This window comes from Serratia sp. Je.1.23.a, assembly GCF_051129805.1.
GTDB lineage: Bacteria > Pseudomonadota > Gammaproteobacteria > Enterobacterales > Enterobacteriaceae > Serratia > Serratia liquefaciens.
This window is the reverse complement of the sequence record NZ_JBCPSR010000002.1, coordinates 1-461,373: the sequence shown is the minus strand read 5'-3', so window position 1 is coordinate 461,373 and position 461,373 is coordinate 1. Positions and strand designations below refer to the sequence as shown.

The window sequence follows — 461,373 nt, the reverse complement described above, 5'->3', positions numbered from 1 at the left end:
TTTATTTTCCTAGATATTATAATTTTAATTTCTGCCCATCACGCCCAATTTATGGTTTGGGCTGTGATCTTTATCATTTAGTGTTTTATGAGCGCCTCTAATTAAGAAGCCATGTGACATTAGCATCATGAATCCAAACTTAAAATAAAAAAGTTCATAAAACACCGTGGATAAAGCATGTTTATGTGTAACAAAATATTACAACAAAGAAGTCAATCAACTCATTGATTCATATTGATATTTATTACATATCTTATAACCAATTTGGTGCAACGCACCATAAAGGTGCAATTTGGTTTCCTTTTGTATGCTTTCCATTCGATTCATAAATACCATGAATCTTAGCATGGTTACTAATAACGTTACTTATTTCACATTTTTATCTGAGTAAAGTCATTGCGGTGATTTAGTGTGTTTCGCCACGTTTTAAGCAAGTCTTTTACCGCTTCGAATAATTAAATCGATTCAAACCATCAAAAAATGACGGCAAAAATAAATTCAACATAAAATATAAGTTTCGATAGAGAGACTATAAAGAAGGGGAAGTAACAGGAATTATCAGCAGGATATACCACCGTTATTTAAGGTTGCAGCCGACATCGCTACAACCTTAAATACTGTAAGTATAAAACCGTATTCGAAACTGACAGGTTAATACAGCGTGCTGCGCGGCGCTTCAATCAGCACCATACCGGCGCGCAATCCAAGTGCGACCTGGGGATTAGGGAATAAAATCCATTCTCTGGCATGCTGAACCCGGTACTCCTCCCCCGGTTGTTCGCACAGTAACGTCCCCTGCTCCAGCTCGGTAAAGTTGGCGGTATCATCACTGAGATGCAGTTTGAACGCTTCGCTACGTTTGATCAGCGATCGCTCAACGCGGAACACCCGCAGAGCCTCTCCCATTCGCTGCGGCAAGGCTTCGCCACTGACTGCCGCCTGCAGTGCACGGTTAATGGCCGCAAATTGCTGTAAATCATTGCTACCAAACGGCCGCGCCTTGCCCAGTTCCAGCGTACAGCTGGCGGCGCCGGCATGCTCACTGGTGAAATTACTGAAGGTGCCGCCCGGCGCACTGTGGATCACCAACGCATCCAAATCGGCCGCGTCCAGCAATGCCAGCATCTCGGCACTGTAAGGCCGGGTCTGGAAAGGAAGAATCCCGAAGCGCGGTAAGCGTGAATCACGAATCGCCGTATGCAGATCATAATGGAAACGTGTCGCTTGCTCACCGTCGAAAAACGCGGCGACGGCCTGCTCCAGTTGCTGCGCCCGCACGGTTTCGTCGCTGTGGCAGAAATCGCGATAGCGGCCGCCAAACATCCGGTTCATGTCGCTGTGCAGGTACCGTTTATTGGCGCGCATTGACGGTGGGTTGCCCAATATCACCAGCAGCCGAACCGCCAAAGTTCGCTCGCCGCCAAGCAGATCCTTGACCAGTTGATTGAGCAGCTCAATCGGCGCCGTTTCATTGCCGTGGATCCCCGCCGACAGCACCACCGCCTGCCGATATCCCCGGCGCGGTGTGATTTCCAACAGGCCTTCCCCCAGCCAACGCCAGTGTAAATCCGCATTTTCGCCCCGTTGCTCTTTGGGCGTTTGCCCTTCCAGCGTCAGAGCCAACAAATCAAACATGATGACATCGCCTATTGTTGGAAAGGATAAACCGATCCCAGCCCGAGGATGGTCGTCAGGGTATCCAGCGCATCGCGCCCTTCGCGCAGCAATTGCGGGTCAGCCAAATCGTTCTGCGTCAGACGATCTCGGTAATAGCGGTCAACCCAGTCATTGAGCGTAACGAACAGCGTATCGTTCATCATCACGCGCGGATTGACCGCCCGCAATTCCTGCTCGTTCAGCGCCACACGTAATCGCAGGCAGGCAGGCCCACCGCCATTGCGCATACTTTCACGCAGATCGAACACCTTGATTTCATCAATTGGTCCGCCACTGGCCACCATCTCGCTCAGATAGCCCCACACGCCGCGATGCTGACGCGACTCTTCCGGCACCACAATCATCATATTGCCGTTAGGCTTGGTCAGAATTTGGCTGTTGAACAGATAGGTCGCGACCGCATCCGCCACGGAAACCCGCTCCGTCGGCACCTCAATCGCCACCAGTTCACTGTCCAGCGACGCCATTTTGCGACGCACTTCATCCAGCGCCTGCTGCTGCTGATAAAACGCCTGCTGATGGTGGAACAATACATTCTGGTTACTGACGGCGATAACGTCGTTGTGGAATACGCCCTGATCGATCACCGCCGGGTTCTGTTGCACAAACACCGTATGTTGCTCATCCAACTGGTGCAGACGGGCAATCGCCTCCCCGGCCTCGCGCGTCTGGCGTGCCGGATAGCGAGCTGGGGCGATTTCTCCGCCAAACTCCTGTCGGCCGTAGACGAACATCTGCACGCTACGCTTGCCATAATCGCCGCCCAGCCGGTTGTGGTTGGCCGCGCCTTCGTCACCAAACAGCGCCACCTGCGGCAAAGCCTCATGGTGGGCGAAATGGCGTGGATCGTTGAAAATCGCCCGCAGCACGCCGGTGGTGGTCTCGGCCTCAATCGCGCGATGGAATTTGTTGTTCAGATTGGCCGCGGTGAAATGCACTTTGCCATCCGCGCTGTCCGCCGAAGGTGAAACCGTGGCCGCATTGGCGGTCCACATGCAAGAAGCCGAGCTGAGCGCAGACAGCAGGCGCGGAGACTGCTTCATCGCCTGCGCCAAGACCGTTTCGTCGCTGCCGCTGAAACCCAACTTGCGCAGCATCGGCAGGTGCGGCCGTTCCTGCGGCGGCAATACCCCCTGCTGAAAGCCGAGATCCGCCAGCGCCTTCATCTTCAGCAGACCCTGTTTGGCCGCCAGTTTCGGATTCGACACGCTGTTTTGATGCTGGGTCGAGGCCTCATTGCCAAATGACAACCCGGCATAGTGATGCGTCAGGCCCACCAGACCATCGAAATTGACTTCATATCCTGACATGCTTTTCTCCTGGGCCCAGCAAGCTCGGCCCTACTCAAAACATACCCTATGAATTTCAAGTTGCAGCCAGGCGAGCAGTTTGCTCATCCCCAGTTATTGTAGGGGCGCTACATACTGTGCCCGCGTTAAACGGGGCGAACTTATTCGCCCCGCTGCGGCTTGAAAGGCGACGGGTAAAATTTAATTAAACGACAGCCCCGGCGACAAACTGGCCGGCAGCGTCAGGCTTTCGCTTTCCAATGACGCCATTGGCCAGGCGCAATAATCTGCCGCGTAATAGGCGCTCGGACGGTGGTTGCCGGACGCCCCGACACCGCCGAAAGGTGCCGCACTGGAAGCCCCGGTTAAAGGTTTGTTCCAGTTGACGATACCGGCACGCGCTTCCAGCAGCAGATGATCAAACTGCTCACGCTGCGGCGAGACCAGCCCAACCGACAGGCCATAACGCGTTTGGTTGGCGATACGCAGCGCCTCATCAAAGTCGTTATAGCGAATGATGGTGGTCAGCGGGCCGAAGTACTCTTCGTCCGGTACGTCACGCACCCCGGTCACGTCAATAATGCCTGGGCTGAGCAGCGCGCTGCCGCTTTCCAGACGCTGCATGGTCAGCAGAGCTTTGCCGCCCAGTGCCAACAGGTGATGTTGCGCCGCCAGCATTTTTTCCGCCGCCGCCGAAGAGATCACGCCGCCCATAAACGGCTGCGGTTCAGCGTCCCAACGCCCGACACGCAGCGCACTCGCCACCTGCACCAAACGCTCGATAAAAGCGTCGCCCTCACTGCCGCGTTTCACCAGAATGCGGCGCGAGCAGGTGCAGCGCTGGCCGGCGGAAATAAACGCCGACTGAATCGCCAGGTTAACCGTCGCATCGCGATCCTCGATCTGATCGATAATCAGCGCGTTGTTGCCGCCCATTTCCAGCGCCAGGATCTTTTCTGGCTGCCCGGCCAACTGGCGATGCAGGTGATAACCGGTACCCGCGCTGCCAGTGAACAGCAGGCCGTCGATATCCGCACTGGCGGCCAGCGCCTCACCGGTTTCACGCCCGCCCTGCACCAGATTGAGAACCCCATCGGGCAGCCCGGCCTGTTGCCACAGTTTCAGGGTTTCTTCGGCAGTTTGCGGCGTCAGTTCACTCGGCTTGAACACCACGGTGTTGCCCGCCAGCAGCGCCGGCACGATGTGGCCATTCGGCAAATGTCCGGGGAAGTTATAAGGGCCGAACACCGCCAGTACCCCGTGCGGGCGGTGGCGCAGCACCGAAGCGCCGTCCGCCATCGCAGTCTGGCTTACGCCGGTACGCGCCTGGTAGGCCTGCAATGAAATCGCCACTTTGCCGATCATCGCCTGCACTTCGGTCAGGGTTTCCCAACGCGGTTTACTGGTTTCACGGCTGATCACCGCCGCCAAAGAAGACTTGTGCTCTTCCAGCAAAGCGGCAAAACGCTTCACCAACTGTTCGCGTTGTTCGAATGGGGTACGAGCCCAGGCCGGAAAAGCGGCGCGGGCAGCTTCACAGGCGGCAGCAACATCGCTGCCGTCGGCGGCGTTGGCCTGCCACAGCGGTTGGTTATCAACCGGATCGGTTTTGCTGAACTCAGCGCCATGGCCTTGCTGCCAGGCACCATTAATAAAGAGTGCAGGATGTGACATTACGCTTTCTCCTGTGCAATAAGGGGGATGACCCGCACCGGGCTGCCTTGTTCAACGCCCAGCGCCTCGGCGGTAGCGGCATTGAGATGCAGACGGTCGTCATACAGATCGGCATTGACCAGCAGTGCGCGGTAATTCTCATAATGATCGTTGGCCACCAAAAGAGCCGGCGCATCGGCGCGCATCGGGGTCTCATCCAGCACCACTTTTACCAGACGGCTTTGTTTGACCGCGCGGATCTGATCGATTTCCGCCTCCAGCGTTGGGCCGCCGTCAAAAATATCGACGTAACCCTGATAACGCAGCCCTTCGGACTCCAGTACCCGGCGTGCTGGCACGGTCTGCGGGTGCACTTCGCCTATTACTTTTTGCGCGTCTTCGGCCAGGAAATCGACATACAGCGGGTGTTTCGGCATCAGTTCGGCGATAAACGCTTTCTGGCCGGTGCCGCTCAGGTAGTCCGCCTTGGCGAACTCGATGGAAAAGAAATGGTTCCCGACGCTCTCCCAGAACGGCGAACGGCCCTCTTCATCAGAGAAACCGCGCATTTCGGCAATCAGCCGGGCGGAGAAACGCTCACGGAAAGCGGCGATAAACAGGAAACGCACCTTCGACAACAGCTTGCCGTTTTCGCCGTGACGATAGTCCGGATCGAGGAACAGCGTGCACAGTTCGGAATGGCCGGTGTGATCGTTACTGAGGAACAGCGTCGGCACCGATTTATACACATTCAACTGTTTGGATGCATGCACCTGCGTGCCGACGCGGAAGCTGTACCAGGGTTCAGTCAGCCCGACGGCCACTTCAATCGCGCAAACCCCTACCGCCTGCTGGCGCTCGCTGTCTTCCAGCACAAACAGATAACACTGGTCACCACGCGGAAGTTCGCCTTGCCAGGTTTTTAACGCCCGCTCAATGCGTGCCGACAAGGTATCTTCATCTTGTGGCAGGGAAGTGAGACCGATGCCGGACTTACCGGCTAGCGTCAGTAAGTCAGCCAAATCGCGACGCTCTATAGGGCGAATAATCATCATAATGCGAACCTCGTCTGAATCAGGCTGCGCCGGTAAGGGCGCAGCCTGTGTGTTAGCTGCAAATCCGCGCCACGGCTCGCGCGAATCGCGCCAGCCCCTCTTTCACATCCTGCTCAGGAATAACCAGTGAAGGGGTGAAACGCACCACGTCCGGACCGGCGATCAGGGCAATCACGCCCTCTTCGTTGGCCAACTGCGTGATCTGCTTCGCCTTGCCGGCGTAGTCCTTGGTCAACTGGCAGCCAATCAATAGGCCGCCGCCGCGGATTTCAGAGAAAATCGGATACTGCTGGTTAATCTTGTTCAGGCCGTCAAGGAACCACTGGTGGCGTTGCTTAACCCCTTCCAGCACTTCCGGCGTGTTGATGACGGAGAACACCGCGCCCGCCACCGCCGTCGCCAGCGGGTTACCGCCGTAGGTGGTGCCGTGGGTGCCGACGCTCAGGGTTTTGGCCAGTTCGTCAGTGGTCAGCATGGCGCCGATCGGGAAGCCGCAGCCCAGCGCTTTCGCGGTGGTCAGCACGTCAGGAACCACGCCGTACTGCATGTAGGCGTACAGGTCGCCGGTACGGCCCATGCCGGTTTGCACTTCGTCGAAAATCAGCAGCGCATCGTGGCGATCGCACAGCTCACGCAGGCCTTGCAGGAAAGCAGCATCGGCCGGCAACACGCCACCTTCGCCCTGAATAGGCTCGACGATCACCGCGCAGGTGTGGTCGTTAATCACCTCGGCAGCGGCCGCCAGATCGTTAAATGGCGTGTGGGTGATGCCGCCCGGCAATGGCGCGAAGTCCTTGGAATACTTAGGCTGGCCACCGGCAGACACGGTAAACAGCGTGCGGCCGTGGAAGGCGTTGTTGAATGCCACAATCTGGTTCTTGCTGTGGTTGCCGTTATCCAGTGCGCGTTTACGCGCCAGTTTCAGCGCCGCTTCGTTGGCTTCTGCCCCGGAGTTACAGAAAAACACCTTCTCGGCAAAGGTGGCGTCAATCAGCAGTTTGGCCAACCGCAGCACCGGCTCGTTGGTATAGCCGTTGCCCAGGTGCCAAAGTTTGCCCGCCTGCTCCACCAGCGCTGCGGTCACGACCGGATGCGCATGGCCCAGCGCGTTAACCGCAATGCCGCCAGCAAAATCGATGTAAGACTTACCCTGCTGATCCCATACCTGCGAGCCTTCTCCCCGTACCAGAATAAAATCAGCGGGGGCATAAACCGGGACCATCCAGTCGTCGAAAGACTGGCGGGTAACTGCGATTGGCTGTTCCATAATGACCTCATAACTTCAGCAAAGACTGAATTTTGACTGTAAGGGCCGCTCCAGCCTGGATGGTCCACAACAAAACATAAAAAACCGCGCCGTTCGATCCGTTTTTTAGCCGGTGATAACTCTGCCTTTCACCGCCTATTCAGAAACAAATCTGTTACATCATTCGCGTTTTTCGCTATTTATGCCGGGTATCAGGTCCTGTAACGGGGAATAAATGTTAACGAGCAGTTAAAATACATGCCGTTTGATAAAGAGTGTAGAGCAGCTATCGTGCCAAAACGGGATTTTTGGCGAAAAACGCGGTTTTTTTCGGTAAAACAACGGCTTATAATGCATACTTATTCAATAAATATGCATTGCTAATGAATAATTGGAAAAATAAGGCGAAAAATCATCATTGGCTGCGAAATCCTATTCAATGACAAAAAACTTCGATATTTCTGATCGCGCTCGCAAAAATAATTTGGCCTGATTTGCTCCCCATCACACTTTTGCCCCATTCAGGTGCAGAAAATGCACCGGATGCGGGCAAACCCGCGTCATTACAGGCTCTGCGTGCCCCTGTGTGGGCCAAAATCGGGCGTGACCCTGGGCAACTGCCGCGTCAGATCTCATATTTGTTAACTTGCCGAACAAAATGTTGACAGTCTGCTGACGCGATAATAGGTTAATTTCAATGGAACACGTGTTCCATGATGAAAAAACACACACCACATCGACTGCACAGGATCGGGGTTATCATGGCTCAAGTCTGCTTGCGTAATAATAAAAGAATCACCGGGGTCGCACTGGCCGTGCTGCTGGGCCTGCCCCTTTCCGCCAGTGCCAACACCAGCATTACCTTCGCCAACTATTTGCCCACTGATTACATCAACAAAGTGATTAAAGACTTTGAGGCGGCGCATCCGGACATTCAGGTGCAGTCGATCAAATGCGGCTTCGCCGACTGTCATCAAAAGCTGACCACCGCGTTGGCCGTTGGCCAGGGCGCCGCCGATATCTTCAGCGTCAGCACCATCAAACTCGGCAGCTTCGCCAACTCCGGCGGCCTGAATAACCTGAGCGCCCCGCCGTTCAGCATTGATAGCCAGGGCTGGCAGTTCGATCCTTCGATGATCAGCCTGGCTAAGGGTAATGACGGCAATATCTATGGCGTGCCTTACGACACCGGGCCGGTGATCATGATCTACCGTAACGACATGGTTCAGAAAGCGGGTGTAAAGATTGAGGACATCACCCAAAGCTGGGACAGCTTTATCGCCTTCGGTGAGAAGCTGAAAAAAGAGCAAGGCGCCTATCTGCTGCCGGCGGCCACCAGCCTGATCAATCCGCTGGTGGTAGGCATGAACAGTGAGCCGGGTAAGCCGGTATACACCAAAGATGGCAAGCCCAACTTGGATTCACCGCAAATCAAACAGCTGATGACGGTAATCAAAACGCTGTATGACAAAGGGCTGGCAGCCTCCCTGGACGGCTCCACCAACTCGCAGGAATACATCAAACTGTACCGGCAGGGGAAACTGTTCGCCGATATCGATGGCCCGTGGGACGAAGGCCGCATCGAGCAGGAACTGGATCCGGACGGTGCGAAAGCCGGTCTGTGGCGGGTGACGGGCGTGCCGGGCAATATCAAGGTCAACGCAGGCGGCACCACGCTGGTGATCCCCAAGCAAAGCAAGAATTCCCAGGCGGCCTGGCAGTTCATTCAATACTTTATGCAGCGTGACGTAGTGATCGACGCCGCGAAAACCGCCGGCACCTTGCCTGCGCGCCTCGACGTATATAACGCGCCTTACTTCGATACGCCCAGCAGCATTCTCGGCGGTCAACACTCGATGCGCTATTACGCCAGCCTGGTGCCGGACCTCAAGCCCGTAGCTTCCTCACCGGAAGACAATATCGCCAACGAAATTCTCAACGAAGCGGCGAAGAAGATCCTGGTGCAGCATCAGGACATCGACAGCACTCTGCGCGATGCCAATAAGCTGCTGGAGCGGCGGATGCGCGCCCTGTAATCATCAGACTGCGGCGGCTTACCGGCCGCCTTTTTTCGTTTTCCGTCGGTTCGGGGAGTCTATGCGTAAGCGATTTTTCAAAGGGCTGCTGCACGATCACCGCACCGCCTACCTGCTGCTGCTGCCGTTCATGCTGCTGTTTGCGGTGTTCAACGCCTTCCCGATCTTCTTCTCGGCGTTTCTCTCATTCCAATCCTGGAACCCGGTAAAAGGCCTGAGTTCGATGAAGTTTGTCGGGCTGGATAACTTTTACTATGCCTTCACCGATGACGCCTTCTGGGTGTCGCTGGTCAACACCATTAAAATCACGTTGGTGTCCGGCCTGTGCCAACATCTGTTCGCCATCACACTGGCTTATTCGCTGCTGCACATCATCGTGCGCGGCAGGCGTTTTTTGAAGGCGGCGATCTTCCTGCCCTACATCACCTCTTCCGTCGCCGTCAGCCTGATCGTGTTCAACCTGTTCTCGCCGGTCGGCATGGTCAACGAGCTGTTAAGCGGATTGGCCGCCAAGCTGCACCTGAGCGCGCTGGCCGCCGCGTTGCCGATCAACTTCTTTGACAGCGACTGGATCCGCTTCACCATCGCCAATCAGGTGACCTGGAAGTTCACCGGTATCAATACGGTGATTTACATGACCGGTCTGGCCTCTATTTCGCCCGACCTGTACGAAGCGATCGAGCTGGACGGTGCTGGCCGCTGGCAAAAATTCCGCTACATCGCGCTGCCGCTGCTGGCGCCCTTTATCTTCTTCGCCACGCTGATGACGCTGATCGGCAACATGCAGCTGTTCAATGAGCCCATGATCCTGACGCAGGGCACCGGCGGCGTCGACAACAGCGGCCTGACGGTGTCGATGTACGTGTACAAGACCGGCTGGTCCTATCTGGATATGGGCACCGCTTCGGCTATCTCCTGGATCCTGTTCCTGCTGATTGCGCTGGTGAGCGCGCTGGTGTTTTGGGGTTTCGGCAACCGTGGAGGACTCAAAAATGATCGCTGAGGGCCGCCGTTTCGACACCGGCAAGCTGGTGATTTACCTGTTGGTATCGCTGTTCGCCTCGCTGTCGCTGTTCCCGTTCTATTGGTCGGCGTTGCTGGCGACGCAGGACACCCGCAGCATCATGGGCATGTCGCTGCGCTTCGGCAGCCACCTGCTGGAAAACTACCGAGGGCTGGAGCAACAGGTGCCTTTCACCCGCTCGCTGCTCAACACTCTGTATGTCACCGCCATGGCCACCCTGACCAGCGTGTTGGTTTCCGCCGCGGCGGGCTACGCCTTCAGCGTCTATCAGTTCAAGGGCAAAAAGGTGTTATTCACCACCCTCATGTTGACCATGATGGTGCCCAGCGTGGTCAACCTGGTGCCCTACTTCTTCGTGATTAAAAGCGTTGGCCTGCTCGACCAGTTTGCCGCCGTCTGGCTGCCCGCCGGGGTGAATATCTTCGGGATTTTCCTGGTGCGGCAATACGTCAGTTCCTCACTGCCCAGCGAAATACTCGACAGTGCACGCATGGACGGTCTGAATGAACTGCAGATATTTTTGCGTATCGGCCTGCCGCTGATGCGCCCGGCGCTGCTGACGGTAGCGATCGTGGTGGTAGTCGATACCTGGAACAACTTTATGTTGCCGCTGGTGGCATTACAGTCGCCGGACAAGCAAATTCTCCAACTGGTACTGCGCAGCCTGAGCGGCGCTACCGCCACACCGTGGAACCTGGTGATGACCGGCAGTTTCCTGGCGATCGTCCCACTGCTGATCGCCTTTATCTTCTCGTCCAAACAAATGATGGAAAGCCTCACCCGTGGGGCGGTCAAAGGGTAACCTTATGCAATTCATTGATATTTACATTAAAAACGACACTGCGGCGCGCCAGCAAATCATCCTGTTTTCCGCTGCGGACGATTCACTGCCGGTAACGCTGCAAAATGCCGGCCTGCAACAGGCCGCCGTCGGCGTGCTTTATCTGCTGGGTGACGGCCGTTTTGCGCTCAATATCGGCCCTGCCCTGACTCCCGCAGCCCTACAGGATGCCGGTGCCGGTATCGCCGCCGGGCAAAAACACTTCGGGTTGCAGCACCTGCGTCTGACACTGGATGAAGGCTCATCGGCCAGTACAGAAACCTGGCGCTGGTTGCTGTTCGGCCTGCGTCTGGGCGCTTATCGCTACCAGCATCATGCCAGCGCTACGCTGACCGATCCGACCCAGCCGTTAGCCAGCCATGATGCGACAACGCAGGCGCTGTGCGACTGGGCCAATCTGCATGCCGAGGGCGTGATCATCGGACGTGAGCTGATGAATAAGCCGGCCAATATTCTCTATCCGCAAAGCTTCGTGGCGGCCGTCGCGCAATTGCCCTTTACTCATGTGCGCCAAGAGGTGCTGGATGAAGAGCAGATGGCGCAGCTTGGCTTCGGTGGCCTGCTGGGCGTTGGTCAAGGCAGCGCCCGCGCATCGCAATTACTGATCCTCGATCACCATCCCGCCAACGCACGCCATACTCTGGCGCTGGTGGGTAAAGGTGTCACCTTCGACAGCGGTGGCATCAGCATCAAAGGTGCGGCACGCATGAGCACCATGAAGTTCGACATGGGCGGTGCGGCTGCGGTGGTGGGCGCCCTGCGTATCATCGACGCGCTGCAACTGCCGATCCGCGTGATTGGCCTGTGCGGCCTGGTAGAAAACATGCCCTCCTCCCGCGCACAGCGCCCCGGCGACGTGGTGACCATGCACAACGGCAAGTCGGTGGAAATCATTTCAACCGACGCCGAAGGCCGCATGGTGCTGGCGGACGTCATCAGCTATGCCCAGCAGCGCTTCCAGCCCGACTTTTTACTCGATATCGCCACCCTGACCGGCGGCGCAGGCGTGGCGCTGGGCAAGGAGTATGCGGCCATGATGGGTAACGACGACGACTTTCTGGCGCAGGTCACCCAGGCGGGCAAGGCCAGCGCCGAGCCAGTGTGGCCAATGCCGCACGGCGGCTGGTATCGCGGGGTATTGAAGTCTGAATTTGCCGATTACCGTCACGGCGGTGAAGATCCGCACGGCAGCCCGTGCGTAGCGGCGACCTTTATCGGCGAGTTCGTGCAGCCGGGCCAGCGCTGGGCGCACCTGGATATTGCCGCCATGTCTACCGATATGCCGCACCGCAAGCTGTACGCCAACGGCGCGTCCTCATTCGGCGTGCTGCTGCTGGCGCGATTGAGTGCCCTGCTTGCCCAGACGGAGTGCGAATGATGGCTTACGTAGAACTGGTTGATATCAACAAACGCTATGACAACGGTTACCAGGCCGCCAGCGACGTGAATCTGCAGGTAGAGAAAGGTGAGTTTGTGGTGCTGCTCGGCCCGTCCGGCTGCGGCAAGTCCACCACGCTGCGGATGATAGCCGGGCTGGAAACCCTCTCCTCCGGCGAACTGTTGATCGACGGCGAACGCATGAACGAGGTGCTGCCCAAATACCGTGATATCGCCATGGTTTTCCAGAGCTATGCGCTGTACCCGCATATGACCGTCTATGAAAACATGGCGCTGTCTTTGAAAATCAAAGGAATGGCCAAAGCGGAGATTGCCACGCAGATTGCCGTCGTGGCCGAAATGCTGCACCTGACGGAATTCCTGAAGGTCAAACCCGGCCAGCTTTCCGGTGGTCAGCGTCAGCGCGTGGCGTTGGGCCGGGCGATTGTTCGGCGGCCCAAGGTATTTCTGTTTGACGAACCGCTCTCCAACCTCGATGCCAAACTGCGCAACCGCATGCGTCAGGAGTTGTCTGCACTGCATAAGGCGATCGGTGCGACCATCATTTACGTCACCCACGATCAGGTGGAAGCCATGACCATGGCGGACAAAGTGGTCATCATGAATCAGGGGAAAGTGCAGCAGATCGGTACACCGCTGGATCTTTATCATCGCCCGGTTAATCGCTTTGTCGCCGAGTTTATCGGTTCGCCGCAGATGAACCTGTTTGACGTGCAGGTTCTGGTGCAGGGCGAGCAGATCGTATTGCAGGGCGACTCTGGTTTGCTGCTGCCCTTGAGCGCCGCCGAATTCCCGGCGCTGGCAGCAAGAGGAGGCGACTGGCTGACGCTGGGCTGTCGTCCGGAAGCGTGCAGCATCAGCGCGCCACGAGCAGAACCCCACTTGAGTGGAACACTGGTGTACAGTGAAAATCTGGGCGCTGAGAGCAACCTGTTCGTACAGGGTGACAACGGTGCGCAGTACATCGTCAAACAGCACGCCCAGCTGCAGTATGCCCAGGGCCAGCCGCTGGCCATTACGCTGGATATCGCCGCCCTGCACTTTTTTGATCCGCATAGCGGTCAACGGGTAGCTCAAAGCGGGGAAACAGTGTTGCCGGCCGACATTCTGTGAGACCATATCGCCGCTGCGTGCCTCTGCCGCAGCGCCCCGTTTTCCGCTGAGTAGCTGCCGTATGCCGATGAAAAAAGTCACCTCTCACGATGTCGCCCGCGTGGCCGGCGTTTCACGCACCGTGGTGTCTCGCGCCTTTTCCAATCAGGGCCGGGTCTCGCAAAAAAACCGCGATCTGGTGATGCGCGTCGCCAGTCAGTTAGGCTATGCGCCAGACGCCATCGCCCAGAGCCTGCACAGCGGCAAAACCGGCTTTGTCGCGCTGGTGGTGAACCACTTTCACGATTTGTCTGACCTGGAGTTTTTCGATCGTCTGGTTGAACAACTGCAGAAAAGCAACCGGCAGGCGGTGATGATCCGCCTGGAAGGCATTGACGATCCGGCCAACTACCTGAAGCAAACCATCTCTTATCATGTCGATTCTGCCGTGGTGTTCGCCGACAACATCAGCGCGCGTGCAGCAAAAGATCTGTTTCGCATCGCTACGCCCATTATGCTCAACGGTTTGGCGGGCGACGCCCTGTGCGACGCTCTCAACGCCGATGAGTCACCCAGCCTGCAACAGCTGGCTGCACTGATGGCGCAAAAGGGTCAACGCCGCGTGGCGCTGCTCGGTGGCCGCAGCAGCGCCCACGGCGAACAGCTGCGCCAGCAAACCTTTCTGGCTCATGCCGCACAGCAGCAGTTAGAGATTGTCGCGCAGCTGAGCGGCGACTACAGCTACCTGAGCGGCTTTAACCTCGCGCCGCAGCTGCTGGACGCGCTTCCGGCTCCGCAGGCCATTTTCTGCACCGCTGATTCCATGGCGATGGGGGTGATGGACTATATTCGTTTGCACACTTCGCTGCAGATCCCTCAGGACGTCGCGGTTTACGGCTTCGACGATATCCCGATGGCAGCCTGGCCGAGTTACCAACTCACGTCGGTACGCCGCGATATGGACGCAATGATCGCCGCCATCGTTCGGCTGGTCGAACTGCGCAGCGGAAGCCCCCAGGCTGCGCCGCAGCAGATCACCATTCCCACCGAGTTGGTGGTTCGCGCGTCTTGCTAAACCGGTAGGGGTGAGCCTGTTCGGCCCAATTTAACGCATTGATGATGCTATTGGGCGCAGCATGCCGCGCCCCTTCCATAAACCACAGAGCCGCGGGTCAACGGGTGGTTATAATCTCCGCGTCGCGCAATTCCGGCGCCGCCATACCGCTCTGCCACAGCCAATACTGAATTGGGCCCGGGCAGTTAAGGCTGACGACCTTATGCTTTCCGTCCTTATCGATGGCGTGAATAGTCACCCCTTCGGTATAGCCATCTTTCAGGTAATTCAAATCCTCGATGGCCTCGTACACCGCCTGTTCCAGCGTCATGCCCATCTTCATATACAGCACCACTGCGCGGCTGGTGCCGCAGCGAATGGTCATTTCCCCGGTGTGGGTACAGGCACAGGCGCCATAACGGCTGTCGGCATAGGAGCCGCTGCCGATGATCGGGCTGTCCCCCAGTCGCCCCGGGTATTTCCACGCCCAGCCTGACGTTGACGTCGCCGCGCTGAGCGTGCGCCCACCATCCATGGCTAAAAATACCGTGGTGTCGCGCACCCGTTCTGGATCGGTGGCATTGTTGGACAGCCCTGCCAGTGGGATATTCGGCCAGTTGCGAAGCTGTTCGGCGTCCATCGCCTGCTCCAGTTTTTCCCACCAGACACGCTTGGAGTCGGCAATCAGGTTGTCACCCGCCAACGCGCCGATCTCAGCGGCGAAACGTGCCGCTCCGGCGCCCACCAGGATTTCATGGTTAAGATCTTCCATTACCCGATAAGCGACTTCCACCGGATGCAGATAGCCTTGCAACGCTCCCACCGCACCGGTGCGCAAGCTGTCGCCGTCCATCACCGAAGCGTCCAGCTCCATCTCACCCAGCACGTTGGGCCAGCCGCCGAAACCCACCGTACGTACGCTCGGGTCCAGCTCCACCAGCTTGATACCCTCAACGATGGCACGCAGGCCATTCTGCCCCTGTCGTAACCGTTCGGCAGACAGACCGATACCCGGATGTCCTTCAGAGTTTGCAATCACAATCATAGGGTTATGTTTCCCGCACGGCGTTCAGCGCTAAAAGAAAGGCACCGGTGATGACCGGTCATTCGCATCAATGGAACACGTGTTCCATGGTGATTAAAAAATATCGCTGCCCACCTGAAAAGTCAAACCGAAGCGGTGAAAAGCGTGGCGTGACGCGCCTTTTCCGACAGGGCACACACCACTAAGCCCACAGGGACATTGTTCTACTACACTGTGATCTCACCAGAAGATTTCATCCCCCTGTGCCAGAGGAATCAAGATGTCCAAGAAAACTGTTGATCTCACCCAGCCTGCAGCACAGCACGATATCCGTACCTTTCTTGATGCGCTGAACTCCAGTGACGCCAACCCCCTGGAGCAGTTGAAGCCGAAAGAAGCGCGTAAGGTGATGGAGGGCCTGCAAAGCGGTACCGAAGTCCCTCTGCGTGAAGTCGAAATCAGCGAAAAAACCATTCACGTCGATGGCCAGGATATCCTGTTGCACATCGTGCGGCCGGCCAAAGTAAAGGAGAAGCTGCCGGTATTCATGTTCTTCCACGGCGGCGGCTGGGTGTTGGGGGACTTCCCGACCCACGAACGGCTGGTGCGCGATCTGGTCCACAGCTCCGGCGCAGCGGCGGTGTTCGTTAACTACACCCGATCGCCGGAAGCCCCTTACCCTGTCGCCATCAATCAGGCCTACGCAGCGACCGAATGGGTGGCCGAGTACGGCGAGAAAATCAACGTTGACGGTTCACGTCTGGCGGTCGTCGGCAACAGCGCCGGCGGCAATATCGCGGCGGTGGTCAGCCTGATGGCGAAAGATAAAGGCACGCCTGCCCTGCGCAGCCAGATCCTGCTATGGCCAGTGACCCACGCCAATTTCGATACCGAGTCTTACCACCAGTTCGGCGAAGGCTATTTCCTCACCCGCAATATGATGAAATGGTTCTGGGACCACTACACCACCGATAAAGCCCAGCGCAAAGAGATCTACGCCTCGCCGCTTAACGCCACGCTGGAACAGTTGAAAGGCCTGCCACCGGCGCTGGTGCAAACCGCCGAGCTGGACGTGCTGCGCGACGAAGGCGAAGCCTACGCCCGCCTGCTCAATGCCGCCGGAGTCGAAGTCACCTCCACCCGTTATAACGGGCTGATCCACGACTATGGCTTGCTCAACGCGATCGCAGAAGTCCCGGCGGTGCACTCGGCCATCCATCAGGCCGGGCGTGCGCTAAAACATTATCTGGCCTAAGCTCAGCCGACATAATGGCAGGCCACCCGATGTCCTGCCGCTACCTGCCGCAATGCCGGGGCCTGTTCCCGGCATTGCGCAGTGGCCTGCGGACAGCGAGTGTGAAAGCGACAGCCCTGCGGCGGTTGGGCAGGGTCAGGTAATTCTCCCCGGGCCATCGCCTGCGGCTGACGGTGCGGATCCAAACTGGGTACCGCGGCCAACAGTGCCTGAGTGTAAGGGTGCAGCGGCCGACGAAACAGCGCATCGCGATCGGCGCTTTCGACAACCTGCCCGAGGTACATTACCGCTACGTCCTGACACAGATGCTCCACCACCCCAAGATCGTGCGAAATAAACAGGAAAGTCACCCCCTGCTGTTCCTGAAGATCGGAAAACAGGTTGATGATCTGCGCCTGAATAGAGACGTCCAGCGCCGAAATCGGTTCGTCGGCGACGATAAATTCCGGCTGCAGGATCAGCGCGCGGGCTACGCCGATGCGCTGGCGCTGGCCGCCGGAAAACTCGTGCGGGAAGCGCCCGTAATGCTGTGCCGACAACCCGCAGATTTCCAGCGTGTCTATCACCCGATCTCACAGCTCGCTCTTTTGCGCCAAACCGTGCTGCAACAGCGCTTCGCCAATCGCATCGCCTACCCGCATTCTCGGATTCAGAGAGCTGTACGGGTCTTGAAACACCAGTTGCATCTTCGGGCGCATCGCGCGCCGCTCGCGGGCGCTGAGCGCATCTAACGCCTGTCCTTTGAACAGTACCTCACCGTCGGTCTTTTCATGCAGCCCCAGCAGGGTTCGGCCTACGGTGGTTTTACCGCTGCCGGACTCCCCCACCAGGCCAAAAACCGTTCCCCGGCGAATGCTGAAGCTGACATCATCCACCGCCCGCAGTTGCCCGGTAGTCTGACCGAATAGCCCTTCACGCAGCGGGAAATATTTCTTCAGCCCTTTTACCTCCACCAAGGGTTCAGCCAACATGAATACGCCCCCCGGCATTCAGGAAACAGGCGGATTGCCGCCGCCGATCGCCATACAATGGCGGGATACCGTCACGGCAGCGGGCGCTCGCTTTGTCACAGCGTTCGGCAAAGGCGCAGTAGTCCGGCAAACTGGTCAGATCGGGCACCTGACCGGGGATCGAATACAACCGCCGCCGCCGCTGCCCCGCCACCGGCCGCGAGGCCATCAATCCCTGAGTGTAAGGATGCTGCGGGTTGGCCAGCACTTCATGCGTGGCACCCTGCTCGACAATACGCCCGGCGTACATCACCACCAGCCGATCCGCCATCTGGGCAATCACCCCGAGATCGTGAGTAATCAGCATCATCGCCATATTGTGCTTACGCGCCTGCTCGCGCAGCAGCGCCAGAATTTGCGCCTGCACGGTGACATCCAATGCGGTAGTGGGTTCGTCGGCAATCAGCAACGCCGGCCGGCAACTGATGGCCATGGCGATCATGATGCGCTGCAGCATGCCACCGGAAAGCTGATGCGGATAGCTGGTCATCAGCTGTTCGGCGCGTGCCAGTCCGACCTCGGTAATCAGCGCCGTGGCCTCCCGCCAGGCCGCTTTTGGCGCAGTCCCCCGATGGCGGATTAGTGGCTCAACCAACTGCTCGCCGATGGTCAGCACCGGGTTCAGCGCGCTCATCGGCTCCTGAAAGATCATCGCCAAACGGTTACCGCGTAAATCGGCCATCTGTTGCGGCCGCAGTTTCAGCAAGTCCTGGCCGTCGAAATGGATTTCACCGCCGTCGATTTGCGCCAGCGGTTGCGGCAACAGCCCCATCAGCGCCATCGCGGTCACGCTTTTACCGCAGCCGGACTCACCGACGACCCCCAGCGTTTGTCCGGCATAAAGGTCAAAACTCACCTGTTGCACCGCCCGCACCCGCCCTTGTTCGCCCTGGAAGGCTACCGACAGTTGATTAAAGGCCACCAGCGGTTGGCTCATCGTCTTACCCCGTTCATTTTTGGATCAAGCGCGTCTCGCAGGCCGTCGCCGAGAATATTAATCGCCACCACGGTGATGAAAATCGCCAACCCCGGCGGCATCCACAGCCAGGGGCGGCGTTGAAAATCGATCAGGCTGTTGGCGGCGTCCATCATGTTGCCCCACGACGGCATTGGCGGCACTACGCCCAACCCCAGATAGCTCAGGGCCGATTCACTGAGAATGGCATTAGCGACGCCCATGGTGGCCACCACCACCAGGATCGGAATGGTATTGGGCAGCAGGTGGCCGAAGATACGCCGCCGGGTGGATAACCCCAGCACCTCAGTGGCCAGCATGAAGTCACGCTCGCGCAACGACAAAATTTGCCCACGCACCAGCCGCGCCAGCGACGGCCAACCCAGCAGGCTGAGCATGATCATCACCATGTAAATACGGTAGTCCGGCGAAACGTCCAGCTCCGACAGCATCGCTCCCATGATGATCAGCAGCGGCAGGCTGGGAATGGTCATCAACAGATCGGCAAAGCGCATAATCAGCTTATCCACTACGCCGCCAAGATAGCCGGACAGCGCCCCCAGCAGGTAGCCGAGCGTGACTGACAACAGCATCGACACCAGGCCAATGGTCAGCGAAATACGCCCCGCCAGCAGCAGGCGGGTATAAATATCGCGACCGAGAAAATCGGTGCCCAGCCAGTGTTGCGCGCCGGGTGCCTGATTGATACTCAACGCATCGCCGGCATCGTCCTGCCAGGGCGACAGCATCGGGCCGAACAGGCACAGCACCGCCATCAACACCAACAGCAGCAGTGAAATCATCGCCAGGCGGTGACGCCGCAACCGCTGCCAGGCCTGGGCGGTCGGCGGTGGCGATAGCTGCGCCAGCGCCGGGAGTTGCGCTTGCCGCCAACGGCGACGACGCCCGAAAAACAAGGATGCCAACATAGTTACCTCAAACGAATGCGCGGGTCGGCATAGGCGTACAAAATGTCCGCCAGCAGATTGCCTAAAATGGTCAATACCGCCAGAAACAGCGTAAAGCCCATCAAGACCGGGTAGTCGCGCGCCGCCAGCGAATCGAGATGGATGTGCCCGGCGCCCGGCCAGTTGAAGATTTTTTCGGTGATCAGCGCACCGGAAAACAGCGCGGGTAGCTCAAAACCCAACAAGGTGATGATCGGTAACAGCGCATTACGCAGCGCATGCCGCAGGATGACGGTCTTTTCCTTCAGCCCCTTGGCGCGTGCGGTACGGATATAATCCATGCGGATCACGTCCAGCATGCTGGCGCGGAAATAGCGCGTCAGGGTGCCGGCCTGCAGCATCACCAACGCCAGCACCGGCAGCAACAGGTGCGCCGCCACGTCCAGTGCCCACGCCAATCCGCTGGCTTCGCTACCGGTGCGCAGCATGCCACCCGCAGGCAGCCAGTGCAGATCGACGGCGAACCATTTGATCAGCAACAGACACAGGAAAAAGGTAGGAAACGACATAGCGCCGAACACCGCCACGGTCACCAGATGATCGAACAGCGAATAGGGTTTCATCGCCGAGGCGACACCTACCGCCAGCGCAATGCCCCAGTACAGTACCAGCGCCACCGACGCCAGCAGGAAGGAGTTCCAGATGTACTGGTTCAACAAGGTACTGACCGGGATCTGGTATTGCAGCGAGAAACCGAGATCGCCCTGCAGCAGTTGACCGAGCCAGTGCAGATAGCGGCTGAATAACGGCTGATCCAGCCCGTACAGCGCCCGCAGCTCAGCCGCGCGCTGCGGCGTCAGGTTGATGTTGCCGTCGATAAAGTCGCCGGGGGTCAGTGCGAAAATAAAGAAAATCAGCAGCGATGCCAGCAGCATCATCGGAAGGGTTTGCAGCAAGCGGCGCAGGATAAAATTTCTCATGGTGTTTTCCGTCACCGCTGCCCAAACCGGCGCAGCGGTGCCTTACCGTTACTGAGCGATCTTGACGTCTGGCAGGCTGCCGGTCAGGCCGTTGTATACGTCCGGTTTAAAGCCGGTGACGCGTGCGCTGCTGGCGCTGAGCACTTTACGGTTCCCCAACAGGATCACCGGCGGATCTTCAGCCAGCACCTGATACAAATGGTGATACAGCGGCTTACGCTGCTCGATGTCCAGCGTGGCGTTAGCCTCGCCAATCAGCTTGTCCACCTGCGGATTGCTATAGCCGGTTTCACTGACCTGACTGATGAAATCGCGTACCCCGTCGTGCGGATCATTCAGCCCGCTGGTACTGAGCGACGCCAGATCGTAATTACCGGCCTTGCGTTGCGCCAGCAGCGCATTGAAATCCAGCACCTGCGGCTTCAACAGCACGCCAATCTGCCGATAGTTATCTTTGGCAATCGGCACCAGCGCGTCGTTAATCAGCTTTTTGGTCACCAACAGCGTCAGCTCCAGCTTTTTGCCGTCCTTCTGGCGAATGCCGTCCGCTTCCGGTTTCCAACCGGCCTGATCCAGCAGTTGCTTGGCTTTGTTGACATCGTAAGCATAGGGGTTGATCCCCTTGGGATCATAAGCCCAGGATACGGGTGAGATCGGCTGATTGGCGACCGAACCGTAACCCTGGTAGACCACGGTGATCAGCTTTTGCCGATCCAGCCCGTAAATCAGCGCCTGACGCACACGCGCATCCTGCAGTGCCGGGCGTTTAAAGTTGAAATCCACCCGGCTGTAGTCGCTCGAGCTGTACAAATTGATATTGGCGAAGCCGAGCAGCTTCAGCTGTTCAATATCATCCGGTTTGGAAGTAAAGGCGTCGTAGTCGGTTTCACCGGTCTGGAACAGCTGGAAGTTGGTAGAGGGGTTGGTCACGCGGTAAATAAAACGCGCCACCGCTGGCTTACCGAGATAGAAGTTCGGGTTGGCGTGAAAACGGATCTCCTGACCCGGCACGTATTTGTCGTAAATATAAGGGCCATTGCCTAACGGCTTGCCGTTCAGCGCACGCACGCTGTCCAGCTTACCGCGCTGGTACTCCTTGCCGTAATAGGCTTTCGACAGCACCGGCCCGCCGATCAGCTGTAGCGTAGTCGCCCCCGGCTGGGTGGTGGTGATTTGAAGCGTACGATCGTCGATCACCTTTAGCCCGCTGATGCTGGGGGCAGTTCCATTCTTGTACTCTGCCCCGCCCTGAATGTGCGCCGGAGTAATGTCGGTCTCTCCGTCATAGGCCGGGTCATGCAGCAGCGTCAGGGTAAAGGCAATATCTTCGGCCTTGATTGGCGAGCCGTCGCTGTTGACCAGATTAGGCCGCAGTTTAATGGTGTAGACCCGGTTGTCCGGGCTGACCTGCCAGGACTCTGCCAGCCGCGCCACCGGCTTGCCTTGGCTGTCCAGACCAATCAGCCGGGTAAAGATCACGTCGGTGACGTTCTCATCCCAGCCATTGCTGAACAGATAGGGATTGAAGTTACCCTGAGGTTCAAGAATACCGGCCACCACGGTGTCTTTACGCAACTTGGCCGCCGCCGGCACCAGGCTGGCATCGCTGGCCGGGGTAATACCTTCCGCCAAGGTTTCCGCCTGCACGCTAAATGCCAGCCCCACGGCACAGGCGATCGCCAGCGTAACCAGCCGCTTTTGTAAAGGTTTGATTGCCTTGTTTTTTATTTTTCTCACCCACTGCCCCTCGTTTACCCGTTGATAAATGTGACAAAATTTATCGCAGAGTAATCGGCGGCCGGGAGGCTGTCTAACAACGAAACCGGCATTCTATTGCCGGAAATCGCAATATGAATTTTTCTATTGCGATAGCCGGCCGTTGGGTGGAGTTTAGCCTGCCGGCTCGAGCTGCCGGATAAGTTTGGCTAAGGTCTGGATAGCCGCTTCATGCTTGTCGCTCCAGTCGAAAGAGGCGTTCAATCGGAAGCAGTGGTTGAAATGGTTGCCGGTGGTGAACATCCTGCCCGGCGCGATACTCACCCCCAGCGCCAGCGCGCGCTGATACAGCTCCATCGACGACAACGCCGGATCCAGCTCTACCCACAAAAAGTAACCGCCATCTGGCTGGCTGACCTTTACGGTCGGAGGGAAGTGGTGAGCAATCGCCTGATGCATCATGCTCTGACGCTGAGCCAGCAGCCGACGCAAGCGCCGCAGATGGGTATCGTAGCCACCGTGTAGCAGATAATCAGCGATCGCCAACTGGGTGGGCACGCTGGTGGATACCGTGCTCATCAGTTGCAAACGCTGGATCTGCTGTGCGTAGCGCCCGGCAGCCACCCAGCCCACGCGAAAGCCCGGCGCAAGACATTTGGAAAACGACGAGCAGTGCAAAATCTGTCCGCCCTGGTCTAATGCCTTGGCCGGCTGCGGGCGCTCAGCGCTGAAGTACAGTTCGCCGTATACATCGTCCTCAATCAGCGATATCTGCCGCTCACGCAGCATGCCCACCAGCCGCTGTTTATTCTCTGCCGGCATCGAGGCGCCCAATGGATTCTGGAAGTAGGTCATCAGCCAGCAGGCCTTGATCGGGTACTGTTCCAAGGCATGTTCCAACGCATCCAGATCGATGCCGTCCTGCGGATGGGTTGCGATCGCCACCGCCTTTAACCGCAGCCGCTCCAGCGCCTGCAACGCCCCGTAAAAGGCCGGGGACTCGATCGCCACGTAATCCCCCGGCTGCGTCACCGCTTGCAAGCTAAGGCTCAGCGACTCCATGGCTCCGGCGGTAATCACGATTTCATCCGGGGCGACCTGCATGCCGCTTAAAGCATAACGCTGGGCAATGTTGCGGCGCAGCGCGTCGTTGCCGGGCGGCAGGTTAGCCAGCGAACTGTGCGGGGTAAATTTGCGCGCTACGCTGCTCAGCGCCCGCGCCAGCTTCGGCTGAGCAAACAGCGTGGCATCCGGAAAGGCCGAACCGAACGGGACAATGCCTGGGTCTTTGCACGCCTGCAGCACGTCGAAAACAAAGGTGTTGATGTCTACCTGCTCGCTCAGCAGCAGTTTCTCCCCGCGTGCCGGCTGTGGCAGCGGCTGCGGACGCGCCGCCACGTAATAACCGGACTGCGGGCGCGCAACGATCCAGCCCTGGCTCTCCAGCAGTTGATACGACTGCACCACAGTCATCAGACTCAGGCCTGCGCGTTTACCGCTTTCCCGCAGCGAAGGCAGCTTATCCCCCGCCCGCCATACCCGGTTCTGGATCTGTTCACGAATTTGTTGTGCAAGCTGCTCGTATCTGGTCATAGGCCTTAACTGTTATATGAAAAAGTGAAATAACTGTCACTATTATAGTCACTGTACTCCGTGCTTAACTTGACGCCAAGCTTTCCACAAAAAAATTACAGCTATACTGAAGAGGTTATTTTATGTCCAACCCAAGGAGGCGCCATGCTGGGTCTTGATGCACTGGAACTTGCCAGAATACAGTTCGCCTTCACCGTTTCTTTCCATATTATTTTTCCCGCAATCACCATAGGTTTGGCCAGTTATCTGGCGGTGCTGGAAGGGTTATGGCTGAAAACGCGTAATGAAGCCTATCGCGATTTGTACCATTTCTGGTCAAAAATTTTCGCCGTCAACTTCGGCATGGGCGTGGTTTCCGGGCTGGTAATGGCCTATCAGTTCGGTACCAACTGGAGCTTCTTCTCTGAGTTTGCCGGCAGTATTACCGGCCCGTTGCTGACCTATGAAGTGCTTACCGCCTTCTTCCTCGAAGCCGGTTTCCTTGGGGTGATGCTGTTCGGTTGGAACCGCGTCGGGCCTGGATTGCACTTCTTCGCGACCTGCATGGTGGCGCTGGGCACCCTGATTTCCACCTTCTGGATCCTGGCTTCCAACAGCTGGATGCAAACGCCGCAGGGCCACGAAATCATCAACGGCCAGGTGGTACCGGTCGACTGGCTGAAAGTGATATTCAACCCGTCATTCCCCTACCGTCTGTTGCACATGTCGACCGCCGCCTTCCTGTCTTCGGCCTTCTTCGTGGGCGCTTCCGCTGCCTGGCACCTGCTGCGCGGGCGTGATACGCCGGCAATGCGCAAAATGCTGTCGATGGCGATGTGGATGGCGCTGATCGTCGCGCCGGTACAAGCCCTGATTGGTGATGCGCACGGCCTGAATACGCTGAAGTACCAACCGGCGAAGATTGCCGCCATTGAAGGCCACTGGGAAAACCCGCCGGGAGAGGCCACGCCGCTGATCCTGTTCGGTTGGCCGGACATGGAGCGTGAAGAGACTCGCTTCAAGCTGGAAGTGCCCTATCTTGGCAGCCTGATCCTGACTCACAGCCTGACCGAACAGGTCCCGGCGCTGAAATCCTTCCCGCCGGAAGATCGCCCCAACTCCACCGTGGTGTTCTGGTCGTTTCGCATCATGGTAGCGCTCGGCATGCTGATGATCCTCGCGGGGGTGTGGAGCCTGTGGCTGCGCTGGCGCGGCGGGCTGTACCAGTCGCGTCCCTTCCTGTACTTCATCCTGTGGATGGGGCCATCGGGGCTGCTGGCGCTGCTGGCGGGTTGGTTCACTACCGAAATCGGCCGACAGCCGTGGGTGGTCTATGGCCTGCTGCGTACCAAAGATGCGGTCTCTGCGCACGGTGATTTGCACATGAGCATCAGCCTGCTGGCGTTTATCATCGTTTACTGTTCGGTGTTCGGCGTGGGCTACTCCTACATGATGCGCCTGATCCGTAAGGGACCGCAGCAGCATGAAAGCCATGAAGACGACACGGACGGCAGACCGGCTCGCCCGCTGTCTGCGGTAAAAGAAACTCTGGATGACAGGAGCTGAGCATGGGCATTGATCTTCCGTTGATTTGGTTTGTGATCATCGTGTTCAGCACCATGATGTACGTGGTAATGGACGGCTTTGATTTGGGTATCGGCATCCTGTTCCCCTGGGTCAAGGACAGCGGTGACCGCGATGTGATGATGAACACCGTCGCACCGGTGTGGGACGGCAACGAAACCTGGCTGGTACTGGGCGGTGCGGCGCTGTTTGGCGCCTTCCCGTTGGCCTACGCGGTGATCCTCGATGCGCTGGCCATCCCGCTCACCCTGATGCTGTTCGGGTTGATTTTCCGCGGCGTGGCCTTTGAATTCCGCTTCAAGGCCAAGGAAGAAAAGCGGCATATCTGGGATAAGGCGTTTATCTGGGGCTCTCTCTTCGCCACCTTCAGTCAGGGGGTGGTGGTGGGCGCCATCATCAACGGCTTCCCGGTCAACGGCCGTAGCTATGCCGGTGGTGCTCTAGACTGGCTGACGCCGTTCGCGCTGTTTTGCGGGTTGGGGCTGGTGGTGACCTATGCACTGCTGGGCTGTACCTGGCTGGTGATGAAAACCGCCGGGGATCTGCAGACACGCATGTATCGGTTGGCGACGCCGCTGCTGATCACTCTGCTGCTGGTATTGGCGGTGGTCAGTATCTGGACGCCGATTGCCCATCCCGAGATCGCCAGCCGCTGGTTTACGCTGCCAAACCTGTTCTGGCTGCTGCCGGTGCCGGTATTGGTGTTGCTCAGCGCCTGGGGCATCCAGCGCGGCGTGAAAAACGCGGCGCACTATTCGCCGTTCTTGCTGACCCTGCTGCTGGTGTTCCTCGGCCTGAGCGGCTTGGGCATCAGCATCTGGCCGCTGTTGATCCCACCGTCCATCACCCTGTGGGACGCCGCAGCCCCACCGCAAAGCCTGGGCTTTATGCTGGTCGGCGCGCTGTTTATCATCCCGATTATCTTGGTCTACACCTTCTGGAGCTACTACGTGTTCCGCGGCAAGGTCAGCCATGAACAGGGTTACCACTGATGAGGGAAGACATTATGCAAAATAAAACCGCATCCGCTCCGGCCCCCTGGTGGAAGCGCGTTGGCTGGCTGGTGATTATCTGGAGCGCCAGCGTACTGGGGCTGTTCCTGGTCGCCTCGATGTTCCGCCTGCTGATGACCGCCGCGGGCATGAAATCGGAATAAGTTGAGCGCTATCTGGCCGAAGTATTGGGGAAGTAGAAGGAAATAACCAGCGTTACCAAGGGTAGCGCACCAATTTTCAACAGCTCGAACACTTGCCTGATAGGCTCGCTTTGATCCCAATAAGCGTGGGCGGTAAAAACGCCCACGCTTATCACGAAGATCCCGCACAGCACCTGACGCGCCAAGCGCAAACGTTCCATTTCATCGAAGACCAATATCTCCTTCAGGTACCCCCTGGCGGCCTCATCGTGCAGGTTTGCGTTTTCGGTGCTCATGGGAAGATCCCCACGACTCGCCCCACGGCCTCCAGCTCTTTGCCATTCTCCCGCACGATGCCAAGGGACGTTCCGTTCTGTTTCATCCAGTGCTTATCGGCTATGGCTATCAACGCAAAGGCCATCTTGATCACCTCGGTTTTCTCCATCCCATGGCGCCGGGCTATATCATTCAGATCGTCATCAATCTTATTGGATAAACGGATCGGCAAACTGCGCATACTCCACCTCCTGTGGCTGACTGTCAGTGAGATAGAGTTTACGTGAGCCGCACGGCCTGTTCAATTAGTGAACTGCGTAACGTCTCGCAAATTCAATATGTTGCAAGACTTGCGTTTAGCCACGATCAGCTGGGCTTACGCCCCATAGCGCTGAGAAAACGTTGCTGTAACCGCAGCAGCTCCCTCAGTTCAAGGACCCGATAATCAATGCCAAAACGCGGGGCAACCTCTTCAATGATGCGACTCAATGCCGGGTAGTGGCGGTGATTCCAATGGGGAAACAGGTGGTGCGTCAGGTGCAGGTTAGCCCCGCCAAGCCAATACCCCAGCCACGCCGGTGAAGCTTGCCAGTCAAAGGTGGTGGCAAAAACGTGCTGATACCAACCGTGCGCCAACCTTCCCTGTTCGGGGGCCTGATAAAAGTTGGCTTTGGCCCAGTGAGTGCCGACAATCAGCATCACAAACACCAGCGACGACAGCATCTGGCTGAGCAGATAGGTCAGTAACACCGTGCCGACACCGATCGTCGCCGGCGTGAGCCACAGCGGAATGGCCAGCGCCAGGGTAAAATGCGCCAGCTTGCCCAACAGGAAAATCCCCCACCCCTTCCGGCCCTGGAACATCATCTTTGGCGTCATGCGGGTTTTACCGGCGCGATCCAACCAGTCGAACAACCAGATGTAATAAGGGAAAGTCAGCGCCGCGACGATCGGCCAATAGTAAGGCTGAAGGCGCATAAACGCCTTGCGGCGCTGGAAGGGCGTTTGCCGCAACACCCCGTTGGGTTCAATGTCCGGATCGTAACCTTCAATGTTGTTATAGGCGTGGTGGAAAATGACATGCCGCACTCGCCAGCAGTCGGCATCCAGCCCCAGGGGCATACTGACAAAGAAGTTAAGCCAGTGATTTAACCGTGCGCGTTTGAAAACGGCATTATGCGAGGCGTCGTGTACTACATTCACCGTTAGCATCATGGCGGAAAAAATAAAGCCGACGTAACAGCCGAAATAGGCCCAGAAATGTTGCTGCTGCAGGCTCAGCGCGTAAAAACCGGCGCACAGCAGTATTAGCGCCAACAGCTTAGCGAACATTCTGCCGTCGGCAAAACGGTGATCGCCGCGCGTCGCCAGGTAGGCCTGGCTGGCCCGCATCAGCTCCTGATGGATCTCACTCGCCTCTCGCTGGAACGCCAAAGGCGGCAGCGGTGTGGTATCCGGCATTTTCATTGTGGTGGCTGCCCCATAGCACGTAAAAAACGTTGCTGCTGTCGCAACAATTCACGATAACCGATACAGCGATAATCCATGCCGTGTCGCGCCGCCGTCTCAGCCAATATGGCAGCCAGCGCCGGATAATGGCGATGATTCCAGCCGGGGAACAAATGGTGAGTAAGGTGATAATTCAGCCCGCCGGTCAGATGGTGCAAGCTCTTCGGCGAAGTTTCCCAGTCGCAGGCGGTGGCGAAGTTATGCCGATACCAGCCCTGCGGCATCTGGCTGCCTGCCGGCACCGCATAAAATTCGGCTTGCGCCCAGTGCGTGCCCAACAGCAAAAAAACCACCAGTAACGAGGCCAGCATTTGGCTAATCAAATAGGCAATCAGTACCGTTTGCCAGCCGATGCCATTTTGTTGCGCCACCACCAGCGGGATCACCAGCACCAGCAACAGGTGACACAATTTCCCGGCAATAAACATCGCCCAGCCCTTACGCCCCGGCAATACGTCCTTGGTCGCCAACGGTGTTTTGCCCAAGCGATCCGACCAATCGAACACCAGCGCAATGTACGGCAGCGACAGCGCGGCAATCAGCGGCCAGTAAAGATGTTGATAGCGCATATAAGCCCGCCAACGTTGGAACGGGGTTTGGCGGAAAAAGCCGTTCTCTTCCGTATCCAGATCGTAATGTTCGACGTTGGCATACACATGGTGATAGCTGACGTGCCGGGTTCGCCAGTAATCCGGATCGACGCCCAGCGGCAAAGTCACCAGCCGCCCGGCCAGACGATTGACCCACGGCGTGCGGGCGAAGGCGTTGTGCGAAGCATCGTGATTGACGTTGACGTTGAGCAACATGCCCATCATGACAAAAGCGAAGTAACTCAGCATAAAGGCCAGAGCCTGGTGCTGCATCAAACTGAGCAGGTAGAAGCCAACGCAAAGCAGCAGCAAAATCATGGCCTTGGCCCAACGGGCCGCATCGGCAAAGCGGTGATCGTCGCGACCGCTCAGATAAGCATGCGCCCGTCGTTTCAATTCCCGATGAAACGCCTGTTCCCCCGCAACGGGGAAACTCAGCGGCGGCAAATCAGCCATACGCGGCCTCCTTTTGGCGTCCCCAACCGACCGTGACAGCGCAACCGTGCAACACCATGCCACCGGCTACGCACCACCAGAGAGCAGACTGCCCATCGGGCATGCTCAATAACCACAGGGGGAATGCCAACGTCACCAACAGCCAAACGCCTACGCCCCAGCGGCGACCTTCAGCCATCCCACCCAAGGCTATCGCCCCGGCCGCCAACAACACAAACAACGCCGCCTGCTCGCCGGTCACCCCGCCATACCCGTAACCAAAACGATAAACGTAACCCAACACCAGAGCGAACAGCAGCATCGCCCCGCTTACCAGGCAGCCGGCGGAACAGCGGAAATGCCCGCTCTTGCTCGAAGGCTGGAAAGGCAGCTTGAAGTAGCGCATAAACGGCAGGTTACTGGCCCAAAACGGGTTGGCGGAAGATTTGTCGCCACGCACGCCATAGGTAAAGGGCTCCGTCGGCAGCGCCGGGCAAAAGGTGCCAAACAGCTTGTCCCAGAAGATAAAGCTGCCGCCAAAATTCCGGTTGGAATAGGCCAAATCTTTAACGTGGTGCACCCGATGATGCGCCGGTGTCACCAGGATGTGCTCCAGAAAGCCGAGTTTGGGGGTTACCGAATTATGGTTAAACAGCTGAATGCTGTAATGCAGGATAGAAACGGTGATGAACACCGACAGCGGCACGCCCGCCAATGCCAACAGCATAAAGAACGGGATCGAGGTCAGTGACGAATACCACGAGTTGCGCACGCCCAGCGACAGATTGAAATGCTCGCCCTGGTGATGCACCACATGCACCGCCCACAGCAGGCGAAAACGGTGGTGTAACCGGTGCAGCCAGTAAAAGCCGAAATCCCACGCCAGTATCGCAAACAGCCACATCAGCACCGGCGGCCAACCGTCCAGCCAGCCTTGATTAAAATGCGTGACCACGTAGCCGTAGCAGGCTATTTCCAAGCCGCGAAACAGCCACAGCATGATATGCCCGGAGTTGAGGTTGAAAATCACGTCATGCCAATCCACGCTGCCCTTGCGCCGCCACTGTAGCCACAGGGCTTCCCCCAGCACCACCAACAGCATAAACACGATAGGTATCACCAGATCGATCATGACTCTTCCCCCTGCCGTACTCCCCTGCCAATCCCTTGAACTCGCTGGCAGACGTAGCCCACGCCCCATGCCAACGCCGCCCCACTGAGCAAATCCACAAACAGGTGCCGACGCAGTTGCAAGATAGAAAAGGCAATCGCCAGCCCCCAGACGATCAGCAACGCGCTGCGCAGTTTTTTGCGGCTTTCCGCCGCCGCCCACACCGCCAACACCGTCAAGGCGATATGCAGCGAAGGCAGGCAGTTTTGCGACGAATCGACGCTGATCAACCTCGCCAGTAAATCGCCGCTCACCGAATCGGAAGGAACGATCGGGTAGTTCATCGTCGTCGGCCACAGCAGATAAATGGCTCCCGCCAGCAAGGCGCTAAGCTGCATGGTACTTCTGAGCCATTTTAGCCGGTTTAACGGGCAAAGCAGATAGCACAGCGGGATAATCAGGAAAAACGACAGATACAGCCAGATGGCGTGCGGGCTGAACGGGATCGCCCGGTCGACCCAACCTGGCGTCAGCAGGTGGCCGGCACCTTGCCAGCGATCGCTACCGTGGTAGATGACCCCGACAAATCCCCACCCCAACAACATCTGCCATAGGCGATAAACAACGAGTTTCATCCGGCCTCCGGCAAGCGAACAATGCGGCGACGCTTGGCATCGAACTGCGGCATGATCGCCTGCGCTTGCAGGCGCCACGTCAATTGCTCCGTGGCAATACCTTGCTGTTCGAACAGCGCGATCAATTGCCGTTGGCAATTCGCCAACGCCTCCGGGCTGCAATCGGCCATCAGATACAGCTCGCTGTCGCCCCGTTGCGTCAGCCGATAATCCGCCACCGCTGGCAACGCATTGGCTATCACGCGGCGACACAGGTCGGCGAAGACCCGCTGCATTGCGCCCTGCCTGGCCGGTAACAGCAGTTGGTCATCGCAGCGTCCTTCGATACGATCCAATGCCATGGTCGCCTGCCCGCAAGGACAGGGCTGTTCGCGCCTCACCAGAATATCGTCCAGCCGATAACGCACTATCGGTTGGGTGCGGCGGGTAAAATCGGTAATCAACGGGGTAAAACGCCGCTCGTCGATCCACTGCGGTTCGACATGAATAAACTCTTCATTCAGATGCAAAGTGCCGTGGCTGCAGGTCGCGGCCAAAAAACCTTCGGTGGCTTGATACACTTCTCCCACCTGCGCAAACACCCGCTGCAGGCGCTGGCGATCCTGCGGTTCCAGCACTTCGGCCACTGAAATCACTTTTTTGACGCTGAGCTTGAGTTCGCCGCGTTCAACGGCATCAGCCAGGGCGCACAATACCTGGGCCGGGGCCACGATAATCGTCGGCTGTTCACGTTCAATCTGCGGCAAATGTTCGGCAAAGGGAGCGAACAGATCGTAAAACGACAGGCTCAGCCAACGGTTATTGACGCTGTGGTACAGGTTGTTGTCGGCCCGTAGGAACAGCGCGACCTTCTCCCCGGCAAACACCCCCTGCGGCAACATTTTTGCCAGCATGCCCCCGGCCCAAATCTGCTGCTCCTGCGGGCTGACGACGAACACGCCGCGCCGCCCAGAGGTACCGGTAGATAAACCGACGCTGTAGTTGCCCACTTTAGGGCTGAAATTGCGATCGCTTTCGCTGCGTCGGGCACAGGCCAAAAGCGCCTCCAATCGCAGACCGGCGGTGTTCATCCGATCGAAATTGGCCATCATCACCGCCTTGTCCATCGTTGGCCACTCGGTCAGGGGCAATGAACTATAGGGCTGAAAATAGGGACTGTTCGCCAATACGCGCTGGGCAAACCGCTTCAGCTGGCGCGCCTGATAGGCCTCCAGCACCGCCCGTTGGGTAAAGCGCAGGCGCCGCGCGCGCAGGTAGTGCCATAGCGTCATCAGCGGGATCATAAATCCCCCTCATGACACAGGCGGATCTCCGCAGCGCCGCCAAGATAGAGCTGGTTGAGCGCACCCAGGGTGTCGTAATAGCTGCGCGGATTATCCATGATCAGGTTAGCCAACCGCGAAGGGCCACGCAGTTGCTGATAGTTCAGCGGCGACCAGGCGGCATCGCTGGCCAGCAGCGTCCAACCGGCATCGGTCAGGACAAAGGCCCCAAGGTGCCCGGCGGCGTGCCCCGGCAGCGGCACGATAACAATTTCTCCACCGCTGCCCGGCAGCACATAGCCTTGTTGGAAGGGGGCCAATGCGGCAGGCAGGCTTTGCTGCGGAAATGCCTCGACGAACTGCAGCGCAGATTCAAAACCTTCCGGGATCAATCCTGGCACAAACGCCCTTTTCAATGCGGCAAAACCGCGCAGCTCTCGGGTTTGCTGCCACCCTTCGCCGGAGCAAATCATCTTCAGGCTGCTGAAGTCTCGCAGACCGGCAATGTGGTCCGCATGAAAATGCGAAATGATCACCGCCTCGATATCGCCAGTGTTCAGCCCCAGACTGCGCAACTGTTCCAACAGTGCCTGCTGCGGACTGAAATAAACCGGCGTCACCTGGCGATAAAGCCGAAAAATGCCGCTGGCGGTGTAATGTTCAAAATGGCTGGCATAACCGGTATCCCACAGCCAGCGGCGCTCGCCGACTTCCAGCAGATAGGCCCGGGAAGGAAATTTACAGGTGCGCATCGCCGAACCGCGCAGCGCCATGCAGCCCAGATGAGTGCAATAACCGATTTCAAAGGTCGTGATATTAGCCATCTGCGCTCATCCCCTGCTGCTTTAACCACTGCGCCGTCAGTTCGATCCCCTGCTCCAGGCTGTAGCGCGGCCGGTAACCCAGCACCTCTATCGCCTGGGTGTTATCCAGCGTCATGTCGAAATAGGCTGCCGCAACGCTATAGCGGGTCAGCATCGGTTCTTTACGGGTGACGTGCGCCAACAGCTCCATCCCCGCCGCAACGCCCGACAATAAGGGATAAGGCACCGCTTTGACGGCGTATTGCCAGCCCAGCTGTCGGTTGAGCAACTGGTGCAACATATCGGCCAGCCGCTGCGGCTGTTGGTTGGTGATATTGAAAATGCTGCCGGACGGCAAACCCGGTTGACGGCTGGCGAGATCCATCGCATGCACCACGTTGAGCACAAAGGTAAGGTCCAGATAAGCCGAACCGCCGCCCGGCAAACGCAGCTGGCCTTTATCGCCCTGCAGCTGCGCCAGTATCCTGGGCACAATCACCCGGTCATGGGGGCCGAACAGGCCGCGAGGGCGCAAGATCAGGTAGGTGGTTTGCGGATAATCAGGCAGCAGCGCCGCAATACGTTGCTCGGCAGTAAACTTGCTGGCGGCATAGTGATTGGCAAAGCGTGGGGAAACATCCGCTTCGGTCACGTTGTGACGATGACTGAAATCGAAATAAACCGCCGGCGTCGAAATATGAATGAACCGCTGCACTGCGCAACGTCCGGCGGCATGGGCCAGTTTTTCCGTCACGCGGGTATTGGCTTGATAAAATGCCTGGCGGCTCCCCCAGGGAGAAGATTTTGCGGCGCAGTGCCAGACAATATCGTAGCCCGCCATTAACTGCTCACACTGCCCGTCGTCGGCGAGGGTCAGATCCAGCGCGGTAAACTTGGCGCCCCGTGCCGCCAACTGCCGCCCAACGGCAGCGTCCCGCCCGGTGGCATGCACCTGATGTCCGGCGGCCAACAGCCACTCGGCGGCGTTGCGCCCCAGCCCGCTGGTCGCTCCGGTGATCAACACTCTCATGGCAGCAGTACCATGCCGCCCAGCGTTAAACCGGCGGCGGTGCCGATCAGCATCACCGGACGTCCGGCGTGCAGCCTGCCGGTGATCGCCGCCTGGTGCAGGGTCGAAGGGATCGAAGCCGCCACCTGATTGCCCCGGTACCGATAGATATCCACCAGGGCCTGCGGGGAAACGTGCAGCCGCTTGCGCATATGTTCCAAAGAGAGATGGCTGGCCTGATGCGGTACCACGGTGGCGATTTGCGCCAGGTTTAGCCCCGCAGCCGACAACAAGCGGCCAAGGAAGCTTTCGATCAGCGCCGACGCCTGGCGGAACAGCTGCTTGCCCTTCATATGGAACAGAAAGTCACTGTCGTTCATGCCGGCGCGCGGATTACAGCGCGTCCCCCCGGCCCTGATTTCACACAGATCGCTGCCTTCCGGGTGGGTTTCCATCAGGTAGGACAAAATACCGCTACGCCCGTCACCGCGTTCGACAATGGCACAGGCCGCGCCATCACCGAAGATCAATGAAGACTCTTCGTCCTCCCAGTCGATACCGCGCGAAGCAATATCGGCAGAGACAATGGCAATGCGTCGATAAACACCCGTATTGAGTAACCCCGCCGCCACCTGCAATGCGGAAATAAAGCTCACGCAGCTGGTGTTGATATCAAAACCTGCAATACCCGGCCGCAGTCGTGCCAGTTTAAGAATATGGGCGGCGCTGAAAGGCAATGCCTGCACCGCGATGGCCGAGGCAGAGATCAGCAGATCGATGGAGTCTCGCGGGATCGCATGGCGGGCAAGAGCATCGTCCAGCGCGGCAACGGCCAGTTCAGCCTGGCTGGCATCATTGTCGGCATGGAAACGATGAATAATGCCCGAACGTTTTTCTACGTAACCTGCCGACTTGTTCAAGCGACGGTCCAGCGCCGAGGATTCGACGCACTGCGGCGGCAACGCCGCGCCGGTCGCAATAATTTTAAGAGGCAATAAGCTTTGGGAAAGGCTATTTAGGGTCATTATCGTTGTTCAGCCTGTGTGTCCATTATTCCGTTGGCCGACTCTCAAGCGCGGTTAATGATTCAAACCCCGCTATCCACAGCCACACCCTTGTTTGACATCAGTATAAAGAAAAACCTAAGTGGCATTCTTACTGATTGATTCCGTTCATTTAACTGAGCCGATAAATCACGTCTGTTTATCCGGCCACAGCCTAGAGCAAGGTCGAACGGAGATCTACAGGAACTCACTCAGGGGAGATGAATTAAGAATAGGTGGAAAACAACGGAGAAGCAGAAAAGCGGCAACACCTGGCAGGCATTGCCGCTATGTAGGCGAGGAATTAACGGCGGTTACGCACCAATTGGTAGCGACGGGTCAGGTATTCCACCGGCACACTCCAGATATGCACCAGACGGCAGAACGGGAACAGCACGAACAGCGTCATGCCCAGCACCATATGCAATTTGAAAATCAACGCAACGCCGGTCAAATGCTGTGACGCCCCGGCGTGGAAAGTCACCACTGCCTGCGCCCAGGCCACCAGCTTCATCATCTCGCTGCCGTCCATATGCTGGGCGGAGAACGGAATGGTCAGCAACCCCAGACACACCTGCACCACCAACAGCGTCAGGATCATGATGTCGGCAAAGCTGCTGGTGGCCCGCACTCGTGGGTTGGTCAGGCGGCGTTTCAGCAACAGCGCCCCGCCAACCAGCGTCATCACGCCGCAGGCACCGCCGGCGATCATCGCCAGTTTCTGTTTCACGTCGATCGGCAGGAAGGCTTCATACATCCAGTGCGGCGTCAGCATGCCGAGGAAGTGCCCGGCGAAAATACCCAAAATACCGATATGGAACAGGTTGGAAGCCAACCGCATGCCCCTTTTATCCAGCATTTGGCTGGAGCCGGCACGCCAGCTGTACTGCCCGTAATCGTAACGCAACCAGCTGCCTATCAGGAAAATCGCTCCCGCCAGATAGGGGTAAATATCGAAGAAGAATTGATTTAAAAATTGCATGATTAGCGTCCTTTGGTTCCGGTTAGCGCATCCGTCAGGTCCAGGTACTGTGGCGCCACCGCGCCGGCAAAACGCCGCTGATGCGCCGTTTGCTGTGCCGAAGCGCAGCCTTGCTCACCGGGACCGCCCTGGGAAGTGAATCGTATCTGCTCCTCTTCCCAGACCGCGTCCAGCGCCTGCGGCGTGTCGTCCCTGGCTTCTCCCGCCACCTGTGACTCCAACGCCTGTGCCTGGACGTCACTGCCGGACAGCGTCAACAACAGGTCAAACAACACCGCGTACGGGCTTTCCCTCTGCTGCAAACGTGCGCCCAACAGCGCCAGGATCGGCGCGATGTCCTGCAAGCCACCGCGCGCCTCCGCTGGGCTGCGGCTGGCCAGGTATTCCAGATACAGCGGCAGGAAATCCGGCAGTTCACGGCTGTCGATCTCCAGCCCCGCTTCACGGTATTGCGCCATCAAATCGACCATCGCCTGGCCGCGATCGCGCGATTCGCCATGCACGTGCTCAAACAGCAGCAGCGAGGTGGCGCGACCACGGTCAAACAGTTCGCAGTATTCGGCCTGCACGTCCAACAACGGGCGAGCGCAAAATCGACGAATAAACAAGATCAACTGCGCGCTGTGGTGCAAATCCAGTTCGCTGGCCGGCTCCAGTGCCTCTACCAGCGCCTGCTGATGGTCAAATAACGCCTGCTCAGGATAATCCAGCAGGCGGGCAATCACTTTCAGGCTGATCATGAGGCATCCTCCTGACGGGCGGTTTTTTGCGTCACATCGATGGCGTCAATACGGCGGCTGTTGAACAGGTTGAATTTACCGTCGCTGCCGTGGCAGCCGTCACCAAAGCTGAAGCCGCAGCCTTTGCTTTCCGGGAAAGCCTCACGCGCCAGTTCGCGGTGGCTGGACGGGATCACAAAGCGATCTTCATAGTTGGCGATCGCCAGATAACGGTACATCTCCTGCGCCTGCGCTTCGCTCAACCCCACCTGCTCCAGGGCACTGGTGTCCAGCACGCCGTCAACGGTTTCCGCCCTTTTGTAGTGGCGCATCGCCAGCATGCGTTTAAGCGCCAACAGCACCGGCGCGGTATCCCCGGCAGTCAGCAAGTTGGCCAGATATTGCACCGGAATACGCAGGCTCTCCACGTCCGGCAATACGCCGCTGTGTGCCAGCTCACCGGCATCGGCGGCGGATTGGATCGGTGACAATGGTGGCACGTACCACACCATCGGCAGCGTGCGGTATTCCGGGTGCAGCGGCAGTGCCAACTTCCAGTCCATCGCCATTTTATACACCGGCGACTGCTGTGCGGCCTCGATCACCCCTTGTGGAATGCCATCCTGCAACGCCTGGGCAATCACCGCCGGGTCGTACGGATCCAGGAAGATATCCAACTGGCGCTGATAGAGGTCTTGTTCGTTTTCGGCGGCGGCGGCCTGCTCAATGCGGTCGGCGTCATACAGCAACACGCCAAGATAGCGAATACGGCCTACGCAGGTTTCCGAACACACCGTCGGCTGGCCGGATTCGATACGCGGGTAGCAGAAGATACACTTCTCGGACTTGCCGCTCTTCCAGTTGAAATAGATTTTCTTGTACGGGCAGCCGGTCAGGCACATACGCCAGCCGCGGCATTTATCCTGATCGATCAGCACAATACCGTCTTCGCCACGCTTGTAGATGGCGCCGCTTGGGCAAGTAGCGACACAGGCCGGGTTAAGGCAGTGTTCGCACAGGCGCGGCAAATACATCATGAAGGTGTTTTCGAACTGGCCGTACATCGCCTTCTGCATGTTGTCGAAGTTTTTGTCCTGCGAACGTTTTTCGAATTCGCCGCCGAGGATCTCTTCCCAGTTCGGGCCGCTTTCTATCTTCTTCATGCGCTGGCCGGTAATCAGCGAGCGCGGACGGGCGATCGGCTGATGTTTCCCCTGCGGCGCGGTATGCAGGTTCTGATAGTCGTAGTCGAAAGGCTCGTAATAATCGTCCAGCGCCGGCACGTCCGGGTTGGCGAAAATCTTCGACAACAGGCCGACGCGGCTGCCCATGCGCGGTTCCAGCTTGCCGTTGATTTTACGGATCCAACCGCCCTTCCATTTTTCCTGATCTTCCCAGGCGTGCGGGTAACCGACGCCGGGTTTGCTTTCAACGTTATTGAACCAGGCGTACTCCATACCCTCGCGGCTGGTCCAGACGTTCTTGCAGGTCACCGAACAGGTATGGCAACCGATGCATTTGTCCAGGTTCAGCACCATGCCGACTTGTGAACGAATTTTCATTTTGCTTTCTCCTGCTGGCAGCCCTGCGAGTCGTCGTTGCCTTCACCGTCTAACCAATCGATGCGGTTCATTTTGCGTACCACCACAAACTCGTCGCGGTTGGAGCCGACGGTGCCGTAATAGTTGAAACCGTAGGCCAGCTGCGCGTAGCCGCCGATCATATGGGTCGGTTTCGGGCAGACGCGGGTCACCGAGTTGTGAATACCACCGCGCTGACTGGTGATTTCCGAACCGGGGATATTCACGATACGTTCCTGCGCGTGGTACATCATGGTCATGCCTGCCGGAATACGCTGGCTGACAACCGCCCGTGCGGTCAGTGCGCCGTTGGCGTTAAAGGCCTCGATCCAGTCGTTGTCCTCAATGCCCAGCTCTTTGGCATCGTCTTCACTCATCCAGACAATCGGCCCGCCGCGCGACAGGGTCAGCATCAACAGGTTGTCGCTGTAGGTGGAGTGGATGCCCCACTTTTGGTGCGGCGTCAGGAAGTTCAACGCCTTCTCCTTGTTGCCGTTCGGCTTCTGGTTCAGCAACGGCTGCGCGGCGCGAGTATCGATCGGCGGACGGTACACCAGCAAACTCTCGCCAAAGGCGCGCATCCACTCGTGGTCCTGATACAGCTGCTGGCGGCCGCTGATGGTGCGCCATGGGATCAGCTCATGCACGTTGGTATAACAGGCGTTATACGACACATGTTCGTCTTCCAACCCTGACCAGGTAGGGCTGGAAATGATTTTGCGCGGCTGGGCCTGAATATCACGGAAGCGAATTTTTTCGTCTTCCTTGTTCAGCGCCAGGTGGCGGTGATCGCGACCGGTCATTTTACCCAGCGCGTCCCACGCCTTGACCGCCACCTGCCCGTTGGTTTCCGGCGCTAACGCCAGGATCACTTCGGCTGCGTCAATGGCGCTTTCAATTTTCGGCCGCCCCGCTGCCGGGCCGGCGGTTTTGACGTAGTTGAGCTTTTTCAGGAAGTCGACTTCGTCCTGGGTGTTCCAGCCAATGCCTTTCCCGCCGTTACCCAACTTATCCAGCAGCGGCCCCAGCGAAGTGAAACGCTCATAGGTGGCCGGATAATCGCGTTCTACCGCCATAATATGCGGCGCGGTTTTGCCCGGGATCAGGTCACACTCGCCTTTTTTCCAGTCTTTGACGCCGTAAGGCTGCGCCAGCTCTGCGGCAGAGTCATGCTGGATCGGCAGCGTCACCACGTCGGTTTCCTGCCCCAAATGCCCGACACAGACTTCGGAGAAGGCTTTGGCGATGCCCTTGTAGATTTCCCAGTCGCTCTTCGAGTCCCAGGCCGGATCGACTGCCGCCGACAGCGGGTGAATAAACGGATGCATATCCGAGGTATTCATGTCGTCTTTTTCGTACCAGGTAGCGGTCGGCAGCACGATGTCGGAGTAGAGGCAGGTGCTGGACATACGGAAATCGAGGGTCACCACCAGATCCAGCTTGCCTTCACCGCCGTTTTCCAGCCATTCCACTTCCTGCGGTTTGGCACCGCCCTGCTGGCCCAGATCCTTGCCCTGAATCCCGTTTTCGGTGCCCAACAGGTATTTGAGCATGTACTCATGGCCCTTGCCGGAGGAACCCAGCAGGTTGGAGCGCCAAACGAACAGGTTACGCGGAAAGTTCTGCGGGTTGTCCGGCTGCTCGGCGGCAAAGCCCAACGTCCCTTTTTTCAAGGCGTCGACGGTGTAATCCACCGGCGATTGTCCTGCGGCTTGTGCCTGCGCCGCAATATGCAGCGGGTTAGTGCCCAGCTGTGGTGCGGACGGCAACCAGCCCATGCGCTCGGCACGCACGTTGAGATCGATCAGGCTACCGCCAAAGCGTGATTTGTCCGCCATCGGCGACAACAGCTCTTCGGTACCTACGGTTTCGTAGCGCCACTGGCTGGAATGGTTGTAGAAGAACGAGGTGCTGTTCATATGACGCGGCGGACGTTGCCAGTCGAGGCCAAACGCCAGCGGCAGCCAGCCGGTCTGCGGCCGCAGCTTTTCCTGGCCGACGTAGTGCGCCCAGCCGCCACCGCTCTGGCCGACGCAGCCGCAGAAGATCAACATGTTGATCAGCCCACGGTAGGTCATGTCCATGTGGTACCAGTGGTTGACACCGGCACCGACGATAATCATCGAGCGACCATGGGTTTTTTCGGCGTTGTCGGCAAATTCGCGCGCAATGCGGATGATGTTGTGGCGGGAAACGCCGGTGATTTGCTCGGCCCAGGCCGGGGTATAGGCTTTGATATCGTCGTAGTCGGTGGCACAGTTGGCGTCGTTCAGGCCGCGCTCGAGGCCGTAGTTGGCCAGGGTCAAATCATACACGCTGGTCACCAGCGCTTCGCTGCCGTCCGCCAGGCGCAGGCGTTTGACAGGCAGTTTGTGCAGCAGGATCTCGTCCAGCGCTACGCTGTTGAAGTTCCCGCCCTCGGCAGCGCCGCTTTTGATGCCGCCAAAGTAAGGGAAACCTACCTCGGCCACGTCGTCATGCGCGCCCAGCAGGCTGAGTTGCAATTCAACTTCCTGCTGGTCCTGCCCGGCGCGTTGTTCCAGGTTCCATTTGCCCTGTTCGCCCCAGCGGAAACCGATCGACCCCTGCGGAGCAACCAGCTCGCCGCTGCGTTGATCTATGGCGACGGTTTTCCATTCAGGGTTATTTTCTTCCCCCAGGCCGTCAACCAAATCGGCGGCGCGCAGCAGACGACCGGCGGCGTAATGCCCTTCTTCGCGCGGCTCCAATATGACCAGCATCGGCATGTCGGTATAACGACGCACGTAATCGCGGAAATAACCCACCTCACGATCCAGGTGGAACTCTTTCAGCATCACGTGGCCCATCGCCAGCGCCATCGCGCTGTCGGTGCCCTGCTTCGGATTCAGCCACTGGTCGCACAGCTTGGCGACTTCGGCGTAGTCCGGCGTGACCGCCACGGTCTTGGTGCCTTTGTAACGGACTTCAGTGAAGAAGTGCGCGTCCGGGGTGCGCGTCTGAGGCACGTTGGAACCCCAGGCGATAATGTAGGAAGAGTTATACCAGTCGGCGGATTCCGGCACGTCGGTCTGTTCGCCCCAGGTCATTGGCGAGGCCGGTGGCAAGTCACAATACCAGTCGTAGAAGCTCAGGCAGGTGCCGCCAATCAGCGACAGATAACGGGCGCCGGCGGCGTAAGACACCATCGACATTGCCGGGATTGGCGAGAAGCCGATGATGCGATCCGGACCGAAGGTTTTGGCGGTATAGACGTTGGAAGCGGCGATCAGCTCGTTAACCTCCTGCCAGCTGGAACGCACAAAACCGCCGCGCCCGCGCGCCACTTTGTAGCTTTTGGCTTTTTCAGGATCGCTGACGATCGAACCCCAGGCCTCGACGGGATCGCTGTGCAACGCCTTGGCTTCGCGCCACAGTTTGATCAGGCGTTTGCGCATCAACGGGTATTTCAGGCGGTTGGCGCTGTACAGATACCAGGAATAGCTGGCGCCACGTGGGCAACCGCGCGGTTCATGGTTTGGCAGATCGGGACGGGTACGTGGGTAATCGGTCTGCTGGGTTTCCCAGGTGACCAGGCCGTTTTTCACATAAATTTTCCAGCTGCAGGAGCCGGTGCAGTTGACCCCATGGGTGGAGCGCACAATCTTGTCATGCTGCCAACGGCTACGGTAGCCGTCTTCCCAGTCGCGGTTGGTGTTCAACGTCTGGCCATGATCGCCAGAAAAGGGTTCCGCCAACTGCTTAAAATAGCGGAATCGGTCTAGAAACTTGCTCATCCGGAATTCTCCTGAGGGCTTTTTAATATTTTTTACCCTATGGATTTCAAGTCGCAGCAGGCGGCCAGTTCGCTCATCTCCAGGCGCTTACTCAAGTAAGTCACTGGAGTGAGCTAACGCAGGTAACAACGCTGCGGCTTGAAATACGGCGGGTAATGACGTTGCTCAATCTGCCGCCAGCCTACTGAGGCCAGAAGTTGGGCAAATTGATTGCGATCAAGAGAACGAGGGGAGAAAAACGGCGGCAACGGCAAGCCTACCCCTAAAGTATCAGTGCGTGAAATTGATTTAATTAATTGAAAATAATATAGAAATTATGAGATGGAACTTCTATGACGGGATGTGCTGAGCGGGGCGAGGTATTTGGGGGTAGAAACGGGCTGATGCCCGCTTCAGACTGCTGACAAACCAGCGAAAGGGCTAAACCGGTAGGGGTCGAACATGTTCGACCCGATTTAACCCATTGATGATGCTATTGGGCGCAGCATGCAGCGCCCCTACCATTAAACTTTGTCAACGGCCTCAAACGGACTGATGCCCGCTGCCGATTCGGTGAAGTGATTAAAAAAGCGCATTAGCCTAAATCCATCTCATGCCCTATCCACTCGCCGCTGTCGCGGTTGATAAATTGCAGATACTGCTCATATTCCTGTTCGCCATAGAACAGGTTCAGCAGCGGCGTTTTATAGAACGACTGCCACATCTGCCCCAGCATGATCGGGCGACGCGGAACGTAAATGTTCTCTATCAGGTTATAACCGGTGGCCATCAGCATAAAGCACAGGAAGAAGTAGTTAAATCTGCCGCGGATGAACGATCCCCGATGAGCCACGTAATAAAACAGCAAGAACACCGAAGCCACGCTGGCATAACGGCTGGCCGCCTGCAGCGAGCTGGAACACAGAAACACAAACACCACCAGCCATGCCGCGTAGTTTTTGATGTCCCCCGCCTGATTGCGCATCGGGTTAGCGAGCATAAACACGCCGAGAAACAGCGCCGGGAATAACACGATCAGGAAGTTAATCATGCCGTTGGCGTTGCCGGATGTCAGGTAGTCGCTGGCGTACATGCCGGAAGTATAGACGTCGGAGTAACTGTTGATGCCGGAGATCGTAATATGGGAAACGATAAACGGCAGCGCAAACTTGGCGGTCAGGAAGGCGATGGCGCTGAACACCACCGTCAGCAGGCGGTTCAGGCGCATCACCCGGCTGCACAGAAACACCCCCACCAGCAGCATGCTGGAAAAATGAGTCAACATGGCGAATAGCATCAGGCCCGCGGCAAGCGGACGGTTAAGCTTATGGCAAAACAGCACCATCGCCAGGGTCATCACCGCCATCGAGAAGCCAAAGCGCAGCCCCATGCCAATGATAAACGGGTTAATCAAAAACAGTACAGCCAGATGCAGCAGCACAAACTGCCGCGCCGTGAACGCCTTGCCGGAATGCAGCATGACGATATTCAGCGCGCTGAGATAGCAGTAAACCGACAGCGCGACGTACAGCCCCGGAATAATGAAAAAGGGGATCCCCAGCGTTTTGAAAATATAGAAATTGGCGTACAGCACCACGTCCACCTTGCCCTGAATGACATCACTCAGGCGGGTCGCCGAATTGATGGCATCGTAGTTGGCAAAGTGGCGGTAAAGGTCTGCCAGCGGCGGAATTTTGATGAAGAAAAAGAAAAAACACAGCGCAATCAGCACATAAGCCGCCGAGTTCTTCTTTCCTGCCCTCAGCGTGCCTATGCTGTGCAACAAGGCGAAAAGCGGTACCGTCAGCAACAGTACGCTGCCGATCAGCGTCGAACGTTCAAAGCGCATAATCATCCTCTGAAAGGGGGAATCTCTTAAGGGTAACGGAGTACGCGAAACGCATCTCAGAACGGCACGCCGCGGAAAAACACATTGCGGATGATATTTTTCATATACACCCCCGCCATCAAGCCGCTATTAACGTAAACAATGCCCTTCAACCCATAGAAAACGCCTGCCAGGCGACTCTTGCCGTCGGTAATGATGCGCGAAGTAATGCAGGTATGGCGCAGACGCATGATCTTGCGTGCCCGGGGTGACACCTGCGGCATCAGCCGCTGCTCAAACTGCATTTTGTTGCGGTAGCCAATAATGCCCTTCGGACTGGAGGTGATGCGTTCGCCGTCATGGTCGTTGTGCACCGCCAGTCGTTCGTGCAGCGTACCGATCTTCGCTCCGGCCGCCAGCAGCCGGTAGAGGAAGATATGATCCTGGTAGCGAGGAGTGTTGAAAAAACCCCGTACCGCAATCGCCGTACTACGGCGCATCATGATCATCGGCGTGTAGGCTACGCCGGCCAGCATAAAGTCCTCCAGCCCTTCGCAACGCGCGCGGTAGTAATGCTCAGCGCTGATCTGCCCGTTTTTCAGAATATCCATATCGCACAGGCTGACGTCGTAATCGCCCTGCTGCATAAACGCCAGTTGACGGGCGATTTTCTGTGGGTGGTAGTAATCGTCATCATCCAGAAAGCTGATGTACTGACCGCTCGAACGCAGGATCCCGCTGTTACGTGCCAGCGCGCCGCCGCCATTGCGCCTGCGCGGGTAATAGATAATCTCACCCCGCTCAATGTAGCCGGCCAGGCGTTCGCGGGTCGCCAGGCGATGGGCGTCGCCCTGCGGGTTGTCATCCACCACGATGATTTCCAACGGGCGATGGGTTTGTGCCAATACGCTATCGATGGCGCGTGCCAGCAGTTCGCTGCGGCCATAGGTGGGTATGATGACGCTGACGGTGATACTCATAGTTTTATTCTGCCTGTTGGGGGCGAGAGGGCTCGCCCCAATTGACATGGGTGCAGCATGCTGCTGCTTTGACGAAAACGGGAAAGAAGCGAATGCTGTGCCGCTAGCCACGCAGGTTGTACAGCCGGGCCATCAGGTAGTAAGCCAACGGGCTACGGTAAAACAGCCGGTTTTTACGGCTCAGCATTTTACGCTCCTCGCCGCGCAGGCCGGAATAACGGCGCTTCAGCTCGCGGGTTTCGCGCAACGCATCACGCGGCCCGAAAAAGTCCAACCCCACCAGCAAGCGCGCTTTCAGGGTGGTGACGTAGAGAATCGAGTAAAGTCCATGCCCCAGTCCCTGCCGTCGCCCGCTGTCAGCGCCGTCGAGTGCGTAATCCAGATCGTCCAGATCGCGTCGCTTGGGCGCGCGCGTAATGCCATTCGGGTTAGCGCGGTATCCCACCAACGGCGTATCGCAGACCACGATGCGTTCGGCCTTCAGGTAAAGCTGCGGGATCAGCTGAATATCCTCAAAATTGCGCCCCGCCGGGAAGCGAGCCTCATCGAACAGCGTTTTGCGATAAATCCTCGCCCAGGCGTACCACATGCTGCGGTTAAAGCTGTCTGCCAGCAGCGCCATATGCTCATCACGCTGCTGCGGAGCCGCATTACCGGGCACGATAGCCATGGTCCCGTCCGGTTGGATCTTGCCGTTATTGAAGGTCGAAAAGCGCTGGGCGTTGAAGGCCACAATGTCGGCCAACGGATTATCCGCCAACAAACGCCCCAAAATGCTGAAGTAGCCCTCCAGCAGTACGTCGTCGGAGTCCAGGAAGCCAATGTAGTTCCCCTCGGCATGGTCAATGCCGTTGTTGCGCGCCTGGCTTAACCCCTGATTTTCCTGTCGCAGAATGCTGACCCGCCGTTTGTGCTGCGGGTAGCGACACAGCATCTCTTCGGCAATGCCGATGGCACCGTCCGGGCTGCCGTCATCCACGATGATCACTTCCGCCCAGTCAGGTAACTGTTGCAGCACCGAGTCAAGACATGCCTCGATGTAAGCCTCGACCTTGTACACAGGAATAATCAGGCTCAGGGTAATATTCATGACCGGTTATCCTTTATCTTCTGTTTGACGTTGCACCCATACCGCACGGCTGCCCATCGAAGGCAATTCCGCCTCAATCTGCCGTTGCCCCTGAGCCTGCCAACCGGCAGGCAGATCAAAACGTGCCGACATTTGACGGTAATAAGGGTTGGCTATCAGTACCAGGCCGCGATCGCCGCGGATAAACAGCCGGGCCGGGATGGCGGTATTGTTGCCTTGCAACAACCGGCTTTCACCGGAAAGCAGGTAAGGCTCAAAGCTGACAATCTGCTGTGCTACGCCGGCGACGCCACGCCAGATAGCATCGAACTCCTGCTGACTGAAGCCGCCACGCTGGCGCTTGTAGAACAAGTCGGTATAGGAATAAAACAGGATGCCTCTGGCCCCGCCGATCAGCCCTAGCCAGGCCTGATTGCGGATCTCCGCCTCGGTAGGCTGACGCGGTTTGCGGCCGGGGGCGTAAGCGGCATGATCCATAATTTGCATCACCAACCAGGCTCCTTTTGCCTGGCGCGCCACCTGGCTGGTAATACGGCTGTACTCCAGCGTTCGCGTCAGATCGGCGTCTCTGCCGACCGGATAAGGGTCGCTGGCCAATACGTCCGAACTGTTGAAATAGGCATTGAGCGTCCCGGTCTTGTCCAACACCTGGAACGTCAGGTGATCCGGATCCAACTGCTTGACCTGCAGGTGTTTTTGCTCAATCTGCGGCACATATTCCGGGCCCAGTTCGTCGTTGATGTACCAGGCGAGCAGGTTTGGTTGATGCTTGAACTTCTCCACATAGCTGGCCGTCAGCTGCGGATAGCTCATTTTGGTTTCCGGCGCAAAGCGGGTGCCGGCGTACATATCCTTGAGCGAAAAAATCACCTGCAAACCATATTGCTGGGTTTTGCGGAAATAGTTATAGGGGTCGCGGCCGGTGCCGTAGTTGTAATTGAGCAAGGTATTGAAACCGGCATCGCGGATGCGCGCCAGGTGTTCGTCCGTCGCCATCTCGCCGTACATGTAGATGCCGAGCGGGAAGAAGCGCTTGCCTTGCTTCAAAACGTAACCCTGAGCATCCAGCGCTACCTTGGGCTGCGGGCGACCAACGCTGATCGGCATTTCGCTGCGCTGACTGCGTTGCGTGGCCACGTCCGTCACCTGCTGCTGCAGGCGGTACTCTCCGGCAGCCAAATCGGCCGGCAGCGGAAACTCCACCTGCTGTTTTTCGCTGATGGCATAGCGGCGGCTATCATGTTTGACGGTGGTATTCTTGTCGTCGACCAGGGTACTGTCCACCTGCACCTGCTGCGGATCCACCACTTCAATCAGGCTGGAGGCCGCCTCCTTGCCGCTGCGCATCTGGTACAACTCCGGCGCAACAGGTTGCAGACAGGCGTAAACATCGTCAAACCAGGCACTGCCGGTGGTGCCCTGACGCAGATAAACGCCCAACACCACTTTCACCGCCCGTGGTGGCACCCGAAAATCGCCGGTCACCGGCTGCCAGCCGCTGGTGCCCAGCAGCCCCTGCGGATAGCTGCCCGCCAAAAAACGCCCTTGGTCGTCATAGCTTTCGACAAACACGCCGGCGCCCTGATTTTCGCCCTTGCCCCTGAGATTTTCACCGCGAACCCAGGCACCAAAAGCCAGCTGTTGACCCGGTTTGACCGACAGGGTTTGCAGCATGTTGTGGTAGTTGGCCGGGTTGTGATTTTGATAAAACAGGCTGCTCTGACCGCCGTGGCCACCCGCGACCACCTGCGCCGAGGCCAGCGACCACCCGGCACCACCCTGCTCGAAGCCGGGATCCTTGAGCAGGTTGCTGTCGCAGCCGGCCGCATTGGCCAGCCCCGCCCAGCCGGCGCTCGCCAGCAGGCAGGCCGAGGTTAGTTTGCTGAAATTCATTGTCTTTTCATCACCGCGCTGTACAGATAGGAGAAGAACAGATAACAGGACTTCTGATAGGAAAGCCCCAGATGGCGGCGATATATCTGCCACTGCCAGTCGGCCGCGCGGAATTTATTGCCGGACAGCGACTGCGCCGACAGGCGATAAAAGGCCAGGGGTTCGGGGATGCAATAAGCCATGTGGTTCCGCGCCTTCTCCAGCACCGACAGCCACATCACGTAATCCTCGTGGCCCACTTTGCTCTGGTACACCTTGCCGACCTGTCGCTGGTTGTACATGCCGGTCAGATTGCCGATCCAGTTGCTTTTCAACATGTCTTTATAGGCGATGATTTCGCCGGCGCCGCGGTAGTTTTTCACCCGCGTCGGGTCATCTTCAAAGGTGTAATAATGGGAGCACACCACGTCGTAGCGGTTGGTCTTGAGAATACCGACCTGACGCGCCAGCTTGTTCGGGTGCCAAACGTCATCACTGTCGCAAAACGCAATATAATCGCCGCGTGCGGCTTCAATCGCGATGTTGCGGGTTTCGGCCACGCCCTGATTGGTGTTGTTGCGGATGTAAGTCAGACGATCGTGGATGAACGGTTTCACCACCTCGGCGGTATGATCCGTGGAAGCATCGTCGATCACATACAGGTGATAATCCTGGTAAGTCTGGTTCAACACCCCGAGGATCGACTCTTTGATAAAGCCCGCGGCGTTGTAAGCCGGCATGATAACTGAAACTTTTTCCATCTTAACCTCCAGCGATAAGCTGTTGCCATTGGGGATAAATACGCTCGGGAATGTACTGCTGCGCCCGCGCCAACGAGTGCAGAGAGAAGCGCTGACGCAACTCGCCGTCGCCTATCAGCGCCAGCGTTCGTTGGCTGAAGGCCTCGATATCGTCCTCCGCCACCAGATAACCGTTTTTACCGTTATCGATCAGCTCAGCCGGTCCGGTCAGACAGTCATACGCCACCAGGGGCAGACCAAAACTCATCGCTTCAATCAGCACCATCGGCAAGCCTTCGTAACGCGAGGTCATCAATAGCATCGCGGCCTGACGGTAGTGACTGGCGATGTCCGCCGTCGCCGGCAACAGCTTCACCTGATCACCCAGACCGGCGGCGTCAATCTGTAGTTGCAACGTTTCGCGGTCCGGACCGTCGCCAACGATATGCAATTGCCAGCCTGGCGCTTGTGGCGCTATCCGTTGCCAGGCGGCGATCAAGCGGTCAAACCCTTTCTGCCGGCATAACCGCCCCACCGCCAACGCCACCGGCTGTTGCTGAGCCGGTTGTGGCGGTTGCACCGGGAATGGCGAAACGTTTTCGATCACCCGACATTTGCGGTCAGGCACCCAACGGCTGATGGTGGCCAAATCTTTCTTCGTCAGCAGAACCGTACGGTCACCGAGTCGGTACACCAGCACCTTCAACCACTTCATCGGCCAGGGATACTGATGGAAACTGACGTGCTCACTCAGCAGCAGCCGGCTGTGCGGGCACAACAAGCGCAGGTACGGCACAATAATCGACGAGAGTTTGCCCATCGAAACGGTGATAATTGCGTCATAGCGGCCGCGCCGTAAAAACCATGCCAGTCGCCAGGGCCACAGCAGCGTTCTGCCGCGCATAAAGCGCAAATTCACCGCCGGGTCCAGCGGGTAAAACGCCCGGTCACCGCTGATCGACACCAGATCCACCTGATGCCCTAAACGCGTCGCCAGCGCATTGGCCAAACTGCTGGCCACCCGCTCGGTACCGCCTTTTTCGGCGATATTCTCAATCACAATCGCTACTTTTCGTTGCTGCATGTCATCTCCGAAATCCCTCGCGAGCGGTACGCAACAGCCGTCCGCCCAGTGGAAACAGCCCCAGTCTGGCCAGACAGTCGCCGTACAGTTTTATCGCCCTGAATTTGCTGCTCAGGGCATCACGCTCAGTGCGCGATGAGTAATAGTTAAAGGCCTGCAGATTTTCGCTGTAGAGCGAGGCCAGCAGGTGTTTGCAGGCAAAACCACTGATATAGCGGCCGCTGGCATTGAGATAAGCGTCAATAAACTGTTCGCTGGCGTCGATATTCATCCGACAGCGGTCCGTATCGGCATCACCGCAGCGGATAAACACGCCGCGTCCCTCGTCAAAGGCCACTTTGGCTCCCAGGTTGGTGGCATTGACCAAAAATCCCCAATCCTGGTACTTATAAAGAAACTCCGGAAATAAAAACCGGCGGTCATCTTTTTTGCGCAGACTGATGGTTGAAGTGCGGATATCGCCCATGTCGATAAATAAAAAATCCGCCCCCGTTGCACCTTCTTTATAATCGAATCGATAGCTGCGTACATTCCTGTCACTTACCGTAACGTAGTTACCAAAAATAATGTCTATACGGGTGTCCTGATGACGTTTCAGGCGGCGGATAATATAGTTGGTGTTAAACGAATCCTCCGGTTCCAGAAAGAAAACCACTTCCGCTCGCGCTAACCGAAAACCGGTATTGCACGACGCCGCGGTATTACGGCGAACTTTATTTTCATGCAACCGCGCCCGACGATTTGCAACCAACAGGCTACGCATATTATCCAGCTCTTGTTTATCCGACGCATTATCCACCACGATAATTTCATAATCGAATCCGGAGCAGGCATTAGTCATCCTGACTAATGTAGTGGCCAGGCTGGCTGAGTTATTAAAAACGGGCATGACAATCGATAAGTCCATTTATTACCTCAACAATATATTATCATTTGGCAAAACAACGCTAATGCCAACGGAATAGCTTGTTATCCCAGAATGTCCTTGTCCGGTTACTCCCCCCGTCCTGACGCGGTGAAATACGCGCAGCCCACCGGTTACTCAACTACTCCTGGAAATAACCTCCCCACTCTTGTTCAATAATTTCCGGTGTAAATCGTTGCAGGCCGGCTCCGGGAGTAAATGTCAACTCGCCAAAATAGATCCGTTCCTGCACCTGATAAAAATCGACACGCACATAGGAGAATTGCTCTGCTACCTGGCGTGCCAGCTTCAGCATCTGTTCTAAACGGCAAGGTTTCTCCATCGGAACATCGCTGTTAGGCACCCCCATGCGGATTTCCGTGCGGTTCCAGTGGGCGTCGAAGAAGTCGCGGCGGTGGTCGATAAAGCGCTGGTAATCAATCTGAATGAAAAAACGCACCTCTCCATTGCGATTAAAACAGTGGATCTTGATGTCGTTCGGCGTCTTGCCGTCTTCCAGCAACATCTTTTCCACCATGATGCAGGGCGAAATATCCTTATAATGTCGCTCGCGATAGACTTGATAAAAATTCTGTCGCAACCAACTGTTGGTCAATACCCTTAACTCATTAAAACTGGTCTGGCTTTTATCAAACACCAGCTTGTTATAACCGCTGCCGTGATTCGCCTTGATAACGAAGGTATTCGGCAATGACTCATACATTTCCTCAGTTAATTTTTTACCCTGTGCATAGAGTTCGATGAGGTATTCTTTTCCCCACAGCCGTTCAATGTACTCTCTGACCAGATATTTATCGGACAGTTGAGTATACATTGCCAGAGGATAGACTTTTCTGCGCATCAGTTTCTCGCTATACCCCACCGGTTTAGCAAGATGTGGCACCTTGCGAAAAAATAAGGCGTATTTTAACTGATGATATAATGCATCGGGTATATTACGGTAAAAACCCTTCACCAGATTATTTAGCATAAAGTTCTCGCACCTTCCCTATTAGTTGCGGTAAACAACGGTAGCAGGTGACCTGCAGCCGGGTAATTTGTCCTTTTCTAAAAAAGCCATTAAGTACAAAAAACGAAATAAATTCGGTAATAAACGTTGATATCGCCGCGCCCAAAATGCCATAACGCGGGATCAACACCAGATTCATCAGCACGTTGACCAAAGCGGCCAAAGGCATTTTTATCGCGATAAACCGATAACCGCCAAACAACACGATCGCCCGGTAAGAAACAGTGCCCATCACCGAGAACAGTGAAGTCACCGAGCACAGCGCCAGAATGGCGGCGGTTTCACGGTAACTGTCGCCAAACATCAGCTTCACTATCGGGCCCGGGAACAGCGACAGCAGTAATATCACTGGCATAGAAAGCAGCAGAACCACCAGATACAGCAGTCGGATCCGCCCTTCCTGCTCGCTTAAGGAACCGGCGTTGGCCACCCCCGGCATCATCGAGGTAATCAGCGCAATGGGCACGAAGACCCATCCCTGACTCAGGGTGATGGCGGCACTGTACAACCCAACGCTGTGTTCCCCGAGGTAGTTACCGATCATGATCTGATCGATACGCGTATAGATGACAATCGATAACCCGGACACGGCCAGCGGCAGCCCCACCTTCAGCAGATAGCGGCCATAGCGCCGTTGATGACGCAGGCTGATGGGCCGCATGCCCCCTTGCTCGCGGCGAAACAGCAGCCAACGTACCCCGTAGGGGATCAGGCTGCTCAGCACATAGGGCACCGCGAACCACTCCAGCGGCAGCTTGGCATGCACCAGCGCCAACCGCATCACAATCGACAACAGCAGCGCCACATTGTTGATCAGCGTGTTCAGCTTCGATTTCAACAGGGCGTCGTAATAAATTTTATAAACGTCCTGTACCGAGAAATATGCGCTGACCAGCATTAGCGCCATCATGATCTGGCTGGTGCGATCCTGCGTTAACAATGCCCAGGCCATCAGCGGCACCGCGATCAGCGCAAAGAGTTGCCGCCGCAGACGCATCGAGGCCAACATCAGCCGAATGCCGCTGTGCCGCTGGCGGGCGACGCGATTGAACAACACCGCATCGGCCCCCAGTTGCACCAGCGGAACCGCGATGGCAATCACCGACAACAAATAGTTAATCAGCCCGTACTGCGCCGGCCCAAGATAGCGCGCGACGTAGACCGAAACGAAAATCCCCGACAGGCTCAGCGATACTCGCTCCAACATTAACCACAGGGAGTTCATCAGCATCGCTTTCATAGGGTTACTGGACCTTTTCCTGGTGGCTCGGGTAAGCAAAGGCATAGTAACCGGCGTCGGTAGCGGTTTTCTTCACCATGCCGTTGAGGATCACCCCTTTAATGGTGACACCATTTTGTTCGAACCGGCGGATGCTGGTCTCAATCTGCCGGACGGTGTTGACCTCGAAACGCACCACCATCAGTGCCGTACCGGCGTGGTGTCCGACAATGGCGGCATCGGTCACCGCCAACACCGGTGGTGTGTCGATCAGCACCAGATCGTAGTTCTGGCCCGCCCAACGCAGAAAATCAGCAAAGCGCTGGTGCATCAACAGTTCGGACGGATTAGGTGGCACCTGCCCGCGCGGCACAAAATCCAGGTTGGCGATATCGGTCTTTTTCACCGCCATCTCTGGCGCAATCAGCCCTGACAGCATGTCTGAAAGGCCTTCCTTGGCGCTGTTGTTCAACCAACGGTGCAAGAAGCCTTTGCGCATATCGGCATCAATCAGCAACACCCGCTGCCCTGCCTGAGCGATCACTACTGCCAGGTTGGTGCTGGTAAAACTCTTCCCGCTGGCCGGGCTGGCGCCGGATACCATCAGAATATTGTTCTTGGCCTCCATCATGGCGAAATGCAGGCTGGTGCGCAGGCTGCGGATAGCCTCAACGGATAAATCTTCCGGTTCTTCCTGCGCCAGGATCGGTAGTTTGCCGCTGCTGTGTTTGGTCAACAGCTGCTGCTGAACTCGATTGCGCTTTTGCTGCCAGGGCGAAAGCGGCACCGTGGCATACACGCTGATACCACGCTTTTCCAGCGTATCGGTATCGCTGATGCCGCGATGAAGCGCAGCACGCAGTACCACCACTGACGCCGACAGCACACCGCCCATCAGCAGAGCGAAGAACACGATCATCGCTTTTTGTGGCTGTACCGGCCGCAGACCGGTTTCGGCCTCATCGATGATGCGGATGTTGCCCACGGTACCGGCCTTGCTGATGCTCAGCTCCTGCTGCTTGTTCATCAACTGCATGTAGACCTGCTGATCCACCTGCACGTCGCGGGTGAGGCGCAAAATTTCCTGTTGGGTTTTCGGCAAGGTTTGTACCTGTTTACCGAGTCGCGCCTTTTCAGCTTCCAGCGTGGCGCGCTTTTCCAACAAAGCACGGTAGGCCGGGTGTACCCGGGTATAGAGCTTGGAAATTTCCGCCTCTTTGAAGGTCAACTCATTGAGCTGCCCTTCAAGTTGCACCTGGGTGTCCAGCACCGACTTGGCCTCCAGCGACAGGTCTACCGAGTCGTTCTGCTGGCGGAATTGATTAAGCTGATTCTCGGCGTTATTGAGCGAAGTCTGGGTCCGTGGCAACTGCTCATGCAGGAAGGCCAGCATGCGCTGGGCTTCTTCAGTTTTTCGATCCACATTCTGCTGCAGGTAGTTATCGGTGATACTCTTGAGCACCGCTTCCGCACGCTGCGGATCCTCCCCCGCCAGGCTGAAGGTCATGATGCCACTTTCCTTGCCGCCAGGTGCGACATCGAGAATATTGCGCAGATCGTCCACCGCTTTTTGGCGCTGCACGTTAACCACGGTAAAGGTGGTGCCCGGCTGCGCTTCAAGCTCGCTCACGTTGACCGACCAACCGCCCTGCTGCAGCGTTTGCCCCACAACGCCGCTGAACAAGGTTTTGCCGTCATGACTCAGGCTGTAATGCTGCGGATCATCGACGGTCAGGGTCAGTTCCTGGCCCTGCATCACCGCCGGCACCTTCATGGAAGAAATACGCAGTACCGGCGTAACTTCGCCACTCAGGCGAGCGATGCCCTTGCCGAACAGCGGGAAATAATCCGGACTGATGCGCACCGTCAGGCCGAGGTCGTCGACGGTTTTGCCAATTACGTAACGTGATTTCGCCAGCGATACCTCGTCCTGGGTCGCCGAGTTCTGACCGACTCCGCCGATCGAACTGTCCAGCGTTTCGCGCAGCAACGAGTCGCCCGAAAGTTGTTTTTCCACCTGCACCAGCGCGGTGGCCTGGTAGATTGGCGTTGCCATCAACGCATAGGCACAGCCCAGCATCCCGGCTACGCCGGTCACCAGCAGAATGCGCCAGCGGTTGTCCCACAGCGGGCCAATCAGGCGCTCCCACTCCAATTTGTCGTCCTGTTCGGCCATCACAATCGGCAATGCATTGTTCTTCATCATCGGTCTTCCTTTAGTCACCGTTACGGGGTTACCAGTTACGTACCCGCAACGTGGCCTCACTGAGGTCGTTGAAGCTGGAAATGGTCGGTACCAGCTGGCTAATCAAGCGGTTCCAGCGTGCGACCGGTGCCGCGGTGACGTACACCACGTCATAAGGCTCCAACTGGAATTCGGTGCCCATCGCCAGTGCGGCGGCATCAGACAGGTCGAACTGGTACAGCGACGCCAGCCGTTTTGGCTGCTTGCCGCCGTTTGGACGGATCACGAACACCCCGGTAGCATCGGCCACCGTCTGGCTGATCCCTTCGGAACTGCCCAGGGCTTCGGTCAGGGTCATGCCGCTGCGGTCCATTTTCAGCGTCGACTGCTTCCCAACCTCGCCCATCACAAACACTTTCAGTTCGTCGTTGCGCGGCACATAGAGAATGTCGCCAGGCGTCAACAAATGGTTCTGGCTGATGTCGCCGCGCTGCATCAATGCCTGCAGCGAAATCGGCTGTTCTTTGCCCTGGTGCGTCAGCACCACGTTGCGCCAGTCGGCGTTATCGGTCAGCCCGCCGGCGGCGTTGATCGCATCCAGAATGGTCAGCGGCACGTTGGTCACGGCCTGCTGCCCAGAGGTTTTCACCTCGCCAGTCACATACACTTTTTGCGAGCGGAACGCGGCGATACTGACGTCCACTTGGGGACTTTCCACATAGGTCGCCAGGCGGCTGGCTATCTGGTTACGCACCTCGGTGACGGTTTTGCCCACCACCTGCACTCGACCTATGTACGGATAGAAAATGCTGCCATCGGCATGCACCCAGTTGCCGGTGTCACTGGCGCTGCGGTATTGCCCTGCCGGGGTGGTCAGTTCCGGGTGATCCCAGACGGTAACGTTGAGTACATCCCCAACGCCGATGCGGTACTGATAGCTTTGCAACCGCTGGTCCAATGCCAGGTTGGGGCGCGCTACCGGTTCTATGCGACGCATGTTTTCCAGCAGCATCGGCGTGACGCGATACACCTGAACCTGCTTGTTGAGGTCGAAATCTTCGTCCTGCTGAGTCACTTTTTCTTTGCCCTGGGTCGGCAGGTGTGAACCCGGAAAGGCGGTGCAACCACTGAGCAGCACGCTGGACAGCACCAGTGGCATCAAATGAGACAAATGAAGGTTCATAACGGTACCGTGAAAAACAGGCCGCCGTTGCGGCCTGTGGGAGGATTAACGATCGGCGGTAGGGTTATCGGTAAAAACTCTGGCCTGACGGGGTTCGTGCAGCAGGGCAAAATAACCGAAGAAGCAAAATACAAAGGCCAACAGCATCAGATGATCGGGCAGTTGCAGCACTTCACTGCAGATGCCGACGCAGGCCAGCGTCACCGCCAGCATGCAGCTCATACCCAACGCCTGACGCGCATTAAGGCCGCGACGCATCAAAATATGATGCAAATGATCACGCCCGGCCTTGAAGGGACTCTGGCGACGCAGCAAACGACGCGCCATCACCGTCACCATATCCATTAGCGGAATGGCAATCAGCCACAGCGCAGTCACCGGCCGCATCACGGCGTCGTCGCCCTGAGTGGCGACAATCAGCAACCACAGCACGCTGAATCCAATTACCATGCTGCCGGCATCCCCCATGAAAATCTTGTTACGCACACCAAACACGCTGAGGTTGAATAACAGGTAGGCGGCCAGAGCCGCGATCAGGCTCAGGCACCACAACGCCTGCTCTTCATGCCCGGCCAAACCGAACAGGATGGCCAACGCGGTAAAGGTAACGCAGGACAATGCACCCAACTGGCCGTCGATGCCGTCAACCATGTTATAGGCGTTGATCGCACCCCATACCGCCAGGGGCGTGATCAACAAGGCCGCGTAGCCCAGCAGCAACTCTTGATGGCCCCACAGGAAACCGAATGAGGTAAGTTGCATCCCTGCCGCCAGCATCATCGCCAGCGCGATCCCTCCCTGCACAATGACGCGTGGCGCCACCGGCAGATCAAAACGGTCATCCAGTACCCCAAGCAGCACCAATGCCGTGATGCTCAGTAAATAGGTGGTACTGTGCGGCAACCAGTCCGGCTGCCAAAAGGTCACCAGCGTCATGATCAGATAAATGGCAATTCCACCAACCAATGGAACATGCCCTTGATGACGCTTGCGCGTATTGGGCTTATCCACTAGCCCCACCGCCAGCGCAGCGCGGCGGGCAATAACCACCAGCATCAACGCCAAAATAAATATCACGCTCAGTTGATATAACATTGTTCCTCCAGCGAATAAGCACGCTACCGCCCTTGAGTTACAGCTCCCAATGCGCTATTAACAAAAATAAAATTGACAGCCCCAGGATATAAGTCAGCATGAGCCGATCCCGTGTAATACAGATTTATCTGCTTGTCAGAGGCAAAAAATAAATAACCCTAACCCGTAATAAAGTTATCTCTAGGAAAACTCGTGTTTAATTGTTTTTTCGATTGCCGAATCAAGTTCAACTGGCGCCACGAAATCACATTGCACATTGCTTTTAAATTGCGTTCTGGCACAGAATTTTTGCACTCGTACCCGGCTAATAGGAAATTTACGGCGACTTATTTTACTCACTACATCTAATGCCGTGGCACCGCAGATCCCAAATAGATAAGGAATGCGAATAGTCTTATTATTCCTGCCTAATGAAGAGGAAATAACGTCAACCAATTGATTCATGGTGAAGTCAGGCTTATCAACATAATTGCTGACCTGATAAGTGGCTTGCTGATCCAGCGCGTACTCCAGTCTGGCAGCGATATTTTCGACATAAGCCATCGATTTCATATTATTGCCGCTGCCAATCATCACAAAACGGCCACTGGCAATTTGTCGGAACAAGTTATAAACGTTGCCACGATTGTTTTCGCCAAACACCACCGTCGGGCGGATGATGGTTAATTTGTTGCTGCCATCGGCTTTACGCCAGGCTTCGTAGACATACTCCGCTTCCAGCTTGGATTTACCGTAATGGTTAAAGGGTTCGAAAACCCCTTCCTCACCGGTTTCCCGAGTGACAAAGCCATAGACCGCCACGGAGGAGGTAAAGATGATCTGTGTGATATTCAACGCCGATGCCGTCATGCAAACATTGCGCGCACCCTCAACGTTGACCTGATAATACAGTGAGATAGGATCGACATTATCCTGATGCTCGGCCGCAAGGTTGATCACGGCGTCGCAACCCGCCAACGGCTGCTGCAGTGTCTCGGGCTGGGTTACATCGCCAAACTGATAGAGCTCAGGAAAATGCTCACTCTGCTTTTTATCTACGATGGTCAACACCAGGTCGTCACGTGCACTCAGACGCTTAACCAAACGCGTGCCGATAAAGCCGGAACCCCCGATGATCGCTACTTTACGCTTATCCATAATTTGTCACTCAACCCGGTTTCCCATTATTCCCCACCACACCATTGAGGCAGGACGCTAATTCGCGTTAGAACATGGAAACCAGACTGGACAAAACAGACCAGGCTTTCAAATAACAAATAATGAAATAAAAATAAGTACCAAATGTAAAATTATCGATAAAGGTGAAATGTTATCTCATGCTAATTTTTAACATCGTAAGCGACCTGATATTCCATGGTTTTATTCGGCAGGATGAGATTAATCTTACCCGCACCCTGCGCATCCGAAGTTTCGTATTTCACCGGCTGTTTCAGCTTTCCTTGTTTAGGATCGACGCATTCGATGGTTGCCTGTTCCAAACTTTCTCCCTGATACAAGCAAAGCAGCGTTTGCGGACTGTTGGTTCGGGAGTTGTTCAACGTCAGAGTAAGCACTACGCGAGTGTTGTTTTGAATATCATTGATAATGGGTGGACGTGTTTGATTCCCCAGGACATAAGAAAAATGTGAAATAATCAGTAACGACACGAATACCGACAGGTATTTCACAACTCTGACGGCCGGTACGGAGAAAAAACCAGCCGACGCCGGGATTTTTTTTCCGATCGTCGTATTTTTAATCGTTCCTGGTGTGACAGATGAAGCAACGGGAGCAATATCCGCCTCATTCAACTCTATTTCTTCAGTAGCAATTTCATCCTGTTTATCGTTACTTTCAGAAAGTTCCGCTTGAATGTCTTTATTAACATCATCGTCGACACCCCATATTTCATCAGCGACATATTCTTCTTCTTCCGAAATAAAGTGAAAAACACCCTTGTTTTCCACCTTATAACCCAGGCGCGGAATAGTTCTGATAAGTGTATGCTCAGCATCACCGATTTTTTGACGAATTGATTTAATTGTTTGATTTATAGTTGAATCCGAACAATAAGTTCCTTTCCATATGTTTTCTATAATTTCTGTACGACTAACCAGTTCTGGGGATCTGGCGACAAGAAGTGAAAGTATCTGATACTCCTTCCAACGTAGGCGAAACTTTTCCCTGGACGGTGTCAGAACATCTAGATTCCTAATCTTTATTCTTTTATCAAGATTCACTTTTAATTTCCTTAGCGTGCCTGTCCTGCACACTTTGTATAGAAATATGAAAAAATGTTCAAGAAATTAAATGTAAACTCAACAGGTTGCATTCATGGGATATTTATTTTTATAAAAAATTACTGATTTCATTTTTTACAACACCTCTCAAAAGGAGGTTAGGATTCTTTGAATGTCTTTATTTCCCTGTTGGAAACATGGTTTCTCATCATGATTTCCGGCAATAAAACCAACATACTTTATTGTTTTATAACACTAAATATAAAAATGTTATCGAGTTGTTATTTTAATGAAATTGTGAAATTTCATTCTGACATCCAACGATATCATCTGTTTTTCCACCTAATCCGATTGCCAGATAGCCTACAAAAAGCCTGCTAAAACAGAATGAGAGTTATCTGATTTAGCCGTTCTTGGAATGTAGAGTTAAAATATAGCACCAAATACAAAGGCCTATTGTTATCTTGGTGAAATGAATCTCATCCGTCGCAATAAAACGGAATTTCATTCCAACCCGATACGGCCATCACAATGCTTTATTTTTGTAAGAAACTCGACGTGAAAATGAAAAAATAATGCACAAATAACATTTTTGGTAAAGACAAGAGAAAGTCACAGCAGGATAGATGCGCCTATAAACAAAGGGAAAAACAGCGCGTAATAATAAGAATATTACCTAAAGCGTCGAGGATTTCACTGAGGGGGTAAAAGATTCATCTAAAAAGAGGATAAAAAGCTCCTCCCCGGCCGGAGAGGAGCAGGTGTTACCGAAAGGCTTTCTATTTCTTACGGCCGTAGACAATCCAGGTGACCAAAATGCACGCCACGTAGAACACCAGGAAGATTTTCATCGCGCCAGCCGGTGAGCCGGTCAGCGCCAATGAGGTACCGAAGGCCTGTGGAATAAAGAAACCACCGGCGGCGCCGATCGCCGAGATAAAGCCCAAGGCCGCGGCAGAGTCGGTGACAGCTTCGCGCTGAGCGCTTTCGTCACTGCCACCGGCGGCCTTAACCCGATCGACGGTAATTTTACGAAAGATAACGGCAATCATCTGGAAGGTGGATCCGCTGCCCAACCCGGCGGTGAGGAACAACAGCATAAAGACGCTGTAAAATGCGATAAACGATCCTGCGTGCCCTGCCCCCGGTAAAGTCAGGAACAGTAAGGCAGCAAACACCGCCATCAGCACAAAGTTAATCAACGTGACGCGGACACCACCGAAACGATCGGATAACGCTCCACCTACCGGTCGTGCCAATGCGCCCAGGAATGGCCCAAAGAAGGCATAGTGCAGGATCACCACGTCCGGGAATTGGGTTTTAGACAGCATGGCGAAGCCGGCGGAAAAGCCGATGAAGGAACCAAAGGTGGCGAGGTACAGCAAGCTCAGTACCCACAGGTGACCGCGTTTGAGCACCGGCAATTGCTGACGCAGCGACGCTTTTGAGGCCGCCAGGTCATTCATGCCGAACCATGCTGCCAGCGTGCCGATCAACAAAAATGGCACCCAAATCCAGGCCGCATTCTCCAGCCACAATGCGCTACCGTCTGGCTGTAAATGGCCGGTTCCTCCAAATGCGCCGAAAATGGCGATGGAGATGGCCAGTGGAGCCACCAACTGCATCACGCTCACGCCCAGATTGCCTAAACCGCCGTTCAGGCCCAGAGCACCGCCCTGTTTGGCCTTGGGAAAGAAGAAGCTGATATTGGCCATGCTGGAGGCAAAGTTGGCGCCGGCAAAACCGCACAGCAAAGAAATAATGATGAATACGCCGTAAGGGGTAGTGGCGTCCTGCACCGCGAAGCCCAGCCACAGGCAAGGGACCAGCAGGAAACAGGTGCTGATGGCCGTCCAGCGGCGTCCGCCGAAGATCGGGATCACGAATGAATAAGGCACGCGCAGGATAGCGCCAGAAACCGAAGGCAGTGCAGTGAGTAGGAATAGTTGATTGGTGGTGAAGTTGAAGCCAACTTTGTTCAAATTGACGGCGACCGCGCTAAACAGCATCCACACGCAGAAGGCCAATAGCAGGCAAGGAATGGAAATCCACAGGTTGCGGTTAGCAATGCGTTGGCCACGCTGCTGCCAAAATGCGGCATCCTCAGGTTGCCAATCCTGAATAACCGCGCCTGTTTGTTTTGATAATGACGTTGCAGATTGCGACATAAAAACCTCAGACACAGGGTGATAACTTCGCTCACCCTATGGGCCGCCCCCCGCGGCAAAGTTGATGTAAATCAACCCGGATGCAGGTAGCCAAATGCCGAAAAACGCCAGCCATCCCTTTATGAGTAACCCGCAATTCAAGGTAAAAACAAAATAAATCAATCGATTGAAAATCACCCCATACCGCTGCCACGACGCCATATTGCCGGGCGGAAACTAATGGGTACTTCGTTAGAGGTATGGGGTTATCTCTGGGTATGATGAAAAATAACGCTGAAACGTTACTACCCTCGCTGGCACCACCTGCTTTCGTCCTCTGGTTCCAGCCGTTGTTTTGCTATGTTCCAGGGATCCAAAGCTTATGAAACGCCTGTTAGCTCCGCTTTCCATCGTTAACCAGGTGGCTATTTTGATGCTGCTCCTGGGCATCCTGGGCGTGGCCGGCATGAGCATTTCCGCCTGGATGTCACAAAGCATTCAGGGCAACGCGCACGCCATCAACAAAGCCGGTTCGTTGCGAATGCAGAGCTATCGCCTGCTGGCCCAGGTGCCGCTGGATGCGCGCAGCGAATCCCTGATACGCGAGCTGGACCAGGATGCCAACAGCCCCGACCTGCAGCGGCCGGTAGAACAAGAAGGCTTAACAGAGCAATTTCAAGCGCTGCACGACTACTGGCAATTGACGCTGCTGCCGCAATTGCGCCAGGCCCATAAACCGGCCGACGCTGCGCCGCAGGTAGCCCATTTCGTCTCTCTGCTGGACGCGCTGGTCTCGGACATCGATCGTCATACCGAACGTCGGTTGTTGACGGTGACGCTGGTGCAGGCGGTGTTTATTGCCCTGACGCTGCTGCTGTTGGTAGGTACCATTTGTTACCTGCGCCGGCGCCTGCTGCATCCCTGGCGGCAATTGGTGGCGATGGCGCTGTCGGTGGGCCGCGGCGATTTCAGCCGCCGCTTCACCCAACGTGGTCACCAGGATGAAATGGCCTCGCTTGGCGGCGCGTTAAACACCATGTCCGACGAACTGGCCACCATGTACAGCGGGCTGGAGCAACGGGTGGCGGAGAAAACTGCCGATCTGCAGCAAAAAAATCAGGTATTGAGCTTTTTGTACCGCGCCAGCCGGCAACTGCACGCCAATGAACCGCTGTGCAGCCGCCTGACGCCAATACTCAATCAATTGCAAACCCTGACGCCATTGCGCGCCATTCAGGTGCGGCTGTATGAAAACAACAGCCAGGAGCAGTTTGTGCAGTTGAGCGGCAACCAGCCTTTGCGACCGGAGTACTGCAATAATCCGGTGTGCAGCGCCTGCCTGAACGACGACGAGCAACAGCATGCCAGCCACCCATCGCTAAGCTGGAGCCTGAGCGACAAGCTGGGAGATTATGGGGTGATTGTCGCGCAACATGCGCCACAGCGCCCGCTGAATGACGACCATAAACAGTTGATGAACACCCTGGTGGAGCAGTTGACCAGCGTGCTGGCGATTGAACGCCAGGTTGATCACCAGCAGCAACTGATGCTGATGGAAGAGCGTGCGGCGATAGCGCGTGAACTGCATGACTCTATCGCCCAGTCGCTGTCGTGCCTGAAGATGCAACTCAGTTGCCTGCAAATGCAGGGCGCGGAACTTTCCCCCGCCAACCTGGGGCTGGTGCAACAGATGCGAGAGGAACTTAACATTGCCTATCGCCAACTGCGCGAGCTGCTGACCACCTTCCGTCTGCGGTTGACAGAACCGGGGCTGCTGGCGGCGCTGCAATCAACGGTGCAGGAGTTCAGCCAACGGCTGGGCATTCCCATCAGCCTCGACTATCAGTTGACGCCGCGCACCGTGCCCACTTATCAGGCTATCCACCTGCTACAGATTGCCCGTGAAGCGCTCAGCAATATCCATAAACACGCCCAGGCCAGCCAGGTGAGCATTCAGGTGATCAATCAACGGGGCGAAGTCACCCTGAGCGTCTGCGATAACGGCTGCGGACTACCGCAAGATACCCTTCGCCCCGATCACTATGGCCTGATCATCATGCGCGATCGCGCCAAAAGCCTGCACGGCCGCTGCGAAATTTTGCCCCGCAACGGCGGCGGCACCGAAGTCCGGGTGGTATTCAAGCCGGACAACCACGCCATCGACTAATGGGAGAAACCATGACGACCGAAACTGCCGCCACCATTTTATTGATTGACGACCACCCGATGCTGCGCAACGGCGTAAAACAGCTTATCGGCATGGACCCGCGCCTGCAGGTGATTGCCGAGGCCGGCAACGGTGAACAAGGTGTTTCGCTGGCCGAGGAGCACGATCCTGACCTGATCCTGCTCGATCTGAATATGCCGGGCATCAACGGGCTGGAAACGTTGGATCGCCTGCGCATGACCGCGCTTTCTGGCCGCATTGTGGTGTTTAGCGTGTCGAATCACGAAGATGACGTGGTCAGCGCGCTAAAACGCGGCGCAGACGGCTACCTGCTAAAAGACATGGAGCCGGAGGAACTGTTGAAGGCGCTGCACCAGGCCGCCGCAGGCCAGATGGTATTGAGCGAGGCCTTAACCCCCATTCTGGCCGCCAGCCTGCGTGAAAACCGCCCAAGCGCCGAGCGGGATATTCAGCAGCTCACACCGCGCGAGCGCGATATTCTCAAACTGATTGCCCAGGGTCTGCCGAACAAGATGATCGCCCGTAAGCTGACCATCACCGAAAGTACCGTCAAGGTGCACGTCAAACACCTGTTGAAAAAAATGAAGCTGAAATCGCGCGTTGAGGCCGCCGTGTGGGTACTGCAGGGCAAAAACGGCTAGTCAGCGCCGTTCAACGGCCCGGTCTCTGCCGGAATAGTGGGCGTTTGCAGCGTTTTTGGCGGCGGCAAACCCTCGCCCTCCCCGGAAGAGGCGGTCAGCGGCGGCGTCACCTGCAGTTGGATCCAGTTGGACGTCACCAATTGCTGCTTGTCGTCTTCCAACGTGACCGATAAACGGTAGCGGTTTTCCGCCCCCGGCGTGTCATCCCACTGCGGCACAATCAGGCTCCAGCCGTGTGGATCGTTGCTGTTTTGCGACGACGTCAGGCTCAGTGCCTGGGTATCCCCCTGCCAACTGACGCGGGTGATTTTATTGGTGGTTTTAATCTCCAGCTTCAACGGCAGCGTTTCCCCCGGTTGCAGGCTCCAGGGCGGCGTGGCTAAGAAGACCTGCAGCGTTTTACGCTGGCGGAATTCCATTACCGGGACATTTTTCCGTTCGATATTGTCATAGCGGCTGCCGCGCAGCGATTTGGCCTGGGCCACATACTCCGGGGATATCTGCTTTACCAGCGGCACACCAAGGCGATAGCTCAGCGCCAGTTCGACCTGATCCTGGCTCACCCCGCCTTCCCCCATCTTGTGCAGCGCTTTCACCGTCACCAGCGGCACCGGCGTGTAATTCACCCCCAGTTGCATGGCGCGCGGGTCGTTTTGTTTTTTACCACTGCCAAACAGGTTGACGTTCTCCCCCCAGTACTGCTCGTAGCTGAGAGAGCCGCCGATCTGGCGGTAAAACGGCAGGTAGCCCTGGGTGGTGATGTCGTAACCGCTTGCCGGACGACTGAGAAATTCGGCGTTATCCTTCTGTTGCGCCAGTGCCGATAATGGATAGTAATAATTGGCGGAAAAACGCAGGAAGTCACCCCAGGCTTCGGCCCCCAGGCTGGCGCGGTTTTGATTGCGCTTGAATTCGCTGTCGAGCACCGTGTTATATCCCAGCAGCCAATCACCGGCGACCCAACGCTGCCCAAGGCCAAAGTTACCCAATGAACCTTGGCTTTGCTGCAGTAAACCGAGTTGGCTGTAGGTCAGCAAGCCGTTAACGTCATACAGAGGGCTGAACAGCTGGCCGCTGCTGCCGGAAAAATCCCCCTGGTCGGACATCACCAGCGACAGTTTGGCGGTGCCCAGCGGTGACAGCAGCTCTTGCGCCTGTTGTTGCAGCACCTCACCGGCTTGCCCTACCGCGTAACTCTCGGCGCGGGTTCGCACCTGCTGGCCGGAGACATTATTCAGGTTACGCTCACCCAGCTGTTTGGCCATGGTGGCCCACTCTTTCTCTCGCTCTGCGTCATTCGAGGCGTTGCCCCCCAGCTCGGGCAAGTTGTCGTTTGCGTTCGCTTGATGGCTGACCGAGGGCGGCGCAGGGGGAGATTCGGCACCAGCCGGCAAGCTGCCCAACAGCCACGCCAAACCCACCGCCGGTAAACGGGCAGGGAGTGAGAGGAAATCAACGGCTTTTTTCAATCTGTTACGCGCTTTAAGAATAACGTCAGTCATTACACCACCGCCGTTCCCTCATCCCGAGAGTGGGCGGAAAAACCTTTTTTGCTGCGGCCACTCCAGGCAGCAGAACAACGACCTTTGCACAGCGAACAACCGGGGTATTGGCCCTGTCGGGCACCGGTGCGCCAAAGTGCATCATGAACCCCAAATTCTAATCGGTTTCTGATGATAAACCATCAGATAAACCTCAGTTTATTATGTGACAACGTCACACTTGCGATTGATATTGCCTTGTAAAGAGGGGTCATTCCAGAACGCGCCGAACATTCGCCGTCGGTCAGGATAAATTCACTAAATTTCAGCGCAGATTTTGCCTGATTAATCGGCATTCATCTTTTCATAAAACACAGTAATACGTTGATTATGCGTGAAAACCCTCAATTTCAGCGTGTTTTACCTGGCTATAAACAATGCTTTGCGATCGCCTGCACAAAGCGCGTCATGACCTGGCATCTGCTCTGCTGTAAAACCCATTTTGCCGCTATTTTGAACGTTAATTTCAGTTCAGCAAGGATGCTTATGTTTAACGACCCGCAGGGGGATCTCTGGTTTCGCGGCCTGTTTATTGTGGCGATGTTACTGTCGGCGGTGATCGCCAGATGGCTTATGCATTCCGTACCTCAGGAAGCAGGGCAACGCCTGCCGCCGCTAAAAACCCGCACTCTGATGTTGATAGCCGCCTGCGCCGGACTGGCGGCATTGCCTTTTAGCCTATCGCCACTGCAGAGAATCAGCTTGCTGCCGGTGGCGACCCTGCTGCTCGCGCTGGCTTTTATCGACTGGCGGCACAGGCTGTTACCGGATCGCCTGACGCAACCGCTGTTATGGGCCGGGCTGCTGGCCAATCAGCAAGGCTGCTTTACCTCGCTCGACGAGGCAGTGATCGGGGCCGTCGCCGGCTATCTGTCGCTATGGTGGCTTAACGCCCTTTATCGCCTTCGGCGGAAAACGGAGGGTATCGGCCAGGGCGACTTTAAATTGCTGGCGGCCCTGGGGGCCTGGAGTGGCTGGCCTGCCCTGCCGATGTTGGTGACCGGCGCAGCCATTGCAGGCTTATGCGTTGCGATTGTGGCCCAGTTACGCCGCAGCCCCGGCAAAGATGCCCCGCTGCCGTTCGGCCTTTATCTGGCGCTTTCCGGCTGGTTTACCCTGCTTTCGATGGCCGACATGGATATCACGCCCTTCATCAAGGGAAATTCTCTCATTTCAGCTTATTTCACCCCCATGGCGGATTAATGCCGTGGTTGGCGCTGTTATAGCCGACTGTTGGCCAGGCTGTTATAGCGAGCCTGTCTCTGCACCACTATGCTTTATTTAACCAAACACAGGAGGCTGTATGATCGGTCGTGGTTTATCTGCTCTCGCGCTCAGCGCGACATTACTTTCCGGTTCGCTGTCGTTCGCGGCGCAGGCTGCCGGTACCTTTACCCTCAGCTCATCGGCGTTTCAGGATGGCGGCATGCTGGCCCAGAAATATGCCGGGGCCACCCCGGGCAACGCCAGTTGCATCGGCGACAATGTTTCACCTGCGCTGAACTGGGCCAACCCGCCGGCGGGCACTACCAGCTTCGCCTTGCTGGTGTCCGATCCCGAGGGCCGTGCCGGATTGGGCGCCAGCCACTTGGTGGCCTACGGTATTCCAGCCACGGCTCAGGGTTTCGCTGAAGGCGATCTTACCCAGGGCAAAGGCTTTGTCGGCGGCAAGAACTCACCGGGTACCGCGGTGTATCACGGCCCATGCCCACCGGCAGGCTCTGGGTTGCACCACTATACCTTCGTGCTGATCGCCACCGATCTCCCGCCCCATGCGCTGGGGCCAGGGTTAACCCGCGAACAGCTGTTGGAAAAATTGCAGGGCCATGCCAAGGGCGGTGCGGGTATTATCGGTCGTTTCGGTCAATAACCGGTGCCGGGGTGGCCTACTTACTCACGCGATCCAGATACAGCATGCTGTTGGCAATATCCACATGCGCATCTTTAACATTATCGCGCAGCGCCACCAGGGTTTGCCCCTGTAAGGCCACAACGTAAGGGGAACTGGCCTGCAGTTCGCGCTGCAGCGTGACGTAACGCGCGGCGCGGGTTGCAACATCCCCCTCTGCCGCGGCTGCACGAGTTTCCGCACTCAATGTCGGGATGTTCCATTGCGTACGCCAGGCCAGGGTTTTCGGCCCATTCGGCACGTTGTAAGCGAAGGCGCTGGCGTTGGTGTTAGGATCCAGATAGTCGGCCCCCCAGTAGGTGAAGATGGCCTGGAAATCACGGCCGCGCATTTTGCCCCACAGATCGCTCTCCACTACCGGATGAATGTCCAACTGCAAACCGGCCTTGGCAAAGCTGGCCTGCAGCGCCTGGGCGATATCGGTATACGGCGGCTGATTGATGACGATCAGATCAATACGCGTTCCTTCGGCGATACCCGCGTCATGCAGAATCTGTTTGGCTTTGGCCACGTCGAGCTTAAAAGGTTGATTATCCAAGGCGCCATCCAACCCCTGCGGCAGGAATGCCTGGTGAACGCGATACTGCCCCTTCAACAGGTTGTCGGCAATCGTCTGGTAATCCACCAGCCAGCGTGCCGCCTGCCACAAGGCCGGATTACTCAAAGCCGGTACCTGCTTGCTGCCGGTATTGAACCCCAGGTAATAGACTTTGGCTGAATCACGCTGCTCGATCCTGATGCCCTTTTCGTTACGTAGCGAGTTGAACTGATCGGCCCCCAGATCGTAGGCCACGTCAGCATCCCCTTTCAGCAGCAATAAACGGCGGGTGCCGGCATCGCTGACGTTTTTCAGCAACACCGTTTTCAGCTTGGCCTGCGGTTGAGCGTAATCGTTGCGGCTGAACAACAGCGCCTCGTGAGGTACATAGTTGCTGACGCGATAAGGGCCGGCACCGGCTGAGTTCGAACGCAGCCAGGCATTGCCGAAGTCCCCCTGCTGACCGTGCTGGCTGAGCAGCTTTTCATCGACTATCGACGCCACCGGCGCGGTTAACAGCCGCAGCGCCAGCCCACTGCCGATATTGGCCGACCAGCTTAGCTGCACCTGGTTATCGCCCCGTTTCTTCAACTGACTCTCGACGTTTTCCGGCGTCCAGCCGAATTCACCAAGGATAAACGACGGTGCCTTGTTCAGTTTCACCGCCCGCACCAGTGAGAAGATCACATCCTCCGGGCGTACCGGGTTGCCGGAGGCAAACCGTTGGTTGGCGTTCAGGGTAAATATCAAACTGTGGCCGTCTGCCCCCGTTTGCCAGCTGCTGGCCAGTTCCGGCGCCAGCTTTTCCGGCGTGGTGCGATCCGGTGTCAGCAGGCGCTGATACAGATTGACCAGGTTGGCCGAACTGACGGTTTCAAAGCTTTCGGCAGGATCGAGACTGATGATGCCTTCCAGCGAACTGACCACCACCAGCGTGTCTTTCGGGGTGGCGGCCTGTGCGCCGAAGCTCGCCGCCAGGGCACTGAACAATAACGTTGGGATTAGCCGTTTCATTGATGCACTCTCCAGAATCACGCGGATGCGTTATTTGGCGAGTGTAGGGGCAGCGACTTAGCAGAAGAACGACTATAAATTGCTTTATTTATTACGCAGATGAATAAGCCCGCCGAGTGAACGGCAGGCTGATTTCAGTTTACCAACCGGCCATGCGCCATCGCCACCGAACGATCGCACATATGGTCAATCACGTCGGCATCATGGCTGACCAGGATCATCGTCAGATCGCCCGCCTGCTTCAGCTCGTTCAGCAGGTTGAGGATTTCCGCCTGCACCGACATGTCCAGTGCCGAAGTCGGCTCATCCAGCAACAACAGCTTTGGTTTCAGCAACAGCGCGCGCACGATCGCCACCCGCTGACGTTGCCCGCCGGAAAGCTGGTGCGGATAACGATCCAACAGCCTGGGATCCAGCCCCACCTGGCGAAAACCGGCGCTGATTTTCTGCTCGATATTGCTCTCTTTCAGCAACTTTAGGGGTTCCGCCAGCGTGCGCAGCAATCGGTGCTTTGGATGTAACGAGGCATAGGGGTCCTGGAATACCATCTGGACCTCACGCCGCAGATCACCGGTAAAAGGACGGCCCGGTTGCAAATCACGGCCGAGCAGCTGAAAACCGCCGCTCCAGCTTTCATTCAGCCCGGCCAACACCCACAGCAGCGATGACTTACCGCAGCCGGACGGGCCAACCAGGCCGAAGCACTCGCCCGGTTCGATGTGCAGATTGACATCATGCACCACGGTGCGTATCTCATAGCCCTGGCGGTGGCTGACGCTGAAGTTTTCCAGGGTAATCAGGCTCATTTCAGTGACTCCAGCAGTGCGCGATCCAGTACCGGCAACGTTTTGCCGTGAGTCTCGCGGCTTGGCCGACATGACCACAGCGTGCGCGTGTAAGGATGGGTGGCGGAGGCCAAACGATCGGCAGGCAGTTGATCCAACAGTTCGCCCTTGTACATCACCAGCACCCGTTCGCAGTAGTGCGCCACCTGCTGTAAATCGTGACTGATCAAAATCAGGCCCATATTACGTTGCTCCACCAGATTTTCGATCAGTTGTAACACCTGATCGCGCATCTGGTGATCCAGTGCCGAAGTCGGTTCGTCGGCAATCAACAGCTGCGGATCGTTGATTAATGCGATGGCCAACATCACCCGCTGCCCCATGCCGCCGGACAGCTGATGCGGATAGCGCTGGCTCAGCGCCTGCGGATCGGGCAAGCCAACCGCCGCCAGCATGTCCAGCACCTTCTCCCGCCGCTCGGCGCGGCCCAGGCGGGTATGCAACAGCAGCGGCTCCTCCACCTGACGCCCAATCGGCTGGGTCGGATTCAGCGCGTGCTTGGGATCCTGCATCACCATGGCCACCTTGTTCCCGCGCAGCCGGTTCCACTGGCGCTCATTCAAGCGCGTCAGATCGTCGTCGCCCAGCGTCAGGCGCTGCGCCTGCAGCTGTAACGGCGGTGGCAACAGCCCCATCAGGGCGCGGGCAGTCAGGGATTTGCCGGAACCGGACTCCCCCACCAGCGCCAGCCGCTCCTGCCCCATGCTGAAAGAGATGCCTTTCACCAAAGGTAGCGAGGCCGGTAACAGCACCGACAGGCGTTCGACGGTCAATAATGGGTTATCAATGTCCATGACGAGGATCCATTTTATCGCGCAGGCCATCGCCCAGCAGGTTAAAAGCCAGGCTGGCGAACAGAATAGCCCCGCCCGGTGCAGCGGCGACCCACCACTGATCAAAAATCACTTTGCTGCCCTCGGCCACCATCGAGCCCCACTCGGCGGTCGGCGGGGCCACGCCCATGCCGAGAAAGCCCAATCCCGCGGCGGAAAGAATTATTCCGCCCAAACTCAGCGCCGCACGCACCACTGCGCTTGGCAGGCACAGGGGTAAAATATGCCCCGCCATCAGCCGCAGCCCACCGATGCCCTGCATGCGCGCCGCCGCCAGATAGTCACTGCGACGCAGCGCCAGCGTTTCCGCCCGGGCTTGTCGGGCAAAAGCCGGCCAACTGGTCAAGGCCAGCGCCAGTGCGCCGTTCATCAGCCCCGGCCCCAATACCGCGACAAAAGCCAGCGCAATCACCAGGCTGGGCAATGACAGAAAAATATCGGTGACGCGCATCAGAATACGCTCGACCCAGCCGCCGAGATAACCGGCGCTGATGCCCACCAACAGCCCAATCGGGATGGTCAGCAGCAGGATTAACGACACCAGGATCAACGTTGGCCGTGCACCATAAATCACGCGCGATAACAGGTCGCGACCAAAGCCGTCGGTGCCCAGCCAATGCCCGGAGGACGGCGGCAACAGGCGCAGTTCGATGTGTTGCAAGTTAGGGTCGAAAGGGGCCAGCCAGGGAGCCAGCAGCGCGGTCAGGATCAGCACAGCCACCAGCGTCGCCCCCAGCGTCAGCGTGGTGAGTTTGCCGCGCTGGCGGTAGCCGACCGCAGGCTCGCTCTGGGGTTCATGTTCAGAAAGATATTGGCTCATCGGGTTCGCGGGTCCACTAAATAGGTCAGCGCATCGGCCAGCGCGTTCAACACCACAAAGCAGGTGCCAATCAGCAAGGTAGCGCCAAGAATGGCCGGGGTATCGGCGGCAAACAGCGCGGTGGTCAGGTAACGCCCCACGCCCGGCCAGGCAAACACCGTTTCGGTCAGCACCGCCCCTTCCAGCAGGCTGGCATAGGACAGGGAGAGAACGGTGATCAGCGTGCCGAGCACGTTGGGAAATACGTGTCGCACCAAAATACGCGTACGGCTGGCCCCCTTGGATCGCGCCAGGGTGACGTACTCTTTATTGCACTCTTCCAGCATCGCCGCCCGCAGCAAGCGGGTGATACCCGCCATCGACAACAGCGCCAACGCCACCACCGGTAACCACAGGTGACTGATGGCGTTGTAGAACATGTCGCGATCGCCGGACAGCCAGGTGTCGATCAGCACAAATCCGCTGCGCGGTTCCATGCTGTAAAGGTAGATATCGTCCAGCCGCCCCGGCCCCGCCGACCAGTGCAGCGTGGCGTAAAACAGCAGCAGCCCCAACAGACTGAGCCAGAAAATCGGCACCGAATAGCCGATCAGCGACAGCAGGCGCGCGGCGTTATCCAGCCAACTGCCCGGTTTTATCACCGCCAAAAACGCCAGCGTAATGCCGCCGAACGCACCGAGGATAATGGCGCAGGTCGCCAGCTCCACCGTGGCCGGGAAGGTACGTAACAGATCGCTCAGCACCGGCTGGGCGGTAATGCGCGATATCCCCATATCCCCGTGCGCCAGGTGCACCAGATAGCGCCAGAACTGCACCGGCAACGGCTGATCCAGCCCCAGGTCGTGACGGACCTGTGCGTAGGTGGCCTCGCTGGCATGATCGCCGGCGATCTGCAACGTAGGATCGATCGGCGCCAGATGCGAGAGCATAAAGGTGAACAGCAGCAGCCCAAGCAGCGTCAGCGCCAATGACAGCAAGCCGGTAAGCAGCCGGCGTCCCCAACGCCAACTGCGCCGGGCGAACCCGGCGGAAGCGGTACGGCTTATCATTACTTGCTGACCTTGCTGTAGAACACCATGTCAGGGTTGATTCCCTGCTCGTAGCCTTTCAGGTTGTCACGTACCGCAATCAGGCTGCGAGCCTGCAGGCCGATGACAAACGGCGAACTCTGCTGCACGGCCTGCTGTAGCTGTTGATAATCCGCAACCCGTTTGGCGGTGTCGTTTTCCGCCGTGGCTGCCAGCGTCAGCTTGCTTAGCGCAGGGATCTGCCAGTTGGCGCGCCAGGCCAGCGTTTTGCTGCCGTCTTCCGGGTTATAGGCAAAGGCGGCGGCGTTGGTGTTCGGGTCAAAATAATCCGGTCCCCAGGAGGTCAGGGTCGCGTCATAGTTCAGGGATTTCACCTTGGTGGAAACCTGCGCGCTGAGGCCCGGCACCAGTTCCACCTTCACCCCACCCTGGGCAAAGCTGGCTTGCAAGGCCTGCGCGATATCCAGGTACGGCGGCTGATTGTTGACGTCCAGCTTGAAGCTGACGTTGGTCAGGCCGGCCTTCGCCAGGATCTCTTTAGCCTTTTGCGGGTTAAAACTGTATGGGCGATCTTTCAGTGCGCCCAGATAACCTTCCGGCAGAAACGCCTGATGGGTCTGGAACTGGCCCTTCAGCAGATCGTCCGCAATGCCTTTATAGTCGAACAACCAACGCGCGGCTTCCCAGAACGCCGGGTTGCCCAGCGCCGGTGACGCCTTGGCGTTGAACTGCAGGAAATAAAGTGAGGCGTAAGGGATGGCCAACGGCTTGACGCCCGGCTTGCCTTTCAGCGCCGCCATCTGATCTGCACCCAGATTACGCGCGATATCGGCGTCGCCCTGTTCGATCAGCAACCGACGCGCAGCCGGATCAGGCACGTTCTTGATCAGGATAGTCTTCAGCGTCGGGGCGCCTTCCGGTGAACTCGGGTTGGCGTCGAGCACTACAACTTCGTGCGGTACGTAGGTGCGAATTTTATACGGGCCGCTGCCGGCGGAATGGCTGTTCAGCCATTGGTGTCCCAGGTCATCCCCCTGCTGGTGCGACAAGGCTTCTTTGGCATCGACAATAGAAGACACCGGCGCCGAAAGCAGGCTAAGCACAAAGGCCGGGCTGACGTTTTCACTCCAGCTTATTTTGACCCGTTGATCATCCACCTTGGTCAGGTGCTGGTCGACGTTCTTGGCGTCCCAGCCCAACTGGGTGAGGATAAACGAGGGTTCCAGATTCAGTTTCACTACCCGCGACAGTGAGAAAATCACGTCTTCCGGGCGCAGCGGATTGCCGCTGGAAAATTTGGCATCCGGCCGCAGAGTGAAGGTCAGGCTGCGGTTATCGCTGCCCGCCTGCCATTCGCTGGCCAGCGTCGGTTTGAGTTCGATAGGATTTTTGGGATCGGACTGGATCAGCCGCTGGTAGAGACTGTTGAACGACTGCACCGTGGTTAACTCAAAACCCTGGGCCGGATCAAAACTGACCACGTCATCGATGGACTGGGCAATCACCAACGTGTTTGCCGGGGTTGCTGCCTGTGCGTTGAAACTGGCCGCCACGGCCAAAAACACCAAAGAGGGAACGAACGCTTTCATCAAAACTCTCCAAGCGGATGGAATTTATAGTAATTTCGCGAGTGTATGTGAGAGCTCTCGGCAGGCGAAGGTACTTAAATAACTATAGATATTCTTTTTCTGTCTATAGCTGAGATTTTGATTATTAAGCAGGCGAGGTTCTGCGATGTGCGGCGCAATCACCGTGTTCAATCCTGAACACACCCTCTATTTTTATGGCGTGAATCTGCACGCGCAAGGGCTGATATCTACAACCCTTCCCGCCATACTGATCGGTAACGTCCTAAAAAATCGGCTACTCAAGCTTTATACCCGCCATGCGTCATTCACCGTGGTGCCCGGCACCATGAATTGCATAACGGATTTCATCGCCCTGAGAGAATACATACTTCGCCCTAGAAATATTCAGCGTCAAATCCCTACGTGATAGGGGTGTGTACAAATAACGTTCAAAAAGGAGAGCAACATGAAGGACAAGGCCTGAACGACCCAACGCTAACTATTCAAGAAGAAAAAGAAATTGCGATCGAAATTTTGAAACAACATCTCCACTGGCAAATGGCGAACCCTCCGTCCCCAGAAGAAATCCCCATTTTAGAACTCATTGGCCCAGTGCAAAAAAGTAAACGCCGTATGGTCAGAAAACTGTTGAGAAAACAGCTCTAGCATCGTCAAATGCCGGGCAGCAAGCCCGGCCCGTTATTGTCACATGCCGATCAAATCTGGTAATCGATCACCGTTTCCAGCTGTGAAGAGAACACCTTGTCTTTGATTTCCGTCAGTGACAGCGTCGGGTTGCACAGCTGGATAAACTGCCAGGCATAGTTACGTTGTAACTGACTGCGTTTCAAACCTAACCACACGGTATTGGGCTCGAACAGGTGCTCGGCGTTAAGGCTGACCAGCCCATGATCGCGCTCTTTCTCATATGACATGTCCGCCAGTACGCCGACCCCCAACCCCAGCTCGACATAGGTTTTTATTACGTCGGAATCCTGAGCGCTTAGGGCAATGTCCGGCGTCAGCCCGGCGGCTTTGAACGCGCTATCCAGCCGCGAGCGACCGGTAATGCCCTGGCGATAGGTTATCAACGGTAAGGTACTGAGCATTTCCAGCGTCACCTGCGGTTGCCGAGTCAATTCGTGCCCTTCCGGTACCAGGATGGTGTGATGCCAACGGTAGTAAGGGAACGCCGCAAGAGATTCATCGCTCATCAGCCGTTCACTGGCAATGCCGATATCGGCTTCGCCCGAGGCCAGCATCGCGACGATTTCTTCGGGACTGCCCTGGTTCAGCACCACCCTTACCCGCGGGTACAGCGCACGAAACTCCTTGATGACACCTGGCAGGCTGTAGCGCGCCTGCGTATGGGTGGTCGCAATATGCAGTTGGCCAGTGTCGTTGCTGCTGAACACATCCGCCAGTCGGCGGATATTATTGGCATCATTCAGGATGCGTTCCGCCACCACCAGCAGCTCTTTACCCGGTTCGGTCATGCCCAATAAACGCTTGCCGCGGCGGATAAATATCTCAATGCCCAGTTCTTCTTCCAGTTCCCGAATATGACGACTGACCCCAGACTGCGAGGTAAATAAAGTATTGGCCACCTCGGTCAGGTTGTAGTTGCAACGCGCCGATTCCCGAATAATTTTTAATTGTTGAAAGTTCATCCACTCCCCCTGACGAGCAATATTGTTAACACCAGTGATACGGAGTCTGGCGGGAGGGGACAAATAAGAAATAACCTTTAGTTATGCATTTTCATGCTAAGTGAATTTTTCACCATTGCAAATTTGCTGTTTTTTAATCTTAGATTATCGAATGGCTTTAAAATTAATAACATAGATATCCACTTTAAAAATGTGGATTAAATGCTTATGCAAAATAAAGTTATTAAATATAGGCATTAGATATATAAACAAAAAAGGCTCAGCAAGCTGAGCCTATCGAAAGCGTCATATGAGCGGGATCAGGCAGTTGCCTCTCCGCCGATAGGGCCGGAGGTATTTTGCTGCAGCCATTGCTGCACGTAGCTGACCAAATCGCCAATGCAGTCATCCTGCATACCGTGGTTTTTCAGCTCGTTATCCAGCGAGAACAGGTACTGGGCGTTAGTTCCCAGCGGGCCGCTGGCGCTGGCGATCAGGGGGGCTATCACCTGATGGCTGGTATCTTCTTCAAACAGCGGGTGCTGCGGGTTCATGACAAACACCAGCGCGGTCACCACTTCACCGTCTGCCAAGGTGAGATCGCACCAGGTCGGCAAATAACAGCCGGTGACCATTTCGCGTTTCCACAGCAGTTCCAGCTCTTCGCGCAGCTTGGCTTCCGGCAGGCGAAACGCCAGGCCGGTGGTATGGCCGCCTTCTTTTAACGCCAGCATACGCCCCGGCTGGTGCAGGGTGCCGCGCCCGGCTGTAAGCCGCAAACAGAAGGCGCGGTGCCAGCCTTGCAGCGTGGCCGGCCGCACCTCTTCGGATTCAAACACCGGGTTCCACATCAGTGAACCGTAGCCGAAGACCCACACCGGGCTATTATCCGGCCGACGGGATAAAGTACAATCCAACGAGGCCGCCCGCTGCTCTGATGTCAGTAACAGCGACTCCTCAATGGTGCCGAATGCAGTTTTGCAATCCGCATTTTGCAGAAAATCTCGCGTTAACACCTTAACAACCTCCCGGGAATAGGATTGCCCATACTCCCTCGCCACTGTTCAATCTTATTTATTAAGTGCGGAATTATATTAATACAATAATCTTCCCGCGATAATAATGACCTTATTCTTTTCTCAGTGAGCAATCAAGTTTCAAAAGAGCTTTAAAGTGAAAAAGTATTTGTACTCAGCAGCAATAATATTAATTGCCCGCGTAATAGGCTCGGATTTCATGATTTACCGACGCAAAAAGGCGCCGGGGAGCGCCTTACTTTTTGTGCCAGCGGTCGTCATCACCTTTGCGGTAGCTTTGCTTCACCGCCGCCCAGGCTACCTTGTGGGCGGTTTCCTCTCGGCTATCGTCGCCGCGCCGGTCATCCGGATCGCTATATTGATCCCAGGCGCTGTTAAAAGCTTCCTTATAGATCTCTTGCGCATGGGCCGGCAACACGTGTTTGACGTTGTCCGGCAAGGCATTTGTGCTGTTGTAGGGCATCATTTCCTCCCGCAGATATTCAGTGAACCTTAAGCTTAGATGACACCTCCGCCCGCCTCAATTAGCAAACAATTCTCATTATCACATGGCATGTTATACTCCTCGCCAAATGAACATAAGGAGAACCCCGTGACTACCGAAGCCCCACGCTCACGCGCACCCTACCTGATTGCTGTCAGCGCGATTCGCGATGTTACCCCGCACCTGCGCCGCATCACTTTCACCGCCCCGGACCTGCGTTATTACCCGGCAAACGCCGCCGCCGCGCATATCAAGGTTTTCCTGCCGCTCGAAGGCCAGACGCAGCCGGACCTGCCGACGCTGACCGAAAACGGCCCACGCTGGGCGGCCGATGCGGTTCGTCCGATTGTCCGCACCTATTCGATTCGCGCAGTACGCCCGGAGCTGGCGGAAGTCGACATTGAATTCGCCATTCACGATCACAGCGGCCCGGCGGTTAACTTTGCGCGATCGGCCAAAGCAGGCGATAAAATCGGCATCAGTAACCCGGGCGGTCCTAAACCTATGCTGCCAGAGGCCGATTTCTACTGTCTGGCCGGCGATCCTTCCTCCTTGCCCGCGCTGGCGGCCTTGCTGGAAGGGTTACCGGCACGTAGCGAAGGCCACGCCTTTATCCGCGTCGACACTGCGGCTGACGTTATCGATCTGAAAAAACCGGCAGGCTTCGAACTGAGCTGGATTATCGGCGGCACCGAAAAAACCGCCGAGTTGGTGACGCAATTTTGCTCATTGCCGCTACCTGAGACAAAAATCCAGTATTGGCTGGCCGGGGAAGATCGTTTGGTGGTAGATCTGCGCCGTTACCTGCGCCGCGAGCGCCAATGTGACCGTAATCAGCTTTATGCCGTACCTTACTGGCGTGAGGGGTTAAACGAAGAGGGTTATCATAATAAACGGCATGAAATCATGGACAATATTGACGATTGACTGTGATTTTCCCCTTTATTAATCAAGCAGCGCAGCCACAAACTGCAATTTATGTGCCGTTAATGAAGAAAACTCATCTCACTACGTAAAAGTAAGTAAATAAAACCGCATCCAATGCGGTTTTTTTGTTAACCTAGTCACAGAAAGCAAGCTTTTGCTTTTACAAGTAAAACAACATCACATCATTCCCCGGCACAAGCCTGCGGGTGTATCCTATTATTATTAAATATAAATACATTCTGGATGCGCATAATTGCCCTTAACGGCAGTCAGCGATGACGGGACCACGCTGTTTGAGAAGGAGTACCATCGAAATGAAGTCGCAAAACGATCCTGGCCGATCCAAATCCCGCCACACTGAGTACTCGCTGCTTTTCCCCATCGCCGCCTTGGTGGTGTTGAACCTGTGGGGCAGTACCAGCAATTTCCCGCTGATCGTCGGCATTAACATCATTGCCCTGGTCGGTATTCTCAGCAGCGCGTTCAGCGTTGTGCGCCACGCCGACGTGCTGGCTCACCGTCTGGGTGAACCCTATGGCTCGCTGATCCTCAGCCTGTCGGTGGTTATTCTGGAAGTGAGCCTGATTTCTGCGCTGATGGCCACCGGCGACGCCGCACCGGCACTGATGCGCGATACGCTTTACTCCATCATTATGATTGTCAGCGCCGGTCTGGTGGGCTTCGCTTTATTGCTGGGCGGTCGCAAATTCGCCACCCAATACGTCAATCTGGGCGGTATCAAACAGTATCTGATGGCGATTTTCCCGCTGGCGGTGATCGTACTGGTGTTCCCCAGTGCGCTGCCGGGCGGCAACTTCAGCACTGGGCAGGCGCTGCTGGTCGCGGTGATTTCCGCCGCCATGTACGGCGTGTTCCTGGTGATCCAGACCAAAACCCACCAGAGCCTGTTTGTCTACGAGCACGAAGATGACGACGGTGACCCGCACCACGGCAAACCGTCTTCGCACAGCAGTGCCTGGCATGCCGGCTGGCTGGTGGTGCATTTGATTGCGGTGATCGCCGTGACCAAGTTCAACGCCAACCCGTTGGAAGGTTTGCTGACCAAGGTGAATGCTCCTGCGCAGTTTACCGGCTTCCTGGTCGCGCTGTTGATCCTGTCGCCAGAAGGCCTGGGGGCACTGCGTGCGGTGTTGAACAATCAGGTTCAACGTGCGATGAACCTGTTCTTCGGCTCGGTACTGGCGACCATTTCACTGACGGTACCGGCGGTAACCATCATCGCCACCCTGACTGGTCAAACGCTGATCTTCGGCTTGCAGACGCCGCATATCGTCGTGATGCTGACCGTGTTGCTGCTGTGCCAGCTGTCATTCTCGACCGGCAGAACCAACGTGCTGAACGGCACCGCGCACCTGGCGCTGTTTGCCGCCTATATGATGACCATTTTTGCCTGATTGCCGGAGGGCGCTTTCGTAGCGCCCTCCCTTTTTAAATCGCGAAAAAAATACCCGCCGCGATACCGCCAAACAAAATCCATTTAATGATGTAGTACCCGGTTCGGTTCCACGCCTTCAGCCGTTTCCCCACCTTGCGTACCGCATAGATATACTTGAACAACTTGTTGACGCCACCGGTACGATCGCCCTCTTCATTGGGTGCGGTAGCCGCGCTCATCAGGTTGCGCCCCAGCCAGTGGTTAATGCCCTGTGCCCAGCGGAAACGCATCGGTCGCTCAATATCGCAAAACAGAATCAACCGGTTCTGCCCACTCTGGTTTTCGGCGTAATGCAGGTAGGTTTCGTCGAACATCACCGCCTCCCCGTCGCGCCAGCTGTAGCGTTCGCCATCCACTTCGATAAAGCAACGGTCGTCATTCGGTGTGATCAACCCCAAATGGTAACGCAGTGAGCCGGCGTAGGGATCGCGGTGGCGTGGCAGGCGGCTACCATCCGGCAGTTCGGCAAACATTGCCGCCTTGACCGAAGGCAGGCTGCGCAACAGTGCGGTAGTCTGCGGGCACAGGCTCATCGCCGACGGGTGGTTGTCTTCATACCACTTCAAATAGAAGCGCTTCCAGCCGGTTTTGAAGAATGAATTGAAACCGGCATCATTATATTGGTCCGAGGCTTTAATCTGCTGGATCGCCATCAGCTGCCGACCTTCATCGCGGATGCTTTGCCAGTTATCCCGCAGCGCCTGCAATTCCGGGAATTGCTCCGGCTGCAGATAGGGCGTGGTCGGTACGCGTGAAAACAGGTACATGAAAACGTTCAGCGGAGCAGTAAATGTGGAATGATCGGAGAGCTGCCGCCAGAAGGTGTAACGCACCCGCCCACGGTAATGGACATACACAACGCATAAAATAAATAGAAGTAAAATAATATATTTCATGATTGAACCGCATTGAAGATCCCAATACCTTGCACGCCCATCCGGCGTGCACCCCAGATATTTCCTTTAGGCCAATAAGTTGTTGCGCCCGTCTGGAACCCCCTAAGCATTAACGCTAAACCAACAAAAATCTATACAAAAAACCACAATAGTTTACACAAAGGCTAAACGAGCAGGCGTTATGGGCGGGAATCGCTTGCCCTCTGTCGATTTGCTGGTTGGCGCCCAAACCGATGACTGCCCGCCCTCCGGGTTAGATAAAATAGCCTTTGATATAAAAATAAGCGGGTATTTCAGGCTTGGGTTATTAACGACATCCGTTATTCACTCCAGAATAATAAATGACTAATTTGATTTTGATCAGTGTGCAGCAATTCAACCATGATTAAATCAGGGGGCCTGATTAATCCCAAGGCAAGCCATTAAACAATAATAAAAACAAATAATACGTACGGAATACATCATGAAAAATATATCTGACATCAGAATGAATCGCCGAACCTTGTTAAAAGGGCTTGGCGTGATTGGGCTGGCCAGCATATCGCCCTGCGTATTTTCCATGGCAATGGACAAGGGCAAACCCCTGCCCCGGGTGCGTCTCAAACTCAGTGACTACCAGACGTTTCGTTCAACCTGCGCGATGGAGTGTTTACATTGTAATTTAACGGCTTATGTCTATCAGGGGGAGCTCAAAAAAATAGAAGCCAGCAAAGATTTTAACGTCAAATGCTGCCTGCGCGGCATCAGCCGGACCAAATGGGTCTATCACCAACAGCGGGTTAAAACGCCTTTGCTTCGGGTGGGGGAAAAAGGTGAAGGGAAATTCAAACCCATATCCTGGGATGAAGCGCTCGATCTGGTTGAACTTAATATTCGTAATACTCTTGCCAGTCACGGTAATAAAGGTCTGTTAATTTCAAGCCATGCCGGGAATATGGATTCCATTAAAAACGACATGGGGAAAGCCTTCTTTGATTACCTCGGCGGGGCGACAAAACGCTCCGGTTCCTTATGCTGCTCTGCGGTGACCGCCGCCATGATCCCGATGCTTGGCCTGCGCTACGCGGATATGCGCGACACCATTGCCGAAAGCCGCTACATTCTGTGCTGGGGCAATAATCCGGCCGTGACCATGCAGGCCTATTTCAAAGAATATATTAAGGCGCAGGAAAGAGGCGCGCGGCTGGTGGTGATCGATCCCCGCTTTAACGAAACCGCCGCCAAGGCCGATGAGTGGATCCCTATCGTTCCCGGCACCGACACCGCGTTGGCACTGGGGATGATCAAAATCATCATCGATGAACAGCGCTACGACGCTGACTTCCTGCGGCGACACACCGGGGCCGTTTATCTGGTGACCCCCCAGCAAAAACAGCTCAGAGAAGATCCGCAGGACAAAGAAAGCTATCTGGTGTACGACACCCTAAGCCGCCGTCTGGTGCGCCATGACACACCCACCATCGTCCCGGCGCTCACCCAGGCCGAATTGCCTGCCGATGCGGCTTATACCACGGTATTTGAACTGATCCGTCAGGAGTCGGCTCCCTGGACCGTCGAGAAAGTGGCGGCGGAAACCGACATACCGGCAGCCACCCTGCTCCGTTTAGCGCGGGAATATGCCAGCAATACACCTTCGATGATCGTACAGAACATGTCCGGCGCCCAGCGCACCGAATTCGGTACCTACGTGGCGGCCAGCCAGTTTTATCTGGCGCTGCTGACCGGCAATATGGGCAAAGCCGGTGGCGGAGTCTGCGACGCGGGCGGCGCCAAACAAATGATGAAGTTCAGTCCGCCGCTGCCTCCGGCACCCAACGTACAAAAAATTCCGCCGATACCGGTCGCCAAAACCGGCGAGTGGATTGTCAACGATCGCCCTCACCCGATTAACTTTTGGTGGATCATGACCATGGGCGCGCTGACCCAGTTACCCAACACCAATATGGTGAAGAAAGCCCTGAAGAAGGTGCCGTTTGTCGTCGTGGCCGATAACCTGATGAGTTCCACCACGCTGTATGCCGATCTGGTGTTGCCGGTCACCACCATCTTTGAAGATCTCAGCCTGATGGCCGGCGTTCGCAGCCACTATGTCCAACTGATGGAAAAGGCGGTAGAACCGGTGGCAGAGGCCAAACCGGATTACTGGATTTTTGCCCGGTTGGCGGAACGCTTCGGCTTCGGCGAGGTGTTTAACCAGCCGATCGAACACTATATAGAAAACTGTTTGGCCGGAACCGGCCTCACTATCGAACAGCTACGTAAAGGACCGATTAAACCAGCCCCCACGCCGTGGATCCCGTTCAAAGACGGTATTTTTCGCACGCCAACCCGAAAGGCCCACTTCTTTATTGAAGAGTGGCAGAAGAAAGATTTCCCACCGATTGTGACCTACATGCAGGTGAAAGAGTCGCCGAAAGGCTCGCCGGAGCTGGCGAAAAAATATCCATTAATGGCCGTTCAGCGCAAGCTGGCGCGCAGCATCCACTCCAGCCACGGCATGAATGAATGGATCCTCGAGGTGCAGCGCAATCAGCCCAATATCATGATCCATCCGGATGATGCCGCCAGCCGCCATATCAGGAACGGTGAATGGGTGATTGCTTTTAATCATCGTGGAGAACACCGGGCATTGGCGGTGGTAACGCGTCAAATCAAACGCGGCGTGGTATGCCTGGATAACGGCTGGTGGGAACAGCAAGGCGGCAGCAGCAGCCACGTCACCAACGACCATGCGGAAGTGCTGGGCAACGGTCATTGCTGTAACAGCACCCTGGTCGACGTCCGGGCGGAGGCATAACCATGGTCAGACAATATGGATTTTTAGCCGATATGCGCGGCTGTTATGGCTGCAAAACCTGCTCGATGGCCTGCAAATCTGAAAATGCCACCCCAGCTGGCGTGCTGTGGCGGCGGGTCAGAGAATTTCACTTTGACGACCCGAACGCGATGGCGTTTATCTCAATGTCGTGCAACCACTGCGACGATCCGCAGTGCATGAAAGTCTGTCCGGCGGATACCTACAGCAAGCGACCTGACGGCATTGTCGTGCAGGATCATGACAAATGTATTGGTTGCCGGATGTGCATTATGGCTTGCCCTTATAATGCGCCGGTATTTGATCCCGTCGAAGGAAAAACCAGTAAGTGCAATCTGTGCGCTGAGCGCCTGGATGAAGGGCTGCTGCCCCGCTGCGTCGCGTCCTGCCCGGCCGGTGTGCTGCAGTTTGGCGATATTGACGAACTGCGCGCTCGCCATTCCGCTGACCTGACGCGTATCGAGACCCGCTACTCACTGCCGGATCATCGAATCAGTCAGCCCAATATCGTCATTATTCCCGCCGGTGATAAGGAATAGCCCATGTCTGAATATGAACTTCCCTTGGTCTTTTTTACCGTGTTTTGTCAGTGGGCGGTCGGCACTATCGTAGCCATCACGGTATTGATTCTGGCGCAGCCGAGCTGGCTAAGCGACAAGAGACGCTTAAATGTCCTGCGACAGCTGGCGTTAGGGATTGTGGCGATCAATATCCTCGGCTCCGTGCTGTCGCTGTTGCATTTGGGTTCACCCACCGGCGCCTATCGAGCGATTCTGGGGATCGGCCATTCCTGGCTCAGCCGGGAAGTCATCGCTTTCGCCTTGCTGAACGCGGTGGTCGTCATCTGGGCCGCCATGATGTTTCGCTTTAACTCAAACCCCAGGCTGATTCGCCAGGTTAGCCTGCTGGCATCGGGCGCGGGCGTGGCTGCAATCCTGGTTTCCGCACAGGTTTATTACCAGATGGCGAGTCACCCTCTTTGGCATTCGCCGCTCACCCACCTCGGTTTTATCGCCACGGCCCTGTTGCTGGGGTTTACCACCCTTGGGCTGCGGCTCAGCGTGTTCAATGCGGCTCAAAATGATCGCGAAAGGTGGCTCCCCGTCGCGTTGCCGACAGGCATTTTATGCGGCGTGGTATTGCTGTTAGTCGTGATCCTGGGCTACAGCGCCGGGTTCAACCAGCAAGGGAAAATGCTCGCCAGCGCCGTCACCGTTTTTGGTTCGGGTTTGATGGGGTGGCTTATTTTTGGCGCACTGATTACCGGCAGCGGATTGGCGGCCTATCTGTATCAACGGCCGGTTCTGAACGTTGGCGTGGCGGGCGCACTGATGCTGACGCTGCTCTCAGCCTGTATTGGTGGCCGAATGCTGTTTTACGCCGGCGTCATGAGCCAATACCCTTGGTTTTAATGTTGCGGCTGCGCTGATATTCAAGGCAAGAAAAAGGCCGCCGAGGCGGCCTTTTGTGAACGGGCAGGTGTTAACTGTAGGCGTTGAGCGTACGCTGGCACAGGGCAGAGCGGACGCAGTCTTGTTTATCAAAGCGGATGATGCCGATCATTTCATCCTCTTCGAAGCGCTCCATCGCATCGCTGAGGCCGGACTTCACGCCGCGCGGCAAGTCGCACTGGGTAATGTCACCATTGACGATGACCGTGACGTTCTCACCCAGACGGGTCAGGAACATCTTCATTTGGCTGGCGGTAACGTTCTGGGCTTCATCCAGAATAACCACCGCATTTTCGAAAGTACGCCCGCGCATATAAGCGAAAGGCGCGATCTCCACCTTGCCGATTTCCGGGCGCAGGCAGTATTGCATAAAGGACGATCCTAAACGGCGTACCAGAATGTCATACACCGGACGGAAATAAGGGGCGAATTTCTCAGAGATATCCCCCGGCAAGAAACCGAGGTCTTCATCCGCCTGCAGAACCGGACGAGTAACGATAATCCGATCCACTTCTTTATGTATAAGGGCTTCTGCCGCTTTCGCAGCGCTGATAAATGTTTTGCCGCAGCCGGCTTCACCGGTGGCAAATATCAACTGCTTCTTGTCTATGGCTATTAAGTAATGACCCTGAGCTTCGGTTCGAGCCAGAATGGGGGAGCTATCGCGCTTGTCACGTGCCATGCCGATAGACTCAACACCACCCATTTGTACCAGCGAGGTTACGGATTCTTCTTCCAGCTGGCGATGACTACGAGCGTCACGGCGAATAACGCGTTTCGCTTCACGACGTGCTTTGATCACTGCTTTTTGTCTCATAGTGGCACCTTACAGTTTGTTTCACCTACCGCAACGGCCTGGCCGTGCGATTATGTTTCACATACAGATGCGGGTTTGGCTCCCTTTTGAGCCGACGATAGCCAATAGAAAAAGTGAATATCCGACGGGCATTTCGGCACGCCGATTTTTCACGGGACAACGCGATTGCATAATTAAATCGAGAGAGAAAAGTGACAGGAATTTGTGATAACGGGAGTGCGGTCTGGTCAGAAAAAGAGAGTCGGAGAGAGTGCCCTCGTTACAACGAGTCATCAGGGAAGAACTGTTATTTTTTCTTTCTAGCCCAACCAAGGACTTTACCATTAGCGATCCCCGCAGTGTTATTTACAGCTTCGAGCTGTGCACCTTGTGAAAACTACCGCCAGATGATTACAGTATAATGACATTCAAACCGCGCACGTTGCTAAAATGTAAAAAAATTTAATCTTTTTTGTTTTTAGGCGCCGCAAGAACACTATATCACGCCGATTACGTCATTCAATAAAATTTTTATCACGTTAGATATCATACTGTTATGATTAAAATACGCGGATGACATTTCGGTTTCCTGATTAAATTTTGCACAAACAAAAACCTGCACATCGCCCCAAATTTATAAATAAAAAAGGCGGGAAAGCTCCCGCCCTGCCGTTCTTTGATTGCGTCGGTAACGCTGTTTAGCGTTATTCGAAGGTATAAGAAACGCTTATCCCGCCGCCCCAGTTTCTTCCCGGAGCCGGTTCGTAGTAACGACCATTACCTTCATTGACGATCACCGACCCCACGTATTGGCGGTCAAACAGGTTATCCACCCGACCGAAAACATTCAGCATCCAGTTCCCCATTGGATAACGATAGCCTGTATTTAAACCCACGGTGGTATAGGCCGGAGCCTGTTCAGTGTTGGCATCATTAACTTCGATATCACTCATGTAACGTACCTCCGCACCGGCATACCACCCTTCAGGTGGGGACCAGGCCAATGAGGCATAGCCCATATTGCGCGCAATACCCGGCATACGGTTGCCGCTTGGCACCTTATTGGCTTCTGAACACTGGCTGTCGCCGCACACATCATCGCGGTAACGCGCGTCTAACAGTGTCCAGGCCAACTGCACTCGCCAATCGTAGGCGAATTGCTGATCCAGCGCCAATTCCAGCCCGCGTCGGCGGGTCTGCCCAGCGTTTTTGTAGCTGGTGCGGCCGTTGCTGCTTTCATCCACCACAATTTCGTTACGCGTGTCGGTCTGGAATACTGCGGCGGTCAGCAGGCCGTTGCCAATGCGGGTTTTACTGCCCAACTCAACAGTGTCACTGGTCGAAGGCTGTAAACCAAAGTTTAGCCCAGCCTGATCGCCGGAACGGTACGACAGTTCGTTAATGGTCGGGGTTTCAAACCCGCGACCGGCGGACAGATACAGGTTCCAGCCGCTCATCACCGCATAGTTCAGCGAGCCTGCCGGCAACCATTTATGGTAGCTGGCGTTGCCGCTGTCATCACCGTTGCTGCCGGTCACGTAGTGGTCGTTGGAGTCGAAATTGACCGTGCTGTAACGCATGCCGGCATCCAGCGTCAGTTTTTGCGTCAACTGCCACGAACTTTGCAGATAGGGATCCAGATTCCACATCAGGTTGCGCTCATTGCGGCGCAGCGCCCCCTGGGTGCCCAACTCGGTTACGCCGTTAACCTGGGTAAAGTTTTCATAGCCTTTACGCTGCTCGGTCATGGTTTCATAGTCCAACCCGCCGGTCAGGGTATAGGGTACGCCCAGCTCACCGCGGTGTGTCCAGCGGGTATCAATCCCCTGATAATGGCGCGTCAGGTCAATCACCCCGCCAGGATGCTGGGCGCTACGCTGCTGCACCGCAACCGGGATCGACTGGTACTGGGTGGTTTCGCGCTCACCGGCGTACATCATGATGCTCAGGTCGTCATCGGCCCCCATCTGGCGCTCATAGTGCAACCCGGCCTGGGTCTGCGAAGTGCTTTTACGGGTGTTGTACTGGTCGGCACGCGGCGCCTGGCGCGGATTATCGTGCCATTCCGCGTTCGTCAGGCCACCTGGGTCATTGGCGTGAATATCGACGCTGTTGAACAACAGCGTCAGGGTGCTGACATCGTCGATGCGTACGCCCAGCTTGGCATTGCCGAGGTTTTTCTGCGCGCCGCTGTGATCGCGAAAGCCCTGTGTCGTGAACCGGGTACCGGAAATAGTGTAGTTAACGTCACCGGCGTGGGTGCCGTCGCCGGTTGCCCCGGTCGCCTTGACGCCATAACGCCAGGTGCCGTAACTGCCAAAGTACGAACTGGCTTCAAGGCGCGCAGGTTGCTGGCCGGTTTCGGTTTCCACATTCACCATGCCGCCGGAGGCATTGCCGTAGAGGGCGGAAAACGGCCCGCGCAGCACCTCCACCTTTTCAACCGAGTTAAGGTCAATGTTCGACGTCTGGCCCTGACCATCCGGCATGGTGGCAGGAATGCCGTCGACATAAATACGTACGCCGCGCACGCCATACATTGAACGTGCACCAAAGCCCCGCACCGAAAGCTGCAAATCCTGCGCGTAGTTCTGGCGGTTCTGAATTTGCAGGCCGGGCACGCTGCCCAGACTTTCCGACAGGTTGATCTGCGGCCTGGCCTCACGGATTTGATCGCCATTCACCACGCTGACGGCAGCCGGGGTGGACAGTTCGGATAGGCCGCTGCGTTTGGCCGTGACCACCATGGTCTGTTCGCTATCCTTGTCCTGCGCCAGGGCGCAGACAGGCAGTAAGGCAGGGATAACCAGAGCTGAAACCGCCAACCGGTTTTTATGAGTGCTTTTCATCAGGAGAATGCCGTTAAAGGGATCGGAAAATATGAACCATTTGGAACGTTATGGCCGATATGTTAATGCTTTTAACAAAAAATGAAAATAGTTAGCCTAATTAAAGACGGAGCTCTCGATTTCGCAAGCCCAGGGTTGATTTTAATTAACGGCTGTTGATTCAAAAATAAGGCGGGGAACCCCCGCCTGGTGAAGTGAGGCTCAGGCTCTCAGCAAGCCGCTGCCCAGATAGTCGTTGCTGTCTTTGACCCCTGGCAGCGCAAAGAAATAACCGCCGCCGATAGGTTTGACGTACTCTTCCAGCGCCTCGCCGTTCAGACGTTTTTGCACCGTCAGGAAGCCTTTCTCCAAATCGGCCTGGTAGCACACGAACAGCAGCCCCATTTCCAACTGGCCGGAGTTGGACACGCCGATCGAATAGCTATAACCCCGGCGCAGCAGCAAATTACTCTGAGTTTGCGGGGTGCGCGGGTTTGCCAGTCGGATATGCGCATCCATCGGGATCATCTTCCCTTCGGGATCCTTCTCATAGTCCGGCTCGTCGTGTTCATGCTTCATGCCCAGCGGCGCACCGCTGTGCTTTTCGCGGCCGAAGATGGTTTGCTGCTCCTGCAACGGAGTGCGATCCCAGAACTCCACGTGGAAGCGGATAATACGCGCGGCCTGATAGCTGCCGCCCACCGCCCATGCCGGTTCCCCGACGTTATCAGCCACCCACACCACCTGATCCATCAACGGTTTATCGTCGGTTTTCGGGTTGGCGGTGCCGTCTTTAAAGCCCAGCAGGTTGATTGGCGTTTCTTTGCCCTTGCTACGTGCGGCGTGGGCGGAAATAAACCCTTCTCGCTTCCAGCGCACGCTGAGCAGATCCGGCGAATGCTTGATAATGTCACGCAGCGCGTGGATCACCGTTTCATTGGTATTGGCGCAAATCTGCAACACCAAATCGCCGTGGCACAGGCTGGCGTCCAGCGAGTCGTTGGGAAAACGCGTCATTTTTTGCAGCCGCAGCGGCTTCTGGGCCTGCAGACCGAAACGCTCGTCAAACAGCGAGGTTCCAACCGACACGGTGATGGTCAGGTTATCCGGGTAGATCTCCGGCCCCATGATGCCCGAATCAAGCGGTGGCAGCTTGGGATCCACTTCCGGCGCTTTGCCGCCGGTGGTCAAAAACGCAATGCGGTTGGTCAACAGCCGAAACAGCCGCTCCAGATCCTGTTTGTTGCTGGCCAGCACGTCAAAGGCCACCAGCATCATCGCCGCTTGCTGCGGCGTGAGAATCCCGGCCTGGTGCGCGCCGTAGAACGGTTGCTTCTGCCAGCGTTCATCCTTGGCGACCGCCAGCGGTTCCGCCGTTTTATCTGCCGCCTGGGTCAGACGACTGCCGCCCAGCGCCAGTACGCCTAGCCCCAATCCCTGCAATAAACGACGGCGCGACGGTGACGCCGCGCCCTGCGTTTGTGGATGCGGCCCGTTTTCCGGGCCGATCTTGTTACTCATGATGCTTTGCCTCAGTCCAGACCCAGAACGCCACGCAGCTGTGACAAATCTTCCGCCAGAGTGGTGATTGGCCCTTTCATGGCGTTGCGATCGGCATCGGTCAGCTTCTCGTAAGACTCATAGCCATCTTTGGTTTTGTATTTCGCCAGAATGGTATCGACGGTTTTAAAGTTGGCGTCGATCTTGTCCAGCAACGGCTTGTTGGCCTTGACCAACAGCGGGCGCAGCAGGTTAACGATTTTTTGCGCGCCGTCTACGTTGGCCTGGAAGTCCCACAGGTCGGTGCGGCTGTAACGGTCTTCTTCACCGCTGATTTTGCTCGCCGCCACTTCTTCGATCAGGCCCGCAGCGCCGCCCACCACCTTGCTTGGCGGGAAGGTCAGGTCGGTCACGCGTTTTTGCAGCTCAAGGGTGTCCTTGTACAGCCGATCGGCGTATTGGTTCATGTCTTTGGTGGTGTTGTCGGCAAACAGCGCTTTCTCCAGCCGGTGGAAACCGGTGAACTTCGGATCTTCCGCTTTTTTCTCGTAGTCATCTTCGCGGGCGTCGATACTGCCGTCCAAATCTGAGAACAGCTCGGCGATCGGCTCAATTCGCTCGTAATGCTGACGGGTCGGCGCATAGAGTTTACGCGCTTCTGCCACGTTGCCGGCCTTCACGGCATCGGTGAACAGCTTGGTCTGTTTGACCAGCCCTTCCACTTCTTTGGTGACGTAGACTTTGTATTCAGCAATCGGCCCAACCAAATCCATGGCGTTCGGTTTGCCGTCGGTGGCAGCACCGGCCGCCGCGGTCACGGTCAGCTTGCCTTTCGGATTGCTGAGCAGCCCACAGGTCATGTCGTATTCGCCCGCTTCCAGATTGGCGGTCATCTTCTGGGTGAAGCCCGGTGCGATATTCTCGCGCTCTTCCACCACCATCACCCCTTTCAGGATTTCCCACTCCACGTTTTTCTGGCTGGTGTTGTGCACCACAAACTGGGTTTTACCGGCCGGCACCGTCAGTTGCATCGGCTCACACTGTTTGTCGTTAACGGTAATCTTTACCTGCGGCACGTCCGCCGCCAGGGCATCAATGCTCAGCGCGAACGCCGGGATAGCCAGTAATGCTGCGTGCAAAGCCTTGCGGCGGAATAACGGAGTAGACATACAAGATTCCCTATTAAATTAATGATTGATTTTACGTTGCGTCGAAACCGCGGCCGGTTCCACACGCTGCGGCAGGAAAAAGAAAATCAGTGCTGGGATCAAATACAAGAAGTAGACCGCCACTTCGCTTACCGTTGGCGTTTCCTGGTAGCCGAAGATGCCTTCGAGCAGGGTACCAAACAGGGAGTGGGTCGACAGATGGTTACTCAGATCAAACGCGATGTCCTGGAAGTGGTTCCACAACCCGGCTTCGTGGAAGGCGCGGATCGCCCCGGCGGCCAGGCCAGCGGCAACGAACAGGATAAACAGGCTGGTCCATTTGAAGAATTTGGCCAGGTGCAGCTTCACGCCGCCCCAGTAAATCATCATGCCCAGTACAATGGCGGCCACCAGACCAAGCACCGCACCTATCGGGGCTTCAATCCCCACGTCTTGCTGGAAAGCCGCCAGCAGGAAGAACACCGACTCCAGCCCTTCACGCGCCACGGCAAAAAACACCATCGCTACCAGCGCCCAGCCCTGACCTTTGCCGGAGTTGAGCGCATTGTCGATGGCGCCTTCCAGATGCACCTTGACCGATTTGGAGACCTTACGCATCCAGAACACCATATAGGTCAGGATCAATACCGCTACCACCGCGACAATGCCCTCGAACAGTTCTTGCTGCTTTTGCGGGAATTCGCCGGTGGTTTCATTGATGAAGATGCCGAGCGCCAGGCACAGAGCGGCGGCAACAATCACCCCTATCCATACCACGCCTAACCATTGACCCCGCTGCGTGCGTTTCAGGTAGCTGGCAATCAGGCTGACGATCAACGCCGCCTCCAGCCCCTCACGGAACATGATAAGGAAGGGAACAAACATAAGTAATAACCCCTAAAAAGGCAGCTGCTGCGAAGCGCCCGCACGTCAGAAATGACGGCAGCGCCAATGTAAAGAAAAGTAAAACACAACGATAGTGATTATCATTCTGGCTGAAAGAAATACAAGAGCGCCAAGGGTGATTTTTTCTAATCAAATGTCGCCAGTTGTTTCCGCAAGATGACGAAAAACCTGGGAGGATGAAATAAAAAAGGCGCCTTAAGCGCCTTTTTGACTCGCGATGCGAGAGATTAAACGGTTTTGAATTCGGCTTCCGCCTGATCGAAACGCTCGGTAATGGTGGCGGAAGGAGAACGCCCCATCAGACTCACCACCACGATGGCGATACAGCCGAACAGGAAGCCCGGGATGATTTCATACAGATCCAGCCAGGCGAAGTGTTTCCAGACGATCACCGTTACTGCGCCAACCAGCATGCCGGCCAGGGCGCCGTTACGCGTCATGCGTGACCACATGACCGAGATCAGCACCACCGGACCGAAGGCAGCGCCGAAGCCGGCCCAGGCGTAGCTCACCAGACCCAGCACGCGGTTTTCCGGGTTTGCCGCCAGCGCGATAGCCACTAACGCCACCACCAGCACCATGATGCGCCCTACCCATACCAGCTCACGCTGGCTGGCGCCCTTACGCAGGAAGGCTTTGTACAGATCTTCGGTAATCGCACTTGAACACACCAACAGCTGGCAGCTCAGGGTACTCATTACCGCCGCCAAAATTGCCGACAGCAAAATGCCGGCGATCCACGGGTTGAACAGAATCATCGCCAGCTCGATAAACACACGCTCGCCGTTTTGCGACACGTTGCCCGCCTGGTCCGGGTTATTGGCGAAGTAAGCAATACCGAAGAAGCCAACGGCAATGGTGCCCGCCAGACACAGGATCATCCAGGTCATGCTGATGCGACGTGCGCTGCGGATAGTGCGGTGAGAGTCGGCCGCCATAAAGCGCGCCAGAATGTGCGGCTGACCGAAGTAACCCAGTCCCCAGCCCAGCAGCGAGAGAATAGCCACAAAGTTCAGGCCTTTCAGCATGTCGATATTGGCCGGGTTTTTCGCTTCGATAACCAGCATCGAAGTATCGATGCCGCCGACGGCAAAGATAACAATCACCGGCGTCAGGATCAGCGCGAAAATCATCAGGCTGGCCTGGACGGTGTCGGTCCAGCTCACCGCCAGGAATCCGCCGATAAAGGTATAAAGGATAGTGGCCGCAGCGCCGGCCCACAGCGCCGTTTCGTAGCTCATGCCAAAGGTGCTTTCGAACAGACGCGCACCGGCGACGATGCCGGAAGCACAATAGATAGTGAAGAACACCAGAATGACAATGGCGGAGATCACCCGCAGCAGCTTGCTGTTGTCTTCAAAACGGCTGGTGAAATAATCCGGTAACGTCAGGGCGTTATTGTTGGCTTCGGTATGAACACGCAGCCGCCCCGCCACCAGCTTCCAGTTAAGGTAAGCGCCGATGGTCAGACCTATCGCAATCCAGCTTTCGGAAATGCCGGACAGGAAGATGGCGCCCGGCAGGCCCATCAGCAACCAGCCGCTCATATCCGATGCGCCGGCAGAGAGCGCGGTCACCACGCTGCCCAGGCTACGACCGCCCAGAATGTAGTCGTCAAAGTTATTGGTTGCCCGGTAGGCAAGTAGGCCGATTAATACCATCCCGAAGATATACACCAGGAAGGTGACCAGCATTGGTGTGCTCATTGTCATGAAATTCTCCACTCTCATTATTATTTCGCGCTGTATTGCGATAGTTACTGCTTGCCAATCCGCCGGAACGTGGCGAAAAGCGGACACTCCCGCGAGTGAAAATAGTTTCCCCCCGCAATTGTCTGACCGTCGGCTATCCTAGTTGACCTGTTGATTATCCAACAAGACATTTAACAACAAAGTTACACAAAGTTTACCCTGCGTCACATTTAACCACCTGCAAGGTTACACCCCGCATTCAAAAACAGAGTTGCACCTCATACTAATTCAACGTTACCCCTGATATTGCTAGGGTTAACGCGTATAGACGACCGCCCCTCGACATACCACCCCACTGGCAGAGCAAGAACCATGCCGATTATTGATGTTAAAAAATCGATGGAACTCACACTTCGTTCATCCGCCTGATTTAACACGGTTGCACAAAGTTGCAACATGCAGGATATTGTCTGCATTCATCACAGCACACAACGCACGAACCTATCCCAGCAGCCTATCTGGCCCGCAGTTTGTATAGCCTGATGGGATAGGTTCTTAACACAGGAGTTGGATTGGCATGGGCACTACCACAATGGGCGTGAAACTCGACGAGGCCACTCGCGAGCGAATCAAAAGCGCCGCACAGCGTATCGATCGCACGCCGCACTGGCTGATCAAGCAGGCCATTTTTAATTATCTCGAACGTCTCGAGAACGGTTCCGATATCCCTGAAATTCCAGCACTTGCCGCTGCCGGCCAGGCCGAAGCGGACGACATTATGCCGCAAGTGCAGGAAGAGTCCCACCAGCCATTCCTTGAATTTGCAGAACAAATTCTGCCGCAGTCGGTTAATCGCGCAGCCATCACCGCGGCCTATCGCCGCCCTGAGACTGAAGCGGTGCCGATGTTGCTCGAACAGGCGCGATTACCTGCCGATCTTGCCAAAGCCACCCACAAGATGGCTTACGACATCGCCGAGAAGTTGCGTAACCAAAAGAGTGCAAATGGCCGCGCCGGTATGGTGCAAGGGCTGCTGCAAGAGTTCTCCTTGTCTTCACAGGAAGGCGTGGCGCTGATGTGCCTGGCCGAAGCCCTGCTGCGCATTCCAGACAAGCCAACCCGCGATGCGCTGATCCGCGATAAAATCAGCAACGGCAACTGGCATTCTCACCTCGGCCGTAGCCCATCGCTGTTTGTTAACGCCGCCACCTGGGGCCTGTTATTCACCGGCAAGCTGGTGTCGACCCATAACGAAGCCAACCTGTCACGCTCGCTGAACCGCATTATCGGCAAAAGCGGCGAACCGCTGATCCGTAAAGGCGTGGATATGGCGATGCGCCTGATGGGCGAACAGTTCGTGACCGGCGAAACCATCGCCGAAGCGCTGGCCAACGCCCGCAAGCTGGAAGACAAAGGGTTCCGTTATTCCTACGACATGCTGGGTGAAGCTGCCCTGACCGAAGCCGACGCGCAGGCCTATCTGGTGTCTTACCAGCAGGCAATCCATGCGATCGGCAAAGCGTCGAACGGCCGCGGCATCTATGAAGGCCCGGGCATTTCGATCAAGCTGTCCGCTTTGCACCCGCGTTATAGCCGCGCGCAGTACGAACGCGTAATGGAAGAGCTTTACCCTCGCCTGCTGTCATTGACCCTGCAGGCGCGCCAATACGACATCGGCATCAATATCGATGCAGAAGAAGCCGATCGCCTGGAAATCTCGCTCGACCTGCTGGAAAAGCTGTGCTTCGAACCTCAGCTGGCCGGTTGGAACGGTATCGGCTTTGTGATCCAGGCCTATCAGAAACGCTGCCCGTTCGCCATCGATGCAGTCATCGACATGGCACAACGCAGCCGCCGTCGCCTGATGATCCGTCTGGTGAAAGGCGCCTACTGGGACAGCGAAATCAAACGCGCCCAAATGGACGGGCTGGAAGGCTATCCGGTTTACACCCGCAAGGTCTACACCGACGTTTCCTACCTGGCCTGCGCCCGCAAACTGCTGGCGGTGCCGAACCTGATTTATCCGCAGTTCGCGACCCATAACGCCCATACCCTGAGCGCGATTTATCATCTGGCGGGCAACAACTATTATCCGGGCCAGTATGAGTTCCAGTGCCTGCATGGCATGGGCGAACCGCTGTACGAACAAGTGGTGGGTAAAGTGGCCGACGGTAAGCTGAACCGTCCATGTCGCATCTATGCACCGGTCGGCACCCATGAAACGCTGTTGGCGTATCTGGTACGTCGCCTGCTGGAAAACGGCGCTAACACCTCGTTCGTTAACCGTATCGCCGATGCCACCCTGCCGCTCGACGAACTGGTTGCCGATCCGGTCACCGCGGTCGAAGCCCTGGCCGCCAGCGAAGGTCAACTTGGTCTGCCGCACCCACGCATTCCGTTGCCGCGTGAACTCTATGGGACCAAGCGCATCAACTCCAGCGGCCTGGACCTGTCGAACGAACAGCGTCTGGCGTCTCTGTCCAGCGCACTGCTGACCAGCGCTACTCAACCCTGGCGCGCAGAGCCGATTATTGACGCCGAGCTGGATCAGGGCGTGGAGCAACCGGTCATTAACCCTGCCGAGCCGGGCGACGTGGTCGGTTACGTGCGTGAAGCCACCGAAGGTGAAGTCAGCCGGGCGCTCGACGCCGCCGCTGCCGCCGGTCCAATCTGGTTTGCCACCCCGCCGTCCGAGCGCGCCGCCATTCTTGAGCGCGCCGCCGAACTGATGGAAGGCCAACTGCAAAGCCTGTTGGGCATTCTGGTGCGCGAAGCGGGCAAAACCTTTAACAACGCCATCGCCGAAGTGCGCGAAGCGGTCGACTTCCTGCATTACTACGCCGGTCAGGTGCGCGATGATTTCGCCAATGACAGCCACCGTCCGCTGGGCCCGGTGGTGTGTATCAGCCCGTGGAACTTCCCGCTGGCCATCTTCACCGGTCAGATTGCCGCTGCGCTGGCGGCAGGCAACAGCGTTCTGGCCAAACCGGCAGAGCAAACACCGCTGATCGCCGCACAGGCGGTGCGCATTCTGTTGGAAGCCGGCATTCCGCAAGGCGTGCTGCAACTGCTGCCGGGTCAGGGCGAAAGCGTCGGCTCGGTTCTGGTTAATGACGCTCGGGTTCGCGGCGTGATGTTTACCGGCTCGACCGACGTTGCCGGTATCCTGCAACGCAGCATCGCAGGCCGTCTGGATCCGCAAGGTCGTCCAACGCCGCTGATTGCCGAAACCGGTGGTCTGAACGCTATGATCGTCGACTCTTCCGCTCTGACCGAACAGGTAGTGACTGACGTGGTCGCCTCCGCATTCGACAGCGCAGGCCAACGCTGCTCCGCCCTGCGTATCCTGTGCATTCAGGAAGACGTGGCGGAACACACGCTGCAAATGCTGCGCGGCGCGATGGCCGAATGCCGCATGGGCAACCCGGAACGCCTGTCGACCGATATCGGGCCGGTGATCGACGCCGAGGCCAAAACCGGCATCGAACGTCATATTCAGGCGATGCGCGCCAAGGGCCGTAAGGTCTATCAGGCCGCGAAAGGCAACGTACAGGATGAGAAAGAGTGGTCCCGTGGCACCTTTATCAAGCCAACCCTGATCGAACTGGACAGCTTCGACGAGCTGCAAAAAGAGATCTTCGGCCCGGTGCTGCACGTGGTCCGCTTCCAACGCACCAATCTGGAGTCGCTGGTCGATCAGATCAACGCCGCCGGTTATGGTCTGACGCTGGGCGTTCACACCCGTATTGATGAAACCATCGCCCGCGTGACCGAACGCGCCAAGGTGGGCAACCTGTACGTTAACCGCAACATGGTTGGCGCCGTGGTCGGCGTGCAGCCATTTGGTGGCGAAGGCCTGTCCGGCACAGGTCCTAAAGCCGGTGGCCCGCTGTACCTGTATCGCCTGCTGGCCAACCGCCCGGATGATGCGGTGCAACGCACCCTGCACCGCCAGGACGAAGAACGCCCGCTGGAAGCCACAGCGCGGCCACAGTTGCTCAAAGCCCATCAGGCGCTGGAGCAATGGGCGATTGCCGAAAACCAGCGCGATCTGGTGACGTTGGCGCAACGCTACGCCGAACTGGGCCAGGGCGGTACCCTACGTCCACTGCCTGGCCCTACCGGCGAGCGCAATACCTATGCCCTGTTGCCGCGTGAGCGCGTACTCTGCCTGGCCGATAACGAGGCCGATGCCTTGACGCAGTTGGCTGCAGTACTGGCCGTCGGCAGCAGCGTGCTGTGGCCGGAAGCCGAGCTGCAACGCACCCTGTATCGCCGCCTGCCGGCGGCGGTTCAGGCCAGCATCAGCTTCAGCAAAGACTGGCAGCAGGACAAGGTGGAGTTCGATGCCGCCATTTACCATGGCGACGCCGATCAGCTGCGCACCCTGTGCGAGCAAATCGCCCAGCGCAGCGGCGCGATCGTTTCAGTGCAGGGCTTTGCCCACGGCGAAACCAACATTTTGTTGGAACGCCTGCTGATCGAGCGCTCGCTGAGCGTCAATACCGCAGCCGCCGGCGGTAACGCCAGCCTGATGACCATAGGGTAATCCGTCTGACTGGATGACCGCCGCAGGTCACTTAATCTGCGAACCCTCCCGCAAACCCTGCATTCGTGCAGGGTTTTTTATTGTCTGCGCCCATTCTGCACGCTAGCGTATCGCCCTGATTGTCAAAAAGTGTGTATGGTGTGTATCATAAAGGGACGGTAATCGCGTGAAAAGTTCAGAACTGATCGGGCTATTAGAACAGGAAGGTTGGGTTTTAACGCGGATCAAGGGAAGCCACCATCAGTTTAAGCACCCGAACTCCCGTCTGGTGATCACCGTTCCACATCCGCGAAAGGATCTGAAAGCGGGGACGCTGCGCCAAATCATGAAAGATGCCGGATTGTGCTAACCCGGCGCCATGAGTTAACAGGAGAAATTATGTTCTACCCTGCTTATGTACATTCTGAACCGGACGGCAGCGCCAGCGGCTTCTTTCCCGATGTGCCAGGCTGCTATTTTGCCGGCGATACCCTGGACAGGGCCTTTGACGACGCCAGAAGTGCGCTGGACGCCCATTTCGAATTCTTGAGCGAAGACAATCAGCCCATTCCCGGCCCACAGGCCGTGACCTTTCATCTGGCACAGAATAACGACAGTCTGAATGGCGGGCAGTGGTTGTTGGTCAATATTAATATGGATAAGTTTGATGGTCGGGCGGAGCGTATCAATATTACCTTGCCGCACCGTCTGCTGAACCGCATAGATTCTCTGGTGCAGCAGCATCCCGGTTACGGTAGCCGCAGCGCCTTTTTGGCCGCCGCCGCCCGCAATGAATTATTGAAAGCCGGGTAGTCTATAGCCAGGGGGCTGCACGCCCCCTTGCTTACTGATTCAAAAACTTGTCGAGGAATTGTTGGGTACGCTGGTGCTGCGGATTAGCGAACAGCTCTTTTGCCGGCCCTTGCTCCACGATACGACCGTGGTCCATAAAAATGGCGCGGTCGGCCACGTCGCGGGCAAAGCTCATCTCGTGCGTGACGATCACCATGGTGCGTTTTTCTTCCGCCAGCGAACGTATGGTGTTGAGCACCTCGCCCACCAGCTCCGGGTCGAGCGCCGAGGTCGGTTCGTCAAACAGGATCACTTCCGGTTGCATCGCCAGCGCCCTGGCAATTGCCACCCGCTGCTGCTGGCCGCCGGAAAGACGGCGCGGATAGGCCGACTCTTTGCCGCTCAGCCCCACTTTGGTCAACAAGGCCCGTGCGCGTTGTTCCGCGCTGGCCTTGGGCTCGCCTTTTACGATGACCGGACCTTCAATAATATTTTCCAATACCGAACGGTGCGGGAACAGATTGAAGTTCTGAAACACGAACCCCACCTGCTGGCGTAAGGCACGAACCTGTTTTTTCTGTTTGCTCAGTGGTTTGGAACCGTCGATCAGTATATCGCCGACGCGAATGGTACCGGAATCCGGCACTTCCAGCAGGTTGATGCTGCGCAATAAGGTGGTTTTCCCCGAGCCGCTTGGCCCGATAATCGCCACCACCTCACCGGCACCGACTTCCAGATCAATCCCATGCAGCACCGTTTGACCGTTGAACTGCTTGGTCAGATTTTTCACTTCAATGGCACTCATGCGTTACTCCTGATCCTGGCGGTTTACGTGGGCTTCCAGACGATTTTGCAGTGCAGAAAGCAGGGTCGCCATCACCCAGTAAATCAGCGAGGCCGCCAGATACATGGTGAACACCTCCAGGGTACGCGAGGTAATCAGCTGCGCCTGACGGAACAGTTCCGGCACCTGAATGGTCGCCGCCAGCGAGGTGTCTTTCACCAGGCCGATAAAGCTGTTGCCCAACGGCGGCAATGCGGTACGCGCCGCCTGCGGCAGGATCACCCGACGCAGCGTCTGCCAGCGGGTCATGCCGATGCTGGCTGCCGCTTCCCACTGCCCTTTTTCGATCGACGAAATCGCGGCACGCAGGGTTTCTGAAGTATAGGCGGCAGTATTGAGCGACAGGCCAATCAGCGCCGCCGGGAAGGGATCAAACTCGATGCCGAACTGCGGCAGGCCGTAGTAAATCATGAACAGCTGGGCAATCAACGGCGTACCGCGAAACAGTGACACATAAATGCGCGACAGCCATGACAGCGGCCATAACGGCGAAAGGCGCATCAGCGCCAGCAGAAAACCGAGCAGTAAACCGAGCGCCATGCCCCCCAGACTGAGCTGGAGAGTGAGGATCGCGCCCCGCAATAAAAATGGCGCCGAATCCAGCGCCAGTTGGATACTTTCGTGCATTATTTAGTTACGTCCGCGCCAAACCATTTCTCGGAGATCTTCGCCAGCGTGCCGTCTTTTTGCATTTCGGCAATCGCCTGGTTAATCGCAGCCAGCAGTTCCGGGTTGTTCTTACGCACCGCCACGCCAGACTCCTGACGAGAGAACGCCGGGCCCGCTACCGCCAGCGTGTCGCCGGTTTTCTTCACCAGATCCAACGCCGCCAGACGGTCAACCAGAATAGCGTTGATACGGCCTACGCGCAGATCCTGGTATTTGGTCGGGTCATCATCATAGGTACGCACGTCCACGCCCTGCACATTGTCACGCAACCATTGCTCGTAGTTGGTGCCCAGGCCCACGCCGACCTTTTTACCCTTCAGATCTTCCGGCTTGGTGATGGTGCCTTCGTTGCCCTTCTTCACCAAGGCCTGAATACCGGAGACGGTATAAGGCGTCGAGAAATCGTATTTCTTTTTGCGCTCGTCGGAAATGGTCACCTGATTGATCACCACATCGATGCGTTTTGAGTCCAGCGAAGCCAGCATGCCGTCCCACTTGGTAGGATTCAGCTTGGCTTTAACGCCAAGATGCTCCGCCAGGGCGTTGGCGAAATCCACCTCGAAGCCGGTCAATTTTCCGTCTTCCCCCTGGAAGCTGAACGGCGGATAAGTGCCTTCCAACCCGACAACCAGGGTCCCGTGATGCTTCACCTGCTCCAGCAGGTTATCGGCGGCATAGCTCTGCGTGCTCAAACCGGCGGTCAGCGCAACGCTCATCACGCCCAGCAGCAATTGACGACGAACTTTGGAAAAGATCATAAACACCCCATCTGTTGTTTATCTTTTTTGATATCAGCACTTTAACAGTGTGACCGCCTGCTTGAAGGAATATAACCTTATAAATATAGTTCAAAATGGAATAACAAAGTGCGCTTACACCTGTGGATGATAGGCGAACAGCGCCGGCGCACCGCCGGTATGGATAAACAGGATCGGGCCCTCGTCACGGAAGCGCTGCTGGGCTACGCCGTCGATCAGACCGGCCATCGCCTTGCCGCTGTAAACCGGATCCAACAACACCCCTTCCTGCTGCGCCAAAAGCTGTATCGCCGCCGTGCCTTCTTCGTTTGGCATACCGTACTGCGGCGCAAAATAGTCGTCCCACAGCGTAATCGATGCCAGTTGGTCAATATCCAATGAACAGGCCAGCGCTTTTTGGATTAGCTCCACCTTGGGCAACTGGTCGATCACCTTGCGTGAAACAGTTACACCAATCAGTTGCGTTTCCGGCAGCAACTGCTGCAGGCCAACGGCCAGCCCGGCATGGGTCCCGGCGCTGCCGGAGGCCACTACCACCGAGCTGAACGCGACGTTGCTGCGCTGGCTTTGCTCGGCAATTTCCAACGCACATTGCACGTAACCCAGCGCCCCCAGCGCATTGGAGCCTCCTACCGGCACCACATAAGGCCGGAAGCCTTGCCCTTCAAGACGGGTCGCCAGATCGGCCAACTGCTGTTGCGGGTCATGCAGCGCGTCACACATCACCACTTCCGCGTTAAACAACCCGAGCAGCAAGCGGTTACCGTTGGTCAGGTAGTTTTCTGCCTGAGTGTCGATTGGGTTTTCCAGCAACGCTACGCAGTGCAGACCCAGCTTGGCCGCCACTGCAGCCGTTTGGCGCACATGGTTGGATTGGATTGCGCCGGCGGTGACCAGCGTGTCCGCGCCTTGACGCAGCGCTTCTGCGGCAAGAAATTCCAGTTTTCTCAATTTGTTACCGCCCATCGCCATCGGCGTGACGTCGTCACGTTTGATGTAAATTTCGCGGCCAAGGTAGTCTGAAAGGCGAGACAGTTTTTCGAGCGGAGTGGCAGAGCCCACTAAATCGAGGCGCGGGAATTGCGCCAGTTTCTGTTGCAGATTCACAACTTCCCCCAGGGAATCAGGTATCAACATCTAAACGATAGATTTAGCAGATGTGAACCTAATAATCACTCTTTATTCGTGACGGGGAAAGGGTAAGATCCCCGGCTGGCGTGCCGGGGAAGCCAGATCAGTAGCTTTTTTGCCAGGCAAGGTACTGGTCATATTTGCGCAGCGCAATGCGGTAATTGTTGTGCGCCGCAGAAGGCAAGTCTTCGATAATACGCTGATGGCTGGCGTTACTGGCGAATTTATCCGCCGGATAGTTGCGTTCCACCAGCATTTCATCCAGCCGACGCAGGCGCACCACGTATTCACGGATGGTGCTGTGGCTCATTTCGGTTTGCTCAAACAGATATTGCTTGAACGACATAATATCGAAATAGCTCGGATGGCTATTGCAGGAGATCTCACTGCAAAAGCGGCACAGCGCCGTCAGCTCATTTTGCACATTCAGCCAAACGTGATCGTCAATCGGCTGATCCATGCGCGCAATGGCATCTTTGTTGATGATCTTGCCACGAAACACCAACGCCATGCGATCCAATAGCTTGCCGCACTGAGAGCAATGGGTCTGGCTGTGTTTGTAATCTTTCAAATAACGACTCAGCGGCCGTTTTTTCAATAATATTCCTGGCATAGAAGCAGTCCGATTATCGCAATGGTGATCAGGTTGAAGGGGCAGAGTTGAGTGCATGTCAGTTCTCGTTCGCCAGGCGGGAGCGCAGGCGTTTTATTGCCTGGCTATGCAATTGGCTGACGCGTGATTCCCCTACGTCCAGCACGGCACCGATCTCTTTCAGGTTCAACTCTTCCTGGTAATACAGCGTCAGCACCATTTTTTCGCGTTCCGGCAACGCCTCAATGGCGTCAATCACCCGTTGGCGTAAATTGCCCTCCAGCAGATGATGTAACGGATTGGCCTCTTCGTGCCCTTCCAGCAGCGGTTCCGCGCTTTCGCCATGCTCTTCCCGCCATTCGTCGTAGGAAAAAAGCTGACTGTTATTGGTGTCCAACAGAATTTGACGGTACTCATCCAGTGGCAGGTTCAGCGTCTGCGCCACTTCCACTTCGCTGGCCGGTCTGCCGAGCCGTTGTTCCAACTGCCGCATCACCTGCGCCACTTCACGGGCATGGCGACGTACGCTGCGCGGCACCCAGTCACGGCTGCGCAACTCATCGAGCATGGCGCCGCGAATGCGTTGCACCGCATAGGTGGTAAAGGCGGTTCCCTGCAGGGCGTCATAACGCTCAACGGCGTTCAACAACCCAATTCCCCCGGCCTGCAGCAGATCGTCGAGCTCCACGCTGGCGGGCAGCCTGACCTGCAGGCGTAACGCCTCGTGGCGCACTAACGGAACGTAGCGCAGCCAGAGAGAATTTTTGTCCATCACGCCTTCGGCGGTATACAGATCGCTCACTATGTCTAAAACCTGCGGATAAGAGAGTCAGCGCTATTATCCGTAGGGGGCAAAATGCCAATCGGCTGAACAGTCGTACAAAACGGGCCTTATTTGCGCCATGCATTAGCTGAGCGGTGCGCGACCATAAAAAAACCCCGCCGAAGCGGGGTTCTTTTGCGACAGGTTAATCGGGGAGAGTCGATTAACGCAGCAGGGACAACACGTTCTGAGTAGACTGGTTAGCCTGTGCCAGAACAGAGGTGCCAGCCTGTTGCAGGATGTTGGCACGGCTCATGTTAGACACTTCGGTCGCGTAGTCAGCATCTTGAATACGAGACTGAGAAGCAGACAGGTTGTTCACGGTGCTGTTCAGGTTGTTGATAACAGAATCGAAACGGTTCTGTACCGCACCCAGGGAAGAACGCAGACCGTCAACCTGAGACAGTGCTTTGTCCAGGGTTGCCAGTGGGTCGGCAGTTTTAGGGTCGGTAGATTGCTGAACGCCTTTGGTCACTTTACCAGCGGAGTCAACAGTGGCTTTGAAGAAAGCGTCGTTGCCATCAGCATCTTTGCCTTTAACTACGTAACCTGCTTTACCCGCTGCATCGGTGTAAGTGCGCAGTTCATCGCCAGTCGCCAGACCGCTAACCGTGTTGGTGCCAACTTTAACCTGAGCAGCTTCTTTCATGCCTGCAGTAGGCTTAGTTGCTGCAGCACTTGAATCCCAGCTCGCTTTACCGGTCGCATCTACGGTCGCGTCATAAATGCCGCCGTCGGTAGATTTAACGAAGTAGTTAACAGTACCAGTACCGTCGTCAGCAGAGTACAGTTTACCGTCGCTGGTTTTAGGCGTTGCAGCCTTGCTGTCCGCAGCAATGGTCGGTGCACCCATTTTATCGGTCGCAGTCACCGCGGTGGTGCCCACTTTAGAGGCATCCAGTGGATCTGCTACGCTGAATTTGTCCAGGCCCAGAGTTTTGGCGTTGATGTTCTTCAGATCGATCTGGATAGTTTCGTTGTCGTTGGCACCCACCTGGATGGTCAGCTTCTGATCGCCGCTCAGCACTTTCACGCCGTTGAAGTCGGTTTGTTCAGAGATACGGTTGATCTCAGCCAGACGTTCGCCGATTTCGTCCTGGATGGACTGCAGGTCGCTGGAAGAGTTAGAACCGTTCTGAGACTGTACGGTCAGACGACGGATGTTTTGCAGGTTGTCGTTAACTTCGTTCAGTGCGCCTTCAGTGGTCTGCGCCAGAGAGATACCGTCGTTGGCGTTACGGGAAGCCTGAGTCAGGCCTTTGATGTTAGCGGTGAAACGGTTAGAGATCGCCTGACCCGCGGCATCATCCTTGGCGCTGTTGATACGCAGACCGGAAGACAGACGCTCGATCGCAGTACCCAAAGAAGACTGAGATTTGTTCAGGTTGTTCTGCGCCATCAGCGACAGGCTGTTGGTATTAATTACTTGTGCCATTGTATGCTTTCCTTACGTGTCAGTTGCGATCTTCGCAACGTAGTTAAAAGGTTCGGGCTGCTTTGCCCACGGCGTCAACCACCGTCCCATCAGGTATCGGCCCTCCCCCTGCAACCTTTAGAAATTTTTTGTTTTTTTTTCGCTTCGCCGCAATGGCAGAAATAACGCGTTTTTTTCTTCCTCTATTGCGCCATCGGTTTTTAAACTTTTCGGTAAACTTTTTCTCCGCTGGGCCGATAAACGCGTAAAGCGAATAAAGTCATTATTAAGGAGAATTACGAATGGCATCGATCAGTTCATTAGGCATCGGCTCAGGACTCGACCTCAACGGCTTGCTGGACAAGCTGACCAAAGCGGAACAGCAGCGTCTGACCCCGTACACCACCCAGCAGACCAGCTACAACGCCCAGTTGACCGCCTACGGCACCCTGAAAGGCTCGCTGGAAAAGTTCGATAACCTCAGTAAAGAGCTGGCGAAACCGACGTTTTTCAATAACACCACCGCCAGCAAACACGATCAGTTTGCCATCACCACCACCGACAAGGCCGTGGCGGGGAACTACATTGTCGAAGTTCAAAAACTGGCACAGCCGCAAACGCTGACCACACAGGCGTCGATTACCAATCAGACGGAAAAACTCGGCACGCCCGGCAGCATTGACCGCTCAATCAGCATCACCGCAGGGGACCCGCAGAAAGAAGTGAAGATCCCACTGAGCGATGATCAAACCTCGCTGGTGGAAATGCGCGATGCGATTAACAATGCCAAAGCCGGCGTCAACGCCAGCATCATGCGGGTGGGTGACAACGACTATCAATTGGCGATCAGCTCCACGGCCACCGGCGAGAAAAACACCGTTTCGGTCCAGGTCAACAATGACGATAAGTTGGGCGCCATCCTCAACTACGACTCCGCTGCCAAAAGCAACGCAATGAAGCAAACCGTGGCCGGTCAGGATGCTGAAGTCTTGGTTAACGGCACGAAAATCAAACGCAGCACCAACTCAATTGCCGATGCCCTGCAGGGCGTGACCATCGATCTGAAAACCGTCACCAAGAAAGATGAGCCGCAGAACCTGGTGATCAGCACCGATAAAACCGGCACCGCCGACAAAATCAAAGACTGGGTCGACAACTATAACTCACTGCTGGATACCTTTAACTCGCTGACCAAATATACCCCGGTCAAAACCGGCGAGGCGCAGAATGCCAAAAACGGCGCGCTGCTGGGGGATAACACCCTGCGCGGTGTTCAGTCTTCGATTAAAAGTGCGCTCAGCGGCGCGCAGGACAACCCGGAGCTGAAGGGGCTGGGTAACCTGGGGATCACCACCAACACCAAAACCGGCAAGCTGGAGATCGACAGCACCAAGCTCAACAAAGCCATCGATGAAAAACCGGAGCAGGTTGCCAACTTCTTCGCCGGCAACGGCAAAGATACCGGCATGGCCACCGAGATCCACAATGAGATCCAAAGCTACATCAAGGCCGGCGGCATCATTGAGAACTCGACCAAAAGCATCAATACCAGCCTTGACCGCCTGAACAGCAAGATCACCACCGTCACGGCCAGCATTCAAAGCACTATCGATCGCTATAAACAACAATTCGTCCAACTGGATACCATGATGTCCAAGCTGAGTGGCACCGGTGATTATTTAAAACAACAGTTCAAGTAAGAACTTTTTAACCAGGTAAAAAATCACATGTATAACCGTAGCGGAACTCAGGCCTACGCCCAGGTCAGTCTGGAAAGTGGCGTAATGAGCGCCAGCCCGCACCAGTTAATCGTGATGTTGTTCGACGGGGCGCTTAGCGCCCTGTTACGCGCACGGATACTGATGAATCAGGGTGATATCGCCGGCAAAGGACTGGCTCTGTCAAAGGCCATCAATATTATCGATAACGGCCTGAAAAGCGGTCTCGACCACCAGCAGGGCGGTGAAATGGCCGATAATCTGGCGGCGCTGTATGACTATATGAAGCGACGCCTGATGCAAGCCAACCTGCACAATGACGAAGCAGCGATTACCGAAGTGGTGAAGCTGCTGGAAAATATTGCTGACGCCTGGCGCCAGATTGGCCCCAACTACCACCCCACTCAGGACGCCGTGTAATGGAACGTCAACAACAGCTGTTAGCCGCCTATCAGCAGGTGTATAGCCTGAGTAGCCAGATGATCGTTCTGGCACAAACGGAAAGATGGGAAGACCTGGTCGAGCTGGAACTGTCCTACGTGACGGCGGTGGAAAGAACCGCCGCCTTTACCGGGCAGGCCGGTCCCTCAATGGCGTTACAGGAATTGCTGCGCCATAAGCTGCAGCAAATCCTCGACAACGAGACCGAACTAAAACGTCTGCTGCAGCAACGCATGGATCAATTGAAAGAATTAATCGGCCAGTCGACGCGCCAAAACGTGGTGAACAGCACTTACGGCCAGTTTCACGATCGCGCCTTGTTGCTGGGAGATCCACAAATCAGATGAGTTCGCAGCAATAACGGCGACAACGGAATAGATAGCAGCATGCACTATTATTCCCCGGTTAAGTCAGAATATTAATCCATGCCATTTGAATTATTCAGATATTGGGTAATTAGAAAAAATGTGCAATTCGAGCCTTGCTCTCACTTTAACGGATAAATACCACTCCGACACGGACGTTTTCTGTTCAGCAGGAAATTGATTTTTGATAGATAAAACACGCTGTTGTGTTTCACAACCTATGGAAAGATGTTGCTCCAACGCCAATCAAAGCGTAAAGATATTCATAGATAATGGCTGCGAAATGAATATCGATGGAACGTACAATTAATCTTTGTCCAGGAATTGGTGCATCGGCACACATCATTCAGCATACTGAATTATTATTTCCTTCAGTCTATTTTGAACAGCCGCATCTCTACCTGGTGCAGCAAGGTCACAAACGCGTGCGTTGGCAACAGCGTGAAGTGGTGGCGCATGCGGGCGAGCTGTTGATTATCGACGGGGGGCAAACCGTGGATATTATCAACGAACTCTCTGAGGACGGGGTATTCAGCTGTCAGCTATTGACCTGCGATCCGCAGTTGCTCACCTTATCGCCGCCCCAGGTTGAAAGCACATCACCGACTCCCTTCGACGCGGTGATGACATTATGCAATCTGCCCTGCGCGCTGATGCACAGTTTTGAGACCACCAGCCTGGCACTGGCGCTTAAGCAGCGTTTCCCCACGGTCATCATTCGCCATAAAATGCTGGAAATTCTACTGTGGTTAAAACAATTCAATATCAGCTTCATCCATAACGAAGCCAGGAATTTAACCCAACGCGTACGCCGCTGTCTGGCCACCGATCCGCACAACATCTGGACCGCGGCCGAAGTCGCCGAAACCTTGTCAATGAGCGAGGTGGTGCTGCGACGCAAGCTGTCGGCGGAGAATACCGCGCTGCGTAATCTGATGATCGACGTGCGCATGAGCAGCGCCTTGGCCCTGCTGCAATCTACCGATTGGCCAATATCGGCGATCGCCCAGCACGTGGGGTATGAAAGCGCTTCGCGGTTTGCCGAGCGCTTTCGCAAACGTTTCGGCTTTGCGCCCACCGCCATTCGCGGACATCAGCGGGCCATGGAACCCATGGCCATTCGTCCCGATCATTTCAGCATGATGCAAGCCCCGGAGTGATGGCCGCCGGCGTAAATTAAATCATTGAACAATGAAACTGTGGTTTATAGCGGCAATATTGGCGCAAAACAGGCGAGTGGGATAGCATCGGCGAGCATTCAGGTCATCAGAGGTGAATAAATCATGCTCAACGAAAAACTGCTATTTTCCCTCGCGGTGTTGCTACTCGGCCTATGGTTGCTGGGCCTGACCTACGAAGAAGACGCCATGCGGCTGCTGGCAGGAAAATAAAGCGGCAGGGCCACACAACGTGGCCCGGGTTATTTTAGCTTTCTTTAATTAAAACGCTTATTAATACAACCAAAACGATCAGAATTAAAATACTGAACAACCGCCATCTGCGTTCACTTTTGCTACACATTATCTTATCCGGTAATTGAAACGGCCTTAACCCGGAAATTATAGCCCCGTGAATACCGTGGCAATGTGAGTTTAACCGTAGTTTCTACCCTCTTCCTCCGGTGATTGACGTTTCCGGGATCCGTTTGGGAAACGGAACTTATTGTACGTGAAAGCTATTTGTTGACCCTTACGGCAATTTGCTCGAGGCTCTGACCACCAGTTCCGGCATCTGCCCGCGGCTGCCGATCACGTTATGTCCGGCCAGCACTTCAAACAATAGCGTGACGGCCTGACGGGCAACCTCATCGAGGTGCATGTTCACCGCCGTTAGCGGCGGCAAAGATTCCCGGGCGCGAATACCGTCATAACGGGTGGCTAAGCGAATCCGCTGCGGTATGGCGATCGCCGCATCGTGAAAAGCACGCACGGCGCCACAAGCAAAAGTATCAACCAGCACCAGGACGCCATTGACTTCGGGATGTTCCTGCAACATCTGACACGCAGCCTGATAGCCAGCCGCTTCCCCTTCCTGCTCATCAAGATAATAGATCACCGGCGCCTGCCTTCCTTTACACCAGCGGTGATAGGCTGCCTCAGTTTCCAGCGAGGAAGTCCGCGGCGTATGCCCGACAAAGAGCGCGCAACAGTCGGCGCCTTCAGTCTGCAGGTGGGTCAGCAACATTTTCGCCGTCGCTTCCGAATGCAAATCCACCCACGGTAGCGGCGTCGGTGTTCCCGGCGTGCGGCCAATAGTGATGCATGGGATCCCCGCCTGTTGCAAAGCTTGCAGCAGTGGATCGTTTTCGGCGGGTTCCAGCAGAATGGCGGCATCAAAGGTCACCATGTCCAGCGGGTTCTTCCCGGGCGGGACCAGGATCAGCGCATGCTGCTTTTCCAGCGCCATAATCGCCGTCGTAAGCGCGACCTCCATCATAAAACCCAGCTTCGATGCTCCGGAAGCAATGGTCAGCGGCAAGGAAGAAAGCAGTGCAATAGTGTTGGTTTTGCCGGTACGCAACTGACGGGCGCGGATATTCGGCGTGTAGTTCAGTGTCTGAATCGCCTCCTCAATACGTTGCCGGGTCTCAGGTTCGACAAAACGGGGGTGATGTAACGCATTAGATACGGTGCCAGGCGATACGCCAGCAAGGCTTGCAACATCAATGAGTCTGGCGCGTTTTTTATCTTGAGCAGTCATCTGGCTGGCGTTCCCTCCCGAGAGTTTATGCTCAGATTAGCACATTTCCAGTGTATGAATTTCCGCGCTATTACATAACAAAATCATATGAAGAAAGTGACCATTTACCGTAGCTCACTGGCAAGCATTCCTGTCTAATGGCGTTTAATTAAAACGTTTTAATGACGTATTTTGCAAGAAACCAATCACTTCAGGAGGCTACGTGACACAACTATCTCAGGATGCAGCATTCACCCTCGGGCGTCGTCCGAGCGGGCTGATCTTCTCCGATTTGGAGAAAAGCTTCGGCGGCTATACGCTCTTCGCCCCACAAACTACCGAAGGCCGGGTATATCTGGTTGATGAGCTTGGAAAAGTGGCGCACCAGTGGCAACTCCCGGTTCGTGCCGGACGCGATGCGGTGCTGCTGCCTAACGGTAACCTCGGCTATAACGGTAGTCACGGCACGTCAGCCAATCTCTATCCGGCCTGGGATCTCTGGCACGGCGGGGATTTTTATGAGGTCACTCCGGATAACGAAGTGGTCTGGCATTATGAGGATATATTCCATCACCACGACGCGCAGTGGCTGGCGAACGGTAACCTGCTGTATACCGCGGCGGTGCCACTGCCGGCGGAAATTGCCGCTCGCGTTACCGGCGGCGATCCGCGCCGCGATGCGCCGGACGGCGTCATACAGAGCGATGTCGTCAAAGAGGTCAATCGCGACGGTGAAGTGGTATGGGAATGGCGCGTCTGGGAGCATCTGGCCCCGGAAGATTTCCCGATTCATGAGATCTTCGACCGCCGCCACTGGCCGATGATAAACGGTCTGTCGGTCACCCGCGAGGGCCTGGTGTTGATGAGCCTGCGCACCACCTCCGGGGTGATTGCCGTCAATAAAGAGAGCGGCAGCGTGGTATGGCACGTGGGGCCGGATGTCGTCGCCCAACAGCACACCCCGATTGAGATGGAAAATGGTTCTATTCTGGTGTTCGATAACGGCAACCTGCGCCCCGGCGTGACCTCGCCACACTCCACGGTGCTGGAGTTCGACCCGCACACCCAGGCTATTCGCTGGCAATATCGCGATATTTTCCCGCCGGCCTTTTTCTCACCCTATATGGGAAGCGCTCAGCGCCTGGCCAACGGCAATACCTTTATCTGCGAATCCGCCTTCGGTCGACTGTTTGAAGTGACTCCGCAGGGAGAAACGGTATGGGAATACATTATTCCTTACTTCAATGAATATCCGGACCATCTTAGCAAGGGGATCATCCCCGGTAAGCAGAACAGCAGCTTCCGCGCGCACCGCTATGCGGCCGATGCGCTGCCGTGGCTGAAATAATCGCTCTTCGCCGGCGCGGGTCGGCGGGGAGGTTCTCACGTCTTTGGGAGGAATTTATGCCGTATTCTGACTCCGCCGTACCGGAAAACGAAGCCTTGCCTTGGCAAACTAAACTGCTGCTGGCCCTTCAACACGTGTTGGTCGTGGCCGCTACGCCGATCACCGCCGTTTTTCTTATTGCTCAGGCGCTTCACTTCAGCTCTGGCGTCACCACATCGCTGCTAAGCGCCACCTTTCTAATGTGCGGGCTGGGGGCCATCCTGCAAAGCCTCGGTATCGGCAGCTTCGGCGCGCGCCTGCCGTTTATTATGGTGCCGGGCGGCGCGCCTATCGCGATCTTCATCGCTATCGCTTTACAGACCAATATCCAGACGGCAATTGGCGCGGTGATCTTAACATCGCTGTTTTATTTTATTGCCCTGCCCGTTTTTCGCCGTTTTCTGCACCATTTCCCGCCGTTTATTATCGGGATTATGCTGCTGCTGGTCTCCATCAACCTGATTCGTCTGTATGGCGGACTCATTATCGGTCAGCCGAGCAGTAGCCACTTTGCGCAGCCCACCAACATTATTCTGGCGCTGGTCACCATCCTGATTACGCTGATCTTCGCCGTGGCGTTCAGCGGCATCCTACGTCAGCTGTCGGTCATGTTCGGCCTGCTTGCGGGCACGCTGCTGGCAATGCTGCTGGGCATCGCCGATTTTAGCGGCGTCAGCCACGGACCGCTGTTCAGCCTGCCGCAGCTGTTTCCGTTCGGCTGGCCAATATTCAATCTGTCAGCGTCACTGCCGCTGCTGATTTATGCGGTGATTTCCATGGCTGAAGCGACTGGGCAAACGATTGCCACCGCAGAGATCGTCAAATCGACACAAAACGTCCATCAGGCCATTCCCCGAACCATCCGCGGCGACGCCGTTATTTCGCTGCTGGGCGGCGTTTTCGGTACCTCATTGATCATCACCTCCGGCGAAAATATCGGCGTGGTTCGGACCACTAACGTCAAATCACGCTACGTCACGGCGATTGCCGGATTGCTGTTAATCCTGATTGCGCTATTCTCGCCGCTGGTGCGCCTTGCCGCCTGTCTACCCGGTCCGGTAGTCTGCGGGACGGCGGTGATTGTCTTCAGTATCATCGGGGTCATCGGTATCGATATGATTGCCCGCGAGCCGCTGCACAAGCCGGGAAAAACCTATGCCTTAGCCACTGGTCTGGCTATGGGGATGCTGCCGATCCTTGTGCCTGGCCTGTACCAGAATTTCCCCGTCGGCGTGCAGATGATATTGGGCAACGGTATGGCAGCGGGTACACTCACCGCGATCGTCGTCAACTCGTTATTTCTGGTGAGCGAAAGGCGGGCCGCCATGCGACTAAAAGGCTGAACCGATACACCGAATTGACCCGTTAGCCGTAGTGTTGTTTGGTTTCCGTGAGGCAGAATAACGGGCTTGCCAAAGCACTGAGCGAAATTGACCGCATCGAGCGAACCCTGTTTATACTCGACAGGTTCCGTGATCCAGCACTGCGTTGGCGGGTTCAGACGGGGCTGAATAAAGGAGAATTCTGTTACGCGCTGAAACGTGCTGTATTCATGCATCGACTGGGTGAAATCAGGGACCGAAAATCAGAGCTATCGGGCCAGTGGGCTGACTCTGCTGACGGCGGAAATCTCGCGGCGGAATACCGTGTATATGGAAATGGCGGTCGATGCCGTGAAGCGTAATGGGATGGAAATCAACGAGAAACCACTCTCGTATTTGTCCTCGTTAGGCTAATCTGACAGGTGATTATATTTGGAAAAGCAACCGGATACCTGCTTCCGGTAAGTTTCGGCGTCTGAGACCAGTTAAAGTCGGAAAGTCAGAAAATAGCCTTAACGTACAATAATTTTCGATATCCACACCGACTCCCTTCCCGGCCAGACACTTGTCTCGTCTTTAGAGAAGTTCTGCATCCAGAATCCGAAGCCCATATTTGCCTTGCGCTAAAAAGCAAAAACCCACCGTGGGTGGGTTTAGGCCAGTTCTTAAGCTGACGCTGCCTGTTCAACAGAGAATCCAGGCTTTCAATTCTGGCCGCGGGTACGAGGCCAGTCTCATCACACCGGCATATTCATCACTTCTTGATAAGCCGAAACCAGCTTATTACGCACCTGCACCCCTAACTGCAGCGAGATGGACGATTTTTGCAGATCGACCATCACGTCATTCAGGCTGATGCCCGGCGCACCGACTTCGAAATCCTGTGCCTGCTTGCGCGCAGCCTGCTGGGTATCGCTGATCTTGCCGATCGCCGCCTTCAACTCACTGGCAAAACTGACGCCCTGCGCGGATGCGCCTTGCCCCATCTGCCCTGCCTGAATCGCCGTGGCCTGCAACTGCTGCAAAACCCCTTCAATACCCTGAATTGCCATTATGACCTCAATAAAAACGCTGCTGCCGGACGTTGTTGCATCAGACACTACTTTGATGCTGAACACCCTAACACAGCATTTTCATCCTAAAGCGGTTAATTAACTGCAAAAAACCCGGCTTATCGGGCCATCGAAATGGGCCCTAAGGGCGAATAATAACATGCCCAGAAATGGGAGCGCCGCTATACCCGTCGCTTTTCAAGTTGCAGCGTTGTTGTCTGCCCGCGCTCATCCCAATCACTGTAGGGGGCGAATAAAATCGCCCCGATTAACTCAGGCGCAGCATGCCGCGCCCCTACAAGACCCCGGGATGAGCGAGCGGGTCGCCTGGCAGCAACTTGAAAGGCATAGGGTATATTTATATGTGTATCAGGGAGTCTGTTTTGTCACACAACGCTAACCACACCGTTCATCAGCCTGGCAGGGAGCTACGCCGTGGCCCGCACCGGATCCTGAGCGTCATTGAAGGACTCGGGCTAAAATGAATGCTTCAATCTCCGCTACTGAAAGCCGCGATAATGGCCTGCTGGCCATGTGGAACCGCCTGCGCGCCAACCCCAAAGTCCCGCTGCTGATTGCGGCCTCCGCAGCCATCGCCATCGTGGTCGCGCTGCTGTTATGGGTGAAAAGTCCAGACTACCGCGTGCTGTACAGCAACATTAACGATCGCGACGGCGGCGCCATCGTCACCCAGCTGACGCAGATGAACATCCCCTACCGCTTTGCCGAAAACGGCGCGGCGTTGCTGATCCCAGCCGAAAAAGTGCATGAAACCCGTCTGCGTTTGGCGCAGCTCGGCCTGCCTAAAGGCGGTGCCGTGGGCTTCGAACTGCTGGATCAGGAAAAATTCGGCATCAGCCAGTTCAGCGAACAAATCAACTATCAGCGCGCGCTGGAAGGTGAATTGTCCCGTACCATCGAATCACTGGGGCCAGTACAAAACGCCCGGGTGCACTTGGCTCTGCCCAAGCCTTCGCTGTTTGTCCGCGAGCAAAAATCCCCTTCCGCTTCCGTGACCCTGACGTTGCAACCGGGTCGGGCCCTGGATGACGGCCAGATCAACGCCATCGTTTATATGGTCTCGAGCAGCGTAGCCGGTCTACCGCCGGGCAACGTGACGGTGGTCGATCAGGCCGGCCGCCTGTTAACGCAGTCCGACGGCACCGGACGCGATCTGAATGCCGCACAGCTTAAATACGCCAGCGAAGTGGAAAACCGCTACCAGCGCCGTATCGAAGCGATTTTGGCTCCGATGGTCGGCAGCGCTAACGTACGCGCTCAGGTCACCGCACAGATCGACTTCTCCACTCGCGAGCAAACTGACGAACAGTACCAACCTAACCAAGAGCCAAATAAGGCCGCCGTACGCTCACAGCAAATGAGTCAAAGCGACCAAATTGGCGGGCCATTGGTCGGCGGCGTGCCGGGCGCATTGTCCAATCAGCCGAGCGCACCGGCTGCTGCCCCGATTGAAACCGCCCAACCGGCCACCGCCGGCAATAATGCCGACGCAGCTAAAACCGATACGGCCACGGCGCGCAGTTCGGCAGCCAAGGGCAGCGGGCCGCAAAACTCCCGCCGCGATGAAACCATCAATTATGAGGTCGATCGCACCATTCGCCATACCCAGCATAAAGCCGGGACGGTACAGCGCCTGTCGGTCGCGGTGGTCATCAACTATCGCGGCACCGATAAGGACGGCAAACCACTGCCGATAAGCAAAGAGCAGCTGGCGCAGATCGAATCGCTGGCGCGTGAATCCATGGGCTTCTCCAGCGCCCGTGGCGATACCCTCAACGTGGTCAACACGCCGTTTACCGATAACGAAATTACCGGCGGCGAGCTGCCGTTCTGGCAGAGCCAGTCGTTTATCGATCGTCTGATCGATGCCGGTCGCTACCTGCTGATCCTGCTGGTCGCCTGGGTGCTGTGGCGCAAACTGGTGCGTCCGCAACTGCAAAACCGTCAGGCGGTACAAAAGGCCGCGCTCGCCGCCGCCGCTACGCCAATGGCCAAACCGGCTGACAGCAGCAAACCCAGCAATGAGGAGCTGGCGCAGCACAGGAAATCCCAGCAGCGCGTCAGTGCAGAAGTCCAGAGCCAGCGGATCCGCGATTTGGCTGATAAAGACCCACGCGTGGTCGCTCTGGTAATCCGCCAATGGATGAGTAACGAACTATGAGTCTGACCGGAACCGAAAAAAGCGCCATCCTGCTGATGACGCTGGGCGAAGATCGTGCCGCCGAGGTGTTCAAACACCTTTCCTCGCGTGAAGTGCAGCAGCTGAGTGGCACTATGGCCAGCATGAGCCAGGTGTCGCACAAGCAGCTCAATGAAATCCTGCGTGAATTTGAAGACGACGCCGAACAGTATGCCGCGCTGAGCGTCAACGCCAGCGACTACCTGCGTTCGGTGCTGGTCAAGGCGCTGGGCGAAGAACGTGCCGCCAGCCTGCTGGAGGACATTCTCGAATCTCGCGAGACCACCACCGGCATGGAAACGCTCAACTTTATGGAACCAATGAGCGCCGCCGATCTGATCCGCGACGAACATCCGCAGATCATCGCCACCATCCTGGTTCACCTCAAGCGTGGCCAGGCAGCGGACATTCTGGCGCTGTTCGACGAACGTCTGCGCAACGACGTGATGCTGCGTATCGCCACCTTCGGCGGCGTGCAGCCGGCGGCGCTGGCGGAACTGACCGAAGTGCTGAACAACCTGCTCGACGGTCAGAACCTCAAGCGCAGCAAAATGGGCGGCGTACGCACCGCAGCCGAGATCATCAACCTGATGAAAACGCAGCAGGAAGAGGCGGTTATCGACGCCATGCGCGAATACGACGGCGAGCTGGCGCAGAAGATCATCGACGAGATGTTCCTGTTCGAGAATCTGGTGGAAGTCGACGATCGCAGCATCCAGCGCCTGTTGCAGGAAGTGGAAGGCGAATCCCTGCTGGTGGCGCTCAAAGGCGCGGAACAACCACTGCGCGAGAAGTTCCTCAAAAACATGTCGCAACGCGCCGCAGATATCCTGCGCGACGATCTGGCCAACCGTGGCCCGGTGCGCATGTCGCAGGTGGAGAACGAGCAGAAGGCTATCCTGCTGGTGGTCCGTCGTTTGGCCGAGAGTGGCGAAATGATTATCGGCGGTGGCGAGGACACCTATGTCTGATCGCATTAATACCCTGCCCTGGCAGCCCTGGTCGCTCAGCGATCTCAACGAGCCCAAACCGGTGCTCGACCCGTTGCCGCTGCCGGTGGAAATCACCGACGGCGCACCGCTGGACGACAGCCTGGTTCGGGAACAACAGCTCACTCAGCTCCGTCTGCAGGCGGAGCAGCAGGGCCAGCAGTTGGGCTATGCGGACGGACAGCAAAAAGGCTACGACGCCGGCTTCCAGGCTGGCATGGAAGAGGGTCGCCAGCAGGGCTTGCTGGAAGCTCAGCAACAGCAACAACCGCTGACCGCGCACTGGCAGCATCTGGTGACGGAATTCCAGCACACGCTGGACGCCCTCGACAGCGTGATTGCCTCGCGCCTGATGCAGTTGGCCCTGACTGCCGCCAAACAGGTGCTGGGCCAACCGCCGGTGTGCGACGGCACTGCCCTGCTGGCGCAGATCCAACAGTTGATTCAGCAAGAGCCGATGTTCAGCGGCAAGCCGCAATTGCGCGTGCACCCGGATGACTATCAGCGAATCGAGCAACAGTTGGGTGCCACGCTCAGCCTGCACGGCTGGCGGTTGCTGGCGGACGGTCAGTTGCATCCTGGTGGCTGCAAGGTCAGCGCCGACGAAGGCGATCTTGACGCCAGCCTGGCAACCCGTTGGCATGAACTCTGCCGTCTGGCCGCTCCGGGAGACGTGTAATGACCCTGCGCCTCGGCCGCTGGCTGACCTCACTGGATGCGCTGGAAAAACGCATCGCACACGCCCCGACGGTACGCCGCTACGGCCGCCTGACCCGCGCCACCGGTTTGGTGCTGGAAGCCACCGGGCTACAGCTGCCGATCGGTGCCACCTGCCTGATCGAGCGTCACGACGCCGGTGAGGTCCAGGAAGTAGAAAGCGAAGTGGTCGGCTTTAACGGCCAGCGGCTGTTTCTGATGCCGCTGGAAGAAGTGGAAGGCATCGTGCCCGGCGCCCGGGTTTACGCCCGCATCTCGCCGGAAGGCCAAAGCGCCAGTAAGCAGCTGCCGCTCGGTCCTGCCCTGCTGGGCCGGGTACTGGACGGCAGCGCCAAGCCGCTCGACGGCCTGCCCGCACCGGAAACCGGCTACCGTGCGCCGCTGATCACCGCCCCATTCAACCCGCTGCAACGAACGCCGATCGAACAGGTGCTGGACGTCGGCGTGCGCACCATCAACGGCCTGTTGACCGTCGGTCGCGGTCAGCGCATGGGGCTGTTTGCCGGTTCCGGCGTCGGTAAAAGCGTGCTGTTGGGCATGATGGCGCGCTACACCCAGGCCGACGTGATTGTCGTCGGTCTGATCGGCGAACGTGGCCGTGAGGTGAAAGACTTTATCGAAAACATCCTCGGCCCCGAAGGCCGGGCGCGTTCGGTGGTGATCGCCGCACCGGCGGACGTCTCGCCACTGCTGCGCATGCAGGGTGCGGCCTACGCCACACGCATCGCTGAAGATTTCCGCGATCGCGGCCAGCACGTGCTGTTGATCATGGATTCACTGACGCGCTACGCCATGGCGCAACGTGAGATAGCCCTGGCCATCGGCGAGCCGCCGGCCACCAAAGGCTATCCGCCTTCCGTCTTCGCCAAGCTGCCGGCACTGGTTGAACGCGCGGGCAACGGCATCAGCGGCGGCGGGTCCATTACCGCCTTTTATACCGTGCTGACCGAAGGCGATGACCAACAGGATCCGATCGCCGACTCGGCACGCGCCATTCTCGACGGCCATGTGGTGCTGTCGCGACGCCTGGCGGAAGCCGGCCACTACCCGGCCATCGACATTGAAGCCTCCATCAGCCGCGCCATGACCTCGCTGATCGACGAAGAGCACTATCGTCGGGTGCGTAACTTCAAACAGATGCTGGCCAGCTACCAACGCAACCGCGATTTGATCAGCGTAGGCGCTTACGTCGCAGGCAGCGACCCGCTGCTGGATAAGGCCATGACGCTGTATCCGCAGATGGAAGCCTATCTGCAGCAAGGCATTTTCGAACGCAGCGGCTATCAGGACGCCTGCCAGCAGCTACAGCAGTTGATCGTTTAACGTCACCAAAGGCGCAAACCCGATGAAACCACAGTCCCCCCTGATTACCCTGCGCGATCTGGCGCAGGATGCAGTAGAACAGGCGACTCGCCAACTGGGCCAGGTGCGCAAAGCTCAGCAAGCCGCTGAACAGCAACTTTCCATGCTGCTCAACTATCAGGATGAGTACCGTCAGAAGCTGAATAATCAACTGAGCGGCGGTATGGAATCGTCCAACTGGCAGAACTACCAGCAGTTTATCGGCACGCTGGAACAGGCGATCGCCCAGCACCGCCAGCAGTTGACGCAGTGGGGAGAGAAAGTGGACCACGCGATGAAACAATGGCAGGACAAACAGCAACGGTTGAACGCTTTCGAAACCCTGCATACCCGAGCCCAGAGCGCGGAGTTGCAGTTGGAGAACAAACGGGATCAAAAACTGATGGATGAGTTCGCTCAACGCAGTGCACAAAGGAATATACATCAATGAACCTGAACGCTTTGCCGGGCCTGTCGCTGCCGGGCGATACCGGCCTGCTGCCGGACGCGCAGCTCCCGCTGGATGAGTCATCGCTCTCTTCCGCTTTTGCTCAACTGCTTGGCGCCCGCGTGCTGCCGGCCGACAAGTCCGCAGGCAAACTGTCACCGATGGCGTTGAGCGCAGAAGAAGACTCTGCGCCGCTGAGCCGCAACCAACTGACGCAGTTACTGGCCGCATTCGGCGAACGCGATGGGCTGTTAGCGCCTTCGCTGTTAACGCAAGGCCAGCCAGCCGCCATCAGTAACGACGAAGAGCCGACGTTGAAGCAACCGTCGCACGACGCCGCGCTGCGGCCTGCCGGTGAGATCGACGCCGCTACGCTGCAAGCGCTGTTCGCCATGCTGCCAATCGCTATTCCCCCAGCAATGCCTGATGCAGGTACCGGCGCGGCGGAACTGAGCCTTGAAGGCGATCTAGATACCCCTCAGGCTGCAACGATCCAGAGCGCTTCACTGGGGCGCCAGGCTGAGGTAACCGGCACGCAAAAGGCACCAACGCCGGTAACTCCAGCTTCGCTCGGCAGTGAAAGCCGTGCCGACATCCCACAGCAAATTGCAGTTGCGCACGAAAAACCGGATGCAGCGGCGTTGAAGCTTGGCGCCGATAGCCAATCGCCAACGCCAAACGTCCCTCTGATGGCCCCACCGGTCTCCAGCCCGACGATCGCGGCAGCGCCAGGCGCTGCGTTGGTCACTGCCCCGCCTACGCCGCAGCTAAACGCCCAGTTGGGCAGCCCGGAGTGGCAGCAGGCGTTGAACCAACAGGTGCTGATGTTCCATCGCAACGGTCAGCAAAGCGCCGAGCTGCGTCTGCATCCGCAGGAACTGGGAGCGCTGCAAATCACCCTCAAGCTGGATGACAACCAGGCACAGCTGCACATTGCCTCGGCACACGGACAGGTTCGCGCCGCCGTGGAGGCCGCGATGCCGCAACTGCGTCACGCGCTGGCTGAGAGTGGCATCAATTTGGGACAAAGCAGCGTGGGCGGCGACCAGATGCCGCAGTGGCAACAGGCGCAGCAGCACAATGGTGGGCAGCAGGGCCGCCCGGATTATCGCGAGCGTCAGGGTGACGGCGATTTGTCCGGCGATGCTCACAGCGCACCGCCGGAATTGCAGGCGATGGCCCGCGCCGTCAGCGGCGTTGATATTTTCGCCTGAGTGGCCGCAAACGCCCAAGCTGGCACGCTTTTCCCTGCCTATTCTGGCTATTGCGTGCCGGAATAGGCGCGATAATACCGCTACCCTTCATACTTGAAGCTGCATCATTGTTGGCTGCATTTGCGCGCCCCGGTCACATAGTTATCTATGCTGCTGAGGACTTACAAACTTGCCGTCGCGATGCAACTCCAAATACTTTGGGTAAATAATGTCATGCGTGCGGCTTTTACACGCGCTATATACCCGCGAGATCTTAGGTTGCAGCTTGAAAAATGAAGGGCATATACCCTATGGATTTCAAGTTGCAGCCAGGCGCCCAGCTCACTCATCCCCAGGGGCTTACTCAAGTAAGTGACTGGGGGAGTGAGTGCAGGGAACAACGCTGCAGCTTGAAAGACGACGGGTATAACAACAGGAATTTGATTTAGCTATGTCTCAAAATACCCTACCGGCAGCACCGAAACGCTCCCTTCTGGTCATACTGCTGGTGCTGATAACCCTCGTCGCCTGCGGCGCGGCCGGCTACAGCTGGTGGCAGCTCAAGCAGCACCAGGAGGGCGCGCAGCCCGTAGCCAAAGAACTCCCCCCGGCCGCACCGGTGTTTATGCCGCTGGACACCTTTACCGTCAATCTGCTGACGCCCGATAACAACCCGGATCGGGTGTTGTATATCGGCCTGACGTTACGCTTGCCGGATGAAAGTACCCGCCGCCAACTGAATGATTTCCTGCCGGAGGTGCGCAGCCGTCTGCTGATGCTGCTGTCTCGTCAGGAAGCGGGCCAGTTGAGCAGTGAACAAGGAAAGCAGCAACTGGTGGCGCAGATTAAGGACGTGCTTAGCCCGCCGCTGGTTAAGGGACAACCGAAGCAGGTGGTCAGCGACGTGCTGTTCACTGCCTTCATATTGCGGTAATCACTATGGGCGACAGCATTCTTTCACAGGCAGAGATCGACGCCTTGCTCAACGGCGACAGCGCGGGTGATGAACCCGAAGCGGTTGCCCTCAATGAGAGCGAGGTCAAGCCGTACGATCCGACCACCCAGCGCCGAGTGGTGCGCGAACGGCTGCACGCGCTGGAAATCATCAACGAACGTTTTGCCCGGCAGTTCCGCATGGGGTTATTCAACCTGCTGCGCCGCAGCCCGGACATTACCGTTGGCCCGATCAAGATCCAGCCGTACCACGAATTTGCTCGCAACCTGCCGGTGCCCACCAACCTGAACCTGGTGCACCTGAACCCGCTGCGCGGTACTGCGCTGTTCGTGTTCGCACCGAGCCTGGTGTTTATCGCCGTCGATAACCTGTTCGGGGGCGACGGTCGCTTTCCCACCAAAGTGGAAGGCCGCGAATTTACGCCAACCGAACAGCGGGTGATCAAGCGCATGCTGCGGCTGGCGCTGGACGCCTACGGCGACGCCTGGAGCGCAATTTACAAGATTGACGTGGAATACGTGCGCGCTGAAATGCAGGTGAAGTTCACCAACATCACCACGTCGCCAAACGACATCGTGGTCACCACCCCTTTCCAGGTGGAAATTGGCGCGCTGAGCGGTGAGTTCAACATCTGCATTCCGTTTGCCATGATCGAACCGCTGCGCGAACTGCTGACCAACCCACCGTTGGAGAATTCGCGGCAGGAAGACAGCCACTGGCGTGAAACGCTGGTGAAGCAGGTGCAGCATTCCGAGCTGGAGCTGATTGCCAACTTCGTCGATATCCCGATGCGCCTGTCGAAGATCCTGAAGTTGCAGCCGGGCGATGTATTACCGATTGATAAACCGGATCGCCTCATCGCCCACGTCGACGGCGTGCCGGTTTTGACCAGCCAATACGGCACGTTAAACGGGCAGTACGCCCTGCGTGTTGAACATTTGATTAACCCTATTTTGAATGCTCTGAGTGAGGAACAGCCCAAATGAGTGATCCTAAGCAACCGTCTGGCGAAGGAAAGGAATCCGTGGACGATCTGTGGGCTGATGCGTTTAACGAACAGCAAGCAACCGAAAAGACGTCTGCCAGCGATGCGGTGTTCAAATCGCTGGAGCCGCAGGATACCAGCGGCAGCCTGCAGGATATCGATCTGATCCTCGACATCCCGGTCAAATTGACCGTTGAACTGGGCCGCACCAAGATGACCATCAAGGAACTGCTGCGCCTGTCGCAGGGCTCTGTCGTGGCGTTGGACGGGCTGGCGGGTGAACCGCTGGATATTATGATCAACGGTTATCTGATTGCCCAGGGCGAAGTGGTGGTGGTGGCCGACAAATTCGGCGTGCGCATTACCGATATCATCACCCCTTCCGAGCGCATGCGCCGCCTGAGCCGCTGATGAACCCAAGCGCCGCCACGCCCACCGCGGGCACCTTGCAATCCACCGAGCCGGCACTGCCGGCCGGTTCAGTGCTGACGCAGGTCAGCAGCGCACTTGGCGGCATTTTGCTGCTGATCCTGCTGGCCGGCTGGCTGTTTCGTCGCCTGGGGTTTGCCCCGCAGGCACGCAACAGCAAACTGCTCAATCTGCGCGCCAGCTGTCAGGTTGGACAGCGCGAACGCGTGGTGGTGATCGAAGTGGATAACACCTTGCTGGTGTTGGGCGTCACCGCCCAGCAAATCACCCCGCTGCATAGCCTGCCCGCGCCGGTGCAGGACACCGACGCCGCCGAAGTGACCACGCCGGCGGATTTTCGCCAACTGATGCAAAAAGTTCTCAAACGTCCGGAAAAATCGGCATGAAATCCCTCGTTCAGTGTGTCGCCTTCTGTGGGCGAGGCAAAATACTTCTGCGCGTATTGGCAGCGGCTTTACTGTTGCTCAGCCCCACCGCTTTCGCACAACTTCCCGGTCTGATCAGCCAGCCATTAGCCAACGGTGGCCAAAGCTGGTCGCTGCCGGTGCAAACCCTGGTGTTGCTGACTTCGCTCAGTTTCTTGCCGGCCATGCTGCTGATGATGACCAGCTTCACGCGCATCATCATCGTACTGGGTCTGCTGCGCAATGCCCTCGGCACCCCCTCTGCCCCACCCAACCAGGTGATGTTGGGCCTGGCGCTGTTCCTGACCTTTTTCATTATGTCGCCGGTGTTCGACAAGGTTTATCAGGACGCTTATCTGCCGTTCAGCCAGGACAAAATCAGCCTGGACATCGCGCTGGATAAAGGTTCACAGCCGCTGCGCGAGTTTATGCTGCGCCAAACGCGTGAAACCGATCTGGCGCTGTATGCCAAGCTCGCCAACCAGCCGCCGCTGGCCGGGCCGGAAGCGGTGCCGATGCGCATCCTGCTGCCGGCCTACGTCACCAGCGAACTGAAAACCGCGTTCCAAATCGGCTTCACGGTGTTTATTCCGTTCCTGATTATCGATCTGGTGGTCGCCAGCGTGTTGATGGCGCTGGGGATGATGATGGTGCCACCGGCAACCATCTCGTTGCCCTTCAAGCTGATGCTGTTTGTTCTGGTGGACGGCTGGCAACTGCTGCTGGGTTCGCTGGCGCAAAGTTTTTATTCGTAATTCGCGGCATACCCGCCGCCACAGAGGGATCCATAATGACACCAGAATCGGTTATGGCGCTGGGCACCGAGGCGATGAAGGTGGCGTTGGCCCTGGCCGCGCCGCTGTTGCTCGCCGCGTTGGTCAGCGGCCTGGTGGTCAGCCTGCTGCAGGCCGCGACCCAGATCAACGAAATGACGCTGTCGTTCATTCCCAAAATCCTGGCGGTGGTCGCGACCATCGTGATTGCCGGACCGTGGATGCTGAACCTGCTGCTGGACTATATGCGCACGCTGTTCACTAACCTGCCCAACCTGATTGGTTAACCATGCTCACATTTGACAGCGCGCAGTTCGGCGTCTGGCTCAGCCAATATTTCTGGCCGCTGCTGCGCATTTTGGCGCTGATCAGCACCGCGCCGGTATTCAGCGAAAAGCAGATCAGCAAGAAGGTGAAAATTGGCCTCGGCGGGCTGATCGTGATACTGATTGCCCCCGGGCTGCCCACCAGCACCGTGCCTATTTTCTCTGCGGCCGGTTTGTGGCTGGCGGCCCAGCAAATCCTGATCGGTGTCGCGCTGGGCCTGACCATGCAGTTCGCCTTCGCGGCGATACGGCTGGCCGGCGAAGTGATCGGCATGCAGATGGGTTTGTCGTTCGCCACCTTCTTCGATCCCAGCGGCGGGCCGAACATGCCAGTGTTGGCACGGCTGCTCAACCTGCTGGCGATGCTGCTGTTTCTCAGCTTCAACGGCCATCTGTGGCTGATTTCTCTGTTGGTGGACAGCTTCCATACCCTGCCGATCCAGGCCGAGCCGCTTAACGGCAATGGCTTTCTCGCCTTGACCCAGGCCGGTTCGCTGATTTTCATCAACGGCATGATGCTGGCACTGCCGCTGATCTGCCTGTTGCTGACGCTGAACATGGCGCTCGGCCTGCTTAACCGCATGACACCGCAGCTGTCGGTGTTCGTCATCGGTTTCCCGGTGACCATGACCATTGGCATTATGACCATCGGCATGATGATGCCGATGCTGGCGCCGTTTTGTGAGCACCTGTTTGGCGAGTTCTTCGATCGCCTGGCCGATGTCGTCGGCAGCATGACCCCCTAGCATTACCCTCACAGTGCGGCTTAACGGCCGCCTGACGCCGGATAAAGTGGCAACAAATTCCCTTTCTCAGTATAAAAAATTGGAAAAAGCAAATTATCACTATTTGCCTTCAATTACTCTTATTGGCTTGAATAATAAAATACCCACCCTAGAATGTCCTTATTAAATAAAAACATCAAAAAAAAATAAATTCAATAAATAAGGAGTGGGACACACTGTAAAAAACAGAGACGTGATAATAAAAGCATCCATTTAATGCTCGTTATAATTTAAAAAACATCACCGGCATGCCCGGCGAAGCTGGCACATTTATTTTCTACGGAATTATTACTTACCCTACAAAAGGAATATAAAAATGAAAGCTAAAACCAACCGAAGAGCACGCAGGGCCTTAGGCCTGGCACACTGGGCCACCAACCGTTCTCAGATTGCCTTGTCACCCAATGGTGAAAAATGGCTGGTGGTAAAAAAGAAAAAATAACCACGGGGGTTATCCCAAAAAAATATAATTTGCGCTCTTATCTCTGCACTCCCCCTTGAATATTCTAACGCTTCCCGCCGTTAAATTCAGGCAGATATAAGTGCACATAATTTCGGGTAGCCGAAAAAAAGGCACGTCACGCCAAACCTGTGTGGGGGAAGCGTGACGTGCCAAACAAGTGCGCCCGGTTTCAAGAATTCCCTACCGCTGCTACGCAGCAATAACGTCTTCTAAGCACACCCAAAGAGATTGCCCGCCGTGACTGCACGGCAGGCTAAGAGCTATTTATTACCCGGTACTATGGATTTCGATGCCCCACCCCAGCTAGCGTAGGGGCGCGGTATGCTGCGCCCGTATCAACCATACTGGAGTGGATCTATCGGCCCCGCACAGCAAAGGGGATTAGCGATTCAACTGGAACAGCGACATCCCCTGCATATCCCCGAAGGTTTTGTATGACGCCTGCAAGGCCGCCTGCTGCATGAAATAGCTGGAAATCGACTCGGCCAGATCGGCATCAACCAGCGCGCTCATTTGCGTTTTGTTGATCATGTCGCGGTCCTTGCCGATACTGTCCAGCGTATCCATTTCCTGCAGTTGGCTGCCCAGCTCCGCGCGCACGCTAAGCACTCTGTTATAAGAGTTGTCCAGGCCGCGGTTGGCTTTGGCCAGCGCATCGTTCACCTGCTGCTTGGTGGCATCATCCGCATCCTTCTGCGGTGTTTTCAACGCCTTCAGCGCGATATCAATGCTTTCAAACACGTTAGCGACGGAGGCGCTGCCATCCGGTTCCGGCTTCGGGTTGCTGGTCAATGCCATGAAGACCTTATCGCCGGTATGCCCAATGGTCATGGTGCGGTTGGCATCCACTTTCTGCTCGACCGGCGTGTTGCCGCCGACATAGCTGACCGATCCGCCCTTGTCTTCAAAGGGAGGCTTGTCGTTCACAAAACCGCCAAACATATAGCGGCCGTTGCCGTCGGTGCTGTTGGCCTGGTTGAGCAGCTGATCTTTCAGCCCCTGCAGCTGGGTCGCCAGCGAATCGCGGTCGTCGTCGCTTTTTGTGCCGCCGGCGCTGACGATCAGCGCTTTCATATCGGAGATAGTGCTGGTCACCCCGGACAGCACGGTCTCTTCCATCGACACGTTTTGACGGGCAAAGGTCCGCGCCAAGGCATATTGGGTGTTTTCCGACTGTGATTGAGCCAGCATCACCGCCTGCGAAGCCGCCAGAGGATCGTCGGACGGATTGCTGACTTTTTTGCCGGTGGAAAGCTGCTCGGCGGCTTTCATAAACAGCGACTGGTTACCGGTAATACCGGACATGTTCTGTTGGTACATCATGCTGGTGGACATGCGCATGGTGCGGGTTCCTCAAAATCAGCGACCGGAACCGCCAAGGCTCCGGTCAAAGTGGAAATCAACGGATATTCAGCAGTGCGTCAAACATTGAGCTGGCGGTTTGAATGACCTGTGCATTGGCCATGTAATATTGCTGAAAACGCAGCAACTCACCGTACTCTTCGTCCAGGTTGACGCCGGAGATCGACTGCTGCTGAATGGTCAGCTGCTTGACGATATTGGCCTGAGAAGTCGCCGAAACCTTGGCCGATGCCGTCTGGTTACCAACGCTGCTCACCATGCTGGCGTATGCGCCGCTGAAGGTGGCTTTGCCGTCGACCAACTTTTTGGTCTGCAGATCGAGCAGCTTTTTGGCGTTTTCGTTATCGCCGCGGCCGCTGTCGTCTTTGCCGGCAGCTGCGATGTTCGCCGAGTCGGTAATCGCGACTTTCAAGCTGCCCGCCACGTCGCTGACCGGCTTCACGGTAAAGCTGTCGTTCTTTTGTGCCGTGCCGTCGATATCAACCTTCAGGCCGTCAAAGCTCAGCGTCGGTTTGCCGGTGGTGGCATCGACGCCCGCCGTGGCGTTGACCTTCACGTTGTCCGGCAGGCGACTGACCTGCCAATTGCTGCCGTCGAACTCCACCCGGTAATCGTTGGCCTTCACCTTGCTGGTATCGGTGTAGGACACCGACAGCGCCGCATCGCCGGCATTGCGGCTGTTATCCACCACGCGCCCACCACCGAAGCTGAAGAAATCGGTGCCTGCGTCGCCGTTGAGATCGAACCCGGCACGGTGCTGCTGGTTAAAGCTGTCCGCCATCGCCAGCGCCAATTGCCCCAACTGGTTGCGTGCGCTATCCAGCGATTCGCTGCGGAACTTCAGTACGCCGCTGACGCTGCCGCTGGTAATTTGCCCTTCCGGCACTTCGCTGACGCCGTTGCCGCGGTTATAGCCGATGGTCAGGCGAGAAGGATCGCCGCTGGAAGGCACTGCCTCCACCTGGTAGGCATTGCTCCCCTGCACCAGCGTCAGGCCGTTGGCGAAAGACACGGTATAAGCATCACCGTCTTGCTGCATCACCTGCACGCCCACCACCTGGTTTAACTCAGTCACCAGTTGGTCGCGCTGATCGAGCAAGGCATTCGGCTCACCGCCGCTGCCGCGCAGGCGGGTAATTTCATCGTTCAGTTTGGCGATTTGCTGGCTGTAGCTGTTGATCTGGTTAGCGCTGTCGCTGAGCTGTTGGTTAACGCCGCTGTCCATATCGCGCAGGTATTTGTCGGTGTTATTGAACTGATTGACCAACCCATTGGCCTTGCCCAGCACCGTTTGGCGCGCGGCGTCATCGCCGGCGTTGCTGACCAGGTTCTCCAGGTTGCTGAAGAAATCCTGCATATTGGTCGACAAGGTATTGGTTTTGCTCGCCAGCAGGTTATCGATCTGCGAGATTTTCTCGAAGTAGGCGTTCTGTGCCCCGGCCTGGCTCTGTGCTCCGCGCAACTGATTGGTGATGAACTGGTTGTACTCGCGGTTAACGCTGGTCACGGTGACCCCGTTGCCAATGAAGCCACTCATGGTACTCATACCGCCGTTCTGCGCCAGGATCGCAGTCTGTCGGTTATAGCCCGCCACGTTGTAGTTAGAGATGTTGTTACTGACGGTGCTGAGCGCCACCTGAGCCGCATTCAGCCCGCTCATCGCGGTATTGATTAAGCTGTTGGACATAGAAGTTCCTTTTGCTGCGGCGCCGGTGGCCCACAGGAGTCAATTAATCTGCTGAGCCGTTCACTCAGCCTGTCTTGGTTATCGGCAAAAACGGGGGAAACTTGAGGGAAAAATCCGGGTCCAGCATGCTGGACCCCTACATTTAAATACGGCCTATTGCGTAGGGGCGCTGCATGCTGCGCCCAGTGGCTAAAAAAGATCCTTCAGGTCGTGGGTATACGCCTTCACCACCTGCTCGCCGGCGTTTTTCATCTGCTGTATCACGCTGACCAACTTGCTGGCATATTGCGGATCGGTGGCATAACCGGCCTGTTGCAGCGCCTGCGCCGCCTGCTCCGGGCTGCGGGCGTTGGCCACCCCGGCGTAGCGTGGGTTATTGGTCAACAGCTTGACGTAGTCGGCCATCGCCTCGACGTAAGATCCGTAAACCCGGAACTTCGCCTTGATTTTCTTCGCCGCGCCCTGCTCGAACTCGGTGGTGGTGATCTCGGTCACCGGCCCGTCCCAGCTGCCGCCTGCCTTGATGCCAAACAGGTTGTAGCTCGGCGAACCGTCGGCGGCCGGGATCTCACGCTGACCCCAGCCGGACTCCAGCGCGGCCTGCGCCACAATCAGCTGATGCGGAATGCCGCTCTGCTGGCTGACGACGCGTGCAGGAGTAGACAGCCGGGCGACAAAGTTGCCGTTATTGAGCGACAGCGGGGCCGCGCTCGGCGCTTTTGGCACCGCGCGGCGGAGAGTCTGCTCCAGCGCCTGATTCGGCAACGTTCGCAACACCTCATCGTCCAGCGCCATCGGCGACGTGCCTGCCGTTTCGCTCGGCACCGCGTTGGCGTTGCTCATCTGCTTCACCATCATGTCGGCCAACCCCAGGCCTTTCTGCGACATCTGCTGGGCAATTTGCTGGTCATACATTGAGGTGTAGAGCCGAGACTGATCGCTGCTCAAGATCCCATCCTGCGGCAGCGCGGCACGCATGCTTTTCAGCATCATCTGCACGAACATGCCTTCAACCTGCTGCGCCACCTGTTTCAGGTTGCCCTGCGGATCGCTCGCCGCATCGCGTTTCAGTCCATTAAGCGCCTGCGCATCATAGGCGGCGCCCGACATTGCCATCAGATCGCCGGCCATCAGATAATTTCCAGCTTGGCGCGCAGACAGCCGGCGCTTTGCATCGCCTGCAGGATAGACATCAGATCGATCGGCGTTGCCCCCAACGCGTTAAGCGCGCGGATCACGTTGTTCAGATTGGCGCTGGCGTTGACCTTCTGCAGCGAGCCGCCCTGCTGTTGCACCGAAATCTGGGTGTTCGGCGTCACCACCGTTTGCCCGCCGCCAAACGGGGTATTTGGCTGGCTGACGGTATTTTGCCGATCGACCACCACCGACAGGTTGCCTTGCGCCACCGCGCAGGAATCCAGGATCACGTCACGGTTCATTACTACCGAACCGGTGCGTGAGTTGATGATCACCTTGGCGTCGATCGCCCCGACGCTGACGTTAATGTTCTGGATCTCCGCCAGGAAGCGCACCTGCGAACTGTTGCCCTGTGGCACCAGCACCTGAATGGTACGGGCGTCCAACGGTGAAGCCGTGCCACCGCCGCGTTGACGGTTGATGGCGTCGCTGATCTGTTGTGCCAGCGTAAAGTCTTCATCGTTGAGCTGCAGGTTAATCACCCCGCCGGCCCCGAAGGTGGTCGGCAGCTCGCGCTCAATGGTGGCGCCGTTGCTGATGCGCCCACCAGCCAGTTGGTTAACCTGTACGCTGCTGCCACCGGCCGAAGCGCCGGCTCCGCCGACCAGCACGTTGCCCTGCGCCAGCGCGTAAACCTGATTATCTACCCCTTTCAGCGGCGTCATCAGCAAAGTACCGCCACGCAGGCTCTTGGCATTACCCATGGAGGACACCACCACGTCGATGTTCTGCCCGGTGCGCGAAAACGGCGGCAGCTTGGCGGTGACCATGACCGCCGCCACGTTTTTCAACTGCATGTTGGTGCCCGGTGGCACGGTGATACCCAACTGCGACAGCATGTTGCTCAGGCTCTGGGTGGTGAACGGGGTCTGCATGGTCTGGTCACCGGAACCGTCCAGCCCCACCACCAGTCCGTAACCGATCAGCGCGTTATCGCGTACGCCCTGCACCGTGACCAGATCGCGAATGCGCTCCGCCGCGGCCGGCAGGCTCAGCGCACTAATCACCAGCGCCATTAGAAATTTCTTTAACATTGGAACCTCATTCGCCTTACCCACAAGGCGTTATTGTCGCAGGCAGTTTGGAGGCGGGCGGCGCACAGGGAATGGAGCGTACACGCAGTACGTGACTGCCCCGAGCACTGCCCAACCTCAAAATGGCAAGAAAAATAGCCTGTACTCAAAACGGTGAGACATTTAAGAAGAAGCGTTGTAACCACCCCATGGTCTGCGCTTCGTTGATATAGCCGTTGCCGACATATTCAATGCGCGCATCCGCCACCTGGGTGGAGGTAACCGAGTTGCTGCCGCTGATGGTGCGCGGGTTGACGACCCCGGAGAAACGGATGAATTCGGTGCCCTGATTAATGGCGATCTGTTTTTCCCCCACCACGTGCAGGTTTCCGTTCACCAGCACCTGATTGACCGTCACGGTAATGGTGCCGTTAAAGGTGTTGTTGGCGTTGGCCCCGCCCTTGCCGCCGAAGGTGCTGTCACCGGAGATATCCATGTCGGCACGCGCGTTGCCCAGCAAACCATCGAGGTAGCGCGGCGAGGTGGCCACGCCGAACTTGCTGGCCCCGTTGCGGCTGGCGTTGGCAGAGGAGCTTTTGCTGGCGCTGACGTTTTCCTGCAGCACGATCGTCAGGGTATCGCCGACGTTGCGCGGACGACGGTCTTCAAACAGCGGCTGATAACCGTAGTTCATCGGCTGCACCGTCTGGAAAATGGAACCGTTCGGCACGGGCGCGCCCGCCGGCGCCGGCTGTGCCGTGGTAGCCCCGTCCACCAGGGGTTTATGTGGAATGTAAGCGCAGCCGCTCAGCGTCAGCATCACCATTGCCGCCAGCCAGCGTTTTCCTTGCGGCGGGTTTTCCATCAGAGTTGTGGTTACCACGGGTATCGCCTTTGTTTCACAAAATAGGGTTACGGGCGCTGCAGCGCCCGTCAATTACAGTTGCGTCAGCTTTTGCAGCATCTGATCGGACGTCGATACCGCTTTGCTGTTGATTTCGTAAGCACGTTGGGTCTGGATCATGTTGACCAGCTCTTCCGCCACGTTGACGTTGGAGGTTTCCACATAGCCCTGATACAGCAGACCTGCACCGTTTAGCCCAGGCGTGCTCTCGTTCGGCGCACCGGAACTCTCGGTTTCCTGATACAGGTTCTCGCCCATGCTTTCCAGGCCGCTGTCATTGATAAAGGTGGTCAGCGTCAGTTGGCCCACCTGCTGGGCGGCGGTCTGCCCCTGCAGGGTGGCGCTGACGATGCCGTCGCGGCCGACGGTGATGCTCAGGGCATTGGCCGGAATAGTGATCGCCGGTTGCACCTGGAAGCCGCTGGCGGTCACCAGTTGGCCGTTCTGATCTCTCTGGAACGAGCCGTCGCGGGTATAGGCCAGGGTGCCGTCCGGCATCATCACCTGGAAAAAGCCCTGCCCCTTGATGGCGATGTCCTTGCTGTTGTTGGTCTGCGACAGGTTGCCCTGGCTGTGCAGACGCTCGGTCGCCACCGGCCGCACACCGGTACCGATCTGCAGCCCGGACGGCAGCGTCGTCTGCTCGGAGGACTGCGCCCCCGGCTGACGCATGGTCTGGTACAGCAGATCTTCGAACACTGCACGCTGGCGTTTAAAACCGTTAGTGCTGACGTTGGCCAGGTTATTGGCGATCACGTCCATATTGGTCTGCTGCGCATCCAGACCGGTTTTGGCAATCCATAAAGATGGGATCATGGGTTATTTCCTTGCTAATTAACTCATTGATAACAATGAATTGGCGCGCTGTTCATTTTCATCCACGCTGTGGATGACCTTCATCTGCATTTCAAAGCGGCGGGCGTTGGCAATCATGTCGACCATGGTTTCCATCGGTTTGACGTTGCTGCCTTCCAGCACGCCCGGCATCACCTGCACCAGCGGATCGTTCGGCAACTGATTGCCGCGCTGCCGTTGGGTTTCCGGCGTCAGGCGGAACAACCCGTCATCGCCACGCATCACTTCGCGCGCGTCGGCCTTCACCAGTTTCAGCCTGCCGATCTGTGCAATGCTGTTCGGTGGATCGCCCGCATTCAGCGCCGAGATGGTCCCGTCGGCGGCAATGGTGATCTCTGCCGACGGGGGTACCTCAATCGGTCCGCCGTCGCCCATCAGCGGCACGCCCTGCACCGTCAACTGCCCGGTGGAGGAGATCTGGATGTTACCGTTACGGGTGTAGGCTTCGCCGCCGTCCGGTAGGCTGACGGCCAGAAAGCCGTCCTGCTGCAGCGCCACGTCCAGCGGGCGGGCGGTGTAATTCAGCGCCCCCTGGCTCATGTCCGCGCCCGGCGTTGACGCGGTAACCAGCGTTCGCGTCGGCAAGCTTGGCCCATCCACCGGCACGGCACGCAGCGCCGACAGCTGGGCGCGAAAGCCCGGTGTCGATGCGTTGGCCAGATTATTGGCGGTGACAGACTGCTGCTCCAGCGTCTGTCGCGCTGCGCCCATCGCGGTATAAATCGCGTGATCCATAAATCAGTCCTATTAGCGCAGGCTAACCAGCGTTTGCAGGATCGAGTCCTGCGTTTTGATGGTTTGGGCGTTCGACTGGTAGTTACGTTGTGCGACGATCATGTTCACCAGTTCCTGGCTCAGATCGACGTTGGAGGCTTCCAGCGCGCCGCTGGTCAGTTTGCCCAAACCGCCGTTGCCCGCCAGACCTACGCGTGGCTGGCCGGATGCGCCGGTTTCCTGCCAAACGTTATCGCCCTGAGAAGACAGGCCTTCCGGGTTGGAGAAGTTGGCCATGACGATCTGACCCAGCACCTGAGTCTGCTGGTTGGAATAGATGCCCATCACCGTGCCATCGTTGTTGATCTGGAAGTTGGTGTATTCACCTGCGCCATAGCCATCCTGCGACACTTTGCTGACGGAGTCGGCGCTGACGCTCTGCTGCATGCTCTTGGCGAAATTCAGGGTGAAGTTCTGTGCCGGCGCGCCATCTTTGGCTTCCATCGGGATCAGCATGCTGAATTCGCCGGCGGTGCCTTGTTTGCTGGTGGTGCTGGCCAGATTGCCGCTGGTGTCGAACGTCATGGTACCGGCATCTACCGGAGCAGCCGTTCCATCCTGGGTATAAACCTGCCACTTGTTCTCGTCGGTTTTCACAAAGTAGGCGTTGATGTTGTGCGCGTTACCTAACGAGTCATAAGTGGTGATGGTGTTGACGTAGTTGTAAGAATCCTTCTTGGCGGGATCGAAGGTGTGGTTATCCGGAACCTTATGCGTGGATTTAAGGTTGGCGACCATATTGCCGGAGGTTGACGCCTTGGCGTTCATCATGCCTTCCGGAATGCTCAGCGGCACCGGGTTCGCGCCCTGTTGAATGGTCGGCGGCGTACCGGCAGCCGGGTAGCCGGTCAGTTGCAGGCCCTGCATGTTGGTTAGGTTGCGGTTTTCATCCAGTTTGAACTGGCCGTTACGGCTGTAGAAAATGCCGCCGTCCTGATCCTGCAGACGGAAGAAACCGTTGCCGGAAATCGCCACGTCCAGCGCACGGCTGGTGCCGGTGGTGGTGCCGCCTTTAAAGTTCTGGGTGATCCCCGCCACCTTAACGCCCAGGCCAACCTGTGAACCGGCGAACATGTCAGCAAAGGAAACGCTGCCTGATTTAAAACCGGAAGTGGCGGAGTTAGCGATGTTGTTACCGATCACGTCCAGATTGGTTGCTGCCGCGTTTAAGCCGCTTACTGCCTGAGAAAAGGCCATGTCATTCTCCGAATAGTGGTCAGGCTATCGTCCGATAACGCCTGATAGTGTTTTGATATACCCAATGGCTTTCATGTTGCAGTTAGGCGGCAAGCGCAGGAGTCCCCAGGAGCTTACTCACGTAAGTGACTGGGGTGAGTGCGCACAGCCAACAACGCTGCAGCCTGAAGGATGAAGGGTATTGGGTTAAAGGATCTGCCGGACATCCTCCAGCGTGGCGCTGCCCGCCAGGCCCAGATCCAGCTTCGCGCCGTTCGCGTCGCGGATGACGCCGTTGACCATGCCAAAATGCAGATTGCGCGCCACCAGCTGTTCGCCGTTGGCTTTGGCGTTGATCGTAAAGCTGTAGGCACCGTCCGGTGCGGTGGTGCCGTCCGTCATCGATCCGTCCCAACTGAACGAATGCACGCCAGCGGTCAGGCCGCCGAGATCAATGGTGCGTACCGCTTTGCCGGTGGCGTCGGTGATGGTGGCGGTCACCGAGTCGGCCGCACGCTCCAGTTCCAGACCAAACGGCGTAGTGCTGACCTTGCCGTCTTTGCTGCCAGCCAGAATATTGCTGCCCGGGACCATCACGCCGTGGCCGATCAAAGCGGTAGCCTGCAGCGATTGATTGCTGTTGATCTGCCCGGAGATCGACCCCAGCGTGGTGTTGAGTTTCTCGATGCCCTGAACGGTATTGATCTGCGCCAATTGGCTGGTCAGTTCATTGTTCTGCATCGGGTTGGTCGGATCCTGATTCTTCAACTGCGCCACCAGCAGCGTCAGGAAGCTGTTGCTCAGATCCTGGCTGGTGTTATTTTTTGCGTTGGCACCGATGACGCTGTTATCCAGCGATTCAGTGGTGGTTGCGGCAATCGCCATGGCAAGCTCCGGTTATTGACCCAGCGTCAGGGTTTTCATCATCATCGACTTGGTGGTGTTGAGCACCTCGACGTTGGCCTGATAGCTGCGGGAGGCGGAAATGGTGTTGACCATCTCACCCACCACATCCACGTTAGGCATGCGCACATAGCCCTTGCCGTCTGCCAGCGGATTACCCGGTTGGTAAACCAGACGCTCCGGCGCCGGGTCGTCAACCACCTGCGCTACGCGTACGCCGCCGGTAGGTTGTCCGGCCGCGGCGGCAACTTCAAACACCACCTGCTTGGCGCGGTAGGGTTGGCCGTCCGGCCCGGTGACGCTGTCGGCATTGGCCATGTTGCTGGCGCTGACGTTCATGCGTTGCGACTGGGCAGACAGCGCCGAGCCGGAGATATCAAAAATATTCAGTAGCGACATGCGCCTTATCCTTGTTGTAACACTGACATCATCCCTTTGATCTGACCGTTGATCAGCGTCAGGTCGGTCTGATACTTCAGGCTGTTATCGGCGAAGTTGGTGCGTTCGCGATCCATGTCAACCGTGTTGCCGTCCATGGAGGGCTGATCCGGCACGCGGAACAGCAAGTCGAGCTGTGGCGGCTGCATGTTCTGCGCCGGAATATGGCGCGATGACGTCATGTTCAGCGCAATGCCGCTGCCGCTGGCGCGCCCTTGCTCCAGCACCTTGTTCAGTTGGCCGGCGAAATCGATATCCCGCGCCTGATAACCCGGGGTGTCTGCGTTGGCGATGTTGGCGGCCAGAATTTCCTGCCGCTGGGCGCGCAGGTTCAGCGCCTCTTGACCAAAGCGCAGAGCAGCGTCCAGTTTGTCGATCATGCTCCCTCCGCGAGGTTAGAATTTGGAGCCGACAGCATAAACGTCCCTTCCGCCAGCCTATCGTGGGAATAAGGGCAAAATGCGTCGCTATTTATCTGCTTAGCCTGCGCGCACTCCGGGTACACTTACGCGCACCCTGAGGCTTTTGAGGAAGAAGCGGAGATGAAAGCGAAAATGCTGTTGTTGGCAGCCCTGCTGTGCAGCCTGAACGCACGGGCCGAAGATCTGGCGGCGCAGATCGATCGCTTCATCAGCAGCCAGTTCAGCGGTAGTCCGGTGCAGGTTAAAGTGCTGGTGCGCACGCCCGCCACCCAATGGCCACAGTGCGAATTCCCGCAGCTCTCTTTGCCGCAGAATGCGCGGCGTTGGGGTAATATCAGCGTTTCGGCACGCTGCGGCCAGGAACGGCGCTTTATCCAGACCCAGGTTCAGGTGATCGGCCAGTATCTGGTGTCGGCCCGCGGCATCAGCGCCGGCAGCAAGCTGACGGCGGCGGACATCCGGTTCAAAAGTGGCCGGCTCGACACCTTGCCACCGCGCACGCTAAGCGAAACCGGCAAAGCGCTGGGAGCCGTCAGCCTGCGCAATATCAGTCCCGGTCAGCCACTGACCTTCGCCATGCTGCGTCGCGCCTGGGTGATCAAGGCCGGTCAGGCGGTACAGGTGACCGCGCAGGGAAGTGGATTTAACATCAGCGGTACGGGCAAAGCCATGAACAATGCCGCCGCCGAAGACAACGTCCGCGTGCGTATGGCTTCCGGACAAATCGTCAGCGGTATAGCCAGTGATGACGGTACGATCCGTATTGGGTTAAATACCCTATAGCTTTCAAGTTGCAGCTAGACGCCCAGCTCACTCATCCCCAGGCGCTTACTTTAGTAAGTAACTGGGGTGAGCGAGTGCAGGTAACAACGCTGCAGCTTGAAAGATGACGGGTATAAAAGGGTAAAGGTTTATCAAACCTTGCCGATAAGAAAATCATAAGCAGACTTTTATTGGCCGCCAGGGCCACAAAATATCAGCCATTGCCTTCGCGGCGACGGCATCGATGGAGATTGACCATGAGTATCGATCGCACCCAGCGGCTGCAACCCGTTCCAACGGTGCAACCTCGTGAAACCGCGACTGAAAGCCCACTTCAGCCGCGCAAAGCTGCCCAGACGGAAAGCACCGTCAGCGGCACCCAGGTAAAATTGAGCGACGCGCAAGCGCGCCTGATGCAGCCGGGTACGCAAGATATTGATATGAATCGGGTGGACGCCATCAAGCAGGCGATCCGCAACGGCGAACTGAAAATGGATGCCGGGAAAATTGCCGATGCGCTACTGAAAGACGCGCAAAGCGATGCCCTGTGGATGGCTAACGGCCAGCAAACGCCGGAGGCTTAACCCTCGGGTTAAACACCAAGGAATTCTTTGACAGGTGGTTATTCGTAATGGAAAGTCTGGCGCAACTGATTGATAAGCTGTTGGAAACCCTGAATGCGCTGAGTACGGTGCTGACGGAAGAACATCATCTGCTCTGTTCGGGACAATTACCGGGCGTGGCGCTGCAACGCGCTACCGATGCCAAGAGCCAGTTGCTGGCCACGGTAAACTACCTGGAGCAGCAGCGGCTGAACCTGGAGCGCGCACAGGGGCAACAGGCCCCCTATTCCGCGCACCCGCGCCTGGCGGATGGCTGGCAACGAGTACAAACGCTCAGCCAGCAGCTGCGGGAAAAAAACCAGCATAACGGCATGCTGCTCAATCAACAGATCGATCACAACGCTCAGGCGCTGGCGATCCTGAGCAAGCAAAACAAATCGCTCTACGGCCCGGATGGCCAGTCGCGCAATGCCAGCCTGCTGGGGCGAAAAATCGGCGTTTAATCAAAGAATGATTGTTGATGCACCTGAGCGGGCTCAACCGGTGGATGATAAGACCCCAGGGCTATTTGACGAACGGCAGATCCGAGTACCTTGTGGTATAGCTGGGGGACAGCATTTCGCGTTTCATCGCCCAGCTTTTTTGGATCCCCTGCCCGGCAAACCACACCGTGCCCCGACCGGACTGATTAAGCCGATCAAGGGTCTGCATTAACTCACTGCTGTTAGGCCTGGGCTGGTGTTCATCAAACAAATTAAGCTGCGCCACCCCCTGGCTAAAGAAATCACTCAGCATCACACCGGCTTTCATATAGCGAAAATCGTCTTTCCAGATACGGTCAAGCGCGCTGACTGCAACGCGAATAATGTCACGCGTATCGTTGGAAGGGATCGCCAGGCGCCCGCTGGCCTGAGGGCCGTAAAATGTTTCATTTTCGGCATGGGGACTGGTCCGCATAAAGACGCTGATCACACAGCAGAACTGCTTCTCTGCCCTGAGCTTTTCGGCTGCGCGTTCCGCATAGGTACAAATGGCCTGGCGCATATCTTGATAAGCCGTGATGCGGTGACCAAATGAGCGGCTACAGATGATCTGCTGTTTGGTGGGCGCAAACTCATCCAATGCCAAACAGGATTCGCCGCGCAATTCACGAACCGTACGTTCGAGTACCACATTAAAGTGTTTACGGATCACCCAGGTTGAACAGTCAGCAAGCTGTAGCGCCGTTTCGATCCCCATAAAGCTGAGCTTCTTGCCGATGCGGCGGCCCACGCCCCACACCTCGTCCACCGGCACTAACGCCAGCAGTTTTCGCAGACGCTCAGGATCGGACAACTCAACAACGCCCCCCGTTTGACGCCACTTCTTTGCCGCAAAATTGGCGATCTTCGCCAGTGTCTTGGTTTGCGCGATCCCCACGCCAACGGTTAACCCGGTATTCTTTAACACCCGATCGCGCATTTGATGGCCAAAGGTGCTCAGCGGAAGGCTGCTACTCAGGCCAGACACATCGATAAAAGCTTCATCGATGGAGTATATCTCTACGACAGGGGCCATCTCGATTAGCGTCAGCATCACCCGATGGCTGAGATCGGCATAAAGCGTATAATTCGAGCTGAAAACGCTGACCTGCTGGTGCCGTAATTGCTCTTTGATTTTGAAGTAAGGCGCCCCCATTTTGATGCCCAGCGCTTTGGCTTCCGCCGAAAGTGAAATAACGCATCCGTCATTGTTTGAAACGACGACGATCGGTTTGCCCTTAAGATCTGGCCGAAAAACAGTCTCGCAGGACGTGTAGAAGCTGTTGACGTCAACAAGTGCGAACATGTCGGTTTGATTTCAAGGTAAATGTCACAACGCCAAAGATTTCCAGCTCTTCTTCGGCCTGGAAAACGATCGGAGAATAATCCGTATTATGAGGCACCAGCTGAATACGTGGATGGGTTTGCAGCTCCTTCACGGTAAATTCGCCGGCCACTGCCGCTATGACGATGTCGCCATGAACGGCGGTCAAGGAACGATCAACCACCAGTAAGTCACCGTGGCTGATACCTGCGCCGATCATCGAATCACCACTGACCCGGACAAAGTACGTCGCACTGGGGTGTTTCACCACCAGCTTATTCAGGTCGAGACTGTCTTCGACATAGTCCTGAGCCGGACTGGGAAAACCGCAGGGGACTCGCTCCATAAAGAGGGGAAGTAATAAACCGGGAGTGAGCTGACTGGGGTGAATAAACTGCATAATGGCCGATCCGAATAACTGTATTTATATACAGTATCCATGATCGACCGCAACGATCAAGCGGCGTATAATAAAATTCCTGAAAGCAGTTGAAGCATCAGGCAATTTAAATTGGCCTACCTGCCCCGTGGCTAAACACGCTTTGGGGCAACGGAATAAAACCAGGTCGAAGGCAACGGCCTGAGGAGCCTGGCTTGTGTCGTTTTAGTTTTACTCGTAATTCACAATCACCTGATTGCTGATCACGCGTAGCGGCGGATTCAGACTACCGCGCGCCTGCACGTAATAAACAAAACGCAGTTCGGCGTTCGCCGGTTCCCCTTTCAGCCCGGTGCTGCTGCCGCTGCCGCCGCCCAACACAATGCAGCGCGTCAGGGTGCAAAGCTGCGCCTGCATGCCCGCCGGCTCATCGGCCAGCAGCCGGTAACGCCAGCTTACGCTGGTGATGCGGGCATTGGCGTCCGGCAACGCATTGGGGGCGCGTAACCCCTGCGATTCTCCCCGCTCACCACCATATTCCAGCGTGGCGCCGACGCTGTCGGCTACCCAAGAACCGGATGCTGCCTGCACGCTCAACGGCGCTAACAGGTAAATTAACGCCAGACGGTGTTTCATTATGCGGCCCCAATGGTGGAGGTCATGCGGATTTGGCGGTCGTCATTGATCTCCAGATTCGACAACACCACCATCTGCGGCAGGCTGCGACGCAGGAAACGCGCCAGCAAGGCCCGCAGTGCGTGATTCACTAACAGTACCGGCGGCGCGCTGAGCATTTCCTGCCGCTGCAACGCCTGTTTGGCCTGATCCAACAAACGATCCGCCAGGCCCGGTTCCAAACCGCCGCCGCCCTGCAGCGCTTGCAGTAACAGACGCTCGAGCTGGGTATCCAGGCCAATCACCTGAATTTCACCGTTGCCCGGGAACCACTGTTGGGTGATCGCCCTTCCCAGCGCCACGCGCACCACGGTGGTCAGCTCATAAGGGTCGGTTTGTGATGGGGCATGCTCCGCCAGCGTTTCAATAATGGTGCGCATATCGCGGATGGAAACCCGTTCCGCCAGCAGGTTCTGCAACACCTTGTGCAGCGTAGTCAGGCTTACCACGCCCGGCACGAAATCTTCGGTCAGCTTCGGCATGTCCTGTGCGACGCGATCCAGTAATTGCTGCGCTTCCTGTCGGCCAAACAGCTCACTGGCAAACTGGCCAATCAAATGATTAAGGTGCGTCGCGACCACCGTGCTGGCTTCCACTACGGTGAAGCCCTGGATCTGCGCCTGCTCGCGCAGCGCGCTGTCAATCCATACCGCTTCCAGCCCAAACGCCGGATCGGTGGTTTTATCCCCCGCCAACTCGCCCACCGCATTGCCTGGGTTAATTGCCAGCCAGCGGCCCGGTTGCGCTTCGCCACTGCCGATTTCTACGCCCTTCATCAAAATACGGTAGCTGGCCGGCGGCAGTTCCAGGTTGTCGCGGATATGCACCACCGGTGGCAGATAGCCCATCTCCTGCGCGAATTTTTTACGGATGCCGCGGATACGGCCCAGCAATTCACCATTCTGTTGGAAATCCACCATCGGGATCAGCCGGTAACCGACCTCCATCCCCAACGGATCTTCCAACTGCACGTCAGACCAACTGGCTTCCACCGCCTGCGGATTATCCTGCGTGACCGGCACTTCCTGCACTTTGGGCGCTTGCTGATCGCGCCCGCGCAGCCACCAGGCCAACCCTAACAGAGCGGCGGTAAACAGCAGGAATACCAGGTTCGGCATCCCCGGGACCAGCCCAAGCAGGCCGAGCACCGCGGCGCTGAGCAACATAACCCGCGGGTTGTTGAACAGTTGGCCAACCATCTGCTCGCCAACGTCCTGATCGGTCGCCACGCGAGTCACGATCACGCCGGCGGCGGTCGAAATCACCAACGCCGGGATCTGCGCCACCAGGCCGTCACCGATGGTCAGCAAGGTGTAAGTTTCCGCCGCCGTGCCCAGTTCCATTCCGTGCTGGAGCACGCCGACCAACAGACCACCGACCACGTTTAGCATCATGATCATCAGACCGGCGACCGCATCGCCACGGACAAACTTACTGGCACCGTCCATCGAACCGTAGAAGTCCGCTTCCTGCGTGACCTCAGAGCGACGTTTTTTCGCCTCTTCTTCACCGATCAAACCGGCATTGAGATCGGCATCGATCGCCATCTGCTTGCCCGGCATGCCGTCCAGCACAAAGCGTGCGCCCACTTCGGCAATACGCCCGGCACCCTTGGTGATAACCATAAAGTTGATCAGCACCAAAATGATAAACACCACGATACCGATGGCGAAGTTACCGCCCACCAGGAAGTGACCGAAGGCCTCTACCACGCGGCCTGCGGCGGCAGACCCGGTATGCCCTTCCATCAGGATGATGCGCGTCGAAGCTACGTTGAGCGACAGGCGCAGCAAGGTTGAGAACAGCAAAATGGTGGGGAATGCGGCAAATTCAAGCGTACGCTGGGTAAACATCGCTACCAGCAACACCATGATCGACAAGGCAATATTGAAGGTGAACAGCAGATCGAGGATAAATGCCGGCAACGGCAGCACCATCATCGACAGGATCATCAGGATCAGTATCGGGCCGGCCAGCACCTGCCACTGCGTATCTTTAAAACTGCCCGGCAAACGAAGCAAGGCGGCCAAATTAGCCATTTGTATTACTTTCTCCAGCAAAATCCAGTGCTTCCGGCACCGGTAAACGTTCAGGTTTTTTCGGGATCAGCCCCCCTTCGCGCCGCCAGCGTCGCAGCTGGTAAACCCAGGCCAATACTTCGGCCACGGCGGCATACAGGGTGGCGGGAATGTGTTGTCCAATCTCGCTGTGTCGATATAGAGCACGTGCCAACGGCGGTGCTTCGAGCATGGGAATACGGTGTTCCGCCCCCAGTTCACGAATGCGCAGCGCAATTTCACCGGCCCCTTTGGCCAGCACCTTCGGCGCACTCATGTTTTTATCGTTGTACTGCAGCGCGACGGCGTAATGCGTCGGGTTGGTCACAATGACGTCGGCCTTGGGGACGTCGGCCATCATTCGCCGCCGTGCAACGGCACGCTGTTGCTGTCGGATACGCCCTTTAACATGCGGGTCACCCTCCTGCTCCTTGAACTCGTCGCGGATATCCTGCTTGGTCATCTTCAGCTTTTTGAAGTGGCTCCACAGTTGGTAAAACACGTCAAACGCCACCATCGGCGTCAGCCCGAGTACCACCAGCAGGCCGCAAAAGATGATCATTCGCAGCGCGTTACCCAGCGCATCGAGCGGCTGTTGCGTCACCAGATGCAGCATCGCCGCCCAGTTGTGCCACAGGTATAAACCGGTGATCCACCCTACCAGCGTCGCCTTCAGGATGCCCTTCAACAGCTCCGCCAGCACCTGGCTGGAAAAGATGCGTTTCAGCCCGGACAGCGGGTTCATGCGCTTGAGATCGAACTTGAGCGATTTACCGCTCAGCAGCAGGCCGCCCAGCAGCATCGGCGCCGTCAGCGCGACCAGCGCCAACCCGGCCATGATCGGCAACAGCGCCCATACCGCCTGGCGTAACAACATCGCCAACTGGCGCAGCATCTGCTTGTCGTTACTGACCATGCCGTGGTCGAAATTCAGGCCCTGGGTCAGCATGGCCGCCAACTGTTGCGCCATGTTGCCGCCGGAAACCCAGATGATCGACAAGCCTGCCACCAGCATCAGCACCGACGTCAGCTCGCGGGAACGCGGGATCTGGCCATCTTCACGCGCCTTCTCCACCCTATGGGGCGTGGGGGCCTCGCTCTTTTCCAGATCGCTGTCTTCAGCCACGGGGCGGTTCCTGTGCCGGAGGGAATAAAATTGCGGTCAGCATGCCAAAAAAATGCTGATTTCATTGGTGGAACAACGGGAGAAAAGGACGGTTATTTGCGGGATGGGGAAGATTGGGGACGCAGGAGCAGTGCTGCCTGTCTGGGGCGCAACAAAATGCGCCCCAGGAGCTATCAGAAACCCAGGCTGTCCAGAAGATCGTCCACCTGCGCCTGATTGGCGATAACGCCGGCGCCATTCTGGTCGAGCTGCGGGCCATTGAGCAGGCTGTCGTTCGGTTTTTTCTCTTTCGCCGGTTGCTCAGGAATATTTTCCATCAGCACCATCAGCAGCTGCTTTTCAATCTCCTGCACCACGTCCATCATGCGTTTGATCACCTGACCGGTCAGATCCTGGAAATCCTGCGCCATCATGATTTCCAGCAGTTGGGCATTGGTGAACGCCGTATGTTCCGGCACCTGATCCAGGTACTGACGGGTATCGGTAACCAATTCACGGGCGTCGTCCAACTCGATCGGGTTGGCGAACCACTCGTCCCAACGGCCTTTCAATCCTTTGGCTTCGGACTCCAGCTGTGCCTGGCGCGGCTGCGCCGCTTCCACACAGTTCAACGCCCGTTCCGCCGCCTGCGCCGTCATGGTGACCACGTAATCAAGACGATCGCGTGCATCCGGGATTGCCTCTGCCGCCTGGGCGATCGCCTGATCGAGCCCCAGTTCGCGCATGCTGTCGCGCAGCATCCGCGTCAGTTGGCCAATGCGCGAGATGATCTCCCCCGCGGTTGCCGCATCGCTGGCAGGCATTGGAATGTCTCTCATCGCCCTCTCTCCTTACATGCCCAGTTTTTCAAAAATCTTATTGAGCTTTTCTTCCAGCGTCGCCGCCGTAAAAGGTTTCACCACGTAACCGCTGGCACCGGCCTGCGCCGCCGCGATAATGTTTTCTTTCTTGGCTTCCGCCGTCACCATCAGCACTGGCATCGCCGCCAATGCGCCATCGGCACGAATGGTTTGCAACAGTTCCAGGCCGTCCATATTCGGCATGTTCCAGTCGGACACCACGAAATCGAAGCCGCCGGCACGCAGTTTGTTCAGCGCATCCGCACCGTCCTCGGCCTCTTCTACGTTGTTGAATCCCAACTCTTTCAGCAAGTTTCTGACGATGCGACGCATAGTGGAAAAGTCATCCACCACCAGAAATCTGAGACTCTTATCTGCCATATATACTCCCAAGGTTTACCTAATCCAAACAACAGCCAGCCTCACGGCAGCTGTTCGCTATAACCCCCTATATACCCTATGAATTTCGAGTCGCAGCCAGGCGACCAGCTCGCTCATCCTCAGGAACTTACTCAAGTAAGTGACTGGGGTGAGCGACAAATCTGTCGGGAACAGATTTGAACGCTGCTTGCAGCGGCCCTGAAAGGGCAAGGACCATGGATGGGCCTTGTAAGCAGGTAACAACGCTGCGGCTCGAAAGGCGACGGGTATAATTAAGGGTAAAAATCAAATACGCAGCGCCTGGCCACCGGCAATTTGCGCCAGCATGCGTTGGCTCATGCGATCCAGTTCGACAATTTCATTCACCCCACCGGTGGCGATCGCCTCACGCGGCATGCCGAACACCACACAGCTGGCCTCGTTTTGCGCCAGGGTATAGGCACCGGCACGATGCATTTCCAACATGCCCGCCGCGCCGTCATTGCCCATGCCGGTCAGGATCACGCCAACCGCATTTCGACCGGCGTACTGCGCAACCGAGCGGAAAAGCACGTCTACCGATGGCCGGTGACGGTTGACCGCCGGGCCGTCATGCAGCTTCACCTGATAGTTGGCACCGCTGCGTGACAGTTCCATATGGCGATCGCCCGGTGCGATGTAGGCATGGCCCGGCAGCACGCGTTCGCCGTCCTCGGCCTCTTTCACCGTAATCTGGCACAGCTTGTTCAGCCGCTCGGCGAACGAGCGCGTAAACCCCGGCGGCATATGCTGGGTGATCAACAACGCCGGGCTGGTGGCCGGCAGCGGTTGCAGCACCTGCCGAATGGCTTCGGTGCCGCCGGTAGAGGCTCCGATGGCAATCAGTTTTTCGCTGCTCAACAGCGGCGTATGGCTGAGGATCGCCGGTGCCGGGCTGCTGGAGCGTTGCGGCAAGCGCGCCTTGGCCGCGGTGCGAATTTTTTCGGCTATCAGCTCGCTGTAGGCCAACATGCCTTCGCGGATGCCAAGCTGCGGTTTGGTGACAAAATCCACCGCCCCCAGCTCCAGCGCGCGCAGCGTGATTTCCGACCCCTGGCCTGTCAGCGACGACACCATCACCACCGGCATCGGCCGCAGACGCATCAGTTTTTCGAGGAAGTCGAGGCCGTCCATGCGCGGCATTTCGACGTCCAGCGTCAGCACCTGCGGGTTAAACTTTTTGATCAGATCGCGCGCGACCAGAGGGTCGGGCGCGCTCGCCACCATCTCCATATCGGGATGGCTGTTGACAATTTCGGTCATCAGCTGCCGCATCAGGGCCGAATCGTCTACGCTCAATACTCTGATTTTATTCATTACCTCTCCTTGGTCAGGCCATACACGGTCTGCCCACGCAAGTAGAAATCCCGGCTGATCTGGCTGAAATTCTCGGAGTGGCCGGCAAACATCAGGCCCCCCGGTTTAAGCAAGGGCACGAAGCGGCGCAGAATGCGCTCCTGTGTCGCCTTATCGAAATAGATCATCACGTTGCGGCAGAAAATAGCGTCGAATTGCCCCGGCAACGCCCATTCAGGCGCCAACAGGTTGAGCGCCTGAAAATTCACCCGCCCCGCCAGCTCCGGCCGCACCCGCACCAACCCCTGATGCGGACCGGTGCCGCGCAGGAAATAACGCTGCATTTGCGCCGGCGTCAGGGTACGCAAATCTTCCTGGCGATAAACGCCCGCTTCCGCTTTCTCCAGCACCTGGGTATCGATATCGCTGGCCCATACCTGGCAGCCGGTGGCGCGCTGCCCGAGCACCTCACTTAAGGTGATGGCAATCGAATAAGGCTCTTCGCCGGTCGAGGCCGCCGTGCTCCACACGCTGTAGCCGTTCGGCCGCTGACGCGCGTGCTCCGCCAGGATCGGGAAGTGATGCGCTTCGCGGAAAAACGCCGTCAGGTTGGTGGTCAGGGCATTGATAAACGCCTGCCATTCGGCGCTGTTAGGATCGCTTTCCAGCAGCGCCAAATAATCGCCAAAGTCGTTCAGGCCCAGCAGCCGCAGGCGTCGCACCAGGCGGTTATAAACCATCTCGCGCTTGTGCTCTGCCAGCACGATGCCTGCACGCTGATAAATCAGTTGGCTGATGCGACGAAAATGCACGTCCAGCAACGGCAGGCGCTGCACCATCTGCGTCAACAAAGTCGCAGGGTCTCTGTTAGGGTTCGACGGCGCCGGCTTCATGCCATATCACTCAAAAAAAACGGGCTGCTTATGCGGTTTGACAATCTGGGGCTTCCTTTACCACGGGTGAAACTGCGTCTTGATGGTTGGCCTGCGCGGTGAAGTTATCGTCCGCCAGGCGGAATACCGACACCGCATCGGCCAGGGTAATCGCCTGATCCTCCAGTGCGGTGGCCGCCGAGGCGGCTTCTTCTACCAGCGCGGCGTTCTGCTGGGTTACCTGATCCATTTGGGTCACGGCCTGCGTGACCTGTTCAATGCCGCGGCTTTGTTCGTCGGACGCCGAGGCGATTTCGCCCATGATGTCGGTAACCCGAGTGACCGAACGGACGATGTCCTGCATGGTGGCACCGGAGTTTTCAACCAGCACCGAACCTTGCTTGACCCGGCTGACCGATTCGTCGATCAGACCTTTGATTTCTTTTGCCGCCTGGGCGCTGCGCTGTGCCAGATTACGCACTTCACCCGCCACCACCGCAAAACCGCGCCCCTGCTCACCGGCACGCGCCGCTTCGACCGCCGCGTTCAATGCCAGGATATTGGTCTGGAAAGCAATGCCGTCGATCACGCTGGTAATAGCGCCAATCTTCTGCGAACTGTTGGCAATATCATGCATGGTGGTCACCACGTCGCCCGCCAGTTCGCCGCCCTTGGCTGCGGTGGTAGAGGCGTCACGCGCCAGCTGAGAGGCCTGACGTGCGTTATCAGCGTTCTGTTTCACCGTCGCGGTCAACTGTTCCATGCTGGCGGCCGTTTCTTCCAGCGAGGCGGCCTGCTGCTCGGTGCGGGAAGAGAGATCGTTGTTGCCTTCGGAGATTTCCTGCAGGCCAATCAGGATCGACTCGGCACCGTCACGTACCGCACCAACGGTGCCGATCAGCGACTGCTGCATGCGCTGTAAACTGGCGAACAGCTGGCTGATCTCATTACGGCCATACACCTGAATCGGCGTGGCCAGATCGCCGGCTGCAATGCGGTCAAAATGACTGCGCATAATGTTCAGCGGCTGCACCAGCATATTGCGTAACCACCACATGGCGCTGCCGGTCACCACCAGCAACATCAGTACCGCACCGGCCACCAACCAACCGGACAGGATGAAGGATTGCTGATTCGCCGCATTGGCTTCGCTCACGTTGGCGTTTACCAACTGCAGATACTGGACAAAATCCGCTTCAAACAGATCCTGAGTTTTCTGCGTCGGCTGGTCCATAAAGGCCTGCAGCCGATCGTTTTCCAGGAAACCGATCAGCTCACGTAACGCGCTGCGCAACCGGTCGTAACTGGCTTTGGTGGTTTCGGTCAGCTGCTGTTCCTGCTCGCTGTTACGCGGCACGGCCAGGAACTGGTTGAAATAGAGGTCGGCTTTCTGCAGCGAACTGCGCGCGTTGCCCATCAAGGCATTGACCTGATCCTGCGGCAGTTTGAGCGCCGCACGGGTCCCGGCACGGTTCAGCGTATTGCGGGCCTGCAGCAGGGAAACCCAGCTCAGGCTGAGGGCGTCGCGCTGTTGGCTGCCGAGGGTGATCAGGTTCAGATTGTGGTTATCGGAACGGAAAGCGGTGTACGACAAGCCGCTGGTGGCCAACTGCATAACACAAAAAGTCATCAACAACAGAAACAAGCTGGTAGAGACGCGGATTCGGTTAAACACTATGAACCTCCTTGCAGCCGGCCGAGGGCCAGCTTACGACGGGGAATCGGCCTCCCCCGGGAATGCAGGGAGGCCCAATGCCGGTTAGAACGTTTCCCAGTTATCCTGCGGATCGCTGGCGTTCATTTTTTTATGATTGAGTACCGGTGTTACTGCCGCCTTGCTGCTGACGGGCATTTTGAACTCTTCCTGACCTGCCGCTTTCAAGCGGAATACCGCCACGGACTGGGTCAGCATGCTGGCCTGTTCTTCCAGCGCCGCTGCCGCAGACGCGGACTCTTCTACCAACGAGGCGTTCTGCTGAGTGACGCGGTCCATTTCCGCCACCGCCTGGCCGACCTGATCGATACCGCGGCTCTGTTCGTCCGACGCCGAAGCGATTTCACCCATGATGTCGGTAACGCGGGTCACGGCATTGACGATATCGCCCATGGTTTCCCCGGCGCTTTCTACCAGTACCGAGCCCATATCGACGCGATTGACAGAGTCTTCGATCAGGCCTTTGATTTCTTTCGCCGCCTGGGCACTGCGCTGCGCCAGGTTACGCACTTCACCGGCCACCACCGCAAAGCCACGGCCCTGTTCACCAGCACGCGCCGCTTCGACCGCCGCGTTCAGCGCCAGGATATTGGTCTGGAAGGCAATGCCGTCGATCACGCCGGTAATGTCGGCAATTTTCTGCGAACTGCCGGCGATGTCGTGCATGGTCTGCACCACGTTAGCCACCACCTTGCCGCCTTTCTGCGCGGTTTCGGAGGCGCTCAATGCCAGTTGGCTGGCCTGACGGGCATTTTCGGCGTTCTGTTTCACCGTCGCGGTCAGCTGCTCCATGCTGGCGGCGGTTTCTTCCAGCGAGGCAGCCTGTTGTTCGGTACGTGAAGAGAGATCGTTGTTGCCGGCGGCAATTTCGGAAGCGCCGCTGTAGATGGCGTCGGCCCCCTGACGCACGCCGCTGACGGTGTCGATCAATTCGCTCTGCATATGCTTGAGGCTGGCTGCCAGCACGCCCATTTCATTGCGGCTGGTCACGGCGATCGGCTGAGTCAAATCGCCGGCGGCAATCATCTTGATGTGTTCGATCATTCGGTTCAGCGGGCGCACCAGAATGTGGTGAATACCGCTCCACACCAGCACAATCACGGCCAGTACCACCAGCAGCACCACCACCAGAGTCCAGATGGCGAAGCTGAATGACTTATTGCTGTCTTCAACCGCGGTCTGGTAAAGCTTGTCGTTTTGCGCCAGATAGATGTTGTAGATGTCTTCGAACGCGTCCTGATAGCTTTGCGTCGGCTGATCAAAGAATGCGTTGATTTTGCCTTCACCCAGCAGTTGGGTCAGTTCGGTCAGCGCGCCCTGCAAGATGCCGTATTGCTGTTTCAGCTTTTCGGCCGATTGCGCGTCCTGACGGGCGTCGAGAGGAATTTTGTCATAGGCGGCATAGTGCTGTTCCGCAACCACCAGGTTGCTCTTGGCGCGAGCCAACAGTTCGGTGACGCTGGCGCCGCTGCCGATGTTATTGGCGTCCATCATGTGACGAATACCGGCACGGTTCAGCGTGTTGCGAGCCTGCAGCAGGTTGACCCAGCTTTCGTTCAGCTCGGACTGCTGCTGGCGAATGGTCTGCAAAACGGTGAAGTTTTCTTTGTCATTCTTCAGTGAGGAGAAAAAGAGCCCGCCTGAAACCAGCTGCAAGGCGCCAAATAACACCAGCACCAGTAACAGGCTGGTGACCACCTTCATACGATTAAACATGTTTTCCCTTGTTGAACGCCCGCGCGGACAGGCCCTGATTACGTTGATTGACAGAGTTATCGGCGCGGCGGGGAAGAACTTTATGAGAAGAGGTAACTATTTTGTGCAGAGTTTGGGTTTGTCCGGTTTTCGAATCAGGGCGCGGCATGCCGCGCCCCTACGGGGAGCGGATCAGGCGCTTTTCGCGACGCTGTCGACCAGTGACATCTCTTCGCTGCTCAGCAGCTTTTCGATATCGACCAGGATCAGCATGCGTTCGCCCAACGAGCCCAGCCCGGTGAGGTATTCGGTGGCCAGCGTCACGGCAAACTCCGGCGCCGGGCGGATCTGTTCGGTGGTCAGCGACAGCACGTCAGACACGCCGTCAACCACAATACCCACCACCCGCTGACCAAAGTTCAACACGATCACCACGGTGTTTTCATCGTAGGACACGTCCTGCTGGGCGAACTTCACCCGCAAATCGATAATCGGCACAATCACGCCGCGCAGGTTGGTGACGCCCTTGATAAAGGCCGGAGTATTGGCAATGCGCGTAACCTGATCGTAACCGCGGATCTCCTGCACCTTGAGGATATCAATGCCGTATTCCTCGTTACCCAAGGTAAAAATCAGGAACTCCTGCCCTACCGTTTCGCCAGCCAGTTTGCTGACGGTTGCCAGTCCTGCCATGTCATTCACCCTTTAAATCAATAGATTAATTATTATGCAGCCGCGTCCGTCTGACGCTGCTCGCGGTTCAGGGTTTGCAGCGCCGAGACATCGACAATCAGCGCCACGCTGCCGTCACCGAGAATGGTGGCGGCGGAAATGCCCGGCACCTTGCGATAGTTGCTTTCCAGATTCTTCACCACCACCTGATGCTGGCCGATCAGTTGATCCACCAACAGCGCATAGCGGCGGCCGGCGCTTTGCAGGATCACCACAATGCCCTGGGTGGCGTCGGTTTTGGCCCCCGCCACGTCGAACACTCGGAATAGCTCCACCAGCGGCAAATATTCCCCGCGCACCTGCAACACCCGCTCGCCACCGGCCAACGGATGCAGATCTTCAGCCTGCGGCTGCAGCGATTCCATTACCGCGTTGAGCGGCAGGATAAATACTTCATTGTTCACCTTGACCGACATGCCATCGAGGATCGCCAGCGTTAACGGCAGCAAGATCCGGATAGAGGTCCCCTTGCCCGCCTGGGAATGGATTTCGACGTGCCCACCCATTTCCTGAATATTTCGCTTCACCACGTCCATGCCGACGCCACGGCCGGAAACGTCGGTCACCTGCTCGGCGGTAGAAAAGCCCGGCGCGAAAATCAGCATGCCGACGTCTTCGTCGCTCATGCTGTCGCTGACCGCCAGCCCCTGCGAGGCCGCTTTCGCGAGAATTTTCTCGCGGTTCAGGCCGGCGCCGTCGTCGGTGACTTCGATACAGATATTGCCGCCCTGATGCTCTGCCGACAGGATCAGGTTCCCCACCTCCGACTTGCCCGCCGCGAGGCGCGTGGCCGGATCTTCAATGCCGTGATCCAGGCTGTTGCGCACCAGGTGCGTCAGAGGATCGATAATGCGTTCAATCAGGCTCTTATCCAGTTCGGTAGAACTGCCCTGCAGCTGCAATTCCACCTGCTTGTTCAGCTTGCCGGCCAGATCGCGCACCAGACGAGGGAAGCGGCTGAATACGTATTCCATCGGCATCATACGGATCGACATCACCGACTCTTGCAGGTCGCGTGCGTTGCGTTCCAACTGGCTCATGCTGTTGAGCAGATCGCCGTGATTCACCGGATCCAGACTGCTGGAGCGCTGCGCCAGCATCGACTGGGTGATCACCAACTCCCCGACCAGGTTGATCAATTGGTCCACTTTTTCTACCGCGACGCGGATGCTGGTGGATTCGCTGGCCTTGGCGCGCGGTTTGGGCGTTTCTGCCACCGTCGGCGCCGGTTTGGCGGCCACGGGCGCAACGGCAACGGGAGCGACCGGCTCGATCGCTACCGGCGGCAACTCAGCCTGAGGCGGCGTGGTGAAACTGATTTGCTCCGGCTCCAGTACAAAACACAGCACCGCGCTGATGTCATCTTCGCTGGCGGAGGTCAGCAGCGTCACTTCCAGGCTGTTTTCGGTCTGATGCGGGTTTTTCACCTCACCCAGGTTGCCCAACTCTTCCAGCATCAACGGGACTTCGTTCGGCTTCAGACCACACAGACAAACCCGCATGCCGCCTTCGATGGCCGCCGGTGCTGCGACGGCGTGTTGCGCGACGGCAGGTGCTGCGGGGGCATCTTGCTGCTGTGCGTCCAACGCAAGCTGCCGCAACGCCTGACAGATGTATTCAAAGCTGTCGACGTCAGGCTTTTGCGAAGTTTTATAAGCGTCCAGTTGCTCCTGCATAATGTCTTTGGTTTCCAGAAACAGGTTTATAATCTCGGTGCTCAGGCTCATTTCCTGACGCCGCGCACCGTCCAACAGGTTCTCCAGCAGGTGGGTGGTTTCCTGCAGCACCGAAAAGCCAAAGGTCGCCGCACCGCCCTTGATCGAGTGCGCTGCGCGAAAAATGGCGTTCAGCGGCTCAATGTCCGGAGCCAGCGGATCCAGCTCCAGCAGGTGTTGCTCCATGTCGGCCAGCAACTCGTCTGCTTCATCAAAAAAGGTCTGATAAAACGCACTAATATCCATGCTCACGGGGTCACCTCTGCTGTGAGTCGCTGTTAGTCGGTGCAGGGACAGCCGCCGGCTGCTCCGGTGCAATGAGGGTGGCCGGAGCCGTCGCCGACGGGGCCAAAGGTTTTAAATCGACCGGCTGGGCAATCTCCATCGCGTTGCTTTCGCCATTTTCATGTTCAATGCCCTGCTGGGTTTGTTTGTTGAGCACCAGAACGGTAATGCGACGGTTGATGGCATCGTCGGCGCCGTGTTGTTTCAGGCTCATGGTGGCGGCCATGCCGACCACCCGCAGGACCTTCCCTTCCGACAGCCCGCCAGCAATCAGCTCGCGCCGCGACGCGTTGGCACGATCGGCCGAAAGCTCCCAGTTGCTGTAACCGCGCTCGCCGGTGGCGTAGGGAATATCGTCGGTGTGGCCGGATAGGCTGATTTTGTTCGGCAGGTCATTGAGGATCGGCGCAATCGCCCGCAGGATGTCGCGCATGTAGCTTTCTACCTGCGCGCTGCCGGTTTTGAACATCGGACGGTTTTGACTGTCGATGATCTGAATGCGCAAGCCTTCATCCATCATGTTGATCAACAGATGCGGCCGCAGCGCTTTCAGGCGCGGATCGGACTCAATCAGTTCGTCCAGTTTTTCCCGCAGCTTGTTCAGCCGCAGCTCTTCGTCACGCTTCTCGAGCGTATCAATCTGCTTTTTCACCAACCCGTCTTGCTGGGTAGGATCGTCGCCGCCGCCGGGGATCGGGCTGCTTTCAGAGCTGCTCTTGTCGCCGGAAGTCAGCGCCACCTTCAGCGGCGTGCGGAAGTATTCGGCGATTTGCGTCAGTTCCTGCGGGCTGGCAATCGCCAGCAGCCACATCACCAGGAAGAAAGCCATCATTGCCGTCATAAAATCGGCGTAGGCAATTTTCCAGGAACCCCCATGATGGCTGGCGTGATGCGACTTGCGTTTTCTGACCAAAACAACCGGGTGATTCTGTTTCATGCCTGTTCTTCTTCCGTTGCCTGCTGTGCCGGCGCCTTCACGCGACGCACATGTTCTTCCAGCTCAACGAAGGAGGGACGTTCGGTGGTGTACAGCGTTTTACGGCCGAATTCGACCGCAATCTGCGGCGCGTAGCCATTCAAACTGGACAACAAAGTGACCTTGATGCACTGCATCATTTTGACGTTTTCGGCACTCTTTTGTCGCAACAGGGTCGCCAGCGGTGAGATAAAGCCGTAAGCCAGCAAAATGCCCAGGAAGGTGCCGACCATCGCGTTGGCGATCAACGCCCCCAGTTCGGCTGCCGGGCGGTCGGCCGAGGCCAGCGCATGCACCACCCCCATCACCGCCGCAACAATGCCGAAGGCCGGCAACGAGTCACCGACCATCGCCAGGCTGCCTGCCGGCACCTCGCTTTCCTGTTCAAAGGTTTCGATCTCTTCGTCCATCAAGGCTTCGATCTCAAAGGCATTCATGTTGCCGCTCACCATCAGCCGTAAGTAATCGGTAATAAACTCCACCAAGGTGTTATCGGCAAGAATGCGGGGATAATTAGAGAAAATTTCACTTTCCTGCGGATTATCAATATCGAACTCGAGGGAAAGCATGCCTTGTTGACGGGATTTGGCCAGCAGCCGGAACAGCAGCGCCATCAGATCCATGTAGAGATCTTTGCTGTATTTCGAACGACGCATCAGCTTGGGAATGGCGCGCAGGGTGGATTTTATCGCCTTACCGTTGTTGCCCACGATAAAAGCGCCGATACCCGCGCCGCCGATAATCAGAAATTCTGCCGGCTGATAAAGCGCGCCCAGATGGCCCCCCACAATCAGGTAGCCCCCAAAGACCGCACCCAATACCACGAGATAACCCAAAATAACTAACACACGCATTCCTTAAATTAACAATGTGGATGGAAGGTGGGCTAAGCGCGCATATGAGCCGCACAGGCACAACAGGCTGAGCTGCGCCTTTGGGTTCGGCACGCCGAACCCTGCATTTCACCAATCGGTTTAAATCTGGATAAACCGGCGCTGCCGCCGGCTCAAATTGCGCGTTTAACCTGCTCGTCCAGCAGTTGAGGAATAATATCGGCCAGTTGCGGCGAAAGTTTACGTCTTTTTACTGCGCGGGATGGGGGTTGGCATAAACTGCAAACAAAATTGTTCAACGGTTGGTGCGCGTGGGTGATAAAAGTGCCACCGCAGCAGTTGCAGGCAGAAAGCTGCAGCATGCCGCTATCGACGAAGCGCACCAGCGTCCAGGCTCGCGTCAGCGCCAGCAACGGCGGCTCACCCGGCTGGTGCGGGCACTGTTCCAGATACAGGCGATAGGCTTTAATCACTGCTTCAACGCCCGTGCAGTGCCCGCTTTTCATCAGGAAACTGTAGGCGTTGTAGAACATCGATGAATGGATGTTCTGTTCCCAGGTCATAAACCAGTCCGTCGAGAACGGCAACATCCCTTTCGGCGGTGGACTGCCGCGTAACTCCTTATAGAGCTTGATCAAACGCCCACGGCTGAGCTGCGTTTCGCTTTCCAACATCTGCAAACGCGCACCCAGTGTAATCAGCTCCATGGCCAGCTGAATATCCTTGGCTTCCTGAACAATACTTTTCTCTGCCATCATCAAGCTCTTTTCTTCGTCGCACTGCCGTCTTTCGCCGACAGTTCTTGCAGTAAATGGCTTGAGAGCAAAATACCGGTATGGATTTGCTGCAGATCGTCCACGCGAGACTCTTTCGTCAGACGCTCGATGGTTTGGTGATCGTTAAAGCGGAAGTGACAAACCAGCTGGTTGGTTTCAGCCAATTTGACCATTTGCGGTAACGTAAGTTGAACAAGCGCATCGGCCATGGTTTCGTCGATACCCAGACGGAACATTGCCGATGCTTTTTCATCATTAATCAGACGCTGTGCTAAAAGTAAATACGACAAATTGATGTCATAAATATGCTTAAGTAATTCAGACGTACCCATATTCCCCATCCCGACAGACTATGTTTAAAAACATACGCTGGGTGATAATTTTTATCGCCCGTGACCTGGGTTTGTTCCCTAAGTTGGCAAATGAAACCCTGAATAACGACCGTTATAAATTTTTCAACATCACTAAATTCGGACCATCATTCAGTATTTGATACGTGCGTAAACCAACGTGTATGGATGTACAGCATTTTGCTTCAGCAGTGTTTAATCACCGTGAAACTATTTTTACAAAATTAATAAGATTATTCCTAATGCAGCGCAACTCTACCCCTGAACCATTAGCACACACAATGTAAGTGAGAGGCAATTTTAAATACAATGTGATCTAGATCACAAAAATAAAAAATAATTAAGCCAAATAGCCCGTTACCAGTATGGTTTTTAACCGCATTTTCGCTCACAAAACAAACATAAGTAAAAAAACGTCTTAAAAACAATGTATATAAGCCAAAAAAATATCTTTTTTAGATCAATTCGAACAAAAGCATCACCAAACTAAAATAACAGAACAAAAATCTGCTCGTAGCCGATAAAGACAGTATAAATAACCGTTTAATAAACAATAAACTATCCGCATTGAAATATAACGCATGTAAACTATAAGGTTATTAGGTTTCGGATTTGACTTAAGCTCGCGAGAAATTCCTGTTTTATTTTTCAACGAATGCTTCCATTCGGTTAACAATGACTCGCTTAGGTTGTGAACAAGAAAACAGAGGTAACCATATGTTTCATGGTAAATAGAATGAAAGCGGGAGGTTTCGCATGGTTTTTTGGCGTGAGTTATGCCAAAACGATTTATCGGCAGTATTAATTAAAACTTTAATAAATTTTCTATTCGATTGAAAAAATGAGATCTCCGCTGATGTTTATTGTTCAATAATACCCATCCCCCCCTACCCGTTGTGCAAATAAAGTAAAACGCGGTTTCGTTTTATTCTCCATGAGGGTTTCATTTATCTCATACAGATTGCAAATTCCAGCCTGACGAAGCCTTGGCTCACTTACGGGGTTGGCAGGCAAAGGAGCTAGCGGCTGAACATACGCATTAACCGTGGAAAAAATATCCAACGTCAGACATAACTGACTACGCCTGGGCACTAACGGGAAGGCGACATCTGTTCAGCGCCATCAACTGGCGAGGAGTTTCCCCTCCTTTAGCCTGAGGCTTTCCCTATTTTGCATGTTGAACGGCAGGATGGCATTGCCGCCGGCGCAACGGCATATTATTATTCTCACTGCAGCGGCACTCACGCGCAGCCAATTATTACCGTATCGCAATTTATTTATTTGAAATTAATTTTTCAGGTCGCACATCACACCTTTGCTGCTGTCACGATGACAGGGTGATGTTTCTTCGTTCGGCTACAACTCTTAACAGGCTATATTTTAATCATGACCGATACCCTTGATTATCTGATGACATTCCGCAAATGCACCAGCTTGGACAGCGTGGAGAAAGTGTACGACAAGCTTAACTACTCCATCGATAATGACATTGAAATCAGCAACATGTACCGTGCAGCGGATCACCGCCGCGCCGAACTGGTGGCAGGGAAATTGTTCGATTTGGGTAAGGTGCCAAAAACGCTGTGGGCGCAGGTGCTATAATTTGCATTAATTACGCGCGCATGTACTTTATCTTTTATTGCTAAATAACGGCAACTTCCTCGGATTTATTGGCGCGCGTGATACAAACCACATTTATTCGCTTCACCAGGCTCTACCCTTTTACCCTATCAACAGGAAACAGGAGTGGAAGATGGGATATCAAAACGTTTTGGTTACCGTCGCCGTGGCGGCAGACAGCCACCGCCTGGTTGAAAAAGCCGTCTCCATCGTGCGTCCTTACAACGGCAAAATTACCCTGCTTAGCACCATTGCCAATCCGGAAATATACAATAACTTCGCCGGACCGATGCTGGGCGATCTACGTGCGCTGATGGAAGAAGAAACGCTGCTGTTTCTGGAAGAACTTCGCCTGCGGACGGATTACCCGATTGCCGACACGCTGATTGTCCACGGTGAACTGGCCGACAGCCTGAACTATGCCAGCCAGCGGCAACCTTTTGATCTGGTGGTTTGCGGTAATCACAGCGACGGCATGATGAACAAAATCTCCTGCTCTGCCGCGCGCTTTATCAACACTAGCCGTATCGACGTGCTGATCATCCCACTGTAACGCTGAGCACATTAGGCCATTCGCTCTTTTCGATGATTGACTAGACTTAGGCTCTCTGTCCGCATAAGGAATGCCTGATGTCTCAGTCTACACAACAAAACCGCCGTTTTCTGTTGGCTTCTCGCCCGCACGGCGAACCTGTCGCAGACAACTTCCGTCTGGAAACCGTCGCTACGCCGCAGCCCGCCGCCGGCCAGGTGTTATTGCGCACCGTCTACCTGTCGCTCGATCCTTACATGCGTGGCCGCATGAGCGACGCGCCCTCTTATGCTCCGCCGGTGCAGATTGGCGAAACCATGGTGGGTGGCACGGTCTCACGGGTCGTGACATCACAGCACCCCGATTTCAAACCCGGCGACTGGGTATTAGGCTACGACGGCTGGCAGGATTATGCGCTGTCTGACGGAAGCGGCTTACGTAACCTCGGCCCTCATCAGGCGCATCCTTCTCGTCTGCTTGGCGTCCTGGGCATGCCGGGCTTCACCGCTTATATGGGCCTGCTGGAGATCGGCCAGCCGAAACCCGGTGAAACCCTGGTGGTCGCCGCCGCCAGCGGCGCCGTCGGTTCGGTCGTCGGGCAGGTTGCCAAACTGAAAGGCTGTCGGGTAGTCGGCGTGGCGGGCGGTAAAGAGAAATGCCGCTATGTGGTGGAAGAGCTGGGCTTCGATGCCTGTGTCGATCACCGAGCCCCAGACTTCGCTGAGCAACTGGCCGCCGCCTGCCCGCAAGGCATCGATATTTATTATGAAAACGTCGGCGGTGCGGTGTTTGATGCGGTGATCCCGTTGCTGAATACCCAGGCACGTATTCCGGTCTGCGGGATTATCGCCCACTATAACGCCACCGACCTGCCCGCCGGGCCGGACCGCTTGCCGATGCTGCAGGGCTTGATCTTACGCAAGCGCATCCGCATGCAAGGCTTCATCATTTTCGATGACTTCGCGGAAGGTTTTGATGAATTCCTGCAGCAAATGAGCGAATGGGTCGATCAGGGGAAAATCAAATTCCGTGAAGACCTGGTCGACGGACTGGAAAATGCACCGCAGGCATTCATTGGCCTGTTGCAGGGCAAGAACTTCGGCAAATTGGTGATCCGCGTCGCCGACGAGTAATCCCCACTGGGCGCGGTGATGTACTGCCGCGCCCTGCTATGCCCTCAATGCAACGCACCGCCACTGAGTGATAAATCCTCATCGACCGTCAGAGTGGTATGCACAATACTGCGTACCGCCTCAATCATTGCGGCTAACGCCAGGCTGGGTTTTCCCGGATGATTGACCGCCAGCTCATGACTGTAAGGGATGTGGATAAACCCACCTTTGATCGCCAAATTTTGGCTGGCGATATGATGGCTCAGCCCGTAGAAAAGCTGGTTGCAATTATAAGTGCCTGCCGTGTGCGACACCGCGGCCGGAATGCCTGCCTGATGTAAATGATGCACGATCGCCTTCACCGGCAGCGTGGAAAAATAGCCCACCGGCCCCCCTTCCACCACCGGGATGTCTATCGGTTGTTTTCCGGCGTTATCGGGAATGCGAGCGTCAATCAGATTGATGGCAACCCGTTCAACGGAAATTTCGCCGCGCCCGCCGGCCAGCCCCAGGCAGATCACGGCTTTGGGCCGCAGCTCTTCGATGGCGGCAATCAGCTGCTGGTTGGACAACCCCAGCACGCAGGCCAATTGACGCACCACCACTTCTGCGCCGGCGATCCGCTCTCCCGCCAGCGCCTGCGCTACCTGCCAAGAAGGGTTAACCTTATCCCCGTCAAACGGCTCAATGCCGGTCACCAATACCCTTTCCATCATCGCACCTCAGGTTGTTATTGAATCCGCGTGCTCTCAGCCTAAACAACGCGCTATGATTCTGGAAATGGATTATCTGTATATAGAGTATTCATAAAATGAATTTATCCAGCGTCGATCTCAATCTTCTGGTGGTGTTTGAGGCGTTATACCAAACGCGTAACGTCACCGCTGCCGGCGGACGTCTGAACCGTGCCCAACCGTCGGTCAGCAATGCGCTTTCGCGCTTGCGGCTGTTGTTTGACGATCCGCTGTTTACCCGCAGCGGCGGCGGCATGTTGCCAACCGCGCGTGCTCACCAACTGATGCTGCAAATCCACCCGGTACTGGAACAAATCCACCAGACGCTGACGCCGCCGACGCGCTTCGATCCCGCGACGGCTAGCCAGCGCCGCTTCAGGCTAGCCGCAGGCGACTACGCCGATATCACGCTGCTGCCTACCATTATCAGCCGACTGCGGCAGGATGCGCCGGGCATCGATATCCGGGTTTCCCGGCTCGCTCGCCGCAATGTGGTGCAACAGCTTGAGAGTGGCGAGATAGATGTAGCGTTGGGCGGGCATATCGAGGCGGTGAAGGGCATGCTGGTGCAGCCGTTGTTTACCGAAAGCTTTACCTGTATCGCCAGCCGGCATCATCCGCGGTTAGCTGCCGAAAGTTGGGGCTTGGCGCAATACGTCGGCCTGCCCCATGCCCTTTACGCGCCCTCGGACGACGGCTCCGCCCGCGGGATTATCGATCGTCGACTGGCGGAACTGGGGCTGGAGCGACGGGTGGCCGCAACATTTTCGCATATCGTGGCGCTGCCTGCGGTAGTCGCCGGCAGCGATCTGATTGCAACCCTGGCACTCAGCGTCGCCAGCCAGTTTGCCGATCCGGCGAAGGTACGCTTTCTGCCGCTACCGGCAGAACTGGCGGTGAGCACGTTTTCTATCGATCTGGTTGCCGGTCGCCAGGCCCGGCGCGATCCGGCGCTGACTTGGCTGTGCGACACCCTTACCCAACTGAACTGGGGGAAGAGTGAATGAGAAGCGCCCCTCCTGCTACGATTAAGGCCCTAAGCTAGGCGCCGATTTCGGTGCGCACATCCAACAGTTCAGGGAAGAAAGTCAGCTCCAGCGCCTTTTTCAGGAAGCTGACGCCGCTCGAACCGCCGGTGCCCGTTTTAAAGCCGATAATCCGCTCTACCGTTTTCATATGCCGGAAACGCCACAGGTGGAAACTTTCCTCTATATCCACCAGCTTTTCGGCCATTTCATAGGCTTCCCAATACTTTTGTGGATGGTCATAGATCTCTTTAAAGGCCGGCAGCAGGTTTGGATTACGTTGGTAAGGTTGCGTCCAGTCACGTTCAATACACTCCTGCGGGATCGGCAGACCGTGGCGGGACAGGTAAAGCAGGTATTCATCGTACAGGCTGGGCGCTTCAAGAATGGCCTTCAGCGCCGCGTGTTTTTCCGCATCGTTGCTGAACACCGCCAGCATGGCCGCATTCTTGTTGCCGAGCAAAAACTCAATCGAGCGATATTGATGGGACTGGAAGCCCGACGAACTGCCCAGCACGTCGCGAAACTCGACGTACTCCGACGGCGTCAGGGTTTCCAACACCGCCCATTGCTCGAACAGCAGCCGCTGGATCTGTTTGACCCGCGCCAGGATCTTGAAGCAATGACTGAGCTTATCTTGTTGCACCAGCATCCGCGCCGCCTGCAGTTCATGCAGCATCAACTTCATCCACAGCTCCGACGTCTGGTGCTGAACCACAAACAGCATTTCATCATGGTGTTGCGGGTTGGACAGCGGGTGCTGGCAGTCCAGCAGTTGATCCAGGCACAGATAGTCGCCATAGCTCATGCGTTTGGAAAAATCGGTGACAATCGCGCTTTCTAATTCCCGTTTGTTCATCTGTTATCTCCGCTGCGCCCACGACCGGAAGCGGTGTGTAGCGTGCTGCAAACAGAAAACAATAGTTCATATCGCCCCAACCCGAAGGACTATAAACGAGAGTTGCCTCGCAGATTTCAGGGTTGGTCATGTCAGGTTGATTCCCTCCTTATTTCTGCATTTCTGCCTGGATTGAAATCCCCGCAGTGATTATCCGCGGGGATGGGATCAGCGACTCCTGAGCATCTACATTGCTCTGCCGATCCCCGAACCGCGGAAAATCAAGGCTCTCTGTAATCTCGTCGTCGAACCATAAAGGATCGTTCGAAGGTGATCACCGTTTCGCCCGTGGATTTGATGCCCCGCGTTTCCACCGTAATGATGCCGTTGTTCGGTTGGGATTTTGACGGCCGTTTAGCCAGGATCTTACTGATGGCGTAAAGCGTATCACCGACAAAAAGCGGCTCTTTCAGGCGCACCGTTTCCCAGCCCAGATTGGCCACCGCCCTGGCAGACAATGCCTGCACGGTCATCCCGCTGACCAACGCCAGCGTGATGCTGCTGTTGACCAAAACGCGGCCATATTCCGCTTGGGCGCCATAGGCCTTGTCGAAATGCAAAGGGTGCTGATTCATCGTCAACAGGGTGAGCCAGGTGTTGTCGGCTTCGGAAAGCGTGCGCCCCGGCCAGTGTTTGATCGTCATGCCGGTTTCGAAGTCTTCATAGTCCCCGCCGTGCTCTTCCTGATACTCATTTTCGCCGACTTTTCTTAACATGGTTTTTTCTCCCTGAATGGGTATAGCGCCACCGCGGCAGCGGTGTCTTCGATGGCCAGCCCCACGCTGCGAAATACCGTGGTCTGCCCCGCCGTTGCAGCGGACTCACCCAACACGAGAGCGCCCAGCTCATTCAGTCCTTCAGGCTGAATGTATCCTTCCGCCATAGCGCTTCGAATCTCCCCCGCATCCTCCCTGGCAGCCGCGCCGGTTTCCACCACGACAAAGGCGGTTTTCAATAACGCGGGGTCGACCTCAATGGCGTCCTCGTGGGTGCCGCCGATAATGTTCAGGTGGGCCCCTGGCGCTACCCAATCGGCATACACCAAAGGTTCACGGGCACGGGTTGAGGTAGTGGTGCAGATAAGATCCGCCCCCTGCACGGCATCGAATGCGCTACTGCAAACGCTGACCGGCGCGGTGGTCAGCGTACGAGCCCAGTGCACAAACTCTTGCGTTCTGAGCGCTGAACGGGAAAAAATGCGCACCCTGCGGATCTGCCGCACCGCCAGCATCGCCAGCAGCGTGGCCCGTGCCTGAACCCCTGCCCCGAGGATAGCAAGATCGCCAGCCTGCTCCGGAGCACACAGCTGGGTCGCCAGTCCGGCCACCGCACCGGTTCGCAACGCGGTCAGACTAGCGCCATCGAACAAGGCCAGCATCTGGCCCGTATCGATGTCGGTGAGCAGCACCACCCCATGGATCAATGGCAACCCTCTCTCAGCATTGCCGGGCGTGAGCGTAGTGATTTTAACGCTGGCGACACCGCATCTGTTCCAGGCCGCCGGGCTGATCAACGTCTCTGAAGGACCATGCTGGAGTAAGGTCCGCGTCGGTGATTGTTCGTCACCGCGACGTAAATCCCCGAACGCCTCACTCAGCATCGCCATGACCTGCCGCAGTCGGATCTCTCCGGACATTTCAGCTGCATTGATGATTTGCATCGTCACAGGGCGATCCTCTTCAACTGCGCGGCCACTTCTACGATAAGGTCTTCTTGCCCGGCCACGGCCTGACGTTTTCCCAATTCGAAGAAGACGTCACGCGGATCGACCCCCGCAGAGGCCGAATGGCTTAACACCGGATTTTTAAAGCCGGAAAAAACGCCGGCCAGGCCACTGACAATGCCCACGGAGTCAATCATCGGTGGGGTGACCATCAGTTCCCGAGCGGCGAGCTCGGCGGCGTCGAGAAAATGATAAAGGTCGATGCCGGTGTTGAACCCCAAACGTTCCAGTACCGGTACCAGAACTTCAAGTTGGGTGTTCCCTGCCCCAGCCCCGAATCCGCGGGCACAGCCATCAATCACGCTAGCGCCGGCCTGAGCGGCGGCAACCGAGTTGGCCACCGCCATGCCCAAATTATTGTGGGCGTGGAAAATAAGCGGCACATCCACCTGCCGCCGCATCGCGGTGATGCGTTCGGTCACATCCTGCGGCAACAGGTTGCCGGCAGAATCCATGATGCCGACGGCCTGCGTACCGTACTCCACCAGCAGTTGAGCCTGATCGGCTAACTGTTGGGGAGTGGCCATATGGCTCATCATCAGTACCGCATGCGCTTCTGCCCCGTGATCACGCAGCCATCCCAGATGACGTTCGGCCAGGGTTGCCTCAGTGCAATGGGTACCGATGCGCACCACATCCGCACCGCAGGATAACGCCTTCGACAGATCGACGATGGTTCCCCAACCGGGCAGCATAAACACGCCCATCTTGCTGTTTTGCAAACACTCGCGCACGGTGTTCAGCATGGTTTCATCACTCAACGCCGCGCGCCCGACCTGATACGAGGAGGCGCCAAGCCCGTTGCCATGGCCAACCTCGACAATCGCCACCCCCGTTTTATCTACCGCCGTCGCGTAGTCTCGTAACTGAGCCACCGTGAGCTGATGCTTCACGGCGTGTTGACCATCACGCAGGGTTGAGTCGTTAATCAGAATGGCCATTAGCCCCCTCCGTTTTATTTCGATAGCTCGCATACTGTTCGGCAACCAGGATGGCGGCAGAATTAATCAGATCCAGATTCCCGGCGTATTCAGGCATCACCTTGCTACTGGCAACCACCTCCAGCGAGATCGAAACGCGTCCTTCGCTGACATTGAGAGCGGTAAGCGAATAGCCCGCCGAGAATCCCCGCACCGCCTCAACGGCCTCAGCAAGCACCGGAATGATCTGTTCCTTTGTGACCCCTGGAATACCGGCGAAAATGGTGACCCTGAACATGGCGGGTGGCGCGGCCGGGCTGATGTTGAGGATCGCCTTGGTATTGGCTACGCCGGTAAAAGCGCTGAGCGCCCGCTGCGTGGTGTCCACATATTCGTCGATGTTGATCCGGGTGGCCCGCCCCAGAATATTGCTGGCGACGGTCGCCACCACCTCGATATCGTTGATGCGAAAATGTCGGCTCAGGGCATGCAAAATGGGTATCGACGCCTGTCCACCGCAGCTGATCAGGCTGACATTGCGCTCGGTCAGCGCATCGGTTCCCGTCACCGTAGGCACGATCATTTTGCCCAGGTGGCTGGGGGTTAAGTCGATCAGTAAGGTGCCCAGCGGACGCAGCAGCGCCCAATGCCTGACATGCGACATCGCGTTGGTGGCGTCGAAAACCACATCAAAAGGCGTTGGCGACGCCAACACAGCGTCAATGCCACCGGCGCTGGTCGGGCAACCCAAGCGGGCTGCGACCTCAAGACCGGCGGAGTCCTTGTTGCGCCCCGCCAGCAACCCGCAATGCAGCAACGGGGAACGCTGGATCTTATTGACCAGATCCATGCCGATAGCGCCGGTTCCAATGACAGCGACGGAGAGCGTCATGAGTTACCTCTACTGAAACGAGCGGCCCAGGCCTTGCCTGATTGCAGGGTATTGCGCGCCATGCGGGCAAAAGGCGGCCCCACCATGTGTCCATCCAACAAGGCAATTCCCCCTTGCGCCGCTTTCACAGCATCGGTAATGCGGCTTGCCGCCAAGAGTGCGCTCGCACAGGGCCGTAACGTCGAGTTGATCAGTTCGAGCTCGCTAGGATGAACGGTGGCTTTGCCATGGAAACCCAGATCTTTGACGCACTGAATTTCATTGGCCAACACGTCGGGTTCGGAAAGCCGATAGTTGGCGGTATCGATACAGCCAATACCATGTCTGGCACTCGCCAACACCATCGCCTGACGAGCGGCCAGCATCCCCGACCAGGTGATCGGCACCCCTAAAGTGGCCGCCAAATCTGCAGAGCCGAAAATCAGCCCATCCGCCACCGCCGCGACATTATCCAGATCGGTAATGGCCTCGACGGTCTCTATCGTCAGGTAAATTTCTGGGAACCTTCCGGCTGAGGCGAAGGTTTCACGCAGGAAAACCACCTCGGCAGGGGTTCGAACCATCGACATCACGATAAAACTGGGCGTGGTTTGACCGGAACACAGCATCACCAGATCATGCAAAGCGTCAATCGTGCCCAGCGCGTTGATTCGCACGGCAATATTGGCAGAGGGCGGTGCATTATCGAGAGCCGTACGGCAGATGTTTCTGGCCTCTGCCTTGGCCGGGCCAGGAACAGAGTCTTCCAGATCCATCAAATGCACATCGGCGTCATAAGACAGAGCCTTGACCACACGGTTTAGTGACAAGGCCGGCGTGTACAGAATGCTGCGGGGAACAGCCCTGGCGATATCCGTCATTGCGGCCCCCTGACAGCAGAGATCACCTGGCACAGTCCGCGGATCTGCTCTTGCGTTTGTCCGGCTCGCATCATGACTCGCAGGCCGGCGGTGCCTTTGGCGACGATAGGGAAAAACACCGGCGAGACATAGAAGCCAGCCTCGATCACCTGGCGCCCCGCCTCGATCACCCGGTCATCGCTCATCGGCACCAGGCGGATCGGATAGGTATTGCCGCTTTGCTCCGTCGGGATCAGGGAATCGAACAGCGCGATGTTGTCGTACAGTTTCTTTTGTAACCGGGGCAATTCAGCCGTGCGGTGAATTTCCGCCGACGCCAGGCTGGCGCCGATGGCCGCCGTATTCAGGTTTTGCGAGTAGTTGAGCCCGCCGCCAAAGCGTTCGACCAGGCGCAGCATCTGCTGCGAATAACCGTTGAGCAATATCGCCGCCCCGCTGGTGCCGAAAGCTTTGTTGAGCGTGACCACCATAATGGTGTTTTCATCCAACGCCGGACTATGGGAACGAACATAGCCAACACCGCGTTCGCCATAAGCGGAGATCGAATGCGAATCGTCGTAAAACACCATCAGGCCGTATTTGTCCTGCAGTTCAGCCAGGGCTTTGACCGGAGCATAGCCCCCCAGGCTATCGCTGCCGTCGACCACGTAACAGACCCGTTGATATTGCTTGCAGCAGTCTTCAATGAAATTCAAATCATGATAATTGCAGGTGACGACTTCGGTTTCATCGGCACAGGCGGGTTTGGCAGCCGCCAGCGACACGTGGGCGTGCTTATCGAAAATCATCAAAGGCCGCACACCGTTGCCTAAATGGCCCGAAGCAATAAGAGGAAGCAAGCCGCCGCTGACGCTGCTCGCTGACACGCCGCTGAGTACATCAGCCTGGAACAGCTCACCCAGCGACGCTTCCAACTCCTTCATGGCAGGGAGCTGGACCCGGCTGCGGGCGATGCAGTGATCCAACACGCCGTAGCGGCGCACCGCGTCGATAGCACCTTCGACCACCTTGCTGTGGGAGTCCAGGTTCAGGTACGAGCAGCAGCTGAAATTGACAAACTGATGGCCACTTTGGGTAGACAACAGGTCGTTATCGAGCCCGGCAACGATACCCGCAAGGCCGTTTTGCTCTGACATATCCCAGAAAGGATTGCCTATGCCGATGGCCTTATCGTTGTTGCGGAATTTGTTCGTGGGAATGATCTGCTTACGGCTGCTCATCAAGTGCCTTCCTCTTGGTGGGTTCTGGTTGATAGTTGTAGATGCCTTTAAACTTGCGGTAAGCCGCCGTGTAGAGCGCGGAGTAGAAAACATAAGGGCGGCGCAGGATTTTCAGATCCCACAGCCAAAAATTAACGTTGATATTCAGGTCGTCTAAAGATTCGGCCTGGTGCCACCACCCCAGTGGCAAATACAGCATTTCGCCGGGTTCTAAAATAAAGTCGCGGCGCTGCGGGATTTTTGCCGCCAAGCGGGGAAAACGCTGCGGGTCGATATTGTCAAAATCAAAGGCCTGCGATTTATCGCCGAACCCCTGCAGGATAGATCGCGGATAGTAATCTCTGCGGCCCGGAGGAAATAGAATGAACCGTTTTCTGCCCTGCAAAGAAATATTAAAGTTTTCCAGCTCATCGAAATGGCTTTGGGTAAATACCCCATGGTAGCTGACCCATAAATTGGCGGCGTTCAACCCACGACGGGAGGCAAGCAGGGAAAAAGCATCAAAGCCAAGGATATTATTGACGTCCTCGGGGCGGTGCATAATATTGGACACCACGCGATACCAGGTATTGTTGTCGCTTTGGTACTCTTTATTTTCCAAAAAACCACGCAGCTGAATTTTCATGGTTTGCCAGCGTTCGGTATTTTCTTTATTACTGGTCTCTCGGAACAAGGTGACATTATCATCGCCCAAGCGTTGTGAGATCAGGTCACTCGCCCCTATGCTGGTATCAATGGGTAAATCGGTAATAATGACCGGAACGTCGGCTCGGAAAATAGCTTCAACACCAAAGGCGACGAACTCTTTAAAGGTCATGCGCGGAACGGGAACCCCCGTCGTTAACTGTTTCACGATTGCCGTTTTCCTGTTTCGAAAATAATAATGTGAGGCCCCGATATTTTGGGGCGTAGTTTTTATTTATTGCTGAGTAATTTCTGGCTAAACAGGCTGGATAATAAAGCGAGTGTTCCGGCGGCCATGGCTACCCAGGCCACCTGACCCGCTCCGCTTTGATCAGAAAGCTGTCCACCCACCGAGACGCCCAGTGAAAAGCCCAGCCAGCCGGCGCTGGACAACCAGGAGAAGCCTTCGGATAAACACCCTTTCGGCGTCAAGGACTCCAGCAGGTTGCTGCAGGTGATCAATAACGGCGCCACCGACAGCCCGGCGACGAAAGCGGAAATGCCCATGACAACGGGAACGCTGGTGAAAATCAGCGGAAGCGTGCCGGCACACAGGGTGGCGGAGGTGATCAGCAGCAGGCGGGGTTGCGATAAGGTCCAGTTCATGGCGCCGTAGCAGGTGCCGCCCACCAGGCTGCCCGCGGCGCAAATGGATAACAGCACGCCGGCGAGGGTTGGATTGCCTATTTCTTTGGCGTAGGCGATCATCATGACGTCGATTGAGCCAAGAAACAGACCTACCGCCGCATAGGAGATCATTAACGCCCGTACCCAGACCATGCTGATTGCCCGACGGTCGCTTTCTGCGCTCTTGTGCACAATAACCGGCTCAGAACGCCGATGTAACACCAGGGCCAGAGAACCACTGAAGGTGAGCGCGGCGCATAACGCCAGCCCCGCTGCGGGGTGCCATGCCGTGGCCAAAACAATGGCGATTAACGGCCCCAATAAGAAAATGATCTCATCAAGCACGGTTTCTAACGCGTACGCGGTTCGTAGCGCTTCATCGGTCACCATGGAGGCCCAGCGAGTACGAATAAATCCATCCACCGGCACCGACGAACAACCGGTAGCAATGGCCGCCGCCATAATTGCCCATAAGTGCATATTCAGCAGCACCAAGCCAATTAACGAAAGGATCGCAATGACGTGGCAGCAGCAGGTAATAATAAGCACCTTTCGCTGGCTGAATTTATCGGCAAATCGGCCTAAAACCGGGCTGGCTATCGCCTGCGTAATCATTAATGTTCCCGCCACGGTTCCGGCAATCCATAACGAGTCCATAGTGGCGGAAATCAACATTATGCAACTGATGGACCGCATCGCTACCGGAAACCTGACCAGCAGGCCAAACAATGAAAGCGTCGCATGTCCGGGATCAGACAATAATCGGGTATAAGAACCAAAACTAAACTTGGACTCAACGGCCTCTGTTTCCATAAGGTGCTCTCAATAGATATTCGCTAAAAGAACGAATGAATATATCAATCGAATATACCCACTCATTTATTTGATCGGGCACACTCAATGAAATAAATAACTTAACTATTTATTTATGCGTAACAATAAAGCGAAGGTAACGCTCAGGCATTAACCCCTCCCGAATGGAGCTCAGGCCATAGAATATTGTTCGCGTTGAAATCATCTTGGTTAATAATTATTAATTCGCCATCTTAAAAAGTCCCCGAAATTTATCATAAACAATTTTAATGCATGGGCATTAAGAATTAGCAACGCTAATCATTATTTACAAGAGCGTTTTTGCATCACATTGATGCGTTATTGCATTCATATTTAATTACAGTGAGTTAAGTGTTAATTAAGGTGAAAATAATAATTTTCAGTCCGCGAATGATGCCCTTTGAACCAAACTCTCAGGGCCCTCTGGCGCTATAGCGGCGCAGAAAACAGGAACTGTGCCGTAATCGTCATTTTTACTCCCTATTGGAGCCAAGTATTCCTGCCGCGCTTTATTTATGATGAAGGTTTGGCGCGCAGGGACATTGGCCCTGACATTAACATCACGCGAGGAGAATACATGGCTACAGGCATTGGCGGTTGTACGCCACAACAGGCCCTGGAACAGCTGCAACCGCTCACGGACAACCCGCCTGAAATCGCCGCGGTGGAATACAGGCAACGCATTCAGCACGCGCAGCGCCTGATGCGCGACAACGGCATTGACGCCTGCTACCTCAATGCCGGCAGCAACCTGCTCTATTTTACCGGTACCGCCTGGTCGCCCAGTGAACGTATGGTAGGCGCGGTGATCCCGGCCGAGGGGGAAATCGCCTATATTGCGCCCTGGTTTGAGATCGGCACGTTCAAGGACGCGCAGGTGATTGAGGGGGAGATATTTAGCTGGCATGAGGAAGAAGATCCCTATCGGTTGTTCTTCACCGTACTGGCCGCGCGTGGGCTGACAGGTTCGGGCCGCCAACTCAAAGTGGCCATTTGCGAAACCGCGTCGGTCACGCTGTTCCTCGGTCTGCAACAGCATGCCGGTGAAATAAAGTTGGTCAGCGCCCTGCCGATCACCGGGTACTGCCGCAGCCGCAAATCGGCGGCCGAAATTGCGCTGATGCAAACCGCAAATAACATTACCCTGCGGGTCCAACAGGCGGCGGCAAGCATATTGCGCCCAGGGATCACCGCCAGAGAGCTGGTCGAGTTTGTCGATCAGGCCCATCGCAAAATGGGCACCACCGGTTCTTACTTCTGCATTGCACTGTTCGGATCCGATAGTGCGTTTCCTCATGGCGTAAAAGCCCCCAACCCACTGCAACATAACGATGTCGTGCTGCTGGATACCGGCTGTCGCTACAGGGGCTACCTGTCCGATATCACCCGAACTTATGTCTACGGCGAAGCCAACCCGCGCCAACGCTTTGCCTGGCAGGCTGAACATGATGCGCAGGCTGCGGCATTTGCTGTAATCGCGCCCGGGGTGCCCTGCCATAAAGTGGATGATGCCGCGCGCGAAGCGCTGGTTTCTCATGGTTTTGGGCCGGATTATCAGCTGCCGGGGCTGCCGCACCGTACCGGTCACGGTATCGGGCTGGACATTCATGAAGCGCCGTATCTGATCCGCAAGCAGCAGGAGCCGCTCGACGTGGGCATGTGCGCGAGCATCGAACCCATGCTATGCCTGCCAGGCGAGTTCGGCATTCGTCTTGAGGATCATTTCTACGTCACCGAAGACGGAGCGCGCTGGTTTACCGCGCCGGCGAAATCTATTGATGACCCTTTCAATTTGATGTCCTGATCCCCTGCCGGGCGGCGTCGCCGCTCGGATTTAAAAACAACTCTCCCCATAATAATAAGAAACTTTAATATCGATTATATTTACTCACCTCATTTAACACTTCATATTAATGCAATCATTAATTCATTCCATTTTATACACTCCGGATAAAATAGTTGTTGATATGCAAAATGACTTGGGTTAATAATCAATCCACCATCAAGGTGAAGCATAATAAAAAATCATAAACTCAAAGGGAGTTGGTTATGAAAACGATTGATCATTCTTTATTAGACTCTATCGCCGGCGGCCGTGGTAATAATGGCGGAGACCGTGCGGACAATAGTCGTAAGAATAAAGGAAAAAACAATGGCGGTAACAAAAGCGGCTCAAGTGACTACTATACTAAAAACACGTCGGAAGACTGTATCAATGGCATGGTGGCAGGTACAGCTTTAGGAGCGTTTGGTGGGCTACCTGGCGCCGCTATGGGATTGGTTGGCGGCGCAGTTACCGGCGGTTGTTTCAAGGATGGCAACAAGGGTGGCGGTAACGTAGGTATGGGCAAAGGCGGGAATAAATGCGGGTCAAGTTCCGGTGGCAAATGTTCTTGGTAGACGGTAACGTTAAAGAAAATAACTACGGGCAGGATACTCGCCGTTTTTAGGTGATTACATGAATGATAAAGTTATAAAAATAATATCAGTTATTCTGGGTATATTTCTTTCTTCATCCTTGCTAAGCGGGGCTGGGGTAGGCTTTTCAACATGGTATCCCGCACCGAGAGGCATTTCCGTTCTGTTGGTTTCAATTAGCTGCGGTATTGTCTTAGTAAGACTTATATACTTAATAATTAAATTCTCTTTAGGCAAGCCGCAGAAAGGGAGCTAAATTCCCTAGTTTTAACGACCATGCTTTCGTTCATAAATTTGTTAATTAAAGGCGTCAGTTAATCGCTGTCGCCTTGCTCTCCCCCACGTTTCCTGTGCGGCATTACTGACTACTTTACATTCAAGCGTTAACCAACCGATACCGGTTGCTGCCATCCAGCTTCAATTTACGTGCTGCGACGACCCAGTTCATGCCTGTGTCATCCTGACGATACCCTATGCCAGTGCATCTTCGCTGATAGAGATGTTTTTATTCACGCTCCGCGTTGAGCTTTCCACACGCCAACTGGGGTTAATCAGTTGGCGTAACCGCTAAAATAGATTAGTTTTAAGCTCTGACTTTCCTCGGCACTGGATGCTATGACTACCCAAAATCAACAACCTCAGGCTGTCTTCAGCCCCGTTACACGTCATGCCATATTTTTGGTCGCCACCTTGTCGCCCAACCCCGCTCAGCTTGCTGCGGTGCGTGGCTGGTGTGCGGATATCAGCGGCGTTATCCGTTCCGTCGGCAAAAGATCCCCGGCGGGCAATCTGTCCTGCGTCTGCGGATTTGGCTCTACGGCCTGGGATCGGCTGTTCGGCCAGCCCCGTCCGGCGCTGCTTCATCCTTTTCGTGAGATAGGCACCGGCGACCGCGTTGCCGTTTCGACCCCTGGCGATATCCTGCTGCACATTCGCGCCGACGAGATGGATTTGTGCTTCGAACTCGCCACACAGTTGATGAACAAGCTTGGCGATGCCGTGACGGTAATAGAGGAAGTGCACGGTTTCCGCTACTTCGATCAGCGGGCAATGATTGGTTTTGTCGATGGTACAGAAAACCCCGAAGGGCACGAAGCCTTCGACTATACGGTGATTGGCGAGGAAGACGCTGAGTTTTCAGGCGGCAGCTACGTGCTGGTACAAAAATACCTGCATGACATGAAAGGCTGGAATTCACTGAGCGTTGAAACGCAAGAACGCATTATTGGTCGCCACAAGCAATCCAATATTGAACTGGATGAAGACGTCAAGCCTTCGTCATCCCACAGTTCCCTGACGACGCTGACCGATGAAAACGGCAATGAAGTCAAAATATTGCGTGACAATATGCCGTTCGGGAAACCCGGCATGGGGGAGTTCGGCACTTACTTCATCGGCTACGCGCGATCCCCTCAGCCCATCGAGCAAATGTTGGAGAACATGTTTGTTGGTCGGCCAGCCGGCAATTATGATCGCCTGTTGGATTTCAGCCGCGCGGTCACCGGCAGCCTGTTCTTTACGCCATCGGCAACCCTGCTGGAAGCCTTGGCTGAGCGTGACGCCCCACAATAATCCCCGATGAGCAATGACTGCCCCGGTCGGTTGGGGGGCAGTTCTGCCAACTGCAACATCGGCTGTCGACGCCCGCATCAGATACGTATTTCAGGGCGCTGGATACGAATGCTCACTATCCCCAACCCCTCTTCTATTGCCAAGACGTGGCAAGAGTTTGAAGAAGATGGCCGCATGAAACCTTCCGCCTACGATGATCGAATCGTTGACGTGATGGAAGAACTGATGAAGTTTACCCTTCTGACGCGAGGCAATGCCAGGTATCTGGTCGACCATTACAGCAAGAGAAAAGAGCGCGCGGCTGAACTGTCTGCACGAGTCAATCAACGCAGCATCTAAAAAGTCAGGCCCGCAATCCAATCGCGGGCCTTTAATGCTCATTTCACCGAAATTCGCCGCCCTTGCGCATCGATCACAGGCTCGCCGTCTTCCTTGGTGAAAGGGCCTTGCTGCGGATCCGGCAGGATATCCAGCACGGCTTCCGACGGTCGACACAGACGGGTGCCCAAGGGTGTCACCACAATAGGTCGATTAATCAATATCGGTTGTTGCAACATAAAGTCGATCAATTGTTCGTCACTCCAGCCTGCATCTGCCAGCCCCAACGATTCATAAGGCTCGACGTTTTTACGCAGTAAGGCTCGCGCAGATATTCCCATATCGGCGATCAGCCTGATCAATTGCTCGCGGTCGGGCGGTGTCTCCAGATACAAAATCACCGTCGGTTCCACACCACTGTTGCGGATCAGTGCCAACGTATTGCGCGATGTGCCGCAAGCCGGGTTGTGGTAAATCTTGATGTTACTCATGGCGTTCTCTCTGAGTTATGGCTAAATCGACAGGCGCAGGGCCAGGGCGGTCAGCGCAACCAACAGCACCGGCAGGGTCATTACTACCCCGACCCGGAAATAGTATCCCCAGCTTATGACGATGCTTTTCTTCGACAATACGTGCAGCCACAGCAGCGTGGCCAGGCTACCGATCGGCGTAATTTTCGGCCCAAGATCGCTGCCTATGACATTGGCATAAATCATTGCCTGTTTAATTACGCCTTCGGCATTGCTGCCGTCAATCGACAAGGCCCCCACCAACACCGTCGGCATGTTGTTCATCACCGAGGACAAAAATGCCGTCAGGAAACCGGTGCCCAGCGTAGCTGCCCAAATTCCGCGCTCGGCCAGAAAATCCAGCACACCGGCCAGGGTATCGGTCAACCCTGCATTACGCAGCCCGTAGACCACCAGATACATCCCCAGTGAGAAGACCACGATCTGCCAGGGGGCGCCCCGCAACACTTTAGCAGTGTCGATGGCCTGCCCCTTTTTCGCCACCAGCAGCAGGATCAACGCCCCAACGGCGGCGACCAGGCTAACCGGCACGCCCAGCGGCTCAAGCCCAAAAAACCCCACCAGCAGCAGCACCAATACGCCCCAACCGGCTCTAAACGTCGGCAAATCGCGAATGGCCTCACGCGGTGGCCGCAGCAACCTCAGGTCATAGCTGCGCGGAATGTCCTTGCGAAAGAACAGGTGCAACATCACCAGCGTGGCGACAATGGCGGCAAGGTTCACCGGCACCATCACCGCCGCATACTGCGTGAAACCCAGTTGAAAGAAATCAGCGGAGACGATATTCACCAAATTGGACACCACCAGCGGCAGGCTGGCGGTATCGGCGATAAATCCCGCCGCCATCACGAAGGCCAGCGTTGCCCCTGAACTGAACCCCAACGCCAGCAGCATCGCAATCACTATCGGCGTCAGGATCAGCGCCGCCCCGTCATTGGCAAACAACGCCGCCACCGCGGCGCCCAGCAGCACAATATAGGTGAACAACCAGCGCCCTTTGCCCTTGCCCCAGCGCGCAACATGCAGCGCTGCCCATTCAAAGAAGCCGGACTCGTCCAGCAGCAGGCTGATAATGATCACCGCGATAAAGGTCGCGGTGGCGTTCCAGACGATCTGCCAGACCAGCGGAATATCACCGACCTGTACCACACCGGTCAGCAATGCCAAGAGCGCGCCGAAACAGGCACTCCAGCCTATGCCCAAGCCTTTCGGCTGCCAGATCACCAAAACGATCGTCAGGATAAATATTGCCCCGGCCAACACCATCACAACTCCTTAGCCTCTCGCATCATATATATGTTATTTCGAATGTGTTTGTTTAAATTTTTTAGCGTTACCGGCAGACAGCCCCTAACGCGCGCTGCGCCAGCTCGGTCACCTGCTGTTGCCGGCTAAGATAAGCCTGTTCGATGATTCCCGCCGCCCAGGCCGGCATATGCGGCGACAGGCGGTAGTAAATCCACTTGCCCTCGCGACGATCGATCAGCAGACCACTTTCACGTAACATCGCGAGGTGACGAGAAACTTTGGGTTGCGATTCCTCCAATGCGCTGACCAATTCGCACACGCACAGCTCACCCGCCTGGCGCAGCAAAAGCACCAGTGTGAGGCGAGTTTCCTCCGACAGATTTTTAAACAATGCCAGTGGCGTCAGTGATGTCATGGGGATCCTCCTTTTACGATAACCGCCATCATAAGCCGAAGGAGGAAAAATGCCAAGAAACACATATGAATTAGTGAATATTAAGATTTGGGAAGATTGCGTAGAATGGCTCACTTTCGCGATGGTCCGGTGAAAACGCTCACTCAGCCTGAGTTAAGTTTCAGCTATTGATTCCATACGCCAAAGCGACTGTTCATTATGTGCTCTTTCGTTACAATCTCTAGCGTGAAATCCACCGTTTAGAGGGCTCTTATGTACAACTTCTCACGTTATCAGGCAAAAGAACTGGCGCTGGCTTATATGAGCGGCAAAAAACACGACCTGTCACCGCAGGAATTTCTGCAGCAGCTGAAAAGTAGCGAGAAATCTTTCGACTATCTGTTGAAGCACGGCAACGAACAGCCGCGCGAAGTGCTGGTGAAAAGTTTCTAACACCCCGCACCTTAATCTCCCTTCGCCGGTGGCGTACCTATAGGCACGCGTATTCCCGGTCGAATGGCGACGGGGTGTTATCACCGATCCGGGGTATCCCAATAAGGCCGCTCTCCTCCGAACTGAGCCAGTAGAAAATCGACAAAGGCCGATACCTTAGCCGGTAAGTATTTGCGCTGTGGATAGACGGCATAAATGGCATGCTCGGGCAGCCGATAGTCCGGCATCAACTCAAGCAGTCGCCCCTGCGCAATATCGTCTCCAACGATGAAAGTCGGCATCTGACAAATCCCCAAACCGGCGATCAACGCTTCACGCAACGCCTCGCTGTTATTCACCTGGTAATTGCCTCTGGGTTGGAAACGTACAGCCCCCGCAGGTCCGTCGAACTGCCATTCGCTCCCCCCGCGGAAATAGCTGTAAAACAAACAGTTATGCTTCGCTAATTGCTCCATGTCCGTCGGTGTTCCACAGCGCGCCAGATAGGAGGGTGCTGCGCACAAGACGCTGTTGCACGGCGCAATACGCCGGGCTATCAGACTCGAGTCGGCCAGTCGACCGATGCGGATCGCCAGGTCATAGCCCCCTTCGACCAAATCGACCAGTTGGTCATCCATCATCATGTTGATCTCCACCGCCGGATAAGCCGCCAGGAAACGGGGGATCAACGGGGCAATATGCAAACGACCAAACACCATAGGTACGCTGATCCTCAGGCAGCCCTGAGGCTGTCCCTGCAAACGGGTGACCGCATCCTCTCCCTCTTGCGCTACGGCACAGGCATTGCGTGCATAGCCAAAATACTGCTCACCGGCCTCGGTCAGGCTCAAACTCCGGGTGGTTCGCTGCAATAATTGCACGCCCAGCGAGCGTTCCAGCTGGGTGATGCGTTTGCTTACTGCCGATTTGGTGATGCCTAGTCGCTCGGCGGCGGCAGAAAAGCTTTCGCATTCCACCACCGCCACAAATACCGGGATTGCTGCAAAGCGATCGTTCATTATCAGTCAACTTTTTCTCAACAATGAGTTTCCATTTTAGTGGATTAAGCTTTAAACAAAAACAATATAGGCTGCTCTTCAAATTAATTTTGAAGTTGAAACCCTGATGCGTGAACGTTTTTCCGATCCTCTGCTGGCGCTGGGCGCCGGTGCCCTATTGGCCCTGATGATTGCCATCAACAGCCTGCTGGCCAGCTATAACTCCCCCTTGCTGGCCTCGTGGTTGGCTCACGGTATGGGCGCCATCACCGCCTGGTTGCTGCTGCTCCTGCTGAACCGTCGTTCCCCGCGCCGCGCGCCCTCATCGGCCAGGACGCCTCGCTGGGCTTATTTGGGCGGTCTGCCCGGTGCCCTGACGGTGGTGCTGGCCGCCATTACGGTCAACAGCCCGCTGGCGCTTTCCGGCAGCCTGGCGCTGATGCTCACCGGTCAGGTTTTGTTCGGCATGCTCGCCGACAGCTGCGGCTGGTTTGGCTCGCTTAAACGCCGTTTGAGTCTCAACGATATCGTCGCCACGCTGCTGATCCTCTGCGGCTGCGCTCTGCTCATTTTCCTGAGGTAACGCCCATGTTTACCCTGATAGTCCTTGCTCTACTCAACGGCGTCTGTATCGGCCTCAGCCGCGCAATCAACGGTCGTCTGGCGCTGGATCGTGGCGCTTTTCATGCCTCACTTTGCAATCATATCGTCGGTTTTTTGTTCCTCAGCCTGCTGCTGGTGGCAACCGGCAGCGTCAACGGTGCAACCTTCGGCCAGGCCCCGTGGGGTGCCTACCTTGGCGGTGTCATCGGGGCGTTGTTTGTCGCGCTGAATAGCTATGTTCTGCCGCGTCTCGGCACCCTGCGCGCCGCACTACTGATTATCAGTGGCCAAATGCTGGCAGGTGTGGTTATCGACCGCCTGCGCGACAGTGGCGATACCATCAGCGCGCAGATCTTGGGCGTGGGGCTGATCCTGCTGGGCGTCTATGTGGCCCGGATGGAGAAATCGCTGCTTAAGCTGATGCTTGAGCCTATTCAGCGGCGGAGTTGATTTCGCCTTGAGAGACGAATATTTACCATATTCGTACTCTGATACGAATTATTGACATATTCGCCTTGAGGTGCGAAATTTACTGATAACTCCCGCTTCAGAGTAGAAAAAGAGATGCCAGCACAAGTTAGCGTGATCACCGGCGATCTGGTCAATTCACGGCAATTAGACACCACTCACTACATTACCGGGTTAAATGCCCTGCTGAGTCAATTGCAACGGGCTACGCTTATTGAGCGATTCGAGATTTTCCGTGGCGATGCTTTTCAAGCGGTGGCCGAACCGCAATCCGGTTTGCTGCTGGCGGTGTATATCCGTATTGCGCTTAGAGCGATGGACTCACGCCATTGGGATGCCCGCATCGCCGTTGGCCTCGGCAGCGACCAGGGACAAACCGCCGGTTATGGCAGCGCCTTTGTGAATTCTGGCCAGGCTCTGGACGCTTTGATGAAAAATTGCCGACTGGCTCTGAAAAATGACAATGAGCAGACAAATGCCATTGTCAGCGATCTATTGCCGATGTTAGATCATGTGATTAGCCGCCTTTCACAGACCGAAGCGCAGGTCGTCCAGGCACGTTTCTTCGCCGATACCAGCCAAGAGGTAGCGGAAAAGCTGCAAAAGGCCGCCTCCACCGTTTCTGCTACGCTGAAACGCGCGGCCTACGAGGAAATTATGCGATTTATTCACGCGATTAACAGGATCACCTGAATATGGATTTGAGCTACGCGCCGTTGCTGACCTGGTTGCTGGTGGTTCACCTGCTTGCCGACTTCCCGCTGCAGCCGCGCAGTTGGGTCGAGGATAAGGCTCGTCACCGCGCACGTTCCCGTTTCCTGTTGCTGCATGCCTTACTGCACGGCGTGCTGGCCGCCTGGGTGGTGGCCGGTTTTGCGTTGCTGCATGGCGGACTCTCTTCCGGCCAGGTGCTGACCACCCTGTTGGTTATCGCCATCAGCCACTGGCTGATTGACCTGTTGAAGGTCACGTTATTGACCCGCATCAGTCAAGCGGGCGGTTTTCTGCTCGATCAAGGCCTGCATCTTACGGTGATTGCACTGCTGTGGCTGTCGCTGACGCCCAATGCCCATGGCCTGCTTAGCACGCTGGGAGCGGCCATAGCCGACTGGCAGGCTGGACTGGTTGTGGTGACGTATTTGGTGATTTACATGCCGATGGGCGTGCTTATCGGCCAGCTTTTGGCTCACTGGGCACCGCAGATGCCTCCTTCAGCCAAAGCCGATAACGACTCGTTATTACGTGCGGGCAAGCAAATTGGCTATCTGGAAAGAACGCTGATCCTGACCTTTGTGCTGATCGGCCAAATCCCGGCGGTCGGTTTTTTGCTGGCGGCCAAGTCAATCTTTCGCTTTGGCGATTTGCGCCAGAGCGATGACAAAATGCGTACCGAGTATGTGCTACTGGGTACGCTGTTTTCCTTTACCCTAACCATCATGCTGGGTCTGCTGGTGAAAAAAATGCTGTAGAGGCGGATAATATTTCGCCCCTACAGCCGGCACTTATTACAACCACTCACCGAAGCGGCGAATATAGAAACGCTTCATCAGCTGCGCCACCACGCAGTAGCTGACCAAGGTACCTGCCAGCCACGGGAAGTATTCCCACGGCAGCGGCTGCAACCCGACCAGTGCGCCCAGCGGCGAGAACGGTAAATAGATACCCAGCCCCATCACCAGCGCCGTGGTCAGCAACACCGGCAGCGCGGCTGTGCTCTGAATAAACGGGATCTTCTGGGTGCGCAGCATATGCACCACCAGGGTTTGCGACAGCAAGCCTTCAATAAACCAGCCGGACTGGAACAACGCCTGATGCTCTACGCTGTTGGCGGCGAAAACAAACCACATCAGCGCATAGGTAGTGATATCAAAGATGGACGACGTTGGCCCAATCCACAGCATAAAACGGCCAATGTTTTTCGCATCCCACTTGCGCGGCTTGCGCAGGAACTCTTTGTCCATCTTGTCCCACGGCAGCGACAGCTGAGAGATATCGTACATCAGGTTCTGGATCAGCAGGTGGATCGCCAGCATCGGCAAGAACGGAATAAAGGCGCTGGCCACCAGCACCGAAAACACGTTGCCGAAGTTGGAGCTGGCGGTCATGTTCAGGTACTTGATGATATTGCCGAAAGTCTCCCGTCCCTTGATCACCCCCTCTTCCAGCACCATCAAATTTTTTTCCAGCAAAATGATGTCTGCCGACTCTTTGGCGATGTCCGTACCGGTGTCGACCGAAATGCCCACGTCGGCATCGCGCAGCGCCGGCGCATCGTTAATGCCGTCGCCGAGGAACCCGACGGTATGGCCATTCGCCTGCAGCATTTTCAACACTCGCGACTTCTGCAGCGGCGTCAGTTTGGTGAAGACCGTGCGCTGTTCCACTTCTTGCGCCAGCGTGGCGTCGTCCATCTGCTCAATTTGCGGACCGGAAAGCGGTTCACCCGGCTCCAGGCCAACATCGCGGCAGATTTTGCAGGTGATCACCGGGTTATCACCGGTCAAAACCTTAATCGCTACGCCGTTTTCCTGCAGGGCGGCGATCGCTTCCTGTGCGCTCTCCTTCGGTGGATCGAGGAAGGTCAGAACGCCCTGGATCACCATATCGCGTTCATCGATAATACTCAGCGGCAGAGCATTTTTCTGTTCGCCCAGATCTCGCGTTGCCAGTACCAGCACGCGGAATCCCTCTTCGTTATATTGAGCGGCAAGCGCCTGCAACGCCTCACGCCGAGCCTGATCCAGCGGTAAAATCTGCTGCCCGTCGCGCACATGGGTGGCAATTTCGAGCATTTCCTCCACCGCCCCTTTGCAAATCAGGCGTTGTTGGCCATTTTCATCCGCCACCACGATCGATAAACGGCGGCGTATAAAATCAAAGGGCAGCTCATCGACCTTGCTGTAGCGGCCCAACGCCTCGATGCCCGGCTTGCCGCGACCAAACCGGATCACCGCCTGGTCCATCAGGTTTTTCATTCCGCTCTGGTGGAAGCTGTTCAACCAGGCCAGGTGCAGCACCTCATTGTCTTTGGTCCCGCTGGCATCCAGATGGTGCTCAAGGATGATGCGATCCTGCGTCAGGGTGCCGGTTTTGTCGGTGCACAACACGTCCATCGCGCCAAAGTTCTGAATGGCGTTCAAACGCTTGACCACCACTTTGCGTCGCGACATGGCGATAGCGCCCTTCGCCAGGTTGGAACTGACGATCATCGGCAGCATTTCTGGCGTCAACCCAACCGCTACCGCCAGGGCAAACAGCGCGGCTTCGCTCCAGTCGCCTTTGGTGAACCCGTTGATCAGCAACACAATGGGCACCATCACCAACATAAAGCGGATCAGCAGCCAACTGACGCTGTTAACCCCGCGATCAAACGCGGTTTGCGAACGAGTGCCGACAATCGACTTCGCCAACGACCCGAAATAGGTGCGTCCGCCGGTTGCCACCACCACCGCAGTGGCGGTACCACTGGCGACGTTGGTGCCCATCAGGCAGATGTTCGACAGCTCCAACAGCGCATGTTCGCTGGAGACTTCGTCCTCACTCGATTTTTGGCTGACGTTGCCCATAACGTCGTATTTCTCAATCGGGATCGCCTCGCCGGTCAGAATGGCCTGGCTGATAAACAGATCGCGCGACGCCAGCAGGCGAACGTCCGCCGGTACCATATCCCCGGCAGAGAGCTGAATAATATCGCCCGGCACCAGTTCGCGGATCGGGACCTCCAGCGTCAGCGGATGTGCGCTGTAGCTGCTGCGACGCATCACCGTTGCGGTGGTCCGCACCATCGACTTCAGCGTTTCCGCCGCCTTGTTGGTGCGGTATTCCTGCCAGAAGCGCAGCAGCCCGCTGAGTGACACCATCACCAGAATGATGATGACACCGGTGAGATCGGTTTCTTCACCGCGCCGGGCAGGCAGCCAGTAATCGGTAAAGAAACTGATCGCAGCCAGCACCATCAGTACATAGATAAACGGGTTATTAAAGGCGCTGAACAACTGCACCAACGCGTGCGGAGCCTTCTCATGAGCCACCTGATTAATACCAAACTGCGTCAGGCGTTCATCAACATCCTCCTGGGTTAATCCATTACGGTTGCATTTTAAATTTGCCAGCGTCTGGTCAACGCTGTTTTTCGCCTCTTGTGCGATGGCGTATGGCGTCGATTTTTTATCCCGGCGACGTACGGTTTCATTAATATAGGTCATAATGCAATTCTCTTATCTTACTCTGCGCACAGGGATACCCCGCCTGATTAACAGGTGAATAAGCACAGAATGGAATTTATTTAGTTGGCGTGATTAACGCGAATTATTGCTGCGTCGTGCACGCTGAATAATTAAGCTTTCGGGGTCACCGTCCATGACGCCTCCTTATCACTGAGTACAGTGAAACATTAATGACTTATTAGACAGGCAATTCAGAAGCGATACGCCAACGTACAGCACTGACGCTTTTTTCCAGACTGACGCGACAGACAATACCCTCAATCTCTTTTTGCACCGAAGGGTTAGCGGTTATTTCCGCGCAAACCTCCAGCTGGCCGGGAATAGCAATATCGGCACTGCGCAATGATTGTAATCTTAATGCCACGCCATTTAGCGCCTGTAATATCAGGGTGCGTACCAGTATTTCGTCCTGCTCGCCGCAGGTGACCTGTATGCGGTAGCACACCTCCAGATCGGTCGCCTGTTGTTGCGGCTGCAGATTGATGCGCTGCGCCGCTTCGCGCAGCAGAATATTGGCGCACAGGATCACCAGCGTCGCCAGCACCGCGTTCCAATACTGCCCCAGGCCGCACAGCACGCCTATTGCGGCTGAGCACCAGAGCGTGGCCGCCGTATTAAGGCCGCGGATATTCAGGCCTTCACGCATGATCACCCCGGCTCCCAAAAAGCCGATGCCAGAGACAATTTGTGCCGCAACCCGGCCGGCGCTGGAAGGGTCGGTAGACATGGAGCTGAGGATAAATACCGCCGCCCCGGTCGCCACCAGTGCATTGGTACGCAGGCCGGCCATACGCTGGCGCCATTGCCGTTCTGCGCCAATAACGGCGCCCAGGCTCATCGCCAGTAATAAATTTAAAACAAAAGGAGTCATAGCCATGACTTTCCCCTTAAATAACCACAGGAGATAAAATCATGTGCTTTTTAGCACACGCGAAATCGCGCCGATAATAAATCAGCGATTGAGCGTATAAGTGCCAGGAGGGAATAGGCTGTGGCTGCAAATAACCATAATTACGTCCAAATCAATTCACCCGATGCCATTTGGCCTCAGGAACAACAGTCAGATTCGGGTTTGCACAGCTCGGAATAACCAGAGAGGGGTGCTGCCCGCCGTTTTCGGCAAGCAACAAATCAGAAGAGGATTGGTCAGCTTGCCTTATTTATATCACTGCAACTAAAACTGTCCAATTGTGTTTCCTCTTTGAAATTTTGGCTGAGTATAGTGACGCAGAGTGACGATGTAAAGGCGAATTTATTAAACGGAAATTAAACTCAATAACCCCAATATTTGATGAGTCACACGATTATAACTTATTGGCATTGGGCAATTGGCTAATTACCGATAAGCTTGAGCTTCAACAGGACAATCATCCTCAAGGACACGCATTCAATGAACCTGCTTCGCCTTTCCATCAGCCTCGCCCTGCTTGCCGGTTTTCCCGCTCAGGCCCTGCTCTTGCAACAGGGCGAAACGCGTTTCGATATCGATCCTGCCACGCTGCAAATCGTTGCGGGAAAAAACCAGGTTAACCAGGCACTGGCTGGGCAAACCGTGGCTGAACTGCAAAGCACATCGACGCAGGCAAGCTGGCAATGGCCCAACAGCGCCATGCAGGTTACCGTCAAATTGGAGGGTGGCGATCTGCGCTTGAGTTTCAGCAGCAAGCGGGCACAAACCCTGAATTGGTTCAGGCTGCCGTCGCAGGCAACGACCCTGCTGCTGCCGATTGGCGAAGGTAGCCGCATCCCGCTGGACAATCCCGTCTGGCGGAATTATCTGGTCAAGGAAATGACGCCGCTGGATACCAACTGGGATCTGAAACTGCCGCTGTGGAGCCAGCAACAGCAAGGCAAGGTCTACAGTTGGTTACTGCTAACCCCATTCAGCAACCAGGTAACCTTCGCCAGCGCAGGAAAAGGACTCGCCATGCGCAGTAGTCATGAGTTCAACCGCTTTAATCAGCAGCAGGCTTTCGAGGTGCTGCTGCACGTGGGAGACTCGCCGCTGTCCGGCGCGCGCCGTTACCGTGAATACCTGCAACAAAGCGGTCAGTTCAGCAGCCTGCGAGATAAAATCCGCATCGCGCCGGAAGGCGAAAAGCTGATTGGTGCTACGCACATTTATCTGTGGGGCGACAAACTGCTGGCGGCGAACGACGTGAAAGATTGGCCGGGTCTGTTGGCCTGGCTTATCACCCCCAAGGGTGAAGTTCTGTGGCGGAAAATGGATGCCGATAGCCAAAAAACCGTGCGCACGCTGGCGGGAAAAACGCCGCAGGGCTGGCAACAGCAAGCGCTGATTGATGCCCTTAACCAGGCGCTGGTGACACTGACACCGCTAAAGGCGACGCCGGATGACGCCGACTTCTTATCGGCGCAACGCCAACAGGCCGCGGATATCCGGGCATTGGCGCAACGGCAACTCGGGCCCTATCTGACTGCGCCGCAGAGCTGGGGACAGGGGCTGGCTAGCCCCCTGGTCGAGTCGCTGCAGCAGGCCGGCCTGCCTCGGCTGTGGTTGGGTACCGACAACTGGACCGCCGAGTTTCTGCACCCGCACGCGGTAGAAAGCGCCAAAAAGGCGGGATACCTGATCGCCAGCTACGATTCTTACGACACCGCCATTCCACGTGGAGTCAATGACAGCTGGTTAACCGCCCAACTGCCGACGTCCCTGCGAGAAAAGTGCGCCATCGTGCGTGCCGACGGCAGCAAGAAACCCGGCTTCGGCAAACAAGGCTACTACCTGAATCCAGGCTGCGTACTGCCTTACTCTCAACAGCGCATGACCGAACTGGTACGAATGGCCGGGCTGAACAGCCTATTCCTCGACGTTGACGGTACCGGGATGGTCTCTGACGATTATCAGCCCAACCACCCGACCGGTGCCGAGCAAATGGCGCAGGCTCGCAATGCGCGGCTGGCCTGGTTCAGCAATACCCTTCGCCTGCCGCTCGGTTCCGAAGATGGCAATGCGGTGACCGCACGCCACATCATGTTTGCCCACGGCATGGAAACCTGGGGATTTGGCTGGGGCGATAAGCAGATGAATCACGATAAGTCCTCCCCTTATTACCTGGGTGCCTGGTGGCCAAATGCCCAACCGGCCTTCTTCTTCAGCCCGGCCAAGGTGAAGGAACCCTACCGCACGGTGGAATTCGATCCGCGCTATCGCCTGCCCATGTATCAGGCGGTGTTCCACGATGCGGTGATCAGCAGCCACCACTGGAACTACGACAACCTGAAATTCAGCGATGTCAAAACTACCCGCAGCCTGCTGAGCCAGCTCTACAATACCGCGCCGATGTTCCATCTCAGCCGTGCCACGCTGCAGGCGCGCCTGCCGCAGATCAAACAGGCCGACGCCGCCTTCCGTCCGCTGCATCAGGCCCTTTGGGATAAAGCGCTGATCGATTTCCGCTGGCTGGATAAAGCCGGGTGGGTGCAGCAAACCACCTTCAGCGACGGCACCACGCTGACCGCCAATTTTGGCGAGCAGCCGTTCGACGGCATAGCCGCCCAGAGTCTGCGTGCCAAACTGGCGGACGGTCGCACCCTGAACGTTACGCCATAGCAACACCGGTCAGGGTGAACTACGCTAGGTTCAGTCCCCTGACCGTCACCGCTGGAGTTAATAATGGATAGCCTTACTCAAACGCTGCTCGCAGAGATCGAGAAAAGCTTTGGTCACGACGCCTTTTCGACGGGGTCGGTGACGGTCAGCGGCGAAGGTGTGCTGAGCAGCGCATTCCCAGTCAGCGAATTGGCGACCGCCTGCTGGGCCGCCGCCGGGCTGGCCTGCGCCGGACTGCTGCAACAGAATCGCAGCGCAGCACCGCAGGTGTTTGTCGATCGACGGTTGGCGTCCTTATGGTTCGGCTGGACGCTACGTCCACTAGGTTGGTCATTGCCTGCGGCCTGGGACGCGTTGGCGGGCGATTATGCCACCAGCGACGGTTGGATCCGCCTGCATACCAATGCACCGCATCACCGTAAAGCCGTAGAGCAAGTGCTCGGTCCGAATCAGGATAAAAATGGGTTGGCGCAAAAGGTGCTGGCATGGAAAAAAAACGAGCTGGAGCAGGCGGTGATAGAGGCCGGTGGCTGCGCGGCGCAAATGCTTTCTGTCGAAGCGTGGCGGCAGCATACCCAGGGTAAAAGCGTTGCCCTGGAACCGCTGATCCATCAGACGCAACTTCAGGAAGCTGCGACGCCAGTCTGGACGCTGCCCAGCGCCAGGCCGCTGCACGGCGTACGGGTGCTGGATCTGACGCGGATTATCGCCGGCCCGGTAGCCACCCGTTTTCTCGCCGGTTTAGGGGCGGACGTATTACGTATCGATCCCTACGGCTGGGACGAACCGGCTGTTGAGCATGAGGTGATGCTCGGCAAACGCAGTGCACGATTGAACCTGACCAACGCCCACGATCGCCATACCTTTGAACATCTGCTGAAAAACGCCGATGTTATCGTGCACGGCTATCGCGCCGGAGCCTTGGAAAAACTGGGTTATGGCGCGGAACAACGACAGGCTTTATCTCCGGGATTGATCGACGTTTGCCTTAATGCCTATGGCTGGAGCGGCCCGTGGCGTGGGCGGCGCGGTTTCGACAGTCTGGTACAGATGAGCTGTGGTCTGGCAGAGGCGGGCATGAAATGGAAAGACGCCGCGATACCGGTACCCTTGCCGGTTCAGGCGCTGGATCACGCCACCGGTTACCTGATGGCCACGGCGGTGCTGCAGGGCATCCGCCAACGTCTGCAAAATGGCACCGGCTACAGCGCCCGGCTGTCGCTGGCCCGAACGGCAGAGCTGCTGTTGCGTCATCCTTACCCGCCACAACACCGGTTGGAGCCCTTGGCATCTGTCGCAGCCACGGATGAAAACCCGGAGACCGAACTGACCTGCTGGGGCCCGGCGCAACGTCTTAACCCCGCGTTATGGTTCAATGGCACCGCGCTACTTTGGGCACTGCCGGCCACCCCGCTCGGCCGCTCACAACCGGTCTGGCTACGACGCTGAACTCAGGCCAATTGACGCTGCAACCAATGTAACAAGGCTTCAACCGCCGGCGTCAACCCGGAGTTTTGCGGCCAGACCAGATAAAAATCAACCGGTTCAAGTTGCCGAGCCGCAGCCAACGCCACCAGCCGGCCCTCGGTTAGCGCATCGCTCACCAAAAGTCTTTTCACCAGCGCGATACCAAATCCCTGTTCGGCCGCGCGGATCAACAAGCCAGCGTCATTGAACGACGCCAGAGGCCTGCCATACTCCCTCTGCTGATGCACCAAAAACCAACTGCGCCATGGCGTAACATCATGCTCCAGCAGCGGCATGCCTGGCGTACCATCGTCGAAGGCCGCCTGCCATTGGCGCGCCAACGCAGGGGTTGCGACCGGCACCACCTCTCCCCTGGCAATAAGTTGCGCCTGCATATCCGCCCATTGCCCATTGCCGAGACGAATAGCCGCATCAAAACCTTTGCGCGTCAGATCCTGCACCGCCAGCGAGGCATCGATATCCAACGTAATATCGGCGCAGGCCGCGTGAAAAGACGACAGCCGCGGCATTAACCAGTAATGAGCGAAAGAAGGCAAGACGCTGATACGCAGAGCCTGACTTTGCGCAACGCGCCTGACCCGGCCAATCCCCTGTTGCAATGCTTCCAGCGTTGGTTCGACCACCGCCAACAGCTCGCGCCCGGCAGCGTTCAGACGCAGCCCCCGCCCCTGCCGTTCAAACAACGGACAGCCCATCGCCTGTTCAAGCTGCTGGATCTGCTGGCTGACGGCACCGTGGGTAAGGTGCACTTGCTGGGCGGTGGCGCGCAGGTTCTCTAGCCGGGCGGCAATTACAAAGGTCGGCAGAAAGTGTAACGGAATACGCTCATCGAACATTGGTTAGCCCTGCTATCCAAAAAGGGTATTTTTCATCGATTTTCGCACCAAAGTAAAGAGTTTAGGGTGTCACTATTCCCCCTTACGTCCGGAGTTATCGATGCACCCACGTTTGCAGCAAGACCTTGACCAGTTTCCACAGATCCTCGATCACACCCGTCAGTTGGCCGAAACGTTTCTGAGCGGCATAAAACAGCGCCCGGTTTGCCCGCCCTTAGATGCACAGCAACTTCAGCCGGGTGATGACCAACTGGCCGAAGGTGGCAAGGGCGCGATCGCGGCACTGGACCACTTCTGGCAACGTTATGCCGAGGGGATCTCCGCCAGCGCCGGGCCACGTTACTTTGGCTTTGTGACCGGTGGAGCAACCCCGGCGGCACTGGCGGCGGATTGGCTGGTTAGCGCTATCGACCAAAATAGTCAATTGAGCCAGGATACCGTTGCCGCAGCGATTGAATTGGCGACGGTGAACCAGCTAAAAACCTTGTTGGGGCTGCCGGAAACCTTCAATGGCAGTTTTGTCAGCGGGGCTACCATGGCCAACTTTGTCGGTATCGCCATTGGCCGCCAGTGGCTCGGGCAGCAACGCGGCATCGACGTCGCCGCGCAGGGGGTTGCGGCCCTGGGCTCCGTACAGGTGCTGTCGGCGAATCCGCATGCCAGCAGCGTGAAAGCGCTCAGCATGCTGGGGATCGGTCGTGATGCGCTGAAAATTATCGACTGTCTTCCCGGCTCCGAAGCTATAGATCCGGCGGCGCTGGAGCGGCACCTGGCCGCCAGCGTCGGTATGCCAACCCTGGTTTTGGCCAGTGCCGGCACGGTGAATACGGTGGCCTTCGACGACCTTCAGCACCTGCTGGCGCTGCGGGAACGTTACCCGTTCTGGCTACATGTCGACGCGGCCTTTGGCGGCGTGGCGGCCTGTTCGCCGCATTATGCAGCGCACCTGGCAGGCTGGCAGCAGGCGGATTCCATCACCGTTGACGCGCATAAATGGTTGAACGTGCCCTATGACAGCGCTATTCAATTCAGCCGTCATCTGGCATTGCAGATGCAGGTGTTCCAAAACCATTCGGCCTATCTGGAAGCCCCCACGTTACGGCCGGACAACTATCTGCATCTGACCCCTGAAAACTCGCGGCGCTTCCGGGCACTCCCTTTATGGATGGCGCTGAAAGCCTATGGTCGCAGCGGCATGCAGGATATGGTGGAACGTAATGTCCGACTGGCAAAACTATTGGGCCAAGAGCTGACGGCCAGCGAGGGTTTCCACCTGCTGGCACCGGTCAATTTAAACGTAGTGTGCTTTGCCCTTAAAAATACCGAAGGCGATGCCGTTGCGGCACGCGATCGTTTTATCGCCCGCCTGGATCGGCATGGCATCGTGCGTTGTACCCCTACTCGCTACAATGGGCAGCCGGGGATCCGTGCTGCGCTGGTCAATTGGATGACGCAGGAAAGCGATATTCATTTGACCCTGGAATCGATGAAGTTCTGTTTGCCGGACCTTGGCTAATCGGGAAAAGTGAAGGCTATTCCTTGCGTGGGACGCTCTATTATTACGGCCGGGAGTCAACGGCCGTAAACCTTTATCAATAATTTATAATTGACAGCCCGTAACTACGAAGAAATAGTTCAGCAAAACCAATTAATCACTTACTGACATTTTTCACATTTGTCGAAATAGCACGATTGGTCACATCAACTCGTTGTTATACCACCGGTTTTTTTAACAAAAAAACGCATTAATGTTAACTCTATGTGATTATTGATTATCACAAGTGATAAGGACTGGAAGAATAATCATTATCAAAAACAAAAGAATAAAACATAACACTATGATAATATTATTAAATATTAAGTCATACAAATAAAACAACATTCTCCGTGATCAATAAATAAGCTAAAAAATGTTAAAAAAACAACACATGAATTTTTTTTAAGAATTTTCCTAGCAATCTAAAATTTCGTTTCGTGACATGATGGGTTGAATCAATGATAAAAAGACCAGCAGGCACGCTGTTCAAGCACAAATTGGCGTTACCTCACGGCAATTCCTACGCCAGCAGATTATTCTGACTTAAGCTAAACTTATAGATTCACAGTGTTAATTAGTTTAGTAATAAAATATCGTTGAGTACAGCCGTGTTTATTGATAGAACACTGCTTCTACGTGAATTTTTTGTTCCTTTTTTTTGCCTTTTAGGCTTCAGGCTTTTTCTTTTTGTTACCGCGGTAAAACGGATTTAAGTGGGGGTGCGATATGCCAACGATCATTATGGATTCATGCAGCTATACCAGATTAGGTTTGACAGACTACCTGACAACACACGGAGTAAAAAAACGCCAGATTAATGCCATCAACGATATCGACGATCTGCACGAAAAGTGCAGCAAGCTGAAACCCAGCCTGGTTTTTATTAATGAAGACTGCTTTATACACGAAGCGAACGCTACGGAACGTATAAAAGGGGTGATTTCACTACACCCTGACACCTTATTCTTCATCTTTATGGCCATCACCAACGTACATTTCGACGATTATTTATATGTTCGTAAAAATGTCATCATCTCGTCAAAATCAATCAAACCAGAGACTATGAATCAACTACTTAGTCACTATCTGGAGAGAAAAGCGCCCCGCACGGAAAAAACCTCATTTGATCAGACTCCCGTTACGCTGAGCCAAACCGAGTCAAACATGCTGCGCATGTGGATGTCGGGTCAGGGTACTATCCAGATCTCTGACCAGATGCAAATTAAGGCCAAAACCGTGTCTTCCCATAAGGGAAATATCAAAAGAAAAATTAAAACGCACAACAAGCAGATTATTTACCATGTTGTTCGTTTGACCGACACCCTGACCAGTGGAATATTTGTCAATAGCCGCTAGATAAAGGTTTGTCGTTTAGTCTGCCAAACGTTGGTTTTAAATGTCTTTCAGAGTGTCCTGCTGGAAACCGCGCATTTAAATAACCTAAATACCTGCTCGCGACGATACTCTCGGCCGCGACGGGTATTCCCGTTTTAAAAACAGAGCTTTCCTCCCTTTCCGGGATAATTACCCAACGGAAATTTTGCGAATTAAATTAATGCGCCAGTGAAGTAACGGCCATTGTCAGGCTATTACTTGGGATCCGCCTGCCGGAGTTCAACAAAGGTACCATCACGGCTGTCAATCTCGTTAAAGAACCAAACACCGGCTGGGTAGTCCGGCAAAGAAACCAGGTACATGATCCCTTCGTTAAACTCTTCTACCGCCAGGATCACCCCTTCACGCCGTTGTTTGCCATCCGTCTTTACCGTGACCAGATCGTTAACTTTCATGCCGTACCCCATCATTTATCAGTGATGTCAGTGTATTACAAAATGAGGTGAGAAAAATACCGCGCCGGTAGTTAATCCGGCATCAACCTGTATGGATCCTGCTAAAGCGTAGCAGCCCAACGGCTTTTCACTTTCTTAACGTTTTGTCCGCAGAATCTTAAGCGCACAACGGTTAGTCTGTTTTCTGGTGCTTCCCCCCAGAGAAGTATCAGCAAATGAAGAAGTAACAAGGAACTTTTGCCCGCAGACTTGCGGGCTTTTTTTTTGCCTGCACCAAATTACAGGCACAAAAAAACCCGCCTTGGCGGGTTTTTATTAATCAGCAGAAGCCGATTAGATAGCGGTAACGTTAGCCGCTGACGGACCTTTAGCACCGTTCTCGATAGAGAACTGTACGTTCTGGCCTTCAGCCAGGGTCTTGAAGCCTTGATCCTGGATAGCAGAGAAGTGTACGAACACGTCTTTGCTGCCGTCTGCTGGAGTGATGAAACCAAAACCTTTAGACTCGTTGAACCACTTCACTTGACCTTTGATCATGTTAGACATGTCTAATTCCTTCAATATTAAATGTAAGCCACCATGGGCAAGATATAGCCGGTCATCAGTTACTTATGGAGGCACTAGAAAGGAAATTCGTCAGTGAAGAGCTATCTAGGATAACGCTTTAAATTTGAACTACTTTACTCAAAATGTCGTGCATAAATAGGTCTGTACCACAGGCCGAGAAGCATTAACTCATGATGGGACTTTAATAGCAACTCTTTTTGTTAGCCCCTCGGTGGAAACGGGGCTAAACGCACAGGATTTAACCCATTTTGCTTGTTTTTTGGTCACTTCTGGTTCTGTTTACCCGATAATGGGGGCAATCGGCTGCCGCAATATTTGCAAAATATTGCCTCCGTCTCGTGGCCACCTCGTTGACATTGTTCACAATTTCGCCTTTCACGACTGCGTTGCAGTTCTTGCGACATGTAAGCTGTCAGAATACCGGTCGGGACCGCAATGATCGAATAGCCCACCAGGATTAGGACCGCGGTCAATAATCGGCCCAACGGAGTATGGGGAACGATATCGCCGTAGCCCACGGTGGTCAGCGTGACGACCGCCCAATAGATAGCCGCCGCCAGGCTGGTAAACCCGCCGCTGCCGCCCTCTATCGCATACATCAAACCGCCAAAGACGCACAACACCACGGCGACAAAACCAAAAAACATTGCCAGCTTATGGCGCGCCAGCTTGATGCTGCGCCAAATCATGCCCATTTCGCTCATGTAACGCAGCAGTTTCAATACCCGCAACACCCGCAATATCCTCAGGACACGCAGCAGCATGACGAATTCCATCGTCATGTGCGGGAACAACCAGATGATGTACAGCGGCAGTACCGTCAACAAATCGACCATGCCGAAAAAGCTCAGGGCATAGTGCTGCTCACGCGGCGTACTCCACAGGCGCAACAGATACTCGAGAGTAAAAATGAAGGTAAATACCACCTCGGCCCAGAAGAACAGATAAATGGCCTGCCGTCCGGGCGAATATAAGGCACTGCCCCCCGGCTCGAGGAACAGCAGTATCACGCTGAGCAGCGCGGCACCTATCCAAAAGGTTTCCATTCTGCGCCCAATGCGCGAATGGTTATCGAACAACAGCCGATAGCTGCGCTGGCGCCAACTGAGCGCCGCGGTGTCAGTAGTCATAGTCCAATGTCTTATAACGGGAAGTTGCTCATATACTAAACCTGAACCTTAACGCCGCCAACTCTCCGCCCCTTCTTCAGCGGCTACAAATGATAGTAATTCTCGCCTGAGTAATTTATAGTTGCGCTGCGTAACTATAAAGGGAGGTTGATCATGCTTAGAGGGCATACGCTGGCAGCATTTTGCTGCACCACACTATTATTGTTGGGCGCTCCAGCTCAGGCACTGGACCTGTCCTACAAGGCACCCGAGCCCAGTATTAAACCCGCACCCGCACCCAAAACCGCGCTCGGCCCTGCGGAAAAAACTGCCAAGGCGCCCGTGGTCTGGTCGGAGTCAGAAGATAAAACCGGTTTTCGCGTCGATCTGGAATGCGATCACCCCGGGTGTAGCCAGAAGCGCACCAAACCGTATTCGTCGCTGAACAGCCCGGTGAAAAAAACCGACCGCCGTCGCCAGTCTGATCCCTATTCCACCAATCAGGATCCTGAGTACAGCGTGAATATGGGTTATCAATGGTGACCGTGCTTTAAGAGTTATCCCTATATCGGCAGCAACGCACACTTCATACAATGGCTTCCTGTTCACCACTCCTCCTGGTGCTGGACACAACAAGCTGTGTTGCAATTTTTTATGCGCCTCCTTATAGGCGCTTTTTTTATGTCTGAATATCAGCCAGTTACAACCTTACAGAATGGTCTCATTGCAGCTCAATGTGATAGCTGTCACAAATAACGCCTCTTAAGCCACGCTTTATCGGAGGTTAGTCAGATGGCGACTGAATATTTATCTTTGCTGGTCGTATTAACTGGCATTGCAGGGTTTGCATTGTATAAACACTTTAAATCACTGAAGAAAAGTACCCTGCTGCGTCCGCACGACCGTTGATGCAACGGTGGTTTGGGGAATGGCATCAATGCTGTGCCCCAAACCACACAACCGCACTTTGTCATTTTTTTATCACAAAATTGTCACAATATAGCCATATCATGGTCGGCGATTATCCGCACTGGCTCAACACCAAGGATTTCGTTATGACCACCATGATTAAAGCAACAAACCACCAGGAAGCCGAAAAGCTGATCCGCTACGGCACTGCGAAAAAAATCGAACTGGCCTATGACATCGACAGCGATGATTTTTTCCAGCTCGCCAGCCTGTGGTGTGATAGAGGTGCCAAAATTTCCAAAGGGAAAGAACACTTTATCGTCTCGCTAAAAGGTTTTCGCATCCCGCCAAATGATTGATGTTATGCCGCCCTTGCGGCGGCGCCCCCTTCCCCCGAAAAAATCGCCCTGTGAGCTACACTCTCTCCTTAGCATTTCAGTAAGATAAATCATCAATTACTGCAGCTGGTTACCTAGATGGGTCACTGCGCCTGAATGCCAACCGAGGAGAATCGTCATGTCTGCGAACCCGCAACTGCCCAGCACCATGAAAGCCATTGAGATCAGCCAGCCCGGCGAACCGGAAGTTTTGGTTGTCGCACAGCGGCCGCTGCCGTCCCTGCAACAAGGGGAGATCCTGGTGAAGGTCGCCGCCGCCGGGGTTAACCGCCCTGACGTGTTGCAACGCCGCGGCCAATACGCACCGCCTCCCGGCGCATCGGATATCCCAGGCCTGGAGATCGCTGGCGTGGTGGTCGCCACCGGCGTCGGCGTGCAAAATTATGCCGTTGGCGATAGCGTCTGCGCCCTGATTGCCGGTGGCGGCTATGCCGAATACTGCAAGGTGCATGAAAGCAATGCGCTGCCGGTCCCCAAAGGATTTAGCCTGGTTGAGGCAGCAGCCATCCCGGAAACCTTCTTTACCGTGTGGGTCAATGTGTTCCAGCGCGGCAACCTGAAAGCTGGCGAAACCGTTTTGATCCACGGCGGCACTTCCGGCATTGGTACCGTCGCCACCCTGCTGGCGAAAGCCTTCTGTGCTCATGTGATTACCACCGTTGGCTCGGAAGAGAAGCGTCAGGCCAGCCTGGCCTTGGGGGCCGATGTGTCGATCAACTATCGCGACGAGGATTTTGTCGAGCAGACCCGGCACGCAACTAACGGCAAAGGGGCTGACGTGATTGTCGATTTGATCGCCGGCGACTACCTGGCGAAAAACTACCAGGCGGCAGCGATGGATGGCCGCATTGTGCAAATTGGCACCCAGAATGGCGTGGTGAAGGAGTTGAACCTGATGCCGTTGCTGCTCAAACGTCTGACCCACACCGGTTCCACGCTGCGTTCGCGAAGCGTTGAAGACAAAGCGGGTATTGCCGCCGATTTGCTGCAAAAGGTTTGGCCATTGCTGGATCGCGGTGCGTTAAAACCGCAGATCTTTAAAACCTACCCGCTGGAACAAGCAGCCGAAGCCCATGCGTTGATGGAGTCGAGCCAGCACATCGGCAAGATCATGCTGACCCTCTAATCTGTGCCCCGCAGCCTAGGCTGCGGGGCCTGTTTCATCTGCCTGGCGTATGTACGTCTTCAGGCGTTGAGTCGGTACTGTCTAACTTTTCCTGCGCCAGCGCTTCATCTTCGCTGTCTTTCTCCAGGCTTTCCTGCTGCGCCCCCTGCTTCGGCGAATACACCAACTCCACCATAATCGGGAAGTGATCTGAACCGACGCTGGTCAACCGACGCAGCGATCCGAGCACGAAATCATCGCTGTGGAACACGTGATCCAATGGCCAACGCAGGAACGGATAACCGGCATGAAAGGTGCTGAACATGCCCCGACCACGGCGCGGATCCAACAAACCGCTGACTTTAAGGAACAAACGGGTGGTGGTCGACCAAGCCACGTCATTCAGATCGCCGGTCACAATCACCGGAAACTCCGATTTGGCCGCACTTTTCCCGACCATCACCAGTTCGGCGTCGCGGTCTTCCGATTCCTCGTTTTCAGTCGGGCTCGGCGGCATCGGGTGAACGCAGTGCAGGCGCACCTGCGGCCCCTGATCCAAATGCACCATCATGTGCATAGACGGGATCTGTTCATCGACCAAATACTGTATCTGCGCATCGCTGAGCTTCAGCCGTGAATAAACGTGCATGCCGTACAGATTATCCAGCGGGCATTTCAACGTATGGGGATAATCCTGCTCCAGCACCGAGAGCTGCTCCTCCCACCAGCGGTCGGTTTCCACCGCCACCAGCACGTCCGGACGCTCGGTCGCCACCAGCGCCAGCAGCTTATCCGCCTGGCGATTGGGTGTTAACACATTGGATACCAGAATGCGGATACGCGGCTTTTTTTGATAGCCGGTAAAGTCCAGCACCTGCGGTTTGCTCAGCCGGGTGTAAGGGTAAATCCAGGCCGCCTGGTAAACCACACAGGCCAGGTTCAGCGCCATCATGCCCCACACCCAAGGCGACAGCGGCACAAACAGCAGGTTAAGCAACAACACCAGTAGCGAAAGCGCCAGTATCTGCAGGCGGGGAAAATCCCACACCCGAATCCACCAGGCTGCATGCTTTGAAAGCGGCGCAATAGTCACCAGCGCCAGCAAAAGCGTCAGTATGGCGGTAATCCCTGTCACGTTTATTTCCTCATTCTCATCGGCCTGGGCCTGTCGGGGTGACGGCCTCTTGGCTGCCGTATCTGGCGGCAGCCAAAGATTGCCATAAAAAACCGTCTCCCCGCCAGCGGACTTAAGGAATAATCTTGCGACGACGAAACTCGTCAAACAGTGCGAACAGCATCGCTTCGGTGTCGACAAACTGATGAAAGCCAAAGCGGCGCGCCTTGCTGCCGTCGGCAAACATGTCGTAATCCCACGAGAAAACAAAGTCCGCGAAGCGCCAGCTCGCCACCGCGCGATAATCCGCTTCGGCCAGGCCATGCTGCTGCGCCAGCGCCTGCCACAACTCGCTTTTGTCTGCCATCACCGACGTCAGCGGCATAGGCAGCGGCGGCGCCACTTCCAGACCAAAGTAGCCGGCAATTTTCGGCCACATCTCACTCCAGCGAAACAGATCGCCATTGTTGATATTAAACGCCTGATTGGCCGCCGCCGGTTCCGTCGCAGCCCATAGCGTGGCGCGCGCCAGCAGACCCGCATCGGTCATTTCCAGCAGGCTGTGATAGGCCCCCGGTTTGCCGGGGAATCGCAGCGGCAGCCCCAGAGACTTGCTGATGGAAGCATAGACCGCGATAGTCAGGGCCAGATTCATCGGATTGCCGAGCGAGAAGCCCCCCACCACGCTGGGCCGGATCGCGCTCCAGCGCCAATTTTTGCCCTGCTGACGCCGTTCAAGATAGCTCTGCTGCTCAAGATTAAACTCCGGCGGCATGTGCCCGGCATCGCTTTCCCGCGCTGGCGTCTTGAACGGCCCCAGATGCGCGCCGTAAACTTTATAGCCCTGCATCAGGCTGATGTGCTCCAACCCATGCGCTACCGGCTCCAGCGCCTCCACTACATTGGCCAACATCGCCAGATTCGGTGCAACCAGCCCAGCCCAGTCCGGCGCATCCTGATAAGCGGCATAGAAAATATGGCTGACCTCGGTTAGCGGGCGCAAGGCATTGCGCGTCGCCTGAGCATCCAACATATCGACCGCCACATAGCGCACTTGCGGCCGATTGACGCCCCCGCGTCGTGACAGGCCAACCACCTGCCAACCTTGCCGTTCCAGTTCTTCAATCAGCTTGCCGCCAATCACACCGTTGGCCCCGACTACCAACGCCAGTTTTTCATTTTGCATAGGTCACCCCGCTCGCTTTTGTTTGAGGCCTTCACTGTGAGTGATTAGCAAAGCTTGCGGTAGAGGCGTAGTGTTACTAACACTTATAAGTAAAATCTATAACTGGAGTGCTGATGGACAAGCTGAACGCCATGAAGACTTTCATGCGGGTCGCGGAACTGGGCAGCCTCTCGGCAGCGGCCCGCGATTTGGGCCTGACGCAGCCGGCGGTCAGCCAGCAGATTACCGGTCTGGAACAACAACTGGGCGTGCAGTTGCTGTTTCGCAGCACCCGCTCCGTCACGCTGACCGACGCCGGCGGTGGCTATTATCGGCAAATCAAACCGATTCTGGCGGCGGTGAGTGAAGCAGAGGAAGCGCTGCACGGCATGCAGCAGCGGCTGCAGGGCCCCTTGCGCATCCATGCCCCGACCGGCTTCGGTCAACAGCACCTCACGCCGCTGGCGATAGCTTTTCAGCAACAGCATCCGGAATTGAATATCGAACTGTTGCTCGACGATCGCCGGGCTGACGTGATCGGTGAAGGTATCGACGTGGCAATCCGCTTTGGCGAATTAAATACGCCGGGCACGGTGGCGCGCCGGCTGGGGGAATTACAGCGTATTTTAGTGGCTTCCCCGGCCTATCTGGCAGCGCAGGGCGAGCCGCAAACTCTCGCAGAGCTGGCGAGACATCCGCATATCCGCTATAGCGGCTTGAGTGACGGCGATGCGCTGACCTTAATTGGCCCTCAAGGTGCCGAGGTAGTGAACCTGCGCCCGGTCTTTCGCGCCAATAATACGTTTTCGCTGTTGGCGGCCATCGAATCAGGATTGGGTATTGGCGGAGCACAGCGCCCGCTGATTGGTCGGCAACTGGCCAACGGCAGCCTGGTACCGGTGTTAACGGCCTGGCATTATCCGCCGATGGCACTGCATGCGGTTTACCCCGCTGCGCGGTTTATTCCCGGTAAAGTCCGGGCCTGGGTAGATTATTTGCTGGCGGCGTTGGGGAGTATTGAGGGAATTAGGGTGAACAAAGCCCCCGACAAGGTGCCAGGGGCATAAAGATTATTTGAACAGTTTACCGACCATGTCACCCAGTTCGTTGCTGTTCGACTGCACTTCGCCATTTGGCGAGGCCGCGTCAGCGACCGTTGGCAGGAACTGTGCAATGGTCGCTGAAGCCTGAGCCGGATCGATCCCCAGCTTTTCCGCCAGTTGGTTGATGGCATCGCTGCCCAGCGCTTGCTGCACGTGATCGCCGCTAATCTGCTGGTTTTCACCGTTGCCCAGCCACGAGCCGACCACATCGCCGAATTGACCCTGTCGGAACTTGTCCAGAATCGCCTGCAGGCCACCCTGCTGCTCAACCCATTGCATAATGGCGACGTAATCAATGCCCTTACCGTTGGCACCGCCCAGAATGTTGCCCAATACGCTATCAAACAGACCCATGGTATTCCCCTTCCGATCGTCGGCTCTGCCGCTCGACCGCAGTGATTTAACGAAAAAGGGCCGCCGCAGCGACCCTGTTGATCAGCAACTGATTAGCTTCTGATCTTTCTGTAGACAAAAAGCACCACCAGGGCACCGATGACCGCGACAACAAAGCTGCCCAGGTTGAAGCCATCAACACGGCCCATACCGAAGAAGGTACTGATATAGCCGCCGACAACCGCACCGATGATCCCCAGAATAACGGTTACGATAAAGCCGCCGCCGTCTTTGCCCGGCATAATCCATTTAGCCAAGATACCGGCGATTAACCCAAAAATGATCCAGGAAATGATGCCCATTTTTACTCTCCCTATTACTTTTTGCCCAAAGAAACTCTGTTTTCAGGCCCGCGTCGGCGCCTGATCCAACCCTGACGATACTTTCACAACCACAATCCTGTTGCCCTGTGCTGACCGTTAACGCCAGCGCGATGCAGGGTGAATCTTGATAAACACGCATATTCACACTGTTACTATAGACAAATATCAGCAGTTTACCCATTTCCGTGTGTCTGAATTTAGCTGTGCAAAAATCAACCACATTCATCAAACTGTCATTGCTCCGCGCTATAACAACAGGTGAATATTGCTGCAGGGAACAGACCATGACCAACACACCGTTTCTGCTGATACTGGCTGCAATCTATGCGCTGGCCGCCGCCTGGGACGGTTCTGCCGCCTTGTTGTTCCAGTAATGTTACACGCGCTTTGTCACTTTTCGAGTGGTTTTAAATGTGTCTTGTTTTGTCTGCAAATTTAATCAGTTGAAAACGAATGACAAATAGCGAGCCGTTTGGATAAAAATCCCATTGGCTACCGGGCCTCAATTTTCACAAAATGGCTTGATGAGGTGGCTGAACCACTCGGCAAAGGCGGTTAAACGTGCCGAACGTTGGCGGCGGTGAGGATAAAGCAACGCAATGCCCATTGCCGGTGGCCGGGCCTGCGGCAAAACCTCACATAAGCTCCCGTTGTCCAGGTAGTGCTGAACATCAAAGCGCGGTATCTGAATCATCCCTAATCCTGCCAGACAGCACCCAATATAATTTTCCGCATTGTTTACCGTGACCCGGCTACGCAAGATTTTTTCCATGTGCTGATCGCCCCGCTGCCAAACCCAGGTATCTGCCCCGGCCAAAGTCGGCTGCGCGTACCCTACACCCCAATGCCCCGCCAACTGCTCGGGATGCTCCGGCGTGCCGTAACATTGCAAATAGTCCGGGCTGGCGCAGTTGATCATGCTTAATCGCCCCAGCGGCTGGCTGACCAGGCTACTGTCGCTGAGACTGCCGACGCGCACCACGCAGTCGATCCCTTCCTGGATCAAATCGATCGAACGGTCGCTGGCGCTGAGAAACAGTTGAATGTCGGGGTACTGCACAAAAAAGTCCGGCAGCGCAGGCACTATCATTCGCCGGGCTATGCGACTGGGCACATCGACCGTCAAACGACCGTCGATCGGGCCGTTTTGCCGATGAAACAGGCCTTCCAGTGTTTGAACGTCGAACAACAGGCTGCGCGCTTTTTCGAGCAACAGCTCACCGTCGCTGGTCAATTGCACCCGGCGAGTGGTGCGGTGAAACAGGCGGGCACCCATTTCGTGTTCCAGTTGTTGTATCGCCGCCGAAACCGTGGTTTTTGGCATCAACAGGATTTGCGAAGCGCGGATGAAACTGCCCACCTCAGCAACCTGGATAAAAACCCGTAATCTCCCTATTTTATCCACCGGCTGTGCGTCCTGATTAACAGGCTGCGGCCCGGGCCGCAGCAGAATTAAGGTTAACGGGTAGTATAGCCACCGTTGGCGAACAGCGTCTGCCCGGTGATCCACCAGCCGTCAGTGACCAAAAATTTAACGATCGGCGCAATGTCCTCGATATCGGTCAGACCGGTTTTCGAGAACTTGCTCAGCGCGGCGGCACTGCTGTGGTACGCCACCGCCTCCTTGCTTTCCTGGCCATAGAAGAACGGCGTATCCATTGGCCCCGGACCAATGGCGTTCACGCTGATGCCGCGTTCGCCAAACTCCTTGGAAGCCGCGCGGGTAAAGTGCTCCACCGGCGCCTTGCTGCCCGGATAGACCGCATAAAATGGCGTATAGGCCGCCAACAGCGAGCTGACAATGGTCACAATTCGGCCGTTATCGGCCAAATGTTTACCGGCCTGCTGGATAAAGAAAAATGCCGCTTTGGCATTGATGTCGAAACTGCTGTCGTAATCGGCTTCGGTCACTTCGGCAATCGGTTTTTTAATCACCAGACCGGCGGTATTGATGGCGATGTCCACCTTGCCAAACGCCTTGACGGCCTCCTCAAACAGCAGCGCCACGTTAGCCGGCTGGGTGAGATCGCCCTGCACCGCAATCGCCTCGGCACCTGCCGCCTTAACCGCCTGCAACGTTTCCTCCGCGGCGGCACGAGTGGCGTCGCTGTTGTAGTGCACCACCACGGCCGCCGCGCCGTTGGCGGCCAAATCACGCGCCACCAGGCCACCCAGGTTCTTGGCGCCGCCAGCGATCAACACCACTTTTCCATTCAAAGATTGCTTGCTCATTACAGTGACTCCGTTAGTGAAGGTTGCAACGAGTATAGAAACTGTGACCGCTCAGATAATCTGTCCAAATTGGGATGAACCATCCCGCTTTTTCGGTCAATAGCAACGATCAGGCCGTTAATTTCCACAGCGTGATCGCCCGCCGGGCATTCGGCGTAAATCGCACTACACTTGTAAGTTCCCGGCAGCAATAGTCACAACCAGAAACTATTGTTCCTCGCCCGTGGGATGCAAAACGCCTGACGGGCCACAACAGAGGTCAATGTCATGTTGATTCAACCCTATCTTTTTTTTAACGGTAACTGTGAACAGGCGCTCAACTTCTACCAGCAGCAGTTGGGCGCCAGAATCGAAATGATTATGCGCTACAAAGATATGCCCGAGGAGGCCAAGCAAGGCGGTCCTCAGGACGTCAATCCAGAGTCCATCATGCATGCCCGTCTACTGATTGGCGAAACGGCGCTGATGGCCTCCGATGGGTGTCCGCAGGACGGCGGCGAAGCTTCGCATAAAGGATTTGCCCTGTCGCTGGATCCGAGCGACGTGGAGCAAGGCCGAGCATTATTCGAGAAGCTGGCGCAGGGCGGCCAGGTCACCATGCCATACCAGGCCACCTTCTGGGCCAAGGGTTTTGGCATGCTGACCGACCAGTTCGGGGTCAATTGGATGATTAACGTTGAATAACCCGTCATCCCGCCAGGGTGTCCGCCACCGACAGCGGATACCCTGGTGCCAAGGTCAACGGTAGTGATACCAGTCATAAGCCGCCATCGCGAACAGTACAAACAGCACCGTCAACAGCACCAGTCCCAAACGCCAATAGGGCGATTTACGCTGCCGCCAGGCAAAAATCATCATTAGCGCCAGCACACCCAAGGTCAGCGGGTAATAAACCACCAGCGTCAGCAAAGTAATAATGATGTAGTCAGACATATGCGTGAACCCTGTATTTTCTATGCCGGTTTTGCGGCGAATTGTAACACTCCGCTTGAGTGGCTCATGCATTTTTGATGTTAAGGGAGTAGTGGTCGGCGTGATTAACGAATAAGATGTAAGATTGTTCTTAACACGATTTAAAGACTTTATAACAAGGGTGACATGACACAGCAGCAACCGCAGGATGCCGAACGGCCACGCAACGGTAAAAATTCCCCGTTACTTTTTCAGGCCGGCGTATTTGTCGTCATCGTTGCCGTCACGCTGATTCTGTTTAACGGCTGGCAGATTTGGAATGCGCACCAGCGCGACTTGCAAAGTGCCGAAAATGAATCGGCCAACCTGGCCCGCTCTCTGGCACAGCATGCCGATGACACCTTTATGCAGACCGACACTACGCTGTCCGATCTGACCGAACGCATTCAGACCGACGGCCTGGGCCAACCGCAACAGCTGCGACTACAGAAAGTGATGCAAACGCAGGTTGGCAACCTGCCCCAGTTGCATGGCCTGTTTGTTTACGATGCTCAAGGGAACTGGATCGTCACCTCATCGGGCCGGTTCATACAAAATGCCAACAATGCCGATCGTGAGTATTTCAAATTCCACCTGAGCCACAACAGCAACGCGATATTTATCGGCAAAGTGGTACGCAGCCGCTCTACCGGTGATTTAATCATTCCGGTCTCACGCCGGATCAACAACCCGGACGGCAGCTTTAATGGGGTGGTACTGGCCACGCTGTATGTCGATTATTTCCGCCAATTTTACGACACCTTCGCATTGAACAGTGACGCCTCGCTCAACCTGCTGTTGGCGGACGGCACCATTCTCTACCGCCGCCCCTACTCCATTGCCGCGATTGGCAAAAATATTTCGGAAGGCGTGTTGTTCCGCGAAATTCTACCCCATTCTGAGTTCGGCAATGCCACCATCACTTCGCGGTACGACAAGGTGGAACGGATCTACGGTTATTCGCGGGTTAATCGCTATCCGCTGGTGATAGCTGCCGGACTGTCGAAGGAAGATGCGCTGTCCGACTGGCGTAATGATACCGGCGTGTTTGCCCTGGGTGGCGCGACGCTGTTAATCATTTTACTGGCGATGGGTCTGGTACTGATGCGCCAGATTAACCACAGCGTACGCACCGAAGCTGAACTGATGCGCACCCGCGATCAGCTCACTACCATCAACCGAACGTTGGAAGAGTTGGCGTTGCTGGACGGGTTAACCGGCCTGGCCAACCGCCGTCAGTTTGATATCGCCATGAAGAACGAACTGATGCGCGCTTCGCGCAATTACCGCAGCGTGGCGTTGCTGATGCTGGATATCGACTGTTTCAAACAATATAACGACATCTACGGTCACGTAGCCGGCGATCAGTGTCTGCAACAGATTGGACAAACGTTGAAAGGGCTGGCGTGCCGCAGCAACGATATTATGGCCCGCTATGGCGGTGAGGAAATGGCCATTATTCTGCCGGATACCGACACTCAGGGCGCACTGATTTTCGCCGAACGGGTGATTGAATCGGTGCGGGAGCTGAAAATACCGCATACGGGCAACCCTCACGGTATTGTCACCATCAGTATTGGCATATTCGCCAAAGTGCCGCATATGTATAACGACACGCCAATTGGCTTTATTAATCAGGCCGACAGCGCCCTGTATCAAGCCAAAGCACAAGGGAAAAACCGCATTTATCCCGCCTGACCCATTGGGCCGTCTCCCCCGGAGGCGGCCCCTGAATTTGTTTTTTTCCGCTCGGAAAATCAAAATCAACCCGCTGATCATAAAACTAAATTTAATTTAAATCGTTAATCTACTTTCGCTGATAAATTAATTAATGCCCATTAAATCTATTTTATCCATTCGTGCCATTAGCGCGTCGTTTAATATCTGTTTACTTTTTGGCGCATTTTAATAGTGCTAGGATAATTTAATCCAGCTATTAGCATCAACTAGTTCAATTCAACAATAATTCCCGCTGGTTATATATTCCTTTCAAATAAAAACAATCAAAACATCCCCTTCGCAAGGAGATATTATGCGCATGGAAAACCTGACGCCGGAGCAGGCGTTAATAACGTTGCCACAGCAGCAGTGGGATAGCGCCCCAGCGCCCTTTTCCCCCTCTGCCGTCGAAGCGCTTGAGCAAGGCAAGCTGGTATTTTTGCCCGAACTGGCGTTTCCCTTGTTGGCTGGTGAAATGGCGCTGCTGGATCCCGCGTTGGTCGATACAAAACGTAAAAACATCAGCTACTGGCCAGAAACGAGCAAATTATCCGGCGTGGCGATAGCCGCGCAGCAGCCACAGGTCGAGACGTTGCTGTCACGCTATTATCAAGCCTGCCTTCAACTGGTTGCCACTGTGCTACCCCACTATCAACAAGCTTTGCATTCGCCGGTCAACACCCTGCGCCTGCATCCGGTTGCGGCCTGGCGCAAGACCAGCTCATGGCGCAAGGATGATAGCCGGCTGCACGTCGATGCCTTCCCGTCGCGCCCGAACTATGGTGAGCGCATTTTGCGCATTTTCACCAACATCAACCCCAATGGCGAACTTCGCCAATGGCGCATCGGCGAACCCTTTCCTCAACTGGCGCAACGCTTTATGCCGCGCCTGGGCCGCTATTCACCGCTGAACAGCTGGCTGCAGCACAAGGTCGGCATCACCAAACGGCGCCGCAGTCATTACGACCACCTGATGCTGCAACTGCATGATGCCATGAAAGCCGACCAGCACTATCAGCAACAGGGCCCGCAGCTGGCGCTCGACTTGCCGCCGGGCAGCAGTTGGATCTGTTTCTCCGATCAGACGCCACACGCGGCGATGGCGGGTCAGTTTATGCTGGAGCAAACTTTCCTGTTGCCCGTCACCGCAATGAAAAATCCACAGCAATCACCGCTCAAGGTACTGGAAACCCTGCTACACCAGCCCTTGATCTAATCCGGTTCCGCCAGCAGGGTTTCACCCTGCTGCTGTGCCAGTTGATAGTGGGTGACATCGCTATGGCGACCAATCAGTTCGGCAAGCTGCGGTGAGTGGCTGGTGATCCACAATTGGCTATAACGGCTGGCTTCGGCGATCAGCATGGCCAATGCCGGCAACAGTTGCGGATGCAGACTGTTTTCAGGTTCATTGAATGCCATAAATGCCGGCGGCCGCGGGCTGAGCATCGCTACCGCCAAACAGAGGAAACGCAGCGTGCCGTCGGAAAGTTCGGCACTCTCCAAGGGGCGTAAGATGCCGGCACGGTGCATCAATAGCTGGAAGCGTCCCTGAGGGGCCTGAATTTCAAATTCGCTGTCGGGAAACGCCTGCGCCAGAATGTCGCGCAGCAACTCGCCGTTGCCGATCTCGCAGATGGTTTCAAAAGCGGCCGCCAGATTACTGCCGTCATGCGCCAGCACCGGTGCGCGAATACCCACCTGAGGCGCTCGCAACGGTGAACCGGGCCACACGGCAAACTCGTGGTAAAAACGCCACTGCCGCAGATTCTCTCGTACCTGGGACACTTCAGGATACAGATGCGGATCGGCAAGCTGACCAAATACCGATTCCTCTGCATGGAGACTGGCAGGATAAGTGGCGCGATCGCCCTGGATATTCGTCAGGAATGCACGCTGGTTGCGCCTTTCGAGTACCCGGGTTGAAGGTCGACGACCGTGGCCCGAGATCCACAGTGACTCCTCTTTGACCAGCGGGTCGAGTTGAAACAGGCTGCCGGTCGGCTCAGGGAAGCCTAGCTGCAGCTGATAGTCGAAATCATCCAGAGTGGCTGACAACAGCATCCGTTTCGGATCGCCCCGGCGATCACCCAGTCGCAATCCGCCGGCCCACATCGCCTTCTGAATGCCCCCCTCTTCAGCCAACGCAGCAGAAAGCCGCCCACAGGCGGCCTCGTGGATCAATCGCACCGCTTTATACAGGTTAGATTTTCCGCAACCGTTCGGGCCGCTGATCACATTCAGACGGCCCAATTGCAGCTGCAAATTACGTATAGAGCGAAAACCGCTCAGTTGGAGTTGTTGGATCATCGTCGCCACAAACTCTGTGTCAGGAGATGGTGCATCTTACCATGGCGCCATCTCACCGGCCTTTAGCTTGTCGGACCGAAGTCCCCTTCCTGCCGCGCCACCAACGTCAGGATACTGTACAGCGCCACCGCCTGCTGATGTTGGTTGAGTACCTGAACATCCCATACCACCACGCCGTGTGGACGATCCTCCGCCGTTTTCTGCGGCTTACGGATTTTCTTTTTGCAGGTCAGCCGCACCTGAAGGGTATCGCCAATCTTCACCGGCTCGATAAAGCGCAGGTTTTCCATACCGTAGTTGGCAATCACCGGTCCGACGCCCGGATCAACAAACAGCCCGGCGGCGGCAGAAACCACAAAGTAGCCGTGCGCGACCCGCTCGCCAAACAGCGATTCGGCCGCGCCGATCTTGTCCATATGGGCATAGAAGTGGTCGCCACTCAGGCAGGCAAAATTGACGATATCGGCCTCGGTCACGGTACGCCGCGCCGTCAGCAGGCTTTCGCCCAGGCGCAGTTGCTCGAAATATTTGCGGAACGGATGTACCGGCTCTTCAATCACCGTCGCGCCGCGTACCCACTCACGGCCGATTGCCGCCAGCATGGCCGGACTGCCCTGAATGGCCGTGCGTTGCATATAGTGTTTTACCGCGCGTAGCCCACCCAATTCTTCACCGCCACCGGCTCGCCCTGGCCCGCCGTGCACCAGCATCGGCAACGGAGAACCGTGGCCGGTGGACTCCACCGCTGCCTGTTGATCCAGGATCAGCATTCGGCCATGCGCGCAGGCGGTGGCGCGAATAAAGCGCGTCGCCAGCGCCTCATCGGCGGTCACCAGTGAGCCAGCCAGACTTCCCTGGCCCATTAACGCCAGCTCAATCGCCTGTTCGGTATGCTGATAGGGCATCAGCGTCGCTACCGGGCCGAATGCTTCGGTGCCATGCACCGCCTGATGGCTAAAGGGATCGGCACAGTACAACAGCGTGGCCGGATAAAAAGCCCCCTGCTGCACGCCTGCCCCGCTCACCTCAAGGTTATCCGTTCTCGCGCCGCACAACGGTTCGCAACCGTTATGCAGCAGGTAATCCACCTTCTGTTGCACATCGTCGCGCTGTTCGCGGCTGACCAAGGCCCCCATCCGCACCTGTTCCAGTTTAGGATCGCCCACCGTGACGCCACTCAGCCGCTGCAACAGCGCCTGCTGTACCTCTGCCACCCGTTTCGCCGGCACGATAATCCGCCGAATTGCGGTACATTTTTGCCCGGCCTTGGCGGTCATCTCGCGGCACACTTCTTTGATAAACAGCGCAAACTCCGGCATCTGCGGCGTAACGTCCTCGCCCAGCACGCAGCAGTTGAGCGAGTCTGCCTCCATGGTGAAAGCAATCGACTTTTGCAACAGGCGCGGGTGTGCACGCAGCTGCTGACCGGTCTGCGCCGAGCCGGTAAAGGTCACCGCATCCTGATAATCCAGATGTTCAAACATATCGCCGACGCCACCGCATACCAGTTGCAACGCGCCCTCTGGCACCAGACCGCTGTCGATAATCAGTCTGACCATCGCCTGCGTCAGCTGCGCCGTGGCGGTCGCCGGTTTGATGATCGCCGGCATGCCGGCCAACCAGGTGGGCGCCAGTTTTTCCAGCATCCCCCAGCAGGGAAAGTTAAAAGCATTAATATGCAACGCCACGCCAGGGCGTGAAGTCAGCACGTGTCGGGCGGCAAACTGCGCCTGTTTGGACAGCGGGATCAGTTCGTCTTCCGGCCACAGGGTATCGTCCGGCAGCTCGCGCCCTGCCAGCCCGGCATAGGCAAACAGCGTGGCGATACCGCCTTCGATATCCACCCAGCCGTCACTGCGAGTCGCGCCGGTCTGGTACGAAATCTCATACAGCGTTTCTTTGTTGGCCAGCAGGTGCTTAGCCACCGCTTTCATCATTTGCGCGCGCTGCTGGAAGGTCATCTGTGCCAGCGCCTTGCCGCCCTTGCTGCGCGCATACTCCAGACTGGCGGCCAGCGGTAGCCCGTCGGAACAAACCTGATACAGCGGTTGGCCGGTGACGGCATGGTGGATTTCACGGGCCTTACCCTGGCCGTACACCCAGGCGCCAGAAAGATAACTGTGTAGCTGCTGCATTTGCTCCTCCGGAATTCATAAATTTACACCACAAGGATTAATTACGTATCACATATTGTCCAGTTTTCACCAGAATGAAATTTAACAAAATAAAAACAACCAGGCATTGAAAGCGCTCAGACAGGCGTTTTACCCTCATGAATTAATTTTCAATCTCATTTAAAAACAACATTATAACAACATTCCTTGTGAGCACCCTCGCAAAACCACACAAATGCCGTTTGATCTTTTTGTTATCAGTTTGTAGCCTTATGGTTAGTTAACGTGATTCACATTTTTATATTTAATGTGAAAAATACGAATCACCAAGAGGCACGCATGACAACTGACGCGCAACATCAGCAGCACTTCGACGACAAAATTGCGGCGGATACCTCGATTGAGGCCAAAGACTGGATGCCGGACGCCTACCGCCAAAACCTGATCCGCCAGATTGGCCAACATGCCCATTCCGAAGTGGTCGGCATGTTACCGGAAGCCAACTGGTTGACGCGCGCACCTACCCTGCGCCGCAAGGCGGTGTTGTTGGCCAAGGTGCAGGACGAAGCGGGACACGGCCTGTACCTGTACAGCGCCGCGGAAACCCTGGGCTGCTCTCGTCAGGATATCTACCAGAAGATGCTCGACGGCAAGATGAAATACTCCTCGATCTTCAATTACCCGACGCTCAACTGGGCGGATATCGGGGTGATCGGCTGGTTGGTGGACGGCGCGGCCATCGTCAACCAGGTGGCGCTGTGTCGTGCGTCCTACGGCCCCTATGCGCGGGCGATGGTGAAAATTTGCAAGGAAGAGAGCTTCCACCAGCGCCAGGGTTACGAAGCGGTCATGGCGATGGCTAACGGCAGCGAACAACAGAAAGCCATGCTGCAAGATGCGATTAACCGCTTCTGGTGGCCGGTACTGATGATGTTTGGCCCCAGCGATACCGATTCACCGCACAGTGCGCAGAGCATGGCCTGGAAAATCAAACGCCACAGCAACGATGAGTTACGGCAGAAATTTGTCGACAACACCGTCCCCCAGTTGGAAGCCCTGGGCATGGTCGCACCGGACGCCGATTTGGCCTGGGACGAAGCCAAAGGTCACTACCGCTTTGGCGAAATCGACTGGAGTGAACTGCATGAGGTGATCAAGGGGCGCGGCCAATGTAACCACGAACGGCTGCAAGCCAAACGCCGCGCCTGGGAGGACGGTGCCTGGGTACGCGATGGCGCTCTGGCCCACGCGTCAAAAAACACCTCAACCGCCGCATAAGGAACCGATGATGACACATGCCCAATGGCCACTGTATGAAGTGTTTATCCGCAGCAAACAAGGGCTGGCGCACCGTCACGTCGGCAGCCTGCACGCCGCCGACGACCAGATGGCGCTGGAAAACGCCCGCGATGCCTATACCCGCCGCAACGAAGGCTGCTCAATCTGGGTGGTGCAATCCAGCCACCTGATCGCCTCGCAGCCGGAAGATCGCGAAGCCTTTTTCGATCCGTCCGATGACAAGATCTACCGTCATCCGACGTTCTACACCATTCCCGACGGCATCAAGAACATGTAGGGGCGACCATGACCTTCAATAACGATCCACTCGTCACCTATGTCCTGCGTCAGGGCGATACGCCACTGATCCTCGCCCAGCGCTTGTGCGCCTGGTGCGGCCACGCGCCGGAACTGGAGATCGATCTGGCGCTGGCCAATATCGGCCTGGACCTACTCGGCCAGGCACGCAACTTTCTCGGTTATGCCGCCGAACTGGCCGGGCCGCAATTCAGCGAAGACCGACTGGCCTTCGGCCGTGACGAACGTGAGTTCCATAACCTGCTGCTGGCGGAACAGCCCAACGGCGGCTTCAACGACACTCTGGTGCGGCAGTTCCTGATGGACGCCTACCACGTGCAGTTGCATCAGGCCTTGAGCCAAAGTCGCGATGCGCAACTCGCCGCCATCGCCGCCAAGTCACTGAAAGAGGCGCATTACCACCTGCGTTTCAGCCGTGGCTGGATGATCCGTCTGGGTGACGGCAGCCCCGTCAGCCACCAAAAAATGCAGCAGTCGCTGGATGGCCTGTGGCGTTTTACCGCCGAGCTGTTCCATGCCGACGAGCTTGAACTGCAGTTGGCAGAACAGGGTATCGCCGCCGATCCGCGCCAGCTTGAGGCTCCGTGGCTGGCGTTGGTTGAAGAAACGCTGCAACAGGCCACCCTGACGCTGCCGGCAGAGCAGGCGTTCCGCCACGGCGGTAAACAGGGTCGGCACAGCGAACATCTCGGTCCGCTGCTGGCCGAGATGCAGTTCCTGCAACGCGCCTATCCCAACGCAAACTGGTAAGGGGCCGCTATGAACATTACCCGGCTGCAGGCCGCGGAAATTCCGCAAATCTGGCACTGCCTGCAACAGATCAGCGATCCGGAACTGCCGGTGCTGTCAATTACCGATCTGGGCATGGTTCGCGACGTTGAAGCCGACGGCGACGGCTGGCGCATTACCTTTACGCCAACCTACTCCGGCTGCCCCGCCACCGAGTTCCTGCTCGAAGCCATCGAGCAGCGGCTGGCCGAGGCCGGCTTTGCCCCGGTCAAAGTCGACATTCGCCTCAGCCCGGCGTGGACCACCGACTGGATGAACGCCTCGGCGCGTGAACGACTGCGTGAATACGGCGTCGCACCGCCACAGGGCCATACCTGCGACAAACCGCAGGCTGCAGGCCCGGTGCCCTGCCCGCGCTGCGGCAGCACCCACAGCGAAAAAATCAGCGAATTCGGCTCCACCGCCTGCAAAGCGCTGTATCGCTGCTGCGATTGCCGCGAACCCTTCGACTATTTCAAATGCATTTAGGAGCGCAGAAAACCATGACGGTCTTCCATCGCCTGAACGTCGCCGCCATCGAGCGCGAAACGCCGGACGCCGTAGCTATCACTCTGCGCGTGCCCGAAGAGCTGAAAAGTCATTACTGCTACACCCCCGGCCAACATCTGACGCTAAAGGCGCAGGTGGATGGCGAAGAGCTGCGCCGCTGCTACTCCATCTGCAGCGCTCCTCAGGAAGGGCTGCTGCAGATCGGCGTTAAAGCCATCCATCAGGGGCGCTTTTCCTCGTTCGTTAATCGGCTACTGAAAGTCGGCGACGCGCTGGAGGTGATGGTGCCGCAGGGCCGTTTCGGCTACCAGCCACAGGCGGAAAACAGCGGCAACTATCTGGCGATTGCCGCCGGTTCCGGCATCACGCCGATGCTGTCGATCATCAAAGCCACCCTGCAACTTGAACCAAACAGCAGCTTCACGCTGATTTACGGCAACCGCAGCAGCCGTTCGGTGATGTTCAAGGAGACGCTGTCCGATCTGAAAAACCGCTATCCACAACGTTTTCAGCCGCTGTATCTGTTCAGCCAGGAGAGCCTCGACAGCCCGCTGCTCAGTGGGCGCATCGACCGCGAGCGCCTGTTGGCGATCGGCGGCGCGCTGCTGGATTACCGCGACTATGACCATGCCTTTATCTGCGGCCCGCAAACCATGATGGACGACGCCCAAAGCGTGCTGGAACAGGCTGGCGTAGCCGCCGAGCGTATCCACAGCGAGCGCTTTAACACCAGCGGCGTGGTCGCCAGCTCGGTCAACGACACCCCGCGCAACGCCACGCGAGTGGCGATTTTGCTCGACGGCCGCCGGTTGGATATCGAGGTCGGTTCGCAGGACGACAGCATTCTGGACGCGGCGCTGCGTCAGGGTGCGGATCTTCCCTATGCCTGCAAAGGCGGCGTGTGCGCCACCTGCAAGTGCCGGTTAAAGGCCGGTCAGGTGGACATGGCCGTCAACTACAGCCTGGAGCCGGATCAACTCGCGGCAGGCTACGTATTGAGCTGCCAGTCGTGGCCACGCGGTGACGGTGTGGTGCTGGACTTTGACGTATAGGAGCCGCCAATGGAAACCCCTTTGATCCTGCAACATCGCCAGGCGCGCGTGCTGACGCTGGAACTGCACCGTCCACAAGCGCGCAATGCCCTGAACACACCCTGCCTGGAGCAGCTGGTGTATTTACTGGAACAGGCCGATGCCGATACCGCCATTGGCGCAGTAGTGATCACCGGCACAACGCGTTTCTTTGCCGCCGGTGCCGATCTGCACGAACTGCAACGGCAGGACCTGCCCGCTACGCTGACGGATCGCCGCCCGCTGTTGTGGCAACGGCTGGCGCAGTTCAGTAAACCGCTGCTGGCGGCAGTGAACGGCTATGCGCTCGGCGCCGGCTGCGAGCTGGCGCTGGCCTGCGACATTGTCATTTGCGGCGAAAGCGCCCGTTTTGGCCTGCCGGAAATCACCCTCGGCCTGATGCCAGGGGCCGGCGGCACTCAGCGCTTGATTCGCTGCGTCGGCAAGTCCTTCGCCAGTCAGATGGTGCTGAGTGGCGAAGCCATTAACGCCTCGCGCGCATTGCAGTGCGGGTTGGTCAGTGAAGTGTGCGTCGATGCCCTGACGCTGGAACGCGCACAGCAGATCGCCGAGCACATCGGCAGGCAGGCCCCGCTGGCACTGCGCGCCGCCAAACAGGCGCTGAAACAGGCGGAGGAAACCGGCCTTAGCCAAGGGCTGCTCATCGAACGCCAGCAGTTTGCCACCCTGGCCGCCACCGACGATCGCCGCGAGGGCATCGCCGCCTTCTTCGAAAAACGTACGCCAAACTATCAGGGGCGCTGATTTATGGAAAACGCATTGATTCTCACCCACCTTGAAGCCGGGGTGCTGACGCTGACCCTCAATCGGCCAGACCGGCTCAATAGCTTCAACGACGAGATGCACCGCCAACTGAGCGAAGCCTTGACCCTCGCCGAGCGGGACGAAACCGTACGCTGCCTGCTGATCACCGGTGCGGGACGTGGCTTTTGCGCCGGGCAGGATCTGAACGATCGCAACGTCAGCGTCGAACAGCAGGCGCCGGATCTCGGCCTGTCGGTAGAGCGTTTTTACAATCCGCTGATCCGTCGTCTGACCGCCCTGCCAAAGCCGGTGGTGTGCGCCGTCAACGGTGTCGCGGCGGGGGCCGGCGCAGCGCTGGCGCTGGCCTGCGATATCGTGATCGCCGCCGATAACGCCAATTTTATTCAGTCTTTCTGCCGTCTGGGGCTGGTGCCGGACTCCGGCGGCAGCTGGTTCCTGCCCCGTTTGGCAGGCCACGCCCGCGCCATGGGCATGGCGCTGCTGGGAGATAAAGTCAGCGCACAACAGGCGCTGGCATGGGGCATGATCTGGCAGGTGGTAGCGGCGGACCAACTGGCCGCCACCAGCCAAACGCTGGCACAACACCTGGCCACCCAACCCACTTACGGGCTGGGGCTGATTAAAAAAGCCCTCTACAGCTCGGCGAACAATACCCTCGATCAGCAGCTCGATCTGGAACGCGACCTGCAGCGCCTCGGCGGCCGCAGCGACGACTACCGCGAAGGCGTCAGCGCCTTCTTCGCCAAACGCCCCCCTAATTTCAGCGGGAAATAATCATGAACCTGCCGAACGTCAACGCAAGGGTCGCCGTGATTGGTGCCGGCACCATGGGCATCGGTATCGCCCAGGTGGCGGCCGGGGCCGGGCATCCGGTGTGGCTGTTTGATATCGATGCCGCCGCCGCCCGGCAGGCACTCGATGCGTTAGGCCAACGCCTGCGCCAAAGGGTCGAGTCCGGCAAGGCCGACGCCGATGCCACCGAGGCCCTGCTGGGCCGTATTCAGCCGGTCGAGTCGCTTGACCAGTTGGCCGACAGCGCACTGGTGATAGAAGCGGTGGCGGAAAAACTGGCGATCAAACAGAGCCTGTTTCGTGAGCTGGAAGCGCTGTGTTCCCCCGCCGCACTGTTCGCCAGCAACACTTCATCGCTGTCGATTACCGCCATCGGCGGTGCGCTGCGCCATCCACAGCGCCTGGCCGGTTTGCACTTCTTCAACCCGGCACCGGTGATGAAGCTGGTCGAGATCGTCAGCGGGTTGGACACCAGCGCCGAAACCGTTGCCGAACTGCAGGCGCTGACCCGGCAATGGGGCAAACAAAGCGTGCTGTGCCGTTCCACGCCCGGCTTTATCGTTAACCGCGTGGCGCGACCTTTTTACGCCGAAACCCTGCGCGCGCTCGAAGAACAAGTTGCCGACGCCGCCACGCTGGATGCGGTAATTCGCGACGCAGGCGGCTTCGCCATGGGGCCACTGCAACTGACCGATATGATTGGTCAGGACATCAATTACGCCGTCACTGAATCAGTGTTTCAGGCCTTCTTCCAGGATCCGCGCTTCACGCCGTCTTTGGTGCAGCAGGAACGGGTGGCCGCCGGGCGTCTGGGCCGCAAAAGCGGGTGCGGCTTTTATCGCTACGACAAACAAGCGCCACCTCAAATTGTCGCCGGGTTACCTGCATCCTCAGCGGAATTGCCGCACAGCATTAAGCTGCACGGCGATGCGGCAGGCGTCACTCTGCTGGCCGAGTTACTGGCAGGAAATGCGGAGGCGATCATACAACCCGGCCAGACCAGTGCTTTTGCCCAGCTCGATGAAGTTACATTTATGTTAACAAATGGTAAAACAGCCAGCCAGGTCGCCGATGAAACCGGAACCCCCGTGGTGCTGTTTGATCTGTCCGCCCAGTATGCCCAGGCCTCCACCGTCGCCATCAGCTGCGCGGCGCAAAACGATGCCCGACACAACGCCACTGTGGTACGTCTGCTGCAATCCCTTGGCAAGAAAGTAATCCTGTTGCCGGACTACCCGGGCCTGCTGGTGATGCGCACCCTCGCCATGTTGGCGAATGAAGCGCTCGACGTGGTGAACAAGGGCGTCGCCAGCGCCGCCGATACCGACCACGCCATGCGCTGCGGGGTTAACTACCCGCGCGGCCCGCTGGAATGGGGTGCGTCATTAGGCTGGCGACACATCCTGACCACGCTGGAAAATCTGCAACGCTTCTACGGCGAACCCCGCTATCGCCCGATGCCGTTGCTGCGCCACTACGCATCCCTTTCTTCAGGAGCCCAATGATGAATGCCAATACGCCCCACGCGCTGGCGCAACGCTGCGCCGAACAGATGTTTCAGCAGGACACCTGCGCCCAGGCGATGGGCATGCGGGTGGATGCCGTCGACGCCGGGTTCGCAAAAGTCAGCATGACCGTCGGGCCGCAGATGCTCAACGGCCACCAGACCTGCCACGGCGGGCAACTGTTCAGCCTGGCGGACACCGCTTTCGCCTACGCCTGCAACAGCCAGGGGCTGGCGGCGGTAGCGTCCGGCTGCAGCATAGACTTTATCCGCCCGGCGCTGGCCGGCGATCGCCTGACGGCCAGCGCTGAGGTGCGCCATCAGGGCAAAACCACCGGTCTGTATGACGTGGAGATTGTCAATCAACTGGGCAAAACCGTCGCCTGGTTTCGCGGCCGCGCACATCGGCTCGGTCACGCCATTTTAGGGGAGCAAGCATGAACCAGGCTTTTATCTGCGACGGCGTCCGCACGCCGATTGGCCGTTACGGCGGCGCCCTGGCCAACGTCCGCGCCGATGACTTGGCCGCACTGCCGCTGCGCGCCCTGTTGGCCCGCCACTCGCAGGTGGACTGGTCGAGGGTTGACGACGTGATCCTCGGCTGCGCCAATCAGGCTGGGGAAGACAACCGCAATTTGGCCCGTATGGCGGCATTGCTGGCGGGCCTGCCGGTTAACGTTTCCGGCACCACGCTCAACCGCCTGTGCGGCTCGGGATTGGACGCGCTGGCGATGGCGGCCCGCAGCATCAAGGCCGGTGAAGCCGGTTTGGTATTGGCCGGCGGCGCAGAATCGATGACCCGGGCCCCGTTGGTGATGGGTAAGGCCGACAGCGCCTTCAGCCGTCAGACGCAGCTGTATGACACCACGCTCGGCTGGCGGTTTATCAACCCGCTGATGCAGGCGCAATACGGCACCGAATCCATGCCCGAAACCGCCGAAAACGTAGCGGAAAAATTCAACGTCAGCCGCGCCGATCAGGACGCCTTCGCTCTGCGCAGCCAGCAACGGGCCGCGCGAGCGCAAGCGTTGGGGATATTCGCGCAGGAGATCGTGCCGGTCAGCCTCAGCGGCAAGAAAGGCGCGGTCACCCTGTTTGACCAGGACGAACACCCGCGTGCAGATACGCGGCTGGAACAGCTGCAGGCGCTGAAAACCCCGTTCCGCCAACCCGGCACGGTGACCGCCGGCAACGCTTCCGGCCTGAACGACGGCGCAGCGGCGCTGATCGTCGCCTCGGAGGCAATAGCAGTGAGTCAGGGATTAACACCGCGTGCGCGCATCGTCGCGACGGCAACCTGCGGCGTCGAACCCGGTTTAATGGGCATAGGTCCGCTACCGGCCACCCGTAAAGTGCTGGAACTGGCCGGGCTGAGCCTGGCGCAAATGGATGTCATTGAACTGAACGAGGCTTTTGCCGCCCAGGCGCTGGCAGTATTGCGCCAGCTTGGGTTGCCTGACGACGCCCCGCAGGTGAACCCCAACGGCGGCGCGATCGCCCTTGGTCATCCACTGGGCATGAGCGGCGCGCGTCTGGCGTTAGCTGCCCTGTTCGAACTGGAACGGCGTTCCGGCCGCTACGCGCTTTGCACCATGTGCATTGGCGTCGGCCAGGGCATCGCCATGATTATTGAGCGAGTCTGACCCCCGAGGCTAACTATGACAATGAATCCACAGCCACTCGACGCCATTGAGTTCGCCTCGCGCGATGAGATTGAGGCGCTGCAACTGGAGCGCCTTAAATGGACGCTGCACCACGCCTACAACAATGTGCCGATGTACCGACGCAAGTTCGATCAGGCGGGCGTCCATCCCGACGATCTCAAACAGCTGAGCGATCTGGCTCGTTTCCCTTATACCACCAAGCAGGACCTGCGCGACAACTACCCGTTCGACACCTTCGCCGTGCCGATGGAACAGGTGGTGCGTATTCATGCCTCGTCAGGGACCACCGGCCGACCGACGGTGGTCGGCTACACCCAGCGGGATATCGATAATTGGGCCGATATCGTCGCGCGCAGCCTGCGTGCCGCCGGCGCTACCGCCAAAGACAAGGTGCACGTGGCATACGGCTATGGCCTGTTCACCGGCGGGCTGGGGGCTCATTACGGCGCGGAGCGACTCGGGGCGACGGTGATCCCGATGTCCGGTGGGCAAACCGAAAGGCAGGCGCAGCTGATCCTGGATTTCAAACCCGATGTGATCATGGTGACACCGTCCTACTGCCTGACGCTGATCGACGAGCTGGAACGCAAAATGGGCGGCGACGCCCGTGGCTGCTCGCTGCGCCTCGGCGTCTTTGGTGCCGAACCCTGGACCGAAGCGCTGCGGCATGAAATTGAAAGCCGTATGGGCATCAAGGCGCTGGATATTTACGGCCTGTCCGAAGTAATGGGGCCGGGCGTGGCGATGGAATGCGCCGAAAGCGGCGGCGGCCCGACCATCTGGGAAGACCATTTCCTGCCGGAAATCATCTGTCCGGAAACCGGCGTGACGCTGCAGGACGGCCAACACGGCGAGCTGGTGTTTACCACGCTGACCAAAGAAGCGCTGCCGGTGATCCGCTACCGTACCCGCGACCTCACCCGCCTGCTGCCGGGCGACGCGCGCCAGATGCGTCGCATGGGGAAAATTACCGGCCGCTCCGACGACATGCTGATCATCCGCGGCGTCAACGTGTTCCCGTCGCAGGTGGAAGAGCAAATCATGCAGTTCGAACAGCTGTCGCCACACTATCAGCTGCAGGTCAGCCGCAGCGGGCACCTGGATACCCTGGCGGTGCGCGTTGAATTGAAGGAAGCGGCGCTCAGCCTCAGCCACCAGCAACGCTGTGAGATTTGCCACCAGTTACGCCACCATATCAAGTCGATTATCGGCGTCAGCACCGATGTCAGCATCGCCAACTGCGGCGATATCCCACGTTCAGAAGGCAAAGCCCAGCGCGTGGTCGATCTGCGGCCTCGCTGATTGCCCCGGCGTCACGGATGACGCCCGAATGATTTGTGGTAATGTTGTGCTTCACCGTCGGCTAACCCATGGAAAAATATGGAACATAAACTGGATGAGTTTATCCGCCATGCTATAGAGGCTCAGCCGATCAGCGGCACCTCGCTGATTATCTCCCTCTACGGCGATGCGCTGAGCCACCGGGGCGGCGAAGTCTGGCTTGGCAGCCTGAGCGCGCTGCTGGAGGCCCTGGGTTTTGGTGACCGCTTCGTGCGCACCTCGGTATTTCGCCTGCAGAAAGAGGGCTGGCTGGAGGTTGAAAAAATCGGCCGTCGCAGCTTCTATCGGGTGACCGATCAGGGTATGCGTCAGTTCCGCCATGCCGAGTCGAAAATCTATCTCAGCGAACCGCCCGCCTGGGACGGGAAATGGGATTTGCTGTTGCTGGAAAGCGCGGAAAAGGAGGAGCGGGCACGGTTGAAAAAAGAGCTGGGTTGGCTGGGCTTCGGCCAAATAGCCAGCAATCTGATGGCGGCCCCCACCCACGCGCAAACCGACGTCACCGCCCTGCTCGGCGAACTTAACGCCAGCGAACAGGTGATCTACTTCCGCGCCGACTATCCCTATAACCGCTCGGAGAAAACCCTGCAACAGCTGGTGGCCAACTGCTGGGCGCTGGCTGACGTCGCTGCCGATTATCACGAATTTATCGTCTCTTTCCGCCCCCTGATGGCGCTTCTGCGCGAAGCCGATGAAGCGCTGCTGACGCCCCAGCGCTGTTTCCAGATTAAGCTATTATTGATCCACTTCTTCCGGCGCGTGGTGCTCAAAGATCCTCTGCTGCCGGACGCCCTGCTGCCAGCGCAGTGGGAAGGACAGATTGCCCGTAACCTGTGCATCAATATTTATCAGCGGGTAGACCGCGCAGCGACCGAGTATGTCAGCGCCATGACCGAGACCACTATCGGCGCTCTGCCTGCCCCGGCAGCCAGCTATTATCGGCGTTTCGGCGGCCTGCCACGCGACCCTACAGTATAAGGAAACTTTGCTATGCCCGTGTATCAGATTGACGGCCTGACGCCAGTGATCGATCCCAGCAGTTACGTACACCCTACCGCCGTACTGATTGGCGATGTGATCGTCGGCAAACGGGTTTATATCGGCCCCAACGCCAGCCTGCGCGGCGACTTTGGCCGGCTGGTGATTAGCGATGGCGCCAATATTCAGGACAACTGCGTGATGCACGGTTTTCCGCAGCAGGACACCGTGGTGGAGCAGGACGGGCACATCGGCCACGGCGCCATCTTGCACGGTTGTCGCATCCGCCGTAACGCCATGGTCGGCATGAACGCGGTGATCATGGACGGTGCAGAGATCGGCGAAAACACCATCGTCGGCGCCATGGCATTCGTCAAGGCTGCCGCGGTGATCGAGGCCAATAAGCTGGTGGTCGGCAGCCCGGCGCGAGTATTGCGTGACCTGACCGAACAGGAGTTGGCGTGGAAAGTCGCCGGTACGCGCGAATACCACGATCTGGTTGAACGCTGTAAATCCTCGCTGCAGGAGGTTGCGCCACTGACCGCCATTGAACCGGGCCGTCAACGCCTGAGCTTTGGCGACCACCTGATCCCGAAAAGCCAGCTTTAATCCTGTCGAAAACCGCTATTCAGACCAAAAGTGGTTTACAGTAAACACCCTGTTAACCCACTTTTATCTGGACCGGAATAGATGCCCAGAACGGCCAAAACGGTTGAAGTCCCCGCTATCGGCGAGCTTGATCGCCATGCGGGGCAGCTTAGCCTGCAACTTGCCCAGGCGCTGCGCGCTGCCATAGGCAAAGGCGAACTTAAACCGGGCGATCTGCTGCCCTCAACCCGCGTACTGGCGGGCGCATTACAGCTTGCCAGAGGAACGGTGCTGGCCGCCTTCGAACAACTGACGGCGGAAGGATTTCTCGAAGCGCAGCTCGGTTCGGGCACTCGGGTGGCGTTGTCGCTCACCCGCCCAGCCCCCGCGCCGGTCAAACACCCGGACGCCGGCGATATGCCGCTTTCCGATCAGGCGCTGGCCCTGGAACACTTTGCCGCCCAGTTGCGCCCTCTGCCACCGGTCCCCTTCACCGTCTCGGTACCGATCAACGATACCGCGCCCGACGACGTTTGGCGCAGGCTCGGCAACCGTATCCGCGCCAGAGGCCCCGGCGCCCCCGCCGGGTATGGCGAACCGCAGGGCGCATTGCCGCTGCGTGAGGCGATATGCGAATACGTTCGCAAGTCCCGTTCGGTGCACTGCACGCCGGAACAGGTGATCATCACCTCCGGCACACAGCAGGGGCTCTATCTCGCCACGCAGATTCTGCTGGATGCCGGTGAGACCGCCTGGGTTGAAGATCCCGCTTATCATGGCATTACCGCCATTTTTAATACCGTCTTCAGAGACCGGAAAATGGCCAGAGTGCCGGTGGACAGCGAAGGCATAGCGGTCGACGCAGGCAGGAAAATCGCGCCGCTGGCCAGAGCCGCCTTTGTCACTCCCTCTCATCAGTACCCCTTGTGTATGCCCATGAGCATGTCGCGCCGGCTTGAGCTGCTGGCATGGGCCAAAGCGCAGCAGGCCTGGATCGTCGAAGACGATTACGACAGTGAAATGCGTTATTCCGGCCACCCGTTTCCTTCGTTGCAGGGGTTGGATCCGGCCAGGGTTATCTACCTGGGAACCTTCAGCAAGGTGCTGTTCCCTTCGCTGCGTCTGGGCTACGCCATCGTTCCTCAGCCCCTGGTGAATGCCTTCTGCGGTGCGCGAGTGCTGATGGATCGCCATCCTCCCAGTGCCGATCAATACGTTCTGGCCAGTTTTATGGCGCAGGGGCATCTGGATCGCCACATTCGTAAAATGCGCGGCGTGTATGCGGAAAAAAGGCGAGTGCTGACCGACGCCATCAACGCGCAGGTTTCTGCCGAGCTGGCCACTCTGCACCCCAGCGATCAGGGCATGCATATGCTGCTGTGGTTAAAAGCGGATGTGGACGATCGGCAGGTTGCCCGCAAAGCCGCCGAGGCCGGGATAGCCGTCGGTGCACTTTCGCCGATGTATAGCCCCGGCAGCGGGAAAAATGGATTGATACTCGGGTTGGGGGGCTACACGGAACAGCAGATCCACCAGGCGGCCCAAAAGCTGAACCGGGTGCTGGCGGCCTTGGCTACGGGGTAAGGCAGGCCTTACCCCGTCTTATTACTTACCGCGAAAAACGCTTGGCGCCGTACACGCACACCAATACGCCGACCATTACCGCAATCATTGAAGGTTGAATGCTTTCATGCAGCACCAGCCCGGCCAGCGCCAGACCAAAAAACGGCTGCAGCAATTGCAGCTGTCCCACGGCGGCGATGCCCCCCTGCGCCAAACCGCGATACCAAAAGATAAAGCCAATCCACATGCTGAACAGCGAAATGTAGCCCAGAGAACACCAGGCGCCGACGCTGACCTGTGGCCAGGCTGGTGGGGCCGTCACCACGGCCGCCGCTGCCGTCAACGGCAAAGCCACCACCAGCGCCCAGGAGATCACCTGCCAGCCGCCAAGCTTGCGCGTCAGCACCGCGCCTTCCGCATAGCCCAGGCCACAAAGCAGCACCGCGGCCACCATCAGCAGATCGCCAAGCCAGGAGCCAGTCGCCCCCTGGCTTAACGCAAAAGCGCCAACCAGTAGGCTCCCCAACACCGAGAACAGCCAGAAAGCGGCTTTGGGCCGCTCACCGCCCCGCAGTACACCGAAGCAGGCGGTAGCCAGCGGCAACAGCCCGATATACACCAGCGCATGCGCCGAGGTGGTGTGCTGCAAGGCTAGCGCCGTGAGCAAAGGAAAACCGATCACCACCCCGAGCGCGGTGAGTGCCAACGGCGCCAGGTCTCGGCGCTGCGGCCAACGCTGGCGCATCAGCGTCAATGCACTCAGAGCCAGCAAGGCCGCTAGCACCGCGCGCATCGCGGTGAGAAACATGGGATCAAACTCTTGCACCGCCACGCGAGTGGCAGGCAAAGAACCGCTGAAAATCAACATGCCCAGAAAGCCGTTGATCCATCCCTGCGCCGAATGCCTGGCCACCGGCATACTGTTGCTACAGCCAATAAGGCGCCGTTTTTCTGTCCCACTGCTCATTGCAAACCACTCCATAACCCCAGAAAAGGCTTATTCTCCGGATAAAGTGGTTTATCACCAGAGCCACATATTCACATTTTCAGTGAACCGGTTTACTCCACGCTCGGTGTTTCCATTACCGCGGGTACGGGCTGATGACGGCTGTAGAAGAAGTAGATAGCCACCAACAGCAGGGTAAACGGAATGCCAAACCACAGCGTCATCCTGAAAAATTCGGTGAACGCCGTCGAGATCAGCAACGCGGCCATCAAACCGGCACCGGCCAGCGTGGTGTAAGGAAAGCCCCACATGCGAAATTTAAGGTGGGTTTGCCGGTGCTGACGGCGGAAAAACAGGTGCGTGACAAAAATCATCAGCCAGGTAAAGCAGGCACCGTACACCGAAATAGACATCATAGCGGCAAAGGATTTTTGCGGGTAGACCAGACTCAACACGATCGACACCACGATGCCGATGCAGGACATCGCCAGCGCGCTTACCGGGATGCCGCGTTTACTGACCCGGCCCAGCGCAGCCGGAGCTTGCCCAGCGCGTGACAGCGAGAACATCATGCGGGTGGTGATATACAGTTGGCTGTTCATCGCCGACAGCGCGGCCACCAGAACGATAAAGTTGAAGATACCGGCGGCGGCAGGCAGGTGGATGACGTTCATCGCCACCAGGAACGGGCTTTCGCCGGTACCGGACTGCCGCCAGGGAACGATCGCCAGCATCAGCGCAATCGACAGCATGTAGAAAATGAACAGTCGTAAAATGGTGCCCTTGAACGCGGTTTTTACCGCAATCACCGGGTTCTTGGCCTCACCGGCGGCGACGGCGATCATCTCAATGCTCAGGTAGCTGAAAATCGACACGATCACCGCAAACCACATGCCTTTCACGCCAAACGGGAAGAAGCCACCGTTGGCAGTAAAGTTTTGCAGACCAAAGGCCGGGTTGGCAGAAAACATCAGAATACCGATGCCGATGGCGATAAAGGCGGCAATGGCCACCACCTTGATGGTCGACAGCGCATATTCCACCTGGCCGAACGATTTAACGCCAATCACGTTAATCAGGATCACCGCCGCAGAGAACAACAGCACCCAGGGCCAGATTGGCGTGGTCGGGAACCAGAACTGCATATACATGCCGATGGCTGTCACCTCGGTCCCCACCGCCAATACCACGCAGGACCAGTAAGAATAACGCACCAGAAAACCAAACAGCGGGCTGATGTAAAATTCGGCATAGTCGCCAAACGAGCCCGGCGTCGGGTGTTCGGAGGTCATTTCCGCCAGGCATCCCATCAGTAATAACGCTACGATGCCGCCGATAAAATAGCTCAGCAATACGCTGGGCCCGGCCATCTGAATGGCATAGGCGCTGCCGAGAAACAGCCCGGTACCGATAGCGCCGCCGATCGCCAGCATCGACATCTGCCCGGCGGTGAGCTGTTTCTGCAACCCGCCTTGCCGCCGGGCGATTTCGTCAAAACCTTTTATCTGTTTCATAGCAGTCTCCTACCTTTTCATGCAGTGCGGGTGACGTCCAGAATGGCGGCAGTAACGTAGTCGACATTGTTTTGGTTCAGGCCCGGCAGGCACATGCGGCCAGGCGCCACCAGATAGATGGCGTAATGTTGCCGCAGTCGTTCAAGCTGCTGGGGGTTCAGGCCGGTGTAGCTGAACATCCCTTTTTGGTCACGGATGCGACGGTAGTCCAGTTGCGATCCCCCCTGCTCCAAGCCGGCGGAAAGAATTTGGCGCATCTGTTGAATGCGTTGACGCATGCCTGCCAGTTCGCTCTCCCACTGTTGACGCAAATCGGGGTCCGTCAGCAGGGTTTCCACAATCTGGCTGCCATGGGTCGGCGGGCAGGAGTAACTGCGGCGGATCAGCGTTTTTAATGCGCCTTTGACGTTCTCCGCACTCTCTGGGCCGGCGCAACAAACCGAAAGCCCACCCAGCCGTTGACCATAGAGGGCGACATTTTTCGAAAATGAGTTGGCGACCATAAATTCCAGATCCGTTTTCAGCGCCTCACGCAGGGCAAAGCAGTCTTCATCCAGCCCCTCGCCAAACCCTTGGTAGGCAATATCGAACAACGGCAGCAGGCGACGGCGCTGCAGCACTTCGAGGGTGGCACGCCACTGTGCCTGGCTGAGATCGGTGCCGGTCGGGTTATGGCAGCAGGGGTGCAGCAGCACCACGCTGCCTTCCGGCAGACTGCCTAACGTATCCAGCATCGCGTCAAAGCGCAGCCCACCGTTGGCCTCATCGAAGTACGGATAGGTGTGCACCGTCAGCCCGGCCCCCTCAAAGATGGCCCAGTGATTGGCCCAGGTGGGATCAGAGACCCAGATGTCACGGCGCGACAGAAAGTGATGAATAAAATCCGCCGCCAGCTTCAGTGCACCGGAGCCGCCGACGGTTTGTACCGTAGCTATCGACGCTGTTGCCGCCTCGCCAAACAACAATGCCTGCACCTGTTGGGCAAACAGCGCTGAACCTTCGATTGGCGGATAGCCGTGTGGGCTGCGCCGCTCAAGCAGGCGCTGCTCCGCCGCCTCTACCGCCTGCATCAGCGGGATCCTGCCCTGCCGATCGTAATAAAGACCAATGCCCAGATTCACTTTCTGGCTATTTCCATCCTGTAAATAAGCTTCCATCAACGACATAATAGGATCGGCCGCCGAACGGCCAATGTGATTAAACATAGCGATTCCTTTATTCATTATTGAATGAATGAGCAGGTGGGAATTAAGTAATAGATAAATCAGACGGTGGCGCTAACGGTTATTTCTATTTTCATGCCGGGCACCACCAGTTTATCGACTATCACCGTTGAACGATTGGGATAAGGGAAGTTAAAGTATTTTTTGTAAATTTCATCGAGTAATTTAACGTCATTGACATCGGTCAGATAAATAATGACCTGTAATACCTTATCGCTGTGGCTATTTGCCGCTTTCAGGGTTTGAGCCAAATTATCGAATGTCAGGGTAATCTGCTTTTCCGGCGCGCCGGTTTCAATACTGCCGTCGGCTCTGACCGGGCCATGGGCGGTGAACAACATGCCGCCGCCCTGGGTGGCCCAGGAGAAAGGTTGACCGATTTCCGGCAGGCCGGTGTCAATGATGGTGCGCATGGTTTATTTCCCCGTAGTGGTTAGCAGGTGAGTCAGGGCGCCATCCCAGGCGAACAAGGCATCCAGCACGTTATAATGGTTGGCGCCGTCGACGGCGACCAGGGTGACAGGCTGGCTTTTTTCCTTCAGCGCAGCGTAATAGTGCCTTGACTGACCAATCAATTCCGGCAGCTCATTGGCACCGTAAAACAGCGTCATCGGCTTGATACGCTGCGGAATATGCCGTACCGGACTCAGTTGGGTAATTTGTTGCTCGGTCAACTGCAGTCGTCGGTTAACGTAGGTGTTTAATAGCGGCTCCAGTTCGAAAATGCCGCTGATCGGTAAGGTCGCGTCGACCACCGGGTGATGCTGCCAGACGCTGGCCAGATGCCCGCCGGCAGAGTGGCCGCACAGGTACACTGGCGCCGGCTGACAGACGGAAAGCCGTTGTTGAATCGCGTCCAGCGCCGCACCGGTTTGCCGGCAAATATCGTCAAGCCGAGCCTCGGGCGCCAACGTATATTCCACCAGCACGACGTCAAAACCTAACGACAACGGCACCTGCGCAATAAAAGCAAAATCATCCTTACGACAAAACTGCCAATAGCCACCATGAATAAATATTAACGTCCCTTTACCCGGTTTGTCGGAATATAACCAGTCAAAAACTTCTCGCGGTGAATTTCCATAGGCAATATTGCACTCAGTGCGAGTTTTTTGATAAACCGCCTGGCTGCGAATTTGAAATGAGTTGAGGATCTCATCTTCATTATCCACCGTGCTACCGTTGTCGTAACTCCCCGCAACAAGTTTCATATATTAAACTTAGTTTATTATTTAAGATATGCGTTAACTATTAGCAGTCGTCAAAATATTGTCAAGAGAGGCGTTACAGCAATGCGCGCCCGGTAATATAAATCTTTTTTCGCGCCAAATAAGTTTAACCAGTGAAACTTATTTGGCGCCAATACCTATTTTTATCGCGCCTGAATTTGCGCTAATTGGCTTAATTCCTGCCAGGCATAATCCCAGAAGGTGCGTACCTTGAGCGGCATGCGCTGCATGTTTTGCGCCACCAACTGCACCGGCATCGGCAAAGGTTCAAACGCCGGTAACAGGCGTACCAACGTCCCCGCGGCCAAATCGTCTGCCACCTGGTACGACAATAGCCGGGCGATGCCCTTGCCCGCTCGCACCGCCAGTAACTGCGTTTCGACGTCATTGAGCAACAAACGTGGTGTTAACCTCACCCGCTCGCCATTCTCCTGCGGGCCAAAGCGCCATTCGCGCAGCGATGCCCGCTGGGTACCCACGATGGTGTCATGCTCCGCCAGTTGCGCCGGCTCCTGCGGTTCACCGCGCCGCGCCAGATAGTCCGAGCTGGCGACGGTCACCCGGGACACCTGCCCCAACCGGCGCGCCACCCGCGAAGAATCCTGCAAATGACCAATGCGCACCGCGACGTCCAGCCCCTCGTCAATCAAGTCCAGGTTGCGATCGTTGAGGACCATTTCAATCTGCATCTGCGGATACCGGTCAAGAAACGCCATCACCACCGGTGCCACATGCTTGCGTCCGAACTGCACCGGCGAGGTAATACGCAATAATCCGGTGAGCTGAGTGTCCGCCGTGTCCAGCACCGCGGCCTGATAGTCAGTAAGCAGCAAGAGCGCACGCTCCGCCAACCGCAACCCTGCCTCTGTCGGCGCTAACCTTCGGGTGGTGCGTTCGACCAATCGGGCACCAAAGCGCTGTTCCAGCGAAGCGATAGCCCGGGTGACGGCTGGTGCGGAGCGTCGCAGCTTGCGCCCCGCCGCCGCTAGGCTGCCGTGCTGGACTACCGCCACAAAAATAGCCAATTCGTCCAGACGATCCATAGACTGTTCCAAAAAGTGAAATTATCAATTTCTACATTGCCGGATTCCGCTCGCTGACTGCAAGAGTATGCTGGTAAAAATTCTTCAGGAGTCTGACCATGCACAAGCTCAAACTGTACGGCACCCCGCTTTCCGGCCACGTCCACCGCGTGGCATTACTGCTAAGCATGCTGGAGCTGCCCTACGAATTTATTGAATCCCCGGCCGAGGTTCGCCAAAGCGAAGCGTTTCGCCGCCTGAACCCTCTCGGCCAGATCCCGGTACTGGTGGACGGCGATTTAACGCTGGCCGACAGCAATGCCATTCTGGTTTATCTGGCGAAAAACTACGCGCCGGGCAGCCACTGGCTGCCGGAGACGCCACTGGCGGCGGCGCAGGTGCAGGCGTGGTTGTCCAAAGCGGCCGGAGAAGTACGCTACGGTCCGGCGTCCTGTCGCCTAATCGCCCAATTTTCCGCACCGGAGGACGACAGGGTTGCGTTGGCGATTAGCACGCGCTTCTTGCCGCAGATGGAGCAGCATCTGAGCGACCGTGATTACCTGGCGACAGAGCAGCCCACCATCGCCGATCTGGCCTGCTACAGCTATGTGGCGGTGGCACCGGAGGGCGGTATCTCCCTGGCGCCCTATCCGGCCATCCGGCGCTGGGTGGCGCGCATCGCCGCACTGCCCGGTTTCTTTGCGATGCCCGCATTGCCGCACCCTGCGCAAAGGTAAATCCTATGACCCAGCCGATGTTTCACCCTGACGAACTGCGCGCCCAGGCATTGGCCGGTTTTGACCGCGTCGGCGGCAACATTTACACCAGCATGCCCGAGCAGCACCGCGAATTTTTCGCCGCGCTGCCTTACCTGTTCGTCGCCACCCTGGACGAGCAGGGCTGGCCGGTGGCCACGCTGTTCAACGGCCCCCCTGGATTTTTACGCACGCCGGACAGCAACCACCTGCGCATCAGCGCCCCGCGTCGCCAGGACGACCCGGCGCAGGCAGCCTTGCAAACCGGGAGTCTGGTGGGAGCGTTAGGGCTGGACTTCAGCAACCGCCGACGCAATCGAGCCAACGGTCACATTACGCGCACCGATAAAAACCGCCTGGAAATTGCCGTCAGTCAGAGCTTCGGCAATTGTCCGCAGTATATCCAGCAACGCGAGCTGTATCCGGTAGCCACCCATCCCGCGCCGATTGAGCATCTCGCGACGCTGGACGCGGCGGCCCAGGCATTGATTCGCCAGGCGGATACCTGCTTCGTCGCCAGCTGCGCCCACAGCTCACTGGAACAAGGTGGCGTGGATATCTCACACCGGGGTGGCAAACCGGGATTTATCCATCTTCAGGATCGCAGCCTGTGGATACCGGATTTTCGCGGCAACCGCTATATGAACACGCTGGGGAACCTGCTGGCGGAACCCAGGGCTGCGCTGCTGTTTATCGATTTTGAGCGCGGTGATGTTCTGCACTTGCAGGGAGAAACGCAGATCCTCTGGCAGGCGCAAATCGGCCAGGGAGTCACGGGGGCGGAACGTTATTGGCGCTTCGATATCCGCAGCGCGTGGCGTTTTTCACAGGCCCTGCCGTGGCGCGGGCGCAATCTGACGTATTCGCCGGCCACGCTGAGCACCGGCGTGTGGTCACAACCGGCATAAAAAACCCCGCAGAGGCGGGGTTAGCTAAATTTATACGCTGTGTTCCGCCGTCGCGGCGGCCTGATAAAGCTGGCGGAAATAACTCAGGCGTTCAAAGAACAAGCGGCTTTGCGCTTCGGACATGTTGCCCGCCACCTTGCCGGCGTCGATCTCACGCCCCTGCCACTCCATCAGCGCAATGCTGGAAGCCAAAAAATCCATGTTGCTGCTGTAGGCCGCAAGGTGCCGACTCACTGAAGTCATCATGCTGCACGCTCCTTTCAGGGTCTTAGGGTCATTTCGAAAAGGGTCATATGCCTGCTGATTTCAGTATCGGCCTGAGCGCGGGCATTTTTTGTACAGAAGGTGCGAATGGCGATAAATTGATCGGTTGCCAAGGATCGGGCAAATGAAGGCGGAAAAATTTGCTAGGGTAAAGGGTAGCCGTTTGGGGTAGGTCAACCCGTGTTGAATTCTGAAAAAGGAAGATAACCGATGAGCACTAACTTCTCCGCCCGCCTGAAAGATCCCACGCTGTTCCGCGAAGCCAACTACATCGATGGACAGTGGTTGGCGGCCAAAGGCGACCAAACTATCAAGATCCACAACCCCGCCACCGGCGAGCTGGTCGGTCAGGTGCCGGCTTTGGGTGCCAAAGAAACCGCGCAGGCGATCGCCGCCGCCAAAAAAGCCCAGCCTGGTTGGCGCGCGCTGACGGCCAAAGAGCGTGCCGGCAAGCTGCGCAAACTGTTCGAACTGATGATGGAAAACCAGGAGGATCTGGCCATCATCATGACCGCCGAGCAAGGCAAGCCGTTGGCGGAAAGCCGGGGCGAAATTGCCTACGCCGCCTCCTTCATCGAGTGGTTCGCCGAAGAAGGCAAGCGGGTTTACGGCGACACCATCCCGCAGAATCTGTCCGGTCGCCGCATTATCGTGCAGAAAGAGCCGATTGGCGTTTTCGCCGCCATTACGCCGTGGAATTTCCCGGCGGCAATGATCACCCGCAAGGCCGGTCCCGGCTGGGCGGCGGGCTGTACCGGGGTGATCCGTCCCGCCAGTCAGACCCCCTTCTCGGCGTTGGCGCTCGCCGTGCTGGCCGAACGTGCAGGCTTACCGGCCGGCGTGTGCAATGTGATCACCGGCCCAAGCCAGGCTATCGGTGGCGAACTGACCGCCAACCCGGACGTACGCAAACTCTCCTTTACCGGCAGCACCGAAGTGGGTGCGCAACTGCTGGCGCAGTGTGCCCCGACCATCAAAAAAACCAGTATGGAACTGGGCGGCAATGCGCCGTTTATCGTGTTTGACGATGCCGATCTGGACGCCGCCGTCGCCGGTGCCGTCGCGTCCAAATATCGCAACGCCGGCCAGACCTGCGTTTGCACCAACCGCTTCCTGGTACAGGACGGCATTTACGACGCCTTTGCCGAAAAGCTGAAGGTGGCAGTGGCCAAGCTGAAAGTCGGTAATGGCATGGATGATGGCGTCACCATCGGCCCGTTGATTAATCCGGCCGCCGTGGAAAAAGTCAGCGAGCATATCGCCGACGCGGTGCAGCACGGCGCCTCGATACTGCTGGGCGGCAAGCCCCATGAGCTGGGCAATAACTTCTTTACGCCGACTATTCTGACCAACGTGCCGCGGCAGGCCAAAATCTTCCATGAAGAAACCTTTGGCCCGGTAGCGCCGCTGATCCGCTTCGACAGCGAAGCCGAAGCCATTGAGTTGGCCAACGATACTCCTTTCGGTCTGGCTTCTTATTTCTACAGTCGCGACATTGGCCGGGTAATGCGGGTTGCCGAAGCGCTGGAATACGGCATCGTAGGCATCAATGAAGGGCTGATTTCCACCGAAGTGGCCCCCTTCGGCGGGGTTAAAAACTCCGGACTGGGGCGTGAAGGATCGAAGTACGGTATCGAAGATTATCTCGAGATAAAGTACCTGTGCCTGGGCGGGTTAGGGATCTAGCCACCCGCTGCTTTTATGCGGCCCGCTCACGCGGGCCGGTCAAGCCCGATTACCTATAGCAACCGCTCAAACGAGGTCAACAATGGAGTTATCCCCTGCCGTTCCCATTCTTCGCATCTTTTCGGTTGAAAAGGCCCGGGAGTTTTATCTGGATTTTCTCGGTTTCACGTTGGATTGGGAGCACCGTTTCAGTGAAGATCTGCCGCTGTACATGCAGATCACGCGTTCCGGTCTGAGATTGCATCTCAGTGAGCACTATGGTGACAGCACGCCGGGTTCTGCAGTGTTTATTCCCACCGAGGATATCGACGCGCTGCACCAGGAGCTATCAGCCAGGCAGTACCGCTATGCCCGGCCAGGCGTTGAAACCCTCGACTGGGGGAAAGAGCTTAACCTCACCGACCCCTTTGGCAACCGGCTGCGTTTTTGCCAGCAAATCGGCGACGCCTGACCCTTTTGGCGGCTAGCCGTTCAGGGCAGGCTTCTGGTACTGCGCGTCGCTGACCTTCTCCATCCAGTCTACCGGGCTGCCGTTTAACGATTCGGCGATGGCGATGTGGGTCATGGCGGTGTCCGGCGTCGCACCGTGCCAGTGTTTGACGTCTTCCGGGACCCACACAATATCGCCCTGGTTCATTTCCTGGATCTCTTCACCCCACAGCTGGATCCAACCGCGCCCCTGAGTCACGATCAGCGTCTGGCCGAGCGGATGGGTGTGCCAGGCGGTACGGGCTCCGGGCTCAAAGGTCACGGTGGCGCCGCCCACGCGGGCCGGTTCGCTACCGGCAAAAGGCGCATCGATGCGAACTTTGCCGGTAAAGTACTCTTCTGGCCCCGGACGAGAAGGTTGGGAACCGCTGCGTTGAATTTTCACTTGTTTCTCCAGTTCGGCAAAGGCTGCCGACGTTAACATTGACAGGATAATTGTAGAGCGTGCGCGCCTTTTCGCCGGTCGGTGACGGCGGTTCAAAAGCTACCGCGGGCAACGGCCGCATCAACGTCCGACGTTTTGTTGCAAATGCGCCGGATAGCGATCGCCCTGAACCTCAATAACCGCGAGTGCCGCTTCAATGCTGCGCAGTTCTTCCGACGACAATGACAGCGACGCGGCCCCGAGATTTTCCTGCAGGCGATGCTGTTTAGTGGTCCCCGGGATCGGCACAATCCAGGGTTGCTGTGCCAGCAGCCAGGCCAGCGCTATCTGTGCCGGGGTGACCCCTTTTTGCTGAGCTATCTGCCCCAGCACGTCCACCAGCCCCTGGTTGGCTCTGCGCGCCTGCTCGCTGAAACGCGGCACCACATTGCGGAAATCGCTGCTGTCGAAGGTGGTATTTTCGTTGATCGCCCCGGTGAGAAAACCTTTCCCCAACGGGCTGAAAGGAACAAACCCAATGCCTAACTCTTGCAGCGTCGGCAAGATTTCCTGCTCGGGCTCCCGCCACCACAGCGAATATTCACTTTGCAACGCCGTCACCGGCTGCACCGCATGAGCACGACGCAGCGTCTGTGCCCCCGCCTCGGACAGGCCAAAGTGCTTCACCTTCCCTTCCTGGATCAGCGCCTTCACCGTACCGGCGACGTCTTCAATCGGCACATTGGGATCCACCCGGTGCTGATAAAGCAGATCGATCGTTTCGACGTTAAGACGCTTTAACGACCCTTCCACCGCCTGGCGGATATGTTCCGGCCGGCTGTTGAGCACCTGTTTGCCATCCGGCTGCGGCAGTTCAAAACCAAACTTGGTGGCTATTACGACCCGATCGCGTACCGGCGCCAGCGCCTCGCCCACCAGTGACTCATTGGTGAAGGGGCCATAAACTTCTGCGGTATCGAAAAAGGTCACGCCCTGATCCACAGCGGCTCGGATCAAGCCAATCGCCTGCTGTTTGTCGGTGGCTGGGCCATAGCCAAAGCTAAGCCCCATGCAGCCCAGTCCCAACGCTGATACTTCCAGCCCACTGTTACCCAGCTTACGTTTTTGCATTTTTCCTCCGATGTGTACGAATGGGTCACCGCTTGTGCGGGGCGACCAGGTGCGATCACTGTAAGAGGCAACCGGGCAAATAACTACGCGCTGAATATGCATGAGCTTATGAGCTCAATTCATAAACCCGCAAGACGCTAAAAAAAAAGCACAAGGTATTCAATAAAAGCAGAATAATTAGAGTAACCTAGCCGCGCTTTGGGCGGCGCCGTCACATCCGTGCAACATCATCGAAACGGCTACGCCTGATTCAGCCCGTTTGGGCTTTATCTCTGACGAGAGCGTTTATTCAACGTCCAAAACTGTCCGCCTTATTTTTGATTGCCGCTGCCTTTTAGCCTTGGCAACAGGGGGATATGCCAGACACCGGGGATGGATTTTTGGGGAGAAACCGCGTGTTTTTTTGGATATGGCTTAATCTCTAAATCGGGGACTTTTCATTTTGGTAAGGATAATACTATGCAAAATAAAGCGTCATCATCGCCGCTCATCATCATCACGGCACTGTTCGCCGCGTTGAGTGGGCTCTATCTGCTGGGAGGCGGCATCTGGCTGGCCAAGCTCGGCGGTTCGCTGTACTACATCATCGCCGGCCTGGTGCTGCTGATCACCGCCTGGTTACTGGTCCGCCGTCGTGCAACCGCTCTGTTGCTGTACGCGATCTTTTTACTCGGCACCACAATTTGGGCGCTGTGGGAAGTGGGGCCCGACTTCTGGGCACTGACGCCACGTCTGGACGTCACCTTCTTCTTCGGCCTGTGGCTGGTACTGCCTTTTATCTATCGCAAGCTGCACGCCAGGGGCAAGCTGGCTTACAGCGCGTTGAGCCTGGCGCTGGTCGTCACCGTGGTGGCGCTGGCCTATGCGGTGTTTAATGATCCACAAGAGATCAACGGCACCCTCGAACCTGCGCAGGTAAAAGTCGAACCTCAGGCGTCAGACGCCGACTGGCCGGCCTATGGCCGCACCCAGGAAGGCACGCGTTACTCTCCACTGAGCCAAATCAATGATAAGAACGTCGGCAAACTCAAGGAAGCCTGGACTTTCCAGACCGGCGACCTGAAAACCGCCAACGATCCGGGGGAAATCACCAACGAAGTGACCCCGATTAAAATCCGCGACACGCTCTATCTGTGCACCCCGCACCAGAAGCTGTTCGCACTGGATGCCGCCACCGGCAAGCAAAAGTGGCAGTTCGATCCTCAGTTGAAATTTAACCCGACCTTCCAGCACATCACCTGCCGTGGCGTCTCGTATCATGAAACGCCTGCTGCCACAGGTGCAGCCGCAGATGCCTCCCCGGCGCTGTGCGCACGACGCATTATCCTGCCGGTGAATGACGGTCGTTTGTTCGCTCTGGATGCCGATAGCGGCAAGCCTTGCGCCGACTTCGCCAATAACGGCGAGCTCAACCTGCAAAGCAATATGCCGTATGCGACGCCAGGCCATTATGAGCCAACGTCGCCGCCGGTGATCACCGACAAGGTGATTGTGATAGCCGGTGCAGTGACCGACAACTACTCCAACCGCGAGCCTTCAGGCGTGATCCGCGGATTTGACGTCAACAGCGGCAAGCTGCTGTGGGCCTTCGATCCGGGCGCGAAAGATCCGAACGCCATTCCGGCGGACGAGCACCACTTCACCCCGAACTCCCCTAACTCCTGGGCCCCTTCAGCCTACGATGCCAAGCTGGATATCGTTTACCTGCCGATGGGCGTCACCACGCCGGACATCTGGGGTGGCGATCGCACGCCGGAAATGGAGCGTTATGCCAGCGGCCTGCTGGCGCTGAACGCCACCACCGGCAAACTGGTCTGGTTCTATCAGACGGTGCACCATGACCTGTGGGATATGGACGTACCGGCACAACCGACGCTGGCGGACATTACCGATAAAAACGGTAACAAGGTGCCGGTGATTTATGTGCCGACCAAAACCGGAAACATTTTCGTTCTGAATCGCACCAATGGCGAGTTGGTGGTTCCGGCGCCGGAAAAACCGGTTCCTCAGGGGCCAGCCAAGGGCGACCGTCTGTCACCGACCCAGCCTTTCTCTGAGCTGACTTTCCGTCCAGAGAAAAAGCTGACCGGCGCGGACATGTGGGGTGCCACCATTTATGACCAACTGGTTTGCCGGGTGATGTTCCACAGCCTGCGTTACGAAGGCACCTTCACGCCGCCTTCCGAGCAGGGCACGCTGGTGTTCCCGGGTAACCTGGGCATGTTCGAATGGGGTGGTCTGTCTGTAGATACCGACCGTCAGGTGGCTATCGCCAACCCTATCGCCTTGCCGTTTGTTTCCAAACTGATCCCACGCGGTCCGGGCAACCCGATCGAGCCTGACGAAAATGACAAAGGCGGATCCGGCACCGAGTCCGGCGTTCAACCGCAGTATGGCGTGCCGTTCGGCGTAACGCTGAATCCGTTCCTGTCGCCGTTTGGCCTGCCGTGCAAACAGCCGGCCTGGGGCTATATTTCCGCCGTGGACCTGAAAACCAACGACATCGTGTGGAAAAAACGTATCGGTACCGTACGCGACAGTTCTCCGCTGCCGTTACCGTTCAAAATGGGCATGCCGATGTTGGGCGGGCCGGTGTCCACCGCCGGTAACGTCTTCTTCATTGGCGCAACCGCGGACAACTATCTGCGCGCCTTCAGCGTGACCAACGGTGAAAAACTGTGGGAAGCGCGGCTGCCGGCCGGTGGCCAGGCAACGCCAATGACCTATGAGGTCAACGGCAAGCAGTACGTGGTGATTTCCGCCGGCGGTCATGGTTCGTTCGGCACCAAGCTGGGTGACTATATTGTCGCTTACGCCTTGCCAGACGAGAAATAATCGCAGAGGATAGTCTTGTCACAGAGCACGCCTGATGGCGTGCTCTGTCACTTTAAAACCACAGTAAAAGCTTTCCCACCGCCCATCCTCGTCCTGCAATAAAATTTCACGCCAAGTATTGATAATGATTATCATTCGCAATATTATATCTGCGTTGGCCCCGGCAGTGGCCGGCAATCATCTTCATATCGTAAGCAGTAACCGGCGGCCGCCTTCGGGCGGCCCTATTTGGAGGCACATGGTCGAGCACAAACACCGGCAAGAAAGTAGCATCGCCCCCCTGCGGGCCCCCCCTGTCTACCTCAGCACGGAGACGCCAGAATGAGCCAACAGCCGTTAACCGCCATGCTGATGTTGATTTACGTGCTGCTGATGGTTCCGGCACTGTTCGCCATCGATAGTCGTCTGAGCGCCACCCGCTGGGGCCACAGCCGCCTGATGCGCAAGACGCTGCAGACCGGGTTTATCATTGTTCTGACGCTGCTGTTTTTTAGCCTTATGACGCTGCTGTATTGAGTTGAGCCGGCACTAATTCGCCGCAACCGGCAGTGTGCCCTCCTGCTTGACTACCGCGACCTTACCGCTAAGGGCAAAGGCTGAAATCAACGTGAACAGCAACGCAATGCAGCCGAGGATCAGGTAAGAGGTTTTGAAACCGTAATTGACGTACATCAGGCCTGCCGCATAGGACATACCGATGGCCGAGAGCTGCTTGAAGAAGCAAAAGCCCCACAGGTATATCGACGCCGAAAGGTTAACGTTAAACTGGGTGGTGATGTATTTGAAAATGCCCACCAACAGGAACGGCACCTCAAACATATGCAGGGTTTTGAGGATGATGACCGCGGTGACCGAATCCGCCTGCGATGAACCAATAATCCGCACCGACATAATCACCCCAGCTATCAACAGCGCGTTCTTGCCGCCAATGCGATTAATGATCAACGGCGCAAAGAACATGATGAAAGCGTTAAGAAACTCGCCCAGCGTCGTTACATAACCAAACGCCTGCGTTCCCGCATGTCGGTCGCTGAAAAACGACGTAAAGAAGTTGGCGAACTGCTGATCAAAGACGTCATACACGCAGGCCACGCCCACGATATACATCACCAGACACCAGAATTTGCGCATTTTCAGCAGGTTCAACGCCGCCTTTAACTTGATGGGTTTGTGGTTTAACGCCAAGCCGTCCGCCACCGCCAGCGTGCTGCTCTGATCGGGTTTGAACAAATACAGCAAACCGGCCAGGATCAGCGCAAAGCTGGAAGCCAACCAAAACGCGAACTGGTTGTTGATGGTAAACATATAGCCGACGATCGAGGCGCATATGGCCCAGCCGATACAGCCGAACAACCGGGCGCGGCCATACTCGAACTGACTGCGTCGGCTCACTTTTTCGATATAAGCTTCAATGGCCGGTGAACCGCCGCTGCACACCAGCCCCAGGTAAACCCCGCACAGCAAGGCCCCCCAAACAAAATGGCTTTGCAGCAGCGGCGAAAACACATAAATAAACAGCGGCGCCAGAAACAGCAGCAGGAAGATGATCATCCACAGCAGGTGTTTCTTCAGGCCAAATTTGTCGGTGACAAAACCGAAAATCGGCTGAAACACCAGGGCAAACAGCGCCATACAGGCAAACACCAACCCGGTTTGCTGCTGGTCAAGCTGGTTGACGTCATGCAGCCAGATAGGAAAGAACGGCAGCACCGCCCCCATGATGAAAAAGTAGAAAAAACAGAAGGCCCCAAAGATCCAAAAATTCTTGTTTCTCAAATAAAACATGGCTCACCACCCTATTTTTGATGGCGCAGGAAGCCCCGCGCCTTGTGCGTTTTGAGGAGGTAATACGGTTAAATTCGGCGATCAGTGATAGGCAGGGAGCCAACTGCCGTGAGCCTCAATCAGCTCGTCGCACAGCTTACGTATATCATCAATGGAAAGCTCGGCGGAGGTATGTGGGTCCAACAGCGCCGCATGGTAAATCGCGTCGCGTTTGCCCGTCACTGCCGCTTCAATGGTCAATAGCTGGGTATTGATATTGGTGCGGTTCAGCGCCGCCAGTTGCTCGGGTAAATGGCCAACGTAACAAGGGCTGATCCCCTGCCCATCCACCAGACAAGGCACTTCTACGCAGGCCTCTGCCGGCAAGTTGGTGATGAGACCGGTGTTGAGCACGTTGCCGCCAATCTTGTACGGCCGGTCGGTCTCCATCGCTTCGATAATGTATGAGGCATATTCGTGGGTACGGGTATGCGTCAGGTTTGCGTCGTGGGTCAACGCCAGTTTGCGTTGCTGCCACTGGTCGATTTGCTCGATACAACGGCGCGGATACTCGTCGAGAGGAATATTGAAGCGCTCAATCAGTTCCGGATAATGACGTTTAATCCAATACGGCATGTATTCGGCATTATGCTCGGAAGATTCAGTGACGTAATAACCAAAGGTTTTCATGATTTCATGGCGTACCATGTCGTCATGCTTGCCCTGCAGCGCGTTGGCGCGACGCTTGATTTCCGGGTACAGATCCTCGCCGTGACGGCGAACGTCCAGCAGCCAGGCCATGTGGTTGATGCCGGCAATGTGAAACTGTACGTCGTCGGTAGGCATATCGACGCTTTTCAGCAAGGTCTCCGCACACACCTGAACGCTGTGACATAACCCCACCGTTTTCACCCCGGTATGGCGCAGCATGGCTCCGGTTAAGGCCGCCATTGGGTTGGTGTAGTTCAGCAACCAGGCATCCGGACAGACCGCCTCAATGTCCCGTGCAAAGTCAAACAGCACCGGAATGGTACGCAGCGCGCGGAAGATGCCACCGATGCCCAGGGTATCGGCAATGGTCTGCTGCAGGCCGTACTTTCTGGCGATGGTGAAATCGGTAATGGTGCAAGGATCGTAGCCGCCGACCTGAATGGCATTTACCACGTAATTAGCGTTTTTCAGTGCCGCACGGCGGTTTTCTATCCCGAGATAAGGGGTGATCTTCGCCCTGCCCGCATTAATATTGCGGTTGATATTGCTCAGCATGGCGAAAGATTCATTGAGACGAGCGCTGTCAATGTCGTACAGCGCAATATCCACCTCTTTCAGGGCCGGCGTTGCCATGATGTCGCCGAGAACGTTCTTGGCGAAAATGGTGCTGCCTGCTCCCATAAAAGTCACTTTAATCATCGTATTTCTCCGCTGCTGTGGTTTTCGATAAGCTGAAACTACGCGGCAACGCATTCGCAATATAGGGATAAATGTGACCTTGTTATGGCGAAAAATGACGCAGCATGAAAACTGTGAGCCAGGTCTGGATCTGAAGATCGCCCCACCGCCGTGCCACGACTACACTGCTACAGTAAGCGAAAACACAGGGGCCATGACTGATGCATAAGAGTTTTACTCTGAGTCGTACCGACAATATCGAGCTGAACCTGTACCAGTATGGCGAGGAGAACTGTGACAAGGGGCACAGCTTTGGACCGGCGGTACGCCAACACTATTTATTTCATTATGTGATAAGCGGTACCGGAGTACTGAGCAGCGAATATGGCTCTTTTCCGGTGGTGGCCGGAGAAGGTTTTTTGATCCACCCGCACGACGTGACTACCTATCGCGCCGACTCAAAAGATCCCTGGCATTATATGTGGCTGGAAGTCGACGGGCTGGTGGCCGGCAAGATTTTTGAAGAGTGCCGCCTGAGCCGCCAGTTGCCGATTTATCGTCCCCGCCAGAACGAAGACGCCCCTCTGGCGCTGCGCTATCTGCGGCAACTCATTAGCCATGGTGATGAACATCGGTTAAAAACGCTGGGCCTGAGCTATCTGTTTTTTTCTTCGCTGATTGATAACGCTTTGCAAAGCATCGCCGAGCCGCCAAGCGACAAGGCGCAGCATCTGCGCAAGGCGGTAAAACTCATTGAAAACCGCTACCATGAACCCCTCACCATTGAGCGCCTGGCCGCCTACTGCAACATCAACCGCAGTTACCTGTGTCGGCTGTTTAAAGGCACTTACGGCATTGGGCCAAAGGAATATCTGCTGAACTTCCGCATGAGCATCGCCGCCAGCCTGCTGTGCAATAGCCAGACGTCAATCAAGGTGGTGGGAATTTCGGTGGGGTATGAAAACCAACTGCACTTCTCCAAGGCCTTTAAACAGGTCCACGGCCTCTCGCCGGCCAAATGGCGTCTGGAAAACAGTCAGGCATCATCGGTGCCGGGCGAAGTAACAGCGAACGCCTGATCCTTACTCGCCGCTTTTCTCTGCGCGGATATTTTCCGCCAGCGAGTTCGATTTTATGCGCGGGTATTTCCACAGCCACCGTCCGCTGACCATACGCCAGTAGAACAAGACACCGCGTACCGCCCAATCCATAAACATCCCCAGCCAGACGCCAACCACGCCCATGCCCAGCATGATGCCCAGCGTATAACCGGCAACCACGCGGCAACCCCACATGCCCAGCATCGACACCCACATCGCAAAACGGGCGTCGCGCGCGCCCTTCAAACCGGCGGGCAACACCCATGACGCCGCCCAGATAGGCATAAAGGCGGCATTGAGCCAGAGCAACACCTTTACCACCTCCTTCACGTCGTCTTGTTGGGTATAAAACGAGGCGAATACCCCCGCCAGGGGCGCCGTGCCCCAGGCAATCACCGTCAGCCCTATCGTTGCCAGCCAGAAAATGTGGCGCAATTGGCGCTCTGCCTGAGCTATTTGCCCTTTGCCCAGCCGTTTTCCCACAATAATGGTCGACGCCGACCCCAGAGCGTTGCCCGGAAGGTTAATCAACGACGCGACAGAAAAAGCGATGAAATTGCCGGCGATAACGTTGGTGCCCATGCCGGCAACAAACATTTGGGTCAATAACTTGCCGCCGTTGAACAACACCGATTCGATGCTGGCAGGAATACCTATCCCCAGCACTTCCCACAGGATGGTCAGCTTCAACGGGGTAAAGTAACTTTTCAGCGTGATGTGCAGCGCCGGATTAAAGCCGATCATCAGGACATAAACGATCGCGATGGCGCCAATATAGCGGGAAATGGTTAACCCCAGCCCGGCCCCGACAAACCCAAGCCCGTGCCAGCCCAGCATGCCGTAAATCAGTATGCTGCTGATGATAATATTCAGAATATTCATGCCGCCGTTGATCAACAGCGGGATTTTGGTGTTGCCTGCACCGCGCAACGCCCCGCTGCCAATCAGGGCAATGGCTGCCGCCGGGTAGCTCCACACCGTGGTTTGCAGATAAGACAGCGCCAACGCCTTTACCTCCGGCGTGGCGGCACCGGCGATCACATCAATAATCTGTTCGCCCGCCAAATGAATGCCGATCGCCAATGCAAAGGCCACCAGGGTCATTAGCACCAGCGACTGGCGTGCAGCCGCTCGCGCTCTTTTTCTGTCCCGCTTGCCGAGGCTAAAGGCCACCACCACCGTGGTGCCCAGATCCACCGCGGCGAAGAACGAGATGATTACCATGTTGAAGCTGTCCGCCAGCCCCACCCCGGCCATCGCCTCTTTGCCGATCCAGCTCACCAAAAAGGTGCTCAGCACCCCCATCAGCAAGACGCAGGCGTTCTCCATAAAGATCGGCACCGCCAGCGGCGTGATCTCACGCCAAAACAGCACGCGATAGCTTTTGCGTTTAGGATACCAGGGCGTATTTTCCACGCGCTGGCGCAGGGCGGCGTATAAGTTCAAGATCGGCTCATGAGATAAAAGTGAAACAACATTTCAAATAATGAGCGACAGAACGTTATCCTGCAAAGAATATTTTGCTTCCTTGATGAAGGCAGCTGAAAGCTGGCGTTTCTTCCGGAAAATCTGGGTGCCTCGAGGGTATTAATCAGCCCAACAAGACCACCAGCCAAAGCATTATCGTCATCACCACCGCAACCAACTGCGCAGCGCCGCCCAAATCCTTGGCCCGCTTGGATAAGGGATGTATCTCCAGAGAAATGCGATCGACAACGCTCTCAATGGCAGTATTAAGCAACTCAACAACCAGTAAAATGAAGCTGCTGGCAATCAATAACACCCTTTCTACTTTTGTAATATCTAAAGTAAATGTAACAACCAGTAATATTACGTTAATCACCAGCAATTGACGGAAAGCATCTTCGGTAAAAACGGCATCAACAAGGCCCGCCAGTGAGTTTTTTATGCTACTTATTAAGCGATTTATTCCTTTTTTCTTTTCAAAGGACATGCATCTTACTCTTATAAAAACCGGGTGATTTTTAACACCAATCAATAACGCACAGTAACTTATAACGAAATTGGTTAATGAAATTAAATAATCACCCGTGTGACATTGTTTTTCCGGCAACGTTGAATCGCCAACAACCAAAAGGCAATTTTGGCCATAGGTATTCTCTGAGCGCAGTGCGTTTTACATCCTGTGAAGGGCCGATAAAATCAGCGTCTTGCCGAGGGGTTAGAGTTGTTTTTCATATAAGCGATAACGCTTGTAAGGCACCGCGCCAATTCGCTCCAGGATGGTGCGCATGCCGGTATTCGACTCTAATATCCAGGACATCTCCAGCGCATCAATACCGCGTTTCTCGAAGGGGTCATGTAACGCTTCGATCAGCAATAGTGCAATAATCGGCCCTATTCGGCTGAATTGATATTCCTGGCGAACGCCCATCAGCGGCACCCTCGCGGTACGCACCCCGCTCACTTTCAAACGCCACAACAGCTTCGCCCAGCCAAAGGGAAATAAACTGCCGTTGAGATCGGCAATTGCCTCGTTGATATTGGGCAAACCGACGATGAAGGCGCAAGGTACTGAATCGACCTCGGCAATATAAATCATGTCATCAGGCACCAGGAACTTCAGCTGATCGCCCATGGTGGCAAACTCATGCTCGGTGAAAGGCACAAATCCCCAGTTATCCTGCCAACCGGAATTGAAAATTTCGCGCAGCACCTGCATTTCCTCGCTAAACCTTTTGCGATTGAGGCGGCGCAGGGTCACTTTTTTACGAACCTGACTCATCATTTTGGCCAGAGAAGGCGAAAAATGCAGGTCCGTGCGCTTCATCCAATAAGCCAACAAATCTATGCCCTGCGTATATCCCTGGCGCTCCAGATTGGCTGCGTAGTAGGGTTTGGCATGCGTCATCAGCGCCGACGGCGGCGTATCAAACCCTTCGACCAACAGGCCACTTTCCTGATTGATATTAAGACTGAAGGGACCGGTGATTTTTAATGCGCCCTTAGACCTCAGCCAAGCTTCTGCCGCGGCAAATAACGCGCTAAAAACCGCCGGATCCTCGATGGCATCGATCATGCCAAAGTGACCGGTATCCTCGCCGTAACGTTCGCGGTGCAAAGCGTCAATTTGAGCGGTTATCCGCCCGACCACCTTGCCCTCTTTTTTGGCTACCCATGCCTGCCATTCTATATGGTCAGTCCCAGGATTCTTCTTAGAGAGATGTTCTTCGCGCTCTAAATACAAAGGGTCAATCCAATTAGGATCGTCACGAAACAGGGAGGAAGGAAAAGCGATAAATGCCTTAAGATCACGCTTATCGAGGACTTGCTCAATATGAATCATAAATAACCTTACAATTTAGTGACATGCTCAAAAAAAGAACGTTATAACGCCAGTGATATTTTCTGAAATGAGATCCGCTCTCGGTTATGACTTATCCCTTTAAGAGATAAGAAAAATCAATTAATACCTATTATCCTGCAGGATGTTACCCGAGCAGAGTTTCCACTGACACGTGCTGTTCTTTATCAAAAGTGATGCCAGACAGAGGCGTGAGTGATCTGAGCAAATTATGCTTTTTATTATTTCGTGCTATTTCCAGCAAAGAAAAACCAATCGTTTTTTAGTTTACTAATTCTGGTCTGGAGACGCATTGGCATATTTTAACATTAAATGCTTTTTCTATCCCTGGGGTTAAATGAGGCTTTCACTTTTGTCCGTCTTCCGGATACTGTTTAGGATATGTTTAAGTACGGAGATAGCCATGCGCAAGATCAGATCATATGAATCGCCGATTATTGCCTTCCGGAAATGTGTCGATAACAGGCACCCGGTCAAGGCTGTCGGGCAAAGGATGGAGATATCAAGAGCTGGCTGTGACAGCACCTATATCCGCCGTTCTTCTGTCATGGTCCTCACGTGAAAAAGACTAGGTAATATCCACGGCTAATCCCTCGCCTTTAGTTCTAAGTAGACATGCTGGTTATTAATTCCAGGGTGATCTGTTTGTGGAATGAAAGAAAATGATTGAATAACAAATATATTCAAAACATTTTCATTGTAAAAACATTAACTCTCTCGCCAATAGTCGTTTATCTCTTTTGGTGATTTTTACTCTATGGCTAATTTGTATATGTCTGAAACAAGCTCCACTCATTCTCTTCCAATGCGTTATGCAGATTTCCCCACTCTGGTGGAGGCATTAGATTATGCAGCGCAGGGCAGTACAGGAATGAACTTTTACGATCGTCGTAATCAGCTCGTGGCCGTACTGGAATATCGCACGCTGAAACAGCGCGCGATAGTGGGTGCGCGGCGCCTGTTATCCCTGAACCTCAATAAAGGCGATCGGGTTGCACTTATCGCGGAAACCAGCGCCGGTTTCGTCGAGGCTTTTTTTGCCTGCCAATATGCCGGTTTGGTTGCTGTCCCGCTGGCCATTCCTATGGGGGTCGGGCAACGGGACTCTTATACCATCAAGCTTCAGGGCCTGATCAACAGCTGTAAACCTGCCGCCATTATCAGCAGCGAAGAATGGGTACCGCTGATCAGCTCTGCGACCCTGGATGCACCGCCAACCCATATTCTCAGCGACGCAGATTTTAACGCTCTGCCTGAGCGGGATGTGGAGCTGCAGACACCGTCGCCCAACGATATTGCCTATCTCCAATACACGTCGGGCAGCACTCGCTTTCCACGTGGAGTGATCATTACCCAGCGTGCGGTGATGTCTAACCTGCGCGTGATTAGCCATGATGGGATCAAACTGCGTGCGGGCGATCGCTGCGTTTCCTGGCTGCCCTTCTATCACGATATGGGCCTGGTCGGTTTCCTGCTTACCCCAGTGGCGACTCAGCTGTCCGTCGACTATTTGCGTACGCAAGATTTTGCCATGCGTCCAATGCAATGGTTAAAACTGATCGCCAAAAATCGCGGCACCGTGTCCGTCGCTCCGCCGTTTGGCTACGATTTATGCCTGCGCTACAGCAACAACAAAGAGATCACCGAGTTGGATCTCTCCAGTTGGCGCGTGGCCGGCGTAGGGGCTGAACCTATTCCGTCAGATTTACTTTCTCAGTTCGCTGAGCACTTCGGCCATCTTAACTTTGACCGCAAGGCGCTGATGCCCTGCTATGGTTTGGCCGAGAACACCCTGGCGGTCAGTTTCTATGACGAAGCTTCCGGTGCGCCCATCAACCAGGTCGACCGCGACATTTTGGAATACGAAGGTAAGGCGGTAGCTCCCGGCAAAAAAACGCGGGTCACATCGACCTTTGTCAATTGCGGCAAGCCACTGCCCGGTCACCGTATCGAAATTCGCAGCGAAACCGGACTCCCGCTGCCAGAGCGGCAGGTCGGCCGTATTTGTATCTCCGGCCCCAGCCTGATGAATGGCTATTTCCGCGACGATGCGTCTCAACAGCAAATCCAGACAAGCGGCTGGATGGATACCGGTGACCTGGGCTATCTGCTGGACGGCTACCTGTACGTCACCGGCCGCAAGAAAGATTTGATCATCATTCGTGGCCGTAATATTTGGCCGCAGGATATTGAATATGTTGCGGAGTCCGAGCCGGAAATCCGCTCTGGCGACGCCATTGCCTTCGTGACCGAAGAGCACGGTGACGGCGCCAGAATTATTCTGCAAATCCAGTGCCGGGTCAGCTCTGAAGATCGTCGGGAGCAAATCGTCCACACGCTGAGCGCCCGAATTCAAAGCGAGTTCGGCATTGCGGTGGATATTGAGCTGTTGCCGCCCCACAGCATTCCCCGCACCTCTTCGGGGAAACCTGCCCGTGCGGAGGCCAAGAAGCGCTGGCTGACCACCTCCATCTGCCCGTCGATGCAGCAACTGGCAGGCTTTGCGCAATGACAGGCACCGTGGCAGTCACTGGCGTAACCGGCTTTATTGGCCGGCATATCGTTCAGAATCTGCTTTCCCGTGGTTTTACCGTGCGCGCCCTCACCCGGCGCGCAGGTCAAATCGCCCCCCCAAACCTGACCTGGATCCAGGGGGCGCTGGAGGATCAGGACTCGCTCATCGAGCTGGTTCGCGGGGCTGAATTCGTGGTGCATTGTGCGGGCCAGGTGCGGGGAGGCACGGAAGAAACCTTCACCCGGTGTAATGTCAGCGGCAGCCAACACCTGATGCAGGCGGCCAGACAAAGCGGCAGCTGCAAGCGCTTCCTGTTTATCTCTTCTCTTGCCGCTCGCCATCCGGAGCTGTCCTGGTACGCCAATTCAAAACACGTTGCTGAACAACGGCTAACCGCTATGGCTGCGGATATTTCACTGGGCATTTTTCGCCCCACCGCGGTTTACGGGCCCGGCGATAAAGAGCTTAAGCCGATATTCAGCTGGCTTCTGCGCGGCGTGCTTCCACGACTGGGCGCAGCGGAAGCAAAGCTGACGTTCCTTCACGTGAGCGATTTAGCCGAAGCCGTAAGCCAGTGGCTATTGGCCCCTGGCCCGCAGACGCAAACGTATGAACTTTGCGACGGGGTTGCCGGCGGTTATAGCTGGCAGCGATTACGGGAAATAGGGACCGCCGTACGCAATGGCCCGGTGAGGCTGGTGGGGATCCCGCTGCCCCTGCTGAAAATTTTGGCCTATGGCAGCATGTTGCTGAGCCGGTTGACCAACAAAGAACCGATGCTGACCCACAACAAAATACGGGAATTAACCTATCCGGACTGGTCTGCAAACAATCGAAGCCTGTCCGAGGATACTCATTGGGTCCCCAAGATCAGTTTGAAGCGCGCACTGCGTGAAGGTTTATTTTAATTATCTAAATTAGAGGTTTGCCAAAAGTTTTTATGCGAAATCGCGACGCTGTTATGAATTATATTCTGACTTGCCTGCAAGGTCTGGTCGAAGGCGGATTAGAAATCAAACCTGATAGCGATCTCGTCAACGATCTTGGCCTGGAGTCCATCAGAGTCCTGGATCTGCTGATGATGTTAGAAGACGAATTCGATATTTCTATTCCTATCAATATATTGCTTGATGTCAGAACGCCAGAGCAGCTGCTTGACGCTCTACTCCCTCGCCTGGAGAAAACCAATGGGTCTTTATGATAAATTTTCGCGGCTTACCCAGGATCGTAAGCAATTCCAGGCCGATGGCCTGAACCCCTTTGGCACCTGTATCGATGAGGTTTACTCGGCAACCGAAGGGCGCATTGGCAATCAGAAAATTGTTCTGGCGGGGACCAATAACTACCTGGGCCTGACCTTCGATGCGCAGGCTATTGCCGAGGGTCAGGCGGCGTTAGCCGCTCAGGGCACCGGCACAACCGGCTCACGCATGGCGAACGGCAGCTATGGCTCTCACTTGCAGTTGGAGCAAGAGCTGATGGCGTTCTTTGATCGCCCTACCGCCATCGTCTTTTCCACCGGCTATACCGCGAACCTGGCGGTCATCAGTACTCTGGCAACCCCCGGCTCGGTCGTGCTGATCGACGCGGACAGCCACGCCAGTATTTATGATGCCTGCGCCCTGGGCGGCGCTGAAATCATTCGCTTCCGCCACAACGATGCCAAAGATCTGGAACGTCGCATGGTGCGCCTTGGCGAACGTGCCCGAGACGCGATCATCATCGTCGAAGGCATTTACAGCATGCTGGGCGACGTTGCTCCGCTGGTTGAAATCGTCGACATCAAACGGCGGCTCGGCGGTTATTTGCTGGTAGACGAAGCGCATTCATTCGGCGTGATGGGGGCTCACGGGCGAGGTCTGGCTGAAGAGCTGGGCGTTGAGCAAGATGTTGATATTATTCTGGGCACGTTCAGTAAAAGCCTGGCCTCTATCGGCGGCTTTGCCGTGGGCGGCAAAGATATGGAAGTGCTGCGCTACAGCAGTCGTCCTTATATTTTTACCGCTTCGCCTTCGCCATCCAGTATCGCTTCGGTGCGCGCTTCTTTGAAAAAGATCGCGCAACATCCTGAACTGCGGGAAAAACTCTGGAGCAACGCGCATCGGCTCTATCAGGGACTGGCCAAGCTGGGCTACGAGCTGGGGCCGCGCATCAGCCCGGTGGTACCGGTGATGATTGGTTCGAAAGAAGAGGGTTTACAATTCTGGCGCGACCTGATCGCCAAAGGTGTTTATGTCAATCTGGTGTTACCTCCGGCAGCGCCGGCCGGCATAACGCTCCTGCGATGCAGTGTTAACGCCGCGCACAGTGATGAAGAGATTGATAAGATCATTGGGGCTTTTGCCGCGCTAAAAAAATAATGACGTCCCGCTGCTCATAAAACTCATGGGCAGTGTTCCCATCGAAAACACTCTTCACCTTGCCTGCCAGTGCCGAAAAAGTTATCGGCACTGGAATCAAACTTTCTGATTGCGAGAACTGAAATAATCAGTGGGTCGCTACCGATTCGCCTTCGACTACAAAGCTATATCCCTGCGCTTGCATAAATTCCGCGACGGCTTTTTCAGCGGCGGATAACACTTCATCGAGCGGTTTATTGGCATCGACATCCGCAATTTCCGCACCTTCAAAAGTGAGCAGTGGCGTAACGGCAATCTTTTTGGCTAATGCTTCTTTGCGATGATCGGGTTTACGTGCGCAAGCGACGTCCAGATCCACATTCAACTTGATCACCAGGTCTGGCTTATTATCCGCCATCCATTGAAAAGCTTTGCGTTCGCGCCCCGCCAACCATCTGACAAAATGGCTGCCTTGAGTATTTTCGGGAAATACGGTGCCATCGTAGGCGCCGGGGATTTGTACCTGCGGGAAACGGTCGGTTAATACGATCAGACCTTGTCGACGAAAAGCCAACATCCGGCGAAAACGCAGCAGCCGACGCAAAACGAAAGTGATGATGACCAAACCCGGCAACAGCCCCACCCTGGATTTTTTGGATTTCACTTTTTTAGTATTGCGTTCGATGGCCTTGCCAACAGAATTTCCCATCAGCGGGAGTTGCGAAACCGCACGCCCGACATTTCCTGCCTGCTTACCCAGATGCACCTTCACTGCAGGACCGTATTTTTTCACATACTCAATGAGATATTCACAAACGGTAGACTTACCCGAGCCATCGCTGCCAATTACCGCAATAAGCGGCGGGAATTTTGAATTCATAATAAGATTCTCTTCTAAGACACCTGTAAAAATGTACCATTTCGAAAACAAAAAGTCGCTTAATGACGTTATCAAAGCCATGGGGAATAAATATTGCCCCCCCAGACTAAAGCACACAAAAGATTAAGAAAACAATGAAGAAACCTGTTCCATTACCCGGTGCGGCAACGCCTAATTAGCATTAAGAGCTATAAGAACAATCCCAGCTGTGGTTAGCACAAAAAAACAAGACGGACTCACCAAAACATAATCACAAATAATAAACAAATTTGAATAGTACTGAGATAATACTCAATAAATATCTTGAACCCAAGGCTGGTTATAATACAATAGTTTCTTTGAGTTGGACCAATTATTGTGAGTCAACAGACAATGCCCATTGCTAATCATCCCCCCGTGCGCGTAATTGCAATAACGGGTTGTGATGGCTCGGGAAAATCGACCTTGGCTGCCAGTCTGGTCAATCATCTCTCATCGCAAGAACCGACAGAATTACTTTATCTCGGCCAGTCTTCGGGACGTATTGGGGAATGGATCAGCAACTTGCCGATTATTGGCGCGCCCTTCGGTCGTTATTTACTGGCGAAGTCCGATCGCGTTCATGAACATCCTTCAACGCCGCCGGGTAATCTGACCACGCTGGTGATCTTTTTGTTGTCATATTGGCGCGTTTATAAGTTTCGCCGCATGCTGGCAAAAAGCCGCAGGGGACAATTACTGGTCACCGATCGCTATCCGCAAGCGGAAGTGGCGGGTTTTCGTTTTGATGGGCCGCAACTGGCAAAAACGGATGGCGGTAATCGCTGGGTGCGTTGGTTGAGAAAACATGAGAAAAGGCTGTATCAGTGGATGGCATCATATCCGCCTTTCTTATTGATTCGTCTGGATATTGATGAAGAAACCGCATTCTCGCGCAAACCCGATCATAAGCTTTCTGCGCTGCGCGAAAAGATTGCCGTCATTCCGCATCTTACTTTTAACGGCGCGAACATACTGGATTTAGATGGGCGAGAGCCGGCGGGTAAAATTCTTGATGAATCGCTGCGTGCCATTCGAACCTCCCTGGCGACACCCAAGGTTTAGTCTGCCGATAACTTATTAATACTGAAAAAAATGCAAACAGATAAATCAAATACCGCCGGCGATGATTCATCGACCGTGATTACCGGCCTGATTGCGGTCGTGGGCAGTGACGGTACGGGGAAATCCACGCTTACCGCCGATTTGGTCAAAAACCTGCAAAAATACCGGGCAACGGAACGGCGTTATTTAGGGCTGATCTCCGGTGAAGATGGCGACAAAATTAAGCGCCTGCCGGTTATTGGTGTCTGGCTTGAACGCCGCCTGGCCGCAAAGTCCGACAAGACTCAGCGCATGAGCAATAAACCGCCGGCACTCTGGGCAGCCCTGATTATGTATGGTTTTTCAGTGTGGCGTGCGGCTAATTTACGCAAAGTACAGCGTCTGGCAGAGAGCGGCGTGCTGGTGATTAGCGACCGTTTCCCGCAGGCCGAGATTTCCGGTTTTTATTATGACGGGCCGGGCATTGGCGTAGAGCGGGCAAAAGGCTGGTTAATGACTCGCTTAGCCGCACGCGAAAAACGTTTATATCAATCAATGGCCTTATGCCGCCCCGAACTTATCATTCGCCTCGATATTGATGTCGATACCGCCTTTTCGCGTAAGCCCGATCACAGCTACGAAGAACTGAAGGACAAAATCTCTGCCATGGTTCGGCTGCAATATAATGGTTCCAGAATTATAGAGTTGGATGCTAAAGCGCCTTACGATGAAGTACTGGAAAAAGCGCTGAATGCAATATCCTCCGTCGCAATGATCCCTTCGCGTCCCCTGGCTTCTCTCGGATAGCGAATTCATTCATCTACAGACATGTCGATAATATCGTTCACTATTAAGATTCAGGGGTAAACAACGCTAATGTTTATTACCAAAAAATCAGGAAAACGCACTTTTTGATCATGTTTTAAAATGAATGCCAGTACCGGAAGGATGACTAAACAGCATTGAATGGTAAAATTTTCTCAGCCTGGAAAAGTATTATCGGAGAGATTTTCATGATTATATTTCAGGTGTGAAAGTTTTACCCGAGCCTGTCGCTCGCAATGTAAAATAGGGATTGAGCCGCTATCAATCCTGGTGAGAGTGTCGCCAAGCAAAACGGGCGATTCTTTACTTTTCACTCCATGAACGGATACATATCTCTGAGTTTCGTCGTACCGGATATGTATGCAAGGCCAGCTTATGTCCGCTGAGCTATTGATAACCTGAAGTGGTCAGTATGGCTGGTTTTACCATGAAGCATTGGTTTTCCGATGGGGCTTTTCGTTCCATCTTACGTAACGCCGCTTATTTAGGTTCCGGCAGTGTAGCCAGCGCCTTGCTCGGGCTGCTTGCGCTTTCTTGCGCCGGCAAAGGCATGTCGCCTGAAATGTTCGGTGTTCTGGTTGTTATTCAAGCCTATACCAAAGCAGTCAGCGACTTTATCAAGTTTCAGACGTGGCAATTCGTTGTTCAATTTGGGACTCCGGCGCTGGAACGCCAAAACATTCAACGCTTTCGTGACGTCATTGCATTTTCGTTCGGTCTGGATATTGCCAGCGGCACCATTGCGGTACTGGGCGGCATGTTGCTGCTCCCTTTCCTTTCGCACGCCTTAGGGTTGGATACCGAAAGTTTCTGGCTCGCGATCCTTTACTGCACCTTAATCCCGTCGATGACGTCGTCCACCCCTACGGGAATTTTACGCGCATTTGATCGCTTCGACCTGATTGCCGTTCAGCAGGCCATCAAGCCCTTCCTGCAGGCCGTCGGCAGCGTGCTGTCCTATTATTTTGATTGGGGATTTCCAGGGTTCATCGTCACATGGTATGCCTCCAACTTGATCGGCGGCACGCTATTTTGGTGGTTCGCCGCGCGTGAACTGCACCGCAGAGATATTCATAACGCATTGAAACCACGCCTATTCAAAACCGCACGTCGTATCGAAGGCGCCTGGAATTTCGTCTGGACCACCAATTTTGCCCATACTATTTGGGCTACCCGTAACTCGTGCAGCACGGTGTTAGTCGGCGTCGTTTTGGGGCCGGCCGCCGCCGGGCTGTTCAAAATCGCGATGACCTTCTTTGACGCCACGGGGACCCCGGCCAAGCTGCTGGAAAAAAGCTTCTACCCTGAGATCATGCGTCTGGATCCCCGAACCAGCAAACCCTGGATGCTGGGCCTCAGATCGGCGTTGTTGGCTGGAGGCATAGGTCTCGCCGTGGCGCTGCTGGTCATCGTTGTAGGTAAGCCATTAATTTCCTTTGTGTTCGGTCAGCAGTATTTGCAAGCCTATGATTTAATCCAAATCATGCTGGGCGCCATTATCGTTTCCATGCTGGGCTTCCCGCAGGAATCCTTATTGTTCATGGCGGGCAAACAGCGGGCCTTCTTGATTGTGCAGACTTTTTCTGCGGTCGCCTATATAGCGCTGCTGGTGGGCATGTCTCATCTGTTTGGTGTGCAGGGTGCGGCCTTCGCTTATCTGGCAGGCCAATGTTTGGACGTTTTATTGACGCTCATACCGACGATAGGCGCTTACCGTAATCGCTATTTACTGGGATTCAATGTATCCAGAGAGAGTAATCAATGATGAATAGCAGCAACGGGAAAAAATTCTCTGCTGAAACTACGCAGTTACTGTTTATTGCCGTAGAGACGGATGACATTGTTGATGCAAATATCAGTTTGCCACAACATATTGATTTGCAATGTTCCTATGAGAGCATTCAGGATAATTACGCCCTGTGCCTGCAATTTTGGGAGGACGGTTTCACCCGACGAGAACTCCTGGGCTTAGTAAATGATTTTCTTAAGGATTCAGACTTACCCGCCGCGACGCGCATGCGCTACAAATACATTCGCGCGCGCTATAAACACTTACGCTTTGCCCAGCGTCTTTACAGCAAAAAGCACAGTGCCGGCCGACTTTTTCACACCACCACCGTGGTGCTCGGCCATTTTCAGGACGCGTTTCGCAATGGCAACCAACAGAACCTGAAATTTTACGGCAATCTTCTTCGGCTGCTGCTCAGCAGGCCGGTCTGGTCGCTGGTGAATTATGCTTTGCGGCATATTCAGTTAGAAACCGAGAGTGATTTTATTGCCTACCGGCAGGAACAAATGCGCGCGCTCCAGGAGCTCATTGTCAACCCAGAGCTCACGGGAAAACAGTTCCACGACGTGCGGAAAATCGTCAGCCAGCAAGTCTCTTTTTACGACACGCTGAGGTCGATAGATCCAGGTAACCGCGAGGCTCTGCAGATCTCCAGATTCCTGGCCGCGATTAACGGGCTAATGGGAGATCGCCACGATGTGATGGTGGCGGACAAGCTGGCGGGGGGGAAATCCTATGACGAACCCACAATGCTGGATGTCGATATCCGCCAACGCCTGGAGTTACTTCTCGAGCGCTATCCTATGTAACTGTTACTGGGGGGGAATTACCGCTCCTCCGCCGCAGCCATTGATAAATTAGGGTTATTTTCATGATGCTACGCAGGTTACTGCCCTTGTCACTGCTGCTGTTGCCGCTGATGGCATCCGCGCATAATTTTGTTCAGGGTAAGCCTGTCGTACCGGTTGTCATCGCCGATCGGGGTGAGTTGCTGCTTGAAAATGACACTTTCAGCTATAAGAAATGGGACAGTGCAGAACTGGTAGGCAAAGTGCGGGTGATCCAGTGCATCGCCGGCCGTACCTCGGCCAAAAAGAAGAACTCGATGCTGATTACCGCCGTCAAAGAGGCCAACTTTCCAAACGACCGTTTTCAGCCCACCACCATCGTCAATACTGACGATGCGATCCCCGGCACCGGTTTTTTCGTCCGCGGCAAAATTGAGAAAAACAAAAGGCATTATCCCTGGGCGCAATTTATCGTCGATAGCGATGGGCTGGTACGTCAAGCCTGGCAACTGCCAGAAGAGAGCTCAACCATTTTGGTACTGGATAAACAAGGCCGCGTCCAATGGGCAAAAGACGGTGCTCTGACCCCTGATGAGGTTAACCAGGTCATCGCCCTGCTGCAAAAGCTGATTAACCATGATCAATCATGATGAAACACGGGCTGAAAGCCGGTCTTCTTCCGCAAAACATGCGTTTGATAATAAGGGACGTCTATAACTTATGGTGTTGATTGAGCGCTATATCATGGTTGAAATCCGCCGATTGGTGATGATCATCGTGGGTTTTCTGATTTTCATGTTTGCCAGTTATTCGGCCCAGCGCTATCTCACCGAGGCCGCCAACGGCACACTGGCGCTGCACATCGTATTCGACGTTGTCTGCTATAAAATATTGATTGCCCTGGAGATGCTGCTGCCGGTAGGCCTCTATGTTTCCGTCGCGGTGGCGCTGGGGCAGCTCTACAGCGATTCCGAAATCACCGCCATTCACGCCTCAGGTGCCAGCCCGTGGCGGCTGTACAAGGCGGTGTTGGTACTCGCCATTCCGCTGGCCCTGTTTGTCACCCTGCTGTCCCTGTATGGCAGACCCTGGGCGTACGGCAACATTTATCAGTTGGAACGCCAGTCGCAATCGGTGCTGGATGTCAGCCATCTGCAGGCGAACAAGTTTAACGTTAATGGCAGCGGCCGAATGATCATGGCCTCTCGCATTGACCCGGCCTCAAACCACCTGACGGATGCATTGATTTATTCACGTTCGGCCAATAATACCAGCCTCTATCGGGCTCATTCCGTCGAGGTCATAGATCCTTCGCCTTCAAGCCCCTCCGTGATACTGAAAACGGGCACGGCCTATGTGCTGGAGCGCAAAGGTACCGACGACAACATGCAGAATTACAATAACTTCAAGATATCACTGAAGCCCTTTATCGAAAGCCTGGAAGTGAAGCGCAAATCAGCCTCGCTGGGGGAACTGTCGCGCTCATCGGATCCCGCGGACCGGGCAGAATTACAATGGCGAGAAAGCCGCGGCGTCACCACTCTGCTGATGGTGTTATTGGCGATCCCCTTTAGCCGCATCAAACCCCGCCAGGGGCGTTATGCCACCTTGCTGCCCCTGACGATGCTGTTTACCGCCATTTTTTATGGCGGGAATATCTGTCGGACATTGGTCGCTAACGGGACCCTCCCCACCACGCCGGGCGTCTGGCTGGTGCCGATACTCATGCTGGCTGGGATGCTGATCCTGATTGCGCGCGATTTTTCCCTGCTGCGGAAGCCCTTGCGATGAACATCTTCAGCCGTTATTTGATCCGTAATCTCTTTATCGGCTTTGCCGCCGCGGCCGGATTGTTAATCCCGTTGTTTACCACCTTCAATCTGATCAATGAACTCGAGGACGTCACCCCTAACGGCTACCATTGGAACCAGGCATTACTGGTGGTGTTGATGACATTGCCCCGAAGCCTGGTGGATCTGGGGCCCTTTATCGCGCTGCTTGGCGGCATCATCGGGCTGGGCCAAATGTCGAAAAGCCTGGAATTAACGGCAATCCGCACCGCCGGTTTTTCAATTTTCCGCATTGCTCTGGTAACGCTCTACGCCGGCCTGTTTATCAACCTGTCGTTAGGCGCACTCGATGAATGGGTCGCTTCTCCTCTGCAACAACGCGCATTGCAGCTTAAAGACGGCGCCCTGGCAAAAACCGGCAATGCCACGGATGCGGGTAACGCCCTGTGGGCCCGAAAGGGCAATGAATTTGTTACCGTGAAATCTCTGGACGAGCATAGCCAACCCGTCGGGATTGAGATATTCCGCTACCAAGACGACCTCACGCTGGAGTCCTATGTGTATGCGGAGACGGCCACCACGGCCGATAACGGACTGTGGACGCTGCATAAAGTTATGCAGAAAAAATGGGACAACAAAAAAGAGAGCGTACAAACCCAGGATACTTTGCTCTGGCAATCCCTTTTTGCCGGAATGAACCTCAAAGGGCTGACCTTGCCTGCCGACAGCTTCTCCATCAAACAGTTGAAACAGTACATCACCTACCTGCAAAGTTCGCAGCAACCCAGTACCGAGTACCGGATCGCGTTATGGCAAAAATTGGGCCGTCCCCTGTTGGTCCTGGCGATGATTTTATTGGCCATCCCCTTCACCTTCAGTATTCCTCGCGCACCCGGGCTAGGCAGCCGTTTAGCCGTAGGGGTGATCGTGGGGTTGCTGACCTACATTATCTACCAGATTATCCTCAACCTCGGGCTGCTGTTTTCGCTCAATGTTCCACTCACGACGCTGGCCCCACCGCTGTTGCTGCTGCTGATAGCTTTAGCCTTGGTTTACCGCTTCGATAAACAACACTAGGGCCTGTCCCTCAGTCCACCCTGAAGGTGGCGAGGGACAGGATTCAACCAGCGACAGAATCAGAATTGATACAGGGCATTCAGGTAAAAGCCTGCGCCGACGCTGTTATCGGTCAACGGGCTGCGGCGTGCCCCTGCGGTCAGGGCATAGAGCTTCATCCCGCCCTGCAACGCCAGGTGAGGCTGCAGTTGCCAGGTCAGACCGGTTTTGAGCGTCACATCCCGCATGCCCCCACCGGTGTGATACTCACGAAAATCGGTACGTGCCGCCTGTTCGCCTGTCACCCCGAAGTGAGCCATCATGTCGTCCTTATCACCCCAGGTGCCGTATAGCGCGGAGTCCAGCGTCAGCGCAGAAGACAGCGGCAATGCGCTGGAGGCCCCCGCTTCAAGATACGCCGTGTGCCCCAGATCCTCGCCACCGTATTCACGGCTGCGGGTCGCTTGCCAGCCGCGAACAAACAATCGACTGGCGGAGAGCCCCCAGTAGGCTTCCGCCCCCACCATCGCTGAGTTGTCCAGATCCCCCATCCCCTTCAGGTAGCTGTTGTGGCCCGCCAGGGTACGGATTTTTTCCTTGCGGCCAGGATCATAACCCACCAACAGCGCTACGCCGAACGTCGACAGGTTCGGCAGATCCCACCGCAGTCCTTCAGGAAATGCTGCCGTAAACGTGCCCCAGTTCTCCGTCGGCATCACGGCTTTCGCCACCAGTGAAGGGAAAACCGCGTAACGCGAGGAGCCTTCATACAGCGGGCTGACCACCACCCCGGCCCCCAACGCAAAGGTAGGGATCGCCTCGCTTGCAGCCGAATGTGGCGCAACAGAGGTACTGACCGCCTGCTCCACCGGCGCAGCTGCCTTTGCACACAACGGTAGCGCAGCCATCAACCAAAAAGCATGGACCCGCTTTCTTTTGCTAATTGCCATAATGTCATTCTTCCTTAAATACTCGTCTGTTTCGCGGTCAGGTCGCCCTTTATTCCGGCAAGCGAAAATAAGCGCCGAACACGCCTCATCCGGTTATTGTTTTAAATATGGAAAATTAAAATCCGAGTTTACCCAACCCCATTAATAATGGTTTTCACCTTGCTAGCAGTTTCTTAAATAGCCCCCCTTATTCTCTGCCTGTAAATAGAAGCCAGCCCAAAAGCCACTAAACATGTGAAAGTGGCTTGCAAAACAATTCAATGATAAACAATTACTCAAGCTGTTAATTTAAAATCACAACTTAATTCACGCTGCCAGTGGCACAATGATATTATTTTTAAATTAAGGTTTTTTATTCCACTCTCTGAGCAGTATTAATTATTTTTGGCGGCACGCAGGCTGACAAGCCTTTAGAGAGATCGTTATATTTCCCCTGTTAAAATCTGCCGCTCACCCCCAATATTGGCCCCTGCTGCACCACGTCATACACGAAGCCGTCATGGCGATAGTCGACCCCCATCGCCCGGTAACCGGCCACCGCAGAGAAACCCGACATAAATTCCCACCCCACCAATCCTGCCACATCCCAGTCCAATCGGGACTGCCCGCCCCCGGCCAATCCCCAGGCCGACAGCCAGACTGTCGGCGTCAGCGCATAGTGCCCGCGCAATCCCGCGACCGCATCTATCCAGGTCGCTCGATCGCTACCCGATATCCCGCCGGCATCTCCCCCCTGGAAAGTTAACCGGGTGCTGCTGTACCAGACCCTGGCACCGCCGGCGGCATCAAGCCGGCCACCGCCTTTTTCCAGCAGGGTATATCCCCCGCCCAGGAACCCGGACACCGTCCTGTTATCCACCTTCAGGCGATCTGCCGGCGCGCCATCGGGTAAATCGTTACGGGTCGTGGTATCGATGTACATCAAGTCCACCAGCAGGCTGTAACGCCCTTTACGCGCCTCCCCCATGCCCATCACCGCCACATCGAGATCGCGGGCGATGTCGGAGAAATCAGTTTTCATAAACTGCGTTCCGGTCGACCGGTGGCCGATATCTCCCCGGATCCCTGCGGCCCATACATAAGGCGCGAATGTGAACTGCCATTCGTCCGCCGCCTGATAGCCCGCAGATAACGGTTGAACCGCCTCTGCCGGGAAGCTGATAACGCCAGAAACTAATAACGCAGCGGGCAGGAAGCGTCCGGCACACCTGTTTGATCGATTGTCACCGTTCATCATGACCATGGCCCTCTCAATGCATACTCAGGGAGAGCGCAACACGTTCAGCCGCGCAGGATTCGGTAGGTTTCAGGCTCGCCCTGGTTGCCTCCTGCACCTCGCGCTTCGCGGCAGCCAAATCTGCCATAAAAGCGGGATTGCCGTGCAGAACGGCTACCGTGGCGGCGCCCATGATGCGGCCCGCGTCCACGTCACTTTGCCAATGCGCATCACAAATCACACGGCTTTGGCCAAAGGCCAAACCGCGGGCCAACAGCTCTGTCGCCCGTGCCGGCTGGATTTCGGCCAACACCAATCCCCACGCCCAGCCTGCCGCCGAGTGCCCGGACGGCCAGGAACCGTCATTTTTCAACAGGGGCTCCATGTCCTTGCGGCAGGTTCCCTCGTTGTGCTGTACAAACGGGCGAGTACGGTTATAGGCGTTCTTTCCGGCATAGGTTGAGCCACCGGCATCCGTCAATACGCGCTGCATCATAGAGTAGAGGTGCGGGGTATTTTTCTGGTTGATGTCAGTGCCCAGCGCGCACGAAAACGCCTGAGCCGGGGCCGGGAACGTCAACTCGGCATCCGTCGCGGCCAGCTTTTCACGAGCGCTGCCGCGTAAAGCCAATGCGGCCCGCCTGGCTTCTTCATCGCGTGCGAAAGCCGCAGAGTCCGGTTTTGGCGGTGCCCCCAGCAAGGCTAAATGCACCGGTAGGCTGGCGGGTTCCAGGTAGCCTGGCGCCAGCTTAAAATGGGGGTCCGTAATCACCGGGCCCGTGTCATTCGCCGCCGCAATGCCGGAATACAACAGACCGGCTAACGGCGCGATCAGATATAAGGGATGACATGATTTTTTCATTGTTGCCTCCAGATTCGTTTTATGCCGCAGGGGGAATGGCACTCTCATTGCCTCGCATTAATTCCCCCACCGTGTTATTCGGTTCAGGACGGAATTCTCTGCCGCGAAAAAACAGCCAAATCATGAATACTTGCCCCGGCCACGTTATAAATCAATCGCTACCGGGGGCGATTATTTTCAGCCATGCAAGCTGGTCGCCTCGACTAAATAGAACGGATCACTGCGGCTGTGGGAAATGCCATTTACCGTTAAGAATTTCGTTACCAGGCTGATAAAGCCTGACGGTATAATTCCAGCCTGGCATTGTCGGCAAACAGTTGGCAATCTTGCCGTCGCAGCCCCCAAATTGGATCATAATCGAGCCATCATCACTTTTTTTAGCGGTGAGGTTATTTAACGAATAAGCATCATAGGGGTTCTTTTCAAAATAACCGGCGGCGTTATAAACGCTCACGGACCAGAAACTTTTAACCGGAACCTGCCCGACCTTGAGCCGATAAACGGTTTTCCCATCATTTTTCGGCATCACGCCGCCGAGATAGATGGCGTCCTTGCTCGGATTGCCGCCCCAGCCGGAAGCTGTGGCAATCAAATGCTGAATAGGATCAACCGAGCTCTTGGTACCAAAAGCCTGGTTATAGTTAGGAAGCGTAGCACCGAGTACCAATAGGGCATCGCGCATCTTTTTCTGACTCACCGGATCCCATTTCGGTACAACGAATTCCCCTGCCCGTGCCTGACTGACCTTGATGGCATCCTGCAGTACACGTACCTGCTCAAGGTCTTTGCGATCGGAGGGATCGACCAGCGTACGGATCGCGACAAAAACATAGCGAGTGCCGACCGCATCTTTGGTTAAAGTACGGCTGCCGGCGCCGTAAAAGACGGCGGGTACGTAGTGATCTTCATTGACCACCAGCATCGACATGAATCTTTTACCCGCTTCAGGCAAGCTGATGGTGACCGGGCCGGCATCAAGATCGAATACCGCACTCGAATAAAGCGTATCCCGATTCATACGGATGACACTTTGCGCGTCAATGGCAACGGGTTCGCGACTATGCACAAACCGTCCAAGGCCGCCCTCCTTCACCATATTGCCCATATAGAGATCGGACTCGGCACGGATAAAATTATCGACGCCCACCGGCATCATTTCGCCCGTGACGGATTGAGCGTTCGCACTTGCCAATGTTGCCAATGTGAGTGCGACCACGCTGGCCGTGGATAGATAAGTCATGTAACCCCCCTGATGGTATGAATTAATACAGTTTCCCAATGCCAATCCTTTCTTATTTTGCGATCTCTGAACACATCGCCAGCGACGCTAGGAATTGTCTTAGCGGACTGTATAAGAACGCCTCGAAAGAGACTTGCCATTTGACGCCAAAGATAAAGCCGGCAGGCATAAGGGACGCAAAATACAGGGGGAGATGGGCTTTATTTTTGCTGAGCGTTATCGATTGGGATAAATTGCTGCTGATGCAAAGCACCCAGAGTCGGATGACCCCAGGAGGCATTAAAATGAGGGAGAAATCTTTGGCGTGTTTGTGGCTGCGAGTAGGTTGACGCTCACCCTTTCTTTGAGGCTGAGCGGTAAAACGACGGTGTGCTTCCGGTCCAGCGTTTAAAAGCGCGAGTAAAGTGCGCCTGATCGCTGTAACCGACCATATAGGCAATTTCAGTCGCCGAGTATTTGCCGCTGGCCATGAGCTGCAGAGCTTCGCAGCGACGGGTTTCATCACGCAGGGCTTCGAATTCGACACCGCAATACTTGAGACGACGCTGCAGGGTTCTCGGTGACAGCCTGATGCTTTTGGAAATAACGGTAAGTTTAGGCTGCTCCGGATCGGCGATCCGCTTGATTAACGCGCCTGCCGTTTCAACCGTCGTCCGCAAGGCTTCAGTGGTTTTCCAGGCCTCATCACGGATATTTTTCAGCGGGATCTCGAGCAAATCGCGGTCGAACTCAATCATGTTGTAGTTCGAATTCATCACCAGATTCGGTCCCAGGCACTCTTCAAGCGCGTCGTCCCCTCTTTCCCTCGAGGACTTGATGTGAACACGGATGGAAGAAGGCTCGCCGGACATCAGCGGGACTTTTCTGAGCACCGCCAAACTGCCGAGGATAAATTGCCGCGGATCGGCTTCATATTGCCCGGTGAATTGGTGGATAAGTTTCGTCGTGCGGCCTTCGGTGACAATGTTTACTTCTCCCCCCTGATGCAGCATCGCCGCGTGGGTTGCCGCCAGCGCACAGGCCTGGGCGATATTCGTTGAGTTCATGATCATTTCGCCCCAAACGCCAAGCGAGCGAATTTCGGTCAGGTGCCCCACATAGGCGCCACCAAAAGGATCCTGCGTGATGGCAGCCATTTCATTGGCAATACGAAAACAGGCCGATCGCGGGATCCAGATATCGGGGTTTTGGAAAATGTTTGGGGAAATGCCAAGGCGTTGAAAGAACTCCAACGACGATACCCCTCGCATGGCCAGATAAGGGGCCATCTGGAGAAAACTTCTCAGCTTGATGGAAGGCGTAATATTCGTCATCGGCGTTCGCACCTGTTATTAAGGCCTACGAAGAGAAACTGTTTGAGCGCACAGAGCAGCGTCGGAGCAAAAACATTGCCCAACCCAAGCTTCTGATCGCAGCGTTATGTACGACGGATAACCAATTTTGAGGAGTATATCTGACCTTGGAGAAAAAACTATATCTTCGCGTAACGCGTTTCATTCGTAGTCCCCCAGCTCCATTCCCCTCCCGCGCAGAAGCCGCAATGCCGCTGTCTGTTTGAGCACAGCGGCACTCCATTAAGCCGCTCAATTCACCGGCAGCGCCAATACCTGATCGGTGGTTTTGATTTCGGCAAACACATCGGCTACCCCGGCCAGCGCGGCACGTTGCAGCACGGCGTGGTCGACAATTTGGTTGTCCCAGGTAGCCAGATCGCGGGTGGCGGTTGCATCTTCAGGAATAATCACCGTATATCCCAGCGGTACCGCGTCGCGCGCCGTTGATGAAACACACATATGGGTCATCAAACCGCTGATCAGCAGCTGCTTGATACCGGCCTGCTTAAGTTGACGATCCAGATCGGTACCGACAAACGAGCTGGGGGTGGCTTTGGTAATAACACGATCGCTGCCAGAGGGTTGCAGGTCAGGATGGAAATCGGCGAACTTGCTCCCTTCGGCAAACAGAGGGCCATTCGCCGGGCCAAGATGACGCACAAAAAACACCGGCATCTTATGCTGATGGGCGAAACTGACTAAGCGCTGCGTATTTTTCAACGCCTTAACGCCGTCGGGGATCGGCATTTTGCCTATAAAATATTCATTTTGATAATCAATCACTAACAGCGCCGTGGCATTGGCTGATAAGGATTGCGTTGGCTGGGCACCACTCAGGGTACGAATGGTCGGTGCGGCTGGCGTGTCGGCGGAAAAAGCCAGGCTGGAAGCCACCATCGAGAGCGTCAATGCGCTGCAAGCCATCAGTTTTTTCATTCTCATTTATCCTTGTTAGAGCAGAAAACAGCAGGCAATATCCTGCCAGGGTCGGGATAAATTCTGTGGGTTTTGGGGGCGTGATAACAGATAGTGCAACACCCAAAAGCGATACCATCAGGCCAAATTTCCTGCCGGCGTTTAACCATCAAAGGAAGCCGTATGTCGCCACTTAAAGTGGGTATCGTGGTTTTTAACAATATCATCCCGTTTCACCTTTCGGTCCCCTGTGCGGTCTTTGAGAAGGCGTTAAACGGCAAAGGCGAACCGGCGTATCAATTATTGATTTGCGCCACCGAGCCTGGGCCATTGAAAACCAACGCCGGCTTCTCGATTATCGCGGAATATGGGCTGGCGGCGCTGGCACAAGCCGATATGGTGATAGTGCCGAGCTGGAGCGATCCCGAAGTCCTGCCACCGACACAGTTAATCGATGCCTTACTTAGTGCCCATGCGCGCGGAGCCACTCTGGTCGGGTTGTGCATGGGGGCATTTGTTCTGGCGGCAGCCGGGCTGCTCACTGGACGACCGGCAACCACCCATTGGCGGTGGATGTCGGACTTCCTGCAGCGCTATCCGCAGGTCTCCGTAGACAAGAACGTGCTGTACGTGGATAACGACGATATCGTCACTTCGGCAGGAACCGCCGCCAGCATCGACTGCTGCCTGCATCTGGTACGCAAGCGTTGTGGCGCAGAGACAGCCAATGCGGTAGCCCGGCAGTTGGTGGTGCCGCCACATCGACAAGGGGGCCAGGCGCAGTTTATCGAGCAGCCGGTGTATAACACCGCCGGAGGGGACAGATTTATGCAAACGCTGAATTGGGCGACAGAAAATCTGCAGCAGCCGCTGACGCTGGACCAACTGGCGGAAAGAGCCTGCATGAGCCGCCGCAGCTTTACCCGCCGTTTTCAGCAAACCACCGGCACCAGCGTGATGCAGTGGCTGTTGAACCAACGACTGGCGATGGCGCAGCGCTTCCTGGAGAAAACTGACCAGCCGGTTGAACGCATCGCACAGGCTGCAGGTTTCGCCACTGCGCTGTCAATGCGCAGGCATTTTCAACGGCAGTTCAAAACGTCCCCGTCCTTATATCGCAAGGAGTTTCGGGTGACGGATCATTAAGAATAACGGCAGCGGTGTTTTTTTATCGCGTGAGGACGGGTGAGGCGTGGATCACAGACAAAATCATCTGTAAGTGATTGAATAATGGCGGAGAGAGGGGGATTTGAACCCCCGGTAGAGTTGCCCCTACTCCAGTTTTCGAGACTGGTCCGTTCAGCCGCTCCGGCATCTCTCCTTCAAGTGCTTGCTATCATGCCCCTTTTTGCGGCATTTTTACAGAGTTAGCCTCCAGCCGAATGTTCAAGTGACGATTTTACGAGCAACGCGATGATTAAATGGCCGTGGAAAACGCAACAACCGCAGGCGGAAACGCTTGCCCAGTGGCAAGACGCGCTGGCAATCCCTCTGCTTTCTCCTTTGGATGAGCAGGAACAACAGCGGCTGATTGCCGTTGCCGGGCAGATTTTACAGCAAAAAAGCATCGTCCCCTTGCAGGGGCTGCAGTTGACGTCACAGATGCAGGCACGCATCGCCCTGCTGTTCGCCCTGCCGGTGCTTGAGCTGGGTGCCGAATGCCTCGACGGTTTCAATGAGATCCTGCTCTACCCGACGCCCTTTGTGGTAGAGGACGAATGGCAGGACGACTTCGGCCTGGTGCACACCGGGCCGGTGGTGCAGTCCGGTCAAAGCTGGGAACAGGGGCCGATCGTGCTTAACTGGCAGGACGTGCAGGACTCGTTTGATCTTTCCGGCTTTAACCTGGTGATCCACGAAGCCGTCCACAAGCTGGATATGCGCAACGGCGGCAGCGCCACCGGTGTGCCCCCTCTTCCTTTACGCGACATTGCCGCCTGGGAACATGACTTGCACGCAGCAATGGAAAATCTGCAGGACGAGATCGACATGGTGGGCGAAGAAGCCGCCAGCATGGACGCTTACGCCGCCACCGATCCAGCCGAGTGCTTCGCCGTACTGTCGGAGTATTTTTTCAGCGCACCCGAGCTGTTGGCCAACCGCTTTCCGGCGCTGTACCAACATTTCACCCGCTTCTATAAGCAGGATCCGCTTGCGCGTTTACAACGGCTTCAGGCCGATAGCGGTGCGGAACTGCCTTAAGTCGGCCGCATTGCTCAGATGCTGAGCAGTCACACCGAATCGGCGAATTTAGCGTTGACACACTCCAGGTGGCTGGATATGATGCGCCCCGTTCAGACAATTCCTCTGTAGTTCAGTCGGTAGAACGGCGGACTGTTAATCCGTATGTCACTGGTTCGAGTCCAGTCAGAGGAGCCATATTAGAGAAGCCCGCTTAAGGAAACTTAAGCGGGCTTTTTGCTGTTCGGGATTACTGAATCTTTGACAGAATCCGATTTTATCCATAACGATGCCGCGTTAACGGTGTTCAGTGCTTTCGGCCAGGAAGCACTATAGCTTTTCTGAGGCTCACACAGAGTTGAAGAGTGGCGCAAGCTCTGCCCACCGATGACTATGGGCATCCAGACACTTTGTAGATCTCAGCAATCACCTGCATCGTTGCGTCTTCGAGCAGGCCTTCATTACGGCATAAAAACCAGCCGTGGTTTGCAATTTCTCTCTCGAACGCATGGGTACAAGCAACATGCTCTTCCAGCTTATGAATCACCGTACTGCTTAGCCCACGCGGTCGAGCCGCGGCCCTCGCCCATGAGATCTCAGGCGCAGTAACAACCCCGACATGCAGGTCTGGCGCTCGCACGTTTCGTTCAATGTTAAGTTGTAAAATCTCGGCAAATGGAAGCATCCGACGAAACGCGGCATCCGAGGGATACCAGCGATCCATCAAGATAATGCTGTCCGGTGGCTGTTTAGTCAGCACATGCTGGGAAATCCATGCACGGCTATCCGCAAAGCGCGCACAGACCTCCAGTTCCAAATCCAGAGTGGGATTTCTGGCGAGTTTGTTAACAAGGGCCATGGTTTCCGCCCTGTAGGGATCGCTTTTTTTCTCACAAAGTCGGATCACCTTCTTGTTGTCTGCCCTTAGTCTTTTCGTAATGGCTTCCAACAGTGTGGTTTTACCGGCGCCCTTGGGCCCATCCAGAGCAACAAACAGCTGACGACTCATTCTGCAAATGACGATTGATATACGGTTTTTGTAAAGCTTGAATCTGGCAAAAACATCTTACTTCCTTGGTATGAATAGCTGCCCTCCCTCTTGGTTCGTCGGGGCACCTGGCGCGTCAGCGCGAATCGGATCGAGGGATTTTATCAACAGACACCGATGAACATTCCGGCAATGGCGCTAACTCACCCGTTTAAAAACCCAGAATTACGGCCGTGCATGGTCATAGCCCATAGGTTGTGACCTGCGCGAGGTAGTTTAAGGGATCCGCTGACAAAACGGAAAGCATCCCCCACCAAGCCTGTTTTTAATGCAGAGGGGCGTTGATGGGCAGCTTTGAGGGGAAGCAGGCGCTCTGTGTTTTGAGGCTCATTGCGCCAACGGGGCTCTCTGTGACTATTCAATGCTGCCTTATGTTGCGAAGGATATATTACTCAATTTCTGATGCATGAAATCAATGAGCGCTCTTGTTTTAGCGGGTAAGTAACGCCGATCTGAATAAAGTGCGAACAATTGCAATGGGGCTGCCGATTGTTCAAAATCAATCTCGATTAACCGTCCATCGTTGATGTAGGGTTGGCAGGCTTGTTTCGATAGAATGGCAAAGCCGACACCTGATATCGCCGCTCGTCCTGCCATCTCTCCGCTGTTTACCCGATAATGGCTTTTGACCTTAATAGTCTCGAATCCCCCCTTGTTATTAACAAACTGCCAGGGAGCACCTTTCAGTGCACTTACCGTTGTAATACAGGGTAATTCTTTAAATTGCTGTATACGCGAAGGGGTGCCATAACGCTCAATGACGGAGGGGGCTGCAACGATGCTGCAAGGGATAGTCACCAGATGACGGGCTATATAGTCACTGTCGTCCATCTGACCACGGCTGACAATGATAGCTAAATCCAGATCATCTCGCAGGGATTCAAAACCGGACAAATTTGTGACGCAGCTGATCTCCAGATCCGGGTACAGGCAGGCAAAATCGGCAACAACAGAACCCAGCAATGCAGGACCTATTTCATTGGGAATACAGATGCGTAATGGACCCTTGAGTTGCATTTGCCGCAAGGTTAATTCTGTCTCAGTTTGCTCAAGCGCCTCCAGTAATGGCTTCGCTCGGGTATAGAGCAAGTGCCCCGCCTGGGTGAGTTTCATATGTCGGGTGCTGCGCTCAATGAGCTGAAGATTCAGTTTTTCTTCTAACTGAGAAATACAACGACTCACATTGGATGTCGGCATTTCGAGGACTTTCGCTGCCCCAACAAAACTTTCTCTTTCAACCACAGCAATGAACACTTTGAGGGTATTAAAATCAAGAGCCGACCGCATTAATTATCCCATATATGATAATAATAAATGCCATTTTTACCATCTAATGAGCACTATTGATAGCAGTTAAACTCGGATATCTTTCATCTATAGGTCGCTTGCTATGCTACTGCTCTCAAAGCCATTTAATCATAAAACCCTCATACGGATAGCTATTGTTATGGCTTTTATCCAGTTCACTAATGCACTGGAATATATGATGTTCAACCCTGTTTTTGCTTTTATGGCAGCAGATTTCTCAGTTCCTGTATCATTCTCAGGCTATGTATCTGGTATGTACACGTCTGGGGCAGTCCTGTCGGGAATTATCGCCTTTTACTGGATTGGTGGTTTCAATAAGAAACTTTTTTTAATCGCCAATATGGCACTACTCGGCCTGCTGACACTTTTGACTACATTCATCTCCAATTTTAGTCTTCTGCTTACATTACGATTCTGTGCAGGGTTGGTTGGAGGTACGACTATGGGTGTGGGTATCAGTATATTGATAAATCACGCACCGACTAACTTGCGCGGAAAAATGTTGGCAACGGTGATTGCGTCATTTTCGATGGTAAGCATTGTAGGAATGCCCACTATATTATTTTTGTGCACTCATTATGGTTGGCATGTCGCTTTGTGGTTAATCAGCACACTGTGTTTTTTGGCATTACCACTGATTGTCTCCATCATCCCTAAAGACCCAGTCTCTTTCGACACACACCACGCGCTGCCTCTCGATGCGGATACTTTACTGTTTGCTTCCAGTAATGCGCTGGTACAGTTTAGTCCAATGCTGGTCATTCCCATTCTGGTACCACTAATGACACAGCAATTGGGCACTTCTCAAGACCTGTTGCCTTGGCTGTTCTTCGGCGGAGGTGTTACAGGGTACCTGTCTACAAAAATGACAGGCGCGTTAACCTCCCGTGTTTCTACTTTGATTCTGGCTACAGGGTCAACCATCGTCTTTATACTGAGCTTGCTAATACCCATCCTTGGCTATCCGCATGCGGCGCTATTTATCACTTTGTTTCTCGGCGCATCTTACAGTCGCCTGGTTTCATCTTCGGCGGTTACGATTCAGTTTCCTGATGACAGGCATCGAGCGGGATTCTCTTCATTACAGACATCAATAATGTATCTGATTACAACTGTCGCATTTTTCCTGTCCGCTTTTCTATTACCTGATCAAGGCATGACGCCACAAAATATAAACACGTTGCTGGCGATATGTGCAATTTCCGCATCAGGGTTCCCAATTATCGTTATCATTCTGCAAAAGAAACTGGCTAAACGCACGCTCCAACCTGATCATTGATTAGCATAATGCCCGCTGTTGGCACGCGGCAGACAAACACGTGACGCTGAAGGTCTGGTGAGAGCGAGGAGCGGACATTTAGATGATCATTATGTGGTTAACCACGCATATCGAAGCCGGATTTTTGAAAATCTCGATATAGCTCCGGGTTGGTGAAGACTGGGAATTTTGCATTTTGGGCCGCTGATTTTACCGCCTCGCAATATGCTTTATCGCCGTTACTAGTTGATATGTTTGAAGCCGAGCCATCCTGTTCAAATTCTATATGCAACCGGCATTTCCTTCCCTTCCACTTTTCTGGCTCAACAAGTTTGGCATTAACTGCAGCCCTGATGGCACGCGCTTGCGCGCCCCATTCATCCTGATCATCCCAGCGGCCAGAACTGCAACTTCCCGTCGCCGTAGTCTTATGGCAGCCGGAAGGATGTAACGGCACGCACCCCGTAGCAAGGCTGCCCACAACTACCAGCATAACGATTTTATTTACTGTTTCAGACGCTCCCACTTATTGCTCAAAATTCACCTAAATATCAATAGAACAGGAATATTATTCAGACATTCCTGGCACCTTTTCAACCAGTATTTATCTATATCAACTGGATGTTTCAAATGCGTCTTCTGAGCATGTAGAGGGGGCTAATAAGCTGTGATTGTTCCCTAATGATTAGTACAACCGGTTTTTACCTCCGCCCAGGTACCAAACGGTCTGGCCCGAGGGACATGGCGTCTGCTATGAGCGAGAGCAGACATTCGGCTCTCTGCCATATCCCATGACAAAGAGCACGCCAGAAATAAATGGATTATGCTAGTACGCTTTACTGCTTTGACGGGATGTGACAAATGTCATCGCGACCGCCCCCAGAAGTAAAAAACCACTCAAACCAAAAGTACTTCGCCATCCCAGACTGTCGAATATCAGACCTCCAGCCGTTGAACCAAGCGCAATCGAGAACTGGATCACCGCAACCATGAGACCACCACCCGCCTCTGCATCTTCGGGCAACGCCCGTGCAATCCACGTCCACCATCCCGTTGGCGCAGCCGTCGCCAGCAGCCCCCACAGGCTTAGCAAAATGGCAACAGCCCAGATGCTGTGTCCAACCAACAGTAACGTGCCGGCAGTCGCTGCCATAAGCAGGGGGATCATGATTAAGGTCTGATAAAACCTGGCGTTCAGGAACGTCGATACAAACATTGTACCGACAAAACCTGCTACGCCTATTGCGAGCAAAATCAGAGAGAGCCCGGAAGGACCTACGCGGGCTACGGTCTCAAGAAAGGGACGCACGTAGGTAAATAAGGCAAATTGTCCCATGAAAAACAGTCCGCAGGCCATCAGTCCCGTTGGTACGATAGAAACTCTGAACAGACGAAGCACAGATCTCTGTGGCTTTTGTTTTTTATCGATATCCATCATAGGTAGGCTGACCCATAGCCATATGAACGCGGCCATCGCAAGGGGGACGAGGCACAAAAAGGCCCCACGCCAACCGACGGTCGTCCCCAGGTAGCTACCAAGTGGGGCAGCCACAACGGTAGCCAGCGCGTTGCCGCCGTTAAAAATCGCCAGCGCGCGGGTAACCTGGTGCTGCGGCACGAGCCGAATGGCAGTTGCAGCCGACATTGACCAGAATCCACCGATGACGACGCCAATCAGAGCCCTCCCCAGCATATAAACCGGATAGTTAGGCGCCATGGCGATTACTATTCCCGATATGGCCATTAAGACCGTCAGCCCCAGCAGAAGATATTTTCGATTCAGATCTCCGGCAACATGGGAGATAGTCAGGCTGGTCAGTACCGCCAGCGCGCCAGATATGGCAATTCCTTGCCCTGCCAGCCCTTCAGTAATGTGTAAATCACTGGCAATGAGCGTAAGCAGACTGACCGGCATAAACTCGGAAGCGATCAGCACAAACACGCAAAGCGTCATGGCAAATACGCCTCCCCAGTATGCATCTGTTTTATTGGGTGATTTTTTCAGACTTACTATGGACATTATCAGCATCTCTTTATATCGCCCCGGCGAGATACAGCCGCAGCCGGGACAGACGTTATTCAGAGAATAACGACAAAAACGTGGTTGAGAATGAAGTGCGGGCGATGAACAGTCGCCTGCAAATATCAGACGGCTTCAGGCCATTATCTTAAGTTTGTTTTGAAAAAGTGCTCAAATTTAGCAAACGGGATCTTACCCGCAACGTTGTCGTACAGATCGACGTGGTTTGCCCCAGGGACAATCACTAACTCTTTCTCTTTGCTGCCGATCGCCTTAAAGGCATCTTCAGCAAAATAGCGTGAATGGGCTTTTTCGCCGGTCACGATGAGTGTAGGGATAGTGACTTCATTCGCATAACTCAGCAGCGGCATACTCATAAATGACAGCGGCATGGTTGCATTCCAGGCACCGGTCGAGTTGACCGAACGCGGATGAAAACCGCGAGGCATGCGATAATAATCGAAGAACTCTTTCAGAACAGGATTGGGATTGGCGGGTAACGTTTCCGGCAAAATACGATCCGACGCACTGGCGTTGCCCTTCTCATCCACATAGATATCATGCCCGCCGGGCGCGAAAGCACCATTTTCCGCATCCTTCCAGCGCTGGGCGTTCAGGTATTGCAGAACGGCACGGCGATCGGCGGTGGTATAACGGTCTTTGCCATCGCCCACGCCATGCCCCATCGCGCGGCTCATGTCATACATCACGCTGGTCGCCACCGCTTTGACGCGGGTATCCATCACGGCGTCGTTTAAGGCCATGCCGCCCCAGCCGCAAATACCTAGCAGCCCAATACGATGGCGATCCACCTCATTTTGCAGGCCTAAGAAATCAACCGCCGCGCTGAAATCCTCGGTGTTGATATCGGGAGACGCGACATTGCGCGGGTAGCCACCGCTCTCGCCCGTATAAGAAGGGTCGAACGCCAGGGTAACAAACCCCTGTTCCGCCAGCGTCTGCGCATACAGGCCGCTGGACTGCTCTTTCACCGCACCGAAGGGGCCGCTGACGGCAATAGCCGACAGCTTACGTTCGCCACGATCCTTCGGAATGTAGAGATCTCCGACCAAGGTGATCCCGTAGCGGTTCTGAAAGGTCACTTTACGGTGATCAACTTTCGTGCTTTCAGCAAAGGTTTTATCCCATTTAACGATCAGCGAAACAGGCGCGTTAGGATTAGTTGTATCGGCATAACTCATATTTGTGACTCCACTTAATGATGCGCATAGCAGCATGGCGGGTATCGCGGCTGTCAGTTTTTTGGTGAAAGCAGTCATCAAAATCCCCTCATAAAACGTAATAGATACAGGTGTCATACGGACAGCGCTGCTGTGCTTTGCTGCTAATGCGCACATTATAGTTAGCAGTAATAGTGCTGATTAGGGGGTGAAAAATGCTAAGATTAATACCATTTTGTTCTAAATATTAACGCCGGTAGCGAGGGAGGGATGATGGCTAAACGGGGAAACTATAACGATTTATACCTGTTCATGCAGGTGGTGCGGGAAGGGAGTTTTACCGCCGCGGCACAACGCCTTGGCCTGGCACAATCAGGAATCAGCCGCTCTGTACGCGAACTTGAAGAACGCCTGGGCGTTCAACTTCTGGTGCGCACCACGCGCAGATTATCGCTTACCCATGCCGGTGAACAACTCTACCGGACCCTTGAGTCAGGATTCGATGCTTTAGATGTGGGACTCGCCACGCTGGCCAATTATCGCCAGTCCCTATCAGGTACGGTACGCATCAATGCCAGTCAGCACGCGATTGATAAGGTGCTCCTGCCGAAGCTTGCGATATTTAAGCAGCACTACCCCGACATCCGACTGGAACTCATTAGTGAAAGCCGGTTTGTCGATATTATCGCTGAGCGATTCGATGCCGGTGTACGTCTGGGGCCAGAAGTTGGGAGTGGCATGATTGCTGTTCGTATTTCCCCTGACATGGAGATGACCATTGTCGGTACGCCAGATCACTTTCGTCGCTATGGCTTTCCGCAAGTCCCCGCAGATTTAGTTGTTCATCCCTGTATAGCTTATCAGTTCGGCGACGGCAGCCTGTACGCATGGGAACTTAATCAGGGCGGCAAAAAAATCACGCATCGGCCGCAGGGTCAATGGGCGTTTTCTGACAGCTATATGGAAGCCAAAGCCGCCAGGCTGAGCTTGGGGCTGGCTTATGTCCCGGAAGAGTTAGTGTCAGACGATTTAGAACAGGGTTCACTCATCAGAGTTTTACAACGCTACAGTCAGCGACTGGAGGGCTCATTTCTCTATTATCCGCACCGCAATGTGTCGCCCGCTCTGCGAGCAGTTATCGATACATTGAGAATTTAGGGGATGAAGATAAGGTTACACGCAGGCTGGGGTAAGAGTTGGAAAACAGCACCCGCTCTTGGCACCGAGCAGACTGTCAGAGCCCTTTGAATACGATCCCACTTCGCGCAAACTTTTTGAGGCTCGTTCTAGCTACCCTTCGCATGCAGAGAACATTGTAGAACGATCGGCAGATGACAAGCCCGAATGGGTAACGGGTTTGTGTCAGGCACCGCGAATGGTGCCGCGCCAGACGAAATCGGCATGATACAGCCGGGTTTCACCCGGTATCTCCTGGCCCAGCGTCGGCATCGTATTCTCTTCCTTCTGCTCTTCCGCCATCAGCCAGGAAACCGCATCCTGAGCAAATAACGCCACCGGCTGGGTAAAGGTGGTGAGGTTATAAGAGGACCACGCCGCCTGCGGAATATCGTCGTAGCCCGCGACGCATAGATCTTGCGGAATGCGTAGCCCAAAACGATGGCGCGCCTCGTCCATAAAACCGCAGGCCAGCAAATCGGTGACGCAGAATACCGCATCAGGGCGTTCACGCCGGGTCAGCAAGCGGTGCGCCAGGATCTGGCCGCTCTCATAAGAGGTGGTGCCAAAACGCTCGACGCTCACCTCCAGCCCCGCAGCTTCCGCCGCCTGCAGAAAACCGCGCTCACGTGCCATCAGGCTTGGCGTACCGGCCAATGAGTTGGCGAAGGCAATGCGTCGGCAGCCCGCACGGGCAAACGCCATCACCACCCTGCCAGCCGCCTCTTCGTTATCCAGCCGGATGCTGAGCGAGCCGGGCAAGGTATCGTTACGGTTGATCAGCACCAGCCGCTGTCCGTGTTTGTGGCACAGGCGGGCGATGCCGCTGTCCGGCATGCCGGAGAGCACAAAAGAAGCATCTGCGCGGAAGTTAATCGCCTGCTGCAATGCCTGGGACACGCTGTCATCGGAGCGATCGGTGTTAATCAACATGGCGATTTTTCCCGCATCCTGCAGATGCTGGGTCAGCAATCGCACCAGGCTGGCCCGATAAGGCGTCGCCAGCTCCGAAACGATCAGGCAGACAATGCCGCTGCGGTTGCGCACCAGTCCCCGCGCCAAATGATTAACGTGATAACCCAGCTCTTCGGCCGCTCGCATTACCCTTTCGCGGGTTGTCGCCGACACGCTAGCGCCGGGCGTATAAGTCCGCGAGACCGCCGAACGGGAGACCCCGGCCAGTTCCGCTACGTCTTTCGCACTGATCATCGCCTTGTCCATCGCCATCTTCACTTCCATCCGTTACGCGCTCTGAGAAAAGTTTGCCGCATTTTGCAAAGCTGTGCAAATTTTTAGCGGTCAATTTGTTTCATTTTTGTGACGAGTAGGTTGAATTGTTTCATCACGCGATTGACAGCACAATTTTTATCCTCTAGTTATTTGCACACACGTGCAAAAAGAACAGGCGACAACGTATCGCCACCCTACACAACCAAGGAGAACACCATGCAACGCGTTACTCTGATGGCGGTCCTCGCCGCCGGCACAGCACTCTCTGCCCTGCCAGCTCAGGCTGCCGGGAAACTGAATATGATCTGCTCCGCCGACGTGGTGGTCTGTGAGCAAATGACCAATCTGTTTGAGAAACAGCACCCGGATATCAAAGTCAGTATGGTGCGCCTCTCCGCCGGGGAAGCCTATGCACGTATTCGTACCGAAGCCCGCAACCCGCGCACCGATATTTGGTGGGCAGGCACCGGCGATCCGCATATGCAGGCCGCCGACGAGGGGTTAACCCAGCCTTACCAGTCACCGCTGCTGGATCAGCAGCACGACTGGGCGCGTAAACAGGCCGAAAGTGCCGGCTACCATACCGTTGGCGTTTACGCCGGGGCACTGGGCTGGGGCTACAACACCAAACTGCTGGCAGAGAAAAAACTCAAGGTGCCCGCCTGCTGGAGCGATCTGCTGGATCCGGCTTACAAAGGCGAAATCCAAATGGCCAACCCGAACTCTTCCGGCACCGCGTACAACACCCTCGCCACGCTGGTGCAAATCATGGGGGAAGAGCCGGCCTTCGACTACCTGAAAAAGCTTAACGCCAACATTTCGCAGTACACCAAATCCGGCTCGGCACCGGTAAAAGCAGCGGCACGCGGCGAAACCACCGTCGGCATCGTCTTTATGCACGATGCCGTCGCGATGCAGGTCGATGGCTTCCCGATCAAGGCGGTTGCACCTTGCGAAGGGACCGGGTTTGAAATTGGCTCCATGTCGATCGTGAAAGGCGCGCGCAATCTCAAGGAAGCCAAGGTGTGGTACGACTGGGCGCTCAGCGCTGACGCCCAATCGCACATGAAAGACGCTAAATCCTTCCAGTTGCCGTCAAATCGCAACGCGGCAATTTCCGAATATGCACCGCGCTTCGAAAACATCAAGCTGATCGACTACGACTTTAAAACCTACGGTGCGACAGAAAAACGCAAGGCCCTGCTCAGCCGTTGGGATAAAGAGATCGGCGCCAGCGCCCAGTAATTCAAGCCCTTCCCTCCCGCATGCGATGCGCTCTGCAATAAACCGGGCGAGGTCACGCTCGCCCATGCAGGGCGCGGTGAAGGACATATGAACTCTCGAGGTTAAGATGAATGCTCAAAACCGCCGCCTTGACGGGGCCCTCGTGCTGGGCGCACTGGCACTGTTGTTGCTGCCCTGGTACAGCCAGGAAGCCGGGGTCTTCGACTTTGGCTGGCTAACTACGCTGTGGCAGGATCAGGCGAGTGCACCCGCTCTGTGGCAAATACTGACGTTTCAACGCCCGTGGCTGGCGATTGCCCTGCTGATGCTGCTGGTTTGCGCACTGGCTCGCCTGCTGAAAATTGGCCGTTTTCGCTCGCAGTTGCTGATCGCTGCCAGCCTGGTCGGCGTGGTGTTTCTGCTGTTTGAAGGCCATGCCATTGGTTACAGCGGCTGGAACTGGCAGTGGAGCGAACACCTGTTCGGCGCACTCAGCGACGGCCAGCCCGCTTTTGGCGCCGGCGCTATTTTACTGATCACCACATTTTTGCTGCTGTTCTCTTTCGCGCTGGCCGAACGCGGCGTGCTGAAGGGCGATGCCTTTGTGGTCGCCGCCATTGTGCTGCTGGTCGCGCTGGTCACCACTTTCGTGCTTTACCCGGTGCTGAGCATGTTTGTCGCCTCGGTGCAGGACGTGGACGGATCGTTCAAGCCCGACGGCCTGATCGCCAATATGCAGGATCCGGCCATTTGGAGCCTGAGCTGCCTGAAGGGCGGCAGCTGCGGTACCGCCTGGCGCACCCTGACGCTGGCGCTGATGACCGCCAGCGGATCCACGCTGCTCGGCCTGGCTTTTGCCCTGGCCGCCACTCGTACGCCGCTGCCGTTCAAAAAAGGGCTGCGCATGTTGACGGTGCTGCCGATCATTACGCCGCCGTTCGTGATCGGTCTGGCGCTAATGCTGCTGTTTGGCCGTGCCGGGGTGGTGACCGAGCTGCTCGCCGGGGTGTTCGGCATTGAACCCGGCCGCTGGCTTTATGGCCTGACCGGTATCTGGATTGCTCAGGTGCTCTCCTTTACCCCGATTGCCTTTCTGGTGTTGATTGGCGTGGTGGAAGGCGTCAGCCCCTCGCTGGAAGAAGCTTCGCAAACGCTGCGCGCCAACCGCTGGCGCACTTTCCGCTACGTTTCCCTGCCGCTGATGGCGCCCGGATTGGCCAATGCCTTCCTGATCAGCTTTATCGAAAGCATGGCGGACTTCGGTAACCCGATGGTGCTGGGCGGCAGCCACGGCGTGCTGTCGACCGAAATCTTCTTCTCAGTGGTCGGCGCGCAAAACGATCCGAGCCGCGCCGCCGTGCTGGCGATTATCCTGCTGTGCTTTACCCTCAGCGCCTTTATTTTGCAGCGCCTGTGGTTGGCAGGGAAAAGCTTCGCCACCGTTACCGGCAAAGGGGATTCCGGCACCCACTGTGGATTGCCGCGGGGCTTGCGCTACGGCGTATACGCGTTGGTGATCCCCTGGGGCCTGTTCACGCTGGTCATCTACGGCATGATCCTGATCGGCGGCTTCGTGCAGTCATGGGGACTCGACAGCAGCCTGACGCTGGGCCATTACGCTCGCGCCTTCGGTTTCCACTGGAACAGCGGCCAGATCGTCTGGACCGGCGTCGCCTGGAACTCGTTCTGGACCACGCTGGAAATCGCGCTGATCGCCGCCCCGCTCACGGCCATCGTCGGCTTGCTCACCGCCTGGCTGATCGTGCGGCAGAAGTTTGCCGGCCGCCAGACCTTCGAGTTTATGTTGATGCTCAGCTTTGCCATCCCCGGCACGGTGATTGGCGTCAGTTACATCATGGCCTACAACCTGCCGCCGCTGGAAATCACCGGCACCGCCCTGATCCTGGTCGCCTGCTTTGTGTTCCGCAATATGCCGGTCGGCGTTCGGGGTGGGATCGCCGCCATGAGTCAGTTGGATCGCAGCCTGGATGAAGCCTCGCTGACCCTGCGCGCCAGCAGTTTCCGCACCCTGCGCAAAGTGATCCTGCCGCTGTTGAAACCGGCCATCAGCGCGGCACTGGTTTACGCCTTTGTGCGCGCGATCACCTCCATCAGCGCGGTGATTTTCCTGGTCAGCGCCCAGTACAACATGGCCACCTCCTACATCGTCGGGCTGGTCGAAAACGGGGAATACGGCGTGGCCATCGCCTACTCCTCCGTGCTTATCGTGGTGATGCTGGCGGTGATCCTCACTTTCCAGCTGCTGGTGGGCGAACGTCGCCTGCGCCGTGCCATCCGTATTACCACACCGCCGGTGACGCCACCACCGGCCTTACATCAGGAGAATGCCGTATGACTGCCATTCGTTCCGGCTCGGTGGTGTTTGAGAACGTCACCAAACAGTTTGCCGATTTCACCGCCTTGCCCGGGCTTTCACTCACCGTCGAGCCCGGCACGCTGGTGACGCTGCTTGGCCCTTCCGGCTGCGGCAAGACCACCACCCTGCGCCTGCTGGCCGGTCTGGAACACCCGACCTCAGGCCGTATTCTGATTGGCGGCAAGGAGGTCACGCATCTGCCCGCCAACGAGCGCGACGTCGCGATGGTGTTTCAATCCTACGCGCTGTTCCCGCACATGAACTCTTTGGATAACGTGATGTACGGCCTGCTCGCCAGCGGCCTGTCGCGCAAAGAGGCACAGGATCGGGCACGTGAAGGGCTGAAATTGGTCGGTCTGGAAAGCATGGGCCAACGCCTGCCCTCTGAGCTCTCGGGCGGCCAGCAACAGCGCATCGCCGTGGCGCGTGCTCTGGTGTTGGAACCGCAGGTGCTGCTGCTCGACGAACCCTTATCCAACCTCGACGAGCGGCTGCGTCGCCGCGTCCGCACCGAGATCCGCGATTTGCAGCAGCGCCTCGGCTTCACGGCGGTCTATGTGACCCACGATCAGGAAGAAGCCCTGGCGGTCTCCGATAAGATTATCGTCATGAAAGAAGGGCATATTGCCCAACAGGGCGCGCCGCAGGAGCTTTACCATTCGCCGGCGTCGGTGTTTATCGCCGACTTTATGGGCGAGGCCAATATCCTGCCCTGTGACATAGAACAAGTGGTCGGCGGCGAAGCGCTGATCACCCTCGGCAGCCGCCAGTACCGGGTACCGGGTGGCAAGGCGCGTCCCGGCGCAGCGCAACTGTCGGTACGCCCGCAGTTTATCACCCTACTGCCGGAGCAAAGCGGCGCCTTGAACGGCGAAGTCACCCATAGCACCTGGCTTGGGGACCATATCGAATATGAAGTAAAAACCGATCTCGGCGCGCTGTTTATTGTCGATGTGCAGATGGAACGCCAATTGGCACCGACCACCCGCGTGGCCATTGACTTCAAAACTCAGGGTCTGGCACTGATTGCCCAGTGATCCTAACAACGTTAAGGAATGAAGATGAACGAACAGATTACTCAGCGCCTGACGCTGGCAGAACAGGCGGCCCGCGAAGCCGGAGCCAAGGCGCTGGATTATTTTAACCGCCGCGAGAGCCTGGTGATTGAAACCAAACGCGATGCGCAAGACGTGGTTTCGATTGCCGATCGCGAGGTTGAACTGCTGATCCGTGAACACATCGCCCGCCAATTCCCGCAAGACGGTTTCCTGGGCGAAGAGTTTGGCCTGCAACCCGGCGCTTCCGGTTACACCTGGGTGGTGGATCCGATCGACGGTACCAGCCCATTCGTTAACGGCATGCCGAACTGGTGCGTGTCCGTGGCGGTGATCCATCAGGGCGAGCCGGTGATCGGCGTAATTGTTGCCCCCTGCCAGCAGGAGTGTTTTAAGGCCGCGCGCGGCGCGGGAGCTACCCTCAACGGCAAACCACTACGGGTGGATCCCAAGCGCACCATGCAAAACCACGTCACCGGTTTTGGCGCCAACAGCTATGTTAAACCGGAACGCGTCGGCGAAATTGCCGCCGCAATCACCGCCGTGGGCGGCAGTTTCTTCCGCAACGGTTCCGGCGCCATGATGTTGGCCTGGGTAGCGGCAGGACGGCTGGTGGGCTATTACGAACCCTACATGCACGCCTGGGACTGTCTGGCAGGTTACTGTCTGGTGAACGAAGCCGGTGGCTGGACCCACCCGTTCAATACCGAAGGGGAACGTTTACTGCGCGGCGGGCCGGTGCTGGCGGTGGCCCCTGGGGCGAAAGAAGAGTTAATGCGTATTGCACAGCTCTGAATTGACGTTGAATAGCCCCCTGGAGGGGGCTATTGCCTGAGTGAAAGGACGAACATATTCGACCGCGAGGTATTTACAACCCGCGTTTTTCCATCAGCACCGCCAGATCGACCAGGCGGTTAGAGAACCCCCACTCGTTGTCGTACCAGGCAAGCACCTTGACCAACTTGCCGCCGATCACCAGCGTGGAAAGCCCATCAATAATCGACGAGCGCGGATCGCCTTTATAATCGCTCGACACCAAAGGCTCATCGCTGTAACCGAGAATGCCCTTCAGTGGCCCTGACTCCGCAGCCTGGCGGAAAGCGGCGTTGATTTCTTCGCTGGTCACTTCGCGTTTCAGCGTGACCGTCAGGTCGACGATAGAGACCACCGGCACCGGCACTCGCAGCGAATAACCGGTCAGGAGGCCATCCAGGCTCGGGATCACCTTGCCGAGCGCTTTGGCCGCACCGCTGGAGTAAGGCACAATCGACTCCGCGGCGGCACGGGCACCCCGTAAATCTTTTTCCGGCTGATCGTGCAGCGCCTGGCTGTTGGTGTAGGCATGGGTGGTATTCATCAGGCCGTACTCAATACCAAAGGCTTGATGCAGCACCTGCGCGGCGGGCGCCAAACCGTTGGTGGTACAACTGCCGTTGCTGACCACCCGATGCTTGGCCGGATCGTACTGATCCTGGTTAACGCCCATCACTATCGTAATGTCGTCGTCTTTTGCCGGCGCAGAGATAATCACTCGCTTGGCGCCACCACGGGTGATGTGCACTTCCGCCTTGGCTTTGTCGGCAAAAAAACCGGTCGCTTCGATCACCACGTCTACGCCCACGCTTTTCCATGGAATGGCGCCCGGATCTCTTTCAGAGAAGACATGAATTGGCCTGCCGTCCAGCAGCAGCTGGTTTTCACCGGCCTCGACGCTGGCCGCCAGCCTGCCCGAGAGCGAATCGTATTTCAGCAGATGCGCCAGGGTTTGGCTGTCGGTCAAATCATTGATCGCCACAACTTCAAAGTCGCTGCGACCTAATGCAGCGCGCAAAACATTCCTGCCGATTCTGCCGAATCCATTAATGCCTACTTTGACCATGATCTACTCCTTCGTTATTGGCTCTGGTGTAAATTTAAGCCGCAGGGAGCATGTCGTAAATGACGTTTGTAGATCAATTTACGCCAAAGTGCGTGAATGGAAGCGATCGCGGTATTCGGTTGGGGTCAGTTGCAGATGCCGTTCGAAAACGCGGCGCAGATTGAGCGCATTGCCGAAACCGCTGCTGGTGGCGATTTGTTCAATGCCTTGTGAGCTCTGTTCCAGACGCTGACGGGCGATGTACAAGCGCCCTTCTTCGACAAATTTGGCGGGTGAAATGCCGGTTTCACGCGTGAACACGCGCGTAAAGTTGCGCGGACTCATGGCAACCCGTTCGGCCAGTTTCTCAACGGAAAGATCCTCGGCCAGATTCTCCAGGATCCAGCTCTGCAGATCGCGGATAGGGCCCGGTGTTTTGGCCTGATTCAGTGGGTAACGGCTGAACTGCGCCTGCCCGCCGGGGCGGCGCAAAAACATCACCAAATCCTGCGCCACTTCGCGGGCCTGCACGAAACCGTAATCGTCCTCCACCAGCGCCAGCGTGAGATCAAACCCGGAGCTGACGCCGCCAGAGGTCCAGACCGCACCATCCTGTACGTAAATCGGCCCATTTTCGACCTTCACTTTGGGGAAACGGGCCTGCAAGGTTTCCAGCAGCCGCCAATGGGTGGTCGCCCGGCGGCCGTCCAGCAGACCGGCCTCGGCCAGCAGCATCGCCCCACCGCAAACGGAGGCCACGCGCCGCGCTTTGGGGGCCGCACGGCGGAGCCAATCCACCACAAAGGCGCTTTCTTCCTCGGTCGCCCCTTTGCCGGTAACGATAATGGTATCGCGTTCCACCTCAGGGTCGAGATCCGCCAGGCGATGATCGGCCAACAGATTCAAACCGGACGAGCCATGCACCACCCGGTGGGTTTGCGTGGTGACTATCGCCATCTGGTAGAGCGGCGCGTCATCGGGCCGCAAGCGGTTGGCCTGCATCAGGATGTCGGCGATCCCCGCCGATTCGAACAGCATGCCCCCTTCGGGGACGATAATCAGAAATGTATGCATGGCCTTAAAATACAAAATCGACAAAATAAGTCAATAACGCTTCCCGGTTTGAGAAGCGTTTTCTCTCATCAGCGCCAGCCCAGCGCCGGCGCGACATGAGTCAGGATCGACTCAATCACGTGGGCGTTGTAGTCAACGCCTAGCTGGTTGGGCACGGTCAGCAGCAAGGTATCGGCTTCGGCAATCGCTTCGTCCTTCGCCAACTGCTTGATCAGCAGTTCCGGCTCGGCGGCATAGCTACGGCCGAATACCGCGCGAGTCTGCTGATCGATATACCCCACCTGATCGCTGTCCTGACCGCTGTTGCCGAAATAGCTGCGATCCTGCTGGTTCATCAGCGCAAAGATGCTGCGGCTGACCGACACCCGCGGCTGGCGTGCATGACCCGCGGCCTTCCAGGCATCGCGATAAGCGCGGATCTGCTTGGCCTGCTGCACGTGGAAGGGCTCGCCGGTTTCGTCGTTTTTCAGCGTCGAGCTTTGCAGATTCATACCCAGCTTCGCCGCCCAGATCGCCGTGGCGTTTGAGCTGGCGCCCCACCAGATGCGATCGCGCAGCCCGGCGGAGAAAGGTTCTACCCGCAGCAAGCCCGGCGGGTTCGGGAACATCGGTTGCGGGTTAGGTTCAGCAAAGCCTTCGCCACGCAGCGCTTCCAACAGGACGTCGGTATGGCGGCGCGCCATATCGGCTTCGGTCTCGCCTTCGGCAGGCGTATAACCAAAATAACGCCAGCCATCAATCACCTGTTCGGGAGAACCGCGGCTGATGCCCAGTTGCAGCCGCCCGCCGGAAATCAGGTCGGCGGCGCAGGCATCTTCGACCATATAAAGCGGATTTTCATAGCGCATGTCGATCACGCCGGTGCCGATCTCAATACGCTGGGTTTTGGCGCCGATGGCTGCCAGCAGCGGGAATGGCGAGGCAAGCTGGCGGGCAAAGTGGTGTACGCGAAAATAAGCCCCATCCGCCCCCAGCTCTTCTGCCGCCACGGCAAGATCAATGGATTGCAGCAGCGCATCTGCCGCCGAACGGGTGCCCGACTGCGACGAAGGCGTCCAGTGGCCGAAAGAAAGGAAGCCGATTTTCTTCATGGGGTGATCCTTAGATTCATTAATGACCGGATTACAGTGACAAAAATCGCCCCCTTCCGGCCAGAAATATCGTGGCCGATCGCACTAAACGGATCCTTTTACGCCACGACGCCACACTGCCTGAGCATTGTAATCAAAAAGTAAATATCGTATAACAGGCTCCTCCGAGGGGTGTCCTGTTACGGGCTGAGATGGCGCAAGTCGAACCCTTTGAACCTGATCTGGGTCATGCCAGCGAAGGGACGGTCGGCAATCCCCTCACGGCGGTTGCCTGTTCATACCTCACCTCAGCGCGCCCGGATCTCCACTCACTTTTGGAGGTCCCATGTTTACTCCCTTATTCGATAACGGTCTTTACGGAAAGCTGCGCCAACAGGCCGGCGGTCACTGGCAGGACTATGTGGCACACCCCTTTATTCAGCAACTGGCCGCCGGTACGCTGCCGGAACCCGCTTTTCGCCGCTACCTGACGCAGGATTATCTGTTCCTGATCCACTTTGCCCGCGCCTATGCCCTGCTGGTCAGCAAACTGCGTACCCTGCCTGAAATGCGTGCCGCTACCGCTTCGCTCAATGCGATTGTCGCCGAACTGCCCTTGCACCTGGCCTATTGTGCCGACTGGGGATTGAGCGAACCGCAGATAGCCGCCGAACTCGAAGCGCCGGAAACCCTCAATTACACCCGCTATGTGCTCGATATCGGCCACGCCGGAGATGCCCTGGATCTGCTGGCAGCGTTAATGCCCTGCGTCGCCGGCTATGCCGAAATCGGTCTGCGCCTGCTCAACGATCCCAACACCGTGATGGAAGGCAATCCCTATGCCTCGTGGATCCGCAACTATGGTGATCCCGCGTATCTGAGCGGCGTACAAGCCTCCCTCGACCTGCTGGAAAACGTTGGCCTCCAGCGGGGTGCCCCAAGCCGCCTGAACGAACTGTCGGCGATTTTCACCACCGCCACCCGCCTGGAATCCGCCTTCTGGCAGATGGGGTTGAATGCCCAATGAGCCTCGGCGACACGCAGCACGGCAATGCCCGGCCCGGTATTCAGGTACGGGATCTGACCCTGCGCTTTGGTCAGCAGGTGATTTTCGATGGTCTGAATTTCGATATCGCCGGCGGCAGCTTCGTTGCCCTACTCGGCGCCAGCGGCGCGGGGAAGACCAGCCTGCTGAAGATCATCGCCGGGCTGGCGAAACCCACTTCCGGTACGGTTATCGGCAGCGACGGCCTGCCGATCGCCGGACGTATCGCCTATATGGGGCAAAAGGATCTGCTCTATCCTTGGCTGACAATTGACGAAAATATTAGCCTTGGCGCGCGGCTGCGCGGCGAAAAGGTCGACCGCGCCTGGGCGGAACATCTGCGGGAACGCGTGGGCTTGAACGGCTATGGCCGCAGCTTGCCTGCCGCGCTGTCCGGTGGCATGCGTCAACGTGCCGCTATTGCCCGCACGCTGTATGAGCGCCAGCCGATTGTGTTGATGGATGAACCCTTCTCCGCGCTGGATACCATCACCCGCGCCATGATCCAGCAGTTGGCCGCCGAACTGCTGGCGCAGCATACCGTGCTGCTGATCACCCACGACCCCATGGAGGCCTGCCGCCTAAGCCACCGCCTGCTGGTGCTGTCCCGTTATCCGGCGGGGCTGGACGACAGTCATGTTATCGAGGGCTTACCGCCGCGAGCGCCGGACAATCCTCAGTTGCTGAAAAGCCAGAGCGAGTTGCTGCTGCAACTGGTGAGGGCCGCCGGATGAAAACCCTTTCTGAAAGCCGTCTGTCGCGGATGCGTCGCAGCCTGACGGTGTTCACCGGCCTGTTGCTGCTGTGGGCACTGGTCACGCTGGGCGATATCCCCGCCTTCCTGTTTCCCTCCCCCTCGGCGGTGGCACAGGCGCTGTGGGACAACCGGGCTTACCTCGCTTATCACACGCTGATCACCGCCTCGGAGATCGCCTGCGGTTTGCTGGCCGGGGTTTTGCTCGGTGCCACGCTGGCGCTGTGCATGATCTTTTCGCCGCGCCTGCAGCGCTGGTTGATGCCGTTGGTGCTGACCAGCCAGGCGATACCGGTTTTTGCGCTGGCGCCGCTGTTGGTGCTGTGGTTCGGCTTTGGCATGAGCGCCAAAGTGGTGATGGCGGTGCTGGTGATTTTCTTCCCGGTGACTTCCGCCTTCTTCGATGGGCTGCGGCGGGTCAATAACGATTATCTCGATCTGGCCCGTACCCTGCGCGCTTCTCCCTGGGCCCAACTGCGTCACGTACGGCTGATGGCGGCGCTACCGGCTTTCGGTTCCGGGCTGCGGATGGCCGCCGCCGTCGCCCCTATCGGCGCCATCATCGGCGAATGGGTTGGCTCGGCGGAAGGCCTGGGTTACGTCATGCTTAACGCCAACGCGCGCATGCAGACCGACATCTGCTTTGCCGCGCTGTTTATTTTGGTGCTGATGACCGTCTTGCTATGGGTGACGGTTGATGCGCTATTGCTGCGCCTGATCGACTGGGCACCGGAAAATGATTGATCGCCTCACAACAACAAGGGTAACAACCATGCTTAAAAATACCGTCTGCGGGCTGCTGCTCGGCGCCATGCTGGCAAGCCAGGCCAATGCCGCGGAAAAACTGACGCTGGTGCTCGACTGGTATATTAATCCCGACCACGCGCCCATCATGGTGGCCGAGCAGATCGGCGCCTTCAAGGCCGAAGGGTTGGACGTCAAGATTGTACCCCCTTCCGACCCGGCGCTGCCGCCGCGCCTGGTGGCGGCAAAACAGGCCGATTTGGCCATCACCTACCAGCCGCAGCTGCACTTTTTTGCCGATCAGGGCCTGCCGCTGGTGCGCGTAGGCACCCTGATTAACTCACCGCTTAATACCGTGATGACGCTGGATAAAAGCATCACCACCCCGGCAGGACTTAAGGGTAAAAAAATCGGCTATTCGGTCAGCGGCATCGAACAAGCCACCTTGGCGACCATGCTTGAGCATGAACACCTCAACCCCAATGAAACCAAACTGATTAACGTTAATTTCCAACTGACCAGCGCCCTGCTGGCGGGTCAGGTTGATGCGGTAATCGGCGGCTATCGCAACATTGAAGCGCTGGAGCTGAAACTGCAGGGCAAAGATCCGGTGGTATTTAACGTGGAAGACTACGGTGTGCCGAGCTACGACGAGCTGATTATCGTCGCCAATCGCGATTCGCTGGCCGAGCCGAAAATCAAAAAATTCCTCGCGGCGCTGAAAAAAGGCAGCGACTATCTGCACGCCCATCCGCAGGAAAGCTGGCTGGCGTTCGCCAAAGCCCATCCGGAACTCAATACCGAGCTGAACAAACAGGCCTGGCAAGCCAGCCTGCCGCTGTTCGCAACCGATCCGGCGAAGCTGGATAAAGCGCGCTATCAAGCCTACGAACAATTCCTGTTCGACAACAAGCTGATCAAAAAAATCACGCCGGTGGAGCAATACGCGGTAGAGCTGAATTAAAGGTTATCCGCTTTATCAGGGGCGCAGTATGTCGCGCCCCTGCCATTCCCCCTCAGGCAGAAGGCGCGACGGTAACGTCACCCTGACCGCTGCGCTGCAAAGCCTGCAGCACCAGGCCACTCGCCTTGCACCGCTCCACAAAATCACGCACATAGGCCGCCCCCGACGCTTTTTGTCGCGGAACCGCCATGGCCTGCTGGATGGCAGTGAAATGCCCGGCCAGCACCCGATACCCCGGGTTTTGCGCTGCGGCAGCCAGCAACGGCTGACGCACGCCCGCGGCCGCATCCAACCCCTGTTCGAGGAACAAGGCGATCGCGTCGGCGGAGGTATCGGCACGCACCAGTTGCGCCTGCTTTAAGGTTCGCGACAGATACAGGTCATAAGCCGCTCCCTGGCCTACGGCAATGCGCACCTCGGGCCGGTCAAGTTCGGCAACCTGTTGCCAGGGAGACGCCTGGGCCACCAGATAGGTCCCCTCAATGATCGCATAAGGCGCACTGAACGCGATCTGAGCCGCCCGCACCGGTTCGATGGCCATAAAGGCGATGTTCCAGTCTCCGGTTTCCAACGCGGCAAAAACCTTGCCTGCGGCATCATAGGTCACCAACTCCAGCGCCACGCCCAACTCGCGGGCCAGCGCGCCGGCCAGCGTCACGGATACCCCCTGAGGTTCGCCGTCTGGCCCCCTCTGCGCCAACACCGGATTGCCCAGATTGATGGCCGCACGCAGGATCCCCTGCGGGGCCAAATCATCGAGTACGGCGGCGGGAATGCTATGCATGGCTTTCTCCTGAAAAAAGGGTGTAGGTGTTTCGTCGACGCTCTCCATTAAGGCTAGAGCCAAACCTCGGATGAGCAACATTCAGCCGCTTTTCGCCTCGCCGGCGTGATTCATGTCACACTATTGTCACAAAAACGACCGATCGCACTCTGCCACGCCAGGGCAGCGCAAACACGCATTGACCCTGGCGCTTTCAATGCGCTATACCCTTCCTCTTTCGCGTCGTGCTTGGGTCGGCGGCGTTTGCCAGGGCAGTTAAGATTTCCTTTTTAATCAGACAGGGTACGGTGGATGGTTTCAGCATTAATCTCGTTTGCACTTTTTTTAGCCTCAATTTTAATCTACCGCACCCGTGCCGCCGCCAACCGCTGGTGGCTGGCCACCCTGCTGACGCTGCTGGGCAGCTATCTGATCCTCAACGTGGTGCTGATCGCCAGCAACTACTTTACCGGTGACGGCATTACCGATGCGGTGATCTACACCCTCACCAGCAGCCTGAAGGGTGCCGGCGTCGGCAAATACCTGCTGCCGTTTGTCGGCCTGCTGGCGGTGCTGGCGCTGATCTTCACCCTGCTGACCTGGAGTCTGGTACGGCGCAAGGCGAAAAGCAGCAGCGTAGTTTACAGCGTGCTCGCCGTGCTGCTGGCGCTGTTTTCCGTCGGCACTACTCCCGCCTTTCAGGACATCTCGCTGTTGGTGAAGAGCCAGATTAGCGGCGATACCGCCGACTTTGACACCTATTACAAAGCGCCGAAGAAAACCGTACAGGGCAAAGCGCCGAACCTGGTGTATATCTATGCTGAAAGCCTGGAGAGAACCTACTTCGACCAACAAACCTTCCCCGGCCTGACCGACGAACTGAACCAGCACCGCGAAAACAGCATCGACTTCAGCAATACCCAACAGCTGCCCGGCACCGGTTACACCATCGCCGGTATGGTGTCCTCACAGTGCGGTATCCCATTGTTTGCCCCCTTTGACGGCAACGCCTCCAGCGCGGTATCCACCTTTTACCCGGAAAACGTCTGCCTGGGCGACGTGCTGAAATCCGCCGGTTACGACAACTACTTTTATCAGGGCGCCGAGCTGGCCTTCGCCGGCAAAGACACCTTCCTGAAATCGCACGGTTTTGACCATGCCTACGGCTTTAAGGAATTACGCGGACAGGTTAGCGACCCCGGCTACAAAAATGACTGGGGCTGGTACGACGATACCGTGCTGGACGTGGTGTTCGACAAATTCGTCGAGCTGTCGAAGCAGAACAAAAAGTTCTCGCTGTTCGCCTTGACCGTGGACACCCATCACCCGGACGGCTTTATCTCCGCCAGCTGCAGCAAAAAGTCGTTCCGTTGGCAGAATAAAGAGAATCGGTCGCTGAGCGCAGTGGCCTGCAGCCAACAGCATATCGCCGCGCTGATCGACAAAATCAAGGCGTCCGAGTACTTCAAAAATACCGTTATCGTGGTGTCTTCGGACCATCTGGCGATGAACAATACCGCCTATGACATCCTGACCAAGCAGAAACGCCGCAACCTGTTCTTTATTATCGACGGCACCCGCCCGCAGACCGCGCTGCATAACGAGAAGCGCAGCACGCTGGACAACGGCGCCACCGTGCTGGACGTGATGGGTGGCGATAACTACATTGGCCTCGGTCGCAGCAGCCTGTCCAGCCCAACGCTGGCGACGTTGTTTTTAAATATCGACGAAAAAATCAACGCCTGGAAACCGGCGGTGGTCAAGCAATGGGGCTTCCCGAACAGCATCACAAACTACAGTCTCGACGATCGGGGCAACCGCTTTACCTTCTCCGGCATCACCTTTAAGGTGCCGTTTATTCTGAAGGTGACGGACAACAAAATTGAGCCGATGTTTAACGTCTACCTGTCCACGCCGCTGAAAAAACAGCTTGCCGGACTGGGGGCGGGCGAGAAATTCGTCTGGGTCGACAAATGTTATGAAATCGGTCGGGTGTGGTCGCCAGAACTGGCGTTGAGCACCGACACCTGCGTCGCGTCGGGCAGCTTGGCCGCCCCACCGCACATCGTGCAGGCCAAAGGGGGCAGCTATCGCGGCAAAATAGACTTTGAGCGCCCGCCAAACGATAGCATCGCCGCCTACCAAAGCGCCGTCGATAAACTAAAAGTCGACGACGCCGCCGTTAAATATCACGCGGACGCCATCGCCTTTATGCTGCCGGGCATGCCGGAACAGGTGAAGGCGATCACCGGTGTTTCCAGCGTCGAGGACTGGGGCCGTTGGTCAGACGCCAACCTGGCGCCGACGGTGAATATTGATTACGTCGATCCCCTGCCATCAGCATTCGATCTGGTGCTGCGCGCCCGCGCCTACGGTAAAAACGTCGGCGAACCTATCTCGGTGCGCGTCGGCAATCAGGAACAGTTTGTGACGCTCAGCGAACAGGACACCACCGTGACGCTGCGCTTCGACAATCCTGCCGGAGTCAGAAACATCAGCATCACGCCGCCGGCCCCCACGGAGCCACAAGAAGGTGCCAGCGGCGGTGTTGTACCGAAGAAACTGGGTATTGGCCTGGTCTCGCTGAAAGTGGAACAGGCTGCCCCCGCTTCCTGATCATCGCGCTGCATGCGGCGTCCGCGTTATTCGGGGCGAATTTATTCGCCCCCTGCCGTTTCTCCAAAGCTTTTGCGCCCATCTTCGGCTAACCTGTTGCTGTGAATTGATATCGGCATCCGTATGCCTCCCCGCCGCATAGCCGGGAGAACCAAGGAGAGAGTATGAGCAGTCAGCAATCCGGCACCGGCCTCACCCCCGCTCAGGCAGTCGAACAACTGGAAGCGCTGTATGTCGCCTCGGTTGAGGCGCTGCGCCAGGCGGTCGGTGACTTTATCAGCCATGGCAGTCTGCCCGACGCGCAGACCCGCGCGGCAGGGCTATTTGTTTACCCTGAGCTGCGCGTCAGCTGGGACGGAAAATCGCCCGGTCAAACCAAAACCCGCGCCTATGGCCGTTTCACCCACACCGGTTGCTATACCACCACCATCACCCGCCCGCATCTGTTCCGCCATTATCTGACAGAACAGTTGACCATGCTGGCCGGGGAGTACGATGCGCATATCGAAGTGCGGCCGTCACAGCAGGAAATACCTTTCCCTTACGTGATCGACGGTTCAAACCTGATGCTGGATCGGTCGATGAGCGCCAGCCTGGCGCAGCATTTCCCCACCACCGAGCTGGCGCAAATTGGCGATGAGACCGCCGATGGCCTGTTTCACGCCACCAGCACCTTCCCGCTTTCGCACTTCGACGCCCTGCGCGCCGACTTTTCGCTGGCGCGGCTGCGGCACTACACCGGCACCCCGGTGGAGCATTTTCAGCCCTTCGTGCTGTTCACCAACTACACCCGCTATGTGGATGAGTTTGTCCGCTGGGCCTGCGCCGAAATAGCCGATCCGGCCAGTCCTTATATTGCGCTGTCGAGCGCCGGCGGCATCTATATCACGCCGGAAACCACCGCACCGGATCAGGCGGTCTCCGACCTGGCCTGGAAAAACCACCAGATGCCGGCCTACCACCTGATCTCGCGCACCGGCCAGGGCATCACGCTGATCAATATCGGCGTCGGCCCCTCCAACGCCAAAACCATCTGCGACCATCTGGCGGTGCTGCGCCCCAGCGCCTGGCTGATGATCGGCCACTGCGGCGGCCTGCGCGAAAGCCAGTCGATTGGCGACTACGTGCTGGCGCACGCCTACCTGCGGGACGACCACGTGCTGGATTCGGTGCTGCCACCGGATATCCCGATCCCAAGCATTGCCGAAGTACAGCGTGCGCTGTATGACGCCACCAAAATGGTCAGCGGCATGCCCGGCGAAGAGGTAAAACAACGCCTGCGCACCGGCACCGTGGTCACCACCGACGATCGCAACTGGGAGCTGCGCTATTCCGCGTCGGCGCTGCGTTTTAACCTCAGCCGCGCCGTCGCGGTAGATATGGAAAGCGCCACCATCGCCGCTCAGGGCTACCGTTTCCGGGTGCCTTACGGCACGCTGTTGTGCGTGTCCGACAAACCGCTGCACGGTGAAATCAAGCTGCCCGGCCAGGCCAACCGCTTTTATGAAGGGGCCATTTCGGAACACCTGCAGATCGGTATCTGCGCTATCGACCTGCTGCGCGCCGAGGGCGATCGCCTGCATTCCCGCAAGCTGCGTACCTTTAACGAGCCGCCGTTCCGCTGATGACGAAGGATCTGGGCCCGCTTCGGCGGGCTTTTTAACTTTTCATACTCAGATCGTTGATGTACCGACCGCAAATCTGTTACAACAGCGGCTCTCATTCCCCAGACATCACCACACATATGATTGTCAGACCTCAGCAACACTGGTTCAGGCGGCTCTTCGTCTGGCACGGTTCAGTGCTATCCAAAATTCTGTTTCGCCTCAGCCTTAACGTGGCGATGTCCATCGTCGCCGTGCTGTGTTTTCAATGGTACGAACATCTGGGGGTCAAACTGACCCTGGCGCCTTTCAGCCTGCTGGGCGTGGCGATCGCTATCTTTCTCGGCTTCCGCAACAGCGTCAGCTATGCGCGCTTCACCGAGGCGCGGTTGCTGTGGGGCAGCCTGCTGATCGTTGAGCGCTCGCTGCTGCGCCAGATCAAGAGTCTGCTACCGCAGCAGGATCAGGCGGCGCGCGAGTTTGCCGCCCTGCTGATCGCGTTCAGCTACTGCCTGAAACACCAGCTGCGCGGCACCGATAGCAGCGCCGACCTGCAACGGCTGCTGCCCAACGTCGATCTGCGAGCAATAGAAAACAGCATGTCCCCCTGCAACCGGCTGCTGTTGATGATGGGCCAATGGCTTGGCGAAAAACGACAATCGGCACAGCTGTCGGACATGCTGTTTCACAGCATCGACCAAAACCTCAACCGGCTGTCGGAGATCCTCGGCGGCTGCGAACGCATCGCCAATACGCCGATCCCCTTTGCCTACAGCCTGATCGTTCATCGTACGGTCTACCTGTTCTGCACCCTGCTGCCTTTCGCGCTGGTGCCGGATCTGCATTACATGACGCCGCTGGTGTCGGTGTTTATCTCCTACACCTTCATCTCGCTGGACTCGCTGGCAGAGGAACTGGAAGATCCGTTCGGCACCGCCGCCAATGACCTGCCGCTCAATGCCATGTGCAACGCGATTGAGATCAACCTGCGCGAAATGAACGACGAAACGGATTTACCGGCGGCCGCACGGCCGGACAGCCGTTACCAGCTCAGCTAACCGGCAACCACGTCAGGCGCGGTGAAGGCCGCGCCTGTTGGCAAAACCCTTATTCGCGCCACCCGCCGCCCAACGCACGGTAAAGATCGACGAGATTAGTCAATCGCGCCAGGCGCGTATCGACCAACACCTGCTGCGCCGCATACAGGGAACGCTGGGAATCCAGCACGGTCAGGTAGTTATCCACGCCCTGCTGAAAACGCTGCTGCGACAGGCTGTAAGCGCGTTGATTGGCCGCCACCAACTGCGTTTGCGCCCGGATTTGCTCATCCAGCGTGTCGCGACCGGCCAGCGCATCGGCGGTTTCGCGAAATCCCTGTTGTATCGCCTGCTCATAACGCGCCACCTCAATGCGTTTTTGCACCTCCGCCAGATCCAATCCCGCACGCAAAGAGCCGCCGGAGAAGATAGGCAGCGAGAGCTGCGGCACAAAACTCCAGGCACCGGAACCGGCAGAAAATAAACCGTCCAGGCCGGCGCTGGCCGTGCCGCCGAAACCGGTCAGGCTGAGGGTCGGAAAGAACGCCGCCCGCGCCGCGCCGATATTGGCATTCGCGGCACGTAGCTGATGCTCTGCCGCTCGGATATCCGGCCGCCGGGTCAGCAAATCTGCCGGCAGCCCGGCCGGAATGTTTTCCGGCAACAGATCGTCCGGCAAGGTGCCGGCCTGCGCCAGACGCGAACTCATCGCCGAGCCCAACGGCTGCCCAACCAACAGCGTCAGGGCATTGGTATCCTGCCGAACCTGACGCCGATACTGAGCCAAATCACGCTGCGCCGTCCGTACCCCAACCTCCGCCTGGCTGCGATCCAGTTCGGTCGCCACACCGAGCTGGAAGCTTTGTTCCACCAGCCCAAAGGCCGCCTGCTGTGAGCCCAGCGTTTCCTGCGCCAGCGCCAGAAGTTCGCTATCGGCGCGTAGCGAAAGATAAGCGTTGGCGGTTTCGGCGATCAGCGCCAGTTGCGCGGCGGCCCGGGTTTCATCCTGTGCCAAGTACAATTCCAACGCCTGCTGGTTGAGGCTGCGAAGCCGCCCGAACAGATCCAACTCCCACGACAGCGCTCCCCCGACCTGATAGCTGCGCCCCACCGCAGACTGCCCGCCTGCGGACAGACTGCCCGGGGTACGCTGTACCGAACCACTGCCCTGCGCCGCCAGGGTGGGCAGCGTATCTGCCCGTTGAATGCGGTAGTTAGCGCGAGCCGCCTCCACGTTCAGCGCCGCAATGCGCAAGTCACGGTTATTCGCCAGGGCCTGCGTAATCAGCGTTTGCAGCAGCGGATCGCGGTAAAACCCACGCCAACCGATAGCCGCTGCCGTTCCGTCGACCTGCGCGACGCCATAATCCGGATAGGCTGGCGCTACCGGCGCAGCGGGGCGTTGATAGTCCGGCGTCAACGAGCAGCCCGTCAGGGTGGCAGTGGCCAGCATGATAGCCAAAAGTTTTATCATGGCTCGGCTCCCGGCGCCGGGGCAGTTATCTCCGCTTCATCCTCTGCCCGGCGGCGTTCGCTGAGCCGTTTCACCCGAAACAGCCGCAGCATGATGACGAAGAATGCCGGTACGAAGAAAATGGCCAGGAAGGTGCTGGTCAGCATGCCGCCGATCACCCCGGTGCCGATGGCATTCTGACTGCCTGAGCCTGCCCCGCTGGCAATCACCAGCGGCACCACGCCGAGAATAAACGCCAGCGAGGTCATCAGGATCGGCCGCAGCCGCTGTCTGGCGGCCTGCACCGCCGCCTCTACCGGACTGGCGCCGGCTTCGAAGTGCGCCTTGGCGAACTCCACGATCAGAATGGCATTTTTGGCCGCCAGCCCGACGGTGGTCAGCAACCCCACCTGGAAATAAACGTCGTTGGCCAACCCACGCAGCAACGTGGCCACCACCGCGCCAATCACCCCGAGCGGCACCACCAGCATCACCGCGCTGGGCACGCTCCAGCTTTCATACAGCGCCGCCAGACACAGGAAGACCACCAACAGTGAAATCGCATAGAGTGCCGGTGCCTGGGCGCCGGACAACCGTTCTTCAAACGACAGTCCGGTCCAGTCGTAGCCCACGCCGGGCGGCATGGTGGCGGCAATGCGTTCCATTTCAGCCATCGCGTCGCCGGAGCTGAAGCCCGCCGCCGGTTCGCCCTGCAGGTTAAACGACGGTGCGCCGTTGTACCGATTGAGTTTCTGCGCACCGTAGGTCCATTCGGCGCTGGCAAAGGCGGAGAACGGCACCATATCCCCGTTGTCGTTACGCACAAACCACTGTTCCAGATCCTGCGGCAGCATGCGTGACGAGGCATCTCCCTGCACATAAACCCGCTTCACCCGACCGCGATCGATAAAGTCGTTCACATAACCCGAGCCCCAGGCCAGCGACAACGTGCGGTTAATCTCCGTGATCGGCACGCTGAGCGCCCGCGCCTTCTCGCGGTCGATCAGCAGTTCATACTGGGGCGCATCCTCCAGACCGTTGGCACGCACGTTGTTCAACACCGGGCTCTGCCGGGCAGCGGCAAGGAACCTGTCGCGCGCCGCCAGCAATGGCTGATGCCCAATACCGCCGCGATCCATCAGTTGGAAGTTAAAGCCCGCCACGTTGCCCAATTCACGTACGGCCGGGGGCGAAACCACAAAGATACGGGTATCGCGAAAGTCGCGTGCGAACATGGCGTTGAGGCGGGCGGCGACCGCGTCGGCCTTTTGCGAGGCGTCCGGCCGTTGGTCCCAGTCATGCAGGCGAATAAACAGGGTGCCGACGTTCTGCCCGCGCCCGCCGAAGTTAAACCCGGAGATAGCGAACACCGAACGCACGCTGTCCTTCTCCATTTTCAACAGGTACTCCGTGGCACCGCGCAAGGTGGCCTGCGTCCGTTCTGCGGTGGCCCCGGCCGGTGCCTGTACCTGCGCGAACAACATGCCCTGATCTTCCTGCGGCAGGAACGAGGTCGGCATGCGGGTAAACAGCCAGCCGGTGGCAATGGCAATCACCAGATAAATCAGCATCAGCCGACGCGGGCGGCCCAGACCGCGCATTACCGAAGCCGCGTAACTGCGGTTGGCCCACTCGACGCGGCGGTTAAACCAGCCAAAGAAACCTTTGCGTGCGGCATGCTCTCCCGGCTTTACCGGCTTGAGCAGCGTAGCGCACAGCGCCGGGGTAAACACCACCGCCACCATCACCGACAGCACCATCGAGGAGACAATGGTGATGGAGAACTGCCGGTAGATCACGCCGGTTGAACCGCCAAAAAACGCCATCGGCACAAATACCGCCGACAGCACCATGGCGATGCCTATCAAGGCACCGGTGATCTGGCTCATCGATTTACGGGTTGCCTGCTTCGGTGAAAGCCCCTCCTCATGCATCAACCGCTCGACGTTTTCCACCACCACGATGGCGTCATCCACCAGCAGGCCAATCGCCAGCACCATGCCAAACATGGTCAACGTGTTGATCGAGTAACCGAAGGCCGCCAGCACGCCAAAGGTCCCCAGCAGCACCACCGGCACCGCCAGCGTCGGGATCAGCGTGGCCCGGAAGTTCTGCAAAAACAGATACATCACCGCAAACACCAGCACAACCGCCTCCACCAGCGTACGCACCACGTTTTCGATCGACAGGCTAATGAATGGAATGGTGTCATAGGCATCCACGGCTTCCATTCCCGGTGGGAAGAAGGGTTTCAGCTCCGCCAGCGTGGCACGCACCGCCTGCGCGGTTTGCAGCGCATTGGCACCGGTTGCCAGACGCACGCCCAGCCCGACCGCCGCATTGCCGTTGTAGTAGCTATCAATCGCGTAGTTCTGCGCGCCCAGCTCAATGCGCGCCACGTCGGCCAGGCAAACCCGCGAACCGTCCGGATCGGTTTTCAGCAGGATTTGGCCGAACTCCTCCGGGGTCTGCAAGCGTGAGGGGCCAATTACCGTGGCATTCAGCTCCTGGCCGGGCAACGCCGGTTGCCCCCCCAACTGACCGGATGAAACCTCAACGTTCTGCTCCTGAATCGCATTGCTGACGTCGGTGGCGGTCAGGCTGTAGTTCACCAGCGCAGCAGGATCCAGCCAGATGCGCATCGCATAAGGCGCACCGAACAATTGGAAGTCCCCCACGCCGTTGGTGCGGCTGATCGGATCCTGTACATAGGAGGCGACGTAATCCGCCAGGTCCTGCCGGGTCATACGACCATCCGTCGAGACAAACGCCATCACCATCATAAAGTTGGCGGTGGACTTGGTGACGCGGATCCCCTGCTGCTGTACCTCCAGCGGCAACAGCGGCTGTGCCAGCGCCAACTTGTTTTGCACCTGTACCTGCGCGGTATCGGCATCGGTGCCCTGCGCAAAGGTCAACGCAATGCTCATGCTGCCGTCGGAATTACTTTCGGAGGAAATGTATTGCAGATTGTCGAGACCGTTCATCTGCTGTTCAATCACCTGCACCACCGTATCCTGCACCGTCTTCGCCGAGGCACCGGGATAGTTGACCTGAATGCTGACGGTGGGCGGTGCGATGCTTGGGTACTGCGCCACCGGCAGATTGGCAATCGACAGCAGGCCACACAGCATCATGATGATGGCCAGCACCCAGGCAAACACCGGGCGCTCGATAAAGAATTTAGCCATGCGCCGGCTCCTTACGAGTGCTGCTTAACAGCGTTGTGGCAGCCGGAGCCCACTCCACCGCATTGACCTGTGCGCCAGGCCTGACCTGCTGCACGCCTTCGACAATCACCCGATCGCCCGCCGCCAGCCCGGTCGACACCAGCCAACTGTCCCCCATCGCCCGTTCGGTGGTCAGTTCGCGCAGCTCAACCTTGCCCGCCTCGTTCACCACCAGGGCGGTCGCTTCACCGCGCGGGTTGCGGGTAATGCCCCGCTGCGGCACCAGCAGCCCCCCTTGCGCGGCCATGCCCTCTAACAGCCGGGCTCGCACAAACATGCCCGGCAGCAGTTTGCGTTCCGGATTGGGGAATACCGCGCGCAGCACCACCGAGCCGGTGGAACGATCCACCGTGATTTCTGAAAATTGCAATTTGCCGCCGTGGGCATAGCGAGAGCCGTCTTCCAGTGTCAGAGTGACCGCCGCAGACTGAGGGCCGTCGGCCTGCGCAACCGCGCCGCTTTCCAGCGCATTTCTCAACCGCAAAAGTTGGACGCTGGACTGGGTCACATCCACATAAATCGGATCTATCTGCTGCACCGCCGCCACCGCCTCGGCCTGCTGCGCCGTCACCAGCGCCCCTTCGGTCACCAGCGAACGTCCAATAATGCCGTCGATGGGTGACAGCACCCGGGTATAAACCAGATTGATACGTGCCGTTTCCAACTGCGCCTCCGCAGACTGCACGTCGGCCACCGCCTGCTGATGAGCGGCTACTGCGTCGTCATACACCTGACGACTGATGGCCCGGCTCTCTGCCAGCGGCCGGTAACGTTGAATCAACAACGCGGCGGTACGCAGCTGTGCCCGCGCTCGCGCCAAGGCCGCATTGCTGCGATCGAATTCCGCCTGAAACAGCCCCGGATCGATTTGGTAAAGCGGTTGCTGCGCCTTGACCTGTTCCCCTTCGGTAAACAGGCGTTTTTGCACTATGCCCCCGACCTGTGGCCGCACTTCCGCATTGCGAAAGGCGGCAACCCGTCCCGGCAGTTCACTGGTCAGGGGTATAGGTTCGCTTTTCAACGTTACCACCCCGACCCGTGGCGGTGATGGCGGTGCAGTTGGCGGCGTATCGCGAGCGGCCACCACCAGCCACAAAGAGAGCGAAGTAGCGGCCACCACCACGCCGACAGCAAGAGAGGCGATTTTGAGGCTCATGAGTTCGTATCCTTTTAGATGCTGGGTCAAGGGTTGCGCGGCGCGCCACAAAGCGGCCAAAGGTTACTGTACGAGCGGCAAACTGACCTCAACGTGACCCGCAGATAACATTCGTGTCAGTTAACGCGTTTTTTATCTGGCGGCGGCGTTAGCTGACAAAAATGTCAGCCAGCCGTCAGCTTCACGACCGCATGGCTGTCATAAACTCATCACTGAACATGATGTCTTGTGGCAAGGTGGCGGGTTTCATGATTAATTAATCATCAGGTGATAATGACGGGAGTGGCCATGCGATTACTGTTGGTTGAGGACGAAGAAAAAACCTCGTCCTACGTTAACCGCGCACTGAGCGAACTGGGCTACACCGTAGACGTCGCCGGCGATGGCATTGAGGGCTTGCACCTGGCGGTGCAGCAGGACTATGACGCGGTGATCCTGGATGTGATGCTGCCGGGCAAAGACGGCTATGCGGTATTGGAAGGCCTGCGCGCCAGCAAACAGACGCCGGTGTTGATGCTGTCTGCCCGCGGTTCGGTAGACGAACGCGTCAAGGGCCTGCGCCACGGCGCGGATGATTATCTGCCCAAGCCGTTCTCGCTGATTGAACTGGTCGCCCGCATCCAGGCGTTATTGCGCCGCCGCACCAGCGACGGCATTGACGTCACCCAACTGCAAATCGACGATCTGCACGTGGATCTGCTGGCGCGGCGAGTGACCCGCGGCGGGGAGCGTATCGATCTGACCGCCAAAGAATTTGCCCTGCTCAGCCTGTTGGCTCGCCATCAGGGGGAGATACTGTCCAAAATGATGATCGCCGAACAGGTTTGGGACATGAACTTCGACAGCGACGCCAACGTGGTTGAAGTGGCGATTAAGCGCCTGCGCGCCAAAATCGACTCCCCATATCCGCAAAAGCTGCTGCACACGGTGCGAGGCATGGGCTACGTGCTGGAAAATCGTCCGCTGCATCGCGATGCGCCACGGATAATCGCCTGATGAAAATTTCCATTTCCAGCCGGATGGCATTGATGTTCGCGCTGACCATGGCGCTGATCATGCTGGTGCTGGCGCTGTTTCTGCGCAGTTCGCTGCTGACCTCGTTGCAAAACCAGATGCACAACGAGCTGCACTTTCGCCATTCGCTGGTCTCCCCCTTTATCGAAGCCAAAGGGACCGCTCGCGACTGGCCAATGGTGCAACAAAAGCTCAATACCCTGTCCAACAGCGAAGGCAGCCAGGTGAAATATTGGGTGATCAGCGAGGATCCGCGCTATCGCTTCGGCGGTGTTCCCCCGCCGGGTACCCACTGGTCAAAACTGCCGGACGGTTTCGCCACTGCCGCTAATCCTGACGGCGATTGCCCGCTGTATATGCTGATCGCGACGCTGCCGCCGCTGGGCGCTCGCCCAGAAGTGCGCTATGTGGTGGCGATTGATTCTGCCCCCTATATGGGCACGCTGAGAGAGTTCACCCAGGCGCTGGTGGTGATTTCGCTGCTGGGGATTGGGCTGGCGGCACTGCTGGGCTACGCCATATCGCGCTTCGGTATGCGGCCGGTGCTCAATCTCAGTGCACAGGCGCACCGCTTGGTGCCCGGCACAACCGGCCAGCGGCTGGACAGCGCCACCTTACCGGCCGAACTGCGCAACCTGGCGGAGTCTTTCAATGGCGTGCTGGCGCGCCAGGAAGTGGCCTGGCGGCAGTTGGAGAGCTTTAACGCCGACGTGGCGCATGAGTTGCGCACCCCGCTCACCAATCTGATTGGTCAAACCCAGTTGGCGCTGGCTCGCGAACGCAGCGTACAGGAACTGGAAGAACTGCTGCAGTCGAACCTGGAAGAGCTGGAGCGCATGACCTCGATCGTCAACGACATGCTGTTCCTGTCCCACGCTCAGGCCGGACAATACGCCACCCAACTGAGCGAAGTGTCGCTGCGGGAAGAATCTCTGAAAACGGCGGAATACGTCGAACCTTCGTTTATGGAAAACGATTTGACCATTGAGATTTCCGGAGAAGTGCGGGCGCAGGTTGACCGGCGGCTGTTCCATCGCGCGCTGGCTAACCTGCTTGAAAACAGTGCGCGCCACGCCGTCGCGGGCAGCGCCGTTTCGGTACTGCTGCAGGAGCAGCGGGGATTTGCCGTCGTCGCCGTTGCCAACCAGGGCGAAACCATCGCCCCCGAGCACCTGAGCCGGCTGTTTGAACGCTTCTACCGCGTCGACTCTTCGCGCGTTCGCAGCGACATGCACCACGGGCTGGGGCTGTCCATCGTCCGCGCCATTGCGCTGATGCACCAGGGGGATGCCTTCGTCCACAGTCTCGACGGCGTCAACACCTTCGGTTTCTCGCTGGCGCTGTCGCAGCCAGAGGAAAACCTGACGCCACCGGCGCCAAAACCGCTGCCGGCGGCTCCCACCATCGCCGAGATTAAGCGGGAAAGCCTGTCGTGATTTATTGTACCAACGCCAACACGCGTTTTTCCTGACTGCGGCTGGCGGCGATCGACAGCAGGATCTCTTTCACCACCAACGCCGGCGCCGACAAGGAGTGCTGTGCGGAAATGCACAGCGACAGCGGCACGCTAAGCGACGGAGCGTTGATTCGAGCCATCCAGGCCTTGGCTGGGCCAATCATCGCCCGCGCCACCGACTCGGGTAAAATGGTGGCCCCCAGGCCGCTGGCGATGGCCGCGCTCAAGGTACTGGAGGACTCGATTTCACCAATCACATTGGCGGCCAGCTTGCGCACCGCCATGGCTTCATCCACCTGGGTGCGTACCACATCACCTTCGCGCGGCAGGAACAGATTCAGGCGCGCAACGTCCAGCAGATCAACGCTGTTACCCGGGTTCGGCACCGCACGCGTCGCCACCAGATAGAGATCTTCTCGCATCAGCGCGGTGGCCTGAAGGCCCGCAGGCATTTTGGCACCGTAGATCACCGCCATATCCAGACTTTGACCGGCAACCTGTCCGGCGAGCGTAGAGCCGATGTTCTCATTCAAACTGAGTAAGATACCCGGATGCTGATCGCGTACCGCCTGCAGCAGCGGCAGCGCCAACTGTGATGCCAGGCTACCCGGCGCCAGCCCGACGGACACCTGGCCGCTCATCGCCTGTCCGGCGCTGTTGACTGCGCTCTGCGCCTGTTCACACTGGCGCAAAATGGTCTGTGCATGGGCATACAGGATGTTTCCGGCCTCGGTCGGCATCACGCCGCGCTTGGTGCGGATCAGCAGTTGCTGTTTCAGCTCCCCTTCCAGGGTGGCCAACTGCTGGCTGAGCGCCGGCTGCGCAATATGCAGCACCTCCGCCGCCTGGGTCAGGCTGCCGATATCGACGATTTTCACAAAATACTTCAGACGTCTGAAATTCATATTGCCTCCGTCATGCCGCTGAACTGCGTTGACAGAACGGCAGCAAGATCCGGGCCAGACCGACGAAATAAGAGAAGCCGTTAACTAATCGCCGGAAAAATAAGAAAAAATGATGCTGGTGCTCAATGCCTCCCTGCGTTGGACGACCCAGAACGGAGAAGGTTTGCACCAGCGTGAAGCACGCGGAGTGCAGCCCGTGGCCGCTCCTGAACCATTGCGCAGCAGAGCATCAATAAAAGCCATAAAAAGCAGCAGGTTGAATAATCTTGCAGCAAACGAAACGGCAAGGCGTTTTCAGGCTTTACAAGCCCGCATCACCCCGCTATTATTCGCCCCGTTCACACGATTCCTCTGTAGTTCAGTCGGTAGAACGGCGGACTGTTAATCCGTATGTCACTGGTTCGAGTCCAGTCAGAGGAGCCAAATTCTTGTTTTCATGCCTCTTTGCGAATCCTTATGTGATTTAGATTCAATAAGTTAGCGCGAAAAATCTACCCGATGCATTTTTAGTTTTCCCTCTGCATCGGGAGAATTTGGTGGTCAGATTTGGGGTCATGTTGGTTCGATGACGGAGTGACCCCCAAATGTCTCTTAACGACACAAAAATCCGCAGCTTAAAACCATCCGCTAAACCCTTCAAAATTTCCGATTCCCATGGTCTGTACCTGTTGGTTAATCCAGGCGGTTCACGTCTCTGGTATCTCAAATATCGTATCAATAAAAAAGAATCTCGCCTTGGCTTAGGCGCCTACCCTGACGTGTCTTTGGCTGATGCTCGTCAACAGCGTGATGGTATCCGTAAACTCCTCGCGCAAAATATCAATCCAGCACAACAGCGCTCTGCTGAAAGAACCACTTCCACACCAGAAAAAACCTTCAAACATGTGGCACTGGAGTGGCATAACAGCAACCGAACATGGTCAGAGAACCATGCAACCCGTCTGCTTGCCAGCATGAACAATCATATATTTCCTGTGATTGGACACTTGCCGGTAACTGAACTGAAACCTCGCCATTTTATCGACCTGCTGAAAGGCATTGAGCAAAAAGGTCTGCTGGAAGTCGCAGCACGTACCCGGCAGCATATGTGCAACATCATGCGTCATGCCGTACATCAGGAGTTGATAGAGCATAATCCTGCAGCAAATCTGGACGGTATCATCGTCCCTCCCGTTAAACGCCACTACCCTGCCCTTCCGCTGGAGCGACTGCCGGAACTGTTGACACGCATTGAGGACTACAAGCAAGGACGAGAGTTAACCCGCCTGGCCGTATCACTTACCCTTCACCTATTCATCCGCTCCAGCGAGCTGCGCTTCGCCCATTGGTCTGAGATCGATTTCAAAAATAGAATCTGGACCATTCCTGCCACTCGCGAGTCCATCCCCGGTGTCCGTTACTCTGGGCGTGGTGCAAAAATGCGTACTCCACATATCGTTCCACTCTCCTGTCAGTCCATCGCTATTCTGAAACAGATACGGGAAATATCCGGTCATCAGGTGCTGGTATTCCCCGGCGATCACAATCCGTATAAACCGATGTGTGAAAACACGATCAACAAGGCGCTACGCCTGATGGGCTATGACACAAAAGATGAAATCTGCGGCCACGGGTTTCGGGCAATGGCCTGTAGTGCCCTGATGGAATCTGGCCTATGGGCACAGGATGCGGTTGAACGGCAGATGAGTCACCAGGAACGCAATAGCGTTCGAGCAGCCTACGTCCATAAAGCAGAATATCTCGATGCCCGTAAAGCGATGATGCAATGGTGGTCGGATTATCTGGATATGTGCCGGAAAGTGTATGTGCCACCTTATATTTGTGGAAAGGAAATCAGTTGCACAATGGGATAACTGGCCTGGCAAAATAAAACCCAAAAAATAGCCGTATCAGTCTGTACTGATACGGCTATTTTTCTAGTTTCAGTGCGGATAAATTGTTAAGCCGTTATGAGCATCGTCAGCCAGACTGTCCTGCGTGAATCGAAAGTGTGAAGTCCGCTTCTCATACAGAACTATCCACGGAAACGTATTAGGTCTGTTATGAGCGAGCTGCGGAAGTTGGCAATTTTGATCAGCGGCGAAGTGTGCATCACTAGCACAACCGTGCATTAATAAAGGGAAGGCAGGTCCCCCGACAAGATATCGAGGCATTTTTAGCATTCCATAAATAGATTTAGTGTCGGAAGCAATAAAAAGATAGGTGCCATTGTATCTTCTCAGGCAAACGTGGGATTAAACATCCCACTAATGATTTTTTTAATTTTTCATGATGTTGAAAAAATCGCATGGCATATCTGGACCAAGATATGTCAAAGGGTTGTCAGGGCCTAACACATGCTCAGGCCACTCTTCAGATATTTTTTGTACTTTAACTCTGACATCATCTGTCGAGTGGCATAATGTTAATGAGTTTACAGCTATTTCAATCATTCTATCTATTATGTTGCATACCTCATCAGTGCCGATCACTGCAGGAATAGTCACCCGGATTTCTTTTGAGAATGAATCCATGCAAACGTGAATCAATTTATCTTTAAATTCATCTATTTCTTTCAGTGCCTTAGGGTAATTAAAAAACCAGTTGTCTCTTAAGCTTATACTAACGTCATAAATATGGCCTGGGATATCCGCTATTTCAGCTGATTTTTCAGACCAGCGTCGCCTAGACGAGTTAACTGATAAAATGTATTTAAGTCCTCGTGGAGCAGTGCCAAATCTAGCCCACTGGTTATCACTAATCTCTTTATAAGCGAATGGGTCAAGATGGACATATTTATTTGCTACAGCATCTCTCTCTGGTGGTAATATTGGATGAATATCGTTGTAGTCCGTGCAAAAAAGCCAGAACCCTTTATCAATATCTTTCATTAACTGCAACAGTCTATCAATATCGTCTCTGTGACCATTCCTGAAATGAGCGACTCTGTTCCTAATGTGAATAATTTCATCAATCTTTATCTTCCAAATATTTTGAGGAGGAAGATATTCAGAAAAGAGATCCCAGTCTTTATCAATTAATTTGAGCAAATCAGGGAATGTGATGAAGCTTAGTGGGTTGTTGTTAGTGGTCGGAATATGCGTGAGTGCTTTATCTGTTTCATAGGTGTTTTTTATTTTGTTAAGGTTGAACCAGTTTCGGCCTTTCTTAGACTTTAATTCAATATATACCATTTCTCTTAGCCACTTTTCAAATTGCCAGAGGCGAGCATATAAAATGATAGAGCGTTCATCCCTGTCCGAAATTTTTTCTAATTCTGAAAGCATAATGTTAACTCCATTCTGATAACTAGTGCCTGTAGCATTCCCGACTTAGCGATTAAATTTAACCGTAAAAAGCATTGTGGGAGAGTTCGTAGCAGCGTTATTAATAACCTTTTCTGGCTACGTGTTCAACATGACCAGATACCTGTTGGCTAAGGTAAACCGCTTAGCAACTTCCGCTTTTGGCACCGAGCTGCCTGTAAGATGTAATGGTCTAATCAAGCCGTATACTTTGTTAGAGATATGATGGGCAACGCTAACGAGTAAAGAATGCGAAGAAAAACGTTCACCCATGAGTTCAAGCAGGAATGTGTCAATTTGGTTCTGCAGCACAACTGCCCGGAGATCCAGGCAACTGAAACCTATTTTCACTAATTTCAGAAACTTAACTTTTTTTCATTTTTACAAGATCTATTAATCCATTCTTTAGTTAATACTTGGTTTTGTTTGACGCCACACCCTTCGGCATACATAACACCGAGGACTCTGCCTGGGAGAACGCATAATCTTGCTGTGCAGCCAACGCAGTCCAATTATAGGCTTGAGTTAAATCCATCTTCGCACCGAGACCAATCCCATACATCTGGCCTAGACGGGCTTGTTTTCAGGGAGGAGAGCACTCCGTTATTTCCCGTGCTTCATTCAGTGTTCTGAACAGAAAAAAATCCAGTAATTCATTGCGGTAGGTTTGAGAGATAAGCTCTGGCCCATTATCCAGGCGGATCATGGCTGGGTAGCCACGACTTATTCCTACCCTCTCCAAGACTCTGACTATGCGTTGCGCTGACAGATTAAGATCGATCTCTATGTCCAATATTTCCCAATTAAAGTCATCGACCACATTGAAGTTAGATTTATGAGGAATTTTACAAATCTTATAGCTCGTCGCTGGCTAATGACGCTGTTCTCTGAAACTAAAAGTGAGAGCTGCGTAACGTTCTCTTAACACGACAATTGACGAATGTTTTGCCGTGGGTATTGTCTATATCTTACAAATGAGCAAACAAAACTGATCATATGAGCAAAAACTGAGTATCTAAAACCATAACCCAGTTTGCTTGTCATTCAGTTATCGCTTTCAGCTCTGTCATTTCTTAACGATAGTTCAGAGGTAGTTCAATGAAACAGGACCTTGTTGCGGGTATAGATTCCTCCACCCAGTCTTGTACCGTCATGCTGCGTAGTCTTGAAAATGGCAAGGTGATCGCACAGGCTCGTAAGTTGCATCCACCGACCACACCGCCGTGTAGCGAGCAGGATCCGCAAGCCTGGTGGGATGCATTAGTCTCCGCGCTCACTGAATTAAAACAATGGTGGCCACGTATTGCAGGTCTGGCTGTCGGTGGCCAGGGGCACGGCCTCGTCATGCTTGATAATCACGATCGCCCGCTGCGTCCTGCGAAGCTGTGGAATGACACGGAGTCTGCACCGCAAGCGCGTGAATTGTGCGAGAAGATTGCTCCGGAAGAATGGGCACGCCTGACGGGCTCCGTTCCGGGGCCAGCAATGACCATTTCTAAACTGGCCTGGACAGAACAAAATTATCCGGGGTTGCTGGAAAAAGCCCACCGCATCATGCTGCCGTTTGATTATCTGGTTTACCGTCTGAGCGGTAGCTTTGTGTGCGAGCGCGGCGGGGCATCCGGTACGGGTTACTTCAACCCCTTCACCAATAGCTGGGAACCACAGCTGGCAGCGGTGGTTAACAGTCAAATTGACTGGATTTCCCGCTGGCCCACTATCATCCCGTCGCATCAACCTGCAGGCGTGGTGAAGTTGATGCCTGAGCTGGAGGAACTGGCGGGAGCAATCGTGGGTGTCGGGACCGGCGATAACATGTCTGCCGCACTGGGTATGAACCTGAAAACCGGTGATACCGGTATCTCTATCGGGACCAGCGGTACGTTATATGGCATCACCAGGAAAGGGATTACCGACAGCACCGGCACCATCAACGGTTATGCCGATGCGGCCGATCGCTTTATCCCCATGATTACTACACTGAACTCCGCCAAAGTCACCGATACATTTCGCAAAATGCTGCGCGTTACCCCTGACGAATTCGACGAGCTCGCGCTGAGTTCGCCACCCGGCGCCAACGGTCTTCAGCTTGTTCCGTGGCTGGACGGCGAGCGCACCCCCAACCTTCCTGACGCCACGGGACACATGCGCGGATTACGTACCACCACAACGATGCAGGATATGGCTCGCGCCACCGTGGAAGGCGTACTGTGCGGCCTTCTGGCGGGCGGTCTGGTACTGAAACAACATGGCTTCACTGACGACGGTCGCATTGTTGTCACCGGCGGCGGCGCAAAGTCACGAGCCTATCGTCAGATTCTGGCTGACCTGACGGGCAAGCCCGTTTGGATTTCTCCGGTGGGTGAAACGGCAGCTGCGGGTGCAGCCATTCAGGCTGCTGCTGCCGTGCTGGGATGCACAAATATTGAAATGGCCGATCGCTGGAGTGTGCCGCTTGAGAAAGTGGCCGAGCCACAACAAGATGCGCGCCATGTCCTGGACGCTTACGTTACCTATGCCAATGCATTATCAGGAGAGCTGCAATGAGTTCAATAACTACCCCTGCAAAAATCAAACCGCCTAAGCAGCCGCTCAAAGTCCCTGCAGAAGCGGGTATCGCCGTTGTTTTCTTACTGGTCATGCTGGGCGGGTTTATCGCCACGCCTAACTTCCTGACTGTTTCGAACATGATGGTGTTGCTTCTGAACGGCGCGGTCATCGGCTTCCTTTGCCTGGGACAATCCTTTGTCCTGCTGACCGGGGGTATCGACCTCTCCTGCGGTTCCATCGTGGCGATGACCTGCGTGGTTGCAGCTTTGCTGATGGAGAAATTTGGCATTCCGTGGCAGCTTGCCGTACCCATCGTTTTGGCGGTGGGTGCGCTGAGTGGGCTGGTAAATGGTCTGATAATCGAACGCACCGGCGTGCCGCCATTCATTGTCACTTTTGCGATGATGGGGGTTGCGGCATCCATACCACAAATTATCACCGGCGCCGAATCGATACGCGTGACGCAAATTGGTTACAGCCTCATCGGTCAGTCAAAACCGCTGGGTATTCCGTTCCCTGTCATAGCGCTGCTGCTGGCCATTGTTATTGGTGTCATCTTCCTGCGCCGCACCATCACCGGGACTCACATCTATGCGGTAGGCGGTAACGCAGATGCTGCACGCTTATCGGGGATCAGCATTCCACGCATCACCCTGTTGGTGTATGCAATTTCCGGGCTTTGTGCGGCATGCGGCGGCCTGATTTATGGATCGCGTCTGATGACAGGCTATCCGACGGCGGGCCGTGGTGACGAACTGTTCTTCTCAATAGCGGGTGCGGTGGTAGGTGGCGTCAGTCTGTTTGGCGGCACTGGCAGCCTTATCGGCGCGATGATTGGCGCCATGCTTATTGCCTCAATATCGAATCTGATGAACGTGCTGAACGTCAGTGCCTACTGGCAGCCGCTGGTCATCGGCCTGATCATCCTGTTCGGCGTCACTTTCGATACCTTACGTACCTCGAAAAAAATCGTGATCCCCTGGCTCAAAGTCAGGAAGTCACGCAAAACACAACAATAACGCTTCTTAAACCCTGACCTACATATATCCAGGAGATAAACATGAAACTCCGTACCACAATCACCGCAGGTGCAGCGATAGTCGCACTGTCCTGCATGCTCGCCGGCTGTAACCGTGAGGATACTGAAAGCACCGTGGGTGCCGGCAAAAAAACATTGGGCGTTACGCTGCCGAACCTCACCAACCCTTATTACGTTGCCATGAAAAAAAGCTTTGAAGACAATGCAGCGGCACAGGGCTTGAACGTAAAAATTTCGATTGCTGATAATGACGACGCCAAGCAACTTTCGCAGGTGCAGAACTTCATTGAACAGAAGGTGGATGCGGTCGCAGTGAACTGCGTCTCCTCAGGCCCGTGCGTGTCGATCATAAACCAGCTTAATCAGGCAAAAATTCCGGCGTTTGCCATCAACATCCTTCCGGATACCGAGGGGATGAAGCAGCAAAACGTCACGCTGGTTCAAGGTGTTCAGACCGATCAGCGTGAAGGCGGCAAGCTCATTGGCCAGCAGCTGTTGAAAGACATTGGTGAAAATGGCACTGCAACAGTGGGTATCGTGGGAGAACCAACATCCATTGCCGCAAATGCACGTGATGAAGGCTTCAAGGAAGCCGTGGCATCCAACAAAAACATTAAGTTCGTCGCGCTGGTCAATGGCAAAGTAGAAGAAACAACCTCCCTGAAAGTCACCACTGAAATGCTGCAGGGCAGGCCAGAAATTAACGTCGTGTACTCAGACACCGAACCTTCCGCGCTCGGGTCACTGGCGGCAATCCAGCAACTGGGGGTCAGTGACAAAGTGAAGCTGTATGCGTTTGTGGATAAAGAAGGCGTCAAAGCCGTTCAGAACAACAGCATATTGAAAGCCGGTGCGATTCAGGAGCCGGTTAAACTGGCTCAGTTGCTGGTTGAAAATGCCAGGAAGAGTCTGAACGGTGAACAGGTTCCAGCCATGATCAACAACCCACCGCTGCTGGTCACCAAAGACAACGCAGCATCGGTAATGGGTTCAGCATACTGACTTAAGTGAAAGGCGAAGAATGATGAATTATGTGGCGAAGCAGGTCAAAATCGGTTTTTCGGGTGTGCAGGTTCTCCACGATGTGGATTTCAGCGTAAAGCCTGGCGAGATCCACGGCCTCTTTGGCCATAATGGAGCCGGTAAATCAACGCTACTGAAAATCCTGGCGGGCGTTAACACGCAGGATAGTGGAGAGCTGATGATCGGCGAAACGCCGGTGCACCTTGCTTCGCCACGGGATGCACTCAACAAAGGTATTGCTTGTGTGTATCAGGAACTCCGTCTCATTCCCGGCATGAGCGTCTGGCAAAACCTTTTTCTCGGACGTGAATGTCGTAAAGGCAGTGGCTTTATAGATGATGCAAGTATGATCGCGCATACCGAGAAAGTACTAAATGATTACCATCTGAGTTTCAGCGCTACCGCGCTGGTCAAAAATCTGTCACATCCTGAAAAGCAGATGCTGGAAGTGGTTTCTAACCTTGATCGCGACGCCCGTTTTCTTTTCCTCGATGAACCGACGACCGCGCTGGAAGGTGCGCAGGCAGAAGAACTGCTACAGGCAGTACAACGTATCGCACGCGAAAAGCAGATTGGCGTAGTACTGGTCTCTCATAAATTAGACGAAGTGTTGGGTGTTTGTGATGAAGCAACCGTAATGTGCGGCGGCCGAGTGATTTATAACGAAGGCAAAAAGACGCTGAGCAAAAGCGCCATCATTGACGCTATTGTGGGCGATGCAAATGCTTATCAGGCGCCGTCTAACAGCCGTAGTCTGATCCGCGGCGCGATGGGCAAACCCTGGCTCTCGGTCACAAACCTGCAGACTGATCGCCTGAAAGGCATCAACCTTGAGGCATATCGCGGGGAAATTTTGGGTATATACGGGCTGGCTGGTGCAGGCCGAACGCGCTTGTGCCAGACGCTGTTTGGGTTGGAAACCGTTACCGGTGGTGACATCCGGCTGGGTCACAAAGAATACCATCCTTCTTCACCGGCAAAAGCCATTGATAAGGGGATTGCTTACCTGACAGAAGAACGTAAAAAAGATGGCTTCATTCCTCAGATGTCGAGCTATGCCAACGCCATGCTGCCGGTTCTGAAAAAATTCCGTTCTGGCGGATTTGTCAGTCACAGCGCTGCGCGGCAGGCCGCCGCTGAGTTGCTGAGCAAGATGAATACGCTGGGAACGCTGAGCGGACCGATTAAATCGCTTTCCGGAGGCAATCAGCAAAAAGTTCTGCTCGCCAGGGTCATTGCGCAAAACGCCAATCTGGTATTGCTGGATGAGCCGACCAAAGGCGTCGACATTGGGGCAAAAGCGGATATTTATCGCATCATCCATCAGTTGGCAGATAAAGGCTGCTGCGTCATCGTGGTATCGAGTGAGGAAGAGGAATTGCTGGACGTGGCAGATACCATTACGGTGTTCCGACAGGGTAAATGCGATGGTGTGATCATTCCTGCACGCGACCTTAAACCCGCAGATCTTCGCAAAGCCGCATGGGAGCATGCTGAAGCCCAGGCTTAGGGCACTCATTCCGAACAGAACGCATCCAACGGCCAGCTAAGCTGGCCGTTTTTGTTTCAGCATTTGATTAACGTTATAGTTGCCCTCCTGCAGAAGACCCAAACAAATTGCATCAAGTGAGTTACCCCGCATACAGGCTCTGAGCGCTGGCGCAAAATGAGTGGAAAAATTGTGCAATCTGTCATTGGCATATTTGCAACAGGGCAGATATTAAGTTGTGCAAAGTGGCTATACGGCATAGCGCAGAAGGGGCAAGAGAAATGGCAGACTTTTACATCTCGGGTATACGCAGAGACAATGCAGGGCAACACATTCAGTACGTTAAAATCATCAAAGCCGGTAATGGGGAGAAGGACGTATCAATTAACTCGCGTCAGTTTGTCGCTGAGTTGATAAATGCCGGTAAGACAAGCTTTCAAACAATTACCTACGTGAATGACAAGTGGGTTTATGGGGCAATGGTTCATGTTATTGATGGGATTTATCTCACGACTGATCCTAATGATACCAAACGCGATAACTTGGGTAATTTGCTCACTTTTTAATGATGCGATGTTATAAGCGAATGAGCGCTTCCAGCGAAGCGCTCATTGTCATTACTCAAAATCAGCGTGTCGTTTAAACATGGTTTCACTGGTTTCACGCAGTTGGTCCATGAGTTCCAGCACGATGGCATCGTAGGTGATAAAGCAGAGTTGCTCGAAAGAGGAACCCATTGGCTGCGAAAACTGGCCCGGAGTGCGATCGTTTTCAGTTTTGACCGTTCCCTGTAATACCAGCACGCAGTTGGCCAACTGGCCAATCGCAGAGTCTTTCTTCATGGTGACCAGCGCCACGTCGACACCACACTCAACGGCTTTCTGCGCAAGGCTCTTGAGACTGCCTGTTTCGCCACTGCCTGAACCAATAATTAACAAATCACCCGCTTTCGTATGAGGTGATGAAATTTCCCCGACTACGCTGACCGAAAAGCCTAAATGCAATAAACGGTTAGCGAACGCGCGGATGGCAATACCGCTGCGCCCTGCACCTTGCAGGAAAATATGCTTCGCATTACGGATCTTCCCGATAAAATGCTGTGCCTGATCATTGTCGATATTGAGCGCGTTTTGTTCTAGTTCCCTGAGAATACTGACAGTATTTTCTTGAACACCCATTTTCTTTTCCTCCGGTCAGGCAATTGTACGGCCACCATCCATGAGGATCGTCTGTCCCTGGATGTAAGAATTTGACTTATCAGCAAGGAAGATGGCCAGGTTTGCGACATCATCGATTGTGCCCAGACGACGGACCGGAATTTTCTCCAGTACTGCGTCTAAATCTGCCTGCGTCGGGTAATTAACACGCATCATTTCGCCGGTGTCGATAAGACGCGGCGCGATAGCGTTGACGTTAACACCTTTTGGACCCAACTCCTTTGCCAGACCACGAATAAGGCCTTCCCCCCCCGCTTTACTGGCTGGATAGCTCACCCCCCCGCCGGTACCTGACAGCGCAGAACCGGAGGAGATGTAAACGATTGAACCCTGGTTAGTTAAGAAGTCATCGTAGAAGGCTTTGACCGTATTGAATAAACCCGTCAGGTTGATTGAGAGTGTTTTGTTCCACTCTTCGAAAGTAATGTCTTTGACTTTATTAGCAAAAGCGACACCTGCGTTCAAAACCAGAATGTCGATACGGCCATAAGCCTCGATAACTTCTCTGCGCACTTCAGCCAGTGCCTGCGGATCAGATACGTCCGTTTTGACAAAGAGCGATTTAACATTGCCAAAGGTCAGTTCTTCCGCAGTTTTGATGCCATTAGCCTCGTTATAATCGACAATGACGGTATGCGCACCGCGTTCGGCGAATTGTTTTGCAATTCCTTTACCAATCCCATGCGCACCACCGGTAATTAGCGCAACTTTACCTTCAAAATGACTCATCGGTTGTTCTCCTGAATCTTTGTACTTAACGTGAGAGAAATCCCCACGTCTGCGGTCTACATAATGATTACGCGCTCAATTAAGAGCGCGTGAATGTATGTTGGATACTTAATGCATGACAGACTTTAATGCCTGATAGCTTGCTTTAGGGTTGTCATTAAATAATGCGCCACCGACAACAATTAAATCAGCACCCGCCTCCTGTACTTTTTTTGCTATTTCCAGATTAACGCCCCCGTCGACTTCAATTTGAATGTGCCGGCCAGCAATCATTTCTCTGGTTTTCTTAATTTTCTCGAGGCTTTTCTCGATGAAAGTCTGCCCGGGTTTCCCCGGGTTAATGGTCATAATCAGGATGTAATCAATATCGTCCAACAAATATTCCAGAACGCTTTCAGGCGTACCCGGATTGATGACCACACCGGCTTTTCGCCCGGCCTTTTTTATTTTCTGTAAAATAAAATGCACATGCGGCGTTGATTCATAATGCACTGAGATCATTTCTGCACCAGTATTGATAACATCATCAATATGTCTTTCAGGATTAGCCAGCATCATATGTACGTCGAAAGTCATTTTGCTGGCTTTTTTCATTGCAGAAATTTGATTCGGCCCAAAGGCAATATTATTTACAAAGGTTCCATCCATTAAATCAACATGCAATATTTCAGTGTTCTCTTCTTCTAAAAAACGGAGCTCATCTTGTAGACTTAAGATATTCGCACCAAAAATTGATGGTAAAATCTGTGCCATGGTAAGCAAACCTCATTTTTAAAATCAATGGAATACAGTGCTCAACCAATACGTCAATACTTCCCACGGGCCAGTCAGTACAAAGTCCGTACCCTGCCCCTGCAAGCCGACGCCTGCGCCATGCAGGAATTGGGTTGCACCCGGAGCCACATACCCTCCTAAATACATCACGACAATACTGAACAGTAAGGTTGAAATAATTGAGCGGATGACGTTTCCGTTGCTGGCCATTACGGTCATGGTTGTCATATAGATGATTGACATCAGAACGCCGATTGGGAAAATCATGATCCCCGGTAAAATCAGTGCGCAAAGCATGGTCAACGGAATGGTGATAACGGTGACGGTGATGGTCGCTGGGTCGCCCAGTGCCAGTGCACAGTCCATACCGATGTTCAGTTCGGCGTCTTTACCCATCTGCTTTTGCATAATCTCTTTGGCACTTTTCCCAATTGGAGACAGTCCTTCCATCAGGACACCCACCACTTTAGGCAGGAGCACCATTACCGCAGCCACCCCCATTGCCATCGGGACAATAGTGGTCACAGGCTGTTTAGTCAGCAGTCCAAGCAGACAACCTACAATGACACCGATGATAGCGGGTTCACCAAAAACACCCAGACGTTTCTGTACGCTCTCCAAATCAACGTCGAGCTTGTTCAGGCCGGGGATCAGGTCGATAATTTTATTGACCAGCAGTGCAAAAGGTAATGTCCAGCCTATATGGATCATGGTGGTACAGGTCGTCCCTTCCAGGCCATAATATTTCTGCCAACGGGGAGCAATTAAATCGCCAATAAACAGAGCGATAACGCTAAGTGCGACTGCCACGCCAAAACCGATAAAGAAGCTGTCAAACACGAAATAGGCCAGCGCGCCGGGAACCAGGAAGTGCATATAATTCCAGATATCAACGTTCAGCGTTTTGGTTAATTTAAGCCGAACAAGTAGCAAATTAAGAATAATACCCACTGGAACAACTAAAGCGGCAAAGGGTGCCACCCATGCGGCCGCTCCCACCGCAGGCCATCCGATATCAGCCACAGTGAATCCGCTTCCCAGTTTTGAATAGTAGGCAATTGCCGGCTGCAGGGATGTACTCAACAGATTAACAACCAAACCTAAACCAATGAAACCGATACCCACGGTGATGCCAGACTTAATGGCAGCACCGACTTTCATGCGGAAAACCAAACCCAAAATGAAGATGACAAGTGGTAGGATTGCCGTTGCCCCCATGCTTGTTATCGTTAGCATTATGTTTTTTAACATGTCCATCTTGTCATCCCCTGTGTTTTCTTATTAGTTTTTAGCCAGCTCTGTTAATAAATCCCCTAGTTTTTTTCGTAACACAGCTTCATTAATCCCGGTGATAAACCCGGCCACACTCATATGCGGTTTTCCGATATCACCTTTGTAGTTATTCGTGGTTAAAATCACATCAGCATTCTGTAATTCAGAAGGAAGTTCTGACATGCTGCATTTATTTATTTTGAACTGAGTAATGCCATATTCTGTACACACGGATTTCACTTCATCAGCAGCGATAGTTGACGTTGCGACACCGCTCCCGCAGGCTACGAGGATATTAATCATCATTATGCTCCTGAACTCTTATTGCATGACGGTGGAAATAAAAAGTGCCTGCGCTTTCTCGGAAGGAAGCTCAAGTAAATTTTGATAAAAGTCTTCCATTTGAAGATTACTAAAAAGGGCCTTCAGCAGTTGCAACTGATTAGCCGGATCGGTAACGACCAAATTGATAATGAGTTTGACCCACAATTTATCGTCGCCATCAGCCTGATCAACCTGAACCGGTTCAGGTAAGCGAATAATATAAATCGACGGGCTGTTGGCTTGGTTGCTGTCGCAATGTGGGATCGCCACAGAATAACCATCAAGCAAAATACCGGTTGGATACGTGGCTTCGCGTTCGCGCAGTGCTGCCAGATAGGTCTTTTTCACTATCCCTTCTGAATACAGCTTTTCATGGATGTGCTGCAGCACCTCATCGTAATTTTTGAATGCTGCACCATCTGCAACATTAATAGCGACTGTACTCACCTTTTCACCTCTCTTTTTGCTCATTGGAGCAAACACTATCGATCACATGAGCAGTTATAGCATGCCAATTTTCCGCGCAAACAGAAAACATGCAAAAGTTATAAGCTGATCACAAAATAAATGCATAAGTGCACGCAAATAATTGCTCATATGAGCAATATCGAGTAATTCATCTTTTAGATCAATCAAGTCAATCGGAGAGGGGAAGTAAAATTTTTATTATAAATCAGACGGATAATAGATTTTTTGAAGGTTTATATATGCGAACTGACCTATGTCAGAGGATTTGGCCATGCTCTGATCTAAGTCATGAGGGTTTACAGAATGACTGATAGCAGTGCCTAATGCATGCCTGAGAGGAAGGTGATCAAGGGCGCGGGCTACGCCCCTGTTGCTGATGTTCCGGGATCTATTTCAATCAGGAATTGACAAGCTTCACCGCAGTATCGAAGTCAGTGATTAACACATCTAAAAGGCCTGACTTCAGGGAAGCGACGATGCCTTCATACTTCTGTTCTCCCCCCGCCACACCAATCACGGTTTTCGTGTTACGCAATTGTTCGGTTGAAATACCAAACCCAAGACGGCTCATCGGGCTATCAAGGATCTCGCCTTTACTGTTAACGAGAGTAATGCAGACATCCGCAGCGATATCTTTCTCAAACAGATTTTTTTGCCACGACTCGGGAAAAATATCACACAAACTGGATGAGCCCGTTTTCCAGGCGCCAATACCGGTGATGACAACATCCAGCTGAGAATAATATTGTTGGGTATCCACCACAGCCGGATCACTGGCAAGTTTTTGGGCCAGGCTTTCATCATCCACCCACATCGGCACATACATAGGATGTGCCTTGCCCTGAGAGATAGTCGACAGTCTGTGGATAAGGTCGATCGGGCCCTGGCTAAATTCAATGCCCGGATGAACGCCAGATAGCTGCACAACATCTAATGCAGGCAAGCTGGTGAGTTGACTCACTGTGCTGGATAAAACGCGTCCCCAGGCAATACCAACCTTCATTCCCTCAGCGAGATTATTGTTGAGATAACTTGCAGTGATACCCCCCAGCTTCTCATTCAGTTCTTCCTGATTGGACCAGGATTCTGACACGGAAAGCACGATTGCCTTCTGCAGACCATACTTTCCGCAGAGATTAAGTGCGATCTCTTCGTCAAGCAGTTGCTGCTTTGGAAAGAGAAACTTCACATACTCTTCCTTTATTGCCTCATCGATAAGACGCGCCGCTTTAAATCTCGAAATCTCGAGTTCTTCAGCAATCTCAGTTTTGGTCTTCATCTCAACAAAGTAACGTCGGACGACGAGAGAATAGATATAGCGGGGATCGTAACCTGACCAGCGGCTGTTTTTTATACGTTTAGGCATAGAGCATTCCATCTTCATCCAAAGACAATATCAGCTGAGTTAAACTGTTACCCCTGCAATTTACTCATAAGAGTACACTTTTACCTGCTCTTTTGACATGAGCAAATGAGTCTTATCTTTTGGCGGTGTGATAGCTGACACATCTGATGATAATGGGTGAAGAGACCAGAGTTTTTTAGACGGTGGCAAGGCTTTACATTATGTGCTCTCAATCAGTGACGCTGTGGCCTGTGATTTCTGTTTTTTGGCGTGAAACGGGTTACATTGCTCATGTGTTCCTCGCAGATAAAAATGCCCATCGGGTGCGGCCTGAGTTCCACCGGGACAACCATTCATCCCAGATTTTCCGTTTTTTCCATTAAGACCAGCCCCACCGTTTTGATTACCGATTACCACGGATCCCCCTTTTCCTCCAGTTCCGCCTTTCCCGCCTTCACCTCCCTGACAGGCAAACGCTATAACGGAAAATCCCGTTAAAAAAAGATAAGAAAACAATTGAGCTCTGTTCATGTCTTTTCTCCAGGTTGCATCGGGTTTCGTTAGTTAGGGTAGCTGATTTACATTTCAATCCGTTCACTTTGCGCTGCGCCATTCTAAAGCAGTACAAAACACATAGCGAAAAGATCTGATAGCCACATAAACACAAGATAAAAATAGGATTTTAAGGGGTGTACTCATAAAATCCCCACATCCATGTGTGAATTTACCCATTTCGTAGCCAGTGACTAAGAAACTATTTACACGCTATAAGATTGGCCATCTGTTGCTGGTCCGGCAGACCGACGATCTGTTGAAGCATGTTGGCGTGGTTAAGATAATAAATTGCTGGCGTACCGCTTGCCCCCACATCCTCCATCAATTTCTGGTTGTATTGGATCTGCGAGAAAATCGGCTGCGGCGTTTTCTCCAAAAGTGCAGGCTTGTTTTTGCCACCCGACAACTCGAAATCCTGCCAGACCTTCGCGGGGTTTTCAGAAGACAATATCGCAGCCGCGTAACGGCCACTGTCGGGCTGCATGACACCCACTAACTGCGTTTTCATAGCGATTTTATTGTCCTTAATATAGGGCTGCACGTCCTGTCTGAATTTTGTACAGTAAGGACAGAAAGGATCGGCAAACACGACAATCTGACAATTTGCATTATTACTGCCTTCCGTGATACCGGCAGCTTTGGACAGTGTTTTCCACATCTCGCGGCCAGCAGGGATGTAAATCTCCTCTTTTATGACCTGTTCGCTGAGGTTACTTCCATTCTCATCGTACATATAACCTGATATGGCATGTTTTTTATCGGGGGTCAGATAAATTGTCACCCCCGTTCCCTGATATTTTCCCAACCAGCCCTGGACCCCGCCGGGAGCCGTGAAGGGTTTGATTATTTCTATACCTTGTTTTTCCAACTGCTTGATCGGTGCGGGAAGCGCTGCGGGCGTTGCTGCCTGAACCTGCGAGCCGATAAGTGCAGCAGATAACGCGAGGATGTATTTGTTCATTCTTATCTCCATATAATACGGCCCTGTTACGAACCGTTGTAGGTACTGCTGCTTTCAAAATTCAGGTAGCATCGCCAGAACTGGCACTCAATGCCTTGCTTATGCGGTTGAGCCCCTCAGCAAGCATAGCGCGTGGACAAGCCAGATTAAGGCGGATGTGCCCGTCGCCGTTACTGACAAACATTTGCCCCCCTTCAAGCAATACACCCGCATGTCTGGCGAAAAAGAGGGTTACCTCTTCCTGATTACTGACATCTACCAGACGAGAGATATCAATCCAGGCAAGATAAGTCCCTTCAGGAATGATAAAACGGGCCAGCGGATGATATGTCCCCAGGTAGTCCTGCAGAAAACGGAAGTTCTCGTCAATGTAGTGCCTGACCTGAGTCAACCACTCATCGCACTCGGACCAGGCGGCCTTGTTAGCCACCAGGCTCAGCGGAGAGATAAAATCATCATGCAGGCGAAGCCATTCGGCTCTCACTGAGGCATCAGGGATCATGATGTTTGCCAGCAGGTTACCCGCCAGGTTGAACGTTTTGCTGGTCGACATGCAGGTGATAATTTTATGATTTTCAGGAAAAATTGACGCGGCGGGAATATGCGTGACGCCCGAGCGGGATAAATCACAGTGGATTTCATCAGAAATAACCCACACATCATGTTTAAGGCATAACGCTATCATTTTCTGCAACTCATCACGTCGCCAAACTCGCCCGGTGGGATTATGCGGGTTACAGAGAAAGAAGGCTTTAATTCGCTGCTGGTCATCGCTCAGGGCTTGTTCCATTGCCTCAAAATCTACCGCCCAGTGGCCTTCGTTATTTCTAAGCGGGCAATCGACGACGCGACGACCGCTATAGTCTCCGGCTTTTTTAAACGGTGCGTAAGAAGGGGTCAGGATGAGGATGCTGTCTTCTTCGTGGGTCAGTAACGGCACCAATCGGTTAAGCGCAGGGATAATACCCGGGGAGAAAACAATGCTTTCTTCCTGAAACCGGTATCCGTAATTCCTTTCACACCAGGCCCCAAAAATCTCATAGTAATCCCTGTCATAAATGCGGGTGTAGCCAAGAATTTTTTTATCTAACCGGGAACGTATGGCTTCAAGCACCGGCTCGGGGGTGGAAAAAGCCATGTCTGCTACCCAGAGGTTTATAAAACCATTGGCCGGTACTTCCGGCGCGGGGCCTTCATGGGCACCAAACATATATTCACGCCAGCCGTCGATGGTTAAGCTGTCTGTCCCTGCCCTGTCCACTGCTTCATCAAAATCGTATTTCATAGAGGTTACCCGATTAGTTTATCCAAAGAGGTCACAGCGTCACTGATTTTGCTAACGATTAGATATTCCATTGCTTTAAAACCTAAAAAACCATTTGTAGAGTGATCAAGTCATGACTGGCACGTTGATATCACTGCCGTATTTTCTGACCCGGTGCCTTGATCACCAACAGAATGCCCGCAAGGACTGCCAGCGTTGAAAATGCCATTCTGAGGCTCAATGACTCGCCCAAAAATGTTACGCCTCCCAGCATCGCCAGACAGGGCACACTCAACTGAACCGTACTGGCTGCAACAGACTCAAGACGAGGTAAAAGTGAATACCACAGCACATAGGCTCCTGCAGAAGCACCCGCACCAGAGAGCACTGCCAGGAGAATTCCGATACCGTCGAAGTGCGCTCCCTGGCTAATGAACGGCGACAACACCAGGGCAAAAGGTACAGCAAGGATGAAATTTGCCGCAGTGGCCTGCGCTGCATTGGGAGAGCGCTTTCCGCAAAGGGTATAAGCCGCCCAGGCAAGGCCTGAAAGCGCCATCAGAACAGCGCTGCCCAAGGGGGGCATTTTGGCACCAGGTAAGAGAAGAGCAGCCATGCCGGCTACAGCCAGCCCAAGCCCCGTTGCTCTGGAAAAAGACAGCCTTTCCCCATGGAAAAGGCCATGAGCCACCATCGCCAGTTGCACAACGCCAAACAAGAGCAAAGCACCTGTTCCTGTATCCAAATGGATATAGGCAAGGGAGAAACACAGGGCGTAGGCCATAAGAAAGAACCCGCTTTTCAAGCTCCAGACGCCCTGCTTTTTCCCCTCACGTCTCAACAACAGTGGTAACAAGACCACCGCCCCGCTCATCAGGCGAAGGTCACTGAACGTCACCGGGTCAATATGTTCGCCTTTCAACGCAATCCGACAGAGCACAGAATTGGCTGCGAATGCCATCATTGCTATCACTATCTTGAATCCAACAGACCGCCCCATCAGCGTGACGCCTCAAAATTAACAAATTACGTGATAATCTATCAATTAGTAGGTAGGATGGCAATGTCTACTTATGGCAGCCAGACACTAAAATGGTACGCCTTTTCAGGTCATGCCTGGAGCATTGGCCTTTATCATTGCCAGATTTATGTGAAGCCGTAGACTTGTTACTAATAAAGGAGAACATATGCAAGATTTCAACGTACTGCTCGAAGCAGCATCAGATTATAACGAATTTGTTGGCAGCGGAGCAGAAGAAGACCGCAATGCATTACGGCATTTTGAGGGGCTTGCCAACGAGGCATTACCTGACGATGTCATCAGTAAGCTCTCGCAACTTCCGGGTTCGTACAGCATTCTGGTAGCTGCTGAAATGTGGTGCCCCGACTGCCATAAAAACTTGCCTGTAATCCATGCCATTGCCGCGTCAGCGCCGGCAATACGTCTGGGTATTATCACCCGCGACAAGGCTGAAGCCGTCTTTAAGGCACACTTTGGTGTCGATAAAGTCAAAATTCCGTTTGCCGTGGTACTGGATGAGAACGCGACTCCGCTGGGGCAGTTTATTGAACGACCTGAAAATGCTACCGGCAACAATGGAGAAGTGAGCGAGAGGTACAAAATCGGTGAGCTTCTGGTCGATACCGCCCGCGAAGTGACTTCAATTTTTCCAGGAAAATAAGAGAGCGTTAAAGTTAAATTAATTGAATCTCAACTTGAAGGTAATAAACCTGGAAGTTGAGCAATGCCAGGGAAATAATAAAAATAAACCATAGCAACAATGCCCTTAGCCCTGCATCTAAGCAGGGCTTTTTTCGCGTAAAGAAAGCATGCTACGCAGTTTTGTATGTGCAATCAAAATGCTACACCCGTTTATTCAGTGGCCAACGACAGCACCAGCAGCTTCGCGAAGCTTTACACGCCCTCTAAATGTAAGCAGAACTCCAGGCAACGATAATCCCGGCAACATATTCCGCATCCTGAGGATGCGTCAGAAGATGATCTGCTTCACCCAGTGAGATAAAGCTTTTGGGGTGTCTGGCGGCTTTAAAAATTTTCTCTGCCTGTTCAATCAGCACGGTATCATCATTGGGAGCATGAAAAATCAGCAGCGGCTTATTCATGGTAAATACCTTCTCCGCTATTTTATGCTCCTGAATGTTATCCAGCATTTGCTTTTTGAGCGTGAATACCCGGCCTGCAAGCTCTACCGGGAAAGCGCCATGGTTCCTGATATCTTCGATATTGTCTTTGAACAACCGCTGTACATGCGTCAATTCGCCTGGCGAACCTATGGTTACGACCGCTCTGGCTTCAGGCACTTTGGCTGCAATAGAGAGGATTGCCGAACCGCCAAGGCTGTGACCGATCAGCAGCGAAGGAGCCTCGTATTCCCGACGAAGATAATCGACCGCGCACAGCAGGTCAGAAATATTCGAGGAAAAATTGGTATTGGAAAAATCGCCTTCGCTGTTGCCTAACCCGGTGAAATCAAAGCGAAGCACCGCAATTGAATTTTCTGTCAGTTTCCTGGCAATGCGTGCAGCACCTTTCAGATCCTTCCCGCATGTAAAGCAGTGCGCCAACAGGGCAAAGGCTTTTGGATTTTCTGGCAATTCAAGCAACCCGGCAAGTTCCTCACCTTCTGCATTTTTGAAGGTAAATTTCAATTTTTTCATTATGTTAACTTTAAGAATGGTTGAATTACAAGCAAGATGCCTATCAGCCGCCCCATCATGGGGCGGCTTTGCGAGGTTACGACGAGCTTATCTGCGAACGGCCATGATACCGGCGTCGACATCCCAGATTGCGCCAGTCACCCAAGAGGCTTTGTCGGACAACAGGAAGAAGATGGTATTGGCCACATCTTCCGGCGTGCCGACACGCCCCAGCGGATGGAAAGCGTTCAGCGATTGCATTGCGCCGGCAATGTCTTCTTTCGCCATGAAGCCTTCATAAATCGGGGTATGCACGATCCCTGGCGAGACCGCGTTCACGCGGATACCCGCACTGGCCAGCTCAATGGCCAGGTTGCGTGTCAAGGCGTGGAGACCGGCTTTGGCCATGGAGTACGCGGAAGCCGGTGAGTCGCCGAGTGCGGCTTGCGCGCCAATGGAGCCCACGTTCACAATCGCCCCTTCACGGCCGTCGGCCAGCATGTTCTTCACCACGTCCTGCGTGATGAAGAAGGTTGCCCGGTTCAACATCAGGTACATGTCGTAATCGGCTTCCAAATGCTCGGTAAAGCCTTTCGGCATGAAGATCCCGGCCGCATTGACCATCAGGCTAATATCGCGATGATTAGCATTAATCTCCTGACGAATGGCGTTCATGCCCTCTTCGGTCATCAGGTTTGCCGCAATCACGGACACGGAACCCAGTGGGCTCAGCTCTTTCTGAACCGCTTCTGCCTTGTCTTTTTTATTGCCCGTCAGTACCACGCTGCCACCGGCTTTCAGCACCATACGCGCCGTTTCCAGACCCATGCCGCTGGTGCCACCCACGACAAGCATTTTTTTGCCTTTAAAGTAATCGCTCATTTTGAACTCCGTTATTTGCAGGGTAGATTTGCCGGCAGTCATGCAGCCGGCTCGTTCAGGTTTCAGATGCTGCAACCGTCAGCGCCGCAGGTCTGGCCGTCGGTTTTTGCCAATTCAGCCGCTTTTTCTTCCCAGACTTGCTTCAACGCGTTCAGGAAGTTGTCCGCAGATTGCGCGCCGCTGATGGCATATTTTTCATTGAGCAGGAACAGCGGGACACCGCTGACCCCGATCGACCGGGCATGGGCTTCATCTTCAGCCACCGATGCACGGAAGGCCTCATTGGCAAGGGCACTTTCAGCGTCGGCTCTGGACATGCCCACTTCTGTAGCTAACGCAATGAGCTCCTGCGGATCGAAAATGGAACGCCCCTCAGTCACACTGGCCCGATAAAACCGTTCTGCCATGGCGTCGCCCATATTGGCGTGACGTGCAGCCGCGAGCAGCGTATGGGCATCTTCGGTATCGCCAAAGAGCATGGTGTCAAAGTTATACTGGAGCCCTTCTGCCTTCCCGGCCGTGCCCACCTGATTCATCATCAGTTCCGCCCCATGTTCCCCGCCAAACTTCTTGTAAAGGGCTTTGCGGAACGGCACGGCAGGCCGGTCGCCGGAAATACGGAAACTGTGGTGGCGGACCACGACCTGTTCCTTGTGTTCAAAGGCGGCAAGGCCCTGTTCGAAACGCTTTTTGGCAATCCAACACCAGGGGCAGACCAGATCTGACCAGATATCTATCGTAATAATCGGCTTAAGGGTTTGCATATTGGCTCCTGAATACCCCATTAATGTCGTCTGGCGGTGCCTCTTTATGTGAGCACCGCAAATACCACCGGCTTCGTGGCGTTAGTTGGCTTCCCAGGCGGGATAATCGGTGTAGCCTTTTTCCGGCGACCCCGTCACGCCGTAATACGTCGTGCGATCGCTTTCAGCCAGCGGCCAGCCGTTCTGCATTCTTTCGACCAAATCAGGGTTGGCGATGTACGGCACGCCAAACGCAACAAGATCCAGTTCGTCTGCCTCAAGTGCGGTTTCGGCAATCTCGCGGGTGAAGCCGCCGGCGGCAATAACGGTGCCCCCCAGAGTTTTACGGAACGCGGCTTTGAAACCGGCAGGTACCGGTGCCTGGGTATAAACAGGTTGATAATAGAGGTGCACATAAGCCAGCTCACGTTGGCCGAGGGCCGCAGCGATACTGGCCCAAATCTCTTCTTCACCTTCATAAGGCGCCAGGTCGTAAATCCGCCCGAACGGTGAAATGCGCAAGCCCACCTTATTGCTACCAATAGCCGCAGAGATGGCATCCACCGTTTCCAGCAGGAACCGCTGACGGTTTTCCACAGAGCCACCGTATTCATCAGTGCGAGGGTTCAGTTCACTGCTGAGGAACTGGTCGAAAATGAAGCCGTTCGCCGCCATGATTTCCACGCCGTCAAACCCGGCCTCCATTGCCAGACGCGCTGAATGGACAAAGTCAGCGGTAACGCGTCGAACTTCTGCGGTTTCCAGCGCACGCGGCTGGCTTGGAACGACAGGCCCCGGTTCGCCAGAATCGGTCAGTGCAAAGACGGTGGTGTTAACCGCTTGTACGGTACCGGCGGAAACTGGCGCGATGTTGCCCGGCTGAATAGAGGTATGAGACATCCGCCCCACATGCCACAACTGAGCAAAAATACGACCGCCCTTCGCATGTACCGCATCGGTCACTTTGCGCCAGCCCTGAACGTGTGCAGCGTTGTAGATCCCCGGGGTATACAGATAGCCGCGCCCTTCTTCAGAAACAGGCATGCCTTCGGTGATAAGCAGCCCCGCAGAGGCGCGCTGGGCGTAGTAAAGTGCAACGACGTCATCCGGCACGTCGTTCATTGTGCGGGTGCGGGTCATCGGGGCCATGACCACGCGGTTTTTTAACTGCATGCCTGACAGATTGTAGGGGGTGAACAACTTACTCATCGTATACCTCGCAAGGCGAAAGAGAGAAAAGCCCCGCTGGGGCCGGAGTTAATACTTAGCGGGCCGGGGAGCTGACGATCGCTTCCTGATGCCGGTTAAGCGTATGGCTGCACTATACCTACCTACTAGTTGATTGGTCAATAGGTAAAAGAACAAATCATGCTGTCCTTTTGTCACCGGATACAGGCACAGGGAATGCTGTGTAAGGTGAGCTCCCGTCGGTGAGATGGTCGTCATCCTGTGAAATCAGGGAATTACAAATATCATTATTGGGCGTTATGGAGCTAAGACTGGCCGGTTCAGGGCGGCGAGGAGTCTTTCTCTCCCCTTATCATTGGGATATTAATCACCCCGATGGAGAAGAGTAAATGTCCAAACTTCACCTTACTGTTATCAGTACATTATGCTTGGCGTTGTCGAGCCAGGTCGCTTTTTCAGCCAGTTTTACGCTGACAAGTCATGAGCTTGAAAAAAACCGTTTCCCCGCAGCTCAGACCCTGAGTTCACCTTATGGATTTGGGTGCAGCGGTGGAAACCTTGCCCCCTCTTTTAACTGGAGTGGCGCGCCGGCAGGAACTCAAAGCTTCGCTCTCAAAATTTATGATAGGGATGCGCCGACAGGCCTCGGTTGGATCCACTGGCAGGTGGTGAATATTCCCTCATCTCTTCACTCGTTACCGGCTGGGATAACGGCGGATAACAAAAATCTCCCGCAAGGGGCTCTTCAGACCCGGACTGATTTCGGTATCCCGGGTTATGGCGGCCCTTGCCCGCCGAAGGGTGAAACGCACCGTTATGAGATCACGCTGACGGCACTTCGTGTCGACAAACTTCCGGGAATAACGGCGGACTCGACGCCCGCCCTGGTCGGCTTTATGGCAAAAGCGAACTCACTGGGCGAAGCGCATCTTCAGATTACGCAGGGCCGCTAACCGCAGCCAGGTTGCCGATAGCCTGGCCGGAAACCCGGACCAGGCTGGGGCTGAATCCGAAGCGAGTTCGAAATCTGGCGGCGAACTTAGACGGATTTTCATAGCCGACTTCCAGGGATATGCGGGTGACTGAAAGATCGGTCACCTGCAAAAGTGTCAGGGCGCGGCACATGCGAATGTCAGTCACCAGATGGGTAAATGACGTATTTTCGGCATGCAGATGGCGTCTCAGGGTGGTGGCCGACATACCCAATTCAGCCGCTACCTGCGCAGTATTCCAGTCTTGTGATATGTCTGCTGCAACGAGTTTGCGGATTTTTATCGCCAGTCCGGTATGTTGTTTCAGCGCGAAGAAAATGCGGTATTCATCCAGCCAACTCAGCATCTCTTCCATACGCCTGGCCACGATACTTTCAGGTATGTTTTCAGTATCTGTAATGGCCTCCGCGGTGTGATAAAAGGCCCGGCGAAAACTGTTGCCTGGCTCCGCCATTTTATTTGCTTCGTGCATGCTCATACGTGGGGCATGCATGAAGCAGTAGTTTTGGACGAAATCGGCACAAAAACTCAGCCATGATGCTTCGTACGTACCCGTTAAAGGTGATGGTGTATTGATGATATCAAAAGAGTGCCCCTCCCCGATGACCACCGCGTCCCCCGCTTCCAGCGTTATCTCCTCTTGCGCCCAGCGGATTATTTTCCTGCCATGGCGGACCAGGATGATTGTGGGTTCATCTATAGTGATATGGCGCATCATCAGGGGCTGCGTATGCAGTACATGCGCTGTACTCCCCACATTAATACGACTGGATAATGTTCTTTCCATCATCGCCTTACGAAAAGGAATAGGCCTGCCCTGTAGGCCGACACTTTATGGATGGGCTTGCTTTTTTATAAAGTAATCCCGATTTTACAATACGTCAGTGTTCTTATTCAGATGGAGTGAAATATCATAATCCTCAGCACGCCGTCCACATAAGATGACGCTTAGCCAATGATAAAACATGGCATTGTCTTCGCTTAAGCACCTTTATATCGATGATAGCTTTTTATGTTAATTAAACCTACCAACTGGTAGGTAGTATTACTGCAAAGTTACATCCTGCAGGAGTGAATGATGCGTGAATTAACCCTTTACAATGAAGATAATTTTAGAGAAATCGAGAGGCATGAAGGAGTTGCTGTGGTGCGCTTCTCTGCCCCCTGGTGCCCACCTTGCCAGATGAGTGAAGACATTTTTAACCATTTTGCCGAGCAGATTGAAAGCGACGTCAAAGTCGGCAAAGTGAATGTGGATCTGGCACCGGTGCTGACCACCAAATATGAAATTTGGGGCCTGCCGTCCGTACTGATGTTCAAGGATGGGCAGTTGGTCCAGCGTATACCGGGTGTTAAATCGGCAGGGTTTTATCAGCAAGCATTGTCAGAGCTGAAAAAAGGGCAGTAATGCCCTTTTATCTATGTTTAAAAAAGTCTCTTCGCGGTCTGATGCATCATCGGCAAGCGGTTACCCCTCGTTCACAGTGATAACCGCTTTGTTATAAAATAACCGACCTGTCTGCTTAGCGTTATTTATTGCGTTGGAAGGCCGGCATCAACGCTTTGTTATGTTCGATCACTTCATCCAATGCATTTTCAAGCAGTTGGCCGCTTTTGACTAGGGGATTAATAACCAAGGCACGCCATGCCGTATACCGATTACCACTGATGGCTGCCTCAATGGTCAATTGCTCAAAGCTTTTCATCAGTTGAATCAGACGAAGTACATCTTCCGGGAAAGGTTCGACATTCAGTGGTATCGGTCCAGAACGGGTGATCATTGAACTGACCTCAACCGCACAGTCATCCGGCAGGCCCGCAATCGCACCATCGTTTCGCGTATTGACATGCATGATGATGCGTTTGTCGTTATATATTGCGCTCATCAATTCACATGCCGCATCCGAATAGTACTGCCCTCCCCGACCTTCCAGCGCTTTCGGTTTCTCGGCGAGTTCCGGGTTTCGATAAATTTCGAATAGTTCTCTTTCGAGCTCCTTTACGATCTCACCACGTGTCCCTTCCCCTTGTGCTTCGCCAAGCTCCTGACGGTACATGTCGTCACTCATGTAGTAATAACGCAGGTAGGGGCAAGGTATCATTCCCATATTTGCCAACAACCGATCCGGCCATTTGAAAGGAGGAATATTTTTAGGCACCAACGGATCATTACCCTCTGAAATCAGCTCAATGACTTGAGGAAGCTTATCCTTACCCTCATGATAAATATGGCGCGCAAAAATGAAGTGATTAAGTCCCGCGACCTGCATGATAAATTCATTGATATCGCTGACACCTAAAGCACTGGCAATACCCTTTTGCATAATAACAGGCACGTTGCACAGCCCTACGGTTTTGACTGTGCTGTGTTTCAGTATCGCTTCAGTGACCATTCCCGACGGGTTGGTGAAGTTCAGCAACCAGGCATCCGGGCACAGTTGTTCCATTTCTTTCGCTATAGCCAATGCAATCGGGATAGTGCGGCATGCATTGGCAAATCCACCCAGACCATTGGTCTCCTGACCGATCATGTCGTATTTCAGCGATATCCTTTCGTCGCTGATCCGTGCGTCCAGGCAGCCGGCCCTGAACTGAGAACAAACAAAATCGGCACCGAGCAGTGCTTCTGTGCGGTCAAGGGTTTCATAAACCGGTATATCCAGCCCATTTTTTTCCAGCATCCGTCGGGTGAGGCCCGCAATGATCGCCATTTTTTCACGGCCATCCTCAATATCAACCAGCCATAACACGCGGATCGGAAATTCATTTTGACGCTTGATAATGCCTTCCATCAGTTCAGGTGTGTAGCTTGAACCCGCTCCAATAACCACTAACTTAAGACCCTTCATTAGATATTCCCCTCATCGTTGTTGTCAGGACGTCTGTTAGGCCAATTAAAGAGGACAAGGGGCTTAGTGGACAAACGATCAATTCCGGGGTATGCATTACTGTAAATAATGCATAAGAAAAATTAAGAAGGAAAATAATGAATGCTCGCTCAACAGAACATACTGGCACTATTGCATACGTTTGAAACGGCAGCACTGCATATGAGCTTTACTAAGGCGGCGACTACCCTCAATCTGACGCAAGGGGCCGTTAGCCAACGCATTCGTTCTCTTGAATCCATGCTCGGATTCAGACTGTTTATCAGAATGACCAGAAAGCTTCAGTTGACCGATGAAGGGGAGCGTTTACTTGGCGTACTCGCGTTTTCACTTAAACGCATCAGTGATGAAATAGAAGATATTCGCGTGCAGGGGCTGAGAGGAACCTTGTCTGTCGGCCTTCCACCTACCTTCGCTTTTCTCTGGCTGATGCCGCGCTTAACGGTATTTACCGAACGGTGGCCAGGGCTAAATATCAATTTCAGAGTGAGGGCCGGTCTGGTAGATTTTAATCTTGAACGGGTAGATGTCGCTATCTACTACAGTAATCTGAAATACCCCGATCTCTACTGCGAACGGCTATCTGAAGAGACGCTGGTTCCCGTCTGTATTCCATCTCTTGCAAAAAAAATCAGGCAAGCAAACCATTGGTTAGCTGAAGTCCCATTCATTCATACGTCTGAATCCGTTGACTCCCAGAATGTTTTTTCCGAATGGCGAGAATGGTGCAGGGAGTCTGGCAAAAACCTGCCTGTTGAAGATAATTTTTTGAGCTTCAACAATTGTCAGATGTCGATTGAAGCGGCACTCAATGGCGGTGGTATCATCATGGGCAGAAAACGACTCATTCGACATTACCTCGATGAGGGCCGACTGGTTGCCCCTTTTGAAATAGAAATACCCGCCGGGCGAGGATATGACCTCATTATGCCACGAGAAAACCTTAACCGACCAGGCGTTCAGGCTTTGGCCGAATGGGTAAGAAATGTGTTTAACGAGGAATAAAGTCTGTTTTCGTTCTGATAAGTGGCAATGTAAGTCATATCAGACCTAATGCCAGAGAGCATGATGAAAATGTATGTCAGAAGTGAAAAAAGGGCAGTCATGCCCTTTTATATTTTCAACGCGATAACTATTGCGCTTTCAGTTGCTTAATCGCATCCAGCGTACGTGCGGAATAGACAACGGCAGCGCCTGCATTCAGGTTGATTGCCACACCCAGGGCTTCAGCAATTTCTTCTTCTGTGGCGCCAGCTTTAACGGCAGCTTCGGCATGGACGGCGATGCAACCATCACAGCGAGTCGTCACAGCACAAGCCAGTGCAATCAGTTCACGCACTTTCGCGCCCAGGAGGTTGGTCTTATTACCGGCGTTGCCTAAAGCCATGACGCCTTTTAGTGTTTCCGGGGTCAACTTACCCAGATCACCAACACGTTGCATCACTTCTGAGCGGTATTCATTCCAATCTAACATGGGGTCATCTCCAGAATTATTTTCTTTTAACAATCATTAGGATCTGTTCAAGCGTATCGTTGAAAAGCTCAGGCTTATTAATCGCCCGGGAAACAACGCTAGCGCCCTCGCATAAATTCAAAATAAGCAGAGCCATTTTTGATGGCAGCAGGTCAGCAGTCAGCTCCCCTGCATCAACGCCACGGCTGACAATCTTGGTCAACCAGGCAATCTGCATATCGAAATATTCGGTCGCCTGTACTCTGATATTCGGTGGCAGATTGGCCATTTCCGAAGACAAAGCACAGCACAGCGGCATACGCGACGTGCGATAGCTTTCGATGAAAAGCTCCACGTAGGCGGTAAGCATCTGCGCAACCGTATTCTCCGTCGCTTCAATCTGTTCAAATCGGTTTTTGGTATCGGTATGGGCCTGAATCACCACTTGTTCGCCCAAAACGTCTTTGGTTGGGAAGTGGTGATGAATACTGGCCTTAGTGATACCAATGCTCTTTGACAAATCAGCATAGCTGAATGCAGAGTAACCCCGTTCGCGCATCAGATGGTCCGCTTCATTCAGAAGCCTTTCTCGTGTCATGACTGACATATAATCCTCACAATTATAATCTACTAGTTGGTAGATATTATCTGCGCCTGTTGTTCCCTGCAAGGGGACATCAGTTCACAACAGTAATTTAACCTTCTCTGATAACGCGTTTTGGTCGGAGTTAATAGCCATCAGGCAGTAGGGAAATGACAGTGTTCAGGCATTTCCCTCTCTGAGCTTTACCTACACCAACCGAGTATCAATATTGACCGGGTTCGCCAACGTATCGTGGATCGGCGAGCTTTCTGGCAGTGCACGAACCATTTCATCAAGCTGTTCACGGCTGGCGGTCGGACTGGAGAGCTTAACGCCAACACGGATCGCTTTCGCCCCGTTGCGAACTTTTTCGTCAAGACCCAGGAAACCGTTCAGATTAATGTCGAAGTTCAGGTCAAGTTCAATACCATCAAGCTCAATGCCCTTTTCTGCCGCCATCACAGTCAGAGTCGCGGTATAACAGCCGGCAAGTGCCTGCAAAATGTACTCAGCTGGGCCCATACCGCTATCAGTACCCGATAAATCAGCAGGTTCATCGCCAACATTAGCAAATTTTCCGGAGCGACTGGTATCAACCTGGCCGTTCTGGATAGTCGCATGAGTTTCCACACGGACGGATACCCCACCGTTGGATTTACTCTTCATGTTAAAGGTGAGATTGCCCAGCTCTGGCTGCTGGCGAATAGCTTCTCGTGTACCGCGAATAACATTAGCGTCAGCAAAAGGTTTTTTTGAATTAGTCATGACAACTCCTGAAGTGTCGAGTGATCTCAAAGATAAGGTTGGTGCCAAACGCAATCAACCTACTAGATGGTAGATTACTTTAAGATTGAGGTGTTGTCTACCACTATGGGGGCAACTTCTTAAGATAGAGCTACAAACAGGGACGTAAACGTTACGATAACCATAGTGGAGACGGCATGCAGTGATCTCACAGTGCGTTGTCGTCTGCTGCAACATAACAGTACAGGAACGAGTTGAGACCGCACAAGCTGACCTGTTTTAACTGGCATCGTAGCGGGCCTGAAAATCCCTGCCCGCTTGAGTGCAAAGATAATCTGCTCTTCAGTAAATCGTGACTTTTTCATCGGCAAAACCTCCGCTCAGGGAAGTTAATATCACGCCGGATTCTCGTTTCTGAATGGGGCCGGATTTTTGATCAGGTCAGGTCGAATTTTTAACTGAGGCGCCGCAACGCGAGCCCCTTGTTTATAACCCACCCTTACGATTTTTTGGATTTTATGATTTTATTAGAATTATTTAAGGACAGAGACAGTTTCTCAATGGCGAAACGAGGCTCGGATGTATTACGGAGAGGGGGAGCAGCATTTCGCCATGCCTCTATTTCAACAAGGCAATCCCATCCTATATAGCCTTCCGGATCATCATGTAAAAGTATTTGAATAACCCCTGCAATATCGAGAGAACCAGGTACGCCTGCTGCAATAGGTTCAAACTCTTCGGCAGGCAGAAACTCCACGGTTTGAGGACGCCGATGAGAACATAGTTTTAGTTCAGCTAAACATGCACCACGATCGTTCCATATTCTTACTATATCACTTTCAAATAGCCCTCTTTGCAATGCATCATTCGGATGCATCCATAAAAAGGCACGGCCAGTCAATGATGTTTTACCCCGCATACTTTTTATAAGATGTAGTGAGTAACGACGAGAAAGTGGAGAACCCAGCCATTCTATTCCTGGGTCCCACATAGGAAACGCATTATTCGTTGAAATATCTCTAATGCCCAATAATTTTTCACGATAAGAATGAGTTTTTTCAACAGGGCTTATCTCATGTGAGTAAAACAAACCAAAACTGTAATCAGGTTCTTGTGATATATCAAACAAATCTTGAATATGAAAATTTTGATCAGAGAGACCTATGTATGAGTTAATTTCCCCAGAATTAACCATGAGCGGTATAACGATATCAGCATGCCTGGACGTCACAGACCAATTTTCAGCCGCCACGATAATCGTATCCAAACTTTTCCATTGCTGTAAAAAATGATTGATATCAGGATGAATTTTCAAAACATCAATATTCGAGTATATCGCCATTCTAGATTGTGTCAGACTCGTCTCGGCTTTTGTAGCCTTAAAAATATCTAACCTTGAACTAACTTCATTTTTGAGCAACGATGTTTGAATTGGTTTATCAAACATTCCGAATCGGAGGTAAGCTGAGCAAGGAGAAAATTTATTCAGTAGAGAAGCCAATAATAGCGCGGAACGGCAGGTCTGCTCTCCAGAAGATGACTCTGACGCTGAATTACCTATATTAATCAAAACACGTGATGTTGCCAGGCGTAGAGCAAGTTGCTTGATAATTAAAGCATCAATGCCACAAACGCCTTCAGCCCATGTGGCATCGAAGGCTTGCCCATCATGTCCTTCACACAAATAATTAACCAAACTCTTTTCGGGGCGCCATTCAGAAGCTGCAATCTTTATAAGCTCTGTACAAAGAGCTAACAGAAGTGATGACTCAGTTGCGGGTCGAAGCGGTAGCCATACTTGGCTTCCCTCTAAAACATTGACCGGTGCAGCATCAACAAAAGGAATAGCTTTTAAAAACTGTAACAGGTGTGGATGTGATGTGTTTTTTATAGAGTCGTTGTTGCGCATACCCACATTAAAAATAAAATCAAAATTCGCATTACCACCAATAGGTTTCATCAATAAAAGCAAGGCATTGTCAAAACCGATTAGATTCGATAATAATCCGAATACCTTTGGAGTAGATGCATACTTTTTTGGGGATATCCCTACTTTCGAAGAGTTAATGATATTGAGGATTTTATGGGGGAAATTTTGCCACTGTAATCCTGTAAAGCTTGCATTAAAAGCAATTTCCACCGAATTACCCAAAGATTTGATCCTTTCAATTTCCCTTTCGATGAGATCAAACACGATGCTCCATTCGACCTTAACAAAAACATCACTACCCCGACTTCCATTATTTTTGCCAGGATTACCTCGCAACCAACCTTCCCTTATTGCGGGTCCTGCAATTTTTATTTTTTCAGGTTGAATATCCATTTTCTCTCTTTTGATATGGCAATAATAATGATGTTTTGGATCGAACGATTTACCAGCGCTGGTAAAAAGGCGATTTAAGTGCTTTACGATCAGTAATAGTGTACACAAATTAATATGTTAATTTACAGTTCAATCTGAACATGAGTGTGATGCACACAGCGCACTAATTACCTTAGTAAAACCTTGCATGCTGCAAGGAAATAACGCGTTAGGAGTATGTAATTATCATAATTAACATTGGCATACCGTCTTGTTTAGTGAACAACCTTACCTACCGACTAATTGAGAGGTAATGGCAGTGCCTAATGTTTTATGGGCGTAAAGGATAAGTGTTGAAGATGAGCGACTAGGTAATCAATGAGGTATCTCACTTTTGGCATCAACAAACGTGTTGATGGCCAGCATAAATAAATGCCTGATGCTGGTAGTACGCGCCACTCAGGCATCAAATGTACTAATTTATTTTGCACTAATGCATCATAACAAAGGTAATCGGCGACAATACCGACACCAGCGTCAGACAAAACATAGTTAAGAACCGCAGCAGAATCGTCACAACGAAACGAACCATTTACAGTAACTGAGTGCTCAACTCTTTCATCACCTTCATGGATAAATTTCCAAATATTGCCAGCGGAACGATATCTTGTATAACGTATACAATCATAGCGAGAAAGGTCTGACGGAATTTGAGGTGCCCCAAACTTTTTAATATATTGAGGCGAGGCAACTAACAAGCGCTGATTGGACATTATCTTGCGTGCGACCAACGAGCTATCCGGTAAATCCCCAATCCTTATCGAGAGATCTATATTCTCTTCAACCATTTGCACATAACGGTCGTTATACGCTGCTTCAATTTCCACTTTAGGATAAAGCTCCAGAAAATCGGCAAGAAGCGAGGTAATATAACGCTGACCAAACGCCACGGGCATTGATATCCTTAAGAGCCCCTGTGGAGATCGGGTCATGGACGTTACTTCAGCTTCGGCAGAATTTAACAACTCATTAATCGACTGACAGTAACGCAAATAAATTGCACCAATTTCCGTTATTACAACACTACGTGTTGTTCTGTTTAGCAACCGCACACCTAAACTCTCTTCTAATCGTATGACTTTTCTGCTAATTGTCGAGGGGGTTTGCCTTAAAATTTTAGCCGCTGCAGCAAAACTGCCGGTCTCAACGACAGCAAGAAAGGCCATTATCAACCCCAAGAGTTCAGGATCTAAGCGATTTGAGATCTTATTTTTAAGATTATCAGCTCTGAAAGTATTCACTAATCCCTCATTCATTAATAATTTTAATCACTGATACGACAATTATCGATAAATCGCTAACGGTGAACGGGAGACATCTATACTTAATCGGTACTCTTTGATTCTAAAGTGTAGCATATCATATTTTTTTGAGAGAGAGTTCAGAGAGACTACGTCTCTCTACATTGTAAAGAATTTAAAAATATCTCACAGTGAACTGATTAGCCTTTTTTCCAGGTAAGTCGCAATACGCGTAGTTGTAAACGCAATAACAAAATATATTCCTGCAGCAACGGTTAAAACCTCGATTGGTCTGGAAGTACTGTCGGCAATAAACTGGCTTTGGAAAATCAAATCTGTCATGCCTACAGTAGAAACAAGTGAGCTTTCTTTAAAGATTGTCACTGCATTGGATAATAAATTAGGTACTGAGCGCAAGATAGTCTGGGGCAAAATGACATAAAGTATTTTGACTCTGGCAGAAAGGCCAAGCGCTATGCATGCATCAAACTGTTCTGAGCCAATTGATCGTTGCGCAGATCTAAATGTTTCACAACACAAAGCGCCCATATAGAGTGACAACGAAATCACAACAGAAATTGCGTTGCCAATATCCAGTCCCAGTATGATAGGCAAGCAAAAGAAAAACCAAAATAATTGTAATAAGACGGGCGTATCACGAAATATCTCCACATAGATGGTGGTGACACCTCGGACTAATAGATTCGTTGATGTGCGACCTAAACTCGCCAGAAAGCCGACAATAATGCCGATTATTAAACTAAGTGCTGTATAGATTAGTGTAATACGTAAACCCGTCCAAAGGGCATCCGAATATTGTAACAAGGAGCTAAAGTCAAGAGTATATTGCATCAAGAACGCCCTCTGATTCGGCGGTTTAGAACCTTTTCAAGGTGTGTAACCAATAGTGAAAACGGGATTGATAACATAAAATATATTACAGCAGCGACCGTGAACACTTCAATAGGCCGATAGCTTGACGTTGCCAAGTTTTTAGCCTGATACATAAGGTCGGCAATACCTACAATGGCCACAAGTGCAGACTGTTGCAGTAATCCGATCATATTCGTCATGAGTACTGGTATGGCAGTAATAAATGCCTGAGGGAAGACAACATACAGCGTGTAAACACGTTTTGTTAACCCCAAAGCAATAGATGCGTCATGGTGTGATGAGGGGATTGCCTGAATTGCTGCACGGTAAGCTTCTGCATTGTAAGCGGCAATGTTGAGGCTTAATGCCAGGATAGCCATTGGAATGGGATCAATATATATACCTAAGAAAATGGGTACACAATAAAATATCCAGACTAATTGTACTAAAGCTGGTGTACATCGAAAAATTTCTATATAGGCAATAGTTGGCCAACGAATAAATTTATATGGGCTCATGGCTAACAATGAAACGAAAAAACCTACAACGATCCCAATGAAGCCAGAAATGGCAGTTAGCTTCAATGTTATCACTATCCCCTGCAGCAGAATACCCAGGTTGTCAAAAACGAAATCAAAATTAAGAACATAGCTTCCCATTTTACTTTCCTATGCAATTTTTTCGACGTGCATTATTTTCTTAAGGAATTCTCGAGTTCGTTGGTTGCTGGGGTTTTCAAAAACCTGCTCAGGTGAACCATCTTCTACAATAACGCCATCAGCGCAAAAAATAACGCGTGTAGCAATGCGCTTTGCAAACCACATATCATGAGTTACGAGTATCATAGACATATTTTGAGAAGCCAAATCCAACATGAGGTTTTCAACTTCTACAACAAGCTCAGGATCAAGTGCTGAAGTTACTTCATCAAAGAGCATCATTTTAGGGTCTAACAACAGAGCGCGTGCTATCGCTACTCGTTGCTTCTGTCCGCCGGACAACATTGCGGGCGATGCATGTGCCTTCTCGGACAATCCAAGTAATGTCAACATCTTCATGGCTCGTTCAGTGGCTTTACTCCTACTCTCACCTCGTACTTTGACTGGCGATAATATAAGGTTACCAATAACAGAGAGATGCGGAAACAATGTATAATGTTGGAAGACCATTCCCACATTTTCACGCAGACGTTTATCAATATAATTTTCTTTGCCATGCACAGCGTTGACTTCAATATAACGTTGCCCTTCAATTTCAATAATACCAGCATCGATTTTTTCCAATCCCATAACGCAGCGAAGCAGCGTGCTTTTCCCACCACCAGAGGGACCGATAACGACTATTCTTTCCCCTGCTTTCATATCAAATGATAATCCAGACAAGACTTTCACGGTCGGGGAGTATTGTTTTCGTAAATTGCGAACAGATAATACAGGTGTATGCATTTTATTATCCTTAAGAAGGCAAGGTAATAACACTTGCCTTCTTACTTAATTGATTAAACGACAATGATTTTGTAGGTATTTTATTACCAGTCAGCCTTACCCAACATTATCTGACCATAATGAATCATCGAATCATCAACCTCACCTAAGGCGACTTTCTCTTCAAGGAAGATATTAAATACCGCAATATCACGGGGTTCCATACTCCGCGGCAACCCAAAACCAATGGCTTGTTTAATGAGTGCTGGCTTAGGGTTTAGCAAAGTCAGGTGATCACCTTGCGTTTTCTGGGCGAGAACTCCACCATCGTAAGGGAAACCACCTACGTCAACCTGACCTGAAAGAATGGCTAACTGGAGTGAAGCGAGTTGTGGAAGGCGAACAACTTGTGCACTTTTAAAGCGTTGAGTCACCGCTTTGTCTTGAGCGGTCCCTGCCACCACGCCTATTCTCATTCCAGGAACGTCTAAGGTCTTCAAATCAGGAGTAGGATGACCAACTTTTTCAGAATCGGTTCTGTAAAGGAAAGTCATTGCATCGTAACCGGCCGGTCCACTGAAACTGATAGCCAGAGCGCGCTGTGGCGTAAGGTTTAACGCAGGCGCCAGATCCCATTTGCCGGACTGAAGACCCGCTACGATGTTATCCCACGTTGTATCAACGAATACCACCTTAACTCCCAGTACGTCTGCAAACTCCTTACACAAGTCTAAATAGGCCCCACCATACTCACCTGTTTTTGGATTTTTCATAACATAAGGCGCAGCAATGGCTGCCGCACAACGAAGCTCTCCACGTTGCTTTACACCTTCCCAGTAATCACTCGCCAGGGTCTGTGTTGCAAATGACATTGTGCTTAGAAAAACGCACGCTGCTACAATCATGGAGAAAAACTTTGACTTGAACTCTAGAAATTTCATGTTATTACCCCTTAATTTTGGCCGAGGTTCCGGCGAATTTTGCGTTTGATTTTTTTAATCTCTTCCACCGAGTGGCGTACCTAAATAGAAGTCCCTATGCCAAGTAGATCCATTCTCGCTTTGTATTCACTGATGGCGTCTTTTTCTGGACAAGCTGTTAATTCAACGGATACTAAACAGGTATGGGCTGCGCATCCTTGACTAAACATTGAAGCAGGTATATCCAAAGTGAGCACATTAGGATTACCTGCGATATCAATATTTCCCTGTTCGGTCTGTGTCAGCCATGCTCCTGTTGGAAGAACCAAAACGCCGGGGCGCACTGCATCATCAACACAAAGGGTTACCAAACACGCACCCCGGCTATTCCAAACCTTCACAGTGCTATCTTGAGAAAGCTTGAAACGCAGGGCATCTTTAGGTGAAATCCTTGCTATTTCACGCCCCTTACGTTTATGAGACAAACTTGCCTCCCCAGTTTCTAATTGACTATGTAAACGCCCCTCTGGTTGATTGGAAATCATATGAAGCCTCTCTCCTACAGCTTCTGAACCCAGCCATTCTTCAGGTTCAATCCAGGTAGGATGAGCTGCACAATCCTCATATTGTAAAGAGCTGAGAAGCCGACTCGTCAGTACAATCTTTTTTGACTCTGTCATGAGAGGATTACCGCTGGGATCACTTCGAAACGCCTGCAGGTGTACCCCATGTGTTTTCACAGGCGTAGGTGTAGAGCCTTCAAGCCAGAATGTCTCAAACTCAGGCATGTCGAAGGCGTGTTCGTTACGGTTTACTGCCCGGGCATCCTCATATAGATATCGCAACCACTCCATCTCCGTTCGTCCTTCAGTAAAGGATCCACGTACGCCAAGATGCTCCGCAATATCTGAAAAAATGTCGTAATCGGACCTCGAAAGTCCAACTGGAGGGATTGCCTGTTGCATAGCAATTATTTTGTCACTTCGAGTGTTCGCTGCTAAGTCGTTGCGTTCAATTGAAGTGGTCGCTGGAAGAATGATATCGGCATGGAGTGCAGTCGCCGTAAAATAGGGGTCTTGTACGATGATAGTTTCTGGGCGACGAAAGGCTTCAGTTAACCGATTGAGATCTTGGTGATGGTGAAACGGGTTACCACCAGCCCAATAGACGAGACGAGTGTCTGGATAACGATGAGTATTACCCTCATAAGTGAATGTTTCACCGGGTTTGAGCAGAAGGTCTGTAATTCGCGCGCAGGGAATGAAAGTATTTATAGGATTTTTGCCTGCCGAAATTGCCGGGTTTTTCCCAACCGTTACCGGCCCTCCAACTCCACCGAGCGATGCATAGCCAAATCCTACTCCGCCGCCGGGCAAACCGATCTGACCACAAATCGCTGCAAGAGCAATTGCCGCCCAATAAGGTTGCTCACCATGATGAGCGCGCTGAAGGCTCCAGCTCATAGCAATCATGGTACGTGTTGTCGAAATTCGATCCGCGAGCTTTAGTATCCAGTCCGCATTGAGTTCAGTGATTTCAGCAGCCCACGCTGCATTCTTTTCAACTCCATCCTTATCTCCGGAAAGATAAGCTAAAAACTCTTCACTTCCGCTACAGTGAGTACGCAAAAATGCAGCATCATGCCGACCTAGCTTCACTACTTCGCAGGAGAGTGCAAGCAACAATGCAGTATCTGTATTAGGCCTGACCGGCCACCAATCTGCGCCTGCCGAAGCAGGAATATCATCACGTAAAGGAGAAATGTGAATGATCTTAACGCCGGCCGCGGTGATTTCTCGAAGACTTGTTTCAAAGGAATGCCTGGCAGAACCTCCTGCTTCATTCTGAGCAGTGCGAGGACTTAACGAGCCAAAAGCAAGCAGCGTCTGACTATGCTCGGCTACTGTATCAAAGGTTGTGCCTTTGCCAACCAGAGCATCGGTATCCCCCAGAACATGACGTAATATGACCGGGCCCGCTGCATAAGAATAGGTATCAACATGTCCTGTATACCCACCCACAAGATTTAACATTCTCTTGAGCATTGTGGACGAATGGTGAAATCGGCCACTGCTTGCCCAACCGTATGAGCCAGCAAAGATGGCTTCGTTACCAAATTCTGATTTTACGCGTTGGATCTCACCTGCAACGAGCCGGATAGCCTCGTTCCAGCTAATCGGAACAAATTCCTCTTGCCCGCGGGTCTCTTTGTTCTTATTTTCCAGCCAGCCTTTGCGAACCATAGGGGTGAGTACGCGACGATCCGTTTTTGCCCATTCTTTTATAGAATGAATAATCGGTGAGGGGTTTGGATCGTCTTTTGAAGGCTCTACACCAATGATCCTCCCTCCTTCAACAAGGATTGTGTAAGCTCCCCAATGACTACAATGTGAAACTCTACGAATATCAGTCATATTAATTACCCAAAGCAGATAATAAGGGAGGGTCAAAAAACGTCATCGTAAGCAAATAGCGCCGGCATTCCCCCGGTATGCAAGAATATAATTGGCCCCGAGCACTCACCCGATTGAACTCGATGAATAAGGCCTGCCATTGCTTTTCCGCTGTAGACAGGGTCAAGGAATATACCTTCAAGCCGGGCAACCAATTCCACAGCTTCTTTCATCTCTTCAGTGGGCTGCCCATACCCTGCCCCCACAAAGCGATCATCAACATTTATCTCTTTTTTATCAGCATTTGGAAATTGTGCTAATTCACTGCCTTCATTTACTATCTGGGAAATTTTTAACTTCAAGTCTGATTCGTTTGCAGCAACGGATATTCCCAGAACCGGCATATCCGTTCCTAAAATAAGTCCCGCCTGAGTACCTGCAGATCCTGACCCGGTAATGATTGTTGGATTTATAAGACCAACTGCCCGCGCTTGATCTTCAATCTCCCGTCCGGCAACTGCATAGCCGAGAGCACCAATAATATTTGAGCCGCCCAGAGGAACGACATAAACCTTATGTCCCTGAGCTTCTAAGTCTGTAATAGCCTGATTAACCGCAGTGTTCACATCTTCCCCCGCAGGTACGCGTTTTATGACAGCACCCACCAGGCGGTCCAGCGTAAGATTCCCCCCATTGGCATAGGCATCTGTTCGGCCAGCAACGGCTTCAGCCAGAACTAAAGTGCATGCCAATCCCAGACGAGCGGCAGCGGCGGCAGTTTGGCGCGCGTGATTTGATTGCAATGCGCCAACAGTGATTACCGCCGTAGCTTTTTGCTTCAATGCTTCAGCCATAAGAAATTCGAGTTTACGAACTTTGTTACCTCCTCCGGCAAAGCCCGTCAGGTCATCTCTTTTCATCCAAATCTCATGCCGCAGATGTTCAGATAGTCTGTCGAGTCGCTGCAAAGGAGTCGGGAACTGTGCGAGCGACACTCTGCTATAACCGTCTGTGTTTTCGAAGATATGCATCTTTATTCCTTTATATAAGAAAGTGTTTTAGAAATAATCGATTGTGCACATACGTAGCCCATCGTCATGTGCGGTCCAATTGTCGTGCCAGCACTTATGGCACGACTTCCAATTGGATTGGCCATCACATTACCTGCCGCATAAAGCCCCTGAATAACATCACCGGTGGTTGAAAGGACCTGTCCTTTTGCGTTGGTTAATGGGCCACCTTTTGTGCCAAGGATTGAGCGATTAATCGGCATTGCGTAATAAGGCCCTTTGCCAATTCCTCCGAGCGACAAGTTTTTTTCGCCAGCTTTCCAGTTCCCCGAACGCATGCGCTCCCAGAGCGCCTCGCCTCGGTGAAAATCAGGATCAAAATTTTGTTTGCAATAGTGGTTAAAAGTATCAACAGTATCTTCAAGCGCTTTCGGATCGAGACCAATTTTTTTTGCTAAAGCCGACAGTGTTGGCGCTTTTCGAATCCATCCTTTTGCACGAAATGCATACCATGCGAATGGCAAATTCCTATAGATAAAGGGCCGATCGCAGATTACCCAGGCGGGTAAATGAAGAGGATTGCCACTTTGGTCTCGCTGATTAAGTACAGCGCCTAAGTTGTAGTCATATTCACTCACAAAACGCTTGGCATAAGCATTGACGATTATGCCGCTAGGCCCTACATGCCATGCTACTGGCATACCATGCGCTCGCCCTTCATAGCGAACGGGTAAAGCAGGATGTACGTTGGCTTCAGTCATCTGATCCAATGCAGCGCCCACCTTTTCTGCAAGTGTAAGTCCGCCGCCGGTATTGGAATCAGGTGTACATAGCCAATCAGTCTTGCCTGCAAAATGCTTCTTATACCGTTTTGGGTCCCATTCAAATCCACCACTGGCTATTAATACGCCATGTTGGGCATTGATTTCTTTTCCATCACTCAACCGCACACCGACCACCGCCCCCTCTTGTGTCAAAAGTTCGGCTATATTTTGTTCGGTGCGCAGTTCTCCACCTTTTGCAATAAACCCTGCTATCAAACCAGTCATAAGCGCTGAGCCTTGCCCTCTTTGGCCAGTCAGTAATCTGCGAGCTAATTCAGGCCACATTTTCCAGATTGTATAGAACGGCCTGGACCATGGATTTGGAGTAAACATCTCCTGAAAGGTAAAAAGATGAGGTAAAGTTGAAGGCCGAATTCTCCTGGCGTAAGGCCCGGCAAGACGACGCGGGAGAACCATAGGCGAGAGATTTCGCCCATATGCTTTGGCACCTTTAACATCAATAGGGTCCGGGGCGGGAGTCAATCTGAAATCAAGCGGCGAATTATTCATCACCATTTGAAGCATAGCCCCCCCATTGTCACAAAGAGCCTTCCAATGATCCCGAAAGCGTGATGAACCTTCACTCTCCAGTGCATTTTCAATATAAGCCAGCGCTTCTTCCGGGCTGTCCTGAACGCCTTCAGCCTTAGCAATATGGTTAGCTGCTACCCAGGTATCAGCGCCAGACATTGCACTGGTGCCACCGACAAAATGGCTTTTCTCTAAAACAACCACTTTAAGACCAGCCACAGCCAGTGCGAGTGCCCCGGTCATCCCTGCGGCACCGGACCCAACCACAATGACATCGTAATCCTCACCGGTAGTTTTCACTGGCCTCATCGTTTGTTCCTCGAAATGTGAATTTTAATTACTTTGTATTATGGGGTGCCTTTCAATTAGTAATATGAGCATTTAAATAAGCACATATTGCTGCCTAGTTAATAACTCCTGAGCTCAAATATTACATTTTTACGTTGAGTTAGATATTCAAAAACAAGCACGGCACTAATGCGTATGGCGCACTAATAAAACAAACCTCACGGTATTATTAGCGTAAAGGCCACTTTAACCTTACTGCATCCTTAAAGATTAATTTTAAAAAGCGTAATGGCATAAGTTATTATTATGTACGTTATGCATAAACATAAGAAAAGGTGGGTGAGTAGAGATTCAATAGTCAACCCTTACTCGCCTGTCATCATATTTACTTATATAAAAAATAATCTCATCACAAGACCAAAATAGGATACGTTGCATTTTAAACGCCATCCAATACCGTTATCTTTTTGAAATAAGCACCATCACCTGAAGACAATCAGGTGATTAGCCTGTCTTACCAAGGATTAGCGGCTGAGTATCTCGCGATGACTCATCTCTCTATTTGGAACCTGGATTAATTATTCGTAAATAAATATTGGCTCTCCCAGCGCCTCTAAGTCGACATCAATACCAAGCCCAGGATTATCAGAAGGGAGTCGTCCGATAGCCCCTTGTGGCCAGTCGCCCAGCGTATAGGTCTGCTCGACGTAGGCAGTACAGAATGAGCCAGCTGCCAAATGACTCGCTGGTGTACTCGCAGCAAGATGCGCTGACGCTGCCGCAATAATACCGCCTCCTGCCATATCTTCGATTGTCACAGGTCGATTCCAGGCAACACAACAATCGCGCACCAGACTTAAGGGGAGTATCCCGCCAAATCGACTAAGTTTAAGCATTGCTAAATCAAATCCATCCTCCTTGTGTGCGCGGAATACCGCATCAATGCTGTCCAAAGATTCATCCAGCACCATTGGCTGAGTGATGCGGCGGCGCACTGATAAATTATCCTCTAATGTTCGGCAAGGTTGTTCGAGAATAAAATCCCTAGGCCCTAATGCATTTAAAAGAGAAAGTGCTTCATGTGGCATATAATTAGCGTTTGCATCCACAACCAGACGATCTAGTTTTGGAGCAACTTCCAGACAGGCTTCTACACGTTCAACATCAGCGCGCCAATCATTACCAATCTTGATTTGTACCGTACGGAACCCTTCATCGGCTAATTTAAGGCAACTGGCAGCCATAATTTCAGGTTCATCCATTACTGCCATTTTGAGCATTGGGAATTCTTTCTGCTGTATCCCGCCAAGGAGGTCAGCAATAGGCAACCCCGCAGCCTTTCCAGCAATATCCCAGCAAGCTATATCGACCGCTGTTTTCGCATACTGGTGACCTTTTACCGCTCTATCCATGATGTTATGGATAACTTTAAGCTGGCGCGGATCGGCTCCGATCAGTTCTGGACCTATTTCGGAAAGTGCGCCAATTGCACCTGAATGCAATGCCACCATATATTGAGCCGAGGAAGCATGTTCCCCCCACCCGCTGATCCCTTCATCAGTATCAATTCGGAGTATCAGACTTGGGAACTCAGTAAACTTTCGCCCTCCAGACAGACGAAATCCACCATTACGCACTGTATACTTAACCGCAAAGCCTGAAATTCTGACGATTTTCATTTTATTTACCTCCGGGTCTTTTATTGATAACGGTATAATAAATAATGCACATTTCTTCCCCATACCCAAAAAATCAGTCAAGAAGGAAAGTATTACGGTAAAGGCGCATGGCAAGATCTAACCCATCCTGCTGAGGGCCTTTGAATGCTCTTGGTGCCTGCTTTTCAATAGGAAGTGGGCGAGCCACCTTTCGCCCCATTGTTATATCCGCCACCATTCGGCCAAAGTAACTATTTGCTGCTATACCGCGACCATTACATCCTATCGTTCCAATTAATCCGTCTTCTGGTGATAACAATCTGGGAAGATGATGATTCGTCAATCCAATTGTCCCCTGCCAAACATGGCTCCATTGTGGTGCGGGAAGTTGAGGCCACAGGCGTTTCAAAACCCGCTTCCCCCAAGCTTCTATCGAACGTCTACTGTCGTCAGAAAGATTGCCCAGTGAACCAATCATCAATCGCCCCTCGGGGTCATAACGCAAAAAAAGCGGTATCTTGTGAGTATCGTAGAGAGAGTGGCCTGAGGGTAAAATGAGGCCTCGCAACTTTTTGTCCAAAGGACAAGTGGCAACCCCAAATGCACCACAGGTGACAAGGACTTGCGCAAATGCGGGATGTAAAGAACCTGTGTAAGCGTTTGTAGCCATAATGACTTTTTTAGCCCGAATAGGATGTCCCTCTACAGTAGAAACAATCCAATCAGCCCCCTCTCTGCTAAGGGAGGTGGCACGAACATTTTGGTAAAGTTGCCCCCCCTTTCTGAGTACAGCATTAGCTAATCCTCGAACGTAAGCCAACGGTTGAATAGTAAACCCCCTATAGTCCATTAAGGCTGTTTTCCAACGCTGTGAGCCCGTAATTTCAAAGAGTTTATTCCCTTCAAGAATCTCTACAGGCTGGCCTAAATCAGACCAAAGCTTAACCTGACGATGAAGCATTTGAGCAGTTTTAGTATCATGCGCTGCGCGGATGACCGGACGAAAATCTGCATAACAATTAATATCATGTTCGATAAGGATTTCTTTGACCAAATCAGGTCCTTTGCTGAGCTCATCAACAAAGATATCGCCATACTCGACGCCTAATATTGCTCTTATCTCATCGGGGCCAAGAAATTGCCCTGGATTCACCATCCCCGCATTTCGACCAGATGCGCCTTCCCCAAACTCACCGGCCTCGATCAACATTGCATCAACGCCGAGTTTTGTAAGCTGTAGCATTGCCGTCAGACCATTGATCCCTCCCCCTATCACCAATACATCGACATTTGCGTTGCTATTTAATGGTTTAGTTACCACGGACTCACCCGCAGTAGCAAACCACATTGACGAGGCAAGGGCATTCTCCTTTCCGGCAAAATGGCTTCGCTGTGCATTAAGTAAACCTGAAAAAATCGACATCCTTACTCCCAGGTGAGAATTTTTTATAAATTAAGATGAGCAGACCTATCTATAAAAACCATGAAATGAAGGATTAATAAATCAGTCCACACGCACGACATTAGTGTGTCTCGCGCATCAATTCACATCGATGAAAAGGATTCTATAAATTTCAAGATGACTTGGGGTCAGCACGCTTAGTAAACGGGCTTCTATCTTTTCACGCTCGGGTGCCTTAAGTGCTTATTCCGATGTTTATCTGGCTTACGACCGGCAGCAACATGATGGCATACGTATGCTATTGGCGCAGAACGTACGACCCACTCTCTAGGAAAATCCTTTAAGCACCTTGCATTGAGCTGGCATAATGGCGCGTCAGATTTTCCGGATTCGCTTTGGTACCTTCATTCTTCAATGCACTTATCCGCGATTTCGTTTTCTCGATCTCATGATAGACTCTTGCGACATCTTCAGCTTTTGCGCATAGGACAATCACCACTCAGCTGGTATCGGCCTCCACAATATCCCTGGGTTCGGCATGCATGTTACTGATGGAGACAGGCTGGTTTACTGAACTGACCTGCAGCCTGTCCTTACGGATTCAAACAAAGCGGCCTCTGGTAAACATCGGATACATATATCATGAACTGTATCGTGCTGCCGTCCGAGTTCGGCATATTGCTAAGCATCTTAATCGCTTGTGAGCTATGACCTCCTGACGGCATAGAATCTAGCATCTCTAACAGTACCCCAAGTATAGAAGCATAGTTTTCAGTAGTTATTGAGTATGAAGGACTGATCAAAAGAAACAATATAGGTAATCATCATAAAAGTTATTTCTCTCGTACTAAATAACCGTTATAGACTGAAATCACAGAACGATTGACCGAAGTGAAATCAACATTCAGCAATTCAATTAGCGGGGGAGCGACCATATGGAAATCCACAACCGGACTCCAAATGTATATGACTTGCTTGAAATAAACAAAATACTACTTTCAACTTCAAATAATGGTGAGTCATTTGAGAAAGACTTACATCTCAATGGATTCATAGAAAAACCATGGGGATATGAGTATAGAGTTTATTGTGATTCTATTTTTGACGTATGGCGTCTTCATATATCAAAGAATCAATCCACTTCAATGCATTGTCATATACTGAAAGACACCGTCCTTATATGCCTACATGGTGATGGCGAGACCAGATTTCTTGATGGTACACATCAGGCGTTAAAATCTGGCGACAGCATATATATTGCAAAAGGTGTATTCCATCAGACTATTTCGGGGAAATCAGGCATCGAATTAATTGAAGTTGAAAATCCAAGAAACAAATTCGACTTACTCAGACTTAAAGATAATTATGGCCGGAAAAATATGGCATATGAAAAGAAATCACAGGAACATGATCTTTTACCTCCTTTGCAACAGATAGCTGCTGGCACATTGATCAGAGAACATGATCTACACAAGTTAGCATACTTTTCCGTAAAAAATCTTGATAGAAACATGTTGAATGACGAGGATGATTTTATTTTTATTTCATTAGATGTAAAGAGCCATCTAATGGGAAAGATTCATATCCTACGAGCTAAAGATGCCATCTCAGAAATGTATTGTGGTCAGAATGTATTTTTAATTAACGTCCCGTAACGCAATAAGAAGGAAAATAACATGTCTAATCCGACACGAGTAGTGATAATCACTGGCCCAGGTTTTCAGGATCACGATGTAGTTTATACTTACTATCGTTCTAAAGAGGAAGGATACGATATATCTATTGCAACCAAGGATGGAAGTGCAGTGACAGGGAAATATGGCATCACTGTTCCTATGGATAAAAGATCCAAAGACAATATTAATTTTGATCAACTCAACGCCACTGATTTTGATGCTGTTATTCTCACTGGCGGTCATGAAGCGCCTGATAGAGTTCGCCAAGATCAGAGAGTTAAAGATTTTCTAAAGCAGATGGTAATACAGGGGAAAGTTGTGGCTGGGCTCTGCCACGGTCCCTGGATTATGATTTCTGCTGGTATTCTAAGAGACAAACTCGCCTGCGCTTATGTTGGTCTGAAAGACGATATGGTTAATTCCGGCGCCAATGTAATTGAAGCAGATGTAGTTGTCGACGGGAATATCATAACTTGCTCCTATTATGCCGAATGTGGAAAATTTATGCGTCAGACATTCGATGCAATAGATAGATGGAAGCGCGGCGAAACTCTTAAAGAACCGCTGGTGGTATAATTCGATGTTAATAGCAATGGATTTCGACGGGGTCGTGGTTGATGGAGTAGACGAATGCATGCTAATTACATGGAATGTATTACATGACAGACCTCTCAGTGATTTTAACCAAGATGTACTTCAAAACATCCCACGTCTGATGGCTAAACGGTTCAGGAAATTAAGGAATTTTGTACGCCATGACGGTCACTTTATTGCCTCATTCACTGAATTTGGTAATGAAGCTATAGATAATGACAGATTCACTGCTATATATGAATCAATTCCAACTGAAGATAAGAAAATATTCAGGGATAAGTTTATCCAGTATAGAAAACTGGCAAGAAGTATCTACCCTGGTTTTTGGGCTGAACTACACCGTCCGCTATTAGATGTTCCAAATTTATTTGAAACATCTAATGATGTCTATATTGTATCAGGAAAGGATGAAGAGTCTATATCATTCATTCTAAGTAAATATGGTTTAAACATACCCGCGAATAAAATATATGGGAGGATGACCGACAAAAATAAGACTCTTACTTTGCTAAAATCAATAGCCATCGATAAAAACGAGGATATTCTATTTATTGATGACAATATCCAAAATGTTATTGATGCATTAGATCATGGCATTCAATCATTTTGGGCTAATTGGGGATATAACATACCTGAGCATAAATTAATGGCCATTCAAAAAGGAATTAATGAATTAGATACCGAGGCTCTCTTGAAATTAGTCAAGAAACCCTCTTAACTTAATATTATTTCAATTTTTTCTGTATGAGGAGCAATAACTCATGGCGAAAGAAATACTATGTGGTTTTGGAGTGGGTGTAGATGCCGTTGCAGGCTGGCTATCTTCTTATGGGGGTGAAGATTCTCCAAGCGATATATCTCGCGGTATGTTCGCTGGCGAAGTAGGAACTCCACGTCTTCTGAATCTATTTGACCAGTTTAATATCCCCACCACCTGGTTTATGCCTGGTCATTCCATTGAAACCTTTCCTCGGCAAATGGAAGCAGTTGTCAATGCTGGACATGAGGTAGGGGTTCATAATTACAGTCATGAAAACCCAATATCTATGTCGCCTGACCAAGAAAGAGAAGTCCTTCTAAAAGGCATTGATATGGTCACAAAATTAACAGGGAAGAGACCTACTGGGTATGTCGCTCCATGGTGGGAATTTTCTCCTGTGACCACAGATCTTCTATTAGAAAATGGCATCAAATATGACCATTCACTAATGCATCATGATCATCAGCCTTATTATGTCAGGAAAGGTGATTCCTGGACCAAGATAGATTATTCCAAGACACCGACCGAATGGATGAAACCGCTGGTACGCGGAGAAGAGACGGACCTTATTGAATTACCCGCCAGTTGGACAATCGACGATATTCCTCCTTTCATGTTCATGAAAACAAAACCCAACAGCCAAGGTTTCATGAATCCCAGGGACATCGAACAGTTGTGGAGGGATCAATTCGATTGGGTCTACCGTGAGCATGAATATGCGATTTTTACTTTCACGATTCACCCGGACGTATCTGGACGCCCGCACGTATTAATGATGCTCGAACGTCTCTTAACTCATATGCTTGGTCATCCAGGGGTGAAATTCCTAAAATTGAATGACATTGCAGATGACTTTGCCAAGCGATCGCCACGGATAAAATAATGACACGGCAGCCGATAAGGCTGCCTGTTTTATGTATCTCAAACCATAAATCCGCTATTTTTTGATAGTTCGAGAATTCTGTCTCTGATTCCTGAAACGAGTGGGTTACGTAATGAGCTATCAATCCATACCAAATAGATTGAATTTATGGGGAGTCTCTCATGGACATTGACTTCAACGATCTGACCTCCTGCTATGCTTTGGGCGCATAAATACTCAGGCATCACAGTCCAACCAATATTTTCTCGGATCATTCTTTCTAAAATCCGCAAATCCGGTACAGTAATAGACGGACGAAGCAGTGCAAAAAAACGTGAAGAATCCTGGAAAACCTCCCTTATCAAGGGTAACTGTTCATCGTAAGCTATTAGAGGAAGCTTCGACAGCGTATCAATCACGTCCTCGTTTTCTTTGAAGTTGTCTGCTATGAGTGACGCTACCACAACTATTAACTTCTCCATTCCAATTTCAGCATATCCAAATTTTTGTTTATCCGGCATAGAAGTTGTGAAACCTAGTTGACAACTTCCGTCCAGAAGACAGCTGTATATGCGCTTCCTATTTCCTGTCAAAACTTTAAATTTAATACCTTCATTGAATAATATTTTCACCAAGTACGGTAATTTTGACCACATTAATTCTGCTGGCCCGATGAAAGATACTGTCCCCGAGGACTTTCTTGTACGTGATCTAAGCATCGACAACTTCAGTTCAATCGTTTCTAAATCTGAAGCCACCAATCTCGCCAATTCCTCCCCATCCACTGTAGCCACCACACCATGTGAACGACGAGTAAAGAGAACACACCCGGTAAAAGCCTCAAGTGAATGAATGTGGGCAGACATTGCAGGCTGGCTTATGCCCAACCGCATTGCCGCTTTTGAAATCGAACCAGCTTTGTATACTTCAACAAAACTTCGTAACTGAACCAGATAGCTCATACTGCGCACCCTTAAGAGCCTGAAGCTCTCCGATTACGACATAAAATCGAAAGCCTGCACAGTATTATGTTATAAACATGTTTCGTTAATGCTTCTACACATATTAACTTATTTTAACAATTAAACGATCTTATAGGGTAAGGATAGCATATAGCAATATAACACATTGATATTATTATATTTTATGTGTGTTATATCTGGTTAGCATTAAGGCTTCACGCATGCCATAAGGTTCGGATTGGCGTGTTATTTTCTATAATTTACTCTAGGGATTGATAGTCGCTAAACCTTTAAATTGGCTAAACAATCATTGTATTTTTATCTATTAACGTTGACAACCTCAACTCAAATCGAGTTATCACAAATTCCGTTGGTCAGCGAAGCGGTTAGCTTCTGTTAGACCGGTTCGGACTACCTTTCGGAACATTAATCATCATCCCATGGTGCCCGTTTCCATTTTTCAGTCATGAAATCGATAAATACACTTAGCCTACGGGGTATAGGATCTCGCCGCGCCCGGACAACACTGATCTGAGATGTGTTTGCTTCCCAATCAGGCAGAACTCGGCAAAGTTTCCCAGCCCTCAATTCATCATGAATATCCCAAGTTTCTCGAAGAGATATGCCAAGCCCCGCCAAACTCCAGGCATGCAATACATCTCCGTTGTCGCTGATAAGGTTGCCAGTAACGCTGATGCTTCTTTCATGACCGGCTTTACGTAACGTCCATGAATTGTGTAAAAAACCCGGGTAAGCGAATACTAAGCAGTTGTGATTTAAAAGATCTTCTGGTCGCTCAATGGGTGGATGATTCTTCAGATATTCGGACGATGCGATGAGAATACGTCTATTATTTGCTATTTTTCTGGCCAGAAGGCGAGAATCAGCCAGATCCCCCATACGAATAGCCAGATCGAAATCACCACTGTAAAGATCCTGGATTTGGTCAGATAACCTTAAATCAAAGCCCACCCTCGGATGTACTTGGCAGAATGCAGCGATCGCAGGAGCAACATATTTTCGGCCAAACGGTGCGGGCGCAGTCAAACGAATATTTCCGCTTAACTCCTCACTATCCCCTCGGGAAAGTTCCTTCATCTCATCCAGAACGGCCAACGCTACGCGAGCCCTCTCAGCTATAGCTCTGCCCTCGTCTGTAATACGTAGATTACGGGTGTTTCTTTCAAAAAGGGTAGTGCCAAGTGCAGTTTCCAGCCTGGCTATCTGCTTGCTCACCATCTTGGGGAGTATCTGTAGGTCTCGTGCTGCGGCAGAGAAATTGTTTCTGTCAACGACGTGTAAAAACACTTCAAGGTCGTCATTTCTCAAGTTTATTTTGTTCATTTTGGGGTAAGTGTTTGTCCATTTAGGTCTATTTAAAGGATAAATAGATTGTTCCACAATAAGACTCAATATGACAAGTCTGTTATGTCGCATGCAGTCAGAAGAATTTTGCTTTAAGCCCCCCATATAGAGGAAGTTAAAATGCCTAAACGTATCCTGTTTGTATTGACCAGCCATGACCGTAAAGGTCAAGCCGAGAGTAAAGATGCCGCACCCAGTGGTTTCTATCTTTCTGAGGTGTCTCACCCCTACGATGTACTCACAAAAGAAGGATATGAAATTGATTTCGTGAGTCCCAAGGGGGGCGAGACACATGTTGACGGTTTAGACCTCAGCGATCCGGTTAACGCCTCCTTTTGGAATAATGATTCCTTACGCGAGGCAACTAAAACCACATTAAAACCCTCGCAGATTGATCCTGACGTCTATGACGCCGTCTTCTATGCAGGAGGGCATGCGACGATGTGGGATCTCCCTGACAATATAGAGTTGGCGGATGTTTCATCACGAATTTATGAAAAGGGTGGCATTGTCGCTGCGGTTTGTCATGGCCCCGCCGGATTGGTGAATATTCGGCTTTCCGATAATGAATATCTGGTTGCGGGCAAAAAGGTGTCAGCTTTTACCAACGATGAAGAACGTGCTGTAGGGTTGCACGACATTGTTCCATTCTTACTTGAAGACACGCTGAAGCAAAGAGGTGCTGAGCATCTTGCAGCCGCAAATTTTCAGCCCCAGGTGATTGTCAGCGAGAGATTAGTGACCGGACAGAATCCCGCTTCCGCAAAAGGAGTCGCTGAGGCAATGCTGCCTTTGTTGGCTTCTATTGAAAATAGAAGAGCCTGAGTTATGAAAGAACGCATGCCTTTTGTTATATATGTCTTTGCACTCTGCGCTTTTGCTTTGGGATTCACTGAATTTGTCACGATCGGCTTAGTTTCCAGGATATCAGCTGATCTAAACGTCAGTGTCAGTCATATAGGTACAGCGGTGACAGCCTACGCCCTCGGTGCCGTAATTGGTGCTCCGGGATTAACTGCGTTGGCAACGCGATGGCCTCGTAAAAGATTATTACTTGTTGCTATGGGCCTGTTTACAGTTGGCAATGGTATCGTCAGTGCGTCTGAGTCCCTAACGCCTATGTTGATTGCACGATTTGCTTCCGGTTTAGGGCACGGAGTGTTTCTTGCTGTTGCTTCAAGTGTGGCAACCCAACTGGCTGGGCGACATCGTGCTGGCGCCGCTGTTTCGGTCGTTTTTGGCGGTCTTACAATTGCGTTGGCATTAGGCGTACCACTTGGTACCTACATCGGTAGTCTGTTGAGTTGGCAGTCTATATTCATGGCAGTAACGGCAAGTGGAGCGATCGGTTTCATTGGATTGGCAATGCTGATGCCCACGGATCAAAATGATCCCTCCTTGCAAGCAAATGCCATGGACGGTTTAAAAGCCATGTTCAACCCACTACTGCTTGCGGGAGCAGGAATTACAGTTTTGGCCTATGCAGGATCTTTTGCCCTGTATACGTATATTTCCCCGATTCTGCTTCAGGTAACGCATGTAGACGAGCGTACGAGTAGTTTGCTTATGTTGGTCTACGGCGTGATGGCCGCTATCGGGAATGTCTGGGGTGGTCGCCTGACTGACAAGCAAGGTGCAGATCGTGCCGTGCTGACAATTCTTATTGGTCTGGCGATCGTCCTCTTTGCTATGTGGTTCTCTGTCTCATCCTTAATGTTAATGGCACTGTTTATTGGGTTGCTTGGAGCATTGACATACGCAGCGGTCCCCTCAATGCAAGCAAGAGTGATAGGGCTATCTCACATACATACACCTGAAGCTCCAGCTGTGGCAGCAGGACTGAATATTGCCGGTTTTAACGGAGGAATTGCATTAGGGTCGCTATTGGGGGGGGTAGCACTGGATGTTACTGGTCTTACAAGCCCTACTTGGGTTGGAGGCGGAGTAGTAATCGTTGGTATTTTATGGATGTTATTACAAATAAATTCTAATAAAAGACGCACCACCTCCGATTACTCCTGATAGTACACATAGCATTTAAAATGGCTCAGTGAACACCAAATCACTGAGCCATTTTATTTTACCTCTTTGAAAAATGTCACAACCAAACACAGGTTATTTTTTATTTTATAAAATCGGCCTAAATCATTCTGTTCTATTTCATATCAATCAGAATTTTAAACATCTTTCAAAAACACAGCGAAATTCATCAGCAATATCATTGTGTGAAAGGAGATGTATTATGTCAGACAATCCAACTTACCTAAACAATAGAGATGGAATTCCAGACTGGATAACTATCAGGGAGGCGGTAAGACTTCTCAATGGATTGAATGGGTGTAAAATAAGAAAAAGTGATTTTTATCGATTTGCTCTGCAAGGGAAAATTCGGTTTTCAATATATTTTCAATCCCCAATAACATTGAGGAAAATTAAATCACGAAATCATAAATTAAAGCTAAGACCAATAAAAAGTTCGTCAACGATGAAATCATTCATGCTTGCCGAAAGTTCCTTTGTCAGCGAAAACAATTTAACTTTCAGTACTGAAGGGAGATATATCCACCCTGTACAAAGAGTCATTGACACAACATTGCTCGGCTATGAATATGTCCTTATACAGCGTTTACTTGCACATTCATTAAAGATACCATCACCTGTAACAGGAGCAAAGTCGTATAATTATGGCATTACCGTTTGTTTATTGGGGGAAACGTTTCAACTTTTCGAAAAGATGACATGGCATGAAAGAATCGAACGACACGTAGAAAGGCTACCTAAGTATATTTCATCAGATGATTACGAAGATATAATACTAAACGCTACAAAGAAAGATTCGCATAAATATTATTTTCCTATGCATGAATTACCGAGCGATGCCTGCTTTGTCCTCAGAAAAAGTGAACTTGATAAGTTGATCAACAAACCGATCGAAAAAGAAATACTTCAACCGTCTCCAACTCGGATATCCACCCCTCTATCACGCCTCTTCTGGCTTGCCTGCAAAAATAATGAAACTATCAGTCCGTTAATCATGCAACCGTATAAACTATTGTCCATTTTTGAACAATGGGCATCTGAGGAAGGCATTACCGATCGATTCAGTGGCGACACACTGAAGACTGCGCTTGAGCGCGGCTCGCCCCCTTCCCTACCAACACAAAAGTAAGATGATGCCCTTCGCTATGAAAACCCGTATTAAGGATTGTATTTTCCGTAATACGGGCTCATCACCTTTCTCCACACCACGACTTTGTGTTGTCGTGTTATCTCCCGGCTAGCGCTATATCTGCCACAGGAGAATACCGTGACATCTCATCAGTTATTACGTCTGAAACAGGTTGAAGAAAAAACGGGCCTGAAGCGCTCTCAAATCTATCTGTATATGAAAGACGGCACCTTCCCCCGCTCAATCAAGATTGGCCCGGCCAGTGTCGCCTGGCTCGAATCGGAAATTGACGAATGGATCAATATTAAATTAGTCCGCCGCTCAATAGGCTGAAGGGAGAAAATACCATGATTATCCCGTCACTTAATTACGCCGTATTAACCGATGCCCTGCATGCATTGAAGGAGGGCAACATTCGTTACTGTGAATCGCTAGGATTCACTTTCGACGAAATGAATGCCCTCAACCAGTTGTCACTAGACGAGCTGTTTATCATCAGTCGGGAGTCTGCGCAGTTTTTGGCTGTGACGGTTCATCACGACGCATTACACCTGCTTCTGGCTAAATCCCGTGAGGCGGTTCTGCAGCAGCAACGTATCGATCATGCCATCCGGCTCGGCGGGTCAATTGCGCTACTCAATAAGTATTTTGGCCTCACCTCCAACGAAGTTTGCCTTCGCCGCCGGTTACTGGGCGTCCGTGTGCCTTATGGCCGGACGCCAGAGCCGGACGAAGATACGGATACTGCCATCTGGCTGCAATGGCAACAATGCCGGGTGGCCAACCTGGAATCGACCGATGCGCTGGCCGCCATGATGCAGGTAACGCAATCCCTGCTGCCGAAAGTCGAAGGGTTGTCACTGACCATCGTCTGGAAGCGTATCGCACTTTGTGAACAGGAGGCGTCAGACCGGAGGGCCGCAAATGCCAGATGAGATCGACCGCGATCAGGAATTTAATGAGCAACGACTGGAGGAGATGATTGAACAGAGTCGTTTTAAGCCAGGGTCTACGCCATCATTATTCCATTGTCGTCTATGCGGTAAGCCCATTCCTGAAAAGCGACGGCAGGCACTCCCGGGCATAACCACCTGCACGGAATGCCAGGAAAAACTTGAACGTCGAACACGTTAATAATGGTCACAGAGACATGCAGGAATATTTCCCCTGCATGTCTCTATCATTAACTATAAATCCACAGTCGTCTTTATTAACTATTTCACTTCCTTTTATTTACCCCAAAGCTTATCCCCTTCTACCGCTAATTTATCTCTCTCATTTTAACTTTGAATTTATCGTTTATATACCGCCCCGGATATCTGATCCTGAAAACGTCATTACAGAATGGTTGCCCGAATGGTCGTTAATTTCCCCAGATCGGGTATTGCTCTTTAAAAATAAGGTTCGGGCTGTCACGAAACCACAATTCAGGGTGCCGCTGAATGTTCTCGCTGACCCGTTAAAACCGGAATGCAGAATTGGGATGTGACATTCATTTAACTCATTGTTGTTTTTATTAGAGGAGTCGTCATGCGAAAACCCATTTACCACGTATTTGTCACTCAGGAAAGTCAACCCGATGCACAGGGCGAAATAAACACGTATTGGACCAGGGTTGGCGTGGCGTTCGCTCATAACGGTAAGTCTGGCCTGAATATCATGCTGACACCCGGCATTGCCGTTTCCGGCAAGTTAGTTCTCCTTGAGCCCAGGGATGACGGCGGCGCGACACAGGATACTCAGTCCATTTAACCGCCCTTACCCCTTTTCCCGGCCCTGTGCCGTCTGATGGCGGTACGCGTTGCCCGGTTTACCATTCCGAGGCCATCATGCTTTCCACCCCCGTATTTCTGGCGGCGGCTATGCAGTGCGCCCCCAGCATTCACCCGTCCACGGCGCTTGATGTGGCGCGGGCCGAATCCGGTTTGAATCCGTATGCCATCGCTGAAATTCTGCCCAGTGGCAAAGGCGTGATCTCACATTTTCCCACGAGCAGGGATGAGGCCATCAGCCTCACCGGACGGCTGGCAGCACAGGGCCGACGCTATTCGGTCGGGCTGATGCAAATCACCAGCACCAATTTCCGTCATTACCGCGTGAGCGCCCGCGACCTTCTTGACCCCTGTACCAACCTGTCCGTTTTTGAGCGCATCCTCACCGACTGCTACCGCCGCGGCGGTTCCCTCAAGCGTGCGCTCAGTTGCTACTACTCGGGAAATTTCACGACCGGCCAACAGCCGGAATCCACATTTAACCAGACCAGCTACATCCAGCGCATCGGCTACGCCGTGCCGTCAACGCAGGAAGACCGGCAGCGACCTCCCACCAAAAAGCTCGTGCCGGAAATCCATTACCCCGCCGCCGTCTTGCGTGGTGAGCTTACCGATAACGCTACGTCAGTTCTGACATCCCTGCGCTACCCCAATGCCGTTATACGCGGCGCGTTACCCATTCCCAGCCCCCAGGAGGAACAATGATGAAACGAAAACAGACTGACTGGCCCGTCCTCACGTCCTTGCTAATGACAACCCCGGTGCTGGCAGCCGACAGCGGATTTAATAAAGCCAATGAGACGCTGAGCAACACTTCCACAGGCCTGCTCGGGCTGGCCGCCGTCACCATCACACTGGCCACCATGTGGGTGGGATACAAAGTCTTATTTGACGGCAAGAGCCTGCATGACATGCGCAACGTCATCATTGGCGCCATCCTTATCGTCGGTGCGTCAGGTTTCGGTGCCTACTGGGCGTCATAAGGGAGGTAACGATGGCTACGCTGAACAAAGCGCTGACGCGGCCTGCCGCCATAGCCGGCATTCCCCTCGTGCCGTTCGTAATAGTCAGCGGGGCCATCGTCCTGCTGGCGGTCTATGTCAGCTATTACCTGGTATTACTGCTTATTCCCGCCTGGCTGGAGATGAAGGCAAAGGCCAGAACCGATATTCACTATTTCGGGCTGCTCTGGCTGGCCTTTAAAACCCGTGGCCGGTTTGGCACCAATAAACATTTTGGTGCCAATGCCCTGCTGGCAAACCGCTATGACGCCGTCGACGTCTCGGAGTTTATTGAAAAAATGAAGTTAAACGAGCACGTTACGCTGGATAAATACATTCCGTATTCCTCCCATATTCACCCGCACGTCATCAGAAACCGCCAGGGTGATTTGGTTGCCAGCTGGGAGCTGGAGGGCACCGTTTTTGAATGCGAGGACGAACATCATCTGACGTTAATGGCGACGCATCTCAATAACGTGATTCGTGCGTATGAAGGCCTGCCGGTTACCTTCTATCTTCACCGTATCCGGGGAAAGTACCACGATGTCTTTGACGCGAATTCAGGCATTCCCTTTTCTGATGAAGTGACCCGGCTGTATTACCAGCCAATCAACGAAAAACCGTTCTGGCGGCACCGGCTGTTTTTCACCGTCTGCTATGCACCCTTCTCCCCGCTGGAGAAAAAAGCCATGAAGGCGCAATCGTCCGGTAAACGCAAAGCGGCGCTGGATGATGCCCTGAAAGTGATGCTGGAATACCGGGAGGCGCTGGCATCGGCGCTGTCTCGCTATACGGCCACGCCGCTGGGGATGTATGAAGAAAACCGGCGGGTGTATTCCGCCCAGCTGTCCTTGTATCACCGCCTGCTGACCGGCCAGTGGCAAAAGGTCGCGGTCACGCGTGCACCGTTATATGAAACATTAAGCACGCCGGATGTCTTTTTTACCACCGACACCGCCGAGTGCCAGACCGTCGGCGGATCCCGCTTTTTTCGCAGTCTGGAAATCAAAGATTACTCGCCTGAAACCGCGACCGGCCTGTTAGACGCACTGCTGTATGCCGAAAGCGAGTACGTGCTGACGCAGTCCTTCACCTGCATGGCCCGCGATGAGGCGCAGAAGCATATTCGCCTGGCGGAAAAGCGCCTGACTTCGGCGGATGACGACGCCATTTCGCAGCGTGAAGAGCTGATTGTCCTGCGTGACCTGCTCCAGTCCGGGCATGTCTCGTGCGGGAAATACCACTTCTCCCTGCTGGTATCTTCAGACAGCCCCGAGCAGGTGGTGAAGGATGCCAACGCGCTGGCGCAGCCTTTCGCCGACCTCGGCATCATGACAATGCTGTCGACGCTGTCGCTGCCCGCCGCGTACCTTGCGCAACTGCCGGGGGTGTATACGCTGCGCCCCCGACTGGTGGCTATCAGCAGCCAGAACTTTGCCGACCTGGCGAGCCTGCACAACTTTCATTCCCACAAGCGGAGCGGCAATCCCTGGGGCGATGCCATCGGGATACTGAAATCCCCGGGTGGTGGCGGATATTACCTGAACCTGCATGACAGCCAAAGCGGGCGGGATGACTTCAACGAAAAAACGCCGGGTAATACGGCGATTATCGGGAAAACCGGCTCCGGGAAAACGATGCTGATGACCGTCATGCAGCAACTGATGCAGAAGTACCGCAATCCGGTGACGTTCTCCGCCTCAGCCACAATCCAGCGGTTCACCACGGTGTATTTCGACAAGGACCGGGCGGCGGAGATGGCGATACGTCAGATGGGCGGGCGTTATTTTCGTATTCGCACCGGTGTGCCTACCGGTTTCAATCCTTTTGCGCTGGCTCCAACCCGGCGGAATATCAGCTTTATCAAACGGCTGGTGCGCATGCTGTGCGGCCGCAACGGCAAGCCGCTCGATCCGCGCGATGAGGAGCGGATCAGTGCCGCCGTGGATACCATTATGCTCGACTACCCGCCGGAATACCGCAAGTTCGGGATCACCCGACTGCTGGAAGTCCTGCCGGAGCCGCCAACCACCGATGCCCGCATCAACGGGTTACGTATTCGCCTTAAACAGTGGGCGCAGGGCGGCGAGTTCGGCTGGGTATTCGACAATGAGGAGGACACCTTCAACATCAGCCACGTTGATAACCTGGGTATCGACGGTACGGAATTTCTCGATGATGACGATGTTCGCGGCCCCGTCACGTTTTATCTGCTGTACCGCGTCACCAGCCTGCTGGACGGTCGCCGGCTGGTGATGTTCATGGACGAGTTCTGGAAATGGCTGGCCGATGTCGAATTTTCCTGCTTCTCGCTCAATATGCTGAAAGTGATCCGCAAGCTGAACGGCATCTTCGTCCCCGCCACCCAGTCACCTGACGAAATCGTCAAGCACCCGATTGCCCCGGCGATTATCGAGCAGTGCAGTACGCAGATTTTTCTCGCCAACCCGAAGGCCAGCCGGGCGGATTACGTGGAAAAGATGAAAGTGCCGGAAAGCGTGTATGACATCGTCAGAAACCTCGATCCGGGTGAGCGCTCTATGGTGGTCCTGAAAACGCCGTTACGCGCGGGTGAAACCCGGCCTTTTGTGGCTGTGGCGAAAATGGATTTATCGGGCCTCGGGAAACTCACCAAAATGCTGAGCGGGAGCGAAGACAACCTGAAACTGTTCGACACCCTGTATCAGGAAGGAATGCAACCTGATGACTGGAAAGCCGCCTTCCTTGAACAAGCCCTGTAATAATCCTGACGGAGGTAATGAAAATGCGGTTCAGAGATATCATACTGGCGTTATCGTTGTTTATTTCCACCCAGGCGATGAGCGCCGGAATACCGGTATTCGACGCCGTACAGAATACCGAATCCATGAATCAGTGGATCCAGAAACTCCAGCAGTGGCAGGAAACCGTTACCCACTATAGAAGTGAACTTGATGCCTACAAGCAGCAATTAGCCACGGCAACGGGCGTGCGGGACGTTCAGGCATTTCTCCGCGAGGCAAAAAGCCTGAAAACCGATATTGATAATCTTCGTCAAAACGGTATTTCACTGGATGACCTGCTGAGCAACCAAAGCGGGTCATATTCGTCTGAACTTAATAGTTTGTATAACAAATATAAAACGTTCGATACCTGTAACCCGTCCAGCGCTTCACAACGCTATCTGGACAGCTGCAAACAGATGATCCTGAATCAGGCTGTAGCGATAGAAAATACGTCCGAGGTTGAAAACAAGATCACGGACACGCTCGACGATATATCAGATTTATCAGACCGTATTGCTAATGCGCAGGATTCGAAAGAGTCGCAGGACCTGGCTAACGCCATCGCAGCCAAAAGCGTACAATTGAATGCGCTGACCAGCCAATGGGAAATGTCAGTCAAACAGGCTGAACAGCGAGCAACGCTGCTGGAACAGCAAAAACAGAAAGCCTTTGAGCAACAGCAATTAACTGCGCCCGTTGCCGATCTGAACTCTCTATAGGGAGGTTAACATGTTAAAACCCGTATTAACCTTATGCGTCATTTCAGGCATTCTCGTCTTATCCGGTTGTAAAGAGACGAAATCAGAAGCCTGGTATAAAGAACATCCCGATGAAACCTATAAGGTCTATACGCAATGCCTCAAGGATGGCGAGGCAAGCGACAACTGCGAGTTTGCGCACCGGGCAGCACTAATGTTTGCCCAGACAGGCAAACCCGGTAGCAGGGAAAAATTCGAGACACTGTTTCAGCAGGAAGCCCAAAAAAGAAAATCCGTCACTCAGTAATATTCCCGCCAACAAAAACAGGGATCCCTCCCTGTTTTTATCCCCTGTCTGTTCCTGACTAATGAGAGGCACCATGTCCGGTGGTATTTTTGTTGGTATGGACAAAAACATCATGGATGGACTCAATGCCGTGTTAGAAGGTCAGTCTTCTACCTACGGCACCCTAATCAGGGTGATTATCATCAGTTCCTTCACCCTATTTATTACGTATCGCGGGTATCAGACGCTTGGCGGCAAACTCCAGACACCGGTTGAAGATGTTGTCTGGGATGTGGGGCGCATGTTGCTGATCACCACCTTTGTTTTAAACCGCGATGGCTGGCTGAATGCCATCATTGTGGCCATTGAAGGGCTTAAGGACGGCATCAGTGGCGATGATAATGTCTGGGCGCTGCTCGATACGGTGTGGGAAAAGGCACAAGCGCTGGGGCAAACGCTGTTTAATCTCGATACCTCCACCTACGTTAAAGTGAATGGCGGTTTTGCCGAGGTGCTGGTCTGGGGCGGAGCAATCGTTCTGTTACTGGCTGCAACCTTTGTCAACCTGCTCGCCGAAATCACCATTCTGTTAATGACCACCACCGCCCCACTCTTTATTTTCTGCCTGCTGTACGGTTTTCTTAAACCCATGTTTAATAACTGGCTGAAAACAATATTTACCGCAATCTTAACGATCATGTTCTCTGCTCTGTCTGTCCGGATCGCCATCAACTACCTGAATAAAATACTGGAGGCCGCCACAGCAACGTCTGCTGAAAGCAATATGGTGACCCTGGCGGCGCAATGTTTGCTGGCCGGGATTGCCGCAGGCGTCGTGGTGTATTTTTCAGCGAAAATAGCCACTGCGCTAAGCGGTGCCGCCGTGCAGGCCGTGTTACAGGGGGCTGCCATGAGCGGACTGAGCGGGCTGGCCAGCAAATCTGCCGACTTTGCCAGACCCGGCATAAAGACCGGGGGCCGACTGACCGCCAAAGGTGGCATGGCCGCAGCAGCGACAAGCGGCAGGTTCATTGCCGCAGGGGCGGGCAAAGCCGTGAGCGCCTGGCAGAAACGTGCCACCGCCATCGAAAGCATGAAACGCCAGAACCAGCAGCTTCACCGTTAATTCCTCCCGACCGTTAATCTCATTTCCCCGTCACGCCGTGGCCTCAGCCAGCGGTGCGGCCTTCCTGCATTAATCCGATAAGAGGCTTCCATGAAATTCAGCATCTTGCTCCTGGTGCTGTGCGCGCTTACGGGCTGCGCGCAGCATCAGGGCGACCTCCCGCCGGTGTCCGGCGATCCCCAGCCGGTGAATTCCCCCGCCATCATTCAGGAGCTGACTCACCATGTCTGATATTCAGCGCATCATTAATGTCTCGCGCTCTTTTGAATCCATCCTGCTGGAAAAGGAAGAGCGTTCCCGCAAAACCGCCTGGCGGGTGGCCGCTGCCGGGCTGATTCTGGCTGCACTGACGATCACGGCCATTATTATTCTGCTGCCGCTGAAAACCACTGACATTGAATTGTGGTCGGTGAACAAGCAGACCGGTCGTTATGAGTATATGACCCGTATTAAAGAGCGGGATATTGCGTCTGAAAAAGCGCTGGCCCATTCACTGGCGGCACACTATGTCAGACTCCGCGAAGGGTATAATTATTTCTCCCTCCAGCGTGATTACGACGACATACAGTTATTTAACAGCGACAGCGTGAACCGGGATTATCTGGACGGGTTTAACGGCGACCAGGCTCCGGACGTTATTTTTAATAAAGCCGAATATGTCGTCTATATCGACATTATTTCTAATGTGCATGCGCCTGCCACCGGACCGGATAACCTGGCAACACTGCGTATTAAGCGCACCCTCCGCCGTATTTCTGATAATTCAGTGAAAACGGATTTCTGGAATATCCGCCTCACTTACCGTTATGTCCCGCATCAGCAACTGACGGACAGTCAGCGTGAAGTGAACCCGCTGGGCTTTATCGTCACCAGCTACCAGCGCGATAAAGAACTGAGGAACGAATGATGCTGAAAAACATCCTGCTCCTGACGGGCTTACTGGCATCATGCGCGGCATGGAGTGCCGCCACCCCGCGCGGCAGCGCCTATGACAGCCGGATGCAGAACGTATCGTATAACAGCCAGAACGCCACCGTGGTGAATACCCGCCCTGGCTACGTCACCACGCTGCTGTTTGACGACGATGAAGCTGTGATTGATGCGCAAGCGGGCTTTCCAAAAGGCTGGACGGTGACGAAGAGTGATAACCGGGTAGGCGTCAGCCCGAACCCCATCACCCAGCCGGTGACGGACGCCAGCGGCAACAACGTCAGCCAGGTGTTCCTGCCCACGGCAAAGGACTGGAAGACCAACCTCTTCGTGGTGACCTCAAAGCGTGATTACAGCCTGGAGCTGAACGTGCTGGACCACGATTCCCCCGCGCAGGCGTTCGTTATCCGTTACCACTATCCGGCCGAGGTTCGCCAGCAATCTGCCGCCGCCAGCGCCGCGCGTCAGACGCAGCAGCGGGAAAGACAGGAGAAGCAGCAGATAGCGTCGGCATTCGGACAGGCCAGCACGCCACGCAACTGGCGCTACACCAAACGGGTCGCCGCGGGTTCGGCCTCCATCGCACCGGATTTTGCCTGGGATGATGGTCGTTTTGCTTATATCGGTTTTTCCCCCATCAGAACCCTGCCTTCCGTTTTCCGGGTGGTTAACGGACGGGAGCAGGCAGTCACGCCCCGGACGGTTAAGCAGGGTAATTACACCGTGATGGTGGTGCCGGCATCACCACAACTGGTGTTGCGTTACGGCACCTCGGTGGTGGGGATCAAAAACGACGGATTCGGGCGCATCCCGATAACCCGCAGCGACACTGTTTCACCGTCCGTTACGCTGGAGGCCAGATGACCGATAAACCTGTCCCGGATGAACCGGAAAAAAACACCGCAGAGCGGGAAGCGGAAGCCCGCGAACGCGCCCGTGCGGCAATGGCGTATCAGGAGCCGGAGCAGAAAACACCGCCCGGCCAGCCGGAAGTGACCCGTTTTCGTAAGGTATCCGGTCGCCGCACGCTGATCGTCACCGTGCTGAGTCTGACTCTGGTGATCGCCCTGGCATCCGGCGGCGATCGGATTTTCAGTGCATTGAAAGGGCGTAATGAGAAAGAAGCCGACACCGCGCTGCCGCCCTCCGCCGGGAAGACGCTGCATGAGCGTCAAAATCTGGGCATGGACAGTAACCCGTTTGGCCAGTTCGGGCCGCACACTCAGGGCGGAACAGACCCTGTCAGCCAGACCGTCTCCTCCGCACCCACCCTGCCACCGCCCCCACCCGCCCTGAACAAGGCAGCCGCGCTGGCTGACGGGGTGAACAACGCCCGAATAATGCCAGGCGATAATGCACGCACGTCCCCGGATGAAACGCGCAGCCACGCAGAAATGTCCGACAGTCCGCCATCATCCACGACGTACACATCCTGTCCGTCAGTACTGACTAGGGGAAAGGATGGCAGCCTGCGCTGCCCGGAGACTGCCGCGCCGGAAACGGATAATAACGACAATCCGGGCGTCGCCCGGGTCACCGGCGTCAGACGGTTGGGTCTCGATCCTGATCTCTATATCCCGGTGGACCGCTATATCCCGTGTTCGATGATGTGGCGCTTCGTGTCCGATGTCGTGGGGCATATTTCCTGCCTGGTCAGTGAAGATGTTTACAGCGCCAGCAACCATGTGACGCTGATCCCGGCGGGAACGGTCGCCCGTGGCATCTACCGCACCGGGGCACTGCAACACGGACGCAGCAGGATGTTTGTGCTGTGGACGGAGCTGCGTACGCCTGAGCCCGGCAGCCTGCAAATCCCGCTAACTGATACGCAGGCCAGCGGCCCGCTCGGCGAGGCGGGGATCTCTGGTTGGATCGACAACCATTTCTGGGAGCGCTTCGGCAATGCCCTGATGCTCAGTACGGTGCAGGACGTGGCTGCGGCGGCGTCGGATGCTGCCCCGGGGAAAGACCGCAATACCGACTACACCGAAAACACCCGCGCCGCCACGGCGGAAATGGCGAAAACGACGCTGGACAACAGCATCAATATCCCGCCCACCCTGTACCTGAATCAGGGTGATGTCATCGGCATCATGACCGGCACCGATATTGATTTCTCATCCGTCTGGCAGCTACGACTGAAAAAGAGGTGGTATGAACGCTGAAAACCTGTCGCTGGATTTTATGAAAAACCAGCTGTTTGGTGAGTTTATTGCGCAGGACGGCCTGACGGAAATTGCCGTTAACCGGCCGGGTGAACTGCATACCAAAATCCGGGGGAAATGGCGAAAACATGAAGCCCCGATTACGCTGCGTCAGTGTTACGCCTTTGCCAGAGCGCTGGCGTCGTGGCAGGACGATAATATCGACGACACCTCACCGATCCTTTCCGCCACGCTTGAATCAGGCGAGCGCATTCAGGCCATTATTCCCCCCGCATGTGAGCGCAATACCGTGTCTATTACGCTGCGCAAACCCTCATTCGGGCAGAAAACACATCAGTCATGGATTGATACGGGATTTTATAACCGGGTAAGCGGTCAGGAGCGAACGGAAGGCAAAGATGTTGAATTGACCCGCTATTATCAAGGTGGGGATATTTCCCGCTTTATGGAAAAAGCGGTGGAATACGGCAAGACGATTTTTATCGTCGGTGAAACCGGATCCGGTAAAACCACCTATATGAAAACGCTGCTGCACTATATTCCCCGGCACCTCAGGCTGACCACCATCGAGGATAATCCCGAAATCCGGTTTTATCACCACACCAACTATGTTCATCTCTTTTATCCGGCAGACGCCGGGGATAATGCCATTGTCACGCCCGGCAGACTGATACGCGCCAATTATCGTATGAACCCTGACCGGATATTACTGGCTGAAATTCGCGGACAAGAAGCCTGGGATGCGCTGAAAATCGTCGGTTCCGGCCATGAGGGATTAATGACTTCCCTGCATGCAGGCAGCCCGGAAGAATGTATTGAAGGGTTAATTGACCGCTGCTATGAAAACCCCGACTGCCGGAACATGCCTTTCAACGTGCTGTTACGCAAGGTGCTTAAGAGCGTTGATGTGATCGTCAGCATTGATATTCACGGTGACATACGCCGCATGAGTGATATTTATTTTAAACCCCTTCATCTCAAAGACATGAGAGGTATATTCAGTAAAGGACTTCAATAAATAACGTATCGAATTACGCAACCCTCGTTTAAATATGAAGGTGACCGAAATGAAAAAAACAATATCTTCCGCATTATTGCTCTGCATTATGGCGTCATATTCCACCTCCGTCATGGCCGCTGACGCCTGTGAAGTGGTGTTATGCATGTACGGTAAAGCCACCGGGAACGGCGGCGGCAATGAATGCCATTCTGCTGAACGTGCATTCTTTAATATCGTCAAAAAGAACAAGCACGGTTTTCTGCCGGACCATACTGCCGATGCCAGAAAATCATTCTTATTTGAGTGTTATTCAGCAGACCCGGCAATTATCAGCCAGATAATCAGTAAATTTGGCCGCGTGCGTAGTTAATTAGCGGAGGTTATATTTATGACCAAACTGGGTTTTATTCAGCATCCCTGGACACATCAGCGCGGGGATTCCATGCGCGCAACCTGTGTTATTGAGCACATTGAAAATGAGGCAATGCGCGGATGCGGCCTTTATTATGAAATTTATCACTACCGGGTTATCTGCCGGTTATTGCAGTTGCTGCAAACGCTGAACGCCACCGACAGAATAACGCTGACAGAAGAAGCCAGCCGGCGAGGATTTACGCTGGATGAAACCAGCATTAAAGAAAGTCGCCAGTGTTATTCCGACATCATCAGGGAAATCCGCGAGACCCAATATTAACCTTCCTGCCTTAATTTTATTCGCAGGTCTCCTATAGCGCCAAAATATTTTAGCCGAGTCGGCTTAAGGCGTGGTGGTTTTCAGGTTTTTACGGCCCAGCACATTTTTCGCGAATTAAGGAGTGAAGAAACACGACCGTAAAAATGAGGCAGCGGACAGAATTATTTTCGCGGATTAAGGAGCGAAAATAGTTCAGGCGCCGCGCCTCACCGGCAAACAGCCGCGCCCACGCGGATTTTGCCGGCCGGGGGGAGCCGAATAAATTTCGCCGCCCCAGCGAGCGAAAAGCTGTCGCCCACGACAGCGGTTTATTTGGGGGGCACAGCCCCGCACACCGTCGCGGCTAAGTCTCCGGCCAAAAGCCGGTAGCGTGGCACGACCACCCTCTTTAAAGGTCAGCTTCCCTTTTATTCACGCTGCGAGGAACGAGCAAAGGGAATAAAAAGGCGAAAGCGACCGTCTTAAAGGGGGTGGTCGCGCGTAGCGGGCGACGGTGTGCCGCCGTTGACGTTGGGGGTTTTGGCGCAGCGTCCAGCCGCGACATTACCCCCATGTGACAGGCCATAAGGGCGTCCAGCCCGCATGTACTGGCGCACGCCGTTTGGTGCAGGGAAGCATGCTTTCCTGCACATGGCCGCAATGCGGCCACCTTCTTTACCCCATACGCTCGCCCCGCCTTTTCGCCCGACACCGTGGGGCGAAAAGGCGGGGCGATGTCATGGGGCGAACTGCTGACGAAGGAGGCATCGTGATTTTGAATAAGCTGACCGTTTCACTGTCGCCGATAGTGAATGGCGCGCTGAGCTTCATGGCTATTATGCAACAGCATCAACTGATGCTGGCACTGTTATCGGGGCTGACGATGCCGTTTTTCGCGTCGATGAAAAGCGATGAACGTCAAAAAGCCCCGTTGTGGCAAAAGCTGATTATCACTTTTTCCCTGCTGTGTTTTCTTTCCGGTACCATGGCCCCGGTTGTTATCTGGATTTTCCAGTGGCTTTATCAAGGCCGTGTAGTCGCCAGTATTCCCGTTCTGGCATGGCCAGTGCTGATTATCTTTACCGTAACGGGTTTTATTTTGCATATTCTGCTGCGCAGGGTATTAACCCCTGAATTAGACAAAATAAAGAAACACCTCGTCAGAAAAACCACGCTTGAACGGGAATTACGCACCGATGTCCGTACGGTGAAATCACTGCTGCCGGAAACGCTGCATTATAATCCGCTGGATTATATCGACCTGAACAAAGGGTTATTTATCGGCATGGACCGCGATGTTCAGCCGATGTATCTGCCGTTAAAAGACTGGCAAAAACAACACGCGGATATTATCGGCACCACCGGCGCCGGTAAAGGGGTTGCCACCGGGATATTACTTTACCAAAGTATTCTGGCCGGCGAAGGCGTATTTGTGATGGACCCCAAGGATGATGAATGGGCACCCCACCTTTACCGAAAAGCCTGTGAAGATGCCGGGAAGCCCTTTGCCTTAATTGACCTGCGAAAACCCCAATACCAGTTAAACCTGATTGAAGAAATCACCGCCGATGAACTGGAAGAACTTTTCGTTGCCGGTTTCAGTCTGGCAGAGAAAGGTCAGGAATCTGACTTTTATCGGATTGACGACCGGAAAGCGGCCCGGATAGCCGCGCAGTTTGTCACCCGAAATACTGCCTCAACCATTCGGGATGTTTATAACGGCGACTACGTTCAGGGTATTGCCGATAAAATAAAAGCCTTCTTCGGGAAAATTGAAGAGCTGGCCTTGCTCAATGCCATTAATGCGCCGACAGGATTTTCGCTTAATACGATATTTGAGGAAGGGGGTTGCTGTTATGTGATTGGCTCAATGCGCAACAGCAAAATCATTACCGCGCAGCGCATGCTGCTGGTTCGCCTGTACCAGCTGGCAGAAAGGCGCGAGCGAGTGAAAGACGTGCCCCGCCCCATTGCTATTTATCTTTCCGAACTGAAATACCATTTATCCAGGCCCGCGCTGGAAGGCTTAGGCGCGGCGCGGGATAAAGGCGTACATATTATTATGGATCATCAGTCGATTGCCGATTTAAAAGACTGCCCGGCAGATTTGAAAGGTGACGCCGTTGTCGGCGCGGTCGTTGAGAATGCTAAATTCAAACTGGTATATCGTGTCATGGATCCGGACACCGCTGAATGGGTGGCAAGGATGTCCGGCACTATATTAGTCGATGATGAGGTCCGCAAAGCGAAAACCGATGCCGTGCTGACAGAGACCATCGACAGTGAACGCACCATCAGGCAGGCCGAGCGTTTCTTTACCGACAGCAATATGATCCTGAACCTCCCCGATTTTGTCAGCTTCATTTTTACGACAAAAGCACTCCCTGCTGCTTCTCTGATTTCACCCATCAGGGTGAAAAAACGCGAACTGGAGATCAGCGCCGTGTCGCCCGCGATTGCCGCCAGCGCCGCAACGGTAAACATCACCCTGGATTTTAACGAGGAGGAAACTTCCCCCGGACCCGCATCAAAGACGGATATCACCACAACGCGACCCGATCTTTTTTTTGATAATACGGACGAAGAAGACACAACAACACCGAACGCCGATAAAGAGGAAAACCCGTCATTGCTGGATTTTTAAAGGGTGAATGATGCTGATAACCGCATACAGCGAACGCCAGACGCGACATCGCGAAAAAATACAAAAACTGCTCAATTTTCTGAAGGAAGAAACGTACAGTGACTTTAAAACACTGATGCTGCTGTTCGGCTTCAGAGACCATAAATCGCTATATTCCCTTCTTTCAAAAGTCGAGGGTATGGGCTTAATACAAAAACATGTCCTGGTATCGCGCACGATGAAAATTTCATTGTGGGGCATAACCAGTGACGGACTGGCCGTAGTGTTAACCCCCGACGATACACTTTTTCCGGCACGGTTTGAGCCGTCAAAAATTACCGGCTGGACGCTGGAGCACCACCTTGATAATCAGACCGCCCGTATCATTCTTGAGCAAAAAGGCGCATCCGGATGGATAAACGGCGATCGCACAACCTTCCTCAGTCGTTATCAGACCAGCCATCGCCCGGACGGACTGATTACGCTGCCCGGTGGCACCGTGATCGCCATTGAGACCGAGCGCCGTCTGAAAACCAAAGCCCGTTATCAGTCGATCATCGCCAGTCATTTGCTTGCCCGAACCCGTAAAGACTGGATTTACGTTTTTTATATCGTGCCGGACCCGCAGAAAAAGCGCGGTCTTGAACGGCTGTTTGAGAGTATCAGGCACGTGATCGTTAACCATCAACACATTCCGCTGGAACCCCGCCACCGGAATGTATTCCGCATCTACACGCTCGACGAGTTGCAACGGCTGGATTTAGGCAACTGCATATAGTTGTTCTGTATCACCAACTGCCCCAACCAGCCCACCAGCGGCGCAATGACCGGAAGTAATGCCCTACCGAAATACTCCCCCATCATCAGAATAGACTGGAGTCCAGAATGAACAGAGAAACTGACCGACTTTCGGACGTACTAACCGAAATGAGCGCAAAAGCGCTGGTGACATGGATGACGCATTCCGCATTGCAGGACATACCACGCGAAGCATTACTGGTTCGCGGCCACGATTTTGTCTATGCCCTGCACGCAAATTTTGTGCTGCTGCGTGATGTTCTGTCAGAAACGCTGGAAGATATTGAGCAGAAGAGCCATGACCTCGAAGAAAGACTGGATAGCCTGGAACAGCGGCTGCTTGCGCTTCAGGTAGTTGCTGGTAACCGAGAATAACTGCCCATTCCCCCCTGTCCGTGTGACTTGCTTTATTCCACTGTAGAGACATGACTGTTCGGTGCTCGCCTGGCTGCGCTCCGCCTCACTCATGTCTCTACAGCGTTACTGGTTAAGCCTATCACAGCACTCAAAGCCGCATTTCTTTGCGGCCACTTCCTGCTCAGATTTTATCAATTAAATAAAGATGCGCTTTCGATGCCGCGCTGGCGGCCTTGAAAATATAGCGTTTGTCGTTCTTCAGTGCTTTCAGCCAGTAAGCGATATAGCTTTCGTGCTGAACCTCTCCGACAATCCCCAGGTCCGCCATCAGGAACGCGCTTCCCAGTTCGGCGATCAACTCCTCAAAAGCATAATCCTCACTGCCAAACTTCCCTTTCATTTCACGGTTCAGCCGACTTTTTGCCCCGCTCCAGTGAATCAGCTCATGCAGGCCGGTGGCGTAGAAATTGGCAGCATCGCTAAAAAGACGACGTTCCGGTAAATGGATTTCGTCGGTTGATGGTGCGAAAAAGGCGTTCTGCCCCTTCTCAATGATGTTTGCGCCACTCTTCCGTAACAGGTTCTCAGCCTGCGGCAACGGGTCAAATGTTGCTTCCGGGCTGACTGTTTCAGTTGTCAGGGCCAGGCCGTCGATTTGCTGAACGTTAAACACGTTGAAGGTTTTCAGCATCGGGATATGTTCAACTTCTCCGGCGTCGTTTTCCTTTTCTAGGGTCGTATAGAAAATGGCGGTAGTGCCGTGTTCTCCCTTGCGTACCTGCCCGCCTTCCGCTTTTGCCTGTTTGTAGGTCATCCAGCGCGAATCACTGAATCCCTGTTTTGAGGCACTGCACCATAGCAACATGATATTCATCCCACTGTAAGCAGCTCCAGTTGAGTAATTTGAAGGCAATCCTGACATACCCGGTACGCGCTGCCACGGGCAGGACCACGGCTTAACGCCTGCTTCAAGGGCAGAAATGATGCTTTCAGTTACTGACTCATAAATATCGGTTTTGGTTCTGGAAAATTTCGTTTTTGATGAGCCTGACTGCTCCAGCGGGGATACGCTGGTCGCCGTTGCGGTGTCAGGGGCGCTAGTCTGGGTATGCAGGAAAATAGTCATGGTTTTTCTCCGTCAGTGGTGTGATTTTCGTCTTCGTATCGCCTGACGGTTCGCTTTCCCGACATCGTTCCGGCCCGCAAGGGCGCAGAATGCGTGCTATTTACCCTTGCGGGATGGGTTGTGCTGGGAAACGAATAACCGGAGGTAGATATGAAAACGGTAAGTACACGGGAGAAAAATATGACTCTGCATACCCGCAACATAGCGCCCCTTACCCAGCAGCGGTGAAATGGGGTGAGGGTCTTAATTTAGAAGTTGAGTTTCGCTGTATCAGTTCAGACCTGAATTGGTAATGTTATAAAGTAAAACACACCTAAATCTGACATTCTGCTTCAAGCGAATAGCAGATGAATTTATTGCACTTACTGTGTGTTTGTATAAATTAGTTCTATTAGTACGTTTCAACAAAAGTTCTATCGCGCCTGGCAGCCGAGGGAACTAGCATTGTCGGAAGTCGGATAAATATTCACAGTCATGCCGCCTTACGTTATTCAGGGCAATCTCGCATTTATCAAATTCGCAGCAGAGAAGGCTATATGGATGAGCTTGGGTTTAATTTCGAAGATGCCATAGCTTGGTTCCCGCAAGAGCAAGGACATCCCTATGTTTTAGTACGACTGAGCACGCAGCATGCTGCAGAGATGTCCACAATAATGGGTATCCCATTACGGCGTTGCTATATCACAGATGTAGCGCTGCAGCATGCAATGGAGCTACATGGTTTAACTTCAATCGAAGTCGTGCAAGCACATTTGCCAGACGCAGGTGCTGTTATGTCTGGCGACTTTGGTGAGGTACTGACTTACTTTTATCAATCCGTGGCTGAACTGCCTGCAAGAGCAATTGGACCAAAGAAGTGGCGGCTAAAACAAGACCGCACTAAACCCGCCCCAAAATCAGATGTTGTTCACTTTGTTATGCCAAATCGACCTCACGCCAGTGCAGAAGACGTCATATTATGTGCTGAAGTCAAATCCAAAGCTACGGCAGGGAATTCCACACCGATTGCTGATGCAATCATAGATTGCAAAAAAGACAGAACTAGTCGTTTGGCTAGCACCTTAGTCTGGCTACGCGAGCGAGCAATGACCACTGATCTAGGCGATGTTGATATACCTTTACTTAATCGTTTTATCAACGCGGTTGATCATCCTCCTGCAACAAAGCGCTTTCGAGCTGTAGCTGTCATATGTAACAACCTTCTTGACACAGAACTGACTTTGGCCCCGGATAATACTGATCCCGAATTCACACTGGTTGTCATCGGCGTACCCGAGCTACGCGAAACCTATACGGCCGTATACACTGCGGCCACAAATTCGGCGATATAATCATGCGTGCATCACTTCAAAGCTGGATAAACGATGTTGAAAACTTCGCACAACTGCGTAACTTTAATATCCTGCAGCTGCCGATCGGGCTTGCTCATATCAGTAATCGTCTTGGAGATTATTACATTTCGTTGGTAGGAGAATTGTTTAGCAGCCTTAGCAGACCCGATGTTCCAGCTACAGATTGGGCGCAGCTTGGTAACGCCTTTCTTCAATTCTCAATGGAAAACACGGACGTGCAACTGCGGGAGCTAGGTATATCAAAAGACGATGCTGTACTTTTTGCTGCAGCCTCTTTTTACTTTGGCGACTTCCCTGCTTCATCATGCTTGGCAATGCGTCAATCTAACCAACCCACGGACTTTAGATCTGTGAGATCGGCATGTTTTGACTTTCTGGCTAGACCTCCCAACTTGCGGTCTGAACTGGTACAGACACTACAAAATCAGCTGAAAACAGGGGACTTAGCGCAAATTTCATCACGTGTTGAAGAATCACGAGAAGCAGTCCAAGCCGCACTAAAAGTAGGTCCAGAAGAGTGGATTATTGCAACACTATTGGCTCGTCTGTTATCACGCTTCAACCAGACCAATATCAGAGCTGTTCTCCCCAATGGAGAACATACGTTTTGGTCCCCATTGGTTAGATCTCTTGTGGATCGTCAGCCCTCTTCATGGGAATTTTTTCCGTCGCAAATTCAGGCAATTCAAAGAGGATTACTGCAGAGTGTAGACAGCTATGCCATGCAGATGCCTACCGGTGCGGGTAAAACTACTTTATGCGAAACGCTGCTTTTCGCCCACCTCTCGGCTCGACCACATGAGGCTGCCATCTTACTTGTACCTTTTCGCTCATTAGCTTCCGAGCTACGAGGAACACTGGTTAGAAGACTCAACGCAATGGGATTACCTACAAGATGTGCCTATGGAGGCACCGTTCCTTCTGGTGATGAAATTCATGGTCTGGATCAAATCAGGGCGATCATTGCGACTCCTGAATCTCTTTCAGGAATTCTTAGTGCCGATCCAGTCTTTTCGCAGCGGATAACGCTTGTAATATGCGATGAAGGACATTTGCTTGATAGCGGTGGCCGCGGTATAGGTCTGGAATTGCTTCTGGCTCGAATGCGGGCTCGCGCGGATTTGCCTCCGCGAGTTGTATTTGTCTCCGCAATTGTACCGAACATCGAAGAAATAAATGCATGGTTGGGGGGAAACGACAACACAGTTATACGTAGTACCTACCGTCCTGCAATCGCCGAGTTTGCGTTACTACGACCGATAGCTAGTGGCGTGAGTACATCGATTCGCCTTGAAATGCATCCACATGAACCCCTGGAGAGACAATTCGCCATAGAAAAATTGTTAAGTATTGATAACTTCAGGTACATAAAGCTCTCCACTGGCCGGGCAAATACTTATCCATTCACCTCCATCAAGACTCAGGCCGTGGCCGCAGCCAGAAAAGTCATGCCCATGGGAATGACTGCTATTTTCGCTGCGAACAAACGAGGTTCTCAAGGTGCGGTTGGACTTGCCGAAGAATTGGTTAAGCAATTAGCACTTCCTTTGAATCTACCCGTCCCGCTCATTTATGCGCGGAACGATAACTTGCAACGTAGTATTGACTACCTGCAAAACGAATATGGTGACGACTGGATTGGAACCAAATCGATTCGTCACGGCGCAGTGCTCCACCATGGCGATATTCCCCAAGAAACCCGGGAAGTACTTGAGGCACTTATTCGTGAAGGAGATGTCCACTTGGTCATATGTACCAGCACGCTAGCGGAGGGAGTCAATCTTCCAATCCGCAGTCTGGTTCTTTATTCGGTACAGCGCCGACGGATGAACGGACCACCAGAAGCAATGCTAGCACGTGACATAAAGAATTTGGTCGGTCGAGCAGGGAGAGCTGGAACAAATACCAAAGGACTAGTGATTTGCGCCAATCCCGATCAATGGCATCTTATACAACCGGTAGCAATTCAAGGTGCTGGCGAGCCGGTACATGGTTCTCTATGTAGTTTTATTCAGCAGTTGAACTCTGAACTTATACAATTCCGCTTGGTGCTGAACAATGAATTACTGGAGCACAACGCCCCTATTCACCCTGTAGTTGATGGTGTTGATTCTACTCTAATTGACTTGATTTCAGAAGAAATCGGAGAAGAAGATTTTGTAACGCATGCTCGACAGCTTGCTGAACAAACCTTTGCTGCCCAACAACTTGCACAAGGGCAACTCGAACTATTACGCAATGTCTTTGAATTACGAGCACGCCGGCTCCTTAATTTACGTCAGACAGGACAACTCGCTTGGATCCGGCAGACAGGTGCCAAAGTTCGCCTTCTTTACTCAGTAGAGCAAATTCTTCTTCCTGCACGAGAGCGCTGGCAGGAACCGATAGATCCTTTAGATAATGAATTGCGCGCGACTATTCTTGAGTGGGCATGGACACACCGCGAACTCCAAAATGAAATCGTGCAGAGCCTTAACCTGGAAGACAGCGATCCTGAGCGGGTCAAAGGTACATTCTTTGAATTTGTTCGTCTTTGGATGGCTGGAGCATCCTTCATAGATATGTCACAGCAGTTAACGATAAAAATGGATGATTTACTTGCACTTCATACTCGCGTGATCACATTCACCCTGCAGTCACTTGTAGATCAAGGAATTAACCTTCTAACGCATCGTCTACATGCTGACGGCATTGAGATTGCACCTGGCGTTACAAACTTTTGCGAACATCTGCGCTTTGGTGCACCTAATCAGATCGCATGTATTCTTGCCTCGTCAGGTTTACGGCATCGAAAAGCTTATGTTGCGCTAGGCAATTCAATTCATCAACAAGGCTCGGTTGCATTTGCAGGCATGGTCAAGAACCAAGCTCTGGAGGGGTTGCGACAACATGCAGAGGGGTGGCAAGCTCACCTAGGCGATCTGGTTTATATTAATGCATTAAAAGATCTGTCCTAAAAGATAATATTGCTAAGAATGTTAAAGAACCACACCAGCTAGGCGATAAGGTCAATTAGCCAATAATTGACCTTATTTATTAATTTTCTGTTGAATTTCAAATGCTCTTTTTTACCACCTAATTAACAGTAGCCGCGTTATTGGGCATTGAGAAGAGAGTATTATACTTATATCATATAAGCTAAGGGCATATCCTCGATGTATACTCTAGACGTCAATGGAATGTAAACTTAATTGCCAAGTTTATATGCATAATCACCAACAACCGATGAAAATAGCTCTAATATTTCTAACTTTGTTCTTCCAGCACCAGCAATTTTCACAAGCTCCTGAAAACCGACTTCAATGTATTTATTTGCCCTAGGATTTAATAAAACTCCAGTTTTCCATTCGGCTGCCCCACCTTCAATAGATGAAGAAAAACTTAAGAGCCAGTATATTAATATTTGACGATAGTCTGAGGATGAAAAATTCCGACTACTACATTTCACCTCTATTAATTTATCTGCGATTGCAAAATCCCCATATCCTTGCGCTATCCATTGATAGCCCGGAATTAGTGGCGATTTGATAATCCGCCCATTATCCACTTGATTATTAATGAATTTTATTGACTTTACTAAATTATTAGCAGTTTGATGAGCAATCTGCAACTCAATCTCTAATAATCTTTCATGTAAAACAGCATCAAAATACTTAGACTGTCTTTGTAAAGCTACCGACAAACATTCGTCCCAGTCTTCATCTTTTTCCTCAAGCATTTGCTCAGCTCGTGCATATGCAACTTCAAATAGCATAGCTGCGTTTGTAGAGGTTTTTAAAAATAGATCCTCATCTATACAAGTGCAACCAGGAATAGGCTGAGCCTCTCTATTTAGATGAGCAATTATAGCGGGAAGGAGTTGAGGGAATAATAAATCACATATACCGGGTATGTCTCGAGCTACTGTTCTCGGATCCTTTATTGGTAATCTTAAAAATCTCATTTCCTCTCCGCCTCTTCGCACCATGAAACATACACCTCGCTAAATGATGATTTTCCTTTTTGCTCGATCCCTAAAGACCATGAGTTGTGGATTGCATTTTTTACCTGTTTTCTAAAATGACTACCATCGTCTCCAAATTTAAAAGATGCAAGCCATAAAATTCTTTGAACTTCAGGTGTGAAGTTAGACCATTTATTTCTGGCAGAAATAAACGATGGTCTATCTCTCCAATTTCGAATACATTCAAAGCATGCTCTCCTGATAGTTTCCGAGGAGCTTTCTTGTATCTTTTCATGAACATAAGAAGCTCTCTTATCTGTCCTTGAGACTCTTAGTGCTCGCAAGTAGTGTAAGCAATTAGCTTCAGGTAGTAATAGATGTTCTGAGTGAATTATTATCTCATCTACCATTTCATCCAATGATTTATATATTTTTTTATATTTATCATCTGTTCTTATTGAAATAACTCCTTTTATGATAGTTGAGAACGAACCTCTGAAAGAGTGTAGATTCTCTGGTGAAATCAATGTCCTACAAAGCTGCAGAGCTAACGCTGGATCATGAAGTTTTAATGTTCTACTTATTTGGTTTATTAGGAATGTATCAGGTTGACTTTTATGGATTTCGAGGTCAAGTAATGTTTGAACATTCAGTTTTTCTACTGTTTCCACAAGGTCTTCATAATCAGAAACGGGATTATCAGAATAGGGGTCAAAATGTAAATCTATTTTTTTTAACCTACTTGATTCATCATCCTCCGTGAATAGCTGTGAATGAACAAAGTTCTTGTAGTGTTGAGCCTTAAGAATTGTAGTTTTTGTTCTATTCAGTGAAAGGCCGTAATCTGCAAGTGCATTTGAAAGGATTGATATAGCTCTATAAGCTTCGGCTTGACTATCAGCTATTAGTGTAAAATCATCTACATATCTATGCCATTTAAGCTTTGATAATGTAAGTATCTGATCAATTGAAGTCATCAGCAACTCAGCAAGCACCCTAGAGCATTGCCCTCCGACAGGTAAACCAAATGACCGCCCAGATGATAATTGACTTAAGAGTCTATCTATCTGGGTTGAGACAGTAGAACTTGGTCCGAATAAATCATTAATACAATTTTCAATGCGGTGATGATATATATGCTCATAAAAACTTGATATATCTGTTTGTATAACTACAGCACCATTTTTGTCCAATGCTGGATCTTTAATGGTAGCTTCTTTATATGCCCTCCATGATTTATCTCTGTCAAAAATACCTGAGCCATTATTTACAAATCGATATGAATGCGCATTAGGACTTCTATTGACTTCATTTTTCTCCGCTATAGCTATTGCAATACCATTTAGGTAAATATTCCAAAAAGGATGAATTTTAGTTGAAATCCTAAAGCCACTGGCACCAGTAGGAGAAAGTAATCTTTCTGAATAAATCTGAGTCGAGTTTAAAATATTTCCAGCATTTGTTTTTCCATCCTTTTCAAGTCTCTCAAAAAAACAAAATGCTATTTTAGCCAATTTATCTTTTGAGTCTGAAATAAAAATTGTATCAATATCAAAAGGTAACATGTCGTTATCGCCATGAGAACCTATATCGTCAATAGCTCGGATAAAATGATCGATTTTTACTGACTCCATTGTATTCCCTTAGCATTTTAGCAATTAATATCAAAAAAAGATTAATGTCTAATTAGGGGCAAGTCAATAAACACCATAAGCCATAATTTACATTCAACATGTTTGGATGACTAAATTAGCACATGCACACTATAATTTATTAAAATTCAATTGGTTGCGTATGATTTTTAGAAGCTAAAAGGATGAAACGACCGATGCTGGCAGCATCCGACCTATAGATCAGACTGGGTTACGTCGATTATGAACTTTGCGTTCAATCGATCGATACAACTGCTTCTTCAACCGGAGATTATGATAAAAAACGCATTTACCTCACGCCCATTGTAGCGGATGTTTCTATCCCTATTTAGAGGCATGATTGTTCGATGCTTGCACCAGTATCGCTCCGCCATAACCATTCCCCTAAAGAGTTAATTGCTAACCCTGAGAATTTTTGAGGAGCTTGACTGCTCCAGCAGGGATACGCTGGTCGCCGCTACGGTGTTGGGAGTGCCAGTCTAGGTATACAAGAAATTTGTCATTGTTTTTCTCCATAAGTGGTGTGATTTTCGTCTTCGTATCGCCTGATGGTTCGATTTCCCGGCAAGTAACGATAACGAGCATGTGGAGTCGCTGTTCATGACGCTAAAATATGTACCTGTGTGGCCGTAATCAGGGTTCATAACGCTGGAAAAAGCGCGGGACTTGGTGGAGAGATTTACCGGCTAGTATATCGGGGAACCCGGGCACAGCGGTACCGGGATGAGTGAGGACAGGGAGAAACCGAGCCAGCGCTATGAAGTATACCAGGCGGGGGTGCCAACTACCTTTAAACTTACCGACCTAACCGTCATTCGTATTGTACTTCCCCCATGATCTCTTAGCCTTCTCCCAAAAATCTAGCCAAGAATGATAGCCCACTACGGGGCCGGTAATTATTTCTGGCTTAATATTTTTTTTGTCCTGCAGAATGACATAGCCAACCTGTGAGAAAGCTTAGTGGTAGTATGTGGTATCTTATTGTTGACTTAAAGTATTCGGAGGGATAATGATATCTGGAAAAAAGCAGATGCCGCTTCAGACATTGCGTGATGCAATTGCTGGCACAATCCGGTTGAATGTAAAATCCTATGAAGTTCCTCGAGTATGCTTTAGATTCGGTATACAAACTGAAGTCGCAGAGGAGGATGCTGCCGAAGCCCATTTGAGTAAAAAATCCTATGTAAATACGCGCCTCCTCAACTTCTCCCGTCCAGAATTACTAAAAATTGCTTCAGCTGTACTTGATGAATACGAAAGTCCTGAACTTTCTTCAGTTTTATCGATGATGAGCAGTTGCTCTCCCGGGAACATCAGTCAGATCACACGTCGGGAAATTCTTAAACTGCTGAATAACTTCAATCCACTTTTTAATGATCTTGATCTATTTGAAGGCCTTAATATTTTTACAACTGAAACGCTGACAGCACCGTCGAGTTATCGTTTTTTTGGCTCCCAGCTAGAAAGCGACCTACAAAAGCATTATATTAACAACGATGATTATACAAATGAAGACCTTTTACTCCGCTGCGGGATATTGGAATGCAGTCAAAAAAGATTTCTGAGTTTTTTAGAAAAAATACTCGACCCGGTTGTCCGTCGTGGCGACGAACAAAGAGACTTAGCTGGGAAGCTGAACAAATTACTTCGATCAGATGGTTATAGTACCACTATTACTGATCAGCAATCAGGTCATCCGGTTTATGCAATACGTCATCATGTAGAAGGTGTGAAAGGAGAAGTTAAAAATATAATTTTCGCATCAGTAGGGCCTAAACCAGAGTTTTTACTATCGGATGCGATCAACAACAAAGTCATCATAACCCGTCATGAGGATAAATGTTTAGTCTATGATGAAGACTTACCTACTACGGGTCTCAATTGGAATGAAATGGTGGAATGGTGGCAAAGGCGAGAAAATATAAATGATTCAGATGAGGCTAGGAAATTACTCGGGCAACGCCTTTTGCAGTCAGTTAGGATGACGGGCTCACCCGGCGAAATACTGATATTTGAGACCTATTTCAGGCGTTTTCAAAAGAAATATGGTAAGAATCTTCCCGCGCTAATTCCGCAGGTCTACTTGCACCTTGATCCACTAAGTCAAAAGGAACGTGAAACACTAAACAAACCGAGGATTCTTGAACGACAGAGGATGGATTTTCTTATGTTACTTGGTGGGCGAGTAAGGATTGTTATTGAAGTAGATGGTCAGCAACATTACTCAGCGAACGGAAAGCCGTCTCCTGACCTTTATGCCACCATGGTCAGGGAGGATCGCAAGTTAAGGCTACAAGGTTATGAACTTTATCGATTCGGGGGCGCCGAATTTGTCTCTTCAGTCGGGAGAATAGCTCCGGAGGAAATGATAACAGAGTTCTTCGAGACGGTATTTGTAAGGCACCAGATTACCCCAGAGAATACCCAGTAAGAAACGACACGGGTTTAATAGAAAATTCAGGCATTTATAGAGTGCTGTCTAAAGCTGGATTGCCGCTTATACATAATCTAAAATTGTTCGGCTGGGCAGTCCGCCTGACTGAAGGTACTCATGAAAAGATGCTGATGATATATGGTCGCAACATTGTTCTCGGGAGCTGGAACTGGCTGTCTCATGGCTATCATGACGGCTGTGAGCGTAACGAGCAGTTCAGTAATGCAATTCGTCACGAGATTAGCGCGGCGCTGGATGATATGTCGCTGGTGAAGGAGCTCAGGGAGAGGTTGAAGCTGGAGTAATATCATAATTATTTTTAGGATTTATTTATTCATTGCCAAACATTTTTTATAATTAAGTTAACAGGTTGAAAAATGTCAACAAAATCAGAACAATTCAGACGAATTTTAGAATCGATAAAAGCTGCATATAATGCTCTTAACAAAAGCCTAAGGGAATCAAATGAAGGAAATAACAGTACCTTCAACTTCCAAGCTCTCACACCGATCAATGACGTCAATCTTGATATTTATGAAGATGCTATCTCGTTCGTTTTTTCACGCCCTGACATTAAGAATGTTGCCATATCAGGGCCATACAGTGCAGGTAAAAGTAGTCTTATCGAATCCTATAAGGCAAAATATCCATCTAAAGCATTTTCTCACATTTCCTTATCTCATTTTATTTCATCAAACGCACAAAGTGATCCTAGTGCTAAACGGTTAGCTCTGGAAGGGAAAATATTAAATCAAATAATTCACCAGATACCACCAGAAAAAATACCAAGAACAAAATTTAAAATAAAAAAGAAAGTTTTCCGGATAAATGTATTAACAAATACAATTTTCTTATTATTTGCTGTGGTTTCATTCACCCATATACGTTTATTTGATAAGTGGCAAAGCTATGTGAATGCGTTAAGTAATAACTACATTAAAGATATTTTATCATTTACAATTAACCAATATGCATTACTGGTAAGTGGACCATTTTTAATTATTTGTTTAGGCTTCATTATTTATAAAATAATCCGAGAACAAAAAAGCAGAAATATATTTAAGAAAGTCAATCTTCAAGGAAGTGAGATTGAAATTTTCGAAGAACCTGATGACTCTTATTTCGATAAGTATTTAAACGAAATCTTGTACTTATTTGAAAATATCGGTTCTGATGTTATTGTTTTTGAAGATATTGACAGATTTGAAAACAATGTAATATTTGAAAGATTGCGAGAAATAAATACATTAGCAAATATTCATTTGCGCAATGAAAAAAAGCCTCCACTACGTTTCTTTTATCTTCTCAAGGATGATATTTTTATTTCCAAAGATAGAACTAAATTCTTTGACTATATTATTCCTGTCATCCCTGTGATCGATAGCAGTAATTCATTTGAGATGTTCTTATCATTATTTAATGATGATTACGAAAAATCCGCATTTGACAATACCTTTCTTCAAGGATTGTCTCTTTATGTAGATGACTTTAGGATTCTGAAGAATATATACAATGAATTTACCATATACTATAAAAAATTAAATAATATTGAACTTGATTGCAATAAGATGCTGGCAATAATTGCATACAAAAATATATTCCCCAAAGATTTCAGTGAACTGCAACTTAATCAAGGATACATTTACACATTGTTCGAGAAAAAGCCAGAATTCATAACAACAGAAACGACAGTTATTGAAAGGAAAATATCCGCAATTGAAATGAAAATAAAAGATGTTAAAAGTGAATATTTAGAATCGCCAGATGAACTTGCACTTATATACAACCCAAAAATTCAAAACATTCAGAATGCTATAAATCAAAACAATTATAATCAGAAATTTGTCCAACAGAAAAACCTAGAGCTGCAATCTTTAACCCAAGAAAAAAACAACCGACTTGAAGCCATAAAAATAAAAGAAAATGATGAGACTGATATTCTTAACGAACAAATTAGCAAATTCAAAGAAGAACTTTCAGAGCTAAGAAATAAAAAATTAAAAGAAATAATAACCAGAGAAAACGTAGATAATATTTTTAAAATTACTAGTATAAATGAGATTGGTGAAGAAGAAATATTTAACACGATAAAGGGAAGTGAATATTTTGATTTATTAAAATATCTCATTAGAAATGGATATATTGATGAAACATATAGTGATTATATAACATACTTTTATGAAAATAGTTTAAGTAGGAGCGACAAAGCTTTTTTAAGAAGTATATCCGACAAAAAAGGAAAAGATTTCTCTTATGCTTTGAAAAACCCGTCATTAATAGCAACTCGATTACAACTTTATGATTATAGCCAACAAGAAACGTTAAATTTTGATTTATTGGGTCACCTCTTGGATTCATTGAGTCAACATTCAACACAACTTAAGACATTTATCTCTCAACTGAAAAAAGATAAAAACCTCCGATTTATCAAAGAGTACATGGACACTGAACGCAGTCTTTCAAGGTTAATCCCTTTATTAAATCAGCAGTGGAGTGAATTTTTTTGGTTGATGTTGAATGAAAAATCATATACACAACAACAAATAAAATCATATTCTCTGAACAGCCTTTATTTTTCAAATCAAGACACTTTATTAAAAGTCAACAATAATGACTGTCTATCAGAGTATATATCTGAACACAAAACATATTTAAATATAGAACAACCTCAAATTCAAATATTAATTGATAAGTTCAAACATTTAAACATTCTATTTAAATGTTTATCATATAACGATTCAGAAGCATCTTTATTTTCAGCCGTATATAAAGAATCACTTTATGAACTTAACTATCATAATTTAAAAGAGCTTATTTTATATGAATACAAATGTAAAGATGAAGATAAAATCAAACACCAAAACTTCACCATATTACTAAGCAATCCATCAACATTTCTTTATCGAAATATACATAGGAATATCGAACAATATATAGCTATAGTTCTCGACAATTGTGAGAGTACTATAACTGATACTGAAAGCTCAGTGATTATAATCATTAATAAATCGGAAATTAGTGAGGAAATAAAAAAATCATATATAGTAAAACTAAATAATAAATTGCGTGACTTGAGTAAAGTTGAAGAATCAAGTATGTGGTCCTACTTGTTAGACCAAAGAAAAATAGAATATACCGCTGAGAATATTATTTTCTATTTCTCTCAATATAGTGAATTAGATGAATCAATAATTAACTTTATAGACAGCGAAGAATCTATACAACTAGACTACTCCAATGAAATTGAGGATGGTATCCAAGAGAAATTCTTCGACAAGATCATCATTTGCGAACAAATCAGTAATAAAAAATACCTTGAGATATTAACTTCATTAGATTTTTACTACGACTCATTTGATATATCTGGTCTGCAGGATACAAAGCTAAAAGTACTAATCGACATTAAGATAGTTCGAATGACGATTCTGAATCTGGAGTTTCTAAGAACTAAATACCCTAATAATCTCATGTACTTTATAAATAAAAACATAATTGACTACATAAAATTATATACAGAGGGATCTGCTGTTAGTGACGCAGATGAAATTTTAAACGCCTTAGAATTAGATATTGATGATTCACAAAAAGAAAAACTATCAATGATATTAGATACTTCAATCTCTATTCAAAATAATAAATACTCAACTCTCTTTAAGAGACATATCCTCACAAATAAATTAGATATAAATGACATCCCTTATATCATAGAAAATCATGACACTTTAGTAACTCTTCAACAGACAATTTTAATCATTTTAAGTAGCCACATCAACGAGGTAAAAGATAACACTGATAAATTATCGATTAACTTGTTAGAGATATTAATAAAGGATGCTCATTTTACCCATGATGATAATGTAGAATTATTTGCTAACAAGATAACTAACATGAATAAGGTACAAATCAAGAAATTTCTAAAACTGCTTAATTCTTCTGAGTTATCCATATTATTAGATAAAAAGCCTGCACCGATAAAAGTATGCTCATCTAATGAAAAGATACTCAAGGCTTTCATAACAAGTGGATTAATAAAATCCTACAGCCAAAGTACTGAAGATCTTGAATCATATATCATAGATTTTCCTGAGGAGGTTCTTGATTAATGCTAATCTTTAACAATAAGTCATAAATACACTTCTTTAATAAAGAAAAACCACCAGCATCTCAATTGCTGGTGGTTTTTCTTCTCCTAAATATCAGGAATCACCTCAAGTAGCGGCCCGTGACAGCAGAAAAATTGGTGGTCACTCTGGTGGTCTTGACATAATGGAAATTCAGGCTTAGCTTAACTATCAGCCAGTTGCTGGCAAAGGCGATCCCAGTCAGAGGAGCCATATTAAAGACGCCCGCTTAAGGAAACTTAAGCGGGCGTTTTGCTTTTGGTTTTCTATTTAATTAAAAGCATCGGGTCAGAATAGCTTCCAGCCTGCCCAGCACCACCTCATGATACTGTCACCTATACGTTTCAGTCGTTTGCCGCTACGAGCCACCAGGTCAATGGTTCTGGGCTGTGTGCAATTTTTAGTCAGACTCCTATGGCATTTGCCTTAACGTGACGAGGCGTACGATAGAACATTATTCTCATGATTCAAATGATTATGACAATCAGATAAACAAAATGCGGCGCAGATTCCAGATCAGGCTGCGCCGGGAATATCTCAGCGATAACGCGAAGGCCTGATTTGCTCTGGTGCGATACCGAGCGCTTCGGCAATCAGCGCCCCCCACCTGGTCTTTATCCCCTTCCCATTGGCCTGTTCTGTTGCCCGTTTCTGCCCGCAGGATGCCGCTGCGGATTGGTAACCCCGGGGGGGTTGGCAACTCTGCCGATACCCGCCGCTGTCAGATCATGAAGATAGCTCATGTGGTAATGAAATTTAGTCGCTTTCACTCATCCGATGGCTCTGGCATAAAATATGCAACATTAACTTATTGACAACATGAAGACTGATGAGTGAACAAACCAGTAACTTCTACGAAATCAAGAAGCCAATTCAGTTTTCATCTCAGAACTTAGGGTGCAACATCGCGATGAGCAGAGACTTTACATTTACGATTAAGCGCAGCCTTTTCGATGAGGATTATAACCCCTCTGAGAATACGCGTATTACCACCAATTTTGCCAATTTGGCCAGAGGGAAAAATCGCCAGGAGAATCTGCGCAACACATTGGTAATGATTGATAATCGTTTCAATACTTTAGCGCATTGGGACAATCCAAAAGGCGATCGTTACTCTGTCGAGCTTGAAATTATTTCTGTCGAGATGAGTGTTGAAGGCAATGGCAATACCTTCCCAGTGATTGAAATATTAAAAACCAACATTATTGATAAAAAAACTCACCAGCGGATTGAAGGCATTGTCGGGAATAATTTCTCTTCTTATGTGCGAGATTATGACTTCAGTGTATTGCTGCTGGAACACAACAAAAACCAACCTGGGTTTAGCATACCAGATGATTTTGGCGACCTGCACGGCAACATATTTAAGTATTTCGTCAACTCAACGGAGTACAAACAGAACTTTAAAAAGTCACCGGTAATCTGCTTAAGCGTCTCAAGTAAAGACACTTATCAGCGGACGGGTAACCAGCATCCTGTATTGGGCATAGAATATCAGCAAAACGACTCCTCTTTGACTGAGAAGTATTTCGAAAAAATGGGATTACAGGTTCGCTACTTTATGCCGCAAAATAGCGTTGCACCTTTGGCCTTTTATTTCTCCGGCGATTTGTTGAGTGATTACACTGATATTGAGCTTATCAGTACCATCAGCACGATGGAGACTTTCCAAAAAATTTATCGGCCTGAGATTTACAATGCGAACTCTGCCGCAGGGCAATATTATCAGCCAAGCCTGAATCAGCAGGATCATTCATTGACAAAAATTGTTTATGACCGAGAAGAACGCAGCCAGTTGGCTATTGAGCAGGGGAAATTTACTGAAGAGCATTTCATCAAACCCTACAAGAATATTCTTGAGCAATGGTCTGCTCACTACGCTCTTTGATTAATCGAAAATAAAAGGTCATTTATTATGAAAATTTTGCTCCCAACTTCTACTGCCGGCAGTTTGCCGAAACCTTCCTGGCTTGCACAACCTGAGACACTTTGGTCACCGTGGAAACTGCAAAATGAGGAATTAATTGAGGGAAAACAAGATGCCCTGCGCTTGTCCCTGGAAGATCAACTGCGTGCAGGCATTGATATTGTCAGCGATGGCGAGCAAACGCGCCAACACTTTGTCACTACGTTTATCGAACACCTGAGCGGCGTTGATTTCGAGAAGCGTGAGGTGGTTAAAATCCGTAATCGCTACGATGCGAGCGTACCAACCGTGGTTGGCGCTGTGGCGCGTCAAAAACCCGTTTTTGTGGAAGATGCCAAGTTTTTACGTCAGCTGACCAAGCAACCTATCAAATGGGCCCTGCCAGGCCCGATGACCATGATCGATACGCTTTATGATAATCACTATAAGAGCCGCGAAAAACTGGCCTGGGAATTTGCCAAGATCCTCAATCAGGAAGCCAAAGAATTAGAGGCTGCGGGCGTCGATATTATCCAGTTTGATGAACCCGCCTTTAACGTTTTTTTTGATGAGGTGAATGATTGGGGGATCGCCGCACTGGAAAGAGCCATTGAAGGGCTTAAATGTGAAACAGCGGTACACATCTGCTACGGCTATGGCATCAAGGCTAATACGGATTGGAAGAAGACGCTGGGATCAGAGTGGAGACAATACGAAGAAGCGTTCCCCAAACTGCAAACGTCGAATATCGATATCATCTCGCTGGAATGTCATAACTCGCATGTTCCTATGGATCTGCTTGAACTGATCCGCGGTAAAAAAGTGATGGTCGGGGCCATTGACGTGGCGACCAACAGCATAGAAACCCCGGAGGAAGTGGCCAATACATTGCGCAAAGCCCTTCAGTTTGTCGATGCCGACAAACTCTACCCTTCGACCAACTGCGGCATGGCGCCTTTATCGCGTCGGGTAGCCACAGGCAAACTCAATGCCTTAAGCGCAGGTGCAGAGATCATCCGCAGAGAGCTATCAGTAAAGTAACTTCGCCCAATATCCTGCTTTCGGCGGATAAATGTGCGAAGTGGTAAACCCTATTTGAGCCCGCTCAGGGAAACTTGAGCGAGCTTCTCGCATTTTTATCCGCCCACGTTGCTACGCGTTGCATCGGTTTGCGCAGTGCTGCGCCTTTTAGTCTTTTCTCCACGCGACACACGTTCATCACTTAACTTCACCCTCACTATCGCCAGTAGAGTAAGCGCTATGAAATTTTTCAGACATCTTGTGCGTACGCCAAATTTCGTACAATATACGGAAATAAGATGGGATTCAGGGACGTAAAAAAGCTCGCTATACGCTGTCTTCAGCAAGGCACGTATGACCATGAGGTACGTGGCAACATCGATGTCAAGAATCTGTTCGCCACTGGTCAGGTTGATAAAAACGAGGTAATCGAACTTATCAGGAAAACTTCCGGAGACGCATATCAGTGCCGTCCACATCATCAGGATGCCGCTACTGACGTTCACATTCTTCAACCCTGGAAGTCCGGTTGCTGCTGGTACGTAAAATTTTATTTTATGGAACCCGACGTCATCTTTATCAGCGTGCACCAATAAATCGACAAGGAGTTCAAAGTGAAAATAGTTAAAGAAGGCGATACGCGTGCCGTTCTGTGTCACCACTGCGGGAAATCTATCGCGACTTATCGTTTACGCGATGTGGACTTCAGCGATCGGCGTGGCACGGTGAAGAATATTCTGGCCGCGGTCTGTAACCAGTGCGACGCAGTGGTCAGTGTCCCTGCCCAATCCACACCGCAAATTAAAAGCGAGTTTGAGCAAAGCAAGTCGGCGCTGGAAGTCCGGGTTCCGGCGCACTATCTCGATATTCTTAACGTCGCCACGCAGAAAATAGATGCTTCACTGGGCGAAGATTTTCATAAGACGCTGATCCTGTATTACCTTCATGCGCTGACCACCGGCTACTATCATCAGGAAGGACTGAAAGCGCTGTTAGGCAGCGAGCTGGCAAATGCCAAGGCATCCAAACGGCTGTCAATGAAAGTCACTAAAAAACAGCTGGCTGAAGTCAATAGCCTAATGGAACAACAGAACCTGATGCGAAGCTCCGACGTAGTCAAAGCGGTGATCCTGAAAGTTTATCAGGATATCGTGCAGGAGAAAAACCTGGGCGTGTTGCCGGAATTGCGCAACCTCGCCGCCGCCATTTCTTGAGAATGTTTCTGTCGCTGAGTGCCTAACGAACCTCAAGCGAGCTCGGTCATGCTGCCATCAGGCCCCAGATTGTCAGTCAGGATCTTCAATATCGCGCGAACTTTCGGCAGCGCCTGCCGGCTCTTGAGCCAGGCCAGATTAATCGGTAATCCATCGGTTGCCAGATGAGGCAATACCTCCACCAGCGAACCCTCTGCAAGTTGCCGTTTCACCAACCAGGTAGGCAACTGCGCTATGCCGTGCCCGGCCAAAACGGCGGTAAGCTGCCCTTCTGCATCGCCGATAGCCACCCGCGCCGGTAACACCCTTTTCTCGCTGTTATTCGCCTGCCCGCCGGCAAAATGCCAGGGAGTGAGCATACCGTTGCCTTCGCCGTAAACCACGCAGCTGTGATTATCCAAATCCTGTTCGTTGTTCGGCACGCCGCGCTTTTTCACATAGGCCGGTGAAGCGCAAAAAATATGCCGCTGCGCCCCCAGATAACAGTGCCCTAAAGTATTCGGCCAAATATCCGCGCCGCCGATACGCACAATAATATCGATCCCCTCTATCACAGGATCGACAAAGCGGTCGGAAAACGAAATATGCGGCATTAACAGCGGATGATCCTCAATTAGCTTAAGGATCACCGGTAAAGCATGCAGACGACCGTAGGCGGCAGGAAGATCGATACGCACCCTTCCCCGTGGCTCGGCATTTTCGGCCTGCATGGCAAGCTCCGCCTCTTCCAGCTCGCCCAATACGTTGGTGCAGGTGCGGTAAAAGGTTTCCCCCGCGTCGGTCAGTGAGAGACGCCGCGTGGTCCGGTTAAACAAGCGAACCTGCAGCCGGCTTTCAAGACGGGCAATGCCTTTGCTGATGGCGGAACCGGTCAAATTCAGGCGTTCTGCGGCGGCCGTAAAGCTGCCCAGATCGGCTACGCAGACAAACAGATCGATACCTTTGAGTCGTTCGGAAGAAAACATAGCCCGTCACCATTAATGAATTTAATTCCATAAACTCGGTAATTTATAGCCTAAATAGGAAATATATTCCCCGTAAACTCGATCTGGTAATACATCCTCAGGGCCAGGCCCGATTCAACCACAGACCATGACAAGAGTTTATTGATGAGCATAAACAAACCAAGGGTGCTGATTACCGGCGCCACCGGCCAGATAGGCGGCGATACTTTGCGTAACCTGCAGGCAGACACCACCATTGCTCTGGTGGCGGCGGTACGCTCCCCGAAAAAAGCCGAGCCTTTTACCGCTCAGGGCATCAGCACCGTCATTATGGATTTTGATCAAGAAGAAACGCTGGCGCCGGCGCTGCAGGGTATTGACCGCGCCTTTCTGGCGACCGGCTATACCGTCGACATGCTGCGCCAGAGCAAGGTGTTTCTCGATAAGGCGAAACAGGCCGGGGTGCAGCATATTGTGCACCTGGGTGCTTGTGGCCGCGACGACACCACCATTGCTCACTGGGCCTGGCATCAATTGATCGAACGTTATATTGAGGCATCAGGTTTCAGCTTTACGCATTTGCGGCCGGAGTGCTTTATGCAAAATCTGATCGGTTACGGTGGCATTCCCGCGGTGGTCAACGGCGTCATTCAGCAATACACCGGTGATGCTCCCTTCAGTTGGGTTGACGGCGAAGACGTCGCGCTGGCGGCAGCCTGTTCACTGCTGCACCCTGAACAGCATGCGGGCAAAACCTATCGACTGGGTTATGACGCCAAATCCTATGGCGAGATTGCGGCCATGTTGGCGGAAATACTGGGCCAGCCATTTCGCTATGAAGCGCTCGATTACCGGATTTTCCTGGAGAACATGCGGCAATCTGGAGCCGAAATGGCTTATATGAACTGCGTTGGCGACAACCTGCGCCGCATTGCCGAACGCGATATTCCCGGCGTTGAAGAAACCTTTGACAACTTCCCGACAATTGCCGGCAAAGAGCCGGTTCGTTGGCCAGAGTTTATCCGCAAACATCGGGCCGCTTTCGCCTATTAATTCCTTTTTTATCTGACCCGTTTGGGGAAAACCAGGCGGGCTTTAGCTTTACATCTGCCCTGCGCCACTTAGGCTCACCATCAGAAAAATTTTTTAAATATAAATTTATCAATCAGATAAAAAACACCCCGCCCGAAACGACATTGTGGAGATATTGTGAATTTGCACTTTCCTTACAATAAATGAGAATAGTTATCGTTATCATAATTATTCAATAATATTTGCACATACTTTCAGGGATAAGATGCATGATTTACACACACTCTTTCAAATTGAAACCAGGCGCGATTTTGCTGGCGGGATTAATTAGCGGGAGCGGCTATGCTGCCGATGATTTGGCAGCGGAAAGTGAGGAAATGATAGTTTTGGCGCCGGCGGAAGAACAATTAAAACAGCAGCCTGGCGTTTCCATTATTACCGCCGAGGACATCGCCAAGGATCCGCCGGTCAACGATTTATCCGACATCATCCGCAAAATGCCCGGCGTGAACCTGACCGGCAACAGCGCCAGCGGCAGCCGTGGTAATAACCGTCAGATCGATATACGCGGCATGGGGCCGGAAAACACGCTGATTTTAATCGACGGCGTCCCCACCACGTCGCGCAATTCAGTTCGCTATAGCTGGCGCGGCGAAAGGGACACCCGCGGCGATACCAACTGGGTGCCGGCGGAAATGGTTGAGCGCATCGAAGTGCTGCGTGGGCCTGCGGCGGCGCGTTACGGTTCCGGTGCCGCCGGGGGTGTGATTAATATCATCACCAAACGCCCCACCAATGACTGGCATGGCAGCCTGTCGCTGTTTACCAATCAGCCTGAAAACGACAAGGAAGGCGCAACGAAACGCACCAACTTTAGCCTCAGCGGCCCGTTGGCCGGCGACGCGCTCACCATGCGCCTGTACGGCAACTTTAACAAAACCGACGCCGATGCGGCGGATATCAACACCGCGCAAAACGGGTCCTATGCTGCCGGTAGCGAAGGCGTACGCAACAAAGACGTCAACGCCCTGTTCTCGTGGAAAATGACCCCGACGCAGATCCTCGATTTTGAGCTGGGCTACAGCCGCCAGGGCAATATCTACGCCGGCGATACCCAGTACAGCAACGGTAATCTCAGCCCGAACGATCTGGTTTCGTCGCTGTACGGACAAGAAACCAACCGCCTGTATCGCCAGACTTACGGCATCACCCATAACGGCATCTGGGATTGGGGCCAGTCACGCGTCGGCGTTTACTACGAAAAAACCAACAATACCCGTCTTCAGGAAGGCTCTACCGGGCGTGTCGAAGGGATGATCAACAGCGACCAATTCAACACCAGTCGGCTGAAAAATGTCAGAACCACCGGTGAAGTGACGCTGCCGCTCAACCTGTGGTTCGAACAAACCATGACCCTGGGGGCCGAGTGGAACCGTGAGCAGCTCGACGATCCGGCCTCTATGCAGGTCACCGATGCCAGCGGCGTCACCATCGGCGATATCTCCGGCGATCCTTCCGGACGCAGCGCCAAAAACAGCGCGGAACTCAGCGCCCTGTACTTCGAAGATAATATCGAAGTCTTGCCCGGCACCCTGCTGATCCCCGGCATGCGTTTTGATTATCACAGCAAATTCGGCAGCAACTGGAGCCCAAGCCTGAATGCCTCGCAGGAACTTGGCGACTATTTCAAACTGAAAGCCGGGATCGCCCGCGTCTTCAAAGCCCCAAACCTGTATCAGTCCAGCGAAGGCTACCTGCTGGCCACCCGCGGCAACGGCTGCCCGGACAACATTGCCATGGGGAGCTGCTACCTGATGGGCAATGCCGACTTGGATCCGGAAGTCAGCATCAACAAAGAAGTCGGCCTGGAGTTCACCTATGAAGGGTTCAACGCCGGTATTACCTATTTCCGCAACGATTATAAAAACAAAATCGTTTCCGGGACCGATCTGGTGGGCTACGCCTCTAACGGCTACAACATTCTGCGTTGGGAAAACGGCGGCAAGGCGGTGGTGGAAGGGCTTGAAGGCAACCTGGTGATCCCGGTAGTGAAAGATCGGCTGAATTGGCGTACCAACGCCACCTATATGATCACATCGGAAAATAAGGATACCGGGAACCCGCTTTCCGTGATCCCGAAATACACCGTTAACACCATGCTGGATTATCAGGTAACCGACAAACTCTCGACCAACCTCACCTGGACATTCTATGGCCGTCAGAAACCCCGCGAATATGCCGAGATCCGTAATGAAGTCGGTTCGCTGGCGACCAATGAAGTGGGAGCTTACACCGTGGCCGCGGTTGGCGTGAATTACGATCTGACCAAGGATCTGCGCCTGAATGCCGGTATCAGTAACCTGTTCGATAAACAGCTGTACCGCGAGAACCAAGGGGCATCAACTTACAACGAACCTGGGCGCGCGTATTACGCCGGTATGACCCTGTCATTCTGATCGAATAAATAAGCAGGCCCGTTCGGGGGAAACCGAGCGGGCTCTTTAGGTTTTAAAAACTTCTTCTGGCCACCAGAAAAGCACCAACCACCAGCAACACGGCCCCCAGCAGCGCGGGCAAATTTTCACGCATTGCCGCCGGCCCGGCCTTATAAATATCGGCCATCAATCCCGCCACCAACTGGCTGGCAACCAGTACGGCAATGGTGGTTGCCGCCCCCAGCTTCTGGTAACCCAAAATGCCAGAAAACACAAAAAACGATCCCAACAAGCCAGGCAACAACATCCACAACCGCAGGGAACCCGTGACTTCGGCCAGAGCCGTGACACCGTTTTTGGCAAACAGCAGTCCCATCAACAACACCAGGCCAACACTGGAGTTGATCACCAGCGTAATCAGCACCGTCGACACGCTCTCTGTAATGCGCACCATCAACAGGTTCTGAATGACCAGGCTGACCCCGGCCGCAACCAGCAGCAATAGCATGATATTCATAGAGATCCCGGTTTTCGCTGTGTTATTAACGCTTCGGTGGGGCGCTGGCGTCGTCGAGCTTCAGCTGCAGGAAGGTCAAATCCAGCCATTTGCCAAACTTGGCACCCACTTCGCTCATGCGGCCGACCATCTCGAAGCCCAGATTAATGTGCAACTGCACAGACGCGTGGTTGCCGGACTCAATGCCCGCCACCATCACGTGTTTGCCGATCGCCCGCGCCTGCTCAATCAGCGCAATCAACAGCGTTTTACCTACCCCGCCGCTGCGGCTGTCTCGCCGAACATACACCGAATGCTCGACGGTGTGTCGATAGCCGTCCCACGCCCGCCAATCGCCAAATGAGGCATAGCCCATCACCTCACCCGCTGCGTCAATCGCCACCAGCACCGGGTAGCCCATCCCCTGTCGTTCTGTTATCCACGCGGCGCGGTTTGCCTCGTCGACGCTAAGTTCATTCCAGATTGCCGTGGTGTTCAGCACGGCGTCGTTATAGATAGCGGCAATGCCTGCGCTATCGGTTATAGTCGCGTTACGGATAAGCATGTTGACCTCTTGGTTGACCGTCTACTATCATACTACGATATGGATAATAAATTAGACAACCTAAATCAGCGCATCGGCGCGAGGATCCGCATCGAACGTGAGGCGCGCCATTGGTCGCTGTCCGATCTGGCGGAACGGGCCGGCGTTTCACGCGCGATGGTGCACAAAATTGAACGCGGCGACAGTAGCCCAACGGCGATGTTGCTGGGGCGGCTTTCCGGCGCATTCGGTCTGAGCATGTCCAAACTGATCGCCCGGGCGGAAACGCAGGAAGGCCGGTTGATGCGTAAGCAGGACCAACCGCTGTGGGTCGATCCCGACAGCGGCTACGTCCGTCGCCATGTGTCGCCGCAGTCGGATATGCCGCTCGATCTGGTACGCATTGAACTGCCCGCCGGGGCCGCGATCCCCATGCCGGCTTCGGCCTATGCCTTTATGCGGCAATTGATCTGGGTTTTGTCCGGCTCGCTGGTGTTTCAGGAAGGCGAAACCCGCCATGAAATGGACCAGGGCGATTGCCTGGAGCTTGGCCCACCGACCGACTGCGTGTTCAAGAATGAAAGCGCTGAACTCTGCATCTATTTGGTGGTGGTGATGAATAAGGCCTGAGTCGCTCAGGCCAAAGCGTGGCGGCGCTTAAGGTTATCCTTCCCGGTTGTACCCCGCGCAGAAAAACTTTTCGGCTAGGCGGTTGCTGCCGCCGCTGAAGAACTCACTCATCATCTCGCCGTTAAGATCGTAAGCCCGGCAGAGCAAGCCGGCCTCGAACGCAGCCTGATTTTCGTCACCCAGGCTTTCCGCCAGGTGGTGCGCATAACCCAATACAAAGCCACGTTTGTAGTCACAACAGAAACGGGACAGTTGCGCAGCAGGCTTGGCGTCCCGCGCGGCTAACCCGGCCATCAGCCCCTTACCGAAGTGATTGTCCATGTACCCTCCCCTAATTTTCAATAATCGCTATATAAAATATTATATAGCGATCATCGCACTCATGGACATACTCACAAAGTTTTACCTCATCTACGCAAGGCAATAAAAAAGCCCGCAGAGGGAACCCTGCGGGCCGATCAGTCTCAGAAAAAGCGATTACAGGGTAAAGTTCAGCCCTTCCACCACCGTCTGCTCCAGCGGCAAACGCCCTGAAGGGATCTCTTTTTGCTGCAGGAATTCAGGCAGCAGGGATTTGTCGCCCGCCTTGCCGATCGCCACCATGCCATGCACCTGATAGTTATCCGGCAGGTTGAGCGCAGCCTTGATTTTATCGTGGTGAACGCCGCCCATGCAGTGGGTCAGCCAGCCTTTCAGATGCGCCTGCAGCGCCAGATTGGCCCAGGCAGCACCGGTATCAAAGGAATGGCTTGGGTTATCCACTTCCTTCTCGCCGTTCAGGCTGGTCGTTTTCGAAATGATCACCACCAACGCCGAAGCGTGCTGCGCCCAGCCGCGGTTGAATTCAATCAGGAAGTCCAGGTAGCTGTCCCAACTGGCCGAACCGTGCTTGCTATAAGCGAAGCGCCACGGCTGGATGTTATACGCCGAAGGCGACCAGCGTGCCGCTTCGAAGAAGCTCAACAGGGTCGTATCGTCGATAGGATCATTCGCCAGCGCGCGCGGCGACCAGCGTTCAATAAACTGCGCATCAATCGGGTGATCGGAAACTCTTGGCTGGCTCATGGACATCTCTCTCATGGGAATGGAATACCAAATTTATCCAATATTCCCATGCCGCACGCCAGAAAAACTTTTATTTTGTGCTGTTCATCAGCCGCCAAGTTCCTGCTGTAGCCAGTCGAGGAATGCCCGCACCGGCGGGTGCCGTTCACGCCCGGGTACACACAACGCGGTGTAGGCCGCTCCCGGCACGCGAATATCCGGCCGATAGGGTACCAGCAAGCCATTACGCACCTGATCGGACACCATTACCGAACTGGCCAGCACCAACCCCTGGCCGGCTACCGCCGCTTGCAGCGCATAATGCTCTTCATCATAGGCCCGCAGCGTCGTGTGGCGCTGCCACCAATCGACCCCGGCAGCCAGGCACCAATCGCGCCAGCGGGTTTCGTAGAGGGTGGAATCCCGCCAGCGCACGGTGATCAAGGTTGGCGCAGGTTGCTCCGCCGCACAAAACCCCGGGGCGCCGTAAACGCCAAAACTCTCTTCCAGCCGCGCCGCCTGATACAACTGCGGATAGTTTGCGCTGCTGTAACGAATAGCAATGTCTACGCTGGCGTCCTGCTGCAGATCAATCACCTCAGCGCAGGCCTCCAGGCGTACCAAATAGTGCGGATAGGCCTGATAAAAACGCCCCAGGCGCGGCACCAACCACAGCGCCGCAAAGGAATGGGTAACGGAAACGCACAGCGATCCCGAGCTCGGCGTTGGTCGCAGAGCATCCAGCACAGTTGCCACGTCGAGCAATGCGCCGTGCACTCCGGCGAACAAACGCTCGCCCTTTGGCGTCAACCGCACGCCCCGCGGTATCCGATCGAATAATGCAAAACCCAGCTGCTGCTCAAGCGCTTTTATCTGATGCGATACCGCCGTCGGCGTCACCGCCAACTCCAAAGCCGCCTGTTTAAAACTACGCAACCGGGCGGCGGATTCAAAGGTGCGCAATGCGGTAACCGGCAGCGAGGCAAACATGGTCAGGGCTCCCTACAGATGAATTGAACTCATCCTGAAAGAATAGCCGTCATTTGTCACTACAGCTTTACTCACCCTAAATTGATTCTCGTGTTCTACACCCCCATCAATGGAGAACGACATGAATTCATCTCATCAGTCAAAACGACTTATCGTCCTGGTTGGCAGCCCACGTCGCGACGGCAACAGTGCAACCCTGGCGCAGGCCATCATGGCAGGTGCCGCGGAGGCCGGCACCGACGCCAGCCTGTTTTTTTTAGACGATTACATCAACGGTTTTTTGGTGGATGAGCGCCACGCCACCCCGCCTGCCGACCGTTATGGCGAACTGTTCCTTGAGCATTTTCTGCCGGCGGACGCTGCGGTGTTCTGCACCCCGCTTTACTGGTACGGCATGTCGGCGCAAACCAAAGCCTTTTTCGACCGCTCTTTCAGCTACTACTCCAGCGCCTACCCCGATGCGGAACAGGTGCATCAGCGTATGAGCGGCAAACGCATCGGGCTGGCGGTAGCCTCGGAGGAAACCTATCCCGGTGCCGCGATGGGGATTGTGCATCAAATTCAGGAGTTCAGCCGCTATTCGCATTCCGAATTCGTCGGGCTGGTTCATGGCGCGGGCAACAGCCGGGGCGAAATCAGCCGCGATCCGCGTAACCCGCTGCAAGCCGCCCGCGAGCTGGGGCGCGAGATATTCACTCGTCCCTATTCAGACTACCGAATGGATACGCCGCGCAGCCCGCAGGTTTGGCAAAACTGACGCCGCCCAGGGGTAGCCTTATGCTGAAAATAAGGCGTTTGAAAAATTGGCGAACTCACTAAAACTTAACGCAATTGTGGATGAACAAGCGAAAGCTGGGCGTATACCATGACCAGGAGTGGGAATATACGGCACACCTGCTTTAAAAACTGCCCATAGTGCTCCTGCCTTGTAAAAGGTATCATTGCCGCACAAGACTTGCCTGCTATGAAATAGATATATTGCTGGGCTGGGTCTCTACGCTTCCTCAAGCTAACAACCTGTAGGGAAAATTAATAATTACGTTGGGGCGAAAACTTTCGCCTCAACGTATCTGCGTGCATTGTGAAAAACCTAGCGATCGTCGAAAGGCTCGCCGAGCGTCAACATCAGCCGATTGGCCCAGGCAAAGAACGCGGTCGATTGCACCAGATCCAGCAACGCCAGTTCGTCCAACCCTTGCTCGCGCAACGCCGCCAGATGCCCGGCATTGACCTGCGGCGGTGTGGCGGACAGCGCAGCGGCGAAGTCTATCTGCGTCCGCCACGGCTCCCCTTGCCCCTCGCTCAAAATGCCGCCCGGGGCCACATCCAGCAGGCGCTGTACTTCATCCGTATGCTTGGACAACTGCGCCGCCTTGCGGGCATGCACCGAAGCGCAATAGATGCAGCCATTCACCTTACTGGCCACCGTTGCCGCCAGCTCGCGATCCTTACGTTCCAACCCACCCGGCGTGTAGAAAATGGCGCGATCCGCCAACGTTCTCTGCTCCAGCACCGGATGGTTACGCGCCAACAGGCGGAAGTAATCCGAATCACTGTGCCCGAAGCGCGTCAAAAGCGCCTGGCCTTGCTCATCAAACTCTGCCAGCGGCTTGGCGGCAATCCAGGGCTCCCAACCCAGTTCCTGGCGGGTAAACACCGGTGGTGCGTGGCGGCCGCCAAGAGTCGCGGATTCGGTACGCCAACCGCCAGCCCTGACGGGTGCTCCGCCGGAGCTTTCGAGTGGTTTTCCTTCAAGCAGCCGATAACCCGTCAACAAGCGGCTCTGGAAACTAACAAAGGCGATCAGCTGCGACAGGGTGACGATAGCGTCCAGCGTCCAGCCGGCCTGTTGCAATGCCTGCAAATGCTGCGCGTCGGCGCTGGCGGGTTTGAACGCCAGCCTTTCGGCGTGATCGAACGCTGCCTGCAAATGCGGGCCAGGCTGAACGCCCCCCTCCTGCTGCAACAAGGTGCCGTAGTGTGCAGCAAGCAGTTTGTCCGCATGCCATTCGCTGATGCGCTGCGCGAGCTGCAACCGTTGCACGACGGGGAAATCGCCGGCATCAGCGGGGGAGAACAGCGCCAGATAGCTGGCCTGAATCGCATCTGTCGCCGCTTGTCGGGTAGCTCTGGCCTGAGCCAATGCAGAATTGGGGGCGATCTCTGCCAGCTCAGCCAGCAAATCTTTAGAGAGCAATGTTGCAGTCATACCTTTTCCTCAGCGTGATGTTCGTAGGAGACGGATGCGGGATTGCGGCGTTGCCAGCCCAACTCCGGGGCAACGTGGCGGGCGATCAACTCAATAGAACGCAGGATGGTGGCGTGCGGCGGATCGATAGAGTGCACCTGGAATGCCAGATCGGTCACTCGCGCCAGCGCGCTGTCTTTTTGCAATGAAGCAATCACCTGCTCCGGGGTGCCAAGGTGCACGTCAAAAGCGTGGATCAGCCCATCAAGCGACTCGTCGGACGGCCGGTGGCCACTGGCGCGCAGGCGCTCAAGTCCACGGCTCAACCCTTTGGCGGCAAAGTCCCGCGCCTGTTGGCCATAGTCGGTTACCAATGCGGTGCGCGATCCCATGATGCGCGGCGCAATGCCGGGCGGCAGCGCCGCCAGATAAGCATCGATAATCGGGTTCTGCAATTCGTCCAGCGGCAAATCCGGCGCATCTGCCGGGCGCGGCTGAGTACGCGACAGCATCAGGCCGTCACCGGCCCGCCCGGCGCGCTCGCCGCCTTCCACCGAAAAAGTCGCCTGCCAGACCCGTTCGGCCAACTGCGGTGCCGCCGGATACAGGCGGTTATCTTCACCACCCAGGGCCTCACCGCGCCAGGCTCGCAGCAGGGTGCTGAAATTGTCGGCAAACACCGCGTGACGCTGTGTGGCGTCGAAACCGAAGGCGCTGAACGAAGAAGGCGTGCCGCCTGCAGCGATACCGACTTCCAACCTGCCGTCGGACAGCAGATCCAGCACCGCAGTGTCTTCGGCCACCCGAATCGCAGACTCCATCGGCAGCGTGATCACCCCGGTGCCGAGCCGGATATGGCGGGTTCGCGCCGCCACCTGCGCCAGAAACACCAGCGGCGAAGGCAGGCCGCCCTCGTCCTCATGAAAATGGTGCTGCGCCACCCAGGCGCTGTCAAAGCCAGCCCGTTCGGCATGCACGATCTGTTCGGTCGCCAGCCGATAACGCTGTTGCGCACTGCCCTGATCCAGCAGCCGGGTGAAAAAACCGAGTCTTTTACTGCTCATAGAATGCATCCTCAATCTGGGGCTGTTCGGCATAAAGCTGACGGCCGGGAATGGCTTCAATCAGCTGACGTGTGTAATCGCTGCCCGGCATGGCGAACAGCTCACCGGTCGCCCCGCTGTCCACCTGCACGCCGCGGTGCAACACCGAAACGCTGTGGGAAATCTGCCTTACCGTGGCCAGGTCGTGTGAGATAAACAAATAGGTCAGCCCCAATTCCTGCTGCAAATCCTGCAGCAACCGCAGGATCTGCGCCTGAACCGTGACATCCAATGCCGAAGTGGCTTCATCCAGCACCAGTACCCGCGGCTGCAGCACCAGCGCCCGGGCGATCGCCACCCGCTGTCGCTGGCCGCCGGAAAGTTCGCGTGGTTTACGGCTCAGCAATTCGTTCGGCAGCGCCACGCGTTCAAACAAATCTCGCACTCGGCGATAGCGCTCGGCCTGGGTCAGCGGCTCGAAATTCAGCAGCGGCTCTTCAATCACCTGATACAACGTCTGGGACGGATCGAGCGAACCGAATGGGTTCTGATACACCAGCTGAATGCGGCGGCGGAACTGGCGCAACGCTTCGCCCTTCAAGCGCGTAAAGTCGACGCCGTCGATAATGATTTGCCCGGCGTCCGGCCGTTGGAAACCGAGCAGGCAGCGCGCCAATGTGGTTTTACCGGAGCCGGACTCCCCCACCAGCGCATGGGTAGTGCCGCCAGGCACGCTGAACGACACCTGGTCCAGCGCCCGATAAGTTTTGCCACCGCTACCGGCCAGGGGGAAATCTTTCACCAGCCCATTGACCTGGATCGCCAGCTCCTGCGTGCGGTGACCGGGTTGCGGCACCACTGCACGGCTCAATGAGGGCTCATCAGCAAACAGCCGGCGGGTATAGTCGCTGGCAGGGGCGCGCAGCACCTCGGCAGTCACTCCCTGCTCCTGTACCCGGCCATGGCGAAATACCAGCAGCCGATCGGCGCGTTCCGCCGCCACCGCCAGATCGTGGGTTACCAGCAGCACCGCAGTGCCAAACTCCTGCCGCAGTTCGTCGATCAGATCGAGAATGCGTTTTTGCACCGTGACATCCAGCGCACTGGTCGGCTCATCGGCGATAATCAACGCCGGTTGCAGCGCAATGGCAATGGCGATCAACACCCGCTGTTTCATGCCGCCGGAAAGCTCGTGCGGATACTGACGCGCCCGCAGCTCCGGATGCGTCAAACCGACGCGGGTCAACAACGCCACCACCCGCTGCTGCAGCTGCTTGCGCGGCAGCCGACGGTGAATGTTGATGATCTCTGCCACCTGATCGCCAATGGTTTTCACCGGATTGAGTGAGCTGGAAGGATCTTGTGGGATCAAACTGATTTGCGCCCCGCGTACCGCATCCAGACGCTTTGATGACCAGTGGCTGATGTCGGTGCCGTTCAGCCGTATTGCCCCCTGCTCCAGGCGACCGTTTTCCGTCAGCAAACCAATGATTGCCTGCGCGGTGGTGGTTTTGCCGGAACCGGACTCGCCAACCAGCGCCACCACTTCCCCAGGCTGAATGGCAAACGATACCTGATGCACCACCCGCTGATTGCCAGCCGCGCCCTGATAGGCGATCGAAACCTGTTCCAGCTCCAGTACCGGTGGTGTGGCGCTCGCCCGTTGTAATGCGCTCTGAATACTCATACTGGCGTTCTCCCCAATGCGCGGCTGATGCGGTTGGCCGCCAGAACCACCGCCACGACCGCCAGCCCCGGGAAGGTGGTTAGCCACCAGGCGGTGGAAATATAGTTGCGCCCTTCGGCGATCAGCAGCCCCCACTCTGGCGTCGGCGGTGGCGTGCCGTAACCCAGGAAGCTCAAGGTAGCAATCGCCAGAATCGCGCTGCCGAACTGCAATGCCGAGAAGGCAATTACCGAGGTTAACGAGTTCGGCAAAATGTGCCGCCACAGCACCGCCCAGAAGGTACCGCCGCTGCCATAGGCCGCCTCGACGTAATCGCTGTGGCGTACCCGCACCACCTCGGCGCGCGCCAGGCGGGCAAAGTTCGCTACCGAGGTAATCCCCACGGCGATGGCGGCGTTAACCGTGCCGAAGCCCAGCAAAATAATGATGCTCAACGACAGCAGCAGACCGGGAATCGACAGCAACACGTCGACAAGGCGCATCACCGCGTCATCCGCGATGCCGCCCACCGCACCGGCAATCAGCCCCAGCGCGGTGCCCAACAGCAGGCCTAAAGCGACCGCCACCAGCGCGGCGGACAGCGTCTGCGAAGCGCCATAAACAATGCGCGCATAGAGATCGCGCCCCAGTTGATCGGTGCCCAACCAATGTTCGCCCCCCGGTGCCAAACGCTGCGCCCCGGCAATGCCTTCGGTGCCGCTGTAGGCCGTGAACAGCTGCGGTGCCAGCGCCCACAGCACCGCGATGGCAATCACCGCCCAGGCCAGCAACAGCGTCAGCGGTACACGACGGCGGCGCGGACGGTGCGTTGGCAAAGTGCCTTCGCTTTCCACCGCGCCCAGATCGCGCTCCGGCACGCTGGATTTCTCAAAGGAGATACTGCTCATACGGCGGCTCCTGTATGGGTTTTCAATCGCGGATCCAGCAGCGGGAACAGCAGATCCACCAGCAGATTGAGGGTGACGAAAGCGGCGGCGGAAATCACCACGATCGCTTGCAGCACCGCGACGTCCTGATTCAGCACCGCCTGCAAGGTGAGTTGCCCCAGCCCGCTGCGGCCAAACACGGTTTCGGTAATCAACGCACCGGCGATCAGTTCGCCGAGTAAAATACCGGCGATGGTCAGCACCGGCAGCATGGCGTTACGCGCCACGTGCCGCCACAGCACCCGGCTGCGGCTGGCGCCTTTGGCACGGGCCACGGCGACAAAGGGTTGGGTTTGTACCTGGTCGATACTGCGGATCAGGATCTGCGCCAGCGGGGCGGAAATCGGTATTGCCAGCGTCACAATCGGCAGGATCAGCCCTTCCCACTCTCCCGGATTGATCACCGGGATCAGCTTGAGCCGAAAAGAAAACAGCTGGATCAGCACAATGCCCAACCAGAAGGTCGGCACCGAGACAAACAGCGATGGCAGCGACTGCAGCAATGACCTCAGCCAGCCAAAGCGGGTCAAATTGGAGATAAAGGCCAACGCCAACGCCAGGATCAGCGCCAGCGAAAACCCCAATAGCGCCAGTTGCAACGTGGCGGGCAAGTTGGTGGCCAACAGCTCCGTCACCGGCACGCCGGCCTGAATGGAATAGCCGAGATCCCCGCGCAGCACGTTGCCCAGCGCATGCAGATACTGCTGCCACAGCGACACATCGGCGCCATAGGCCGCGCGCATATCGGCGATCTGCGCCGGGCTGAGGCCCATGTCCGGGTTCTGAAACTTAATCAGAATGGCATCACCCGGCAGCACCTGCAGTAAGATAAACGACAGGCTAAAGGTCGCCCACAGCACCAGCAGCGCCTGCCCGATACGCCTTGCCAGATATCGGCTCATCATGGTCTCCTCAGCGTTTTTCCAGCCATGCGCCGTAGAAACTCGGGCGGCCGACCGCTTCAAAACTTACGCCCTTGAGATAAGGCGCTCCGGCAAACACCTGCGGCTCTTCGAAGAACGGGATCACGTAGGCCTGATCGAGCAGGTAGTTTTGCGCTTCGCCGGCAATCTGCAGGCGTTTTTGGGCATCCACCTCTGAAGCGATGCCCAGCAGCAGCGCGTTCAGCTTGTCATCTTTAAATGCGCTGTTTTTGCCCGTCCCGCCTTGCTGTAACAGCGCATCGCGGTTGGTCGGGTAAAACTGACTTTTAATCACATCCGGATCGGCCCGCCCCACTTCCACCACCGCCGCCGGGGTTTTCTGCGGATCCAGGTTATCCGCCACCTTGCTACCGGCGTCGCCCGCCAGAATGTTCAAGCGCGCGCCAACTTTGCCCCACTGCTGCGAAACCAGCTGTAGCACCGCCTTGTTCTGCGGTTGCGGCAGCGATTCATAAACGTTCAACAACAGTTTTTTTCCGTCCTTCTCACGCAGGCCGTCGCCGCCCTTTTTCCAGCCCGCTTCATCCAGCAGGCGGTTAGCCAGATCCGGGTCGAATTTCAGTTTGGCGGAAAGATCGACAAAACCGGCAGCGGAAGAAGCAATCACCGATTTGGCCTGCGGATAGTTAACGGAGAACAGCGTCTCGACGATCTGCTTGCTGTCGGTGGCGTGCAGCAATGCCTGACGCACGCGCAGGTCGCTCACCAACGGGTTGTCCGGCCGGAAGGCCACGCTGTCATTGACGCCGCGCGTTGGGGCGGCGTAGATAGTGAAACCCTGATCCTGGGTTTGTTTCTCGTCATAGGCCTGGATCTGGCGAATAAAGTCCGCCTGCCCGGCCTGCAATGCGCCAATACGTACGCTGTCTTCGCCGGTCACGATCACCTTGATACCGTCCAGATTGGCGCGCCCCTGCTGCGTCAGCCTGGCCGGGCCCCAGCGGTAATCTTTGCGCACGCTGAGATCCACTTCGCGCCCCAGCGTTTCGGCACTGACCACGAACGGGCCGGAACCTATGATATGGCGCGCGTCACCCAATTCGTCATAGCTGCGGTTTAAGGTGCTGAGAGAAACCAGCCCTGACCCTATGGTGGCAGTACCCTGCAGGAAACCCGGCGAAGAGCGCTTGAAGTAGAACTTCACGGTCAAGGGATCGATCACTTCACTGTGGTCATAGTTATTGATCACCTCGGAGACCGGCAGACGTTTCTCTTTGTTGCCCAGGCCATAGGTATCGAAGTTCTTCGCCACCGCGTTGGCGTCCAGCGGCGTACCGTCCGAGAAGGTCACGCCCGGCCGGAGCTTGAAGGTGTATTCGGTTTTGTCGGCGTTACTGCTCCAGGATTCGGCGATCCACGGCTCAATCTCCAGCGTTTTGGGGTTCTGGTAGGTCAGCTTGTCGGTGATCTGGTTGAGGATGCCGCCGTTGGGGTAGAAGCCGCCGGAAGGCGGAAAAAGGTTGGTGTGCGCCTGCTGTTCCAGGTAGATCAGCGTGCCGCCCTGCACCGACGCCAGCGCCGGAGTAGCCGCCACCGCCAAGCCCAATGCCACTGTTATTCCGCTGGTTAATCTATTGAAAGAGAACTTAAACATAGTGTGCCACGCCTTCTTTATTTCGGAATGTTATGGATTAGATAACAAACCAAATCGGCGGGGAGTTGAACGAACTAATTTCGCTAACCTATGGCGGAAAATGCACAAGGCAGCGACGGTTGGCAGAATGGGTGTTTTGTTATAACGTATCAGAAATTACATCGGGGAGACGAAAATGAAAATTCAGCTTTCGCTGTTGTTCCTTGGCCTGTTGGCCGGTCGGGCCGCCGCGTTTCAGTCCAAGGTGCCCGAGCCACGGCCTGAACAGGCGCGCGCAGCGGAAAACAGCCTGGAGAATATGTTTTACGGTTTTCACGCGATGGACGCGCAGGCGGTCAATAGCGGTACCTGCGCGGCGCTGCCGCAGGCGGGATGCCAGTGCGCGTTCTGCACCATGCTGCGGGGGGCCGGGCCGGCGAAATAGCCACCCGGACGACGTTTTAATCTAGCGCGTACTGAACAATCAACTGGCCTTTTTTCACTTTGAGCGCCGTGATGTTTACCGCGCCCAGCTCCGCCAGCGAGGGCACATGGGTGCCACCGCAGCCATAGGTCGGCAGTTCGCCAAATCCCACCTGCCGCAGGCCGTCAACCGCCACCTGTCTGCGCGGAAGGTCTGCCGCAATCAGCCTTGCCAGCTCCGCCTGAAGAAAATCCTGATCCAGCGTTTGTGGCTCAGCGCCCGGTGTGAAAGTGATCCGCCCTTCGCCCGGCCAGTGGTGCGCCTTCACCGGTTGCCAGCCGCGGGTTTCCCCCAGCCAGCCGATCAGATGCCCGGCGGAGTGCCAACGGGTATGCAACCGACGCTGTTCACCATCAACCTGCACGCTCACCGGCCCTGCGGCCAACGGCTCGGCGGTGAAATGCAGCACCTTGTCGCCCTGCTGCGCCACGCGTAGCACCGGGATGCCGCCAAGCTTACCGCCGTCGGCCGGTTGTCCGCCGCCCTGCGGGTGAAACAATGTGGCGTCCAGCTCTATCGCGTATCCACCCTCTTCCATCGGGGTACAGGCCAGCACCTGCGCTGCGCCCTGTAATTCGTCGCTATAATAATAAAGCCGTTCGGTCATGGTTTTTCTCCTGATTAGAGAGCCCATTATATTCATGCCATAATCAAAGGATAATCCGTCAATAACACAATGGACCTTTGCGCTGTGAGCACAAATCTCTCTCATTCGCTGCTGGCCGAAATGGCCGTGTTTGTCCAGGTGGTCGAGAGCGGCAGTTTTTCCGCCGCCGCCCGTCGACTGGGCACATCCCCCTCTGCCGCCAGCCGCAGCGTGGCTAAACTGGAACAGGCGTTAGCATTGCAACTGCTACACCGCACCACGCGCAAATTGCGGCTAAGCGAACAGGGCGAAGAAGTATTTCAACGCTGCCGCAGCATGCTGGACGCCGCGCACTCGGTGATGGAGTTCAGCGGGCGCGGTGCAGTAGAGCCTGAAGGCTTGGTCAGCGTCAGCGTGCCCAAGGCGGTGGGGCGTTATGTGCTGCACCCGCACATACCGGCGTTTTTACGCCGCTATCCCAAAGTCGACGTTCGCCTGCGGCTGGAAGACCGCTATATGGATTTGATTGATGATCGGGTCGATCTGGCGCTGCGCATCACCGAACGCCCTTCCCCTGGGCTGATTGGCCGCCAACTGATGACCATCGACCACCTGCTGTGCGCCACACCGGCTTATCTGGCACAGCAGGGAACGCCGCGGCATCCGCAGGATTTGGCGCAGCACAGCTGCATTTATCTGGGTGAAACGCCGAACGACGCCCGTTGGAAATTCCGCCAGGCCGGGAAAACGGTGACGGTCAACGTACGTGGGCGCTACGCCGCCAACCATACCGGCGTGCGGCTGGATGCGGTGAAACAGCACATTGGCATTGGCAGCCTGCCGTACTTTACCGCCCGTCAGGCGCTGGACGACGGCGAAGTGGTGCAGGTGCTGCCGCAATGGGATTTCCTCAGCAGTTACCACGGCGGGCTGTGGTTGCTGTATGCCCCCAATCAGTACCTGCCGCCCAAGCTGCGGGTGTTTATCGACTATCTGGTGGCCTGCCTGGCGAAAGAGCCGCAGCTAAAGCGCCTTGCGTAAGGTGATATTGATACGGTGCGGCCCCACCAGCGAATGGTAGCCTTCCTTGATCGGCATAATGCCGTGAAAACACAGCCGCGACGGGCCGCCCCACACCACCACGTCGCCGTGCGCCAAAGGAATGCGCTGGGCCCGATCGCTACGTTGCATGCCGCCGAACTGGAATACCGCCGGCAGCCCGAGGGAAACGGAAACGATCGGCGAGCCGAAATCATGCTCGTCTTTGTCCTGATGCAATGACAGCTTGCTGCCCGGATCGTAGCGGTTCATCAGGCAGGAATCCGGTACAAACGGGGCAAAGCCCGCCTGCTGTGCCGCTTCATCCGCCAGCGCCATCAGGATATCCGGGATCGGCGGCCAACGTTTGCCGCTGCGCGAATCGCGCTCCGAATAGCGGTAACCGCGGCTGTCGCTGCTCCAGCCGTTACCGCACCAGCTCATCGCCACCGACATCACATGACCGCCCGGCGTAGTCATGTGCCGCCAGGGCACCTGAGCAATCACCCCATGCACCGCCGCCAGCAGTTCTGGGCCGTGATCGCGCACAAAACCGTGCATCACCACCGCGCCTGGCGCAATCTGTTCCCGCCACGGCGGCGGCAAGGAGTCTTCAAAAAGATCGAGGGTCATGACAAAACACCTGTATTAATACACAGTATTTATTTTAACTTGCCGTTGGCGATTGTCCAGCCTGATGCGCCGCATTGTTGTTAGCGCTAAACTTCTCTAGAGTACCGGCAATAAAATCAATAACTTTTCAGGATCGCATGTGATTAAAGGGATCGTTCTTTCCGTCATCGCCTCGGTATTGTTCGGCGTGATGTATTACTACACCTCTACCCTGACGCCGCTTGACGGTGAGCAAGTCTTTGGCTGGCGTACCCTGCTGACGGTGCCGTTTTTGACGCTGTTCATGGTGCTTTCCGCCGACTGGCGCAAGGTCAGCGAGACCTTGAGTTGGATAAAACAGCGGCCGCGCCGCCTGCTGTTTCTGCCGCTGAGTTCGGCGCTGCTGGGGGTTCAGCTCTGGCTGTTTCTCTGGGCACCGCTGCACGGCAAGGCCTTGGAGGTATCGCTCGGCTATTTCCTGCTGCCGCTGACCATGGTGCTGGCAGGACGCCTGATCTTCCGCGATCGCCTTTCGCTGCTGCAAAAACTGGCGGTCAGCTGCGCCATTATCGGCGTCGGCAACGAGTTGTATCAGGTCGGCGGCGTGTCCTGGACCACCTTGCTGGTGGCGCTGGGCTACCCGGTGTACTTTATCCTGCGTCGCCGTTTCGGCACCGACAACCTGGGTGGCTTGTGGTGTGAGCTAACGCTGATGCTGCCGGTCGCCGCCTGGTTCGCTTTCGGGGGCAACGGGCCACTGGCGGCGTTGAGCATCAGCCCGGCACTGTATTGGCAAATCCCGCTGTTGGGGGTGATCAGCGCCGCTGCGCTGGTGTGCTATATCCTGGCCAGCCGTCTGCTGCCGTTCAGCCTGTTCGGCCTGCTGAGCTATGTGGAGCCGGTGCTGTTGGTGGTGGTGGCCTTGCTGCTTGGCGAGAGCATCGGCCGGGATGAATGGCTGACCTATATTCCTATCTGGCTGGCGGTGCTGCTGCTGGTGTCGGAAGGGGCCAGCCACCTGCTGCGCCGCAGGCGAATCCACCGGCAAATGTGACAGTGCAACGCCGAATTTTTAGCTTTATTTGATTGATTTATAAACAAATAAAAGTTGTGACATCGTCACCTTGCTGCCAGTAACGTCCGTTGAAACGGCGACCTGCATGGCACTGCGGCGTGAGGGTTTTGAGCAGTTCCAATTCGAACGTCTGTCGTTGCGTATCCAGCGTGACCAGGCGTGCGTCAAGAAAGTCAAAATAGCAGCGCACCTGCGGATATAGCGCTTTGAACAGGCTCTCTTTGGCGGAAAAGGCCAAGGTCAGCAGGTGGTTAAATGGCTGTGAATGAGCGTGCAGTTGGGCAGATTCCGCCTCGCTAACGATCGCTCGCTGCAGCTCCTCCGCACGCGCGGCGGGAATGAGCGTTTCAACGTCCAGCCCCACGCCGCCCACCCCGGTTTCCGGATGCACCGCGCAAAGCGCTGTGCCTGCATTATGACTGAGCGCACCGGCGATACCCGGCGGCCACTGCGGTGCCCGGTCTTCGCCGCGCAACAGCGTGAAATCCGCAAAACCCAGCGGGGCCAACAAGGTCCGCGCCAGATAACGCCCGGCCAGATATTCCGCCCGCCGCTTTGGCACCGCACGCGCCAGATGTTCGGGGAGCGCCATGCCAATGGCAGCGAAACAGTCATCCTGGTAGTGCGCCACAGAAAAGCGGCAACGGGCAACCTGCCCCGGGTAATCGTCCAGGTTCAACCGTTCAAAGGTGGGGATAAAAGAAGAGAACACGGGTTGTCCATATTGGGTGTGCAGAACGCTAATTTTAGACGCCGAGCTCCTGAGCAACAATGATTATTCCTCTCCCCCGTTACCGAAGGAGAGGCACGACAGGATTACAGAATCCCTTTCATGGTTTTTTCGAAGTCGCTCCAGGCGCAGTAGCCCTGCTTATCGATTGGGCAGCCTTTTAACGCCATCGTCACGCGCTGTGGCGGGGTTTTCAGCGTCAGCGGAGTGGCATTGCGCAACTGGTCGGTGGATTGATACACGTACTCGATTTTCAGCAAATCGCGATCGTTTTTCTTATCGTGCCAACGCTGGAACACCAGCTTGCCGCCAATCGGCGTTTTCTCATATTGATGCGGCAGTTGGTACGGCTTGAACTCCATCGCCGACAGCAGGGAGGCAATGTTGGAGTCGTGCCCCACCAGCACCGTGACCTTCGGTGAATCCGGCTTGCGTTCGCCAATCAGTGCGCCGTTGATATATGTCAGCAGCGGTTTGGCCACGTTTTGCGCCACCACCGGCGAGGTAAACAGCGAATCCTGATAGCCGTCCTTCAGCTGCGCCAACTGTTTCCACTGCTGTGGCGTGGTGATTTTGCCCCAGGCCACGGCCTTCATCGGGAAGCCTTCGTAATATTGCAGCATAAAGGCGTCCACCAGCGAGTTCCCTACCCGCAGCGGCCCGGCCACACCCGGCTCTTTGCCCGGCACCGCGCTCATTTTGCTGGCTTCTTTGGTCAAATCGCAGTGCTTGTCGGTTTTACAGGCGCTGGAATCTTTGTAATCGATGATTTTTTCTAATTGCTTGTAGGAGGCGTCCAGCTTCAACGAGGCCAGTTCGGCGTTCATTGCCCCCAGAGCCTGCTGATTGAAAGCTTCGCTGTTGTCAGTGATGATCGGGTTGAAGGTGGGATCCATCTCCCCCATTTTGTCCTGATGATGCACGCTGACGTCACAACCGGGGAAAGCACCGTTGGTAAAGAACTGCGCGGTCGCCACCGTGCGTTGCAAACTGTTGGCATAGACGTAAACGCTGCCGGCGGTCGGGCAGCCTTCCTGCGGCAATACTCCGGTTTGCTTGAGCCACGCATTGAAGTAGTGGCCCATATACACTTCCAGCACCCCGCCCTTGGTGGTCAGCAGGCCACCCGGCGTGTCCCAGGCCGGCCAGGCTTTGGGCGTGGACTGCGCCAATACGCTGCCGTTGTTGGCCAGCGGCGCACGCAGGTTATGGCGGCTCATCACCAGCACCTGATCCAATTGATAGTCGTTGGTTTCCGCCAAGGCAGTCCCGGTCATAAATAACGGCAAGCACAGCAATAAAGTTTTTCTTTTCATCCGCAGAGGCTCCAGGATTGTGATTATTTTTAATGTGTTAGCTATTGCTTCGCTATCATGGAGAGGTTAACGCCGAAAGTGTGTGATGAGCATCACAGGGAAAGGTCTGCTCAGCGGCCCTTCGCCGAGGGCCGCTGATAATTTAGAAAATCACATCCACAAACGCATGATCGGCCAGCCGATCAACAACAGCGCGGCGATGTACACCACGCCCAGAATACCGCCCATCCGCCAGTAGTCTTTCGACTTCACATAGCCACAGCCGTAGATGATAACCCCAGGACCGGTGGCGTACGGCGTCAGCACGCCCATGATGCCGATCGACAGCACCAGCAGCATCGACAGCTGCTCCATAGGCACGCCCGGCAGGCCTTTACCGACGGCAAGGATCACCGGCAGCAGGGTTGCCGTGTGCGCCGACAGGCTGGCGAACAGGTAGTGAGCGAAGTAGAACACCAGGACCAGCGCCACAACCGTCATATCCGGCGAGAATCCGTCCAGATGGGTGCTCATGGTCAGCGCGAACCAGTCGATAAAACCGGAGCGCGTCAGGCCGTTGGCCATCACCACCAGCGTCGCCAGGTTCACCAAGGTGTTCCAGGCGCTGGAATATTTGGTGATGTCCTTCCACGACACTACGTGCAAGGCCAGCATCAGCGATACCGCCAACAAACAGACCGTGGTGGCATCTATTATCTTGCCGCCAAACACCCACAGACACAGGCTGAGCAGCACCAGGCCAATCAGCGTGTACTCCTTGCGCGTCAGCTTGCCCATTTCCCCCAGCGCGCTATTGGCCCAGGAAGCGACTTCGCTGCTGTGCGTAACGCCCGGTTTGTACAGGTAATAGGAAATCAACGGCGCAATCACCAGCAGCAGCAGACCTACCGGCAGGAAGGCCAGGAACCACTGCATCCAGCTGATATGCACGCCGGCGATTTTGCTGACGAACTCGATACCCAGCACGTTAGGTGCGGCGCCGGTGACGAACATCGAGGAGCTGATGCTGGTCCCGACCACCATCATCCACATCAGGTAACCGCCGATGCGCCGTGAGGAGGGATCGTTGGGGAAGGAATCAAACAGCGGCGGCAGGTTTTTCACCACCGGGAACACGGTGCCGCCGGTACGGGCGGTGTTGGACGGGGTAAAAGGCGCCAGCAGGATATCGATGATCACCACCGCATAACCGAGCGTCAGGGTACGCTTGCCCATAAACTTCACCAAAAACAGCGCAATGCGTCGCCCCAGCCCGGTGGCTTCGTAGCCGAGCGCAAAGATAAATGCGCCGAACACCAGCCAGACGGTGGTGCTGGAGAATCCGGCCAGCCCCCATTTCAGCGCCTCTTTACCGGCCTTGAAACCCGGCTCCGCTAATTCCTGCGCCCCGAACAGCACCCAGTTGGCGCTCAGCACGCTGAGGGTCACGGCGATAAAGCTGATCGCCGTCGCCGGGATCGGCTCCAGGATCATGCCGACAATCATCGCCACAAAAATGGCGAAGTAGCGCCAGGCCTGCGGCGGCATGCCGTCGGGCGTGGGTATCCAGAGCAGGATCGCCAGCACCAACAGCGGCGCCAGCGCTTTCCAGATTTTTTCCTTGGTTTCGGACATAAGTTTCTCCTGAAGACGGGTTATTTTTTTAGCTATGCCCTAGGGATTCCAAGTTGTGGCTTGAAAGGCGGCGGGCTTAGTGGAATTCGGTAATTGCGCCAGCAGCCAGGTGACGATCAACAGATCGGCACTGCCACCTGGGCTGAGATTGCGGTGAATGCACTCGGCGTCGAACTGCCGCAGGCGTGCTATGCCCTGCTTGCCCTGGGCTCCCCCCTGCGCCAGCAGTTCGCCGGCACGCCGCTGCAACCAGCGCAGGCCTTCGAGACCGCCGCGTGAGGCGACGTTGGTGTCATCGTTGTTGGCCATTAGCCACAGCAGGCTGTCCATCAGCGCCGTTTGCTCATCGTACCCGGCGTTCAGCCGTTGCAGGTACAGCGGCAGCGCACCGTTAATCACCCGCTCGAAGCCGGACTCTGCCTCGCCGCGCGCGCCGCTCAGGCCGTGTTGGGCAAACAGCCTTTGGCCGGCAGTCTGCAACGCATTGCGCTGTTGCAGCTCGCGCGCCACCAGCCCACGACACATCGACGCCACTTCGGCGCACAGCGTGGCGGCGTCAATAGGCTGCAGCCTCTGGGACAGGCGGCCGAAAGCGGTACACAACAGGCCGAGGGAAAATACGCTGCCTTTATGGGTGTTGACGCCACCGGTGGCCTGAAACATGTGGTTTTCGCAGGCCAGCCCCAGCGGACGCAGCCTGATCAACTGCTCGGCAGCCGGGCAACGGGCGTCTTCCTGCCCCTGACGGACAAAGCGCGGTAGCCAGATGCCGATAGCGCGGGCGCTGCGGTAAAAATGGCCGATGTTCATGTCCCGGTGGGCGCCGTTGTTGTGGCGATCCACCAGCCCCGGTTTGGGCGTCAGGTTCACCTCGACCAACAGGGCGCGGTAGGCGGCATGGGCAAAGCCACTGACCGGCGCCGATGGGCTACACCGGGCGAGTTCAACGGGTTGAGAGCGCATCATTGAGCATCCTTTCCATTTCCTGCAGCAGCTGTTCGCTGCTGTGTCGCCGCTGACGGGCGCAGATTTTGGCCGGCTGGCTGCACAGCAGGCAGCGGCGCTCCGCCAGCCCCAGATCGCGGCGCGATAAAATACGGCCCGCGGGATCCAGCACGTCGATATCCCACAGCCGACCTATCGGCTGCTGAACCTCCAACTGCATGGCGCAGTCCTTCACCCGTTGGGCATCGACCTGCAGCGCCATAAACCCTTCACAACCGGTGGAAAGCGCCAGCGCTTCCGCCTGCAGGCAGTGCCAGTTTTGCTCACGCCCCATTTGCTGCAGCGCCTGCCAGCCGAGGTTGAAGATGTTGCGGGTCAGGGCACTGTCTTTTACCGCACCGGGCACCACCAGCGTCAGCACCAGCAGCGTGGAAGCGTGCTGAGCTTGCCACGCCTGCTGCCGTGCCTGGCGGCACTCGCGGCTGGTCAGCAGTTCCGGCAGGCTGACGGTGCGGTTGGCGGCCCGTTCAGGAGGGACACAGGTCATCACGTTACTCCGCCACCTGATGCACCACGTCGATCACCGAACCGTCGCGATAACGCACGACCGCCACCACTTTGTCGGTGAAAGCGATCGGCTGCGGTTCGCCGGTCAGCAACAGCGCACGCTGGCGCAGCCAGTCGATGCCAACCACCGGCAACCCGGCCTCTTGCAGCCGTTGCGCCAACTCCGGCCGCGCCGGGTTAACGGCAATACCGTGATCGGTAACCAAAATGTCGATGCTGGAGCCCGGCGTGACGCAGGTGGTCACCTGCTCGACCAACGTTGGAATGCGCCCGCGCACCAGCGGTGCGACGATGATCGCCAACCGTGCCGCCGCGGCGGTGTCGCAGTGACCGCCAGAAGCCCCGCGCAGCACGCCGTCGGAACCAGTCAGCACGTTGACGTTGAAGCCGGTATCGATTTCCAGCGCGCTTAGCACCACCACGTCAAGCCGGTCGACCGAAGCGCCCTTCGAACTGAAGTTGGCGTACTGATTGGCGCTGATTTCAATGTGGTTGGGATTGCGCGCCAACGACATCGCCGCCGCGCGGTCAAAACTCTGCACGTCCAGCAGGCGAGCAATCAGCCCTTTTTCATGCAGATCCACCATGGTTGAGGTAATGCCGCCGAGGGCGAAACCGGCGCGAACGCCACGCGCGCGCATTTTGTCTTCCAGAAAACGCGTCACCGCCAACGAAGCCCCACCGGTGCCGGTTTGCAGCGAGAAACCTTCGGTAAAGAAGCCGGAACCGGCAATCACTTCGGCGGCGCGGCGGGCAATCAGTAATTCACGCGGGTTAGAAGTCATGCGGGTGGCGTCGGCACCGATCTTGTCGGCGTCCCCCACTCGCTCGAGTTGAACAATCAAATCGACCCGATCCTGCGCCAGGCTGGCCGGATGATGCGGATAAGGCAGGATCGCTTCGGTCAGCAACACCACGGTGCCTGCGGTATCGGCATCCACTTTGGCGTAGCCCAACGAACCGCAGCAGGCTTCGCCGCTGTAGCCGTTGGCATTGCCAAATTCGTCGCAGGCCGGAACCCCGAGGAAAGCGACGTCTATCGCCAGCTCACCGGACTCGATCAGGTTGACGCGGCCACCGTGGGAGTGAATTTGTACCGGTTCGGCCAGCAGGCCGCGTGAGATGGCATCCGCCAGCGGGCCGCGCAGGCCGGAGGTGTAAATGCGGCTCACCACCCCGTTGCGGATATGGCCGACCAGCGGCGCATGGCATTCGCTCAGCGAGCTGGAGGCCAGCGTCAGGTTGCGGAACCCCATCGCCGCCAGCGTTTCCATCACCTGATTCAGCGCCAGATCGCCGCCGCGAAATGCATGGTGGAAAGAGATGGTCATTCCGTCCTGCAAACCGCTGCGGCGTACCGCCTGTTCCAGCGTGTCGCAGCGTTTGATATCGCGCGGTTTGCGCGCCTGCAGGTTGGCCTTGGAGGCATCCTGATAGCAGCGCAGGTCCGCCAGGTTGTTCAGGGTCATCAGTCGTTGTTGGCGTTTCATTATGCTTCCTCTCCGTGCTGAACCGACGCTTCGCGGATGCCGGAAAGCGCTGCGCGTTGCAATACCAGCCGCGCGCGTTCAATCACCGGGCTGTCGACCATCTTGCCGTTGAGCGACACTACCCCGCGCCCTTCCTGCTCCGCCGCCGCCGAGGCATCCACCACCCGCTGGGCGTGAGCCACTTCCTTGGCGGTTGGCGCATACAGGTTGTGCAGCAGTTCAATTTGCCGTGGGTTAATCAGGGATTTGCCGTCGAAACCGAGCTGTTTGATCAGCGCCGCTTCCTGCAGGAAGCCGGTTTCGTTATTGGCATCGGAATACACGGTGTCGAACGCCTGAATGCCCGCGGCCCGCGCCGCCTGTAATATCGAGCAACGCGCAAACAGCAGCTCAATACCCTCCGGCGAACGTTCGGTACGCAGGTTGCGCACGTAGTCTTCCGCGCCGAGCGCGATGCCGATCAATCGCGGTGAGGCATGGGCGATGGCGACCGCCTGGGTGATCCCCGCCGCCGACTCAATCGCCGCCAGCAGGCCGGTACTGCCCACCGGGCGCCCGCAGTCGGCTTCGATGGCGGCAATTTCGCGATCCATATCCACCACGTCCTGCGCGCTGTCGGTTTTCGGCAGGCGCACGATGTCCGCCCCGCCGCGCACTACCGCCTGCAGATCCGCCAGCCCGTAGGCGGAATCCAGCGCGTTGACGCGCACAATGGTTTCCACTTCCTGATACAGCGGGTGTTGCAACGCGTGATAGACCAGCCGCCGCGCGGCGTCTTTTTCGCGCAGGATCACCGAGTCTTCCAGATCGAACATCAGCGCATCGGCCTGATAGATAAAGGCGTTGCTCACCATGGCCGCATTGGCACCGGGCACGAACAGCATGCTGCGGCGCAGACGGTGTTTATTCAGCGTTTTCATGACGCGCCCCCCATGGCAGTAGACCGTTGTCGCTGGCGCGCATCAGCGCGGTTTCCAGCCGGGCCCGCAGCACGCAGTCGAGCGCGCCTTTGTCGTCCACCATCACCTGCACCGGCTCCACCTGATAACGTTGCAGCACCTCCAGCAACGTTTGGCGGATGGCTTCGCCGAACTGTTTCTCTACGCTGCTGGCGATCAGCAGATCGTGTTCCGGCCCCTCGGCGGGGGCGATGCGCACCATGACATCGCTGGATTCCAGCGTGCCGGCCATTGCTTCTCGGATAATTTTCATCTTTCACCTGATTGTGCGGATTCAAAGGGGGGTGTCGCCGGCTTGGCCCGGCGCTGCGTTTGCAAATCTTGCAGGTAATACAGGGTGTCCGGCGGCACCAGCGGCGCGGCGGCGTGAAAGTCACCGGCGGCCAGCAGCTTGCGCACCCAGGAGGCGGAGATCGCCGTGCCCTGATATTGCAAACGCTCGATTTCCACCAGCGCGATCGGCGGGCTGGGCAGCGCCGGGGTTTCCAGCCAATAACGCATATCGCGGTTGTACTTGGCGGTGACCGCGCAGAAAGGCTCGTTGCCGACAAAGCGGTGGGTAATGCCCAACGCGGGCGCCAGATACTGACGGAAGATCTTCAGATCGATTTCGGTGTAGCAGTCGTCGGCAATACCTTGATCTTTAATGAAGTAACAGGGGAAGGTGGCGCGTGAAATGACGTATTGCGACCCTTCGTGCACCGTCAGGTTAGGAATGTCTGCGGTGCCCGCCAGCACCAGCCGCCGCCGATCTTCATAGCTGAAGCGCGAAGTATTTTCCTTGACCAAAAACAGGTGCAGCCAGTCGCATTGCGCAGCGGCCTGGCGCACCAGGTATTGGTGGCCGCGGGTAAAGGGGTTGGCGTTCATCACGATACTGCCGATGGTGGTGCCCGGCCGGCGCTGGCCCGCTAACTGAGCGGCATAGCGTTTCAGCCGGCACGGGCTGTTTTCCATCAGCACCACGATGCCCGGCACCCGGGCGATGGGGTAGAAACCGCATTGCTGGAACAGCGGCTCATTTTGGATTTTGGTGTAGATAAACAGCTGGGTGTGATGGCGTTCATAAGCCAGATTCACCAGCTCCGTTGCCAACGTCAGCCCCAAACCTTCGCCGCGCATTTGCGGGCTGATGGCGACGCATTTGATAATATTGTCGGCAATGCCGCCGCAGGCGACCAACTTATCGTTTTGCGTCACGGTAATAAATATTTCAACCGTGGTGTCAATATTCAGATCGTTACTACGCAGGAAAGCATTAATCTGCGCGATACTTTTATGATCGGACCTTTTGACTCGATTAAATAGGGTGTCGCCCAACATAACACGCTCTCTGGGTTAACTATTAAATAACAAAATAAATACAAAAAAGAGTGTCAATTAACATTTATCACAGTAATTAAAACCTTAAAAACCATGGAGATAAATCCGCCAAGGACACTTAATGAAACAATGGTAAACAGAAAAAAATAGCGAATTATTGACCTGTTTCACAAACCCCTTTCGGTTAATAAGTTATTTAATGTTCTTTATTTACTTAATTATTTTTATGGTGTTTATTATTGAGATAATCTTTATTTTACGCGGCAATTAACTTACATTTTCGTAGCATATTGATCGCAATCTGCAAGACGACGGGGAGACGGGATTCACTATGGAATGGCTGAATATACTGATCGTCGAAGACGAAACGCCGCTGGCAGAAATGCACGCGGAATTTATCCGGCAAAACGGCGGCTGCCGACAAATCTGGTTGGCGGGTACCCTGGCGCAGGCCCGTACCATGGTCGAGCGCTTCAAGCCGGATCTGATCCTGCTGGATAACTTCCTGCCCGACGGCCAGGGCATTGAGCTGCTGCGCGAACTGACGCTGAGCGGTTATGCCGGCGGTATCGTCTTTATCACCGCCGCCAGCGACATGGACACCGTGGCCGAAGCTCTGCGCTACGGGGTGTTCGATTACCTGATCAAACCGCTGGCCTATGATCGGCTGGCCCACACGCTATTGCGTTTCAGCCAGCGGCACCAGGCGCTGAAGGATAAGGCACACCTTAACCAGCGCCGCATTGACCAGATGTTCAATACCTACGCCCGCGGCGAGCCTATGGCGACATTGCCGGCAGGCATCGATGAGCTGACGCTGGTTAAAATACGCGGGCTGTTCGAACAGCCCTCGGCCAGCCACACCGCTGAAAGCGTTGCGCAACAGATGGGGTTAAGCCGCACCACGGCACGCCGTTATCTGGAGTTTTGTACCGCCGCCCAGCAGCTGCGCGCCGAAATCATTTACGGCAAGGTAGGCCGTCCGCAGCGGATTTACCGGCCTGCTCAGCCAGAATAAGCGGTTATTTGATCGCCCCTGCAAGCTTGAATGTAACCGCTTTACTTTTTGGGTTCTCCTCAGCATCTTATTCGGCATGATGCCCCTCTACTCTGCCGACAGGACGATCGCCGATGAGTGCTCTGCCCTCTCCTTCCCTGAAAGACCTTATTGCCCGCCGGGACTGGCAAAATCCGGCCTGCACCCATTATCAGCGGCTGGCTGCGCATCCGCCGTTTGCGAGCTGGCGCGATCTGAATGCGGCGCGTGACGACAGCCCCAGCAGCAGCCAGAAAACGTTAAACGGCGACTGGCAGTTCAGCTATTACCGCAGCCCGCAGGCGGTGCCCGAAGCCTGGCTGCGGCAGGACCTGCCCGATGCCGACTGGCTGGCGGTGCCGTCCAACTGGCAACTTGCCGGTTATGACGCGCCGATCTACACCAACGTCCGCTACCCGATCCCGGTTAACCCGCCGCTGGTACCAGAAGAAAACCCGACCGGTTGCTATTCCCGCCAGTTCACCGTCGATCCCGCCTGGCTGGCCGAGGGGCAGACGCGCATTATCTTTGACGGCGTCAACTCGGCGTTTTACCTGTGGTGCAACGGCCATTGGGTCGGCTATTCGCAAGACAGCCGTCTGCCCGCCGAATTTGACCTCACTCCCTGGTTGCAGGCCGGTGAAAACCGACTGGCGGTGATGGTGCTACGCTGGTGTGATGGCAGCTATCTGGAAGATCAGGATATGTGGCGCATGAGCGGGATTTTCCGCGACGTCAGCCTGCTGCATAAACCCACCACCCACCTGAGCGATATTCGCATCACAACCCCGCTTTACGACGGCTTCCGCCGTGGCGAACTGGTGGTGGAAGCGCACGTCAATCGACCGACACAGCACCGGGTGCAACTGCAGCTGTGGCGCGATGGCCAGCTGATTGGCGAAAAAATCCAGGCGCTCGGCAGCGAAATTATCGACGAGCGCGGTGCCTATGATGACCGCACAACGCTGCGTCTGCCGGTGGAACAGCCTGCGCTATGGAGCGCTGAAACCCCAACGCTGTACCGGGCCACGCTGGCACTGTTGGCACCAGACGGGGAAATTATTGAGGTGGAAGCCTATGACGTTGGCTTCCGTCAGATCGACATCAGCAACGGGTTGCTGAAGCTGAACGGCCAGCCGCTGTTGATCCGCGGCACCAACCGGCATGAACATCATCCGCAGCACGGCCAGGTGATGGATGAAGCCACGATGTGCCACGACATTCTGTTGATGAAACAGCACAACTTCAATGCGGTGCGCTGCTCGCACTACCCGAATCACCCGCTGTGGTACCGGTTGTGCGACCGCTATGGGCTGTACGTGGTCGACGAAGCCAATATTGAAACCCACGGCATGCAGCCGATGAACCGGCTTTCCGACGATCCGCTGTGGCTACCGGCGATGAGCGAGCGCGTGACGCGCATGGTGCAGCGGGATCGCAACCACCCCTGCATTATTATCTGGTCGCTGGGCAACGAATCCGGCCACGGCTGCAACCACGACGCGCTTTATCGCTGGGTGAAAAGCCAGGACCCTACTCGCCCGGTGCAGTATGAAGGCGGCGGCGCCAATAGCGCCGCGACCGACATTATCTGCCCGATGTACGCCCGGGTGGATCAGGATCAGCCGTTCCCTGCCGTGCCCAAGTGGTCGATCAAGAAGTGGATCGGCCTGCCGGATGAACAGCGGCCGCTGATCCTGTGCGAATACGCTCACGCGATGGGCAATAGCTTCGGCGGTTTTGACAGTTATTGGCAGGCCTTCCGCCAGTATCCGCGCCTGCAAGGTGGCTTCGTCTGGGACTGGGTCGATCAGGCACTCACCCACCGCGATGACAACGGAGATGAGTACTGGGCCTACGGCGGCGACTTCGGCGACACGCCTAACGATCGGCAATTCTGCCTTAACGGCCTGGTGTTCCCCGATCGCACGCCACACCCGGCGCTGTTCGAGGCGCAACGCGCCCAGCAGTTTTTCCAATTTGCCTTTGATGCCACAACGCTGACGTTGACCGTCAGCAGCGAGTACCTGTTCCGCCATAGCGATAACGAACGGCTGGACTGGCGACTGGAGCTGGACGGCGTAGAACGCGCCAGCGGCAGCTTTGACCTCGCGCTACCACCGCAGGGCAGCGCCAGCTTCCACCTGCTCGACCGCTTGCCGATACTTCATCAGCCCGGCGAGCTGTGGCTGAATGTGGCGGTGGTGCAGCCCAAGGCCACCGACTGGTCCGAAGCCAACCATCGCTGCGCCTGGGATCAATGGCCGGTACCGCGCACGCTGCATTTGGCGCCGCCGGCAACGAAAGGCCTTGCCCCACAGCTGAACCAGAATGAGCGGACGATTGAGATCGGCCATGGCGAGCAACGCTGGCAGTTTACCCGCGAAAATGGCCTCCTGAGCCAATGGTGGCAAGATGGCGAAGCGCTGCTGCTGACGCCGCTGCAAGATAACTTTATCCGTGCGCCGTTGGATAACGACATTGGCATCAGCGAAGTGGAACGTATCGATCCCAATGCCTGGGTCGAACGCTGGAAGCTGGCCGGCATGTACCGGCTGGAAGAGCACTGCGTGCTGCTGCAGGCCGATCTGCTGAGCGACGGCGTAAGGGTGGTGAGCGAGCACCGGTTCGGGGTAGATGGGGAAACGCTGTTATGCAGCCGCAAACAGTGGTTGTTCGACAGCCAGGGCGCGGTCAGCGTCAGCGTTGACGTCGCAATCGCCGCCAGCTTGCCGCCACCGGCGCGTATCGGCCTGACCTGCCAACTGGCGGACACCCATCCGCAGGCACAATGGCTGGGCCTGGGGCCGCATGAAAACTATCCGGACCGTCGCCTTGCCGCGCAATTCGGGCGCTGGCAACGACCGCTGGAAGAACTGCACACGCCGTACATCTTCCCCGGCGAAAACGGCCTGCGCTGCGACACCCGCCAGTTGCAGTACGGCGACTGGCACGTCGACGGGCAGTTCCACTTTTCACTCAGCCGCTACGGCCTGCGTCAGTTGATAGACTGTAGCCACCAGCATCTGTTGCAGCCGGAAGCCGGTACCTGGCTCAACCTCGACGGCTTCCATATGGGGGTCGGCGGCGACGATTCCTGGAGCCCGAGCGTCAATGCGGACTACCTGCTCAGCCGCAGCCATTACCACTATCAGCTGCGGTTAAAACGCGCGGAACTGGGCTAAATCTGCCAAAACCTCAACGGGTTGCGCATTCTGTAAGCAAACAGTCACAGAATGCGTAATCCGCCTTTGACATGCTGCCAACACCCCGTTATGATTCCGGCCGTTCACACGATTCCTCTGTAGTTCAGTCGGTAGAACGGCGGACTGTTAATCCGTATGTCACTGGTTCGAGTCCAGTCAGAGGAGCCATATTAGAGAAGCCCGCTCAGGGAAACCTGAGCGGGCTTTTTGCTTTTTAGTAACTGAAATGTGTAATCATCACGCTGTGTGCACAACTTTATATTGAGTGATTTATTTAGCAATAAAATGAATTGAGGCAGAGAGGCATTTACTGAAAGATAACTCAGGAAATTACTGCTTGTAATCGAGAATTGACATATTAGGTGAGAGAAACAGAATTAGAACAGAAACCAATATAGCTGAAAATTAAAATTTTTCAAATGAAAAAAAACAGGCACTGAGGATAAGTTATTAGTGTGTGTCCGACATAAACATCGGAGTCATCATGAGAGAAACATCCTCGCATGGGTATTTGGCACTTATCCTGTAAACGCACCTGCAAGTTCAATATACCACTACTCGTAAGCCGTTCTCAACTCTTTTTTATGAAGAAGTCTTTCTATTTTAATTCCGGCCTCACTCCAATCTATAAACCAATCGTGAGTAGTAATATTTTTGTATTGTCTCTTCAGCTCGGATGACGTCGGTTTTCTTCCAAATTCCTTTTCAAATGAGATGGTTATCATTTTTAATTTAAATGACCTATCTAGGTAAGGGCAACGTATAAGATCCAGTAGCAAGTGAGATGCTTCAGAGTATAATGATGCTCTCTGGGTTGACAACATGGAAATTATGATTGATTTGAGTTTTATTTTTAATTTCTCATAAGATGAATTGTTTTTTATATAAAACATAATAGAAACTATTTGGAAATAATTCGCACTCTTTATATTTTCAGGCTCTTCATTGAATATAAATTTTGATATGTTACCTTCAGAAACAAGATCCTCTCCTCCCGATATTTCTCTTAGCGCAATTAATAAATTCACAACTTCAACACCTGAGGATATCTTGTCGGATTTTTTATTTTTCATTATAAAAGTTATTTCGTCTTGTATTTTTTTTGTTATTTCATCACCATATATAGGTTTCATGAATTTAGATATTCTACAGCAAATAATTGATATTTGACTTACCAAAAACGTACTTCTAACTCTAACATCCATAGAGTATACAAAAAAAGTAACATCAATGATAACCAATAAAAATTTTAAAACATTTTCCTGTTGTGCATCATCTAATGAAGCACTGTATCCATAAACTTCATAGATTTTATTTTTGATAACTGTGAAAAAATATCCTGTAATTACATCAAAGTTCACTTCATTGCTTCTAACTATAGCTTTTATATCTCTAATAAGTCTATTCGCTACGATTCCCGGACCTTTGAAATATTTAATGAAAGTTATTTTCTCTTCAGGTTGGTCTAGATGAGTGTCTTCCCCTTCTGATATTTCTTCATCTTTTTTAACGAATTTTTTGGAATCATCAAAGGTATCAAATAGCTCTGAGAATATATCTTGAATATCTTTCTTTGCCATAGTAATCCCAGTAAGAAAAGGGGCTGTATGGCGTGAAACCTTTGACTCATTTAGATATAATTTGATATCTGCCAATGAATCTTGAAATTCACCAAGTATATATTCGCCAATATTTTCGTCATTATAAAATAAAAAGTAGTCATCTACATATCGCCTGACGTCATAACTCCCCTGCAGATGAAGGTTAGCTTGGAAAACTTTTTTATCAATATCTTGTAATATTATTTCGGAAAATATTCTACTAATCTCAGGTCCAATAACCAATCCATCATTTCTTCCGAAGTTTGAAGACTCCATTATTTTTGAAAATTTATTCTCAAAATTACTCTTCCCTGAGTGCTCCTTGTGATAAATTTCACTTTTCACCGCTTGCCCCAATCTCTTTGTAGAGATATTGTCAAAGCATTTTGAGATGTCGAATTTTATGAGTTTTTTAAATTTTTTCTCAAGCCGATGAAACTCGTATGAGTCATAAAACTTATACAGGAAAGCATATTTTTTGTATAAGAAAAATGAGCTAGCATATTTAAATTGTACGGACATTGAATCATTAATATTAGCCTCAGCTCCTTCATCTCTTAATGAGTTGTCTCGTAGTATATTATCTGCCTCGTAATACCATGCGGCTACTTCAGAGGGAGCTCGAAGACTGAACTCGCTTCGAGAAGTTAGCCCACATAGTAAACTGCTGTAGGTTTTGTAAAAATTTACAAAATCCTGCTGGGTTGAGGGGTGTATAAGATGAAGTGTTCGATAGCTAGATGCATTTTTAACAATTTTATATGTGAATGGGTGAGTTTCTTTACCAGGTTCTAATATTTTCCCTAAAAGACCGTCCTCAATATTTTTGTCAGAGTGAGCATAAAAACCCTCATTTGTTAGGAGTATTGGAACTTCATAAGGAAGTACCTCTGTAAGCAAAACACGACGATAATTAGATTTGTAGACTCTTTTAAGCTGGCCTCCCTTTTTATTATTTTTCATAGTTACCTTCTCCTCTCCAACACTCCTTAATTAGAGCAAATTCGGTTTTTGTTATTGAATAAACTTTCCGGTGATTGAAACCGTTATCGAAACTTATACCTCGAGTTGCAATACATGCAGCATGCATATGAACAGGCCCTATAGCTCTATATATACTACCGCGCTTTGAGCGACAAAGCTTCATCAAGAAGAGATCTAGCTCTTTAATTTGATCGAGATCTGTCAATACCTTATTATTATAATAGAACCCTGCCATTAAACCCTGAGAGACTCCATCCTTTTGCGTAGATTCACGAATTAAGTAGTTACCAGTTATAAATTTAATTCTTAAAGAAAGCAAATTTAGATCATTATTTTTTGAATAATCTAAAAATGAAAGTACGATACGTGTTTTTATTTTTCTAATTCTACTTTTAGATATTCGAGTTTTCACTGTAGCGCCAGAATCTATAAAATGCTCGTAACCTAAAAAATTAAGACGTTCAGTTCCATTAAAAAGCTTTAATGAGTTTATTTTCATGATTTTTTTATAATTCAGTTTCAGTTCTAGCTGTTGCAGTTTGCGTTGAATCTCTTCAAAAACCCTGTTGCTATGGTCATAACAAAAAACAATAAAATCATCAACATATCTAGAGTAATAATAAACACCTTCAATAGCTCTAACGTATCGATCAAACTCTCTGATATACAATTCTGAAAGTGAGGCACTTATGCTGATTCCCCTTGGCAAACCAGCAATACTTGATACCGCTGAACAAGAAAAAACTTGTCGTATGATCCTCCTGTTTTGATAAGATAAAATTCTATTTTCCTCAATTTTAGCTAATACTAGGTTCCTAGGTATTGATTCATAAAAACTTTTTATGTCACCTTTTAATATTGTATAGCAACTGGTATCAGATATTAAAGAGTGAATCTGCTTAGTTATAGTGTCTCTATCTGTTTGTTTTACCTTGTATATTCTACTTAGTATTTTATTTACTCGACGCAAACTATATACCTCCTCTAAAGAGGTTGGCTTGAATATTTTATTTCCTTTTTTGAGGTAAAAGGGAATGCATGAAAAATCACATCCAGTATCAGAAATTTTTCTCGCGGCAGAGTCAAGTTTTTCTAAATAATCATTTCGATTTCGACCTAACTTAAATCTTATTATATCATCCAAAGAGGTTAGTCTAAGAAAGCTTTTTCCAGTAAATGTCTGATCTAGCAAAATGTTGCTCCTTTTATTGCCAGGTAAATTCCAACAATCATCCAACCAACCGACATAATAGATATAAACAAATAAAAATAATAAAGTATTCCTTTACCTACAAGATTAGCAATTACCTCTGAAAGAATTCTAAACTCGGTTAGACACTTTATTTCTTTTAACTTTTCAACTAGCAAGTCAATTTTGCTATGATTTTCATATCTTGATATTATTTCAGAATATTGTGTTGCATAATTAACGAAGTTATCTCGAGAGGGTGAGAAACCTTCATCATCGATATCATACTTTAACAACTTCTTAAGACTGTTTAAAGTTTGGGCGCAATCATGAATTTTTTCTGCACGTGTACCATATTTTGCTCCAGAAACTAAGATCGATAGAGCAAGCATTATGATAGGTAGGCAATTTTGTCCAATATTGATATATATTTCATTACGCCCCAAGTTATTATTGTAAAGAGCAGTGGTAAGTGACACAACTATTAATGCGGTAGAAGCTAGTATCAAAGCAATATTAGATGCCCCTTCTAGATTAAGTAGTCTTCTATAAGTATTGAATCGATAATCTGCCGTATAGCTTATTGATTCATAGAGTTTTTTGTATGCTGTAAGATTCGTATTAGAAATACCCCACCCCTAATTAATAGTAAAAATATGATATTCCATAATGTATTAAATTTAACCTTTACTAGCTGCTGCTTGTGACTTAGATTAAATTCTAAGCTAACCCATAAAACTCATCCCTTCCACTGAACTAACCATTAGCTATAATTATTATAGCGACTACAGCAATAAAATATATTATTTAGTGTCTCAACATCACTATTTTAACGCAATACTGCCACACCATCATAGCTTGGTTAAAATGTCTTACTTATTAGTAGCATTTTAACTATTATTTCATCTGATTATTCACCCATACATTTCGACTCATAGAAATCATATTATAAAACTCTAATTAAAGAAACTGAAACGAGCATTATGTGCATCACAACAAAACCCATCAATAAATAAAATTCAATAGCCAAAAACTATCACAACATTCAACTATTCCTATTTTATCTATCTGCATCTACTGACTACGCTTAATGCTGAGTGTCGTTAGGCTCCCCGCTGCGAGCCTGACGAAGAGAGCTCATTTTTTATTTTTGTAAATCAGTTGATTAGATAAATCCTTAGCGCAACACCCGATGTGGGCTTTCGCCCGCGATAGCAAGCTAACGGCTCCCTCAGGCATCAGACATTTCGGGCCTGGCGAGCAACCTACGAAGCAGAGAGCGCAACATGACAACTGAAAGCAAATGCCCCTTTTCGGGCGGCGGTAAACTGAATGCACCGCGCCGCGGCCCTTCGAATCAAGACTGGTGGCCCAACCAACTTAGCCTGAAGCCGCTGCACCAACACTCCCCCCTCTCCAACCCGATGGACCCGGACTTCGACTACCCCAAAGCCTTCAACAGCCTTGATCTGGCGGCGGTGAAACAAGACCTGCACGCCCTGATGACCGACTCGCAGGAGTGGTGGCCAGCAGACTTTGGCCACTATGGCGGCCTGTTCATCCGCATGGCCTGGCACAGCGCCGGGACCTACCGCATCGGCGACGGTCGCGGCGGTGCGGGTGAAGGCCAGCAGCGTTTTGCGCCGCTCAACAGTTGGCCCGACAACGTCAGCCTTGATAAGGCCCGCCGCCTGCTGTGGCCGATTAAGCAAAAATACGGCCGTAAAATTTCCTGGGCCGATCTGATTATCCTGACCGGCAACGTGGCGCTTGAATCCATGGGCTTTAAAACCTTTGGCTACGCGGGCGGCCGCGCCGACACCTGGGAACCGGATGATGTTTACTGGGGCTCGGAAAAGATCTGGCTGGAACTGAGCGGCGGTCAGAACAGCCGCTACTCGGGCGATCGCGACCTTGAAGACCCATTGGCCGCAGTGCAAATGGGCCTGATCTACGTCAACCCGGAAGGACCGGACGGCAACCCCGATCCGGTCGCTGCGGCGCGCGACATCCGCGAAACCTTCGCCCGCATGGCGATGAACGACGAAGAAACCGTGGCGCTGATTGCCGGCGGCCACACCTTCGGCAAAACTCACGGCGCGGGCCCGGCGTCGCACGTTGGTGACGATCCTGAAAGCGCAGGCCTTGAGCTGCAGGGTCTCGGCTGGCATAGCAGCTTCGGTACCGGCAAGGGTAAAGACGCCATCACCAGCGGTTTGGAAGTCACCTGGACCACCACCCCAACCCAGTGGAACCACGACTTCTTCCGGCACCTGTTCGAATACGAGTGGGAGCTGACACAAAGCCCGGCCGGTGCACACCAGTGGGTGGCCAAAGACGTCGGCGAAACCATTCCTGATGCCTTTGATCCCAACAAAAAGCAGCGCCCGACCATGCTGACGACTGACCTGTCGCTGCGTTTCGATCCGGCCTATGAAAAGATCTCACGTCGTTTCTATGAACATCCCGATCAGCTTGCCGATGCCTTCGCTCGCGCCTGGTACAAACTGACCCACCGCGATATGGGGCCGCGCGCGCGCTATCTCGGCCCGGAAGTGCCGGCCGAAGAGCTGATTTGGCAGGATCCGATCCCGGCGGTCGATCATCAGTTGATCAACGATCAGGATATTGCCGATCTTAAAACCCGGATCCTGGCCTCGGGCCTGCCGGTATCAGTGCTGGTTTCCACCGCCTGGGCATCCGCCTCCAGCTTCCGCGGTTCCGACAAACGCGGCGGCGCCAACGGGGCGCGTATTCGTCTGGCGCCACAAAAGGATTGGGCGGTGAACGAGCCTGCTCAGTTGGCACAAACCCTGGCCACGTTGGAAGGTATTCAGCAGGCCTTTAACCAGGCGCAGTCAGGTAATAAACGCGTCTCGCTGGCGGATGTGATCGTGCTGGCCGGTGCGGCCGGCATCGAAAAGGCGGCGATCAGCGCCGGGCACCCGGTGAGCGTACCCTTCACGCCGGGCCGCATGGACGCAACGCAGGAGCAGACCGACGTCGAATCCTTCGAAGCGATGGAACCGGTGGCCGATGGCTTCCGCAATTACCTGAAGCAGCAATTCAGCGTGCCGGCCGAGGCGCTGTTGGTCGATAAAGCGCAGCTGTTGACGCTGACCGCACCGGAAATGACGGTATTGGTGGGCGGGTTACGGGTGCTGAACGCCAACGTCGGTCAAAGCCAGCACGGCGTGTTGACCCAACGCCCACAGGCGCTGACCAACGACTTCTTCGTCAATTTGCTGGATATGGGCACCATCTGGAAAGCGGCCAACGAAGACGGCGTGTTTGAAGGGCGCGATAGCCAAACGGGTGCGCTCAAATGGACGGCGACGCGTGCCGATCTGATCTTCGGTTCGCACTCTCAGCTGCGGGCTTTGTCGGAAGTTTACGGCAGCGCAGACGCCCAGGGCAGCTTCGTACGCGACTTTGTCGCCGCCTGGACTAAGGTGATGAACCTCGATCGTTTTGATCTCGCCTAAGAGATATAACGGGCGCAGCATGCAGCGCCCCTACGCCAAACACCAGTGAAGGCTTTGTCAGTAGCCTGAAAGCCCGCTTAGGTCAGCTTAAGCGGGCTTTTTATTTCACAGGATCTCGCGCGAGTAGTACTCAAATATTTTCCAGATCGATACCGCGCGTTTTCGGGCCAAACACGCCGATCACCACCATCACAATCAGCATGCTGGCCACGATAAACGCGATAACCCCCACCGAGCCGCCGTATTGCAGGATGATGCCGATGATCAGGCTGCTGAATACCGTCGACAGTCGGCTGAACGAATAGCAGAAGCCGACAGCGCGGGCGCGTATATAAGTCGGGAACACTTCCGATTGATAAGAATGGTAGCTATAGGTCAGCCAAGCATTGGACCAGGTGATGAAGAAACCGCAAAGGATCAGCCAGACGGGGTTGTTTTGCAGGGCAAACAGCGAGCCGAAGATCACCGTCACCAGGCAGGAAAGTACAATCTGCCACTTGTTTTCCATCTTGTCGGCATAGCGGCTGCACAGCAGCGATCCCAACGGGTAAGCCAGAGTAATAAAGAAGGCATACAGCAAGCTGTGGGTGATGGAGGCTCCCTTTCCGGCCAGCAAAGCGGGCAGCCAGTTGCCAAAGCCAAAGAATCCGATGGCCTGGAAGAAATTCATCACCACCAGCATCAGGGTACGACTGCGGTAACGCGGCGACCAAATATCCTTAAAGCTCCCCTGCGCCGGCATTTCGCTGTGTGCTTGCGCGTCATGCGCGGGGAAATCCGCCGTATGGGTGACACCGCAGCGCCGTTCCATCGCCTGCATCACCTGCCGGACTTCCGGGTAGCGCCGCTGCTGTGCCAGCCAGCGCGGCGATTCCGGCAAGCCTTTACGCACCAGCCAGATCACCAGCGAAGCCACCGCACCGGCGATCACCACGTAACGCCAGCCGCTCAGGCCCAGGATGGTTTGCGGCACCAGCCACCACGACATTAACGCCACCGTCGGCACCGAGAGAAACTGAATGAAGAAGGAAAAGGCAAACGCCCGGGTGCGCAGATGTGCGGGCACCCATTCGGTCAGGTAAGTATCGATCGTCACCAGCTCAATACCCAAGCCGACGCCGACCAAAAAGCGCAGGAAGATCACCCATTCGGCCTGATGCTGAAAAGCCAGACACAGCGAAAAGATGCCATACCAGGCCAGGGCAAACATAAAGGTGGTGCGGCGGCCAAAGCGGTCGGCATAGGGGCTGAGCAGGCTGGCGCCGATAAACAGGCCAAGGAAGGTGGCGGAGGCGAATGCCGCCTGGTCGGAGACGCCGAACACGCCCTGCGCTCCGGTATGGAAGATGCCTTCGGCGATTAAGCCGGTGCTGATGTATCCGGTCTGGAACAGGTCGTAGAGTTCAAAAAAGCCGCCTAACGCCAGCAAGGCAATAAACCGCCACAGCCCGGCGGAGGTGGGCAATGCATCTATTCTTGCCGACAGATCCCGTTCATGGATCGGCGACTGGGCCGCTTCCACGCTTCCCGCAACCAAAGACTCACTCACCATTAACCTCGCCATAACATAATCGATAGTTTTCTATGCTATCGACTCGGCGTCGGAGTTAAATATTTAATTAGCAGACTATGGAAAAATTTTAAGCATAAAAAACTGCAGCAATCTGTTTTGCTGAGAGAAAATTCAACCGGAGTAGCAATGCACGACAGCGAACTGATGGCCCACTGTCGTGCGGTGGGGCTTAGCGGATGTGGTGGTGTTGCAGGCGTTCGCCGCGGTAAAAGTTCAGCACACACCAGCCGAGGGCGATCAGCGCCAGCGGTGCAGCGACAAAACCGATGTTGCCCATGCCCAGATGCCGGCTGACCTGGTTACCCAGCAGCGCGCCGCCGCCGATACCAAAGTTGTACAACCCGGAGTAGATCGACATCGCCACGTCGGTGGCGTCCGGCGCCAGGTTTAACACCTTGGCCTGCATCGACAGGCCAATCGCCATAATGGCCATGCCCCACACCGCAAACAGCAGCGTCAGGTGATTTTCATTACCGGATGCCGGCAACAGCAGCAGCAGGCTCAGCATCAACAGCGCGATGGCGCCGATAAAAAAGCCCGACGGAAAACGTTCGCTGAAGCGGCTAAACAGCAGGCTGCCAATGATACCGGCGGCGCCGAACAGCAACAGCATCAGGGTGGTGAAGTTTTCCGACAGCCCGGCCACGGTCTGAATAAAGGGTTCGATATAGCTGTAGGCGGTGAAATTCGCCGTCACCACGATGATGGTCAGCATATACAGGCTGACCAGCGCCGGACGCTTAAACAGCATCGGTACGCTGGACAGTGAACCGGAATGCTCGCTTTTCAGCACCGGCAGCAGACGCCAAAGCAGCACCAGCGCCAGGGTGGCGCAAACCGCGATGCCGATAAAGGTCATGCGCCAACCGAGGATCTGACCAATCACGCGGCCCAGCGGCAGGCCGAGCACCATGGCCAGCGCGGTACCGCCCGCCAGCAGACTCAGCGCCTGCGCCTTTTTGCCCGCCGGGGCGACCCGGATCGCCAGCGAGGCGGTGATCGACCAGAATACCGCGTGGGCCAGCGCCACACCTGCACGGGAAATCACCAGCGTGGTGAAGTTCCAGGCCACGGCGGTCAGCACATGGCTGGCGATAAACAGTATGAACACCCCGATCAGCAGCTTGCGCCGTTCAATTTTGCTGGTGAGCAGCATACACACCAGAGAGGCGGAGGCGACAATCCAGGCGTAAATGGTGATGATCAAACCCACTTGCTCGGTTTGCATTGAGAAACTTTTGGCGATGTCGCTCAGCAACCCCACCGGAATAAATTCGGTGGTATTGAAGATAAAGGCCGAGACGGCAAGGATGACCACGCGCAACCAGGCGGTTGAGCGAGATACCTGGGTTTGTTCCATGTTAAACGGGATCCGGACAGGTGCGGGAAGTAGCGATATTTTAACCAACTGGCGGGGTAAATGCGATATAGATCACACTTTTATTGGCCTGTTTTTTTCGACAGTCTTTTGCCGCGCAAAGGCCTGCAAACCTGCAGGCCTTTGGCAGAAATAAACAGGCGTTATTGGCTGATGCAGCGTTGTAACGCCTCAACCGAGGTATTAATACCGGCATCGACCGACATGGTCAGATCTTCCATCTCCAGCGAGACCCAGTCGTTGTAACCCATCATGCGTACCACCGAGAAGAATTCCTTCCACCACTGCAAATCCTGCCCGCACCCAACGGCCACATAGTTCCAGGCACGTTGTGCAACCTGTTCCACCGGCCGGGTTTCCAGCAGCCCGTTGACCGCCACTATCCCCCTTTCCAGCCGCACATCTTTGCCGTGCACGTGGTGGATCGCGTTCCCCAGGCGCCGTACGACGGCAATCGGATCGGCCCCCATCCAGATCAGATGGCTGGGATCGAGGTTCAAGCCCACCATCGGCCCCACCGCGTCGCGCAGCCTGAACAGCGTGTCCGGGTTCCACACCAGCATCGAGCTGAAATTTTCCAGCGCGAACTTCTCTATGCCGAACGCCTGCGCCTTATCCACCAGCTTCTGCCAATACGGGATCGCCACCTCGTTCCACTGGTAGTCCAGGCAGTTTTTCAGCGTCGGCGGCCAACTGACGGTATAGGTGATCCAGTTAGGGATGCTGTCGCCGGGCGCCGCAGGCGGCAATCCGCTCATCATGACGATTTTTTTCACCCCCAGGCCGGCGGCCAGCGCCAGCGTGTTGTCGGTCTCATGGCGGTGTTTTTCGCCCAGCACGCCTGGCTCCAGCGGATTACCGGAAACGTTCAGCGCCGCAATTTTCATGCCGCGGCTTTCCAACGCTGCCATCAGCCGCCGCCGTTTGCCCGCGTCCTGCAACAGCGCCACGGTGTCCAGATGCGGTGCCGAAGACCAGCCGCCGGTGGTCATTTCCACGCCAAACACCCCCAGTTCGCCCAGGCGATCCAGCATGGCTTCAAACGGCAGGTGGCCCAGGCTATCGGTACAAAAAGAAAGTTTCATGCTCTTGCTCCGGGTAAATAGGTTTATTCAAAGGCCACCCAACGGGCGCCCTGGTTGGCGGAACGCACGCAGTTTTCAATCCAGCGTACGCCCTCGATCCCGGCGTCGATATCCGGATACACCAGTTGCGCCAGCGCCTGCCGATCGCCGCGGCGGGTGGCGTCGATAGCCAGAGCAAATTTCAGGTAGATGTTGGCCCAGGATTCGGTCAGGCCTTCGGTATGCAAAGCCCCCAGCCGTTCCCAGGCGTTGCAGGTATCGTCCAGATATGCCATGCCGCGATACAGCGTCTGGTTTGGCTGCCCCTGCACCTCGTAGCGCAGCTCGCTGGGGTTGATGTCGCTCCACTCCAGGCTGGCCTTCGACCCCACGATGCGAATACGCTGGCTACTCATCGCGCCGGCATTCACCGATGAAGCCCACATCCGCCCTACCGCGCCGCTTTCATAGCGCATCATCACCAGCGCGTTGTCTTCCAGCGGCGCACGCGAGGGAATAAAACTTTGCCGATCGCAGAGCAGCTCGCGGATCTGCATCTGCGGCATGACCAATTGGGAGAGATAGTAGGTGTGGGTGGAAATATCCCCCAGCACAAAGCTCGGGCCGGAGATCTTGGGGTCAATGCGCCATTTCTGCGCTTCGCTGAGGCGATCCACTTCGTCCGTGGCATTAAAACCGTGGGTATATTGCAGATCCACCATCCGTACTTCGCCAATCTGGCCGTTGGCGATCATCGCGCGCATTTGCAGCAGCAGCGGGTGGCCGGAGAAACCGTAAGTCACGCCGACGATCAGGTTTTTTTCCGCCGCCAGCGCTTTAATCTCATAGGCTTCCTGGCTGGTGAAAAACAGCGGTTTCTCGCAGATGACGTGCAACCCGGCCTGCAGCGCCGCACGGGTAATTTCGTAATGCGTACCGTTCGGCGTCGCTACCGACACCACTTCAATGCCGTCCTCACGCAGCGCCTCTTGAGCGAACAACGTACGGTAATCTTCATAGCAGCGTTCGGCCGCTACCCCCAGGTTCACGCCAAACTCGCGGCCGCGATCCGGCACGATATCAAACGCGCCGGCCACCAGCTCAAAAGCGGTATTATCCCGTAGCGCCCCGCAGCGATGCTTGTAGCCCACCTGCCCCAACCGCCCGCCGCCGACCATTGCCCAGCGCAGAGGGCGCGCCGTTTTTCTTTCGCCATTTAGCATAGTTGCTCCCGAAACCTTGGATTTCATCGTTTTCGCCGTATTGCACCCGGGTGCAAATTTTAACTGCACCCGGGTGCAAAATTAGGTAGCAACTTGACCGCTCAACAAATGCCACTTGCGATGGACTATTGGAGAGGGTTAAAAATAAGTCAAATGCGCCATAATAAATCTGCCGATCAGGATCACAAAATACCGCTAAAAAGATCCGCTGCGTTGTGCCGATGGCCCGCAGGATCCTCGCGCCGGCGTCGGCAACTCCCGCATTCGACCACGCTGTGCTAATCTGTTGAACCCATACCGTTTTTTCATCACGAGCGAAAGATGATGGCGAAGAAACCCGGCTCCACCCAAGCGCCCGCAGCACGCAAGGCGACGGCCAGCGATGTGGCCGCCCGCGCCGGCGTGTCTAAATGGACGGTATCGCGTGCCTTTACCGACGGCGCGTCGATCTCACCGCAGGCCATGCAACGGGTTCAAACCGCAGCGCGTGAATTGGGTTATCGCCCTAACCTGCTGGCGCGCAGCCTGTCGAAAAAGAGTACCCGCATCATCGGGCTGGTGGCGGACGAACTGAAAAACCCACATATCTTTACGCTGCTGGATGAAGTGACCCGGCAGTTGCAAAGCCGCGGTTATATGGCGTTGCTGCTCAATATCACCTCTGAGCACGATTACGAGTCGGTGCTGACGCTGGCGGACCAAATGCAGGTGGACGGGCTGCTGTTCCTCGGCACGCTGCTCAATGACCGGCTGATCAGCCTGGCGCAGGACATTCACCGTATTCCGCTGGTAGTGCTGTATCGCTACAGTGAAAGCCCCTATATCCAGGTGCTGGCGACCCACGGTTATCAGGCTGGGTTCGACATCGGAGAGTTGCTGCTCCAGCAAGATTACCCGCGTATGGGCTATCTGGCGGGGCCAATCAGCGAATCTACCCAGTTGCGCCGCCTGGACGGTTTCCGTGCCGCGCTGGCGCAACAGCAGCGTGAAGTCAACCTGGTGCTGCAGGCTCCGCACTATCAGCGTATTTGCGGGATGGAGGCCTTTTCGGCCTACCTGGCCGCCACCCCGGCAGAGCAACGGATAGACGCCATTTTTTGCGAGAACGACATTCTGGCGGTCGGCGTTATCGATGCCATACGCGCCACGCCGGACTGTGCGCCGATTGCCGTGGTGGGCTTTGACGACATTGAGCAGGCGGCCTCCCCCAGCTACCAGCTAACCACTTACCGCCAGCCGATGCAGCAGCTGATAGCCGATGGCATTCGCTGCCTGACGCAGGCCTTCGAACCCGGCGGACAACGGCTGTATACCGGCGAATTGATCGTCCGGCAATCACATCTAAAACAACCCTAAGACGGCGAGAAATCGGCTCACTGCTATTGAGGTCACTATGTCAGCTATCTACGATTGGTCTGTGCTTGCTCTTCGCCGTATTTACGATCGCCGCATCAGCAGTTCACCGGTCCTCGACAGCAACCGGCTGTTTCCCGACGCCCAACGCTTTACCGCTCACTGGCAGCAGATACGCGAGGAAGCGCTGACCGTAGCGCAAGATCTGCGTAATATCCCACGTTTTCACGAGATCATGAGCGAACAGGCGTCGATCTCCGCCAACGACGCTCGCGACTGGCGGATGTTTATCATGCAGGCCTATGGGCAGCCGATAGCGCGCAACCTCGCCCGTTGCCCGCAGCTTGCACAATTGATCGCCTCTTCCCCGGATGTGCTTTCAGCCTCATTGTCGTTCCTGGCACCCGGCAAACAGGTGCCCGCGCACCGTGGCCCATTCCGCGGCATTCTGCGCGGCTATCTGGTGTTGTCGATGCCCAAACGCGCCGACGGTGAACCCGCTGCGGTGTTGAAAGTCGACGGGCAAGAGTACCGGCTGAACGAGGGGGAATTTATGCTGTGGGACGACACCTTCGAACACGAAGTGTGGAACGACAGCGACCAGGTGCGCACCGTGTTGTTGCTGGATATCCGCCGCCGCGATTTGCCACGCGGCCTGCGGATCTTGTCCAGTGGCATCATCGCTCTGGTACGGCTGAACGTGCGAGTGATCCAACGCCAGTTTTAAGCGCCGCCCAGATAAGCCTTCCTCACCTCCTGATTGCTTAACAGCTCCGCGCCGCTGCCGGTCAGCCGGATTTGCCCGTTGACCATCACATAACCGCGATCGGACAGCTTGAGCGCATGGTTGGCGTTCTGCTCTACCAGGAACAGCGTCATGCCGCCACGGGTCAATTCGCGCAGAATGCTGAAGATCTGTTTGACGATAATCGGTGCCAGCCCCAGGCTCGGCTCATCCAACAGCAGCAGCTTCGGGCGGCTCATCAAGGCTCGGGCAATCGCCAGCATCTGCTGTTCGCCGCCGGACATGGTCATCGCCCGCTGGTTGCGCCGCTCCTTCAGGCGTGGAAACAGCTCGAACATGCGCTGCAGGTCTTCATCCACATAGCGATTGCCGACAGTGATGGTGCCCATCAGCAGGTTTTCCTCCACGCTCATGTCCGGAAAGATCCGTCGCCCCTCCGGCGCCTGGGCGATACCGCTGCTGGCAACATAATGGGTAGAACGCTGGCTGATATCCTCTCCGCGAAACAGGATCTGCCCGCCGCTGATGCGCGGTTGGCCGAAGATCGACATCAGCAGCGTGGACTTGCCCGCGCCGTTGGCGCCAATCAGCGCCACCGTTTCCCCTTCATTGACCTGTAACGAGACCTGCTGCAACGCCTGGATCGGGCCGTAAAACACGTCCACATTGCGAAATTCCAACATCACATTGCTCATCCCGCCAGCTCCTCTTCATCCGCGCCAAGGTAAGCGGCGATCACCGTGTCGTTATGCTGTATTTCTTTCGGCGTGCCTTCGGCGATCACATCGCCATGGTCGAGCACAATCACCCGATCGGAAATTTCCATCACCATGCCCATATCGTGCTCGATCAGCAGCACCGTGATGCCGTGGTGCTGACGCAGGAAACGGATAATGCGGCTCAGGGTCGCCGTCTCCACCGGGTTCAGCCCGGCGGCGGGTTCGTCAAGGCAGATCATCTCCGGCGTGGTGCACATCGCCCGGGCGATCTCCAGCCGCCGCTGCTGGCCGTAGGACATCTCCCCCGCCAGCCGGTTGGCGCAGTCCACCAGCTCCACCACTTCCAGCCAGTAAAAAGCGCGATCCAGCGCCTGGCTTTCCGCCCGGCGATAGCCCGGCGTATTGAGCACCCCGGCGACCAGATTACGGTTGCTGAGCATGTGCTGCGCCACCAGCAGATTCTCCACCACCGACATTTCGCGAAACAAACGGATATTCTGGAAGGTGCGTGCCAGCCCGGCGCGATTGACCAGATGGGTCCCGCCGAACATTTTGTAGTACAGGCGCGATCCCAACCGCTTCGGGTTTACCCAGTCGCCGGCGCGAAACTTCTGCCCCAGCACCTGGATCACGTCGGTTGGCCGTTTGTGGGTGTTAAGCAAGATGGCGCCGCCGGTGGCGCGGTAAAAGCCGGTCAGGCAGTTGAACACCGTGGTTTTGCCGGCGCCATTAGGGCCGATCAACGCGGTGATCGAGCCACGTTCGACCGCCAGATTCACGTCGTTGAGCGCCTTGATGCCGCCAAAATGCATCATCAGATGCTCAACCTGCAAGATTGCGTCGCTCATGGCGCCACCCCCTTACGCGGCGCAAAGCTGGTTCGGCTGATCCGCACCAGCCCACGCGGTCGCCAAATCATCATCGCCACCATCAGCACGCCAAACAACAGCACGCGGTACTCTGCGAAGCTGCGCAACAGTTCCGGCGCCACCGTGAGCACGAACGCCGCCAGCACCACGCCAATGGTCGATCCCATCCCGCCCAGCACCACGATCGCCAGGATCAACGCCGATTCGAAGAAGGTAAACGAGGTGGGGTTGACGAACCCCTGATAGGTGGCGAAAAACACCCCGGCCAGCCCGGCGGTGGACGCGCCCATCATAAAGGCCGACAGCTTGACCAACACGTGGTTTAAGCCGAGCGAACGACAGGCGATTTCATCCTCGCGCAGGGCTTCCCAGGCGCGGCCGATCGGCATGCGCGTCAACCGGTGCTTGATATACAGCACCAGCAGCACCACCAGGAACAGCACCGCATAGATAAAGATAAATTTCAGGTTAGGGTTATAAGTGATGCCGAGGAATTCATGAATCGGCACGCCGCCGTCCTTCGCGCGTCGGCCAAACTCCAGGCCAAAAATCGTCGGCGCCGGGACCGAGACGCCGTTCGGCCCGCCGGTCAGCGACATCCAGTTGTTCAGCACCAGCCGGATGATCTCGCCAAACCCCAGCGTGACGATCGCCAGATAGTCACCGTGCATACGCAACACCGGGAACCCCAGCAGCGCGCCGGCCAGCGCCGCCATCAGCGCCCCCAATGGCAACATCGCCCAGAACCCGAGGCCGAGATACTGGTAGCCCAGCGCCAACCCATAGGCGCCAATGGCGTAGAACGCCACGTAGCCCAGATCGAGCAGCCCGGCGAGCCCGACAACGATGTTCAAGCCCAGCCCGAGCAGCACGTAAATCAGCCCCAGTATCGCCACCGTCAGCAGGTATTTGGTGGCGACAAACGGAAACAGCAGCGCGATGACCGCCATTAACGGAATAATCCAGCGCAGGCTGGTCTTGGCGCCGATCGGCCGGACATACACCCCGTCGTTACCGCCGTCAAAGCGCGTCAGCAATTTACGGCCCGGTGTGGTTTGCAGAAACAGGCTCAGTAACAGCCGCCCGGCCATCACCACCGCGATAATCCACACCAGACGGTGCGGCTCGAAGTTAAAGCTGTAACCGTTCAGAACGATGCCGACGATCGGCCCAAACACGATCAGGGCAATCAGCCCGGCCAATACGGCGTCCAGCAGGCTGCGCTTAACGTTCAGCCCTGGGTGAACCTCAGAGTGCGACATAAGTTTTCCCCTCAAACCTTAGCGACCATTGGCCGTCCGAGCAGGCCCTGAGGGCGGAAAATCAGGATCACCACCAGCAAACCGAAGGAGAACACGTCTTTGTAATCCGAGTTCACCATGCCGGCGAACTGCGCCTCCGCCACGCCCAGCAGCAGGCCGCCCAGCATCGCGCCGGGTAACGACCCTATGCCGCCCAATACCGCGGCGGTAAAGGCTTTGATGCCGATGATAAAGCCGACGTAGAAATCGAAGGTGCCGTAGTTCATGGTGATCAACACCCCCGCCAGGCCGGCCATGGCGGCGCCGATCACGAACACCAGGGAAATGACCCTATCGGTGTTGATGCCGAGAATTGACGCCATTTTGCGGTCTTGCTGAGTGGCGCGACAAATGCGCCCCAGCCGGGTGTGTTGAATGATGTAAGTGAGGATCGCCATGCCCAGCAGCGACGCGAACAAGATAAACACCTTGGTGTAGGTGATTTGAATCACCCCGCCGTCAAAGTTGAGGCGGAACACTCCATCCAGCAGGGTTGGGATCCCTTGCTGGCGTGGTCCCTGGCTAATTTGCGCGTAGTTTTGCAGGATCAGCGACATGCCGATTGCGGAGATCAAAGGGGCTAAACGGGTAGAGTTGCGCAAGGGTTTGTAGGCGATACGTTCGATCACCCAGCCATACACGCCGGTGATCACGATGGTAAACACCAGCGTACCGAGGATCAGCAGCGGGAACGACTGCAGGCCGAAAAACGACAGCAGCGCCAGCCCGATGGCGCACAGGTAGGCGGAGATCATATACACCTCGCCATGGGCGAAGTTGATCATGCCGATAATGCCGTAAACCATGGTGTAGCCGATGGCGATCAGGCCATAAACTGCGCCGAGCGTCAGGCCGTTGATCAATTGTTGCAGAAAGAAAACGTCCATAATGAGCAGTCTCGCCTGGTGGGACCGCAAGCAACAGCAGGCGCGGCCCAAGGGAAGAATCGGCGCGGATCCGCAGCACATGCGGATCCGCTTGCTGGTTAATCCTCAATGGATTTCAAACTGCAGCCAGGCGGCAAGTACGTGAATCCCCAGGAGCTTAGGTCCACTAAGTGACTGGGGTGAACGTAGGCAGCCAACAACGCTGCGGCTTGAAAGACGCCGAGGATTGTTTAGAGTTGGTGATATTTGCCTTTGTCGTCCCACTGATAGACCACGTAATCCGATACCTTCAGGTCACCTTTCTTATCCCAGGCCTTTTTGCCCATCACGGTATCCACATCATGAGATTTCAACCATTCGCTGGCCTTGGCGCTGTCTTTGCCGCCGGTGGCGTTAAAGGCCGCGGCGATCGCCTGAATAGAGGCGTAGGAGTAGAGGGTGTAACCTTCCGGCTCGAAACCGCTGGCGCGGAATTTGGCGATCACCGCCTTGCCTTCCGGGATTTGACGCGGGTCGTTACCGAAGGTCATCAGCACGCCGTTGGTGTACTGCGGCCCGCCGGCAGCGGTCACCAGCTCTTCGGTCACGATACAGTCGCCGGAGAAGAACTTGGCGGTGACGCCCTGCTCACGCATCTGGCGCACCAATGGTCCGGCTTCTGGGTGGCAGCCGCCGAAATAGACCACGTCGGGTTTAACCGAGGCAATTTTGGTCACCAGCGCGTTAAAGTCTTTTTCACCGCGCGACAGCCCTTCATACAGCACCTCTTTCACGCCGCGCTTGTTCATTTCCGCCCTGGCGGCATCCGCCAGCCCCTGGCCGTAAGTGTCCTTGTCGTGGATCACCGCGATACGCTTGGCCTTCAGGGTATTCAGCATGTAATTGGTGGCGATCACCCCTTGCTGATCGTCACGGCCGCACATGCGGAACATGTTGGTCATGCCGCGCTCGGTGATCTGCGGGTTGGTAGAGCCAGGGGTGATGGCGATAATACCGGCTTCGTCATACACCTCGGAGGCCGGCATGGTGGAGGATGAGCAGAAGTGTCCCACCACCGCTGCGACCTTGTCCTGATCGACCAGGCGGTTGGCGACCGAAACCGCCTGTTTGGGTTCACAGGCGTCATCCCCCTGCACCAGCTTAATTTTTTCCCCTTTAATCCCGCCGGCGGCGTTGATATCCGCTGCCGCCTGCGAGGCACCACGCCAGTACTGATCGCCATAGGTCGCATTCGGCCCGGAGAACGGCCCGGCGACGCCGATAACGATATCGGCCTGAGCATAAAAAGCAGAACCTAAACAACCGATAAGCAGAGCAGCGAGCGGACTTTTAATCAATTTCGATGACATTGTTGTATTCCTCAGCACTGTTTTAGCGAAACGCCCAGAGGCGTGGAGCAGTCACTTTATGTGTAGACGGGGAAAATAATTTGCGCGAGAGCGCAGTCGCATTACCCGAATTTAAGTAAGCAAAAATCCAGCCATTGTGACGGCCAATACATATTTTCTGTTTATTCATCCTACATATCAGAGGGAAAACACGGGGCAATCACTGCGCTCAGGTGGCTCTGTGGGGGGCTCTGGTGGCAATTGTGCGAAAAAACTTCTCGGCGATGTTGGCCACATGCAAATCAACCGCGAGATCCTTCGCACCGTAAATGTGCAAAGGCCGGTGCAACATCACGCCAGGGGTTTTACAGTGATAATCAGTGCTGACAGGGGGGATAAATGCCGAAAAACAACGCAACATGTTCATTCCGACAGCAAACGCACTTTTTTCGCAGTTTAGTGCTTTGACAAAGCCGCACCACCCCGCTATTATTCGCCCCGTTCACACGATTCCTCTGTAGTTCAGTCGGTAGAACGGCGGACTGTTAATCCGTATGTCACTGGTTCGAGTCCAGTCAGAGGAGCCAAATTCTTATTTTCATGCCACTTTGCGAATCCCTATATGATTCGAATTCAATGAGTTAGCGTGAAAAGTCTTCCCGATGCATTTTCAGTTTTCCCTCCGCATCGGGAGAATTTGGTGGTCAGATTTGGGGTCAAGTTGGTTCGATGACGGAGTGACCCCCAAATGTCTCTTAACGACACAAAAATCCGCAACTTAAAACCATCCGAAAACCCCTTCAAAGTCTCCGACTCGCACGGTCTATACCTTTTGGTCAATCCAGGCGGTTCACGTCTCTGGTATCTCAAATATCGTATCGATAGAAAAGAATCCCGCCTCGGTTTAGGGGCCTATCCCGATGTTTCTCTGGCTTATGCCCGACAACAGCGTGACGGTATCCGCAAGCTGCTGGCGCAGAATATCAATCCAGCACAGCAGCGCTCTGCTGAAAGAACCCCTTCCACACCAGAAAAAACCTTCAAACATGTGGCACTGGAGTGGCATAACAGCAACCGGACATGGTCAGAGAACCACGCAACCCGCCTGCTTGCCAGCATGAACAACCATATCTTCCCGATAATTGGACACCTGCCGGTCACAGAACTGAAAACCCGCCATTTCATCGACCTGCTGAAAGGGATTGAGAAAAAAGGTCTGCTGGAAGTCGCAGCACGTACCCGGCAGCATATGTGCAACATCATGCGTCATGCCGTACATCAGGAGTTGATAGAGAACAATCCGGCAGCAAATCTGGACGGTATCATCGCCCCTCCCATTAAACGCCACTACCCTGCCCTTCCGCTGGAGCGACTGCCGGAACTGTTGATTCGCATTAAGGACTACCAGCAAGGACGAGAGTTAACCCGCCTGGCCGTATCACTAACCCTGCACCTTTTCATCCGTTCCAGCGAACTGCGTTTCGCCCGTTGGTCTGAGATCGATTTCAAAAATAGAATCTGGACCATTCCTTCCACTCGCGAATCCATCCCCGGTGTCCGCTACTCTGGGCGTGGTGCAAAAATGCGTACTCCACATATCGTTCCACTCTCCTGTCAGTCTATTGCTATTCTGAAACAGATACGGGAAATATCCGGGCATCAGGTGTTGGTATTCCCCGGCGATCACAATCCGTATAAACCGATGTGTGAAAACACGGTCAACAAGGCGCTACGCCTGATGGGTTATGACACAAAAGATGAAATCTGCGGCCACGGGTTTCGGGCAATGGCCTGTAGTGCCCTGATGGAGTCTGGGCTGTGGCCGCAGGATGCGGTTGAACGGCAGATGAGTCACCAGGAGCGTAACAGCGTTCGAGCGGCTTACATCCATAAAGCAGAATATCTCGATGCCCGTAAAGCGATGATGCAATGGTGGTCGGATTATCTGGATATGTGCCGGAAAGAGTATGTGCCGCCTTATATTTGTGGGAAGGAAATCAGTTACACAATGAGATAGCCCTTCTGACAAAATAAACCTCAAAAAAAGCCGTATCAGTCTGTACTGGTACGGCATTTTTCTGGCTTTAATTCGGAGAAATTGTTAAGCCGTTTATGAGCATCTTCAACCGGATTAACTTGCGTGAATCGAAAGTGTGAGGTCCTCTTCTTATACAAAACTATTCACGGAAACGGCTTAGGTCTGTTATGAGCTGGGAGAAACGGACGTTACCTGCCTGTTCAATTTGATGATACAGGGGAGATCCCAATTATCGATTCAATCCGCACAGCCAGGTCGCTAGCACGGATTCTTTCTTAATTTTCCCTCCAGTTATACACTTTAGTTATTCTGTCCAGCGCCAACCATCCGGCAGTGGCAAGGCCAAATTGGTGGCAGCAATCTAGGGTTAAGCAGTAGCAAAACTGCAAAGCCTGCTATGTTGTATATTCTAGTGACAAGTCGAGCTTTAAGGGGTTTATATGAGCAAGTCGCTTGAAGCAATCCTTTCGGTACGCCGCGCGGAAGAAGATGAAGCAGAATTAGTGCGTGAGATAGTGTGTGCTGCCTATTCCAAATGGATTTCGGTTATTGGTCGCGAACCGACGCCCATGACGGCTGATTTTAACAAAACCGTCCGTGAGCATGATATTAATCTCGCTATTGTCGCAGGGGAAGTTGTCGGCCTGATCGAAGTATGGCCAGGTGCCGATCATTTCTGGATAGAAAATATAGCGGTCCATCCGCACTGGCAGGGAATGGGGATCGGGCGTACATTGCTGGCGCATGTTGAAAGTAAGACTGCTCAATCGATGCTTGGGGAAATCCGCTTGCAGACGAACGAGGCGTTCGAGGCGAACATCGCACTATATACAGCGCTCGGATATAAAATCGATAGACGTGAACCGTTCAAAGGTGGCACGACCGTTTTTATGAGTAAAAAACTGACCACGGTATAAAGTTCTCTTGGATAATTTTAACGTTGGTTTCTGACTCTGATCTGCCCGGTGAAGGATTAAGGGCAGTTATCAGCGAAAACATTTATTTTTCAAGTAAATTTTAGCGATCAGTACATTTTTGAAATTTAAAATCATGTAAGTAAGTTTAATTTGAAGTCTTTCCTAATTTTATTGAATGCCAACTCACAAAGATATTCAGCTTCCTTGGGAGTTTCTGCGATAGAAAATATAAATCCTATCATCGAGTTTTTGTGTATCACCTCACCTGACCTAGCAATTATTCTCGATTCAGGAATATCTGGCAAGTTATCTTTAATCCAGTTTGGTGTAAAATCTGAAGGTAAAATTTGCTCAGCATTGCTGAACAAACATAAAGAACTAACAGCTGTATTTTTTAAAGCTTTAGGTGGAACTGTAGGTTGACCTGCAAAAATATTTAACAAGTATTTATAAATATTTTCACCACCGGTTACATTTCTATAAATTACTTCTAAAGGCCCTCCCATAATTCTTGGGTTTATTTCAACTAAAATAGGCTGACCATTTTGAATTATCAACTCGACATGCGCCATACCCAAATCTAAACCCAGTGCATCAACAACAGATTCAGCATATTTAGTTACTTTTTTGTAAAGATCTTCAGATATGCCACTGGGCATCCCAGAACCTAGTTCGAAAGCATCATTCAATAAACTACGTTTTCTAGAGGTAGTCATAAATGCTTCAGACTTATTACCTAAACAAGCAACTTCAACTGATATAAGCTCACCATGTATATATTGTTCGATCAAAAAACCGCGTTCAGTTATAAAGTCTTTTTTATCTGAGAGCAAAGACTTCAAGGTATATCGAGCTTCGTCGTAATTTTTTACGATGAATGCGTTCAGGCTGAGTTTGCCAAATGAAGGTTTAATTACAGCAGGATATTTCCCAGTGTACTTATCTAAGTCGTCAAGTGTAACTAAAATCTCGCAAGGTACTGATGCTATATAGTTTGATTTTATTATTTTCCGACAAATAAATTTATTCCTGCAGTTCATTAGCGCGGTGTAATTAGTTGACTTAATATTTAATTTTTTGGCAATCCAGGTCGCAAGTTCTGCCGTTAAATCCTCTAAAGGTAAAATAAAGTCAAAAGGTTTTTTTATATGAAGTTTAGCAATTATATCTAAAATATAATTTTTATCCTCTAAATGAGGAACTGATATTATTTCATTGGATTGTTGAGTCAGCGAAATATTTTCAGGGGTTTTAGGCCAAGGAGAGTAGTCGTCAATTTGGACAAAGGTAACATCAAACATCATGCTTTTAGCTGTGGGGATAGATTTTAAGCCAGATTGATTTGATTCTATAATTAATATATTCATTGATTCACCTATGAATTAGAAAACACCCTTCCCAAAGAAGTAAATGCTTCAATAAGTTCTGGTTTTGGAATTGCAAAAGAAACTCTAATGTGGCTTTGGTCAACACCAAACGCTTTACCTGGGGATACAACAATTTTATTTTTTTTTAATAATTCGTAGAATGAAAAATCTTCAATCATAGATGATCTCATAGTATTTTTTAACCATATAAATACTCCCCCACGCGGATACATAATAGGAGAAACACCATGCTCATAAAGGATGCTTAGTGCTAAATTCATATGTTCGTTTAGTCTTTCCCTAAGAATCATTAGGTTAGTTTCGTAGCCAGAATTCAAGGCATTGAATGCACGTACCTGTCCACTTATAGGGGCACTCATTGATAGAATCCAATGCTGTTTCATAATGTTGCGAATTACCTCACTATCTCCGATTAAATATCCAACACGTTCTCCAGCTAATTGCAGTGTTTTAGAGAAACTTTTTACAATAACCATTGTATTATTTCTTGTTTCCGAAGCATAGAATGGCCTGCGAGTTTCATAGAAAATATCTGAATATACTTCATCTGAAATAAATAAAGCATTCTTTGCAGTTGACTGTTCTATAGCAGTAGATACTAATTTTTTATTTGGAACCATCCCTGTTGGATTATGTGGAAAGTTCCAAATTATTGCTTTGTAATCTACTTCGGCTAACTCAGAAATAGAGTCAGTTAACTCTATTTCTGAGTTACAGTTGTAAAGATAAGGTGTAAGTCCGAATCTATTTATCAGGCTTAAATAGGGAGGGTAATAAGGGCGAGGGCACGCTATTACAGAACCGATCGGTAAATGTGAAAATATAGAGGCTAGAGCCATAGAGGCGCCAGTTGTAACGGCCACTTCTGAAGGTGAAACTTTGTGGAGTGCTGCTAACGCATCACACAAATATGGTTGACCAAATGGATTGCCATATCTTGAAAAGATAGAGCTTTCATCATTTTGATCTAAAACTATGTGTCCCAAACTGAGATCATACATCTTGGCAGCCCTCTAAATGTAAAAAAGATATACCACATTCGTCGATGGGAATTTCACAGTAAAATTTATTACTATGATGAAGTTTATCAATAATTTTTTTGTAATTTAAAAATACATTTTTAAATTTAGCGACTGAGCAATCATGTGCAAGTATAAACTTATTGCTTGGTGGCTTCTCTAAGATTGACTTAAGTAACTCATTATAATCATCTTTTCCGTTTAATGGGTTGTCAATATCGATGAAATATATACTGCTTTTGCCATCATCTTCCGTAATAAACTCTTTGGCATCCATTAAGATATGTTCTATATTTGAATTTTTATTGATCTTATTAAAGTTTTCGGTTGAAATATTTAAATATTCCTCATTAATATCAACACAACTTAACAAGATATTATTAGAACCTTTATTTGTTTTTTTATGATAGTCTTGCGCGCCACAAAGGATCCATGCTGATGCATAACCCGTATAGCTTCCTAAAGATATGATTGATTCAGGGACAGTTATCCAACCAAATGCGTAAAGAAGCCTACACATAGCAGGAGTTATAGTTGTTGAAAGAATATTAAAGTTTTGATTTATCTCTTTTCCGGCAGAAGAAAAAAAGGCCCAATCTACAGATTGATTAGAAGAGATCCTCAACCCATCATTGGATAAGTTTTCCAATAGTCTATCAATAATACCCTCAACTGTATTCATTAGATTCGCCTTATAGCTCTATTGATTTAATCAGTTGTACTAGAGCATTCAAAATAAGAATTTCTGAAGTTTCAAGATCAAAAGATGCGGAGCGCGGATTAGGAATAGGTATAATCCTTTCTGCCGGTAGCGCACCAGTTGATACAAGTATACTGTATGTTTGTTCAGCCGTCCGTAGTGTGGTCAGATTGTCCGTGCCTACAGAAAAACCTGCAAAATATTTACCTTTAAGAACTGTCTCAGGTTCTAGTGAGTCATAGTGAGCTCCACAAATTAAATCTATAAGATTTTTAAAGCATCCTGATACTCCGCTCCAGTAACCTGGTACTCCCAGAAAGACCCCTTTGGCTTTAACTAGATCAGTTAACAAGTTATTTAAATCTAAGCTATTATAAAGTTTTGTTTCTCTGGCATCAAAAAAAGGCAGGTCCATATCTCTAATGTCATAATATTTAAAACTATCATAATGAGGAGTTACTTTTTCAAGTGCATTGTTTAAAAGTGTGCGTGTTGCACTGTTACCCTGTACAGAAGGTGCAGGTTTTCTAGTTGCATTTATAACAACAATCATCGATGGCCTCATGATTAAGCTATAGCAGGATTAACTAACTGTTTGTTCAGATTACTTACAGGAATATCCTCTAAATCAACCTCGGGTATATAAGCTGGAAGTTTCCATAATGGAGATAATGGTGTGCATGAATTTTTGCTAATTTTATCCTTTATATCGACTACATGTTCATCTAAACCCAAGGAATTTAGCATGTCAAAGTAGTAGTTTATCTCTGAATACTTACCTAAAGCGATTAAGGTGGAAATTACTCCTGTAACATGACTTATAAGTCCAGAGCCCAACCTTGCTGCATATGTTATGTCCAAACCTTCCTTAAATATAAAATATGCTTTGTTATAATTTTGAGTCATAAAGTAATAATAACCAATAAGCCTTTTAACATGATCGGCCATAAATGGACAACTTAATACCTCGTCAGCTTCAATGACTCGAGAAATATGTAGAAAAGCCCCATTGAAATCCTTTGCTCTCATCCTTAAACCGGCCATCCGGTAATTTATTGTCATCTGGCCTCTAGCACTTTGCTGGTCTCTTAAAGCAAAACGTTCAAAAACATTTTCAAATACGCTTATTGCAGCATTATAATCACCGCGCATTTCCATCAAAAAAGCTGCATTTGCCAGTAAATTGAATCTTAGATATGCACTTGCTGGATTTTCAAGCTCGCTTATTAGCCAAAAAGCTTCATTAACAAGCGCGAAGGCTCGTTGATAATCGTCATCATTTTTTGTTTTCTTCCACGATAACGCGTTTAAGAGAGCAATTCCATTTTTTAACCATGCTTGTTCAACTAAAACTTCTGGTGTCTTTGGTACCTGTTCTAGATATCGCATTCCTTTTTCATATTGCGTTAGTGCTAGATTTGAATTGTAGAGGCGTTTGGCGTATATCAACCCAGCCATGTAACAAATTTTAGCTTTTGTGACAGGATCTGAGGTAATTATTTCGGCCTGTTCGGAATAAGAAATAGCTTCTATATAAGAGCCTGTATTAACAGCACTTAAAGACAGCAGTCTTAAAGACTCTGATTTCTCTTGAGGATCTTTCGTACAATCATGAAGTTCCTCAGCCCAATGGAAACAGCCATCATAGTTCTGCATAACAAGCGCACGACTAATATCTAAAACATTTTTTGGCTTTGAAGATTTAAGCACTTTAACAGGCATCGATGTATCATATTTAGCTTGGTAAAGGGGCGGATAGTTAACTTGGGGCTTAATAATCACATGAAAAATTTGTTTTAATAAATTTGATCTTGGAGTTAATTTTGTTGCTAATTCACTATTTTCTAAATAAATTGATCTTGAAACATCTCCTCCGCCCCAATGCCATTTCAACTTTTCTGTATTAGGTAGTAATAATACTGCCCTACAAAGTATTTTCAATGATGGGCGATCAATTTCATCAAAATCTTGAACAATAGCATCAGTTATTTCACTCCCGCAGAGTACCCTGTTCAGTTCTTTAGCAACCTGGTCAATTACAGTTGCCGTATAGACGCTTTCACGACTAATTCTTCTTAATACAGCAAACTGGACAGCATCAGCAGTAAAATTGCTATCGCTTAAAGCAAAATCCTCTGATTGTGAGTCACTTACTGTTCGAACTTGAGAAAGTAGAGCCTGGATACTATCGCGGTATGACGGAAATTGGTTGTAAAGTTGATTTAGTAACGTGATGATAAACGAGAATGTTTCATGGCTTTGCTGCTGTATTTTAAACTCAATCTTTGATTTACTCTCTGGGATATCAATTGGACTTAACCATAATTGTCTCTGCGAAGAAGTACTGAATGGAGCAAGAATTAGCGGTAATGCCTTCATGTCCATCTCCCTTTTAAATCAGTTAGTTATTTAAAGGGGAGATTTCTCTCCCCGAACACAACTACCATGCAATTGCGCGAACAGCCAGATTATCATCGGCCTTAGTTGAAGTACGAGCAGATGCTACCATTTTCTCTAGATCTTTGAGCATTTGTACGGAATTGGAAACGCTTTTTGCAGAAACTTTAGGGTTGTTTTTTGCAGTATTCATAGCAATATTCCTTTTCATAGGTTAGAAAACTTAGTAGTTGTCATTCCTAAAGCACACCCCAAATGAATGCTGGAGTGATTTAGTCTTTCGGGCTGACATATTAACTAATACATCAAAACTTTTTTAAAGTTGTAATTTTTACATTTTAAGATGTAAAGAAATGTAAACAAAATAAATGCCATTAATTATAAGTTATTGTTATTTGCTTTTTCTTCTATCTTGTACATATTATTTTGTTAAACGTTGATCATAGGATGTGATGTAAAATCACTTTAATGATAACTTGCTGTTTTATAAATTTTTTTAAAGGTAGTTAACATTGGAGGCTGAGATGAAAAACAGCACATATAGTCTTAGTTGGGTCTGTGCTGTACTAGGCGCTAGCTCACCAATATCACTTGCTTTGCTCGCTCCTGCTTTACCTGTAATAGCTAAGGCTATATCAGCCACACCAAAAGAAGTTCAAATTTCTACTGCTATTTACTTGTATGTTTTTGGAGTTTCCCAGCTCTTTGTTTATGTTATTGTATACAAGTTCGGTGAAAAAATTTCACTTAAAATTGGTTCGGTCTTGTATTTGTTAGCTACCTTACTAATCTTTGTATATAACAAAATTGAAATACTTTATGTTGTTAGAGCATTACAGGCACTAGCAACATCGATAATCGTTATATCCTCACGTGCAGTTATTAGAAAAAAAATCGATAAAGACTTTATATCTAGAGCATTTTTCATCTCAGGGGTAACTTTCTCCCTATCGCCAATCCTTGGACCAATACTCAGTGCCTTTGCAACTACTAACTGGGGATGGTACTCACCATTCTTTTTACAAATTTTCTTTGGCGTTATTTTCTTGATATTGAGTGTCAGTGCAGTACCTAGTACCGAAAAAGTAAAGTTCCAAACAACCGTCAGGTCAGGTCTTAAATTCATCTTCCTTGATAAATACTTCCTTAAGTACTCATTCGTAGCTAGCTTGGCCTTTGCAGGAATATTTTCTTTTACAGTTCTCGGGCCCTTTATTTTTGAGCAAGACTTACATTTGCCTAGCTATGCCTATGGTTATATAGCACCACTGAGCGCAGTTGGATATTTGATGATTTCAATTATGAATCTCATTATGCCTGGTCTCATAATTTTTAATAAACCATTTCATTTTGGTATTGGTTTTCTACTACTCAGTTCTCTAATTTTGTTATTTTTCGTGTTTCTTGCAGAAGCAACTTTTCTGCTCGAAGCATTTGTATTCAGCGCTTTTTTGTGGAATGCAGGATGCGCATTGATTTTTCCCCCGTCGTTCACAAAGTGCTTGTCAAAATTTCATCAGGATGCGTCCAAAGCTGTATCAGTCTTTGGTTTCCTTCAGTTTATTATTTCTTCAATTGCAACATCTATTGTTTCATTAGTGGTTTTTAAACCGATTTTTACTTTAAGCTTTGCTTTTACAATAATAACCTTTCTCATTGTGATTATTTACTTTACCAACTCTCAAGAAGAGGTGCATAATTGAAAATATTAATTATTGGCGCAGGGTCAATTGGAGTTCATGCAGCCTTAAATTTTATTCATCAAGGTCATACAGTCACAATAGTTGACAAAGTACTGTTAGACGGTTCTTTGGCTGACCAGGTAGAAATCAAAAATTCTTTTTTAGTGATGAACATTAATGATTACAATAATGTTTCAAGAGTATTCCAAGACTTTAGCCCAGAAATAGTAATACATACTGCAGGTGTAATGGACTCTAAAGTTAATTCTAATGCTGTTGCTGCATTACAGGTTAACATTGTTGATTCTTTAAACATTTTCGACGAGTGTGAAAAGAATTCTGTCAAAAAAATCCTATTTACCAGCAGCCTTGCTGTATATGACTTCAATAACCAGAATTTTGATTTCGATGAGTATTCTCCTAAAACATCGACCAATATGTATGGTCTCGGAAAACTAATTTGTGAAAATTACTTGAACAAAATTGCTCTGAGAAGCAATACGAAAACTTTGTCTCTGAGATTTTGTGGTGTTTATGGTGCTGGCGACTTTGTTGGTGGTGCTTGGATGGGCAGATACTTAAAATCTATTGTCCAGAATATTCTTAATGCTTCTTCTGGTACGAAAGTTATAGTTGAGAAAGATGTAATTGGTAATAATGAATATTTATACATCTCTGATGCAGCAAAATCTTTATATCACTTTGCATTTAATGATGCTACAGGAGCTCTGAATATTAGCCCAGGAGAAATTACAAGTTTTCAGGAACTAGTGTCGACACTGCAACAAGTCAGGCATGATATTTGTATTGACATCGTTGGTAGTAAAAAGTGTTCTGTAATTCTTAATAGGAGTAAGCCGTTAAGCACTACCCTTTCTCGGAAATGGGGGTTTGATTGTGATTACAGTTCCTTCGAAAAAGGTTTTAGAGATTATCTTTCATACCATATGATTAATAATGAGGAATGAATTATGCATGTCTTTATTCTTTGCGGCTCCATTTCAGAAAACTCTAAAACTCGCTTATTGATGGAGAAAAGTGATTTCTTCCTTAAAAAAATTGGTGTAACAGTAACATTCGAGGATCTTAGATTCTCTAAACTACCATTTGCCGATCCCGCTTACCATTCCCACCCTGAGGATTATCCCGATGAAAACGTAAGAAATTTTCTTTCACGCTTTAACAAAGCTGATGCTTATTTAATCGGCTCTCCACTTTATCATGGTACTATATCCGGCGTTTTCAAAAATGCGATTGATCATTTAAGATATGATGCTTTTCGTAACAAGGCTGTCGGCCTTATTAGTTATGGAAGCTCTCCTCAAAGATGTGCATTCCCCTGTATCACAATGAATACACTGGTAAAAACCATGTATGGATATCCACTTCAAACCGAAGTTGCTGCATCTAAGTCTGATATTATTGAAAATTCATCTGGCAACATTCGCTTTAGTGATGATGTCATCAAAAGACTTGAAAGACAAATTATTGAACTTAATATAATGAATCAAGTTCTGTCAAAATACTAAACGAATTTATATTACTATTGTAAATTATAATATGAGGAATGAAAAATGGGTTCACATTATCTTGTTGTTGGAGGAACTGGAATGTTATCGGGTGTTGTTGAGCGTTTGATTAAAGACGGAAATATGGTTTCTATCTTATCTCGTGGGGAAGATAATTTTAGGAAATTAAAACTTAATCTTAAGTCAGATAATATATTTCATATTGCCTGTGATTATCATGATGCTGATGCTACTAAAAAAAAGTTAGAGTTGCATACACATAAATTCGGCCTTTTTAACTTCGCAATATGCTGGGTACATGAACCCTCTGATATAGATACTTGTTCTACAATCGCTCACTATACAGAGTGTACTCTTTGGCATGTTGTCGGGAGCTCTGCTGCTGATCCTTCTAAACCTAAAAAATTAGAACAAAATTCAATGTATTTTTCCAAGATGCATCCCAACATTGATTACAGGATCATCATATTGGGATTTATTATTGATAAAGGGCTGATATTCAAATCTTCCAGATGGTTATCTAATTATGAAATTTCTGATGGTGTGAATCATGCTTTAGATAATGACCTTAAAATCACAACTATCGGAACTACTATGCCTTGGACCTTTCGTCCGGCCTTTCATTAGCTTCATCAACATCAATCATGGTCAATATGTAAGCCTAATAATGACGCTCTCACACCCTTTCACCAGCCCCAGAATTAGCTACCACTCTCAGTTAGCGATATCAGTTCCTTCATTTTCTATATTAACCTGACCGGATATTACTGACTTATTTTCATTCACAACTGCCCCGACGAATTCAGGTTATTTTAGCCGAGCATGGCGAAGCCATCTCTTCAGTAGCTGGAGAAATTGAACAGGAAATCTGGGCGAGTCCGGCTTAAGGCGTGACGGTTTTCAGGTTTTTAAGGCTCCACATTTTTCGCGGATTAAGGAGTGAAGAAATGCGGGCCGTAAAAATGAGGCAGCGGACAGAATTATTTTCGCGGGTTAAGGAGCGAGAATAGTTCAGGTACCGCGCCTCACCGGCAAACAGCCGCGCCCACGCGGATTTTGCCGGCCGGGGGGAGCCGAATAAATTTCGCCGCCCCGGCGAGCAAAAAGCTGTCGCCCACGACAGCGGTTTATTTGGGGGGCACAGCCCCGCACACCGTCGCGGCTAAGTCTCCGGCCAAAAGCCGGTAGCGTGGCGCGACCACCCTCTTTAAAGGTCAGCTTCCCTTTTATTCCCGCTGCGAGGCACGAGCAAAGGGAAGAAAAAGGCGAAAGCGACCGTCTTAAAGGGGGTGGTCGCGCGTAGCGGGCGACGGTGTGCCGCCGTTGACGTTGGGGGTTTTGGCGCAGCGTCCAGCCGCGACATTACCCCCATGTGACAGGCCATAAGGGCGTCCAGCCCGCATGTACTGGCGCACGCCGTTTGGTGCAGGGAAGCATGCTTTCCGGTACATGGCCGCAATGCGGCCACCTTCTTTACCCCATACGCTCGCCCCGCCTTTTCGCCCGACACCGTGGGGCGAAAAGGCGGGGCGATGTCATGGGGCGAACTGCTGACGAAGGAGGCATCGTGATTTTGAATAAGCTGACCGTTTCACTGTCGCCGATAGTGAATGGCGCGCTGAGCTTCATGGCTATTATGACCCTGACCCGAAATCCTGCTCCATTCAGAAACAGAATTCCGGCATGATAAACACTCCCCTGAACGGAGGATGTGCCGATGAAAAAGTCACGATTCACCGAAGAGCAGATTGTCTTTGCCCTGAAGCAGGCCGAGCTGGGGACGTCCGTGCCGGATGTCTGCCGCAAGCTGGGTATCTCTGATGCCACGTTTTACACGTGGCGTAAGAAATACGGCGGAATTTCCCCGTCTGAACTCAAACACATGCGGCAGCTGGAAGAGGAAAATCTACGGCTGAAGAGGCTGGTTGCCGATCTGAGCCTGGACAAGGCGATGCTGCAGGACGTGCTGGCAAAAAAGAGCTGACGCTGGCACGCCTGCGCGAATGGGTCAGGGATTTGCAGGCCCGCTACGGTGCCAGCGAAAGGCAGGTCTGTTTTGCGCTGCGGATCGGCCGCAGCTCGTTCCGCTACCGCTCTGTTGCAGCAGACGACAGCGCACTTCGCCTGCGCATTCGCGAGATCACTGAAACCCGGGTGCACTATGGTTACCGCCGGGTACACGTGATGCTCAGGCGTGAAGGCTGACGCGATAACCACATGCTGTAATCTTAATACGATCCCAGTCTGTGATATCTGAGGTGATTGCCATGAAAACTTTCGTTGGACTTGATGTTTCCCAGAAGAAAACAAGCATCTGCGTTATTGACCATAACGGTAA

The 461,373-nt window shown here is 54.0% G+C and carries 418 protein-coding genes, 5 tRNA genes, 5 pseudogenes and 1 riboswitch (1 of these 429 only partly in view); of the genes and pseudogenes, 187 read left to right on the top strand and 241 right to left on the bottom strand.

Annotated elements, in window-relative coordinates; translation table 11 throughout:
- From ompC to AAZT04_RS09875, 6 genes are all read right to left on the bottom strand, one after another.
- On the bottom strand, position 1 holds a 1-nt sliver of the coding sequence (gene ompC / locus AAZT04_RS09900) for a porin OmpC (protein WP_046373317.1). The gene continues 1,082 nt to the left of window position 1, outside the view; only 1 of the gene's 1,083 nt is visible here; the start codon is cut by the window's left edge — 1 of its three bases falls inside, at position 1; the stop codon falls past the left edge of the window.
- A 650-nt stretch (positions 2-651) separates the two neighbouring features.
- Positions 652-1,635 carry a succinylglutamate desuccinylase gene (gene astE / locus AAZT04_RS09895; protein ID WP_434679885.1) on the bottom strand — a complete coding sequence of 328 codons (984 nt, stop codon included), beginning with the start codon at positions 1,633-1,635 and terminating at the stop codon, positions 652-654.
- Positions 1,636-1,646: 11 nt separating this feature from the next.
- Positions 1,647-2,987 (bottom strand): N-succinylarginine dihydrolase, encoded by a 1,341-nt coding sequence (gene astB / locus AAZT04_RS09890; RefSeq protein ID WP_115058633.1) that lies wholly within the window; start codon positions 2,985-2,987, stop codon positions 1,647-1,649.
- A gap of 180 nt (positions 2,988-3,167) precedes the next feature.
- The gene (astD, locus tag AAZT04_RS09885) at positions 3,168-4,640 is read right to left on the bottom strand and encodes a succinylglutamate-semialdehyde dehydrogenase (protein ID WP_129940743.1); all 1,473 of its coding nucleotides are present in this window, start codon (positions 4,638-4,640) and stop codon (positions 3,168-3,170) included.
- Positions 4,640-5,674: an arginine N-succinyltransferase gene (gene astA / locus AAZT04_RS09880; RefSeq protein WP_020827406.1), complete on the bottom strand. Its 1,035-nt coding sequence runs from the start codon at positions 5,672-5,674 to the stop codon at positions 4,640-4,642. The genes astD and astA overlap by 1 nt, the downstream gene beginning before the upstream one ends.
- A 52-nt stretch (positions 5,675-5,726) precedes the next feature.
- Positions 5,727-6,941, bottom strand: coding sequence for an aspartate aminotransferase family protein (locus tag AAZT04_RS09875; protein ID WP_129982713.1), 1,215 nt, complete (start codon positions 6,939-6,941; stop codon positions 5,727-5,729).
- 740 nt (positions 6,942-7,681) lie between these two features.
- Here AAZT04_RS09875 and AAZT04_RS09870 point away from each other — a divergent pair.
- From AAZT04_RS09870 to AAZT04_RS09845, 6 genes are all read left to right on the top strand, one after another.
- Entirely contained in the window at positions 7,682-8,956 is a 1,275-nt protein-coding gene (locus AAZT04_RS09870) for an ABC transporter substrate-binding protein (protein WP_434679881.1), read from the top strand.
- Positions 8,957-9,017: 61 nt separating this feature from the next.
- The gene (locus AAZT04_RS09865; RefSeq protein ID WP_046373311.1) at positions 9,018-9,959 is read left to right on the top strand and encodes a carbohydrate ABC transporter permease; all 942 of its coding nucleotides are present in this window, start codon (positions 9,018-9,020) and stop codon (positions 9,957-9,959) included.
- Entirely contained in the window at positions 9,949-10,782 is an 834-nt protein-coding gene (locus tag AAZT04_RS09860) for a carbohydrate ABC transporter permease (RefSeq protein ID WP_020827410.1), read from the top strand. The genes AAZT04_RS09865 and AAZT04_RS09860 overlap by 11 nt, the downstream gene beginning before the upstream one ends.
- Positions 10,783-10,786: 4 nt before the next feature.
- Positions 10,787-12,199 carry a leucyl aminopeptidase family protein gene (locus tag AAZT04_RS09855; RefSeq protein ID WP_434679878.1) on the top strand — a complete coding sequence of 471 codons (1,413 nt, stop codon included), beginning with the start codon at positions 10,787-10,789 and terminating at the stop codon, positions 12,197-12,199.
- Entirely contained in the window at positions 12,199-13,332 is a 1,134-nt protein-coding gene (locus tag AAZT04_RS09850; protein ID WP_129983080.1) for an ABC transporter ATP-binding protein, read from the top strand. Before AAZT04_RS09855 ends, AAZT04_RS09850 begins: the two co-directional genes overlap by 1 nt.
- 61 nt (positions 13,333-13,393) lie before the next feature.
- Positions 13,394-14,386 (top strand): LacI family DNA-binding transcriptional regulator, encoded by a 993-nt coding sequence (locus tag AAZT04_RS09845; RefSeq protein ID WP_129982711.1) that lies wholly within the window; start codon positions 13,394-13,396, stop codon positions 14,384-14,386.
- A gap of 97 nt (positions 14,387-14,483) precedes the next feature.
- Here AAZT04_RS09845 and AAZT04_RS09840 read toward each other — a convergent pair whose 3' ends face one another.
- Positions 14,484-15,410: a N(4)-(beta-N-acetylglucosaminyl)-L-asparaginase gene (locus tag AAZT04_RS09840; protein ID WP_129982710.1), complete on the bottom strand. Its 927-nt coding sequence runs from the start codon at positions 15,408-15,410 to the stop codon at positions 14,484-14,486.
- Between the two features lie 259 nt (positions 15,411-15,669).
- Between AAZT04_RS09840 and AAZT04_RS09835 the strand changes: the two genes are divergently transcribed.
- The gene (locus AAZT04_RS09835; RefSeq protein WP_129982709.1) at positions 15,670-16,644 is read left to right on the top strand and encodes an alpha/beta hydrolase; all 975 of its coding nucleotides are present in this window, start codon (positions 15,670-15,672) and stop codon (positions 16,642-16,644) included.
- A gap of 2 nt (positions 16,645-16,646) precedes the next feature.
- Here the strand turns inward: AAZT04_RS09835 and AAZT04_RS09830 are convergent.
- From AAZT04_RS09830 to AAZT04_RS09805, 6 genes and pseudogenes are all read right to left on the bottom strand, one after another.
- Positions 16,647-17,615: pseudogene (locus tag AAZT04_RS09830) on the bottom strand (ABC transporter ATP-binding protein).
- Complete coding sequence (locus AAZT04_RS09825) at positions 17,605-18,591, bottom strand: ABC transporter ATP-binding protein (protein ID WP_116690290.1); 987 nt, start codon at positions 18,589-18,591, stop codon at positions 17,605-17,607. The pseudogene AAZT04_RS09830 and the gene AAZT04_RS09825 overlap by 11 nt, the downstream one beginning before the upstream one ends.
- The gene (opp4C, locus tag AAZT04_RS09820; protein ID WP_128864738.1) at positions 18,588-19,538 is read right to left on the bottom strand and encodes an oligopeptide ABC transporter permease; all 951 of its coding nucleotides are present in this window, start codon (positions 19,536-19,538) and stop codon (positions 18,588-18,590) included. Before opp4C ends, AAZT04_RS09825 begins: the two co-directional genes overlap by 4 nt.
- Positions 19,539-19,540: 2 nt before the next feature.
- Complete coding sequence (locus AAZT04_RS09815; protein WP_020827419.1) at positions 19,541-20,497, bottom strand: ABC transporter permease; 957 nt, start codon at positions 20,495-20,497, stop codon at positions 19,541-19,543.
- A gap of 48 nt (positions 20,498-20,545) precedes the next feature.
- Complete coding sequence (locus tag AAZT04_RS09810; RefSeq protein ID WP_129982707.1) at positions 20,546-22,234, bottom strand: ABC transporter substrate-binding protein; 1,689 nt, start codon at positions 22,232-22,234, stop codon at positions 20,546-20,548.
- A gap of 153 nt (positions 22,235-22,387) precedes the next feature.
- On the bottom strand, positions 22,388-23,806 hold the full coding sequence (locus AAZT04_RS09805) for a PLP-dependent aminotransferase family protein (protein WP_115058625.1): 1,419 nt from the start codon (positions 23,804-23,806) through the stop codon (positions 22,388-22,390).
- Between the two features lie 144 nt (positions 23,807-23,950).
- On the opposite strand from AAZT04_RS09805, the gene AAZT04_RS09800 reads away from it, so the two are divergent.
- From AAZT04_RS09800 to AAZT04_RS09790, 3 genes are read left to right on the top strand one after another with little or no spacing between them, the layout of a single operon-like run.
- Positions 23,951-25,351 carry a cytochrome ubiquinol oxidase subunit I gene (locus tag AAZT04_RS09800; RefSeq protein ID WP_020827422.1) on the top strand — a complete coding sequence of 467 codons (1,401 nt, stop codon included), beginning with the start codon at positions 23,951-23,953 and terminating at the stop codon, positions 25,349-25,351.
- A gap of 2 nt (positions 25,352-25,353) precedes the next feature.
- Positions 25,354-26,361 carry a cytochrome d ubiquinol oxidase subunit II gene (cydB, locus tag AAZT04_RS09795; RefSeq protein ID WP_434679871.1) on the top strand — a complete coding sequence of 336 codons (1,008 nt, stop codon included), beginning with the start codon at positions 25,354-25,356 and terminating at the stop codon, positions 26,359-26,361.
- A gap of 14 nt (positions 26,362-26,375) precedes the next feature.
- On the top strand, positions 26,376-26,525 hold the full coding sequence (locus AAZT04_RS09790; protein ID WP_071844604.1) for a DUF2474 domain-containing protein: 150 nt from the start codon (positions 26,376-26,378) through the stop codon (positions 26,523-26,525).
- Positions 26,526-26,533: 8 nt separating this feature from the next.
- On the opposite strand, the gene AAZT04_RS09785 is transcribed toward AAZT04_RS09790, so the two are convergent.
- The 29 genes from AAZT04_RS09785 to AAZT04_RS09645 form a co-directional block, all read right to left on the bottom strand.
- Positions 26,534-26,800 carry a hypothetical protein gene (locus AAZT04_RS09785; protein WP_174574365.1) on the bottom strand — a complete coding sequence of 89 codons (267 nt, stop codon included), beginning with the start codon at positions 26,798-26,800 and terminating at the stop codon, positions 26,534-26,536.
- Positions 26,797-27,021, bottom strand: a complete 225-nt coding sequence (locus AAZT04_RS09780; RefSeq protein WP_020827426.1) for a hypothetical protein — start codon at positions 27,019-27,021, stop codon at positions 26,797-26,799. Before AAZT04_RS09780 ends, AAZT04_RS09785 begins: the two co-directional genes overlap by 4 nt.
- Before the next feature lie 125 nt (positions 27,022-27,146).
- On the bottom strand, positions 27,147-28,241 hold the full coding sequence (locus AAZT04_RS09775; RefSeq protein ID WP_434680247.1) for a fatty acid desaturase family protein: 1,095 nt from the start codon (positions 28,239-28,241) through the stop codon (positions 27,147-27,149).
- 2 nt (positions 28,242-28,243) lie between these two features.
- Positions 28,244-29,335 (bottom strand): fatty acid desaturase family protein, encoded by a 1,092-nt coding sequence (locus AAZT04_RS09770; protein WP_258089542.1) that lies wholly within the window; start codon positions 29,333-29,335, stop codon positions 28,244-28,246.
- Positions 29,328-30,446: a sterol desaturase family protein gene (locus AAZT04_RS09765; protein WP_020827429.1), complete on the bottom strand. Its 1,119-nt coding sequence runs from the start codon at positions 30,444-30,446 to the stop codon at positions 29,328-29,330. The genes AAZT04_RS09770 and AAZT04_RS09765 overlap by 8 nt, the downstream gene beginning before the upstream one ends.
- Positions 30,443-31,060, bottom strand: coding sequence for a phosphatase PAP2 family protein (locus tag AAZT04_RS09760; RefSeq protein ID WP_258089540.1), 618 nt, complete (start codon positions 31,058-31,060; stop codon positions 30,443-30,445). The genes AAZT04_RS09765 and AAZT04_RS09760 overlap by 4 nt, the downstream gene beginning before the upstream one ends.
- Positions 31,057-32,343, bottom strand: a complete 1,287-nt coding sequence (locus AAZT04_RS09755; protein WP_434679866.1) for a F390 synthetase-related protein — start codon at positions 32,341-32,343, stop codon at positions 31,057-31,059. Before AAZT04_RS09755 ends, AAZT04_RS09760 begins: the two co-directional genes overlap by 4 nt.
- Positions 32,340-33,146 carry an MBL fold metallo-hydrolase gene (locus AAZT04_RS09750; RefSeq protein ID WP_020827432.1) on the bottom strand — a complete coding sequence of 269 codons (807 nt, stop codon included), beginning with the start codon at positions 33,144-33,146 and terminating at the stop codon, positions 32,340-32,342. The genes AAZT04_RS09755 and AAZT04_RS09750 overlap by 4 nt, the downstream gene beginning before the upstream one ends.
- Positions 33,139-34,155 (bottom strand): NAD-dependent epimerase/dehydratase family protein, encoded by a 1,017-nt coding sequence (locus AAZT04_RS09745; protein WP_129982701.1) that lies wholly within the window; start codon positions 34,153-34,155, stop codon positions 33,139-33,141. Before AAZT04_RS09745 ends, AAZT04_RS09750 begins: the two co-directional genes overlap by 8 nt.
- Positions 34,152-35,159: a 3-oxoacyl-[acyl-carrier-protein] synthase III C-terminal domain-containing protein gene (locus AAZT04_RS09740; protein ID WP_020827434.1), complete on the bottom strand. Its 1,008-nt coding sequence runs from the start codon at positions 35,157-35,159 to the stop codon at positions 34,152-34,154. Before AAZT04_RS09740 ends, AAZT04_RS09745 begins: the two co-directional genes overlap by 4 nt.
- A 322-nt stretch (positions 35,160-35,481) precedes the next feature.
- The gene (narI, locus tag AAZT04_RS09735; protein ID WP_020827435.1) at positions 35,482-36,159 is read right to left on the bottom strand and encodes a respiratory nitrate reductase subunit gamma; all 678 of its coding nucleotides are present in this window, start codon (positions 36,157-36,159) and stop codon (positions 35,482-35,484) included.
- Positions 36,160-36,161: 2 nt separating this feature from the next.
- The gene (narJ, locus tag AAZT04_RS09730; RefSeq protein WP_129982700.1) at positions 36,162-36,899 is read right to left on the bottom strand and encodes a nitrate reductase molybdenum cofactor assembly chaperone; all 738 of its coding nucleotides are present in this window, start codon (positions 36,897-36,899) and stop codon (positions 36,162-36,164) included.
- A complete protein-coding gene (narH, locus tag AAZT04_RS09725) occupies positions 36,896-38,440 on the bottom strand; it encodes a nitrate reductase subunit beta (RefSeq protein ID WP_129982699.1) in 1,545 nt (514 codons plus the stop codon). Before narH ends, narJ begins: the two co-directional genes overlap by 4 nt.
- A complete protein-coding gene (locus AAZT04_RS09720; protein WP_434679861.1) occupies positions 38,437-42,213 on the bottom strand; it encodes a nitrate reductase subunit alpha in 3,777 nt (1,258 codons plus the stop codon). The genes narH and AAZT04_RS09720 overlap by 4 nt, the downstream gene beginning before the upstream one ends.
- A gap of 574 nt (positions 42,214-42,787) precedes the next feature.
- Positions 42,788-44,041: a hypothetical protein gene (locus tag AAZT04_RS09715; RefSeq protein WP_129982697.1), complete on the bottom strand. Its 1,254-nt coding sequence runs from the start codon at positions 44,039-44,041 to the stop codon at positions 42,788-42,790.
- A gap of 56 nt (positions 44,042-44,097) precedes the next feature.
- Positions 44,098-45,000, bottom strand: coding sequence for a glycosyltransferase family 2 protein (locus AAZT04_RS09710; RefSeq protein ID WP_187961567.1), 903 nt, complete (start codon positions 44,998-45,000; stop codon positions 44,098-44,100).
- Positions 45,001-45,103: 103 nt separating this feature from the next.
- Complete coding sequence (locus tag AAZT04_RS09705; RefSeq protein WP_115058611.1) at positions 45,104-46,090, bottom strand: glycosyltransferase family 2 protein; 987 nt, start codon at positions 46,088-46,090, stop codon at positions 45,104-45,106.
- A gap of 6 nt (positions 46,091-46,096) precedes the next feature.
- Complete coding sequence (locus AAZT04_RS09700) at positions 46,097-47,983, bottom strand: carbohydrate-binding protein CenC (RefSeq protein WP_129982696.1); 1,887 nt, start codon at positions 47,981-47,983, stop codon at positions 46,097-46,099.
- Entirely contained in the window at positions 47,980-48,723 is a 744-nt protein-coding gene (locus AAZT04_RS09695; RefSeq protein ID WP_020827444.1) for a glycosyltransferase family 2 protein, read from the bottom strand. Before AAZT04_RS09695 ends, AAZT04_RS09700 begins: the two co-directional genes overlap by 4 nt.
- Position 48,724: 1 nt before the next feature.
- Positions 48,725-49,786 (bottom strand): glycosyltransferase family 4 protein, encoded by a 1,062-nt coding sequence (locus AAZT04_RS09690; RefSeq protein WP_261447884.1) that lies wholly within the window; start codon positions 49,784-49,786, stop codon positions 48,725-48,727.
- Position 49,787: 1 nt separating this feature from the next.
- A complete protein-coding gene (locus tag AAZT04_RS09685; RefSeq protein ID WP_048760208.1) occupies positions 49,788-50,693 on the bottom strand; it encodes a glycosyltransferase family 2 protein in 906 nt (301 codons plus the stop codon).
- Positions 50,694-50,832: 139 nt separating this feature from the next.
- A complete protein-coding gene (locus AAZT04_RS09680; protein ID WP_020827447.1) occupies positions 50,833-51,681 on the bottom strand; it encodes an ATP-grasp fold amidoligase family protein in 849 nt (282 codons plus the stop codon).
- Complete coding sequence (locus AAZT04_RS09675) at positions 51,671-52,960, bottom strand: flippase (protein WP_174574371.1); 1,290 nt, start codon at positions 52,958-52,960, stop codon at positions 51,671-51,673. Before AAZT04_RS09675 ends, AAZT04_RS09680 begins: the two co-directional genes overlap by 11 nt.
- 4 nt (positions 52,961-52,964) lie before the next feature.
- The gene (locus AAZT04_RS09670) at positions 52,965-55,145 is read right to left on the bottom strand and encodes a polysaccharide biosynthesis tyrosine autokinase (RefSeq protein ID WP_261286849.1); all 2,181 of its coding nucleotides are present in this window, start codon (positions 55,143-55,145) and stop codon (positions 52,965-52,967) included.
- 28 nt (positions 55,146-55,173) lie between these two features.
- Positions 55,174-56,307 (bottom strand): polysaccharide export protein, encoded by a 1,134-nt coding sequence (locus AAZT04_RS09665; protein ID WP_129940761.1) that lies wholly within the window; start codon positions 56,305-56,307, stop codon positions 55,174-55,176.
- Positions 56,308-56,352: 45 nt separating this feature from the next.
- A complete protein-coding gene (wecA, locus tag AAZT04_RS09660; RefSeq protein ID WP_434679853.1) occupies positions 56,353-57,402 on the bottom strand; it encodes a UDP-N-acetylglucosamine--undecaprenyl-phosphate N-acetylglucosaminephosphotransferase in 1,050 nt (349 codons plus the stop codon).
- Between the two features lie 180 nt (positions 57,403-57,582).
- On the bottom strand, positions 57,583-58,539 hold the full coding sequence (locus AAZT04_RS09655; protein WP_046373285.1) for an NAD-dependent epimerase/dehydratase family protein: 957 nt from the start codon (positions 58,537-58,539) through the stop codon (positions 57,583-57,585).
- Between the two features lie 182 nt (positions 58,540-58,721).
- Positions 58,722-59,621 carry a transcriptional regulator gene (locus AAZT04_RS09650; protein WP_046373284.1) on the bottom strand — a complete coding sequence of 300 codons (900 nt, stop codon included), beginning with the start codon at positions 59,619-59,621 and terminating at the stop codon, positions 58,722-58,724.
- Between the two features lie 779 nt (positions 59,622-60,400).
- Positions 60,401-61,789, bottom strand: coding sequence for a NarK family nitrate/nitrite MFS transporter (locus AAZT04_RS09645; RefSeq protein WP_020827454.1), 1,389 nt, complete (start codon positions 61,787-61,789; stop codon positions 60,401-60,403).
- A gap of 361 nt (positions 61,790-62,150) precedes the next feature.
- On the opposite strand from AAZT04_RS09645, the gene narX reads away from it, so the two are divergent.
- Both narX and narL read left to right on the top strand, forming a co-directional pair.
- The gene (gene narX, locus AAZT04_RS09640; RefSeq protein WP_129982692.1) at positions 62,151-63,935 is read left to right on the top strand and encodes a nitrate/nitrite two-component system sensor histidine kinase NarX; all 1,785 of its coding nucleotides are present in this window, start codon (positions 62,151-62,153) and stop codon (positions 63,933-63,935) included.
- A gap of 11 nt (positions 63,936-63,946) precedes the next feature.
- Positions 63,947-64,597 (top strand): two-component system response regulator NarL, encoded by a 651-nt coding sequence (gene narL, locus AAZT04_RS09635; protein WP_044552006.1) that lies wholly within the window; start codon positions 63,947-63,949, stop codon positions 64,595-64,597.
- Here narL and AAZT04_RS09630 read toward each other — a convergent pair.
- Positions 64,594-66,099 carry a YchO/YchP family invasin gene (locus AAZT04_RS09630; RefSeq protein WP_129982691.1) on the bottom strand — a complete coding sequence of 502 codons (1,506 nt, stop codon included), beginning with the start codon at positions 66,097-66,099 and terminating at the stop codon, positions 64,594-64,596. The two genes, narL and AAZT04_RS09630, sit on opposite strands and share 4 nt — an antisense overlap.
- Positions 66,100-66,624: 525 nt before the next feature.
- Here AAZT04_RS09630 and AAZT04_RS09625 point away from each other — a divergent pair.
- Both AAZT04_RS09625 and AAZT04_RS09620 read left to right on the top strand, forming a co-directional pair.
- The gene (locus AAZT04_RS09625) at positions 66,625-67,341 is read left to right on the top strand and encodes a prepilin peptidase (protein ID WP_129982690.1); all 717 of its coding nucleotides are present in this window, start codon (positions 66,625-66,627) and stop codon (positions 67,339-67,341) included.
- Positions 67,342-67,441: 100 nt separating this feature from the next.
- A complete protein-coding gene (locus tag AAZT04_RS09620; RefSeq protein ID WP_129982689.1) occupies positions 67,442-68,008 on the top strand; it encodes a YbhB/YbcL family Raf kinase inhibitor-like protein in 567 nt (188 codons plus the stop codon).
- 16 nt (positions 68,009-68,024) lie between these two features.
- Here the strand turns inward: AAZT04_RS09620 and AAZT04_RS09615 are convergent, their stop codons facing one another.
- From AAZT04_RS09615 to chaB, 9 genes are all read right to left on the bottom strand, one after another.
- Entirely contained in the window at positions 68,025-69,599 is a 1,575-nt protein-coding gene (locus tag AAZT04_RS09615) for an ABC transporter substrate-binding protein (protein WP_129982688.1), read from the bottom strand.
- Positions 69,600-69,733: 134 nt separating this feature from the next.
- Positions 69,734-70,405: an ABC transporter ATP-binding protein gene (locus AAZT04_RS09610; protein ID WP_129982687.1), complete on the bottom strand. Its 672-nt coding sequence runs from the start codon at positions 70,403-70,405 to the stop codon at positions 69,734-69,736.
- Positions 70,402-71,238 carry an ABC transporter ATP-binding protein gene (locus tag AAZT04_RS09605; protein WP_115058604.1) on the bottom strand — a complete coding sequence of 279 codons (837 nt, stop codon included), beginning with the start codon at positions 71,236-71,238 and terminating at the stop codon, positions 70,402-70,404. The genes AAZT04_RS09610 and AAZT04_RS09605 overlap by 4 nt, the downstream gene beginning before the upstream one ends.
- Positions 71,228-72,097, bottom strand: coding sequence for an ABC transporter permease (locus tag AAZT04_RS09600; protein ID WP_020827463.1), 870 nt, complete (start codon positions 72,095-72,097; stop codon positions 71,228-71,230). The genes AAZT04_RS09605 and AAZT04_RS09600 overlap by 11 nt, the downstream gene beginning before the upstream one ends.
- A complete protein-coding gene (locus tag AAZT04_RS09595; RefSeq protein WP_048760232.1) occupies positions 72,094-73,146 on the bottom strand; it encodes an ABC transporter permease in 1,053 nt (350 codons plus the stop codon). The genes AAZT04_RS09600 and AAZT04_RS09595 overlap by 4 nt, the downstream gene beginning before the upstream one ends.
- Positions 73,146-74,714, bottom strand: a complete 1,569-nt coding sequence (locus AAZT04_RS09590) for an ABC transporter substrate-binding protein (protein WP_020827465.1) — start codon at positions 74,712-74,714, stop codon at positions 73,146-73,148. Before AAZT04_RS09590 ends, AAZT04_RS09595 begins: the two co-directional genes overlap by 1 nt.
- Positions 74,715-75,409: 695 nt before the next feature.
- Complete coding sequence (cbl, locus tag AAZT04_RS09585; protein ID WP_020827468.1) at positions 75,410-76,363, bottom strand: HTH-type transcriptional regulator Cbl; 954 nt, start codon at positions 76,361-76,363, stop codon at positions 75,410-75,412.
- A 299-nt stretch (positions 76,364-76,662) separates the two neighbouring features.
- Entirely contained in the window at positions 76,663-77,358 is a 696-nt protein-coding gene (locus AAZT04_RS09580; RefSeq protein WP_020827469.1) for a gamma-glutamylcyclotransferase, read from the bottom strand.
- Between the two features lie 256 nt (positions 77,359-77,614).
- A complete protein-coding gene (gene chaB / locus AAZT04_RS09575; RefSeq protein ID WP_115060997.1) occupies positions 77,615-77,842 on the bottom strand; it encodes a putative cation transport regulator ChaB in 228 nt (75 codons plus the stop codon).
- A 129-nt stretch (positions 77,843-77,971) separates the two neighbouring features.
- Here chaB and AAZT04_RS09570 point away from each other — a divergent pair, with 129 nt between their 5' ends.
- The gene (locus tag AAZT04_RS09570) at positions 77,972-78,790 is read left to right on the top strand and encodes a siderophore-interacting protein (RefSeq protein ID WP_020827471.1); all 819 of its coding nucleotides are present in this window, start codon (positions 77,972-77,974) and stop codon (positions 78,788-78,790) included.
- A 314-nt stretch (positions 78,791-79,104) separates the two neighbouring features.
- Positions 79,105-80,205 carry a sodium-potassium/proton antiporter ChaA gene (chaA, locus tag AAZT04_RS09565; RefSeq protein WP_020827472.1) on the top strand — a complete coding sequence of 367 codons (1,101 nt, stop codon included), beginning with the start codon at positions 79,105-79,107 and terminating at the stop codon, positions 80,203-80,205.
- A gap of 34 nt (positions 80,206-80,239) precedes the next feature.
- On the opposite strand, the gene lpxO is transcribed toward chaA, so the two are convergent.
- A complete protein-coding gene (gene lpxO, locus AAZT04_RS09560) occupies positions 80,240-81,142 on the bottom strand; it encodes a lipid A hydroxylase LpxO (RefSeq protein WP_020827473.1) in 903 nt (300 codons plus the stop codon).
- Positions 81,143-81,605: 463 nt separating this feature from the next.
- On the opposite strand from lpxO, the gene AAZT04_RS09555 reads away from it, so the two are divergent.
- Genes AAZT04_RS09555 through AAZT04_RS09545 form a run of 3 tightly spaced genes read left to right on the top strand, consistent with a single transcriptional unit; the run spans position 81,606 to position 85,369 of the window.
- Positions 81,606-83,939 carry a molybdopterin-containing oxidoreductase family protein gene (locus AAZT04_RS09555; protein ID WP_434679842.1) on the top strand — a complete coding sequence of 778 codons (2,334 nt, stop codon included), beginning with the start codon at positions 81,606-81,608 and terminating at the stop codon, positions 83,937-83,939.
- A gap of 2 nt (positions 83,940-83,941) precedes the next feature.
- Positions 83,942-84,496, top strand: coding sequence for a 4Fe-4S dicluster domain-containing protein (locus tag AAZT04_RS09550; protein ID WP_434679840.1), 555 nt, complete (start codon positions 83,942-83,944; stop codon positions 84,494-84,496).
- 3 nt (positions 84,497-84,499) lie between these two features.
- On the top strand, positions 84,500-85,369 hold the full coding sequence (locus AAZT04_RS09545) for a dimethyl sulfoxide reductase anchor subunit family protein (RefSeq protein ID WP_129940772.1): 870 nt from the start codon (positions 84,500-84,502) through the stop codon (positions 85,367-85,369).
- Positions 85,370-85,439: 70 nt separating this feature from the next.
- Here AAZT04_RS09545 and phoH read toward each other — a convergent pair whose 3' ends face one another.
- The 6 genes from phoH to putP form a co-directional block, all read right to left on the bottom strand.
- Positions 85,440-86,225, bottom strand: a complete 786-nt coding sequence (phoH, locus tag AAZT04_RS09540; protein ID WP_020827477.1) for a phosphate starvation-inducible protein PhoH — start codon at positions 86,223-86,225, stop codon at positions 85,440-85,442.
- Between the two features lie 683 nt (positions 86,226-86,908).
- Positions 86,909-89,053, bottom strand: coding sequence for a TonB-dependent receptor PqqU (gene pqqU / locus AAZT04_RS09535; protein ID WP_434679837.1), 2,145 nt, complete (start codon positions 89,051-89,053; stop codon positions 86,909-86,911).
- Between the two features lie 201 nt (positions 89,054-89,254).
- Complete coding sequence (gene efeB, locus AAZT04_RS09530; RefSeq protein ID WP_046373268.1) at positions 89,255-90,553, bottom strand: iron uptake transporter deferrochelatase/peroxidase subunit; 1,299 nt, start codon at positions 90,551-90,553, stop codon at positions 89,255-89,257.
- Positions 90,554-90,564: 11 nt separating this feature from the next.
- Complete coding sequence (gene efeO, locus AAZT04_RS09525) at positions 90,565-91,701, bottom strand: iron uptake system protein EfeO (RefSeq protein WP_048760242.1); 1,137 nt, start codon at positions 91,699-91,701, stop codon at positions 90,565-90,567.
- A gap of 18 nt (positions 91,702-91,719) precedes the next feature.
- Entirely contained in the window at positions 91,720-92,565 is an 846-nt protein-coding gene (gene efeU, locus AAZT04_RS09520; protein ID WP_176983409.1) for an iron uptake transporter permease EfeU, read from the bottom strand.
- A gap of 248 nt (positions 92,566-92,813) precedes the next feature.
- Entirely contained in the window at positions 92,814-94,298 is a 1,485-nt protein-coding gene (putP, locus tag AAZT04_RS09515) for a sodium/proline symporter PutP (protein ID WP_046373267.1), read from the bottom strand.
- Positions 94,299-94,854: 556 nt separating this feature from the next.
- Here putP and putA point away from each other — a divergent pair.
- The 3 genes from putA (at position 94,855) to AAZT04_RS09500 (ending at position 99,618) form a co-directional block, all read left to right on the top strand.
- Positions 94,855-98,826 (top strand): trifunctional transcriptional regulator/proline dehydrogenase/L-glutamate gamma-semialdehyde dehydrogenase, encoded by a 3,972-nt coding sequence (gene putA / locus AAZT04_RS09510; protein WP_261157193.1) that lies wholly within the window; start codon positions 94,855-94,857, stop codon positions 98,824-98,826.
- 166 nt (positions 98,827-98,992) lie between these two features.
- The gene (locus AAZT04_RS09505; RefSeq protein ID WP_048760244.1) at positions 98,993-99,175 is read left to right on the top strand and encodes a type II toxin-antitoxin system HicA family toxin; all 183 of its coding nucleotides are present in this window, start codon (positions 98,993-98,995) and stop codon (positions 99,173-99,175) included.
- A 29-nt stretch (positions 99,176-99,204) separates the two neighbouring features.
- Entirely contained in the window at positions 99,205-99,618 is a 414-nt protein-coding gene (locus tag AAZT04_RS09500) for a type II toxin-antitoxin system HicB family antitoxin (RefSeq protein WP_046373264.1), read from the top strand.
- 31 nt (positions 99,619-99,649) lie between these two features.
- Here AAZT04_RS09500 and tcyN read toward each other — a convergent pair whose 3' ends face one another.
- The 7 genes from tcyN to AAZT04_RS09465 form a co-directional block, all read right to left on the bottom strand.
- Positions 99,650-100,402: an L-cystine ABC transporter ATP-binding protein TcyN gene (gene tcyN, locus AAZT04_RS09495; RefSeq protein WP_020827486.1), complete on the bottom strand. Its 753-nt coding sequence runs from the start codon at positions 100,400-100,402 to the stop codon at positions 99,650-99,652.
- A gap of 3 nt (positions 100,403-100,405) precedes the next feature.
- Entirely contained in the window at positions 100,406-101,068 is a 663-nt protein-coding gene (gene tcyL / locus AAZT04_RS09490; protein ID WP_020827487.1) for a cystine ABC transporter permease, read from the bottom strand.
- The gene (tcyJ, locus tag AAZT04_RS09485; protein WP_020827488.1) at positions 101,068-101,868 is read right to left on the bottom strand and encodes a cystine ABC transporter substrate-binding protein; all 801 of its coding nucleotides are present in this window, start codon (positions 101,866-101,868) and stop codon (positions 101,068-101,070) included. The genes tcyL and tcyJ overlap by 1 nt, the downstream gene beginning before the upstream one ends.
- A 114-nt stretch (positions 101,869-101,982) precedes the next feature.
- Positions 101,983-102,975, bottom strand: a complete 993-nt coding sequence (locus AAZT04_RS09480; RefSeq protein ID WP_434679830.1) for a D-cysteine desulfhydrase — start codon at positions 102,973-102,975, stop codon at positions 101,983-101,985.
- 127 nt (positions 102,976-103,102) lie between these two features.
- A complete protein-coding gene (gene fliZ / locus AAZT04_RS09475; protein WP_041414695.1) occupies positions 103,103-103,612 on the bottom strand; it encodes a flagella biosynthesis regulatory protein FliZ in 510 nt (169 codons plus the stop codon).
- 58 nt (positions 103,613-103,670) lie between these two features.
- Positions 103,671-104,393 (bottom strand): RNA polymerase sigma factor FliA, encoded by a 723-nt coding sequence (locus AAZT04_RS09470; protein WP_020827491.1) that lies wholly within the window; start codon positions 104,391-104,393, stop codon positions 103,671-103,673.
- A gap of 184 nt (positions 104,394-104,577) precedes the next feature.
- Positions 104,578-105,849, bottom strand: coding sequence for a FliC/FljB family flagellin (locus AAZT04_RS09465; protein WP_201896283.1), 1,272 nt, complete (start codon positions 105,847-105,849; stop codon positions 104,578-104,580).
- 281 nt (positions 105,850-106,130) lie between these two features.
- On the opposite strand from AAZT04_RS09465, the gene fliD reads away from it, so the two are divergent.
- The 4 genes from fliD (at position 106,131) to AAZT04_RS09445 (ending at position 109,512) form a co-directional block, all read left to right on the top strand.
- Positions 106,131-107,528 carry a flagellar filament capping protein FliD gene (fliD, locus tag AAZT04_RS09460; protein ID WP_410528798.1) on the top strand — a complete coding sequence of 466 codons (1,398 nt, stop codon included), beginning with the start codon at positions 106,131-106,133 and terminating at the stop codon, positions 107,526-107,528.
- Positions 107,529-107,555: 27 nt separating this feature from the next.
- Positions 107,556-107,966, top strand: a complete 411-nt coding sequence (gene fliS, locus AAZT04_RS09455; RefSeq protein WP_020827494.1) for a flagellar export chaperone FliS — start codon at positions 107,556-107,558, stop codon at positions 107,964-107,966.
- The gene (gene fliT, locus AAZT04_RS09450) at positions 107,966-108,334 is read left to right on the top strand and encodes a flagella biosynthesis regulatory protein FliT (protein ID WP_122079696.1); all 369 of its coding nucleotides are present in this window, start codon (positions 107,966-107,968) and stop codon (positions 108,332-108,334) included. The genes fliS and fliT overlap by 1 nt, the downstream gene beginning before the upstream one ends.
- A gap of 311 nt (positions 108,335-108,645) precedes the next feature.
- On the top strand, positions 108,646-109,512 hold the full coding sequence (locus AAZT04_RS09445) for a helix-turn-helix transcriptional regulator (protein ID WP_046373258.1): 867 nt from the start codon (positions 108,646-108,648) through the stop codon (positions 109,510-109,512).
- A 529-nt stretch (positions 109,513-110,041) separates the two neighbouring features.
- Here the strand turns inward: AAZT04_RS09445 and AAZT04_RS09440 are convergent.
- On the bottom strand, positions 110,042-111,052 hold the full coding sequence (locus AAZT04_RS09440) for a LacI family DNA-binding transcriptional regulator (protein WP_413510083.1): 1,011 nt from the start codon (positions 111,050-111,052) through the stop codon (positions 110,042-110,044).
- A gap of 202 nt (positions 111,053-111,254) precedes the next feature.
- Between AAZT04_RS09440 and AAZT04_RS09435 the strand changes: the two genes are divergently transcribed.
- The 3 genes and pseudogenes from AAZT04_RS09435 to AAZT04_RS09425 all read left to right on the top strand — a co-directional run bounded on the left by AAZT04_RS09435 (position 111,255) and on the right by AAZT04_RS09425 (position 114,154).
- A complete protein-coding gene (locus tag AAZT04_RS09435) occupies positions 111,255-112,379 on the top strand; it encodes an aryl-sulfate sulfotransferase (RefSeq protein WP_046373256.1) in 1,125 nt (374 codons plus the stop codon).
- A 56-nt stretch (positions 112,380-112,435) separates the two neighbouring features.
- A complete protein-coding gene (locus tag AAZT04_RS09430; RefSeq protein WP_413510082.1) occupies positions 112,436-113,761 on the top strand; it encodes a uracil-xanthine permease family protein in 1,326 nt (441 codons plus the stop codon).
- A gap of 47 nt (positions 113,762-113,808) precedes the next feature.
- Positions 113,809-114,154: pseudogene (locus tag AAZT04_RS09425) on the top strand (Tn3 family transposase).
- 323 nt (positions 114,155-114,477) lie between these two features.
- Here the strand turns inward: AAZT04_RS09425 and fliE are convergent.
- The gene (gene fliE, locus AAZT04_RS09420) at positions 114,478-114,792 is read right to left on the bottom strand and encodes a flagellar hook-basal body complex protein FliE (RefSeq protein ID WP_044552041.1); all 315 of its coding nucleotides are present in this window, start codon (positions 114,790-114,792) and stop codon (positions 114,478-114,480) included.
- 481 nt (positions 114,793-115,273) lie between these two features.
- On the opposite strand from fliE, the gene fliF reads away from it, so the two are divergent.
- The 14 genes from fliF to sra all read left to right on the top strand — a co-directional run bounded on the left by fliF (position 115,274) and on the right by sra (position 126,779).
- Entirely contained in the window at positions 115,274-116,974 is a 1,701-nt protein-coding gene (gene fliF / locus AAZT04_RS09415; RefSeq protein ID WP_434679822.1) for a flagellar basal-body MS-ring/collar protein FliF, read from the top strand.
- Complete coding sequence (gene fliG / locus AAZT04_RS09410) at positions 116,971-117,963, top strand: flagellar motor switch protein FliG (RefSeq protein WP_012145670.1); 993 nt, start codon at positions 116,971-116,973, stop codon at positions 117,961-117,963. Before fliF ends, fliG begins: the two co-directional genes overlap by 4 nt.
- The gene (fliH, locus tag AAZT04_RS09405) at positions 117,956-118,660 is read left to right on the top strand and encodes a flagellar assembly protein FliH (RefSeq protein WP_020827500.1); all 705 of its coding nucleotides are present in this window, start codon (positions 117,956-117,958) and stop codon (positions 118,658-118,660) included. The genes fliG and fliH overlap by 8 nt, the downstream gene beginning before the upstream one ends.
- The gene (gene fliI / locus AAZT04_RS09400) at positions 118,660-120,021 is read left to right on the top strand and encodes a flagellar protein export ATPase FliI (protein ID WP_020827501.1); all 1,362 of its coding nucleotides are present in this window, start codon (positions 118,660-118,662) and stop codon (positions 120,019-120,021) included. The genes fliH and fliI overlap by 1 nt, the downstream gene beginning before the upstream one ends.
- 22 nt (positions 120,022-120,043) lie before the next feature.
- On the top strand, positions 120,044-120,490 hold the full coding sequence (gene fliJ, locus AAZT04_RS09395; RefSeq protein WP_020827502.1) for a flagellar export protein FliJ: 447 nt from the start codon (positions 120,044-120,046) through the stop codon (positions 120,488-120,490).
- A complete protein-coding gene (locus AAZT04_RS09390) occupies positions 120,487-121,701 on the top strand; it encodes a flagellar hook-length control protein FliK (protein ID WP_434679818.1) in 1,215 nt (404 codons plus the stop codon). The genes fliJ and AAZT04_RS09390 overlap by 4 nt, the downstream gene beginning before the upstream one ends.
- Before the next feature lie 430 nt (positions 121,702-122,131).
- Positions 122,132-122,614 (top strand): flagellar basal body-associated protein FliL, encoded by a 483-nt coding sequence (gene fliL / locus AAZT04_RS09385; RefSeq protein ID WP_020827504.1) that lies wholly within the window; start codon positions 122,132-122,134, stop codon positions 122,612-122,614.
- A gap of 5 nt (positions 122,615-122,619) precedes the next feature.
- On the top strand, positions 122,620-123,621 hold the full coding sequence (gene fliM / locus AAZT04_RS09380) for a flagellar motor switch protein FliM (RefSeq protein WP_020827505.1): 1,002 nt from the start codon (positions 122,620-122,622) through the stop codon (positions 123,619-123,621).
- The gene (fliN, locus tag AAZT04_RS09375) at positions 123,618-124,031 is read left to right on the top strand and encodes a flagellar motor switch protein FliN (protein WP_020827506.1); all 414 of its coding nucleotides are present in this window, start codon (positions 123,618-123,620) and stop codon (positions 124,029-124,031) included. The genes fliM and fliN overlap by 4 nt, the downstream gene beginning before the upstream one ends.
- Positions 124,031-124,435, top strand: a complete 405-nt coding sequence (gene fliO, locus AAZT04_RS09370) for a flagellar biosynthetic protein FliO (RefSeq protein WP_048760257.1) — start codon at positions 124,031-124,033, stop codon at positions 124,433-124,435. The genes fliN and fliO overlap by 1 nt, the downstream gene beginning before the upstream one ends.
- On the top strand, positions 124,432-125,208 hold the full coding sequence (fliP, locus tag AAZT04_RS09365; RefSeq protein WP_046373249.1) for a flagellar type III secretion system pore protein FliP: 777 nt from the start codon (positions 124,432-124,434) through the stop codon (positions 125,206-125,208). The genes fliO and fliP overlap by 4 nt, the downstream gene beginning before the upstream one ends.
- Positions 125,209-125,243: 35 nt before the next feature.
- A complete protein-coding gene (fliQ, locus tag AAZT04_RS09360; RefSeq protein WP_041414697.1) occupies positions 125,244-125,513 on the top strand; it encodes a flagellar biosynthesis protein FliQ in 270 nt (89 codons plus the stop codon).
- Between the two features lie 2 nt (positions 125,514-125,515).
- Entirely contained in the window at positions 125,516-126,298 is a 783-nt protein-coding gene (fliR, locus tag AAZT04_RS09355; protein WP_020827510.1) for a flagellar biosynthetic protein FliR, read from the top strand.
- A gap of 355 nt (positions 126,299-126,653) precedes the next feature.
- Positions 126,654-126,779, top strand: a complete 126-nt coding sequence (gene sra, locus AAZT04_RS09350; RefSeq protein ID WP_185959389.1) for a stationary-phase-induced ribosome-associated protein — start codon at positions 126,654-126,656, stop codon at positions 126,777-126,779.
- A gap of 402 nt (positions 126,780-127,181) precedes the next feature.
- On the opposite strand, the gene flgL is transcribed toward sra, so the two are convergent.
- The 11 genes from flgL to flgB all read right to left on the bottom strand — a co-directional run bounded on the left by flgL (position 127,182) and on the right by flgB (position 137,489).
- On the bottom strand, positions 127,182-128,141 hold the full coding sequence (gene flgL, locus AAZT04_RS09345) for a flagellar hook-associated protein FlgL (RefSeq protein ID WP_115058586.1): 960 nt from the start codon (positions 128,139-128,141) through the stop codon (positions 127,182-127,184).
- A 58-nt stretch (positions 128,142-128,199) separates the two neighbouring features.
- Positions 128,200-129,849 carry a flagellar hook-associated protein FlgK gene (gene flgK / locus AAZT04_RS09340; protein ID WP_115058585.1) on the bottom strand — a complete coding sequence of 550 codons (1,650 nt, stop codon included), beginning with the start codon at positions 129,847-129,849 and terminating at the stop codon, positions 128,200-128,202.
- Between the two features lie 189 nt (positions 129,850-130,038).
- The gene (gene flgJ / locus AAZT04_RS09335; protein WP_142815039.1) at positions 130,039-130,980 is read right to left on the bottom strand and encodes a flagellar assembly peptidoglycan hydrolase FlgJ; all 942 of its coding nucleotides are present in this window, start codon (positions 130,978-130,980) and stop codon (positions 130,039-130,041) included.
- Entirely contained in the window at positions 130,980-132,080 is a 1,101-nt protein-coding gene (locus tag AAZT04_RS09330) for a flagellar basal body P-ring protein FlgI (RefSeq protein ID WP_046373247.1), read from the bottom strand. Before AAZT04_RS09330 ends, flgJ begins: the two co-directional genes overlap by 1 nt.
- Before the next feature lie 145 nt (positions 132,081-132,225).
- The gene (gene flgH / locus AAZT04_RS09325; RefSeq protein ID WP_020827516.1) at positions 132,226-132,924 is read right to left on the bottom strand and encodes a flagellar basal body L-ring protein FlgH; all 699 of its coding nucleotides are present in this window, start codon (positions 132,922-132,924) and stop codon (positions 132,226-132,228) included.
- A gap of 72 nt (positions 132,925-132,996) precedes the next feature.
- On the bottom strand, positions 132,997-133,779 hold the full coding sequence (gene flgG / locus AAZT04_RS09320) for a flagellar basal-body rod protein FlgG (protein WP_020827517.1): 783 nt from the start codon (positions 133,777-133,779) through the stop codon (positions 132,997-132,999).
- 18 nt (positions 133,780-133,797) lie between these two features.
- Positions 133,798-134,553, bottom strand: a complete 756-nt coding sequence (locus tag AAZT04_RS09315) for a flagellar basal body rod protein FlgF (protein WP_020827518.1) — start codon at positions 134,551-134,553, stop codon at positions 133,798-133,800.
- Positions 134,554-134,565: 12 nt separating this feature from the next.
- Positions 134,566-135,789: a flagellar hook protein FlgE gene (gene flgE / locus AAZT04_RS09310; protein ID WP_020827519.1), complete on the bottom strand. Its 1,224-nt coding sequence runs from the start codon at positions 135,787-135,789 to the stop codon at positions 134,566-134,568.
- A gap of 186 nt (positions 135,790-135,975) precedes the next feature.
- Positions 135,976-136,653, bottom strand: coding sequence for a flagellar hook assembly protein FlgD (gene flgD, locus AAZT04_RS09305; RefSeq protein ID WP_020827520.1), 678 nt, complete (start codon positions 136,651-136,653; stop codon positions 135,976-135,978).
- 12 nt (positions 136,654-136,665) lie between these two features.
- Complete coding sequence (gene flgC / locus AAZT04_RS09300; protein ID WP_020827521.1) at positions 136,666-137,070, bottom strand: flagellar basal body rod protein FlgC; 405 nt, start codon at positions 137,068-137,070, stop codon at positions 136,666-136,668.
- 5 nt (positions 137,071-137,075) lie between these two features.
- Positions 137,076-137,489 (bottom strand): flagellar basal body rod protein FlgB, encoded by a 414-nt coding sequence (gene flgB, locus AAZT04_RS09295; RefSeq protein WP_020827522.1) that lies wholly within the window; start codon positions 137,487-137,489, stop codon positions 137,076-137,078.
- A gap of 162 nt (positions 137,490-137,651) precedes the next feature.
- Between flgB and flgA the strand changes: the two genes are divergently transcribed.
- The 3 genes from flgA (at position 137,652) to AAZT04_RS09280 (ending at position 139,359) form a co-directional block, all read left to right on the top strand.
- A complete protein-coding gene (flgA, locus tag AAZT04_RS09290; protein WP_048760264.1) occupies positions 137,652-138,314 on the top strand; it encodes a flagellar basal body P-ring formation chaperone FlgA in 663 nt (220 codons plus the stop codon).
- 236 nt (positions 138,315-138,550) lie between these two features.
- Complete coding sequence (gene flgM, locus AAZT04_RS09285) at positions 138,551-138,877, top strand: flagellar biosynthesis anti-sigma factor FlgM (RefSeq protein ID WP_048760265.1); 327 nt, start codon at positions 138,551-138,553, stop codon at positions 138,875-138,877.
- 47 nt (positions 138,878-138,924) lie between these two features.
- Entirely contained in the window at positions 138,925-139,359 is a 435-nt protein-coding gene (locus AAZT04_RS09280) for a flagella synthesis protein FlgN (protein WP_020827525.1), read from the top strand.
- Positions 139,360-139,420: 61 nt separating this feature from the next.
- Here AAZT04_RS09280 and umuC read toward each other — a convergent pair whose 3' ends face one another.
- The 17 genes from umuC to flhD form a co-directional block, all read right to left on the bottom strand.
- On the bottom strand, positions 139,421-140,683 hold the full coding sequence (gene umuC / locus AAZT04_RS09275; protein WP_020827526.1) for a translesion error-prone DNA polymerase V subunit UmuC: 1,263 nt from the start codon (positions 140,681-140,683) through the stop codon (positions 139,421-139,423).
- Positions 140,667-141,101 (bottom strand): translesion error-prone DNA polymerase V autoproteolytic subunit, encoded by a 435-nt coding sequence (gene umuD, locus AAZT04_RS09270; protein ID WP_041414703.1) that lies wholly within the window; start codon positions 141,099-141,101, stop codon positions 140,667-140,669. Before umuD ends, umuC begins: the two co-directional genes overlap by 17 nt.
- A 210-nt stretch (positions 141,102-141,311) precedes the next feature.
- Positions 141,312-141,716 carry a flagellar protein FlhE gene (locus AAZT04_RS09265; RefSeq protein WP_128864775.1) on the bottom strand — a complete coding sequence of 135 codons (405 nt, stop codon included), beginning with the start codon at positions 141,714-141,716 and terminating at the stop codon, positions 141,312-141,314.
- On the bottom strand, positions 141,716-143,794 hold the full coding sequence (gene flhA, locus AAZT04_RS09260) for a flagellar biosynthesis protein FlhA (RefSeq protein ID WP_020827529.1): 2,079 nt from the start codon (positions 143,792-143,794) through the stop codon (positions 141,716-141,718). The genes AAZT04_RS09265 and flhA overlap by 1 nt, the downstream gene beginning before the upstream one ends.
- Positions 143,787-144,938 carry a flagellar biosynthesis protein FlhB gene (gene flhB, locus AAZT04_RS09255; RefSeq protein ID WP_020827530.1) on the bottom strand — a complete coding sequence of 384 codons (1,152 nt, stop codon included), beginning with the start codon at positions 144,936-144,938 and terminating at the stop codon, positions 143,787-143,789. Before flhB ends, flhA begins: the two co-directional genes overlap by 8 nt.
- Before the next feature lie 173 nt (positions 144,939-145,111).
- The gene (gene cheZ / locus AAZT04_RS09250) at positions 145,112-145,756 is read right to left on the bottom strand and encodes a protein phosphatase CheZ (protein ID WP_041414707.1); all 645 of its coding nucleotides are present in this window, start codon (positions 145,754-145,756) and stop codon (positions 145,112-145,114) included.
- 12 nt (positions 145,757-145,768) lie between these two features.
- Positions 145,769-146,158: a chemotaxis response regulator CheY gene (cheY, locus tag AAZT04_RS09245; RefSeq protein ID WP_020827532.1), complete on the bottom strand. Its 390-nt coding sequence runs from the start codon at positions 146,156-146,158 to the stop codon at positions 145,769-145,771.
- Between the two features lie 285 nt (positions 146,159-146,443).
- Complete coding sequence (locus AAZT04_RS09240) at positions 146,444-147,493, bottom strand: protein-glutamate methylesterase/protein-glutamine glutaminase (protein WP_434679800.1); 1,050 nt, start codon at positions 147,491-147,493, stop codon at positions 146,444-146,446.
- Entirely contained in the window at positions 147,493-148,365 is an 873-nt protein-coding gene (gene cheR, locus AAZT04_RS09235; protein ID WP_046373240.1) for a protein-glutamate O-methyltransferase CheR, read from the bottom strand. The genes AAZT04_RS09240 and cheR overlap by 1 nt, the downstream gene beginning before the upstream one ends.
- Before the next feature lie 28 nt (positions 148,366-148,393).
- On the bottom strand, positions 148,394-150,019 hold the full coding sequence (locus tag AAZT04_RS09230) for a methyl-accepting chemotaxis protein (protein WP_046373239.1): 1,626 nt from the start codon (positions 150,017-150,019) through the stop codon (positions 148,394-148,396).
- An 84-nt stretch (positions 150,020-150,103) separates the two neighbouring features.
- A complete protein-coding gene (locus AAZT04_RS09225; RefSeq protein ID WP_020827536.1) occupies positions 150,104-151,774 on the bottom strand; it encodes a methyl-accepting chemotaxis protein in 1,671 nt (556 codons plus the stop codon).
- 171 nt (positions 151,775-151,945) lie between these two features.
- Complete coding sequence (cheW, locus tag AAZT04_RS09220; RefSeq protein ID WP_020827537.1) at positions 151,946-152,446, bottom strand: chemotaxis protein CheW; 501 nt, start codon at positions 152,444-152,446, stop codon at positions 151,946-151,948.
- 32 nt (positions 152,447-152,478) lie between these two features.
- Entirely contained in the window at positions 152,479-154,452 is a 1,974-nt protein-coding gene (gene cheA / locus AAZT04_RS09215; RefSeq protein WP_261102875.1) for a chemotaxis protein CheA, read from the bottom strand.
- A gap of 4 nt (positions 154,453-154,456) precedes the next feature.
- The gene (gene motB, locus AAZT04_RS09210) at positions 154,457-155,422 is read right to left on the bottom strand and encodes a flagellar motor protein MotB (protein ID WP_020827539.1); all 966 of its coding nucleotides are present in this window, start codon (positions 155,420-155,422) and stop codon (positions 154,457-154,459) included.
- Complete coding sequence (gene motA / locus AAZT04_RS09205) at positions 155,419-156,309, bottom strand: flagellar motor stator protein MotA (protein ID WP_020827540.1); 891 nt, start codon at positions 156,307-156,309, stop codon at positions 155,419-155,421. Before motA ends, motB begins: the two co-directional genes overlap by 4 nt.
- 158 nt (positions 156,310-156,467) lie before the next feature.
- Positions 156,468-157,052 carry a flagellar transcriptional regulator FlhC gene (gene flhC, locus AAZT04_RS09200; RefSeq protein ID WP_020827541.1) on the bottom strand — a complete coding sequence of 195 codons (585 nt, stop codon included), beginning with the start codon at positions 157,050-157,052 and terminating at the stop codon, positions 156,468-156,470.
- Entirely contained in the window at positions 157,052-157,402 is a 351-nt protein-coding gene (flhD, locus tag AAZT04_RS09195) for a flagellar transcriptional regulator FlhD (protein WP_020827542.1), read from the bottom strand. Before flhD ends, flhC begins: the two co-directional genes overlap by 1 nt.
- Before the next feature lie 1,404 nt (positions 157,403-158,806).
- On the opposite strand from flhD, the gene ydgT reads away from it, so the two are divergent.
- The 3 genes from ydgT to AAZT04_RS09180 all read left to right on the top strand — a co-directional run bounded on the left by ydgT (position 158,807) and on the right by AAZT04_RS09180 (position 160,705).
- Entirely contained in the window at positions 158,807-159,022 is a 216-nt protein-coding gene (gene ydgT / locus AAZT04_RS09190) for a transcription modulator YdgT (RefSeq protein WP_012145712.1), read from the top strand.
- Positions 159,023-159,173: 151 nt separating this feature from the next.
- Entirely contained in the window at positions 159,174-159,593 is a 420-nt protein-coding gene (gene uspC / locus AAZT04_RS09185; protein WP_262258792.1) for a universal stress protein UspC, read from the top strand.
- A gap of 77 nt (positions 159,594-159,670) precedes the next feature.
- The gene (locus AAZT04_RS09180) at positions 159,671-160,705 is read left to right on the top strand and encodes an NADP-dependent oxidoreductase (protein WP_046373235.1); all 1,035 of its coding nucleotides are present in this window, start codon (positions 159,671-159,673) and stop codon (positions 160,703-160,705) included.
- 44 nt (positions 160,706-160,749) lie between these two features.
- On the opposite strand, the gene pcp is transcribed toward AAZT04_RS09180, so the two are convergent.
- Positions 160,750-161,397, bottom strand: a complete 648-nt coding sequence (pcp, locus tag AAZT04_RS09175; protein ID WP_048760299.1) for a pyroglutamyl-peptidase I — start codon at positions 161,395-161,397, stop codon at positions 160,750-160,752.
- A gap of 98 nt (positions 161,398-161,495) precedes the next feature.
- On the opposite strand from pcp, the gene AAZT04_RS09170 reads away from it, so the two are divergent.
- On the top strand, positions 161,496-162,425 hold the full coding sequence (locus tag AAZT04_RS09170) for a LysR family transcriptional regulator (RefSeq protein WP_434679788.1): 930 nt from the start codon (positions 161,496-161,498) through the stop codon (positions 162,423-162,425).
- 34 nt (positions 162,426-162,459) lie between these two features.
- Here the strand turns inward: AAZT04_RS09170 and kynA are convergent, their stop codons facing one another.
- From kynA to AAZT04_RS09125, 9 genes are all read right to left on the bottom strand, one after another.
- On the bottom strand, positions 162,460-163,302 hold the full coding sequence (gene kynA, locus AAZT04_RS09165) for a tryptophan 2,3-dioxygenase (RefSeq protein WP_020827548.1): 843 nt from the start codon (positions 163,300-163,302) through the stop codon (positions 162,460-162,462).
- A 260-nt stretch (positions 163,303-163,562) separates the two neighbouring features.
- The gene (locus AAZT04_RS09160; RefSeq protein ID WP_020827549.1) at positions 163,563-164,057 is read right to left on the bottom strand and encodes a MaoC family dehydratase; all 495 of its coding nucleotides are present in this window, start codon (positions 164,055-164,057) and stop codon (positions 163,563-163,565) included.
- Positions 164,051-165,001, bottom strand: a complete 951-nt coding sequence (locus tag AAZT04_RS09155) for an ornithine cyclodeaminase family protein (RefSeq protein ID WP_434680244.1) — start codon at positions 164,999-165,001, stop codon at positions 164,051-164,053. Before AAZT04_RS09155 ends, AAZT04_RS09160 begins: the two co-directional genes overlap by 7 nt.
- A 2-nt stretch (positions 165,002-165,003) precedes the next feature.
- Positions 165,004-166,005: a 4-hydroxy-2-oxovalerate aldolase gene (dmpG, locus tag AAZT04_RS09150; protein WP_434679783.1), complete on the bottom strand. Its 1,002-nt coding sequence runs from the start codon at positions 166,003-166,005 to the stop codon at positions 165,004-165,006.
- On the bottom strand, positions 165,989-166,876 hold the full coding sequence (locus AAZT04_RS09145) for an acetaldehyde dehydrogenase (acetylating) (RefSeq protein WP_048760308.1): 888 nt from the start codon (positions 166,874-166,876) through the stop codon (positions 165,989-165,991). Before AAZT04_RS09145 ends, dmpG begins: the two co-directional genes overlap by 17 nt.
- Positions 166,873-167,736, bottom strand: coding sequence for an HpcH/HpaI aldolase/citrate lyase family protein (locus tag AAZT04_RS09140; RefSeq protein ID WP_048760310.1), 864 nt, complete (start codon positions 167,734-167,736; stop codon positions 166,873-166,875). The genes AAZT04_RS09145 and AAZT04_RS09140 overlap by 4 nt, the downstream gene beginning before the upstream one ends.
- A complete protein-coding gene (locus tag AAZT04_RS09135) occupies positions 167,733-168,956 on the bottom strand; it encodes an aminotransferase class I/II-fold pyridoxal phosphate-dependent enzyme (RefSeq protein WP_048760312.1) in 1,224 nt (407 codons plus the stop codon). Before AAZT04_RS09135 ends, AAZT04_RS09140 begins: the two co-directional genes overlap by 4 nt.
- The gene (locus AAZT04_RS09130; protein ID WP_197821089.1) at positions 168,943-169,809 is read right to left on the bottom strand and encodes a cupin-like domain-containing protein; all 867 of its coding nucleotides are present in this window, start codon (positions 169,807-169,809) and stop codon (positions 168,943-168,945) included. Before AAZT04_RS09130 ends, AAZT04_RS09135 begins: the two co-directional genes overlap by 14 nt.
- 62 nt (positions 169,810-169,871) lie before the next feature.
- Positions 169,872-171,080 carry an MFS transporter gene (locus AAZT04_RS09125; protein WP_048760318.1) on the bottom strand — a complete coding sequence of 403 codons (1,209 nt, stop codon included), beginning with the start codon at positions 171,078-171,080 and terminating at the stop codon, positions 169,872-169,874.
- Positions 171,081-171,678: 598 nt separating this feature from the next.
- Here AAZT04_RS09125 and AAZT04_RS09120 point away from each other — a divergent pair.
- The 4 genes and pseudogenes from AAZT04_RS09120 to AAZT04_RS09105 all read left to right on the top strand — a co-directional run.
- Positions 171,679-172,905: a M24 family metallopeptidase gene (locus tag AAZT04_RS09120; RefSeq protein ID WP_048760319.1), complete on the top strand. Its 1,227-nt coding sequence runs from the start codon at positions 171,679-171,681 to the stop codon at positions 172,903-172,905.
- Positions 172,906-173,150: 245 nt separating this feature from the next.
- Positions 173,151-173,501, top strand: coding sequence for a hypothetical protein (locus tag AAZT04_RS09115; protein ID WP_020827558.1), 351 nt, complete (start codon positions 173,151-173,153; stop codon positions 173,499-173,501).
- Between the two features lie 633 nt (positions 173,502-174,134).
- Positions 174,135-175,091 carry a Dyp-type peroxidase gene (locus tag AAZT04_RS09110; RefSeq protein ID WP_020827559.1) on the top strand — a complete coding sequence of 319 codons (957 nt, stop codon included), beginning with the start codon at positions 174,135-174,137 and terminating at the stop codon, positions 175,089-175,091.
- Positions 175,092-175,166: 75 nt separating this feature from the next.
- Positions 175,167-175,430: pseudogene (locus tag AAZT04_RS09105) on the top strand (arsenical resistance protein ArsH); the annotation flags it as partial.
- A gap of 38 nt (positions 175,431-175,468) precedes the next feature.
- Here AAZT04_RS09105 and arsC read toward each other — a convergent pair.
- From arsC to AAZT04_RS09090, 3 genes are all read right to left on the bottom strand, one after another.
- Positions 175,469-175,900, bottom strand: a complete 432-nt coding sequence (gene arsC, locus AAZT04_RS09100) for a glutaredoxin-dependent arsenate reductase (RefSeq protein ID WP_020827561.1) — start codon at positions 175,898-175,900, stop codon at positions 175,469-175,471.
- Between the two features lie 21 nt (positions 175,901-175,921).
- On the bottom strand, positions 175,922-177,205 hold the full coding sequence (locus AAZT04_RS09095) for an arsenic transporter (protein WP_048760324.1): 1,284 nt from the start codon (positions 177,203-177,205) through the stop codon (positions 175,922-175,924).
- 67 nt (positions 177,206-177,272) lie between these two features.
- On the bottom strand, positions 177,273-177,602 hold the full coding sequence (locus AAZT04_RS09090; protein ID WP_048760326.1) for a metalloregulator ArsR/SmtB family transcription factor: 330 nt from the start codon (positions 177,600-177,602) through the stop codon (positions 177,273-177,275).
- Between the two features lie 252 nt (positions 177,603-177,854).
- Here AAZT04_RS09090 and AAZT04_RS09085 point away from each other — a divergent pair, with 252 nt between their 5' ends.
- Complete coding sequence (locus AAZT04_RS09085) at positions 177,855-178,034, top strand: hypothetical protein (RefSeq protein ID WP_020827564.1); 180 nt, start codon at positions 177,855-177,857, stop codon at positions 178,032-178,034.
- Positions 178,035-178,114: 80 nt separating this feature from the next.
- Here AAZT04_RS09085 and AAZT04_RS09080 read toward each other — a convergent pair whose 3' ends face one another.
- Positions 178,115-179,032 carry a LysR family transcriptional regulator gene (locus tag AAZT04_RS09080; RefSeq protein WP_048760328.1) on the bottom strand — a complete coding sequence of 306 codons (918 nt, stop codon included), beginning with the start codon at positions 179,030-179,032 and terminating at the stop codon, positions 178,115-178,117.
- A 106-nt stretch (positions 179,033-179,138) separates the two neighbouring features.
- On the opposite strand from AAZT04_RS09080, the gene AAZT04_RS09075 reads away from it, so the two are divergent.
- The 4 genes from AAZT04_RS09075 to AAZT04_RS09060 all read left to right on the top strand — a co-directional run bounded on the left by AAZT04_RS09075 (position 179,139) and on the right by AAZT04_RS09060 (position 181,551).
- Positions 179,139-179,594 carry a DMT family transporter gene (locus AAZT04_RS09075; RefSeq protein WP_048760330.1) on the top strand — a complete coding sequence of 152 codons (456 nt, stop codon included), beginning with the start codon at positions 179,139-179,141 and terminating at the stop codon, positions 179,592-179,594.
- 5 nt (positions 179,595-179,599) lie between these two features.
- Positions 179,600-180,064 carry a DMT family transporter gene (locus AAZT04_RS09070; RefSeq protein ID WP_048760333.1) on the top strand — a complete coding sequence of 155 codons (465 nt, stop codon included), beginning with the start codon at positions 179,600-179,602 and terminating at the stop codon, positions 180,062-180,064.
- 114 nt (positions 180,065-180,178) lie between these two features.
- Positions 180,179-180,775: a SatD family protein gene (locus tag AAZT04_RS09065; RefSeq protein WP_046373221.1), complete on the top strand. Its 597-nt coding sequence runs from the start codon at positions 180,179-180,181 to the stop codon at positions 180,773-180,775.
- A 2-nt stretch (positions 180,776-180,777) separates the two neighbouring features.
- Entirely contained in the window at positions 180,778-181,551 is a 774-nt protein-coding gene (locus tag AAZT04_RS09060) for a DUF3307 domain-containing protein (protein ID WP_048760335.1), read from the top strand.
- Between the two features lie 36 nt (positions 181,552-181,587).
- Here the strand turns inward: AAZT04_RS09060 and mgtA are convergent, their stop codons facing one another.
- Positions 181,588-184,287, bottom strand: a complete 2,700-nt coding sequence (mgtA, locus tag AAZT04_RS09055; RefSeq protein ID WP_046373219.1) for a magnesium-translocating P-type ATPase — start codon at positions 184,285-184,287, stop codon at positions 181,588-181,590.
- Between the two features lie 199 nt (positions 184,288-184,486).
- On the bottom strand, positions 184,487-185,185 hold the full coding sequence (locus tag AAZT04_RS09050; protein WP_044552178.1) for an MgtC family protein: 699 nt from the start codon (positions 185,183-185,185) through the stop codon (positions 184,487-184,489).
- A 513-nt stretch (positions 185,186-185,698) separates the two neighbouring features.
- Between AAZT04_RS09050 and AAZT04_RS09045 the strand changes: the two genes are divergently transcribed.
- On the top strand, positions 185,699-187,882 hold the full coding sequence (locus tag AAZT04_RS09045; protein ID WP_129983825.1) for a glycoside hydrolase: 2,184 nt from the start codon (positions 185,699-185,701) through the stop codon (positions 187,880-187,882).
- A gap of 63 nt (positions 187,883-187,945) precedes the next feature.
- Positions 187,946-189,331, top strand: a complete 1,386-nt coding sequence (locus AAZT04_RS09040) for a CoA transferase (RefSeq protein WP_176983386.1) — start codon at positions 187,946-187,948, stop codon at positions 189,329-189,331.
- 2 nt (positions 189,332-189,333) lie between these two features.
- Here the strand turns inward: AAZT04_RS09040 and AAZT04_RS09035 are convergent, their stop codons facing one another.
- Positions 189,334-190,206 (bottom strand): LysR substrate-binding domain-containing protein, encoded by an 873-nt coding sequence (locus tag AAZT04_RS09035; RefSeq protein ID WP_129983826.1) that lies wholly within the window; start codon positions 190,204-190,206, stop codon positions 189,334-189,336.
- 100 nt (positions 190,207-190,306) lie between these two features.
- On the opposite strand from AAZT04_RS09035, the gene AAZT04_RS09030 reads away from it, so the two are divergent.
- The gene (locus AAZT04_RS09030) at positions 190,307-191,722 is read left to right on the top strand and encodes a pyridoxal phosphate-dependent decarboxylase family protein (protein WP_048760343.1); all 1,416 of its coding nucleotides are present in this window, start codon (positions 190,307-190,309) and stop codon (positions 191,720-191,722) included.
- Positions 191,723-192,469: 747 nt separating this feature from the next.
- Complete coding sequence (rcsA, locus tag AAZT04_RS09025) at positions 192,470-193,099, top strand: transcriptional regulator RcsA (RefSeq protein ID WP_044552189.1); 630 nt, start codon at positions 192,470-192,472, stop codon at positions 193,097-193,099.
- Between the two features lie 233 nt (positions 193,100-193,332).
- Here the strand turns inward: rcsA and dsrB are convergent, their stop codons facing one another.
- The 3 genes from dsrB to AAZT04_RS09010 form a co-directional block, all read right to left on the bottom strand.
- Positions 193,333-193,533 (bottom strand): protein DsrB, encoded by a 201-nt coding sequence (gene dsrB, locus AAZT04_RS09020; protein WP_020827577.1) that lies wholly within the window; start codon positions 193,531-193,533, stop codon positions 193,333-193,335.
- A 333-nt stretch (positions 193,534-193,866) separates the two neighbouring features.
- Positions 193,867-194,079 (bottom strand): transcription antiterminator/RNA stability regulator CspE, encoded by a 213-nt coding sequence (gene cspE / locus AAZT04_RS09015; protein ID WP_004946278.1) that lies wholly within the window; start codon positions 194,077-194,079, stop codon positions 193,867-193,869.
- Positions 194,080-194,363: 284 nt separating this feature from the next.
- Complete coding sequence (locus AAZT04_RS09010; protein ID WP_048760349.1) at positions 194,364-195,230, bottom strand: ion transporter; 867 nt, start codon at positions 195,228-195,230, stop codon at positions 194,364-194,366.
- A gap of 153 nt (positions 195,231-195,383) precedes the next feature.
- Between AAZT04_RS09010 and AAZT04_RS09005 the strand changes: the two genes are divergently transcribed.
- From AAZT04_RS09005 to AAZT04_RS08995, 3 genes are all read left to right on the top strand, one after another.
- Positions 195,384-195,752: a hypothetical protein gene (locus AAZT04_RS09005; RefSeq protein ID WP_041414720.1), complete on the top strand. Its 369-nt coding sequence runs from the start codon at positions 195,384-195,386 to the stop codon at positions 195,750-195,752.
- A gap of 512 nt (positions 195,753-196,264) precedes the next feature.
- On the top strand, positions 196,265-196,477 hold the full coding sequence (locus tag AAZT04_RS09000; protein ID WP_041415483.1) for a hypothetical protein: 213 nt from the start codon (positions 196,265-196,267) through the stop codon (positions 196,475-196,477).
- A gap of 157 nt (positions 196,478-196,634) precedes the next feature.
- Positions 196,635-197,642 carry an NAD(P)H-quinone oxidoreductase gene (locus AAZT04_RS08995; protein ID WP_048760352.1) on the top strand — a complete coding sequence of 336 codons (1,008 nt, stop codon included), beginning with the start codon at positions 196,635-196,637 and terminating at the stop codon, positions 197,640-197,642.
- 34 nt (positions 197,643-197,676) lie between these two features.
- On the opposite strand, the gene AAZT04_RS08990 is transcribed toward AAZT04_RS08995, so the two are convergent.
- The gene (locus AAZT04_RS08990) at positions 197,677-198,756 is read right to left on the bottom strand and encodes an endonuclease/exonuclease/phosphatase family protein (RefSeq protein ID WP_260628234.1); all 1,080 of its coding nucleotides are present in this window, start codon (positions 198,754-198,756) and stop codon (positions 197,677-197,679) included.
- Positions 198,757-198,868: 112 nt separating this feature from the next.
- Positions 198,869-199,921 (bottom strand): SDR family oxidoreductase, encoded by a 1,053-nt coding sequence (locus tag AAZT04_RS08985; protein ID WP_434679759.1) that lies wholly within the window; start codon positions 199,919-199,921, stop codon positions 198,869-198,871.
- 113 nt (positions 199,922-200,034) lie between these two features.
- Between AAZT04_RS08985 and AAZT04_RS08980 the strand changes: the two genes are divergently transcribed.
- The gene (locus AAZT04_RS08980; RefSeq protein WP_048760357.1) at positions 200,035-200,967 is read left to right on the top strand and encodes a LysR family transcriptional regulator; all 933 of its coding nucleotides are present in this window, start codon (positions 200,035-200,037) and stop codon (positions 200,965-200,967) included.
- A 3-nt stretch (positions 200,968-200,970) separates the two neighbouring features.
- Here AAZT04_RS08980 and AAZT04_RS08975 read toward each other — a convergent pair whose 3' ends face one another.
- The 4 genes from AAZT04_RS08975 to AAZT04_RS08960 all read right to left on the bottom strand — a co-directional run bounded on the left by AAZT04_RS08975 (position 200,971) and on the right by AAZT04_RS08960 (position 203,951).
- Positions 200,971-201,357 carry a YidB family protein gene (locus AAZT04_RS08975; RefSeq protein ID WP_020827585.1) on the bottom strand — a complete coding sequence of 129 codons (387 nt, stop codon included), beginning with the start codon at positions 201,355-201,357 and terminating at the stop codon, positions 200,971-200,973.
- Between the two features lie 92 nt (positions 201,358-201,449).
- Positions 201,450-201,698, bottom strand: coding sequence for a GlsB/YeaQ/YmgE family stress response membrane protein (locus AAZT04_RS08970; protein ID WP_012145782.1), 249 nt, complete (start codon positions 201,696-201,698; stop codon positions 201,450-201,452).
- 523 nt (positions 201,699-202,221) lie between these two features.
- Complete coding sequence (locus AAZT04_RS08965) at positions 202,222-203,124, bottom strand: LysR family transcriptional regulator (RefSeq protein WP_048760360.1); 903 nt, start codon at positions 203,122-203,124, stop codon at positions 202,222-202,224.
- Between the two features lie 53 nt (positions 203,125-203,177).
- The gene (locus tag AAZT04_RS08960) at positions 203,178-203,951 is read right to left on the bottom strand and encodes an SDR family oxidoreductase (protein WP_048760362.1); all 774 of its coding nucleotides are present in this window, start codon (positions 203,949-203,951) and stop codon (positions 203,178-203,180) included.
- 267 nt (positions 203,952-204,218) lie between these two features.
- Between AAZT04_RS08960 and yjdN the strand changes: the two genes are divergently transcribed.
- Complete coding sequence (yjdN, locus tag AAZT04_RS08955; protein WP_337047634.1) at positions 204,219-204,635, top strand: VOC family metalloprotein YjdN; 417 nt, start codon at positions 204,219-204,221, stop codon at positions 204,633-204,635.
- Positions 204,636-204,689: 54 nt separating this feature from the next.
- On the opposite strand, the gene AAZT04_RS08950 is transcribed toward yjdN, so the two are convergent.
- Positions 204,690-204,884: a hypothetical protein gene (locus AAZT04_RS08950; protein WP_020827590.1), complete on the bottom strand. Its 195-nt coding sequence runs from the start codon at positions 204,882-204,884 to the stop codon at positions 204,690-204,692.
- A 165-nt stretch (positions 204,885-205,049) separates the two neighbouring features.
- Between AAZT04_RS08950 and AAZT04_RS08945 the strand changes: the two genes are divergently transcribed.
- On the top strand, positions 205,050-206,600 hold the full coding sequence (locus tag AAZT04_RS08945) for a sensor domain-containing diguanylate cyclase (RefSeq protein WP_020827591.1): 1,551 nt from the start codon (positions 205,050-205,052) through the stop codon (positions 206,598-206,600).
- A gap of 340 nt (positions 206,601-206,940) precedes the next feature.
- Positions 206,941-207,837, top strand: coding sequence for a Kdo hydroxylase family protein (locus AAZT04_RS08940; protein WP_174574538.1), 897 nt, complete (start codon positions 206,941-206,943; stop codon positions 207,835-207,837).
- Here the strand turns inward: AAZT04_RS08940 and AAZT04_RS08935 are convergent.
- Positions 207,834-208,928 carry an AAA family ATPase gene (locus AAZT04_RS08935; protein WP_434679754.1) on the bottom strand — a complete coding sequence of 365 codons (1,095 nt, stop codon included), beginning with the start codon at positions 208,926-208,928 and terminating at the stop codon, positions 207,834-207,836. The two genes, AAZT04_RS08940 and AAZT04_RS08935, sit on opposite strands and share 4 nt — an antisense overlap.
- 62 nt (positions 208,929-208,990) lie before the next feature.
- The gene (gene paaZ / locus AAZT04_RS08930) at positions 208,991-211,063 is read right to left on the bottom strand and encodes a phenylacetic acid degradation bifunctional protein PaaZ (RefSeq protein WP_046373208.1); all 2,073 of its coding nucleotides are present in this window, start codon (positions 211,061-211,063) and stop codon (positions 208,991-208,993) included.
- A 318-nt stretch (positions 211,064-211,381) separates the two neighbouring features.
- Here paaZ and paaA point away from each other — a divergent pair, with 318 nt between their 5' ends.
- From paaA to AAZT04_RS08860, 14 genes are all read left to right on the top strand, one after another.
- On the top strand, positions 211,382-212,320 hold the full coding sequence (gene paaA, locus AAZT04_RS08925) for a 1,2-phenylacetyl-CoA epoxidase subunit PaaA (RefSeq protein WP_308738018.1): 939 nt from the start codon (positions 211,382-211,384) through the stop codon (positions 212,318-212,320).
- A gap of 10 nt (positions 212,321-212,330) precedes the next feature.
- Positions 212,331-212,618 carry a 1,2-phenylacetyl-CoA epoxidase subunit PaaB gene (paaB, locus tag AAZT04_RS08920; RefSeq protein ID WP_020827596.1) on the top strand — a complete coding sequence of 96 codons (288 nt, stop codon included), beginning with the start codon at positions 212,331-212,333 and terminating at the stop codon, positions 212,616-212,618.
- A gap of 8 nt (positions 212,619-212,626) precedes the next feature.
- The gene (gene paaC / locus AAZT04_RS08915) at positions 212,627-213,388 is read left to right on the top strand and encodes a 1,2-phenylacetyl-CoA epoxidase subunit PaaC (RefSeq protein WP_128865346.1); all 762 of its coding nucleotides are present in this window, start codon (positions 212,627-212,629) and stop codon (positions 213,386-213,388) included.
- A 9-nt stretch (positions 213,389-213,397) separates the two neighbouring features.
- Positions 213,398-213,895, top strand: a complete 498-nt coding sequence (gene paaD / locus AAZT04_RS08910) for a 1,2-phenylacetyl-CoA epoxidase subunit PaaD (protein ID WP_020827598.1) — start codon at positions 213,398-213,400, stop codon at positions 213,893-213,895.
- Between the two features lie 14 nt (positions 213,896-213,909).
- On the top strand, positions 213,910-214,968 hold the full coding sequence (gene paaE, locus AAZT04_RS08905) for a 1,2-phenylacetyl-CoA epoxidase subunit PaaE (protein ID WP_129940806.1): 1,059 nt from the start codon (positions 213,910-213,912) through the stop codon (positions 214,966-214,968).
- A 9-nt stretch (positions 214,969-214,977) separates the two neighbouring features.
- Positions 214,978-215,751 carry a 2,3-dehydroadipyl-CoA hydratase PaaF gene (gene paaF, locus AAZT04_RS08900; protein WP_048760382.1) on the top strand — a complete coding sequence of 258 codons (774 nt, stop codon included), beginning with the start codon at positions 214,978-214,980 and terminating at the stop codon, positions 215,749-215,751.
- A 3-nt stretch (positions 215,752-215,754) separates the two neighbouring features.
- Entirely contained in the window at positions 215,755-216,546 is a 792-nt protein-coding gene (paaG, locus tag AAZT04_RS08895) for a 2-(1,2-epoxy-1,2-dihydrophenyl)acetyl-CoA isomerase PaaG (RefSeq protein WP_020827601.1), read from the top strand.
- A 2-nt stretch (positions 216,547-216,548) separates the two neighbouring features.
- A complete protein-coding gene (locus tag AAZT04_RS08890; RefSeq protein WP_048760387.1) occupies positions 216,549-218,069 on the top strand; it encodes a 3-hydroxyacyl-CoA dehydrogenase in 1,521 nt (506 codons plus the stop codon).
- Positions 218,069-218,509, top strand: a complete 441-nt coding sequence (gene paaI / locus AAZT04_RS08885; RefSeq protein WP_020827603.1) for a hydroxyphenylacetyl-CoA thioesterase PaaI — start codon at positions 218,069-218,071, stop codon at positions 218,507-218,509. Before AAZT04_RS08890 ends, paaI begins: the two co-directional genes overlap by 1 nt.
- Positions 218,506-219,711, top strand: a complete 1,206-nt coding sequence (gene pcaF, locus AAZT04_RS08880) for a 3-oxoadipyl-CoA thiolase (RefSeq protein WP_434679748.1) — start codon at positions 218,506-218,508, stop codon at positions 219,709-219,711. Before paaI ends, pcaF begins: the two co-directional genes overlap by 4 nt.
- 15 nt (positions 219,712-219,726) lie before the next feature.
- Complete coding sequence (gene paaK, locus AAZT04_RS08875) at positions 219,727-221,034, top strand: phenylacetate--CoA ligase PaaK (protein ID WP_041414726.1); 1,308 nt, start codon at positions 219,727-219,729, stop codon at positions 221,032-221,034.
- Positions 221,035-221,112: 78 nt separating this feature from the next.
- A complete protein-coding gene (gene paaX / locus AAZT04_RS08870; protein ID WP_434679745.1) occupies positions 221,113-222,051 on the top strand; it encodes a phenylacetic acid degradation operon negative regulatory protein PaaX in 939 nt (312 codons plus the stop codon).
- A 12-nt stretch (positions 222,052-222,063) separates the two neighbouring features.
- Positions 222,064-222,660, top strand: a complete 597-nt coding sequence (gene paaY, locus AAZT04_RS08865; protein ID WP_020827607.1) for a phenylacetic acid degradation protein PaaY — start codon at positions 222,064-222,066, stop codon at positions 222,658-222,660.
- Between the two features lie 81 nt (positions 222,661-222,741).
- Positions 222,742-224,223 (top strand): PLP-dependent aminotransferase family protein, encoded by a 1,482-nt coding sequence (locus AAZT04_RS08860; protein WP_434679741.1) that lies wholly within the window; start codon positions 222,742-222,744, stop codon positions 224,221-224,223.
- A 25-nt stretch (positions 224,224-224,248) separates the two neighbouring features.
- Here the strand turns inward: AAZT04_RS08860 and AAZT04_RS08855 are convergent, their stop codons facing one another.
- From AAZT04_RS08855 to AAZT04_RS08830, 6 genes are all read right to left on the bottom strand, one after another.
- Positions 224,249-225,121, bottom strand: a complete 873-nt coding sequence (locus AAZT04_RS08855) for a DMT family transporter (RefSeq protein WP_046375019.1) — start codon at positions 225,119-225,121, stop codon at positions 224,249-224,251.
- Between the two features lie 140 nt (positions 225,122-225,261).
- Complete coding sequence (locus AAZT04_RS08850; protein ID WP_020827610.1) at positions 225,262-226,662, bottom strand: amino acid permease; 1,401 nt, start codon at positions 226,660-226,662, stop codon at positions 225,262-225,264.
- 17 nt (positions 226,663-226,679) lie between these two features.
- Positions 226,680-227,867, bottom strand: coding sequence for an aromatic amino acid transaminase (locus AAZT04_RS08845; RefSeq protein WP_401526706.1), 1,188 nt, complete (start codon positions 227,865-227,867; stop codon positions 226,680-226,682).
- A gap of 59 nt (positions 227,868-227,926) precedes the next feature.
- Positions 227,927-228,298, bottom strand: coding sequence for a RidA family protein (locus tag AAZT04_RS08840; protein WP_115058549.1), 372 nt, complete (start codon positions 228,296-228,298; stop codon positions 227,927-227,929).
- 3 nt (positions 228,299-228,301) lie between these two features.
- Positions 228,302-229,096 (bottom strand): alpha/beta hydrolase, encoded by a 795-nt coding sequence (locus tag AAZT04_RS08835; protein WP_434679736.1) that lies wholly within the window; start codon positions 229,094-229,096, stop codon positions 228,302-228,304.
- Positions 229,097-229,257: 161 nt separating this feature from the next.
- Positions 229,258-230,157: a LysR family transcriptional regulator gene (locus AAZT04_RS08830; RefSeq protein ID WP_434679733.1), complete on the bottom strand. Its 900-nt coding sequence runs from the start codon at positions 230,155-230,157 to the stop codon at positions 229,258-229,260.
- A gap of 98 nt (positions 230,158-230,255) precedes the next feature.
- On the opposite strand from AAZT04_RS08830, the gene AAZT04_RS08825 reads away from it, so the two are divergent.
- On the top strand, positions 230,256-230,873 hold the full coding sequence (locus AAZT04_RS08825) for a glutathione S-transferase (RefSeq protein ID WP_129940818.1): 618 nt from the start codon (positions 230,256-230,258) through the stop codon (positions 230,871-230,873).
- A 5-nt stretch (positions 230,874-230,878) separates the two neighbouring features.
- Entirely contained in the window at positions 230,879-231,799 is a 921-nt protein-coding gene (locus AAZT04_RS08820; RefSeq protein WP_046373194.1) for a pyridoxamine 5'-phosphate oxidase family protein, read from the top strand.
- Between the two features lie 30 nt (positions 231,800-231,829).
- Here the strand turns inward: AAZT04_RS08820 and AAZT04_RS08815 are convergent, their stop codons facing one another.
- Complete coding sequence (locus AAZT04_RS08815) at positions 231,830-232,045, bottom strand: glycogen synthase (RefSeq protein WP_020827617.1); 216 nt, start codon at positions 232,043-232,045, stop codon at positions 231,830-231,832.
- 228 nt (positions 232,046-232,273) lie between these two features.
- Between AAZT04_RS08815 and gabD the strand changes: the two genes are divergently transcribed.
- Both gabD and AAZT04_RS08805 read left to right on the top strand, forming a co-directional pair.
- Positions 232,274-233,749: an NADP-dependent succinate-semialdehyde dehydrogenase gene (gene gabD, locus AAZT04_RS08810; protein WP_020827618.1), complete on the top strand. Its 1,476-nt coding sequence runs from the start codon at positions 232,274-232,276 to the stop codon at positions 233,747-233,749.
- 55 nt (positions 233,750-233,804) lie between these two features.
- Positions 233,805-234,200 carry a glyoxalase superfamily protein gene (locus AAZT04_RS08805; RefSeq protein WP_420283442.1) on the top strand — a complete coding sequence of 132 codons (396 nt, stop codon included), beginning with the start codon at positions 233,805-233,807 and terminating at the stop codon, positions 234,198-234,200.
- A 12-nt stretch (positions 234,201-234,212) separates the two neighbouring features.
- On the opposite strand, the gene AAZT04_RS08800 is transcribed toward AAZT04_RS08805, so the two are convergent.
- Positions 234,213-234,623, bottom strand: coding sequence for a (R)-mandelonitrile lyase (locus AAZT04_RS08800; RefSeq protein ID WP_176983373.1), 411 nt, complete (start codon positions 234,621-234,623; stop codon positions 234,213-234,215).
- 120 nt (positions 234,624-234,743) lie between these two features.
- A complete protein-coding gene (locus tag AAZT04_RS08795; protein ID WP_046373192.1) occupies positions 234,744-235,733 on the bottom strand; it encodes an aldo/keto reductase in 990 nt (329 codons plus the stop codon).
- 459 nt (positions 235,734-236,192) lie between these two features.
- On the opposite strand from AAZT04_RS08795, the gene AAZT04_RS08790 reads away from it, so the two are divergent.
- Together AAZT04_RS08790 and AAZT04_RS08785 are read left to right on the top strand one after the other, a co-directional pair.
- A complete protein-coding gene (locus AAZT04_RS08790) occupies positions 236,193-238,568 on the top strand; it encodes a glucose/quinate/shikimate family membrane-bound PQQ-dependent dehydrogenase (protein WP_020827622.1) in 2,376 nt (791 codons plus the stop codon).
- Positions 238,569-238,889: 321 nt separating this feature from the next.
- Positions 238,890-239,084, top strand: a complete 195-nt coding sequence (locus tag AAZT04_RS08785) for a hypothetical protein (RefSeq protein WP_044552266.1) — start codon at positions 238,890-238,892, stop codon at positions 239,082-239,084.
- Between the two features lie 12 nt (positions 239,085-239,096).
- Here the strand turns inward: AAZT04_RS08785 and AAZT04_RS08780 are convergent, their stop codons facing one another.
- Together AAZT04_RS08780 and AAZT04_RS08775 are read right to left on the bottom strand one after the other, a co-directional pair.
- The gene (locus tag AAZT04_RS08780; protein WP_116690215.1) at positions 239,097-240,353 is read right to left on the bottom strand and encodes an MFS transporter; all 1,257 of its coding nucleotides are present in this window, start codon (positions 240,351-240,353) and stop codon (positions 239,097-239,099) included.
- An 81-nt stretch (positions 240,354-240,434) separates the two neighbouring features.
- Positions 240,435-241,742, bottom strand: a complete 1,308-nt coding sequence (locus AAZT04_RS08775) for an alpha-glucosidase/alpha-galactosidase (RefSeq protein WP_261157228.1) — start codon at positions 241,740-241,742, stop codon at positions 240,435-240,437.
- 200 nt (positions 241,743-241,942) lie between these two features.
- Between AAZT04_RS08775 and AAZT04_RS08770 the strand changes: the two genes are divergently transcribed.
- Positions 241,943-242,800, top strand: coding sequence for an AraC family transcriptional regulator (locus AAZT04_RS08770; protein ID WP_048762298.1), 858 nt, complete (start codon positions 241,943-241,945; stop codon positions 242,798-242,800).
- Positions 242,801-242,803: 3 nt separating this feature from the next.
- Here the strand turns inward: AAZT04_RS08770 and AAZT04_RS08765 are convergent, their stop codons facing one another.
- The 3 genes from AAZT04_RS08765 to AAZT04_RS08755 form a co-directional block, all read right to left on the bottom strand.
- Positions 242,804-244,267, bottom strand: a complete 1,464-nt coding sequence (locus tag AAZT04_RS08765) for an EmmdR/YeeO family multidrug/toxin efflux MATE transporter (protein ID WP_020827627.1) — start codon at positions 244,265-244,267, stop codon at positions 242,804-242,806.
- Positions 244,268-244,412: 145 nt separating this feature from the next.
- A complete protein-coding gene (locus tag AAZT04_RS08760; protein ID WP_129983843.1) occupies positions 244,413-244,775 on the bottom strand; it encodes a diacylglycerol kinase in 363 nt (120 codons plus the stop codon).
- 228 nt (positions 244,776-245,003) lie between these two features.
- Positions 245,004-246,128: a hypothetical protein gene (locus AAZT04_RS08755; protein WP_044552281.1), complete on the bottom strand. Its 1,125-nt coding sequence runs from the start codon at positions 246,126-246,128 to the stop codon at positions 245,004-245,006.
- A 790-nt stretch (positions 246,129-246,918) separates the two neighbouring features.
- On the opposite strand from AAZT04_RS08755, the gene AAZT04_RS08750 reads away from it, so the two are divergent.
- The 4 genes from AAZT04_RS08750 to spt are packed head-to-tail and all read left to right on the top strand — an operon-like array spanning position 246,919 to position 251,021.
- Entirely contained in the window at positions 246,919-248,658 is a 1,740-nt protein-coding gene (locus tag AAZT04_RS08750) for a fatty acyl-AMP ligase (protein WP_232103194.1), read from the top strand.
- On the top strand, positions 248,655-249,569 hold the full coding sequence (locus AAZT04_RS08745; RefSeq protein WP_129983845.1) for an NAD-dependent epimerase/dehydratase family protein: 915 nt from the start codon (positions 248,655-248,657) through the stop codon (positions 249,567-249,569). The genes AAZT04_RS08750 and AAZT04_RS08745 overlap by 4 nt, the downstream gene beginning before the upstream one ends.
- 32 nt (positions 249,570-249,601) lie before the next feature.
- The gene (locus AAZT04_RS08740) at positions 249,602-249,862 is read left to right on the top strand and encodes an acyl carrier protein (protein WP_020827632.1); all 261 of its coding nucleotides are present in this window, start codon (positions 249,602-249,604) and stop codon (positions 249,860-249,862) included.
- On the top strand, positions 249,849-251,021 hold the full coding sequence (gene spt, locus AAZT04_RS08735) for a serine palmitoyltransferase (protein WP_046373186.1): 1,173 nt from the start codon (positions 249,849-249,851) through the stop codon (positions 251,019-251,021). The genes AAZT04_RS08740 and spt overlap by 14 nt, the downstream gene beginning before the upstream one ends.
- Before the next feature lie 127 nt (positions 251,022-251,148).
- Here spt and AAZT04_RS08730 read toward each other — a convergent pair whose 3' ends face one another.
- On the bottom strand, positions 251,149-251,880 hold the full coding sequence (locus AAZT04_RS08730; protein WP_020827634.1) for an ATP-binding protein: 732 nt from the start codon (positions 251,878-251,880) through the stop codon (positions 251,149-251,151).
- A gap of 372 nt (positions 251,881-252,252) precedes the next feature.
- Here AAZT04_RS08730 and AAZT04_RS08725 point away from each other — a divergent pair, with 372 nt between their 5' ends.
- The 7 genes from AAZT04_RS08725 to lptG all read left to right on the top strand — a co-directional run bounded on the left by AAZT04_RS08725 (position 252,253) and on the right by lptG (position 259,211).
- Positions 252,253-252,963, top strand: a complete 711-nt coding sequence (locus AAZT04_RS08725) for a hypothetical protein (RefSeq protein WP_218167484.1) — start codon at positions 252,253-252,255, stop codon at positions 252,961-252,963.
- A gap of 30 nt (positions 252,964-252,993) precedes the next feature.
- Positions 252,994-253,749 carry a hypothetical protein gene (locus AAZT04_RS08720; protein ID WP_420283250.1) on the top strand — a complete coding sequence of 252 codons (756 nt, stop codon included), beginning with the start codon at positions 252,994-252,996 and terminating at the stop codon, positions 253,747-253,749.
- Between the two features lie 445 nt (positions 253,750-254,194).
- The gene (locus tag AAZT04_RS08715) at positions 254,195-255,532 is read left to right on the top strand and encodes a lipopolysaccharide biosynthesis protein (protein ID WP_116691133.1); all 1,338 of its coding nucleotides are present in this window, start codon (positions 254,195-254,197) and stop codon (positions 255,530-255,532) included.
- A complete protein-coding gene (locus AAZT04_RS08710) occupies positions 255,529-256,365 on the top strand; it encodes a hypothetical protein (RefSeq protein ID WP_082144857.1) in 837 nt (278 codons plus the stop codon). Before AAZT04_RS08715 ends, AAZT04_RS08710 begins: the two co-directional genes overlap by 4 nt.
- 62 nt (positions 256,366-256,427) lie before the next feature.
- Positions 256,428-256,994: a YtfJ family protein gene (locus AAZT04_RS08705; protein WP_434679714.1), complete on the top strand. Its 567-nt coding sequence runs from the start codon at positions 256,428-256,430 to the stop codon at positions 256,992-256,994.
- Between the two features lie 70 nt (positions 256,995-257,064).
- Positions 257,065-258,135: an LPS export ABC transporter permease LptF gene (gene lptF / locus AAZT04_RS08700; protein WP_273848608.1), complete on the top strand. Its 1,071-nt coding sequence runs from the start codon at positions 257,065-257,067 to the stop codon at positions 258,133-258,135.
- Entirely contained in the window at positions 258,132-259,211 is a 1,080-nt protein-coding gene (lptG, locus tag AAZT04_RS08695; protein ID WP_020827641.1) for an LPS export ABC transporter permease LptG, read from the top strand. The genes lptF and lptG overlap by 4 nt, the downstream gene beginning before the upstream one ends.
- Positions 259,212-259,270: 59 nt before the next feature.
- Here lptG and AAZT04_RS08690 read toward each other — a convergent pair whose 3' ends face one another.
- The 6 genes from AAZT04_RS08690 to AAZT04_RS08665 all read right to left on the bottom strand — a co-directional run bounded on the left by AAZT04_RS08690 (position 259,271) and on the right by AAZT04_RS08665 (position 265,728).
- Positions 259,271-260,140, bottom strand: a complete 870-nt coding sequence (locus tag AAZT04_RS08690; protein ID WP_434679711.1) for a MipA/OmpV family protein — start codon at positions 260,138-260,140, stop codon at positions 259,271-259,273.
- A 436-nt stretch (positions 260,141-260,576) separates the two neighbouring features.
- On the bottom strand, positions 260,577-261,161 hold the full coding sequence (locus AAZT04_RS08685) for a hypothetical protein (protein WP_230090324.1): 585 nt from the start codon (positions 261,159-261,161) through the stop codon (positions 260,577-260,579).
- A gap of 229 nt (positions 261,162-261,390) precedes the next feature.
- Positions 261,391-262,218: an acid phosphatase gene (locus AAZT04_RS08680; RefSeq protein ID WP_130016386.1), complete on the bottom strand. Its 828-nt coding sequence runs from the start codon at positions 262,216-262,218 to the stop codon at positions 261,391-261,393.
- Between the two features lie 217 nt (positions 262,219-262,435).
- Positions 262,436-263,458, bottom strand: a complete 1,023-nt coding sequence (locus AAZT04_RS08675) for a DUF1254 domain-containing protein (RefSeq protein ID WP_261158700.1) — start codon at positions 263,456-263,458, stop codon at positions 262,436-262,438.
- 332 nt (positions 263,459-263,790) lie between these two features.
- Positions 263,791-264,771: an AraC family transcriptional regulator gene (locus AAZT04_RS08670; RefSeq protein ID WP_041414736.1), complete on the bottom strand. Its 981-nt coding sequence runs from the start codon at positions 264,769-264,771 to the stop codon at positions 263,791-263,793.
- Positions 264,772-265,041: 270 nt separating this feature from the next.
- On the bottom strand, positions 265,042-265,728 hold the full coding sequence (locus AAZT04_RS08665) for a cysteine hydrolase family protein (protein ID WP_434679706.1): 687 nt from the start codon (positions 265,726-265,728) through the stop codon (positions 265,042-265,044).
- Between the two features lie 162 nt (positions 265,729-265,890).
- Between AAZT04_RS08665 and AAZT04_RS08660 the strand changes: the two genes are divergently transcribed.
- Positions 265,891-266,853 carry a GlxA family transcriptional regulator gene (locus tag AAZT04_RS08660; protein ID WP_129983854.1) on the top strand — a complete coding sequence of 321 codons (963 nt, stop codon included), beginning with the start codon at positions 265,891-265,893 and terminating at the stop codon, positions 266,851-266,853.
- An 85-nt stretch (positions 266,854-266,938) separates the two neighbouring features.
- Here the strand turns inward: AAZT04_RS08660 and AAZT04_RS08655 are convergent.
- Positions 266,939-267,028 (bottom strand) — tRNA-Ser (locus AAZT04_RS08655).
- A 92-nt stretch (positions 267,029-267,120) separates the two neighbouring features.
- On the opposite strand from AAZT04_RS08655, the gene mtfA reads away from it, so the two are divergent.
- Together mtfA and AAZT04_RS08645 are read left to right on the top strand one after the other, a co-directional pair.
- Positions 267,121-267,909, top strand: coding sequence for a DgsA anti-repressor MtfA (gene mtfA / locus AAZT04_RS08650; RefSeq protein WP_115058509.1), 789 nt, complete (start codon positions 267,121-267,123; stop codon positions 267,907-267,909).
- A gap of 101 nt (positions 267,910-268,010) precedes the next feature.
- Positions 268,011-268,086 (top strand) — tRNA-Asn (locus AAZT04_RS08645).
- A 193-nt stretch (positions 268,087-268,279) separates the two neighbouring features.
- Here AAZT04_RS08645 and AAZT04_RS08640 read toward each other — a convergent pair.
- Together AAZT04_RS08640 and AAZT04_RS08635 are read right to left on the bottom strand one after the other, a co-directional pair.
- The gene (locus tag AAZT04_RS08640) at positions 268,280-268,897 is read right to left on the bottom strand and encodes a dTMP kinase (protein WP_048762326.1); all 618 of its coding nucleotides are present in this window, start codon (positions 268,895-268,897) and stop codon (positions 268,280-268,282) included.
- Between the two features lie 408 nt (positions 268,898-269,305).
- Entirely contained in the window at positions 269,306-270,223 is a 918-nt protein-coding gene (locus AAZT04_RS08635; protein WP_129940831.1) for a LysR family transcriptional regulator, read from the bottom strand.
- A gap of 103 nt (positions 270,224-270,326) precedes the next feature.
- Here AAZT04_RS08635 and AAZT04_RS08630 point away from each other — a divergent pair, with 103 nt between their 5' ends.
- Positions 270,327-271,523, top strand: coding sequence for an MFS transporter (locus tag AAZT04_RS08630; RefSeq protein WP_420283246.1), 1,197 nt, complete (start codon positions 270,327-270,329; stop codon positions 271,521-271,523).
- Positions 271,524-271,620: 97 nt separating this feature from the next.
- Here AAZT04_RS08630 and AAZT04_RS08625 read toward each other — a convergent pair whose 3' ends face one another.
- The 3 genes from AAZT04_RS08625 to AAZT04_RS08615 all read right to left on the bottom strand — a co-directional run bounded on the left by AAZT04_RS08625 (position 271,621) and on the right by AAZT04_RS08615 (position 274,802).
- On the bottom strand, positions 271,621-271,995 hold the full coding sequence (locus tag AAZT04_RS08625) for a cell envelope integrity TolA C-terminal domain-containing protein (RefSeq protein ID WP_071888909.1): 375 nt from the start codon (positions 271,993-271,995) through the stop codon (positions 271,621-271,623).
- 333 nt (positions 271,996-272,328) lie between these two features.
- Positions 272,329-273,522, bottom strand: coding sequence for an MFS transporter (locus AAZT04_RS08620; RefSeq protein WP_041415494.1), 1,194 nt, complete (start codon positions 273,520-273,522; stop codon positions 272,329-272,331).
- Between the two features lie 143 nt (positions 273,523-273,665).
- On the bottom strand, positions 273,666-274,802 hold the full coding sequence (locus tag AAZT04_RS08615) for an alpha/beta hydrolase (protein ID WP_371078118.1): 1,137 nt from the start codon (positions 274,800-274,802) through the stop codon (positions 273,666-273,668).
- Positions 274,803-274,976: 174 nt separating this feature from the next.
- Between AAZT04_RS08615 and AAZT04_RS08610 the strand changes: the two genes are divergently transcribed.
- Positions 274,977-275,861 carry a LysR family transcriptional regulator gene (locus AAZT04_RS08610; RefSeq protein ID WP_371078259.1) on the top strand — a complete coding sequence of 295 codons (885 nt, stop codon included), beginning with the start codon at positions 274,977-274,979 and terminating at the stop codon, positions 275,859-275,861.
- A 204-nt stretch (positions 275,862-276,065) separates the two neighbouring features.
- Here the strand turns inward: AAZT04_RS08610 and AAZT04_RS08605 are convergent, their stop codons facing one another.
- Positions 276,066-277,106: a LacI family DNA-binding transcriptional regulator gene (locus tag AAZT04_RS08605; RefSeq protein WP_020827656.1), complete on the bottom strand. Its 1,041-nt coding sequence runs from the start codon at positions 277,104-277,106 to the stop codon at positions 276,066-276,068.
- Between the two features lie 219 nt (positions 277,107-277,325).
- Here AAZT04_RS08605 and AAZT04_RS08600 point away from each other — a divergent pair, with 219 nt between their 5' ends.
- The 4 genes from AAZT04_RS08600 (at position 277,326) to AAZT04_RS08585 (ending at position 282,560) form a co-directional block, all read left to right on the top strand.
- A complete protein-coding gene (locus AAZT04_RS08600; RefSeq protein ID WP_371078119.1) occupies positions 277,326-278,354 on the top strand; it encodes an ABC transporter substrate-binding protein in 1,029 nt (342 codons plus the stop codon).
- 106 nt (positions 278,355-278,460) lie between these two features.
- The gene (locus AAZT04_RS08595) at positions 278,461-280,689 is read left to right on the top strand and encodes an ABC transporter permease (RefSeq protein WP_371078120.1); all 2,229 of its coding nucleotides are present in this window, start codon (positions 278,461-278,463) and stop codon (positions 280,687-280,689) included.
- Entirely contained in the window at positions 280,686-281,747 is a 1,062-nt protein-coding gene (locus AAZT04_RS08590) for an ABC transporter ATP-binding protein (RefSeq protein ID WP_048762334.1), read from the top strand. The genes AAZT04_RS08595 and AAZT04_RS08590 overlap by 4 nt, the downstream gene beginning before the upstream one ends.
- Positions 281,748-281,771: 24 nt before the next feature.
- The gene (locus tag AAZT04_RS08585) at positions 281,772-282,560 is read left to right on the top strand and encodes an inositol monophosphatase family protein (protein ID WP_434679698.1); all 789 of its coding nucleotides are present in this window, start codon (positions 281,772-281,774) and stop codon (positions 282,558-282,560) included.
- Between the two features lie 73 nt (positions 282,561-282,633).
- On the opposite strand, the gene gap is transcribed toward AAZT04_RS08585, so the two are convergent.
- The 3 genes from gap to AAZT04_RS08570 form a co-directional block, all read right to left on the bottom strand.
- A complete protein-coding gene (gene gap / locus AAZT04_RS08580) occupies positions 282,634-283,644 on the bottom strand; it encodes a type I glyceraldehyde-3-phosphate dehydrogenase (protein WP_371078121.1) in 1,011 nt (336 codons plus the stop codon).
- A 78-nt stretch (positions 283,645-283,722) separates the two neighbouring features.
- On the bottom strand, positions 283,723-284,697 hold the full coding sequence (locus AAZT04_RS08575; protein WP_041415496.1) for a GlxA family transcriptional regulator: 975 nt from the start codon (positions 284,695-284,697) through the stop codon (positions 283,723-283,725).
- Between the two features lie 68 nt (positions 284,698-284,765).
- Positions 284,766-285,788, bottom strand: coding sequence for an LLM class flavin-dependent oxidoreductase (locus AAZT04_RS08570; RefSeq protein ID WP_258089395.1), 1,023 nt, complete (start codon positions 285,786-285,788; stop codon positions 284,766-284,768).
- 157 nt (positions 285,789-285,945) lie between these two features.
- A riboswitch (TPP riboswitch) is annotated at positions 285,946-286,048 on the top strand.
- 65 nt (positions 286,049-286,113) lie between these two features.
- On the opposite strand from AAZT04_RS08570, the gene AAZT04_RS08565 reads away from it, so the two are divergent.
- Genes AAZT04_RS08565 through AAZT04_RS08550 form a run of 4 tightly spaced genes read left to right on the top strand, consistent with a single transcriptional unit; the run spans position 286,114 to position 289,274 of the window.
- Positions 286,114-286,794 carry a TenA family protein gene (locus AAZT04_RS08565; protein ID WP_258089394.1) on the top strand — a complete coding sequence of 227 codons (681 nt, stop codon included), beginning with the start codon at positions 286,114-286,116 and terminating at the stop codon, positions 286,792-286,794.
- On the top strand, positions 286,791-287,546 hold the full coding sequence (locus AAZT04_RS08560; RefSeq protein ID WP_116690190.1) for an ABC transporter ATP-binding protein: 756 nt from the start codon (positions 286,791-286,793) through the stop codon (positions 287,544-287,546). The genes AAZT04_RS08565 and AAZT04_RS08560 overlap by 4 nt, the downstream gene beginning before the upstream one ends.
- The gene (locus AAZT04_RS08555; RefSeq protein ID WP_434679694.1) at positions 287,543-288,310 is read left to right on the top strand and encodes an ABC transporter permease; all 768 of its coding nucleotides are present in this window, start codon (positions 287,543-287,545) and stop codon (positions 288,308-288,310) included. The genes AAZT04_RS08560 and AAZT04_RS08555 overlap by 4 nt, the downstream gene beginning before the upstream one ends.
- A 28-nt stretch (positions 288,311-288,338) precedes the next feature.
- Positions 288,339-289,274: an ABC transporter substrate-binding protein gene (locus AAZT04_RS08550; RefSeq protein WP_149572689.1), complete on the top strand. Its 936-nt coding sequence runs from the start codon at positions 288,339-288,341 to the stop codon at positions 289,272-289,274.
- Between the two features lie 52 nt (positions 289,275-289,326).
- On the opposite strand, the gene AAZT04_RS08545 is transcribed toward AAZT04_RS08550, so the two are convergent.
- Positions 289,327-290,058 carry an ABC transporter substrate-binding protein gene (locus AAZT04_RS08545; RefSeq protein WP_128865313.1) on the bottom strand — a complete coding sequence of 244 codons (732 nt, stop codon included), beginning with the start codon at positions 290,056-290,058 and terminating at the stop codon, positions 289,327-289,329.
- A gap of 291 nt (positions 290,059-290,349) precedes the next feature.
- On the opposite strand from AAZT04_RS08545, the gene opgB reads away from it, so the two are divergent.
- The 3 genes from opgB (at position 290,350) to AAZT04_RS08530 (ending at position 295,315) form a co-directional block, all read left to right on the top strand.
- On the top strand, positions 290,350-292,653 hold the full coding sequence (opgB, locus tag AAZT04_RS08540; protein ID WP_434679691.1) for a phosphatidylglycerol--membrane-oligosaccharide glycerophosphotransferase: 2,304 nt from the start codon (positions 290,350-290,352) through the stop codon (positions 292,651-292,653).
- Positions 292,654-292,817: 164 nt separating this feature from the next.
- The gene (locus AAZT04_RS08535; protein ID WP_046373160.1) at positions 292,818-294,278 is read left to right on the top strand and encodes an AMP nucleosidase; all 1,461 of its coding nucleotides are present in this window, start codon (positions 292,818-292,820) and stop codon (positions 294,276-294,278) included.
- A gap of 119 nt (positions 294,279-294,397) precedes the next feature.
- Complete coding sequence (locus tag AAZT04_RS08530; protein WP_041415501.1) at positions 294,398-295,315, top strand: bestrophin family protein; 918 nt, start codon at positions 294,398-294,400, stop codon at positions 295,313-295,315.
- Between the two features lie 49 nt (positions 295,316-295,364).
- On the opposite strand, the gene AAZT04_RS08525 is transcribed toward AAZT04_RS08530, so the two are convergent.
- Genes AAZT04_RS08525 through AAZT04_RS08515 form a run of 3 tightly spaced genes read right to left on the bottom strand, consistent with a single transcriptional unit; the run spans position 295,365 to position 301,133 of the window.
- Positions 295,365-296,768, bottom strand: coding sequence for an efflux transporter outer membrane subunit (locus AAZT04_RS08525; protein WP_258089390.1), 1,404 nt, complete (start codon positions 296,766-296,768; stop codon positions 295,365-295,367).
- A complete protein-coding gene (locus AAZT04_RS08520; RefSeq protein ID WP_258089389.1) occupies positions 296,765-299,938 on the bottom strand; it encodes an efflux RND transporter permease subunit in 3,174 nt (1,057 codons plus the stop codon). The genes AAZT04_RS08525 and AAZT04_RS08520 overlap by 4 nt, the downstream gene beginning before the upstream one ends.
- The gene (locus tag AAZT04_RS08515; RefSeq protein ID WP_197821127.1) at positions 299,931-301,133 is read right to left on the bottom strand and encodes an efflux RND transporter periplasmic adaptor subunit; all 1,203 of its coding nucleotides are present in this window, start codon (positions 301,131-301,133) and stop codon (positions 299,931-299,933) included. The genes AAZT04_RS08520 and AAZT04_RS08515 overlap by 8 nt, the downstream gene beginning before the upstream one ends.
- Positions 301,134-301,421: 288 nt before the next feature.
- On the opposite strand from AAZT04_RS08515, the gene AAZT04_RS08510 reads away from it, so the two are divergent.
- A complete protein-coding gene (locus tag AAZT04_RS08510) occupies positions 301,422-302,129 on the top strand; it encodes a heavy metal response regulator transcription factor (RefSeq protein ID WP_020827675.1) in 708 nt (235 codons plus the stop codon).
- The gene (locus tag AAZT04_RS08505) at positions 302,126-303,583 is read left to right on the top strand and encodes a heavy metal sensor histidine kinase (RefSeq protein ID WP_434680239.1); all 1,458 of its coding nucleotides are present in this window, start codon (positions 302,126-302,128) and stop codon (positions 303,581-303,583) included. Before AAZT04_RS08510 ends, AAZT04_RS08505 begins: the two co-directional genes overlap by 4 nt.
- 1 nt (position 303,584) lies before the next feature.
- Here the strand turns inward: AAZT04_RS08505 and nac are convergent, their stop codons facing one another.
- Positions 303,585-304,508, bottom strand: coding sequence for a nitrogen assimilation transcriptional regulator NAC (gene nac / locus AAZT04_RS08500; RefSeq protein WP_020827677.1), 924 nt, complete (start codon positions 304,506-304,508; stop codon positions 303,585-303,587).
- 347 nt (positions 304,509-304,855) lie between these two features.
- On the opposite strand from nac, the gene AAZT04_RS08495 reads away from it, so the two are divergent.
- Both AAZT04_RS08495 and AAZT04_RS08490 read left to right on the top strand, forming a co-directional pair.
- Positions 304,856-304,931, top strand: a tRNA-Asn gene (locus tag AAZT04_RS08495).
- Positions 304,932-305,092: 161 nt separating this feature from the next.
- The gene (locus tag AAZT04_RS08490; protein ID WP_434679686.1) at positions 305,093-306,361 is read left to right on the top strand and encodes a tyrosine-type recombinase/integrase; all 1,269 of its coding nucleotides are present in this window, start codon (positions 305,093-305,095) and stop codon (positions 306,359-306,361) included.
- A gap of 405 nt (positions 306,362-306,766) precedes the next feature.
- Here AAZT04_RS08490 and AAZT04_RS08485 read toward each other — a convergent pair whose 3' ends face one another.
- Entirely contained in the window at positions 306,767-307,774 is a 1,008-nt protein-coding gene (locus tag AAZT04_RS08485) for a Swt1 family HEPN domain-containing protein (protein WP_434679684.1), read from the bottom strand.
- 616 nt (positions 307,775-308,390) lie between these two features.
- Positions 308,391-308,618, bottom strand: a pseudogene (locus AAZT04_RS08480) (IS3 family transposase); the annotation flags it as partial.
- A gap of 272 nt (positions 308,619-308,890) precedes the next feature.
- Between AAZT04_RS08480 and xylB the strand changes: the two are divergent.
- The 5 genes from xylB to AAZT04_RS08455 all read left to right on the top strand — a co-directional run bounded on the left by xylB (position 308,891) and on the right by AAZT04_RS08455 (position 314,459).
- Entirely contained in the window at positions 308,891-310,339 is a 1,449-nt protein-coding gene (gene xylB / locus AAZT04_RS08475) for a xylulokinase (RefSeq protein WP_072351807.1), read from the top strand.
- On the top strand, positions 310,336-311,361 hold the full coding sequence (locus AAZT04_RS08470) for an ABC transporter permease (RefSeq protein WP_032693575.1): 1,026 nt from the start codon (positions 310,336-310,338) through the stop codon (positions 311,359-311,361). Before xylB ends, AAZT04_RS08470 begins: the two co-directional genes overlap by 4 nt.
- A 134-nt stretch (positions 311,362-311,495) precedes the next feature.
- Entirely contained in the window at positions 311,496-312,383 is an 888-nt protein-coding gene (locus AAZT04_RS08465) for a substrate-binding domain-containing protein (RefSeq protein ID WP_434679681.1), read from the top strand.
- A gap of 22 nt (positions 312,384-312,405) precedes the next feature.
- Positions 312,406-313,914 (top strand): sugar ABC transporter ATP-binding protein, encoded by a 1,509-nt coding sequence (locus AAZT04_RS08460; RefSeq protein WP_434680237.1) that lies wholly within the window; start codon positions 312,406-312,408, stop codon positions 313,912-313,914.
- 260 nt (positions 313,915-314,174) lie between these two features.
- Positions 314,175-314,459 carry a DUF3892 domain-containing protein gene (locus AAZT04_RS08455; protein WP_032693573.1) on the top strand — a complete coding sequence of 95 codons (285 nt, stop codon included), beginning with the start codon at positions 314,175-314,177 and terminating at the stop codon, positions 314,457-314,459.
- A 51-nt stretch (positions 314,460-314,510) separates the two neighbouring features.
- Here the strand turns inward: AAZT04_RS08455 and hxlB are convergent, their stop codons facing one another.
- From hxlB to AAZT04_RS08400, 11 genes are all read right to left on the bottom strand, one after another.
- Positions 314,511-315,071, bottom strand: coding sequence for a 6-phospho-3-hexuloisomerase (hxlB, locus tag AAZT04_RS08450; RefSeq protein ID WP_434679678.1), 561 nt, complete (start codon positions 315,069-315,071; stop codon positions 314,511-314,513).
- Between the two features lie 15 nt (positions 315,072-315,086).
- Positions 315,087-315,839, bottom strand: a complete 753-nt coding sequence (locus AAZT04_RS08445; RefSeq protein WP_120150978.1) for an SDR family NAD(P)-dependent oxidoreductase — start codon at positions 315,837-315,839, stop codon at positions 315,087-315,089.
- A gap of 108 nt (positions 315,840-315,947) precedes the next feature.
- The gene (gene rpe / locus AAZT04_RS08440; protein WP_159214467.1) at positions 315,948-316,592 is read right to left on the bottom strand and encodes a ribulose-phosphate 3-epimerase; all 645 of its coding nucleotides are present in this window, start codon (positions 316,590-316,592) and stop codon (positions 315,948-315,950) included.
- 24 nt (positions 316,593-316,616) lie between these two features.
- Positions 316,617-317,870: a PTS transporter subunit IIC gene (locus tag AAZT04_RS08435; protein ID WP_020439340.1), complete on the bottom strand. Its 1,254-nt coding sequence runs from the start codon at positions 317,868-317,870 to the stop codon at positions 316,617-316,619.
- A gap of 24 nt (positions 317,871-317,894) precedes the next feature.
- A complete protein-coding gene (locus tag AAZT04_RS08430; RefSeq protein ID WP_024359913.1) occupies positions 317,895-318,188 on the bottom strand; it encodes a PTS sugar transporter subunit IIB in 294 nt (97 codons plus the stop codon).
- Between the two features lie 18 nt (positions 318,189-318,206).
- The gene (gene gatA, locus AAZT04_RS08425; RefSeq protein WP_434679675.1) at positions 318,207-318,656 is read right to left on the bottom strand and encodes a PTS galactitol transporter subunit IIA; all 450 of its coding nucleotides are present in this window, start codon (positions 318,654-318,656) and stop codon (positions 318,207-318,209) included.
- A 418-nt stretch (positions 318,657-319,074) separates the two neighbouring features.
- On the bottom strand, positions 319,075-320,043 hold the full coding sequence (locus AAZT04_RS08420) for a sugar-binding transcriptional regulator (protein ID WP_015697025.1): 969 nt from the start codon (positions 320,041-320,043) through the stop codon (positions 319,075-319,077).
- Positions 320,044-320,241: 198 nt separating this feature from the next.
- On the bottom strand, positions 320,242-320,553 hold the full coding sequence (locus tag AAZT04_RS08415; protein ID WP_071825604.1) for a hypothetical protein: 312 nt from the start codon (positions 320,551-320,553) through the stop codon (positions 320,242-320,244).
- Between the two features lie 223 nt (positions 320,554-320,776).
- Positions 320,777-321,538 (bottom strand): thiol:disulfide interchange protein DsbG, encoded by a 762-nt coding sequence (gene dsbG / locus AAZT04_RS08410; RefSeq protein WP_120150980.1) that lies wholly within the window; start codon positions 321,536-321,538, stop codon positions 320,777-320,779.
- Positions 321,539-321,599: 61 nt separating this feature from the next.
- Positions 321,600-322,823, bottom strand: coding sequence for a MalY/PatB family protein (locus AAZT04_RS08405; protein WP_015697022.1), 1,224 nt, complete (start codon positions 322,821-322,823; stop codon positions 321,600-321,602).
- A gap of 130 nt (positions 322,824-322,953) precedes the next feature.
- The gene (locus tag AAZT04_RS08400; RefSeq protein ID WP_159214469.1) at positions 322,954-323,802 is read right to left on the bottom strand and encodes a DMT family transporter; all 849 of its coding nucleotides are present in this window, start codon (positions 323,800-323,802) and stop codon (positions 322,954-322,956) included.
- 187 nt (positions 323,803-323,989) lie between these two features.
- Here AAZT04_RS08400 and AAZT04_RS08395 point away from each other — a divergent pair, with 187 nt between their 5' ends.
- The gene (locus tag AAZT04_RS08395) at positions 323,990-324,484 is read left to right on the top strand and encodes a thioredoxin family protein (RefSeq protein ID WP_120150983.1); all 495 of its coding nucleotides are present in this window, start codon (positions 323,990-323,992) and stop codon (positions 324,482-324,484) included.
- A 244-nt stretch (positions 324,485-324,728) separates the two neighbouring features.
- On the opposite strand, the gene AAZT04_RS08390 is transcribed toward AAZT04_RS08395, so the two are convergent.
- The 4 genes from AAZT04_RS08390 to AAZT04_RS08375 all read right to left on the bottom strand — a co-directional run bounded on the left by AAZT04_RS08390 (position 324,729) and on the right by AAZT04_RS08375 (position 328,294).
- Entirely contained in the window at positions 324,729-325,481 is a 753-nt protein-coding gene (locus AAZT04_RS08390; RefSeq protein WP_007374395.1) for an alpha/beta hydrolase family protein, read from the bottom strand.
- Positions 325,482-325,568: 87 nt separating this feature from the next.
- A complete protein-coding gene (locus AAZT04_RS08385; RefSeq protein WP_032693564.1) occupies positions 325,569-326,342 on the bottom strand; it encodes an SDR family NAD(P)-dependent oxidoreductase in 774 nt (257 codons plus the stop codon).
- Positions 326,343-326,404: 62 nt separating this feature from the next.
- Positions 326,405-327,106 (bottom strand): DsbA family oxidoreductase, encoded by a 702-nt coding sequence (locus tag AAZT04_RS08380; protein WP_032693563.1) that lies wholly within the window; start codon positions 327,104-327,106, stop codon positions 326,405-326,407.
- A gap of 81 nt (positions 327,107-327,187) precedes the next feature.
- Entirely contained in the window at positions 327,188-328,294 is a 1,107-nt protein-coding gene (locus AAZT04_RS08375; protein ID WP_032693562.1) for an alkene reductase, read from the bottom strand.
- Between the two features lie 368 nt (positions 328,295-328,662).
- Between AAZT04_RS08375 and AAZT04_RS08370 the strand changes: the two genes are divergently transcribed.
- Positions 328,663-329,226: a YbhB/YbcL family Raf kinase inhibitor-like protein gene (locus AAZT04_RS08370; protein ID WP_032693561.1), complete on the top strand. Its 564-nt coding sequence runs from the start codon at positions 328,663-328,665 to the stop codon at positions 329,224-329,226.
- On the opposite strand, the gene AAZT04_RS08365 is transcribed toward AAZT04_RS08370, so the two are convergent.
- On the bottom strand, positions 329,210-329,983 hold the full coding sequence (locus tag AAZT04_RS08365) for a helix-turn-helix transcriptional regulator (protein WP_224259091.1): 774 nt from the start codon (positions 329,981-329,983) through the stop codon (positions 329,210-329,212). The two genes, AAZT04_RS08370 and AAZT04_RS08365, sit on opposite strands and share 17 nt — an antisense overlap.
- Before the next feature lie 360 nt (positions 329,984-330,343).
- On the opposite strand from AAZT04_RS08365, the gene AAZT04_RS08360 reads away from it, so the two are divergent.
- A complete protein-coding gene (locus AAZT04_RS08360) occupies positions 330,344-330,673 on the top strand; it encodes a thioredoxin family protein (RefSeq protein ID WP_015697014.1) in 330 nt (109 codons plus the stop codon).
- A 121-nt stretch (positions 330,674-330,794) separates the two neighbouring features.
- Here the strand turns inward: AAZT04_RS08360 and AAZT04_RS08355 are convergent, their stop codons facing one another.
- Positions 330,795-332,114 carry a 6-phospho-beta-glucosidase gene (locus AAZT04_RS08355; protein ID WP_434679667.1) on the bottom strand — a complete coding sequence of 440 codons (1,320 nt, stop codon included), beginning with the start codon at positions 332,112-332,114 and terminating at the stop codon, positions 330,795-330,797.
- Between the two features lie 141 nt (positions 332,115-332,255).
- Here AAZT04_RS08355 and AAZT04_RS08350 point away from each other — a divergent pair, with 141 nt between their 5' ends.
- Positions 332,256-333,158 carry a LysR substrate-binding domain-containing protein gene (locus tag AAZT04_RS08350; protein ID WP_434679665.1) on the top strand — a complete coding sequence of 301 codons (903 nt, stop codon included), beginning with the start codon at positions 332,256-332,258 and terminating at the stop codon, positions 333,156-333,158.
- Between the two features lie 127 nt (positions 333,159-333,285).
- On the opposite strand, the gene AAZT04_RS08345 is transcribed toward AAZT04_RS08350, so the two are convergent.
- From AAZT04_RS08345 to AAZT04_RS08280, 14 genes are all read right to left on the bottom strand, one after another.
- Entirely contained in the window at positions 333,286-333,627 is a 342-nt protein-coding gene (locus tag AAZT04_RS08345) for a carboxymuconolactone decarboxylase family protein (RefSeq protein ID WP_032693558.1), read from the bottom strand.
- A gap of 16 nt (positions 333,628-333,643) precedes the next feature.
- Positions 333,644-334,213, bottom strand: coding sequence for a TetR/AcrR family transcriptional regulator (locus tag AAZT04_RS08340; RefSeq protein ID WP_024359925.1), 570 nt, complete (start codon positions 334,211-334,213; stop codon positions 333,644-333,646).
- Between the two features lie 183 nt (positions 334,214-334,396).
- On the bottom strand, positions 334,397-334,954 hold the full coding sequence (locus AAZT04_RS08335) for an OsmC family protein (protein WP_049132103.1): 558 nt from the start codon (positions 334,952-334,954) through the stop codon (positions 334,397-334,399).
- A gap of 478 nt (positions 334,955-335,432) precedes the next feature.
- A complete protein-coding gene (locus AAZT04_RS08330; RefSeq protein ID WP_434679662.1) occupies positions 335,433-337,256 on the bottom strand; it encodes a molybdopterin-dependent oxidoreductase in 1,824 nt (607 codons plus the stop codon).
- 302 nt (positions 337,257-337,558) lie between these two features.
- Positions 337,559-338,536: a LysR family transcriptional regulator gene (locus tag AAZT04_RS08325; RefSeq protein ID WP_158414308.1), complete on the bottom strand. Its 978-nt coding sequence runs from the start codon at positions 338,534-338,536 to the stop codon at positions 337,559-337,561.
- Between the two features lie 186 nt (positions 338,537-338,722).
- Complete coding sequence (locus tag AAZT04_RS08320; protein WP_217138371.1) at positions 338,723-339,388, bottom strand: amino acid ABC transporter permease; 666 nt, start codon at positions 339,386-339,388, stop codon at positions 338,723-338,725.
- Positions 339,388-340,068: an amino acid ABC transporter permease gene (locus AAZT04_RS08315; protein WP_049132102.1), complete on the bottom strand. Its 681-nt coding sequence runs from the start codon at positions 340,066-340,068 to the stop codon at positions 339,388-339,390. The genes AAZT04_RS08320 and AAZT04_RS08315 overlap by 1 nt, the downstream gene beginning before the upstream one ends.
- A 9-nt stretch (positions 340,069-340,077) precedes the next feature.
- On the bottom strand, positions 340,078-340,854 hold the full coding sequence (locus AAZT04_RS08310; RefSeq protein WP_049132101.1) for an amino acid ABC transporter ATP-binding protein: 777 nt from the start codon (positions 340,852-340,854) through the stop codon (positions 340,078-340,080).
- An 83-nt stretch (positions 340,855-340,937) separates the two neighbouring features.
- Entirely contained in the window at positions 340,938-341,774 is an 837-nt protein-coding gene (locus AAZT04_RS08305; RefSeq protein ID WP_217138372.1) for a transporter substrate-binding domain-containing protein, read from the bottom strand.
- A gap of 80 nt (positions 341,775-341,854) precedes the next feature.
- Positions 341,855-344,167, bottom strand: a complete 2,313-nt coding sequence (locus tag AAZT04_RS08300; RefSeq protein ID WP_217138373.1) for a molybdopterin-dependent oxidoreductase — start codon at positions 344,165-344,167, stop codon at positions 341,855-341,857.
- Between the two features lie 32 nt (positions 344,168-344,199).
- Positions 344,200-345,177: a D-cysteine desulfhydrase family protein gene (locus AAZT04_RS08295; RefSeq protein WP_425032319.1), complete on the bottom strand. Its 978-nt coding sequence runs from the start codon at positions 345,175-345,177 to the stop codon at positions 344,200-344,202.
- Between the two features lie 2 nt (positions 345,178-345,179).
- The gene (locus AAZT04_RS08290) at positions 345,180-346,820 is read right to left on the bottom strand and encodes an FAD-dependent oxidoreductase (RefSeq protein WP_258453431.1); all 1,641 of its coding nucleotides are present in this window, start codon (positions 346,818-346,820) and stop codon (positions 345,180-345,182) included.
- Positions 346,821-347,377: 557 nt separating this feature from the next.
- On the bottom strand, positions 347,378-348,478 hold the full coding sequence (locus AAZT04_RS08285; RefSeq protein WP_049132097.1) for a mandelate racemase/muconate lactonizing enzyme family protein: 1,101 nt from the start codon (positions 348,476-348,478) through the stop codon (positions 347,378-347,380).
- A gap of 73 nt (positions 348,479-348,551) precedes the next feature.
- Positions 348,552-349,880, bottom strand: a complete 1,329-nt coding sequence (locus tag AAZT04_RS08280) for an NAD(P)/FAD-dependent oxidoreductase (RefSeq protein ID WP_425032317.1) — start codon at positions 349,878-349,880, stop codon at positions 348,552-348,554.
- Between the two features lie 914 nt (positions 349,881-350,794).
- Here AAZT04_RS08280 and AAZT04_RS08275 point away from each other — a divergent pair.
- From AAZT04_RS08275 to AAZT04_RS08260, 4 genes are read left to right on the top strand one after another with little or no spacing between them, the layout of a single operon-like run.
- A complete protein-coding gene (locus AAZT04_RS08275; protein WP_047100533.1) occupies positions 350,795-351,514 on the top strand; it encodes a cupin domain-containing protein in 720 nt (239 codons plus the stop codon).
- 21 nt (positions 351,515-351,535) lie between these two features.
- The gene (locus AAZT04_RS08270) at positions 351,536-352,111 is read left to right on the top strand and encodes a DJ-1/PfpI family protein (protein ID WP_015689825.1); all 576 of its coding nucleotides are present in this window, start codon (positions 351,536-351,538) and stop codon (positions 352,109-352,111) included.
- Between the two features lie 4 nt (positions 352,112-352,115).
- Positions 352,116-352,847, top strand: a complete 732-nt coding sequence (locus tag AAZT04_RS08265; RefSeq protein ID WP_015689824.1) for a hypothetical protein — start codon at positions 352,116-352,118, stop codon at positions 352,845-352,847.
- A gap of 43 nt (positions 352,848-352,890) precedes the next feature.
- Positions 352,891-353,772 carry a polysaccharide deacetylase family protein gene (locus AAZT04_RS08260; protein ID WP_015689823.1) on the top strand — a complete coding sequence of 294 codons (882 nt, stop codon included), beginning with the start codon at positions 352,891-352,893 and terminating at the stop codon, positions 353,770-353,772.
- A gap of 38 nt (positions 353,773-353,810) precedes the next feature.
- Here AAZT04_RS08260 and AAZT04_RS08255 read toward each other — a convergent pair whose 3' ends face one another.
- Positions 353,811-354,713, bottom strand: a complete 903-nt coding sequence (locus AAZT04_RS08255) for a LysR family transcriptional regulator (protein ID WP_015689822.1) — start codon at positions 354,711-354,713, stop codon at positions 353,811-353,813.
- A 426-nt stretch (positions 354,714-355,139) separates the two neighbouring features.
- Positions 355,140-356,057 (bottom strand): LysR family transcriptional regulator, encoded by a 918-nt coding sequence (locus AAZT04_RS08250; RefSeq protein ID WP_015689821.1) that lies wholly within the window; start codon positions 356,055-356,057, stop codon positions 355,140-355,142.
- 141 nt (positions 356,058-356,198) lie between these two features.
- On the opposite strand from AAZT04_RS08250, the gene AAZT04_RS08245 reads away from it, so the two are divergent.
- The 23 genes from AAZT04_RS08245 to AAZT04_RS08135 all read left to right on the top strand — a co-directional run bounded on the left by AAZT04_RS08245 (position 356,199) and on the right by AAZT04_RS08135 (position 375,459).
- Positions 356,199-356,903 (top strand): type 1 glutamine amidotransferase domain-containing protein, encoded by a 705-nt coding sequence (locus AAZT04_RS08245; RefSeq protein ID WP_434679654.1) that lies wholly within the window; start codon positions 356,199-356,201, stop codon positions 356,901-356,903.
- Positions 356,904-356,906: 3 nt separating this feature from the next.
- Positions 356,907-358,100 (top strand): MFS transporter, encoded by a 1,194-nt coding sequence (locus AAZT04_RS08240; protein ID WP_434679652.1) that lies wholly within the window; start codon positions 356,907-356,909, stop codon positions 358,098-358,100.
- 220 nt (positions 358,101-358,320) lie between these two features.
- Complete coding sequence (locus AAZT04_RS08235; protein ID WP_015689818.1) at positions 358,321-359,247, top strand: hypothetical protein; 927 nt, start codon at positions 358,321-358,323, stop codon at positions 359,245-359,247.
- A gap of 138 nt (positions 359,248-359,385) precedes the next feature.
- Positions 359,386-359,580: an AlpA family transcriptional regulator gene (locus AAZT04_RS08230; RefSeq protein WP_009635172.1), complete on the top strand. Its 195-nt coding sequence runs from the start codon at positions 359,386-359,388 to the stop codon at positions 359,578-359,580.
- A gap of 14 nt (positions 359,581-359,594) precedes the next feature.
- Positions 359,595-360,182: a DUF2857 domain-containing protein gene (locus AAZT04_RS08225; RefSeq protein WP_434679647.1), complete on the top strand. Its 588-nt coding sequence runs from the start codon at positions 359,595-359,597 to the stop codon at positions 360,180-360,182.
- Positions 360,172-360,381, top strand: coding sequence for a TraR/DksA family transcriptional regulator (locus AAZT04_RS08220; protein ID WP_033783515.1), 210 nt, complete (start codon positions 360,172-360,174; stop codon positions 360,379-360,381). The genes AAZT04_RS08225 and AAZT04_RS08220 overlap by 11 nt, the downstream gene beginning before the upstream one ends.
- A gap of 396 nt (positions 360,382-360,777) precedes the next feature.
- Positions 360,778-360,999, top strand: coding sequence for a hypothetical protein (locus AAZT04_RS08215; RefSeq protein ID WP_103826093.1), 222 nt, complete (start codon positions 360,778-360,780; stop codon positions 360,997-360,999).
- A gap of 77 nt (positions 361,000-361,076) precedes the next feature.
- Positions 361,077-361,724, top strand: coding sequence for a lytic transglycosylase domain-containing protein (locus tag AAZT04_RS08210; RefSeq protein ID WP_434679642.1), 648 nt, complete (start codon positions 361,077-361,079; stop codon positions 361,722-361,724).
- Positions 361,724-362,002, top strand: coding sequence for a TrbC/VirB2 family protein (locus tag AAZT04_RS08205; RefSeq protein ID WP_060854760.1), 279 nt, complete (start codon positions 361,724-361,726; stop codon positions 362,000-362,002). The genes AAZT04_RS08210 and AAZT04_RS08205 overlap by 1 nt, the downstream gene beginning before the upstream one ends.
- Positions 362,003-362,013: 11 nt before the next feature.
- On the top strand, positions 362,014-364,761 hold the full coding sequence (locus AAZT04_RS08200; protein WP_434679639.1) for a VirB3 family type IV secretion system protein: 2,748 nt from the start codon (positions 362,014-362,016) through the stop codon (positions 364,759-364,761).
- A 23-nt stretch (positions 364,762-364,784) separates the two neighbouring features.
- A complete protein-coding gene (locus tag AAZT04_RS08195) occupies positions 364,785-365,504 on the top strand; it encodes a type IV secretion system protein (RefSeq protein WP_434679636.1) in 720 nt (239 codons plus the stop codon).
- Positions 365,505-365,514: 10 nt separating this feature from the next.
- Positions 365,515-365,790 carry an EexN family lipoprotein gene (locus tag AAZT04_RS08190; RefSeq protein ID WP_434679635.1) on the top strand — a complete coding sequence of 92 codons (276 nt, stop codon included), beginning with the start codon at positions 365,515-365,517 and terminating at the stop codon, positions 365,788-365,790.
- Positions 365,791-365,863: 73 nt separating this feature from the next.
- Complete coding sequence (locus AAZT04_RS08185) at positions 365,864-366,895, top strand: type IV secretion system protein (protein ID WP_434679633.1); 1,032 nt, start codon at positions 365,864-365,866, stop codon at positions 366,893-366,895.
- Between the two features lie 90 nt (positions 366,896-366,985).
- Positions 366,986-367,126, top strand: coding sequence for a hypothetical protein (locus tag AAZT04_RS08180; RefSeq protein WP_015696803.1), 141 nt, complete (start codon positions 366,986-366,988; stop codon positions 367,124-367,126).
- Positions 367,119-367,802 carry a virB8 family protein gene (locus AAZT04_RS08175; protein ID WP_434679632.1) on the top strand — a complete coding sequence of 228 codons (684 nt, stop codon included), beginning with the start codon at positions 367,119-367,121 and terminating at the stop codon, positions 367,800-367,802. Before AAZT04_RS08180 ends, AAZT04_RS08175 begins: the two co-directional genes overlap by 8 nt.
- Positions 367,802-368,689, top strand: a complete 888-nt coding sequence (gene virB9 / locus AAZT04_RS08170) for a P-type conjugative transfer protein VirB9 (RefSeq protein ID WP_434680233.1) — start codon at positions 367,802-367,804, stop codon at positions 368,687-368,689. Before AAZT04_RS08175 ends, virB9 begins: the two co-directional genes overlap by 1 nt.
- Positions 368,686-369,990: a VirB10/TraB/TrbI family type IV secretion system protein gene (gene virB10 / locus AAZT04_RS08165; RefSeq protein WP_434679630.1), complete on the top strand. Its 1,305-nt coding sequence runs from the start codon at positions 368,686-368,688 to the stop codon at positions 369,988-369,990. The genes virB9 and virB10 overlap by 4 nt, the downstream gene beginning before the upstream one ends.
- On the top strand, positions 369,980-371,008 hold the full coding sequence (virB11, locus tag AAZT04_RS08160) for a P-type DNA transfer ATPase VirB11 (RefSeq protein ID WP_434679627.1): 1,029 nt from the start codon (positions 369,980-369,982) through the stop codon (positions 371,006-371,008). The genes virB10 and virB11 overlap by 11 nt, the downstream gene beginning before the upstream one ends.
- A gap of 49 nt (positions 371,009-371,057) precedes the next feature.
- Positions 371,058-371,360 carry a TrbM/KikA/MpfK family conjugal transfer protein gene (locus AAZT04_RS08155; RefSeq protein ID WP_434679624.1) on the top strand — a complete coding sequence of 101 codons (303 nt, stop codon included), beginning with the start codon at positions 371,058-371,060 and terminating at the stop codon, positions 371,358-371,360.
- Positions 371,361-371,378: 18 nt separating this feature from the next.
- A complete protein-coding gene (locus tag AAZT04_RS08150) occupies positions 371,379-371,684 on the top strand; it encodes a hypothetical protein (protein WP_434679622.1) in 306 nt (101 codons plus the stop codon).
- Positions 371,685-372,432: 748 nt separating this feature from the next.
- Positions 372,433-374,307, top strand: coding sequence for a type IV secretory system conjugative DNA transfer family protein (locus AAZT04_RS08145; protein WP_434680231.1), 1,875 nt, complete (start codon positions 372,433-372,435; stop codon positions 374,305-374,307).
- Positions 374,308-374,317: 10 nt separating this feature from the next.
- Complete coding sequence (mobC, locus tag AAZT04_RS08140) at positions 374,318-375,064, top strand: MobC family replication-relaxation protein (protein ID WP_434680229.1); 747 nt, start codon at positions 374,318-374,320, stop codon at positions 375,062-375,064.
- A gap of 107 nt (positions 375,065-375,171) precedes the next feature.
- On the top strand, positions 375,172-375,459 hold the full coding sequence (locus AAZT04_RS08135; protein WP_434679619.1) for a hypothetical protein: 288 nt from the start codon (positions 375,172-375,174) through the stop codon (positions 375,457-375,459).
- A gap of 163 nt (positions 375,460-375,622) precedes the next feature.
- Here the strand turns inward: AAZT04_RS08135 and AAZT04_RS08130 are convergent, their stop codons facing one another.
- The gene (locus AAZT04_RS08130; protein WP_434679616.1) at positions 375,623-376,567 is read right to left on the bottom strand and encodes an ArdC family protein; all 945 of its coding nucleotides are present in this window, start codon (positions 376,565-376,567) and stop codon (positions 375,623-375,625) included.
- 536 nt (positions 376,568-377,103) lie between these two features.
- Here AAZT04_RS08130 and AAZT04_RS08125 point away from each other — a divergent pair.
- Together AAZT04_RS08125 and AAZT04_RS08120 are read left to right on the top strand one after the other, a co-directional pair.
- On the top strand, positions 377,104-377,898 hold the full coding sequence (locus AAZT04_RS08125; RefSeq protein WP_434679613.1) for a Hachiman antiphage defense system protein HamA: 795 nt from the start codon (positions 377,104-377,106) through the stop codon (positions 377,896-377,898).
- Positions 377,899-377,900: 2 nt separating this feature from the next.
- Complete coding sequence (locus tag AAZT04_RS08120) at positions 377,901-380,876, top strand: DEAD/DEAH box helicase (protein WP_434679610.1); 2,976 nt, start codon at positions 377,901-377,903, stop codon at positions 380,874-380,876.
- A gap of 230 nt (positions 380,877-381,106) precedes the next feature.
- Here the strand turns inward: AAZT04_RS08120 and AAZT04_RS08115 are convergent, their stop codons facing one another.
- Both AAZT04_RS08115 and AAZT04_RS08110 read right to left on the bottom strand, forming a co-directional pair.
- A complete protein-coding gene (locus tag AAZT04_RS08115; protein ID WP_434679607.1) occupies positions 381,107-381,862 on the bottom strand; it encodes a hypothetical protein in 756 nt (251 codons plus the stop codon).
- Entirely contained in the window at positions 381,859-383,496 is a 1,638-nt protein-coding gene (locus AAZT04_RS08110; protein ID WP_434679604.1) for an RNA-directed DNA polymerase, read from the bottom strand. Before AAZT04_RS08110 ends, AAZT04_RS08115 begins: the two co-directional genes overlap by 4 nt.
- A gap of 1,027 nt (positions 383,497-384,523) precedes the next feature.
- Here AAZT04_RS08110 and AAZT04_RS08105 point away from each other — a divergent pair.
- The 5 genes from AAZT04_RS08105 to AAZT04_RS08085 all read left to right on the top strand — a co-directional run bounded on the left by AAZT04_RS08105 (position 384,524) and on the right by AAZT04_RS08085 (position 393,016).
- Positions 384,524-385,945 (top strand): hypothetical protein, encoded by a 1,422-nt coding sequence (locus AAZT04_RS08105; protein ID WP_434679602.1) that lies wholly within the window; start codon positions 384,524-384,526, stop codon positions 385,943-385,945.
- A gap of 41 nt (positions 385,946-385,986) precedes the next feature.
- The gene (locus tag AAZT04_RS08100; protein ID WP_434679600.1) at positions 385,987-386,253 is read left to right on the top strand and encodes a hypothetical protein; all 267 of its coding nucleotides are present in this window, start codon (positions 385,987-385,989) and stop codon (positions 386,251-386,253) included.
- Between the two features lie 72 nt (positions 386,254-386,325).
- Entirely contained in the window at positions 386,326-390,051 is a 3,726-nt protein-coding gene (locus AAZT04_RS08095) for a hypothetical protein (RefSeq protein ID WP_434679598.1), read from the top strand.
- 928 nt (positions 390,052-390,979) lie between these two features.
- Positions 390,980-391,957, top strand: a complete 978-nt coding sequence (locus AAZT04_RS08090) for a DUF1852 domain-containing protein (protein ID WP_048762602.1) — start codon at positions 390,980-390,982, stop codon at positions 391,955-391,957.
- Positions 391,958-391,984: 27 nt separating this feature from the next.
- Entirely contained in the window at positions 391,985-393,016 is a 1,032-nt protein-coding gene (locus AAZT04_RS08085; RefSeq protein ID WP_434679596.1) for a methionine synthase, read from the top strand.
- Positions 393,017-393,111: 95 nt separating this feature from the next.
- Here the strand turns inward: AAZT04_RS08085 and AAZT04_RS08080 are convergent, their stop codons facing one another.
- Complete coding sequence (locus AAZT04_RS08080) at positions 393,112-393,585, bottom strand: hypothetical protein (protein ID WP_434679594.1); 474 nt, start codon at positions 393,583-393,585, stop codon at positions 393,112-393,114.
- Positions 393,586-393,609: 24 nt separating this feature from the next.
- Between AAZT04_RS08080 and AAZT04_RS08075 the strand changes: the two genes are divergently transcribed.
- Positions 393,610-394,209 (top strand): hypothetical protein, encoded by a 600-nt coding sequence (locus AAZT04_RS08075; protein WP_129982404.1) that lies wholly within the window; start codon positions 393,610-393,612, stop codon positions 394,207-394,209.
- Positions 394,210-394,241: 32 nt separating this feature from the next.
- On the opposite strand, the gene AAZT04_RS08070 is transcribed toward AAZT04_RS08075, so the two are convergent.
- A complete protein-coding gene (locus AAZT04_RS08070; protein WP_434679592.1) occupies positions 394,242-395,174 on the bottom strand; it encodes a LysR substrate-binding domain-containing protein in 933 nt (310 codons plus the stop codon).
- A gap of 144 nt (positions 395,175-395,318) precedes the next feature.
- Here AAZT04_RS08070 and AAZT04_RS08065 point away from each other — a divergent pair, with 144 nt between their 5' ends.
- Together AAZT04_RS08065 and AAZT04_RS08060 are read left to right on the top strand one after the other, a co-directional pair.
- Positions 395,319-396,206: an SDR family oxidoreductase gene (locus tag AAZT04_RS08065; RefSeq protein WP_434679590.1), complete on the top strand. Its 888-nt coding sequence runs from the start codon at positions 395,319-395,321 to the stop codon at positions 396,204-396,206.
- 248 nt (positions 396,207-396,454) lie between these two features.
- Positions 396,455-398,641, top strand: coding sequence for a TonB-dependent siderophore receptor (locus AAZT04_RS08060; RefSeq protein ID WP_261102729.1), 2,187 nt, complete (start codon positions 396,455-396,457; stop codon positions 398,639-398,641).
- Positions 398,642-398,693: 52 nt separating this feature from the next.
- Here AAZT04_RS08060 and AAZT04_RS08055 read toward each other — a convergent pair whose 3' ends face one another.
- Complete coding sequence (locus AAZT04_RS08055; RefSeq protein ID WP_371078261.1) at positions 398,694-399,143, bottom strand: DMT family transporter; 450 nt, start codon at positions 399,141-399,143, stop codon at positions 398,694-398,696.
- A 19-nt stretch (positions 399,144-399,162) separates the two neighbouring features.
- The gene (locus AAZT04_RS08050) at positions 399,163-399,681 is read right to left on the bottom strand and encodes a GNAT family N-acetyltransferase (RefSeq protein WP_129982408.1); all 519 of its coding nucleotides are present in this window, start codon (positions 399,679-399,681) and stop codon (positions 399,163-399,165) included.
- Between the two features lie 39 nt (positions 399,682-399,720).
- Between AAZT04_RS08050 and AAZT04_RS08045 the strand changes: the two genes are divergently transcribed.
- Positions 399,721-400,290, top strand: coding sequence for a helix-turn-helix domain-containing protein (locus AAZT04_RS08045; protein WP_116690177.1), 570 nt, complete (start codon positions 399,721-399,723; stop codon positions 400,288-400,290).
- Between the two features lie 33 nt (positions 400,291-400,323).
- Here the strand turns inward: AAZT04_RS08045 and AAZT04_RS08040 are convergent, their stop codons facing one another.
- The 3 genes from AAZT04_RS08040 to AAZT04_RS08030 form a co-directional block, all read right to left on the bottom strand.
- Complete coding sequence (locus AAZT04_RS08040) at positions 400,324-400,611, bottom strand: DUF2623 family protein (protein WP_116690176.1); 288 nt, start codon at positions 400,609-400,611, stop codon at positions 400,324-400,326.
- Positions 400,612-400,767: 156 nt separating this feature from the next.
- The gene (locus AAZT04_RS08035) at positions 400,768-401,355 is read right to left on the bottom strand and encodes a nitroreductase family protein (RefSeq protein WP_020827689.1); all 588 of its coding nucleotides are present in this window, start codon (positions 401,353-401,355) and stop codon (positions 400,768-400,770) included.
- Positions 401,356-401,442: 87 nt separating this feature from the next.
- A complete protein-coding gene (locus AAZT04_RS08030) occupies positions 401,443-402,324 on the bottom strand; it encodes a LysR substrate-binding domain-containing protein (protein ID WP_116690175.1) in 882 nt (293 codons plus the stop codon).
- A gap of 121 nt (positions 402,325-402,445) precedes the next feature.
- Here AAZT04_RS08030 and AAZT04_RS08025 point away from each other — a divergent pair, with 121 nt between their 5' ends.
- Positions 402,446-403,081, top strand: coding sequence for a flavodoxin family protein (locus tag AAZT04_RS08025; RefSeq protein ID WP_020827691.1), 636 nt, complete (start codon positions 402,446-402,448; stop codon positions 403,079-403,081).
- Between the two features lie 333 nt (positions 403,082-403,414).
- Here AAZT04_RS08025 and AAZT04_RS08020 read toward each other — a convergent pair whose 3' ends face one another.
- The 6 genes from AAZT04_RS08020 to AAZT04_RS07995 are packed head-to-tail and all read right to left on the bottom strand — an operon-like array spanning position 403,415 to position 410,706.
- Positions 403,415-404,533 (bottom strand): alkylhydroperoxidase domain protein, encoded by a 1,119-nt coding sequence (locus AAZT04_RS08020; RefSeq protein WP_434679586.1) that lies wholly within the window; start codon positions 404,531-404,533, stop codon positions 403,415-403,417.
- Complete coding sequence (locus tag AAZT04_RS08015) at positions 404,530-405,576, bottom strand: putative FMN-dependent luciferase-like monooxygenase (RefSeq protein ID WP_434679584.1); 1,047 nt, start codon at positions 405,574-405,576, stop codon at positions 404,530-404,532. The genes AAZT04_RS08020 and AAZT04_RS08015 overlap by 4 nt, the downstream gene beginning before the upstream one ends.
- On the bottom strand, positions 405,566-407,242 hold the full coding sequence (locus tag AAZT04_RS08010; protein ID WP_197821136.1) for a dipeptide ABC transporter ATP-binding protein: 1,677 nt from the start codon (positions 407,240-407,242) through the stop codon (positions 405,566-405,568). The genes AAZT04_RS08015 and AAZT04_RS08010 overlap by 11 nt, the downstream gene beginning before the upstream one ends.
- Positions 407,239-408,129 (bottom strand): ABC transporter permease, encoded by an 891-nt coding sequence (locus AAZT04_RS08005; protein ID WP_115058480.1) that lies wholly within the window; start codon positions 408,127-408,129, stop codon positions 407,239-407,241. Before AAZT04_RS08005 ends, AAZT04_RS08010 begins: the two co-directional genes overlap by 4 nt.
- The gene (locus AAZT04_RS08000) at positions 408,126-409,070 is read right to left on the bottom strand and encodes an ABC transporter permease (protein ID WP_046373137.1); all 945 of its coding nucleotides are present in this window, start codon (positions 409,068-409,070) and stop codon (positions 408,126-408,128) included. Before AAZT04_RS08000 ends, AAZT04_RS08005 begins: the two co-directional genes overlap by 4 nt.
- A 10-nt stretch (positions 409,071-409,080) precedes the next feature.
- Positions 409,081-410,706 (bottom strand): TIGR04028 family ABC transporter substrate-binding protein, encoded by a 1,626-nt coding sequence (locus tag AAZT04_RS07995; protein WP_434679581.1) that lies wholly within the window; start codon positions 410,704-410,706, stop codon positions 409,081-409,083.
- Positions 410,707-410,881: 175 nt separating this feature from the next.
- Between AAZT04_RS07995 and AAZT04_RS07990 the strand changes: the two genes are divergently transcribed.
- Entirely contained in the window at positions 410,882-411,130 is a 249-nt protein-coding gene (locus AAZT04_RS07990) for a hypothetical protein (protein ID WP_434679579.1), read from the top strand.
- A 16-nt stretch (positions 411,131-411,146) separates the two neighbouring features.
- On the opposite strand, the gene AAZT04_RS07985 is transcribed toward AAZT04_RS07990, so the two are convergent.
- On the bottom strand, positions 411,147-411,776 hold the full coding sequence (locus tag AAZT04_RS07985; protein WP_048762548.1) for a serine-tRNA(Ala) deacylase AlaX: 630 nt from the start codon (positions 411,774-411,776) through the stop codon (positions 411,147-411,149).
- 84 nt (positions 411,777-411,860) lie between these two features.
- Between AAZT04_RS07985 and AAZT04_RS07980 the strand changes: the two genes are divergently transcribed.
- On the top strand, positions 411,861-412,796 hold the full coding sequence (locus AAZT04_RS07980; RefSeq protein ID WP_020827703.1) for a LysR family transcriptional regulator: 936 nt from the start codon (positions 411,861-411,863) through the stop codon (positions 412,794-412,796).
- On the opposite strand, the gene alkB is transcribed toward AAZT04_RS07980, so the two are convergent.
- The gene (gene alkB, locus AAZT04_RS07975; RefSeq protein WP_046373134.1) at positions 412,779-413,426 is read right to left on the bottom strand and encodes a DNA oxidative demethylase AlkB; all 648 of its coding nucleotides are present in this window, start codon (positions 413,424-413,426) and stop codon (positions 412,779-412,781) included. The two genes, AAZT04_RS07980 and alkB, sit on opposite strands and share 18 nt — an antisense overlap.
- A gap of 139 nt (positions 413,427-413,565) precedes the next feature.
- On the opposite strand from alkB, the gene rarD reads away from it, so the two are divergent.
- Positions 413,566-414,459: an EamA family transporter RarD gene (gene rarD / locus AAZT04_RS07970; RefSeq protein ID WP_020827705.1), complete on the top strand. Its 894-nt coding sequence runs from the start codon at positions 413,566-413,568 to the stop codon at positions 414,457-414,459.
- A gap of 37 nt (positions 414,460-414,496) precedes the next feature.
- Here rarD and AAZT04_RS07965 read toward each other — a convergent pair whose 3' ends face one another.
- The 9 genes from AAZT04_RS07965 to citC form a co-directional block, all read right to left on the bottom strand.
- On the bottom strand, positions 414,497-415,192 hold the full coding sequence (locus tag AAZT04_RS07965) for a 4'-phosphopantetheinyl transferase family protein (protein ID WP_434679576.1): 696 nt from the start codon (positions 415,190-415,192) through the stop codon (positions 414,497-414,499).
- 104 nt (positions 415,193-415,296) lie between these two features.
- A complete protein-coding gene (agp, locus tag AAZT04_RS07960; RefSeq protein ID WP_020827707.1) occupies positions 415,297-416,526 on the bottom strand; it encodes a bifunctional glucose-1-phosphatase/inositol phosphatase in 1,230 nt (409 codons plus the stop codon).
- 150 nt (positions 416,527-416,676) lie between these two features.
- Positions 416,677-418,140, bottom strand: coding sequence for an anion permease (locus AAZT04_RS07955; protein WP_129982414.1), 1,464 nt, complete (start codon positions 418,138-418,140; stop codon positions 416,677-416,679).
- 39 nt (positions 418,141-418,179) lie between these two features.
- Entirely contained in the window at positions 418,180-419,103 is a 924-nt protein-coding gene (gene citG, locus AAZT04_RS07950) for a triphosphoribosyl-dephospho-CoA synthase CitG (RefSeq protein ID WP_434680226.1), read from the bottom strand.
- Complete coding sequence (citX, locus tag AAZT04_RS07945) at positions 419,084-419,632, bottom strand: citrate lyase holo-[acyl-carrier protein] synthase (protein ID WP_434679573.1); 549 nt, start codon at positions 419,630-419,632, stop codon at positions 419,084-419,086. The genes citG and citX overlap by 20 nt, the downstream gene beginning before the upstream one ends.
- 4 nt (positions 419,633-419,636) lie before the next feature.
- Entirely contained in the window at positions 419,637-421,142 is a 1,506-nt protein-coding gene (gene citF, locus AAZT04_RS07940; RefSeq protein WP_044552441.1) for a citrate lyase subunit alpha, read from the bottom strand.
- Positions 421,142-422,062: a citrate (pro-3S)-lyase subunit beta gene (gene citE / locus AAZT04_RS07935; RefSeq protein WP_434679571.1), complete on the bottom strand. Its 921-nt coding sequence runs from the start codon at positions 422,060-422,062 to the stop codon at positions 421,142-421,144. Before citE ends, citF begins: the two co-directional genes overlap by 1 nt.
- Positions 422,046-422,354: a citrate lyase acyl carrier protein gene (gene citD / locus AAZT04_RS07930; RefSeq protein ID WP_046373129.1), complete on the bottom strand. Its 309-nt coding sequence runs from the start codon at positions 422,352-422,354 to the stop codon at positions 422,046-422,048. The genes citE and citD overlap by 17 nt, the downstream gene beginning before the upstream one ends.
- Positions 422,351-423,424, bottom strand: coding sequence for a [citrate (pro-3S)-lyase] ligase (citC, locus tag AAZT04_RS07925; RefSeq protein WP_122079841.1), 1,074 nt, complete (start codon positions 423,422-423,424; stop codon positions 422,351-422,353). Before citC ends, citD begins: the two co-directional genes overlap by 4 nt.
- Positions 423,425-423,755: 331 nt before the next feature.
- On the opposite strand from citC, the gene dpiA reads away from it, so the two are divergent.
- The 3 genes from dpiA to AAZT04_RS07910 all read left to right on the top strand — a co-directional run bounded on the left by dpiA (position 423,756) and on the right by AAZT04_RS07910 (position 427,834).
- Positions 423,756-424,442, top strand: coding sequence for a two-component response regulator DpiA (gene dpiA / locus AAZT04_RS07920; protein ID WP_046373127.1), 687 nt, complete (start codon positions 423,756-423,758; stop codon positions 424,440-424,442).
- A gap of 113 nt (positions 424,443-424,555) precedes the next feature.
- Positions 424,556-427,645 (top strand): beta-galactosidase, encoded by a 3,090-nt coding sequence (locus tag AAZT04_RS07915; RefSeq protein WP_434679568.1) that lies wholly within the window; start codon positions 424,556-424,558, stop codon positions 427,643-427,645.
- A 113-nt stretch (positions 427,646-427,758) separates the two neighbouring features.
- A tRNA-Asn gene (locus tag AAZT04_RS07910) sits at positions 427,759-427,834 on the top strand.
- A 386-nt stretch (positions 427,835-428,220) separates the two neighbouring features.
- Here the strand turns inward: AAZT04_RS07910 and drt3b are convergent.
- From drt3b to AAZT04_RS07895, 3 genes are read right to left on the bottom strand one after another with little or no spacing between them, the layout of a single operon-like run.
- A complete protein-coding gene (gene drt3b, locus AAZT04_RS07905; protein WP_434679566.1) occupies positions 428,221-430,230 on the bottom strand; it encodes an antiviral reverse transcriptase Drt3b in 2,010 nt (669 codons plus the stop codon).
- Positions 430,220-431,443, bottom strand: coding sequence for an antiviral reverse transcriptase Drt3a (drt3a, locus tag AAZT04_RS07900; RefSeq protein WP_434679564.1), 1,224 nt, complete (start codon positions 431,441-431,443; stop codon positions 430,220-430,222). Before drt3a ends, drt3b begins: the two co-directional genes overlap by 11 nt.
- On the bottom strand, positions 431,437-432,069 hold the full coding sequence (locus tag AAZT04_RS07895; protein ID WP_434680224.1) for an SLATT domain-containing protein: 633 nt from the start codon (positions 432,067-432,069) through the stop codon (positions 431,437-431,439). Before AAZT04_RS07895 ends, drt3a begins: the two co-directional genes overlap by 7 nt.
- 657 nt (positions 432,070-432,726) lie before the next feature.
- On the opposite strand from AAZT04_RS07895, the gene katG reads away from it, so the two are divergent.
- Positions 432,727-434,925, top strand: coding sequence for a catalase/peroxidase HPI (gene katG, locus AAZT04_RS07890; protein WP_434679562.1), 2,199 nt, complete (start codon positions 432,727-432,729; stop codon positions 434,923-434,925).
- 130 nt (positions 434,926-435,055) lie between these two features.
- Here the strand turns inward: katG and AAZT04_RS07885 are convergent, their stop codons facing one another.
- The 4 genes from AAZT04_RS07885 to AAZT04_RS07870 form a co-directional block, all read right to left on the bottom strand.
- Positions 435,056-436,477, bottom strand: a complete 1,422-nt coding sequence (locus AAZT04_RS07885) for an MFS transporter (protein ID WP_261102692.1) — start codon at positions 436,475-436,477, stop codon at positions 435,056-435,058.
- 190 nt (positions 436,478-436,667) lie between these two features.
- Entirely contained in the window at positions 436,668-437,858 is a 1,191-nt protein-coding gene (locus tag AAZT04_RS07880; protein WP_020827720.1) for a sugar transporter, read from the bottom strand.
- Positions 437,859-438,019: 161 nt separating this feature from the next.
- On the bottom strand, positions 438,020-438,961 hold the full coding sequence (locus tag AAZT04_RS07875) for a sugar phosphate isomerase/epimerase family protein (protein ID WP_434679559.1): 942 nt from the start codon (positions 438,959-438,961) through the stop codon (positions 438,020-438,022).
- A gap of 23 nt (positions 438,962-438,984) precedes the next feature.
- A complete protein-coding gene (locus AAZT04_RS07870) occupies positions 438,985-440,163 on the bottom strand; it encodes a Gfo/Idh/MocA family protein (protein WP_048758603.1) in 1,179 nt (392 codons plus the stop codon).
- A gap of 321 nt (positions 440,164-440,484) precedes the next feature.
- On the opposite strand from AAZT04_RS07870, the gene AAZT04_RS07865 reads away from it, so the two are divergent.
- Together AAZT04_RS07865 and AAZT04_RS07860 are read left to right on the top strand one after the other, a co-directional pair.
- On the top strand, positions 440,485-441,519 hold the full coding sequence (locus AAZT04_RS07865; RefSeq protein WP_434679557.1) for a LacI family DNA-binding transcriptional regulator: 1,035 nt from the start codon (positions 440,485-440,487) through the stop codon (positions 441,517-441,519).
- A gap of 37 nt (positions 441,520-441,556) precedes the next feature.
- Positions 441,557-442,243, top strand: coding sequence for an aspartyl/asparaginyl beta-hydroxylase domain-containing protein (locus AAZT04_RS07860; RefSeq protein WP_046373111.1), 687 nt, complete (start codon positions 441,557-441,559; stop codon positions 442,241-442,243).
- Here AAZT04_RS07860 and AAZT04_RS07855 read toward each other — a convergent pair.
- The 5 genes from AAZT04_RS07855 to AAZT04_RS07835 all read right to left on the bottom strand — a co-directional run bounded on the left by AAZT04_RS07855 (position 442,240) and on the right by AAZT04_RS07835 (position 447,386).
- Positions 442,240-442,956, bottom strand: coding sequence for an ABC transporter ATP-binding protein (locus AAZT04_RS07855; protein WP_020827725.1), 717 nt, complete (start codon positions 442,954-442,956; stop codon positions 442,240-442,242). The two genes, AAZT04_RS07860 and AAZT04_RS07855, sit on opposite strands and share 4 nt — an antisense overlap.
- Positions 442,953-443,828: an ABC transporter ATP-binding protein gene (locus tag AAZT04_RS07850; protein ID WP_044552471.1), complete on the bottom strand. Its 876-nt coding sequence runs from the start codon at positions 443,826-443,828 to the stop codon at positions 442,953-442,955. Before AAZT04_RS07850 ends, AAZT04_RS07855 begins: the two co-directional genes overlap by 4 nt.
- Positions 443,825-445,111 (bottom strand): high-affinity branched-chain amino acid ABC transporter permease LivM, encoded by a 1,287-nt coding sequence (gene livM / locus AAZT04_RS07845; RefSeq protein WP_115058463.1) that lies wholly within the window; start codon positions 445,109-445,111, stop codon positions 443,825-443,827. Before livM ends, AAZT04_RS07850 begins: the two co-directional genes overlap by 4 nt.
- Positions 445,112-445,122: 11 nt before the next feature.
- Positions 445,123-446,037 (bottom strand): ABC transporter permease subunit, encoded by a 915-nt coding sequence (locus AAZT04_RS07840; protein WP_020827728.1) that lies wholly within the window; start codon positions 446,035-446,037, stop codon positions 445,123-445,125.
- 230 nt (positions 446,038-446,267) lie between these two features.
- Complete coding sequence (locus tag AAZT04_RS07835) at positions 446,268-447,386, bottom strand: branched-chain amino acid ABC transporter substrate-binding protein (protein ID WP_020827729.1); 1,119 nt, start codon at positions 447,384-447,386, stop codon at positions 446,268-446,270.
- A gap of 490 nt (positions 447,387-447,876) precedes the next feature.
- On the opposite strand from AAZT04_RS07835, the gene AAZT04_RS07830 reads away from it, so the two are divergent.
- From AAZT04_RS07830 to AAZT04_RS07820, 3 genes are all read left to right on the top strand, one after another.
- Positions 447,877-447,952: transfer RNA gene (locus AAZT04_RS07830), tRNA-Asn, on the top strand.
- A gap of 161 nt (positions 447,953-448,113) precedes the next feature.
- On the top strand, positions 448,114-449,382 hold the full coding sequence (locus tag AAZT04_RS07825) for a tyrosine-type recombinase/integrase (RefSeq protein ID WP_434679552.1): 1,269 nt from the start codon (positions 448,114-448,116) through the stop codon (positions 449,380-449,382).
- A 461-nt stretch (positions 449,383-449,843) separates the two neighbouring features.
- Positions 449,844-450,320, top strand: coding sequence for a GNAT family N-acetyltransferase (locus AAZT04_RS07820; RefSeq protein ID WP_153376540.1), 477 nt, complete (start codon positions 449,844-449,846; stop codon positions 450,318-450,320).
- A gap of 131 nt (positions 450,321-450,451) precedes the next feature.
- Here the strand turns inward: AAZT04_RS07820 and AAZT04_RS07815 are convergent, their stop codons facing one another.
- The 6 genes from AAZT04_RS07815 to AAZT04_RS07790 form a co-directional block, all read right to left on the bottom strand.
- On the bottom strand, positions 450,452-451,687 hold the full coding sequence (locus AAZT04_RS07815; protein WP_434679549.1) for an ATP-grasp domain-containing protein: 1,236 nt from the start codon (positions 451,685-451,687) through the stop codon (positions 450,452-450,454).
- Between the two features lie 8 nt (positions 451,688-451,695).
- Positions 451,696-452,709, bottom strand: a complete 1,014-nt coding sequence (locus AAZT04_RS07810) for a pyridoxal phosphate-dependent aminotransferase (RefSeq protein ID WP_153376542.1) — start codon at positions 452,707-452,709, stop codon at positions 451,696-451,698.
- Positions 452,702-453,409 carry a hypothetical protein gene (locus tag AAZT04_RS07805; RefSeq protein ID WP_153376543.1) on the bottom strand — a complete coding sequence of 236 codons (708 nt, stop codon included), beginning with the start codon at positions 453,407-453,409 and terminating at the stop codon, positions 452,702-452,704. Before AAZT04_RS07805 ends, AAZT04_RS07810 begins: the two co-directional genes overlap by 8 nt.
- A 10-nt stretch (positions 453,410-453,419) precedes the next feature.
- A complete protein-coding gene (locus tag AAZT04_RS07800; protein ID WP_194286523.1) occupies positions 453,420-453,980 on the bottom strand; it encodes an NAD(P)H-dependent oxidoreductase in 561 nt (186 codons plus the stop codon).
- A gap of 14 nt (positions 453,981-453,994) precedes the next feature.
- Positions 453,995-455,806, bottom strand: a complete 1,812-nt coding sequence (locus tag AAZT04_RS07795) for a hypothetical protein (protein WP_434679546.1) — start codon at positions 455,804-455,806, stop codon at positions 453,995-453,997.
- A 61-nt stretch (positions 455,807-455,867) separates the two neighbouring features.
- A complete protein-coding gene (locus AAZT04_RS07790) occupies positions 455,868-456,017 on the bottom strand; it encodes a hypothetical protein (RefSeq protein ID WP_153376546.1) in 150 nt (49 codons plus the stop codon).
- 331 nt (positions 456,018-456,348) lie between these two features.
- Here AAZT04_RS07790 and AAZT04_RS07785 point away from each other — a divergent pair, with 331 nt between their 5' ends.
- The 5 genes and pseudogenes from AAZT04_RS07785 to AAZT04_RS07765 form a co-directional block, all read left to right on the top strand.
- Positions 456,349-457,527: an MFS transporter gene (locus AAZT04_RS07785; RefSeq protein WP_153376547.1), complete on the top strand. Its 1,179-nt coding sequence runs from the start codon at positions 456,349-456,351 to the stop codon at positions 457,525-457,527.
- On the top strand, positions 457,524-458,474 hold the full coding sequence (locus tag AAZT04_RS07780) for an NAD-dependent epimerase/dehydratase family protein (RefSeq protein WP_434679543.1): 951 nt from the start codon (positions 457,524-457,526) through the stop codon (positions 458,472-458,474). The genes AAZT04_RS07785 and AAZT04_RS07780 overlap by 4 nt, the downstream gene beginning before the upstream one ends.
- Positions 458,475-458,477: 3 nt before the next feature.
- Positions 458,478-459,035 carry an NADPH-dependent FMN reductase gene (locus AAZT04_RS07775; protein ID WP_250981260.1) on the top strand — a complete coding sequence of 186 codons (558 nt, stop codon included), beginning with the start codon at positions 458,478-458,480 and terminating at the stop codon, positions 459,033-459,035.
- Positions 459,036-459,080: 45 nt separating this feature from the next.
- A complete protein-coding gene (locus AAZT04_RS07770) occupies positions 459,081-459,662 on the top strand; it encodes a hypothetical protein (RefSeq protein ID WP_153376550.1) in 582 nt (193 codons plus the stop codon).
- A 1,090-nt stretch (positions 459,663-460,752) separates the two neighbouring features.
- Positions 460,753-461,237 (top strand): annotated as a pseudogene (locus tag AAZT04_RS07765) (transposase); the annotation flags it as partial.
- Positions 461,238-461,373: the final 136 nt, after the last annotated feature.

Coding starts and splice junctions, on each gene's coding strand:
- astE (WP_434679885.1), bottom strand. CDS start 1,635: ATGTTTGATTTGTTGGCTCTGACGCTGGAAGGGCAAACGCCCAAAGAG.
- astB (WP_115058633.1), bottom strand. CDS start 2,987: ATGTCAGGATATGAAGTCAATTTCGATGGTCTGGTGGGCCTGACGCAT.
- astD (WP_129940743.1), bottom strand. CDS start 4,640: ATGTCACATCCTGCACTCTTTATTAATGGTGCCTGGCAGCAAGGCCAT.
- astA (WP_020827406.1), bottom strand. CDS start 5,674: ATGATGATTATTCGCCCTATAGAGCGTCGCGATTTGGCTGACTTACTG.
- AAZT04_RS09875 (WP_129982713.1), bottom strand. CDS start 6,941: ATGGAACAGCCAATCGCAGTTACCCGCCAGTCTTTCGACGACTGGATG.
- AAZT04_RS09870 (WP_434679881.1), top strand. CDS start 7,682: ATGGCTCAAGTCTGCTTGCGTAATAATAAAAGAATCACCGGGGTCGCA.
- AAZT04_RS09865 (WP_046373311.1), top strand. CDS start 9,018: ATGCGTAAGCGATTTTTCAAAGGGCTGCTGCACGATCACCGCACCGCC.
- AAZT04_RS09860 (WP_020827410.1), top strand. CDS start 9,949: ATGATCGCTGAGGGCCGCCGTTTCGACACCGGCAAGCTGGTGATTTAC.
- AAZT04_RS09855 (WP_434679878.1), top strand. CDS start 10,787: ATGCAATTCATTGATATTTACATTAAAAACGACACTGCGGCGCGCCAG.
- AAZT04_RS09850 (WP_129983080.1), top strand. CDS start 12,199: ATGGCTTACGTAGAACTGGTTGATATCAACAAACGCTATGACAACGGT.
- AAZT04_RS09845 (WP_129982711.1), top strand. CDS start 13,394: ATGCCGATGAAAAAAGTCACCTCTCACGATGTCGCCCGCGTGGCCGGC.
- AAZT04_RS09840 (WP_129982710.1), bottom strand. CDS start 15,410: ATGATTGTGATTGCAAACTCTGAAGGACATCCGGGTATCGGTCTGTCT.
- AAZT04_RS09835 (WP_129982709.1), top strand. CDS start 15,670: ATGTCCAAGAAAACTGTTGATCTCACCCAGCCTGCAGCACAGCACGAT.
- AAZT04_RS09825 (WP_116690290.1), bottom strand. CDS start 18,591: ATGAGCCAACCGCTGGTGGCCTTTAATCAACTGTCGGTAGCCTTCCAG.
- opp4C (WP_128864738.1), bottom strand. CDS start 19,538: ATGTTGGCATCCTTGTTTTTCGGGCGTCGTCGCCGTTGGCGGCAAGCG.
- AAZT04_RS09815 (WP_020827419.1), bottom strand. CDS start 20,497: ATGAGAAATTTTATCCTGCGCCGCTTGCTGCAAACCCTTCCGATGATG.
- AAZT04_RS09805 (WP_115058625.1), bottom strand. CDS start 23,806: ATGACCAGATACGAGCAGCTTGCACAACAAATTCGTGAACAGATCCAG.
- AAZT04_RS09800 (WP_020827422.1), top strand. CDS start 23,951: ATGCTGGGTCTTGATGCACTGGAACTTGCCAGAATACAGTTCGCCTTC.
- cydB (WP_434679871.1), top strand. CDS start 25,354: ATGGGCATTGATCTTCCGTTGATTTGGTTTGTGATCATCGTGTTCAGC.
- AAZT04_RS09790 (WP_071844604.1), top strand. CDS start 26,376: ATGCAAAATAAAACCGCATCCGCTCCGGCCCCCTGGTGGAAGCGCGTT.
- AAZT04_RS09785 (WP_174574365.1), bottom strand. CDS start 26,800: ATGAGCACCGAAAACGCAAACCTGCACGATGAGGCCGCCAGGGGGTAC.
- AAZT04_RS09780 (WP_020827426.1), bottom strand. CDS start 27,021: ATGCGCAGTTTGCCGATCCGTTTATCCAATAAGATTGATGACGATCTG.
- AAZT04_RS09775 (WP_434680247.1), bottom strand. CDS start 28,241: ATGCCGGATACCACACCGCTGCCGCCTTTGGCGTTCCAGCGAGAGGCG.
- AAZT04_RS09770 (WP_258089542.1), bottom strand. CDS start 29,335: ATGGCTGATTTGCCGCCGCTGAGTTTCCCCGTTGCGGGGGAACAGGCG.
- AAZT04_RS09765 (WP_020827429.1), bottom strand. CDS start 30,446: ATGATCGATCTGGTGATACCTATCGTGTTTATGCTGTTGGTGGTGCTG.
- AAZT04_RS09760 (WP_258089540.1), bottom strand. CDS start 31,060: ATGAAACTCGTTGTTTATCGCCTATGGCAGATGTTGTTGGGGTGGGGA.
- AAZT04_RS09755 (WP_434679866.1), bottom strand. CDS start 32,343: ATGATCCCGCTGATGACGCTATGGCACTACCTGCGCGCGCGGCGCCTG.
- AAZT04_RS09750 (WP_020827432.1), bottom strand. CDS start 33,146: ATGGCTAATATCACGACCTTTGAAATCGGTTATTGCACTCATCTGGGC.
- AAZT04_RS09745 (WP_129982701.1), bottom strand. CDS start 34,155: ATGAGAGTGTTGATCACCGGAGCGACCAGCGGGCTGGGGCGCAACGCC.
- AAZT04_RS09740 (WP_020827434.1), bottom strand. CDS start 35,159: ATGACCCTAAATAGCCTTTCCCAAAGCTTATTGCCTCTTAAAATTATT.
- narI (WP_020827435.1), bottom strand. CDS start 36,159: ATGCAATTTTTAAATCAATTCTTCTTCGATATTTACCCCTATCTGGCG.
- narJ (WP_129982700.1), bottom strand. CDS start 36,899: ATGATCAGCCTGAAAGTGATTGCCCGCCTGCTGGATTATCCTGAGCAG.
- narH (WP_129982699.1), bottom strand. CDS start 38,440: ATGAAAATTCGTTCACAAGTCGGCATGGTGCTGAACCTGGACAAATGC.
- AAZT04_RS09720 (WP_434679861.1), bottom strand. CDS start 42,213: ATGAGCAAGTTTCTAGACCGATTCCGCTATTTTAAGCAGTTGGCGGAA.
- AAZT04_RS09715 (WP_129982697.1), bottom strand. CDS start 44,041: ATGCGCTTTGAACGTTCGACGCTGATCGGCAGCGTACTGTTGCTGACG.
- AAZT04_RS09710 (WP_187961567.1), bottom strand. CDS start 45,000: ATGAGTATCACCGTCAGCGTCATCATACCCACCTATGGCCGCAGCGAA.
- AAZT04_RS09705 (WP_115058611.1), bottom strand. CDS start 46,090: ATGAATATTACCCTGAGCCTGATTATTCCTGTGTACAAGGTCGAGGCT.
- AAZT04_RS09700 (WP_129982696.1), bottom strand. CDS start 47,983: ATGAATTTCAGCAAACTAACCTCGGCCTGCCTGCTGGCGAGCGCCGGC.
- AAZT04_RS09695 (WP_020827444.1), bottom strand. CDS start 48,723: ATGGAAAAAGTTTCAGTTATCATGCCGGCTTACAACGCCGCGGGCTTT.
- AAZT04_RS09690 (WP_261447884.1), bottom strand. CDS start 49,786: ATGCAGCAACGAAAAGTAGCGATTGTGATTGAGAATATCGCCGAAAAA.
- AAZT04_RS09685 (WP_048760208.1), bottom strand. CDS start 50,693: ATGGACTTATCGATTGTCATGCCCGTTTTTAATAACTCAGCCAGCCTG.
- AAZT04_RS09680 (WP_020827447.1), bottom strand. CDS start 51,681: ATGCTAAATAATCTGGTGAAGGGTTTTTACCGTAATATACCCGATGCA.
- AAZT04_RS09675 (WP_174574371.1), bottom strand. CDS start 52,960: ATGAAAGCGATGCTGATGAACTCCCTGTGGTTAATGTTGGAGCGAGTA.
- AAZT04_RS09670 (WP_261286849.1), bottom strand. CDS start 55,145: ATGATGAAGAACAATGCATTGCCGATTGTGATGGCCGAACAGGACGAC.
- AAZT04_RS09665 (WP_129940761.1), bottom strand. CDS start 56,307: ATGAACCTTCATTTGTCTCATTTGATGCCACTGGTGCTGTCCAGCGTG.
- wecA (WP_434679853.1), bottom strand. CDS start 57,402: ATGTTATATCAACTGAGCGTGATATTTATTTTGGCGTTGATGCTGGTG.
- AAZT04_RS09655 (WP_046373285.1), bottom strand. CDS start 58,539: ATGGATAAGCGTAAAGTAGCGATCATCGGGGGTTCCGGCTTTATCGGC.
- AAZT04_RS09645 (WP_020827454.1), bottom strand. CDS start 61,789: ATGTCGCAATCTGCAACGTCATTATCAAAACAAACAGGCGCGGTTATT.
- narX (WP_129982692.1), top strand. CDS start 62,151: ATGAAACGCCTGTTAGCTCCGCTTTCCATCGTTAACCAGGTGGCTATT.
- narL (WP_044552006.1), top strand. CDS start 63,947: ATGACGACCGAAACTGCCGCCACCATTTTATTGATTGACGACCACCCG.
- AAZT04_RS09630 (WP_129982691.1), bottom strand. CDS start 66,099: ATGACTGACGTTATTCTTAAAGCGCGTAACAGATTGAAAAAAGCCGTT.
- AAZT04_RS09625 (WP_129982690.1), top strand. CDS start 66,625: ATGTTTAACGACCCGCAGGGGGATCTCTGGTTTCGCGGCCTGTTTATT.
- AAZT04_RS09620 (WP_129982689.1), top strand. CDS start 67,442: ATGATCGGTCGTGGTTTATCTGCTCTCGCGCTCAGCGCGACATTACTT.
- AAZT04_RS09615 (WP_129982688.1), bottom strand. CDS start 69,599: ATGAAACGGCTAATCCCAACGTTATTGTTCAGTGCCCTGGCGGCGAGC.
- AAZT04_RS09610 (WP_129982687.1), bottom strand. CDS start 70,405: ATGAGCCTGATTACCCTGGAAAACTTCAGCGTCAGCCACCGCCAGGGC.
- AAZT04_RS09605 (WP_115058604.1), bottom strand. CDS start 71,238: ATGGACATTGATAACCCATTATTGACCGTCGAACGCCTGTCGGTGCTG.
- AAZT04_RS09600 (WP_020827463.1), bottom strand. CDS start 72,097: ATGAGCCAATATCTTTCTGAACATGAACCCCAGAGCGAGCCTGCGGTC.
- AAZT04_RS09595 (WP_048760232.1), bottom strand. CDS start 73,146: ATGATAAGCCGTACCGCTTCCGCCGGGTTCGCCCGGCGCAGTTGGCGT.
- AAZT04_RS09590 (WP_020827465.1), bottom strand. CDS start 74,714: ATGAAAGCGTTCGTTCCCTCTTTGGTGTTTTTGGCCGTGGCGGCCAGT.
- cbl (WP_020827468.1), bottom strand. CDS start 76,363: ATGAACTTTCAACAATTAAAAATTATTCGGGAATCGGCGCGTTGCAAC.
- chaB (WP_115060997.1), bottom strand. CDS start 77,842: ATGCCCTACAACAGCACAAATGCCTTGCCGGACAACGTCAAACACGTG.
- chaA (WP_020827472.1), top strand. CDS start 79,105: ATGAAGTCGCAAAACGATCCTGGCCGATCCAAATCCCGCCACACTGAG.
- lpxO (WP_020827473.1), bottom strand. CDS start 81,142: ATGAAATATATTATTTTACTTCTATTTATTTTATGCGTTGTGTATGTC.
- AAZT04_RS09555 (WP_434679842.1), top strand. CDS start 81,606: ATGAAAAATATATCTGACATCAGAATGAATCGCCGAACCTTGTTAAAA.
- AAZT04_RS09550 (WP_434679840.1), top strand. CDS start 83,942: ATGGTCAGACAATATGGATTTTTAGCCGATATGCGCGGCTGTTATGGC.
- AAZT04_RS09545 (WP_129940772.1), top strand. CDS start 84,500: ATGTCTGAATATGAACTTCCCTTGGTCTTTTTTACCGTGTTTTGTCAG.
- phoH (WP_020827477.1), bottom strand. CDS start 86,225: ATGAGACAAAAAGCAGTGATCAAAGCACGTCGTGAAGCGAAACGCGTT.
- pqqU (WP_434679837.1), bottom strand. CDS start 89,053: ATGAAAAGCACTCATAAAAACCGGTTGGCGGTTTCAGCTCTGGTTATC.
- efeB (WP_046373268.1), bottom strand. CDS start 90,553: ATGAGTAACAAGATCGGCCCGGAAAACGGGCCGCATCCACAAACGCAG.
- efeO (WP_048760242.1), bottom strand. CDS start 91,701: ATGTCTACTCCGTTATTCCGCCGCAAGGCTTTGCACGCAGCATTACTG.
- efeU (WP_176983409.1), bottom strand. CDS start 92,565: ATGTTTGTTCCCTTCCTTATCATGTTCCGTGAGGGGCTGGAGGCGGCG.
- putP (WP_046373267.1), bottom strand. CDS start 94,298: ATGACAATGAGCACACCAATGCTGGTCACCTTCCTGGTGTATATCTTC.
- putA (WP_261157193.1), top strand. CDS start 94,855: ATGGGCACTACCACAATGGGCGTGAAACTCGACGAGGCCACTCGCGAG.
- AAZT04_RS09500 (WP_046373264.1), top strand. CDS start 99,205: ATGTTCTACCCTGCTTATGTACATTCTGAACCGGACGGCAGCGCCAGC.
- tcyN (WP_020827486.1), bottom strand. CDS start 100,402: ATGAGTGCCATTGAAGTGAAAAATCTGACCAAGCAGTTCAACGGTCAA.
- tcyL (WP_020827487.1), bottom strand. CDS start 101,068: ATGCACGAAAGTATCCAACTGGCGCTGGATTCGGCGCCATTTTTATTG.
- tcyJ (WP_020827488.1), bottom strand. CDS start 101,868: ATGATCTTTTCCAAAGTTCGTCGTCAATTGCTGCTGGGCGTGATGAGC.
- fliZ (WP_041414695.1), bottom strand. CDS start 103,612: ATGCCAGGAATATTATTGAAAAAACGGCCGCTGAGTCGTTATTTGAAA.
- AAZT04_RS09465 (WP_201896283.1), bottom strand. CDS start 105,849: ATGGCACAAGTAATTAATACCAACAGCCTGTCGCTGATGGCGCAGAAC.
- fliD (WP_410528798.1), top strand. CDS start 106,131: ATGGCATCGATCAGTTCATTAGGCATCGGCTCAGGACTCGACCTCAAC.
- fliS (WP_020827494.1), top strand. CDS start 107,556: ATGTATAACCGTAGCGGAACTCAGGCCTACGCCCAGGTCAGTCTGGAA.
- fliT (WP_122079696.1), top strand. CDS start 107,966: ATGGAACGTCAACAACAGCTGTTAGCCGCCTATCAGCAGGTGTATAGC.
- AAZT04_RS09445 (WP_046373258.1), top strand. CDS start 108,646: ATGGAACGTACAATTAATCTTTGTCCAGGAATTGGTGCATCGGCACAC.
- AAZT04_RS09440 (WP_413510083.1), bottom strand. CDS start 111,052: ATGACTGCTCAAGATAAAAAACGCGCCAGACTCATTGATGTTGCAAGC.
- AAZT04_RS09430 (WP_413510082.1), top strand. CDS start 112,436: ATGCCGTATTCTGACTCCGCCGTACCGGAAAACGAAGCCTTGCCTTGG.
- fliE (WP_044552041.1), bottom strand. CDS start 114,792: ATGGCAATTCAGGGTATTGAAGGGGTTTTGCAGCAGTTGCAGGCCACG.
- fliF (WP_434679822.1), top strand. CDS start 115,274: ATGAATGCTTCAATCTCCGCTACTGAAAGCCGCGATAATGGCCTGCTG.
- fliG (WP_012145670.1), top strand. CDS start 116,971: ATGAGTCTGACCGGAACCGAAAAAAGCGCCATCCTGCTGATGACGCTG.
- fliH (WP_020827500.1), top strand. CDS start 117,956: ATGTCTGATCGCATTAATACCCTGCCCTGGCAGCCCTGGTCGCTCAGC.
- fliI (WP_020827501.1), top strand. CDS start 118,660: ATGACCCTGCGCCTCGGCCGCTGGCTGACCTCACTGGATGCGCTGGAA.
- fliJ (WP_020827502.1), top strand. CDS start 120,044: ATGAAACCACAGTCCCCCCTGATTACCCTGCGCGATCTGGCGCAGGAT.
- AAZT04_RS09390 (WP_434679818.1), top strand. CDS start 120,487: ATGAACCTGAACGCTTTGCCGGGCCTGTCGCTGCCGGGCGATACCGGC.
- fliL (WP_020827504.1), top strand. CDS start 122,132: ATGTCTCAAAATACCCTACCGGCAGCACCGAAACGCTCCCTTCTGGTC.
- fliM (WP_020827505.1), top strand. CDS start 122,620: ATGGGCGACAGCATTCTTTCACAGGCAGAGATCGACGCCTTGCTCAAC.
- fliN (WP_020827506.1), top strand. CDS start 123,618: ATGAGTGATCCTAAGCAACCGTCTGGCGAAGGAAAGGAATCCGTGGAC.
- fliO (WP_048760257.1), top strand. CDS start 124,031: ATGAACCCAAGCGCCGCCACGCCCACCGCGGGCACCTTGCAATCCACC.
- fliP (WP_046373249.1), top strand. CDS start 124,432: ATGAAATCCCTCGTTCAGTGTGTCGCCTTCTGTGGGCGAGGCAAAATA.
- fliQ (WP_041414697.1), top strand. CDS start 125,244: ATGACACCAGAATCGGTTATGGCGCTGGGCACCGAGGCGATGAAGGTG.
- fliR (WP_020827510.1), top strand. CDS start 125,516: ATGCTCACATTTGACAGCGCGCAGTTCGGCGTCTGGCTCAGCCAATAT.
- sra (WP_185959389.1), top strand. CDS start 126,654: ATGAAAGCTAAAACCAACCGAAGAGCACGCAGGGCCTTAGGCCTGGCA.
- flgL (WP_115058586.1), bottom strand. CDS start 128,141: ATGCGCATGTCCACCAGCATGATGTACCAACAGAACATGTCCGGTATT.
- flgK (WP_115058585.1), bottom strand. CDS start 129,849: ATGTCCAACAGCTTAATCAATACCGCGATGAGCGGGCTGAATGCGGCT.
- flgJ (WP_142815039.1), bottom strand. CDS start 130,980: ATGGCCGGCGATCTGATGGCAATGTCGGGCGCCGCCTATGATGCGCAG.
- AAZT04_RS09330 (WP_046373247.1), bottom strand. CDS start 132,080: ATGTTAAAGAAATTTCTAATGGCGCTGGTGATTAGTGCGCTGAGCCTG.
- flgH (WP_020827516.1), bottom strand. CDS start 132,924: ATGGAAAACCCGCCGCAAGGAAAACGCTGGCTGGCGGCAATGGTGATG.
- flgG (WP_020827517.1), bottom strand. CDS start 133,779: ATGATCCCATCTTTATGGATTGCCAAAACCGGTCTGGATGCGCAGCAG.
- AAZT04_RS09315 (WP_020827518.1), bottom strand. CDS start 134,553: ATGGATCACGCGATTTATACCGCGATGGGCGCAGCGCGACAGACGCTG.
- flgE (WP_020827519.1), bottom strand. CDS start 135,789: ATGGCCTTTTCTCAGGCAGTAAGCGGCTTAAACGCGGCAGCAACCAAT.
- flgD (WP_020827520.1), bottom strand. CDS start 136,653: ATGGCGATTGCCGCAACCACCACTGAATCGCTGGATAACAGCGTCATC.
- flgC (WP_020827521.1), bottom strand. CDS start 137,070: ATGTCGCTACTGAATATTTTTGATATCTCCGGCTCGGCGCTGTCTGCC.
- flgB (WP_020827522.1), bottom strand. CDS start 137,489: ATGATCGACAAACTGGACGCTGCTCTGCGCTTTGGTCAAGAGGCGCTG.
- flgA (WP_048760264.1), top strand. CDS start 137,652: ATGAAAGCGAAAATGCTGTTGTTGGCAGCCCTGCTGTGCAGCCTGAAC.
- flgM (WP_048760265.1), top strand. CDS start 138,551: ATGAGTATCGATCGCACCCAGCGGCTGCAACCCGTTCCAACGGTGCAA.
- AAZT04_RS09280 (WP_020827525.1), top strand. CDS start 138,925: ATGGAAAGTCTGGCGCAACTGATTGATAAGCTGTTGGAAACCCTGAAT.
- umuC (WP_020827526.1), bottom strand. CDS start 140,683: ATGTTCGCACTTGTTGACGTCAACAGCTTCTACACGTCCTGCGAGACT.
- umuD (WP_041414703.1), bottom strand. CDS start 141,101: ATGCAGTTTATTCACCCCAGTCAGCTCACTCCCGGTTTATTACTTCCC.
- AAZT04_RS09265 (WP_128864775.1), bottom strand. CDS start 141,716: ATGAAACACCGTCTGGCGTTAATTTACCTGTTAGCGCCGTTGAGCGTG.
- flhA (WP_020827529.1), bottom strand. CDS start 143,794: ATGGCTAATTTGGCCGCCTTGCTTCGTTTGCCGGGCAGTTTTAAAGAT.
- cheZ (WP_041414707.1), bottom strand. CDS start 145,756: ATGAGAGACATTCCAATGCCTGCCAGCGATGCGGCAACCGCGGGGGAG.
- cheY (WP_020827532.1), bottom strand. CDS start 146,158: ATGGCAGATAAGAGTCTCAGATTTCTGGTGGTGGATGACTTTTCCACT.
- AAZT04_RS09240 (WP_434679800.1), bottom strand. CDS start 147,493: ATGAATAAAATCAGAGTATTGAGCGTAGACGATTCGGCCCTGATGCGG.
- cheR (WP_046373240.1), bottom strand. CDS start 148,365: ATGAAGCCGGCGCCGTCGAACCCTAACAGAGACCCTGCGACTTTGTTG.
- AAZT04_RS09225 (WP_020827536.1), bottom strand. CDS start 151,774: ATGTTTAATCGTATGAAGGTGGTCACCAGCCTGTTACTGGTGCTGGTG.
- cheW (WP_020827537.1), bottom strand. CDS start 152,446: ATGGCAGGACTGGCAACCGTCAGCAAACTGGCTGGCGAAACGGTAGGG.
- motB (WP_020827539.1), bottom strand. CDS start 155,422: ATGAAACAGAATCACCCGGTTGTTTTGGTCAGAAAACGCAAGTCGCAT.
- flhC (WP_020827541.1), bottom strand. CDS start 157,052: ATGATGGCAGAGAAAAGTATTGTTCAGGAAGCCAAGGATATTCAGCTG.
- flhD (WP_020827542.1), bottom strand. CDS start 157,402: ATGGGTACGTCTGAATTACTTAAGCATATTTATGACATCAATTTGTCG.
- ydgT (WP_012145712.1), top strand. CDS start 158,807: ATGACCGATACCCTTGATTATCTGATGACATTCCGCAAATGCACCAGC.
- uspC (WP_262258792.1), top strand. CDS start 159,174: ATGGGATATCAAAACGTTTTGGTTACCGTCGCCGTGGCGGCAGACAGC.
- AAZT04_RS09180 (WP_046373235.1), top strand. CDS start 159,671: ATGTCTCAGTCTACACAACAAAACCGCCGTTTTCTGTTGGCTTCTCGC.
- pcp (WP_048760299.1), bottom strand. CDS start 161,397: ATGGAAAGGGTATTGGTGACCGGCATTGAGCCGTTTGACGGGGATAAG.
- AAZT04_RS09170 (WP_434679788.1), top strand. CDS start 161,496: ATGAATTTATCCAGCGTCGATCTCAATCTTCTGGTGGTGTTTGAGGCG.
- kynA (WP_020827548.1), bottom strand. CDS start 163,302: ATGAACAAACGGGAATTAGAAAGCGCGATTGTCACCGATTTTTCCAAA.
- AAZT04_RS09160 (WP_020827549.1), bottom strand. CDS start 164,057: ATGTTAAGAAAAGTCGGCGAAAATGAGTATCAGGAAGAGCACGGCGGG.
- AAZT04_RS09155 (WP_434680244.1), bottom strand. CDS start 165,001: ATGCAAATCATCAATGCAGCTGAAATGTCCGGAGAGATCCGACTGCGG.
- dmpG (WP_434679783.1), bottom strand. CDS start 166,005: ATGGCCATTCTGATTAACGACTCAACCCTGCGTGATGGTCAACACGCC.
- AAZT04_RS09145 (WP_048760308.1), bottom strand. CDS start 166,876: ATGACGCTCTCCGTCGCTGTCATTGGAACCGGCGCTATCGGCATGGAT.
- AAZT04_RS09140 (WP_048760310.1), bottom strand. CDS start 167,736: ATGACGGATATCGCCAGGGCTGTTCCCCGCAGCATTCTGTACACGCCG.
- AAZT04_RS09135 (WP_048760312.1), bottom strand. CDS start 168,956: ATGAGCAGCCGTAAGCAGATCATTCCCACGAACAAATTCCGCAACAAC.
- AAZT04_RS09125 (WP_048760318.1), bottom strand. CDS start 171,080: ATGGAAACAGAGGCCGTTGAGTCCAAGTTTAGTTTTGGTTCTTATACC.
- AAZT04_RS09120 (WP_048760319.1), top strand. CDS start 171,679: ATGGCTACAGGCATTGGCGGTTGTACGCCACAACAGGCCCTGGAACAG.
- AAZT04_RS09115 (WP_020827558.1), top strand. CDS start 173,151: ATGAAAACGATTGATCATTCTTTATTAGACTCTATCGCCGGCGGCCGT.
- AAZT04_RS09110 (WP_020827559.1), top strand. CDS start 174,135: ATGACTACCCAAAATCAACAACCTCAGGCTGTCTTCAGCCCCGTTACA.
- arsC (WP_020827561.1), bottom strand. CDS start 175,900: ATGAGTAACATCAAGATTTACCACAACCCGGCTTGCGGCACATCGCGC.
- AAZT04_RS09095 (WP_048760324.1), bottom strand. CDS start 177,205: ATGGTGTTGGCCGGGGCAATATTTATCCTGACGATCGTTTTGGTGATC.
- AAZT04_RS09090 (WP_048760326.1), bottom strand. CDS start 177,602: ATGACATCACTGACGCCACTGGCATTGTTTAAAAATCTGTCGGAGGAA.
- AAZT04_RS09085 (WP_020827564.1), top strand. CDS start 177,855: ATGTACAACTTCTCACGTTATCAGGCAAAAGAACTGGCGCTGGCTTAT.
- AAZT04_RS09080 (WP_048760328.1), bottom strand. CDS start 179,032: ATGAACGATCGCTTTGCAGCAATCCCGGTATTTGTGGCGGTGGTGGAA.
- AAZT04_RS09075 (WP_048760330.1), top strand. CDS start 179,139: ATGCGTGAACGTTTTTCCGATCCTCTGCTGGCGCTGGGCGCCGGTGCC.
- AAZT04_RS09070 (WP_048760333.1), top strand. CDS start 179,600: ATGTTTACCCTGATAGTCCTTGCTCTACTCAACGGCGTCTGTATCGGC.
- AAZT04_RS09065 (WP_046373221.1), top strand. CDS start 180,179: ATGCCAGCACAAGTTAGCGTGATCACCGGCGATCTGGTCAATTCACGG.
- AAZT04_RS09060 (WP_048760335.1), top strand. CDS start 180,778: ATGGATTTGAGCTACGCGCCGTTGCTGACCTGGTTGCTGGTGGTTCAC.
- mgtA (WP_046373219.1), bottom strand. CDS start 184,287: ATGACCTATATTAATGAAACCGTACGTCGCCGGGATAAAAAATCGACG.
- AAZT04_RS09050 (WP_044552178.1), bottom strand. CDS start 185,185: ATGGCTATGACTCCTTTTGTTTTAAATTTATTACTGGCGATGAGCCTG.
- AAZT04_RS09045 (WP_129983825.1), top strand. CDS start 185,699: ATGAACCTGCTTCGCCTTTCCATCAGCCTCGCCCTGCTTGCCGGTTTT.
- AAZT04_RS09040 (WP_176983386.1), top strand. CDS start 187,946: ATGGATAGCCTTACTCAAACGCTGCTCGCAGAGATCGAGAAAAGCTTT.
- AAZT04_RS09035 (WP_129983826.1), bottom strand. CDS start 190,206: ATGTTCGATGAGCGTATTCCGTTACACTTTCTGCCGACCTTTGTAATT.
- AAZT04_RS09030 (WP_048760343.1), top strand. CDS start 190,307: ATGCACCCACGTTTGCAGCAAGACCTTGACCAGTTTCCACAGATCCTC.
- rcsA (WP_044552189.1), top strand. CDS start 192,470: ATGCCAACGATCATTATGGATTCATGCAGCTATACCAGATTAGGTTTG.
- dsrB (WP_020827577.1), bottom strand. CDS start 193,533: ATGAAAGTTAACGATCTGGTCACGGTAAAGACGGATGGCAAACAACGG.
- cspE (WP_004946278.1), bottom strand. CDS start 194,079: ATGTCTAACATGATCAAAGGTCAAGTGAAGTGGTTCAACGAGTCTAAA.
- AAZT04_RS09010 (WP_048760349.1), bottom strand. CDS start 195,230: ATGACTACTGACACCGCGGCGCTCAGTTGGCGCCAGCGCAGCTATCGG.
- AAZT04_RS09005 (WP_041414720.1), top strand. CDS start 195,384: ATGCTTAGAGGGCATACGCTGGCAGCATTTTGCTGCACCACACTATTA.
- AAZT04_RS09000 (WP_041415483.1), top strand. CDS start 196,265: ATGACCACCATGATTAAAGCAACAAACCACCAGGAAGCCGAAAAGCTG.
- AAZT04_RS08995 (WP_048760352.1), top strand. CDS start 196,635: ATGTCTGCGAACCCGCAACTGCCCAGCACCATGAAAGCCATTGAGATC.
- AAZT04_RS08985 (WP_434679759.1), bottom strand. CDS start 199,921: ATGCAAAATGAAAAACTGGCGTTGGTAGTCGGGGCCAACGGTGTGATT.
- AAZT04_RS08980 (WP_048760357.1), top strand. CDS start 200,035: ATGGACAAGCTGAACGCCATGAAGACTTTCATGCGGGTCGCGGAACTG.
- AAZT04_RS08975 (WP_020827585.1), bottom strand. CDS start 201,357: ATGGGTCTGTTTGATAGCGTATTGGGCAACATTCTGGGCGGTGCCAAC.
- AAZT04_RS08970 (WP_012145782.1), bottom strand. CDS start 201,698: ATGGGCATCATTTCCTGGATCATTTTTGGGTTAATCGCCGGTATCTTG.
- AAZT04_RS08960 (WP_048760362.1), bottom strand. CDS start 203,951: ATGAGCAAGCAATCTTTGAATGGAAAAGTGGTGTTGATCGCTGGCGGC.
- yjdN (WP_337047634.1), top strand. CDS start 204,219: ATGTTGATTCAACCCTATCTTTTTTTTAACGGTAACTGTGAACAGGCG.
- AAZT04_RS08950 (WP_020827590.1), bottom strand. CDS start 204,884: ATGTCTGACTACATCATTATTACTTTGCTGACGCTGGTGGTTTATTAC.
- AAZT04_RS08945 (WP_020827591.1), top strand. CDS start 205,050: ATGACACAGCAGCAACCGCAGGATGCCGAACGGCCACGCAACGGTAAA.
- AAZT04_RS08940 (WP_174574538.1), top strand. CDS start 206,941: ATGGAAAACCTGACGCCGGAGCAGGCGTTAATAACGTTGCCACAGCAG.
- AAZT04_RS08935 (WP_434679754.1), bottom strand. CDS start 208,928: ATGATCCAACAACTCCAACTGAGCGGTTTTCGCTCTATACGTAATTTG.
- paaZ (WP_046373208.1), bottom strand. CDS start 211,063: ATGCAGCAGCTACACAGTTATCTTTCTGGCGCCTGGGTGTACGGCCAG.
- paaA (WP_308738018.1), top strand. CDS start 211,382: ATGACAACTGACGCGCAACATCAGCAGCACTTCGACGACAAAATTGCG.
- paaB (WP_020827596.1), top strand. CDS start 212,331: ATGACACATGCCCAATGGCCACTGTATGAAGTGTTTATCCGCAGCAAA.
- paaC (WP_128865346.1), top strand. CDS start 212,627: ATGACCTTCAATAACGATCCACTCGTCACCTATGTCCTGCGTCAGGGC.
- paaD (WP_020827598.1), top strand. CDS start 213,398: ATGAACATTACCCGGCTGCAGGCCGCGGAAATTCCGCAAATCTGGCAC.
- paaE (WP_129940806.1), top strand. CDS start 213,910: ATGACGGTCTTCCATCGCCTGAACGTCGCCGCCATCGAGCGCGAAACG.
- paaF (WP_048760382.1), top strand. CDS start 214,978: ATGGAAACCCCTTTGATCCTGCAACATCGCCAGGCGCGCGTGCTGACG.
- paaG (WP_020827601.1), top strand. CDS start 215,755: ATGGAAAACGCATTGATTCTCACCCACCTTGAAGCCGGGGTGCTGACG.
- AAZT04_RS08890 (WP_048760387.1), top strand. CDS start 216,549: ATGAACCTGCCGAACGTCAACGCAAGGGTCGCCGTGATTGGTGCCGGC.
- paaI (WP_020827603.1), top strand. CDS start 218,069: ATGAATGCCAATACGCCCCACGCGCTGGCGCAACGCTGCGCCGAACAG.
- pcaF (WP_434679748.1), top strand. CDS start 218,506: ATGAACCAGGCTTTTATCTGCGACGGCGTCCGCACGCCGATTGGCCGT.
- paaK (WP_041414726.1), top strand. CDS start 219,727: ATGACAATGAATCCACAGCCACTCGACGCCATTGAGTTCGCCTCGCGC.
- paaX (WP_434679745.1), top strand. CDS start 221,113: ATGGAACATAAACTGGATGAGTTTATCCGCCATGCTATAGAGGCTCAG.
- paaY (WP_020827607.1), top strand. CDS start 222,064: ATGCCCGTGTATCAGATTGACGGCCTGACGCCAGTGATCGATCCCAGC.
- AAZT04_RS08860 (WP_434679741.1), top strand. CDS start 222,742: ATGCCCAGAACGGCCAAAACGGTTGAAGTCCCCGCTATCGGCGAGCTT.
- AAZT04_RS08855 (WP_046375019.1), bottom strand. CDS start 225,121: ATGCCGGTGGCCAGGCATTCGGCGCAGGGATGGATCAACGGCTTTCTG.
- AAZT04_RS08850 (WP_020827610.1), bottom strand. CDS start 226,662: ATGAAACAGATAAAAGGTTTTGACGAAATCGCCCGGCGGCAAGGCGGG.
- AAZT04_RS08845 (WP_401526706.1), bottom strand. CDS start 227,867: ATGTTTAATCACATTGGCCGTTCGGCGGCCGATCCTATTATGTCGTTG.
- AAZT04_RS08840 (WP_115058549.1), bottom strand. CDS start 228,298: ATGCGCACCATCATTGACACCGGCCTGCCGGAAATCGGTCAACCTTTC.
- AAZT04_RS08835 (WP_434679736.1), bottom strand. CDS start 229,096: ATGAAACTTGTTGCGGGGAGTTACGACAACGGTAGCACGGTGGATAAT.
- AAZT04_RS08830 (WP_434679733.1), bottom strand. CDS start 230,157: ATGGATCGTCTGGACGAATTGGCTATTTTTGTGGCGGTAGTCCAGCAC.
- AAZT04_RS08825 (WP_129940818.1), top strand. CDS start 230,256: ATGCACAAGCTCAAACTGTACGGCACCCCGCTTTCCGGCCACGTCCAC.
- AAZT04_RS08820 (WP_046373194.1), top strand. CDS start 230,879: ATGACCCAGCCGATGTTTCACCCTGACGAACTGCGCGCCCAGGCATTG.
- AAZT04_RS08815 (WP_020827617.1), bottom strand. CDS start 232,045: ATGATGACTTCAGTGAGTCGGCACCTTGCGGCCTACAGCAGCAACATG.
- gabD (WP_020827618.1), top strand. CDS start 232,274: ATGAGCACTAACTTCTCCGCCCGCCTGAAAGATCCCACGCTGTTCCGC.
- AAZT04_RS08795 (WP_046373192.1), bottom strand. CDS start 235,733: ATGCAAAAACGTAAGCTGGGTAACAGTGGGCTGGAAGTATCAGCGTTG.
- AAZT04_RS08790 (WP_020827622.1), top strand. CDS start 236,193: ATGCAAAATAAAGCGTCATCATCGCCGCTCATCATCATCACGGCACTG.
- AAZT04_RS08785 (WP_044552266.1), top strand. CDS start 238,890: ATGAGCCAACAGCCGTTAACCGCCATGCTGATGTTGATTTACGTGCTG.
- AAZT04_RS08780 (WP_116690215.1), bottom strand. CDS start 240,353: ATGTTTTATTTGAGAAACAAGAATTTTTGGATCTTTGGGGCCTTCTGT.
- AAZT04_RS08775 (WP_261157228.1), bottom strand. CDS start 241,742: ATGATTAAAGTGACTTTTATGGGAGCAGGCAGCACCATTTTCGCCAAG.
- AAZT04_RS08770 (WP_048762298.1), top strand. CDS start 241,943: ATGCATAAGAGTTTTACTCTGAGTCGTACCGACAATATCGAGCTGAAC.
- AAZT04_RS08760 (WP_129983843.1), bottom strand. CDS start 244,775: ATGTCCTTTGAAAAGAAAAAAGGAATAAATCGCTTAATAAGTAGCATA.
- AAZT04_RS08755 (WP_044552281.1), bottom strand. CDS start 246,128: ATGATTCATATTGAGCAAGTCCTCGATAAGCGTGATCTTAAGGCATTT.
- AAZT04_RS08750 (WP_232103194.1), top strand. CDS start 246,919: ATGTCTGAAACAAGCTCCACTCATTCTCTTCCAATGCGTTATGCAGAT.
- AAZT04_RS08745 (WP_129983845.1), top strand. CDS start 248,655: ATGACAGGCACCGTGGCAGTCACTGGCGTAACCGGCTTTATTGGCCGG.
- AAZT04_RS08740 (WP_020827632.1), top strand. CDS start 249,602: ATGCGAAATCGCGACGCTGTTATGAATTATATTCTGACTTGCCTGCAA.
- spt (WP_046373186.1), top strand. CDS start 249,849: ATGGGTCTTTATGATAAATTTTCGCGGCTTACCCAGGATCGTAAGCAA.
- AAZT04_RS08730 (WP_020827634.1), bottom strand. CDS start 251,880: ATGAATTCAAAATTCCCGCCGCTTATTGCGGTAATTGGCAGCGATGGC.
- AAZT04_RS08725 (WP_218167484.1), top strand. CDS start 252,253: ATGCCCATTGCTAATCATCCCCCCGTGCGCGTAATTGCAATAACGGGT.
- AAZT04_RS08720 (WP_420283250.1), top strand. CDS start 252,994: ATGCAAACAGATAAATCAAATACCGCCGGCGATGATTCATCGACCGTG.
- AAZT04_RS08715 (WP_116691133.1), top strand. CDS start 254,195: ATGAAGCATTGGTTTTCCGATGGGGCTTTTCGTTCCATCTTACGTAAC.
- AAZT04_RS08710 (WP_082144857.1), top strand. CDS start 255,529: ATGATGAATAGCAGCAACGGGAAAAAATTCTCTGCTGAAACTACGCAG.
- AAZT04_RS08705 (WP_434679714.1), top strand. CDS start 256,428: ATGATGCTACGCAGGTTACTGCCCTTGTCACTGCTGCTGTTGCCGCTG.
- lptF (WP_273848608.1), top strand. CDS start 257,065: ATGGTGTTGATTGAGCGCTATATCATGGTTGAAATCCGCCGATTGGTG.
- lptG (WP_020827641.1), top strand. CDS start 258,132: ATGAACATCTTCAGCCGTTATTTGATCCGTAATCTCTTTATCGGCTTT.
- AAZT04_RS08690 (WP_434679711.1), bottom strand. CDS start 260,140: ATGGCAATTAGCAAAAGAAAGCGGGTCCATGCTTTTTGGTTGATGGCT.
- AAZT04_RS08685 (WP_230090324.1), bottom strand. CDS start 261,161: ATGAAAACTGATTTCTCCGACATCGCCCGCGATCTCGATGTGGCGGTG.
- AAZT04_RS08680 (WP_130016386.1), bottom strand. CDS start 262,218: ATGAAAAAATCATGTCATCCCTTATATCTGATCGCGCCGTTAGCCGGT.
- AAZT04_RS08675 (WP_261158700.1), bottom strand. CDS start 263,458: ATGACTTATCTATCCACGGCCAGCGTGGTCGCACTCACATTGGCAACA.
- AAZT04_RS08670 (WP_041414736.1), bottom strand. CDS start 264,771: ATGACGAATATTACGCCTTCCATCAAGCTGAGAAGTTTTCTCCAGATG.
- AAZT04_RS08665 (WP_434679706.1), bottom strand. CDS start 265,728: ATGAAAAAACTGATGGCTTGCAGCGCATTGACGCTCTCGATGGTGGCT.
- AAZT04_RS08660 (WP_129983854.1), top strand. CDS start 265,891: ATGTCGCCACTTAAAGTGGGTATCGTGGTTTTTAACAATATCATCCCG.
- mtfA (WP_115058509.1), top strand. CDS start 267,121: ATGATTAAATGGCCGTGGAAAACGCAACAACCGCAGGCGGAAACGCTT.
- AAZT04_RS08640 (WP_048762326.1), bottom strand. CDS start 268,897: ATGAGTCGTCAGCTGTTTGTTGCTCTGGATGGGCCCAAGGGCGCCGGT.
- AAZT04_RS08635 (WP_129940831.1), bottom strand. CDS start 270,223: ATGCGGTCGGCTCTTGATTTTAATACCCTCAAAGTGTTCATTGCTGTG.
- AAZT04_RS08630 (WP_420283246.1), top strand. CDS start 270,327: ATGCTACTGCTCTCAAAGCCATTTAATCATAAAACCCTCATACGGATA.
- AAZT04_RS08625 (WP_071888909.1), bottom strand. CDS start 271,995: ATGCTGGTAGTTGTGGGCAGCCTTGCTACGGGGTGCGTGCCGTTACAT.
- AAZT04_RS08620 (WP_041415494.1), bottom strand. CDS start 273,522: ATGTCCATAGTAAGTCTGAAAAAATCACCCAATAAAACAGATGCATAC.
- AAZT04_RS08615 (WP_371078118.1), bottom strand. CDS start 274,802: ATGACTGCTTTCACCAAAAAACTGACAGCCGCGATACCCGCCATGCTG.
- AAZT04_RS08610 (WP_371078259.1), top strand. CDS start 274,977: ATGGCTAAACGGGGAAACTATAACGATTTATACCTGTTCATGCAGGTG.
- AAZT04_RS08605 (WP_020827656.1), bottom strand. CDS start 277,106: ATGGCGATGGACAAGGCGATGATCAGTGCGAAAGACGTAGCGGAACTG.
- AAZT04_RS08600 (WP_371078119.1), top strand. CDS start 277,326: ATGCAACGCGTTACTCTGATGGCGGTCCTCGCCGCCGGCACAGCACTC.
- AAZT04_RS08595 (WP_371078120.1), top strand. CDS start 278,461: ATGAATGCTCAAAACCGCCGCCTTGACGGGGCCCTCGTGCTGGGCGCA.
- AAZT04_RS08590 (WP_048762334.1), top strand. CDS start 280,686: ATGACTGCCATTCGTTCCGGCTCGGTGGTGTTTGAGAACGTCACCAAA.
- AAZT04_RS08585 (WP_434679698.1), top strand. CDS start 281,772: ATGAACGAACAGATTACTCAGCGCCTGACGCTGGCAGAACAGGCGGCC.
- gap (WP_371078121.1), bottom strand. CDS start 283,644: ATGGTCAAAGTAGGCATTAATGGATTCGGCAGAATCGGCAGGAATGTT.
- AAZT04_RS08575 (WP_041415496.1), bottom strand. CDS start 284,697: ATGCATACATTTCTGATTATCGTCCCCGAAGGGGGCATGCTGTTCGAA.
- AAZT04_RS08570 (WP_258089395.1), bottom strand. CDS start 285,788: ATGAAGAAAATCGGCTTCCTTTCTTTCGGCCACTGGACGCCTTCGTCG.
- AAZT04_RS08565 (WP_258089394.1), top strand. CDS start 286,114: ATGTTTACTCCCTTATTCGATAACGGTCTTTACGGAAAGCTGCGCCAA.
- AAZT04_RS08560 (WP_116690190.1), top strand. CDS start 286,791: ATGAGCCTCGGCGACACGCAGCACGGCAATGCCCGGCCCGGTATTCAG.
- AAZT04_RS08555 (WP_434679694.1), top strand. CDS start 287,543: ATGAAAACCCTTTCTGAAAGCCGTCTGTCGCGGATGCGTCGCAGCCTG.
- AAZT04_RS08550 (WP_149572689.1), top strand. CDS start 288,339: ATGCTTAAAAATACCGTCTGCGGGCTGCTGCTCGGCGCCATGCTGGCA.
- AAZT04_RS08545 (WP_128865313.1), bottom strand. CDS start 290,058: ATGCATAGCATTCCCGCCGCCGTACTCGATGATTTGGCCCCGCAGGGG.
- opgB (WP_434679691.1), top strand. CDS start 290,350: ATGGTTTCAGCATTAATCTCGTTTGCACTTTTTTTAGCCTCAATTTTA.
- AAZT04_RS08535 (WP_046373160.1), top strand. CDS start 292,818: ATGAGCAGTCAGCAATCCGGCACCGGCCTCACCCCCGCTCAGGCAGTC.
- AAZT04_RS08530 (WP_041415501.1), top strand. CDS start 294,398: ATGATTGTCAGACCTCAGCAACACTGGTTCAGGCGGCTCTTCGTCTGG.
- AAZT04_RS08525 (WP_258089390.1), bottom strand. CDS start 296,768: ATGATAAAACTTTTGGCTATCATGCTGGCCACTGCCACCCTGACGGGC.
- AAZT04_RS08520 (WP_258089389.1), bottom strand. CDS start 299,938: ATGGCTAAATTCTTTATCGAGCGCCCGGTGTTTGCCTGGGTGCTGGCC.
- AAZT04_RS08515 (WP_197821127.1), bottom strand. CDS start 301,133: ATGAGCCTCAAAATCGCCTCTCTTGCTGTCGGCGTGGTGGTGGCCGCT.
- AAZT04_RS08510 (WP_020827675.1), top strand. CDS start 301,422: ATGCGATTACTGTTGGTTGAGGACGAAGAAAAAACCTCGTCCTACGTT.
- nac (WP_020827677.1), bottom strand. CDS start 304,508: ATGAATTTCAGACGTCTGAAGTATTTTGTGAAAATCGTCGATATCGGC.
- AAZT04_RS08490 (WP_434679686.1), top strand. CDS start 305,093: ATGTCTCTTAACGACACAAAAATCCGCAGCTTAAAACCATCCGCTAAA.
- AAZT04_RS08485 (WP_434679684.1), bottom strand. CDS start 307,774: ATGCTTTCAGAATTAGAAAAAATTTCGGACAGGGATGAACGCTCTATC.
- xylB (WP_072351807.1), top strand. CDS start 308,891: ATGAAACAGGACCTTGTTGCGGGTATAGATTCCTCCACCCAGTCTTGT.
- AAZT04_RS08470 (WP_032693575.1), top strand. CDS start 310,336: ATGAGTTCAATAACTACCCCTGCAAAAATCAAACCGCCTAAGCAGCCG.
- AAZT04_RS08460 (WP_434680237.1), top strand. CDS start 312,406: ATGAATTATGTGGCGAAGCAGGTCAAAATCGGTTTTTCGGGTGTGCAG.
- AAZT04_RS08455 (WP_032693573.1), top strand. CDS start 314,175: ATGGCAGACTTTTACATCTCGGGTATACGCAGAGACAATGCAGGGCAA.
- hxlB (WP_434679678.1), bottom strand. CDS start 315,071: ATGGGTGTTCAAGAAAATACTGTCAGTATTCTCAGGGAACTAGAACAA.
- AAZT04_RS08445 (WP_120150978.1), bottom strand. CDS start 315,839: ATGAGTCATTTTGAAGGTAAAGTTGCGCTAATTACCGGTGGTGCGCAT.
- rpe (WP_159214467.1), bottom strand. CDS start 316,592: ATGGCACAGATTTTACCATCAATTTTTGGTGCGAATATCTTAAGTCTA.
- AAZT04_RS08435 (WP_020439340.1), bottom strand. CDS start 317,870: ATGGACATGTTAAAAAACATAATGCTAACGATAACAAGCATGGGGGCA.
- AAZT04_RS08430 (WP_024359913.1), bottom strand. CDS start 318,188: ATGATTAATATCCTCGTAGCCTGCGGGAGCGGTGTCGCAACGTCAACT.
- AAZT04_RS08420 (WP_015697025.1), bottom strand. CDS start 320,043: ATGCCTAAACGTATAAAAAACAGCCGCTGGTCAGGTTACGATCCCCGC.
- AAZT04_RS08415 (WP_071825604.1), bottom strand. CDS start 320,553: ATGAACAGAGCTCAATTGTTTTCTTATCTTTTTTTAACGGGATTTTCC.
- dsbG (WP_120150980.1), bottom strand. CDS start 321,538: ATGAACAAATACATCCTCGCGTTATCTGCTGCACTTATCGGCTCGCAG.
- AAZT04_RS08405 (WP_015697022.1), bottom strand. CDS start 322,823: ATGAAATACGATTTTGATGAAGCAGTGGACAGGGCAGGGACAGACAGC.
- AAZT04_RS08400 (WP_159214469.1), bottom strand. CDS start 323,802: ATGGGGCGGTCTGTTGGATTCAAGATAGTGATAGCAATGATGGCATTC.
- AAZT04_RS08395 (WP_120150983.1), top strand. CDS start 323,990: ATGCAAGATTTCAACGTACTGCTCGAAGCAGCATCAGATTATAACGAA.
- AAZT04_RS08390 (WP_007374395.1), bottom strand. CDS start 325,481: ATGAAAAAATTGAAATTTACCTTCAAAAATGCAGAAGGTGAGGAACTT.
- AAZT04_RS08385 (WP_032693564.1), bottom strand. CDS start 326,342: ATGAGCGATTACTTTAAAGGCAAAAAAATGCTTGTCGTGGGTGGCACC.
- AAZT04_RS08380 (WP_032693563.1), bottom strand. CDS start 327,106: ATGCAAACCCTTAAGCCGATTATTACGATAGATATCTGGTCAGATCTG.
- AAZT04_RS08375 (WP_032693562.1), bottom strand. CDS start 328,294: ATGAGTAAGTTGTTCACCCCCTACAATCTGTCAGGCATGCAGTTAAAA.
- AAZT04_RS08370 (WP_032693561.1), top strand. CDS start 328,663: ATGTCCAAACTTCACCTTACTGTTATCAGTACATTATGCTTGGCGTTG.
- AAZT04_RS08365 (WP_224259091.1), bottom strand. CDS start 329,983: ATGATGCGCCATATCACTATAGATGAACCCACAATCATCCTGGTCCGC.
- AAZT04_RS08360 (WP_015697014.1), top strand. CDS start 330,344: ATGCGTGAATTAACCCTTTACAATGAAGATAATTTTAGAGAAATCGAG.
- AAZT04_RS08355 (WP_434679667.1), bottom strand. CDS start 332,114: ATGAAGGGTCTTAAGTTAGTGGTTATTGGAGCGGGTTCAAGCTACACA.
- AAZT04_RS08350 (WP_434679665.1), top strand. CDS start 332,256: ATGCTCGCTCAACAGAACATACTGGCACTATTGCATACGTTTGAAACG.
- AAZT04_RS08345 (WP_032693558.1), bottom strand. CDS start 333,627: ATGTTAGATTGGAATGAATACCGCTCAGAAGTGATGCAACGTGTTGGT.
- AAZT04_RS08340 (WP_024359925.1), bottom strand. CDS start 334,213: ATGTCAGTCATGACACGAGAAAGGCTTCTGAATGAAGCGGACCATCTG.
- AAZT04_RS08335 (WP_049132103.1), bottom strand. CDS start 334,954: ATGACTAATTCAAAAAAACCTTTTGCTGACGCTAATGTTATTCGCGGT.
- AAZT04_RS08330 (WP_434679662.1), bottom strand. CDS start 337,256: ATGGATATTCAACCTGAAAAAATAAAAATTGCAGGACCCGCAATAAGG.
- AAZT04_RS08320 (WP_217138371.1), bottom strand. CDS start 339,388: ATGCAATATACTCTTGACTTTAGCTCCTTGTTACAATATTCGGATGCC.
- AAZT04_RS08315 (WP_049132102.1), bottom strand. CDS start 340,068: ATGGGAAGCTATGTTCTTAATTTTGATTTCGTTTTTGACAACCTGGGT.
- AAZT04_RS08310 (WP_049132101.1), bottom strand. CDS start 340,854: ATGCATACACCTGTATTATCTGTTCGCAATTTACGAAAACAATACTCC.
- AAZT04_RS08305 (WP_217138372.1), bottom strand. CDS start 341,774: ATGAAATTTCTAGAGTTCAAGTCAAAGTTTTTCTCCATGATTGTAGCA.
- AAZT04_RS08300 (WP_217138373.1), bottom strand. CDS start 344,167: ATGACTGATATTCGTAGAGTTTCACATTGTAGTCATTGGGGAGCTTAC.
- AAZT04_RS08295 (WP_425032319.1), bottom strand. CDS start 345,177: ATGCATATCTTCGAAAACACAGACGGTTATAGCAGAGTGTCGCTCGCA.
- AAZT04_RS08290 (WP_258453431.1), bottom strand. CDS start 346,820: ATGAGGCCAGTGAAAACTACCGGTGAGGATTACGATGTCATTGTGGTT.
- AAZT04_RS08285 (WP_049132097.1), bottom strand. CDS start 348,478: ATGAAAATCGTCAGAATTTCAGGCTTTGCGGTTAAGTATACAGTGCGT.
- AAZT04_RS08280 (WP_425032317.1), bottom strand. CDS start 349,880: ATGTCGATTTTTTCAGGTTTACTTAATGCACAGCGAAGCCATTTTGCC.
- AAZT04_RS08275 (WP_047100533.1), top strand. CDS start 350,795: ATGGAAATCCACAACCGGACTCCAAATGTATATGACTTGCTTGAAATA.
- AAZT04_RS08270 (WP_015689825.1), top strand. CDS start 351,536: ATGTCTAATCCGACACGAGTAGTGATAATCACTGGCCCAGGTTTTCAG.
- AAZT04_RS08265 (WP_015689824.1), top strand. CDS start 352,116: ATGTTAATAGCAATGGATTTCGACGGGGTCGTGGTTGATGGAGTAGAC.
- AAZT04_RS08260 (WP_015689823.1), top strand. CDS start 352,891: ATGGCGAAAGAAATACTATGTGGTTTTGGAGTGGGTGTAGATGCCGTT.
- AAZT04_RS08255 (WP_015689822.1), bottom strand. CDS start 354,713: ATGAGCTATCTGGTTCAGTTACGAAGTTTTGTTGAAGTATACAAAGCT.
- AAZT04_RS08250 (WP_015689821.1), bottom strand. CDS start 356,057: ATGAACAAAATAAACTTGAGAAATGACGACCTTGAAGTGTTTTTACAC.
- AAZT04_RS08245 (WP_434679654.1), top strand. CDS start 356,199: ATGCCTAAACGTATCCTGTTTGTATTGACCAGCCATGACCGTAAAGGT.
- AAZT04_RS08240 (WP_434679652.1), top strand. CDS start 356,907: ATGAAAGAACGCATGCCTTTTGTTATATATGTCTTTGCACTCTGCGCT.
- AAZT04_RS08235 (WP_015689818.1), top strand. CDS start 358,321: ATGTCAGACAATCCAACTTACCTAAACAATAGAGATGGAATTCCAGAC.
- AAZT04_RS08225 (WP_434679647.1), top strand. CDS start 359,595: ATGATTATCCCGTCACTTAATTACGCCGTATTAACCGATGCCCTGCAT.
- AAZT04_RS08220 (WP_033783515.1), top strand. CDS start 360,172: ATGCCAGATGAGATCGACCGCGATCAGGAATTTAATGAGCAACGACTG.
- AAZT04_RS08215 (WP_103826093.1), top strand. CDS start 360,778: ATGCGAAAACCCATTTACCACGTATTTGTCACTCAGGAAAGTCAACCC.
- AAZT04_RS08210 (WP_434679642.1), top strand. CDS start 361,077: ATGCTTTCCACCCCCGTATTTCTGGCGGCGGCTATGCAGTGCGCCCCC.
- AAZT04_RS08205 (WP_060854760.1), top strand. CDS start 361,724: ATGAAACGAAAACAGACTGACTGGCCCGTCCTCACGTCCTTGCTAATG.
- AAZT04_RS08200 (WP_434679639.1), top strand. CDS start 362,014: ATGGCTACGCTGAACAAAGCGCTGACGCGGCCTGCCGCCATAGCCGGC.
- AAZT04_RS08195 (WP_434679636.1), top strand. CDS start 364,785: ATGCGGTTCAGAGATATCATACTGGCGTTATCGTTGTTTATTTCCACC.
- AAZT04_RS08190 (WP_434679635.1), top strand. CDS start 365,515: ATGTTAAAACCCGTATTAACCTTATGCGTCATTTCAGGCATTCTCGTC.
- AAZT04_RS08185 (WP_434679633.1), top strand. CDS start 365,864: ATGTCCGGTGGTATTTTTGTTGGTATGGACAAAAACATCATGGATGGA.
- AAZT04_RS08180 (WP_015696803.1), top strand. CDS start 366,986: ATGAAATTCAGCATCTTGCTCCTGGTGCTGTGCGCGCTTACGGGCTGC.
- AAZT04_RS08175 (WP_434679632.1), top strand. CDS start 367,119: ATGTCTGATATTCAGCGCATCATTAATGTCTCGCGCTCTTTTGAATCC.
- virB9 (WP_434680233.1), top strand. CDS start 367,802: ATGCTGAAAAACATCCTGCTCCTGACGGGCTTACTGGCATCATGCGCG.
- virB10 (WP_434679630.1), top strand. CDS start 368,686: ATGACCGATAAACCTGTCCCGGATGAACCGGAAAAAAACACCGCAGAG.
- virB11 (WP_434679627.1), top strand. CDS start 369,980: ATGAACGCTGAAAACCTGTCGCTGGATTTTATGAAAAACCAGCTGTTT.
- AAZT04_RS08155 (WP_434679624.1), top strand. CDS start 371,058: ATGAAAAAAACAATATCTTCCGCATTATTGCTCTGCATTATGGCGTCA.
- AAZT04_RS08150 (WP_434679622.1), top strand. CDS start 371,379: ATGACCAAACTGGGTTTTATTCAGCATCCCTGGACACATCAGCGCGGG.
- mobC (WP_434680229.1), top strand. CDS start 374,318: ATGCTGATAACCGCATACAGCGAACGCCAGACGCGACATCGCGAAAAA.
- AAZT04_RS08135 (WP_434679619.1), top strand. CDS start 375,172: ATGAACAGAGAAACTGACCGACTTTCGGACGTACTAACCGAAATGAGC.
- AAZT04_RS08130 (WP_434679616.1), bottom strand. CDS start 376,567: ATGACTATTTTCCTGCATACCCAGACTAGCGCCCCTGACACCGCAACG.
- AAZT04_RS08125 (WP_434679613.1), top strand. CDS start 377,104: ATGGATGAGCTTGGGTTTAATTTCGAAGATGCCATAGCTTGGTTCCCG.
- AAZT04_RS08120 (WP_434679610.1), top strand. CDS start 377,901: ATGCGTGCATCACTTCAAAGCTGGATAAACGATGTTGAAAACTTCGCA.
- AAZT04_RS08115 (WP_434679607.1), bottom strand. CDS start 381,862: ATGAGATTTTTAAGATTACCAATAAAGGATCCGAGAACAGTAGCTCGA.
- AAZT04_RS08110 (WP_434679604.1), bottom strand. CDS start 383,496: ATGGAGTCAGTAAAAATCGATCATTTTATCCGAGCTATTGACGATATA.
- AAZT04_RS08105 (WP_434679602.1), top strand. CDS start 384,524: ATGATATCTGGAAAAAAGCAGATGCCGCTTCAGACATTGCGTGATGCA.
- AAZT04_RS08095 (WP_434679598.1), top strand. CDS start 386,326: ATGTCAACAAAATCAGAACAATTCAGACGAATTTTAGAATCGATAAAA.
- AAZT04_RS08090 (WP_048762602.1), top strand. CDS start 390,980: ATGAGCAGAGACTTTACATTTACGATTAAGCGCAGCCTTTTCGATGAG.
- AAZT04_RS08085 (WP_434679596.1), top strand. CDS start 391,985: ATGAAAATTTTGCTCCCAACTTCTACTGCCGGCAGTTTGCCGAAACCT.
- AAZT04_RS08070 (WP_434679592.1), bottom strand. CDS start 395,174: ATGTTTTCTTCCGAACGACTCAAAGGTATCGATCTGTTTGTCTGCGTA.
- AAZT04_RS08065 (WP_434679590.1), top strand. CDS start 395,319: ATGAGCATAAACAAACCAAGGGTGCTGATTACCGGCGCCACCGGCCAG.
- AAZT04_RS08060 (WP_261102729.1), top strand. CDS start 396,455: ATGATTTACACACACTCTTTCAAATTGAAACCAGGCGCGATTTTGCTG.
- AAZT04_RS08050 (WP_129982408.1), bottom strand. CDS start 399,681: ATGCTTATCCGTAACGCGACTATAACCGATAGCGCAGGCATTGCCGCT.
- AAZT04_RS08045 (WP_116690177.1), top strand. CDS start 399,721: ATGGATAATAAATTAGACAACCTAAATCAGCGCATCGGCGCGAGGATC.
- AAZT04_RS08040 (WP_116690176.1), bottom strand. CDS start 400,611: ATGGACAATCACTTCGGTAAGGGGCTGATGGCCGGGTTAGCCGCGCGG.
- AAZT04_RS08035 (WP_020827689.1), bottom strand. CDS start 401,355: ATGAGCCAGCCAAGAGTTTCCGATCACCCGATTGATGCGCAGTTTATT.
- AAZT04_RS08030 (WP_116690175.1), bottom strand. CDS start 402,324: ATGTTTGCCTCGCTGCCGGTTACCGCATTGCGCACCTTTGAATCCGCC.
- AAZT04_RS08025 (WP_020827691.1), top strand. CDS start 402,446: ATGAATTCATCTCATCAGTCAAAACGACTTATCGTCCTGGTTGGCAGC.
- AAZT04_RS08020 (WP_434679586.1), bottom strand. CDS start 404,533: ATGACTGCAACATTGCTCTCTAAAGATTTGCTGGCTGAGCTGGCAGAG.
- AAZT04_RS08015 (WP_434679584.1), bottom strand. CDS start 405,576: ATGAGCAGTAAAAGACTCGGTTTTTTCACCCGGCTGCTGGATCAGGGC.
- AAZT04_RS08010 (WP_197821136.1), bottom strand. CDS start 407,242: ATGAGTATTCAGAGCGCATTACAACGGGCGAGCGCCACACCACCGGTA.
- AAZT04_RS08005 (WP_115058480.1), bottom strand. CDS start 408,129: ATGAGCAGTATCTCCTTTGAGAAATCCAGCGTGCCGGAGCGCGATCTG.
- AAZT04_RS08000 (WP_046373137.1), bottom strand. CDS start 409,070: ATGAGCCGATATCTGGCAAGGCGTATCGGGCAGGCGCTGCTGGTGCTG.
- AAZT04_RS07995 (WP_434679581.1), bottom strand. CDS start 410,706: ATGTTTAAGTTCTCTTTCAATAGATTAACCAGCGGAATAACAGTGGCA.
- AAZT04_RS07990 (WP_434679579.1), top strand. CDS start 410,882: ATGAAAATTCAGCTTTCGCTGTTGTTCCTTGGCCTGTTGGCCGGTCGG.
- AAZT04_RS07985 (WP_048762548.1), bottom strand. CDS start 411,776: ATGACCGAACGGCTTTATTATTATAGCGACGAATTACAGGGCGCAGCG.
- alkB (WP_046373134.1), bottom strand. CDS start 413,426: ATGACCCTCGATCTTTTTGAAGACTCCTTGCCGCCGCCGTGGCGGGAA.
- agp (WP_020827707.1), bottom strand. CDS start 416,526: ATGAAAAGAAAAACTTTATTGCTGTGCTTGCCGTTATTTATGACCGGG.
- AAZT04_RS07955 (WP_129982414.1), bottom strand. CDS start 418,140: ATGTCCGAAACCAAGGAAAAAATCTGGAAAGCGCTGGCGCCGCTGTTG.
- citG (WP_434680226.1), bottom strand. CDS start 419,103: ATGCGCTCTCAACCCGTTGAACTCGCCCGGTGTAGCCCATCGGCGCCG.
- citX (WP_434679573.1), bottom strand. CDS start 419,632: ATGACCTGTGTCCCTCCTGAACGGGCCGCCAACCGCACCGTCAGCCTG.
- citF (WP_044552441.1), bottom strand. CDS start 421,142: ATGAAACGCCAACAACGACTGATGACCCTGAACAACCTGGCGGACCTG.
- citE (WP_434679571.1), bottom strand. CDS start 422,062: ATGAAAACGCTGAATAAACACCGTCTGCGCCGCAGCATGCTGTTCGTG.
- citD (WP_046373129.1), bottom strand. CDS start 422,354: ATGAAAATTATCCGAGAAGCAATGGCCGGCACGCTGGAATCCAGCGAT.
- citC (WP_122079841.1), bottom strand. CDS start 423,424: ATGTTGGGCGACACCCTATTTAATCGAGTCAAAAGGTCCGATCATAAA.
- dpiA (WP_046373127.1), top strand. CDS start 423,756: ATGGAATGGCTGAATATACTGATCGTCGAAGACGAAACGCCGCTGGCA.
- AAZT04_RS07915 (WP_434679568.1), top strand. CDS start 424,556: ATGAGTGCTCTGCCCTCTCCTTCCCTGAAAGACCTTATTGCCCGCCGG.
- drt3b (WP_434679566.1), bottom strand. CDS start 430,230: ATGAAAAATAATAAAAAGGGAGGCCAGCTTAAAAGAGTCTACAAATCT.
- katG (WP_434679562.1), top strand. CDS start 432,727: ATGACAACTGAAAGCAAATGCCCCTTTTCGGGCGGCGGTAAACTGAAT.
- AAZT04_RS07885 (WP_261102692.1), bottom strand. CDS start 436,477: ATGGTGAGTGAGTCTTTGGTTGCGGGAAGCGTGGAAGCGGCCCAGTCG.
- AAZT04_RS07880 (WP_020827720.1), bottom strand. CDS start 437,858: ATGGAACAAACCCAGGTATCTCGCTCAACCGCCTGGTTGCGCGTGGTC.
- AAZT04_RS07875 (WP_434679559.1), bottom strand. CDS start 438,961: ATGAAACTTTCTTTTTGTACCGATAGCCTGGGCCACCTGCCGTTTGAA.
- AAZT04_RS07870 (WP_048758603.1), bottom strand. CDS start 440,163: ATGCTAAATGGCGAAAGAAAAACGGCGCGCCCTCTGCGCTGGGCAATG.
- AAZT04_RS07865 (WP_434679557.1), top strand. CDS start 440,485: ATGATGGCGAAGAAACCCGGCTCCACCCAAGCGCCCGCAGCACGCAAG.
- AAZT04_RS07860 (WP_046373111.1), top strand. CDS start 441,557: ATGTCAGCTATCTACGATTGGTCTGTGCTTGCTCTTCGCCGTATTTAC.
- AAZT04_RS07855 (WP_020827725.1), bottom strand. CDS start 442,956: ATGAGCAATGTGATGTTGGAATTTCGCAATGTGGACGTGTTTTACGGC.
- AAZT04_RS07850 (WP_044552471.1), bottom strand. CDS start 443,828: ATGAGCGACGCAATCTTGCAGGTTGAGCATCTGATGATGCATTTTGGC.
- livM (WP_115058463.1), bottom strand. CDS start 445,111: ATGTCGCACTCTGAGGTTCACCCAGGGCTGAACGTTAAGCGCAGCCTG.
- AAZT04_RS07840 (WP_020827728.1), bottom strand. CDS start 446,037: ATGGACGTTTTCTTTCTGCAACAATTGATCAACGGCCTGACGCTCGGC.
- AAZT04_RS07835 (WP_020827729.1), bottom strand. CDS start 447,386: ATGTCATCGAAATTGATTAAAAGTCCGCTCGCTGCTCTGCTTATCGGT.
- AAZT04_RS07825 (WP_434679552.1), top strand. CDS start 448,114: ATGTCTCTTAACGACACAAAAATCCGCAACTTAAAACCATCCGAAAAC.
- AAZT04_RS07820 (WP_153376540.1), top strand. CDS start 449,844: ATGAGCAAGTCGCTTGAAGCAATCCTTTCGGTACGCCGCGCGGAAGAA.
- AAZT04_RS07815 (WP_434679549.1), bottom strand. CDS start 451,687: ATGAATATATTAATTATAGAATCAAATCAATCTGGCTTAAAATCTATC.
- AAZT04_RS07810 (WP_153376542.1), bottom strand. CDS start 452,709: ATGTATGATCTCAGTTTGGGACACATAGTTTTAGATCAAAATGATGAA.
- AAZT04_RS07805 (WP_153376543.1), bottom strand. CDS start 453,409: ATGAATACAGTTGAGGGTATTATTGATAGACTATTGGAAAACTTATCC.
- AAZT04_RS07800 (WP_194286523.1), bottom strand. CDS start 453,980: ATGATTGTTGTTATAAATGCAACTAGAAAACCTGCACCTTCTGTACAG.
- AAZT04_RS07795 (WP_434679546.1), bottom strand. CDS start 455,806: ATGAAGGCATTACCGCTAATTCTTGCTCCATTCAGTACTTCTTCGCAG.
- AAZT04_RS07790 (WP_153376546.1), bottom strand. CDS start 456,017: ATGAATACTGCAAAAAACAACCCTAAAGTTTCTGCAAAAAGCGTTTCC.
- AAZT04_RS07785 (WP_153376547.1), top strand. CDS start 456,349: ATGAAAAACAGCACATATAGTCTTAGTTGGGTCTGTGCTGTACTAGGC.
- AAZT04_RS07775 (WP_250981260.1), top strand. CDS start 458,478: ATGCATGTCTTTATTCTTTGCGGCTCCATTTCAGAAAACTCTAAAACT.
- AAZT04_RS07770 (WP_153376550.1), top strand. CDS start 459,081: ATGGGTTCACATTATCTTGTTGTTGGAGGAACTGGAATGTTATCGGGT.